Raw genomic sequence first — 423,524 nt, 5'->3', positions numbered from 1 at the left:
TAAATATGGGTACCAAACTGGGTACCAAAACAAAAAATAGGCTTTCCGAAAATCTCGGAAAGCCTTATTTAATGGTGTATAGAGCGATTATTTAGCGATCGGGTAAACAGAAACTTGTTTTATAAATATAGGAAGAAAAAATGTTAAATAGTATTCAAAGTTTGTTAAATAAAGAAAGTTTAGAGGTATTCAGATGCTAAAAAAATACATAAAAAACAATTCTGGGTACCAAAATGGGTACCAAAACAAAAAACCGCCAGCCAAAGCCAGCGGTTGAGTGTAATTAAATTTTTGTTCTTTCTATTTTATTTTGTAGTAATCAAGCCATCTGGTTCAACTGTGAACTCAGGCTTATCAGCAAGTGTGCCGTCTGGAAGTAGCAAGTACCAGCCGTCATTATATTTAATGAAGCAATCGGATTTCATTTCGCCATTGACTGCATCGAGGTAGTACCACTTATCGTAGTATTTAACCCAGCCAGTAACCATAGCACCATCTCTACTGAAATAATACCATTTGTCATTGATTTTATTCCAATCAGTAGCCATTTCCCCTGACTTGTCAAAGTAGTACCATGTGCCGTCAGGGCGTTGTTTCCATTTATTAGAGAGCATATAACCGCTCTCATCAAAATAGTACCATGTACCGTCAATTTTCTCAAATTGGTCTTTAGGATATGAGCCGTTAGCTCTAGCGTACCAGTAGCCCTTATCATCCGACTGCCAGCCTTTTTTAGGTGCTTCAGGTTGAGCGTCTGGATTGGTTAAGCGGTAAGCGTAAAAATAAGGTTGACCTGCTGCATTCCAGATGGCATCATGATTGTTAACTGTGATACCATTCCGTGCATAGTTACAATGAATGATATTGTCTGAGTCAACGAACATACCCGTATGACCACCAGCGCCAGCTGAATATCCACGTCTTCCGTAGATGAAGATATCCCCACGCTGTGCATTCCATTCTTGGTTTTCAGCAATAAGCTCATAACCGTTTTTAATAAGCCAGTCGTGCTCATACTCAGTATTTACTGCCCATCCAGCAGATACTGCTCCAGCGCTCCTCAAAGCGTAGTAGACTGAGCTTGAACAGTCATAGCTATCAGGACCGTCACGGTATTCCATACTGTAATAGACTTGTCCTTCACGTTCACGCATCCATGCAATAGCTGTTTCAATATTGATTGTCATTTATATTTTTCCTTTCATATTATGGTAAAACACCAGGCCATGGTTCGCTAGTTAAGTAAGAGATAGAACTTACACGGATATCTCCGATGTCTCTATCCGTTGGCACTGGGTCAGTGAATTGAAAACGTAGCATATTGCTATCCCCAGCACCGCCTAAGTACCAAGTCCCATAGGAGACACCTTTATCGTTGTAAATGTTTCCTATTAAAGACCCTTCAGAGCGAAAACCAACAGGAACACCACCAAGTCCTAGAATGTAACAGTTTCTTTCCCTGTCGCTCCCTTGAGCCTCGTATCCTACGCCACCTCTACGAATGACACCAAACCAACCCCAGCTTAGCCCACCGAATTGGTATGTTACGGTGTCATTTTTGCGTCGAACTTTTAGATATGAGTTTCCGAGTTTAGACTTAATATTCAACGTTCTCCAACCAGTATCACCAGTCAATACTTCCCATCCTTGATTTCCGCTTCCTTGTCTCTTTATCCACTTGAGAGCTCCACTTGTAACAGCGGTATCAACGTAAGTAGTCCCGACTGGTGCGGTTACTTTACCGTTAGGAAAGCCCGTTCCGTGGATTTCATACTCATTAATTTGTCCAGTATTCCCGCTTGTTGAAGTAGGTAGGGTTACGTTGCCACCACCATCAGATAAGATGAGGGTGTTCCCTTCGATACTCAATTTTTGAGGAATTCCTACACCATCACGACCGTCAGCACCTTTAGGACCTGTAAGTCCAATAGGCCCTTGAGGTCCAGCAGGCCCTTGTTCCCCACGCTCACCCTTTGGTCCGATTTGTCCGTCTTGCCCTCGTTCCCCTTGGATACCTTGTAAACCTTGAGGGCCTTGTAAACCGTCAGCACCTCTAGGTCCAACATCACCTTGTGGACCACGTTCGCCAGGCTCTCCTTTATCTCCTTTTGGTCCAGGAGTTAGTGAGATATTGCGTAATTCGTCCTTAGTAGCAAACTGACTTGTGTCAATATTAGACTTGTTTTCTAAGACCTCTACACGCTGTTTTAAGGCGCTATCGTCATACACGGTATCTTTATCCGTCTTTGTCTTTAGCACTCCAATATCGGCTGAAATATGGCTTAATTCACTACGTAAATTGCTATCGTCATAAGTTCCGCCTTGCTCTTTGATTTTTGCAAAGAGTTCGTCCAATTCTTGTTTAGTTACAACATCCTTAACGTTAACAATTCGCCCTGATTCACGTTCAATAAGTGGTTGCTTGACTGCTTTATCAATCTCACTTACATGGACATTAAATATAAAGCTATATACATCCGCTGACTGCTCTACTTTTTCAAAGTAGATGTAGCCAATAACGGATTCATCCGTAGTGATTAGCGATGTATCGAATTGAACCGTAAACGAATTATCTTCGATTACTGCTTCTACTTCTTGATATCGCTTGGTGGATTTGAAATAGAATAAGCAGATTACCTTGGTAGCGGTCAAATTATCGAGCGTAAACTTGAATTCAGCGATACCTTTATCTTTGCTATAAAATTCTTGATAAAGCCTGTCAATGTCTCTGTTGTTGGCTGAAACGGTTAATCTCTTTTCAATAACCTTCTTCAAGTGCTACCTCCTTTCCTTATTTAAAAAAGAAAGAGAACCCTTTGGGGTTCTCTGATTTATTTTTCAGACCAAGCATCATTCATCTGCTTGACAGCTGACTCTACGAAGGTATCGAGGTCACTGTCAGTCATGCTGATATTGTATTTTTTAAGCTCTGCACGGATTTTAGTTCGTGCTTGTTCCAGTTTTTCTTCACCTTTGTATCCAGTTTCAGCAGATACCTGCTCAACCGCATTGACTGCATTCTTAGCAAGAATTTCAACAATCTTGATTGTTTTCTCTCCACCTTTTTGAACGAGGTATTCTTTGACAGCTTTAACTGCGATACCTACCAAGATAACAAGGATGCTGATAGCACCGTTAAGTAAAATTTCATTAATTTGTTGCATCGTCTTTCTCCTTCACTTCAAGTTCTACTTCTACTTTGTCTTTTTGGTCTATATTTACCAATAACTGCCCGATTTTACGAGCGTTGTCTTTCTTTAGCTGGTTAATGTAAGGCTTCAAAAATTCAGGGAATGCAAGACCGATAATTTCCCAATTTTCAATCACTGAAAACAGATAATTGAATGAGAAAAACATAGTCCAAGCAATCCCAAAACTACGAAAACCAAGAGAACGGGCATACATAGCTACAAGTAAGATAACAACAAACACAATGAAATGTCTAATCAATCCCATTGTTCCGACCTTGCTATCAAATCGCTTGGTCTTAAATGCCTTGATATATCCTGTCACGATATCTAAAATCATCAACCAAAAAAAGAAATGAATGTAGGGGCTATATGAAAGATTTTTGAGGTGTTCTAATAATTCATGAAACGCTAAATCTTGCATAAGCTACCTCCTTAGATATGGTCTACATCACTTCGTGGTGCAGTCCATTCCAAGACTTCGACAAGACCGTCTGTTGTTGGTTGACCTTTAAGCTGTTCAACTGTTTGACCGTTATACTCAAACTCACGCTTGATATATACGAACACATACTTACCTTCGCTGTTTGTTTCAACATGATTAGGGTCTTCTAAAAATAGTAAGTCATTCTCAAAATAAGTTTGTCCACTTAACAAAGGTGGCATAAATGAAGCAAGCTCTTTGTAAGCAGCGCCGACTGGAATCCCAATTTTAGCTACAATCAAGGAAAGAATTCGAATCGCTTTGTTAAGAGTAGTAGATGTTTCTTGTTGTTGTTTAACAAGTTTAGATAATTCGTCTTGTTTGGTCTTAGTTGTTTCTAATTCTTGTTGAGCCTTAACGACTGCATTCGCTGGGTCCAATTCAGCTTTAACGATATCTAATACTGCTTGAATAAGCACATCATCTTGGTCTTGTGTACGGTCTCCCACAAGCTCACGTTGGTTGGTACTGTAACGGTTGCCATCTTGTAAGCGAATTTCTACAACGGTTGTAGTTTTGTCCCCAAAACCACGAATGTAAGGTTTAGTTGCTAGTGTGTAGTTGTTAATTGCCATTTGCCATTTGTCCTTTCAATTGTTCAAATTTAGCTTTAAGTTCTTCATCTGAATTGATGATTTTATTGATTTGTTCGAGCTCCAAAGCCGTAGTTGTGTATAGTGCTTCAAATGTTGCTGATTTAGTAGCTTCTTGACCTAATTTCTCTGAAAGAGAATTTACTACTAAACGGCTGATTTGTTGGTCTTGTTCATTCATGTTGTTTTTTCCAACCTTTCAATTTTTGATTTAATTCTTGAATAGCCTTAATGAGATAAGGTACAAGTTCGAATGTGCGATATGAATAAGCACCGTCTGGATTTTTATAAAAAGCTTCTGGTGCATATCTTTGAACATCTTGAGCCATGATACCGCAAGAGATATCCTCGACTTTGTCATCGTATTCCTTACGATATGAGTAGGTTTTAAGGTTCTCGATAACATCAAGTGCTGAGATCTTGCTATCTTGAATGTTTGTCTTATATCTACGGTCTGAAATTTCTTTATTAAGAGGGATCCAATCTGTTTGTTCTTCGTTAAATCCATAAAAATATAGATAACCTTTATATTTGTCAAGCTTTTTGAATGCAGGAGAATACATCCAGTAACCACCTGTTTTATCTTTTTCATTGACATAGTAGATATTACCTCCTACTCGGAGGTTTCCATGGATAACTGGTGTATTGTAAAAATGAGCAGTATTATGACAATACATTTCACCAATACGTGTCACATACCAAGCATTAATATCAGGTTTATCCCAGTTATCCCCCCAGTTAACCCAAAGAGCAGTTTGCCCCCATTTTGTGCCACCATTACTCATACCAACTGCGAATTGGTTAATACCAGTTAGCCAATATGTACTTGGGTCTTTATCGTGCGTACCGAATTGGAATCCACCGATACGACCCTTATAACCTTCAAGTAAGGTTGCTGAGACTACAACTGACCGTAGTTTGTTGATAAAAGCTGTTTTAGCAGCAAGCGTATCCGTAAAAACATCGCTAGATACAAGCTTCTTCGCTAGAGCAGTATCAAATATCAGCTTGTCTGCTGCAATCGAATTTGAGCGAATGATGTCAGTGTTCAGAGTTCCTATTCTGGCATCTCCCACGAACAATCTCTTAAAATACCCGTCTATAGCCGTGATTTCGTCTAGTAGCGTTCTACCTTTAAGTCGAATTTTAGCAGCTTCAATCAGAATATTATTGCTATTCAGATTGATTTGTGAAGCGATTGCTCCAGCGTTGGTCAATGTTTGGATAGCGTAGGAATCAAAGAGTTGTGACACCTTTGTTTGAGTTACAAGGTCTTGCGTTGAAGTATCATCCTTGAAATCTTGCGGAGGTGTTTCGCCACGAACTAATGACACCTTCCCAATCGCTACTGTCCCGTTCTTCATCAACCAAATTTCAAGAGGGAATTCTCTTCCTTTAGTCGATGATTTCTGGACTGTCATCGTACCTGTGATGATTTGAATACCAGTTTTTGTAAAGGTAACGCTATCAGATGCAAGACCGCCATCTTCTGCCCACAGTTCGATACCAAGAGGGGCATCTGGCAACACATCCACCCATGCCTCTATGCGGTAACTAAGCTTTTCACCCTCAGTAAATGTAGATGTAGTAAGTGGCAATGCGAATCCATGATAGACTACGTTGGTATTACCAGCATTTGTGATCCGTAGCAATTTAGTGCCAGCTTGTACTTTGATAACATTCGCATCTTCTTGTTTCTTCTTCCACTTGCTGAAATTGGTTGGGTCGAATACAAGATTATAACTACTTCCAGTGATTTTTTTGACTTCAGTCTGAAAAATTTGACTAGACATAACAAGCCTTGAAGCGTTATCTGCCACACCTTGCTCAGTCGTACCTAAAATTCGCTCATATAGCTGACTTGTCTCTTTGACACGCTGGAAATCGCTCTGGTCAACTTTGCCACTTATTTGAGCAGAAATCGTAGCAAAACGACCATCCGATGTTTCTTTGTATTCAGCTAACTTTTGTGTGACTTGTGTTCGTACTGCCTCAATAGGCTCTGCTGAGTCTTCGGGTGCTGGTTGCCATTTACGGTCATTTGTCCCCTCGTAAAAATCCAGCTCAGTCATGAACATACCAGACCAACCATTTGGATTTCCTGTGTATTCAAATACTAGATAACCATTATCAAAATCACCGATATTTAATTTTAACGAATGTTTAACGGCTTGATGTGAACTGAAAGCGGGTGAACCAGTCTTGTCAAAAAGCGTCTGAATCTCGTCATAGTCTTGATTAGCAGAGTCTTTTTTTCGTTTCCGTAGAGTTATTCTTACCCTTGCCGTGTTTGCGTCAAAGGCTAGAAAATTCAATGTATAATCAGTATTTTTCTTGAAAATAAAACGCGGGCTATTTACTACCGCTCCATTTTCCAGTGAAAACATTCGTTTTTGACCGTTTAAGTAAAAATGGTGTGATAGGAATTTGAATTTGCTAGGATCACCGTTCCAGTATTTCAAGCCATCATCTGCCCTCGAATTTCGGAGCATATTCGGGCCCCCTTGCGTTACTTTTTCAGCAATCTGACTAGCTAAGCTTGTAAACCGCCCGTCTATACCTTGTTTGTAATCGGCTAGTTTTGCTTCATTGTCTCTTGTGAAATCTTGGAAGCGTTGCGTAATTTGACTTTGTGTTTCTTCTCTCGAATAGCGTTTTAAATCAGCGACAGCACTCGTTAGTTTATCTTCTTGCCTGTTAACTCTAGCAGCCATTGAAGCAAATTTGATTTGATTTTCACTAGCGATATGCTTTGCTTCATCTGCTAGTTCATATCCTGCTCTTACTTTGGCAAGTGCCTCTTCTGCTTTTTTCTTTGCTTCGTCGAATCCTTCTGGACTAAACTCGTGAAATCGTCTGTCGATTTCGTCTGATAGAGCACGCTTGTTCTCTTCTGCTTTTGCTTTGGCGAGTTCGACACCGTCCAAAATTTCCTGTCTCAACAATCCAGCTTGATGATCAAAGGCTAAGTCAGCATTTTGAAGAGCCTTTTCAAGGGCGATTTCTTGAGCTGATTCTGTCACACCAATTATTGCATCAGCTGCGTTAGATAGCCCGCCAGAAGATCTAGAACCGCCAGTTCCCGCCTTATCATCGAAAGTCAGAGAGATGTACTCTTCTTTTAAGGCATCAAATTCATAAGCAATAGCTTTCTTGAATGCATCGACATTGTGTTTTCGACTCTTGATATTGACCGTATCACCCATGTGAACAACTTGTCCATCAAGTTCATAGGCTTCAATTTTGATAGCATCAGAAACTTTGTCAATACCTTGATTCGTAAATTTAGCTTGTGCCCACTTCTTTAACTCTTCAACGGTCTTTGCGTTGTTGTTCTCATATTCTTTCTCATTTATGTAAGGATATGAGTTAATAAGAGGGCTGTCAACCGTAACCTTGAGAGTCGTTTCTGTTTCTGCGCCTTCAGGTTTAAAAGTTGATTTAGCATGGATTCTTGTGACAACATTCTGACTATTTCTTGTACGTTGATAATCCTTCAGATTCTTGTGTGTTGTAATAACAACACCACGATTCTCACCACGATTTTTTTTGACAGTCATTGCAAAGTTATCACGAACTAGCTCACCTTCCCACGTTCCAACGATACTATGCTTTCCATCGAGCAATACAGAGTAAAGAGTTTCTGTTTCGGTCGTGTTGAAGGTTCTACGTTCCTGGATATCGCTATTGAAAGAAAAATCTCCCAAAGCTGTTTTTGTATTTTGAACCATGCGGGAAAGAGCCATATCACAGCTCTGACTACTCACGCTTAATGGTGTTATAGACCGTTGCATTATATCGTCTGAGATGTGATAGGCTGTTATTTCTAAGTAGTCATTGTGTTCGACAGGTGTTTTGATGCGGAAAAGCTGAGCACCGAGAACAGGAGTTGGTGCTTTTATCAACATATCTTCTTGAATGAGTTGATAAATTTCTGAGTCAGAAATAGGGTATTTCACAGTTAAGGTGAAATCTCCATTCATGGTCTCTTTAACAATCGCTGAAGTCGCTTCATGAAGTGGCTCTCCGTTCCAGCGCACGGTTCTTACATCTTTGTCAAGTAAATAAAGCAATTATGCCCACCCCCAAACCGTCTCGATTTCAAGCGATTGAATACCAGTACCTAGAACGACACCGACATTTTTCAGTTTTGAGGGATCAACAGTAATAAAATCTCCTGACCATTTAACTGATTTTCCTGTCGTGGTCTTAAAGCTTGGATTATCTGGATTGTTGACCATCACAAGCGATTCTGAGAGTTTTTCAAGACGAATAACCTGACCAGCGATTGTAAATGAAGTCTCAGTAGCACTCTGTCCAACAATTGTGATTTTAGGGAAGGCAAGAGCAGACCCTTGAGTAGTTAAAACTCCGTTTCCTGTCAATCTTTGTGTGTCAGTGGTTTTGAAATATTTTGTAGGGTGGCAAGTGAATGTTACTTTCGTCATATACAACCCAGGTTGTGTTTCTTCAAGGTCACTAGCATTGGCCTTATAACACCAGAGTCGGGTTGTTTTGACTCGCTCGCTTTCTAACCAAAATTTTTCACGAATAAAAAGGGTCATGAACTGATTCATCTGTTCTTCAGTTGGTTTAACTAAATAAATCGTATAAGATTTTTGAACTAATTTACGATGTTTGTTGGTCTGAACAATCGCTCCGCTAATGCCACCATGCTCTAAAAGTTCCGTCTTACTTTCTCCTAATGCAACTGAAGGAGGATCGTGGACGATAACCTTAAAAGGAAAAGACGATGTTCTTACACCGTCAATAATCAATTCATTGTGTTTTATCATGCCATACCTCCTCTCAATTGGGTTCTACGTTGGATTTCATCGGCAATTCGTTGAGCAACCTGGTCAGCAATTCTAGCGATGTCTGCTTCTTCTCTGACAACATTACCAGTTATTGTGATGTTGATGTTTGTTGGATTTTCACCCATCGTTTGAGCAATACCTCGACCAATCGCGCCAAGTGTTCTTTCATTAAGTGGCAATACCGCTTCATTTCCAGCTTCGCCACCAACCATCATATTATTTCCGTTCATACCAAATAAGGTCGGTTTCGTCATGATACCGCCTTTAGCATACCACTCGATACCAATTCTAGGTATTTGACCTTTTAGCCAATCGAGCGGATTTGCTGAACCACTTACTGAAAAGTGAGGTAGTGGAATATGTGGCCAACTAATGCTGAAATTAAATAGTCCTTTGATAGCATCGATTGCAGAACTTACAAGGTCTTTGGCTCCGTTTATAGCATTCCCGATTGAATCCTTGATTCCATTCCAAACATTTGAAACAGTGTTTGAAATACCATTTAATACATTTGAAATTGTACTTGAAATTCCATTCCAGACATTTGAAATTGTACTTGAAATGGCGTTTATCGTATTTGAAATGTACGATTGGATAGCTGTGAAGATGGTCTGAACAACATTTTGGATAGCATCCCATACAGTTGAGAACACTCCTTTGATTGTTTCCCATGCTCCTGACCAGTCACCTGTGATGATCTGCATGACTGCTTTGATGATGCCTAAAACAACATTGATTGCAGTTTCAACTACTGTCTTGATGACTTCCCAAGCGGTCGTGATGACCAGTTGGATATTCGCCCATGCTCCCTCGATTAATGGACCTAAGAAAGTCATGACTGCATCAATTACGGTTTGGATAGCATTCCAGACTGTTTCTACACTCGCACGAATGAGTTCTTGGTTTTCTGTCCACCAACTGACAACCACTCCAAACATACTCATGATGAAGTTAGAAACTTCACTAACAACCCTGTTGATGACTTCCATGATAGCATTCCAGACGGTCATTACCGCCTCTCTGAACCCTTCGTTCGTTTCCCAGAGGTACTTGATACCAATTACGATCGCTGCAATAGCGGCAACAATTAAAGCAGCGATACCAATAATGGGTGCGGCTGCTGCAATCATCGCTCCAATGGATGTTCCAAGCGCGACTGCTGCTGCTTGTAAGGTTAAGAATATCGGGACTAGAATACCAGCAACTGTGACTACCCCTCCTAAAATCACGATAAATTCTTTAACAGGTCCAGGTAAACCACTGAACCACTCTGCTATATCTTTGACCATGTTTCCAAGCACTTCAAAGATAGGTGCTAGAGTTTCAGCGATTGCTGCGCCTAGTTCTGACATAGCTAGCGTAACTGAGTTTTGTGCTGTTTTAAATTTGTCAATAGGATCCAGAGTTGCTTCAAAGGTTTTAGAAACTGAACCTACTGAATTTTCAGCTGCTTCGGAGAATGTTTGAAAATCAAATGCTCCACGCTTGATTGCATCAATCATTTGAGGGGCTTTTTTAGCACCAAAAATTTCCATAGCGAGCCCCATTGCTTCAGTTTCGCTAGTTGTGTTCTTTATCTTATCGATGGTTTCGACAAGTCCCTCTTTCAGAGTCTTACCCTTCTTAGCGTAGGATCCTGCCGCTTTCGTTAGTCCTGACAAAGCACTTGAAGCATCTACACCGCTTGTTTCAAATTGTCCAAGCAATGCAACACCTTCCTCAAATGAGAGGCCTAGCATTTTAATTTGTGGTGCTCCTTCAATAGCTTTCTTCATCAAGTCATCGACTGACACACCTGTTGATTGAGCTGTGTATGTTGTAGAGTCTAGGACTTTCTCTAAATCACTGGTTGATAACTCGTAAGCTTCCAAGGCTTTACTTGCTGAAATAGTTGAATTAGTAATGTCTGTACCGTTAATTTCAGCAAACTTTATCATTTCGATGGATGCATCTTTTAGTGCGTCACCAGTTAATCCAAACTGTGTATTAACCTCTCCGACTGCTTCACCAGCCTTGCTGAAATCGGTTGGGATAGTCGTTGCGATGCTTGAAGCAATATCTTGCATTTCTTTCAAGCTGTCCCCAGTTGCACCAGTCTTAGTCACGATAGTGTCCATGCCTTCGTCAACTTGTCTGAAGGCTTCTAATGCACTTTTCCCAAAATCCACAAGCTTCTGACTGATGTCTGCTAGTTTTTCTGAAAATTGGTTTAATAGTTCGGCTTTTAGGAGGTTATTCGTTTCAGCCAGGTTTCCAGCTGCTTGTTTGCCAGCACTACCCAAATTCTTCATTTCTTGAGAAAGATTTGAATACGATGCTTTAGCTTGGTTCAGTTGTGCTTCCATTTTGTTAGCTTCAACTGAATTCTCTCCATACTCTTGCTTAGTTAACTCTAACTGCTTTTCAAGATTTTCAATCTGTTTAGCAACGATAGAGGATTGTGCACCGACCTTTTTCTGTGCCAGAGCTAGTTTTTCGGATTCGCTAGCGTTAGCACCTAACTGGCTTTCTTGTAGTTTGAATGAACTTACAACTTTTTCAGACTCACTAGCAAGGCGATTTTGCTCTTTCTGTAAGTTCTGAAGCTGACTCTTATTGCTTTGAGTGGCATTGCCATTTTCTGCTAGTGCTTGGTTGACATTAGCAAGTTTTCCTTCGTAACCTTTAAGGACATTCTTAGTGGTTTCAACTTCACGTTGAAATGCTCGGTACTGATCAGCACCGATGTTTCCACTCTTGAATTGTTGCTCGACCTGAGATTGTGCTTGTCTTAGGGTCTCTAGTTTCTCTTTGGTTGTAGAAACTTGTTTTTGTAAAAGCTCTTGCTTTTGAGTCAATAGAGTGACATTCCCTGTATCAAATTTTAAGGCTTTGTCAATCTGTCTTAATTCTTGTGTTGCATCTGTTGCAGCCTTATTGACATTTTTGAGTGCCTTTTGTAAGGGTTGCGTGTCTCCATCAATTTCAATCTTGATGCCTTTAATATTTCCTGCCATGTTTCCTCCTTTCTCTAAAAAATAAAAAGCGCTGAGAGAACTTCTATGACTGATAATGCAGTCAGGTCAATGAACTTGACCTTAGAATCGCTCTCTCAGCACTCCTTTTCTTTTAAAAATTGTCAAAATCAGCTTGGTTGGCTTTTCGCTCACCTTTTTTACTTTCGCTTCGTAAATTCACATAATCTGTTTGATAATCTAAAGCCATTCCGATTGAAATATTCTTCAAATCATCAATAGACAACCCTGTTTCTTTACAACAGGATAAATAAGATTCTACTGTGAAGATTTCTTCGCTAGCTGTTTCTGACTGGTCTGGGACTTTTTTGTTGACATACTTGCATTCAGCATTTCCATCAACTCAGGTCCAACTTCCTGGATTGGGAAACTTTCCATTTCCATAAAGAATTGTTCGTAAGGTTTGATGTGAGGATTTGCAGTTTTAGCAAAGGTCCAAAATAGACGATTAAAGAATGTCATGTCAAAGTCTGACAAGATTGAAATATCAACTTCATTCGATTCTTTTTCGCCAGAATTCAGTTTGTTTAATTCGGACATAAGAGATTGATTCTGTAACATTGAGAATAAATCCTGGAAATAATCCTTTCCGAATTGTTGTTTGTATGCGATAGGAGTATAAGCGCTTGTTCCTAGCTCATACTCTTGCTCGCCAACCATAATGATTTTGCGCATTTATTTCTCCTTAACCAACAGCGTTAGGTTCATAAACTTTTTCGAACCATTTGGTGTAGACTTCGTTGTTATCAGCTGATGTGATTGAGCGTTTGATAACAGAGTCAAGTGGACGAGGGCTAGCTTTGAAAGATAGCTCACGTTCGTTCACGTTTGTACCGTTTTTGGTTGATGATCCATTTGATGGGCGACTAGCTGAACAGTAGTAAAGAACATGACGGGTTTTGTTCTTGTCACCAGAGAATTCAAACATGATAGCAAACGCTGTCGGTTCTGCATCTCCTTTTTCAGTCATGACACCAGTTTGAGAGTCTTTAATTTCTCCCAAGATTTTAGTTGCAAATGCTTCGATGATGTGTGGAACTTTAAGTTTTCCATCGTATCCTTCGTTTGAGTTGATAAAATGGTAGTCAATGTCATCTGCTTTAACTGCTCCAGAATCACCTTTTGGATCTAGTGTCAAGTCCATTGCTCCAGGGAAGCGGAATACTTCATCGTAAGTAATCACTCCATCTGCTCCAATAGTTTTTACAGGTGCAATGTGAACATTTTTTAAACCAAACGTTACTTTATTTTCGGGCATGTCATTCCTCCTTAGTAAAGATAGACTGTATAAGGCTTGACATATAACCTTTCAGTCTCGATAAATGTTTCTTCTTGAGCTTCAAAAAAGAGCTCGTGGGTTTTCCACAGCTCTTCTAGTCGCTCTTCCAAATCTTCATCCTTACGCTCAAATGCAAGTTCGACTGTCACGCTCTTAATCTCATGATTAACCGTATTGTCAGCTGCATTGATTGCTGGACTAGATTCGTAGTAAATCAGGTAAGGCATACCAGGGACGTTACCCTCTTGATACGCTCGGTAAGTTACAGGTAAGGCTGATTTCTCTAAAATATCAGCAAACTCTGAAAGTTTCATTGACCAATCTCCTTGATTCTTTTTTCAAAATTCTCGATAACTTTTTCTTCAACTGGTTTAATGTGGATGATACCAGATACACGACCACCACCTCGTAAGATGTGTCCGTTCTCGAGTAGGTGAGTAAGACTAGCGACAGAATTAAAGACAACGTAAGAACCATTTGCTAGCTTCTTCTTTTTCCAGCCTTTGCGATATTTCCCGTATCGTTTCGGACTCGTTTGTCTTAACTCTTGTACTGCTTCCTCTGCTACCTCTTCAGCAATCTTTTCCACTCCTTCAGAAAACTCGGTTGAATATGAAGCTAGCTCTTTTGCAATGAAATCAGCGAGGTCAATACTCATTCTAATTTCTCCGATAAAGTCAATTCTAAAATTTCAGAATCAATTGGGTAGGTTTTTAAGACACGATATTTCTTGCCTTCGAAAATGGCATGTTCTTGGTTGTCGTATTCAAAATTGTGAACTTCAACAACCAAGCTCGGTCTTAATCCTGCTTGATTGGCTTGATAAAATTCAGAGCGAGTAACTTTCTTTTTGCGACACAGTATTGTCACTTCTACTTCTTCGTAGATTGGTTGTTTGAGCTTGTCCTTACCTTTGATTTTTCTAGAGGTCAGTGTGATTTCATTGTTCCACATTCTTAACCTCTTTCTTTGACGATAATTGCAAATTGTGTAATCGCCACTGAAGGTGTCGTGGCATATCCACTCCACCTTCATAGCGATAAGCAGCATAGTCAACAATAAACATTTCATGATCAGCACGGTCACCGACAAGCTCAACACCAAGATTGTCGGTCAATTCAGTGATGACACTTGAAATGATTTTTTCTAGAGGCTTGTCTCTCAGTTTGGTTGAAATACCTAACTTGAGTTTCAGTAACTCTAAAAGCTGAAATTCATTCATGTTTATTCCTCTTCTTCTGCAACGGGCTCTTCTACAACTGGTTTAGCTTTTGCTTTTTTAGGTTTTTCGTCTGGTACTTCCTCAATGAAAATTGAACCAGCACTATTTAACCCATTCAAAAGACCGTTGATGAATGTTTCAGTTGGTTTATGCCCTTCACGAGGAAAGGTATCACCAACTGAGTAGTCATGTTCTTCAGGATCGTTCAAGTCCTTAAATGGACGGATTACTGTATAGCTCAAAGGCCACCTCCTTACCCAACTGCGTCAGTATAAGTACCAAAGAATCCAGCAGCTTCATCTACTTTCTTAACATCCAAGCGAATGAAAAGTCCAAGCAATTGTCCATAGATGTCGTTGTTCACCCATTTAACAGATACTTGAGAACGGTCAAATAATCCAACGAATTCAGCGATGTCACCGATAAAGAATTTCATATCACGCTCGCTACCAAATACTGTATCGTCTACTGTGTAGATAGTCTTGCCACCGAATGAGTAACCAGTAGGTGATGTGACATCTGGTTGGAGCATATAGTTTCCATTTTTGTCTTTGACTTTATCAAGAGCTGCAAACATTGATTGAGTTACTACGATACTTGCTTTATAAATTGGTTTAAGTTTTTTGTTGTAGATGTCTTTGATACCATCAAATCCAGTAGCATCGGATGGAGTAGCTGTTTTTAGAACTTCTGCAACCAATGAAAGTTCAGTGTTTTCCCCTTGGTTAAACACTTCTTCTTCGACGATTTCCATGATGTCGTAATCTGCATCATCAATCATTTCTTGTGATACTGGGATATAGCCACGATATGTTTTGATTGAGTAAGTAACATCAGTGATGTTTGGTTTTGCAAGCTCTGGATTAGCCTTCAATTCATCTGTTGATGACATTTTAGCATCACTTTTCTTGATAACTGGATATTTACCACCACCGCTGTTAACTTTTACACGCTTCACAAGGTCCAAAAGTGGATTGCGTGTTTTGTCTACAAAGTGTGGTTTTAATACTTCAGTAGGGATTAGAGCTGCACTTCCTGAATCAGTAGTTTTCAATCCTACGATGTCACGAGTTTGACCAGAGCGAATGTATTTTGCGATTGCATCACGTTGTTCCAATTTTTGTCCTCCACGTTGTTCTTCTTTTTTTGGATAAGTTGGTGCTTTACGGTTTTGTTCTTCGATTTGATTTTTCAAATCTTCGATTTCTGCTTCAAGTTTTTCTTTTTCTGCTTCCTTTTCATCCAATTCTTTTTGGAGTTCTTCAAGGTTCTTTTCAACTGCTGAAACTTCTTCATCATTTCTAGCTTGTTCCAATTTAGCAGCTTCAAGTTCAGAGCGTTTGTTCAATTCCTCGATTGATTGTTCAAGCTCTACTACCTTATCTGCTTTGTTGCGCATACGAGCGCCCAAAATCAATGATTTGTGCATAGATTAAATTTCTCCTTAATTTCTTTTTTGCGCTTGTCTAGCGCTTCACGATTAGCACGCTGTTGACTTTCAAAGTCTTTCTGTCGTGCAGCTATTTCCGTTTGTGGATATGCTGGGAAAGTACATGGGCTCACTTCAAAGATTTCTAATTCTAAGATAGTGTCCAGGTACGAACCATCAGCACGTTCTTCTGTGTCGATTTTAATTGGGATAAAGCCAAAGCTACATCCGACTACATCTCCACGTTGAACACGAGCATAGGCTCCGATAGCTTGCGGGTCTTCTTTATTTATGATGATGTCTCCGAAAAGTCCGATTTCATCAACTCCCAAAATGACCGTTCCATTTCCAGTACGACCAAGCACTAAACTATCATCATGGTTAAACAATGCCCTGATGTCAGCGTTTTGGATTGCTTTTTCAACACCTTCACGCTTAATCACTTCAAAGTAACCTGGCCATAATTCAGTAACTTCATCGAACTTGATAAAGTACCCACTCAAAATCAAATCACCAGTTTCGGTTTCTTCTCGTGTTTTGAATTGAGCGGTGCGATAACTATTGCGTTTGTTCATCTTCTTCCTCACCTCCTTTCAACTTTTTCTGGTCCCCAAGTTTATCTTGTGGGATATAGTTTTCAAGAGCAAGGAGCTCATCCATATCAGGATCAGGTGGCATTCCTAACCAGTCTCTCCACTCGTTTCTACGCATTGCCATGCTATTAGTCATCTGTTGTGCTACTGATGACAATTCTGTAATATCGTAAGAATAAAGCGAGCGAGCGTTAAGTTTGAAATACCGATTGTTTGAAACTAGTAAATCTCTAGTTAAGGTCTGAGTGATTGTCGTTGCGATGCTCATGACTGTTGTATTGACAAAGTTGTTGTATTCTTCTTTGTTGAAATTTCCAACTCCTAAAATAAAAGCTGGAACTCCCAAAAGTCCAGCAACTGTTTTCTTATCAATTTCAACAGATTCATTGATAGCAATATCTTTCAAACTGAGTGGTTTAACCTGTTCGACGCTCATAAGAGCATCAGGGATAATCCACGGTTCACCAGATTGGCTAGTGCTAAGATATTTCTTAGCGACTAGATCACGACCTTCTTGAGTTGCTAAGTCTCCACTCGAAGAATCAACTTTCACAATCAAACTTGGAACATTCTTCCCGCTCATAAATCCTTTTTTGATTTGAGTAGCAAGGTTTAAATTCCTAACAATATCTCTCAGAGCAAGTCTATATCCAGTACCTACAAATGGATTGTCTGGATCTGGATTGATTGCAAAGTGTACGATTTCGCTTGGATTGTAATCAGTGCCACGATAATTTACGACATAACCGTTATCATCACTTCTGAAAGATACTTCACTCATCGCGAATGGTCTTAGGTTCAAAATATAATCATTCACAGGATCATACTCAACATGAAGAACCGAATTACCATCACCAAACAATAATAAGTCACGCACAATCTTGAAAATCCAAGTCTTGCGAGTCATATTGTCGCATGGGTTAACATCTATTTTTCTAGCTAGTCCGTCTTTAATTCGGATATCGCCTTTATCTGTATTCTCCATCAAATGAATGGTCATATTGGATACCATGTCAGCAACCTTGTTGACTGCTGCAACCACATCAGGATTACGGGCCAATGGAACGTAACCATCACCATCAAGAAACAAACCGAAGTCTGAATGAGTGATGACGTTCGTTCCGCTTTGAGTTTTACCTCGTTTCAAAATCCTATCTAAAAGCCCCATGTTTTCTCACCTCCTTTCTCTTTACTTAAAGAAGCTCATGACATCTTGGTTTTTACCAAGATTTGCAAGAGCTTGGATACAAGCAAAAATGCTGGCATCGAACAAGTCAATTCTTGCAGTACCACCGTCACCGTCTAATTTTTCATATTGCACAGCATCGTCCACTTTCTCAATAGCTCTGACATTACTTACACAATATTCATAAGCGTCAGAGTGAAGATAGTAAAATTCTTTATTTTTAACTTTGAACTCAATTCGTCTGAAACCCTCTGATTTCAGCCAAAAAAGTTGGGGTTGGTCAATCATCTTAAACCGAGCTTGTTTCATCTTTGTTAGAAACTCACGACCAAACTTCCTATCCATTCCGACAGCAGAAATCTTGAACCCTTTCTCCCTCATCTTGATGAACCATTTAACGATATCATCATAGAGAACTGTCGGAGTGTTGCTCATGGTCAACCATCCATCAGACTGCCACCCAAAGAGTGGAATGCCGTCATCGTTAGCCTTCTTTTGAGCATTGACACGAGGAAAGAAAGCGTGTGTGATACAAATATCAACGTCTTTCTCACCATCATGATAGACACCATAGAGAGCAGCAGCGGTCAAGTCGTGCATTCTTGATAAGTCAGCACCACCATACCACTGAATAGGCAAGCGTGACAGTTCCTCTAAGGTCCAATCGTATTGACTATCTGAAGCGATGAACTCATCAGGATTGAAGTAAGCGTTCATTGAGTTTGTAAAGACATTCAAAGTCTTGTTAAAAAACTCATTTCTTGTCTGTGGATCGTTCATAGCTTGCTCTGCTTCTTCTTTAAGAGACTTGAGCGACACCGTCACACCCCATGAAGGGTTAGCTTTTTTTAGAACGTTCTCGTCCAGGTAATCTCCTACATCGCCATCTGTATTTTGGTCAGCTTTGCAGATAAACATGAACAAGGAATCATCCTTGACCAATTGTTTAAGGACCTTTTGACAGTATTTCAAACGATTGGCAAGGAAACCAGTAGGAATATCACCAGCCGTTGAAATAACAAAAAGCATACTGTTTCGGTATGCTGACATTGTTTTCTTCATAAGTCCGTATTTCTTACTGTTTCTCATCGTGTGAGCTTCGTCCAAGATGATAACATTCCCATTCAAAGAGTCCAAACGGCTCTCATCGTTGGCTAGTGCCTGGATAAAGAAAGAACCCTCACCCCCAAAATTAGCAGTGATAGAGTGTTCTTGGTTATTATCCTTGATACGAATGTTCTTGTCGTTCCATCTTTCAACGTTGAATTTCAAGAATCCAAAGGCTTCCATCGCTTGCTTGACTGAGTTGGCCACGATGTAGCATTTTGAACCGCTATCCGTGTCTAATATCTGATAAGCTAGAGCGATTGCAGCAGTAAACGATGTTTTCCCATTCTTACGAGCGAGCATGATAAGCGCTTCTTTGAACCTACGCTCATTAGTACCCTTGTAGTAGAATCCAAACAGATTGACTACTACAAAGTGTTGCCACGGTTGTAAGAGTAAGGGTTTATTGCGGATAGACACCGCAAACATATCATCACCCTGTTGATGGACTATTGTGTTTTCGATGAAGTGGACAACGAAATCAACGATTTCCTCATCCATGTCAAATTCTGGATTATCAAGATCACGAATGAATCTTTCAGCTGCAAGAATGTTCTCTTCACAATGTTCATCTTTGTGGGATATGACGTGCTGGGCATACTCTTTTGCTTTATCAAGATTACCCATTGCCAGTCACTCGCTTCTTCTTGATTTCATTTTTAAACTTCAAGACTTCAGATAGAACGGATTCTCCTTCAGGTTCCACTATCTCACCGAGCGACTTCGGATTCATCATCAACTGGTTAGAGTAGCTGAGAATGTCTTTCCTCAAAATTTCCATTGCTGTCAAGATTGGAACTTTGCGCTCATTTTCAGCACCAGCCTTATTGACGTAGGTATCTGTTACTGGATAACCCATGTCAGCATAATCTTGAGCAAGCTTTTGATACTGATATAGCATTCCTGCAAAGATGTCAATGATCATTTCAAACTCTTTACGATAAGTGCCCAAGTCTTTCATCTGCTTGACTACTTTTGTCTTGATTGACTTTGCTGTAATTGGTTTAGCCAAAAACTACCTCCTTCTGCCAAAATTGCTTAGTTTTTATCCCCTTTTTGTTTGAAGGGTCCCGACTTGGAAAAAGTTCCCTTCACCGGTACCCAACAGCCCAAAAAATATTTTTTTTAGGTGGGGGGGTAAAAATGAAAAATCGAAAAATTTAAAAATTCGATTTTTACAAAATTTCATTTTTTTGATTTTTAAAAAAATCCTCAAAATCCTTTTTTCGTTTTTTCTGCCAATATAATCCCTGGTTAATTACTTTGTCATTAACTCTATCATGAAACGTGTTATGTTTTTTGTTTGTCAATGGCAAACAATTCCATTCAACGAATTCAAGTTCAGGATATTCTGACACAGGGAAAATATGATGGACCATTTCTGCTTGAGTAGAAATTCCATAGCGTAAACTTTCTTGACAAAGATAGTCATGTCTTCGCATTACTTTATCACGGAACTTCTCCCACTTCTTAGACTTCAAGGTTTGTCTAATAGGTTTGTTATACATATCAAACCTCCTTCTCTCGATACTAAAAGGGACAGGCCAACGACCTATCCCATCTCATACAAGAAATCCATGCTATCATAATAATTCTTTTTATGTGAGAAAACAATAGCTTTTATTCTCATCTTTTTATTTTGCCTATTATTTTACCTAGATAAAATCTAGTTGCTACAAATAAAAAGATAAAAGGCAAAGCGAGGAACACAACCCATGAGAATAATAAATCATCTACTTCACTTTCTGACCAATCAAAAATATGTATAAGACAAATTATTATCGCATAGCATATAACTGGATATCCAACAATTAATCCTAATAGCTCCATTATTTTTCCCTCCTCGGACTATACCAATTTTACCCCTCACTTTCACATATCTTATATTTTGTTAAACTCACTCTAAATCTTAAACCCTTACTAATCATAGGTTTTAAAGCGTTTCATTTTTTCAGTTTATGCTTAACTCATTATGTGAAAGTAATAATTAAAAAAATTAAATGACAAAGTTCCGTAGCGCATCATCAAGCTCTGCTTGTTCAATTCCTATGTATCTAAGCGTTATTGCTGGTGATGAGTGATTGAACATTTTTTGCAATGTTCCTACATCCTTTGTCTTGTTGTAGTATTTATACCCAAAAGTCTTGCGCATCGTGTGAGTTCCTACGTTATCAATTCCTAGCTCTTCGGCTGCTTCATGAATAATTTGATAGGCTCTCTCACGAGTGATCGCTTTATTTTGACCTTGCCTGCTCTTGAATAAGAAATGGTGGAATGGTTTGCCTTCAACATATCTCCTCATTTCTTTTTTGAGTTCTTTGGTCATTCGTCTAGTGATCTGCTTACCAGTCTTACGTTCCCTCAGTTTAATATGCCAACCTTGGACATCTTTCACTTTCAGGGTAAGTATATCTCCAACTCGCAATCCAGTATTCAGACCTGTGATGAATAGCATGTAGTACATCTCATTCCATTCTTTCAAATAGTCTTTCATGGCCTGGATATCATCACTGTCTTTTATTGGTGATACATATTCCATGTTTTACCTCCTTTCTGTAAAACAAAAAGCCAGCGTTTGCTGACTCTTGACGATACTTCTGTTGGACAACTTTTTTGACTAAAGTTAAGGATATTTCCCAAAGTGTGAGTGTGTTTTTGTTCAGAAGTTCATGCTATCATGATATATCGTTTAAAGTGAGAATACAATAGTTTTTATTCTCACTTTATGCAATACCTTTGATTTTTGCATATGTTTTTAAAATTGTTTTTCTTTTTCGATAAATGGTTGCATCACTCACAAATAATTTACCAGCAATTTCTTCCCATTCAAGTTCTGATTGTCCCCATCTCATTTCAAAGATTTCTTGTTGTTCAGATGTCAACTCTTTGAGAAATGTTTCTACTGTTTCTTTGAATAGTTCAAGATTTTTTAGAGGTACATCACTACATAGTTTTATAACTGTATTTTCAGTAGGTTTGCTGATTTGATTTCCTCGACTACCTACTAGTTCTTCGCCATTCTTAGCCATTATCTCAGCAGTTCTAACCCAGATGTCACGATCAACTTCTTTAAATTTTGAAAGTTCTCTATCCAGGTAGTATAGCTCACGACTGTTTAATGTTCTCAAATTCCCCCTCCTTGATGACTTTGATTTTTTTATCTTATGTGCAGTATTTTTATTTCTCTCCAATCAAAACATTCAGAGGGATTTTAAAAAATGTCGCTACATCTTCAGCTATATAAAGATTAGGTTTTTTAGTTTTCTTTTCCCATTTCATTATTTCTGCGTAAGAGTAACCTAACTTTTTGGCTAGTTCACTTCTTGAAAGTTTATTATCTATTCTTTTTTGCTTCAACATAAAAGCGAATCGCTCGCATTGTTGGTCACTTAATTTTTCAAAATCCACTTTTATTAGTTGTTTACCATTTGGATTTTTCTGTTTATACGATGGTGAAGCATAAGAGTTTAGTGTAACAATAGCAATCCCAGTCTCTGCGCTGATTTCTTTTAACGTGCCACAAGTGATAAAGATATCACCTTGATAAAGTGCGTATTCATATTCAAGTCTATCCATGTTCCAATTCCTCAATAAGCCGTTTCAAATAAAATTCTGCCTTTTTCAAATCTTCGACACCATTCTTTTTATGAAAGCGCAAAACGTACTTTACGACATTACCCCAAAAGAAGCCCGCTTTATATTCAGGACAAGGTTTGAATGCTTCTATCACATCGATTGGTTCTAGTCCACTATCAGATATATAATGACTGGGATGAATCACATTTCTATCCATTCGGCAAATCCTCCTCTTTCACGAATGAACCATCAATCCAGCGACCTTTACGGTCTTTAATTTCCTGATAGGCTAACTCAAAGCATTCGTCAAAATCATATCCAAGATTCTTCAGATAACCAATGCAGCGCACTAGATTGTGTCTGCACATTACCTTACTAGCAAATCCTTGCGATAGTTGAAACTCGCTGATGTTTGCATTGATTGAGATTAATGTTTCTGTAATTTCTTTCTTCCGTAAAGTACCAGACTCTTCAAAAATCTGATTCACATCTTCTTTGATTAATAGTGCTAAACCGACAATCACGACTGCACAATCACCGATGCTGTCCTTGGTAACTTTCTCATTCTTCTTGAGATATCCAGCGCATAGCTCACCAAATTCTTCACTGAGTTTGAGCGACTGCTTGTCTAATCGTCCACCATTTTCAAGATCACGGTCAATAAACCATTGTTTTACATTTTCTAGTGTGTTCATAATTCAATATCATCTCCTATTTCAATATTTCTATATTTGTCTTCACTCACCACGAACACATTGCCGTTAACCGTGATAGTGAACAAGTTTCCGATTTTTCGTTTTTCTGTAACCTTGCCAGTAATCTGATACTTGTTATCAGCATGATAAACAAGCAAGGGTTTCTGTGCTTCACGTTGTATAAATAACAAGCAAGTAGTAAGTAAGGCATAGCCAATCAAGAAGCGTCTCATTGCTCAACCTCCTAAATTGCTGAATGGAACTTCCCATTGATAATCAACATATTCATAACAAACATCTTTGATAATTTCACCTTTGGAAATTTCAATTTCCTGTGTGAATTCTATGCCACACTCAAACGTAAAAATTTTAATATCAACATCAAACTTACTTGAAATTTCTTGATAATTTTCTGGAATAGCACTCCACGCTTGCTTAAAATTATCCAGTTCAACGGTACAAAATTTTTCTTCAAGCCAAACTTCTATTTGTTTTCGATCAATAAACGCTCGTCTTGTCCCATTGATGTAAAAATAGGGACCTGTGCTGTTGAATATAAGTAGAGTGCCATCATATTCATCTTTTAGTGTTACAGTGTCGCTTAATAGCATTTCTTTCAATGCTGATGCAATATTTTCGCTTCTCCCTCTTAACTTAAGAGATCCTTCGGCCCAATTTGGCATTATTCCGTTACCTCCTTAAAACTTCTTTGGTTTATTTCTTTTGAAAATAGGATTCTTCTTTTCTTTTTGCTTTTGCTTATGAAAGTTATTATCTTTTTCAAAAACAGATTGTTCATCTTTCATGATTTTATTCATGCTATATGGTGTCACTTCCTTAATCTCCTCTTTTTTAGGTTTTATTGTGATTTCTAAAAAGAAAGATTGGTTTGGAATTTCAAGCGCAAAAGTTCTTGTGTTGTTTTCGGGAGAATTTAACAGATTACCAATTTCAAGAACTAGTTCGGTTATACTGCTATTTAGCGTAAGGCTCATTCTATTACCTCCTCATCATCATTTGTGAAATCTTCTCCAAGTATCTCCAAGGCAAATTTTTGTCCATCTTTTATTAATTTTATCCATTCTTCATCTGATATTATCATTCTACCACCTCATCAACTTCCAAACCCTTACAATCAAACATCCAGCCGAAACCAGCTTCTTCTAACTCTTTTCGGGTGTGAGTTGTATCATAAAGCCTGTTTTCTTCATAATCTGAGAAAAGCCATTTGTTTGAATATTTCTCACGGTTCAAAGTTTCGTGATTTTCACAAATACCTTTCACTTTAACTTTATACCGCTTCTCTTTCTCGACCTCGTAGCCGAATATCCATGCACGAGCGAAGAGTTCTTGGTTATCTTTAGTTTCTATCCACTCACACGTTATCGTATGTTCAAATAAATAGTCCATTGCTTGAAACAAATCCCAATCACTCGTTTTTTTGAAATGCTCAATCCAATCTGCTGTAAACTGCGGGATTTTGACTTTTTCGGGTTCGTCTAGTTGGTCCAAGTCTTGTAGAAAAATTTGACGGGCTGTTTCTGCTCCTGGAGCATCCCATACACCTTCAAGTTTTTTGTACTTCTTTATCAATTCCTGTTTATTCATCTTCAACCTCCTCAACTTCAAACAGTGAACTATCAAACACTTCACCAAAGCCTGCATCTTCGAGTTCTTTCTTAGTATGGTAAGCTTTTAAATCCGTATAATTTATTTTGTTACTCATATACCAAGTATCTTCATTGATATTATGTTTTAATACCCTAAAATTACTCATAACCCCCTTTATCGTCACCAAATACCGCTTTTCTTTCCCGACCTCGTAGCCGTCAAGTATAGCTTTTATTAATCTTTTTCTGTTTTCAAGTTCCCTAAACCCTTCACTCAAGTCTTTTAATTCTATGCCATCGTTATCTCTTAAATAATAACCCCAGCCAGTTCTTGAAACATGATATAAAGCTGTTGTAACATCACTTTCACAATTAAAATCAAACGTTTCAAGGAATTTCGCTTCTTCCTCAGATACTTTGACTTTCTGCGGTTCGTCTAGTTGTCTGACTAGACCTAAAACTATTTTCTTATCAATATGTGGTCTAATAAGACCGATATTATCTGGTAAGGCTTCGATTTTCTCAATTAATTCCTGTTTATTCATTTTCCAACTCCTTTAACTCTTTCTGATAGCCTTTTAGCTTTTTCCTCAAAAGATCACGTTCAGCAGAACGGATATGCCTGTATCTTGGTAAGCATGGTTCTTTAGTTTCTTTGATACGTTGTTCTGTTATTTCGATTGAGTGTTTCAACGCTTCAATTCTAGCTCGTTTAATTTCGTTCATCTGAATACCTCCTAGAATGGCATGTCATCATCTGAAATATCCAGAGGGTTGGTAGCTCCAAAACTTGCTGGCATCTGCTCTTCAATATTTGATTGGTTTGCAGAATTATCACGTTTTTCTAGTAGCTGGAAAGTATCAGCAACTACTTCTGTTACATAAACACGTTGCCCTTGTTGGTTGTCATAGCTACGAGTTTGAATGCGCCCTGTAATTCCTACGAGGTTTCCTTTTTTGCACCATTCAGCAAGTAACTCAGCTTGTTTTCTCCAAATCATGCAATTAATAAAGTCAGTTTCTCGCTCTCCATTTGCTCCTTTGAAATTACGATTGACTGCCAGGTTAAAAGTTGTAATTGCAATATTTGATGGTGTGTATTTCAACTCTGGATCTCGTGTCAGTCTTCCTACAAGCGATACGTTATTAATCATTCTTACCTCCTATTTGATTGCTAGGTAGTAGCAATCTTTTGCGCCATAATCAAATCTGACGCTATCCTTTTTGATGTGTTTTGTGAAATGTGGTCTAGTTATCCCAGAGTATGCCCATTGATGATCCTTCATATCTTCGATAAGGTCATCAACATTGTTGTACTCTCCAATAAATAGCCGACAATGTCCGTTATAGACAAAATAGAGTTTTATCATCCTAGCACCTCGACTGGATAGAAGTTCCCAAAGGAACCTCTTAATGCTTTTCCGACTTGAATAGCTGCACCACGAGAAGCAAACTTCATTGCTCTTCTTTCATCAGAAAAAGAAATTTCTATTCCAGTAACTTCTACATCAACAGATTTCAAGAAAGGTTTATCTTCTTTTGTTCCATGTTTTAAGATGAACATTATTGATCCCCTTTCTTCAATCTATCTAACATTTCTTTTTTCTTTTCTTCTAACTCCTTTTTAGTCTCTTCACTTGTTGTATTTACATAATTAGGGCGAGACCATTCTGGTACATTGGATTTCTTGTTTGTTTGATTGATTGAGCCTTTATTTTTACTTTCTTTGAAAACCCGCTCACGTTCCTCGACTGCTGCCATTGTCAAAATACCATCATTCTTCCAAGTGGTTAAAATAGCTTTTATGTAACTAAAATTCCTTTTTCCGTTGTCAGCAGCAATCCCGATTGCTTTAAGAATAACTCCTGGTTCCATCTCATCTAGTTCGATAAATTCTTTTATGATTGAAAATTGGGTTCCATCTATTGGTGCGATACGAGATTGATATTCTTCGACAATGATTTGAATTTGATTTTCATTATTATGATTATTTATATTCTTATCTTTATCTAATTCTTTATCTTTATCTCTATCTTCTTCTGTTGCGTTACTTTCCGTTACTGTAACGTTACATGTAGCGTTACCAAGCGCAAGATTTTTTTGTTTTTCACGATATCTTGCGACTCTGTTCCTAGTTTGTGTTTTGATTTTTTCCATTCCATCAATGTTTTGGTGCTTTTCCCAGTTTGGTAAAGCGATAATTCCATCAATGATTTCAACCATTCCAAATTGTTCAAAAATTCCAAGGGCCATTCTTACAGTGTTTAACGGTCTTCTAAAGATGGTAGCCAGCATTTCATCAGTATAGTGAACCTTGTCGGACATCATAAGTAGTCCGTTTCGGTTGTGTTTACCAGCAAGAGCTAGAATTTTAAACCAAATAACTAAAATTGCATCATGATCAGGTAGTGCATCGATGAGACAAATTTTTTCATCATCAAAAATATCTGTCGTAATCTTAATCCATTTAATTTCAGACATAACTACCCTCCTTCTTTACTTTTAAAACTAGCTGTCATGCTCGTGCTCCCCACTTTCTTTGATTTTTACGGAAATCCATTGTCATTTCTTTGTAGAGTAAGCGACCGTTTTCTTCTAAAAGACTAGTGTTTTGTCTTTTTAAAATGTCATTGTTGCGAGTTTCTTCTTGATAGTCATTCGCTAGTCTGTCGTAATCTTCAACACACATCTTCAAGTCAGATGGTAGGTCATCGATGGTTGATGAAAGGCCAACAGGTGGCTGTGTGTCGTAAGTTGACTTTCTGTCACAATTTTTTAGATTTCTTCTAGCAATTTCTCTGAAACCCTCTGCTTCTTCAATGATGATCGTTGGTTTTTTTTCTTGCTTGTCTTCATATCGACAAGTAAAAAGCATGATTGCAAAGATGCCGATAAATGTTAGCGATACTCCAAATAATTGGCTTAAAATGTTTGGTTCGTTCATTTTTTCTACTTTCTAATACTAAATTACAAGATTTGCTTGAATAAACTCATCGAGTTCATTCTTGTCAATTCGTTTTGTTCCGTCAATTTTATATAGGTTTAATCCCATTTTTAACCATTTACGAATGGTATTTGTGCTACAATCTGAATAATTAGCAGCACTTTCGATTGAGAGCCATCGTTTCTCAATTGTTTCATGTTCTAATAATTCTTTGAGACATTCTTTAAATTGATCCTTAACAATTAGTTGGATGCCATACTCAAAGTTTTCGCTGAGAATATTCACAATAACCTCCTTATGTGATATAATCAATGTATGTATTTAAGTAAGTACCTGATTTCTGTCAGGTGCTTTTTTGTTATCTAAATTCATCCAAGCTGACTTCCAGTGCATCAGCTATTTTGCACATATTTGGCCAAGAAAGATATTTTACCTTTCCTGTTTTTAAGTCAGAAAAGAAACTACGATTAACTCCAGCCATTTTAGATAACTGACTACCGTTTAAATCTCTCTCCTGCATGATTTTATTTAATTTTTCCCACATTTTTTACCTCTAAACACAATATGTTGTAAAACAATCACATACACTCATGATATGTTGTGAATTTCTGTTTTGTTATGTTATAATATATCTTGGCTAGGACCTCTCACCGTTTTAGTCAAAATTTCAATAGAAAGGAGGAAATCATGGATACAAAAATTTTTATGGAAGTTATTAACAAACACATTGATAAAAATTTTAACTTCAATAACGAGCTCATTGAATTTGTTATTAAGGAATTAAATGCGATGAATCTAAATATTAACAACGATCAAGCGCAACATATCGTTAACATAATAGAATATGTTTCTAAATCAACTTCCAAAAATACAGTCGTCACTATTACTAACTCACTGTTAGAGCTTGGTATTTTAAAGGGTGAATAGCTAAATTTCTAGCCGTAATCCCTGTGGCAATTTTATCTGAGTCAACCTTCAAAGTTGACTCTTTTTTTCCGCTATACGGATATCGGTTTGGTTTCATTATTTATCCTCTCTGAGCTATGTTAAAAGCATTCAAATCCATAATTTTCATCTTAGTGTTGGTACTTGGTTCCCAAGTCATCCAATAGGCAAGTGCTGCTTCTGCGAATTTTTTTGGTAGTAAGTCATATCGACTGATATTGAAATGATCCTTGAAATCAATTTCAGCTTGTCTGAATACTGATTGAGCGAATGTCTTGTCTGCATAAGCTGGACTGTCGATTCCACCAAGACAAGCAACCACTCGAGCCTTACGCTTCTTCAAGAGTGATTGAGCGTAGCTAGGATGGATTGGTTGTTCATTCTTGAGATAGTCGATATCTTCAAGCATTGTGACTTGTTGCTTTCGAAGTTCTTTCTGACCAGTAAATAGAGCAATGAAGGCATCTTCGTCCAAGTCCTCACGAATAAATCCGCCTTGTCTGCGAATGGCTGGAAGAACTTCTGATGTCACCCAACGCTTAAATTCTTTCGCTTGTGGCAATCTGCTAGATAGTATAAGCGAGTATAATCCTGATTCGTTGATGATCAACATGTCTTGCATTCCGCCGCTAGTAGGGATGCCCTGTTTTAGGGCGTCCTCTTCGTCAACGTGAAGAGCAATTGCATTTCTTGCTTTGCTGTATCCTAATATATCTGCAACATCTTTTCCGACGAACCAAGGCTCATCATTAATTGTCATAGTACGGACCTCTTGTCCGTGAAAATTAAATATTTCGTTCATTTTCTACTCCTCAAATTTTTCCCATGATTCTGATATTCCTAATTTTTTTGAAATCTTTAGTTTCAAATCATCAGAACCTTTACCGATGTTAAATAATTCTGTGATAACGCTTGATGTGCGCTTGAATCCAATTGCTTGTGCTAAATCAGCATTATTCCAATTGCGTTCAGCCATTTTTTGTTTTACCAGTTCGTTCCACTTTTGGTGTTGTGTGCTCATGTGTAGCTCCTTTCTTTTTTTAGAGAAACACAAAGCGAAAACTTTTTTATAGAATTTCTTGACTTTTTCTAGACTAAAGTCTATAATCAAGGTATAAGAAAAACATAAACAAAGGACTTTCTAAACCAATCATAACGCTCGCCAAAGCTTTTATTTTTAGTTCGTCTTTTCTCTTTTATTTTCGCTTTATATTTCGCTTTACAATATATATTCTATACTTTTTTATAGAGCTTGTCAACACTTTTCTATACTTTTTTCTAGAATATTTTTTTGTTAAGCGTAGAAAGGTTGATTTAACAATGTTTTCAACGTTTGAAAAAATCAAAGAACTTGCTAAAAAGCGAGGAATTGCTTTGTCAAAACTAGAAGAAACTTTAGGTTATAGTACAAATTATTTTTATTCATTAAAAAAGAAGGCGCCTAATTCTGAGCGACTTCAAGAAATTGCTGAATATTTTAATGTTTCGACCGATTATCTATTAGGTCGAACTGATAATCCTAATGTTGCAGGTGAGATTGTCACTACTGCTGATGGTCGTGCTGTTGACTTGTCCAATCTTCGTGAACGTGTAGTTCTTTTTGATGGTAAACCACTATCAGATGAAGATGTTGACAAGATTGCGCAGATCATTAAACTCTCTTTGGGGGTGTCTGACATTGAAAGTGAATGAGTTGCTGGATGAATACCAGGTCACGCTTTATCTGTTTCCCGAAACAATGTGGGAGCGTAGAGGGTTTTATTTTCCTGATGAGCGCACTATCTATGTGAATGGTAATCTTAGTCAGGAAGAACGAGAAGAGGTTATCCTTCACGAATTAGGACACATAAACCATAACCCAGCGCATTATAAAAGACTGCTCTATAAATACGAAAATGAAGCAGATCGCTTCATGGTTCGTCATCTCATTTCTGAAGAATTGTCTCAATGCGAGCCTTCGGAATTCAATTGGTTAAGTTTTGCTAAAAGGCATAAAATTGCGACAACTTGGGGTGAACAGATGATTCAAGAAGAATTTTATAGATTGACAGGTAGTTAAAAGGAGAAGAAATATGGATAAATTTAACAATTCTAAACCAGTTTATAAAAGAATATGGTTTTGGGTGCTGATTGCTATCGTGTCTATTGGTGTTGTGAATGGTATTCTAAACACTCCATCTAAAAATACTGCTGCTAAAACTGAAAAAACAACATCGACAACGGTTGAACAAAAATTCAAAATGACTAAAGAATTAGGTGAGGAATTCGCTTTATACTTTAAAGAGAATGCTGAAGTTCTAGATAAAGGTGAAAAGGTTGATTTTGTTCCTGGAGGGGATGATAAAAACCTTTCTGTACGAATCGGAGAGAGTTGGAAGAATGAAAGCACTAGTCGCAAGATCTATATTTCAAATGAATTTTTGAAAGCTAAGAATACCATTTTTGAAAAGTGGGCTCAAGAAAAAGGCTACAATGTTGATTTAGAAAAAGATACACCTCAACTACTGGTTTATACCTCTGATTCTGCTAAAACTCAAATTTCTCAAGAGTATAAAGGAGAAATGAAAATACTGAAATAAAAAAATCCCCACACCAGCCTGCAAGCAAAGATGTGAGGATGTACTGTATAGAAAAGAATGGCATTAAAAAGCCCTCTTTACTATACCCATTTTACCAAGAAATGAGGGAAAAAGCAATGATTGGCAAGTACGAAAAAGGTGGTTCTACTGCTTATTATTTTAAAGCATATCATGGAATAGATCCACTTACGAATAAAAAGATAATTACGAAAAGACGAGGATTTAAAACAGAGCGAGAAGCAAGGCTTGCAGAAGCAAAGTGCTTGACTGAATACGAGAAGAAAAGTTTTAGGTCTAAGAATACTACTACTACTTTTCAGCAAGTTTATGAGATCTGGAAAGAGCATTATAAACATACTGTGAAAGAGTCAACTTATGTCAGTCAAGTGAATATTGCTGATAAGTGGATTATTCCTAATTTTGGAGATAAGCCAATCAATAAAATTAGTCTATCTATGTGTCAGGCTCAAGTTAATAAGTGGGCGGATGAGTATAAAAGATTTTTTGGAATCATCAGCATAGCAAATCAAATCTTTGATTATGCCATTTCAATGGAACTCATCGAAAACAATCCAATGAGAAAGACCTTGAAACCTAAAAGACAAAAAAATAATACGGATGAGCTTGAAAAATTCTACAACAAAGAAGAGCTACAAGAATTCTTTGAGATTGTTAAAAGTTTTGATGATGTAGAAATGCTGACTTATTTTAGATTACTAGCTTTCACAGGTATGAGAAAAAATGAAATAAGTGCTTTGAGGTGGTCTGATGTCGATTTGAAGAATGGCCAGATTACTGTCAAGCAAACACTGGCAAAAGGTGAAGATAATAAACTAATCTTCCAAACACCAAAAACCAAAAAGAGCGCTCGGACAATTACTCTGGATCCAAAGACCATCGAAGTCTTAAAAGAATGGCACAAATTTAGTACCAAAGGACTCCTTTTTAAAAATGAAGATGGAGGTCCTAGGAGTGTTGTTCATGTCAACAATATGCTGAATAGGATTTGGAGGAAGTACCCAGAATTTAAGCGAATCACACCTCATGGGTTTAGGCACACACATTGTTCTTTACTCTTTGAAGCTGGAGCTACTATAAAGGAAGTTCAGGAGCGACTTGGTCACGAGAATATCCAAACAACAATGGATATATACGCTCACGTAACCCAAAAAGCAAAAAATGAAGTAGCAAATAAATTTGCTACCTATATCGGATTTTAAATATGGGTACCAAACTGGGTACCAAAACAAAAAATAGGCTTTCCGAAAATCTCGGAAAGCCTTATTTAATGGTGTATAGAGCGATTATTTAGCGATCGGGTAAACAGAAACTTGTTTTATAAATATAGGAAGAAAAAATGTTAAATAGTATTCAAAGTTTGTTAAATAAAGAAAGTTTAGAGGTATTCAGATGCTAAAAAAATACATAAAAAACAATTCTGGGTACCAAAATGGGTACCAAAACAAAAAACCGCCAGCCAAAGCCAGCGGTTGAGTGTAATTAAATTTTTGTTCTTTCTATTTTATTTTGTAGTAATCAAGCCATCTGGTTCAACTGTGAACTCAGGCTTATCAGCAAGTGTGCCGTCTGGAAGTAGCAAGTACCAGCCGTCATTATATTTAATGAAGCAATCGGATTTCATTTCGCCATTGACTGCATCGAGGTAGTACCACTTATCGTAGTATTTAACCCAGCCAGTAACCATAGCACCATCTCTACTGAAATAATACCATTTGTCATTGATTTTATTCCAATCAGTAGCCATTTCCCCTGACTTGTCAAAGTAGTACCATGTGCCGTCAGGGCGTTGTTTCCATTTATTAGAGAGCATATAACCGCTCTCATCAAAATAGTACCATGTACCGTCAATTTTCTCAAATTGGTCTTTAGGATATGAGCCGTTAGCTCTAGCGTACCAGTAGCCCTTATCATCCGACTGCCAGCCTTTTTTAGGTGCTTCAGGTTGAGCGTCTGGATTGGTTAAGCGGTAAGCGTAAAAATAAGGTTGACCTGCTGCATTCCAGATGGCATCATGATTGTTAACTGTGATACCATTCCGTGCATAGTTACAATGAATGATATTGTCTGAGTCAACGAACATACCCGTATGACCACCAGCGCCAGCTGAATATCCACGTCTTCCGTAGATGAAGATATCCCCACGCTGTGCATTCCATTCTTGGTTTTCAGCAATAAGCTCATAACCGTTTTTAATAAGCCAGTCGTGCTCATACTCAGTATTTACTGCCCATCCAGCAGATACTGCTCCAGCGCTCCTCAAAGCGTAGTAGACTGAGCTTGAACAGTCATAGCTATCAGGACCGTCACGGTATTCCATACTGTAATAGACTTGTCCTTCACGTTCACGCATCCATGCAATAGCTGTTTCAATATTGATTGTCATTTATATTTTTCCTTTCATATTATGGTAAAACACCAGGCCATGGTTCGCTAGTTAAGTAAGAGATAGAACTTACACGGATATCTCCGATGTCTCTATCCGTTGGCACTGGGTCAGTGAATTGAAAACGTAGCATATTGCTATCCCCAGCACCGCCTAAGTACCAAGTCCCATAGGAGACACCTTTATCGTTGTAAATGTTTCCTATTAAAGACCCTTCAGAGCGAAAACCAACAGGAACACCACCAAGTCCTAGAATGTAACAGTTTCTTTCCCTGTCGCTCCCTTGAGCCTCGTATCCTACGCCACCTCTACGAATGACACCAAACCAACCCCAGCTTAGCCCACCGAATTGGTATGTTACGGTGTCATTTTTGCGTCGAACTTTTAGATATGAGTTTCCGAGTTTAGACTTAATATTCAACGTTCTCCAACCAGTATCACCAGTCAATACTTCCCATCCTTGATTTCCGCTTCCTTGTCTCTTTATCCACTTGAGAGCTCCACTTGTAACAGCGGTATCAACGTAAGTAGTCCCGACTGGTGCGGTTACTTTACCGTTAGGAAAGCCCGTTCCGTGGATTTCATACTCATTAATTTGTCCAGTATTCCCGCTTGTTGAAGTAGGTAGGGTTACGTTGCCACCACCATCAGATAAGATGAGGGTGTTCCCTTCGATACTCAATTTTTGAGGAATTCCTACACCATCACGACCGTCAGCACCTTTAGGACCTGTAAGTCCAATAGGCCCTTGAGGTCCAGCAGGCCCTTGTTCCCCACGCTCACCCTTTGGTCCGATTTGTCCGTCTTGCCCTCGTTCCCCTTGGATACCTTGTAAACCTTGAGGGCCTTGTAAACCGTCAGCACCTCTAGGTCCAACATCACCTTGTGGACCACGTTCGCCAGGCTCTCCTTTATCTCCTTTTGGTCCAGGAGTTAGTGAGATATTGCGTAATTCGTCCTTAGTAGCAAACTGACTTGTGTCAATATTAGACTTGTTTTCTAAGACCTCTACACGCTGTTTTAAGGCGCTATCGTCATACACGGTATCTTTATCCGTCTTTGTCTTTAGCACTCCAATATCGGCTGAAATATGGCTTAATTCACTACGTAAATTGCTATCGTCATAAGTTCCGCCTTGCTCTTTGATTTTTGCAAAGAGTTCGTCCAATTCTTGTTTAGTTACAACATCCTTAACGTTAACAATTCGCCCTGATTCACGTTCAATAAGTGGTTGCTTGACTGCTTTATCAATCTCACTTACATGGACATTAAATATAAAGCTATATACATCCGCTGACTGCTCTACTTTTTCAAAGTAGATGTAGCCAATAACGGATTCATCCGTAGTGATTAGCGATGTATCGAATTGAACCGTAAACGAATTATCTTCGATTACTGCTTCTACTTCTTGATATCGCTTGGTGGATTTGAAATAGAATAAGCAGATTACCTTGGTAGCGGTCAAATTATCGAGCGTAAACTTGAATTCAGCGATACCTTTATCTTTGCTATAAAATTCTTGATAAAGCCTGTCAATGTCTCTGTTGTTGGCTGAAACGGTTAATCTCTTTTCAATAACCTTCTTCAAGTGCTACCTCCTTTCCTTATTTAAAAAAGAAAGAGAACCCTTTGGGGTTCTCTGATTTATTTTTCAGACCAAGCATCATTCATCTGCTTGACAGCTGACTCTACGAAGGTATCGAGGTCACTGTCAGTCATGCTGATATTGTATTTTTTAAGCTCTGCACGGATTTTAGTTCGTGCTTGTTCCAGTTTTTCTTCACCTTTGTATCCAGTTTCAGCAGATACCTGCTCAACCGCATTGACTGCATTCTTAGCAAGAATTTCAACAATCTTGATTGTTTTCTCTCCACCTTTTTGAACGAGGTATTCTTTGACAGCTTTAACTGCGATACCTACCAAGATAACAAGGATGCTGATAGCACCGTTAAGTAAAATTTCATTAATTTGTTGCATCGTCTTTCTCCTTCACTTCAAGTTCTACTTCTACTTTGTCTTTTTGGTCTATATTTACCAATAACTGCCCGATTTTACGAGCGTTGTCTTTCTTTAGCTGGTTAATGTAAGGCTTCAAAAATTCAGGGAATGCAAGACCGATAATTTCCCAATTTTCAATCACTGAAAACAGATAATTGAATGAGAAAAACATAGTCCAAGCAATCCCAAAACTACGAAAACCAAGAGAACGGGCATACATAGCTACAAGTAAGATAACAACAAACACAATGAAATGTCTAATCAATCCCATTGTTCCGACCTTGCTATCAAATCGCTTGGTCTTAAATGCCTTGATATATCCTGTCACGATATCTAAAATCATCAACCAAAAAAAGAAATGAATGTAGGGGCTATATGAAAGATTTTTGAGGTGTTCTAATAATTCATGAAACGCTAAATCTTGCATAAGCTACCTCCTTAGATATGGTCTACATCACTTCGTGGTGCAGTCCATTCCAAGACTTCGACAAGACCGTCTGTTGTTGGTTGACCTTTAAGCTGTTCAACTGTTTGACCGTTATACTCAAACTCACGCTTGATATATACGAACACATACTTACCTTCGCTGTTTGTTTCAACATGATTAGGGTCTTCTAAAAATAGTAAGTCATTCTCAAAATAAGTTTGTCCACTTAACAAAGGTGGCATAAATGAAGCAAGCTCTTTGTAAGCAGCGCCGACTGGAATCCCAATTTTAGCTACAATCAAGGAAAGAATTCGAATCGCTTTGTTAAGAGTAGTAGATGTTTCTTGTTGTTGTTTAACAAGTTTAGATAATTCGTCTTGTTTGGTCTTAGTTGTTTCTAATTCTTGTTGAGCCTTAACGACTGCATTCGCTGGGTCCAATTCAGCTTTAACGATATCTAATACTGCTTGAATAAGCACATCATCTTGGTCTTGTGTACGGTCTCCCACAAGCTCACGTTGGTTGGTACTGTAACGGTTGCCATCTTGTAAGCGAATTTCTACAACGGTTGTAGTTTTGTCCCCAAAACCACGAATGTAAGGTTTAGTTGCTAGTGTGTAGTTGTTAATTGCCATTTGCCATTTGTCCTTTCAATTGTTCAAATTTAGCTTTAAGTTCTTCATCTGAATTGATGATTTTATTGATTTGTTCGAGCTCCAAAGCCGTAGTTGTGTATAGTGCTTCAAATGTTGCTGATTTAGTAGCTTCTTGACCTAATTTCTCTGAAAGAGAATTTACTACTAAACGGCTGATTTGTTGGTCTTGTTCATTCATGTTGTTTTTTCCAACCTTTCAATTTTTGATTTAATTCTTGAATAGCCTTAATGAGATAAGGTACAAGTTCGAATGTGCGATATGAATAAGCACCGTCTGGATTTTTATAAAAAGCTTCTGGTGCATATCTTTGAACATCTTGAGCCATGATACCGCAAGAGATATCCTCGACTTTGTCATCGTATTCCTTACGATATGAGTAGGTTTTAAGGTTCTCGATAACATCAAGTGCTGAGATCTTGCTATCTTGAATGTTTGTCTTATATCTACGGTCTGAAATTTCTTTATTAAGAGGGATCCAATCTGTTTGTTCTTCGTTAAATCCATAAAAATATAGATAACCTTTATATTTGTCAAGCTTTTTGAATGCAGGAGAATACATCCAGTAACCACCTGTTTTATCTTTTTCATTGACATAGTAGATATTACCTCCTACTCGGAGGTTTCCATGGATAACTGGTGTATTGTAAAAATGAGCAGTATTATGACAATACATTTCACCAATACGTGTCACATACCAAGCATTAATATCAGGTTTATCCCAGTTATCCCCCCAGTTAACCCAAAGAGCAGTTTGCCCCCATTTTGTGCCACCATTACTCATACCAACTGCGAATTGGTTAATACCAGTTAGCCAATATGTACTTGGGTCTTTATCGTGCGTACCGAATTGGAATCCACCGATACGACCCTTATAACCTTCAAGTAAGGTTGCTGAGACTACAACTGACCGTAGTTTGTTGATAAAAGCTGTTTTAGCAGCAAGCGTATCCGTAAAAACATCGCTAGATACAAGCTTCTTCGCTAGAGCAGTATCAAATATCAGCTTGTCTGCTGCAATCGAATTTGAGCGAATGATGTCAGTGTTCAGAGTTCCTATTCTGGCATCTCCCACGAACAATCTCTTAAAATACCCGTCTATAGCCGTGATTTCGTCTAGTAGCGTTCTACCTTTAAGTCGAATTTTAGCAGCTTCAATCAGAATATTATTGCTATTCAGATTGATTTGTGAAGCGATTGCTCCAGCGTTGGTCAATGTTTGGATAGCGTAGGAATCAAAGAGTTGTGACACCTTTGTTTGAGTTACAAGGTCTTGCGTTGAAGTATCATCCTTGAAATCTTGCGGAGGTGTTTCGCCACGAACTAATGACACCTTCCCAATCGCTACTGTCCCGTTCTTCATCAACCAAATTTCAAGAGGGAATTCTCTTCCTTTAGTCGATGATTTCTGGACTGTCATCGTACCTGTGATGATTTGAATACCAGTTTTTGTAAAGGTAACGCTATCAGATGCAAGACCGCCATCTTCTGCCCACAGTTCGATACCAAGAGGGGCATCTGGCAACACATCCACCCATGCCTCTATGCGGTAACTAAGCTTTTCACCCTCAGTAAATGTAGATGTAGTAAGTGGCAATGCGAATCCATGATAGACTACGTTGGTATTACCAGCATTTGTGATCCGTAGCAATTTAGTGCCAGCTTGTACTTTGATAACATTCGCATCTTCTTGTTTCTTCTTCCACTTGCTGAAATTGGTTGGGTCGAATACAAGATTATAACTACTTCCAGTGATTTTTTTGACTTCAGTCTGAAAAATTTGACTAGACATAACAAGCCTTGAAGCGTTATCTGCCACACCTTGCTCAGTCGTACCTAAAATTCGCTCATATAGCTGACTTGTCTCTTTGACACGCTGGAAATCGCTCTGGTCAACTTTGCCACTTATTTGAGCAGAAATCGTAGCAAAACGACCATCCGATGTTTCTTTGTATTCAGCTAACTTTTGTGTGACTTGTGTTCGTACTGCCTCAATAGGCTCTGCTGAGTCTTCGGGTGCTGGTTGCCATTTACGGTCATTTGTCCCCTCGTAAAAATCCAGCTCAGTCATGAACATACCAGACCAACCATTTGGATTTCCTGTGTATTCAAATACTAGATAACCATTATCAAAATCACCGATATTTAATTTTAACGAATGTTTAACGGCTTGATGTGAACTGAAAGCGGGTGAACCAGTCTTGTCAAAAAGCGTCTGAATCTCGTCATAGTCTTGATTAGCAGAGTCTTTTTTTCGTTTCCGTAGAGTTATTCTTACCCTTGCCGTGTTTGCGTCAAAGGCTAGAAAATTCAATGTATAATCAGTATTTTTCTTGAAAATAAAACGCGGGCTATTTACTACCGCTCCATTTTCCAGTGAAAACATTCGTTTTTGACCGTTTAAGTAAAAATGGTGTGATAGGAATTTGAATTTGCTAGGATCACCGTTCCAGTATTTCAAGCCATCATCTGCCCTCGAATTTCGGAGCATATTCGGGCCCCCTTGCGTTACTTTTTCAGCAATCTGACTAGCTAAGCTTGTAAACCGCCCGTCTATACCTTGTTTGTAATCGGCTAGTTTTGCTTCATTGTCTCTTGTGAAATCTTGGAAGCGTTGCGTAATTTGACTTTGTGTTTCTTCTCTCGAATAGCGTTTTAAATCAGCGACAGCACTCGTTAGTTTATCTTCTTGCCTGTTAACTCTAGCAGCCATTGAAGCAAATTTGATTTGATTTTCACTAGCGATATGCTTTGCTTCATCTGCTAGTTCATATCCTGCTCTTACTTTGGCAAGTGCCTCTTCTGCTTTTTTCTTTGCTTCGTCGAATCCTTCTGGACTAAACTCGTGAAATCGTCTGTCGATTTCGTCTGATAGAGCACGCTTGTTCTCTTCTGCTTTTGCTTTGGCGAGTTCGACACCGTCCAAAATTTCCTGTCTCAACAATCCAGCTTGATGATCAAAGGCTAAGTCAGCATTTTGAAGAGCCTTTTCAAGGGCGATTTCTTGAGCTGATTCTGTCACACCAATTATTGCATCAGCTGCGTTAGATAGCCCGCCAGAAGATCTAGAACCGCCAGTTCCCGCCTTATCATCGAAAGTCAGAGAGATGTACTCTTCTTTTAAGGCATCAAATTCATAAGCAATAGCTTTCTTGAATGCATCGACATTGTGTTTTCGACTCTTGATATTGACCGTATCACCCATGTGAACAACTTGTCCATCAAGTTCATAGGCTTCAATTTTGATAGCATCAGAAACTTTGTCAATACCTTGATTCGTAAATTTAGCTTGTGCCCACTTCTTTAACTCTTCAACGGTCTTTGCGTTGTTGTTCTCATATTCTTTCTCATTTATGTAAGGATATGAGTTAATAAGAGGGCTGTCAACCGTAACCTTGAGAGTCGTTTCTGTTTCTGCGCCTTCAGGTTTAAAAGTTGATTTAGCATGGATTCTTGTGACAACATTCTGACTATTTCTTGTACGTTGATAATCCTTCAGATTCTTGTGTGTTGTAATAACAACACCACGATTCTCACCACGATTTTTTTTGACAGTCATTGCAAAGTTATCACGAACTAGCTCACCTTCCCACGTTCCAACGATACTATGCTTTCCATCGAGCAATACAGAGTAAAGAGTTTCTGTTTCGGTCGTGTTGAAGGTTCTACGTTCCTGGATATCGCTATTGAAAGAAAAATCTCCCAAAGCTGTTTTTGTATTTTGAACCATGCGGGAAAGAGCCATATCACAGCTCTGACTACTCACGCTTAATGGTGTTATAGACCGTTGCATTATATCGTCTGAGATGTGATAGGCTGTTATTTCTAAGTAGTCATTGTGTTCGACAGGTGTTTTGATGCGGAAAAGCTGAGCACCGAGAACAGGAGTTGGTGCTTTTATCAACATATCTTCTTGAATGAGTTGATAAATTTCTGAGTCAGAAATAGGGTATTTCACAGTTAAGGTGAAATCTCCATTCATGGTCTCTTTAACAATCGCTGAAGTCGCTTCATGAAGTGGCTCTCCGTTCCAGCGCACGGTTCTTACATCTTTGTCAAGTAAATAAAGCAATTATGCCCACCCCCAAACCGTCTCGATTTCAAGCGATTGAATACCAGTACCTAGAACGACACCGACATTTTTCAGTTTTGAGGGATCAACAGTAATAAAATCTCCTGACCATTTAACTGATTTTCCTGTCGTGGTCTTAAAGCTTGGATTATCTGGATTGTTGACCATCACAAGCGATTCTGAGAGTTTTTCAAGACGAATAACCTGACCAGCGATTGTAAATGAAGTCTCAGTAGCACTCTGTCCAACAATTGTGATTTTAGGGAAGGCAAGAGCAGACCCTTGAGTAGTTAAAACTCCGTTTCCTGTCAATCTTTGTGTGTCAGTGGTTTTGAAATATTTTGTAGGGTGGCAAGTGAATGTTACTTTCGTCATATACAACCCAGGTTGTGTTTCTTCAAGGTCACTAGCATTGGCCTTATAACACCAGAGTCGGGTTGTTTTGACTCGCTCGCTTTCTAACCAAAATTTTTCACGAATAAAAAGGGTCATGAACTGATTCATCTGTTCTTCAGTTGGTTTAACTAAATAAATCGTATAAGATTTTTGAACTAATTTACGATGTTTGTTGGTCTGAACAATCGCTCCGCTAATGCCACCATGCTCTAAAAGTTCCGTCTTACTTTCTCCTAATGCAACTGAAGGAGGATCGTGGACGATAACCTTAAAAGGAAAAGACGATGTTCTTACACCGTCAATAATCAATTCATTGTGTTTTATCATGCCATACCTCCTCTCAATTGGGTTCTACGTTGGATTTCATCGGCAATTCGTTGAGCAACCTGGTCAGCAATTCTAGCGATGTCTGCTTCTTCTCTGACAACATTACCAGTTATTGTGATGTTGATGTTTGTTGGATTTTCACCCATCGTTTGAGCAATACCTCGACCAATCGCGCCAAGTGTTCTTTCATTAAGTGGCAATACCGCTTCATTTCCAGCTTCGCCACCAACCATCATATTATTTCCGTTCATACCAAATAAGGTCGGTTTCGTCATGATACCGCCTTTAGCATACCACTCGATACCAATTCTAGGTATTTGACCTTTTAGCCAATCGAGCGGATTTGCTGAACCACTTACTGAAAAGTGAGGTAGTGGAATATGTGGCCAACTAATGCTGAAATTAAATAGTCCTTTGATAGCATCGATTGCAGAACTTACAAGGTCTTTGGCTCCGTTTATAGCATTCCCGATTGAATCCTTGATTCCATTCCAAACATTTGAAACAGTGTTTGAAATACCATTTAATACATTTGAAATTGTACTTGAAATTCCATTCCAGACATTTGAAATTGTACTTGAAATGGCGTTTATCGTATTTGAAATGTACGATTGGATAGCTGTGAAGATGGTCTGAACAACATTTTGGATAGCATCCCATACAGTTGAGAACACTCCTTTGATTGTTTCCCATGCTCCTGACCAGTCACCTGTGATGATCTGCATGACTGCTTTGATGATGCCTAAAACAACATTGATTGCAGTTTCAACTACTGTCTTGATGACTTCCCAAGCGGTCGTGATGACCAGTTGGATATTCGCCCATGCTCCCTCGATTAATGGACCTAAGAAAGTCATGACTGCATCAATTACGGTTTGGATAGCATTCCAGACTGTTTCTACACTCGCACGAATGAGTTCTTGGTTTTCTGTCCACCAACTGACAACCACTCCAAACATACTCATGATGAAGTTAGAAACTTCACTAACAACCCTGTTGATGACTTCCATGATAGCATTCCAGACGGTCATTACCGCCTCTCTGAACCCTTCGTTCGTTTCCCAGAGGTACTTGATACCAATTACGATCGCTGCAATAGCGGCAACAATTAAAGCAGCGATACCAATAATGGGTGCGGCTGCTGCAATCATCGCTCCAATGGATGTTCCAAGCGCGACTGCTGCTGCTTGTAAGGTTAAGAATATCGGGACTAGAATACCAGCAACTGTGACTACCCCTCCTAAAATCACGATAAATTCTTTAACAGGTCCAGGTAAACCACTGAACCACTCTGCTATATCTTTGACCATGTTTCCAAGCACTTCAAAGATAGGTGCTAGAGTTTCAGCGATTGCTGCGCCTAGTTCTGACATAGCTAGCGTAACTGAGTTTTGTGCTGTTTTAAATTTGTCAATAGGATCCAGAGTTGCTTCAAAGGTTTTAGAAACTGAACCTACTGAATTTTCAGCTGCTTCGGAGAATGTTTGAAAATCAAATGCTCCACGCTTGATTGCATCAATCATTTGAGGGGCTTTTTTAGCACCAAAAATTTCCATAGCGAGCCCCATTGCTTCAGTTTCGCTAGTTGTGTTCTTTATCTTATCGATGGTTTCGACAAGTCCCTCTTTCAGAGTCTTACCCTTCTTAGCGTAGGATCCTGCCGCTTTCGTTAGTCCTGACAAAGCACTTGAAGCATCTACACCGCTTGTTTCAAATTGTCCAAGCAATGCAACACCTTCCTCAAATGAGAGGCCTAGCATTTTAATTTGTGGTGCTCCTTCAATAGCTTTCTTCATCAAGTCATCGACTGACACACCTGTTGATTGAGCTGTGTATGTTGTAGAGTCTAGGACTTTCTCTAAATCACTGGTTGATAACTCGTAAGCTTCCAAGGCTTTACTTGCTGAAATAGTTGAATTAGTAATGTCTGTACCGTTAATTTCAGCAAACTTTATCATTTCGATGGATGCATCTTTTAGTGCGTCACCAGTTAATCCAAACTGTGTATTAACCTCTCCGACTGCTTCACCAGCCTTGCTGAAATCGGTTGGGATAGTCGTTGCGATGCTTGAAGCAATATCTTGCATTTCTTTCAAGCTGTCCCCAGTTGCACCAGTCTTAGTCACGATAGTGTCCATGCCTTCGTCAACTTGTCTGAAGGCTTCTAATGCACTTTTCCCAAAATCCACAAGCTTCTGACTGATGTCTGCTAGTTTTTCTGAAAATTGGTTTAATAGTTCGGCTTTTAGGAGGTTATTCGTTTCAGCCAGGTTTCCAGCTGCTTGTTTGCCAGCACTACCCAAATTCTTCATTTCTTGAGAAAGATTTGAATACGATGCTTTAGCTTGGTTCAGTTGTGCTTCCATTTTGTTAGCTTCAACTGAATTCTCTCCATACTCTTGCTTAGTTAACTCTAACTGCTTTTCAAGATTTTCAATCTGTTTAGCAACGATAGAGGATTGTGCACCGACCTTTTTCTGTGCCAGAGCTAGTTTTTCGGATTCGCTAGCGTTAGCACCTAACTGGCTTTCTTGTAGTTTGAATGAACTTACAACTTTTTCAGACTCACTAGCAAGGCGATTTTGCTCTTTCTGTAAGTTCTGAAGCTGACTCTTATTGCTTTGAGTGGCATTGCCATTTTCTGCTAGTGCTTGGTTGACATTAGCAAGTTTTCCTTCGTAACCTTTAAGGACATTCTTAGTGGTTTCAACTTCACGTTGAAATGCTCGGTACTGATCAGCACCGATGTTTCCACTCTTGAATTGTTGCTCGACCTGAGATTGTGCTTGTCTTAGGGTCTCTAGTTTCTCTTTGGTTGTAGAAACTTGTTTTTGTAAAAGCTCTTGCTTTTGAGTCAATAGAGTGACATTCCCTGTATCAAATTTTAAGGCTTTGTCAATCTGTCTTAATTCTTGTGTTGCATCTGTTGCAGCCTTATTGACATTTTTGAGTGCCTTTTGTAAGGGTTGCGTGTCTCCATCAATTTCAATCTTGATGCCTTTAATATTTCCTGCCATGTTTCCTCCTTTCTCTAAAAAATAAAAAGCGCTGAGAGAACTTCTATGACTGATAATGCAGTCAGGTCAATGAACTTGACCTTAGAATCGCTCTCTCAGCACTCCTTTTCTTTTAAAAATTGTCAAAATCAGCTTGGTTGGCTTTTCGCTCACCTTTTTTACTTTCGCTTCGTAAATTCACATAATCTGTTTGATAATCTAAAGCCATTCCGATTGAAATATTCTTCAAATCATCAATAGACAACCCTGTTTCTTTACAACAGGATAAATAAGATTCTACTGTGAAGATTTCTTCGCTAGCTGTTTCTGACTGGTCTGGGACTTTTTTGTTGACATACTTGCATTCAGCATTTCCATCAACTCAGGTCCAACTTCCTGGATTGGGAAACTTTCCATTTCCATAAAGAATTGTTCGTAAGGTTTGATGTGAGGATTTGCAGTTTTAGCAAAGGTCCAAAATAGACGATTAAAGAATGTCATGTCAAAGTCTGACAAGATTGAAATATCAACTTCATTCGATTCTTTTTCGCCAGAATTCAGTTTGTTTAATTCGGACATAAGAGATTGATTCTGTAACATTGAGAATAAATCCTGGAAATAATCCTTTCCGAATTGTTGTTTGTATGCGATAGGAGTATAAGCGCTTGTTCCTAGCTCATACTCTTGCTCGCCAACCATAATGATTTTGCGCATTTATTTCTCCTTAACCAACAGCGTTAGGTTCATAAACTTTTTCGAACCATTTGGTGTAGACTTCGTTGTTATCAGCTGATGTGATTGAGCGTTTGATAACAGAGTCAAGTGGACGAGGGCTAGCTTTGAAAGATAGCTCACGTTCGTTCACGTTTGTACCGTTTTTGGTTGATGATCCATTTGATGGGCGACTAGCTGAACAGTAGTAAAGAACATGACGGGTTTTGTTCTTGTCACCAGAGAATTCAAACATGATAGCAAACGCTGTCGGTTCTGCATCTCCTTTTTCAGTCATGACACCAGTTTGAGAGTCTTTAATTTCTCCCAAGATTTTAGTTGCAAATGCTTCGATGATGTGTGGAACTTTAAGTTTTCCATCGTATCCTTCGTTTGAGTTGATAAAATGGTAGTCAATGTCATCTGCTTTAACTGCTCCAGAATCACCTTTTGGATCTAGTGTCAAGTCCATTGCTCCAGGGAAGCGGAATACTTCATCGTAAGTAATCACTCCATCTGCTCCAATAGTTTTTACAGGTGCAATGTGAACATTTTTTAAACCAAACGTTACTTTATTTTCGGGCATGTCATTCCTCCTTAGTAAAGATAGACTGTATAAGGCTTGACATATAACCTTTCAGTCTCGATAAATGTTTCTTCTTGAGCTTCAAAAAAGAGCTCGTGGGTTTTCCACAGCTCTTCTAGTCGCTCTTCCAAATCTTCATCCTTACGCTCAAATGCAAGTTCGACTGTCACGCTCTTAATCTCATGATTAACCGTATTGTCAGCTGCATTGATTGCTGGACTAGATTCGTAGTAAATCAGGTAAGGCATACCAGGGACGTTACCCTCTTGATACGCTCGGTAAGTTACAGGTAAGGCTGATTTCTCTAAAATATCAGCAAACTCTGAAAGTTTCATTGACCAATCTCCTTGATTCTTTTTTCAAAATTCTCGATAACTTTTTCTTCAACTGGTTTAATGTGGATGATACCAGATACACGACCACCACCTCGTAAGATGTGTCCGTTCTCGAGTAGGTGAGTAAGACTAGCGACAGAATTAAAGACAACGTAAGAACCATTTGCTAGCTTCTTCTTTTTCCAGCCTTTGCGATATTTCCCGTATCGTTTCGGACTCGTTTGTCTTAACTCTTGTACTGCTTCCTCTGCTACCTCTTCAGCAATCTTTTCCACTCCTTCAGAAAACTCGGTTGAATATGAAGCTAGCTCTTTTGCAATGAAATCAGCGAGGTCAATACTCATTCTAATTTCTCCGATAAAGTCAATTCTAAAATTTCAGAATCAATTGGGTAGGTTTTTAAGACACGATATTTCTTGCCTTCGAAAATGGCATGTTCTTGGTTGTCGTATTCAAAATTGTGAACTTCAACAACCAAGCTCGGTCTTAATCCTGCTTGATTGGCTTGATAAAATTCAGAGCGAGTAACTTTCTTTTTGCGACACAGTATTGTCACTTCTACTTCTTCGTAGATTGGTTGTTTGAGCTTGTCCTTACCTTTGATTTTTCTAGAGGTCAGTGTGATTTCATTGTTCCACATTCTTAACCTCTTTCTTTGACGATAATTGCAAATTGTGTAATCGCCACTGAAGGTGTCGTGGCATATCCACTCCACCTTCATAGCGATAAGCAGCATAGTCAACAATAAACATTTCATGATCAGCACGGTCACCGACAAGCTCAACACCAAGATTGTCGGTCAATTCAGTGATGACACTTGAAATGATTTTTTCTAGAGGCTTGTCTCTCAGTTTGGTTGAAATACCTAACTTGAGTTTCAGTAACTCTAAAAGCTGAAATTCATTCATGTTTATTCCTCTTCTTCTGCAACGGGCTCTTCTACAACTGGTTTAGCTTTTGCTTTTTTAGGTTTTTCGTCTGGTACTTCCTCAATGAAAATTGAACCAGCACTATTTAACCCATTCAAAAGACCGTTGATGAATGTTTCAGTTGGTTTATGCCCTTCACGAGGAAAGGTATCACCAACTGAGTAGTCATGTTCTTCAGGATCGTTCAAGTCCTTAAATGGACGGATTACTGTATAGCTCAAAGGCCACCTCCTTACCCAACTGCGTCAGTATAAGTACCAAAGAATCCAGCAGCTTCATCTACTTTCTTAACATCCAAGCGAATGAAAAGTCCAAGCAATTGTCCATAGATGTCGTTGTTCACCCATTTAACAGATACTTGAGAACGGTCAAATAATCCAACGAATTCAGCGATGTCACCGATAAAGAATTTCATATCACGCTCGCTACCAAATACTGTATCGTCTACTGTGTAGATAGTCTTGCCACCGAATGAGTAACCAGTAGGTGATGTGACATCTGGTTGGAGCATATAGTTTCCATTTTTGTCTTTGACTTTATCAAGAGCTGCAAACATTGATTGAGTTACTACGATACTTGCTTTATAAATTGGTTTAAGTTTTTTGTTGTAGATGTCTTTGATACCATCAAATCCAGTAGCATCGGATGGAGTAGCTGTTTTTAGAACTTCTGCAACCAATGAAAGTTCAGTGTTTTCCCCTTGGTTAAACACTTCTTCTTCGACGATTTCCATGATGTCGTAATCTGCATCATCAATCATTTCTTGTGATACTGGGATATAGCCACGATATGTTTTGATTGAGTAAGTAACATCAGTGATGTTTGGTTTTGCAAGCTCTGGATTAGCCTTCAATTCATCTGTTGATGACATTTTAGCATCACTTTTCTTGATAACTGGATATTTACCACCACCGCTGTTAACTTTTACACGCTTCACAAGGTCCAAAAGTGGATTGCGTGTTTTGTCTACAAAGTGTGGTTTTAATACTTCAGTAGGGATTAGAGCTGCACTTCCTGAATCAGTAGTTTTCAATCCTACGATGTCACGAGTTTGACCAGAGCGAATGTATTTTGCGATTGCATCACGTTGTTCCAATTTTTGTCCTCCACGTTGTTCTTCTTTTTTTGGATAAGTTGGTGCTTTACGGTTTTGTTCTTCGATTTGATTTTTCAAATCTTCGATTTCTGCTTCAAGTTTTTCTTTTTCTGCTTCCTTTTCATCCAATTCTTTTTGGAGTTCTTCAAGGTTCTTTTCAACTGCTGAAACTTCTTCATCATTTCTAGCTTGTTCCAATTTAGCAGCTTCAAGTTCAGAGCGTTTGTTCAATTCCTCGATTGATTGTTCAAGCTCTACTACCTTATCTGCTTTGTTGCGCATACGAGCGCCCAAAATCAATGATTTGTGCATAGATTAAATTTCTCCTTAATTTCTTTTTTGCGCTTGTCTAGCGCTTCACGATTAGCACGCTGTTGACTTTCAAAGTCTTTCTGTCGTGCAGCTATTTCCGTTTGTGGATATGCTGGGAAAGTACATGGGCTCACTTCAAAGATTTCTAATTCTAAGATAGTGTCCAGGTACGAACCATCAGCACGTTCTTCTGTGTCGATTTTAATTGGGATAAAGCCAAAGCTACATCCGACTACATCTCCACGTTGAACACGAGCATAGGCTCCGATAGCTTGCGGGTCTTCTTTATTTATGATGATGTCTCCGAAAAGTCCGATTTCATCAACTCCCAAAATGACCGTTCCATTTCCAGTACGACCAAGCACTAAACTATCATCATGGTTAAACAATGCCCTGATGTCAGCGTTTTGGATTGCTTTTTCAACACCTTCACGCTTAATCACTTCAAAGTAACCTGGCCATAATTCAGTAACTTCATCGAACTTGATAAAGTACCCACTCAAAATCAAATCACCAGTTTCGGTTTCTTCTCGTGTTTTGAATTGAGCGGTGCGATAACTATTGCGTTTGTTCATCTTCTTCCTCACCTCCTTTCAACTTTTTCTGGTCCCCAAGTTTATCTTGTGGGATATAGTTTTCAAGAGCAAGGAGCTCATCCATATCAGGATCAGGTGGCATTCCTAACCAGTCTCTCCACTCGTTTCTACGCATTGCCATGCTATTAGTCATCTGTTGTGCTACTGATGACAATTCTGTAATATCGTAAGAATAAAGCGAGCGAGCGTTAAGTTTGAAATACCGATTGTTTGAAACTAGTAAATCTCTAGTTAAGGTCTGAGTGATTGTCGTTGCGATGCTCATGACTGTTGTATTGACAAAGTTGTTGTATTCTTCTTTGTTGAAATTTCCAACTCCTAAAATAAAAGCTGGAACTCCCAAAAGTCCAGCAACTGTTTTCTTATCAATTTCAACAGATTCATTGATAGCAATATCTTTCAAACTGAGTGGTTTAACCTGTTCGACGCTCATAAGAGCATCAGGGATAATCCACGGTTCACCAGATTGGCTAGTGCTAAGATATTTCTTAGCGACTAGATCACGACCTTCTTGAGTTGCTAAGTCTCCACTCGAAGAATCAACTTTCACAATCAAACTTGGAACATTCTTCCCGCTCATAAATCCTTTTTTGATTTGAGTAGCAAGGTTTAAATTCCTAACAATATCTCTCAGAGCAAGTCTATATCCAGTACCTACAAATGGATTGTCTGGATCTGGATTGATTGCAAAGTGTACGATTTCGCTTGGATTGTAATCAGTGCCACGATAATTTACGACATAACCGTTATCATCACTTCTGAAAGATACTTCACTCATCGCGAATGGTCTTAGGTTCAAAATATAATCATTCACAGGATCATACTCAACATGAAGAACCGAATTACCATCACCAAACAATAATAAGTCACGCACAATCTTGAAAATCCAAGTCTTGCGAGTCATATTGTCGCATGGGTTAACATCTATTTTTCTAGCTAGTCCGTCTTTAATTCGGATATCGCCTTTATCTGTATTCTCCATCAAATGAATGGTCATATTGGATACCATGTCAGCAACCTTGTTGACTGCTGCAACCACATCAGGATTACGGGCCAATGGAACGTAACCATCACCATCAAGAAACAAACCGAAGTCTGAATGAGTGATGACGTTCGTTCCGCTTTGAGTTTTACCTCGTTTCAAAATCCTATCTAAAAGCCCCATGTTTTCTCACCTCCTTTCTCTTTACTTAAAGAAGCTCATGACATCTTGGTTTTTACCAAGATTTGCAAGAGCTTGGATACAAGCAAAAATGCTGGCATCGAACAAGTCAATTCTTGCAGTACCACCGTCACCGTCTAATTTTTCATATTGCACAGCATCGTCCACTTTCTCAATAGCTCTGACATTACTTACACAATATTCATAAGCGTCAGAGTGAAGATAGTAAAATTCTTTATTTTTAACTTTGAACTCAATTCGTCTGAAACCCTCTGATTTCAGCCAAAAAAGTTGGGGTTGGTCAATCATCTTAAACCGAGCTTGTTTCATCTTTGTTAGAAACTCACGACCAAACTTCCTATCCATTCCGACAGCAGAAATCTTGAACCCTTTCTCCCTCATCTTGATGAACCATTTAACGATATCATCATAGAGAACTGTCGGAGTGTTGCTCATGGTCAACCATCCATCAGACTGCCACCCAAAGAGTGGAATGCCGTCATCGTTAGCCTTCTTTTGAGCATTGACACGAGGAAAGAAAGCGTGTGTGATACAAATATCAACGTCTTTCTCACCATCATGATAGACACCATAGAGAGCAGCAGCGGTCAAGTCGTGCATTCTTGATAAGTCAGCACCACCATACCACTGAATAGGCAAGCGTGACAGTTCCTCTAAGGTCCAATCGTATTGACTATCTGAAGCGATGAACTCATCAGGATTGAAGTAAGCGTTCATTGAGTTTGTAAAGACATTCAAAGTCTTGTTAAAAAACTCATTTCTTGTCTGTGGATCGTTCATAGCTTGCTCTGCTTCTTCTTTAAGAGACTTGAGCGACACCGTCACACCCCATGAAGGGTTAGCTTTTTTTAGAACGTTCTCGTCCAGGTAATCTCCTACATCGCCATCTGTATTTTGGTCAGCTTTGCAGATAAACATGAACAAGGAATCATCCTTGACCAATTGTTTAAGGACCTTTTGACAGTATTTCAAACGATTGGCAAGGAAACCAGTAGGAATATCACCAGCCGTTGAAATAACAAAAAGCATACTGTTTCGGTATGCTGACATTGTTTTCTTCATAAGTCCGTATTTCTTACTGTTTCTCATCGTGTGAGCTTCGTCCAAGATGATAACATTCCCATTCAAAGAGTCCAAACGGCTCTCATCGTTGGCTAGTGCCTGGATAAAGAAAGAACCCTCACCCCCAAAATTAGCAGTGATAGAGTGTTCTTGGTTATTATCCTTGATACGAATGTTCTTGTCGTTCCATCTTTCAACGTTGAATTTCAAGAATCCAAAGGCTTCCATCGCTTGCTTGACTGAGTTGGCCACGATGTAGCATTTTGAACCGCTATCCGTGTCTAATATCTGATAAGCTAGAGCGATTGCAGCAGTAAACGATGTTTTCCCATTCTTACGAGCGAGCATGATAAGCGCTTCTTTGAACCTACGCTCATTAGTACCCTTGTAGTAGAATCCAAACAGATTGACTACTACAAAGTGTTGCCACGGTTGTAAGAGTAAGGGTTTATTGCGGATAGACACCGCAAACATATCATCACCCTGTTGATGGACTATTGTGTTTTCGATGAAGTGGACAACGAAATCAACGATTTCCTCATCCATGTCAAATTCTGGATTATCAAGATCACGAATGAATCTTTCAGCTGCAAGAATGTTCTCTTCACAATGTTCATCTTTGTGGGATATGACGTGCTGGGCATACTCTTTTGCTTTATCAAGATTACCCATTGCCAGTCACTCGCTTCTTCTTGATTTCATTTTTAAACTTCAAGACTTCAGATAGAACGGATTCTCCTTCAGGTTCCACTATCTCACCGAGCGACTTCGGATTCATCATCAACTGGTTAGAGTAGCTGAGAATGTCTTTCCTCAAAATTTCCATTGCTGTCAAGATTGGAACTTTGCGCTCATTTTCAGCACCAGCCTTATTGACGTAGGTATCTGTTACTGGATAACCCATGTCAGCATAATCTTGAGCAAGCTTTTGATACTGATATAGCATTCCTGCAAAGATGTCAATGATCATTTCAAACTCTTTACGATAAGTGCCCAAGTCTTTCATCTGCTTGACTACTTTTGTCTTGATTGACTTTGCTGTAATTGGTTTAGCCAAAAACTACCTCCTTCTGCCAAAATTGCTTAGTTTTTATCCCCTTTTTGTTTGAAGGGTCCCGACTTGGAAAAAGTTCCCTTCACCGGTACCCAACAGCCCAAAAAATATTTTTTTTAGGTGGGGGGGTAAAAATGAAAAATCGAAAAATTTAAAAATTCGATTTTTACAAAATTTCATTTTTTTGATTTTTAAAAAAATCCTCAAAATCCTTTTTTCGTTTTTTCTGCCAATATAATCCCTGGTTAATTACTTTGTCATTAACTCTATCATGAAACGTGTTATGTTTTTTGTTTGTCAATGGCAAACAATTCCATTCAACGAATTCAAGTTCAGGATATTCTGACACAGGGAAAATATGATGGACCATTTCTGCTTGAGTAGAAATTCCATAGCGTAAACTTTCTTGACAAAGATAGTCATGTCTTCGCATTACTTTATCACGGAACTTCTCCCACTTCTTAGACTTCAAGGTTTGTCTAATAGGTTTGTTATACATATCAAACCTCCTTCTCTCGATACTAAAAGGGACAGGCCAACGACCTATCCCATCTCATACAAGAAATCCATGCTATCATAATAATTCTTTTTATGTGAGAAAACAATAGCTTTTATTCTCATCTTTTTATTTTGCCTATTATTTTACCTAGATAAAATCTAGTTGCTACAAATAAAAAGATAAAAGGCAAAGCGAGGAACACAACCCATGAGAATAATAAATCATCTACTTCACTTTCTGACCAATCAAAAATATGTATAAGACAAATTATTATCGCATAGCATATAACTGGATATCCAACAATTAATCCTAATAGCTCCATTATTTTTCCCTCCTCGGACTATACCAATTTTACCCCTCACTTTCACATATCTTATATTTTGTTAAACTCACTCTAAATCTTAAACCCTTACTAATCATAGGTTTTAAAGCGTTTCATTTTTTCAGTTTATGCTTAACTCATTATGTGAAAGTAATAATTAAAAAAATTAAATGACAAAGTTCCGTAGCGCATCATCAAGCTCTGCTTGTTCAATTCCTATGTATCTAAGCGTTATTGCTGGTGATGAGTGATTGAACATTTTTTGCAATGTTCCTACATCCTTTGTCTTGTTGTAGTATTTATACCCAAAAGTCTTGCGCATCGTGTGAGTTCCTACGTTATCAATTCCTAGCTCTTCGGCTGCTTCATGAATAATTTGATAGGCTCTCTCACGAGTGATCGCTTTATTTTGACCTTGCCTGCTCTTGAATAAGAAATGGTGGAATGGTTTGCCTTCAACATATCTCCTCATTTCTTTTTTGAGTTCTTTGGTCATTCGTCTAGTGATCTGCTTACCAGTCTTACGTTCCCTCAGTTTAATATGCCAACCTTGGACATCTTTCACTTTCAGGGTAAGTATATCTCCAACTCGCAATCCAGTATTCAGACCTGTGATGAATAGCATGTAGTACATCTCATTCCATTCTTTCAAATAGTCTTTCATGGCCTGGATATCATCACTGTCTTTTATTGGTGATACATATTCCATGTTTTACCTCCTTTCTGTAAAACAAAAAGCCAGCGTTTGCTGACTCTTGACGATACTTCTGTTGGACAACTTTTTTGACTAAAGTTAAGGATATTTCCCAAAGTGTGAGTGTGTTTTTGTTCAGAAGTTCATGCTATCATGATATATCGTTTAAAGTGAGAATACAATAGTTTTTATTCTCACTTTATGCAATACCTTTGATTTTTGCATATGTTTTTAAAATTGTTTTTCTTTTTCGATAAATGGTTGCATCACTCACAAATAATTTACCAGCAATTTCTTCCCATTCAAGTTCTGATTGTCCCCATCTCATTTCAAAGATTTCTTGTTGTTCAGATGTCAACTCTTTGAGAAATGTTTCTACTGTTTCTTTGAATAGTTCAAGATTTTTTAGAGGTACATCACTACATAGTTTTATAACTGTATTTTCAGTAGGTTTGCTGATTTGATTTCCTCGACTACCTACTAGTTCTTCGCCATTCTTAGCCATTATCTCAGCAGTTCTAACCCAGATGTCACGATCAACTTCTTTAAATTTTGAAAGTTCTCTATCCAGGTAGTATAGCTCACGACTGTTTAATGTTCTCAAATTCCCCCTCCTTGATGACTTTGATTTTTTTATCTTATGTGCAGTATTTTTATTTCTCTCCAATCAAAACATTCAGAGGGATTTTAAAAAATGTCGCTACATCTTCAGCTATATAAAGATTAGGTTTTTTAGTTTTCTTTTCCCATTTCATTATTTCTGCGTAAGAGTAACCTAACTTTTTGGCTAGTTCACTTCTTGAAAGTTTATTATCTATTCTTTTTTGCTTCAACATAAAAGCGAATCGCTCGCATTGTTGGTCACTTAATTTTTCAAAATCCACTTTTATTAGTTGTTTACCATTTGGATTTTTCTGTTTATACGATGGTGAAGCATAAGAGTTTAGTGTAACAATAGCAATCCCAGTCTCTGCGCTGATTTCTTTTAACGTGCCACAAGTGATAAAGATATCACCTTGATAAAGTGCGTATTCATATTCAAGTCTATCCATGTTCCAATTCCTCAATAAGCCGTTTCAAATAAAATTCTGCCTTTTTCAAATCTTCGACACCATTCTTTTTATGAAAGCGCAAAACGTACTTTACGACATTACCCCAAAAGAAGCCCGCTTTATATTCAGGACAAGGTTTGAATGCTTCTATCACATCGATTGGTTCTAGTCCACTATCAGATATATAATGACTGGGATGAATCACATTTCTATCCATTCGGCAAATCCTCCTCTTTCACGAATGAACCATCAATCCAGCGACCTTTACGGTCTTTAATTTCCTGATAGGCTAACTCAAAGCATTCGTCAAAATCATATCCAAGATTCTTCAGATAACCAATGCAGCGCACTAGATTGTGTCTGCACATTACCTTACTAGCAAATCCTTGCGATAGTTGAAACTCGCTGATGTTTGCATTGATTGAGATTAATGTTTCTGTAATTTCTTTCTTCCGTAAAGTACCAGACTCTTCAAAAATCTGATTCACATCTTCTTTGATTAATAGTGCTAAACCGACAATCACGACTGCACAATCACCGATGCTGTCCTTGGTAACTTTCTCATTCTTCTTGAGATATCCAGCGCATAGCTCACCAAATTCTTCACTGAGTTTGAGCGACTGCTTGTCTAATCGTCCACCATTTTCAAGATCACGGTCAATAAACCATTGTTTTACATTTTCTAGTGTGTTCATAATTCAATATCATCTCCTATTTCAATATTTCTATATTTGTCTTCACTCACCACGAACACATTGCCGTTAACCGTGATAGTGAACAAGTTTCCGATTTTTCGTTTTTCTGTAACCTTGCCAGTAATCTGATACTTGTTATCAGCATGATAAACAAGCAAGGGTTTCTGTGCTTCACGTTGTATAAATAACAAGCAAGTAGTAAGTAAGGCATAGCCAATCAAGAAGCGTCTCATTGCTCAACCTCCTAAATTGCTGAATGGAACTTCCCATTGATAATCAACATATTCATAACAAACATCTTTGATAATTTCACCTTTGGAAATTTCAATTTCCTGTGTGAATTCTATGCCACACTCAAACGTAAAAATTTTAATATCAACATCAAACTTACTTGAAATTTCTTGATAATTTTCTGGAATAGCACTCCACGCTTGCTTAAAATTATCCAGTTCAACGGTACAAAATTTTTCTTCAAGCCAAACTTCTATTTGTTTTCGATCAATAAACGCTCGTCTTGTCCCATTGATGTAAAAATAGGGACCTGTGCTGTTGAATATAAGTAGAGTGCCATCATATTCATCTTTTAGTGTTACAGTGTCGCTTAATAGCATTTCTTTCAATGCTGATGCAATATTTTCGCTTCTCCCTCTTAACTTAAGAGATCCTTCGGCCCAATTTGGCATTATTCCGTTACCTCCTTAAAACTTCTTTGGTTTATTTCTTTTGAAAATAGGATTCTTCTTTTCTTTTTGCTTTTGCTTATGAAAGTTATTATCTTTTTCAAAAACAGATTGTTCATCTTTCATGATTTTATTCATGCTATATGGTGTCACTTCCTTAATCTCCTCTTTTTTAGGTTTTATTGTGATTTCTAAAAAGAAAGATTGGTTTGGAATTTCAAGCGCAAAAGTTCTTGTGTTGTTTTCGGGAGAATTTAACAGATTACCAATTTCAAGAACTAGTTCGGTTATACTGCTATTTAGCGTAAGGCTCATTCTATTACCTCCTCATCATCATTTGTGAAATCTTCTCCAAGTATCTCCAAGGCAAATTTTTGTCCATCTTTTATTAATTTTATCCATTCTTCATCTGATATTATCATTCTACCACCTCATCAACTTCCAAACCCTTACAATCAAACATCCAGCCGAAACCAGCTTCTTCTAACTCTTTTCGGGTGTGAGTTGTATCATAAAGCCTGTTTTCTTCATAATCTGAGAAAAGCCATTTGTTTGAATATTTCTCACGGTTCAAAGTTTCGTGATTTTCACAAATACCTTTCACTTTAACTTTATACCGCTTCTCTTTCTCGACCTCGTAGCCGAATATCCATGCACGAGCGAAGAGTTCTTGGTTATCTTTAGTTTCTATCCACTCACACGTTATCGTATGTTCAAATAAATAGTCCATTGCTTGAAACAAATCCCAATCACTCGTTTTTTTGAAATGCTCAATCCAATCTGCTGTAAACTGCGGGATTTTGACTTTTTCGGGTTCGTCTAGTTGGTCCAAGTCTTGTAGAAAAATTTGACGGGCTGTTTCTGCTCCTGGAGCATCCCATACACCTTCAAGTTTTTTGTACTTCTTTATCAATTCCTGTTTATTCATCTTCAACCTCCTCAACTTCAAACAGTGAACTATCAAACACTTCACCAAAGCCTGCATCTTCGAGTTCTTTCTTAGTATGGTAAGCTTTTAAATCCGTATAATTTATTTTGTTACTCATATACCAAGTATCTTCATTGATATTATGTTTTAATACCCTAAAATTACTCATAACCCCCTTTATCGTCACCAAATACCGCTTTTCTTTCCCGACCTCGTAGCCGTCAAGTATAGCTTTTATTAATCTTTTTCTGTTTTCAAGTTCCCTAAACCCTTCACTCAAGTCTTTTAATTCTATGCCATCGTTATCTCTTAAATAATAACCCCAGCCAGTTCTTGAAACATGATATAAAGCTGTTGTAACATCACTTTCACAATTAAAATCAAACGTTTCAAGGAATTTCGCTTCTTCCTCAGATACTTTGACTTTCTGCGGTTCGTCTAGTTGTCTGACTAGACCTAAAACTATTTTCTTATCAATATGTGGTCTAATAAGACCGATATTATCTGGTAAGGCTTCGATTTTCTCAATTAATTCCTGTTTATTCATTTTCCAACTCCTTTAACTCTTTCTGATAGCCTTTTAGCTTTTTCCTCAAAAGATCACGTTCAGCAGAACGGATATGCCTGTATCTTGGTAAGCATGGTTCTTTAGTTTCTTTGATACGTTGTTCTGTTATTTCGATTGAGTGTTTCAACGCTTCAATTCTAGCTCGTTTAATTTCGTTCATCTGAATACCTCCTAGAATGGCATGTCATCATCTGAAATATCCAGAGGGTTGGTAGCTCCAAAACTTGCTGGCATCTGCTCTTCAATATTTGATTGGTTTGCAGAATTATCACGTTTTTCTAGTAGCTGGAAAGTATCAGCAACTACTTCTGTTACATAAACACGTTGCCCTTGTTGGTTGTCATAGCTACGAGTTTGAATGCGCCCTGTAATTCCTACGAGGTTTCCTTTTTTGCACCATTCAGCAAGTAACTCAGCTTGTTTTCTCCAAATCATGCAATTAATAAAGTCAGTTTCTCGCTCTCCATTTGCTCCTTTGAAATTACGATTGACTGCCAGGTTAAAAGTTGTAATTGCAATATTTGATGGTGTGTATTTCAACTCTGGATCTCGTGTCAGTCTTCCTACAAGCGATACGTTATTAATCATTCTTACCTCCTATTTGATTGCTAGGTAGTAGCAATCTTTTGCGCCATAATCAAATCTGACGCTATCCTTTTTGATGTGTTTTGTGAAATGTGGTCTAGTTATCCCAGAGTATGCCCATTGATGATCCTTCATATCTTCGATAAGGTCATCAACATTGTTGTACTCTCCAATAAATAGCCGACAATGTCCGTTATAGACAAAATAGAGTTTTATCATCCTAGCACCTCGACTGGATAGAAGTTCCCAAAGGAACCTCTTAATGCTTTTCCGACTTGAATAGCTGCACCACGAGAAGCAAACTTCATTGCTCTTCTTTCATCAGAAAAAGAAATTTCTATTCCAGTAACTTCTACATCAACAGATTTCAAGAAAGGTTTATCTTCTTTTGTTCCATGTTTTAAGATGAACATTATTGATCCCCTTTCTTCAATCTATCTAACATTTCTTTTTTCTTTTCTTCTAACTCCTTTTTAGTCTCTTCACTTGTTGTATTTACATAATTAGGGCGAGACCATTCTGGTACATTGGATTTCTTGTTTGTTTGATTGATTGAGCCTTTATTTTTACTTTCTTTGAAAACCCGCTCACGTTCCTCGACTGCTGCCATTGTCAAAATACCATCATTCTTCCAAGTGGTTAAAATAGCTTTTATGTAACTAAAATTCCTTTTTCCGTTGTCAGCAGCAATCCCGATTGCTTTAAGAATAACTCCTGGTTCCATCTCATCTAGTTCGATAAATTCTTTTATGATTGAAAATTGGGTTCCATCTATTGGTGCGATACGAGATTGATATTCTTCGACAATGATTTGAATTTGATTTTCATTATTATGATTATTTATATTCTTATCTTTATCTAATTCTTTATCTTTATCTCTATCTTCTTCTGTTGCGTTACTTTCCGTTACTGTAACGTTACATGTAGCGTTACCAAGCGCAAGATTTTTTTGTTTTTCACGATATCTTGCGACTCTGTTCCTAGTTTGTGTTTTGATTTTTTCCATTCCATCAATGTTTTGGTGCTTTTCCCAGTTTGGTAAAGCGATAATTCCATCAATGATTTCAACCATTCCAAATTGTTCAAAAATTCCAAGGGCCATTCTTACAGTGTTTAACGGTCTTCTAAAGATGGTAGCCAGCATTTCATCAGTATAGTGAACCTTGTCGGACATCATAAGTAGTCCGTTTCGGTTGTGTTTACCAGCAAGAGCTAGAATTTTAAACCAAATAACTAAAATTGCATCATGATCAGGTAGTGCATCGATGAGACAAATTTTTTCATCATCAAAAATATCTGTCGTAATCTTAATCCATTTAATTTCAGACATAACTACCCTCCTTCTTTACTTTTAAAACTAGCTGTCATGCTCGTGCTCCCCACTTTCTTTGATTTTTACGGAAATCCATTGTCATTTCTTTGTAGAGTAAGCGACCGTTTTCTTCTAAAAGACTAGTGTTTTGTCTTTTTAAAATGTCATTGTTGCGAGTTTCTTCTTGATAGTCATTCGCTAGTCTGTCGTAATCTTCAACACACATCTTCAAGTCAGATGGTAGGTCATCGATGGTTGATGAAAGGCCAACAGGTGGCTGTGTGTCGTAAGTTGACTTTCTGTCACAATTTTTTAGATTTCTTCTAGCAATTTCTCTGAAACCCTCTGCTTCTTCAATGATGATCGTTGGTTTTTTTTCTTGCTTGTCTTCATATCGACAAGTAAAAAGCATGATTGCAAAGATGCCGATAAATGTTAGCGATACTCCAAATAATTGGCTTAAAATGTTTGGTTCGTTCATTTTTTCTACTTTCTAATACTAAATTACAAGATTTGCTTGAATAAACTCATCGAGTTCATTCTTGTCAATTCGTTTTGTTCCGTCAATTTTATATAGGTTTAATCCCATTTTTAACCATTTACGAATGGTATTTGTGCTACAATCTGAATAATTAGCAGCACTTTCGATTGAGAGCCATCGTTTCTCAATTGTTTCATGTTCTAATAATTCTTTGAGACATTCTTTAAATTGATCCTTAACAATTAGTTGGATGCCATACTCAAAGTTTTCGCTGAGAATATTCACAATAACCTCCTTATGTGATATAATCAATGTATGTATTTAAGTAAGTACCTGATTTCTGTCAGGTGCTTTTTTGTTATCTAAATTCATCCAAGCTGACTTCCAGTGCATCAGCTATTTTGCACATATTTGGCCAAGAAAGATATTTTACCTTTCCTGTTTTTAAGTCAGAAAAGAAACTACGATTAACTCCAGCCATTTTAGATAACTGACTACCGTTTAAATCTCTCTCCTGCATGATTTTATTTAATTTTTCCCACATTTTTTACCTCTAAACACAATATGTTGTAAAACAATCACATACACTCATGATATGTTGTGAATTTCTGTTTTGTTATGTTATAATATATCTTGGCTAGGACCTCTCACCGTTTTAGTCAAAATTTCAATAGAAAGGAGGAAATCATGGATACAAAAATTTTTATGGAAGTTATTAACAAACACATTGATAAAAATTTTAACTTCAATAACGAGCTCATTGAATTTGTTATTAAGGAATTAAATGCGATGAATCTAAATATTAACAACGATCAAGCGCAACATATCGTTAACATAATAGAATATGTTTCTAAATCAACTTCCAAAAATACAGTCGTCACTATTACTAACTCACTGTTAGAGCTTGGTATTTTAAAGGGTGAATAGCTAAATTTCTAGCCGTAATCCCTGTGGCAATTTTATCTGAGTCAACCTTCAAAGTTGACTCTTTTTTTCCGCTATACGGATATCGGTTTGGTTTCATTATTTATCCTCTCTGAGCTATGTTAAAAGCATTCAAATCCATAATTTTCATCTTAGTGTTGGTACTTGGTTCCCAAGTCATCCAATAGGCAAGTGCTGCTTCTGCGAATTTTTTTGGTAGTAAGTCATATCGACTGATATTGAAATGATCCTTGAAATCAATTTCAGCTTGTCTGAATACTGATTGAGCGAATGTCTTGTCTGCATAAGCTGGACTGTCGATTCCACCAAGACAAGCAACCACTCGAGCCTTACGCTTCTTCAAGAGTGATTGAGCGTAGCTAGGATGGATTGGTTGTTCATTCTTGAGATAGTCGATATCTTCAAGCATTGTGACTTGTTGCTTTCGAAGTTCTTTCTGACCAGTAAATAGAGCAATGAAGGCATCTTCGTCCAAGTCCTCACGAATAAATCCGCCTTGTCTGCGAATGGCTGGAAGAACTTCTGATGTCACCCAACGCTTAAATTCTTTCGCTTGTGGCAATCTGCTAGATAGTATAAGCGAGTATAATCCTGATTCGTTGATGATCAACATGTCTTGCATTCCGCCGCTAGTAGGGATGCCCTGTTTTAGGGCGTCCTCTTCGTCAACGTGAAGAGCAATTGCATTTCTTGCTTTGCTGTATCCTAATATATCTGCAACATCTTTTCCGACGAACCAAGGCTCATCATTAATTGTCATAGTACGGACCTCTTGTCCGTGAAAATTAAATATTTCGTTCATTTTCTACTCCTCAAATTTTTCCCATGATTCTGATATTCCTAATTTTTTTGAAATCTTTAGTTTCAAATCATCAGAACCTTTACCGATGTTAAATAATTCTGTGATAACGCTTGATGTGCGCTTGAATCCAATTGCTTGTGCTAAATCAGCATTATTCCAATTGCGTTCAGCCATTTTTTGTTTTACCAGTTCGTTCCACTTTTGGTGTTGTGTGCTCATGTGTAGCTCCTTTCTTTTTTTAGAGAAACACAAAGCGAAAACTTTTTTATAGAATTTCTTGACTTTTTCTAGACTAAAGTCTATAATCAAGGTATAAGAAAAACATAAACAAAGGACTTTCTAAACCAATCATAACGCTCGCCAAAGCTTTTATTTTTAGTTCGTCTTTTCTCTTTTATTTTCGCTTTATATTTCGCTTTACAATATATATTCTATACTTTTTTATAGAGCTTGTCAACACTTTTCTATACTTTTTTCTAGAATATTTTTTTGTTAAGCGTAGAAAGGTTGATTTAACAATGTTTTCAACGTTTGAAAAAATCAAAGAACTTGCTAAAAAGCGAGGAATTGCTTTGTCAAAACTAGAAGAAACTTTAGGTTATAGTACAAATTATTTTTATTCATTAAAAAAGAAGGCGCCTAATTCTGAGCGACTTCAAGAAATTGCTGAATATTTTAATGTTTCGACCGATTATCTATTAGGTCGAACTGATAATCCTAATGTTGCAGGTGAGATTGTCACTACTGCTGATGGTCGTGCTGTTGACTTGTCCAATCTTCGTGAACGTGTAGTTCTTTTTGATGGTAAACCACTATCAGATGAAGATGTTGACAAGATTGCGCAGATCATTAAACTCTCTTTGGGGGTGTCTGACATTGAAAGTGAATGAGTTGCTGGATGAATACCAGGTCACGCTTTATCTGTTTCCCGAAACAATGTGGGAGCGTAGAGGGTTTTATTTTCCTGATGAGCGCACTATCTATGTGAATGGTAATCTTAGTCAGGAAGAACGAGAAGAGGTTATCCTTCACGAATTAGGACACATAAACCATAACCCAGCGCATTATAAAAGACTGCTCTATAAATACGAAAATGAAGCAGATCGCTTCATGGTTCGTCATCTCATTTCTGAAGAATTGTCTCAATGCGAGCCTTCGGAATTCAATTGGTTAAGTTTTGCTAAAAGGCATAAAATTGCGACAACTTGGGGTGAACAGATGATTCAAGAAGAATTTTATAGATTGACAGGTAGTTAAAAGGAGAAGAAATATGGATAAATTTAACAATTCTAAACCAGTTTATAAAAGAATATGGTTTTGGGTGCTGATTGCTATCGTGTCTATTGGTGTTGTGAATGGTATTCTAAACACTCCATCTAAAAATACTGCTGCTAAAACTGAAAAAACAACATCGACAACGGTTGAACAAAAATTCAAAATGACTAAAGAATTAGGTGAGGAATTCGCTTTATACTTTAAAGAGAATGCTGAAGTTCTAGATAAAGGTGAAAAGGTTGATTTTGTTCCTGGAGGGGATGATAAAAACCTTTCTGTACGAATCGGAGAGAGTTGGAAGAATGAAAGCACTAGTCGCAAGATCTATATTTCAAATGAATTTTTGAAAGCTAAGAATACCATTTTTGAAAAGTGGGCTCAAGAAAAAGGCTACAATGTTGATTTAGAAAAAGATACACCTCAACTACTGGTTTATACCTCTGATTCTGCTAAAACTCAAATTTCTCAAGAGTATAAAGGAGAAATGAAAATACTGAAATAAAAAAATCCCCACACCAGCCTGCAAGCAAAGATGTGAGGATGTACTGTATAGAAAAGAATGGCATTAAAAAGCCCTCTTTACTATACCCATTTTACCAAGAAATGAGGGAAAAAGCAATGATTGGCAAGTACGAAAAAGGTGGTTCTACTGCTTATTATTTTAAAGCATATCATGGAATAGATCCACTTACGAATAAAAAGATAATTACGAAAAGACGAGGATTTAAAACAGAGCGAGAAGCAAGGCTTGCAGAAGCAAAGTGCTTGACTGAATACGAGAAGAAAAGTTTTAGGTCTAAGAATACTACTACTACTTTTCAGCAAGTTTATGAGATCTGGAAAGAGCATTATAAACATACTGTGAAAGAGTCAACTTATGTCAGTCAAGTGAATATTGCTGATAAGTGGATTATTCCTAATTTTGGAGATAAGCCAATCAATAAAATTAGTCTATCTATGTGTCAGGCTCAAGTTAATAAGTGGGCGGATGAGTATAAAAGATTTTTTGGAATCATCAGCATAGCAAATCAAATCTTTGATTATGCCATTTCAATGGAACTCATCGAAAACAATCCAATGAGAAAGACCTTGAAACCTAAAAGACAAAAAAATAATACGGATGAGCTTGAAAAATTCTACAACAAAGAAGAGCTACAAGAATTCTTTGAGATTGTTAAAAGTTTTGATGATGTAGAAATGCTGACTTATTTTAGATTACTAGCTTTCACAGGTATGAGAAAAAATGAAATAAGTGCTTTGAGGTGGTCTGATGTCGATTTGAAGAATGGCCAGATTACTGTCAAGCAAACACTGGCAAAAGGTGAAGATAATAAACTAATCTTCCAAACACCAAAAACCAAAAAGAGCGCTCGGACAATTACTCTGGATCCAAAGACCATCGAAGTCTTAAAAGAATGGCACAAATTTAGTACCAAAGGACTCCTTTTTAAAAATGAAGATGGAGGTCCTAGGAGTGTTGTTCATGTCAACAATATGCTGAATAGGATTTGGAGGAAGTACCCAGAATTTAAGCGAATCACACCTCATGGGTTTAGGCACACACATTGTTCTTTACTCTTTGAAGCTGGAGCTACTATAAAGGAAGTTCAGGAGCGACTTGGTCACGAGAATATCCAAACAACAATGGATATATACGCTCACGTAACCCAAAAAGCAAAAAATGAAGTAGCAAATAAATTTGCTACCTATATCGGATTTTAAATATGGGTACCAAACTGGGTACCAAAACAAAAAATAGGCTTTCCGAAAATCTCGGAAAGCCTTATTTAATGGTGTATAGAGCGATTATTTAGCGATCGGGTAAACAGAAACTTGTTTTTTATCGCGACCTTTACGTTCAAAGCGTACCACGCCTTCAACTTTAGCGAACAAAGTATCGTCTCCACCACGACCAACGTTTACACCTGGATAGATGTGCGTACCACGTTGACGGTAAAGGATTGATCCACCAGTTACAGTTTGTCCGTCAGCTGCTTTAGCTCCAAGACGTTTAGCTTGTGAATCGCGTCCGTTTGATGTAGAACCTCCACCTTTTTTGTGGGCGAAAAGTTGCAAGTTGCTAAGAGTCATTTTTAACATAATGTTTTCCTCCGTGTTAGTTTTCTGTGATAACTCTGGTTTGGACGAACTCAGAAGAGTTCTCCGATAAGTTTGCCATACCTAAGAAAAATGATTCGAAGAATAACTGCGTCATTTCTCTCTGGTGTGAAGGAAGATCAGTTGGAATTTCAACCATCAGATAACCACCTTCATCTTCGTTTAATTCTAAGATTGGTTCGTAGCCTGCAAATTTCTCAATGGAATTGATAAAGTTTATGGCAAGCGTAGAAACCGATGCACACACGACATCTAGGCCGTATTCGCCACTCTCGGCGTGTCCAGTAATCTCCGCACTCCTCAGCTCGCCATCTTCGGCTCTCTCAAAGACTGCTTGTATCATGTGTTCTCCTTAAAATTAAGCGTTGATTGCGTTGATGACAACTTTTGTATATGGTTGACGGTGACCTTGTTTACGATGGCTACCTTTTTTAGGTTTGTACTTGTAAGTAACAACTTTCTTTTGTTTTCCTTGTTTTTCAACAGTTCCAACAACAGTAGCTCCAGAAACAAGTGGAGTTCCAACAACAGTGTTTTCACCACCAACAAGAACAACTTCGTTAAAAGTAACTTCTTGACCAGCTTCAACGTTCAATTTTTCAACGTAGATAGCTTGACCAACTTCAACTTTAACTTGTTTTCCGCCAGTTTTGATAATTGCGTATGTGCTCATCATGCACCTCCTATGATTTTTATGGGTTTCCCCGTATTTTTGTGAAGACTCGCCTAGCATCGTGGGACGAACCACTTATACTTGAAAATCAAGCAACGATGTTCGTGCGGTTGCACAGGAACGTGCATAGTCAACTCTAAAAGTATAACATGTTTCTAATTTTTTGACAAGTATTTTCACTCAAAATGATACTATTTCTCATTCTTTTTTCGAAAAGAAGATAAAAGCATACTCAGATAAAAAACGCTCATCATGATTGGCAGACCTAATATGGTATTTTCAGTGAAAAAAATTGTCAAGTAAGCTGAAAAAACTACCCCAAAGACAAAACTACTAAGCAGACTCACAAAGATCAGCCCCTCAAATAAAAACGGAGTATGTTTGGTCCGCACGTATTCCCCGAAAGCCAACATAGTGCGTTTGATATTTCCTGTCATAAACGCATTGTTATAGGCAATGCCAGAAACCTGACCAAAGGCTGTTGTCACTAGTCCCATACAAAAAGCAAGGGGAGGAACAATGTAGATATTGTCAACCGTTAAGGGAACAAAGCCTATAATCAAGGACAAAATAGCAAGCGGGAACAGCGATAAGATTGGTTTTTTTACCACACGTAATTTTTCCTTATAGACTGTCAGCAGAAAGACACCCATCATGAAAGAAAGCAAGGTCATGACTTTTGTACTTGCATCTGATACATTATCTTGAATGAGTCAAACGGAAAGAAATACAACATTTCCCGTTTGTCCAGCAACCAAGGTATTCCCCCTTACAATAAACGTATAGGCATCCACATAACCTGCACAGAAAGTCAAAAAAAGCGCCAATCTTTTTGAATGACGAGAAATTTTTCTCATAGGTAATAATCTCATACTAAACTCCTAGTTTTACTATCTCTATTGTACCATTTTTTCATGGAAATTCGAAGCTTCAAAACAAAAGAATTACCTATCTTAAGCTAGTTGACTCTTTCTATGATATAATGAAATCAATTATTACTGACAGAAAAAGGAGTTTCCATGCTAAAACTAGGTATAATCGGAACTGGCGCAATCAGCCATCATTTTATCGATGCAGCCCATACTAGTGGAGAATACCAACTAGTTGCAGTCTATTCAAGAAAAATTGAAACTGCAGAAAAGTTTGCTTCTCACTATCAAGATGTAACATTATTTGACCAGTTAGAAGATTTTTTCAAACACCCTTTTGATGTCGTCTATATTGCTAGTCCAAATTCCCTACACTTTAGTCAGGCTAAAATTGCCTTAGTTGCTGGAAAACATGTCATCCTTGAAAAACCAGCTGTGACTCAGCCAAAGGAATGGAAAGATTTATTGCAAACAGCTCAGAAAAATCAACGGTTCATCTTTGAAGCGGCACGAAACTACCACGAAGAGGCTTTCGCTACAATTAAAGACTTTCTTGCAGACAAACATGTTTTAGGAGCAGACTTTAACTATGCTAAATATTCATCTAAGATGCCTGAACTCCTTGCTGGCAATACTCCTAACGTTTTCTCAAACCGTTTTGCTGGTGGTGCTCTCATGGATTTAGGAATTTACCCACTCTATGCTGCTATTCGCTTATTTGGAAATCCAACTCGTGCAACCTATCAAGCTCAGCAACTAGACAACAGTATTGATCTAAACGGAGACGGTATCCTCTCCTATCCTGATTATCAAGTTCATATCAAAGCAGGAAAGAATATCACTTCTAATCTTCCTTGCGAGATTTATACGACTGACGGCACCTTGACTCTCAATACAATCGAGCATATCCAATCAGCTATTTTTACAGAACATCAAGGAAAGGAACTTCATCTTCCTATCCAGCAGGCACCTCACACTATGACCGAGGAAACTGTTGCTTTTGCACATATGATTAACCAACCAGACCAGACTCTCTACCAGCAATGGCTTACCGATGCAACAGATGTTCATCAAGTGCTTTATACCATGCGACAAGATGCTGGCATTAGATTTGAGGCAGAAAAATGAAAACGAAACTACCAAACGAATGGCAAAAATTGATTGACCAACTAGGTTTCCAAGAATTCACTCCCATTCAAGAACAACTGTTTAATCCTATTTTAGAAGGAGAATCACTCCTCGGAGTTAGTCCAACCGGAACGGGAAAAACCTTAGCTTACCTACTCCCGAGTCTTTTAAAACTCCACAAGAAAAAAGCGCAGCAACTGTTGATTTTAGCTCCTAACACTGAACTGGCTGGACAAATTTTTGATGTCACCAAAACTTGGGGCGAAGCTATCGGCTTGACTGCTCAGCTATTCCTTTCAGGTTCAAGCCAGAAACGTCAGATTGAACGTCTGAAAAAGGGACCAGAAATCTTGATTGGAACTCCTGGTCGAATCTTTGAACTCATCAAATTGAAAAAAATCAAGATGATGAATGTAGAGACTATTATTCTTGATGAATTTGATCAGTTGCTTGACGATTCACAGATTCATTTTGTTGAAAAAATTACCCATTACGCACCTCGTGACCACCAACTCATCTATATGAGTGCCACTACCAAGTTTGATCAAGATAAGATTGCAGCTAACACGCGCACCATTGACCTCTCTGATCAAAAGTTGGACAACATTCAACACTTCTACATGCAAGTAGACCAACGTAACCGAGTAGATATGCTTCGGAAACTAGCACATGTCGATGACTTCCGTGGACTCGTCTTCTTTAACAGCTTGTCAGACCTTGGAAGCGCTGAAGAAAAATTGCAGTATCGTGATATTTTAGCAGTTTCGCTTGCGAGCGATGTCAACGTTAAATTTAGAAAAGTTATCTTAGAAAAGTTCAAAGATAATCAACTGACACTCCTTCTTGCGACAGACCTTCTAGCTCGTGGTATCGACATTGATAGTCTGGAATGCGTGGTTAACTTTGACGTCCCAAGAGATATCGAAACCTATACTCACCGCGCTGGACGTACTGGACGTATGGGCAAAGAAGGCTATGTTATTACCCTCGTGACACATCCAGAAGACCTCAAAAAACTGAAGAAATTTGCAAGTGTACGGGAGATCGTCTTAAAAAATCAAGAACTCTATATCAAATAAGGTTGGCTTTCGCCAACCTTATTCTTATCCCCAAGTAATTTCTAAACGGTAGTCCGCAAATGGAACTCCTTCTTTGTTTTGCAATTGATAGGCTAGTTCAAGCTTTTCTTCAACAACTTCATAATGGCTTGTTTGGATGATAAACTCCTGCATACCCATAGGCGTTGGAATATAGGCTAAACTATCAGAATCCTTGAGAAAACGCATGATGGTCTTGGGATTTGAGAAACGTGACATGACCAGTTCCTCTCCATTAAATTTCAAAACTACCTTTTCTTGCTCCTCATTGTAGAAAAAGAGATAAGAAAAATCCCCCTTCTCACGTAGTTCTACATCATAAAGTTGGTCGATTACTTCCAATTGTTCATCGAACTGGATAGTATTTCTCATTCTAATCTTCACAAGAGTTCCTCTTTCTTCTCACTTATCCCTACTATTTTACCAAAAAGCCAAGGAATTTGCTATAATGGTCTTATGAATGAAAAAGTATTTCGTGACCCTGTTCACAACTATATCCACGTCAACAATCAGGTCATTTACGACTTGATCAATACCAAAGAATTTCAACGACTCCGTCGTATCAAACAGTTAGGGACATCTAGCTATACCTTCCATGGTGGAGAGCATAGTCGTTTTTCTCACTGTTTGGGTGTCTATGAAATTGCCCGTCAAATCACTGAAATTTTCGAAGAAAAATACCCGGAAGAATGGGATTCCAATGAATCTCTCTTGACCATGACTGCAGCACTTCTCCACGACCTTGGACATGGTGCCTACTCTCATACTTTCGAAAATCTCTTTGATACTGACCATGAGGCAATTACTCAGGAAATAATCCAAAGCCCTGAGACAGAGATTCACCAGGTTCTTTTGCAGGTTGCTCCTGACTTTCCTAAAAAAGTTGCTAGCGTTATCGACCACACTTATCCAAACAAACAGGTCGTACAACTGATTTCAAGTCAGATTGATGCAGACCGCATGGATTATCTCCTTCGTGACTCCTACTTCACCGGTGCATTTTATGGTCAGTTTGATTTGACACGGATCCTTCGTGTCATTCGTCCTGTTGAAAATGGTATCGCCTTTCAGCGTAATGGAATGCATGCCATCGAGGACTATGTCCTCAGCCGTTACCAGATGTACATGCAAGTATATTTCCACCCAGCTACACGGGCCATGGAGGTTCTTCTGCAAAATCTTTTGAAACGTGCCAAAGAACTCTATCCAGAAAATAAAGAATTCTTCGCTCTTACTTCGCCTCATCTCCTTCCATTTTTTGAGAAGAATGTAAGCTTAGCTGACTATCTTGCCCTAGATGATGGTGTGATGAATACTTACTTCCAACTCTGGATGACAAGTACAGACAAGATTTTGGCTGACCTTTCCCAACGTTTCATCAATCGGAAGGTCTTTAAATCTATTACTTTTTCTCAGGAAGACCAGAATCAACTTGAAATCATGCGAGGTTTAGTAGAAGAAATTGGTTTTGACCCCAACTACTACACTGCTATTCATAAGAATTTCGACCTTCCTTACGATATATATCGACCAGAATCTGAAAATCCTAGAACGCAAATTGAGATTGTTCAGAAAAATGGTCAGTTAGCTGAACTTTCTAGTCTTTCACCTATCGTCCAATCTCTTGCAGGAAGTCGTCATGGTGACAACCGTTTCTACTTCCCTAAAGAAATGCTGAATCCAAACAATATTTTTGCTTCTACCATTCAACAATTTTCACATTTGATTGAGAATGATCATTTTACTCCAGACAAGAAATAACAGAGGAAATTTATGAGTATTAAACTAATCGCCGTCGATATCGATGGTACCCTAGTCAATAGCAAGAAAGAAATTACGCAAGAAGTCTTTGCAGCTATCCAAGATGCCAAACAAGCTGGAGTTAAGGTTGTGATTGCAACAGGTCGTCCTATTGCTGGTGTTGCTAAACTCCTTGACGAACTAAAATTAAGAGATGAGAGGGATTATGTTGTAACCTTCAACGGTGCTCTTGTTCAGGAAACTGCTACAGGACATGAGATTATCAGTGAATCCTTGTCCTACGAAGACTATCTAGATATGGAATTTCTCAGTCGAAAACTAGGAGTTCACATGCATGCCATCACTAAGGATGGTATCTATACTGCCAATCGCAATATCGGAAAATATACCGTACACGAATCAACCCTCGTCAACATGCCTATCTTTTACCGCACTCCTGAAGAAATGGCTGACAAGGAAATCGTTAAGTGTATGTTCATCGATGAACCAGAAATTCTAGATGTCGCGATTGAAAAGATTCCTGCAGAATTTTATGAACGCTACTCTATTAATAAATCAGCTCCATTCTACCTCGAACTTCTCAAAGAAGGTGTAGATAAGGGCTCAGCTATTACACATCTAGCTGAAAAACTAGGATTAACAAAAGATGAGACTATGGCTATCGGGGATGAAGAAAATGACCGTGCCATGCTCGAAGTCGTTGGAAATCCAGTTGTTATGGAAAATGGAAATCCAGAACTCAAAAAAATCGCCAAATACATCACTAAATCAAATGATGAATCAGGTGTAGCCCATGCTATTCGTACTTGGGTCTTGTAAAAATATTAGAATACACAGAAACCGCTCTACTGAGCGGTTTTTACAATATTAGAACTCAATTTCAAGTATTTGTTGTACAGTTACTTAAATCTTGAGAGTACAAAAACTGGCTTTTGGTTGTTCAGGTTCGTTCATATGTTGTACAGTTACTTAAATCTTGAGAGTACAAAAACTGCCAATGAGCCAATTGTAAGTTGTTGATAGTTGTACAGTTACTTAAATCTTGAGAGTACAAAAACTTACTTTCTGTTTCAGTGATCACTAGGTTGGTTGTACAGTTACTTAAATCTTGAGAGTACAAAAACTGCCACCGTCACCGTCTAATTTTTCATATTGTTGTACAGTTACTTAAATCTTGAGAGTACAAAAACCTAGACGACTGATTTATTCGTTCATATTGGGTTGTACAGTTACTTAAATCTTGAGAGTACAAAAACAGATCAACCAATTCAAGACCACGTTTGAAGGTTGTACAGTTACTTAAATCTTGAGAGTACAAAAACTAGGGGGCGTGGTTACAGTTATTGGTAAGGTTGTACAGTTACTTAAATCTTGAGAGTACAAAAACCTCAAATTCGTCAATTTTGGTTTTTGTAGCTCAAAACCATTATAAAGTCTTAGAGCTAACTCGTCAATACTATTCTTCTAAATACTTTAATAACATTGGATTAACAGGCTTAATATGGAATTTTATTTTCATTTCATACTGGTACAGATTGTTTAATATCCTCAATGCCACTTGATCTTCAATTGATAAACTCATATGGAAAATGTCAGAATTAAATAAGTAAGGTCCAATCTTTCTTAAAGATGATAAAAAATCTTGCTTACTAGGTATTTGATTTATTGGATATTGATTAGTAAAACGTTCGTACATAAATTCTAATGAATAAAAATGATCAACGTAATCTGAAACAATATTAATCTTCTCTAGTACTTCTTTCGTGACATGAAGATAACCTTCATTTGAAGGAAATGAAATAGTGTATAACAAGTTACAGTGAATGGTTAATCGCTCTAATTGTTCACAACACTCAACAAATTCCTTATAAGATAAATAATCATCCATATTTCGGAGAACAAGTAATACCTTTTCAGATTGATCCGTAATCACTACTTGCAACATCGAAAGGAATAATAAAAACTTTGTCTTATTGTCAACAAATTCAAAGGATATATTTTTATCGTTCTGTCCAAAATAGGGTAGAAAATTTTTTTGGATCAATTGGTCTGCATTAAAATATTTCGCTTCTGTATGATAGTAAATACCATCTAGTTGTAGATTCAAATTCTGATTCAACAGCAAAGAAATCCTATCTAGATGATCATTGATATTTTCAATTTGCTCCATCATCTCCACTGTATTAATCTTTTTCTTTAGATAATCATAAGCTATAGTTCCTTTTTTATACTCCATCTGCTCGATTAGATCATTGATATTCGATAGTTGGATCACTCTGAATTCCGAACGGGAAACCACCGTATCGTCTATTAAGATTTTAGGTTCATTTTGTTCGAATAGTACTAAGTCTTCTTCACTATATTTTTTTCCTCCAAAATACCATAACAGGATTTGCCAAATATAGTACTTTAATTGTTGATCTTGGCCAACAACTTGAGTAAATTGTCCAAAACTCAATGTAATATTATCCTTGTATGGATGACTGATATTCATTTTCATATAACTACCAACTTATTATCACTGACTACTTCTTCTTGTTTTGTTTTTCCACCAATGATCAAAACCATTTCAGAAAACTGTTTCTCCGTAACCGCTAGTAAACGGACATTTCCACTAGGTAAATTACTTTGGCTTAATTTTTTATAGAATTTACTAGCAAAACTTCGATTTGGACACGTTCTATAATAAACTGAAAACTGCAACATTTCAAATCCATTAGCAATTAGATCTTTCCGAAAATTACGATAGATTCTTTTTTCTTGGTTCGTATCCATAGGAAGATCAAAAAAACACAATAACCTCAATGCTTCATACCTCATTTCTTCAGCTCCATTCTACACTAGAAACGATCGGACAGTAGAATTTACTCGTATCCTTATCCGAAATACATTTTAAAAACCCCTTAACATATTTATCCATTGCTACCGTTACTGAACAGGTTTCTTTTCCATAACGAATTTTTGCATTCAGTGTATCCGTTAAAGCTAAACGAAACTCATATTTTAAATATTCTTCATCCAGTAAATTTTGATAAACCCAGACATCAATAATTTGTCTAAAAGGTTCCATTAAGTCATCTACCAAATTAAATTGATTGTATTCATTTTTATGAAAAATTCCGATTAAGGGATTTAACCCATAGCCAGCAATAATACGTGCCATTTGTGCTCTCATGATCGAATAGCCATAATTTAGACCTGCATTGATGACGTCAGTTTCTTGTTGGGTGAGACGTACAAACTTCTTTCCAAACAATTCATTGAAATAAACTTTTGCTGCGTGTCCTTCACGATTAGTTTTATCTCCAAATTCAATATGGTCTTTGTAGTCCGCTAATAACTGGATACAATCGATATTTTTCTCAAACATTGAGAGAACATCTTGCTGATTGTTTATTTTAAAATAGGTAACTATCTGCCATAATTTATCTTTTTGTTCCTGCGTCCACAATAATTGTTCCTGTAACTTTTTATAGGCTCTAAAATGGCCATTTTGTGAATGGTAAATTCCTGTTGGCAAATGCTCATTATCACAGACAATTAAGGCAATATTATACTTACTTAAGGCACTTAACAATCTTAAGGTTACAACCGTTTCTCCTCCTTCTGCTACAATGATAGAAATATCACTCAAGGGGATAACGTAATCTTCGCCCATCTTCTTAATCAAAAGATTATCCAACTTTAATTGCATTCTTTCACTCTGACAAACATGTACAATTCTCCAAGTCATTATTTTTATCCTCTTTACAAAACGAAAACACCCCGCATAAATGACAGGGTGTTGAATTCGGCATGAAGCCTTATCTTTGTAGCTTCTGCAAGATTTAAGTAACTGTGTAAGGCGTCCCTTACAGTTACTATTATAATACATTGTAAAAGCGTTTGCAACTCTTTTTAAAAAATATTTTTTAAAATTTGAGTTTTGGTTCTTCACCCTCTTTTTTGATGAAATGTTTATTACCCAAAACATCTGTTTTAACTTTATAGATTGAGATATCTTTTTTATTTAGCCCTTTAATACAGCGACCATTAGATGTAGTATCAAATACTCTAATTCTTTCTTTACCTTCAAAATTTCCTTTATCATAAGGCTTTAATTCGACATAGTTTTTTTGATTAGGCATTGTTCTCGATAAAAACCTAAAAATTTGTTCTTCATTATTTTTGGTATCCCTAATCAAAATTAAGTCATTTTTATATAAGGTAAATTTGAATTCTGACTCCCTGCTAACTCCTTCTTTTTCTTTAATTTCATTATATTTATCAATAGTTATAGAATAGTTCCCAGTCTTCTTTTCAAATTGTAAATCTGCATATTTTAATCCTAATAGTTCATATTTATCAGTTTGTGGATTGAAATAGACATCTGTTCTCCAAGGATTTAATTGACGAAGTATAACTTTATTTTTACTATTAGAGGGAGTTATGTTAATAAATGATTCTGGAATATTTTTATCATAATATTTCAGGCTTTTAATTTCTGGACCATTACCTTTTCTGCTATATTTTCTGATTGGTCCATTTTCTTGTCTATATTTCTCAAAAGGATTGCAAGGAACTTCTTTATTCTTATCGTTAAATTCTTTAGAAGGATAGGTTCTTAAAATCTCTTCAATTGCCTTCTCAAATGTTTGTGGATCTTTGTGATACATTAAGAATCTACTTTTATCTTTATTGTAAATTTTAATAAATGCATCGTATCCCGCTTGACTATAAATATCTTTAATCTTACCTAAAACATAAGTTTCTTCAGATTTATCCTTATCTAATTTCGCTTTTCTTGTTGCGTAAATAGTTGCATCTGAAATTTTTCGGTTATATTTTGAATCTACTTGATAAGAAAATAGAATGCTATCTTCAAATTTCTTAGATTTCAATGTATCAACAAAATGATCATATGGTGCTTTGAACACTAACTCTTTGTATTCATCGTCACTCAATGAAATAATTTCACCAGTTTCTTGATCCACGAATTGCCCGTCTTTATAAGAGATCAAAGGATTATTTTGTTTTTTCCATAATCTTAATTGACTAGATGCAGCAATGAAGCATGATGGTGATAGGTCTCACGAGATTTTTCAAGTCCCCACTTTCTTCTGAGTTGCGAAGTAAATTGCCCACGTACCACAGAAATAGTTGTATCGAATTGATGCTCCTTATAAAAATCTTGTAGAGCATTTAGAACAACGCGAGAAGAATAACGAGTATCTACTAAATTTCGTTCAATAAATTTATGTTTCACCTCAATCTTACTAATGTCTTCTTCCGTTAAAAGATATTCCTTCTTTTTATTACCTAATAATTTAGAATCTTTTACATATGATTTAAACTCATGGTAAGACCAAGCATCATCCATACTATCTAAAGCCTGAAACGGTGTCCGTTGTCCCTTTTCTTGGTTAGCTGTAGCAAGTACCAATACTTTATTGGATAAACTATCATCAAAAGAAAGAGACAAAGGTAAAATATGATCAATTTCATACTTATACTGATTTTGAATCAAATCTGAAATTGGAATATTCTTCCCAGTGTAAAGGCACTTTTCTCCTTGTTGATGCCATAAACGAATCTTAGTTGCTAATTCTTTATGCCCCTGAAAAATATTATCTGGTAACTCTTTTTTCCCATTGTATTGGAATGCAGCCTTTTCTATAGCAGCGTTTTTCTCATCTTGATTTGCCTTTTGACGTTTTATATAATCCTTTTTAGCATCTTCTTCGTTATTTTCACGCGCCATTTCGATAACGATATTATCAAAGATACCATATTTTTTAGTTGCTTCGTTGATTATCTTTATTGCCTGTCTGACAGATTTTGCTACTACAGGGTTATAAATTTCCTCTGTTAATTCTTTTTCATCAATATACTTGGTTCGTTTTGAGGTCTCTTTAGATTTTTGTTTCCCTAGTCGTGTGAGAATTGTTATTTGTTCTTCTGGAGTCTCATAGAGCTCTGGTATAAATTCCTTCATGAGTTTAAGAGAAAAATTATGCCATCCCTTACTAAATAGATTACTATTATTTTTTCTAAATTGAACCAATTCCAGTACTTGATCTTGATTAAATGTACCCTTTAACTTCGTGTTGATAGCTTCTTCTATACCTTCTCGTTCAGTATTTAGAGTTAAAATATGAGCAACCTCATCTAGAACTTCTCTAGATAATTTCCCAACTGAAATTGTTTCTAGCGATTGCATTTTTCGGTAGACTTCAAAAGTATGCATTTCAGGTTTATTGTTTACATCAACTCGAAAACCACGTATCTGATCTACTGAAGCATCAATCATCTTAGCAATATATTTCAGTAAGGTTGAAGCTCCTAATGTTTTAGCCGACTTAGCATATTCAATAATAGTTTTCTTTTGTTCCTCACTTAGTTTCTTGGTTTCTGTGGGAACAGTTAAATTATTTAAATCATTAAGTAAATTAAACTCTTGAGCAGTATAGGAAGCTTTTGAAGCACGATATTCATCAGGATAAAAGGTACATTTACCAATTAAAACACCAAAAATATTATCTAATGTTATGTACTTACCTTCAGAATCTTTCTTAGTAGTATACCTTCCATAATCAGTCCGTGATTTTTTATTTCCTGGCCCATGATAGTATTTTCTTTTACCTGTAAGGATTGTCAAATAATCATCTATAAAGTCATCCGTAATCTTATTATTGAATTCTTGTTGTTTTCTAAGAATTCTTTCAGCTTCTTTTCTATAAGCTGATGTTGAAAAAACATTGATCAGTCTGCGTTTTTCACCATTTTCTTCAACAGTGAAATCTCCTCTAACCTGACCATATTTTTCGAATCGTTCTAGTTGAATTTGACCTGGTGTCTGTTCCGAAAGTAATTTTCTATTTTCTTCAACTGCCTTCCCGTAATCAGACGATACTGTACCGCTATCCTCAGAAGCATCATCCAAATAGCTAATGCCACGTCTCTTAATAATATTCTTTAAAGCAATAAACAACTCTTCATTAGTTAATTGATTATCCAACCCTTGTACACGAAGTTGATAAGGATTTAGATTAATGGACACCTTAGAAAAATCAGTTAACAAACCAGAGTCTTCAAATAAATCATGAAGCCGAACACTACGATGTTTTTTCCGACGAGTTAATCTTCTCCCACCTCTAAAGTTCCTTCTTTCAACATTATTGTCAGCTGTTGCAGCTGAAAAAAGTCGAGAATTCGAATGGACAATCTCACCAGTTTCTTTTTTTATAATACCTACACCTACTGAAGCAATACCAATATCCAATCCTAAAACCAAACCATTCATAATAAAACCCCTATCCAATCATTATATTAACTACATTTTACTCCTTCACTCCTAAAAAATCAAACCATTATATGCTAAATCTGGAATATTTTACTATTTTTTTTCTAGCTCCAATTCACGATATTTCTTCATCATCTCAAACAAAAAAACACTGGTTATCCAGTGTTTTTATTTCTAGTTCTGCCCCCTGCAGGAATCGAAAAATAGGTTTCAAACCCTTGATTTAAAGGCTTTTCTAACTTCCTTGGTCAATTTTTGGTCAAAAATTTGCTTATTTTTTATTCTGATAAATTCGCTTAACTGCTTTCTTAACTATTTTTATTTTTAAGCTAATTCATCGCTATCAGGGTGCTTCTTTATATAAATAGCTGCATAAATAGCATCTATAACAACAGCTGGGAAAGTCAATGTAAATAGAATTCCCAATAAGACACCCATAATATTTACAACATAGCCAGTTAACAGAGCTGGAATAAACGTAACAACTCCAAAGATTACACTAAAATTGAACAGCAGTTCTTTCTTCTTACTCTTTGCTTTAACACCGTAAGTTTCCCACTGGTTAATCTTCCAAACTTTCCCCTGATTCTTTGGGAGATAATACCAAGCATAGAGACCACATGCAAAGATAAAAAGCAACAACATTGGAATAACATAGAATAGACTCAAATCCGAATCGTAGACAGTTCGTGCACTAATAGAATCTCCGTCGTTTGTGACGAACATCAATAGTGTGATAAAACATAAGCAGACCAACACTGTCCAAGACACTAAAGCAATTAAAATGTAGGTCAAAGACTTAAAGCGGTTTATCAAAGAGTTAAAACGTCCAAAGAGAACACTCACTACATTAATGATGACACAGGTAAGAAATATAACTTTAATAATTCCAATATTATCCTCATAACCACCACCAAAATATAAAAACAAACTAATAGGTAGAATAATCCAAGGGTAAAATTTAATATAACCTAGGCTGACACCATCTTCAATCAACGGCCCGTGGTATCTTTCTCTTTCTATATCAGTAATCTTTGCTTTATTTTTTCTATTTATCTTTGCCATTAACTAAACCACCTTCCTATTGTTTTTAAGCCATCGCCAATTGCATCTGTTGTTTTTATTAAGGCATTCCTAGCAGCATCTGTTACAGATTGATTATTTAATTCATTAGTCCGATCTCATAATCAGGAGAGAAATCTCAATCAAATTAGTACTTATACTTTCTCCTATTATACCACACCATGGATATCTTATGAATGGTTCAAAATTTGGTCAAAAAAAAACACTGGTAATCCAGTGTTTTTGTGACTAGTACTGCACCCTGCAGGAATCGAACCTGCAACTACTCCTTAGGAGGGAGTTGTTATATCCATTGAACTAAGGGAGCTAGAGAAAAACCCTGCCGTATGAGCAGAGTTTTTTATCATCGAATTAACGACGGATTTCTTTGATACGAGCTGCCTTACCTTGAAGAGCACGCAAGTAGTACAATTTCGCACGACGTACTTTACCGTAACGAACAACTTCGATCTTTTCAACACGTGGAGTGTGAATTGGGAAGATACGTTCAACACCTACACCGTTAGAGATTTTACGAACTGTGTAGTTTTCTGAGATGCCAGCACCTTTACGTGCAATAACAACACCTTCAAAAATCTGGATACGTTCACGGTTACCTTCGACAACTTTCGCGTGTACACGAACAGTGTCACCAGGACGGAATGAAGGGATATCTGTACGAAGTTGACCTTCAGTCAAGCTTTGGATTAATGGATTCATTTTATTCTCCTATCTTTGTCAATCTTGAGGAAACTTCCTCAGCGGATAAACTGTATTTTTGTGCGTCCATTACACACAAGATACAGTTTACCAAATTTCATAGAAAAAGTAAAGAAATTTAAAGTAAAATTCCTAAAAAAATCGTCAAAAAACCAAGCAAGTAGGTTAATAATATATAGCTATAAAATGCCTTCTTATTACTAAGTAGTTTTTGGAGTTCATCATTCAAGGTTGAAAATGTGGTCAAGCCACCACAAAAACCTGTTGCAAGGATAAGATAGACTTCTTTTGATTCCACATGATTATAAAATAAGCCAATCAGAAAACAGCCCAGAATATTGGCTATGAGAGTTCCTAGAGGTAGTACTGAACCCTGATTATAACGTGAAAAGAAATAACGGACAAGGGCACCCAGTCCACAAGCAAGTGCTAGATAGATTACTACCATTTCTTCCTCCCTAGACAATAAGCAAATAGAAGTCCACCACCGACACTCAAGAGCAAATACGTAACTAAACTAAGGTACCGTCCTGTGTCCAGCAATTTCACTGCATCTAATAGTAGACTAGAAAATGTCGTTAAGCCACCACAGAACCCTGTGCCAAGCGCTAGAATGACTCCTTTACTAGTTCCTTTAGAAACCAGATATCCTTTCACAAGATAGACTAAGCAGAAAATCCCTAGATAATTGACAATCAATGTCCCCCATGGGAAGTCTGGACTCGCTGGTAACCATTTAGATATCTGATAACGGACTAATCCTCCTAACATGGCAGCTAGAAAGATTCCTAGTGGATAGAATTGTTCTTTTTTCATTTGATTGTTTTATCCTGATAATCACGTGAACGTTTGAGAATATCTGAAAAAGTCTCAACAATTGTTTCTTCGTATTTTTTATTGCTGACGCGATTTCTAACCTTTTCAAAGATAACTTCTTCTCTTTTGGTATCCAAAATTGGTTTTCCTGTAGACTTTTTATAAGCAACTACACCCTCAACTAGATGCATTCTTTCTTCTAAGAGTCTTACGATTTGGTCATCGATTTGGTCAATTTCTTGTCTAATAATATCTAAATCCATTGAGTCTCCTTCTTTATTTGAATCATTGTGTACAAAGCTACTAAATAGGCAAGTTATTTTCAGGCATATCTAACAAAAAACTGCACTGACATCTATCATCAGTGCAACTTCATGCTTATCCCACTTTGGCAGCCAATTCTTCTGCAAATTGCTCCAAGCGTTCGATATCTTCATCTTCTGCTGAAAGGTCTACTTTAACGCACTCTGAACCTTTTTCAGCTCCTGTTGCTACAAATACACGATCAAAGTCGTCAACAGCCTTACAGAATTCGTCATAGAAAGTATCACCCGAACCAACTACTCCGTAGATTTTCCCATTCAAGTTGAGGTCAGCTAGGTCTTCGTAGAAGTCCAGCATCTCATCTGGAAGCTCACCATCACCGTATGTGTAGGTTGCAACGATTGCAAGATCTGCTTCTAAAAAGTCAGAAGCATCAACAGTTGTACACTCATCAACATCGACATCTAAACCTAATTCTCGTAATTTATCTGCTACAATATCAGCGATTTCTTCAGTATTTCCTGTCATACTGGCAAATACAATTTTTGCTAATGCCATAAGGTCCTCCTCAATTTATCTTCCTCCATTATATCACAGATTTTTCATTTTAAAAATAAAAACTCTTGTGCTACAATGATATGAGAAAGAATTGAGGTTATTTATGGAAATTTGCCATCAAATTTTAGAACAAATTAAAAAATACGATACAATTATTATTCACCGTCACATGAGAGCAGATCCCGATGCCTTGGGAAGTCAAGTTGGTCTTAAAGAACTGCTCCAGTATAATTTTCCTGATAAAAAGATTAAAGTTGTTGGCTATGATTTGCCTACCCTAACATGGTTAGCCAAAATGGATGAGGTAGAGGATCAAGAATTTGAAGGAGCACTTGCTATTATTTGTGATACAGCCAATACTGCTCGAATCGATGATAAACGTTATCTTAATGCTGAGACAATTATCAAGATTGACCACCATCCAAACGATGAAGAATATGGAGATCTGGTTTGGGTAGATACGACTTCTAGTAGTGCCAGTGAGATGGTAGCTATCTTAGCAGAGGAAACCAACCTTAAATTATCTGACCAGGCCGCTTACCTCTTGTCTGCTGGAATCATTGGTGATACTGGTCGCTTCCTCTTTCCAGCAACTTCTGCTCGTACGCTTCGTATAGCGAGTCAACTGAGGGAGTATGATTTTGATTATGCTAAACTTACACGTCATATGGATACAATCAGCTATAAAATCGCCAGACTTCAAGGTTATATCTATGATCACTTAGAGGTTGATGAAAATGGAGCTGCTCGTGTCATTCTGACTCAAGAAATCTTGAAGAAATACGACGTTACTGATGCGGAAACAGCAGCCATCGTTGGGGCTCCAGGTCGTATCGATACTGTTATCCTTTGGGGAATCTTTGTGGAACAAGCAGACGGTCACTATCGTGTACGTCTACGTAGTAAATTTGTCCCTATCAATGGTGTCGCAAAAGAACATGATGGCGGTGGGCACCCTCTTGCTAGCGGAGCAAATTCTTATAGTTTAGAAGAGAATGATCTCATCTACCAAAAATTGAAAAACTTACTGAAAAATAGATAAAAAGTCTTGCCAAACTTCTGATAATCTGATAGACTAGTATGGTAACAATCTATGGCTCGCAAAGAGACCATGGCAGAAAGGAAATATTGCAAAATGAAAAAAGATATCCATCCAGAATATCGCCCAGTTGTCTTCATGGACACAACTACTGGTTACAAATTTCTTAGCGGTTCAACAAAACGCTCTAGCGAAACAGTTGAGTTCGAAGGCGAAACTTACCCATTGATCCGTGTGGAAATTTCATCAGACTCACACCCATTCTACACTGGACGTCAAAAGTTCACTCAAGCAGATGGACGCGTGGATCGTTTCAACAAAAAATACGGTCTCAAATAATCAACCGCATCACTTGCATAAGGTTGAACAAAAACAACTTCAATCGAAGTTGTTTTTTTGTTGCTTTCATTAGAATCATCTATGATGATTTCAAATGTAGTTTGACTAGAAATACTAGTTTATCTCCTCCTGCTACTTTCACTCGAAAATATGCAAAAAAACCTGTCAATCAATATGACAGGCTTTTTATAGAATCATTATTTAACTGCTTCTTTAAGAGCTTTACCAGCTTTGAATGCTGGAACTTTAGAAGCTTTGATTTTGATTTCTTTACCAGTTTGTGGGTTGCGGCCTTTACGAGCTGCACGTTTACGAACTTCAAAGTTACCAAAACCGATCAATTGAACTTTTTCACCAGCTGAAAGGAATTCAGTTACTGCTGCGAAAACAGCGTCAACTGCTGCTGCTGAATCTTTCTTAGTCAATTCTGTAGCTTCTGCTACTTTAGCGATCAAATCTTGTTTGTTTGCCATGTTAATGAATCCTCCAAAATTATTTCTAATTAACACTTATAATCATAACCTAAAATTCCTTTTAGGTCAAGTCAAAAACACCTTTTCTTTAATTTTTCTCAATTTTTTTAGGAATTATAATGAATTAAGATAGCCCAGGCGTTTTCTCCGGTATGAGTTTGGATAATAGAACCAGTTTCTAGGACTGAAATTGGCTTTTCAACGTATGGTTGAAGCACCGCTTTCATCTCATTTGCCCATTCGTTAGTACCAGCATATGAAATGCCAATCTCGGCAACTGAACGATGTGACAAAGTCTCTACTAGTTCATCCAACCATTTTTTAAAAGTTTTTGCACCACGTCCCTTCACAATAGGTTGAAGTTCGTTATTTTTCATTTGCATCACTACACGAATATTAAGTAGTGAGCTCAACAAACCTGTTACACGACCAATACGTCCACCTTTAACAAGGTTTTCTAAAGTAGAAACGCCGATATAAAGTTCTGTGTGATTTTTAACGTCTTCTACATGTGCTAAGATAGTTTCTAGGTCTTTACCTTCTTTAGCTAATCTAGCTGCTTCTACAACTTGAAACTTCAATGCTTGGTCTGTATAAGAGCTATCTAAAACAGTGACATCAGCCGATGAAAGGCTTGCTCCTTGGCGAGCTGCTTCTACTGTACCTGATAGAGCATAAGACATGTGAATCGCAAGAACCTGACTACCATCTTTGCCTAAGTCATCAAAAATTTCTGCAAAGAGCCCCACAGGTGGTTGACTAGTCTTAGGAAGATTTTTACTTGCTTGCATCAAACGAAGGAATTCACCTTCTTCAAGATCTGCATCTGAATAGAGGACACTATCAATCATTACAGATAAAGGAACAATCGTAATATCTAATTCTTTGACCACTTCTGGTTCAATGGTAACAGAAGAATCCGTTACAATTTTTACTTTTGTCATAATTCAAATCTTTCTATTTTCAAATTTTGTGATTATTCTACTTAACTATAACAATTATATCAAAAAATAACTAAAAATTCATACTGTTTCTATCTATTTTGATTGCTTATTCTTAATTTATTTTTTAGACGTGTTTGCAAAAAAATAACCGCCTGTTTAAAGGCGATTATTTCGAACATTTTAAATGAGATGATTATACAATTCCTGCATCTGAATATCATCTGGAACTAGGTCAAGATAAGCCTGAATGTATTCTGTTGCTTCCTCTAACTTCCCTAGTTCTCTTAATAAATAAATATACTGTTCCAAGAACTCCGGGTTATCCTTCAATTCTGTAGCGAGTTCTTTATAAAGCTCGTAAGCTACGTCCAACTCCTCAGTTTCCTGGTAGCTACGGGCAATCATCCATTTTGTTAAGAGATTTTCAGGTTCATGCGCTTCTAAGGCTAAAATATCTTCATATCTCTCTTGTTCTTGGTAGATGGTCGCTAAGCGCAATAAAATCTCTTCTTGATCTTCAGCATTCTCTTGTGCTTGCAAAAGATAAGCTTCGGCTTGCTCTGGTTGATGCAATTCGTAAGATAACTGAGAAGCGAGGAGCAATAAACGTGTTTCAAAAGGATTTTTTGCCAACCCCTGTTGAGCAATCCTAAGAGCTTCTTCTGTTTGATGTTCCTTATGGAGTGCCTGGCTATAGCCATACTCATATCCTTCGAAATCTGGAGAAATCGTATCTAACTGCTTAAAGTATAAGGCTGCTTTTTGATAATCTTCTTGATCAAAATAGAGACTTGCCAGTTCATAGGCCGTTTGCTCGTCATATTCTAGTTCCAAGGCTTTTTCAAGAAATTCAAGAGCAGATTCGAATTTTCCAAGTCGTGCATATGCAAGGCCTATTCTCTGATAGGTTGAAATTCCAGTTTGACCATAGATAATGCGGTTATCTAGTTTGGCATAGCCCTGAATAGCTTCTATATCGTTTCCTAGCTCACTATCTAGCTCTGCTAGTCCAAATATCAAGAGAGGATCATCAGAGTAGTTACGAGCTTCTAAAAGCTTCTCACGCGCAACATCTGTCAATCCTTCCATCTGATATAAATCAGCCTTTAAGGCAAGAGCTGATACATACCATTCGCTGTCTGGACCAATATTCTCTAGATAGTCAAAAGCTTCTTCAATCAGTCCATCTTCACCAGCTATTGCAGCTAGATTGATGTAGACTTCTGGGAATTTCGGTGCTAATTTCTCATAAATTTGCCCTGCTTGCGGGTAGAAACCTATTCCTTCGAGATATGCAGCAAGTTCAAGAAGCACTTCATCTGAGTCTTCTTCTAAAGCTTTTTGAAAGAAAGAATCTGCGCTTGTTAAGTCCTGTTGTTCTAAGGCTTCAAGCATTTGTTGACTATTGTTCACGATCAGTCTCCTCTACCGGTTCATAAAGTCCACTAACTTCTTTGTACCAATCAAAAATCTCTGAGATGACTACTTTAGCAGAAGCATAGATTGGAATTCCTAGCAATACTCCCCAGATACCAAACATAGAACCCGAAGTCAAAAGTACAAAAAGAATGGTAATTGGGTGAATATTTAATTGGCTTCCTAAAATCAGTGGTGAAACGAAACGACCTTCAATGGTTTGCTCTACAATAAAGACAATAATAACTTTTAAGAGCATGACTGGACCTGCAATGAGCCCCAACACAAGGGCTGGGAGCATTGCAAGGAAGCTTCCAAGATAGGGCACAAGGTTCAATACACCTGCAGTAACACCTAGCGCTACTGCATAACGAAGGCCAATAATCTTGAAGAAGATAATAAACATGATAGCTACGATTACAGCGACCGTAATTTGTCCTCTAACGTAGTTAGCAAGTTGTTGGTTCACATCTGATAGAACCTTACCTACTGGTTCTCTTAATTTATTTGGTAAAAATTGAGTGATATAATCTCTCAACCCTTTCCCATCTCTAAGGAGATAAAAGAGCATAAATGGCATGATAATCAAAGCGACGATTACTTGAGAAGTTCCACTAATAATAGCACTCACCCAGTTAACAGCTTTGGAAGAGATATTACTTGCCCATGCAGTTGCCTGAGTTGAAAATTGCGCCAAAACCTGTTCCAGTTGAGGTCTAAAATCATCTGGCAAACGCTTGGTTACAAGATCATCAATCACTCTGTCAGCATCTTCTATATAACTTGGTACATTTTGTGCAAAAATAATCACCTGACGTTGAAGGTTTGGGATCGCAACCGCTAAACCGATAATTAAAAGAAAAGCGATTATCACAAAGATAATACTAATGGCTAAGACACGGTTTATCTTGTACTTCTCCATCAAATCTACCAGTGGATTCAATAGATAAAATAGTAGCCCTGATAAGATAACAGGCAACATAACTACAGATAAAAAGTCAATGACTGGTATAAATAAAAAGCTTATTTTACTGAGAATAAAAATATTCAGACCTAACAGTAAAGTCACCAAAAAGACCGTTACGGCCTTATTATCTAAAAACCATTTAAAAAACCAAGATAAGGTAAAGTGTTTCTCTTTTTGTTCCATATCTACTTCCTTTCCTTTGTCCTTTCATTATACCATTTTTTAGAAAAATAAGGGGTTTTTATAGGGTTTTCATTTAGGGTTTTCATTATAGAGAAATAAGTTCTTTCTATGTTGAATTAGCTTACTATTTCTTCTCTAGAATTTTCATGTAGTAAATCTTTTATGATATAATGGAAGTATATTTTCTTAGAGGTATGAATATGAAAGAAACAGTATATTTTGGAACTTATACTCGTCGTATATCCCAAGGGATTTATCAAGCTGATTTTGATACAGAAACTGGGCAACTATCCAATCTTAAACTATTTGCTGCTGAGCCAAGTCCTACCTATCTTGCATTTGATCAAGAAAATCACCTCTACACTGTCGGTAGCAAAGATGGACAAGGTGGAATTGCTGCCTATCAAACAGATGGTACTTTGCTAAATCATGTTGTGACAGAAGGTGCTCCTCACTGCTATGTGGCTGTTGACGAGAAACGTGGCTTAGTATATGGTGCTAACTATCACAAGGGACAAGTTTTGGTCTATAAACGTAAAGAAGATGGTAGTCTAGAATTGGCTGATACAGTTCAACATAGCGGTCATGGTCCTCATGAAAATCAAGCTTCTCCACATGTACACTTTACAGATTTAACACCAGATCAGTATTTAGTCACTTGCGACCTAGGTACTGATGAAGTAACTACCTATGATGTCAATTCAGAAGGAAAGATAAGTCCATTAGCTACCTACAACTGTACTCCTGGTGCGGGTGCGCGTCACCTGGTTTTCCACCACCACTACAAGATTGCTTATCTTATCTGCGAACTGAACAGTACAATTGAAGTATTGATTTACGATGGAGTCGGAGCATTTGAAAAAATGCAGGTCATTTCAACCTTACCAGATGACTATAAAGGGTTTAACGGCACTGCTGCTATTCGTCTCTCTAAAGATGGCAAATACCTCTATGCTTCGAACCGCGGACATGATTCTATCGCAGTATATAGTATTTTAGCGGATGGAAGTTTAGAGTTATTAGAGATTGTTCCAACTCATGGACATAACCCACGTGATTTTGATTTGTCACCAGACCAAGAGTTCCTCATCGCAGTTCACCAAGATTCAGATAATGCAACTGTCTTTAAGCGTAATCCTGAAACTGGTCGACTTGCAGAACTTTCGAATGACTTTCATGTACCTGAAGCGGTCTGCATTAGTTTTCATCACTAACAAAAAAAGAACTTGAATAAAGATCAAGTTCTTTTTTATTTTATAATTTATTTCCGACATTGATACGGTTAATGGCACGTTGCAATGCAATTTTAGCACGACGTTCTTGGTCAATCAAATGTTTATCTTGTGCTTCTTCGATTTCACGTTCTGCACGAAGTTTCGCACGTTCTGCACGGCTAACATCGATATCACGAGCGCGTTCAGCTGAGTCAGCAACGATAGTTATGACATCATTAGCAATCTCAATGATTCCTCCGTTTACTGCTATCCAGTTTACATGAGAATCATCATCAACACGTTTGACTTTAACTTCATCAACTGCTAATACCGCAATCATATTTTGATGTCGTGGCAAGATCCCCATCTCACCATCCAGAGTTCGAACCGATACAAAGCTGGCATGGTGATCATAGACGAGGCCATCTGGTGTCACGATCTGGACAGTTAACTGAGCCATAGGTCACCTCTTAAAATCCCATTTTTTCAGCCTTAGCAATAACATCTTCGATTGAACCTACCCCACGGAAGGCATCTTCTGGGAGATGATCGTGTTTTCCGTCGAGAATTTCCTTAAATCCACGAACTGTTTCAGCTACTGGAACATATGAACCTGGTTGACCAGTAAATTGTTCCGCAACGTTGAAGTTTTGTGAAAGGAAGAACTGAATACGACGCGCACGAGCAACCAAAGTTTTTTCTTCATCAGAAAGTTCATCCATACCAAGGATCGCAATGATATCTTGCAATTCATGGTAACGTTGAAGGACACGTTTAACCTCAGCAGCAACTGCGTAATGCTCTTCTCCAACGATTTCAGGTGCCAAGGCACGTGAACTTGAAGCAAGTGGGTCAACGGCTGGGTAGATACCCAACTGAACTAATTTACGTTCCAAGTTTGTAGTAGAATCCAAGTGAGCGAAGGCTGTTGCTGGCGCTGGGTCAGTATAGTCATCCGCTGGCACGTAGATAGCCTGTATAGAGGTTACAGAACCTTTCTTGGTTGAAGTGATACGTTCTTGCAATTGACCCATTTCAGTTGCGAGTGTTGGTTGGTAACCAACGGCTGAAGGCATACGACCCAAAAGGGCAGATACTTCTGAACCAGCTTGTGTGAAACGGAAGATATTGTCAATGAAGAGAAGAACGTCTTGGCCTTCAACATCACGGAAGTATTCAGCGATTGTCAAACCAGTAAGAGCAACACGCATACGTGCTCCTGGTGGCTCATTCATCTGACCAAATACCATGGCTGTTTTTTCGATAACGCCTGATTCTTTCATTTCCCAGTAGAGGTCGTTCCCTTCACGAGTACGTTCCCCAACACCAGTAAATACTGAGATACCACCGTGTTCTTGGGCAATGTTGTGAATCAATTCTTGGATCAAGACAGTCTTACCAACTCCAGCACCACCGAAGAGTCCGACTTTACCACCTTTAAGATAAGGGGCAAGAAGGTCGATAACCTTAATCCCTGTTTCGAGGATTTCTGAAGAGGTAGACAACTCATCAAAAGTAGGTGCTTTTTTATGAATTGGCTGACGTTCTGCGTCTTCTCCAAAAGGAGCTTCCAAGTCAATGGTATCTCCCAAAACATTGAAGACACGTCCCAAGGTTTCTTTACCTACTGGTACAGAGATTGGACGACCAGTGTCCAATACTTCCATTCCACGAGTTAAACCATCTGTTGATTCCATAGCGATGGTACGAATCATACCATCTCCCAACTCTAAGGCTACTTCAAGGACGATTTTTGTTTTCTTTTCGTCATTTTTGTAGACGACAAGTGCATTGTTAATCTCAGGAAGTTTTTCCCCTGCTGCAAACAAAACGTCTACAACGGGTCCGATAACCTGAGCAATTTTACCTGAACTCATCTCCTTCTCCTATTCTATATAAGATACTGTCGGTTCCTAGTATTGCTAGGTCCTAAGTTCATTCATTTGAGCAGGATGGCTTTATTCTAAAGCGCTAGCTCCTGCCACGATTTCTGTGATTTCTTGTGTAATCGCCGCCTGTCTGGCACGGTTATACTGAATGGTCAAATCATTAATCACTTTTTTAGCATTATCAGTCGCTGTTTGCATGGCTGTCATCCCTGCAGCATTTTCAGCTGTCTTGGCATCAATAATAGCACCATAAATCATACTTTCAGCAAATTGTGGTAGTAATTGATCCAAGATTTCTTCACGACTTGTTTCAAGGTCAAAGGTCAAGCTATAGTTCTCATCCGCTTCATTTGGATCCAAGTCCACAATTGGAAGCATCTGTTCTACACGCATTTGACTTGTCAGTGTATTAACGTGGTGGTTGTAACAAACATAGAGCTCATCAAAAAGTTCGTTTTGATACATTTCAATCGTTTTTGTAATAATCTTACGAACTTCATCAAAGCTTGGTTGGCTTGCAAGTCCACGCAATTCATAGATTGGTTGAATACCGCGTGATTTGAAGAAATCGGCTCCCATACCACCAATACAGATAACCTCAAAGTCATCACCTGAAGGATGGTATTCTTGCTGAAGTTTCATGACTGCTTTTAAGATTGAAGAATTATATCCTCCAACAAGACCACGGTCAGATGTAATGACGATATAGCCTGTTTTTTTGACAGGACGACTGATCAACATAGGGTTAGTTGATCCGTCTGCACCATCTCCGTGGAGGATATCTGTAACTAGTTTACGCACTTTTTGTGCATACACTTGGAAGTTACGAGATGCTTCTTCAGAACGACCTAACTTAGCTGCAGAAACCATCTGCATAGCGTTAGTAATTTGACTAGTATTTTTCGTTGAGGCGATTTTTGTTTTAATATCATTTAGAGATACTGCCATCTGACACCTCTATTCTTATTGGAAGCTTGATTGATTGAGAAACTCAGTAATCGCAGCATCCAAGACTGCTTCATCTGGCAAGTCTTTTGTTTCACGAATGGTTTCCAAAATCTCAGGATGTTGAGCATCAAAGAACATATGGAACTCTTCTTCGAAACGAACGATATCGTCTACAGGAATTGTATCCAAGAAACCATGGGTCAAAGCATAGAGAATAGTAACTTGTTTCTCAACAGGTAATGGTTTGTGAACGGGCTGTTTCAATACTTCTACAGTACGACGACCACGGTTCAATTTAGCCTGAGTAGCTACATCCAAGTCCGAACCAAATTTAGTGAAAGCTTCTAACTCACGGTATGAAGCAAGGTCGATACGAAGAGTACCAGCAACCTTCTTCATGGCCTTAATCTGTGCAGAACCACCAACACGAGATACGGAAGAACCCGCATCAATAGCTGGACGGATACCTGCATTAAAGAGACTATCACTTAGGAAGATTTGTCCATCCGTAATAGATATTACGTTTGTAGCGATATAGGCTGAGATATCTCCGGCTTGTGTCTCGATAAATGGAAGAGCTGTGATAGATCCTCCACCCAATTCATCCGAAACTTTAGCTGAACGTTCAAGTAGACGGCTATGAAGGTAGAAGACATCCCCTGGGAAGGCTTCACGACCTGGTGGACGACGGAGCAAGAGAGAAAGTTCACGATAAGCTACCGCTTGTTTAGATAAGTCATCATAAACAATCAATACGTGCTTACCTTGGTACATAAATTCTTCGGCCATAGCAACCCCTGCATAAGGTGCGAGGAAAAGCAATGGTGACGGTTGTGAAGCTGATGCTGTCACGACAATTGTATAATCCAAGGCTCCGTACTGACGAAGTGTTTCTACTTGCGTACGAACTGTTGATTCTTTTTGACCAATCGCTACATAGATACAGATCATATCTTGACCTTTTTGGTTCAAGATTGCATCGATAGCGATGGTTGTTTTCCCTGTTTGACGGTCACCGATAATCAACTCACGTTGACCACGACCAATTGGAACAAGGGCATCAATAGCTTTCAAACCAGTTTGCAATGGTTGTGATACTGATTTACGTTGCATAACCCCAGGAGCTGGCGCTTCAACTGGACGAGTTTTATCTGTGTCAATTGGACCAAGTCCGTCTACAGGACGACCAAGTGGATCCACAACACGACCAATCAAGCTATCACCAACTGGAACTTCCATGATTTTTCCTGTACGACGAATAGTGTCGCCTTCGCGAATATCTGTAAAGTCTCCAAGGATGATAATACCAACATCAGTTGATTCTAAGTTTTGCGCCATACCATAAGAGCCGTTTTCAAAAATCAACAACTCTCCACTCATGGCATTTTCAAGGCCATGAGCACGCGCAATTCCGTCCCCGATGTATGTTACAACACCAGTTTCAGTCACATCAAAATTGGGTTTGAAATTTTCAATTTGTTGCTTAATTAAAGCGCTGATTTCTTGTGCGTTAATTGCCAAAAGAACACCACTTTCTATTTCAAATTTTCCTTAACAACTTTAAGTTGTTGTTTAATACTAACATCAATTGTCTTGTGATTGGCGATAATGACAAAACCACCGATTAAACTATCGTCGATTTCTTCTTTAATGCTACGCACTTTTAAAGACATCTTTTTCTCGATAATTGGAACCAAACGTTCTTTCTGTTCATCAGTCAGAGGATGAGCAGACACAATCGTTACTTCAAAACGATTCGTTTCTCTCTCAAGACGGTTTAAACAATCTACAATCACATCATAAAAAAGATATGAGCGATGATTGTACAACAGAACTTGAATGAAGTTTTGTAATAATGGCGATGCCGAGTCTTGGAAATAACTAACTGTTTTATCCTTATCAGACTCATCCACATCTACCTGAGCCAAAAAAGAAGGCAAATTTGTTTCTTCAGCGACTTGCTTGATTTGAGTCAAATCTGAGAAGATACGATCTTCTTCTCCTTTTTCAATCACCAATTGGACAAAAGGCATGCTGTATTTTTCAATTACCTTTACTGTCTTTTTGTCCATTAAGCTTCTCCTAGCTGATCGATATACTGATCAATGAGTTCTTTGTGGGCATGACCGTCAAGGTTTTGTGAGATAATTTTTCCAGCTAGATTAACTGTCAAATCTGCTACCTCACCTTTAACGCTTTGTAAAGCTTCAGCTTTATTTTGAGCAATTTCTTGGTTGGCTTTTTCTTTTAAGCGCCCTGCTTCAAGTTTAGCTTCAGCCAAAATATCAGCTTTACTTTTCTCAGCTGTTTCCTTTGCATTCTCGATAATAGTTTTAGCTTCGGTACGGCTACCTGCTAACTCAGCTTCGCGTTTGCTAGCAAGTTCCTCTGCCTTTTTACGGGCTTCCTCGGCACCATCAATATCTGAAGAAATCTTTTCAGCGCGTTCATCTAAGACACTGGTAATATTTCCCCAAGCATATTTCTTCACTAAAAAGATTAATAAAAGGAAGGAACCAGCGATCAGAATAAAGTCACCAATAATGGTACTAATAGTTAAATCCATCTTCTAATCCTCCTCTACTTACTCTTCCCCTTCATTTATTTTTTTACCAATGTACATAGATGACAACATGGTAAATACATAGGCTTGAATACATGAAATGAAAATCGAAAAGGCTGTCCATAACATGTTTGCAACAAAGGCAAAAGGATACCAATACAAGGCATGTTGTGACAAGGCCAATAGCAATCCTGCTAAGACCTCACCGGCAAAAATATTTCCGTATATCCGAATCGCCAAGGAGGCAAAATTGGTGAACTCTTCTAAAATGTTCATCGGAGTCATGAAGCCAGGTGTAACAAATGCTCTCAAATATTCTTTAACGCCTCTACGACGAATTCCTTCTACATGAGCGATCAAGGTGATCAATAATGAGAGGGATAAATCGTATCCAAGGTTGGCTGTTGGAGAAGTCCACAAGTTATAACCGTTTGTTGTTTGTACCTTTGCCATTAAACCAATATTATTGGCAACCAAGATAAACAAGAATAGAGAAAATAGGAACAAGGAATAGTCCTTGATGTATGAATCTCCAATGTTTGGTTTTGCAAAACTAACCACAAAGTCATAAATCATCTCAAGAGCATTTTGTTTGCCCTTTGGACGGATGGTCATTTTTCGACTTGCCCAGTAGACAAAGGCAAAAACCATCAAAACAGTTACAAGAGACATGGCAAGCAGGGTCAAATCAAAGGATATTGGTCCAATATTAACGGTTGGATTCAAACTTTCTTCCATGGTTTGACACCTCCATTTCTAAATAGAGTTGTCTATTTAATGACAAATGACATCGCTAGAGTTACAAAGAATGTTCCTTCGATAAAGGCGATCCCCATGATCATCAAACTACGCAATTGTGGGATGATATCTGGTTGGCGTGCTGCAGATTTGAACAAACCGTTCATCAAAAATCCTTCTGCAAGAGATACACCCATACAGGCAAGACATAGACCGAAAAATGTTAAATTCATGACGAATTCTCCTTTTTTAAATAAATTTACTTCCTTAGTTTAGTCCTAAAATTTGCTTTTGTCAACTTTTTACTAGCATTGAAAGCGTTTCTCAATATTTATTTCTAATTTTGCGATTTTCATGACCATTATCATGACCATTATATAGAAAATTTTAAGGACTTTTTATTTCGTTTTCCCTTTCTTTCCCATTTTTCTGAAAGCAAAAATCCAGGTTTTACAACCTGGATTTTTTGTCCTTATTTAAAATAATAGGAATGGTGACTCTGACAAGCTGGATTAAATGCAGCTTTACAATATGGACAGCTACTTTTCTTTGAATACTCCTCATAAGTTAAGGTTTTCTTACAGGAACCACATAAGATAGGTCTGTCCTCTTTTAGACTTAAAGGATAAGGAGTAAATGTGTGTGTTTCTAATGCATTGTGGCATTGATAACAAGCATAGTATTTCTGACACTCATAGCATTGAAGTGCCACGATGTCTTTATCAGTATGGTAATGAACACATCTACTTTCATCATCTACCAGTAAGCCCTGAGCTTGAACCATGTTTTTTCCTTATCTAGGCACGAACAGTAACGCTTGTTCCATCTTCTTTATAGAGGTTAATCAGACCTTCTTTCAAAGCACGGACCATATCACCTGCTTGTACTGGTTGAGGAACCTTGATGGTCAAGAGTTCCATTGGATTTGGTGCACGGTCGATTTTATTTCCTTTTGAGTCATGAAGGTCTTCGATGTAGGTTTCAAAATGACGGAAACCTGGACCGTAAAACTCAACTTGGTCACCTTCGTTGATAACGTTACGTTGGCGAATAGTTGCTGTTTGTGTCGCATCATCATAAGCTACTACTTCAGCAACAAACTTGTATTCTGGAATCTTACGGCGTGCTCCGAATAGTTGTTCGTTTTCAGATGGTGTTCCATAGTAGAAACCTGTAGCCAATTCACGTTGGGCAACCTTCCACATTTCATCAATCAAGTCTTGCTTGATTGCTTCAAACTTTTCAGGGCTCTCAAGGTAAGCATCGACTGCAGCCTTATAGCAGTTTGTTACTGTTGAAACGTAATGAATAGACTTCATACGACCTTCAATCTTCAAACTGTCCACGCCATTTTCGATCATATCTGGAATATGGTCGATCATAGACATATCAACCGCAGACATGGAGAATTCTTCAGGAATTTCTCCCCTGAGGCTCTTACGCTCTTTACCAAATGGCATATCGTAAAGATCATATTTCCAGCGACAAGACTGTGAACATCCACCACGGTTGGCATCACGCATACTCATGTGGTTAGAGAGCGTACAACGGCCAGAATATGAGATACACATAGCTCCATGAACGAAAGCTTCAATCTCAACGTCTGTACGTTTGCGGATTTCTGCCAATTCTTCCATAGAAACCTCACGCGCCAAAACAACACGCGTCAAGCCAAGTTCTTTCCAGAATTCTAGTGTTTCATAGTTGGTCGCACTAGCTTGTGTAGAAAGGTGAATTTCAAGACCTGGTGCTTCAGTTGCCGCAATCATAATCAAGGCTGGGTCAGATACGATGACCGCTGCAATTCCGATATCACGCAATTTACGGAACCATTCTCCAGCACCTTCTTCATTTCCCTCGTGCATAACCATATTAGCCGCTACATAAACCTTAGCGCCATACTTAGCCGCAAACTGAACTCCTTCTTCCATTTGTTCGAAAGTAAAGTTACCAGCACGGCTACGTAGACCATAGGCCTGACCACCGATAAAGACAGCATCTGCACCGTATTGAACAGCTACTTTTAGTTTTTCTAGTGTTCCTGCAGGTGATAAAACCTCAGGACGTTTCAAAGTTTTTGTCATGTTTTCTCCTATTTGCAATATAAAAGTTTGACACTAATCTTTACCATTTTATAGCAAAAAGGTTCTAAAATCAAGTTTTGATTGATTGTTTAGACAATTTTAATGTTATTCTCGTTCATGAGTTCAGCGAACTGTTTCTATTTGCCAAGAACTCCAGCCTTTAAAACGTATGGCACCCTTTTGGTCCGTTTTGTAAATTGAATTCCCAAGTTCTTGGTTACTTTCCTCATTTTTTTCTTTGAATTTTTTCTTCTTGTCTACCGAAATGATAGTGGCTTTAGGTTGTAAGGTTTTGAGGATTTCTACATCTGTCTTTTTATTTGATGCTTGCTGATGAGTTATCACAATATCTGCTTGGAGTTTTGGATAAGACTTGGTTAAGAACTTATCCTCTATATCTCCAGTAACTAGAAAGGTTTGGTTTAGTAGCTTTCCATACAAGACCATTGAATCCTTTTTATCGCTATTTTGGCTAGTGATTACTTCCAAACCACTCCCAAAAATAAACAACTGCTGTCCTGTTTTGATAGCAGCTACCTTGACTTTGCTTTTCTTCAGCTTATCCATAAATTCTCTTTTAGATAAAGTTTCTTCACTTACTAGAATCTCTTCAAGCTCGAAGGCTTTACTGATTTCTAACACATGATCTAACTGCTTAGTATCACTAGTCGTTAGCACAAGCTGATCAATCTTTGCAGCTCCTCGACTTTTTAGATAAGGGATTAAACTCCGTTCGGCATTGCTAGAGGAAATCCTCTCCTGCCAGGCTTCTTTCTTGTCACGTTCAGATTTTTCTCCGACATCCAGTAGTATGGTCTTTCCTGTCATGTCTCTTAGGAAAATGCTCCGCCCCTGTTCCATATCTAGGACTGTGATTTCATTCTCCAGTGGATGTTTGGTTACTAAAAAGAGCGAGATAGCAACTATGACAAGCATAGATATTTTTTTCAAATTCTTTCGATAATCGTAGATGAGAGCTAAAGTAATCAAAAGAAGGATTAAAATCCAAAGACTCGGCTGACCAAAAACAAGAGGCCTCGTAGATAGCTGAGAAATATAGCGAATGATGTTTTCAAGCCATTCAAAGAGAAAGTTTAACTGGGTGATGGGATATATAAATGACAGACAGAAGAGAATCGATAAGAGCGGTAACAGAACCATATCAAATAAGAATGAAAAGACAAATGTCAAGAGAATGGACCACGGTTGAAATTCTGAAAAATAAAATGATAAAATTGGCAGAATTCCCAAGGAAATAATGCAACTCTCTCTAACCAGACCTTTTATCCCTGCTACTTCCTCACCAGTCATGGTCAGGATAAAGGCATAAGCACAGGAGAGCACTCCACCAGCAGTCAGGAAGAAATTCGGCATGATTATAAACAAGATAAGGATTGTCATGGCAAAGTTATCCAGCCCCTTGAAGCCATGTTGAGCCAAAAGTTTTTGTAACAGACTTCTAATAACAGAAGCTGAGAACCCTGTCAAACCTGCATAGACCAAAGAAAAGGGATAGGCAAGCCATTTGAACTTCTCTTGCGTCAAACCCAATCGTAAGAGTGACTTTTTAAAAGCATTCATGAAGAAACCGACCTGCATCCCTGACAAAGCAAAAAGGTGAATAATCCCTAGACTCGAGTAGAGTTCATTCATTTCCTCAAAGTCCGTATCTAAATGCCCCAATAAAAGACCGGTCATATAGTTGCGCATGGGATCGGGAAAATTCCGTTTAATCCAGACAACTGCTTTTCTCCGCAAACTTGATAGATTTTCTCCAATATCCCAACTGGAAATTTGCTTTAATTCCACAATTTCGGATATGGTTAAGGTCTGATAAATTCCTTGCGTTTTGAGATAGTTTCGATAATCAAAACCAGCAAAATTGTTTGCTCCTTGAGGACTAGCTAACTTGCCTTTCACAACCATTTCATGCAGATCAGACAACTGCTGAAATTTTTCTTTTTCAGCTTCTGATTGGAGCTTATAATAGACCTGAAAGAGTCTACCATCAGCCTTGCCACGAAAAGACAAGCTATCACCATTTACCTTGATGGTGTCCGGTAAGACTCGGACTGTATCAACTGTATTGACTAGATGTTGACTAGCTTCTTCTTGCTGCCATTTTTGAAATACAAACCAACTCCCAAATAGGCTGCAAACCAATAGGACTTTGACTACAGTCTTCCATGGAAATTGAAAAAACAGGCAGATCAGTAAAAAGACAAATCCCAAAAGTGCTAATACACTTGCTGAAAAAATTGCATAGTAGAGCCATAGCAAAAGAAAACTAAGATAGATTTTCGGGATGGGAAAACGATTAATCCACTGTGACATACTCTTTTAACTTTTCTATCGTTTTTGCACCAATACCAGAAACCTTTTTGAGATCATCAACTGACTTGAACTTACCGTTGGACTCACGATGGTCAATAATATCTTGCGCACGTTTCGCACCTAAACCTTTGACTTGTTTAAGTTCCTCTACACTGGCTTTATTGAGATTGACTTTCTTATTTTCCTTGTTGTTAGAAGCACTTGATGGCATTTCTTGACTGGTAGCTTCTTCCTTAGTTGGAACATAGACAAGCGCTTCGTCACTAATTCTCTGGGCAAGATTGATAGACTTACTATCAGCATTATCTGTCAGTCCACCAGCTTTTTGAACAGCATCATTGATACGACTTCCAACTGGCAAATCGTAAATCCCTGGCGATTTAACAGCCCCTTTGATATCGACAGTAATTAGATCTTGCTCTACCACTTCTTCCTTCTGATTCCCATCCTCCTTTTCATCCGTCGAGTCCTTCGAAACAGTTGTAACTTCTGTCTGCAAATTACTTTCTTTAGCAGGTGTTTGAGCGACTGGTTTTAAGAGGAAAAATCCACACAGGATCAAACCCAAACTAACACAGATGACGATGATTTTATATTCTTTTATTTTCTCGATAAATACTTCCATATTTTCTCCTCTCTTAACTTATTCGTAAGAAAAAGAAAAAACAGTCGAAAAATCTTTTCAATTGCTTACTTATTTGCAAAATAGTCTTCCTTGTCAAGATTTCTGAAAATAAGTTTACAAATTTTTCTTGCAATTTAAAGCGGTTTCATATACAATAAAATCATCACAAAAAATCAAAAAAATGTGATATAAAACTGAAACTGTCTAATAGAAAGTGAGTTATATCTATGTTAATTGGAATTCCTAAGGAAATTAAAAATAATGAAAATCGTGTTGCTTTGACACCAGCTGGTGTACAAAGTCTCGTTGGTCGTGGCCACCGTGTCCTTATCGAAACAAATGCTGGGCTTGGTTCAGGATTTACAGATGCCAACTATGAAAAACAAGGTGCTGAGATTGTCGCTACAGCTGCTGAGGCTTGGGCTGCAGATTTGGTTGTTAAAGTGAAAGAACCACTTGCTAGTGAATATCAATACTTGCGTGAGGATTTGCTTCTTTTCACCTACTTGCACATGGCTGCTGCTCCTGAATTGGCAGATGCTATGTTAGCAGCGAAAACAACTGGTGTCGCTTATGAAACTGTTCGTGATACTGAAGGACAACTACCTCTTCTCGTTCCAATGAGTGAGGTTGCAGGACGTATGGCAGTACAAATCGGAGCGCATTTCTTAACGAAACAAGCGGGTGGTTCAGGGGTCTTACTCGGTGGTGTTCCTGGTGTTCCTAAAGGAAAAGTAACCATCATCGGTGGTGGTGTGGTTGGTACACACGCTGCTCGTATTGCTCTTGGTTTGGGAGCTCAAGTAACTATTCTTGATATCAGCGCCAAACGTCTCTCTGTACTTGAAGATGTCTTTGGTCACCAAATCCAAACTTTGATGTCTAACCCATTTAATATCGAAGCAAGTGTGCGTGAAGCAGACGTTGTTATCGGTGCAGTATTGATTCCTGGTGCTAAAGCTCCAAAATTAGTGACAGATGACATGGTTCAACAAATGCGTCCTGGTTCTGTCATCGTAGACGTTGCTGTAGACCAAGGTGGTGTTATTGCAACAGCTGACCGTGTGACAACCCATGATGAGCCTGTATATGAGAAACACGGTGTCCTTCACTATGCGGTTGCCAACATTCCTGGAGCAGTTGCTCGTACTTCTACTATCGCCCTTACAAATGTGACTCTTCCATATATCGAAGCCTTGGCAGGAAAAGGATTTAAGACAGCAATCCTTGAAGATGCTGGTTTGCGTGAAGGGGTTACAACTTACCAAGGTCAACTTACTAGTCAACCAGTTTCTGAAGGTTTAGAACGTGACTATACACCTATTAGTGAGCTTGTTTAATAAGAAATTCAAAAAAATAAGAGCAGTTTTTCAACTGCTCTTTTTCTTTATTCTGTTTCTTCTTGATTTTCTTCAGCTTTGACAGGTCGAGGTTCATAAGCTCTAATAATCTGAGCAACGACTGGATGGCGAACCACATCCTTGGCTGAAAAATGAACGAAGTCAATCTGGTGAATGTTCTTAAGTTTTTCCTGGGCATCAATCAGACCTGATTTAACATTACGCGGTAGGTCAATCTGGCTAATATCACCATTGACAATCATTTTTGAATTAAATCCAAGACGAGTCAAAAACATCTTCATCTGCATGATAGTTGTATTTTGCGCTTCATCCAAAATGACAAAGGCATCATCCAGAGTACGTCCACGCATGTAGGCCAAAGGCGCAATCTCAATAATTTCTCGCTCCATGAGACGAGTTGTTTGGTCCTTCCCAAGAATTTGGTACAAGGCATCATAGACAGGTCGAAGATAAGGGTCTACCTTTTCCTTGAGATCTCCTGGAAGAAATCCCAAGCTTTCTCCAGCTTCTACTGCTGGACGAGTCAGGATAATACGCTTGACTTGACCACGTTTAAGAGCTGTAACAGCCAAGGTCACTGCTAGGAATGTTTTACCCGTACCAGCTGGCCCAATCCCAAAGGTAACATCATGATTCTTAACACTATCAACATAAAGTTTTTGTCCCAGTGTCTTGACCCGAATCGGCTTACCAGTATTGTCTTTGATAATCTCTTCTTCATAGAGGGCAACAAACTTATCGATTTCATTGTTTCTAACCATATTGATGGCTGTCACCACATCCGGAGTTCCGACAGTCATGCCACGATTAACCAAGACCATCAAGGCTTGAATGACTTGCCGTGCTTCTTCACAAGAAGACTCCTCTCCCAAGACCTGTACAATCTCTGTACGAGCATGGATGATAACATCTAACTCATCCTCCATCAAGCGAAGATGGCGTTCATTGGAACCAAAAAGATGAAACAGGTCATCTGGATGACTTAACTGAATGTCTATTGAATGTTCCTTCAAATAAAGAACCTCTCTAACTCTCTAATTTCTTTTTATTATAGCAAAGGCATTTGGAAATTGCTATCCTTAACACCTATGCCCTTTTTAATGTTCTAAATATTCCTGCCAGATACGATCGAAGTCTCCCATATTAAAGGAAAAACTGGCATGTTCTTCTAAAAATCGACTCACTTGATCGAAATCATCCGTATGTTTTGGGAAGGCTGACTCCTCAAAGGCAAGATCCGCTAAAATTGCTTTGGGACTATTACTTTTAGGATTTCGTTCTGTCATGAGCCAAGTATAAAATGATTTTCTCATAAGCCTCCCTAAATTAACTCTGTACCAAACTGGTCTTGTTTAATTTTACCAGCCTTCATCAAACCACCAAGTGCTTTTTTAAACTGACCTTTTGAGATACCAAAAGTTGCTTTGATATCATCTGGTGATGATTTATCATTTAAGGTCATGAAGCCACCATTGCTTTCCAAGTAAGTCAGAATCATTTGTGCATCATTTTCTAACATCTCAAAAGAGCGAGGTTTTAGTGACAGATTAAGAGTTCGGTCAACTTCACGGAAACCGATGACACGCACATCTAACACTTGCCCCAAACGTGGCTCTGCATAGCGCTCACTTGGATGAATAAATCCAAGCATGTTGTTCTCTGGTAGATAGACAAAAGTTCCTGATAACTTAAGACGATAAACGATTGCAGGCCAGTTTTGATTTTGCATGTTGTTGTATGCTGGACGTGCTAAACGTTGGAAGTCTTCCTGATAAGCCAAAACTCCCCAGATACGGTCTTTCTTGTCTACTTCTAGACGAACATAAAGTTTATCGCCCTTCTTAGGCCAGAGCTCTTTCAGTTCAGGCAGGATATCAAGTGACACAACGATCTCCTTGTCAGGAAGCCCTGTATCAACAAAAACACCCAAATCCTTACGAACCTCTGTTACTGTACCCCAACCGAATTGATCCTGAGTTGCAGTCACTTCTTGAGTTGTCAAGCGAAGTTTTTGCTTCATGTCTGTGTAGGCAAAACCTTTAACAGTATCACCAACTGTATGCTGACCTTCTTCCTTAGCAAGAGCGTATGTTTGACCATCCTTTTGAACAAAGTAAAAACGGTCATTTTCATCGATGATAAGTCCAACGATAAAACTTGCAAGATTTGTATTCATGTTTCCTTCTTTCGAATAAAACTCAGCCAGCAATGCCAACTGAGTTTTTCTGTTTATTTCTTAGACTTCCAAGATTTCTTTTTCTTTATTGGCAGTCATCTCGTCGATGTGTTTAACAGCATCGTCTGTGGCTTTTTGAATATCTTTTTCAAGAGTCTTCAATTCATCTTCAGTGATTTCTTTAGCTTTTTCTTGTTTTTTAGCTTCATCCATAGCGTCACGACGGATATTACGGATAGCTACTTTAGCATTTTCACCAACTTTTTTCACTTCTTTAGCGAGATCGCGACGAGTTTCTTCTGTAAGAGCTGGGATAACCAAGCGAATAACAGAACCATCGTTAGCTGGTGTAATACCAAGATCTGAAGCGTTCAAAGCACGCTCGATATCCTTCAATGAAGATTTATCAAATGGTGTTACCAACAAGACACGCGCTTCAGGAATTGTGATAGAAGCGATTTGGTTAAGAGGTGTTTCGACACCATAGTATTCAACAGTAATACGGTCCAGCAAGCTAGCGTTAGCACGACCTGCACGGATACCACCAAATTCACGAGCAAGTGAGTGGTGAGATTGAGTCATTCTCTCTTTAGCTTTTTCTACAATTGCGTTAGCCATAATTTTTCCTATTCCTTTTCTTCGATATTGTTTGAAACTGTTGTACCGATATTTTCACCAAATACAACACGTTTGATATTACCAGGTTGGTTCATATTAAAGACTACCAAGTCGATGTCGTTATCCATTGATAGAGTTGAAGCTGTTGAATCCATAATACCAAGGCCCTTATTAATGACATCACGGTGAGTCAACTCTTCAAATTTAACAGCAGTTTTATCTTTCTTAGGATCAGCATTGTAGACACCGTCTACACCATTCTTAGCCATCAAAATAGCGTCTGCTTCAATTTCAGCTGCACGAAGAGCTGCTGTAGTATCCGTTGAGAAATATGGTGAACCGATTCCTGCACCAAAGATAACGATACGATCTTTTTCGAGGTGGCGAAGGGCACGTCCACGAATATAAGGCTCCGCTACTTGTTGCATGGCAATAGCTGTTTGTACGCGAGTATCAACCCCTACTTGTTGCAATGAATCTGCCATCACAAGAGCATTCATGACTGTCCCAAGCATTCCAGTGTAATCCGCTTGAACACGATCCATACCAGCTTCTGCTGCAGGTTCTCCACGCCAAAGGTTTCCACCTCCGATAACCAAGGCAATTTCAATTCCTAGTTCGTGAACTTCCTTGATTTCTTGGGCCATACTTTGGACAGTTTTGATATCAATCCCGACACCACGTTCGCCAGCAAGGGCTTCACCAGATAGCTTGATTAAGATACGTTTATACTTAGGTTCTACCATTTTCTCTCTCCTTTTTTTATCCTACCTATTTTATCACAATTTCAAAGATTTTTATAGTATCATGAGTAATTCTTTCAAAAAAATTAGACAGATAAAAATTTCTCTAAATCAGACAAGGCACGTTCCGCAATTTTTTCATAACGAGTCTTCTTATCACGGATTCGTTCACCTTCTAATTCTTTGATAATACCAAAGTTTACATTCATAGGTTGGAAGTGTTTGCTATCAGCATGCGTAATATAATGAGCTAAACTACCAATAGCTGTAGTCTCTGGGAAAATAGCTTCGCTTTCTCCCTTGAAAAGACGAGCTGCGTTTATACCTGCTACTAACCCTGATGCTGCTGATTCAACATATCCTTCTACACCTGTCATTTGCCCGGAAAAGAATAGATTTGGCTGTTTCTTCGAACGGTAGGTCTGCTCAAGAAGATTTGGAGAGTCCATGTAGGAATTACGGTGCATGACTCCATAGCGAACAAACTCAGCGTTTTCAAGGCCTGGAATCATTTGGAAGACACGCTTCTGCTCTCCCCATTTGAGGTGAGTCTGGAAACCGACGATATTATAAAGACTTCCAGCCGCATTATCTTGACGAAGCTGAACGACTGCGTACGGTGTTTTAAAGTCGCCATCACGAGGTCCTTTATAGTCTTCTGGATATTCTAGACCAACTGGTTTCATAGGGCCATAAAGCATGGTTTTAATGCCACGTTTAGCCATAACTTCAATTGGCATACACCCTTCAAAGTACTTTTCTTTTTCAAAAGAGTTAAGAGGTGCTTCTTCTGCATTAACTAAGGCTTCATGGAAATCCATAAACTCTTGTTTGGTCATTGGAGCATTCAGATAAGCTGCTTCTCCCTTATCATATCGAGATTTGAGATAAACCTTGTTCATATCGATTGTATTGACATCCACAATAGGCGCTGCAGCATCGTAGAAATAAAAACCATCTCCTCCATTGAGTGCATGAATTTTCTCAGCAAGAGCATCACTTGTTAAAGGACCAGTTGCTACAACTGTAATAGCATCTGTTGGCAATTCTGTGATTTCGTCACGAACGACCTCAATCAAAGGATGATTGGCAATCTTTTCAGTAACCATTTGAGAGAAACCATCACGGTCAACCGCCAGAGCACCACCAGCAGGAACACGCGTTGCTTCTGCTGATTCCAAGATAAGAGAACCTAGACGACGCATTTCTTCCTTGAGGAGACCTACAGCATTTGTAAGAGAATCTCCACGCAAGGAGTTTGAACAAACCAACTCTGCAAAATTATCAGTTTTGTGTTGAGGTGTTGACTTGACACCACGCATTTCATAGAGTTTAACGGGAATACCACGTTCAGCGATTTGGTAGGCTGCTTCAGAACCCGCCAATCCAGCACCGATAACATTGATATAAGATTGAGACACGACACTAATACCTCTTTGGATGTAACATAAGTCCATATCAAAAATCACTGGACTATTTGACACCCACAAATCTTTCTAAATTAATACTTGGTCCATTATACCAAAAAGCTAAGTAAAAAGACAGACAGGAGGATTCCTGAATGTCTTTCAAAAATTATTGTTTATAGAAACTGAAAGATTTATGAGCATACCGATTACTATTGTCTATGTAATCTATGCCAAAGCCTACTTCTGTATTCCTAGGTAGTTTTTCTATTTCAATTATTTGAGCAAGTAAATATTTAAAATCAGACCTTGTCCAATTGTCAATATCTTCATTAGTTACTTGGAGGTTCTGTTTTCGTACCTGATCTATACTAAATAATATTGTAACACTAAAGGTCGAACGATTGTCAGCAACCCTTTTTAAGAGTAGATCTCGATTGCGAACAAGCGTCTCTTCATCGAGATTGTTGACTCTACTTGAGTCTAAATCCTCGATTAAGGGAGTGAGTTCTTCTACATCCGTCTTCAAAATTGCTTCTCTTTTTTCTCTCTCTTTAAGACGGATTTTAGGGTTATCACTATATTCTTCTTTCGGTTCCAAAGAATATTTGGGCCAAAAGTGATAGTGATCCAATTCAACTGAATTTTTAATGTAAAGTTTCCTAAGCGCATCTTCGCTTAAATATGTTGAAGTCAAGCTAGCACTTTGAAGTATCGTATTGTAAGCTTTTTTAAATCGGTCATAGTCGTCATCACCAGTATCATACTCCATTTCTAAACGATAGACTGTTTTCTTAGGAAAAACAAAGAAAATTTTCTTTTCAACTTCTTTAAGCTCCGGATTGTATTTAAGGACTGGAGTTTTCTCAACATAATCTTTTTCAAAATCTACGTAAACATCAACATATTTCTTATTTTCTTTAATGTAAGATGGGTCAGAACCAGCGGATCTAAACGTATTAGCAGTCGAGTATCCTTCTGCTTCTAGTCCTGCAGCTTCTACTACGGAACGGATATTTGAAATAGCTGTTTTAGCTAAATCACGATCGACTCTGTAGTTGTTACATGCCGATAAAATAAATAACGTGAGAATAGGCAACAGTAAGCCAATTACTTTCTTAATCACTTTTCTTTTCATTTCCCCTCCAAATAAGCATTCGTAGCAAAATACTAATGATTGTTAGATTCACTTCAGGAAGAAGGAAAACTTCTCTGTTTAGTCATCCGATTGATTCTCTTCCCATTCATGATAAGCTGCGTAGAGCTGGCTTTTGTTCCACTGATAAATTTTAGCGACTTCCTTAATGGCTTGATTTTTCTTGATTCCTCGTTGGATACGTTCTTGGATTTCTGAGAACAAGTCCTCTTCATCCTTATCTTCTACTTCTTGACTAGCTCCCTCTACAATGAGAAGGCACTCGCCCTTGAGTGGTGTTTGAGAAATACTTTCTAATAACTCTGTAATACTTCCACGTTGGTATTCTTCATAAATCTTAGTCAATTCTCGAACTAAGACAACTGAACGATCACCATAAACTGCTAGCATATTTTCCAAGGTATCTGCTACACGGTGAGGAGATTCATAGAAAATCTGGGTTTCTGGATAATCTTTTTTTGATTCGAAAAATTGCTTTTGCTGGCCTGATTTTCGTGGTAAGAAACCATAAAAAATGTGAGGTTGGGGTGCTAAGCCACTGGCGATCAAGGCAGAAATTCCTGCGCTAGCACCTGGAACTGTGACAACTGCGATATCCTCTTCAATTGCAGCCTTAACCAGATCGTGACCTGGGTCTGAGATGCTAGGAAGTCCTGCATCAGAAACCTGAGCAATACTTTGACCGTCTTTTAAAAGTCGAATCAAATCAGGAATCTTTTCCTTAGCGTTGTGCTCATGAAAACTGATTTGTTTGGTCGAAATATCGAAATGCTTAAGCAATAGGCCAGTATTACGAGTATCCTCGGCAGCAATCCAATCCACCTCTTTCAAAATCTGAATAGCACGAAAGGTCATATCCTCAAGATTTCCAATCGGCGTTGCGACAAGATATAACTTACCATAAGGTGACTGACCTTTAAAACTTTTTTGAATTTGCATGCTTACTCCCTAAACAACAACTCATCACAAAACATACATTCCGCATCTTGTTCACGACGCTGTCCATAAAAATCACGACACACATGAAAGCCATCTTCATAGATTCGACGAACATTTTCTCGAACATGCTTGGTCTTTGCAGGAGCAGAATCCTCTTCCTCTCCTATGCGCTCTCTCAGTTTATCATTTTCCAAGCGAAGAGCTGTATTCTCTTCTACTACACTTTTGAGATTTTTTTTGATGGCTTCGACATCTGCCAAGGTTGCCAACAACTGTTGAGAAAAATCATCTAAGGCATCAAATAATTCTTTTTTGTTCATGAACAGCCCTTTCTTTTTCTGTTTTCATGTTCATTTTATTGTAAAACTAGGTATTCCAAAGCATTTTGGAAAGACACATTTGCTTTCCACATTTTTCTGGCTTCGACAAGGTTTTGCAAGATTGTACGTGCTGCATTTTTTTGAATCTCTTGACCTGCTAAAACTTCTAAAATTCTAAAGATGTGGTCTTGTTTTTCTTTGTCATCTGCTAAACTAGCTAATTTTGCGACCTGTAAATAAGTTTCCTTTTTCCCAGCATCTAACCAAGAATAGAATCGTTCACTTTCTTCAACTAGAGTCCAAAAACTTGTTTGATTTGTCAGTTTTTCAGCTTCTGCTTGCGATTGGCTAAACTCCGCTAAGAGTCTTGCTTTATTTTTGACCAATCCTGCTTTTTCGAGTTCAACCATAAGATTTGCCACTTGTTTCTTAAATTGGAAAATCTGTGTCCGACTTCGAATGGTTGGCAAAATTTGTTCTTGATCATTGGTTAAGAAGAAAATATAGATTTCACTTTGAGGTTCTTCGATAACCTTTAAAAGCGAATTAGCAGCATTAACATGCATTTTTTCAGCTTGTTCAATGATAAAAACCTGACGTTGATTTTCAATACCTGATTGCGAAAATTGTCCAACAAGTTCTCTAATTCTTTCTGTTTTTATAATCTGATTAATCGGGCGAATAACTGTGACATCAGGAAATTCTTCTTGATCAATCAACTTACAATTTCGACAAGACTCGCAGGGTAAGACATCCTGTTTTTCAGTACAAAACAAACTCTTAGACAGAAATAAAGCCATCTCCATACTTCCAAAAAAGCCTGAAAAGAGATAGGCATGATTGAGCTGTTTTTGTTCTAAGATATGAACAAAACGTTCAAATTGTTGTGGTTGACAAGCTTTTAATTGCTCTTGATTCATTCTTGCAGCCCCATTCTGTCAAATAAGACTTTCTTAGTATTCTCAACAACTTGATCTAGTGGTAAGCTGGCATCAATCTTAACAATGCGATCACCTTCTTTTTCAAGAAGGGAGAGATATCCTTGACGGACTTTGCGATGAAGGTCTAAACCTTCCAAGTCTAAACGATTCACTTCACGATTACTATTTGCTGCGATTCGTTCAAGACCTTTCTCAACATCAATATCAAAATAAAGTGTCAAATCAGGCTTAAGACCATCAGTCGCAAATTGATTGAGCCATTCAATAGCATCGATGTCCAAACCACGACCAAAGCCTTGATAAGCAACGGAACTATCAATAAAACGATCCATGATGACCAGTTTCCCTGCTGCAAGTGCTGGTAAAACCTTTTCCACTAGGTGTTGTCTACGACTAGCTATATAGAGTAGAAGCTCTGTCTTGGCATCCATTTGAGTATGACTAGGATCTAAAATAACTTCTCTAATCTTCTCACCAATCAATACGCCACCTGGTTCACGTGTTGTTAAAACCTCTATTTTTTTTTCTTCTAACACAGGAAGGATAGCTTCAAGCACACTCGTTTTCCCAGCTCCCTCTGGCCCCTCTAGAGAGACTAAAAATCCTTTTGACATGACGAACTCATTTCTTTTTTTCTTCCTTCTATTTTATCAAAAAAAGAGGCATTTGTGAAAAGCTTTTTAACCTAATAAAAATTTATTCTGAAAAACTAGGATATACATTCGTTAATAAAGTAGATAATTATTTAATTAAGTTTTTATATTCGTTATCAACTACCATACTGTCTTATTTTGTCTTTGTATAGCTAGAAAAAAAGAACCTTGCTTAGCAAGATTCTTTTAATGTCTGACTTAAATAATTGTTCTTCTGGGAACTAAATCGAATTAAGCTTCGATTTCTGTAACCATACCTGAACCAACAGTACGTCCACCCTCACGGATAGAGAATGTAGTACCTTGTTCTACGGCGATTGGGTGGATCAACTCAACGTCGATTGTCACGTTATCACCTGGCATTACCATTTCAGTACCTGCTGGAAGTTCGATTGAACCTGTAACGTCAGTAGTACGGAAGTAGAATTGTGGGCGGTAGTTGTTGAAGAATGGAGTGTGACGTCCACCTTCTTCTTTTGTAAGGATGTAAACTTCACCTTTGAATTTAGTGTGTGGGTTGATTGAACCTGGTTTAGCGATAACTTGTCCACGTTCGATTTCATCACGTTGGATACCACGAAGAAGCACACCTACGTTGTCTCCTGCAAGACCTTCGTCAAGTTGTTTACGGAACATTTCAACACCAGTAACAACTGCTTTTTGGATTTCTTCTTTGATACCAACGATTTCGATTTCATCGTTAACACGAACAGTACCACGGTCGATACGTCCTGAAGCAACTGTACCACGTCCAGTGATTGAGAATACGTCTTCGACTGGAAGAAGCAATGGTTTGTCAGTGTCACGTTCTGGTTCTGGGATGTACTCATCAACAGTGTTCATCAATTCCATGATGATGTCTTCGTATTTAGAGTCACCTTCAAGAGCTTTAAGAGCTGAACCTTGGATAACTGGAAGATCGTCACCTGGGAAGTCGTATTCTGAAAGAAGGTCACGGATTTCCATTTCAACCAATTCAAGCAATTCTTCGTCGTCAACCAAGTCAACTTTGTTCATGAAGACGATAAGGTGTTTAACACCAACCTGACGTGAAAGAAGGATGTGCTCACGAGTTTGTGGCATTGGTCCGTCAGTTGAAGCTACTACAAGGATAGCTCCGTCCATTTGAGCGGCACCAGTGATCATGTTTTTAACGTAGTCCGCGTGTCCTGGAGCGTCGATGTGAGCGTAGTGACGTTTTTCAGTTTCGTACTCAACGTGCGCAGTGTTGATAGTGATACCGCGTTCGCGTTCTTCTGGAGCAGCATCGATAGACGCATAGTCTTTTGGTTGGTTAACTGATGAAGGCAAGCGACGTGCCAAAACAGTTGTGATAGCTGCAGTTAGGGTAGTTTTACCGTGGTCAACGTGTCCGATAGTACCAATGTTAACGTGTGGTTTACTACGATCGTATTTTTCTTTTGCCATTTGAGTAAAAGCCTCCAATAAAATATATTTTATAGATAGACAGTAGGCAATACAGTCTAACTTTCCTTACTATTTTATCAAATTTTAGCTAAATTGCAAGTGTTTTACAAAGTTTTTATCAATTATTCTTATTCTTATTTGAAGTACTAGATTTATCGAAAAAAAAATAGAGAAACAGTTAAATCTGTTTCTCTATTAATATCGTTACATTTTTTCAACTTCTTGTACTTCTTTGTGTTTTTCGTAAAGTTGTACAAGGAATTTGGATATTTCTTTTAATATAGAATAAGTTGGGACGGCAACAATCATACCAATAACACCATAGATATTACTTGACAATAGTAACAGAACCAGGATAGTAATTGGATGAACATTCATAACACCACCAACAATTCGAGGGTAGAGGATATTGCCATCCACTTGTTGGATAATCAACATATAGATGACAGCAATAATCATCTTTTGTGGATCCGTAAATAGATTTGAAATAACCATTGGAACCAAACCGATACTTGGACCAACATAAGGTATCAAATTCGCCAAACCAGAGAAAATAGCAAAGACCAATGCATACTTGAGTCCAATGACACTATATCCGATAAAGGCCAGACATCCGATTATGAATGCATCAATTGATACACCGCTAATATAACGGGAAATAGTCGCATTCAAGTTTGTTAATAAACCAGAAATATTCAGTCTATCTCTTTTTAAAACAGTTCTTTCTAACATCGGTAAGAACTTATGCCCATCTAGTAGGAAGTATACCAAGAAAACTGGCGTCATAATGATAATTAAAACTGTACTTACTAATGCTGACAGAACACTACCGACACTGTTTGTTACGCTATTTAAGATATTTTGCAGAATATCAACATAAGAAAGATTTAATTGTCGGATTGTTTGTTGAATATCAAGCTCTTGGAAAGTAGGATATTTTGATAATTCTATTACTAAATCTTGGAGTCGACCATAGATTCCTTGACTAGATATAATCAAGCTACTCAACTGGTTGATTAAAATCGGTAAGAGATAGACAACACCAATGACAAGTGACCCAAAGAGAACAAATAGGGTCAACAAAATTCCGATAATACGATTAATTTTACACTCTTTCTCTAAAAAGATAACAATTGGGTTGGTCAAATAATATAAAAATCCTCCTAGTAAAAAAGGAATCATAATAGTATTTATAACACTTACAAACGGTGTAACAATAGCACCCATTTCTCTCCATAGGTAGAAAATTAAGGTTATTAATAAAATCTCAGTTGTCCAGAAGAATAATTTATTTCTTCGAAACATAGGCCACCTCCTCTTTTTCCTATTTTACCATAATTCGAAAAAGATTGATAACCTTCATCATAAAAATAAGAATATTTTTTGTCTTTATGATAGAATAAAGTTACTATGAAGAAATTATTTTTAACATTAATCACACTTATTTCATTTGGTTCTGCTACTACTGCTTTTGCTCAGGATTTTGATGTCACCGCAAAACATGCCATCGCTGTTGAAGCGACTACTGGTAAGATTTTATATGAAAAAGATGCGACTCAACCTGTTGAAATTGCTTCTATTAGTAAGTTACTAACTGTTTACTTGGTCTACGAAGCTTTGGAGCAAGGAAAAATCACCCTCTCTACTCCAGTTGAAATTTCAGATTATCCTTACCAACTCACAACCAACTCCGAAGCAAGCAATGTTCCTATGGAGGCTAGAAACTACACAGTTCAAGAGTTGCTAGAAGCAACATTAGTCTCTAGTGCTAACAGCGCAGCTATTGCTTTGTCCGAAAAGATTGCGGGATCTGAAAAAGACTTTGTAGATATGATGAAGGCCAAACTTCTTGAATGGGGAATCCAAGATGCTACCCTAGTCAATACAACCGGTCTCAACAATGAAACTCTTGGAAACAATATCTATCCAGGTTCTAAGAAAGACGATGAAAATAAATTGAGCGCCTATGATGTAGCTGTCGTCGCTCGTAATCTTATCCTCAAGTACCCTCAGGTCTTAGAAATTACCAAGAAACCTTCCTCTACTTTCGGAGGAATGACCATTACTTCTACTAACTATATGTTGGAAGGAATGCCTGCTTACCGAGGTGGTGTCGATGGTCTTAAAACGGGAACAACTGATAAAGCAGGTGCTTCTTTTGTCGGTACGACTGTAGAAAAAGGAATGCGTATCATCACAGTTGTCCTCAATGCTGATAACCAAGATACAAATCCTTATGCTCGTTTCACAGCTTCTTCTGCACTTCTAGATTATATCTTATCAAACTTTGCTCTCCAAACAATTGTAAAACAAGGAGAAAGCTACCAAGATAGTAAATCTCCTGTCCTAGATGGAAAACAAGATACCGTTACAGCAGTTGCTAAAGAAGATATAAAAATTGTTCAACGCCTTGGAAGTCGAGCTCAGTCATCTGTCACCTACACACCTGATACTACTGAACATACCGCTCCACTTGAAGCAGGTACAGTGGTTGGTCATCTAACCTATGAAGATAAGGACTTAGTTGGTCAAGGTTATATTACCTCTGACAAACCAAGCTTCGAAATGGTTTCTGATAAAAATGTCGAAAAGGCCTTCTTCTTAAAAGTATGGTGGAATCGCTTCGTTCGATTTGTAAATGAAAAATTATAAAAAAATCGCGATTACTCGCGATTTTTTTTATTTTCTTTCTGATAAAGTTGAATGTTTATAGCCATAAGTAAAGTAAATAATAACTCCTATTATTAAGGCTAAACCAAATGCTATCCATGTTTCAAGAGTATATTGAAGCATGAAGGATAGACAAATAAGAATCGATAAGATTGGTAGAAAGGGAACCAGGGGTGTTTTAAATTCTCCCTCTTTAGGCTCTCCCTTATCTTTTCTTAGCTTGATAATCCCATAGGCTAATAAAATAAGATAAGCCAAAGTACAGATATTAAGAAAGGCTGCAATACTAGATAGAGGAAAAATCCCTGCTGCAATCGCTGAAACGACTCCCGTTAAAATAGTAGCATTCTTAGGGACTCGACTTGTCTTAGATACTTGTTTGAAACTTTGAGGCAAGAGGCCATCACGAGCCAAACTATAAATCATTCGAGACAAGGCATAAGTCATTGAAATACATACTGTAATCAAAGTAAAAATAGCAACCAGAGAAACATAATTAGCTGCCCAACCAATACCAATGCTTCTAAGAGCAAAAGCCACTGCATCATCAACATTGAGCTTGCTGTAGTGAACGATACCAGTTAATATCAAGGTAACCAAAGCATAGAGAATGGTTACAATCATCAAGGATAAAACAATTCCACAAGGAATATTTTTCTGAGGATTTTGAATTTCATCAACTGCCATAGAAATGGACTCAAAACCTAAAAATCCAAAGAACATGAGTGAAGCACCTGCCACAATCCCAGTGCTTCCACCGTAAATCTGACCAAAACCAAATGGAGCAAAGTCTGACCAGTTCTCAAGTTTGATATACCAGACTCCAACTAAGATGAATAAAGCAAGAGCAGAAAATTTCAAGACTACTAGAATGGAATTAAAGCGCAAAGCTGTTTTTGAATTTAATAAGACAAGACCAGTAACAAGAAGAATGACTAAAATTGGCAGGAGATCAATATAGCTACCTTGTGCTGGATTAAATGTCCCATTTAGTGCTTGAGGCAGAGAAATTCCGTAATGGCTAAGCAAACCTTTAAAGTAAGCCGCCCAACCTGAAGCCACACCAGAAACTGCTGTCATAAATTCCATAATGGTTAACCAGCCAGCTATCCAAGCTGGAAATTCACCCAAAATTGCGTATAAATAACTATAGGCTCCACCGGTTGCGGGGACTCGTGAAGCAAACTCAGCAAAAAAGAGAGCTGATAATGATACACAGATTGCAGAAATCACGATAGATACCACAAGAGCAGGACCAGCAAGCGTAGCTGCTGCAGTACCAGTGATGGTAAAGATTCCTGTACCAACCATGGCACCAATTCCCAAGAGAATTAAATCCCATAATTTTAAATGGCGATACATTTCAGTCTTACCCAAACTAACATCTTTTGTCCTAAAAATATTCATATTCATCCCCCATTTACTGATTTTTGTATTATTCTACCATATATCGTTTCAAATGTGAATATTTATAAACTAAAAATATTAAAAAAACAGAACAAATGTAACATTCGTTCTGTATTTGTTCATATAGTCTAGCCAACTGATCCTTCCATTTCGTAGCTAATCAAGCGGTTAAGCTCAACTGCATATTCCATTGGAAGTTCTTTGGTGAAAGGCTCTACAAATCCCATGACAATCATTTCAGTTGCTTCTTGCTCTGATAATCCACGACTCATGAGGTAGTAAAGTTGTTCTTCTGAAATCTTAGAAACCTTAGCTTCGTGCTCCAAAGCAACTTGCGAGTTATGAATTTCATTAAACGGAATTGTGTCAGATGCAGACAAGTCATCCATGATAATAGTATCACACTCAATGTGAGAAACAGATTTCTTAGAGTTTTTGTTAAAGGTTACTTGTCCACGGTAGTCTACCTTACCACCACCTTTAGCGATAGACTTAGATACGATAGATGAACTAGTATGCGGTGCATTGTGGATCATCTTGGCACCAGTATCCTGGTGTTGCCCTGCATTAGCAAAGGCAATAGAAAGCATGGTACCACGCGCTCCTTCTCCATCTAAGTATACAGATGGATATTTCATAGTTGTTTTGGCACCCAAGTTCCCATCAATCCACTCAACAGTCGCATCTTTTTGAGCCTTAGCGCGTTTTGTTACCAAGTTATAGACATTATCAGACCAGTTTTGAATAGTCGTATAACGCATATATGCTCCGTCCAAAGCAAAGATTTCTACAATAGCAGCATGCAAGCTGTTGCTTGAATATGTTGGCGCTGTACATCCTTCTACGTAGTGGACACTTGCTCCCTCATCAACGATAATCAGAGTACGTTCAAACTGACCAGTATTTTCATTGTTGATACGGAAGTAAGTTTGAAGTGGAATATCCACTTTAACTCCTTTTGGTACATAGATAAAGGTTCCACCTGACCATACTGCTGAATTGAGGGCAGCTAACTTGTTATCTGTCGGCGGTACTAACTTCGCAAAGTATTGTTTAAACAAGTCTGGGTATTCCTTGAGGGCAGAATCTGTATCTGTAAAGATGATACCTAACTTCTCAAATTCTTCCTTCATGTTATGGTAAACCACTTCTGACTCATACTGGGCAGAAGCTCCAGCAAGATAAGCACGCTCAGCTTCAGGAATCCCAATACGTTCAAAGGTTTCTTTGATTTTTTCAGGAACTTCATCCCAAGAACGAGCTGGTTTATCAGATGGTTTTTGGTAGTAAATCAAGTCATTAAAATCAATCTCTGACAAGTCTGCTCCCCATGTTTGCATGGGCATTTTTTTGAAGGTTTCATAAGACTTCAAACGGAATTCTAACATCCACTCAGGCTCACCCTTAGCAGCTGATAGTTCACGAATGACATCTTCATTCAATCCTTTTCCTGTCGATAGGACAGGCTCTACATCATCATGGAAACCAAATTTATATTCACCAAGGTCAATTGGTTTTGGTTCTACTCTTTCTTCAGCCATAATATCCTTTCTTTCATTCTTCATTACTTATGATTAATAAAACAAAGAAACTTTGTCTTATTTTTTTTATTGGTCTTCAATTGTTTTTTTAAGGGCGTTCCAAGCAAGGGTTGCGCATTTGATTCGTTGAGGAAACTTGGCAACTCCTGATAAGAAAGCTGCATCTCCAAGTTGATCTTGACGCTCATCCTTTTGACCTTGAACCATTTCAGAAAAGATGGTTGCAAGCTCTAGGATTTCTTGCTTGGTCTTTCCTAAGACTGCATCTGTCATCATACTAGCGGAAGCAGTTGAAATCGTACAACCAGAGTTTAGAAAAGCAATATCTTCCAAACGATTATCTGCATTAAACTTAACAGAGAGATTAATCACATCACCACAGGTTGGATTGTTAAGACTGATTTGTTCAGCATCTTCTAGCTTCCCTTGGTGATGGGGATTTTTCGAATGGTCTGCCACCACTGCCATATAAAGGCTATCTAGTTTAGAAAGTGCCATTGAAAAACTCCTTTGTCTTTTGTAAAGCATCGACTAACTTGTCGCAATCTGCCTTGGTATTGTAGATATAAAAACTTGCACGAGCTGTTGCTGGAACTTCTAAATACTGGAGCAAAGGTTGAGCGCAATGGTGACCGGCACGAACCGCTACTCCTTCATAATCCAGAGCTGTCGCAAGGTCGTGAGGATGAAGGTCTCCTAGATTAAAGGCAATAACACCTGAACGTTGAGCCAAATCTTGCGAACCGTAAATGGTCAATCCTTCAATGGCCCGCAATTTTGGAAAGACATATGCGATCAATTCCTGTTCATGAGCTTCAATCGCATCCATCCCAAGATTTTCAAGATAATCTACTGCAGCTGCAAGTCCGATCGCACCTGCCATATTGGGAGTTCCGGCCTCGAATTTCCAAGGCAATTCTTTCCAACTAGCAGATTGCTCATATACGAAATCAATCATCTCGCCACCAAACTCCACCGGTGACATTTGTTCCAGATACTTTTCTTTGCCATAAAGAACACCGATGCCTGTCGGACCAGCCATCTTGTGACCTGAGAAGGCAAAGAAGTCTACATCCAAGTCCTGGACATCAATCTTCATATGAGGTGTAGACTGAGCACCATCCACCACCATAATAGCTCCAACTTCATGAGCCATTTGCGTGATTTCTTTGATAGGATTAACCACTCCAAGAACGTTTGATGCGTGAGCTAGTGAAACAAATTTAACTTTGTCAGTCAATTTAGAACGCAAGTCATCCATATCAAGAGCTCCGTCCTTGAGATAGACATACACAAGCTCTGCCCCAGTCTTTCGACAAGCTTCCTGCCATGGAATAATATTGGAATGGTGTTCCATGACTGAAATCAAGACTTGGTCTCCCTCGGTCAAGACCTCCTCAGCGAAGCGCGCTACCCAGTTGAGACCAGTTGTGGTACCTCTGGTAAAGAGAACTTCCTTTGTCGAACCTGCATTGATGAACTTACGAATAGTTTCACGAGCAGCTTCATAGGATGCTGTCGCTCGTTCTGCCAAAGTGTGAACTCCACGGTGAACATTGGCATTGTCCTGCTCATAGTAGTGATTAATGGCTTCCAGAACTGCTAATGGTTTTTGTGTCGTCGCAGCATTGTCCAGATAGACCAAAGGCTCGTCGTTGACAATCTGGTCTAAAATCGGAAAATCCTTGCGAATCACTTCTACATCTAACATAGGCTTCCCCTTAGCGTTTTGACAATTTTTCTTCGATCGTCGCAATCATTTCATCACGAACTTCCTTGACTGGAATCTCAACGATAACTGATCCAAGGAATCCACGTACAACCAAGCGTTCTGCAGTTGCTTGATCTAAACCACGGCTCATAAGGTAGTACATATCTTCTGGATCTACTTGACCGATAGAGGCTGCGTGACCTGCAGTAACATCATTTTCGTCAATCAAAAGAATTGGGTTAGCATCTGAACGAGCTTGGTCAGAAAGCATGAGAACACGGCTTTCTTGTTGAGCATCTGCTCCCTTAGCACCCTTGATGATGTGTCCGATACCGTTGAAGGTCAAAGTTGCTTTTTCAAGGATAACCCCATGTTGAAGGATATTACCGATAGAGTTGCAACCATAGTTAGTCACTCGAGTATCAATCCCTTGAACCTGACGGCCACTTGAAAGCGCTACAACCTTAAGATCTGCATGGCTACCATTACCAATCAAGTCACTATCAAAGTCAGCAACAACATTTCCTTCATTCATGACACCGATAGCCCAGTCAATACTTGCATCGTTGCCCAATTTACCACGGCGGCTAATGTAGGTTGTGACGTTCTCTCCTAGACGGTCAATCGCAGCAAACTTCACTTGCGCGCCTGAACGAGCAATCACTTCTACTGTGATATTGGCAGTTGCCTTAGCACTACCTTCACCACGTGACTCCAGACGCTCAAGGTAGCTAATCTTACTATTCTTACCAGCGATAATGAGGATATGCTTGTTAAATGGCACATCGCTATCGCTATCTTGATAGAAAATTCCTTCGATTGGTTCAGCAATCTCAACATTATCAGGTATGTAGAGAACAGCACCACTGTTAAAATAAGCAGTGTGATAAGCTGCCAGCTTGTCATCATCGTACTTAACAGATGACATGAAGAATTCTTCTACAAGTTCTGGGATTTCTTCTAAAGCTGAGTGGAAGTCTGTAAAGAGCACTCCTTGTTCAGCCAACTCAACTGGAATTTGTTCGAAAACAGTTTGGGTTCCTACTTGCACCAACTTCAAGTGATTGTCTAGAGCAGTGAAGTCAGGTACATTTGCTGACGGTTCACTTTCTGTAATAGTTCCATCACCCAGATTCCAACGGTGAAATTTAACACGCTCAATAACTGGTAATTCTAAACTCTCAATCTTATCAAAGGCTTTTTGACGGAGGTCAGCCAACCAGCTTGGTTCAGCATGCATTTCTGAAAAAAGTTTAATAGTTTCTTTAGTCATTTACTTCTCCTAAAAGATACGAGCGAATTACAATTCTTCCTTGTAGTCATAGCCAAGTTCTTCAGCTAATTTTGCGTATCCTTCACGTTCCAAACGTGCAGCCAATTCTGGACCACCAGAAAGAACAACACGACCTTCCATCATAACGTGTACTACATCTGGCGTGATATAGTTCAAGAGACGTTGATAGTGAGTAATGATCATTGCACCAAAGCCTTCGCCACGCATAGCATTGACACCTTTAGAAACAACTTTAAGAGCATCGATATCAAGACCAGAGTCAATCTCATCAAGAAGGGCAAAAGTTGGTTCCAACATCAAGAGTTGTAGAATTTCGTTACGTTTTTTCTCACCACCAGAGAATCCTTCATTAAGGTAACGCTCAGCCATTTCTTCTTTCATGTTGAGCAATTCCATTTTTTCGTCTAGCTTAGTGATAAATTCGCGAACTGAAATCTTTTCGTCATCTTCTTTACCAGCATTCATGGCTGCACGAAGAAATTCAGCATTTGTGATTCCAGGAATTTCTGATGGGTATTGCATAGCAAGGAAAAGTCCCATGCGCGCACGCTCGTCAACTTCCAATTCAAGGATATTTACACCGTCAAACAAGACTTCACCTTTAGTGACTTCATAGTTCGGGTTTCCCATAATTGCAGCTGAAAGAGTAGACTTACCGGTACCATTTGGTCCCATGATAGCTGCAATTTCACCTGTTTTAAGAGTCAGGTTGACTCCTTTTAAAATTTCTTTTCCTTCAATTTCAACGTGAAGATCTTTGATCTCTAATACTGACATGATAGTTCCTTTCTTTTCAATCCTTTTTACAGTACCCACTAAAATTCAACTTTTTAAAGTCTTAGAAAATACGGTAAAATGTCAATAAATATACCTTTATAGTATAACAAAAAAAAGCCTAAAAGGCTTTGATTTTGTCTAGAAGCTAGGAGCTACTTCTTCCCTTGAAAATGATCATCTATAGCGCTCACAATTTTACCCATGATATAGCTCACGCGAAAATTTCTCAGGATCAAAATAGCCCAAAGCAAGGCCACGATATACCGTTGCTCCATGATGGATTCATTAAAGAAATAAGTCTCAGCAGCAGTAAATAAGGCCATGATAATAAATTGTTGTCTGTTCATAGTCTTTTACCACAACTTTCTATTAGTCTTCTGCTATGGTCACTTTATCTGCTAAAAATTCAAAGCCTTGAGGAAGTATGGATTCTTCGGGTTCTTCCTTATTGACCTGTTCTTGAGAACCTTTAGCTCTGCTTGAAAATGCAGCTCGAACTTCCTTCCATTCATCCATAGAAATAGCAAGAATCTCTGGAGAAAATCCAGCAGCACGACTAAGAATATTGCCAAACATGGTGTTGAGATTGTCTCGTTTCATGGTTTGACCAGCATTGAAATTCGATTCAAAAGCCAAAATCGCATGGTGTTCATTAGCTGCAACAGGTTGAGAACCAGCCAAGAGTGCCTTATCTGGTCCTGATAAGCTTTCGATGACTTCTCCCCAAGCATTCTGAAGACGGATTAAGTTTTGACGGGCTAAGTCTGGATTTTCTACTGCTTCTTGAAGAATAGACTGTACCTTATTTCGGTCTACACGATAGATGGACTTATTGTTCGTCGGACGACTCGGTGTCGAAACAGATTGTTTTGGGGTAGACCCTACATTAGCAAGAGCTTGTTTTAACCGTGCAACTTCTTCTCGTAGAGAAGATAATTCTTCAGCAACCTCACCTGAAAGTTCTGGTTGAGAATCAATTTCTGCTAAACGAATGGTCATCATTTCAGCATAAATCTTAGGCTGTAAGCTAGCTTTAATATCAGCCAGACTTTTAGTAGCAAGACTAATCATCTCAAACAAGATATCCTGCGGAAGGTCCAAATTTCTCTCAAATCCATCACTATGGTGAGTATTCTCTCCGCCTGCTTGAACAATTAAGATATCACGTAAGTATTGTAGTAAATCCACTACAAACCGTGTCATGCTCTTCCCATTCTCAAAGATTAAGTCCAGATTTTCTAAGGCAGCTGTTACATCCTTTTGAGCTAAAGCAGCCACGTAATGATCTAAGGCACTTAAACTAATGGTCCCAGTGATTTCCTCAGAAACTGCTGTAGTAAGAGTAGTTTCCTGTGTTAAGCTTAATGCCTGGTCTAAGATAGATAAGGCGTCCCGCATACCACCTTCAGCTCGTCGAGCAATAATTTCGACAGCTTCTGTCTCGTAATCAATTCCTTCTTTTTCCAAAATCTGGAAGATATGATCACGAATATCCTGAGTCTTAATAGACTTAAACTCAAATCGTTGAACACGAGATAAAATCGTTGCAGGAATTTTATGCAACTCTGTCGTTGCCAGAATAAAAACGACATTTGGAGTAGGTTCTTCCAGTGTTTTCAAAAGAGCATTAAAGGCACCTGTTGAAAGCATATGGACCTCGTCAATGATATAGACCTTATACTGAGCTATACTTGGAGCATAGGTTGATTTATCACGGATATCACGAATTTCATCAACCCCATTATTAGAAGCAGCATCCATTTCGATAACGTCTTCTAAACTTCCTTCCGTTACCGCTTGACAGATATAACAGTTATTACAAGGTTCTCCCCCTACTTGATTAGAGCAGTTCATAGCCTTGGCAAATATTTTGGCTACACTGGTTTTGCCAGTTCCACGAGGCCCTGAAAATAGGTAGGCGTGACTGATTTTATCTTGTTCCACAGCCTGTTTAAGGGTTCGAGCAATAACATCCTGGCCCACTAACTGTGAAAAATTTTGACTTCTATATTTTCGATAAAGCGCCTGATACATTATGCTTTCTCCTCAAACATTGAAAATATCCATTCTGTTTTTTCCAATAAGATGGTAACAAATTCTTCTAAATAGCGTTGATCAATTTCATCATAATCATCAACATGAGATGAATCTAAATCTAATACTCCAAGAAGCTGTCCATTTTTTACCATTGGAAGAACAATCTCACTACGAGCACTACTATCACAAGAAATATAGTTGGGATAGGTCTTCACATCACCAACGATAACCGTTTGACAACTAGCCGCAGACTCTCCACAAACGCCTTTCCCAAGTGGGATTCTAACACATGAAACTCCACCTTGAAAAGGCCCTAAAATAAGCTCATTTCCGTCATATAAATAGAAACCTGCAAAGACAGTACGAGGAAAGTTCATTTTTAAGAGAGCGCTGGCATTTGATAGATTAGCCAACACATTGGTCTCACCTTCTAAAAGTGCCGTGAGCTGAGCATTGACCATCTGATAAATTGATTCTTTTTCGGAATATAACATAAAACCATTATATCAAAAAATACTAGTTGAAAAAAGAAAAATCCCTTGTTTTAACAACAAAGGATTTGTAATTAAATCTGATTGATTAAAGTTCGATGTCTCCGAACAAGTCAGCCATTGAGAATCCAGTTTGTGTTTCTGGAAGTTCAAAGTCACGTTTTTCTTGACGTTTTGGACGACGTGGACGTGGAGCACGTTTTTCTTCGTTTTGTCCTTCTTCTTGAGCTGGACGTTCTTCAAGAGCCTTGATAGAAAGTGAAACGCGTTCTGCATCAGCGTTAACATCAAGAACTTTAACAGTAACTTCTTGACCAACTGTAAGAGCTTCTTTTGGATTTTCAATACGTTTGTGTGAAATTTGTGATACGTGAACAAGTCCATCAATACCTGGCAATACTTCAACAAATGCACCGAAGTCAGTCAAACGTTTAACTGTACCTTCTACAACGTCACCTTTAGCCAATTTTTGCTCAACGCCATCCCATGGTCCAGGTGTTGTTGCTTTAAGTGAAAGTGATACACGTCCTTCTTCTTCGTTAAGATCAAGGATTTTCACTTCAACTTCTTCACCAACAGTTACTACTGATTTAGGTGAAACGTTACGTTCGTGTGACAATTCAGTCAAGTGAACCAATCCATCAACACCACCAAGGTCGATGAAAGCACCGAAGCTTGTGATACGTGCAACTTTACCAGTTACAACATCACCAACAGCCAATTTACCGAATACTTCAGCACGAGCTGCAGCAGTAGCTGCTTCTACAACTTCACGACGTGAAAGGATGAAGCGGTTTTCTTTAGGGTCAACTTCTTTGATTTTAGCTTCAAATTCTTGACCTACAAAACGCTCAGTGTTACGTACGAAACGTGTATCCAACATTGAAGCTGGGATAAATCCACGCAAACCTTCAAATTCTACTGAAAGTCCACCTTTAACAGCGCGAGTTCCTTTAACTGTAACAACTTCTTCTTCACGTCCTACAAGTTTGTCCCATGCTTTGCGAGCTTCAAGGCGTTTTTTAGATACAAGGTATGTTACTGTATCAGTATCTTTACCAACTACTTGACGAAGTACAAGAACATCAAATACTTCACCTACTTTTACAAAGTCATTGATATCTGCATCGCGATCGTTTGTCAATTCGCGAAGAGTCAAGACACCTTCAACACCAGTTCCTGAGATTGCAACGTTAGCTTGATTAGCATCAACTGTCAATACTTCAGCACTAACAACATCACCAGGTTCAACTTGGCTAACGCTATTTAGCAAATCTTCAAATTCATTCATCTAAAAAATCCTCCAACAATCAAGTTTTTTAACTTGACATACTTATAATTTTTTTCCTAAGCACCCGCAACGACATGAACATCTCGAACGTCCTTCAATTATAAAAATAAAATACCCTAAGATATTTTGCTTTTCATCTTGAATTTATTACCTAAGAACTGGGGTAGCTGGATTCGAACCAACGCATGAGGGAGTCAAAGTCCCTTGCCTTACCGCTTGGCTATACCCCAAAAGTGAAATGGAGAGAGAGGGATTCGAACCCCCGAACCCGAAGGAGCGGATTTACAGTCCGCCGCGTTTAGCCTCTTCGCTATCTCTCCGATAATGAACAAAACCTATTATATCATGAAAAATTGCAAAAAACAAGCATTATTTTGCTAAATTATAGTTTTCAATCAATATTTCCACAGCTTTTTCAAGATTCTTGTAAAAACTATCGACATTTCCATTCTTTATGATTGCAAATTGGTTGTCTAGTTCGGCAATTTTACCGATTAACTTTTTACCAATCATTAAGGTATAACCATCGTAGTTATCTTTTCCAACTGCTACTTTAGCATCTGACAACTGAATCTCAATTTTTTTATCTTTTTTACTCATACCATACCTCTTTTCACTTTCTCTATTTTACAAGAAATTCCCCGATCTCGCAAGAAAAAACTCTCTACCAAGCTAATCTTGGCAAAGAGTTCCTTGAATCGTCTAGAGAAATTTTTTCCTTGAATTTTAGTCAATTAATGGGTTGCTCCACCAACTATTTTCAAGTCCTTATTTTTGTAGTCTACGATAGCACCAATCGCAGCTTCGATACCTCGGACAATATCTCTTAAGCACATGGATGCAGTATTAGGCTTATTTACCACTTGTTCGGTCATATAGGGAATATGCATAAAGCCTGCTCTCATATGTGGAAACTTTTTATCCGCTAAATAGAGAGCCTGATACATTAAATGGTTGCAAACAAAGGTTCCAGCTGTATTGGATACTGTAGCTGGCAGCCCTAGCTCTTTTATGGCTTGTACCATTGCTTTGATAGGGAGCGTGCTAAAATAGGCAGCTTCTCCATCTAGGCGAATAGGTGTGTCAATCGGTTGATTCCCTTGGTTATCTGGAATTCTTGCATCATCTTGATTGATGGCAACTCGTTCAGGAGTTAAACTAGCTCTACCTCCTGCTTGTCCGATGCAGAGTACCACATCTGGTTGATAACGGACAATTTCTGCTTCTAAAACCTCTGCTGATTGATAAAAGACTGTTGGAATCTCTACCCCGCGTATCTCCGCTCCATGAATTACAGACGGCAATGATTTAACTGCTTCCAGAGCTGGATTGACCTTTTCACCACCGAAAGGATCAAAACCTGTAACTAATATTTTCATTTTATTTCCTTTGCTAAAACGCCAAATAGTACATTAAAAATACATGTAGGATTATCATGATAACAGCCACTCCTACTTGCGCTTTGATAACGCCATTTGGATCTTTCATCTCCAAAAGTGCTGCCGGTAATGCATTAAAGTTAGCAGCCATTGGAGTCAGTAAGGTCCCACAGCAACCTGCTGTCATTGCAAGTGCAGCGGCTACGATTGGATCAGCTCCCAAGGCAAATACAAAGGGAACACCAATTCCAGCAGTAATGACTGTGAAAGCCGCAAATGCATTCCCCATTATCATGGAAAATAGAACCATACCAAGGACATAAGCTACTACTCCCATAAAACGACTACCCGAAGGTACTAGACCGCTTATTAAATGCGAAATCAAGTCTCCAACTCCAGCTACAGTAAAAATTGCCCCCAAAGCACCTAAAAGTTGAGGAACTATCCCACTGGTTGAAACTTGCTGGACCATGCGATTGTTTTCTGCTAATAAGCTCTTAGGAGAACTCTTGGTAATCAAAAGAAGAGACAGGGTTGCAAAAAATGCTGCAAGGCTGATAGCTACCTTACTAAACTCAGGAATTACTTTTGCTAATACTAAAGCAATCAAAGCCATTAACATGACTGGGATAAAAATTTTATTCTTTAATCGTTTGGCTTCAATATTTGCCTTGACTTCATCCAGAGACGGCAAGGTTCCGATACGAATCTGTTTAAAGAGCGTCAGTAGGGCTAAGAGCACTACGATTACTCCAATATAGAGAGACGGTAGATAGGAGCCACCAATAAAACTGATACCCAATAAAGCCCAAAACCCAGCCGTTCCAAAGCGAACTGGGTTTGTTTTATCTCTATAGCTACAATAAGCCGTATGAAGGAATTGACAACCAATCACAATATAGGTCAATTCTAATAACTGTCTTGCTAGATTGGTCATTCTTGTTTTCCTTTACTAACCTTTTTTGCTAGCAGTTTTTTATCGAACAGGTAATTGTAAATCCCTACTACAATAAGGGCAACTCCTGCAATAATAAGTGAAGCCGAAGCGATGCCTGCATAATTACTTTCGTAACCTAATTGGTCCAGAGTGCCCCCAACTAAGAGGACACCACCTGCACCAACGAAAGTATTCTGAGCAAAGAAATTTGCAAAATTATCATTTGCTGCTGCACGCGCTTTTAGCGCTTCGCTCTCCTGCTCCGTTAATTTTCTACCTAATTGTGACTCCGCTGCTGCTTGTCCCATGGGTTGAACCAAAGGCCTTACAAACTGCGGATGTCCTCCTAGACGAATGGCAAAGAAACCATCGAGTTCCCGAAAAAAGAAATACACTGTATAAAAACTTCCTACAGTCAGTCCTTTAATCTTTTGAATCAAGTCAATCGAACGTTGCTTGAGCCCAAAAGTTTCAGATAAACCTACCAGTGGCAAAGTCACTATAAAAATCGTCAGAACTCGTTGATTACTAAATTCTTTTCCCAAAATTTCCAAGAACTCAACAAGAGAAACTCCAGAAACTAGAGCTGTAACTAAACTAGCTAAGACTACTGTTGCAATGGTATCTAATTTATAGATAAAACCAACCACAATGATAAGTATCCCTATTAGTTTAATCCATTCCATATAGGCTCCTTTTCCAAAATACTAGTATGGTTTATTTGACATGACTTTCTAGTTCTTTTTGGTATTTATTGTTTGATTCCAATTTCTCTTTTTGCCATTTTTCAAGAGCTGCTTGATATTCTTTAGCCGTTACAATCTCTTTTTGCAATTTCATGCCCTTGAAGATATATGGATCACCCTTGATACCTACTTGTGAGTATGGTTTAGAGAATGGAACGACGTTGCTGACTACTGGTGAGCCTCCTGATGAAGCTGTCGGCATCAAGAGAGAACTATCAGTAAGCCATGCTTGAGCTTTGGCATATTTTTCATATCTCTTGTCCAAGTCATTTGTCTCAGAAACTGCATCATCCAAGAGTTTCTTATATTCATCCAAACCAAGTTGAGCTACTACTTCCTTGTCTTTACCTTTCGTAATACCAAGGTGTTTCATAGCAGAACCAGTTTTAGGATCCATGATATTTAGATAACTTGCTGGGTCTTGATAGCTTGGAGCCCAACCAGTGCTATTCAAGTCATAGTCTTTCTGAGCAGGAACACGTGCTTGAGATGTAATACTTTCCTTCTCGTTATCAGTCATCTGAAGAACATCGATAACGACATTTTCAGAACCAAGAGTTGACTCGATTGATTGTTTAAAGGAATTGCTTTGTTGAACTGCAATTGTATCTGTTTGCTCAACTGGAACATCCAAGTGAATTGGGAAAGTTACACCTTTTGCTTCCAATTCTTTCTTAGCTTTCTCAAACGAAGCTTTGGCTTTATCAGGATTGTAGATGGTATCTTTTCCGTCTACAAGCTCAACGCCTTTCCATTGGTCGCCGTAGTTAACCAATTCTGCTTGAGCGATGTCACCAAAGTTTTTACCGCCAGATTGTACAAAGTTATCTGGAACTAGGCTGTTACGAATAATCTTATCCGCACCATCTTCACCATTGAGCTGTGCAGCATAAGAATGACGGTTGAAGGCAAAGTTGATTGCTTGACGGAAGTCCTTGTTCAACATTGCTTCTTTTGTAGAAGTTTTTTGTTCTTCGCTTGTTTTTGCTGTCTTATTGTATGATTGACGGTTTACGTTAAAGGTAAAGTAGTAACTAGTTGAATCCTGTGGGCTGTAAGTAATTTTGTCTCCGTATTGTTCCAAAGTAGAAGCAAAGTTTGAGCTACTTGGGAAAATACGAGCTGTTGTATAAACACCTGAAGAGAAACTACGGATTAATGATTCTTGGTCTGAACCATCATAATAAGTCAATTTAACCTTCTCGATTTTAACCTTCTCTTTATCCCAATAATTTGGATTCTTTTCGTATTCGATTAAAGATTTTGAAGTCAAAGTCTTCAAGATATATGGACCGTTATAAAGGATACCTGATGGGCTGACAGCTCCGTAATTTTTACCTGAAGCTTTAAGGAATTCTTCATTTACCGGCAACATAGTTGCTGAAGTCACTTTTGAATTCCAAAAACTTTCAGGTGCATTAAGAGTATACTGGACTGTGTAGTCATCCAACGCCTTAACCCCAACTGTTGAGAAGTCGTTAGTCTCACCAGTCATATATTCATTCAAGCCCTTGATGGAGTTTTGAATAAGAGTGACGCCGTCTGATTTACCATCTGCTACGTGTTTTAGTCCAGTAACAAAGTCATGCGCAGTTACTTCAGCGTATTCTTCTCCTTCAGAAGTATACCATTTAACTCCTTTACGAAGTTTATAAGTATAAGTCAAACCGTCTTGTGAGACGCTCCAATCCTCAGCTAGAGATGGAACCAAATTTCCATATTCGTCGTTTTCCAACAATCCATCAACAACGTTACCGATGATATCCGTTGTTGAAGTACGAGTTGCAATACTGTAGTCCAAAGATGATGGGTCTACTCCATAGACATAAGAGAAGGTAGTAGGTGCGTCTGCTTCCTTGTCAGCTTTACCACAAGCCACAAGAAGAACTGCTGTACTCAGGACAACTCCTGTTGTCAACATCCACTTTTTCGTTTTCATAAAGATCTCCTATAATAATGTTTAATCTACTTTTACAATCCAGCCTTCTGGTGCTTCAATGTCACCAAATTGGATACCTGTCAATTCATCGTATAGTTTACGAGTCACTGGACCAACCTCTGTTTCACTGTAGAAAACATGGAAGTCATCACCGTGTTGGATTCCCCCAATAGGTGAAATTACGGCTGCAGTACCACAGGCACCTGCTTCTACAAATCGATCCAGACTATCAATTGGTACATCTCCCTCAACAGGCTTCAAGCCTAAACGATGCTCTGCCAAGTAAAGCAATGAATACTTGGTAATGGATGGCAAGATTGATGGACTCAGTGGCGTTACGAACTCGTTGTCAGCTGTAATCCCAAAGAAGTTTGCTGAGCCTACTTCTTCAATCTTGGTGTGGGTTGACGGGTCAAGATAAATAACGTCTGAGAAATGACGGGATTTAGCCATTTTTCCCGGTAAAAGACTAGCTGCATAGTTCCCACCGACCTTGGCAGCCCCTGTTCCATTTGGTGCAGCACGGTCATACTCATCTTGAATCAAGAAGTTTGTTGGAACCAAACCACCTTTAAAGTAATTTCCAACTGGCATGGCAAAGATGGTGAAAATATACTCCTCTGCTGGTTTTACCCCAATGATATCTCCAACACCAATCAAAAGTGGACGGAGGTAGAGGGTTCCACCAGTCCCATAAGGTGGTACGTATTCTTCATTGGCACGAACAACAGCTTTACATGCTTCTACAAACATTTCTGTTGGAACTTGAGGCATCAAGAGACGATCACAGGTGCGTTGCAGACGTTTGGCATTTTCATCTGGACGAAAGAGTTGTACGCTACCATCCTTTGTACGATAGGCTTTTAATCCTTCAAATGCTTGTTGTCCATAGTGAAGACTTGGAGATGATTCTGAAATGTGAAGAGTTGGGTCCTCGGTTAATTCTCCTTGAGTCCATTGTCCATTTTTATAATAAGCGATATAACGATAAGGTAGTTTCATATAGGAAAAACCGAGATTTTCCCAATCGATTGTAACTGTCATGACAATCTCCTTTATTCTAATCAAGCTTTGTGTTCTATTCTACACTATTCTCCTAAAAATTCAAGTATTATTTGTAATTTTCTGAAAATTTTGCTTATAAAAAATCAGTCACTAGGACTGATTTTTAATTTTCTTTATCTTCTTTAAAGACTTCTTTGAGGTAGGCATCAAAAACTTCTTCATCAGAAATAGTATCTGAGATAAAGCTTCCATTACTTGTACGCTCTGATAGATTCAAATCTTGTAGGATTGCTTCGTAAATCATTCCATTATTTGATTGAATGACAAGCGTTTGTTCGCCATCTTCTACTTCTGTACTAAAGAGATCTCCGATAAATCCTTGTTCTGAGACAGCACCGGCCAAGAAGACGCGATGTGGTTTACTCTTCAATTCTCTCAGAACTTGAAGACCACGCTTAGCGCGACTAGTTGCTGGAATTTCCTCTGTTGATACACGTTTCAAGCTTCCACGTTGCGTTAACAGATAGAAAGATGAAGTATTGCAGATAAAGGCGGCTTGAAGCTCATCATCTGCTTTCAGATTCATAGCTTTAACACCTGCAGCCTTGGCTCCAACAACTGGAACCTCTTCGATATTAAAGCGAAGGGCATATCCATTTTTACTAATCAACAAAACATCATCCAATTTAATCGGAGCTACTGCTACAATCTGGTCACTATCGTCTTTCAACTTAGCATATTTGACCGATTTAGAACGATAGGTTCTCCATGGAGAGAATTCTTTGCGTTCAACACGTTTGATTTGTCCAAGGCGAGTCGCTGCAAAGTAGGTCGTCGCATCATCAAACTGATCCACAACTTCAACATAGAGCACTTCTTCATTAGTTTCAAAGTTTGTAATCGTTTGGCTCAAGTGCTCCCCGATATCCTTCCAACGGATATCTGCCAACTCATGGACAGGGCGGTAAATGACATTCCCAAGCGTTGTAAAGATCAAGAGGTGCTGGGTGGTTTTGACAGATTGGACAAATAGCAATCGGTCATCATCCCGTTTGCCAATTTCTTCTAAGGTCGAAGCTGCGAAAGAACGAGGGCTAGTACGCTTAATATAGCCTGCCTTAGTCACGCTGACGTATGTATCTTCTTCAGCAATCAGACTAGCTGTATCAATCTCGATGACTTTTGCTGTATCTTCTAAAGTACTCAAACGTGGAGTCGCAAATTTCTTCTTGACCTCACGGAGTTCTTTCTTCATGAGATTGTACATGGTTCGTTCGTCACCGATAATAGCTGCAAGCATAGCAATCTTCTCACGAAGTTCTGCTTCTTCTTCTTGCAAGACAACCACGTCTGTATTGGTCAAACGATAAAGTTGCAAAGTAACGATAGCTTCAGCTTGTTCTTCCGTAAATTCATAGCTGACCTTGAGGTTTTCCTTGGCATCAGCCTTATTCTCAGAAGCACGGATAAGGGCAATGACTTCATCCAAAATAGAGATAACGCGAATCAAACCTTCCACGATATGGAGACGTTTTTCAGCCTTTTCCTTGTCAAAGCGAGAACGCGCCAAAATGACTTCACGACGGTGGGCAATATAACTAGACAAGATTGGCACAATCCCAACCTGACGAGGTGTGAAATTGTCAATCGCCACCATGTTGAAGTTGTAGTTGATTTGCAGGTCAGTGTATTTGAAAAGGTAGTTGAGAACAAGTTCCGTGTTCGCATCTTTTTTGAGTTCTATAGCGATGCGAAGACCATCACGATCAGACTCATCACGAACCTCAGCGATACCTGCCACCTTGTTATTGACACGGACTTCATCGATTTTCTTGACCAAGTTAGCCTTATTGATTTCATAAGGAATCTCAGTGATAACGATTTGTTCCTTACCACCTTTAAGCTTCTCAATTTCTGTCTTAGAACGAACAACCACGCGCCCTTTACCAGTTTCATAGGCCTTTTTGATTTCATCACGACCTTGGATAATGGCACCAGTAGGGAAATCTGGCCCAGGCAAGAATTCCATGAGCTTTTCAACCTTAGCAGTCGGGTGATCAATCATATAAACCGTAGCTTCAATAACTTCGGCCAAATTATGCGGTGGAATATCTGTGGCATATCCAGCCGAAATCCCAGTCGAACCATTGACTAAGAGGTTTGGAAAAGCCGCTGGCAAGACAGTTGGCTCTTTTTCAGTATCATCAAAGTTCCAAGCAAAAGGAACTGTCTTTTTCTCGATATCCTGAAGAAGGTAGCCTGCAATCTCAGACAAGCGGGCCTCGGTATAACGCATAGCCGCAGGCGGATCCCCGTCCATAGAACCGTTGTTCCCATGCATTTCAACTAGAATCTCACGGTTTTTCCAGTCCTGAGACATGCGGACCATGGCATCATAGATAGAAGAATCTCCGTGTGGGTGGAAATTACCCATGATGTTCCCGACAGACTTGGCTGATTTACGGTAGCTCTTATCAAAAGTATTGCCATCCTTATTCATCGAATAAAGAATACGGCGTTGAACCGGCTTCAATCCATCACGAATGTCTGGCAAAGCCCGGTCTTGAATGATGTATTTGGAGTAGCGCCCAAAGCGCTCTCCCATGATGTCCTCAAGGGACATGTTTTGAATGTTACTCATATAAGATACAAAGGGACGTTTCAGCTTGCCGAAAATTTCTGTAGAAAAATAGGAAATCGATGCAGGGTTCAATGAACCCTAGACGATTTATCTTTTTTCATAAGAAATTAGTCCCGTGTTCAGTTATTTTATATAACTAAACTATCCTTTCTGTAGTTTAAATTGATAAATAGAGTTCTTTATTTCTTAGTAATTAGGAAGTTTTGACTCAGCATACTGAATCATCTTCTCAGCTACTTCCCTATCGTATTCAAAGCCCATCTTTTGGGCAAGTATTTGAGCTTCTTGTTGGAAAATTTGCATCGTAGCCAATAAAAACTGAGTGATTTTGTCTAAACTTGAGAGATCAAGTAGATTTGAGAATTCCTTCTCTTTCTCTGTAGGTAAATAATGGAAAAGATACTTGTAGTTTTTACCGATGTCGACTGCTTCTCTATCACTTGCTACCTGCCAAGCTAAGATTTTCAAGAGTTCTTGTTGGCAAATACCGTAGAGATGATCCGTCGCATAGATGACTTGCTTACGACAAATTCCTTTGACCACGTAGGCTGACACCCACCAAAATTCATTGCAGGATTTTTCAAAATCCGTCTCAGTAGCTGGGGTTATCCAGTAACGCTCTGGACTAGAAGAATAGGACTCAAACAAGCCCTTATCATCTACTAAGACTGTGAAGTCAGCTTCACTATCCACCCATTCTTGGATATGTGCTTTGGGACAGAGGGTTAGATCAATGCGATTCCCATCTTCAAATAGCATGAGATAGAGACGACGGTTGCCTAGAAGATTATGTTGCTCAATGATACGTGTGCCAAACTGGTCTAACCAAGCAAGGTCACTCGTCAAATTATCTAAGTCGTCCACGACATAAACAACATCATAGTCTTGAAACTCGTCTTTTGGTGCTTTTGTATCAGTTCGTGAACCAGATAGAGCCACAGCACCAACCTGTATCTTTTTAGCTATTTGTAAAATCAGTCCAAGTATTTCCTGGTCAGTTCTCATGTGGTTCATCCTCAGTTGCCTCTAAGTTCTGAATAACAGCATCTTCTTTTCTTTGCTTAAGAAGCTTCTGAACTCTTTTTCTTTCAAGCTCTCCGACTATGAATTGAAAGATAAAACTAATACCAAAAATTGGTAGTAGCAAAATAATTCCCATTTCTTGCGTCAGCATTATAAATAGTAGATTCATCCCTGATAAGATTGCTAAAAACCAGGCATTTATCTTTAGAAGTTTTGAGTAACTACTAGGATAATATCTGAGATGTTTGGTACTTTTATAAATAGCTGTAAAACTGAATGCTAAGCTAGCTGATGTGAAAATATAAAAGTCAAAAACATAGAAGAGCAAACCTGCATAAGGATTGGATCTTAAAGGATTATCAAATAAAAAGACACAGGTAGTTACTATGGTTAATAGTAAAAATTCAAGATAGCGGCTTTGCTCAGGTTTACCTTGTTTGGCAATTATATACATAACTGCAGCTAAAGCTAAGACTATGACAACAAATGGACTATCAAACAATAAACTTATCATGATTTATACCTCTTTTAGAGAGCTAAGATTTTGAAAAAGGAAGATTTACTTAAAATACTGTTGCTTCCTCCAGCGTAAACTTCACGTTATCCTCAATCCACTTTCGGCGTGGTTCGACCTTGTCCCCCATGAGGACATTGACACGACGTTCTGCGCGTGCTAGGTCTTCGATTGTGACACGGATGAGGGTACGAGTTTCTGGATTCATAGTTGTTTCCCATAGTTGGTCCGCATTCATCTCACCAAGTCCCTTGTAGCGTTGGAGGGTAGCACCTTTACCAAACTGCTTACGTAGTTCTTCTAGCTCACCATCTGTCCAAGCGTAGGCCACTTCTTCTTTCTTACCTTTCCCTTTTGACATCTTGTAAAGAGGTGGAAGGGCGATATAAACATGACCTGCCTCAACCAGCGGACGCATATAGCGGTAAAAGAAGGTTAAGAGAAGTGTTTGAATGTGGGCACCGTCGGTATCCGCATCGGTCATGATAATGATTTTGTCATAGTTGGCATCTTCAAGCGAGAAGTCTGCCCCAACACCAGCACCGATGGTATAAATCATGGTATTGATTTCTTCATTTTTCAGGATATCTGCCATTTTAGCCTTAGCTGTATTGATAACCTTACCACGAAGAGGCAAGATAGCTTGGAACTTGCGGTCACGACCTTGCTTAGCAGAACCACCGGCAGAGTCACCCTCGACTAGGTAGAGTTCGTTCTTAGCTGGATTTTTAGACTGGGCTGGGGTTAATTTCCCAGAAAGCAAGCCCTTGTCTTTCTTATTTTTCTTACCATTACGACTCTCATCACGCGCCTTACGTGCTGCTTCACGAGCATCGCGCGCCTTGATAGCCTTGCGAATCAGGTTAGAAGCTAGTTCTCCATTTTCCATGAGGAAGAAGGTCAACTTATCAGCCACAATTCCATCTACAACAGGACGAGCAAGGGGACTTCCTAGTTTATCCTTAGTCTGTCCTTCAAACTGCAAGTGTTCTTCAGGGACTAGAATAGAAAGAACGGCTGCTAATCCTTCACGGTAATCGGACCCTTCAAGATTTTTATCCTTTTCCTTGAGAAGACCTGTCTTACGGGCGTAGTCATTCATGACTTTGGTAATAGCAGACTTAAGTCCTGTCTCATGCGTTCCACCGTCCTTAGTGCGAACGTTATTGACAAAGGACAGGATGTTATCTGAAAATCCATCATTATACTGAAGGGCTACTTCTACTTGGAAACCATTGTCTTCGCCTTCAAAGTAGAGAACTGGTGTCAGGGTTTCCTTGTCTTCGTTGAGGTAGGAAACAAAGTCCTGAACCCCATTCTCATAGTGGAACTCGATTGACTCGTCTGTTCGCTTGTCCGTTAATGACAAGGTTACATTTTTCAAGAGAAAAGCAGACTCATTGAGACGCTCTGAAATGGTATTGTACTTGAAATCAGTCGTAGAAAAGATACTAGCATCCGGCATGAAGGTCACTTTTGTTCCTGTCTTAGATTTTGGTGCCGTTCCAACTTTTTCAAGAGTTGTTACTGGCTTCCCACCATTTTCAAAGCGTTGCTTGTAAACAGCACCATCACGCGTAATTTCTACTTCAAGCCAACTAGAGAGGGCGTTCACGACAGAAGAACCAACTCCGTGAAGACCACCAGAAGTCTTGTAACCACCTTGTCCGAATTTTCCCCCAGCATGAAGAATAGTAAAGATAACCTCAACTGTCGGAATCCCCATAGCGTGCATACCAGTTGGCATCCCACGCCCATGGTCTTGAACCGTTAAACTACCGTCTTTATTAATCGTCACATCGATACGATCACCAAATCCAGATAAGGCTTCATCGACTGCATTATCGACAATTTCCCAGACTAGGTGATGGAGACCAGCACCATCGGTGGATCCGATATACATCCCTGGACGTTTACGGACCGCATCCAACCCTTCTAGCACCTGGATGGCGTCATCATTATAATTGTTAATATTGATTTCCTTTTTTGACACAAGGAACCTCCTATTTGTTCATCTTTTCTATTTTACAGGTTTTCTAGGGATTTTGCAAAGCTTTTCTAGTTAAAAAGCCTATTCCCAAGTCCTTTTTAGCAAAAAATCGTCCATCTTCACTAAAAAAAGAAACCAAGATATACATCTTAGTTTTCTTTTCCTTTAATTTGGCTTGTAGCCACATCTTCGCCAAACCATTTCTGGCTGATTTCTTGGAATTTTCCTTCTTGATAGAGCTCGACAAAAGCCTTATTCAAATTGGCTAATAAGGTCTTGTCCGCTGGTCTTACTCCAACTGCAAAGGATTCACTCTCAAAACCAGCTGGGAAAATCTCATACTGGTCTAAGATTCCTTCAGTTTTAAGATAATAGTTGGCATAAACACGGTCAATTAAAAGAGCATCTATCCGGTCATTTTGTAAGTCAATCAAGGCTTCATTAAAACTTTGATATTGGTTAGCCTTTTGATCTTTTACAATATTTTTCAAGAGTTCAGGCTGAGCTTCAAAATCTAGATAACCCGAAGAACCTGCCTGAGCACCTAAAACTTTACCTGCCATATCAGATACTGATTGGATATTTTGTGATTTCTTAGAGACAAGAACCTGCTGATTTTCCATGTAAGGAATAGTAAAGGCTACTTTCTCACGACGTTCATCCGTCGCAGAATAGCCGTTCCAAATTGCATCAATGGTCCCATTTTGAAGCTCTGTTTCCTTCATATCCCAATCAATGGGTTGAAACTGAACCTTGAACCCAAGTTTCTCAGAAACAGCTTGGGCTAAATCAATATCAAATCCAACATATTGCCCATTCTTTTCTTCAAATCCCATAGGAACAAAAGTATTGTCAAATCCGATAGTAATTGTTCCTTGTTGTTGGTATTTTCCCCAATTATCTACTTTAGGATTGCTAGCTTTTTGCGTGCATCCTACGAGGAAAAAAGCAAGAAAGAATACCAAAACAAGGCTGATTTTCTTTCGATTCATAGACACCTCCTACTTAGGCTCTACTTTGAGAATCTGGTCAGCGATATTCTCTGCAAACTGGAGATCGTGGGTTACGACAATCTGAGTCATACCTAAGTCTCGATTTTGTAGAATCAATTTTTCAACCTCAAGGCGCAACTCTGGGTCAAGGGCTGAAGTTGGTTCGTCATAACCAATCACTTCTGGATCGATCATCATAGCGCGTGCTAAGGCAACCCTTTGCTTTTGACCACCAGATAATGAGTATGGATAAGCATCCGCGTGTGCTTCAAGACCTAGACGAGTTAGTAATTCTACTGCCTTCTTCTTAGCATCTATTTCAGACATCCCAATAGTTTTGATTGGCGACAAAATCAAATTTTCCATAACGGATAAGTGAGGAAACAGCTGAAAATCTTGAAAAACAAAACCTAACAAGTGTCGTTTTTCAAGTTCATCCAAAGGTAATAATTCTCCGTTATAAAAAATCTCTCCTGAATCAATCGTTTCTAGTCCAGCTAACATTCTTAGTAAGGTTGTCTTTCCACCACCAGAAGGACCAACGATGGCCAAAATCTGCTTTTCAGGAATTGTTAAACTGAAATTGGATAAAATTTCTTTTTTTCCAAATTTTTTGCTGATATTTCTTAACTCTAACATGGATGACCTCCTATCTATAGTAGCTGAACTTTTTCTCAAGTTTCTTAGCTAGGATTGTAACAACACCAATCATTAGAAGATAGATAGCTCCCGCTAGAAACATCGGAATCAAGCTAGCATCACGATTGGCTGCAGTTCGACTGGCTAGGATTAAATCTGAAATACCGAGTGCATAAACCAAAGAAGTATCCTTAACCAAACTCATAACCTCGTTAAATACACTTGGTAGGACAATCTTGGTCACCTGGGGCAAGATGATATAGCGAACAGTATCGATAGGATTGAATTTTAAAACTTTCGCTGCCTCATATTGCCCCTGAGGAATAGTTGCAATCCCACCCCGGAATATTTCTGCAAAGTAGGCTGCATAATTAAGCGTGAAGGCAATAATGGCTGCTGGTACTCGGTCGAGTCGAATTCCGATACTTGGCAGGACATAATAAATAAAAATCAACTGCAAAAGTAAAGGGGTACCACGCATTACCCAGATATAGATGTCAATCATGTAATGGAGGGGTTTCCAATGGACCTGTAAGCAAAAGGCAACCAAAATGCCTAAAGGGATTGAAAAGAGTAAGACCAGTGCAAAAACTTGTAAAGTCATTGTCGCACCGCTCAATAAACTTGGTAATATCTCGAATAAGTAAGACATACTCCACCTCCTAAAAATAATTGTTCCCATTATAGCATAAATAAACATTAATTTAAAGCATTTCTGAAACTTTCATGAATTTTTAAAACTTTTCATTGATTTCTAATGACAAAAGTACTCATAAGTATCTTTTTCTACTTATCTCAAGTATCAGATGTCACAGTTTGAGAAAAAATTTAGTTCGGATTCTCTCTCATTTCATGGTATAATAGAAACATGATGACAATAGTATTATTAATTTTAGCTTATTTATTAGGTTCAATCCCTTCAGGACTGTGGATTGGACAAGCCTTCTTTAATATCAATCTAAGAGAACATGGGTCAGGTAATACTGGAACGACCAATACTTTCCGAATCCTTGGGAAGAAAGCTGGTATGGCAACCTTTGCTATTGATTTCTTTAAGGGTACTTTAGCCACTCTGCTCCCACTCATCTTCCATGTGCAGGGAGTTTCACCTATCGTCTTTGGACTCTTAGCAGTCATTGGACATACCTTCCCTATCTTTGCCAAATTTAAGGGTGGTAAGGCTGTTGCAACCAGTGCTGGAGTTATTTTTGGTTTTGCTCCTCTCTTTTGCCTTTATCTAGCAGTCATTTTCTTTGGAATCCTTTATCTGGGAAGTATGATTTCCCTCTCTAGTATTTCAGCTGCTATTGCTGCGATTATTGGAGTCCTTCTATTTCCTCTTTTTGGATTTATCTTGAGTAGTTATGACCTACTTTTCACTTTAATTATTATTGGTCTTGCAAGTCTGGTAATTGTGCGACATAAGGACAACATCAAACGGATCCAAAATAAAACAGAAAATATCATTCCTTGGGGACTTAACTTAACACACCAAGAACCAAAAAAATAAAACGTCAGTTTCAACTGACGTTTTTTTTATGTTATTTAGATTTGATATAGTTGATACCATCTGCCTTCGGCGCAACAGCTTTACCAAAGAAGGCTGCTAGAACGACAATGGTCAAGAGGTATGGCGCAATTTGCAAGTAAACGGCTGGAACTCCTTGCAAGAAAGGAAGTTGAGAGCCGATAACTGCCAAACTTTGTGATAGTCCAAAGAATAGACTTGACAGCATTGCACCAACAGGATTCCATTTACCGAAGATCATAGCTGCAAGAGCGATGAATCCAGGTCCGACGATGGTTGTAACTGAGAAGTTAACAGAGATTGATTGAGCGTAAATAGCTCCACCGATTCCTCCAAGGAATCCTGAAATCACAACTCCCAGATATCTCATCTTGTAGACATTAATCCCCAAAGTATCTGCTGCTTGTGGGTGTTCACCAACTGAACGAAGACGAAGTCCAAAGCGAGTCTTAAAGAGGATAAACCATGCTAAGAATGAGAAGGCAATTGCTAGATAACCAAGTAAACTTGTTGACTTAAAGAAGATATCTCCGATAACTGGGATATTAGCCAAAACAGGGAAATCAAAACGTCCAAAAGTTTGTGTTAAGTTGTCCGTTTGGCCCTTGTTATAAAGAACCTTTACCAAGAAGACTGCCAAAGCTGGCGCCATCAAGTTAAGTACGGTACCACTGACAACATGGTCAGCACGGAAATGAATTGTAGCCACTGCGTGAATCAGTGAGAAGATTGCTCCGACCAATCCACCAACTAGAAGAGCTAACCAAGGAGTTAATGCTCCCAAATCTTGTGCAAATTCAAGGTTAAAAACAACTCCAGAGAAGGCACCCATGACCATGATTCCTTCAAGACCAACGTTAACAACTCCACCACGTTCAGAGAAAACTCCTCCGATACTTGTGAAAATAAGTGGTGCTGAGTAAATCAACATTGAGGAAACCATAAGGGTTAACATTGTTGTAATCGACATCCTTATTTACCTCCTTTAAGTTGTTTTCTTGGTTTGACAAAGCGTTCGATGATGTAGTGAACACTGACAAAGAAGATAATTGAGGCTGTAACGATACTTACAAGCTCAGATGGTACTTGTGCAGCATTCATACCAGGAGCACCTACTTGAAGAACACTGAAAAGGAAGGCTGCAAATAGAATTCCAACTGGTGAGTTTGAAGCAAGCAGACTTACCGCCATACCATTAAATCCAACTGCCAATGATGAACCTTGTACGTAGACGTTTTGGAAGGTACCAAGTCCTTCTACTGCTCCACCAAGTCCTGCAAGGGCACCAGAAATAATCATTGATAGAATAATCGTACGTTTCGCTGAAATACCTGCATACTCAGAAGCATTTGGATTGAGACCAACAGCACGGATTTCAAAACCGAGAGTTGTCTTCTTAAGCAAGAACCAAATAACTGCTACTGCAATGATAGCAAAGAAAATCCCAATATTCATACGAGAGTTTCCTGTTAACTCAGCAAGCCAAGGTGTTTGATAGGTTGCGTTTGCACTTACTCGGATAGATGAGTCTGTACTTTGCATGATATCTTTTGGGAAAGAGTGGATAAAGGCGTTACTTGTATAGAGAACAATATAGTTCATCATGATGGTTACGATAACTTCAGATGTTCCCAGATAGGCTCTTAAAATACCAGGAATAGCACCAACGATTCCTCCAGCAACCAGAGCAATCACAACTGTCGCAAGAATCAACAATGGACGTGGCAAATCTGGATTAGAAAGAGCGAACCAACCACTCATAACCCAACCAGCGAGTGCTTGCCCTGGAAGACCAACGTTAAAGAAGCCAGCACGACTTGCAACTGCAAATCCTAGAGCAATCAAAACTAATGGCCCCATAGCACGGAAGATCTCACCAATCCCACGAACACTACCAAATGCTGTGTAGAACAACTCCTCATAACCCCAAATAGCATCGTAGCCAAAAATCCACATGACGATGGCTCCGAGTAAAATCCCTAAAATAACAGAAATCAAGGGAACAGAAATTTGTTGTATTTTTTTAGACATCACTCTTCTCCTTTTCCAATTCACCACCAGCCATCAAGACACCAAGCTCTTGCTTGTTGGTTGTTTCTGGCGTTACAATACCTTGAATCTTACCATCATGGATAACAGCGATTCTATCTGAGACATTTAGAATCTCATCTAGTTCAAAGCTGACAACAAGGACAGCTTTCCCATTATCACGTTCTTGAATCAAACGTTTGTGAATGTACTCAATGGCACCGACGTCCAAACCACGAGTTGGTTGGCTGACGATGAGGAGATCAGGATTTCGATCAACTTCCCGAGCAATGATAGCTTTTTGTTGGTTCCCCCCTGAAAGAGCTGATGCTGGTACAATCTCGCTAGCAGCACGAACATCGAACTCCTGCATTAATTTTTTCGCATAGTTAATGATGTTGGAATAATTTAAAATTCCCTTCTTACTAAACGGTTCTTTGTAGTAAGTTTGAAGGGCAATGTTTTCAGAAATCATCATTTCCAAAACCAAACCATCACGGTGGCGATCTTCAGGAACGTGACCAACACTCATTTCTGTGATTCGGCGAGGGTGTAAACCTACAATGGATTGACCTTTCAATTCCACACTACCAGACTCAATTTTACGAAGACCTGTGATTGCTTGGATCAATTCTGACTGTCCATTACCATCAATCCCAGCAATCCCGACAATCTCACCAGCTCGAACATCGAGTGAGAGATTTTTAACAGCAGGGACACCACGGTTTTCGTTTACTACTAGGTCTTTAATAGACAGAACAACTTCTTTTGGTTGAGCTTCCTGTTTCTCAGTTTTAAAGGAAACAGAACGTCCTACCATCATCTCAGCTAAGTCAGCGTTAGTCGCACCAGCAATCTCCACTGTTTCGATAGATTTACCACGACGAATAACGGTAACACGGTCAGATACAGCACGAATCTCATCCAACTTATGGGTAATCAAGATAATTGATTTACCTTCTTTAACCAAGTTCTTCATGATAGCCATCAATTCATCAATTTCTGATGGCGTTAAAACGGCAGTTGGTTCGTCAAATATAAGAATATCAGCTCCGCGATATAGTGTCTTTAGAATTTCGACACGTTGTTGAGCACCGACAGAGATGTCTGCTACTTTGGCGGTAGGATCCACAGCAAGACCATAACGATCCGATAGTTCGTTAATTTCTCGAGTTGCCCGAGCAATATCTAGGACACCATTTTTGGTTAATTCGCTTCCTAAAATGATATTTTCAGCAACAGTGAAAGCTTCTACCAACATAAAGTGCTGGTGAACCATTCCAATTCCTAGGCTAGCTGCTTTTGACGGAGAGTCTAGTTTTACAACTTGACCGTTAACCACAATTTCACCACTAGTTGGTTCTAGAAGCCCTGCTAGCATGTTCATAAGAGTGGACTTCCCAGCTCCATTTTCTCCTAAAAGTGCATGAATTTCACCTTTGCGCAGTTCTAGGTTAATCTTGTCGTTAGCAACAAATTCACCAAAAACCTTGGTAATTTCACGCATCTCAATGACATTTTCGTGTGCCATGTGCTCTTCCTTTCAGAGTTTTATTTTGTTTCAATAGAGCTTGTTAAAATAAAATCTTAACAAGCTCTATTGAGACAAAATTAATTTGCCCCAATTCTTAAAGAAGCGGCCCAAGGCCGCTTCCTAAGAAATGACTTCCTTCAATTATTTTTCAGGAACTTTGATGCTACCATCAAGGATTTTAGCTTTTGCATCTTCAACAGCTTTTTTACCTTCTTCAGAAAGGTTAGTTACTGCCAAGTCTACCCCTTTATCCTTCAATGAGTAAACGATAACTTGACCGCCAGGGAATTCACCTTTTTCAGCTTTGTTGGCAAGGTCTTTTACAGCTGTACCAACTTGTTTCAAAGTAGAAGCAAGTACGAAGTTAGCTTCTTTACCGTCTTTAGAAGTATATTTACCTTCTTCAACTTGGTCGCGGTCTACACCGATAACCCAAACTTTTTCGCTTTCGTTTTTGCTTTCATTCAAAGATTTAGCTTCTGAGAAGACACCTGCACCAGTACCACCAGCTGCTTGGTAGATTACGTCTGCACCTGCAGCGTATTGAGCTGCAGCGATTGTTTTCCCTTTAGCGGCATCACCAAATGAACCAGCGTAGTCTACTTGAACTTTGATAGATGGGTCAACTGACTCAACACCAGCTTTGAAACCAGCTGCGAAACGAGAAATAACTTCAGATTCCATACCACCTACAAAACCAACTTGTTTTGTCTTAGTAGTTTTAGCTGCAGCCACACCTGCAAGGTATGCTGCTTCGTTATCAGCAAAAGTAGCACTTACAACATTTTTTTGGTCTTTAATCACATCGTCAATCAGAACATAGTTTAAATCTGTATGTTCTTTGGCAGCATCAGCAACTGCATTTTTAAGTGCAAAACCAATTCCATAGATCAAGTTGTAGTTTCCAGCTGCTTGTTGCAAGTTGTTTGCGTAGTCAGCTTCACTTGTTGATTGGAAGTAAGTGTAACCTTTATCTTTTTCAAGGTTGTGTTCTTTACCCCAAGCTTGAAGACCTTCCCAAGCTGATTGGTTAAAGGATTTATCATCAACACCACCTGTATCTGTAACGATAGCTGCTTTAGTCTTCACATCAGAAGAAGATGAAGCCGCGTTACGAGAAGAGCGATTACCACATGCAGCAAGTCCAAATGCTGCTACTGCAACTAGACCAAGGCCTAGCCATTGTTTTTTGTTCATTACTGAACCTCCTAAATAAGATGCGCAACAAAGTTGCAAGTATGGATTGATTGGCCACAAGGACCCTTGCCACTCAGTGAGTGACACAGACTATTGCAAGTCTGTAAACGAATATGGAAGTAATTCCCCGACCGTCATCTCGACCGTCGTTTTATCTTTGGCGACTAGAGTCACCTTTAGATCTGGTTTAAAAAATTCGACCATAACCTGTCGGCAAGCACCGCAAGGCGAAATAGGTTTCTCAGTTTCTCCATAGACAATCAATTCTGAAAACTCTCGTTGTCCTTCAGAAACAGCCTTAAAGATAGCTGTTCTTTCGCCACAGTTGGTCAAGGGATAGCTAGCATTTTCAATGTTAACCCCTGTATAGATACTTCCGTCCTTGGCTACCAAAACAGCGCCAATAGGAAAATGTGAGTAGGGAACGTAAGCTTTTTTACTAGTTTCAATCGCTAAATCAATCAACTCAGTAGTCGCCATCAGCCAACTCTCCTTTTAAGATTGCTACACCAGAAGATGTTCCGATTCGTGTAGCCCCCGCTTCAACAAAGGCAACTGCATCTGCATACGAGCGAGCTCCTCCAGCAGCCTTAACACCCATATCAGGTCCAACTGTCTGACGCATTAATTGAACATCTGGCAAAGTAGCTCCTCCAGTTGAGAAACCTGTAGAAGTTTTGACAAAGTCTGCTCCAGCTTTCTGGGCTAGCTGACAAGCCAGAACTTTTTCTTCATCTGTTAACAAACAAGCTTCAATAATAACCTTAACAAGTTTGTCTCCGCTTGCTTCAACAACAGCACGAATATCTGACTCAACTAATGCAGCATTTCCTGATTTGAGTGCGCCAACATTGATAACCATATCAATTTCGTCAGCACCATTTTGGATGGCTTCTTTGGTTTCGTAGGCTTTAACAGCTGAAGTTGTAGCACCAAGAGGAAAACCTACAACTGTACAAACCTTGACATCAGTATTTTCTAGACCAGTCTTTGCGCGAGAAACCCAGCAAGGATTCACACAAACACTGGCAAAATCGTACTCTCTTGCTTCAGATAGCAAACGATCGATTTGTTGTTCAGTCGCATCTTGCTTCAAAAGCGTATGATCAATGTATTTATTTAATTTCATTTCGGATTTTCCTTAAATCAGGAGATAATTTCAATTATTTCACGCGTTTTTATCGCTTCATCACTTATTTTAATTTTAACATATTTTTGGAAATCTGTAACTAGTTCCGGAGAAATTTTGCCATTTGCATATACTTTTGCTACAATTTCACCTTTTTTGACTGATTCTCCAACTTTCTTGTCAAAAACAATACCAGTCTCGTAGTCAAGTTGATCTGTTTTTACAGCACGTCCAGCACCCAGTCTCATAGCGTATAAACCAAACTCCATAGCTGGTAGTTCTGCAATAATACCATCTTCCTGAGCAGGAATTTCTAGCACATGATCAACTATTACAGATCGATAAAGATCTTCTAAATCTCCACCTTGAGCGAGGACCATCTCTTCAAACTTCTTAAGTGCCTGACCATTTTCAAGATGTTGCCTTACTTCCTCGACTGTTTTTTCAACATTTGCCAGAGACAGCATAATCTGAGCTAACTCACAGATAAAGTGGCTGATATCCTCGCGCCCTTTACCCTGAAGAATTTCTAGTGCTTCTAGAATTTCCAAGCGATTCCCAATGGCACGTCCCAAAGGTTGACTCATATCCGTAATGACTGCTACTGTCTTACGACCTACAGCCTTACCAAGGTTTACCATGGTTTGAGCCAATTCACGCGCCTCGTCGACTGTCTTCATAAAGGCACCTTCACCAACCGTTACATCCAGTAAAATAGCATCGGCTCCAGCAGCAATTTTTTTACTCATGACAGAACTAGCAATCAAGGGAATCGTATCAACTGTCGCAGTTACATCACGAAGCGCATAGAGAAGCTTATCCGCTTTGACTAGTTGGTCTGATTGACCGATAACTGAAACTCCAATATTCTGAACTTGTTTGATAAAGTCATCTTGACTTCGCTCTACTTGAAATCCCTTGATGGATTCTAATTTATCAATCGTACCGCCAGTATGTCCTAAACCTCTACCACTCATCTTGGCAACAGGCACACCAAAACTAGCGACTAAAGGAGCTAAAATCAATGTAACCTTATCTCCCACTCCACCAGTAGAGTGTTTATCAACCTTTATACCCTCAATAGCTGATAAATCAAATTCTTGACCTGTTTTAACCATATTCATGGTTAAGTCAGAAATCTCTCTCGTGGTCATGCCTTTAAAATAAACAGCCATAGCAAAGGCAGACATCTGGTAGTCAGGAACTGTTCCTTCAACATAGCCTTCAATCAGCCATTGGATTTCACTCGAACTCAGTTCTTGTCCATCTCTTTTTTTCTGGATTAGATCTACTGCTCTCATTCTTTCACACTTCTAAGGATATAATATCCCTTATCTTTTTTTACAACCTCGCAGTTGCCAAATACTTCTTCCATCTTGTTTTTGGCACTTGGAGCTCCTTGTTTTTTCTGGATAACAATGGTTAAATCTCCACCGTCTACAAGATAATCAATGCTTTTCTCGATGATTTCATGAACAACTTGCTTGCCTGCACGAATGGGTGGATTCGAAATGACATGATCAAATTGTCCTTCTACCTGCTCATAAATATTAGACTGGAAAATAGTCGCTTGAACATTGTTTTTTACTGCATTTTGCTGGGCCAAATCCAGGGCACGATTATTGATATCCACCATGGTTGCTTGGGCACCATAAGCTTTGACTAAAGACAAGCCGATGGGACCATAGCCACAACCAACATCAAGGATTTTTTCACCTTTTTCGACATCTAGACATCTTAACAACAACTGACTTCCGAAATCAATCATTTTTTTACTAAAGACACCAGCATCTGTCAAAAATGTCATCTTTTGCCCAAGTAGGTCAACTCTAAGTTCATGAATATCGTGAGCTGCATCGGGGTTTTCTGCATAATACATTTTACTCATAGGATTATTTTACCATAAAATTTAGATATTTTAAATCGTTTACACGGTCTATACCAACTAAGGCCCTAAGAAGAGATAACCTAGGAACATACTAATAAAAAATGAAAATAGACAAGCTAGACCAATCAATATCAGCCACCATTTCTTTAACAAAAATGCTAAGAAAATATAGAGAATTCCTAAAGCTGGTAATAGCTTAAAAAATACAAAATAGAGCCAGTTGATATTAAATCTTCCAATAGAAATATCAAAGTTCCATAAAATTGCCGATATCCATAAAAGGACGACTAATAAAATAGAGCCAGCCAATTTTTTATCAGTTAAAAATTTTGCCATAACCCCACACTCCTTTATTGGTATTCCTTAGCTTTATTTTAACAAAGAAAGCGCTCTGATTCAAATCTTTTATTCCCCGTTTAAATTAGAAATATGTTATACTAGGGGGGTTAATGAGGAAAAATTATGACGAACGAATTTTTGCATTATGAAAAAATCAGCCGAAGAACATGGCAATCTTTACATCGTAAAACAACTCCACCTTTGACTGAAGACGAATTGGATTCTATCAAAAGTTTTAACGACCAAGTCAGCTTGGATGATGTAACAGACATTTATTTACCACTTGCGAATCTGATTCAAATCTACAAGCGTTCAAAAGAAGACCTTGCATTCTCTAAAAGTATTTTCCTTCAAAGAGAAAGTAAAATCCAGCCCTTTATCATTGGTGTATCAGGGAGTGTGGCTGTTGGAAAATCTACTACAAGTCGTCTTTTACAAATATTGCTTTCACGTATTGTTCCTGGAGCTACAGTAGAGTTAGTTACAACTGATGGTTTCCTATTCCCTAATGATACCTTAATCGAACGAGGTATTTTGACTAGGAAAGGTTTCCCAGAAAGTTATGACATGGAAGCTCTCATCAATTTCCTTGATCAACTTAAGAATGGTCAAGATGTTGATATCCCAGTCTACTCTCATGAAATCTACGATATCGTCCCAGAACAAAAGCAACTAGTAGAAGCCGCTGATTTTGTAATTGTTGAAGGAATTAATGTTTTCCAAAATCCTCAAAATGCTCGTCTCTATATAACTGATTTCTTTGATTTTTCAATTTATGTTGACGCATTTGTAGAGGATATCGAGAGTTGGTATTTAGATAGATTCCTAAAATTATTAAGTTTGGCTCAGGATGATCCTGATAGCTACTACTATAGCTACACTCAGCTACCTTTAGGTGAAGTAAAGGATTTAGCTCACCAAGTTTGGACAAGTATTAATCTGATTAACCTCCAAAACTATATAGAACCGACACGAAATCGGGCTGAAGTTATTCTTCATAAGTCTAAAAATCACGAAATTGATGAAATTTATTTAAAAAAATGATTTCCCCTTGTCAAAATAACAGTTTTCAGATATAATGGTATAGTTAGTAAATATGGAGGTAAGAACATTGGCAAACATTAAATCAGCTATCAAACGCGCTGAATTGAACGTTAAACAAAACGAAAAGAACTCAGCACAAAAATCAGCTATGCGTACTGCTATCAAAGCTTTTGAAGCAAACCCATCTGAAGAACTTTACCGTGCTGCAAGCTCAGCTATCGATAAAGCAGAAACTAAAGGTTTGATCCACAAAAACAAAGCTAGCCGTGATAAAGCACGTCTTGCTGCTAAACTTGGTTAATCAAGACTAAAAACAAAATGAGCTCTACGGAGCTTTTTTTGTACCAAATTTTAGAGGGAATAACATGAAAATTTCTATAATTGGATACTCTGGGTCAGGAAAATCAACTCTAGCAGATAAACTTGCCACTTACTACTCCATTCCTAAACTCCATATAGATACTCTCCAATTTCAACCAGGATGGCAAGAAAGTAATCGAGATTGGATTCTAAAAGAAATGCAGACTTTTTTAGCGAAAAACGAGAACTGGGTTATTGATGGCAACTATACTTGGTGTTGCTATGAAGAAAGGATGGAAGAGGCTGACCAAATCATCTTTCTTAATTTTTCGTCCTGGTCTTGTCTTTTTAGAGCCTTTAGACGCTATCTCAAATATAGAGGCAAAGTTAGAGAAAGCATGGCAGCTGGCTGCCCTGAACAATTCAACTGGGAGTATATCCGCTGGATTCTCTGGGATGGTCGTAGCTCTGTACACAAAAATCAGTACAAAAGAATTTGTCTCGATTATACTCGAAAAATTACGATTATTAACAATCAAAGAGAACTAGATCAATTCTTAAATCAAAAATGAGGACTCAAAAATTGAGCCCTCATTTTATATATATTTTTGTATATTTTATTGTCTCAATTTAGAAAAGACTTCTCCAATTTTTCCCTCAATTACTAAATCAGCTTTACTGTCTTGAGGAGTACTTGACTTGTTTATAACAACAAGTTTTGAACCTGAGAAGTAATTAATCAAACTAGCTGCAGGATAAACAACCAAAGAAGTCCCACCAATAATCAATAAATCAGCTTTCTGGATAACTTGAGCCGCTTGACTAAAAACATCCATATCAAGAGGCTCCTCATAAAGGGTCACATCGGGTTTAACAACTTGGCCACAATCTAGGCAGTATGGAACAGGACCTTCGAGAGCCAAAAAACTATCTAAATTATAAAATCGATGACAACCAAGACAGTAATTACGGTCCACAGAACCATGTAGTTTCAAAACCTTCTGCGAACCTGCTATCTCGTGAAGACTATCGATATTTTGAGTTACAACAGCCTTCAGCTTACCGGCCTTTTCTAATGAAGCCAGATAATAATGGGCTAAATTTGGCTTAGCTTCTGGATATACGAGATGTTTTTTATAAAAATCGAAAAATTCCTCTGGATAACGTACAAACATAGTATGAGAAACTAATTGTTCCGCAGAAAAATGCCTACCTAACTTAAGACTATATAAGCCATCTGAACTACGAAAATCAGGGATATTAGATTCAGTAGAAACCCCAGCTCCACCGAAAAAAACAATGCTTTGACTTTGGTCTATCAGTTCCTGTAATTGTTCAATTTTATCCATCTTACTTCTCCTTCAGTCTTCAGTTCGAAAAAAGTTGAAAACCATTAGCTATTACCAACTGGGCTTTCAACTTTATTTGATGATTATTGGATATCAAGCTCACAGCCATTAAAAATCGCAAGCAAGAAGATTAGCTTCAAAGCCAAGATTCTTATTCAGCAATCAATGTTTCCAAACCAACTTTCATCATATCTGTGAAAGTATTTTGACGTTCTTCAGCCGTTGTATCTTCATCTGGATTGACCAAGCTATCAGAAATGGTCATAATGGCAAGGGCATCCACATGGTGTTGAGCAGCAAGGTAGTAGAGGGCTGCTGCTTCCATTTCCACAGCTTTCACACCCCATTTACCAAGCTCGATGTTCTTTTCAAAGTAGTTTGAATAGAAAACATCTGATGACAAGACATTTCCAACGTGGGTCGTCATGCCAAGGTCTTTGGCAATATGGTAGGCTTTATCTAGCAAATCAAAACTAGCGATTTGTGGGAAGTCGTATTGAGGCCAGTCGTTGCGGATGATGTTTGAGTTGGTTGCAGCAGCTTGCGCCAAGACCAATTCACGGACGTGAACATCCTCATTTAAAGAACCAGCAGTTCCGACACGAATCAATTTCTTCACGCCGTAGTCGACAATCAACTCACGCGCATAGATAGAGATTGAGGGCATTCCCATCCCAGTTCCCATGACAGAAACACGGTGACCCTTGTAGGTACCAGTGTAACCAAACATGTTCCGAACTTCGTTGAAACAAACAGCATCCTCAAGGAAATTCTCCGCGATAAATTTCGCACGAAGAGGATCTCCAGGAAGAAGAATTTTTTCAGCAATTTCACCTTGATTAGCAGCAATATGGATAGACATAATATAAGATACCAAACCCGTCAAAAAGCGAAGGGAAAATAGGAGTTGGGCGCAGTGAGCGATGCTCGCTAGACCAACTATCTTTTTTCCACTGCTTTTAGGGTGGGTTCAATTCCTTTCTTTCTTAATTTTGATGATTTAGAGGAGAGTAATCAGTATTCAGTTCAGCGAATACGGTAAACCCATCCTTTCTTTTTTTATTAAGTAATTTGGAGAGCGACCAGAAAGCGACTGAAAAATAGGAATCTGACGAGAAATCCTGATTTCTCAGTCAAATTATCTATTTCCGAGCTTTCCGATCGGGTTCAAATCAGAACACATGCTCTACCTTTCTATAAGATACCATGCCCGTAAAAAGCACAGTTAAAATAGGGGATGGACGCAGCAAGTACTGGACTTGCAAGTCAATCAATCTTTTTCACACAGCTTTTAGGGCGGGTTCAATTGTAATTTGGTTTTGAAAGTTGAGGCTACCCCGGGTTCAATTTCAAACCCGAACTCCCTTTCCTTTCTTTTTTATATTTATTTTGTTAATGAGTCCAAAAATGCATAGAGTTTGGCATTCATTTCTCGATAATCGTAAGCACGAATGGATTCAGGTTTTTGAATAAATGTCAATTTTTGACTTTGTTCTTCCAAAACAGCTTCACTGTCAGCAGCGATCAAGAGATCAACTGCTTCTGAATCAAATTCCAAGTGGGCTTGGAAGGCATAGTGTTTAGGACTGAAGCGAATAATCTGACGTGGACACCCTTGACTGGTCGCAAGAACAACAGCATCTTCTGTCAATCCTGGCATATCGCCATGCCAGTGTCCTGTATTTAGAGTCGGTCCAAGAACTTTGACATGTTCATCTATTAAACCAGCTTCAGTAAGCGTTATTGGATAAACCCCAATCTCACGTTCCGGACTATGTTCATACTCTGCACCATAAGCAACAGATAGGAGCTGGGCTCCAAGACAGACCCCAACAATATAACGATCTGCCTTGATGGCTTTTTGAATCAACTGGATCTCTGCCTGAGGATCGTAGTATGGAAAAGCTTCCCTATCTTCATCTGGTGATTGAGGTCCTCCCATGACTATCAAAAAGTCAATATCATCCACTGACTCAGGTAGGGTTTCATTCTCATAGACTTTTGTCGTGGTCACCTGATGGCCACGCTCCTGCGCCCATTTTAGATAAGCGCCCGGCACTTCAAAGGTTTCATGCAGTACAAAATGTACCTTCATCGTTTCTTCTCCCATCTCTTTCGAATCACGTAAGACAGACTAGCTGCAAGTACAAGCGGGATAGTCAAATTCCAATTTTGGCCTGTAAATCCAAGGCTCAGGGCAATGGCTGTCAGAGGAGCTTTTAAGGTCGTCCCTAAAAAGACGGTCGCTCCTAGTAACATCCCTAGAGCAGGATCCAGATGAATCCCAACTACAGTCAAAAGCAAGGTCACTAGATAGCCAGATCCAATCCCTAAGGCAAATGATGGTGTCAAAGTTCCCCCATAAGCACCATTGCGCAAGAGGAGATAAACTAGAACCCCCTTCACTGCAAGAGTCAGTGGAAGATAAGGAATCGACTGGCTAGACAAGAGGGCTTGCGCTAGTACCTGGCCATTTCCCATAAAGATAGGGAAAAAGGCTACTAGGCTCCCAAGCAGTAGAAAGGCTAGAGGAAGAGCCCAAAGAATCGTCCCATCCTTCCGCCGTTTGTGACTAGCCCGCTTGGCTAGGAAATCAAAGACCAGAGCCAAGGGAGTGACCAAGAAAGCAATCACAATTGCCTGTAAGAAGCCGCTAGCCGACCATGAGACTGCGGACAGGTGATAAACGGCCTCCTGACCAACGATGGACTGAGCGACCCAGGTGGCCAGATAAGTACTGGTCAAAACCAGTAGAAGATTCTGCCAACTGAAGGCGAGCCCTAAGGTCTCAAAGACAAACAAGCTACTGGCAAAGGGAACCTGATATACCGCAGCCAAACCAGCTCCAGCACCGCAGGCGATCAAGACTTTTCGCTCTTTGAGAGCTAGTGAGAACCCCTTCGCCAAGTGACCAGCTAGAAGAGCCCCGACCTCACGTGGGGCTCCTTCTTTTCCGACCGATGCACCTGCTCCGACAATCGCAACCTGCATCCCTGCATGAAGGAGGTGGGCTAAGGGTGCTGGTCCCCTGTCTCCAGCTAAGTCAATTTGCTGGCGAATAGACAGGATCTTATAACGCCTTTGCAGGACAGACCAGAATCCAGCTGCCAAGCATCCAGTCATACACAAGACCAGAAATCTACGGAGACCTCCAGCTTCTTGAAATTGCTGGAGTAAATCCGACTTATTTTGGCCAAAAGCCAGCCCTTGCACCCCTTCAAGTAGATAATGACAGGCAATTCCGACCAAACCCGTCCCTATTCCTAATGATAAGGTGGCTAGAAGCAACCTCAGCCCATAGGGCAGACTTTGGAGTCGTGCTTTCATTTGATTAGAGTTCAGCAAGGATCGCTTTTAGCAATCCTTTGAAGTCGCCTTTGACACGCTCTGTCACTTCTACTACTTCTTCATGGTTAAGCTCTTCTTGGAAACCAGCCGCAAAGTTGGTAATACATGAAATACCAAGAACCTTCAAGCCAGAGTGTGCTGCAACGATAACCTCAGGAACTGTAGACATCCCAACAGCATCTGCACCAAGTGTCTTATAGGCACGAATTTCAGCTGGAGTTTCGTAAGTTGGACCAGTTACACCGATATAAACACCATCGTCAAGTTTAACACCAAGTTTTTCAGCAACTGCATGCGCTGTAGCACGATATTCTGGGGTGTAAGCCTTAGACATATCAGGGAAACGTGGACCGAAGTCATCCAAGTTTTCACCAATCAATGGGTTTTGACCCGTCATGTTGATGTGGTCTGAAATAGCCATCAAGGTACCAGGACCAAAGCCGATACCGCCAGCAGCATTGGTAACAATCACACCTTCACAGCCCAAAACTTTCATGACACGAACTGGGAAAGTCACCACTTCTAATGGATTTCCTTCGTAGAAATGGAAACGACCTTGAAGGGCTAAAACTTTACGTCCTGCAAGCTCACCGTAAACCAATTTACCAGCATGACCTACAACCGTTGAACGTCCCCAGTTAGGAATTTCAGCGTAGTCTACAACGACTGGATTTTGGATTTCTTCAGCTAGTTCTCCAAGACCTGATCCAAGGATTAAGCCAAACTCAGGCGCTTCAATTCCTTTACCTTTCAAAAAAGCAGCTGTTTCATTGATTTTTGCTAATAATGTCATTGCATATCTCCTTATTTATGTTTGAAAAATTGACCGATTTTGTCAAAGGTATTCGCGTTACGAATAGTAATTTTGCGATAAAAAGGCAACTTCAGTAGTTGTTTATGATAAGCTGTTTTAGCGTAGGTTTCTTCTGACAATTTTCCCCAGAAGATTCCATGCTTTCCGAAATGAAGAACTTCATCTAGAAGTTGTAGAGTTTTCACTTTCTCTACAACTGTTTCTACATGTAATCCTTCTGTATAAAAGAGCACATCCTTTCGAGCCATTTCTTGGAACCACCAAGCAGGGAGAGTTCTAAGCTCCTCTTCATAGTCTTCTTGAGATATCAAGGAAAAACTTTTGATAAATGGATAATGCACTTCAAAGAAGCCCTGCAAACTCTCAACTAAGAGAGTTCTAGCCTTACTGCTATCAAAGAAAATGTTGCCACTATTAATGTAAGTTTCAACATTTTCTAATCCCAACTCTGTCAATTCTTGACGAAGTTGCGCCATGACAACTTTATTTTTCCCACCTACATTAATGCCCCGAACAAGTAAAGCATATCGCGTCATCTTATACCAATTTATCTAAGAAACTTTCACCAATCATGGCAGTTTCAACACCAAAGTTATCCGCAACTGTTGCTGAGATATCTGCAAAATGTCCAACTGGAATGACACCATTTCCCTTAAAGCTAGGGCTGTATGCCAAGAGTGGGATATATTCACGAGTATGGTCAGTACCAGCATAGGTTGGATCGTTCCCATGGTCAGCAGTTATCAAAAGTAGATCATCTTCTCTCATTGCTGCCATAATTTCTTGCAATCGCTCATCAAACTCATGCAAGCAATCACGGTAACCATGAGGATCGCGACGGTGACCATAAAGGGCATCGAAGTCTACCAAGTTTGTGAATGAGAAACCTTCTTTAAAGTCTTCAGATTTCATAGCTTTAATCAAATTATCAATACCATGGCTGTTAGATTTATTATGGCCCATGTCATTGTTGATACCAGCACCGTTAAAGATATCATTAATCTTACCAACCGCATAGGTATCAATACCGGCTTCATTCAATTTGTCCAAAACAGTTGGCGCAAATGGTGATACAGCCAAGTCACGACGATTGGCAGTACGTGTGAAGTTTCCTGGCTCCCCAACGTATGGGCGAGCAATGATACGTCCTAGAAGAGCCGGACGTTCCAACGTAATGGAACGAGCGTATTCGCAAATACGGTACAATTCATCCAAAGGAATGATGTCTTCGTGAGCTGCAATTTGAAGAACTGGGTCAGCTGAAGTATAGATAATCAACTCTCCAGTTTCCATTTGTCGTGGTCCGAAATCGTCAATAACAGCTGTACCAGAATAAGGTTTGTTAGCTTCACGAATGACCTTACGACCTGAGAACTCTTCAATCTTGGTAATAATTTCTTCTGGGAATCCATTCCAGAAAGTATCAAAAGGTTCAGTGATATTAAGCCCCATGATTTCCCAGTGACCAGTCATGGTATCTTTCCCAAGTGATACTTCTTCTAGCTTAGTCGCATAACCAGTAGGGTTGCTTTCAGCTGGAACAGTCTTCAATGGTGTTTCGCGAGGAATATTTCCAAGACCAAGTTTTGCCATGTTTGGTACATCTAAACCTACAGCTTTTGAAATGTGCCCAAGTGTGTCTGCAGCTCCGTCTGGCACACCCGCATTGACAAAGTTATTAGCATCTGGTGCTGCACCGATTCCTACAGAATCTAATACTACCAAATGAATACGATTAAATTTTGGCATAGTGTGTCTCCTTATTGTTTTAATTATTTTGCTTTTGTTGAAGTTAAAATCTGAAGGCCATTTTGTCCAGCCACGATGACCTTATCAACCATCTGGTTGAACAAGCCGTGCTCAACGACACCAACGACGTGGTCCAATTCTTGCCCAAGAGCAATTGGATCTTCAATCACTTCCAAGGCCAAATCAATGATAAAGTTCTGCATATCCGTCACAAAACGTTGGCCATCCTTTTCACGGAAGCTCGGTTTATAGCCAGCTCGTTCAAATCGACGAAAGACTTGTTCGGCACCGTACTGAACAACCTCTACTGGCAATTTAAAAGCACCTAGTTTCTCGACCAGTTTGCTCTCATCCACGACCCAGATGTATTCTTTTGATGGGGTTGCGACGATCTTCTCCATGAGAAGGGCACCACCACCACCTTTGATGCCATTAAACTGACTATCTACTTCATCCGCACCATCCACAGTTAAGTCTACAAAGTCCACTTGATCAATCGACTTAAGAGGAATCTGGAGGCCTTCTGCCTGTTTGCTGGTTACACTAGAAGTCGTTACAGCTGTAATCTGTAAACCTTCTTCTTTGATACGACGACCTATTTCTTCGACGAAATAGTAGGCAGTGGAGCCAGTCCCAAGTCCGACAACCATACCATCTTTGACGAACTCGGCAGCCTTAATCCCTGCCATTTTTTTCAGATTTTCCACTTATATACCTCCAAATAGAGCTACTTCTATTATATCATGAATACGCTTCAAATTCATCCAAATATCAGAAAAACCCGAACATTTTATTTCGGGTTTTTGATGCTTATTTAACCATATCAGGGTCGTAGTCGTAAAATCCAGTATCAAGGAAACGATTTTTAGGGTGTAGCTTGCGAACTTCTTCATCTAGCAAAAAGGCTTGGTCATGTGTAAAGTTCCCTTCTTGAATCAAGTTGCGAGCTTGGATAAAGAGCTTGGCAATTTCCACAAAGTTTTGACCTGGAGTATAGAGACCTTCTAATTTCCAGTGGGTAAAGCCATGTTCTACCAATTCAGTTAATTTAGTCATCAAATCTAGGTCATTATTCGCAAAGATATGAGTTCCATGATTATCCTCAAAAATAGAGTAATGACTCTCTGGGTCACTCGGTTCTGCAAGGAACAAATCACGTTGACGAGTCTTTTCATCATCAATCTGTGTGAAGTTATAGTAGTTTTGCAAGAGTGGACGCTTAGAATGGTGGATAACACTAGCACCATAGACCAATACTTCTGCTGGAATTTCTAAAATTTCAGGCATTTTGAAAAGTTCAGCAGACGGGATTTCACGCGCCAAAACAGCTTCTGACGCTCCTGCTTTTTGTCCCCAGAAATTAATCTGACGACTGCTAGTGACCATGGTTGATGCGTCATAGATGGTTTTAAAAGAATAACCATCACGGTTGACCACATAAAATACTCCTGCATCTCCAACAGTAATATAGTCCGTCTTGATTTCCTCTAGAAAGTCCAAGAATGGCTTAATACGGTCCATCATGTCTTGGTGCATGAGGGCATTGACCGCAACGATTAATTCCTTACCTGCATCATGAACGATTTTTGCGATTTCACGCAATTCTTCATGACTAAATGTTGTCGGCAAACGAAGTCCAAAATCTTTTTCACCGACATAAATGCGATCGACACCAGCCTCGAGTAGCTGTTTTACTTGTTCAATACTTTCAGCAGTTGCTGTAATGATAATCTTTTCCATAGAGAAAATTATACCACATTTCCAAAAAATCAGCTATATAGAAAAGTGAGTCTTATGATGCGAAATTTCAAAAAAGTGAACTGCATCAATGGCAGTTCACTTTTTCGTATTATACTTGTGTCTTTTCAACAAGTCGTCCATCATCCATAACATAAACACGGTCAACCTTATCCAGCAAGCGAGTATCATGCGTAATCATGACAACTCCCCTGCCTTGCTCATGGGCAATTGAAGCCAGCATATCTGTAACCTGGTAAGCACGTTGTGTATCCAAGCTGGCTGTTGGCTCATCTGCAAGTACAATACTCGGATTATTGTATAGGGCTCTAGCAATTGCGGCTCGTTGGCGTTCTCCACCTGAGAGAGCTTTGGGATAGTGGTTTTGAACCTTGTCCAAATCCAACAAACTGAACAACTCTTGTCGGTCACTTTTTATAGATTTCTTTTTATCCAAACGGTCAATTAAATCTAATTGCTCCTTGACTGTTAAAAAGGGAATCAGATTTGAAGCCTGGAGGATAAATCCAAATTCACTAAAGCGCAAATCCGTTTTTTCTTTTTCTGTTAGGTTTCCAGTCTCTTTTCCCTTTACCAGAATCTTGCCACTTGAAGCTTCCTGTAGTTGGCCTAGAGTCGTTAAAAAGGTTGTTTTGCCCGACCCAGAAGGCCCCACAATCGCTACAAACTCACCAGCATTCAGCTGAAAATTGGTCTCATGAAGAGCTGTCACTTTCATATTACCTTCGCCATATGTTTTTGTCACTTGAATCATCTCAATTAATCTAGTCATGTCATTCTCCTTATCATTCTGCAATGGCCGTAATTGGATCTACTTTTAGCAGACGAGGAAGCGAAATGACGCCTCCTAGAAGAGCCATCAAGCAGATGACCAGGCTTAACACAAAGTATGCCAACCAACTAGGGTAGAAAAAGAAGGTTGCAGGTAAGACTAAAATGACAGCCCAAATGGCTAGTAAGGCCAATCCGATACCCAAAGCAGATAAAAGAAAAATCTGACAGAAAAGGGACCAAACGATGGATTTTATCTGAATTCCTTGTGCTCGCATAATACCATAGAGGCCTAATTTTTGAATGGTAATGATATAAATAAAAATCCCTACAATCAGACCCGTTATGACTATCATTGCTAGAATCATTCCTGAGAATACATTGACCTGAGGTGTATAACCAGGAATTTTTGAAATCATTTTTTGAATAGAAATCTGCTTCAAGCCATCACCAGTCACTTCTACATCATTTTGCAATACCAATGCAGAGATAGAACGATTGGCTTTTGTCGTTCCTTGTAAATTCCAATACGTTGTTAAGCTCGTAAAGACAACAGGTTCTGTGAAAAATTTATTTCCTTTGGTCAAACCTACAATCTTAAAACTTGTCTCACTTCCGTTGAGTTGAATTGCGTCCCCAAGTTTGATGCCATAATTTTCAAAAGACTGATCCACTACAACTTCTTGGTCATTTTCTGGGTAATGACCTTCAATCAAGGCCGGAGATATAAAACTGTCCCACTCTTGACCGAAAATAGAGACATTAATCTTGTCACTACTATCAACAAGGTTTGTTACCGCAAACATATAGCTTAGGGGAACAGCATCCTCAGAAACCTTATCCTTGTAGTCTTTTTCAGGTATAAAGGATGCAGTCAAATTGTCATTTGCATAATCGGATAGCACAACTCCTGTTGCTTGCCAATTATCGATAGCAGCCCTATTATTTCGAACGAGTCCTAAAGCCAAACTAGTCATAAAAAAGACCATAAAAGCAATTAGAAAAATGGTAGTTAGAATTAAACTGTAACGCAGTTTATTCTGTAAAATTTCTTTGATAGCAAGATACATGCCAATCTCCTTTAAGTATTCTGTTGTCGGGAAAATTCAACTTCCCTCTACACATAGCACTAAAGATAGAAAACTATCTCGTCATGAACAACTAGAATCAATTTAAAAGAATCCTGTCCTTACTTCGAAATTAAATTTATTTGCATCTGTGTATGATTTTTATTCGTTTTAACCATCAAATTTCCCCTCGTTGAAATAAGAGAAAAATAATAAAGTTTAAACGGTTTACTCATCCTATCATTTTCCCATCAGCATGTCAAGAAAACCGAAATTGGCCCTGATAACAGATTTTATGCAATTTGTAACCATTCTGTAATAATTCTCTCTTTAAAAAGTGATAAAATAGTAATGTACTGTTAAGGAGAGAAATATGCCCGCTAGAAAATTACACCCGTATGAGTTTGAACAAGAAAGTGTAAAAACTGCTCAGTTTCAAGATTATGTTCCAGAAAATGCTTCTGTTGCTAGTGTAAAGGAAGTTCTATTTTTTGTAAACATCGCTTGCTTCTGCGTCTTTTTAGCGATTTTTAGCTTTTTGTTCTTATCACTAAAAGTAAACACTGTGTTATCATTTGCTTTGGCTATTGGTCTTAGTCTTGTAGCATTGCAATTTCAGCGTACTTTTATCAAGAAAAAATTCAAATAAAAACCTTCGATGAATCGAAGGTTTTTTTATTTATTCTTTCGTTTAGATGGTGTTGAGATCGCTATCTTGACTTCAAAAATTGTTCCGTTAGGTTTGTTATCTTTTACACTGATGCTTCCTTTAAGGGCATCTACGATTTGCTTAGCCAAAGACAAGCCTAAACCGAAACCACCCTTTTGCCGTGTACGTGCCTTATCAACGCGATAAAATCGATCAAAGATTTTCTTTTTATCGGCTGCAGAAATACCAATTCCATTATCCGCTACCGTTAAATATAGACTGCGTTCTGTCGTTGAAATTTCAAAATAAATATCTCCTTCTTCTTCCGTATACTTGACAGCATTGTCAAACAGAATGGTCATCAGTTGTTTAAGAAGGAGTTTATCAGTGATGATAGTGCGATGAACACGGTTTTCAAAACGAAAGACGCGATTATTTTCAAATGCAATCATTTCATAGTTGGTAAAGATTGTATTAAAGAAGTCGGGCTCGACTTCTCCAAGTTCCGGCTTAATCCCGTCATCTCTACGCGCTAAATTGAGCAAATTCGTCGTTAGGAATCTCATGTTTCGAACTTCTTCCAAACTCGAAGCAATGCTCTCACTAGACTCCATAATAGTCGCTTCTGGTTTTCTAAAAAGTGTTTCCAGACGGTTTTGAAGAACTGCTAGTGGAGTGCGTAATTCATGACTAGCATTTTCCACAAAGCTCTGCTGCTTTTGCATACTTTCAAGCAAGGGCTTAACACTGACACGAGCAAGGTAGAGACTAGCCAAGATAGATAGAATCCAAAAGCTTGCCATGACCACCACAATTAACTGTTCGTGATTTTGACTGGTTTGTTCTAGCTGGCTGGTATTGATTAGGACGGCAGCATACTTGATATTGGTCGAAACCGAATCAATATTCATTTCCGTCAGGACAACACGGTAAACCTCATCTTGACCATAGCTATTGACAATATGAAGCTGACGAATATGGTTTAAATCCTTTTTATTGAAGGTTATTCTATCCAAACCTAAGAAGCGATTACCAGTCATTAACTGATTGAGGTTAGAATCCAGCAAAATGACTTCCGTATTGGAGCTAATTGTGACTCTTTTATCTGGATTTGAGGTAACATTTCCACCATTTAAATCCTTAACATCTTCTGTTGCACGATTGACCGCTAATTGAATGATATCCTGAGGATTATTGCTAAGCGCTAAAAGTTTCTCATCTACAGATGTATAGAGGCTGGAGTGCATAACCTGCAAGATAATCAAGGTCATAGCAGAGAAAATCAGAGTAAATACTCCAAAGTTACGGATAAAGTAGCTGAAATCTTCTGCGTACCAATTCTTTTTAAATTTATTAAACATGTTTTAAAATATACCCAACACTGCGTAAGGTTTGGAGATTCTCAGCAAAGGCTGTCCCCTTTAATTTCTTACGAACTTTTGATACATAAACTTCTACAACGGAAATAGTTGTATCACTATCAAATCCCCATAAACGGTCAAAAATCTGTGTCTTAGGTAAGATAACATTTTGGTTTTGGAGGAAATAGACCAAGAGTTCAAATTCTTTACCAAGTAACTCAACAGAAGTATCGTGAACCTTAACCTCATTTGTAGAAAGGTTAACCGTCAAATCTCCATAAGAAAGAGTATTTTCGTTGAATTTCCCAGAACGTTTGAGAAGGGCTTGGATACGCATCTTGAGCTCTTCCAAATAGAAAGGTTTTGTTAGATAATCGTCTGCTCCAAGCTCAAATCCGTGTCCTTTGTCATCGAGACTTTCCTTGGCTGTCATGATAAGGACAGGAGTCGAAATTCCTTTTTCACGCAATTCTTTTAAAACTTGGAATCCATTTTTTTCAGGCAACATCAAGTCCAATAGAATCAAATCATATACGCCACTTTCAGCCTCATAAAGACCTTCTTCTCCATCAAAAACCTGCATGACATCAGCAAAATCATCCAAAAAATCAAAGACTGAATTTGACAGGCCTAGGTCATCTTCCACTAATAGAATTTTGATCATCAAAAATTCCTCCTTATTAAGCTTATTATAACAAAAATATCTTAAAAAAACTCAACTTTCCTTGTTTTTCTAGGAAAAAGTTGAGTTTTTATCATCTATTTAGACTTGAATGTGTTAAGCCTTGCTATATTGTGCAACTGCTGCTTCAACGGCTGCTTTTTCACGCTTAATCAATTCAACGCGAGCTGCAATATCCTTGATACCCATGCGGATATTACGGCTAAGGGCTAGGTCAGATACTTGTGGCTCAAAGAAAGCTTTGTATTCTGCCAAGCGTTCTTCAGTTTTAAAGATATTAGAAGGGTAGATGACGAATCGATCAAAGCTCATATCTCCACCAAGAGCTCCCTTAACCCAATCCCAGTTTTCACGCGCCCATGTCCAAGCAGTTTCTTGAGTAGCCTTGTGTCCAAGGAAGTGGAGGTACCACAATGCCAGGTCTTGTGGTTTGACGATAAATTTATCCTTCCAAGTTGCAAGAAGCGTTTGGATATTTTCAGCGTCTGTGCTGTATGATAGGGCTGCAGCTAACTGACGTTTAAAGACTGCATCTGTAGCATGAGTATATAAGTCGAGGTAAAGAGCTACCAGGTCTTTAGTCTCATGGTGTTTCATTTCATTGATGAGAACTTGTGATCGAATAGCTGCTGGAAGACCTGCAAGATTGTCCTTATGAGCTGCAAAGATTTGACTTGCGACTTGGCTCGCTTCCTCATCATTTGAGCGAATCATCATTGAGATTGTCAATTGACGAACCAATTCGTCCTCATCTGCTTCTCCATCTTTTGCTTCAAATCCAAGGCGATTATAGTTGTAACGAGCAAGTTTCGCAACAAGTGCTTTAAAGGCTTTCTCAGTCTCAGTTCCTTCATCGATAAAGCGTTCAAGAGCTGAAATAACTTGAGAAACTGCTGCAACAACTAGGTAAGATTCTTCTTGTGCCAATTGATCCACAACTGGAAGCAAGTCCGCAAATGAAATGTGACCAGCTTCAGCCAACAACCGACGTTCTTGGACGATTTGAAGTTTGCTTGTATTATCAAGTTCTACTAATTCTGAAAGGATAGCATCCAGCAACTCACCTTGATAATCTGTAATGTAGTGTGCTGTGTTTTCGGTATTGAGTCGAAGAGCTGTCTTGTTTTCAGCAAGCAAAGCAGCATATCCAGGAATCTCAATACTTTCAGTTTCAAGAGTATCTGGCAAACCTTTCCAGTTACTGTTAAGTGGCACTACCCATAGACGGTTCTTATCTTCGTGCTCACCAATAAAGAATTGTTTTTGTGAAATCTTCAAGACATCATTTTCAACCTTGACAGTCAAGACTGGATAACCAGGCTGCTCCAACCAAGAATCCATAAAGGCTGCTACGTCACGACCTGATGCTTGACCAAGAGCATTCCATAGGTCACGACCAATAGTATTTCCATATTGGTGTTTTTCAAAGTAGGCATGCAATCCTTTCGCAAAATCAGCATCTCCTAGCCAACGACGAAGCATATGCATGAGACGGCTACCCTTAGCATAAACGATTGCAGGGTCAAAGAGAGTATTGATTTCGTCTGGATGACTGACTTCTACGTGAACTGACTGAACACCGTCTGTCGCATCGCGTTTTAGAGCTGATGGGACTCCACTTGTTTGGAAGTCCTCAAAGATATTCCAGCTTGGCTCGATGGCATCCACACAGACGTATTCCATCATGTTAGCGAAACTTTCATTGAGCCAAAGGTCATCCCACCACTTCATCGTTACAAGGTTACCGAACCATTGGTGAGCAAGTTCATGGGCAATGACAAGAGCTACTTGTTGACGGCTAGCAAAGGTAGAGTTTTCATCCACAACCAAGTAAACTTCACGGTAAGTGACAAGACCCCAGTTTTCCATAGCGCCTGCTGAGAAGTCAGGGAGAGCAATGTGGAGAGATTGAGGAATTGGATATTTGACTCCATAGTAGTCTTCGTAAAATTCGATCGAACGAACAGCGATGTCTAGTGAGAAGTCAAGGTTAGAGAGTGGATGCGCCTTGGTTGAGTATACTCCTACAAGAGTACCGTTCTTAGTTGTAGCAGTAACTCCCTGCAAGTCTCCAGCCACAAAAGCGAGTAAGTATGAAGACATACGTGGAGTTGTCTCAAATTTCCAGATACCAGTTTCCTTGCGGTTTTCAACGTCAATCTCAGGCATGTTTGACAAGGCCAATTCGCCTTCTGCCTGGTCAAAACGAAGAGAGAGATCAAAGGTTGCTTTAGCTTCTGGCTCATCCACACATGGAAAGGCTTCGCGGGCAAAGTGGCTCTCAAACTGAGTTGACAAAACTTCCTTCTTAACCCCATCAACTGTGTAGTAAGATGGGTAGATTCCTGTCATGTTGTCTGTGATTTTACCTGAAAATGAAAGAACCAATTCGACTTGACCCGCTTGCGCAAGCTCAATATGAAGAGCTTCGTTTTCATTATCAACTGTAAATGGACGAGCCTGACCAGCTACTTTTACAGAAGCAATCTCCAAGTCTTTTTGGAGAAGGGAAATACGGTCGCTTTTAGCTTGACCAGTGATGGTTACTTTCCCTGAAAAAGTCTTGGTCTCGCGACTCAAGTCCAAAAATAAATCATAATGTTCAGGAACAAATTTTTCAATGTAATGTTCTACTGCTTGCATAATGTTCTCCTATTCTAAATATCAGAGCAGATGCTCTCGTTCAAACATACCTATTTTATCATAATTTAGGACAGAAAAAAGGTTTCAAACTACTTTTAAAAGAATTTTGTCTTTTTGATTCAAATATATAAGAAAAAAGTTTCCGAGATGCTTTCATTTTCTAGGTTTTAAGACGTTTTTTAGAAACTGTCAAAAATAGTAAAAAAATACCTAAATTTATATGAAATTTACATCAAATTTATTGACTATTTACTATTTAAGTGCTAAAATCTAGGTGGTATTATAAATACCACGGTATAATAACCTTTATGTTTTACCTTTTCTTTAATATTTTACAGTTAAATTCTTAGTTTTTTCTGCAAGAATCATATCTATCCAGAGGAGAGATCTGGAGTTCACTTCTGGATAAAATTAACATGTATTCTCCACTATGAAATAAACTAAAAATTTCCAATCTCCGTTTGTTCTCAATCTTACTGTAGTCAAGTTGTTGAATATTGGAGATTGAGAAATGATTGCAATTTTTATATTCCTTGGAGCAGAATTAAAATTGCACTTTTCTTTGAAGTTAAACTGTAAATATTATTAAATGATAAAAGTTAACATTTTGATGGTTAGACCAAACAAAAAGATTTTATATTAGAAAGGATTTAGGGAATTGAAATCTCTTTATAAAAAGATAGTTTCATTTGTAGCTATCATCGGTGTAGTAGCCTTAGGGTTGTCTATGATTAGACCTGTAAGTGCTGCTACTGTTTCACCAACCATATCCAACTTAAAAGCCCAAGCAACTGGACAAAATGTTGTCGTCTCATTTGACTGGGATTTAACTGGTAAATCAGTTAAAGAGGGGGATACTTTCACTATTGATGCTCCAGAAGGCGTCAATTTTACTCAAGTAGCAACGCAATCACTTCAAGCTAATGGTGCTGAAATAGCGACTATTTCAATGACTAACAAAAAGATTACTTTTACATTCAAAAAAGCAATCGAGTCAATGAACGAAAATGTAAAAGGTGGTTTCTCATACAAAGTGACATGGGATAACACCCCAGGAAACCCTGGGAATAAAACAGCTAATGCAAGAGTAGGTTCTGAATCAGTTATCATCACACGTCCTGAGGGTCATGGCGTTTTCGAAGCAATCTTAAATAAATACAACCGTACTGGTGACTATGTTTCAAAACAATTCAAACTCGATGTATCAGAAAATTATGCCTGGATGAACGTTGGAGATGATTATTACTTAACTACTTGGTTCATCCGTATCAATGGAGATGGTAAGAAACAAGCCATCACGAACCCAGTTGTTTCAGATAAAATTCAAGCTCCAACTGTAGATTATTCTAAAATTACTTTTTCTCCTGCAGCGAACCACGCAGCACATGAATTCTTTGTAGGAACATACTTGAAACCATCATTCAAACTTTGGAAAAATGGAAATGAAGTTGCTTCAGGTTGGAATTTCTGGAAACATATTAAATTCGATGCAGATGGCAACGGATTTACTGTAAACTTATCTGAAGTTAGTGATGCATTTAAAACAGCAAATAGCGATGCAATAGTCGTTGAATATCAAACAATCATTCCTAAGACAACAATTAGCGTAGTCAACAACGCTAAATTGAAATCTGACGAAATTACAACTCCAATAGAAGATCCAGCGTTCTGGAAAAACACAGAATTGAATTTCTGGGTGACTGGTGACAAAACTGTTACTGTTCAAAAAGAATGGGTTGGGGATAGCGAATCTGATCGTAAAGACATTACTGTTCAATTATTGGCAGATGGTCAAAAATTGGAAGGTATGACTAGGACGTTGACGAAAGATTCTGGTTGGTCTGCTGAATTTTCTGAATTGCCAGGTATTAAAGATGGTAAACCAATCGTTTATTCTGTAGTAGAAACGAACACACCTGATGGGTATACTTCAAAAGTGGAACCGATCAATGGTTTGAATGTTATCAAAGTTGTAAACACTTCAAATAAAGCAACTACGACAGAAGAGCCAACAACAACTACAACAACAACTCCGGAGCCAACAACAACTACAACAACAACTCCGGAGCCAACAACAACTACAACAACAACTCCGGAGCCAACAACAACTACAACAACAACTCCAGAGCCAACAACAACTACAACAACAACTCCGGAGCCAACAACAACTACAACAACAACTCCGGAGCCAACAACAACTACAACAACAACTCCGGAGCCAACAACAACGACAACAACAACTCCGGAGCCAACAACAACTACAACAACAACTCCAGAGCCAACAACAACGACAACAACAACTCCGGAGCCAACAACAACGACAACAACAACTCCAGAGCCAACAACAACGACAACAACAACGTCAGAAGAACCAAGTACAAGTTCAACAACGACAACAACAACGTCAGAAGAACCAAGTACAAGTTCAACAACGACAACAACAACATCAGAAGAACCAAGTACAAGTTCAACAACGACAACAACAACGTCAGAAGAACCAAGTACAAGTTCAACAACGACAACAACAACGTCAGAAGAACCAAGTACAAGTTCAACAACGACAACAACAACGTCAGAAGAACCAAGTACAAGTTCAACAACGACAACAACAACGTCAGAAGAACCAAGTACAAGTTCAACAACGACAACAACAACGTCAGAAGAACCAAGTACAAGTTCAACAACGACAACAACAACGTCAGAAGAACCAAGTACAAGTTCAACAACGACAACAACAACGTCAGAAGAACCAAGTACAAGTTCAACAACGACAACAGCAACGACTACAACTGAAGAAACAACAGAAGCAACTGAAGGAACAACAGAAGCAGCTTCTGTATCAACAACAGAAGAAGGATCTGAACTTCCATTTACTGGTGAAGCGACTGGTACTGCACTTGTATTGGCAGGTCTAGTAATCTTGTCAGGTACTGTAGTCATGAAACGTAAATTTTCTAAATAATATTAGATAATTTTCTATAAAAAAGAGAGAGCAACGCTCTCTCTTTTTTAAAGAAAAAATAATCAAGCAAAATAGAAGTGACTGAATAGGGATTCCAAAGACAAACATCTTTGAAATACTTTATCCAATAACTTTACTTGTTAGATTCAAAAAAGCGGACATAATTGTCCGCTTTTTGTTTACTCGTTTTATCATTTAAAGTCAGAAAAAAGCTTTGGACGATGATTTCCAAAACTTTCTTCCTGCTATCCTTTTTATAGAGGGTAGACTTTGCGAAATTCTTCAAAAACAACCTTGCTGTCAGGTGTAAAAGTCAGTCCGGCCTCCCTCATCCACTCGGTGAAAACCTCCTCATGAACTTGACGCCAATAGGCCAGAGATTTATCACCCTCACCTTCCTTGTAGGCATGGTCGGCTGACACTTGATGGAAAGGCTGAACAGAAACCTTTGTGACTTCGACGATGCAGACAGCTTGATATTTACTGTCTAAAACGACATCAAAGGTCCCTACTTGTGGAAGAGGTTCGTCCTCTATTGCGTAGAGGTCGTAAGCTGAGGCTGTTGCTGTTTTTTCGCCTTTAAAGACCAGTTCCGCTAAAAGGTCTGGATCCACTCCAAAGGCCCAGGCATCTATCTCATCTCCGATAGAGGGATTGATCTGCTTGTAGGCATTCCACATTTCTTGAGGTGTCATTTGTTTAGCTTCCTTTCTTTCACCTTCCAATTCTTATAGCTTGTCAGTTCTAATTCTGGAAATCCTCGTAACTCTGCCTTCACTTTTAATACTAAAGGCGAGGCATCTTCTTCGGTAATTTCTTCCAAATTCAGCCAAATGACATTTGCTGAATCATTACTTCCATCAAGAACTTCATGAGGAAGGGATTTTTGAAGGCGTTCTAAATCAAGTACGATATCATAAAAGGCCATGATATGATGTACTGCGAAGTCTTGCCCTTCTTCTTGAACCAGCACGTCATACATCCTAGGATTTGAATACTGGCTAAGCGTATAGCCTGTCTCTTCCAGAACTTCTCTCTTGAGGGTTTCTGTCAGCCCCTCACCTGGTTCTTGACTACCACCCGGTAAATCAAAACGATGTTTATAAGGTCCTCTCGTTTTTTCAATACAGAGTAATTTCTCATTCTCAAAGCAAACACCATAGACACCAAAGTGTTTTTTGATTTCCATCCAACTTCTCCTACTTCAAACTCCAACCACCGTCAATCGTCAGGATTTGTCCTTGCATGGCGCTTGCTTTTCCACTAGCCAAAAAGAGGCTGACTTCTGCTACTTCCTCTGGCTCAATCCAGCGTTTGATAGGTGTTTCACTGGCTACCCAGTCTGCTAGTCCGCCTGGTTCAAAGTCTGCTGCGGTCATAGCTGTCTTGACCGCTCCTGGAGCGATACCGAATACCTGGATACCAGCTTCAGCATAGTCTAGTGCCAACTGTTTGGTAAATCCCGCCAAGGCGTGTTTAGACGAGGTATAGGCGTGTCCACCTCCGCCTGCCAGATTTGAAGCGATGGAGCACATATTGATGATAATCCCATGTTTATGTTCCAGCATGTATGTCAAGTAATAGCGGGTCAACTCTACTGGAGTCACATAGTTGATTTCAAAAATCTCTTGGATTTCTTGGCCTGATTGTTCCAGTAAAGGTTTGTAGTCATCCAAAACCCCAGCTGTATTGCAGAGAATATCAACTTGAGGACACCAATCAAAAATAAGTTCCAAGTCTAACGTTAAATCACGTTGTAAAAAGTGAAAATCGCCTTGCAAGTCAGGGTTTTCACCCTGATCCACACCGTAAACTTGATAACCATTTTCTAAAAATAGGCGAGCTTGTGCAAGACCAATCCCTGAGCTAACACCTGTAACTAAGACACGTTTAGTCATGGACTTCCACCCAGTCTGTGGCTAGGACATCACAAGGAGTTGGGCTCCACATGGAAAAGCCTTCCCCTTCACCAGAGACGTTGATGAGGAAATAAGGCGTCACTTCAAGAGCGACACCGTTCTGTTCGATGGTGTCGAAAAGCTGGACATAGTTTTCAGCTCCTCCCCAACCAGTACGCACATACTTCTTTTTTGCCTTTAGTCCCGGCAAGATTTCTTCAAATGTCATATTTTTCTCCTTAATAGTTCTCTTGTTTTATTATAACAAAAAACCGTTTTGCAACGGCTTTTTGACTGTTATTTCTTAAATACAATTTATCTCTACGGCAAATCATTCCCTGCTGCTAGGTAAATCTCATACCATTCTTTTCGTGTTAGAGTCAAGTTACTTGCTTTGCTTGCCTCTAATAGATGTTTGGGGTTTGTAGTTCCTACTACTGCTTGCATCTTAGCTGGATAGCGTAACACCCAAGCGATGGCAATAGCTGATGGGCTTACTCCATATTTAAGGGCTAGTCGATTGAGAACTTGATTCAGTTGTTGGAATTGTTCATTGCCAACAAAATTACCTTTGAAATAACCAAACTGTAAAACTGACCATGCCTGAATGACCATGTCGTTTAGCTTGCAGTATTCAAAGATGCTTCCATCACGTACAGCTGCCTTGTTACCTTCCATATTGACATGGAAACCTGATTCAAAACCAGGCGTGAATGCTGCACTTAGTTGTAATTGATTAATCGTTAATGGCTGTTTGACTTCTTTCTTCAGTAACTCTATCATCATAGGATTTTGGTTGGACACACCAAAGTCTCGAACCTTACCAGAATTGTGCAGGATTTCAAAGGCCTCTGCCACTTGATCAGCTTCCATCAAAGCATCTGGGCGATGGAGAAGCAAGCTATCTAGGTAATCAACCTGCAATCTTTTTAGAATCCCGTCTACTGACTCTAAAATATAATCTTTTGAAAAATCAAAATAGGTAAATTCTTCTATGCGAATGCCACACTTGGATTGTATCCACATCTTTTCTCGTAGGTCAGGACGATTGTTTAACACTTGACCCAGTAATTCTTCGCACCGACCACGACCATAGATATCTGCCAAGTCAAAGGCGTTGATTCCGACAGATAGGGCTGTTTCAACCAACTCCTCCACTTCTTTGACCGACTTGTCACTGATTCGCATCATGCCTAGGACGATTTCTGATAGTTCTCTTTTCTCTTGACCGAATGGAATGTATTTCATGGCTTTTTCCTCCGTTTTTCTTCATTATAAAGCAGAATGCCTCTTTTATCAACTATCGTCATACAAAAGAAAAGAACCAGCTCAAGCTGGTCCTTTTAAAATTTAGCCAATCACACTTCCGTTTGGTACAGCTGGATCAACTGTTAGAAGGGTTAATTTGCCATCATGTTCAGCTGAGAGGATCATCCCTTGGCTGACATATTTTTTCATCATTTTACGTGGTTTAAGGTTAGCAACGATTTGTACTTTCTTACCGACCAATTCTTGTTCGTTTGGATAGAATTTCGCAATACCAGAAAGGATTTGACGGTCTTCACCATCACCAGCATCTAGGCGGAATTGAAGCAATTTGTCAGAACCTTCCACTTTAGAAACTTCTTTGACTTCAGCAACACGAATTTCAACCTTATCGAAGTCTTCAAACTTGATTTCATCCTTGTTGAGTTTGAGTTCAACTTCATCTGGATTCCATTCTTTTTCGACTGCTGGCTTGTTCCCTTCCATTTGTTCCTTGATATAGGCGATTTCTTCTTCCATATCGAGACGTGGGAAAATTGGTGTTCCTTTAGCAACTACTGTTACACCTGCAGGGAAATCAGCCAAGCTCAAGTTTTCAAGGCTAGAAACATCTGCGAGTCCAAGTTGAGTCAAGACTGCACGACTAGTTTCCATCATAAATGGCTCAATCAAGTGCGCTACGACGCGAAGACTTGCTGCCAAGTGACTCATAACACTTGCCAATTGGTCACGATGAGCTTCATCCTTAGCCAAGACCCATGGAGCTGTCTCATCGATGTATTTGTTGGTACGTGAGATAAGAGTCCAGACTGCTTCAAGCGCACGTGGATAGTCAACTGCTTCCATATAGATGTGGTAGTCAGCGATTGATTGTTCTGCTACTTGAGCAAGAGCATTGTCAAAGTCTGTCACACCTTCTACGTAAGCAGGGATTTGACCATCAAAGTACTTGTTAATCATGGAAACCGTACGGTTGAGGAGGTTTCCGAGGTCATTTGCCAATTCATAGTTGATACGTCCTACATAGTCTTCTGGAGTGAAGGTTCCGTCCGAACCGACTGGAAGGCTACGCATGAGGTAGTAACGAAGTGGATCAAGTCCATAACGTTCTACTAACATTTCAGGATAAACGACATTCCCTTTAGACTTAGACATCTTGCCGTCTTTCATGACAAACCAACCATGGGCAATCAAGCGATCAGGCAATTTCATATCCAACATCATGAGAAGGATTGGCCAGTAAATTGAGTGGAAACGAAGGATATCTTTTCCGACCATATGGAAGACTGTTCCATTCCAGAATTTATCATAGTTAGCATGATTCTCTTGACCATAACCAAGAGCAGTCGCATAGTTGAGAAGGGCATCAATCCAAACATAGACAACGTGTTTTGGATTTGATGGAACTGGTACACCCCAGGTAAAGGTTGTACGTGATACCGCTAAATCTTCCAAACCTGGCTCGATAAAGTTTTTCAACATTTCATTGAGACGGCCATCTGGAGTGATGAAGTCAGGATGGGCTTTGAAAAATTCGACCAAACGGTCTTGGTATTTGCTGAGGCGAAGGAAATAAGACTCTTCTGAAACCCATTCCACCTCGTGACCAGATGGAGCAATACCGCCCGTTACATTGCCAGCTTCGTCACGGAAAACTTCTGCAAGTTGGCTTTCTGTAAAGAATTCTTCATCTGAAACTGAATACCAACCAGAGTATTCACCCAAGTAAATATCATCTTGAGCAAGCAAGCGTTCAAAGACTTGTGCTACCACTTTTTCATGGTAGTCATCTGTGGTACGGATAAATTTATCGTATGAGATATCAAGCAATTTCCAGAGTTCTTTTACACCAACTGCCATGCCGTCAACATAGGCTTGAGGCGTGATACCAGCTTCTTCAGCTTTTTGCTGAATCTTTTGGCCATGCTCATCAAGACCTGTTAGATAAAAGACATCGTAGCCCATGAGGCGTTTGTAACGAGCTAGGACATCACAAGCGATGGTAGTGTAGGCAGAACCGATATGAAGTTTACCAGATGGATAGTAAATCGGCGTTGTAATATAAAAATTCTTTTCAGACATAATATTTCCTTTCCAGGCAAATGAAACCTGTTTTTATAACACTTCATTATACCATATTTTTAGTGATTTTCGAAATGGAAATCCATACAAAAAACAAGATAGACAAGTGTCTATCTTGTTTGTCCTGTTGATTATCTTATTCATAGCGAAGGGCTTCAATTGGGTCCAGTTTAGAGGCTTTATTGGCTGGTAGAACACCGAATATCATACCAATACTAGCTGAGACCGCTAGACTAAAGAGGGCGATTGGAATGGATACGCCGACTTCGATACCTGCAATCATGTTTTGAAGTAATACACCAGCAAGCATGGTCACCCCAGCAGCAAGTACAAGGCCGATGATACCACCTAACAAGGTCAAAATCATAGATTCAATCAAGAACTGAACTAGGATATTACCACGTGTTGCTCCTAGTGCTTTGCGTAGACCAATCTCACGGGTACGCTCTGTCACCGAAACAAGCATAATATTCATAACACCAGTACCACCAACAAAGAGAGAAATTCCTGCAATAGCACTAATTATCGTTGTTATAAAGCCGAAGAGTTGTTGTACTTCTTGGAAGGCGGCAGACGCATCTGCAACTTGATACTCGCCTTGTTGAAGACCAGCAATTTCAGTCATTTTTCTAGCCAACTCTGGTCCCAAAGTCTGGGTCAAGCTGGTATCATTGACACGGAAGACAATATTTGAAATCTCATCTGTATTGAAATTATCTGCAAGAGAAATATTAGTCGTAATAGGTAGTCCTCCAACTCCGAAGGCTTTGGCTGCCTTGGCTTCCTTACTTGCATAAACACCAATAACACGGTAACTAATTTCGTTTACTTCAATAATCTGGTTGAGAGCATCCTGTGCTGAACCAAAAAGGCTATTGGCTAATTCGTCATCCAGGATGATTACACTTGCGAAGTCTTTATAATCTTGTTGTCTAAGTCCACGACCTGCAATAATTTCATTTTCAACCGCATCCATATAGGTGACATTCCCACCAGTCATGTTTGCATGTTCGACCTTTTTATCCTTATAGGTCAAGGTAACATTCATGGAGTTGGTCACATAATAGCTATCCACTCCCTTGAGCTTAGCAGCTTCCTTGACCCAAGCTTCTTGAGGTTTTGGTGGTTCAACAAAATCTTCTTCTTGACCACCAGACAAGGTCAATGCAGATTGTCTTTGTGTAAAGGAACCGTCCTTACTCTTTGTAGGTGAGAAAAAGACATGGATATCTTTCTGGGACTTGGTCATGTTTTTATTAACCTGACGAGACATGGAATCACCTAAGGCCATAATCACGACAACCGAGGATACACCGATAATAATCCCAATCATGGTCAAGAAGGACCGCATCTTGTGGGCCATAATGGATGAAAAGGCAAATTTCAGATTCTGCATCTTAGTTTTCCTCCTTTTCTACTAGGCCACTATCAGACGAAATGACACCATCTCGGATGACGATTTGACGCTTCGCATAGGCGGCAATTTCAGGCTCATGCGTAACCATAATGATAGTTTTTCCTTCTTTGTTTAATTCAACCAAGAGTTGCATGATTTGATTTCCAGTTTTGGTATCAAGAGCTCCAGTCGGTTCATCTGCCAAGATGATAGAAGGATTATTGACCAGAGCACGCGCAATGGCAACCCTTTGCTTCTGACCACCTGACAACTCTGAAGGTAAGTGATGGCTACGCTCGGTCAGTTCAACCTTTTCCAGATACTCTTCTGCTAGTTTACGACGTTTAGAAGCCGCAACTCCTGCATAAATCAATGGAAGTTCTACATTCTGGAGAGCATTCATCTTGGACAAGAGAAAGAATTGTTGAAAGACGAATCCGATTTCTTGATTTCGAACTTTGGCTAATTGTTTTTCACCTAAACCAGCTACTTCTTTTCCATCTAGAAAATACTGACCACTTGTAGGGGTATCTAACATACCGATGGTATTCATGAGGGTGGACTTACCAGAACCTGATGGTCCCATGATAGCTACGAATTCTCCCTCGTGAACTTCTAGATTAATGTTTTTAAGGACTTGAAGTTCTTGGTCACCATTACGATAGCTACGGCAAATATTTTTGAGGCTAATTAGTTGCTTCATCAGTCTTCACCTCTTTTCCTTCTTGCAAGGAAGCTGTCGGATTACTGATGACTTTTGCTCCATCTGTCAGACCAGATGTGATTTCTTGGTTTTCTGCATCTGCATTGCCCAATCCAACTTCAACTTTTTTGGCCTTTTGATTTTCATCAAGGATCCAAACATAGTTTTTATCTTCTTTCATGACGATACTGGTAATCGGAACAAGTAATGCCTTACTAGTACTTTTCACTTCGACACTAACTGTAAAGCCTTGTTTCAAGTCACCGAGTTCACTTGTTACATCGACGGTATATGGATATTTAGAACCTGAGTTTGATCCCGCAACACTTGCGCTTGCTTCACTGTTATTTTTTGGATAATTTGAAATATAGCTAATCTTACCATTCCAAGTTTTATCTGGATAAACCTTAGAAGTAAAGGTGACTTCTTGGCCAACAGAAAGGTTTGCAAGATTGTACTCAGAAAGCTCTCCCTTGACCTGCAAGTTATCGTTACTTACGATATGAACCAAAACTTGACTATTTCCTGTTGGAGATTTTGAAACATTACGATTCACTTCAACAACTGTTCCCTCTACAGTACTCAATACAGTAGCAGAATTCAATTGGGCTTGAGCTTTTTCGAGTTGCGCTTCTGCATCTGCACGCACATCACGTGCATCGCTGATTTGAGAATCAATAGCAGCTGTGGCAGAACCGGATGACTGAGCTGGTGCTTGTCCAGTTGCTCCTTCTAGACCTGCTTGAGGAAGACTTGGTGTTGCTGCGGCGGTATTACGTGCATCGTTTAATTCATTGATATGACGGTCAGCTTTAGCTACAGCACGACTGGCAGCATCATAGGCAGCCTGGGCTTCTGTACTACTATACTTGACTAGTGCTTGCCCCTCACTAACCTTATCTCCTACAGAAACCAAAACCTCATCCAGGTCACCTTTACTAGCATCATAATAAACATATTGTTCATTCTGAGCCGTCACAGTACCTGATAAGAGAACCGATGAAGCCACTGAACCCTCTTTTGCAAGAACAATCTTTGCAGTTTCCTCTTTGGTAGCTGCTTGATTTGGTTGTCTTAATAGAAGAACGGCAGCCGCTCCCACTACAAGAACTGAGGCAACACCGATAGCTGTAAATAAAGGCCATTTCTTGTCTTTTGACTTTCTTTTCATATCCATACTCCTTTTTAATTGCATATATTAAGATTATAGCACATGCCCTGAAATTGGACAATTTATTTCCAATTATCCAAATATAGCTGTTTCATCTTTTATTCTTGTATTAGTTATATAATACACCTTCTAATTTGTTTTTGCAAGCACTTACATAAAATCTTTATACGTAGCAGATTTTTGCATTGACCTCCAAAAAAAGATAGAATATGACTAGAAAACAACAAAGGAGCTTTCTATGAGAGAATATGATATTATCGCCATCGGAGGAGGTAGCGGGGGTATTGCTACTATGAATCGTGCTGGTGAACATGGAGCCAAAGCTGCAGTTATTGAGGAAAAAAAATTAGGGGGAACCTGTGTCAATATTGGCTGCGTTCCTAAGAAAATCATGTGGTATGGAGCGCAAATTGCAGAGAGTATCCACAAATATGGACCTGACTATGGTTTCACAAGTACTAATAACAAATTTGATTACGCAACACTTCGTAAGAATCGTGAAGCCTACATCGATCGTGCTCGTTCTTCTTACGACGGAAGCTTCAAACGTAACGGAGTTGATTTAATCGAAGGACGTGCTGAGTTCGTTGATGCTCATACAGTCAGCGTTAACGGTGAGTTAATCCGTGCTAAGCACATCGTGATTGCGACTGGTGCACATCCTCAAATCCCTGCCATTCCTGGCGCAGAACTAGGTGGTAGCTCTGATGATGTCTTTGCCTGGGAAGAGTTACCTGAATCAGTAGCTATTCTGGGTGCTGGTTACATTGCAGTCGAATTGGCTGGCGTACTCCATACCCTTGGCGTACAGACTGATTTATTTGTCCGTCGTGAACGTCCACTTCGTGGATTTGATAGCTATATTATTGAGAGTCTAGTTCAAGAAATGGCTAATACTGGACTAAACCTACACACCCATAAGGTTCCTGCTAAACTTGAAAAAACTGAACAAGGCATTACCATTCATTTTGAAGATGGTAGCACGCATACTGCTAGTCAAGTCATCTGGGCTACAGGTCGTCGTCCAAACGTTGAAGGACTTAATCTAGAAAAAGCAGGCGTTACCCTCAATGAACATGGTTTCATCCAAGTTGATGAATACCAAAGCACCGTCGTTGACGGTATCTATGCTCTTGGAGATGTCACAGGCGAAAAAGAACTAACACCTGTCGCTATCAAAGCTGGTCGTACTCTATCAGAAAGACTATTCAATGGCAAAACAAATGCCAAAATGGACTATACAACTATTCCAACCGTTGTCTTTTCACACCCAGCTATCGGAACTGTCGGTATGACTGAGGAAGAAGCTATCAAAGAGTATGGACAAGAAAATATCAAAGTCTATACTTCAAAATTTGCTTCTATGTATTCAGCAGTGACTAGCCACCGTCAAGAAGCTCGCTTCAAGCTAGTTACAGCTGGTGCAGATGAAAAGGTCGTTGGTCTTCATGGTATCGGCTACGGAGTTGACGAAATGATTCAAGGTTTTGCAGTTGCTATCAAAATGGGAGCTACAAAAGCTGACTTTGATGCAACCGTCGCTATCCATCCAACTGGTTCAGAAGAGTTTGTGACTATGCGTTAATCCCCCAAAGAGACCTCTTGGTCTCTTTTTTGTTTAAATCGGCCGTTACAAGTTTGTAACCTTTGTTTTTGAAATAGGTTGACATTTATATCTCTTCCAGTATAATAGTTACTATAAATCAAAAAAGAGGTTAACTATTATGAAAAAAGCACACATTTATGCTATTCCTGCTATTGGAGCTGCTCTGATTGCAGTATTAGCCCAAATTAGCATTCCAATTGGACCTGTTCCGTTTACTCTGCAAAACTTTGCTATTGGTCTCATTGCTACTGTTTTTAGACCAAGGGAAGCTGTTCTCTCTGTAGGGCTTTATCTTTTGCTTGGTGCTATTGGACTTCCCGTTTTTGCTAGTGGTGGAGCTGGTTTCCATGTTTTAGTTGGACCAAGCGCTGGTTATCTTTGGTTTGACCTAGTCTATGCAGGACTTGCATCTTATCTAACACATACAAATAGCGGTGTTGTACGTATCTTCCTAGCCAATCTCTTGGGTGATTCACTTGTTTTTGTCGGTGGTATCCTCAGCCTCCACTTCCTTGCTGGTATGCCTATTGACAAGGCTCTCGCTGTCGGTGTCATTCCCTTTATCATTCCTGATCTTGCAAAAATTATTGCCATCAGTTTTATCGGACGACCACTCCTTCAACGACTTAGCAGTCAACCCTATTTTTCAAACAAATAAAAAGAGGTCGGGATTTTTTCCCTTCCTCTTTTCATTTATGTTTGCATGAACGCTTATTGATTCTTGAAGGCATCTACCATTACTTGGAACTCCTCGTTTGAGAGCGTGATTCCTTTCCCCATCTTTGTGTGATCAGGACTCCAGCTACGAATGTCAAACTTTGCTGGAGCTCCATTAAAGCTGACACGATTGATTTCCTTGGTCCATCCTTTATCGTTTTCAGATAAAGTGAGTAAGTGTTCTTCAATTTCAAAAGTAAATTCTGCCATGTCCTTCTCCTTTTTGTTCTCAATTGATAATTCGAAAAATCTTGTAGATTTCATAAAATTTTTATATAATGAATAAAAGAAGGGAGGCCGGAATGAAAGATTTCTTGAAACAAGCTTTACAAAAAGTCCATGATTTTGTGAATGGTCATGAAGATTCCATTCCTGAAAAAAGCGATCCCCTCATTGCTAGACTTGAAGAAGCACTAGCCAAAAAAACGGCTGTCCATATCATCTTTGCTGAAACGAGTTTTACAGGCGATATTATCAAGTATGATACTGACCGCCAACAAATTATCGTTAAAAATTTTGCCAAAAATGTAAGCCGTATTATTCGAGTATCGGATATCCGGAGAGTAACATTTGTTCCTTCTACTATCCAAACTGCTCAAAAAAGAAGATTTAAGAAAGAGTGAGATGCTTCTATCATCTCACTCTTTTTATCTTAGCGAATTTGTTCAAAATGTAGGTGAACCGCGATGTGGTCACCATAACCACTTCTTTCCAAATCACGTTGCAAACGATAAGAGATATAGTGTTCTGCGATGGTAATGTATCCTGCTCCAAGCAAGCGGTGTTCAACCATTGATTGGATCATGCTGATGGTTGCACGCTCTACTTTTGCTTCTTCCAAATCTAAAACAACTTTTTTTGTCACTTGAGCTAGGTTTTGGCGCAAATCGTCCGTCAATACATAGACTGTTTGAGCTGCCTTAAGAATAGCTTGGTAGATTTTATCTGGATCAAAATCAGCGACTTGTCCATCACGTTTAATTACTTGCATAGGTTTCTCCTTTTAATTGTTATTTTCTTTTATTTCTGCTAACATTTTTTCTTCTTCTGCTGTCAATTCATACTGTTCCAGCAAATCAGGTCTACGTTGATAGGTTTTCTTCAGACTCTCATAGAGACGCCATTGACGGATATTTTCATGGTGGCCACTCATAAGCACGTCTGGAACTAGCATTCCACGATAATCGTAAGGTCTTGTGTACTGAGGATATTCCAAGAGTCCTGATGAAAAGCTATCATCTTGGTGACTTGCTTCCTTCCCAATAACTTCTGGAATCAAGCGAACCGTCGCATCAATCATGGTCATCGCTGCTAGTTCTCCACCAGTCAAGACATAATCTCCAAGAGATATCTCATCGGTTACCAAGGTCTTAATCCGTTCATCATAACCTTCGTAGTGACCACAGATGAAGATAAGCTCTTCTTCTTGCGCCAAATCCTCCGCATAAGCCTGATCGAACTGCTTCCCAGCAGGGTCTAAGAGGATCACGCGCGGGTTCTTTTTTTCAATGGCATCAAAGGCGTCAAAGATGGGTTGCGCTCTAAGGAGCATCCCTTGACCACCTCCATAAGGTTCATCATCCACATGACGAGCCTTTTCAGCGTAGTCACGAAAATTATGATAGTGGATATCTAAGAGTCCTTTTTCACGAGCCTTACCAACGATGGAATGTTCTAAGGGTGTGAACATTTCTGGAAAGAGAGTTAAAATATCAATCTTCATCGTCTAACCCTTCTAAGAGTTCAACATCCACACGGTTATTAGGAATATCTATATTAAGAACTACAGGCGGGATATAAGGTAAGAGTAAGTCTCGTTTGCCTTTTCGTTTGACTACCCAGACATCATTGGCTCCTGGCTGAAGGATTTCCTTGATAGTTCCAATCAAGTTATCTCCCTCATAGACTTCTAAACCGATAATCTCGTGGTAGTAAAACTCACCATCATCGAGGTCATTAAGGTTTTCTTCCGCAACCTTCAAACTGTAGCCCTTGTATTTTTCGATATCATTGATGTGATACATATCCTTAAATTTTATGATATCAAAGTTTTTATGCTTACGGTGACTTGCGATAGTCACAGCTTTAACAAATTGATCCTTCTCATCAAACAAGGCCAGCTCTGCCCCTTTTTTAAAGCGTTCTTCCGAAAAATCCGTCACAGATAAGACTCTCATCTCACCTTGCAAACCTTGTGTATTGACGATTTTTCCAACGTTAAAATAGTTCATTTGATCTCCTGTATCTATTTCTCCCTTTATTTTATCATGTTACAGGGATTTTCACAAGTTGGAGAAAAATCAGCTATAATCCCAAAAGTGCTAGTAGTTTCCTCTTTAATGTTAATTTATATTTGAAAGAAGAAATATTTATATTCCCGTTATACATATTACTATAAAATGTATACTCCCCGATTTGACCCTGACTTGTCTTCCATTTCATCCTTAAACTAGGTATATTCTCAGGTAAATTTGTATGAATCAATAGACATGTATAATTCTTTAAATTTTTAACTGTATGCAGTTTATCGTTAACAACTAATCGATTACTTTTTGAATCATAGGCTAAAGAATAAAATTCTACAATTTCAATATCAACTTCCTTTGGATAAAAAATCAAATGGTGATAATGTTTATCATTTTCATCATGTTTAAACTCATAAATATGATGAAATCTTGTATGTAAGGAATCAAATTCGATTGGTTTAATTGCCTGAATTTCAATATTATTGATATATGCTTTATTCTGGAAACTAATTTTTAAAATTACACCGATAAACGTCAAAATCTGTACAATTCGCAATAACCAATCAATATACATTGCCCAATCTATTTTTAGAAAATAATCAGTGTCCATTATTTCTCAAATCTCCTTTCAAATATCCTTCCAAATCTCGTTCATGGTGATACTTGATGGCAGCTTTCTTATCTTTTTCAAAAATGGTCTTGGTTAGATCAATATCGTTGATAGCTGCGATTGCAACCGTATAATGTATAATATCAGCAAGTTCTTTAGCAAGTTCCTCATTTGAGTCTTGAACACCCTCTTTTCGTCCAGAACGTCCATTCAAAACCTCGGCTACTTCACCAACTTCTTCAACTAGTTTTATAAAGAGCCCTTCTTCTGTTCTAGATTGCTGGTAATGTTCTAGCAAATAGGCTTGTAGTTGTCTAACTGTCAAATCCTTCATATCCTACTCCTAGCAAAAAAGCGAGACCATGTCCCGCTTTTCTTATTTTTCGTCAATAACGATTCTTACTTTTTTGTCTTCAGTTGGGACAGAGTAGACAATCGTTCTTATCGCAGAAATAGTGCGACCCTTACGACCGATTACACGACCCACATCGCTCTGGTCAAGATCCAAATGATACTCCAAAAATTCTGGTGTATCTTCAATCTTGATAGTTAAGGCATCTGGTTGTGAAATCAAAGGTTTCACAATTGCAATAATGAGATTTTCAATCGTATCCATCTGTCAACCTACTTTAAACTTATTTAGAGAATTTAGAATCGTGGAATTTTTTCAATACGCCTTCTTTTGAAAGGATGTTACGTACTGTATCTGAAGGTTGAGCTCCATCAGCCAACCATGCAAGAACGCGGTCTTCTTTCAAAGTTACTTGGTTTTCTTCAACAAGTGGGTTGTAAGTCCCAACTGTTTCGATGAAACGTCCGTCACGTGGTGAACGTGAATCTGCTACGTTAATACGGTAGAAAGGTTTTTTCTTAGAACCCATACGAGTCAAACGGATTTTTACTGCCATTTTTAATATCTCTTTTCTTTTATTTTTTATTTCGGTGAAATAGCCAAGCTATTTAGCACATGTTCTATTATATCAGATTTCTGAGAGGTGTCAAGAAAAAAACTTGACAGAGTTTAAATATTTTTAATTTTTTTTTGAAATTTGTTAGACTGGTAAGGAAAAAAAGAAAGAATAATTTTATGAACACTATTTTGAGTACCATCTATAAAGACTATCCAGTCAAACCCTACATATCTCCAAATCGTGATATGGAAGCTTGGCTCCTAAATCCTAAACCTGTACCAAAACGCAATATGGAACTCCTTGAGAATAATTTATTAGCAGGTGATATCATCCTTCTCTGGAGAATCAACTTTTGAACTTTCACCACTGAAACTTGGTTTCCAAAATATTTTGAGTATACTTATGGAATTGATGCACCAAAACATTTAGAAATGCTCGTTGAAAAAGGCTATGCTATTATTGAAACAGCCTTTGACTCGCTTGATCATCTAAATGCTACCATGAAAAAGAATATCCTTAAAAAGAAGGGTGTCACCGGAGTCTCTAAGATGAAGGTTGCCGACTTGAATCAAGCACTTCATGATCATTTTTCAGAAGAAGAATTGACCAACTGCTTCTCTATCCGTGGCTATAAACTAACTCCCAAAGGAAAACAGGCACTCAAGGATCATCAAGCAATCATTGACCGCCATCCTAAAAAGAATCTTTAATCAACCAAGACTGGGTGATTTTTTGACTGTAGAAATTCCGTTCCATCATTTTTCCAGTGTCTTATAAGTACACCAACCATTTACATTTGAAATCCACTTCCTTTTAGGGTACAATGGAAAAAATGATTTTTGAGAGGATTAACATGAAAAAATTAGCTACACTATTACTCATTTCTACCTTTGCCCTTGGTGGATGTACAAGCATCCAACGTGCTCTTCGTGGTGATGATTACGTAGATTCTAAAATTGCTACTGAAGAAAGTTCTAAAGCCGCTACTCAAGCAGAAAAAGATTTCAAAGACGCTTTAACCAATGAAAATGCTAATTTCCCCCAACTTTCTAAGGAAGTAGCTGAAGACGAAGCTGAAGCTATCCTTCACACAAGTTTGGGTGATATTCGTATCAAACTCTTTCCAAAGTTAGCACCACTTGCTGTTGAAAACTTCTTGACTCATGCTAAAGAAGGCTACTACAATGGTGTGACTTTCCACCGTGTGATTGATGGATTTATGGTACAAACTGGAGATCCTAAGGGAGATGGAACAGGTGGGGAATCTATCTGGCACGATAAAGACAAAACCAAGGACAAGGGAACAGGTTTCAAAAATGAAATTTCTCCATACCTCTATAATATCCGCGGTTCCCTATCTATGGCCAATACTGGTCAACCAAGTTCAAATGGTAGCCAGTTCTTCATCAACCAAAGTACAACAGACTATTCAGCTAAACTTCCTACAAATAGCTATCCTAAGAAAATTATCCAAGCCTACAAAGAAGGTGGAAATCCAACTCTTGATGGGAAACACCCCGTCTTTGGACAAGTGCTCGATGGGATGGACGTAGTAGATAAAATTGCCAAGGCTGAAAAAGACGAAAAAGATAAACCGACTACTGCTATCACTATCGATAGTATCGAAATTGTTAAAGACTACGATTTCAATAAACAATAACACCATTAACTATAACTATAAGGAGATGTAAAAATGATTCTATTTTGGGGGTCAAAAGGTTACCAAAAAGTGTTGGGACATACACAGACTACTATCGACTGCGGCCATTGTAACAATGTTGATACTTGGGAAATTACAGAATACGGACGTAAGTTTACTCTTTACTGGATTCCACTCTTTCCTTACGGAAAAACTTATTTCGTTTCTTGCCCGATTTGTCACTACGGTAAAGAAATTCAAAAGTCTGAGATCGAACAATATCTCAACTATTAAAAAGATAGGTCATTCGGCCTATCTTTTTTATTTTCACTTTTATGTAAGCGTTCTCTTTTGCTTCAAATATGATATAATTTAGTTAATAGTAACGAGGAGGTTTTCCTATGAAACCATATAAAATAAGCTTAATACGACTTTGCTTGGTCTTATTAGGATATTTAATCTATAATCTAGTTTATTTTGCCCTCTTCTATTCAGCAGGTTATGCTTTTTTCATTCTATGGCCTATATTCTTTTTAGCAATAGGTTTGATTCTTTTAGGTAATTTTTTTGCCTTTAGAGATCCTCTGAAATTAAAATCAAGCTTTAAAGATAATCAGTTAGTCCAAAAGACTAGTACCATACAAGTAATTTTAGCGACTACAGGAGTCTGCTTACAACTATCAAATATGGTATATCTACGTTGGTGGCCAATCAATTATATTGATAATCTTCCAACATTGTTTGGTGTTAGTATCCTGTACTCTACTATTTTCTTTATTGGGAACTTTCAAAAAACGAAGCTCGATCAAGACGACAAGTCTTCAAACAAATCAAGTCTTGTTTTTGGAGCTATAGTCGTTTTCTTATGCAACCTCTTGTTAATCACTAATAGCAAAGTTTCAGTATGGGGCTCTACGGATCAATATGTACAGGACTTTAAAGACTTTGGACTAAAAGGAAAAGTCGAAGTATATGAGAAAAAACATTTAATTGAACCTTACAATGGAACACTTACAACTTTATTCTATAATGAAACTTTATCGAATGGAGAAAGTTTTATCGATTTTATTTATGTTTCTGATGTGCAAAATGGAACACACGTGACAACATTGGATGAAAAGGACAAGGAAGAAATTCGTTCCTATCTTGAAAACGATACGGAAAAAGAGTTATTTGATAAAGTTACACTTGAACAATTTGAATTTGTCTTAAAAGTCTATGAAGAAAGAATATATAATCTAAAATTAGAAGATGATATGGCGACTAAAATAAATGAGGCAGTTGGTGGCAAATTACTAGAGAATTATAATGTCGAGATTAAACCAGCTGACAAAATAAAATTTTATAGTGATCTTATTAAAGAGGCTGTAAAAAACAGAGAAAATGGAGATACAGATGTTGCAGGATTTTACAATATCGATATTAACAAACATATCAACGATAAAACTTTAATAGTTTCTATCGAGCACTTCAATTTTATTGAAATCGAGGATAAACAAAATCATAAAATTGATAATCGTGTAGACTACTTAAAAGATAAATTAACATCACTTCCAGTTGGAACTCTATCAGATGGTATCTATAACTTCACTGTTAGCACATTATCTGACGGCAACATTAAAATCACTATGGTGGTTGAAAATGGTAAGAGTTACTTTGAAAAAGATACTGATTAGCAACTAAATTAGTCAAATAGACTCGGCTTTATCATTTTACACTTCCATGTAAACGCTCTATTTTCTTATTCAATTATGAAATAATGCAGTTAACAGTAACAAAGGAGGTTCTCCTATGAAACCATATAAAATCGATATAACTCGGCTCAGTCTTATCCTGATAGGATACTTAATCTTTAATCGCGTTTATTCGATTACTTATGATTCCGGAGGTTTTGCTTTTATACTCATGTGGCCAGCATTTCTCTTGTCATATGCAGTAATTGTGCTAGGAAATATTTTTATTTTTAGAGATATCTCAAAATTAAAAGCCTCCTTCGAAGATAATGAGTTGATTCAAAAGACATGTACTATACAGTTGGTTCTAGCTACAATTGGATTTTTCATGCAAATAATAGGTTTTAAGGGGGCTCCGCTTAATTACATTGATAATTATCCAGTACTGGTTTGCGCCAGTATTGTGTACTCTATCATCCTCCTTGTCGGTATTTATCAGACAATCAAGTTAGGGCAAGGGAAAGATAATTCAGCCATATTTGGTTTTATCTTTGGGGGGATGATCATTTTTCTCACTAGCCTTGCACTGGTTTTAATCACTTCTCAATCAATTAAATACACTACTCCTTCTTTCGCTGAAGAATTTCAATCACTTGGACTTAAGGGAAAGGTTGAGGTAGTTGATAAACATAGAGAGATTGAAGCATTTTATGGAACAGCCTACAAGCTGACATATACAGAAAATTTATCCGATGGAACTATTTTAAAAGAAACTACTACTGCAAAAATTCATGGAGCAGATGGAGAACATTTATCAAATTTCTTTCTTCTTTCAGGAACAGATCTTGAAACACTTCTTAATGATAAAGAAAAGGCACTGTTTCACACTGTCAAACAAGATGAATTCAGTTTCTTACTAGATGTATACAAAGAAAGGCCGAATTTCCAACAAGAAGAAGACAGTATCAAAAATGCTACTGCTGAAAAAATAGATAAACTCTTTGCGACACCAATAACTTCTAGTTTTAAATTTGGAAAATATCCAATAGAAAACTACTATGTGGCAATTATGGCGCAGGCTGTCAGCAATCGAGAAAAAGGAGATTCTGACGCAGCTGGCTTTTATAATATTACAACAAAAGATCTCATGAAAAACAAGGGTCTTACTCTCGATTTTGATTGTGACATTTCGAAAATCAAGGCAGAAAATGCTAGTCCTGTGGACGCCTTTAAGGAGAGAATCTTATCTTTACCAAAAAATTCATTTTCCGATGGAATCTATAACATCACTTGTTCTTATGATGAAAATGGAATAAAAAAGAAAGTTACTTGCCCATTTGTTGTTGAAGATGGTGTGGGACACTTTGAAGAGGATGAAATCGTGGGAAATCAAACCAATTAGTTATTTTTGATACAAAAACTAGGAGATAGCAGTATGACTTCTACTAGTTGCAATCCCCGTAAAAAAGCCAAGTCACATAGACTTGGCTTTTTATGACTATTTATGTTAGCTCATTGAAATCCCAGATTTGATCCATCCAGCCTTCATAAAAATCAGGTTCATGACAAACCATGAGGATAGAACCCTTGTATTCTTTCAAAGCACGTTTGAGTTCGTCCTTGGCATCCACATCCAAGTGGTTGGTAGGTTCATCAAGAACAAGGACATTATTCTCTCGGTTCATTAAGAGACAGAAACGAACCTTGGCTTGCTCTCCACCTGACAAGACTTGAATCTGACTTTCAATGTGTTTAGTCGTCAAACCACAGCGGGCAAGAGCTGCACGGACTTCTGCTTGATTGAGCGCCGGAAAGGCATTCCAAACTGCTTCCAGTGGTGTCTGGCGATTGCCACCTTCCACTTCTTGCTCAAAGTAGCCAAGTTCTAGATAGTCCCCACGTTCAACCTCCCCAGCAATTGGAGGAATAATCCCCAAGAGACTCTTCAATAGGGTTGTTTTCCCGATACCGTTAGCACCAATGATGGCAACCTTTTGATTGCGCTCAAAGGTAAGATTTAAGGGTTTGGTAAGGGGACGGTCGTAGCCAATCTGCAAGTCCTTAGCTTGGAAGATAAAGCGTCCAGGTGTACGAGCCGTTTTGAATTCAAAGGATGGCTTTGGTTTCTCACTTTGGAGCTCGATGATATCCATCTTGTCCAATTTTTTCTGACGAGACATAGCCATGTTACGCGTTGCAACACGCGCCTTGTTTCGAGCCACAAAATCCTTGAGATCCGCAATTTCTTTCTGTTGACGCTCATAGGCTGCTTCCAGTTGCGATTTCTTCATGGCATAGACTTCTTGGAACTGGTAGTAATCGCCTGAATAGCGTGTCAACTGTTGATTTTCAACGTGATAGACAATATTAATCACATCGTTGAGGAAAGGAATATCGTGCGAAATGAGTACAAAAGCATTTTCATAGTTCTGAAGATAGCGTTTGAGCCAGTCGATATGTTCGGCATCGAGATAGTTAGTAGGCTCGTCAAGCAGCAAGATATCTGGCTTTTCAAGAAGCAATTTGGCTAAAAGCACCTTGGTTCTTTGCCCACCAGACAAGGCTGTCACATCCGTATCCATTCCAAAGTCCATGACACCAAGGGCACGCGCTACTTCATCGATTTTGGCATCCAAGGTATAGAAATCACGACTTTCCAAACGGTCTTGAAGTTCTCCAACTTCTTCCATCAATGCATCAATATCAGCGCCCTCTTCTGCCATTTCCATGTAGAGTTCATTGATACGTGCTTCTGCTTTGAATAATTCGTCAAAAGCTGTACGAAGAACGTCACGAACAGTTTGGCCTTCTTTGAGCACCGCATGCTGATCTAGGTAGCCAGCTGTCACATATTTAGACCATTCCACCTTACCTTCATCAGGTAACATTTTACCAGTCACGATACTCATGAAAGTTGATTTCCCTTCACCATTGGCACCGACCAGACCGATATGTTCACCTTTTAAAAGACGGAAGGATACATCTTCAAAAATCGCACGGTCTCCAAAACCGTGACTTAAATTTTTTACTTCTAAGATACTCATTTTAATTCCTTATCTTGTTTTTATGTAGTAGTTTATAGAGGAGCCAGGCCAGGTAGCCACCCAAGGTATTGGTCCACAAATCATCAATCTCAAAGACCCGATTAAAATCAAAGAAAAAGTCTAAAACTAGCTGTGTACATTCGATTCCTAGACTCAATAGAAAACTGAGAAGAATCACTTTCTTCGTTTTTCTTAGACTAGGCATGAGATAGAGAAGTTGGAAAATCAGTGGGAATAGTAAAAGGATATTTAAGGCATTTTGCAAAAAAATCCAGAACAGTTGTAAAAAGCTTGTTACTTCTCCCAATTTCCACAAAGAGTTAAAAGGCGTCAAAAGAAAAACCAGGTGTCCAATAGTTTGAATACCTGGAGTTCCCACTCCTATCGGAAGTTTTGGCTGGGGAGTAAAACAAAAACAGACGATACAAAGACTGTATAATAGCACTCCCAAAATTAGTATTTTTTTTCGATTCATCTTATGGGTTTACTTCAGCTACTGCTTTTTGGCGATCACGCTTCATGGTATTTGAACGCAATTGTCCACAAGCTGCATCGATATCAGTACCATGTTCCTGACGAACGACGCAGTTGATTCCTTTTTTCTTGAGAGTATCATAGAAGGCCATGACACGCTCTTTGGGACTACGACTATATTGATCATGTTCACTAACTGGGTTGTAAGGAATCAAGTTGACATAAGACAATTTCTTGATATTCTTAAGCAATTCAGCCAACTCAAGTGCTTGTTCAACTCCATCATTCACTTCATTTAGCATGATGTACTCAAAAGTTACACGACGGTTGGTTGTTTCGATGTAATACTCAATCGCTGCAAAGAGTTTTTCAATTGGAAAGGCACGGTTAATCTTCATGATGCTTGAACGAAGTTCATTGTTTGGTGCATGAAGAGAAACAGCAAGGTTAACCTGTACACCTTCATTAGCAAATTCACGAATCTTGTGGGCCAAGCCAGAAGTTGAAACAGTGATATGGCGAGCTCCGATTGCCATTCCCTTATCGTCGTTGATGGTACGGATAAAGTTCAAGACGTTATTGTAGTTATCAAAAGGTTCTCCAATACCCATAACAACGATATGACTAACACGTTCATCTTGTCCACGTTCGTCAAAATATTTTTGAACCAACATAATCTGGGCAACGATTTCCCCGTTATTGAGGTCACGTTGTTTCTTGATCAAACCTGATGCACAGAAGGTACAACCGATATTGCATCCTACTTGAGTTGTTACACAGACTGACAAACCATAGTGTTGACGCATCAGCACTGTCTCAATCAACATCCCATCTGGCAACTCAAAAAGATACTTCACAGTACCATCTGCTGACTCTTGAACAATACGTTGTTTCAAAGGATTGACTACAAACTGCTCATTTAGTTTGGCGATTAAATCCTTTGATAAGTTGGTCATTTCTTCAAATGTCTGAACACGTTTACGGTAAAGCCATTCCCAAATTTGGTCGGCACGGAATTTCTTTTCTCCCTGTTCCAAGACCCATTCTTGCATGCCTTGGCGTGTTAAACTATAAATCGATGGTTTCATCTTTTCTCCTTATTCTCTAATCTTTCTGACGGATGACGAAATGGCGTTGTCCTTTTTCTTCGTTCTGAGGTTTCTGTTCCTTACGACGTCGTCTATTTCTCTTGTCCGTGTTATTTCTTTTTTTATTTTGAGAAGTTTTCTTTCCTTTTCGGGTATCCTTTTCTTCCTCTTTTTTGCGCATTTTTTGGTCAAATGGTGCTCGTTTAGGAGTTTCATTTTCTAGGACAAAATAGGCACAACCATAGCTACAATACTCGAGTAGGTAATCTTGTAAACGACTGATTTTCTCGAGAGACTCTTCAGCTCGCTCATTCTTGTAGAAACCACGTAAGCGCAGCTGCTCATTGCTCCAGTCTCCTACAATATAATCAAACTTACTTAAAACTTCTGAAAAGCGTTGAGTAAATGCTGTTGCATCAAAAGCGTCCTTGCTATTTTCAACCAAAGTAAAGGTAAAACCTTCAGCTTCGACTTTATCTCCAGATAGATGAAATTCAGGACCAGGGAATTTATTGTAATTATATAATTCGGGTGCAATCTCTTTACGCATAATATTCCTTTTTAACGTTTACTTAATACTCTATTTTACCATATTTTTGCCATATTTTCACTTTTAGTTTTAAAATGAAAAAAGTCTGACGATTTAAGTATTAATTGGTTGAGGATCCTTTCATTTAGAAAAAAGAAAAAAACTGGGAATTCCCAGTTTTTTAATGATTACATGTAAAGTAATTTGAAAAGTGCTACTGCTGCAATACCAGCTGCAATCGGTGCAACTACTGGTACCCAAGCATACCACCATTTTGAATCACCTTTATGTTCACCAAGGATTGATTTTGGAAGTACTGCGTGAAGAAGACGTGGTCCAAAGTCACGAGCTGGGTTCAAACCTGGTCCTGTAGGTCCACCTAGTGAAGTAACCAAGGCCATTACGAGGAAGCCAAGTGCCAAGTGTGCAACAGCAAGACCTGGTGACAAGAATGGAGCTACTTGAGTTTTTGCTTGTTCAAGAGCTGCAGTAACTTGTTCTTGAGGAATTGTTTGACCTTGAGCAGTTGCTTGTGCTACTTGATCGTTAATCAATCCTTGAGCTTTAGTAACTAATTCAGCACCAAAGAAGTTCTTCGTCATTGCCATAGCTGCAAAGAAAAGTACGAATGAACCAATAAACTCGTTGATAAAACCGTTAACAGAAGCTGCAAAGCGTGATTCTTTTGTTCCGTGGTCGATACTTTCGATTGTTGAGAAAGTTCCCAAGATGTTGTTTGGGTTTTCTGTTTTCAAGTAGTATGGACGGTGAGCTGCAACAACCAAGGCTTGTCCAAAGATTGCTCCCAAAACTTGAGCGATGATGTATTGAGCTACTTGTGACCAAGGGAAAAGTCCGCTAACTGCAAGTCCAAGAGTGAAGGCTGGGTTGATGTGGTTACCAGAAACATTACCAAACATCAAGGCAGGGATCATAACCCCCATACCGTAACCAACAGCGATAACGAGCCAGCCACTTTGGTGACCTTTCGTACCTTTAAGTTCAACGTTGGCAACTGCACCATTACCCAAGATAATCAAGATGGCTGTTCCCAAAAATTCAGTGGCATATTTGACTGCCCATGTGAAATCCATTGATAGATTCTCCTTAATATTTTTTAGACATTCCCTATTCTATCAATTTTTAGGGCTTTTAGCAACAGATTTTCTAAAAGAATAGCGATGGAAAACGCTTTTATTTTAACTCTTCAAAAAAGACCTAACAAAGAGAGTTTGTTAAGTCTTCATTTCAATTATTCTTGACGTTGTCCAAAGTCCTGAATCATCTGCTCCATTTCCTCACGACTTGATGTCGTTAGCATATAGAGATAATCTCCTTGCAATTCAGCAAAGGCTGCTGGCATAATTTTCTTGACCTTGAACTGGTTTCCATATTTAGCCAGCAAATCTTCTTCTGAATAAACATAATTGGCATTGGCACGACGTGATGTCGCCAAACAGTATAGGGGCTCGAATTGAGAAGCTGGGAATGGTTCACCTGCTACGATAGCAGCATAGCCCTTATACAAGTCAAAAGAATGGGCATAGTTATAGACATCAATTGTGAAGCCACCCGCTGGACGGTTATTGTATTCAATAGCGATATAGTCATCACCCTCACGGAAGAACTCAATATGGAAGAAACGTTCCTTCATACCAAATTCCTTGACAATTGCTTCACCATATTTACGCAATTTTGGATCCATGTCTTTGAGAACATAGTAGGAATTGTCCATCTTATAGATCATGAGATCGAGAGGTGTATGTGCGTAGTCAAAGGTCGTAGAAAAGACGATATTACCATCTCTATCTACCAAACCATCGAAGGTACAGATCTCACTAGAGGTAACAAATTTTTCAAAGAAATAAACGGTTGAGTGGTCCCATTCAGCCTTAAAGTGATTGACATCATCTGCTGTTTCAAGTTTGAAGGTTGCGGTAGCTCCCACTCCATTGTCAGGTTTGGCAATCATTGGAAGTCCGATTTCTTTCACAGCTTTATCAACATCTGCTTCTGTTTCAATAACAGCACCAGGCACAACTGGAACTCCTGCTTTTTTGAAGAGTTTCTTCATTTCAGACTTGAACTTAGTCTTCTTAAGGTCTTCTGGTTTGGCACCAAAGACATGAAACTGTTCACGAAGAGCAGCGTCCAACTCTAGCCAGTATTCATTGTGAGACTCGATGCGATCAATAGGACCATGCTTATAGAAAAGAAAGGCGACTGCACGTTTAACCTCATCGATATTTTCAAGATTATCAACTCGGAAATACTCAGTCAGGCTATTGCGCAATGGTTCATCTAGTTGTTCGTAGGGTTCTTGCCCAATCCCTAGAACTGTAATTCCTTTATTGGCTAGTTCAATACTAAATTGTTGGAAATTTTGTGGGTAATAGGGTGAAATTACAAGATAATTCATAAGCAACTCCTTTTATAGACTCATATGACCAAGGAAATATGGCATTTGTTTTCGCCACCACTCCCAATCGTGGGCAACATCGTGTCCCCATTCTGCAAACCAAGCAGGAATTTGTTTTTGATCGAAGGCTTCTTTGAGCTTGTAGTAAGAAGGTAGGCCATCCTGTTCCCAAGCACCTAGACCTGTACAAACTACAATTTCTGCTTGACGGTAACGGTCGATAAACCAACCATCATTTTGATGCCAGATATAGTCTACTGGTGAATTTTGATAGATGGCATCGTCATTGTAGTAATCACCTACAAAGAAACGCGCATCGTAGACACCACTTAATGCTATGACCTTGGTAAAGACGTCAGGATGTTGGAGGAAGAAATTCAAAGCGTGATAAGCTCCCATAGAGCAACCTGTCGTCATCATACCGTCAAACCAGCCTGTCTTATGTTTGATAAAAGGGATGGCTTCTTCAATCACATATCGTTCATAGGCACGGTGCATCTCAGCTTGATCATGACCATTTTTCCAAGTCGCAAGCCAGCTCTCATTGTCTACACTTGAAAGGGTAAAGAACTGTACTCGACCTTCTTCAATAAAGGATGCACAAGCATCAATCATGCCAAAATCATAGTACTCATTATGGCTACCACCTGAGGATGCAAAGACAACAGCTGGGATACCTGCGTGTCCGTATCGGTTGACATACATTTCACGATTTAGATGGCCACTCCAGTGGCTAAGATGTTCAATATTCATATCCTGTCTCCTTTATACTATTTACCAATTTTCTGCAAAAAAGCGTAGGCAAGCTGGTAGATTTTCTGACCATGGCACTTCATGGTGAATGGCTCCAGCCTGAACCTTGAGAGAGAGATTTTCCAACTCAACTCCTCCTGCTATCAAATCATGATAATAGCGAAGAGAAGAGTCAATATAGGCCTGCTTGATATTACCAGCCATCAGGGTCTTATCTGTATCATCTGCCTCTTCCGTTCCAACATAGATAAAAACTCGCTGATCAGGTAATAGTTTTTTACGCTCGATATAGCGATCAAAAGACTCTTGGTGAAGCCAGTTGGCTGATGAGAAAACTCCCAAACATCCAATCTGATCCTGATACTCCAAGCCAATAAACTGGGTAATATTGCCACCAAGTGAAGATCCTATCATAGCAGTGTGTTTACGGTCTGATTTTGTGCGATAGTTTTCATCAATAAAGGGCTTAACCACTTCCATAACAAACTCTGCGTACTCGACACCTTTACCACCAAATTGTTGACTAGGGATGTTAGACTCTTGGAATTTCCAAGCCGCATACTCATTCATCCGTCCTAAACCATCATTATCAATGGCCACTACAATCATGCGACTGATATCTGGATTCCGTTTAATGGTAGGAATTATCTTCCATGAATGTCCGACATAGGATTCTTTACTGTAAAAGACATTTTGTCCATCATGGAAATAGACAACTGGATAAGTTCGATCTGTGTCTTTCTCATAGTTTTTCGGGAGGAGAACACGTACACGGCGTTCCTTGCCTGTGTATGGAACCTTCAGCTTATGCTCTCGCATTTTTAAATAAAAATAAGATTGATTCATTGTCAGAAAACTCTCTATATTCAAAATTTTACCTAATTATATCATAAAAATAGAAAAAAAGTCAGTTTCCGTCCAAATTTAAGACAATAAACTAACTTTTTTTACTTATTTTATCTTTTCCTCTGGTTTTTCTGATTAAAGGAGATCATCAATCAGCTCATCGACTGCATCCTTCTCAGCCTGAGGTGTGATTTCAGTAATCATGATTCCCGCTACTGCTCTCTCAACCAAGCCGTCGACATCCATACGTGCTTCATATTGCTCCGCATTCTTAATCTTTGGATTTGTTTTTGGACGATCTGGCGCAAAAATGGTACAGCAGTCCTCAAAGGGTTGGATAGAGATTTCAAAGGTATCAATTTCTTGTGCAATATCAATGATTTCTAGTTTATCCATAGTTACAACTGGACGAATGATTGGCGTATTTGTGACAGCATTGATAGCTTGCATACTTTCAAGGGTTTGGCTAGCCACCTGACCAAGACTTTCACCATTGATGATAACCAAACCATTTCGGACCTCACGGATACGGTCTGTAATGCGCATCATAAAGCGACGAGTCAGTGTCATCAGATAGGCTTCTGGCGCTTTAGCCTTGATTTCTTCTTGAATCTCCGTGAAGGGAACCTCGATAAATTGGATATTTCCTCCGAACTTAGTCAATTTACGGGTTAAGTCCTGGGCTTTCTTGAGGGCACCTGGACTTGTGTATGGAGGGCTAGCAAAGTGAACAGCCTCGATATCCACCCCACGTTTCAGGGCTAGGTAACCAGCTACTGGCGAATCAATTCCCCCTGACAACATAAGCATGCCTTTCCCAGAAGTTCCAACTGGCAAACCACCTGCACCACGAATGGTTTCATATGAAAGGTAGGCCGCTTCCTCACGAATCTCCACCTGAAGATTAATGTCAGGATTTTTCATTTGTGCTTGGACATTTGGAATAGCTTCAAATACTGCTCCACCAAGAGTTTGGTTGAGTTCTCGACTGTCTAACTCAAAGTTATGGTCGCTTCGCTTACTTGAGATTTTAAAGGTCATCCCTTCCTTATAGATGTCTTTCATAATCTCTTGAACAACAGACTTAAGAACTTCTACGGATTTTTCAACCTTATACACTGGAGAAAAGTTTTGAATCCCAAAAACTTGCTTGAGAGATTCTGCCACTGGTTCATAATCTGCTCCATTCAGATAAGCATGGGCACGATCGCGATCAGCAGTGACTTTGACTTGAGGATAGATGGATAAAACGTCTGAGATATTATTACGTAGTTTATTGATGAAACGCATACGGTTTTTGCCTTTGGTTGAAAGCTCACCATAACGAATCATAATTTCTGAATACTGCATGAATACTCCTATCTTACTTTTTTAGTTTGATTGTAGATTAATTTCAACTTGGTCAAGAACTGCTCTACCTGACTCATGTCATTTTCTAAATCCAGGCTGATACGAACTGCTGACTGGGCCTTATCCTTTTCAACGCCCATAGCAATCAGGGTTCCAGCAGGTTTTCCAGCCTTGGACGAGCAAGCAGAGGTTGTCGAGATGAAAATATCATAGTCTTCAAAGGCGTGCACAATGACTTCACCACGAACACCCTTAATCCCAAAGGTCAGAATATGAGGGGCAAAGTCTTCCTCACCTGAGAAAACAAAAATATCTGGATATTCAAGAAGAGCTTGACGGATAACTTCCTTCATCTGACTCGTTTTGCTAGCAAACAATTCCAATCTTTCCATAGCTAGACGCAGAGCCTTGGCTGTCGCTGCAATTCCTGCTACATTCTCAGTCGTTGAACGAAAGTCACGCTCTTGGCCACCACCAGTTAATAGGGGGGTGATTTTCTTGCCAGACTTGATATAGACAAATCCAACACCACGAACTCCGTGGAATTTATGGCTGGAGAAGGTCGCAAAATCCACTCGGTCAGTCAAATACTTTTCTGTTGGTATTTTTGCCAAGGCCTGAACAGCATCTACATGGAAAGAAATGGTTGGTTTATCTGCTAAAAGCTCTGAGATAGCTTGAATAGGCTGGATGGAACCAATTTCATTGTTAACTGCCATGATGGAAACTAGTGTGGTATCAGGACGAAGTAAACCTGCTAAGGCCTTTACATCTACAAATCCTTTTTCATCAACTGGTGCAAAATCCACTTCAAAACCTTGAGTCTTAAGCCAGAGGGCTGACTCCTTGACTGCTGGATGCTCAATGTCAGATACAATAATGTGTCTACCAAATTGCGCTTTTTCAAATGCAACTCCTTTGATAACCCAGTTATCCCCTTCAGTACCACCAGAGGTAAAGAAGACTTCTTCACTATTTTTGCCAATCAAATCTGCAATCTGCTGTCGAGATGCATCTAAAATTCTGGTAGACTGGTCTCCTAAACGATGAAGACTAGAAGGATTTCCAATAATTTTTGTAGACACCTGCATATAGGTTTCAAGTGCTTCTGGATAGGGCTTGGTCGTAGCCGAATTATCAAAGTAAATCATGGTTTCTCACGCTTTCTAAAATCACTCCTTCTATTGTAACACGAAAGGAAGGTTGGAACAAGAAAGAAAAAGCCCTAAATTCTGATAGAACTTAGGACAAGTTTTAACATTCGTAAAACTCATGTAGCAAATCAAAAAGTTCTTGCTTCTGGGCAAGTAGCATTTGACCAATACTCGTTGATTTAATCAGAGTTCGTTGCGCAACATTTTCAATGACTCTCTTCAAAGATGTTTGAGCAAAAGGATCTTCAACAACCTTTTGTGAGTCTTCAAAAGGCTGATGGGTTACCAATTGAAAACCGTAAGAATTGTTTAGTAAGGAATAGCCTGCTGTACCTGTCTTCTTTTGATAAGCTTTACAAAGGCCACCGTCAATGACAAAAAGCAAACCACCCCCACGAATAGGAGATTCTCCCTTCACAGTCTTAACTGGAGTATGTCCGTTGACCATTCTAGACTCTTTAGAGGAAAGTCCAAATTCTTCCAAAATCAGCTGGCAGACTTTCTCTGAAACCCGATAAGAAAAATAAGAATTTTCCACTTCTTTGTGAGTATCCTTATCTTCAACAAAATAGCGCTCTAGAGTTGTCATCTTATCTTTACCAAATAGAGGTGAGACTGCCCCTCGCCAACAATACCAAATTAAATCTGTTGAAAAATCATCTCCGATTTTCTTATTCTTAGCAGCTTGTCGAATATGATATTCAAAAAAATCCAATAATTCTCTTCCAGCATAACAAGACTGGTTAATAATTAGAGGTTTCAATTCTCCAGAAGCTTCAAGTGGTATACAACCATGAAAGAGTAGATGCTGATTATAAATTTTATACATGGAACCTTTTTTCATTAACAATTCTATATGCTCGGCGAGTTTAGGAGATCCTTGGAAAGAGGCTAGGAGACTATCAACTGCTTGAGACTCTTCTAAACTTAATTCTGCTGGATTAGCCGGATCAATCGTTTGAAAGCAGGTATTCGTAAGATTATATTTTTTTCCATCAATTGTCACACACTCTTTCAAATAATCAATATTATCCAGTTTAACCTGATCCTCCATTTGAAATTCTGGCCTTCTTTTTATCAGTTGAGTTTCCAGTTTAAACTGGATAATGGAAAGAGCCTGGTGAACTTTTTCCAACTGTAAAATTTCTTCGCTAGTGAAATCATCTTCTCTATTTCCTAGGATAGGCCTAAACTGAGGGTTGGCCTTATAGGTCCTATCAGAAAATAACGTTAAAGGCCGAAGATTTAAGCCGTAAGCTTTCTCAATATCCCATAGATATCCATAGCGGGCAGCAATACGTAGTGCATTTAACATACAGGCTTTTGAACCGAAAAAGCCCCCCATCCAGATAATGTCGTGATTCCCCCACTGAATATCCAAAGAATGAAATTGCAAAAGTTCATCCATAACTTGCGGACTACCAGCTCCTCTGTCATAAATATCACCAACCACATGCAAATGGTCAATCAATAAGCGACGGATACTGCTAGAAACACCAAGAATAAAGGGAATAGCTTCTCCTAACTCGATAACATAGGAGAGGATGTTATCAAAATATGACTTTTTATCTGCTAAAGCTATATTACTGTATACTAATTCTTCGATGATATAAGCATACTGAGGTGGCAATGCCTTCCTAAGCTTTGACCGAGTGTACTTGGCAGCTGCAAAAGTCAGTAGAGATAAAAGTTGAGGAATAGTTTCCTTGTACCAGTCTCTGCTTTTACCGCCTTGCTCCAAGACAAGTTCAGGATATGAAACCAATGCTGACAATCTGTTTTTATCATCTTGCGACAAGGAATCTCCAAAGCAATCCTTAATCTTCTCATTAAGGATACCTGCACAACTTCTTAAAATATAGTCAAAGGCCGCAAATTCACCATGAATATCACTGATATATAGCTCTGTTCCTTTTGGAAGGTTTAAAATTGCTTCAAGGTTGGTCAGTTCTGTGATCACCTTTTGTCGAGAATCAAATTCTTTCAGTAAAATACGCTTGTATTGCTCCATTTTTGACCTCCAGCACACTATCCTTTTACGACAAATAATGCACTATTTATTTTCTTAGTTCATTTTCTTTAAATACTCTTCGATTAAGAAGGCTGTTTCTTCAATTGATTTATCTGACATATTAATGACTCGAGCTCCATATTTTCTGAAGACCTTCTTAGAATAGTCCAATTCCTGATAAATCTTTTCCAGATCTGTGTAGCTGGTTTCCTGGGTCAAACCCAAAGAATCCAAACGATTACTGCGAATCTTAACCAATTTTTCTGGCTCGCATACTAAACCAATTAGGCGGCGAGAATCAATTTTTTCCAAGACTTGAGGCAAGGGAACTTCTGGAATTAGAGGAAGGTTCGAAACCTTATATCCTTTATTTGCTAGATAAATACTGAGCGGTGTTTTAGACGTACGGGAAACCCCTAGCAGGACTATGTCAGATTCTAAAAATCCCTGCGGTGCTTTACCATCATCATATTTGACTGCAAACTCAATCGCTGAAATTTTATTAAAGTATTCGCTATCTAAACGGTGAAGGGTGCCAGGTACTTCTATCGGATCCCTTCCTGTCTTTTCTTTGATAATTTCAAAAAACGGATGCATCAAATCCAAATAGGATAGCCCATGCATCAAGCTAAACTCCCTTGCTACCGAAGCTAGCTTGCCATCGACCAAGGTACTGATAACTAGTGCATCATCCTTGATAGCATCACGTAAAATGTCCAACAATTCATCTTCCTTGTTGATAAAAGGGAAACGATAGCTTTTATTAAAAATGATGTCTGGATATTGAGCTGTAACAGCGGATAGCAATTTTTGGGAAGTCCCACCCAAAGAATCTGAAATACTATAAACAATCATTTCTTTTTTCATATTTATTCCTCTTCTCTATTTACCTCGGTGCTTCGAGCTTGCTGAATAATATAGTCCAACAAGGCTGACTTGGTCACACTACCTAAAATCTGACGTTCATTCTTTTCGTCGACAATCGGTAAGGAATCAATGGCGTAATCTTGAAGGAGTACAGCGGCTTCCAAAATATTCATATTTTGGTGACATGTTTTAATATGTGGCATCCTAGTCATGCAAACCGCAACAGGAGTACTTGCAATATTCGAATTGAGAGAAGCCCTTAGCAAATCTTTACGTGACATGATTCCAAGAAGAAGTTTTTCTTCATCAATGACATAAATAACGTCTGCATCATACATAAATAGAGTAATAATAGCATCCTGAATATAGGAATCACTGGTGACCAGGACTGGCGAAGTCATAATATCAGCCACTTTTTTCCTAAAAGTATCAAAAAAGAAGACCGATTCTAGATCAGAGCCTGAGTAGGTATACCCAACTTTAGGAGTGGCCTTTAGGATTCCAACCAAGGTCAAAAAGGAAAGATCTGGCCGTAGCGTTGCCCTGGAAATATCAAGTAATTCAGATATTTTTTCACCACTCAGAGGCTGCTTAGCTTTAACGATTTCTACAATCTTTTTTTGTCGTTCACTTAATTTCAATTCACAGAAAACCTTTCTAGATTCTATATAGGGTCCAAATAACTATTGCAAGAAGCTAGTTATTTTTACCTATACCAAAACAATTATCGAATAAGCATCATGTATATTAAATATTATAGCAATTATTTGTAATATGTCAATTAATACCCGAAGATTTTTCATTTGACAAATATATATGATGTATATTACAATGGTTTTGTCTTTTATTGTGACGCATATTTAATATTTTGGAGGCGACTATGACAAAATGGATTTATTCCTTCGAGGAAGGAAGCGCAAACGACAAGGCTCTCCTAGGTGGAAAAGGAGCCAATTTAGCAGAGATGAGCAATTTGGGATTGCCTGTTCCTCCAGGTTTTACCATTACAACCGAGAGCTGTATTAAGTTTCTAGAAAATCCGGATTTCTTTGACTCTTATTTAAAAGATGATATTTTGAAAGCGGTTACCGACTTAGAAAGAAAAACCGATAAATCGTTCAGCGGAGAAAGCTCCAATCTTCTCTTAGTTTCGGTCCGTAGCGGAGCAAAATTTTCTATGCCAGGAATGATGGATACTATTTTAAATCTTGGTCTAAATGACCATCGGACAAGAATACTCGCCGAGCAGACGAATCCTGATTTTGCCTATAATTGCTATCGACGTTTACTTCAGATGTTTGCAGATGTTGTATATGGAATTTCTAAAGAACTTTTTGATGAACTATTAGAAGACTTTGAAAAATATCATGGTAAAACTACAAAAGACATGACTCTAGCTGAGCATCAAGACTTGGTTAATCAATATAAAGAAATCTATCTTAAAGAGGACCAATGTTTCCCTGAAAATCCTACAGACCAACTTTTTTCTGCTATCAAAGCTGTCTTTAATTCTTGGAATAATAATCGAGCCAGAGTTTACCGAGATTTAAATAAGATTCCTCACGATTTAGGAACTGCCGTTAACGTCCAGGCAATGGTCTTTGGAAATAGTGACCAAAACAGCGGAACAGGAGTCTGTTTTACTAGAAATCCTGCTAGTGGAGAAAATCAACTATTCGGTGAATTCTTACTGAATGCTCAAGGAGAAGACGTTGTAGCTGGTATACGAACTCCAGAACCAATTGCCGCTTTAGAAAAAGCTCAACCTCAAGTTTTCAAAGCATTTAAAGAGTATGCTAGAATCCTTGAAAACCACTACAAGGACATGCAAGATATCGAATTTACCATTGAGAAAGGAAAACTGTATATTTTACAAACGAGGGATGGCAAACGCACAGCTAAAGCTTCTTTAAAAATTGCTTTGGACTTAGTAGACCAGGATATTATTAGTAAAAAAGATGCCCTGATGAGAGTATCCCCTTCTTCTATTAGTCAGCTCATTCACCCAGTCTTTGAAGAGGCTACAATGGAAAAAGCAACTCTCATTGCACAAGGTTTACCAGCCAGCCCAGGAGCTGCTACTGGGGAAATAGTTTTTACAGCAGAACGAGCTAAAGAATTCCACAATTTAGGAAGAAAGGTTATTTTAGTAAGACAAGAAACATCGCCCGAAGATATTGAAGGCATGGTCGTTAGCCAAGCTATTGTTACCAGCCAAGGTGGTATGACTTCTCATGCAGCAGTTGTTGCTAGAGGAATGGGTACCTGTTGTGTAGCTGGATGTGGGGAACTAAAGATCAGCGAGGAAGAGAAGACACTTTCTTGTGGTAATCTTGTCTTAACAGAGGGAGATATCATTTCTGTTGATGGTAGTTCCGGTTGTGTTTATATCGGAGAAATTCCTACAATCTTGATTGAGAATAATGAAGACCTTCAGCGCCTTCTTTCTTGGGCAGATAAAGTTGCACGTCTTAAAGTCCGTGCTAATGCTGAGACCGTCAAAGATTTGGAAACAGCTATGAAATTTGGTGCCCAAGGGGTTGGACTAGCCCGTACTGAACATATGTTCTTTGGTCAGGATAGAATTATAGAAATGCGGCGCCTTATTCTAGCTGATAAGGAAGCAGAAATGAAAGCCGCACTCAAGAACCTTTCAGACTTCCAAGCAGAAGACTTCTATCAGATGTTCAAAACGGTTGAAGATAAACCTCTGATTGTCCGACTTTTAGATCCGCCTATGCATGAATTTTTACCTAAAGATTCGCAGGAAATCAAGCTTCTAGCTGAGAAACTAAATAAGTCACCTGAGAAACTAGCCCATCAAATTGAGAGCTTACAAGAAAGCAACCCTATGCTGGGCCATAGAGGTTGTAGACTTGGAATCACTCAGCCAGACATTTACAAGATGCAGACTGAAGCTATTTTTAGAAGTGCCATCAAATTATATCAAGAGGGGATAAAAATTAAACCTGAAATCATGATTCCTTTAATTGCTGATAAAAAGGAGTTAGAATTTGTCAAATCCTATCTGACTCAACACATCCAGTATATCTTTAGAGAACATAAACAGGAGCCCTTCCCATATGAAATTGGTACCATGATTGAATTACCACGCGCCTGTCTGACTGCAGATAAACTAGCACGGGAAGCTGATTTCTTCAGCTTTGGTACTAATGACTTAACTCAAATGACCTATGGTTTTTCTCGAGATGATATTGGAAAATTTATAGGTCATTACAAAAAGACGAGCATTCTTTCATTTGATCCATTCCAACATATTGATCAGGAGGGAGTCGGTGAGTTAATGCGCATTGCAATCAGCAAAGCTCGCCGGGTAAAACCAAGCCTATCCATTGGTATTTGTGGGGAGGTCGGCGGTGATCCTGCTTCTATCTCCTTCTTCCAGGAAATAGGTGTCACCTATGTTTCCTGTTCACCTTACAGGGTCCCTGCAGCTAGACTCGCCGTTGCTCAAGCCGTTCTCCAAGAGAAAAAAGACTAGTTGCCTTTATGATATCATCATTTTTGAAACCTAAAGTCACTAATCATGATTCATCACCACACTTCTTGCTTTACACTTTAAAGAGAAAAACCTACTGGTTGCGTTTTCAAAACTAAAAGTTTTATTTTTTTAAGACAATTTAAAATAAAAAACGTATAATGAAAATATGAAATGAATTCAAATTCATATTTAGTTTTGCAAAGGAGTTTTAAAAACCATTATGTCTAACTATTCTCGCCAAAATAAAGAAACAAACAAAGACAGTCAAGAAACTGGCAAGGCTAGCCATCACATCAAGAAAGGTTTATCTGCTTTTCAGAAAACCTTAACCTTAATCGGTAGTATGTTGGGAATTATCACTGCGACAATTACCATTAGCAATGCAATGAAGTCCAATGAACAAAAGAAAGCAGATACTAGTCCTGTTACGCAAACAACCATTATCAAGGAAATTCAAAAGGAAAGCCCTGCTCAATCGAACGCGCCTGCTCAGAATCAAGGAAGTAACCAAGATACTAATGCTGCAACTAGTGGAGTTGATCATAAAAATGACAACAAGGTTCAACCTGAAGAAAATACTCAAGCTCCTAACAATGTTCAACAAAATCAGACTGAAGGAGCTGCTCAATCTGATACAGCTGCCACAGATAATAAAGCAAATCCATAACAAAATAGCTTCTCTCCGATTTCGGAAAGAAGCTATTTTTTATTGTTGTAAGACTTTTCGAGGTTTTGTTCCTTCAGCAGGTCCAATAACACCTGCCATCTCTAATTCTTCCATCAATCGAGTTGCTCGGTTAAAACCGACTGAAAGACGGCGTTGAATCATGGATGCACTTGCTTTTTGTGTTTCGATGACAAGAGCTTTCGCTTCTTCAAAGAGCGGATCTCCGACATCATCGCTAGAGCTAAAATCCCCTTCTGTCTCAGACACTTCTCCTGGGTCAAAGCTTTCATCGTAATCAGCATCAGCTTGAGCCTTGATGAAGTTTACGATACGTTCAACATCATCATCTGATATAAAGGAACCTTGGAGACGAACAGGATGATTTTCATCGATTGGCTTAAAGAGCATATCTCCTCGTCCAAGCAATTTCTCAGCACCGTTTTCATCCAAGATCGTACGTGAGTCCGTACCCGAAGAAACTGCAAAAGCCACACGAGACGGCACATTTGCCTTAATCAAACCAGAGATAACATCAACCGATGGACGTTGGGTTGCAAGTATCATGTGAATACCAGCTGCACGCGCCTTTTGTCCGAGACGGATAATGGCATCTTCCACTTCCTTGCTGGCAACCATCATGAGGTCAGCAAGCTCATCCACAATCACGACGATGAAAGGTAGAGGTACTTGTTTATACTCAGATTGCGCATTAAACTCCTCAACCTTAGCATTGAACCCAGCGATATTTCGAACTCCGACTTTGGCAAAGAGTTCATAGCGGTTTTCCATCTCATCAACAACTTTTTGCAAAGCCTTGCTGGCCTTACGAGGGTTGGTCACAACTGGAATCAAGAGATGAGGAATATCATTATAGACTGAAAGCTCAACCATCTTTGGATCGACCATCATAAACTTAACCTGATCTGGACGAGCCTTCATGAGGATACTTGCGATGATTCCGTTAACTGCAACAGATTTACCAGAACCTGTAGAACCAGCCACTAACAAGTGAGGCATTTTAGCCAAATCAAAACTACGAGCTGTACCATTGACGGCTTTTCCAAGAGGAATTTCTAATAGATTTTCAGGTTTTGTTTGTGATTGTTCCCAAAGTTCACGGAAGGATACCGTTGCAATTTCAGAGTTTGGCACTTCGATACCAACCAAGGATTTTCCAGGAATCGGAGCCTCAATACGGACATCCTTGGCAGCCAAAGCCAGAGCTAAGTCATCTGCTAGGTTGGAAATACGGTTGACACGGACACCAACTGCAGGTTTAACTTCATACTTGGTAACAGATGGACCAATCTCTGCTCTTTCAACCGTTACCTTAATACCAAAACTTGCGAAAGTTTCTTCCAAAATCTTGATATTCTCCCGAACGATTTTCTTTTCTTTAGACTGATCTTTAGGTTTATCGGGTGCAAAAAGTTGCAAGCTTGGGAGTTTATACTCTAAGGCTTTTTTAGTAGAAAAATCGACTTCTACTTCTTCATCATCCTCTTCAGGTAAAACTTCTTCCTCAGGAATTGCAACTTCCTCAGGATATTCAAAATCAGCTTGCGGGAGAATAATCTCAGGCTCTACCCATTCTTCCTCTGGAAGTGGAGGAAAATCGTGCAGTGGCTCTTCTGATAATATTTCTCCAGTTTCCATATCTACAGGAGGCATATCAATCAAAGCCTGCTCTTCTCTTTCTTTCTCAAGTCTTGCTTGTTCTTCTGCTTCTCTTCGTGCCTTTTCTTCTTCACGCTTGATAAAGCGTTCTTGTTTTTTCTGCTCATGGCGCTCCATCCAGATAGCAAATCGAGCTGAGAGAAAATCAGCGATATCGTAGATAGACCATGGACTAATCAAAAGAGCACCGATTAAGACTAAGATTGCTCCGATGAAGTAGGTACCAATGTTTGAGAACAAAAAAGCTACCGGAATGTAGAGGATAACCCCTAGCAAACCTCCACCTGCAAAACTAGTCACTTGAAAGCTGGTTAAATCTTTAAAAATTTGTCCAGCTGTCCCTTGGAAAACGGCGTTTGCCATGCTAAATTTCCAAACCAGATAAGCTTGAAAGATGAGGAGTAAGCCTGCAAAAATAAAGAAGAAACCTGCTAACAAGCCTTCTTGTTTATGAATCCACTTAAATAAAAATAGATAGATTAACAGAGAAAAAATAGCTAGATAAGCCAAACTCCCCACGAGTAAGCGGATTAGGTTATAAACAGTAATTCCGACAGCTCCCCATTTTAGAGCTGCAAAAATTAAACAGATAGCCAAAGCTAAGGAAATCAACATTCGTTGAATCGCTTGTTTTCTTTCTAATTCTGCTTTAGACGGTCTACGTCTTGTTTTACTTGTATTCTTGTTTGCCATGCTTCTATTATACCATATTTCATGAACTTTTCGAGGGGTTAAAAAAATGACTGACCACTTTCGTGTTCAGTCATTTGAATCTATTGTAATTATTTTTCTAATGGTTTACGAAGGTAACCATAAACCACACCACTAACAAGTGCTCCAATCAAGACAAAGACAAGGTAAAGAAGGGCATTTGTTGTAAGGGCGATAACGAAGATTCCTCCATGTGGTGCCATGAGTTTGATATTTGCAAGACCAACAAGTCCACCTGCTACTGCTGAACCAAGGATAAAGCTTGGAATAGCACGAGCTGGGTCAGCTGCACCAAATGGAATCGCACCTTCAGTGATGAATGACAATCCCATAACGATGTTCGTCAAACCTGAGTTACGTTCTTCTTTTGTAAATTTATTTTTGAAGAGAAGTGTTGCCACAAAGATTGCAAGTGGTGGAACCATTCCTCCAGCCATAACTGCTGCCATGGCTACTGAACCACCTGTTGCCACTGTTGCTGCAAGAGTACCAGTACCAAAGACATAAGCTGCTTTATTGACAGGGCCACCCATATCAACGGCCATCATTCCTCCAAGAACGATACCAAGAAGGACAGCTGATCCGCCTCCAAGACCGCCAAGGAAGTCGTTCATAGCAGTGTTAATAGCTGCCATTGGGATGTTAACAGCAAGCATGACAAATCCTGTCAAGACTGTTCCAAGAAGTGGCAAGAGAAGAATTGATTTTGCACCTTCAAGGGAGCGAGGAACCTTCACGTATTTCTTAACCAAGAGTACCAAGGCACCTGCGATAAATCCACCAACAAGGGCTCCAAGGAAACCTGATGATACACCTGCAAGAGCTGAAGTTGCTTCACCACCTTGAGCGTAAGGGATTTTACCAAAGGCAAAACCTTCTTTGGCGATAGCACCAGCTACGAAACCTGCTACCAAACCTGGTTTTTCAGCGATTGAGTAAGCAACATATCCTGCAAATACTGGAAGCATCAAACCAAAGGCTGCACCACCGATTTTCATGAACATAGAAGCAAGTTCATGGTAAGATCCAAGATTTCCGAGGCTATCATTTGGCACACCCATAGCACCATCAATCAAGAAGGCAAGGGCAATCATGATACCACCACCGATAACAAATGGCAACATTTGGGATACACCACTCATCAAGTGTTTGTAGAAGGCACCACCGAGACTTTGTTTTTCATTAGATGCTGTTGAAGCTTGCGCTCCATTAGCAGCACGGTAAATTTCAGCATTACCAGAAAGAGCCAAGTTAATCAACTCTTCTGTCTTACGAATACCATCTGCAACTGGACGATTCACCAATGGTTTACCATCGAAACGATCCATCTCAACTGCTTTATCAGCGGCAATAATGACAGCTTTAGCCTTGCGGATATCTTCTGCTGTTAATTTGTTGCCAACACCGCTGGCACCGTTGGTTTCAACCTTAATACCAACACCCATTTCTGCAGCCACTTTTTGAAGTGCTTCTTGGGCCATGTATGTGTGGGCAATTCCTGTTGTACAAGCTGTAACTGCTACGATAAAGTCACCAGATTCATTTTCAGATGCTTGAACTGGTTCTTGAGCTTTTTCTGAAGCTTGGTCAAAGAGTTCAATGACTTGATAAGCTGATGTTACTTGACGAAGCTTATCAGCAAATCCGTCTTTCATCAAATATTGTGACAATTCTGCTAAGGCAGCCAAGTGAGTATCATTGGCACCTTCTGGAGCAGCAATCATAAAGAAGAGGTCAGTTGGTTGCCCGTCTAAACTTTCGTAGTCAACACCCTTGTTTGACTTAGCAAAGAGAACAGTTGCTTCCTTAACAGCAGCATTTTTGCTGTGAGGCATTGCGATACCGTCACCCAAACCTGTAGAAGTCAAAGCTTCACGCGCCAAGATTCCTTCTTTGAAAGTTTCGAAATCTGTCACATATCCGTGCTCTACCAAGCTATGAATCATTTCTTCGATAGCTGCTGTTTTTTCAGTTGCTTGCAAATCAAGCAACATCACATCTTTTCTCAGTAAATCCTGAATTTTCATCTTTTTTCTACCTCAACTTTTTCATAAGTCTCTTTAATAAATGCTGCAGTCGCCAAGTCATCTGAGAAGGTTGTTGCTGTTCCACAAGCCACTCCCCATTTGAAGGCTTCCACTGCGTCTTGTGATTTAACAAACTCACCAGTAAATCCAGCAACCATAGAGTCACCAGCACCAACTGAGTTTTTCACGGTTCCTTTAATCGGTTTAGCAAAGTATGCTCCCTCTGATGTTACCAGAAGGGCACCATCACCAGCCATAGAGATAATCACGTTTTGAGCACCCTTAGCCAGTAATTCTCGAGCGTATTTCTCTATTTCATCAAGGCTTTCAAGCTTGACTCCAAAGATAGCTCCCAGTTCATGATTATTTGGTTTGACCAAAAGTGGTTGATAATCCAAACTATCGATCAAGGTCTGACCTTCAAAATCACAAACCACTTGAGCGCCTGTCTGACGCGTCAAAGAAATTAATTCTTTGTAAACAACATTACCCAAGTTTTTAGCACTCGAACCTGCAAATACAACTGTATCTTCTGCTGTCAGACTTGAAAGAATGGCTTTTAACTCTTCAAGTTGTTCGGGCTCAACATTAGGTCCTGTCCCATTGATTTCTGTTTCTTGGTCGGCTTTAATCTTAACATTGATACGCGTATCTTCTGCCACTTGGACAAATTGCGTTTCAATTTGTTCTTCAGCTAAAGTATCTGTGATAAATTTTCCAGTAAAGCCTCCGATGAAACCTGTCGCTGTATTTGGAATATCCAAACGCTTCAAGACACGGCTAACATTGATACCTTTACCACCAGCAAACTTATCATCACTATCCATACGATTGACACTACCAACTTCCACTTTGTCCAAACGGACAATGTAGTCTATAGATGGATTGAGTGTGACTGTATAAATCATACTTCGATTACCTCCGTTTTCTCTTTGATAGCTGACAAGAGCTCATGACCCTTGCTTGTAATCACAATAGCACGTTTTATAGGAGCTACCTTAGCAAAACTAGACTGGCCAATCTTAGATGAATCCGCCAAGACATAGGTTTGTTTAGCATTTTCTAAGATAGCACGCTTGACGGCGCCCTCCTCCATATCTGGAGTTGTAAAGTAACCTTCATCTACACCATTCATTCCAATAAAGGCACGATCAAAGTGCAGTTGGTTAATCTGATTGAGAGCTACTCCTCCGATACTGGCATCCGTTGTCATCTTGACTCCACCACCGATAATGACTGTTGGGATTTGCTTATCCACTAATTGTACCGCATGGTGAATGGAGTTAGTTACAACAGTAATGTCTTTTCGCTCCAATTCCAAAATGAGAAAGGCTGTCGTACTTCCTGCATCCACAAAGATAACATCTTTTTCTTTGATGAGGGAAGCTGCTTTTTGCGCAATCAACTTTTTCTCTTGAAGGTTTTTGACAGATTTCTCTTGAATAGTTTCTTCTTCTTGCAAGGAGTGAGGCAACTCTGCTCCCCCGTGCACTCGACGAAGTTTATTTTCAGACTCTAACTCATCTAGATCACGTCTAACTGTGGATTCTGAAGTATCTAGCAAGCCTACCAATTTCTCTAGAGAGACGATTTTATGCTTACTTAACTCTTCTAAAATCAACTTTTTTCTCTCGCTTTTTAGCACGAACCCACCTCCTGTTAACGATTACAATATTCATTCTATCATAAAAAATATCAAAGTCAAGCATTTTTTATCATTTTCTCTCATTTTCTGTCAAAACTTCTTCAGTTTTTAAATAAATTTGCAAGAATGAATCCTTTATGATAGACTATTTTAGTAAGTGTGGAAGATTACTCAAGAGGCTTAAGAGGCCGTGTTGGAAACGCGGTAGGCGTGTTAAAGCGTGCGTGGGTTCGAATCCCATGTCTTCCGTTTATTTTCAAAAAAGATACCCAAGAAATCTTGGGTATCTTTTTTCTTATATGTTTGTTTTCTAACTTGGGTGAATTTCTTAGAAAATATCAAATAACAATTTCACATTGAGGATTGTTAAGATAATGGAAACGATATAACCAAGAATGGTATTCCACTTGGCATTGGTAAATTCTCCCATCAGTGATTTCTTAGAAGTTAGATAAATCAGAGGAAAGATTGAAAATGGAAGAGCGATTGAAAGAAAGACCTGTGAATAGACCAACAACTGATCCAAGGTTTTTTCCTGATAACCAAACAAAACCGCTACTATCATAACAGGTAGCAAGGCAAAGAGGCGTGTCGCCAAACGAATAAACCATTGTGGCAATCTCATATGTAAGAAACCTTCCATAACGATTTGTCCAGTCAAGGTACCCGTAATTGTCGAATTTTGACCACTGGCTAATAAAGCCAAGGCAAACAAGGTTGATAAGGTCGAGCTAGCTATAGCTCCTGCAATAGTAGAATCCTGCAAGGCATTATACATTTGAGAGAAGGCAGAAATCTCAGATGCATGGCCGAAAAAGAGAGCCGCCCCGAGAATTAATAGAAGGGAGTTAACCACAAAGGCCAAGGATAATTGGAGATTTGAATCCCAGGTCATAAAGCGCACGGCTTTTCGAACATCATTCTTGTCCTTGTGATTGATTTTCCGAGTTTGAGACAAGGAAGAATGCAAATAGAGGTTATGGGGCATAACCGTTGCTCCCACGATTCCTAGTGCCAAGGTTAATTGACTTTCATGTCCTGGCAAAGGACTTTCAAATAAGGTTGCATTCGGTAGATAACCCTCAACGATTCCTTGGAAGCTTGGATGTGACAAAGCTACCAGATAAGTAAAGATTGCTAAGATTGTTAAAATGAGTGTTGTAACAATAGCTTCTATCTTCTTAAAGCCAAATTTCATCAAAAGCAATAAGAGAAAGACATCTAGAACCGTCAAAAGGATGGCTATCATAATTGGAATCTTAAAGAGAAGATTGAGAGCAATGGCTGAACCTAGAACTTCTGCCAGGTCTGTCGCCATCAAGGCCAACTCCAAAATCACCCATAGACTATAACGAAGCCATTTAGGTGAATGATGAGCCGTTGCTTGAGCCAGGTCCATCTGGGTTACAATACCAAGCTTTCCTGCCATCTGCTGAAGTTGCATGGCAATGAGAGATGAAATCAAGATAACAAACAAGAGACTATACTTATAGGAAGCACCACCGACTACACTGGTAATCCAGTTTCCTGGATCCATATAACCAACTGCGACAAGAGCACCCGGACCTAAAAAGGCCTTTAAATTTTGCCAGAAATGATTGTTATTTGGAGTATCGATAGACTGATTAATCTCAGAGAGTGACACTTTTTTATGAGAAGACATAGATACTTACCTCTTTCTAAACCTACTTTTTCATTATTTTCTAGTAGAGAAAAATAAGATTGACTTTAAACTATTAAAACAATGAAAACTATATGAAAAACATTTAGTTTTTTCATTATTTTTCTTAAGGCACCTTAATATTTTTCTTAAGGCACCTTAATTATAACACAAAAAATGAAAACTATATGAAAAACATTTAGTTTTTTCATTATTTTTCTTAAGGCACCTTAATTATAACAGAAAATATGATAAAAACTTAAGAAAATTCAGGACTTGATTTAATATTTAGGATACAACAAAATGTTGTATTCTTTTTTTGCAAAAGAATACCAAAGAATAAAATAAAAAACGTTGTAAAAACAACGTTTTAGAAAGATTTACAAAACAATGTAAATTATCAATGGAGCCGGTGGGAGTCGAACCCACGTCCAAACACCTGCTAACATATTTGTCTACAACCATAGGTTATGTATTGTTTTAACAATCCCTCGACACATAACTCAAGCCTAGGAACTGCGAGTCTATAAATCTCTTACCAAACTGCTAGACAAAGCTTGATCGTATCTCGCTAATAATAAGACCCATCATCAGACACGAGCAATCCGAATTGGGTCACGCCTGCTGGTTTTTAGGCAGCTAGAGCGTAAGAAGTGTTATTTTTTGCAGTTATATTTAACTGAGCGTTTACGTCGCCACACGAGTTGCAAAATATGCCTCATAATGCCTGTCGAATCCGTAACGACCCCAAAGACTATAAAGATATTATACCTTATCTAGGTTAAAAAAGCAAAAATGCAAGTAGATGTCTAGAAAAGTCTAGTTTTCAAGGTTTCTGATAGAGCCTGATAGCCAGAAACGCTAAGGTGAAGCCCATCTGTTGTATAGTCAGATTTGAGTTGCCCTTCCTGATCGAGTAGCTCTTCAAAAGCAGACACATATTCTACCTGCATATAGGCTGAAGCTAGCTCTTGATAGGCTTGGTTCCAGGCCTTGATTTTCTCATTTGTGCGAATATAAACTGTCTGTTTGTATTCTTCCCCTTGATGAACTGGCAGAATAGAAACTAGCTTTATTTGTGACAGCGGATAGTCACGAGAAATACTTTGAATCACGCTTTCAAGATTGTTTAGTGTTTCCGTCATTGGAACATCTTTTCCAATGTCATTTGTCCCAATCAAAAGCACAATCTGATCCACCGCATCACCATAGAGATGAGCATCCAGGTTATCTAGCAAAAGTCCAGTCTGATAGCCTCGAATCCCTCGATTCACAATAGTCTTGGTTGTCCCTAGCAATTCCTGCAAGGGATAATACTCAACAATAGAATCACCGATAAAAATGATATTAGGTTCAATTACAGAAATCTGATTGAGTTCACGATACTTGGTTTGGATTTTCTCTTGCTCTTTTAAGAGCCAGTTTTCTAATAGTTGTACTGCCAAGTTATTCTCCTCTTTCTAGCCAGTTTTCTAAAACTTGGTAAACACCCGCCTGACTGTTAGCTGGGGCTATTTTTGTAGCTACTTCTTTAACAGCATCTTCTGCATTTTCCATGGCATATGAAATACCTGCCAACTCTAACATTTCAATGTCATTTTCACTATCACCAAAGGCCATGATTTGTTCAGGTTTTAAATTCCAACGTTTGAGCAATTCTTCTAGGCCCCACGCCTTATGAATCCCATCTTGTAAGATATCAATACAACCATAACCGCTGGAAACAGCTCGCACATGCCCATCAAATAAGTCATTAATTTCCTGTAAGACCAAATTAGTTCGTTCTTCACCAACAACCATACTCATCTTGAGGACACCACCGAAAAGGCTTGAGTCAAATTCATCAACAAAATGCATGCGTTGGTAGAGCTTTTCAATCATCTCTGGAGTCATAAATTTATCAAGTTCTGTAAAAACAGTGCCTTTCTTAACAAAACCACCATTCATACCTGTTACGACAAATTGATTCTGGCATTCTCTGCCTTTAAAATGGTCCAAAGCCCTATCAACCATGGCATCATCCCAAGTTTGTGCTTGTAGCAATTCATCATTTTCGAATATACGAGCACCATTAGCAACTACGAGAACGACTCTTTCTACAAGATACTTCAGTAATTGTCGCATGCGATGAACTTCATTTCCCGTTGCAATAACAAAACGAATACCACGTTGATCCAGCTGATCCAAAATTTTCTCTAGACGAGGTAGGTCCAGTTGTCCTTGAGGATCTAACAAGGTTCCATCCATATCTGTTGCTATTATCTTAATATCCATCTTGCTCCTCTTTTTTAGTCACTACCATTTCAAACCTACATGCTCATTCATTTCTTTATAGGCTGTATCAATCCGTTCCTTGGTCGCCTCGTCTAACTGACTACGGTATTTCCCACCCTCTATAAAATCTTCCAAGATATAGGTTTGGTATAGATAGAGTGGGTATCCTTCTGGAGAATAACCTCCCTTAGGAGTCCGACTCACCCAACTTGGATGTGCTTGAGCCGTCTCGATAGTTGTTTTACCAGATTTTTTCTTAATGGTCACATCCATGAGGACTCCACGTTCCGTCCACTTAGCATTTTCAACATCCTGCATGGTTTCAATTCGTTGATTTGAGATAAAATTCCCCATAGAGTAGATGATAAGCTTTTTATCACCGTTTTTTTCAACCGTTTCAGCTGGTTCAACAACGTGAGGGTGACCACCAAAGATAATATCTGCTCCCCAATCAATCATTTTATGGTAAAGTTTCTTTTGCTCCTCAGTCGGCTCAATTTGATACTCAACTCCCATCTGAGGCATGATAATTGTAATATCCGCCTCCTTCTCTGCTCGTTCAATTTCAGCCTTCATTTTATCTTCATCTAAGTCTGAAAGATAACGATTATAATCCTCTTGAGAAATGCTTTGTTCAATTCCGTTAAAACCATAGGAATAAGCTAAAAGGGCAACTTTAATCCCATTGACTTCCTTGATGACAATAGGTGCTTTATCTCGTGGTTCATGAGTGTAGACTCCGATTGGTGTCATTCCAGCTTTTTCAATCGCATCTGCGGTTGAAACTACTCCCTCAATTTGTGAATCCAAGATATGATTATGAGCCAAGTCTAGCACTTGATAGCCTGCATCTTTTATAGCGTCCATGACTTCACCAGGTGCATTAAACAAGGGGTAACCTGCAAGATAGTGATCTTTATTTACAGTTCCTTCAAAATCACCAATGACCAAGTCAGCTTGCTTAAGCCAAGGCTTTACGTATTCAAAATTTTCATGGAAATCATAGGTACCATCTGATTTTTTGGCTGAAATATAGATAATGTCATGATAGAGCAAATCACCATTGGCCATGATCCGAGCACTTGTTTCTTGCTCTGTTGCCGTAGTTTTCTCCTTAGAATCAGCTGTCTGACTTACGACAGTTGTACTACTACTGGTCAATGGAAATCCCTTTAGCCCCTCGACTAATAAAGTCAAAGCCATTGAGATTGCAACGGCAATCAACAAAACAGCAATAAAGGTTTTATTACTCCATTGGCGATAGTTTCTAAAAAATCGAATCAATTTCTCGACAAGCCGTAAGATAGGACCATTTTGATTTCTACTACTGCGTTTTTCCATCTTTTTTCTCCTTGCTTTTTGATGCAAGTCTCCTTATCTTATTATACCACAGACAAATAGGTATTTCCTTTTATTCTATTATTTTTTAACGGCTTCTGTCACTTTCTTTCTCATCTGTTTTGTGTTATCATGTAATTGTAATGGAAGGAAGGAGAGAACATGTCTGCTATAGAACGTATTACAAAAGCTTCTCATTTGATTGATATGAAAGATATTATTCGCGAGGGCAATCCAACCCTACGTGCTGTTGCTGAGGAGGTCACTTTCCCATTGAGTGATCAAGATATTATCCTCGGTGAGAAAATGATGCAATTTTTGAAACATTCACAAGATCCAGTTATGGCTGAAAAACTTGGACTACGTGGAGGAGTTGGACTTGCAGCACCACAATTGGACATCTCAAAACGCATCATCGCTGTTTTGGTTCCAAATATCACTGAGGATGGTGAAACACCTCAGGAAGCCTATGATTTACAAGCTGTTATGTACAATCCTAAGATTGTTTCACACTCAGTTCAAGATGCTGCTCTAGGCGAGGGAGAAGGTTGTCTATCAGTCGATCGAGCTGTACCTGGTTATGTTATCCGTCATGCTCGAGTGACTGTTGACTACTTTGACAAGGATGGCGAAAAACATCGTATCAAGCTAAAAGGCTACAACTCAATCGTTGTCCAACATGAAATTGACCACTTAAATGGTATTATGTTTTACGATCGAATTAACGAAAAAGATCCCTTTGAAATCAAAGAAGGCCTACTCATTCTCGAATAAAGAAAATCCCGTTGCAAGACGGGGTTTTATGTTATAATAGAGCCATGAAAACAAATGATATTGTCTATGGCGTTCACGCCGTTACGGAAGCACTTTTAGCAAATACTGGAAATAAACTCTATCTCCAGGATGATCTACGAGGAAAAAACGTAGAAAAAGTTAAGGAACTAGCTACAGAAAAGAAAGTATCTATCTCTTGGACTTCAAAAAAATCACTTTCTGAAATGACTGAGGGTGCTGTTCACCAAGGTTTTGTTTTGCGTGTTTCTGAATTTGCCTATACAGAACTTGAGCAGATTCTTACAAAAACACGCCAAGAAGAAAACCCACTACTGCTAATTCTTGATGGTTTAACAGACCCACATAATCTCGGTTCTATCTTGAGAACAGCGGATGCAACCAATGTTTCAGGTGTTATTATTCCCAAACACCGAGCTGTCGGCGTCACTCCTGTCGTAGCAAAAACAGCAACAGGTGCGATTGAACATGTTCCTATTGCCCGAGTCACTAATCTTAGTCAAACCTTGGACAAACTCAAAGACGAGGGATTCTGGACTTTTGGAACTGATATGAACGGAACACCTTGCCATAAATGGAATACAAGTGGCAAAGTTGCTCTCATTATCGGAAATGAAGGAAAAGGTATCTCAAGTAACATCAAGAAGCAAGTGGACGAGATGATTACTATTCCAATGAACGGACACGTACAAAGTCTCAATGCCAGTGTTGCTGCTGCTATTCTTATGTACGAAGTCTTCAGAAATCGATTATAAAAAGAGTGAGGTTGGGACAAAAGATCCCGACCTCACTTTTTATTAGCAATCAAACTTTGACGCGGTAGCTGATTGAACTTTTTGTTCGTCTTTTAGACTCCAAAAAGCTCCTAATCATCCTCGCGGGGCTGGGACTACGAAATCGAGACTTCGTCTATTGATTTCTGTCCCACCGCCTTTTTAATTATGTTCAGTAATATATTTATAGGCTTCTTGACCTGCAATGGCGCCATCTCCAACTGCTGTTGTAACTTGACGAAGGTCCTTTTGACGAACATCCCCAACTGCAAAGACTCCTGCAACCCTTGTTTTCATATGGTCATCTGTCACAATCCAACCTGATTCATCTTGGATTTGTAAATCCTTTGTAAAATCACTAACTGGATCTAAACCAACGTAGATAAATACACCACCAAAGGCATGTTCAGTCACTTGATTTGTTTTAACATTTTCAATGACAACTGACTCCACACGGTTTTCACCCTTGATTTCTTTTACGACAGAATCCCAAATGAATTTGATTTTATCATTAGCAAAGGCACGGTCTTGCAAGACTTTTTGGGCACGAAGTTCATCACGACGGTGAACGATGGTTACAGATTTGGCGAACTGAGTTAAGAAGATAGCTTCTTCAACAGCCGAATCTCCTCCACCCACAACCAATAAATCTTGGTCACGGAAAAAGGCTCCATCACAAACCGCACAATAAGAAACACCACGGCTATTTAGTTCTTCTTCACCTGGAACTCCCAAGAGATGGTGCTTAGAACCAGTCGCAACGATGACTGTGCGAGTTTCAAATTCTTGATCATCAGTGATTACTTTTTTAACATCACCATGGTTCTCAATATTTTCTACAAAGCCATATAGATGTTCAACTCCTAGATTTTCAAGAGGTTCAAACATCTTTTCTGCTAATTCAGGACCGCTGATATTGGCATATCCTGGATAGTTTTCAATGTCAAAGGTGTTGTTCATCTGACCGCCAGGAAGCCCACCTTCAATCAAAGCCACTTTGAGATTACTGCGTGCTGCATACAAGGCCGCAGTCATCCCAGCAGGGCCTGCACCTATAATAATCGTATCGTACATTCTCTTTCCTTCTTTCTTGTTGTAACTACTTTTATTCTAACGAATCATAAATCATTTGACAAGTATTATGCCTTGAGAACCAACAAGATACTCATGGTTGCAAAAGACAATACTGGAATTGTTAAAACTCCAATCATAATCATATCGTAAAGATGAGCTTGACGCTCCTTGGCAGTTTTATCAGCGCCTGATAGAGCTCTAAAACCGATCCAAAGTCCTAAAACAACCAAGACTAGTAAAATCGTCAAAACCAAACTCTCTAAATACAAAGCAAATAGCTGAACTAACATGCTCTCTCTCATTTCTATTATTTTTAAAGAGTAAACCCAGTTAGCTTAGCCAACTGAGTCTTTCTTATCTTCTATTATATCAAATATAGGTTCGTTTGTAACTAGCAAAGAATTCTTTTGTTCGTTCTTCTTTTGGATGATTGATGATTTCATCTGGTGTTCCAGATTCGATAATCTTTCCTTTGTCTAAGAACAAAACCTTATCAGCCACTTGAGAGACAAAGGACATATCATGACTCACCAAAATCATGGTTTGGCCTGATTTAGCGGCATTGGCGATAGATCTTTCTACCTCACCAACCAATTCTGGATCCAGTGCTGAAGTTGGCTCATCCAAGAGTAAGACGTCCGGTTTCATAGCCAAAGCACGCGCCAAGGCTACTCGTTGTTTTTGTCCACCTGACAAGTGGCGAGGATAGTGTTGTTGACGATCAGATAAACCAACCTTAGCCAACTCTTCTTTAGCTATCTTAGTCGCCTCTTCATCGGATAGTTTTTTAACTACTACCAAACCTTCCTTGACATTGTCTAAGGCTGTTCTACGCTCAAACAGATTGAACTGTTGGAACACCATAGATAGTTTGCGACGAAGAGTCAGAATTTCTTCTTGCGTAATTTGAGAAAAATCCACTTTGAAATCATCAATCTGAATACTTCCACTATCAGGAGTTTCCAGGTAATTTAGGCTACGAAGAAAGGTCGATTTTCCTGCTCCTGATGAACCAATAAGAGCAACGACCTCTCCTTTTTGAATATCTAAGTTCAGATGGTCCAAAACAGTCTGACCTGAAAAGGATTTGCTTAAATTTGAAATTTTAATCATTAGCGAAGCTCTCCTTTCACATCTGTCTCAACATTATCTGGTGCTGAAATCGCCATTTTTCTTTCAATGAAACGACCAAGATTTTCAATAGCAATATTTACAACCCAATAAACTAGAGCTACTGAGATAAAACGTTCGAAATAACGATAATCTGCACCACCTAAGATTTGGGCTTGGGCAAAGACCTCTACGACACCCGCGCTGAAGGCTAGGGAAGTTCCCTTGGTCAATCCAATGAGGGAGTTAATCAAGGTTGGTGTCGCAACTACTGCAGCATTTGGAATAATCACACGACGGTAAACTTGTGCACGTGTCATTCCAAGACTGCGAGCAGCTTCAATCTCACCAGGATTTACAGAAAGAATGGCTGCACGGATGGTTTCACTAGCATAGGCTGCCTCGTTAAAAGCAAAGGCTACAATTGCAAACGCTGCAGCTGGAATCGCATTGATATTAAATGCAGTTCCCCATTGTTGATTCAATGCTTTAAGTGCCAAAGGAATTCCGTAATAAGTCAACATGAGTTGTACTAAAATAGGAGTTCCTTTTAAGAAACTAACAAAAAAGGCTTGTAATGGATAAAGAATTCTAACGCGATTGATTTTTACAATGGCAAAAAGCAGGGCTAGCATAATTCCAAAAAAAGCACCAAATACTGTCAACATCAAAGTTGTCGGTAATTGCTGTACTATTCTTGGAATCCCATCAAAGACTGAACGCCAACTAAAGAGTTTGCCGTCTGGGATATATTGCATCAAATTTTGATACCAATCAGATGCTAAAATCGTTGTAACATTCATAGAAACATCCTCTCAAGATAATGATTCATTCTATCATACTTCTGCCCTAATATAAAATATTTGCTACGGCACATCGTACATTATCTACCTTCTAGTTTATCATACTTTAAAAGTGGGAGGTTATATATTTTACCTATCAAAGAGATAGAAAAAAACTAATTCAACTCCAACTTATCGTATGTTTGTCGGTAACCAATCTGTTTCACCATCCCATTCTCCACTAATATTGGACGTTTTAACAACATACCATCACTAGCTAAAAGTTTGGCTGCTTCTTTGTTTGATAAAGTTCCAACCTTATCTTTTAAGCCAAGCTCACGATATTTGATACCACTAGTATTGAAAAATTGCTTCAATTCAAATCCCGAAGTTTCGAGCCAGTTTAAAATGACCTTTTCACTCGGAGTCTCTTCAACGATATGAACGTCTTTATATTCTAGTCCAAGTTGATCTAATTCTTTCTTAGCTTTTTTACAAGTTGTACATTTTGGATATTCGATAAATTCTAACATTTTTTCTCTTTCTATTTTTTATTTTCTTGATAACTTGCACCTTCATGATTCAAGAGCCAAGCCTTCTTATCAAGTCCCCAAGCATAGCCTGTCAGACGTCCTCCAGCACCTAGCACACGGTGACAGGGAACAAGAATAGACCAGGGATTGCGCCCTACTGCTCCTCCGATTGCTTGGGCAGAAGCTACCTGCAAGTCCTTAGCTATTTGTCCATAAGTAACTGTCTGACCAAAAGGAATTCCACGCAAGTAGTTCCAGACTCTTTTTTCGAAGTCACTACCGACAGGAGCTAAAGGCATCTTAGATAAGTCTTGATCTTGCCCCTTAAAATAAGTCTCTAAATAGGAAGTAATTTGATTTAAAATGGGATGACTTTCAACAAGAGTTACATCATTTTCAGATAATCCCTTCTCAAAATCACTCTCTTCTTCAATCCATATCCCAAACAGATAGTGGTCATCTGCAACCAGAGATAAAATCCCAACCGGAGACTTGTACAGCATTTTTGCATACTTCTTAGGCATTTGATTTTATTTTTTGGTAGGCCAAGCGTTCCCCATCTACTGGAACTTTACCGACCTGTTTAAAGCCAAGTTTTTCAAAAATATGCTGCATGGCTTTGTTTTTAGCGTGCGTATCTGAACGAAAATCTAGGTAATCAAAACCTTCAATCAAGCCTTCCAAAAAGGTCTGAGCAACACCTTGACCTTGCACATCACTGGCAACTGCGATACGATGAAATACTAAGTATTCTGATTCTCTTCCTTCCCAGTTTCCATCATAAATGGCTTCATAAGCTTTTTCTGGACTCTTAGTCACTGCTGCATAGGCTAAGAGTTCTCCTTCCTCTAAGGCTACATAAGCTTGACCAGATATAATATCTTCGATAATGGTATCTGCATCTGGATAGCCGTTTTGCCACTGAGTGCTACCAGCTTCTGCCAAACATTTCTTGGCTCCCTCAATCACTTGCATAATTGCATCAACTTCGTTTGGAAAGGCTAAACGAATTTCCATGCTATCTCCTCTTTTCTGACTAGTTTCTCTCATCATAGCATAATTTAAGGCTTTCTACAAGCAGTTAAAACTTGACTTTTAATTTCTATTATTTTATAATCTAGTTATCAAAACTAGATAAAAAGGAGTTGGAAATGAAATCTGTTTTTTCCTACCCAAAATGGGAAGAAATTCCAAATATCAATCTCTATCTGGACCAGGTTTTACTCTATGTCAATCAAATCTGTCCTCCAGTTTCTCCTGATAAAGAGAAAGGTTTGACAGCTTCTATGGTCAATAACTATGTAAAACACGGCTATCTGACAAAACCTGAAAAGAAAAAATACCAACGCAAACAAATTGCCCGTTTGATTGCTATTTCGACTCTTAAGTCTGTTTTTTCGATTCAGGAAATTGCTCAAACACTCAATACCCTACAAACAGAAACGAACTCAGAAGAACTTTACAACGCTTTTGTAAACTATATGAATGAGGACATAGACCCAGCTAATCCTATTATCCGAGCAAGCTGCCAAACGGTCAAACTCTATCATCAAACACTAGCACTAGTCTATACAGAAACCAAAGAGGAGAAAACAAATGAATACTAGCTTAAAACTTAGCAAGCGACTTAGTTTTGGAGAAGAAATAGCTAACAGTGTCACCCATGCTGTCGGTGCAGTTATCATGCTGATTTTACTTCCTATTTCATCAACCTACAGTTATGAGGCCCATGGATTTTTATCATCCATTGGTGTTTCGATTTTTGTCATCAGCCTGTTTCTCATGTTTCTTTCATCCACTATTTATCATTCTATGGCTTATGGTTCGACTCATAAGTATGTCTTGCGAATTATTGACCATTCCATGATTTATGTGGCAATCGCTGGATCTTATACTCCTGTGGTTTTAACTTTGATGAACAACTGGTTTGGTTATCTGATTATTGCTATCCAGTGGGGAACAACTATTTTTGGTATTCTTTATAAAATCTTTGCCAAAAAAGTCAATGAAAAATTTAGTCTCATTCTATACCTTATCATGGGATGGCTAGTTGTAGCAATCTTACCAGCAATTATCAGCCAAACAAATCCAATGTTCTGGTGTCTCATGGTATCAGGAGGTCTATGCTATACAGTTGGTGCTGGGTTCTACGCTAAGAAGAAACCATACTTTCATATGATTTGGCATCTCTTCATCCTAGCAGCCTCAGCTCTGCAATACATTGCCATTGTTTATTATATGTAAAAAAAGAAGTTGGGAAAATCCCAACCTCTTTTTTATTTGCACATATTGATAAAATACTGGTGCAAGCGAAGATCATTTGTCAATTCCGGATGAAATGAAGTCACTAGCATATTCTTTTCTTGAGCAGCAACGATTTGATGATTCACTACTGCCAGAACATCAACACCCTTACCAACTTCACTAATAATAGGTCCACGGATAAAGGTCATGGGAATTTTGCCAACACCTTTACAGTCTGCCTCAGTATAAAAACTTCCTAGCTGACGCCCATAGGCATTACGCTCTACTACTATATCCATAGTCGCCAGATGACTTTTCTCTTGAGAAGCGATTTGTCTCGCTAGCAAAATCAAACCAGCACAAGTCCCAAAGACTGGTAACCCATCAAGAATAGCATCTCTTAGAGGGAGTAGCATATTCTGGTCACGTAGGAGTTTTCCCATAGCTGTCGACTCACCGCCAGGTAAAATCAAACCTGACAAGTCACTCTGATGTTGTTGAAAGTCTTCAAGATTTCGCAATTCAATACTTTCAACTCCTAGTTCAGCAAGCATTTTTTCATGTTCTACAAAGGCTCCCTGCAAGGCTAATATTCCGACCTTCATCTATTTTCCTCGCTCAGACATGAGAATTTGAATCTCGTTCTCGTTGATACCTACCATGGCTTCTCCTAAATTTTCAGATATTTCAGCCAGAATTTGAGGATTTTGATAGTTGGTAACAGCCTTGACAATTGCTGCCGCACGTTTGACAGGATCACCTGACTTGAAAATCCCTGAGCCGACAAAGACGCCTTCCGCACCGAGTTGCATCATAAGAGCAGCGTCTGCTGGTGTTGCCACACCACCGGCTGCAAAGTTGACAACTGGTAATTTCCCATGTTCGTGGACGTATTGAACCAATTCTACTGGAACTTGGAGTTCTTTTGCTGCGACATAAAGTTCATCTTCACGGAGATTTTGAATGCGGCGGATTTCTTGATTCATCATACGCATATGGCGGACTGCCTGAACGATATCTCCTGTTCCTGGCTCTCCTTTTGTACGGAGCATTGATGCTCCTTCAGCGATACGACGCAAGGCTTCTCCTAGGTCTTTTGCACCACAAACAAAAGGAACTTGGAATTCTTTCTTGTCCACATGGAAACGATCATCAGCTGGAGATAACACTTCACTTTCATCGATATAGTCAATCTCGATGGCTTCTAAAATCTGAGCTTCAACAAAATGCCCAATACGAACCTTAGCCATAACTGGAATGCTGACCGCTTCTTGGATTTCCTTAATCATCTTTGGATCACTCATACGAGAGACACCACCGGCCGCACGAATATCAGCTGGGATTCGTTCCAAGGCCATAACTGCTGCTGCACCTGCAGCCTCAGCAATTCTTGCCTGTTCAGGATTTTGAACATCCATGATGACGCCACCCTTAAGCATCTGTGCCAAATTCTTATTTAATTCATAACGATTTTCAGTCATTTTTTCTTCCTCAATAGATGTATTGGTAGCTACATGTTTATTTTAAAATAGAATTAACTCGAGGACAAGATAAAAAAAGTTAAATTGTCCGGGTACAATTATCCAAGCATAAAAAAGTACCCACAATGGGGTACTCTTATTTCTTAGACTTTTTAATACTTTTCACAAGATAAAAGAGATATCCTGAAACCATATAAGCAACAAAGATAGTGGCTGCCCATTTAAAGACAAAGCCCCAACCATGTTTGGTAGCATTCAAAAAGAAATAAGGGAAGGGACTATCCTTAGCATTAGGGACATCCATCTTTAGAACAAAACCGTTTAAGATGGCAAAAATCATATAAAGCAAAGGAAGACTTGTCCAAAGCATGGGATCAACCAACTTATATTGGCGACTCTTGTCAAAAATAATTGTATCTGCTAAAAACCAGAGAGGGACAATATAATGACAAAGGAAATTTTCCAAACGGTAAAAATCTGTCGTCAAAGGAGCTAGCATGAAATGATAGATGACACAAGTAATCATAATACTCATAGTGACGCCACCTTTGAGACGTAGAATACCAGGACTCTGCCAACTATCACCACCACTACGCATCTTTAACAAAAGATAACCTGTAAAGAGTACAACCAAAAGGTTAGAAAGTACTGTGTAGTAAAGCAACATCCCTAAACCACCGCGTTTGGTAATCTCCAAGTATACACCGGTAAAGGCTGCTATAAATAAAAAGATACGACTATAAAATATTACTTTTTCGTTTTTAATCATGATTAAATCTTCTTCACAAATTCTGATTTAAGTTTCATAGCGCCAAAACCATCAATCTTACAGTCGATGTTGTGGTCACCTTCTACAATACGGATGTTTTTCACACGAGTTCCTTGCTTGAGGTCTTTAGGAGCACCTTTGACCTTAAGGTCCTTAATCAAAGTGACTGTATCTCCATCAGCTAGTTTGTTCCCATTTGCATCGATGGCAACAAGACCTTCTTCAACTTCTGCTTGATCAGCAGGATTCCACTCGTAAGCACATTCTGGACAAACTAGAAGTGCGCCATCTTCGTAGACATATTCTGAATTACATTTTGGGCAATTTGGTAGTTGACTCATTTTATCTCCTTAAAAAAATGTTGATTATTTGATTGTCAAATTTTCTTTAACAGCAACTATTATACCTTAAAAAAGGCTATTTGACAAATCATGATAAAAAAACGATCAACCGAAACCCGGTTCATCGTTTTTTTAGTTTCTTATAAATGTTTTTGTGCTTCTGATTTGATTTTTTCAACAACCTCTAAAATAGAGAGTCCAGTTGTATCCAAATAGATTGCATCCTCAGCTTGTTTTAGAGGCGAAGTTTCACGATGACTATCTTTGTAGTCACGCGCAGCAATCTCTTCCTTCAAAGTTTCCAAATCCGTTTCGATTCCCTTTGAAAGATTTTCTTTGTAACGACGTTCTGCACGTTCATCTACAGATGCTACAAGAAAAATCTTCAATTCAGCCTTAGGCAAGACCACTGTACCAATATCACGACCATCCATGACAATACCACCTTGCTGGGCAATCTCTTGCTGGAGAGCTACTAATTTTTCTCGAACAGCTGGAATAGCAGCAAAGGCAGAAACAGCATTGGTTACTTCATTTTCACGGATTGGATTTGTCACATCGACATCTCCAACAAAAACAAGCTGTTCTCCTGTTTCAGCGCGACCAAAGCTAATCGGATATTGTTCCAGTAATTCAAGAAGTCGTGAAGACTCTTCTGGACTAACTTGGTTGTTCAAAGCGATGTAAGTCGCAGCACGATACATAGCACCCGTATCCAGATACGTATAGCCAAAGTCCTTAGCGATAATCTTAGCTACCGTACTCTTACCACTGGATGCTGGTCCATCAATGGCAATCTGAATTGTTTTCATCGTCACTCCTATCTTGTCTTAAGGACATCACCAGGATTTGCAAACCAAGTCCCAGTAGACATATGACCAGGATTCAAAGCTTCAAGTTGAGCAATAGAAATCCCCGCTCGAGCTGCAATCGCTGCTTCCCCTTCTCCTGGCAAAACTGTAATAGTTCCTTCAGAATCAGTATGCGCCTCTGTACGTTCTTGTTGAGTTGTCTCTGCTTCTGTTGACTGAGCAGTAGTAGCCACTGTTGTAACTTCTTCTACTTTTGGATCTGAAGAATCATAAAAATCTTTCAATGTCGAAGTGCGGTCACTTCCACCAGATGATAAGTAAACTAGTACGACTATCATCCCAACAACAATCACAAAGAAAATAATTGCTAAAACAGTTAAAATATGATTAGCCAAGATACCTGAATCATATTGATTACGATGGCGACGTTCTGTTCTTGTTTCTTCTTCCTGGTTTTCATAAATATCTTCTTGCCACGGTTCCTTTTCCATACCTTACTCCTTGAGTTTTTTTTAATTTCTTATTACAATATAAATATGAAAATTACGCTTATACCTGAACGTTGCATTGCCTGTGGGCTTTGCCAAACTTATTCGGATTTATTTGATTACCATGATAATGGCATCGTCCGTTTTTTCGATGATCCTGAACAATTAGAGAGAGAAATCCCTTCTAGCGCCAATATTTTAGAAGCCGTTAAAAATTGCCCTACTCGTGCTCTAATCAAAGATGAATCTTAAATTGTTGTGGAGTATAGACTTCTATTTTCCACTCCCTCTAGTTTAGCATATTTTTATAGAAATTTATAGTCTTTTTACAGACTTATTTTATTCTATTTTAATTGTTCGTTAAACATTTTTATAACTGATGGATTTTTAGTTGCTATTTTCTATTGATTGTTAAAAAAGAGGAATTTCTTCCTCTTTTTTCTATAATACCTCTTTTTATTTAATCTTCAAATCCATTTGGATGCTGACTTTGCCAACGCCATGCATCCTCACACATCTCTGTAATACCAAGTTCTGCTTCCCAACCGAGCTCTGCCTTAGCTTTTGCTGGATCTGAGTAGCAAGCTGCAATATCACCTGGGCGGCGTTCAACAATTCGGTAAGGAATTGGGCGACCAACAGCTTTTTCCATATTTTGGATAATTTCAAGAACAGAGTAACCTTTTCCTGTACCAAGATTATAAATATTTAGACCTGAACCCTTTTGAAGTTTCTTAAGTGCTGCAACGTGTCCTTTCGCAAGATCAACAACGTGGATATAGTCACGTACACCTGTTCCATCTTCAGTATCGTAGTCATCTCCAAATACTTGAACTTGTTCCAACTTACCAACTGCAACTTGTGTCACATATGGCAAAAGGTTGTTTGGAATACCGTTTGGATTTTCACCTAAGTCACCACTCTTATGGGCTCCAATTGGGTTGAAATAACGAAGCAACACAACGTTCCATTCTGAATCGGCTTTATAGATATCTGTCAAGATTTCTTCAAGCATTAGCTTGGTACGACCATAAGGGTTAGTAGCTGAAAGTGGGAAATCTTCTAAGATTGGAACTGTATGAGGATCTCCATATACTGTTGCTGATGAGCTAAAGATGATATTTTTACAATTTGTCTCTTCCATGACTTTCAAGAGACTGAGAGTACCTGCAATATTGTTATCATAGTATGCTAGTGGTATACGTGTAGATTCCCCTACAGCCTTCAAACCAGCAAAATGAATCACTCCTGTTGGTTCTTCATTTCTGAAAATATCACGAAGAGTTTCAGTATCACGAATGTCTGCTTCATAGAAAGGAATTTCTACGCCAGTAATTCTTTCCACCACTTCTAAGCTTTTACGGCTACTGTTTACCAAATTATCCACGACAACTACTTGGTGTCCGGCTTGAACCAATTCAATAACAGTGTGAGTTCCGATGAAACCTGCTCCACCTGTAACCAGAATTTTTTCTTGCATTTTATTTCCTCAATTCTTGGATTATTTTTTTCATTTTACCATTTTTGATAGGGAAAGTCATTTACTTTCCTAAGACTACCGTAAAAACTAGGTAAAAGATTTACGATTGTTTCTCTTTAATATATCTCTCAGTTGGATAATCTGCTGGATCCAATACTCCACTTCTTCCTTGAAGCATTTGAGCTAGGTGATAACCGATAATAGGACCAGTCGTTAACCCTGAAGATCCTAGACCACTTGCTGTATAGACTTCTGATAAATTTGGGACCAGTCCGAAAAATGGAGAAAAGTCACTCGTATAAGCTCGAATTCCTACACGTTCTCCACTAATCATTGCACCTTTTAAGCTAGGATAAAATAGACTTGCTGCTTCTTCCATTTGAAGGAGTAACTTCTCATCAACAGTCAAATCAAATCCCATGTCATTTTCATGGGTAGCCCCTAAAGATAATTTACCGCCTGGAAATGGTATCAAATCCCACTCTCCTTCTGGCATAACTACAGGGTAGGCTCCCATGTCTTGTGGCACTTGATAATCTCTAAGTTGTCCTTTTTGAGGACGAACATCAACCTCATAGCCTAAAGGCTCTAACATGTGTCCAAGCCAAGCTCCTGTGGACAAGATAACTTGGTCAAACACTTGGTTGCCTATTTGATAACCCGATGATAGAGGTTTTAGACTGACCTCTTTCTTTATGACCTTAACCTGACTTGCTTCAAGTAAACGACTGACTATAAGTTGCCCATCTACTCGAGCTCCTCCAGAAGCATAGAGCAATCTCTCAAATCCCTCTAATCCAGGGAATAGGTTACTTGTAGTAGCTTGGTCCAAAATGGCTAATTCGCCAATTAAGGGAGATTCATCCCTACGTTGCAAGGCTAAGTCATAGAGTTCTTCGAGCTTGGAATCATCTTTTTTGAGAATTAAGACTCCTGAGCGCTGGTAGAAATCAACCTTTTGACCAGATTTTTCTAAATCAGCCAATAAATCCACATAAAAATCCGCTCCCAAGCGAGCCATCTTGTACCAAGCTTTATTACGTCGTTTAGAGAACCAAGGACTAATGATTCCTGCAGCTGCCTTGGTCGCTTGGCCGTATCCATGATCAAAGACAGTTACTTCGATATCTGCTTCTTTAGAGAGGTAGTAGGCGGCCGTTGCCCCTACAATCCCTGCTCCTACAATGGCAACTTTTTTCATTTTTTATACCTTCTAATTAGATATGGTGGAAAGGATTGGTCGATGCCTGACTTGCGATAACTTCGAGAGACCAAGCATTCTCTTTCTTCCATTCGTTCAAGAGCTCTGCAATTTTTTCGATAAAAAGCACTTCGATATAGTGTCCCGGATCTAGAACTAACAAACCATCTGACAGCATATCTTGGGCAGTGTGGTAGTATATGTCTCCAGTAATGTAGACATCCGCTCCTTTTGCTAAAGCATCAGGATAGAATGATTGACCACTTCCACCACAGATAGCCACTCTTGAGATGGTTTTTTGCAAATCGCTCTCTTTATAATACACCATACGGAGACTATCTAGACCAAAGACTTCCTTAACATAGTCAGCAAATTCCTTAAATGTTTGAGGTCTAATAGCTCCAATACGGCCAATCCCACGTTCAGGATCTGTTTCCTGCAGATAAGTTGTATCCTCAATACCCAATAGTTGGCAGAACCAATCATTAAGACCATTTTCAACAATATCTATATTAGTATGACTGACGTAGACGGCAATATCGTGCTTGATGAGATTGATGTAAATCTGATTTTGAGGACGACTAGCTACCAAATCCTTGATCGGACGAAAGATAGGGGCGTGCTTAACGATAATCAAATCAACACCCATTTCAATAGCTTCAGCGACTGTCTCTTCACGGATATCAAGAGCAACCATGATTTTTTGGATATCCTTATCTAGAGTGCCAATTTGCAGACCACGACTATCACCTTCCATAGAAAATTCTTGTGGGCAATAGGCTTCATAACGCTTAATCACTTCACTTGCTTTCATGGAGCACCTCCTTGATGGCTTGAATTTTATCTGCTAGAACCTGACGTTCTTCTTGATTTTTTTCTGGAATTTGACTAAGGGCAAACTCAAGCTTAGCAGCTTCTTTTTTCCATTTTTGGATGAAGACTGGACTGCCTTCTTTGGACAAGAAGAGGCCAAACCGAACATCAGTGGCTGATAGCTTCATTTCGCCAGCTTCTGCAACTATGATCTCATAGAATTTCCCAGCTTCTTCTAGGATACTTTCTGCTATGATTTGAAAACCATGCTCTTGTAGCCAACTACGTAACTCGTCTTCACGATTATTCGGTTGAAGAATCAAACGCTCAACATTGGCTAGTTTACCTAATCCCTCTTCCAAAATCGTAGCAATCAAACGACCACCCATTCCAGCAATAGTGATGACAGAGACCTGGTCACTTTCTTCGAAAGCTGCTAAACCATTGGCTAAACGAACCTGAATTTTCTCAGTCAAACCATGACTTTCAACATTTGTAACTGCAGATTGATAGGGACCTTCTACAACTTCTCCTGCAATAGCTCGTTCGATATGACCCTTTTCAACTAATTCAATCGGTAAATAAGCATGGTCGCTCCCAACATCAAGTAAAACGGCTCCTTGCGGAACAAAAGAAGCTACCGTTTCTAACCTCTTTGAAATCATCTTCTCTCACTTTCCAAAAGTCTATTTCCCTTTATTATACCATATTTTATCTAGCAATCCTGTACCTAAAAAAGACCGCAATCAAGGATTGCAGCCTTTCTTTATCTTCTAGCTTGATAACGACTTGTCAGGATGAAAATGACAGCAAATATGACCATCATAATGCCATAGACAGGTAATGTTTGTCCTGTAAGTGTTGAAATTTCAAGCAATTTTTGGATTCTTGGGAATAGAGCTGTTCCAAGGAAGCCACCAACTGACCAAATAATCAAGAGAACACGCCACAGACTAAATGGCAAGCAAGCTCTAACTACTGACATGAAACCAATCGATGCTAGTAGATAATACAGAAGAGTCGAAATTTCAATGGCTGACCAGCCTTGACTTGTTCCAAAAATTTTAATAAATAGAACGCTAAAGACTACCATCAAGGCACTTGGTAAAGCACGAAGCATGGACTTTCTGAGGAAGTTTTGTTCCACAGGTTTGATATTTCGTTCAAAGGTCAATACGAACGGCGGGAAACCTTCCACAAACTGGTCAATCATGGTAATCTGAATCGGGATAAACGGGAAAATCAAAATCCATTCAGTACGACCTAACAATGCACTTGCAATACAGATGATTGCCAATAAGAATGAATAGATGGTCTTAATCAAGAAAATTGGAGCAATGTGAGCAATATTATTAACTACACGACGACCCTCAAAGAGTATCTCAGGAACATCATTAAAGTCTGAGTTCAAGAGAACCAGATTTGCAATCTGACGAGTCGCTGGATCTCCTTCAGCCATCACGATGGAACAATCTGCCTCGCGGAGAGCAAGGATATCATTGACACCATCTCCTGTCATGGCAGTCGTATGACCTGCTTTTTTCAGAGTTTGAATAATCAATTTCTTTTGATGAGGAGAGACACGTCCAAAAATCGCTGTCTCCTCAGCCATGGCAACCAACTCTTCATCAGTAATTTTCGAGCAATCTACATAGCTGTGGTAATCTGCAAAACCAGCTTTTTGAGCAATACTTGAAACGGTAACTGGATTATCACCAGAGATAATTTTCAGCCCAACTTCCTGAGAACGAAGATAGTCTAAAGTTTCAGCAGCCCCTTCTCGAATTGGATCCAGAATCTCAAGCAAAGCCAAGGCCTGCATATCCGATGGTTTCTGCGGTTTATGGTGATCAAGTTTTTCTTGACTGAGGGCCAGAACCAAGACACGAGACCCGCGTTCAAGAGCTTCCCTAGCTTCAGGAACTTCAGCATCCAACAACATCTCAGGTGCACCTAGGAAAACAGTTCCGAGACCTTCCAATTCCATCGCTCCCCATTTTCGATCACTAGAAAATGGAAGACTAGAAATCATCGGATAGGCTACCTCTCCCGCAAAACGCTTTCGAATAGCTTGAGCAGTTGGATTTTTATCCTCACTGTGTGCCATATAGCTGGTTAGTATTTTTGCAATAGCATCCTTGTCATAAGCCTGGGTCAGAGGAAGAACAGTCTCAACCTGCATCTTCCCTTGAGTAATGGTACCTGTTTTATCCAAACAAAGCATATCCACGCGTGCAAGGGTTTCAACAGAATACATCTCCTGCACCAAGACCTTCTTCAAACCTAGCTTGATAACAGCGGTTAAAAGAGAGGTAATGGTCAAAAGTGCGATTCCCTTAGGCAACATCCCCAAAAGAGCTGTAGAAGAATTCACTACAGAAGATTTAAGGGGTAAACCTTTTAAGACCAAAGCTTCAAGCAAGAGGGCAATTCCAAATGGAATGATGATTTTCCCAGTAAAGCCTGCAAGTTGATCAAGTGATTTCATGATACGGGAATTGATTGGTTTAACGGTCTTAGCTTCAAGCATGAGTTTAGCAGCATAGTTGTCTGCTCCAACATGATGAACCTGTGCAAAGACAGACCCACTTGCAAGAAAGCTTCCTGACAGTATCAAGTCTTCGACTTCTTTTTGTACCAGGTCACTCTCGCCTGTTAACATGGCTTCATTGACTTCTGCAAAGCCTTCTAATACAATCGCATCACTTGGAATCTGATCCCCTGCAGACAAGCGTATCACATCATCCAAAATAAGCTCTTCAGGGTCCAAAGCGATCTCTTGTCCATCACGAATAGTCGTAATCTTTTCTTTATTCAAGAGATTGAGTTTATCAACCATATGCTTGGCACGTAATTCAGTTACAATTCCTGAAAAAGCATTAAAACAGATAACCGCAAAGAAGACCAAGTTGCTCCATGCTTGAACAAAAGCGAGTGCTAAGGCGATGGCAAAGTTTAATGCATTGAATAAAGTAAAGACATTTCGCTTTATAATCTGCCAGGTACTCGTACTAGCTGAAGCTTTGAAATCATTGACCTGTCCCTGTTTCTGACGATCTTTAACTTCTGATTGGCTTAAGCCCAACATTTTATTTTTATCCATAAATTCTATCATATCATTTTTTTTTAAATAATTCTAATTTCAAATAAAGAGCTTTTCAGCCTTTACAAAAAACATTTGCCTGTCCTACTATGATAGGGTATAATAAAAGAAAGAAAACTGAAGGAGACACCATGTTTTATACTTATCTACGTGGGCTAGTTATGTTGATTTTATGGTCGATCAATGGAAATGCTCACTTTCACAATACTGAAAAAATTCCAAGTTTAGATGAGAACTATATCCTTGTTGCCCCACACCGTACTTGGTGGGATCCAGTCTACATGGCTTTTGCAACAAAACCGAAACAATTTGTCTTTATGGCCAAAAAAGAACTCTTTTCAAATCGTATCTTTGGTTGGTGGATTCGCATGTGTGGCGCCTTCCCGATTGACCGAGAAAATCCAAATTCTTCTGCCATCAAGTATCCAATCAATGTTCTTAAAAAAAGTAATCGTTCACTGATTATGTTTCCAAGCGGTAGTCGTCATTCCAATGATGTTAAGGGTGGTGTAGCTCTCATTGCAAAGATGGCCAAAGTTCGCATCATGCCTGTTACCTATACTGGTCCTATGACTCTAAAAGGGCTTGTCAGCCGTGAACGTATTGATATGAACTTCGGAAATCCTATTGATATCTCTGATATTAAAAAGATGAATGATGAAGGAATTGAGATGGTTGCAGACCGTATCCAATCTGAATTCCAGCGTCTAGATGAAGAAACAAAACAATGGCACAATAACAAAAAACCAAATCCACTCTGGTGGTTCATCCGTATCCCTGCACTACTTCTCGCAATTATTATCGGAATTCTGACAATTCTCTTTACCTTTGTAGCAAGTTTTGTTTGGGACCCAGACAAAAAGAGAAAACAACTACAATAATCCAATCTTCACAAGCCTAAGTTGATTACTTGGGCTTTTTTCAATGAGTTAAGATACTCTTCAACATATTGACAAAAGCCTAAATCTATAGTATACTTTCTAGGTAAGCTGATTTAGCTCAGTAGGCAGAGCGCATCCATGGTAAGGATGAGGTCGCCGGTTCGATCCCGGCAATTAGCATTATTTATCAGTTCCTTTTTTAGGAACTGTTTTTTCTTGACAAAGTATTGCCCCTATAGTAAAATAAAATCTGCGATGAGTCGATATGTAGCGAGAGCTACAATTGCGCAAAGGAGGTCATTAACGCAGGAGCGGACCTTGAGAAATTGTGTGAACCGGTTTCTCACATGGAGATGCCTCTCATGCTTTCTGGTTTTCCAGAAAGCTTTTTTTAAAATCTTTTATAGTTCAGATAGAAAAAAAAGCCTATCACCCAAGCGCGAACGCTTGATGTGATAGGTTTTTATTTTTTGATTAACGTACAGTACGGATACGCATAGTGTTTGTACGAACTGCTTCACCAAGTGGCACACCTGCTACGATAACGATATCGTCACCAGATTGTACAAGACCTGCTTCAACTGCTTTACGTTCAGCAATTTCAAACATGTCATCAGTTGATGATGGAGTTTCTGTCAACATTGGGATAACACCCCAGTTCAACATCAATCCACGTTCTGTCAATTCGTCAAATGTCAATGCCAAGATATCAGCATTTGGACGGTATTTAGAAATCAAACGTGCTGTGTGACCAGTCTTAGTAAGAGTTACAACCAATTTGATGTCCATTGAGTTTGTAGCATCTTTAACTGCTGAAGCCATAACTTCTGTCTTAGAGTTACGTTCAAATGAATCTGAGTTCAAACGTCCGTATTCGTTAAGAAGAGTTTGAGCGTTCTTGTCGATTGTAGCCATTGTACGAACAGACTCAAGTGGGTATTTACCATTTGCAGACTCACCTGAAAGCATAGTAGCGTCAGTTCCGTCGATAACAGCATTAAATACGTCTGATACTTCTGAACGAGTTGCACGTGGTTTTTCAGTCATTGTTTCAAGCATGTTTGTTGCAGTGATAACAACTTTACCAGCAGCGTTTACTTTAGTGATGATCATTTTTTGGTAAACTGGAACCATTTCGAATGGTACTTCGATACCCATGTCACCACGAGCGATCATGATACCGTCAGCAGCTTCAATGATTTCGTCCAAGTTATCGATACCTTGTTGGTTTTCAATTTTAGCGAACAATTGAACATGACCGTTACCAGTTTCTTCACAGATAGCACGAACTTCGTTCACGTCTTTTGCAGTACGTACGAATGAAATCGCGATGAAGTTGATACCTTGTTCAAGACCGAAGCGGATATCAGCGTTATCACGTTCAGCAAGAGCTGGGAAAGGAATTTTTGTGTTAGGGATGTTTACACCTTTTTGTTTAGCGATCACACCGTCGTTTTCAACTTCAACTACAAATTCACGAGTTGCATCGTCTTTTTCTACAACACGAAGACCAAGTTTACCATCGTCAACCAATACTTGGCGACCAACTTCAACGTCATCATAGATGTCAAGAGCTCCAGCAACGTTCAAAGCAATCACTTCACGAGTTGATTTGATTCCTTGTTTAGTTGCAACACGGATTTTTTCACCAGTTTTGTATGAATACTCTTTTGCATCGCCTTCGAACAATTCTGTACGGATTTCTGGTCCTTTAGTATCAAGAAGGAAACCAACTTTTTTACCTGCAAGTTTTTCTGCGAGTTTAACAGTTGCCATACGGTCACCTTGTTCTTGGTGGTCACCGTGTGAGAAGTTGAAACGGAAAGTGTTAGCTCCTGCTTCAATCAATTGAGCAATATTTTTAGCTGAAGCTTCAACGTCAAGTTTTTCACCCCAGTATCCGTCATCACCGAATTTTTTACCACCACGGATTTCTACCGCAGGACCCAAAGTTGCAACGATTTTTACACGTTTGTTCATGATTTTTGTGACTCCTTTATATAATTCGACCTTTTATGGTCATTTTACCAGATTAGTTAAAGTTGATTATGACAAGCTCTTGTTCAAGTCAGAAAGCTCAATATCAGCTTTGTGAGGGTTATTGACAACAATCTTACCATCAGCTGTTAAGCTAAACAAAGCTCCTTCTTCTGCTGTTCCTAGAATTGGATTTTCAACCATTTTCTCGTTACGAATACCGACAGCGACACCACCGATTCCTTGTTTAAGGAGTTTAACAGCGTGTGCACCCATACGTGACGCCAATACACGGTCACGAGCAGTTGGTGAACCACCACGTTGGATGTGACCAAGTTCTGTTACACGAAGGTCACTTGTATCTCCAGCTTCTTTTAGTTTTTGACCAAATTCAGCCGCTGACATAACACCTTCTGCCAAAACGATAATGTTGTGTTTTTTACCGTGTTCATAACCAGCTTTGATACTTGCTACGATATCTTCAAATTTGAAACCTTCTTCAGGGATGATGATTTCGTCAGCACCAGTCGCGATACCTGCCCAAAGAGCGATATCACCTGCGTTACGTCCCATTACTTCAACTACGAAAGTACGACGGTGACTTGATGATGTATCACGAATCTTATCAATCGCGTCCATTGCAGTCGTAACTGCAGTATCAAATCCGATTGTGAAGTCAGTACCTACGATATCGTTATCGATTGTACCTGGAAGTCCAATAGCAGGGAATCCATGCTCAGTCAAGCGCATAGCTCCATGATAAGAACCATCACCACCGATAACTACGACACCTTCGATACCATGTTTTTTCAACTGCTCAATCCCTTTTAGTTGACCTTCAAGTTGTGCAAACTCAGGGTAACGAGCAGAGTGAAGGAAAGTACCACCACGTGAAATGATGTCTCCCACTGAAGCAGCATCAAGTGGATAAATCTCACCAGCAACCATACCAGCGTATCCATCATAGATACCAAATACTTCCATTCCTTCTGAGATTGCTTGACGAACAACTGCACGGATAGCAGCATTCATACCAGGGGCGTCTCCACCACTAGTCAAAACAGCAATACGTTTCATTTAGTTTTGCTCCTTTTTCTTTTAACATTCTAACTGATTATACCATATTTAAAGTTAAAATTCTTTTATTTTCATTGATTTTTAACGATAAATCGTTTTCATTGTCATTTGACTTAAAGATTCTTGTAAGCTTGCGTCTTTTGCTACAAAATAACCTGGCAAAAGGACATTTTTTTGTTCATCCTCATAGCGAATAACGACAGGAATTTGTCCCTTGTATTGCTCTAAAATATGATAAATTTCAGAATCATGGTTATGATTAGCAACTTGAATCCAAAAACGTTCACTCACTGCTTCTTTTAGATTATTTAACACTAATTGAAGACGACCATCTCTTGCCTGTACTTTTCCATTTAGGTAGTAAAATCTTCCTTCATGTAAGAGATTTTTAAATTGGCGATACTGATCAGAAAAAACAGTAACTTCCAAATTTGTCTTACTATCACTTACTTTCAAAAAGGCCATATTTTCACCTTTTTTAGTTCGAATCACTCGGATAGATTGAACCTCAACAAGCACTGTGGCTGTCTGTCCTTCAGAAAGTTCAGCCAAACTCACAATTGGATACAAGGGATTCTTTGCTAAGACCAACAATGGATGTTGACTAACTCCAACTCCTAACCATTCTTGTTCTTTTTTGAATTTTTCAATATTAGAGAAATCCTCTGTATCTGTCCAGCTATAGCTAGAATCAGCAAAGAGGCTACCTAACTCTTCTACAAAAATAAATAGAGTTGGTAGATTTGCTAAAATCTTTTGCCGATTTTTATCAAATCCATCAAAGAGGCCAACTTCTACTAAAGGAGTTAGGAGGCTTAGTTTCTGATAATTTTTGGGGAGTCGTGTGACAAAATCTTCGACACTGCTAAAAGGACGATTCTCGATTATCCAATAAGCAAAGTCACGAGGCATTCCCTTAATACTTTTAAGCCCCAAATACACCGTCTTATCTGTCAGTTTATCCTGATATGGAATTGTATTGATCGAAAGAGGAACCAGTTCAAATCCCAGTTCAAGCGCATCGAGAATATAATCTCCACTCGCATAATTGAGCATGACCTGATAAAAGATAGCAGGGTAATGTGTTTTAAAGTAGGCAAGCTGAAAAGCTAAAGCTGCATATGCATAAGCATGCGAACGGTTAAAACCGTAACCAGCAAATTTTTCCATGACAGCAAAAACTTCTTGAGCCTGTTCTTTGCTATGCCCATTTTCAAGTGCACCTTGGATAAAACTCTCCTCCATTCGATGCATCTCGGTAGCATTCTTTTTTCCCATAGCACGACGCAAGATATCGGCTTTTCCAAGACTGAAACCTGCATAGCGTTGAGCTACTTGCATCACCTGTTCTTGGTAAAGCATGATGCCATAAGTCGGAGCCAAAATATCTTCTAGCACAGGGTCCAGAACTGTCACCTTTTCTTTACCATGTTTTCGAGCCACAAAGTTATCGATATAGTCACTCGCACCTGGTCTGTTGAGGGAAGTCGTTGCCACTACTTCTTCAAAGCTTTCTGGTTTCACGCGCTTCAATAAGCGAATGGCACCAGGTTGTTCAAACTGAAAGATCCCCTTAGTTTTGCCAGCTGCAAAGAGGGTTAAAGTTTCTTTATCCTCAAGGTCTATATCCTCAATCCTTAGCTGAATTCCTTGAGTTTCATATAAGAGCTCCTGCATTTTTTGAGCAAAGGTTAGGTTTCGAAGACCCAAGAAGTCCATCTTGAGCAAACCATTTCCTTCAACTCCATGGGCATCATACTGGGTAATCAGCATATCCTCTCCATACTTGAGCGGAATATAATCTGTTAGATTTTTATCACTGATAACGACACCAGCTGCATGGATAGAAGTTTGTCGAGGATAGCCTTCTATCTTCTTAGCAATTTCAAAAGCCTTTTGGTACTCCATCTTACTCTGAATAAGTTGTCTAAAACCTAGATTGCCTTCATAAGCTGTAGTAAGAGTATCTTTAGATCCTATTTTTTTCGTAATGGCCGTCAATTCGTACTCAGGGACACCATACCGTTTAAAAATATCTCGTATGGCCTGCTTAGCACCAAAGGTCGAGTAAGTGACAATCTGCGCAGCGTGGATACTACCATAACGATCACGAACATAACGAATAAACTCAGGTCGATAGATATCTGGAATATCAATATCGATATCTGGCATGGTATAACGTTCTCGATTCAAGAAACGTTCAAAGATGAGATTCTTAGCTACAGGATCAATCCCTGTAATATCTAAAGCGTAAGCTACTAAACTTCCTACCGCAGAACCACGTCCCATTCCCATGTAATATCCCTGAGACCGACCAAAACGCAATAGGTCCCAGACAACTAAAAAATAGTCATCGAATCCCATATCATGAATCACAGATAGCTCTTCTTCTAAACGATTCTGATAGACAAAATCTAGCAAGCCTTTTTGCTCCAAGCCCTTAACAGCTCTCTCCCTTAATTCCTCAACAGCTGGTCTCTCCGGATTAAAACGAGGAAGCTTGAGACTACTATCAATCTCGTAGGAAGTCCCCTTGGTCAATCTTGCTAGGTTTTCGAGTGCTTGTGGAAACTTCTCCTGAAAAACCTGTTCTAAACGGTCAGCAGGCAAAAACAAGCCCTGTTGAGATTGAACATCAACCTCCCTCAAGGTCACGTTTTCCTTAATCGCTTTAAGCATCTGTAGGGCTTCCAAATCCTCAGGTTCGAAAGAATTAACACGATAAAGCGGGAGGATGGGGTGAGAAAAATTGGATTGAGGTGTATCTGGATAAACTCCGATATAATAGCCATGCTCCAAATCTAAGCCAACAATCTCAGGATAATAGGGAACAATGACACAGATATCCTCCAGGTAAGGAGAAAAGTCAGTCCAATCTTTTTTACCTGTCATCTTTAAAGACGACAGCTTCATCAAGTTTCGATAGCCACGATTTGACAGGGCTAGAAAACGTAGATTGATCCATTCATCTTGATGATGAACAGTCATCTCAAGACCTAATAAAGGCTGAATCTCCTGTTTCTGGCATTCTTTGATAAAATAATAGGCTCCATAGAGATTGTCTTCATCCATGATTCCAAGTGATGAATAACCATATTCCTTCCCTTGACTGACATATCTCTTAATCGAAACCATGCTCTCCATGAAACTATAGACAGTTTTGGTATCCAGTTGGGCAATCATTCTTTCTCACCTCCCTTATTCTTTCTCTATTATACCATTTAAAAAATAGAAAAACAGATACTTTTGTTCTTATCAAACTAAAAAACCACAGCCTTAAATGCTATGGTTTTATGATATGAAATAAGTTCGAAGAAGAGTTGCGCCTAGCTTTTTTAATTTAATTACTTGTATCTTTCGTTAAAAATATACCGATTAAAACTAGAACTAGGGAGAGAAAAGGAAAAATCCTAAAAATCTGCCAATCCGGGTCGAATGCCAAAAGTCCTGAAAGCAAATAAAATCCTGCACTTGTATACAAGACAGTTTTATTTACTTTCTTGATTCCTATCTGTGTTAAGACAGTTGCTATAGCGTAAGCAATTAAATTAGGACCTAGAAAAATCAAGAATACAATTCCCCATGGACCAGCAACTAAAGCAATAGATATAAATAGAAGAATATAGGTAAGAGCCAAATAAAATGAGAAAGATAGAAGAATCGAGGGTTTCTTGACTGCTTTTGGACCATTCTGCATATCTTCCACCGAATTATTTTCTACAATTAGTTTATCTTCTTCTTTGTTTAGCTCTACATTTGGTTTTTGGTCTGACATCTTTTTCTCCCTCTAATTTGTTAAGTTATTTTTATTATATCCCAATTTGTCAAATTAAGCTAGATAGAAAAAGCCATCTATATTAGTCTCAGATAAACGCTCACATTTGTCTGAAAGAAACTAACATAAATGACCTACACTACTCCCTATCAAGTTTTTCTGAGACAGGTGAAATTGTCTCGCTCAATTTGACAAATGAGGAGTTTTTATTATTTTTCACGAATCACTTCTACCTTGTATCCATCTGGATCTTTGATAAAGTAATAGTTTGGTTGAGTACCTGGAAGCCCTTTAGGTTCCGTTACTTCATAACCTTTTTCGCTATGTTCTTTGTGAAGAACTTCAAGGTCAGGTGTACTTAGAGCGATGTGAGCAAAGCCGTCACCTACAACATAAGGCCCATGATCATAGTTGTAAGTCAACTCCAATTCATAGTCATCACCGTCAAGACCTAGATAAACAATCGTAAAAGCATAGTCTGGAAAATCCTTACGACGCAATTCCTTAAATCCAAAAGCATCTTGGTAAAAAGCAATTGATTTTTCAAGATTTTCTACTCGCAAGCAAGTATGTAACATTTTTGAAGCCATTTTTTCTCCTTTGTTTAAAAAAGACTGGAACAAACTTGCACCAGTCTTATGAATAATTATTTACCAAGTTTTGCTTTAGCTGCATCTGCAAGAGCTGTGAAAGCTGCTGCGTCGTTAACAGCCAAGTCAGCAAGCATTTTACGGTTAACTTCGATCTCAGCCAATTTCAAACCATACATCAATTGTGAGTATGAAAGTCCGTTCAAACGAGCTGCCGCATTGATACGTGTGATCCACAATTTACGGAAGTCACGTTTCTTTTGACGACGGTCACGGTATGCATAGTAATAAGAGTTCATTACTTGTTCTTTTGCAGTACGGAACAAGATATGTTTAGCTCCATAGTAACCTTTAGCTAATTTAAGAATACGTTTACGACGTTTGCGTGATACAACGCCACCTTTAACACGTGCCATTTATATTTCCTCCAAATATTTCCTAGAATTGTTTACTTACAAATACGCGATTATTTCAAGCGAGTAAGCATTGCTTTGATACGTTTGAAATCTCCTGCATGCACCATAGATGCTTTACGAAGATGACGACGTTGTTTTTTAGTTTTTCCGTGGAAACGGTGAGATGTATAAGCACGGAAACGTTTAAGTCCACCAGAACCTGTACGTTTGAAACGTTTAGCTGATGCGCGGTGTGTTTTTTGTTTTGGCATGATTTTTTCTCCTTTTTTTAACTTTCTGACAGATTATTTCTTGTCAGTTGCTGGTGCCAACTGCATAAACATTTGACGACCATCCATTTTAGCACGTTGTTCGATGATAGCAATATCTTGAGTTGCTTCAGCGAAGTCTGCTAAAACTTTTGCACCAATTTCTTTATGGGTAATCATACGTCCCTTAAAGCGAATAGATACCTTTACTTTGTTTCCTTTTTCAAGGAACTTACGAGCATTGCGAAGTTTAGTTTCGAAGTCACCCTTGTCGATAACTGGGCTCAAACGAACTTCTTTCACGGTCACAACGCTTTGTTTTTTGCGTTGTTCTTTTTGTTTCTTCTGGTACTCAAATTTGAACTTACCGTAGTCCATAATTTTCGCAACAGGAGGTTTAGCTTGAGGCTGAATGAGAACCAAGTCCACGTTAGCTTCATCCGCAAGTGCTTGCGCTTCGCTTAGTGGTTTGATACCCAATTGCTCACCTTCAAGACCGATTAAGCGAACTTCGCGTACACGAATTTCATCATTGATGAATAAGTCTTGCTTTGCTATGGTTTTCACCTCTTTTTTTAGTTTAGAGAAAAACAAGAGCGGACTTGCTAACGCAAATCCGCACTACATGATTATATTTCATTCCTGAAACTTGATCTGTAGGGGCCAGACAACGTTAGTCGCAAGGCGAGAAGTTCTCACTTCTGCTTTTCTCATCTTGTATATGATATCAAGTTTTCCCCTACTTGTCAAGATAAAAATTTATCTTTTTTATTTTTTCTCGATGGAATTTTGATTCAAGTCAGATCCTTAGGTATTGACTCTACTGATTCCGTGAATAGTAAATCTCATGTGGTTTCACATGGTTACCTAGCAATTCAGATACTGTCACAAAGCTATATCCTTGTCCTTGCAGATACTCAATAACTTTTGGCAATGAGTTAACGGATGTTTGATGGATATCATGCATGAGGATGATAGATCCATTTGTCGCTTGACGTTGAATCTCAGTTAAAATAGCAGCCTCATTCTTGCTCTTCCAGTCCAAACTATCAACATTCCACATAATAAAGCTCAAATCCAGGCTGTTGCGGATATCATCTGAAACAGCACCATATGGAGGTCGCATCAATTTTGAACTTGTTCCAAGCACACTAGTAATTGCTGATTCTGTATCCGTAATTTGCTTCTTAGCATCTTCCAATGATAGCTTGGTTAGAACTGGATGATTCCAACTATGGTTTCCAACTTCATGGCCTTCAGACTGCATACGTTTAAGGATTGACTCATTGCCTGCAATATTCTTTCCTTGTACAAAGAAGGTTGCTTTTATTTTGTACTTAGCTAAAATATCCAAGGCTTGTGGTGTTGTATTGCCATCGGGACCATCGTCGAAGGTGAGAGCTACAACTTTTTTATGTTTTTCCTCTTGAACTTTTTTATAAAGTTCAGCATCTTTTTCTGTTAGATATGATGTTTGAATAAAATCAAAGAAATTTGAAATAGGCATTGCTATTTCTTCTATATTGTTAGTTGCTTTGACTGGATAAAGAACCAATTGGCTATCTTTATAGGCAAACTTCCAAGTTGATAATTCTGCCGCTGATAAATCAGCTGAAACTTGATCAACCACTGATTGCTCAACTTGTTTATCCTGAAGAGTAGACTTAAGATCTTCGAGTAATTTTTCCTTAGCTTTGCTTGTATCTGTGAAAAGTTGGTCCAGTGTAAAGACAGAACCATCTTCTTTTAGATAAAGCTGACTGAGTGTGGTATTTTCTAATTCGACAACATTCGAATTTACCAAATTAAAAGCTTGCTTTTTAATCAATCGATTTTCAACCCCAGTTAAAGATGAGTCCCCTTTTTCTGGGTAATAAAAAATCAACTGTTCTTTTCCTTCTACTTTGTCAGTGATATCCTTTACAATCTCATTCTTAACAGAGGAGATAACACTATCTCCAACCATTGGATAATAGGTGATAATCTCTGATTTTTCCTTGCGAAAATGTTCCTTTTGAGTGCCTTGTGAGTAGACTTCATCTTTTTCCTTCTTGAGACTTTCAATCTTTTGTTCGAAAGCATGTTTACTCATCACTTTATAGGTAATTACACTGCCAAGTGCTAACATTGTTATAAATAAAAGCAAGACAAGAGTGCCAAGCTTTTTATTATTTTTCTTCTTTACTTTATTCTGGAGTAATCTCTTTTTTGTCATAGTTTTATCATATCAAATCAGAGCTATAATTTCAATGAAAACACAGAAGAAAGTCATTTTTAATAGGAAAAGAAAAGTAAAAGAACCCTAGCACATTCTAGGGTTCTTTTTAAAATTAGAAGCGAATACTTTCTCTTGTTTTCTCATAAGAAGTAACAAAACGGTTGGTTACTCCTGGCTCTGCAACTTCTAATGCTTGAGAGATTTTTTCGAAAGATGCTTGGTAATCAAAGGTCGTTTCAAAGATATACAAAGCTTCTTGGAAAGCTTGTTGAATACGATCATCAAATGATCTGTAACGGTTAGAATATTGAAGCAATTGTTCTGTCAATGTTGCATTTTGAACAATACTGTATGTTTCTTCTTCCAACATATTCATATCATTTGTCGCAATCTCAAGAATACGATTGACAGATTCGATATTCACTTGTGCTTGTTCCAACTCAGCCATTAAGTCTTCTGTACTGTGACTTGCATCAAAGAAGAGCTTCAAGAATTTTTGTGGAATCCCTGGAAGATTTCTCTTCTCCATATAGCGTTTAATGGTATGTAGACGGTTGACGTATACATTTGCTTTTTGACGAGCATTGATGTCATCTTTTTCAATCTGAACAAGGCGTTCGCTGACACCGATTTGGTCATCTTCAATATCTTTCAATGTAGATTGGAGATTTTCCAAACGTTCTTGCAAGACAGAGTATGCTTCTGAAACTTCTGATTGGTCGTTTGTCAATTCCTCAATTGTAGTATTCAAGGCAGAAATATCTGCTTGAAGGCGACGAACTCGATTCACATCGCTTTCTGAAATCAAGTAAGTTTTACCAAGACGTTCGATATCTTTAACCAAGACTTGATTGTTTTCTTTCAAGTGTTGAAGATATGTAGGTAGGGTTGTTACCAATTTCTCGAAAGCTTTATGAGCGTTAATTTCACGAGTGAAAATATCATAAAGCGCATTGATTTCTTCTTGGATTTGAGTATTTTCATACTCTGCGTTATCCAATTCTAACTTACGAATATTCTCGTGATTGTTTTTCAAGGCTTCATATAGAAGTTGAAGTCGTGATTCGATATCAGTTTCTACAAAATGGTAGTTCTCATCTAAGAGTTTACGATATCCTGCTTCTAAATCTTCAAGTTGATCTGGCAACTCAGTAGTAAGTTTAGCCACAATCGCTGGAATTCTTTCAACGATATGTGTCAACGCAAGAATATGATTTTCTGCGTTATCCAAAATACCTGCTGCTTCAACTGGGTCACCTGAAGAGTTCAAGGTTACAAATTGAGAAAACTCAGATTGAATATTCTCCAATTGTTTTTCAATTTCTGGAAGAGCTTGACCATATTTTTCAGAATCTTCGGCTACAGTATTTTGTAGTTTTTCAAACAAGTCTAAGGCATGCAATACGCGTCCGCTATTTTTTGATTCTTGTTTTTCCAAATCTGACAAAGCATTACGGATGGCTGCGATGTCCTCTTCTACGAGTTCGATTTGACTCTCAATTTGATCAATTTGGTGTTTAGCCTTCAAGAAACGGAATGAGCTATTGTAACCTTCAGCTTCAAAGAGGTTATTCTCAATATCCGCAAATGAGTTAAGAGATAAATCAACCCATTTTTGGTTCCATTCTCTAAAAGCAACCTGACTTTGACCAATCAGATGCATGTTTTTAACAACCTCTACCTCATCATTAACGGGGAGATTATATAGTTCTTCTTTTCTTTCTTCTAAAGCTGCAAGTCTACTCTCATTACGTTTACGAAGCAAAATTGCTACTGCAAAGGCAATAAGAAGCAGAACTGCGATTCCAATCAAGGTAATAATCAACTGATTATCTGTCATATCTAACTCCTTTTATACTTGACACAATTGTAATGATTATATCATATTTTTAAAGCCTTGGGAACTATTTCCTAATTTTTTTAAACGTCAAGAGTACTGTACACAGCGTTTTCTTCGATAAATTCACGACGTGGTTCTACTCGATCACCCATAAGCATATCAAAAATTTTATCTGCTTCAGCAGCGTCATCCACTGATACACGGGCCATAAGGCGATGTTCAGGATTCATAGTAGTTTCCCAAAGTTGGTGGTCATCCATTTCTCCAAGACCTTTATAACGTTGAATGGTTGGTTTTGAACGACCTTCACTGTAGCGAGCCAAAGCTTCTTGCAAGCGAGTCTCTTGGTCTACACCTGGCTGAATATATTCTTTAATCTCACTACCAACTTTAACACCGTAAATAGGTGGTTGAGCGATATAAACATAGCCTGCCTCTAAAACAGGTTTCATATAGCGATAAATCAGAGTTAATAAGAGGGTACGAATGTGAGCTCCATCGACATCGGCATCAGTCATGATAACCAGTTTTTGGTATCGAGCCTTGCTGACATCAAACTCTGCACCAAATCCTGTTCCCATAGCTGTGAAAAGGCTACGGATTTCTTCATTGGCAAGAATTTTATCCATACTTGCCTTTTCAACGTTAAGGATTTTCCCACGAATAGGCAAGATAGCTTGAAATTCACGGTCACGCCCTGATTTTGCAGAACCTCCCGCTGAGTCTCCTTCGACGATAAAGAGTTCCGTTTCAGCTGGATTATTTGATGAACAGTCAGCTAGTTTCCCTGGTAGATTTGAAATTTCTAAACCTGATTTCTTACGAGTCACTTCTCGTGCACGTTTTGCTGCCACACGAGCCTTAGCTGCTAGGATACCTTTTTCTACGATGCGCTTAGCAATCTGTGGATTTTCCAAAAGGAAGTCAGAAAATGCATCACTGAACAAGCGGTTGGTAATCTTGACAACTTCACTATTCCCAAGTTTAGTTTTCGTTTGCCCTTCAAACTGAGGGTTTGGATGCTTTACAGAGATAACGGCTGTCAATCCTTCACGGACATCCTCACCTGTTAGGTTATCTTCGTTATCTTTTAGAAGTTTGTTTTTACGAGCATAGTCATTGATGACACGAGTTAAGGCTGTACGGAAACCTTGTTCATGTGTTCCACCTTCATGGGTATGAATATTGTTGGCGAAACTCATGACATTCTCGTGGTAACCCGTTGTGTACTGCATGGCGACTTCCACTGTAATATCATCCATTTCTCCATCTGTGTAGATTGGTGTATCAAAGATAACATCCTTATTTTCGTTGAGGTACTCAACGTAGCTCGCAATCCCACCTTCATAGTGATAATGCTTAGTCTGCTCTAGTCCTTCACGTTTGTCAGTGATAGAGATTTGAAGCCCACGATTCAAGAAGGCTAACTCTTGAATCCGTTTATTTAATTTGTCAAAGTCAAATGTTGTTGTCTCTGTGAAAATTTCTGGGTCTGGAGTAAAGTGAACGATTGTTCCTGTTTTATCTGTATCCCCAATTACCTCTAGGTCAGCCACAACATGTCCACGACGGTATTCTTGGTAATGAATTTTTCCGTTTTTGTGAACGCGAACATCCAACTGAGTTGAAAGAGCATTTACAACGGATGAACCTACACCGTGGAGACCACCAGATACCTTGTATCCGCCACCGCCGAATTTACCTCCGGCGTGAAGAACAGTAAAGACTGTTTCAACGGCAGGACGACCTGTTTTTTCCTGGATATCAACTGGAATCCCACGACCATCGTCAATAACTGTAATTGAATCATCTGGTTCAATAAAAACTTCGATATGACTAGCGAATCCAGCCAAGGCTTCGTCGATAGAGTTATCTACGATTTCCCAGACTAGGTGGTGAAGACCCTCTTTCGAAGTTGAACCAATGTACATACCTGGACGCATACGAACAGCTTCCAGACCTTCCAAAACTTGAATTTGACTGGCATCATAATCTTGTGCCTGTTGGTTTTTAATATCTTCTGTCATGTTTCCCCTTTTTCTTACATGTCTATTGCTTGTTTTAACGCTACAACGTTCTCAAAGAGATAGGCATCTAAGCCTGCAGCAAGTCCTGCCTCTACATCAATAGCACGGTCACCAATGACCAGACCAGATGTAATTTGATACTTATCACGTAAATAAATCATCGATTCAGGATTTGGTTTACGTTTAAATCCTGAACTAGCTGTCACTACTTCTGTAAAGTATGGTGCTATCTTTGTTTTTGAAAGAATCTCCAATACCTGATCATTTCGATGAGAAACCAAGAAATTACGGCCACCTTGGTCTGATATTTCTTCCAAGAGCGCAGGAATCCCATCAAACAATACTGGGTGTTCAAGATCGCGGGCTTCATTTTCTTTATATTTCTCAAGAAAGTTTTCAATACCTGGAGCATACTTTTCGATGGCAAAGGCAGTCGAAACCTTCAAAGCTTCGTAGACACTGTCGTGCTCCTGCTCAATCCCAAACTCTGCTAATGTTTCTACAAAAGCTGCTGTAGAAGTTTCATAATTATCAAGCAGGGTTCCACCTAAATCCCAGATGTAATCGTGATATTTCATACCCTTCATTATACCATTTTTTTATAAAAAATGCGATGTTTACCTTGGTTTTGACCTTAAAAAAGAGAAGAATCTTCTCCATCAAGAAAGATTCTCCTCAATTTGTTCATTATTTTTCAAATAGGTCTGTGTAGAGCATGCCATTTCTTAGAGATTCAGCATCTCCGCCCAGTGTTTCAACCAAGTGGTAAGCAAAGGCTAAAGCTGTTGCTGGCCCACGGCTAGTGATAACATTCCCATCCACTACTACTATTTCTTTATGGTAGTGGCCGTTAGCAATTTGTTCCTGGACTCCATCATAGCAGGTGAAGTTTCTACCTTCTAGTAGACCTGCCTGATTCAATGCAATTGGAGCCGCACAGATGGCTGCTACCTTTTTACCGATTTTCTCAAATTTTTGAAGTTCAGTGATCAATTGTTCATTGTCCCGCAAGTGGGCAGAGCCAGGCATACCTCCTGGAAGGACAATCATATCATACTCTGATAAATTTCCATCAAACACTCGATCGGCTTGAACTTGAATGGCATGTGAACCTGTCACTTCTTCACCAAATCCGACCATATGGCAGGTGATATTTGCGCGACGCAAGACGTCTACGACAGTCAAGGCTTCAATTTCTTCAAAGCCATTTGCTAGGATAACTGCAACTTTAGGCATAGCGACCTCCTTATTTCACTTTCTTCAGTACAACTTTTTTACGTTTAAATCTTGTTCGACCACTCTTTTCATCGGCGAGATGTGTTTGGTAGCTCATCGATAAAAGAAGACCGACACCGATGAGATTACTGATAATGGCTGATCCCCCTTGGGAAATAAAGGGCAAAGGAATCCCCGTAAGAGGAAGGAGTCCTGTGACGGCACCAATGTTCTCAAAGATGTGGAACAAGAGCATCATGATAAATCCAGTGGAGATATAAGTATAAAATTGATTGTTAGATTTCAGAGTAATCTTTAACATACGATAGATGAGGAGTAGATAGAGTGCAATCACTACTACTGAACCTATAAAACCAAAATCTTCAGCGATAACTGTGAAGATCATGTCACTCTCACGGACTGGGATGAGGAGATTGGACACGTTAAAGCCTTGGCCAAATACTCCCCCACTACCGATGGCAATTTGACCTTGAGCCTGTTGATAGGTAGTTGTTTGAGCATAATCAAAGGGATTGAGCCAAGCCAAGATACGATTAATCTGATAAGTCGGCATACCAAGTTGGTGCATAAAGGCACGCCCATCCTTTGTAATGAAGATGGCTAAAAATCCTGTAATGGCTGATACAACTGTTACAAAGACTGGGATGATAATCTTCCAAGAAACACCTGACAACAAGACAAGACCTGCAAAGATCGCAACAAAAACCATTGCCGTTCCAAGGTCACTTTGTAAGGCTAGTAACACTAGAACCGGAATCGTGAAAACAATCATCCAAAGAATCAAAAGGAAATCTAAACCGATGGTACGTGCTTTGTCCTTGTACTTTTTAGTGAAAGTTACAATCACATAAGCTAGCATCAAGATGTAAGATATCTTCATGAATTCAGACGGTTGAAAAAGTGTATAACCACCGATTGATACCCAGTTTTTAGCACCTGTTGCAGCCACTAAACTTGGATTATAAAAAACCAAGGGTAAGACCATCAAGGCTAGACCAAGACCATATAGATAGGGGGTAGACTGCCATAAAAACTTGGTGTTAAAAAACATAACTACAAAACTAAAGATAATCCCAAGTGCTATCCAAGCCAGTTGTTGTCCAAGTATAGGCCAAACATTGTTTGGGTAGTCATGACTAACTGCTATATAAATCGCTACAACTCCAATTACCAACAAACAAAACACTGGTAATATTAAACTATAATCGACCCTAGAGTCGAATGAACGTTTCATAATGGCCTCCTTCATTCTTTCTGATATTCATTTCATTGTTTATTTAAAAATTCTTGAACGTTGACAAACACTTGCTCTCGGCTAATATTCCTTACTCGACTAGTGCGAGACAAGGCCTTGCTGATTTGCTTGCCATATCGTTTGCTTGACATGCGGCTGTCTAAAATCAAAACTGCGGAGCGTTGACCAACTCGGCGCATGGTCCTACCTATCGCTTGCTTGAGACGAATAATCGCCATAGGAAGTTGGTAATCATAAAAAGGGTTCTTCCCTTCAAGACGGAGTTCTTGATTCATCTTTTTGGTAAATGGATCCTCTGGATTTTGGAAAGGCAAACGTGTCACCACTTCAATCACCCGAGGATGTCTGGAAAAATCGACTCCTTCCCAGAAACTCCCCGCACCAAGTAAGAGCTCACGCTCTCCTTTTTCAAAGCGTTTTTTCAATTGAGCTGGTTCCCCATGCTTATATTGAGCTAAATGGGGAATTCTTAAAGTATCAGATACCTGCAGCAATAAATCTTTTGCAGTAAATAAGACTAAAATCGGTTCTTCCAGGTAGGACAAATCTTCTAGAACTTCCACAACTGCTTGTGCATATTCCTCAAGCGAAACTTCAGTCACCAATGGAAAATCATTCACCAAGAAAATTTCCTGATTTTCCTGAAACTGTTCATCTTGGTAATAAATATTTGCTTGCGGGAATCCTAACAATTCTGGCAAAGAAACTCTGCTACTAATTTCTAGGGTTGCAGAGATTCCGAGAAGCTGGCAGGATTCTGGAAATATCTGAGAAAATAACAAACGCTGATCGCGACTAGAAGTAATCTCGATTTTTTTACTAGAGAGTTCTGAAACTGATAACCAAAATTCTCCTTCAGACGAGAAAAATCTCTGATAGTCTTTAAATTCTGGAAGATTCAACTCTGAAAAATCCTGTTGGAGCTTATCAATGCTACTAGCTGGGCACATCTTACGTTTGCCAGATAGAAACTGCTCCAGCAGATAAGAAAGCTCAAAACGAACACTCTCTAGCAAGCGTCTTTCAAGCATGCCTTCTTCTTTAGATAGAGCTTGATCTAATTGTTCTAGCAAATCTGTAAGCAAATAAGATTTTCGAGAAAGATTTTCCAAGGTCAACAAGATTTTCTGGGATTCATCCAAAATCAAGAAACGTCCCTCTAAAAGACTCGGATCATCTTCAAGTCGAGTAACGAGGTAAGCATGATTGGTCACTAGCAACTTACAAGAACGCGCTTTTTCCTGACCACGTCTCCAAAAATCCTCTAACCAAAAGAGAGAATCTTTGTGAAGATTTCCATCATGCACCAAGTTTGGTAAAAATTGCTGGTAGCGATAAAGCTGACCAATTTCGTCTAAGTCTCCAGTATCTGTCTCAGTCAGCCAAACTAGGAGTTGCATCTTGAAACGCGTATACAAACGATTGGATTCTTCTTCCTCTAGCACTGCATGAAAGGCATCTAACTTCAAGTAATTCTGTGGTCCTTTGAGACTATGAATAGAGATATGGAAAATCTCTTCGAGTTTTTTAGCCTCCTCATGCATTACCTGATTTTGAAGGATTTTAGTTGGAACACTAAGTAGGATCCCACTTTCATTCTCAAGAGACAAGGCTGGCAGGAGATAGCCATAGGTTTTTCCAATCCCAGTTTGAGCCTGAATAAAAGAAATGTCTTCCCCTTGCAAGCACTCTTGAACCTTTTGTGCGAAGCGTTCTTGCAAGTTTCTCTCCTCCAACCCCAACAAGGCAATATTGGTTTGGAAATCTTTAGATAGTTTTCGTGGAGAAAGGGCTGATTTTTCTTTTCTCAAAAATAGACCTTGCACCTCGACCAAGTCATGTTCAACTAAGAGAGACTGTTTCTGATAAACTTCCTCGATGACCATGTATGATTCGTACAATAAGCTATCAGCCAGACTTAATAAGCGCTCCAACAAACCTTTTGGAAGTTGAAACATCTTTTGTCTCATACAAAGAAAGAGTTCTGCCGTTGCTTGGGCATCTGATAAGGCTGTGTGAGCTTGCTCCAAGGGAATTCCCAACTCTTGGCAGAGAATTCCAAGATTATACTTTTCAAGCTGAGGGAAAAAGACTTGAGCCAACTCAACCGTATCGATACGAGGGGTGCGTAATTCATAACCTTCAAAAAATAGGAATTCTGCCAACAAATTGGCATCGAACTGAACATTGTGCGCAACAAAAATACCGTCTTTGACCAACTCAAAAATCTTTCCAGCTACCTGGGAAAACTCTGGTGCCTTTGCTAAACGCTTATCAGTCAAACCCGTTAATTCTTTGATATGAGAATCCAAGTGTTCATGCGGATTGATATCAGTGGCATATCGCTCAACAATCTCACCATCTTCAATGACTACAATTCCCACTTGGATGATTTTTGCCTTGCTTCCGGTACTTGTTGCTTCTAAATCTACAACCACATACCGATCATTTCTAAAATTCATCACTAAAAATTATATCAAAATTTACACCATTTGACACCCATGAACTTTATTTGAAGAGTCAAGTTTCTTGCAAGATTTAAACAAAAATGATTGAATAAAATGGTAGAAAAGGAGGAAATTCATGAACCCATTGGATTTGTTTAATCAAGTAAAAGAACTCGTCGAGAAAAAAGATTTTTCTGCAGCAAAAACCTTTGTTGAAGAAAACAAGGATCAACTAGGGGACTAACTTAGCCAAGCGCAAGCATTGGTTTCAGGCTCAGAAGGGCTTGACGGTCTTGTAGATAAGGTCAAAGGCCTCTTCTAATAGTCAAAAGACACCTGAAAAATTCAGGTGTCTTTTTGTATTTTCTTCATGAATGCAGGAATATGTTGACTAATCGTGGTTGGCAGAACTACATAATTGTCCTCAGCTAGTTCTTGGGCAATTGCTGAATGCAGATATGTCGCTACTGTCACTCTTTCATAGAGACTAACTTGGTGAAATTGACCTACAAAGCCAGCGATCATCCCAGCCAGAGTATCCCCCATACCCCCAGTCGCCTGATAAGGACCCCCAACCTCTAACTGATAAAAATCATCTTGACCAGCTTGCCAGATTCGAGTCGCAGGACCTTTTTGAACCAAAATCGTTCCTGAAGGAAAACTCATCAAAGCCTCTCCTGTTTCCTCAGCTCCTTGAGAAGTCAAATCTAAGCCTGACAAGACTTGCCATTCCCTTTGATGTGGAGTTAAAACAAGGTGGGCTTTAGGAAATTTCATCCCCCTCTTAGCAAAAATAGATAGGGCACCACCATCCAGTATGAGAGTCTGGTCTTGATTTGAATGATGAAAGACTGTTTTAATTAGCTCCTCTCCTCGCTCATCATCCACTAGTCCAGGGCCAACTAAGACAACATTCGCTTTCTCTAACTGTTGCTCCAGTAATTGCTTATCGTCAAGAGCAAAAGCCATAGCCTCAGGCAAATGGCTATGTAGCGCTGGAATATTCTCTTTATCCGTTGCTACTGTAACCAAGCCTGCGCCACTTTTAACAGCCCCTAAGGCAGCCATAATAATGGCTCCCCCATAGGGATAAGCCCCTCCAATCAAGAGAAGACGCCCGTAGTCTCCCTTATGACTAGAACGAGGACGTTCAATAATAACTTTTTTCAGAAGAGCTTGATCAATTTCCTTCATTATTATTACTTCCTTACTACTTCTTATCTCTCATTATACTACAAAATAATAGATAGAAGTATCATTACAGCAAATAAAAAGCCGAGATATTACTATCTCAACTATTTTTCATAGTAAACCTAATCTTTATCCAGCGTTCTTAAAGCAGCCTGATAAGTCTGTTCCATTAGCATGGTAATGGTCATAGGCCCAACTCCACCAGGTACAGGTGTGATATGGCTAGCGACTGGTGCAACAGCATCATAGTCAACATCTCCACAAAGCTTGCCATTTTCATCTCGGTTCATCCCCACATCAATGACAACAGCTCCAGGTTTGACAAAATCAGCAGTCACGAACTTAGCACGACCGATTGCTACTACAAGAATATCGGCTTTAGAAGCTACTTGGGCTAGATTGTGGGTGCGAGAGTGGGTCAAAGTTACCGTTGCATTCTTAGCCAAGAGCAACTGGGCCATGGGTTTCCCAACGATATTTGAACGACCAATAACAACTGCATTTTTACCTTCTAACTCAATCCCATACTCATGGAACATTTCCATAATTCCAGCAGGAGTTGAAGGGATCATAACTGGGTGACCAGACCAAAGACGCCCCATATTGAGCGGATGAAAGCCATCTACATCCTTTTCAGGGTCAATAGCTAGTAAAACAGCTTCTTCATCGATGTGTTTTGGTAATGGAAGCTGGACCAAAATCCCATGCCAAGCTGGATCTTGATTGTATGTAGCAATCAACTCCAACAATTCATCTTGTGTAATGGTCTCCGGAACTCGCACAACTTCACTTTGAAAACCTGCTGCGATAGCTGAACGTTCCTTGTTGCGTACGTAAACTTGGCTGGCTGTATTTTCTCCGACTAAAATAACGACCAAGCCTGGAACCAAACCTGTCTCTTTCTTTAACTTGGCTGTTTTTTCAGCCAACTGTCCCTGTAGCTTGGCTGCCAAAGCCTTTCCATTAATAATCTGTGTCATGTATTTTCTCTTTTCTAACAAATATTTTCTATTATAACAAAAAATCGCTCGACCTTCTAACACTTCTTACCTAAGATACCCTATAGTCTGAAACTATAAGAAAAAGCCCCCTTGGAGCTTTTCTAATAAACAGTATTTTACAAAACCTTACTCAAGAAATCCTTGGTTCTTTGTTCTTGGGTTTGTTCAAAGACTTGCTCTGGAGTTCCGTCTTCAACAACAACACCATCAGCCATAAAGATGACACGATCTGCCACCTCACGAGCAAAGCCCATTTCATGAGTTACGATAACCATAGTCATTCCTGACTGAGCAAGTTCTTGCATAACTGCTAGTACTTCTCCTACCATTTCTGGGTCTAGAGCAGAAGTTGGTTCATCAAATAGTAAAACATCTGGCTCCATGGCTAAACCACGGGCGATAGCGATCCGCTGTTGTTGACCGCCCGACAAGCTTTGTGGATAAGCATCTGCCTTATCTGGTAAACCAACCTTTTCTAAGAGCTCATGCGCTCTCTTCTCAGCCACTTCCTTACTTTCTCCCTTAGTCTTAATCGGAGAAAGTGTAATATTTTCCATGACTGTCATATTTGGGAAGAGATTAAATTGTTGGAAAACCATTCCCATCTTTTCACGCATGGCAAAGAGGTCGTTTTTCTTATCCGTAATGTCTACACCTTCAAAGATAACCTTTCCTTTAGTAGCTTCTTCGAGAAGATTCATAGAGCGAAGGAGGGTTGACTTACCACTACCAGATGGTCCAATAATGACCACTACTTCCCCTTTTTTAATTTCAAGATCAATCCCTTTTAAAACTTCATTCTTTCCAAAGCTTTTATGAAGGTTTTCAATTTTAATTAGCGTTTCAGTCATTATTTCTTATCTCCTTGTCCCATACGATTTTCAAAAGCTTTCAAGGCAAGCGTCAAGATAGAGGTCATAATCAAGTAGTAAAAGGCTGCAAATAAGAGCGGAGTTAAAGGCAGGTAAGTGGTTGTTGATACTGTAGTAGCTCCATTCCACAACTCCATAACCCCGATAGCTGACAAGAGCGAGCTATCCTTGATAATGGTAATAAACTCATTCCCCAAGGCTGGTAAAATATTCTTGATAGCCTGTGGCAAAATAACATAGCGCATAGCATTTTTAGGACGAATACCTAGTGAATACGCTGCTTCTAGTTGTCCCTTTGGCACTGCATTAATCCCAGCACGAACTGTTTCTGATACATAGGCACCACTATTCATAGAGATAATCAAAATCCCTGGAATCAAACGAGTAAGATCAACATCTAAAATCCCGATTTGAATAGTCGGAGCACTAATATGCATTAAGGCAAAAGCAATCATAATCTGCACCATCATTGGAGTCCCACGGAAAACCCAGATATATAGATTAGCAAACCAGGCAAGCGGTTTAAACTTTGAACGTTGTGCAAAGGCCAACAGCACTCCTAGAATAGTCCCCAAGAAGACCACCAAGATAGATATGATAATTGTTACAACGGCACCATAGTTAAAATATGGTAGATATTTTGGTAAAAAAGAAAAATTCATGGATACTCTACTTTCTGTTTTTAATATTTAAACTTAAAACTTGTATAAGGATAACATATTTTGCATAAAAATGCAACATTTTCTCCTAATATTTTCAATAATTTTTCAAAGACGATAGAAATAGCGAGAAATCTTAGTTTTTTTCTAGTCAAGTAGAGTCTGTTTATGGTAAAATAGTAAAGATAAGAAATGGAGGAGAATCAAAATGGAATCACATTTGGTTAGAATCATCAATCGCTTAGAAGCAATGACAAAAGATGGTGGTAACTTAAAACGTAACTTTGAACGCGAAGGAGTTGTTGTCGCAGAGGTTGCTTTTAACCACGACGAAGAAAACGGACCACTCTTTACACTTCGTGACGTTGAAGCTCGTGAAACATATACATTTGATAGCATCGATCTTATTGCGATGGAAATCTACGAACTTTTATACTAATAGTTGAATATGGGCTGGAGAGTACTCCTGCTTTGACCAATGAAAATCCTTTTTGCATGACAAATGGGATTTTTCTTTTTATCATTAAACAACTATATTAGCATTTTATCATGAATTGTAACAAGCAATCTTTTTGCTTGCTTTCCCCTTTAATCATGATATAATGAGACTAAAGAACTTTGACTATTTTTGACCTTTCTATTTTAGTCAAAGCCAAGAAAGAAACGAGGTAGAGGTATGCTCTGTCAAAATTGTAAAATCAATGACTCAACAATCCATCTTTACACTAATCTTAATGGGCAACAAAAGCAAATCGATCTTTGCCAAAATTGCTACAAAATTATCAAAACAGATCCTAACAATAGCTTATTCAAAGGCATTACAGATTTAAACAATCGTGATTTTGATCCATTTGGAGACTTCTTTAACGATCTGAATAACTTTAGACCATCTTCTAATAATAACAACACTCCCCCTACTCAGTCAGGTGGTGGATACGGCGGTAATGGTGGCTATGGTTCCCAAAATCGTGGACCAGCTCAAACACCTCCTCCTAGCCAAGAAAAAGGACTCTTGGATGAATATGGTATCAATGTTACTGAGATTGCCCGTCGTGGAAATATCGACCCTGTAATTGGTCGTGACGAAGAAATCATCCGCGTTATTGAAATTCTCAACCGTAGAACCAAAAACAACCCAGTACTGATTGGGGAGCCTGGTGTTGGTAAGACAGCAGTTGTCGAAGGCTTAGCACAGAAAATTGTAGACGGTGATGTTCCCCATAAACTCCAAGGCAAAGAAGTCATCCGTTTAGATGTAGTAAGTCTTGTCCAAGGTACTGGTGTTCGTGGTCAATTCGAAGAACGCATGCAAAAACTCATGGAGGAAATCCGTAAACGCGAGGACATCATCCTCTTTATCGACGAAATTCATGAGATTGTCGGTGCTGGTTCTGCTGGAGAAGGAAATATGGATGCAGGAAATATCCTGAAACCAGCTCTTGCTCGTGGCGAACTTCAACTTGTTGGTGCTACTACTCTCAATGAATACCGCATCATTGAAAAAGATGCTGCTCTCGAACGACGCATGCAACCTGTCAAGGTTGATGAACCAACAGTGGAAGAAACTATTACTATCCTCAAAGGTATTCAAAAGAAATACGAAGATTACCACCACGTTCATTATACTGACGGGGCTATCGAAGCGGCTGCTACTCTCTCTAACCGCTATATCCAAGATCGTTTCTTGCCAGATAAGGCTATTGACCTTCTAGATGAAGCTGGTTCAAAAATGAACTTAACCTTGAATTTTGTGGATCCTAAGGTCATCGACCAACGCTTAATCGAAGCGGAAAATCTCAAGGCTCAAGCAACTCGAGACGAAGATTTTGAGAAAGCAGCCTACTTCCGTGACCAGATTGCCAAATATAAGGAAATGCAAAAGACCAAGGTAACGGATCAGGATACTCCAGTCATCAGTGAAAAGACGATTGAACACATTATTGAACAGAAAACCAATATTCCAGTTGGCGACCTTAAAGAAAAAGAACAGTCTCAACTGATCAATCTAGCAGACGACCTCAAGGCTCATGTCATTGGTCAAGATGATGCAGTTGATAAGATTGCTAAGGCTATCCGCCGTAACCGTGTTGGGCTTGGAACACCAAACCGTCCAATTGGTAGCTTCCTCTTTGTTGGTCCTACTGGTGTCGGTAAAACAGAACTGTCTAAACAACTAGCTATTGAGCTTTTTGGTTCTGCTGATAGCATGATTCGCTTTGATATGAGTGAATACATGGAAAAACACAGTGTTGCTAAACTCGTCGGTGCTCCTCCAGGATACGTCGGCTATGACGAAGCTGGTCAATTGACTGAGAAAGTCCGTCGCAACCCCTACTCACTGATCCTCTTAGATGAGGTTGAAAAAGCCCATCCAGATGTTATGCATATGTTCCTTCAAGTCTTGGACGACGGCCGTTTGACTGATGGGCAAGGGCGTACAGTTAGCTTCAAGGACGCCATCATTATCATGACCTCAAATGCAGGTACAGGTAAGGCAGAAGCTAGCGTTGGATTTGGTGCTGCTCGAGAAGGTCGTACCAACTCTGTCCTTGGAGAATTAGGCAACTTCTTTAGCCCAGAATTCATGAACCGTTTTGACGGCATTATCGAATTCAAGGCTCTCAGCAAGGAAAATCTCCTTCAAATCGTTGACCTCATGCTAGATGATGTGAATAAACGACTCTCAAGCAATAATATCCATCTTGATGTCACAGAAAAGGTCAAAGAAAAACTTGTAGACCTTGGTTACGATCCAAAAATGGGAGCTCGTCCACTCCGTCGTACCATCCAAGACTATATCGAAGATGCAATTACAGACTACTACCTTGAAAATCCAAGTGAAAAAGACCTCAAGGCTGTCATGACAAGTAAAGGTAAAATCGTGATTAAGTCCAAAAATAAAATAGAAACGGTCGAGTCAAACGACTAGTTCCTCACATACAAAAGAATGTTCTTGCTTGACAGCGAGAGCATTCTTTACTATTATAGAAAGAAAGCGCACTCACGAAGGAGAAATTTATGGCAAATCCAACATTTGGAGACAAAAAAGAGGGAGTAACCTACAAAAATAGATATGGCGTTTATGCAGTCATACCTGATGCAAACCATGAAAAGATTATCCTCGTACAAGCTCCAAATGGTGCATGGTTCTTACCAGGGGGCGAAATTGAAGAAGGTGAAAATCACCTCGAAGCTCTCAAACGAGAATTGATTGAAGAATTAGGATTTACAGCTGAAATCGGTACCTACTACGGACAAGCGGATGAATATTTCTATTCCAGCCATCGTGATACCTACTACTACAATCCAGCCTATCTCTACGAAGCCACTTCTTACCAAGAAATTCAAAAACCTCTCGAAGACTTCAATCATCTAGCTTGGTTCCCAGTCGATGAAGCTATCGCTAACTTAAAACGTGGAAGTCACAAATGGGCGATCGAAGCTTGGAAAAAACAACATCAAATTTAAACTATCTCTACCAAATTTCCCAAAAAGTGCTATAATAGACATAGAAATACAGGAGGAAACCCTATGAAGCTTATCAATACTACTAATTCACACTCACAACTTGTTAAAAGTCAGCTAGAAAGCACCGACGCAACGCTTGTAGAGGTTTATTCTGCAGGTAATACAGATGTTATTTTTACTCAGTCACCGCTTCATTACGAAATCCTCATTTCCAATAAACACCGTGCAATCCGTGAAAAAGAAATCGAGAAAATCCAAGAATTCTTCTTAAATCGTAAAATTGATAAACAAGCTATTGATGAAGCAAATATCAAAACCCTCTATTCTGATAAATTGATTGAAATTTCAATTCCAACAAAATAGATTCTAACTAGACTTTAAATCTACCCCGCAAGGTTAAACCGTGTGGGGTCTTTTCACACCTACTTTTCTAATAGAAATTTTAGAAAAACTTCATTTCTTTATACTTTTTGTGAATATTTCACATTAAAATCGAAAAATGAAAGAGATTTCGTTATAATAGTTAGAGAGACCTAATAAAGGAGTTTGATATGAAAGAAATAGTATACAGAGAAGCCAGACTAGATGAATATCAAAAAATCGGGAAAGTGTTGGCTGGTGCCTTTATGGACTATCCTTTTATGACTCTTATCAAAGATGATTTAAAGAAACCAGAATACTACCCAGCCTTTCTAGAATTGTTGGATAGCATTCTGACCAGACTCTATATCAAAGGAGAGACCTGTCTGATAGCTGAACAAGACGGGGAAATCCTGGCCGTTGCCCTCTTGCAACAAAAGGATTTTTCCATTCTATCTTATTTGCTGAATGGTATTGTCAAGCTTTTCCGTTTTATTGCTCCGCGCAATCTCTTGAAATATCTTGATTTGGTGGAACGTTCCGAACAGCATTTGAAAAGATCAGGAAATTTTGACTGGTATTTGATGATGTTAGGAGTCAACGCTTCTAGTCAAAACCAAGGAATCGGGAGTACTTTTCTACAAGAAGGTGTTGAACCTTATCTTAAATCCAAAGGCTGCAAACGCTTGGGCTTGATTACTAGTACTGAAAAAAATGTTTGCTTCTATGAAAGAAACAAGTATGAATTACTAGATTCGATGATGTTAGAATACGGAACAAAATCTATTGGAAACTGGGCTTTTGTAAAAATCTTGGATAACTAATTTTAAACATAAAAAGATTGGTCCTTAGACCAATCTTTTTCTTTTTTATTTCACTGCTTCTTTCAAGGCTTCTACCTTGTCCAAGCGTTCCCATGGAAGATCAATATCTGTACGTCCCATATGTCCATAAGCCGCTGTTTGACGGTAAATCGGACGTTTGAGGTCCAGCATTTGGATAATCCCTGCAGGACGAAGATCAAAGATTTGACGCGCTGCTTTTTCAAGCTTACTTTCAGCTACTGTTCCCGTACCGAAGGTATCGATACGCACTGATACAGGTTGAGCTACACCAATTGCATATGCCAATTGCACTTCTGCTTTCTTAGCAAGACCTGCAGCAACAATGTTTTTAGCAATGTAGCGAGCTGCATAAGAAGCCGAACGGTCAACCTTTGTCGCATCCTTACCAGAGAAGGCACCACCACCGTGACGTGAGTAACCACCATAGGTATCCACGATGATTTTGCGACCTGTCAAACCTGAGTCTCCTTGAGGCCCACCGATAACGAAACGACCTGTAGGATTGATGAAGAATTTTGTCTCATCATCCAGGTAAGAAGCTGGAATCACTTCTTTGATGACCTTGTTAATCACATCTTCATGGATTTGCTCATTGCTCACTTCTGGATCATGTTGGGTTGAAATAACAACTGTATCCACACGCACTGGACGGTCATTTTCATCATACTCAACAGTGACCTGTGATTTGGCATCTGGACGAAGATAGCTAATTTCACCAGACTTACGAAGCTCTGCTAAACGACGAACCAATTTGTGACTAAGTGAAATTGGCAATGGCATGAGTTCTTCTGTTTCATCCACCGCAAAACCAAACATGAGACCTTGGTCACCTGCTCCAATCAAGTCTAGTGGATCTTGATCTGCGTTTCCTCGAACTTCCAAGGCTTCATTAACCCCTTGAGCAATATCAGGAGATTGTTCTACCAAAGATGGGTGAACTCCAACCGTCTCCGCAGAAAAACCGTACTCAGTATTGGTATAACCAATCTCTGCAATGGTATCACGAACTACTCGGTTAATATCGACATAAGCATTTGTTGAAATTTCACCGAAGACATGGACTGAACCTGTATAAACAGCAGTTTCAGCAGCAACGTGCGCCTCTGGATCTTGCTCTAAAATAGCATCCAAGATAGCATCTGAAATTTGGTCTGCAATCTTATCTGGATGCCCCTCAGATACAGATTCAGACGTGAATAATTTACGTTCTGACATAAAAATGTCCCCCCTTAAAAAATATTCGTTATAGAGTTACAAAGAACTGGTAGGAAGTTAATTTACAATCAAGTCCGACCACCTTATCGGGACCATATAACCTAACTATTATAACACGAATCTTGTAAAAATACTCGTATGATTACTATTTTTCTCAACGGGAAAATGTTTTCTACTTTAAAGCAAATAAAAAACTCTTAAAGTAGATATGATTTCCTACTTTAAGAGAGATGTTACACTTAATTATTTTCTAGATAAAACTCAAAACGTTCCCCGACATATTGACTCTTTACATACTCAAAAGCTGTCCCGTCATCAAAGTAAGAAACCTGAGTCAGACCTAAAATAGCATGCCCCTTTTCTACTTCCAGATAATGAGCAATTTTTTCCTTGGCTAAGCGAGCATAAATAGTCTGGTGCGATTTCCCAATTCGATAACCATGTTTCTGTAAGGTTTGGAAAAAGTGTTTGGTTACTTCTTCTTTTTTGAAATTTTTGATAAATTTCTCAGGAATGGAAGCTACTTCATAAACAACTGGTAGTTGATCTGCATAACGAACACGTTCCATACGAATAATATTCTCAGTTGGCTCCACGCCTAGTTTTTCAACTTCTTCCTCTGTTGGGATTGTTCTGCGGTAAGAAATCAGGTGACTAGATGGCGTTTTACCCTGGGCCTTGACGATTTCTGTAAAACTAGTTGTTCCACGCATTTTTTCCTGAACTCGAGTACTAGACACAAAGGTCCCGCTACCGACGCGACGCTCCAAAACCCCCTCTTCGACTAGGAGAGAAATAGCCTGACGTAAGGTCATGCGACTAACCTCAAATTCCTCAGCTAGATCTCGCTCGCTAGGAAGCCTCTCTCCAATCTTCCAATGTCCATCATCGATGTCTTTTTTGATTTGGTCATGGATTTTCATATAAGCTGGTAACATGCTTGCTCACTTCTTTTCTTTATTTTTTCCATTGTACCGTATCTGATATGTAAAAGTCAAACATCACTTGTTTAGTTGGTAATTACGATTCATTTATGATAGAATATTCAAGAAGATATTTCTTTTAAGAAAGGGAAAAGATGACCAACATTTCAACTGATTTGCAAGATGTCGAAAAGATCATCGTACTGGACTACGGAAGCCAGTATAACCAACTTATCTCCCGTCGAATTCGCGAGATTGGTGTCTTTTCAGAACTAAAAAGTCACAAGATTTCGGCTGACGAAGTCCGTGCTATCAATCCTATCGGGATTGTACTTTCAGGTGGTCCAAACTCTGTTTACGAAGAAGGATCGTTTGATATTGATCCTGAAATTTTCGAACTCGGTATTCCGATTTTGGGAATTTGCTACGGTATGCAGCTATTAACTCACAAGCTTGGAGGAAAGGTTGTTCCTGCAGGCGATGCTGGTAACCGTGAATACGGTCAATCAACATTGACTCACACAGAATCTGCTCTTTTTGCTGGAACTCCAGAAGAACAACTTGTCTTGATGAGCCACGGAGATGCTGTTACAGAAATTCCTGCTGATTTCATTCGTACTGGTACATCAGCTGACTGTCCTTATGCATCAATCGAAAATCCAGACAAGAAAATCTATGGTATCCAATTCCATCCAGAGGTTCGTCATTCAGTTCACGGTTATGATATCCTCCGTAACTTTGCTTTGAATATCTGTGGTGCCAAAGGTGACTGGACTATGGATAACTTCATCGAGATGCAAATCAAACAAATCCGTGAAAAAGTTGGAGACAAACGTGTCCTCCTCGGACTTTCTGGTGGTGTTGACTCTTCTGTTGTTGGGGTCCTCCTTCAAAAAGCCATCGGCGATCAATTGATCTGTATCTTTGTAGACCACGGTCTTCTTCGTAAAGGAGAAGCCGATCAAGTGATGGATATGCTTGGTGGTAAGTTTGGTTTGAATATTGTCAAAGCTGACGCTGCCAAACGTTTCTTGGATAAATTGGCAGGTGTTTCTGATCCTGAACAAAAACGTAAGATTATCGGTAACGAGTTTGTCTATGTCTTTGATGACGAAGCAAGTAAACTGAAAGATGTGAAATTCCTTGCCCAAGGAACTCTTTATACAGACGTTATCGAGTCAGGTACTGATACTGCTCAAACCATCAAGTCTCACCACAACGTTGGTGGACTTCCAGAAGACATGCAGTTTGAACTCATCGAGCCGCTAAATACTCTTTACAAAGATGAAGTTCGTGCCCTCGGTACTGAGCTTGGTATGCCAGATAATATCGTATGGCGCCAACCATTCCCAGGTCCAGGTCTTGCCATCCGTGTCATGGGTGAAATCACTGAAGAAAAACTTGAAACAGTTCGTGAATCAGATGCGATCCTTCGTGAAGAAATCGCTAAAGCAGGTCTTGACCGCGACATCTGGCAATACTTCACTGTTAACACTGGCGTTCGTTCAGTAGGTGTTATGGGAGATGGCCGTACTTATGACTACACTATCGCTATCCGCGCTATCACTTCTATCGATGGAATGACAGCTGACTTTGCGAAGATTCCTTGGGAAGTTCTCCAAAAAATCTCAGTACGTATCGTAAATGAGGTTGACCACGTTAATCGCATCGTCTACGATATTACGAGTAAACCACCTGCAACTGTAGAGTGGGAATGATTTATAAACATGATTTGAAGTGAAATGGTTGATTTAACAGCATTTTCAGTTATTATAAAAGGTTAAAAATAAATCAAAATTGATTGGTTCCCCACCAAAAACCCCACCAGAATTTTTCTGGTGAGGTTTTTTTATATTAAATTTTATTTTTCTATTATTTGATGCTTTATGAGCTTTCTTAAGACCTGGTTGGAAACATTTTTATTTGAATAAGTTTCAATATCCGCTTAAAATCAATGTTTTTCCATGTTTTTAGAAAGAACAATTTCATCTAATTTGAATAACTTTCATTTGAATGGTGTGAATTTTACCCTAAAAATACACAAATTGAGCTAGATTTTACCAAAAAGTTCACACCATTTGAATTATTATTGTTTTGTACATTTGATATACGGAATACAATATAAATTATCGCAAATATCTTTCAATATACTCTATGAAGATACAAGGTTCTATACTGCTACAACTTAACCAGTTATGCATCAGATAGATAGTCCAATTTCTGCAAAAAATTGATTCATAGAAATACATCTACCTACTATTTTAATATTTTATCAAATAAAAAATCGGTATTTTTTACCGATTAAAAGCTTTGTCTTCTAATAATTTTTGAAGATATTTCAACGGATTCTATATTTTCACCGTTAATAATTGCTAAAACACCTTCTATCATTTTTTGAGCTAACATAGCATAATTAGGAGAAATAGTAGACAGAGCTGGAGTATAATATTGCGAAATAGGAATATTATCGAATCCAATTATTGAAATATCATCAGGAATGGTAATCTCCTTCTCATAGCACGCACGAATCAGCCCTTGAACCTTCTCATCCCCAGAAACAAATATCATATCCGGATGATTTTGATTAGATAAATTATTTATTGCATATGAATAAACTGAATCAATTGTAGTTAAGCCATAAATAACTTGCAAATCCATTAAATAATTTTTATCAGTCAAAAAAGTACGAATACCTTTTTCACGATCCTTATTAACAAGAGATTCCCCTCCCATAAGTAACAACATACTTTTAATATTCTCTTTTGTTACTAATTCCATCATATCATAAGTGGCTTGAAAATTGTTATTAGATACATAAACAACATCAGGTGTTCGAGATTCTCCAAAAACTATAAAAGGCATATTATTCTTCTGTAAATAATTAATCCGAATATCGTCTTTACTTTCATAAAATACTATTACTCCATCTATTAAGCTTCCTGTACTTGAAATTATTGAATTCCTGATCGTATCTTCTTCACCAAAGTATTCAACAATAGCGTTTACACCAAACTCTTTACAAGTTTGTAGAACTCTATCTAGTAAAGTTTGAAACCAAATCAAGGGAAAAGAATCAATCTTTTTAACGGAAATCAAAATATTTGTAGTTTCTTTCTTAGTCAAATTTTTTGCATATGCATTTGGAACATACGACAACTCATCAATGACTTTTTGAATAGCTCGATAAGTTTCTTCTTTTACCTTTTCACCACCGTTAATAACACGTGAAACAGTTTTTGGAGAAAAACCTGATAAATTCGCAATATCATAAATAGTTACCTTTTTACCGTTTAAATTTTTCACTTTAGTCCTCCATTTATGATTTATCTAATATTATTATACAATATTTACTTTTTTTAACAAGAGAATTTAGTAAAACATTTTAATGTATCTTAACAAAAACTTTAATTTCAAAATTTTCTATTTTATACTCTATTCTTCCGATTCAAAAAAATAACATTGACAATTAAAATTTTTATTCTTTACAATTTTTTCTACTTCACAACTGATAAACTTGTATGAAAATAACTTACCACGAAAATATAAAAAATCATTTTCGGTAAAATCAATTGAAACTATAAAAGTATCTAATAACATTTGGACATAGCAGTCTAAGATCGGAATAATCTTTTCCTTAACAATAACTTTTGCTAATATATCATCAGCTGGTAAAGAAGACGAAAATACAATTTCACAAATATCATAAAAAGAATGAAATTTATATACTTGCACTAAAGAATTATATTCAGAATACGTTATTCTTCCACAGTCAAAATTAATATTATATACCTTCATTTATGTTAATCCTTATACTTTGCAAATAATTTCAAGTCAATTATCACCTAAAAAACAAAGGGACAAGAATAACTGCCCCTTTGTTTATTCTATATCAACTAACTTCTTCAACATAAATAACACCAACAATATTTGCTATTTCTTCCATAAGTTTAAGATGCTCAAACTTACCTGAAAGTTCTAGAGTTATAAATGATGCTATTCTTTTGTCTGGAACATCAAAGTATTCAATTCTGTCAGAATTAACATCTCCAAACGCTGTTCTTGAATCGGTCATTCTGATACCATTTTCTGCACAATAAACCAATACACGATTATAGGCTTCTGTAGATTTAACCACTATATACAATTCAATCATTTTAGAACGATTTTGTAGATATTTTTTTAGTGGTTGGAACATGGATATCACACCCCAAACAGAAATGGCTCCTAAAAGAGCACCCTCATAAAAACCTACTCCAATAGCTAATCCAATTCCTGCCGAAGCCCAAATGCCTGCTGCAGTTGTCAGACCTGTAATTTTCTTTTTATCAGTAATAAGAATCGTTCCAGCGCCTAGAAAACCCACACCTGATATAACTTGAGCTCCTAATCGTGTAGGATCTCCTGTCCCAAACTTATAAGATACAAATTCATTCGTCATCATAATCAAACATGAAGCTAGACAAACAATACCATAAGTTCGGATGCCTGCAGGCTGGGATTTGCTCCCTCTCTCTAAACCAATTATACTACCAATGACCACTGATAAAACAATCCTGACAACTATTTCAATATTTGATAACCCAAAACTAGTGGCTGTCATGATTATTTCCTTACTTTACGCCCCGGTCTTTGTGTGAAGTATAATACCGTTCCAGAAATAATCATCAGAACAATTGTATAAACAAATACCAGAGCTTGTGCATTAGATGTTGCTGTTTCATCACCTGCAGATCGAATCGTAATACCTAATGGTTGAGCTAGGGGATGGTAAAGGAATACAGATAAGTCGAAGTCAGTTAATAAAGAGTTAAAGTTTAAAGCAATAACAGAGAGAACAACCGGTAAAATATATGGAATGATAACCTTCATCATAGTATAAAAAGGTGAAGCACCCATACTTCTTGCTGCATCTTCCATCTCATCATCAACACTAAATAAAATAGCACGTACCATTCTATAAGAGAATGGAATTTTTACAACAATATAAGCGATTAGCAAAATTACTAAACTACCAACTAGAATCTGGTTAAAGACTAAAAGTTGAGGTTGGTTGAAAGTGAACAATAAACTAACTGCTAGAAGTGTACTTGGTAATAGCCAAGGAAGAAGAGCTCCGTATTCGAACAAGAAATCAAATCGAGCTTTATGTTTACGAACTACTCGCGCAAACACAACAGCAAGAACTGTTGCAGTAGTTGCTGCAATGATAGAGTATATAAAGCTGACTAGGAATGGAGAAAACGCAGCACTATTACTAAAGAACAATTTGTAATTATCAAGAGTAAAGTTTGATAATGATAAGTTTCCTGTCTGTATTGCAACTGGGTCAGTAAATGAATACAATACAATGAAAATCAATGGTAACATGAAAACAGTGAACAAAGCATAAGCTACAATATGTGCAATGATATTCCATGGTTTAGATGTGATTTTTTGTTTTTTCAAAGGTGCTTTCGTTTTAGAAATAGAAATATAATTTCCGCCTTTTTCGATCTTGTTCATAATAGTAAGCAAAATCGTAGTGGCAATACCCAAAATAATTGCTAGAAAGGCGGCTAAGTCACGAGAATTTCCCATTCCAGCAAATGTTATAATCATTGGGTTAATAGTTTGGAATTCTTTCCCACCAACAATCATAGGTGCTGCTACTGCTGATAACCCACTTAGAAAAATCATAATTGTCAGAGCGAATAAAGTAGGAATTAGAGTTGGCAATACTACTTTTCTAAACACTGTAAATGGTTTTGCACCCATATTACGTGCAGCTTCAATAGTATGATAGTCTACACTACGAATTGTATTAGTTAGGAATAAGGTGTGATTAGCAGTACCAGAAAATGTCATAATAAATAGAACTGCACCATAACCAATAAACCAGTTAGGATCTAAAGATGGAATAATACTTTGTAAAAATTTGGTAATCATTCCATATGGTCCATAAACGAATTTATAACCAGTAGCCAAAACTACTCCACCGTAGATTAGTGACGTCATGTATCCTAGTTTTAATATTTTAGCTCCTTTAATATCAAAGTATTCTGTAAACAATACACAAAGTACACCAACAACATTAACAGTTATAATCAGTGAGAATGCTAACTTAAAACTGTTCATAATACTCTGAATCGCACGTTGAGATTTAAGAGCTCGTTGTACGACATCAAGTGAAAACTCCCCACCTTTCACAAATACATTAACTACTAAATCAAGGTTTGGATAAATGATGAAAGTTACCAAGAACCAGATTAAGCCTAAACGAATGAGCCAATCTTTCCAATTTAATTTATGACGCATACTGCACCTCCTTAAAATTGCAGAACGTCTGATGGTGTGATAAATAATTCCACACTTTCTCCGACAGATCTAATAGCTGACTGACTATCTATACTTGTTACATTAAGAATTTGATTTTCAGATACCTGAACAGTATAGCGAATTGTAACTCCTGAAAATTCCACATCAATAATTGAACCTTTTAAGACAAAATCCTGATCCGTTTCACGTTTGAAGCGAACTTTTTCTAAACGAATGTAACCTTTTTTATCTTCCAAAAGAACATGAGCATTATTTAGAAGAATTCCGTGAACAGTTTCATCTGTAAGTACGTTAATGTCTCCAATGAAATCACATACAAATTCTGTTTGAGAATTATGATAAATTTCTACTGGTGTTCCAACTTGTTCAATAAAACCATTATTAAAGACAGCAATCCTATCAGATAGCGTTAACGCTTCCTCTTGGTCATGTGTAACATATAGAGTTGTAATTCCCAATTCTTTTTGAAGACGTTTCAACTCTTTTCTTAAATCCACACGTAATTTTGCATCTAGGTTTGACAAGGGTTCATCCAAACATAGGATTTTAGGTTCCAAAACAAGAGCACGAGCTAAAGCTACACGCTGCTGTTGTCCTCCAGATAATTCTGAAACGTTACGTTGCAATTGTTGATCTGAAATCTTAATTTTAGCAGCCACTGCAGAAACCTTGGCTTTAATAACATCTGGAGCAACTTTTTTGACTTTTAAACCGAATGCAATATTATCAAAAACTGTCATTGTTGGAAATAGTGCGTAAGATTGGAATACGATCCCGATTCCACGTTTTTCAGGATCCAAGTGCGTAACATCTGTGCCATTAACCTCAATACTTCCAGATGAAGGGTCTAGAAAACCTACCAAAGCTCTCAAAGTTGTTGATTTACCACATCCAGAAGGTCCTAGAAAGGTGAAGAATTCTCCTTCCTGAATATCTAAATTAAGATTATCAATCGCGATAAAATCACCATATTTAATTTGAATATTATCAAATTTAATCATATTATTAACTTCCTTTACTAATATATAAAAAGTCCCTCTTAATTTCTTTTGTGTGTACAGAAACATTAGAGAGACTTGGAATTTTAAAAATTACACTTATGCCCTATTTTACATATTCTAATTCAGCTTTTTCAACCCATTGGTCTAAGTATTTACCAACAACTTCCCAATCAATACTTTGTGGTTTAACTTGATCAACAAATTTCTTAGTTGCTTCTGGTAATTCTTTTACAGCATCTTTATTCGCTGGAATAGAACCAAATTTTTGGCTGTATTCAGTTTGGATGTCTGTTTGACCAAACCAATCAATAAATTCTTTAGCTAAAGCTTGTTTCTTACTAGTATTCAAAATCATTGTTTGTTCAGTTACAAACGGAACACCAATTTCAGGAGACATTACTTTAAATACAACATTGTGTTCTTTCTGTCCAACTAATGCACCAGAACCCCACATCATTCCATACTGGATTGGGTCATCCTTATCCAACATTTTAACAATTGAACTTTCACCCTTTTGAAGAGTGTACGCATTTTCCAAATATTCTTTAGCTACTTGCCAACCTTTTTCAGAAACACCCAATTCTCCTTTATCATCTAGATAACGAACAAGGATACTTGCCAAGATAGCACGCCCTGTTCCACCTGAGAGCCCAGAAATTGAATATTTACCTTTATACTTGCTACCTAACTCAGTCCAATCTTTAGGCATTTCAGTAACATCAGGAGCACCAATCAAAACTAATGGTTGAACAATTACAGGATTGTAATAATTATCTTTATCTGATAAAGATTGGTCAATTTTATCTAACCATGTTGGTTTATACTGTACCAATAATTTTTGATCTCTAATTTTATTTGAATCAACAGCTCCAATACCAAATACCATATCAGCAACTGCATTATTTTTTTCAGCAATAACACGATCTGCCAACTGAGCTCCTGGAATGTCAACCATTTTAATATTGAAACCAGCTTCTTTTGCTTTAGCAGTTAGCCAATCTCCACGTCCGTTTGAAACAGAGTTAGAATAAATTACTAATTCTTGGCTCTTATCAGCTTTTTCTTCTGATTGAGTTGTATCGCTCGAAGAATTTGATGAATTAGTTGAACCACCTGAACATGCTGCCAATGTTGTAACCGCAACCCCTGCAGCTAAAAGCGATAATAATTTAGATTTTTTCATATGAAAACTCCTTTATATTTTTAATTATAATTTTTTTTTAAAATTTTTCACAATATGGAACAAAGCGTCTCATATCTTCAAATACTGTGTAATCGATACGATTTACTGTAATGACAGGAATCTTTTCAAGCAGAACTTCGGTTAATTCCTTTTTCACTTTAGTAAACTCTTCATTTTCTTCTTCAGTTAATGGAACTCGAAGATATCCAATTGAGATATGGAATTGATAGCGATCATGATTAGGGAATCGAACACCTGCTTTTTCAGAAACATATGTTCTAATTTCTTCTAATCGTTTAGCTGATTTTTCATCGGCTGGTTCTACTAAAATGTTTTGATTTCCCATTTCAGTCACACGCATATGAATATCTTCGTTTAGCAATGGGAAAATTTCTAGTTGTTTTGCAAAGTAATCATGAATTTCTTGTAATGGCGTATCCAACGGTAGATGGCTACTCCAAAATTCAGGCTCACGATTTTCATGGCAAAGCAATTCAATTACAGTCATATGAATAGAATCTCTTGGAGTTAATGTGAATTTATCTATAAATGGTAACTCTCTATAGCGTGATTGAATGATATCAACAACTTCCATCAAATCTGAATTAGTATAAAGATTTGCTACAACTGTATTTCCGGGAAAATGATTAAATTCCCCGTTCTCTTTGAACTTAATTTTTGTTAAGTTTTTCATAAAAAGACCTTCTTTTTTATTTTTGACATCGGTGTCATTCATGTTTACATTATACAATGTAAACGATTACTTTGTCAAGCGCTTTCATAATTTTTTTTTGATTTTTTTTATATATACATATCACAAGACTATTGTGCTTTATTATTTATTGTATCCATTAGGATTTTTGGATTGCCAATTCCATGTATCTCTACACATGTCTTCAACCGTTTTCGTAGTCTTCCAATTTAACTCCTTATACGCTTTGTCTGCATTTGCATAACAAGTCGCAACGTCTCCTGATCGTCTTGGTACAATTTTATACGGAATTGGAACCTTATTAACACTTTCAAATGTGTTTACAAGTTGTAATACACTTGTGCCTTCTCCTGAACCAAGGTTATAAATATAAACATCTGTTTTTTCAGATACTTTTTCTAAAGCTTTTATATGCCCTATCGCTAAATCCACTACATGGATATAATCGCGAACACCAGTACCATCTATCGTATCATAATCATCTCCAAAAACACTTAGCTCTGGTCGCTTACCTACTGCTACTTGTGCAATAAAAGGCATTAAGTTGTTAGGAATTCCAGAGGGATCTTCTCCAATCAACCCCGACTCATGAGCACCAATCGGATTGAAATAACGAAGCAACGCAATACTCCACTCTGAATCTGCTACATGAACATCTTTTAAAATCTGTTCAAGCATCACTTTGGTGTATCCATAAGGATTTGTTGCACTTGTCGGCATTGTCTCAACGAGGGGTGATTGATTGTGAATACCGTATACAGTTGCACTCGATGAAAATACAATCTTTTTAACATTAAACTCTGACATCACTTGAACAAGAGCTAATGTACTCATAATATTATTTTCGTAATACATCACAGGCTTTTGCACAGATTCTCCGACAGCTTTATAGCCTGCAAAATGAATTGCAGCCTCAATAGATTCTTGTTCAAAAACTTTTCTCAATCCTTGTTTATCACAAACATCTAATTCGTAAAACGCAGGACGTTGCCCTGTAATTGCTTCAATACGATCTAATACTAAAATGCTTGAGTTTGAAAGGTTGTCGACAATAACGACTTCCTTACCTAAATTTAGTAATTCTACTACGGTATGGCTACCAATATAACCAGCTCCGCCTGTTACCAATATTGCCATTTTTACTTCCTCCTAATTAATTCCAACCGATTTAACAAATCTCATAAATGCTTCATGTCCGGTTTGAGTATTCTTATAAACACCTGCATCTTCGAGAACTCTCGCAAATACTTGCCCTACTTCATGTTGAACTACGCTATGAACTTCCTCCTCTTTAAGTCCAGCATATTTTTCTTTCAATTGAACGGCCCATTCTAAATGATAATCAGCAATTGCATTATCTTTTCCTAAAAGATATTTCTCAACTTCTTCTAACTCTGTTTTCAAACGAGGTGGTAAAATCGCAAGTCCCATCACCTCAATTAACCCGATGTTTTCCTTTTTAATATGTTGTACATCTTGATGAGGATGGTAAACACCATCTGGGTATTGTTCAGTAGTATGGTTATCTCTCAGAACAATATCCAATTCATATCTTCCATCCACTTTACGAGCAATAGGAGTCACCGTATGGTGTGGAATATCTTCAGTCTTAGCAATGATGTCTACGTCTAAATCTGAATATTCTCTCCAGATATTTAGGATTTTAGTAGCTAATTCTACCAAACGATTTTTATTTTCACCTTGTAGCCTAATCACTGACATCGGCCATTTTACAATACCTGCTTTAACATCCTCAAAGTCTTTAAAAAGAAATTCTCTCTCAAATTTTGCTTTTTCCATTGGGAAAATATGTTTTCCTCCCTGGTAGTGATTATGACTAAGAATAGAACCTCCTGAGATAGGAAGATCAGAATTTGAACCAGCAAAATACCCTGGTAAAATATCAACAATCTCCAATAATTGTTCAAATGTTTTGGACGTAATAGCCATTGGTACATGTTGACTATTCAAGAATATCGCATGCTCATTAAAATATGAGTATGGGGAATACTGGAAACCCCATTCTTCGTCTCCAAGTTCCAACCGAATAATTCTATGATTAGCACGTGCTGGATAATTTATTCTCCCCTGATAACCTTCATTTTCCATACAAAGTAAACATTTTGGATAATTAGATGATTTTACCAATTTCTCTGCCGCGATTGTTTTCGGATCTTTTTCCGGTTTTGATAAATTGATTGTAATTTCAAGTGAACCATAATTAGTTTCAGTATGAAAAGCTATATTTTTAGCGATAGCTGACAATTTAATATAGTCGCTATCTTTACTTAACTGATAGAACTCTTCAACTGCTTCCTGTGGCGAAACATCATATGAACTCCAAAAAATATCATTAAGGCGACTTGGTAATGGCACGATAAAATTCATCAGCTCTGCACCTAAACATTCCTTTGCCTCAGCTAAATCAGCAATTTTACCATTCTTTAAAGCTATTTCTACTAAATTGTCTTTTAATTTTTTAAGATCACTATCATTTGAAATCTTATCAGTTCCTTCTTCACCGATTAAAGCCAATATTCTATTTTTTATATATGTTTGGTCCATCGGTTTATAAATTCCATATTCAATAACTTTATTAGCAAAATTATCTACTATTGTCTGCATATATACTCCTCTTTAACTATAATACTCCAATTTCCTGATAATCTAACCATTTATAAATAGATTGTGTTGTATGGGATATCTTATCAAGAATATTAATAACTTCTAAAAATACAATAACTTCATCAACATTTTTGGGTTCAATAAGAAAATTCTCTACTGCTTTATCTCCTAGTTTTTGACATAAATTAGATATTAAATGATATTTTTTATTATAGTCATATACGTCAGGTTCATAGTTTCTATTCTTATACCATGTTAGAGTTTTCTTTAAGTGATCCCCTAGAATAAAATGTATTTTTAGCATTTCATAAAATAATGGTCCCCATTCATGCATTGTATGAATATTTTTTAATTTCTTAACTATTTCAATGATTCGATCACCAATACGTTCAATATCTGTAGATAATTTTACTATAGTTATAATTTTTCTCAAATCAACAGAAACAGGATGTTGTAAACAGATGAGTTCAATACCTTTCATATCTATTGTAACAACTGCTTCATTAATAACTAAATCATTATCTATAATACTTTGTTTTTGAACTTCGGTTAAGTCATCAAATATAATTTCATATTTTTTTATTATAGAAATCCATATATCTTCTAGATTATTAGACAACTCAATAATTTCATTGTCAAAATGCTTTCTCAACATTATCTAACCTCAATAATCAATTGCACTATAAAGAACTCGTATAGATAACTGTCTTTATAGTTCATCATATGATGAAATTATTTTAAACATCAATTATCAAAATACTTGCATCATCTTTTTTACCATAAATAGGATCAATATTTGTAGATTCTTTTCTCATTTCAATTAACTCTCCAAAATTGTAGCCTGAATTTTGAGTATAAAAATCGTAAAAACCATCAGTCATTAAAACAATATGATTACTAGTTACTTCCAAACTACCATTGATAACATGATTTATACTACTTTTGTCTAGTGAGCCTATCCAATATCCATCTGGTTTATTAGCTAGCTTCCTAATATTTTGTAATATAGTCTTTTTATCAACTTCATCATTAGATTTGATTGAAAATTTTCCTTGTTCAAAAAGGCAATCTACTCTATGGTCTGTAATAGTTTGATTGTTGACTATCATAACACAATCGCCAATCATTATGTATTCTAATTTTAAACCAGATAATTTCGCAAAAATAAAGGCAAAAGTTGGTAACTGGTAATAATCATCAAACTCACACTTATCTATCTCAATTATTTTTCTAACGTCATCCAAAACAAGTTCGAAAATTTTCTTCAATGATAACGAATCGTCACAATACTGCTTGAGACATTCAGAAATAAGGTGAGATACTTCTGAAACTGAATAACCTATAGAGTCTTTTGAATTAAATAAATCTGTTGCTCCATCTATGATCCAGAAATATTGATTTTTGTAATCTACGCTATCTTCGTTCTCTATAGCGCTACCTTGTATTGAGCATATTCTATCTATCTTCATAATGACGTTTAAAACTCCATTGTCCAAATAGAAGGCAAATTCCAATAATAGTTAAAAGCAACTCAACCATTTTATTTAATCCAGTTTTTGGCAATGCATGTTGATTATTTTTTGTCTTAACTACTTCACTAACATTAGTTACGTCATATTGTTTTTGTGAAATTTCTCCTGTTACTACATTACCTGAATCATGATTTGATTTTTCAATTTTATCATCTACACTATTTACTGAGTAATTATTAGCTAAATTATTTTTGTCTTCAGCTACAGGTTTTATTTCCTCTACATGCTTATCTGAGTGGTTGTCTGAGTGATTACCTGAATTTTGCGAAAAGATTTTATAACTTTCATTCTCAGTTATAATATTAAAATCACCGACACTATTATTTGTGTTTGAACTGGTCCCATTAAAATCAGTTTTAAGTAAAGAAACAGGATTTCCTGTTAAATTGGAAAGTTGGTTATTTAAGACAGTGATACTTCCAGCGGATTCTTCAATTACGATTCCGTCTTTACCTCCTGAAATGATATTATCAGACACTACCAAATTGTCGCTGACTCTTAACATTTCAATATTTGGCTGTTTAGTATTTTTCGAATTATTACGAATGATATTCTTTGTTACAGTAATATCAGTTACTTTTCCAAGATAATCTGCACTATCTTTTGCAACTCGTATTGCTTTTGTTTTAGCGTCAGCAATATTAAATACATTTTCAGTAATAGTCACATGTTTATTCAGATCTAATACGTCTTTAACATTTTTATAACTATAAGCGTTAACTAAAGCAGCACCATTTTCACGATAGTGTCCACTTTCCTCTTTAGTTTTCTTATCAAACCTATTTCCTTTTATTAAAATGTCAGTAAATCCTGTAAAGCGAATACCCGCATACATCATATTATCAAAATGATTATTTAGAATTTTAATATTGGAAGGATTTTCAGTTGTTGCAGTTTGATAATGTGTCCCAATTGCAGTTACTAATTCGCCTGATTTTTCACTTTTTCCAAAATAGGAATTTTGTATTGTTACATTTTCAGATTTTTGACCATTATCATTTAATGCATATGGAAAGCCTTTTCTGGTTAATGGCTCTATTTGAATAGACTCCTTACTGATGATCTGACCATCCTTCATAGTCTTAGGAAGAGCTTGTCCCAAAAAACGAGAGTTATCTACTAGTACGTTTTTTGAACCTGCAATTTGAATGGCATGCCCCTGATAGCTATCTTTAAAGGTAACATTACTTATTGTTACGTTTTTTGAATTTCCTATAGCAAAGGCTCCTGAAGAATTGATCAAAGGGAGATTCTTAGCTTTTGTCCCCTCTTCATTCAAAGCTCCATTCATATCAATTGTTCCACCAGAGTAACTGATATCTTCAGTTGGTTCCCACTCAACTTGATCTCCATCATCAGTGAATAAACCTGTCATGAATACAATAGAAGGATGATTTTTGATATTGATACCATTTAATATTGTAGCTTTTTCATGTACTTCTAGGTGTGTATGACTTCTCAAAAAGACAATTTCTTTAACTAAATAAGTCCCTTCAGGAAAATATACTTTTCCTCCACCTAATCCTTTAGCAGCTGCATCTATTGTATCTTGAATTGCTTGTCTATCATCTGATACACCATCACCCACTGCACCATAATCTTTTACACTTAAAGCCGAAATTTCAGTCCCTTTTTCTAAAGCAGTGTTACTATCTCCCACTTCATTACTATTAGAAGTATCTGCAGCTCCGTTCTCAGAACTAACTGACTTTGAATAAGTAGTAATAAAATCAGTCAAACTGTCATGATTACTAGTTAAGGAACCTTCTAAAGTTTTGATAGTTGAATTAGAAAGGGCACTATTAGAAACTAGAGGAGAATCTTTCATTTGATCTTCAAAAGTTCCAGTATTTACCCCATCTTCTTTATATTCTTTATTAGGTATCAAAGGAGAATCAACATTACTATCGGTTAATTGTGAAGTAGAAGAGTCAATCCCAGTAGGTTTATCATCATTATTAGTTGATGAGCTTTCTAAACTATTGGTTGTTGAAGTATAAAGCTTATTCATAGATATCTGTGAAGTACTTGTAACAGCTTCATCAGCAAAAACACTTTGTACCCCCAGGAATGAAATCGCTACCAAAACAGAGCACAATCCAACCTTAAGTTTCCGAATACTAAAAACCTCATTGTGAACAAAATGCTTCATAAAACACCTCCAAATTTTTTATTGTTTTTTAATATTTATTACTAATTTTTTTCATCAGACAAAATGACACCGCTGTCATTATCCTTATCATATATTTTCTAAACAAAATTGTCAAGGGATAACTCAATAAAATACAACATTTTTGAAAGCGTAATCATATTTAAAACTATATATCTAATCTATACACCCAAAATATTATTTAATTTCTTTCAACATTTCTAATTAGACAGAAAAATTCCATAGTGAGAATGATAAAATATTTTTGAATTACTCTGAATACTATTTCACAAAAAAATAGACCAGTTTCCTGATCCACTTTATTCTGTATTCATTCACTAAAATATATTTTTTTGGTCAAATTTTGGTCATGATTTGGTCAAAAAAACAAAAAATACTAAATTATTTTTAAAAATTAACTTGTGATGATTGCCTTAAAATAAACACTTTGCATATTCTTTGCTTTTCTTTACATTACTTAAAATGCCCCTATTCATAATCTCTTAAATTCCCTGTTTTATACTGTTCAACCAATTCCCATAGATTATGAGTAGTTAAATCTGGTACAAAAATAAATTACTTTTTTAATGTACTCATAAATTAGCCCTTCGTCACTTATCAATTTTCCTCCAGTTCTCTTAACCGTTCCTGTCCCAACTTCAACATCTCTTTTTCCACCTTGTTCCATTTTCCAAATAGGCATTCGTGTAAAACTTCTGCTGCTGAGATTTGATCTATTTCCGAATCGTAAACACACGATTGATCTCTTTGATAAATTTGAATTTGATTAAAAATTTTGTCATTTTCTAACTCTTGTAAGTTATCAACTAAATGTTCTACAATTCCATCATGGTGCTCTTTGGGAGTCGCTCTCGCTTGACTAGGATCTATGGCGTAGAGCTCCTCATAACGTATCAAGGTACTGAGATAAGACAATTCTGGCTTGGTCGCAATCAGTGCAAGTGAGACTTGATATCCTCTAGTTGCCAATAATTGGGCCGTTTTTCGGGGGACTTCTGTTGTTCTCAAGGTACCCTCGATTAATAAATGATAACCTTTTTTACTCAACTCATCTACAAGATATTCAACCATTTGTCCCGCGAATACTTTGGTATAATCCACACTATCTTTGCCATACTTTTCCTGTAGGCCAAGGTAGTTCGGATGAAAAGAGCGATAACTATCCCCATCAATGATAATGATATTACCTTGAAATTCCCTTTGTTTAATACGATGAATCGTTGTTTTCCCAGCACCACTCTGTCCACCGAGCAAAATAGCCTTAGGATGAGATGAGCTTGTTTTTCCACGAGTTAAAGAACGGATAAGCCGTTTGGAGGCTTGTTCAAAATTATCTTGACTAAATTCTTCTAGTTTCATTAAGCCACCACCAGATGACTAGCTTGTTCTAGCATACGTTCAATACCATCCAAATAGCCATTAAATCGCTCTATATCCTCAAACGTTGAAACAAGATAAATCCTCGTATTAATCAAATCAGACAAATCATCGCTCATTAGAACCCAAGGATTCAAAGTATCATCAAATGCAATTCCTTGTTCATCTTGAAAACGAAAAAGTTGCGCTAAGATATTCGCCCCTCGTTCTTTAATCACTTCAATTTTCAGAGTTAATTGATAATCTTCTACTGGTGTGAGCATTTTTTCCTCCCCTACGATATCGATATACGAAACATTAAATTTCTTGCAGATACGATCTATTAATTCTGTCGAAACTCGACTTGTTCCATTTTCATAACGACTCAGACTATTTCTAGAAATACCAACAATCTTTGCAAACTCAGGCTGGGTTAATTTATGTGTTTTACGTAACGTTTTTATATTTTCTCCAATCATGTAACTCCTCCTTTTATTTCTATTATAGCACAAAAAATATAAACGCACCAAAAATGGTGCGTTTTTATCCAGCTCTAGCTGAATGAAATAATTCATCTGTTACATTGTTGGCAAACCAATCATCTAATACAATGGCTTTATCAAATAATCTATCTTATCTATTTTAAAGACAAATTTACCACAAAAACACACTGAGATACTCGTCCCAGTATGTTTATTTCACCTTGGATAACTTCATCAATAAACTTAAGCGTTCATCATTTTTGAGCTCTGATAACAAGCAAATCAACCGCTCATATCCAAGTTCTTTCTTCTGCTTGATTAATGAATTCATCACAGCCACCAAATCATCTGGCGTAAAATTCCTTAAGTAAAGTGTAATATAACTTCCACTATTAGGAAATAGGCTAACATGAATTGCATTATGTTCTTTTTGTCTAATTTTCATACCTCCTGTAGACTCCCTAATATGGAACTCATACACTGTCTTTTTGGGGTAGCAATCAAATGAGTTTTCGAATTCTCTGCGATTTTTATAGAGAATATAGTTAATGAGTGAATAATATTTTAGAAACATAGTTGTTTCCTCCTAAAATGTTTTTACAGTTATAGTATGCCACAAATCCCAATTTATAAAAAAAATAATTAAGAAAAAACGATAAAGATATTGTTTCACTTATTGAATTTTTTGTAGTTTTTCCTCTTTCTCTCATCCCTCAAATATTTTGCAATTCTAATTTTTCTGTGTGTTTAGCGTTGACAGAAACGTATGTGTAAGTCACGCTAAACACACAGTACTAGGTAAAAGTGAATAACGTAAAAAAATCTTATCCTAATTTTTTTATTTTATGATTTATGGCATACTAATATTATAGAAATAATTGATTGAGTAGAGACGTACTATTATAGCTACGTTTTTTATGTTTGAAAGGAGGTAGCTATCGTGGAAACAGTAGGTTTAAGCTGGGTTAGGAAAGAACCAGTTTTGTATTTCATTTACTAATAAAAAATAAATGTATAGATAATAAAAGAAATGTCAATGGCATTTTTAAAAAAAATTTTTGTATTTCATTTACCAATAAAAAATAAATGTATAGATAATAAAAGTAATGTCAACAGCAGTTTAAAAAAATTTTTTGAGTATAACAAAGTAAAAAATCAAAGTATAAAAACTAAAGTAAATAACAAAAGTCTAAAAATCAAATACAAAAACTAGCTTAGCTCAGTCGCTAAATTCAGAGCAATTAAACCTGAAAAAGACTAACAAGAAAAAACAACAGATTTTTATCTGTAGGATGGAACTCTACATCTTATTTGAATTGAGTCAACTTGTCATGTTGTAAAATGACTTGGTTATCTTCTTAGCCATCAATTAAGAAGCGCCCTCAGCAAAGGGAAGATACTACATCAGTGAATATAAGCTTAAGTCACTGCACTACTTCAACTTGAATTAAAAAGACCTTAAGAATTTTCTTAAGAACTTCTTTAAAAGTAGACAATATACATATAGAAAGGAAAGAACTATGGCAAAGAAGAGACGTAGTCGTGCTGAACGACGAGAAGCTAAAGAGAAAGCCAAGAAACAACAGATGGATTCTCTAACTACTTTCGAAGGCCGTAAACAATTCGTCCAATCAAAAGGACTAACTAATCTAGTCACGCGCTTTAAAAAAGGAAAGGGTATCAAACGAAATGAATCCAAAAAAACGGGAGAGGACATTCATTTAATCCATACCGACCGAACTCTTCATAACTACGCTGGTTCCTGGAGCAGATTCGCTTCCTTTGTTGCCTCAATAACTACTGCCAAAGATTTAGAAGCTCTTGATAAATCTAACGATATTGAGGGATGGATTGACTTAGTAAATCAATATTTAGAACATTGTAAGAAATTAGGGCTTTCTGCTCCAACCCAGTCAACCTACAAAGCAGCATTAGCCAAAGTTTTAGGTGTATCTTCTACTGCTTTTATTGCAACGGATATTCGATATCGAGCCGACAAAAAGAATAATCGTTTGAAGTCTAATGACGACAGGATGTCTGAAGAAACAAATAATCGCTGGTTTTCAATCGTCTCTGCTACTGGACTACGAAAAAATGAATTAAAGGCTATTACAGGTGATTCTCTACACCAACGTGAAGATGGTCGATACTATCTTAAAATCATTGGTAAAAAGCATAAAACAAAAGGAGCTAGAGACCGTTGGGTTCCGATTATTACACGTGACAAAGAAGAATTAGAAAGGCTTGTTGAAGAGTTTAAGCTAGCTGGTAAAAAGCGTGTGTTTCAAGTTCCATCTGCTTTAAAACCTCATAAATATCGTGCAGAATACGCAAAACGTCTTTATCTTCTTGTCGCCCGAGATCCCAAAGATATCAAAGATAAAAAAGAAAAAATTTATCTACGAGGCGAATTAAAAGGTGTTGTCCTTGATCGAAAGGCTTGTTTAATTGTATCACGCGCTCTCGGACATAATCGACCAGAAGAGTTTCAAAAGTCCTATGCTTATAAGTTAATCGCACAAGCAAACTAAAGATTTTCAAACATCATTATATTTTCTCGAAAAAAATAGTTCTATAATTTCTACAATTGATAAAATAACTGTAGAAATTATAGAACTTTTTATTTCAAACAAAAGAGATCATAAAAACAGGCATAGAACCACAATACTTTAAAAAATCACTTAAATAAGAACTGTTTAAAGGAAAAACTTAAATATTTTTATTCTTTTTTAGAAATGTGATAATAACAACTACAGATAGCAAAACGATTGAAACTATAGGAATAATGATTTTAATTTCATTGGATAGTTTTTTGTTACTATAATCATGTTCTTCAGTTTTATCAATTTCCTCTATATCTGCCTTACTCTCTTTTTGTTCCGTTTCTTTATTAGTCATATTTTCTGTAGTTTCTAGCTCTGTAGTAATAGTATTTTCTTTTTTGGAACCAAACATACCAGTCTGAGTTCCTATAGCTTCCTGATATAACTTGTCCAGTTCATCATTAGTATAATTTCCCTTTAAGTAGCTTCCGTCTTTTCTCTGAAAATCAACTAGACCATAATAAGTAGATATAAATTTTTTATCTCCCTCTATAACAACAAAACAAGGTTTCTCATGTACTGAAGGATTCTTTATAACTTTTTTAACCATATATGTTGCCTTAAGTTGTGTTATTGATCTAGCAACTACCCCTTCACCGTATACTCTCATTTTATATTCGCCTAGTGGAACATTAGTCTCTTGAACCCAATTATTATCTTTATTGATTTTTAGAGTCTTTACAACTTCTTCAGTATCTGGTTTTACTAAAAGTACCGTAATCTCTTGCGTGTAATTTTCTTGAACAATTGCTTGCACTACCACAGGGCCAGTTTCGTCAGCGTATACATTAGAAATATCGATAGCAAAGAATATACTTAAAAAGGTTATGAACATCTTCAAAAAAATTTTCATTCTGTTAATCTTTCTCTTTATTCGAAATCTCTCAATTGTTCTATAGAAATATCAATTTTATGTATTTCTTCAATTAGTTCTGCAAAAGGATCATCTAATCTAGTTTCTCTACTATTATAATATGCATTGCCCAATGCTAATAAGAGTTTTTCCCGTTTCTTATTCTCTGTATAAATCTGTGTATTTGCTTGTAACGATTTAGTTAATTCTTTGGTCTTTTTTCCAGCTATAGAACTAACTGTGAATAACTTTTCTGAAACATCTGATATAAAAGAATTCTTAGTGCTAGAATTATTAACTCTAGAACCACAAGAAACACAGTAATCGCTTGTTCTAAAATTCGGTTTACCACATTTGACACAAAAAATCTTATCTTCTTCTATTACTTTTTTATGTTCTTGCACATATTCCTCGTTGACAGTGATATTTTCAGAATTAGTTTTCTCTAAATCTTTTTTATCAAGATAAGTTTCAGATAACTTTATCTCACTATCAAGTGCATCTACTGATATGGAAGAAGATCCGACATTATTATACTCTATGTCTTTAATATTTTCTACATTAAACTCATTATTCTTCTTTGCTTCAATGAACTCTGCCGGGCTTGGCTTTCTATTGTATTTCTCTTCAAACTGATATAGCCATTCTTCTTTATTCATAACCTCACACCCCTGTATATCTTACATTATAATTCTCTTGCAAAATACTAATTCGCTTATCTTTATTCGGATAACCTAAAGAGCATATACTTTTAGCTATTGAATCATCAATCTCTGATAAAGTATCTAAATATAGACAATGAGCCTCACCAAGGCCTATAGAAGCCATATATTGATCCGAAAGAAGTACATCGCGTTTTACAATTGATTTCACAAACATGTAAAAGAAACTTGTTAAAGCTATTATTAATAGTATAGAACCATAAAATAGAATAGCTCCCTCTTTTGCTTCCGAGCTTCCTGTCCAAAATGAGTTTCTGCTGTCTCCATAATTTTTTCTAAAACCTCCGAATAGTGTTGTTATTACTAAAATTATGAAAACAAAAATTAAAATAATATTTGAGCCCACTACCACAGGTAATAGATTTGGAGCCATATTATGGATTCGATGAAGCTCAAACATTATTTTAGGTTCTAAAAAATAAGGATTCTCTATTAAACTATCAGTAACGATAATTTTGTTCATACCTATTGCATAAGCTCCCGGAACCTCATTATGAATGATACGAATTTCAATATCCTCTGGTAAGTTTAATCCCATCTGTCTCGCTTTTTTAATAATCTCGTTTATAGGTTGTTCAACTATTTCTTTATAGTCTGCTCGTTCTATTTTTTTTGCTCCGACTATCCAACAAATTAATGCTTGGCCCTTTTTAGATAATAGGAATATTAGAAAAGGTATACTTATTAAGGATATAGTAGTTTGTATCAACGTTATAGCACAGAAATAAATTAAAATGCCCCATCTCTGAGTATCAAAACAGTGTTTTAGATATCTAAATAAACTATTATTTTTAAATGTAGAGTATAAAACATTGTCATTTGTCTGTTTTGAAGCTTTTTTACAATTCATGCATCGTTCATCATTAACAGAATTCCTTGTTCCACATGAACTACAAAAAACAGAGTCACTACTGAACCCTTGCTCACCTTGTGCATCTTCAGCTTTTTGCAATATATCTTCATTATTTCTTGTTTGAGAGTCAAATTGTGTAGATTCAAAAGAATCATTTGCTTTTTCTAACTCTGTAATTTCTCCTGCCCGAATTCCAGCTTGAATCTCTTCTTCTGTTGGTACACGGCCATTAATTTCTGTAAATATTTCAATCCATTGCTCTTTATCCATCGTATACTCCTATTTTTATTATTAAATTAAAAGGCTGAAGTTTAAATACTATTTAATATTTATCTCCAGCCTTATTATCTGTTTATATTTTACTACTACATTTATTCACTTTTTCTACGTAATTTTGTTGTAAACAATCCCATAATCATGGTTCCTAAACCAATCAAGAATAAACTATTCTCTGAACCTGTATTTGGTAAAGTCGTATTGACACCATATTTAGGTTTGTTTCCAACATAGATATAAGCTGGATTACTTAGAGCAGTTCTAAGTTTATCTGTTACCAGTTTATGTTCTATATTTGATACCTTAGTATCATGTCTATGGTTCAATGATTCTTGAGGTTTATTATATGCCTTCTGATAAGCAAGTAGAACAGCCTCATACTGAGCTTTGGCATCCAATTGGTTTTGGAGGAGAGTATTTAGTTTAGCTTGTTCTGCTTCAAGTGTTTGAAGAGCTAGGCGGTGAGCCTCAAGAGCTTTTTCGTACTCATCTTTTGCGACTTCGTAGTTTTCAGAAGCATGGATGAGGCTATCAAGGAGAATTTCCATCTCTTTGATGCTGTCTTCGATTATAGCAATCTTCTCACGAACAGCTTCTTCTTGAGCTTTCAAGTCGTCTAGTTGAGCTTGAATAGTTGCTAGAACTTTTTCCTCTTCGGCTTGTTTTGCTTTGAGTCCTGCAAGAGCTTTTTCTTCTTGTGCAAGTTCAGCTTGTGCTTGTTCCAAAGCTTCTTGTTTAGTCTTCACATCAGCAGTTAGATTTTCAACTGCCAATTTAGCATCTGACAAGCGTTTTTCTGCAAGTTTTTCAGCTTCAAGAGCTTGGTCGTAAGCTTCTTGGGCATCAGGAGTTAAGTCCTTAGTTGCTTCTAGTGTCGCAATCACTTTACGAGTAGCTGTAAGTTCCTCATCGGCTTTCTTGTAAGTAGCCTCGGCAACTTTAAGGTCAGCTTGTGTAGCTTTCGCAAGAGTCTCAGCGTCTTTCAAAGTTTGAATCGCATCTGCCAAAGCTTTACGTTTTTCTTGCAATCCTGCATTTAGGTTCTTAACGGCTGTTTCCGCATTTTCCAAACGAGTTTGAGCAGCCTTGTACTCTACTGTTGCTTGGTTGAATTTAGCTTCTGCATCAGGTGTCAAGTCTTTAATCGCAAGGAGTGAAGCAAGAGCGTTTTGGATGTTTGAAAGCGTATTTGTTGCTTTAGCGTGTGCTTTTTCTGCGTTAGCTTTCTTAGTTTGAGCAGTAGTGTTAGCTTTTTCAGCATTTTTAAGTGCTTCGATAGCATCTGCCAAAGCTTGGCGTTTCACTGCAAGGTCAGCGTTGAGGTTGTTGACGGCTGTTTCCGCATTTTCCAAACGAGTTTTAGCTGTGTTGTAAGCTAGTTCTGCTTGGTCAAATGTAGCTTGAGCATCAGGTGTCAACTCTTTAATCGCATTTGCTTTATAAAGAGCGTCTTTTGCGGCATCAAGTGCGTTAGAAGCATTGTTCTTAACAGAAGTTGCTTCTTTGAGAGTAGCTTGTGCATCCTTGTCAGTTTGTTCTGCTTGGCGCAATTCTGACTTAGCTGTGTCGAGAGCTTCACTATTTGCCTTGATTTCGTTATTAAGGTCAGTCAAGGCTTTTTCAGCTCTTGTAAGTCGTTTTTCAGCAGTTTGATGTTCTGCTTGTGCAGTATCAAATTTAGCTTGAGCATCAGGAGTCAAGTCCTTGATTGCTTTTGTGCGTTTGATAGCGTCTTTAATGCTGTTTAGCTTATTAACCGCATTGTCGTGTGCAGTCGTTGCTTTTTCAAGACTTTCTTGTGCAACTTTATTTGCGACTTTTGCTTTAGACAAAGCTTTTTCTGTCTCTTTGTGAGTAGCACGTTTATCTCGAATCTCTTTTGTGAGATTTGCATAAGCAGTGCTTGCGTTTGTATTACGCAATTCAGCTTGGCTTAATTCTGATTTAGCAGTATTAAGAACACGCTCTGCATTAGGTGTCAAGTCTTGCGTGTTAAGCAAGGTGTTAAGACGGTTTGTAGTAGTTGTAAGTTCAGATTTTGCAGTTTCGTCTGCACGTTTAGCAGAAGCCAAACGATTTTGAGCGTTGTTGTGAGTCGCAATGGCAGAAACTTTAGTCTTCTTAGCTTGAGCCAAGTCTTGTTCCATCTTACTGGTGTCAAATGGAGTTGGAAGCGGTTTAGCGATACCATTATCAAAGTATTCATCCACATAAGTTTCTGTGCGTTCTCCAGTTTGTGGGTTGCGTGAGATAATAGTACGAGCATTTGTTCCTGCAAAGCGAACGAAGTGCATACGCCCAACATTATTTGCAGTATAACTGATGTTGCCTCCAACCGCATTTGGAGTACCTGGTTTGACGCGTCCCACCATTCCTTTCATGTGACCGAAATTCGCATGGATGTCATTGGTCATAAAGGCAATAACTGAGTCATAAACTTCACGATAAAGTTGAGACATGGTAGCTTTATGAGTTTTCTCAGTGTCAATGGCTTTTTCTAAAGGTGAAGTGCTACTTAATGTATTTGTGTAGTTCATAACTTCGCCATTGAAACGAACCCCATCTACTCCGTGATTATTGAGCGCTGTGTCACTATGCCCACTGTTATACGGCTTGTTTTCTTTTGCGTAATTTTGGGCAATTTTTTTAATTCCTTGAATAGACTCTTTTGTAACCACAAAATTATGTGTCCCCCAAACTTGGTCTTGGAGGTTATTTGCCAAAAGAACGTAGTAATGACTCAAAGCTTTAATTTGTTCGTCAGTTGGGTTATCAAGATTTACAACTGTGTCATCAATTGGCAAAACGATATTTTTATTCGCCCAACCTTTAAAGACAGTTGTTTGTAAGCTATCAGACCATTCGAATTGACGAGTGCCAAAATCATACTTGCCACCCTTGTACCATGCTTGAATAGCGTTGTTCAAAGCGTGTTTATTTGCTTCACTAGCATCATTCAAGTAAGTCTTATAAGCCGCAATGACATTTTGTGGCAATTGAGGAATAGTCAAGTTCTTGATGGCAGAGATTTGTTTTTCAAGCGTATCAACAGCTTTTTCTGCTTCTTTCTTCGCATTTTCAGCGTTTTCAGCGGCAGTTGTTGCATCAGACAATTCTTGAGCAGTTTTACGCTTAGTATCTTCTTGTTGACCTTTAAGAGTTCGCAACTCTTGGATGTCAGAGCGTTTTTGAGCATCTGTTCTTTTCGCATCTTCTAACTTGCGTTCAGCATCCTCTTTTTTAGATTGCTTAGTTGCTAAGTCAGCTTTAGCATTGTCACGCTCTTCTGTAACACCTGGCAAACGGTTCTCAGATGAAGCAAGACTATCTTTTGCATTTTTTTCATCTGCGGTAGTTTCTTGAAGTTTAGCGGAAGCAAGGTTTGCGCCACCTTGAGCTTTTGTTTCAGCTCTTTTAGTTTTAGCTTCTTCATCTTCAGCTTGAGTTTTAGCTTCATCCAACAAACGAAGTTGTTCAGCTTTTTCAGCATCTTTGCCTTTTGCATACTCCAAGTTCGCAGTAGCATTTGTAAGAGTATTTTCTTTGGTTGTTAAGTCAGACTTGGCATCGTTACGCTCTTTTGTAACCCCAGCCACTTTTCCTTTAGAAGCATTTAGAGTTTCTTGAGCTGTCTTTTCAGCCTTTTTCTTATTCTTCAAGTCATCAGAAGCTTGGTTTGCGGCAGTTTGAGCATCAAGCAAATCGCCTTCTGCTTGTTCAAAGGTAGCATTAGCTTGGTTCAAAGCAGTTGTTGCCCCAGCAATTTTTTCTGCACGTTTAGCATCTGCACCTTTAGCATTGTCCAAGTTTGTAGTTGCATCTTCAAATTCTGACTTTTTAGTTGCCAAATCAGACTCGGCATCATTACGCTCATCAAGGATGGCTTTTGTACCAGTTCCGTCAAGAACAGTTTGAGCATTATTCTTGTTTTGTTGGGCAACATCAAGTTTAGAAGAAGTTTCATTTGCTTCATCAGTCGCATCTTGAAGTGTCTTAGCGGTAGAAGCACTTGTACGTTCAGCATCTTCCTCGGATTTTTTTAACCCAGCAATATCCTCTGCCTTTTTAGCATCAGTCTTCTTAGCATCATCTAAAGTTTTAGTAGCGTCTTGAAGAGTTGCTTCTTTAGTAGCTAAATCAGCTTTTGCATTTTTACGCTCATCTAGGATAGCAGTTGTCCCTGTTCCATCAAGAACAGCTTGGGCGTTATCCTTGTTTTGTTGAGCAACATTGCGTTTAGCAGTAGCTTCGTTGTTAGCTTTAGTTGCATTTGAAAGAGCATCAGTCGCTTGGTCAAAAGTATTCTTTTGTTTTGCTTCAAGCTCTTTTGCATCATCTAAATTACGAGCTTTTGCGGCATCCGCATCTTGTGCTTGAGTCAGAGCCTTTTTAGCCCCTTTAACAATGGCTTGTTTCGCTTCTAAGTCTTTCTTGGCATCTTTTTCTTCTTTGATGACTTTATCAGCACCAGTTCCATTTAGGACATCTTGAGCGTTTTGAACTTTCTTTTCTGCTCCAGCAACTTTTTCAGCTTGCTTATTTGTAGCTTCCGTAGCATCCTTAACAACAGTTTCTTGTGCATCTTTCTTTTTTTGCACTTGATTTTGTTGTTCTTTCAAAGAATCAATCTTTTGAGTTTGATTAGTCACTTCTTTCTTAGAAGCGTCAATCGCATTTGTTGTCCCTTCGATTGCTTCAGGAGTTGCAGCCTTTTTCTTTTGTTCAGCTTGTTCAAGAGCTTGTTTAGCAGAGTTTTCTGCCCCTGAAGTTGTAGCTTCTTGTTCTTTAGCCTTTTCAACAACAGGAGTCTGAGTTTCAACCGCTTGGTCAGCTTGGTCTTTAATTTCTTTTGCTTGTCCAACAACTTCTTGAGTTGGAGTCTTAGTTACAAGAGCTGTTCCGTTTGAAACCTCAACACCCTCGACTTGAGTGATAGAAGTTGTAGGCGAAGTTTGTACATGTTTTTCTTCAGCTACTGAATTGTCCGTTGTTTTTACATCAACTTGTTCATCTGCTTGTACAGATAGTGTTGAAAAACTTGTTAAAGCAACTCCTGCCGCTAGAGCAAGGGTTATTTTTTTCTTATTATTTTTACTTTTTCTTGATTTCATTTTTACCCACATAAAATTTGAAGCGTATCTGCCCCAAATCCAAGCCCTTCTTATAATATTACAAACGCTCTCATTATACCATTTTTATTTACTATTGTAAATGAAAACGTATATTTTGAATACTATTGTTTATATAAATATCAACAAAAAATATATACAATAATTAAAAGGAGAATTTGTAAATGAAGATTGGAGAATTGGTCAGGGAATATCGACTAAGTAAAGAGCTAACACAGCAAGAGCTTGCCGAAAAAAGTGATCTTAGCTTGCCTTTTATTAATTTAATTGAAAACAATAGAAGAAACTTATCTGTCGATACTCTACTAAAAATTTTATCTGCTATGGATATAGATCCTTCTGATTTTTTTAGACCACTTTCTGAAACTTCAGATGATAATCTTCAACTTTTAATCGAAAAAATTCAACTAAATAAAAATCGTACTGAAATTATTGATCTTTTTCTCAACATCCTAAATTTAAATGAAAAATAAAAAAATTTTTTTAAAAATAAATAAAGTAGATAAAAACTTACTTTTTCCTTCAAAACCTTGTCACATCAATAAAATATCGTACTGAAAGTATTGATTTCTTTCTTAACATTCTTGTTCTAAACTAAAAAAATTAAATTAGGTAAGAGCCTACTTTTTTTCTTCAAAACCTTGTTACGACGCGTTTTTTAAGCACTCATAATTGAGTGTTTTTTTTGTTTTTAAAAAAAAAATTCCATTTTTTTTTTTTACAAGCGTTTTTGGAAAGATTTATGGCATACTTCTAATACAAGAAATAGGAGGTAAATAAATGGAAACTTAAAAAAATTAACTAATCTTTAGAAAAAGATGTTGAACTTAGTTCAAATAACATACTTTATCAAAATACCATATGAAAGGAACTTAATAGAATGGCTGGAAGAAAATTAACACCGGAAGAAAAACAAAGGCGTTTAGAAGAAAAAATCAATAATGAAAATAGTATATTAGAGGTTTTCTCATCAAAGTCTTGTTTTGCTGGAATAGATAAATGTAAAGTATCCCTACAGGGTTTCTCTGTAAAGGGTATAGAAATGAAGAGTTTAATGAATTATAGTGCTTGTAATCTAAAAACCACTATAGATGGAAAGTTACTTAATTTAGAAATTAAATCAGAATTTTTCGGGAAAATCACTATTTCTTTTGATACATCAGATTATAAAACACCCTATTGTTACATTGAATTAATTCATGGAGGATTAAATTTCGAGACGGTTGGTATTAAGGAGATTAAAAATAGATTAGCATATGCAATCGATTTTATTAAAGAAATTTACGGTATTACCATTACATACTCGACTGCTCTTTTTCTCGAAATTGAGCTCGCTTATACTATTGCCTTTGATAAAACTCCAAACCTACAGCTCAGAAGTTTTCTACACAAATGTCTTTCATCAGGATACCCTCCAAATTTTGGAAATGAGAAAAGTAAAAAGAACAACTATGACTATCCAATTTTGAGTTCTAAGATTAGTAATGAAGAATTAACTGTTACTTACGATAAAATTGAAAAAGCAAAAAGAAAAAGACAAATCAGAAGAAAAGGTTCAAAACTAGATAATATTAATGTCCAAAGATTTGAACTAGTATTAAAGAAAAAAAAAATAGAAAAATTTTTGGGAACCAATTCCTTAGATTTACTGAATGATGCACAATTGATAGAATATCTGGAATCAAAACTTCATTCGACAATAAATGTGTATATAAAGTTAATTGAAGAATCAAGTACAAAAACTAAAAAAGTGATTAAAGATGTATATAACAAATACGGTTCTAAAAATTATATTAAAGAACTATTAAATCAAGTAAATAATCATTCTCTTAGATTTTTGTCTCCTTTGGTCTTAGACGAAGAAATTATAGCATTGACGAATATTTCTCCTTTCAAAAATAAAGGTAGAACCAAAAGAACAATAATAGACTCCTTCCAAAATAGTGAAAAAAAATATTCTGAAAAAAACGAGACTGGATTAATGATTACTTGGCACGTTCGAGATATATTTAAACTACTTTATGAATCACTAGAAGTTGCTAGAGAAAAAGGGTTAGGATGTCATAAAGATACTACATCAACTCATACATATAAACACGTTTTAAAAGATTATTCATTAGATTATAGAAATAACATTTTCGATGAAATTATAAAAACTAATACTAGAAATCAAAAAAATAAAATTAGAAATCATGTTTTAAAAGAATTCCCTGATAAATATTTAGATATCAATAAAAATAATAAAATGAATAAAAAGAATAAAAAAAAATAAAGTAAATTAAATAATAACTTTTTTATATTTATGGCTGTAAACCTTGATATAACAACAAACATATATTTATATGTAAACAGTTTGAGTTTATTATTTGAGAAAGGAAATAGATATGTGTAAATTTTTTAGAACAAAAAAAGAGCTTGTTTCCAAACTTTGGTCGGTGTCAGAAACAAACTCAAAATATACTAGTAATAATATCTATTACCTATTTCTATTATCGCAATAAAATTTAGAAATTTCAAGAGGATTATTAATTATGAAACAAACAATGAACAAAGAAGATTTAATTAAAATGGGTTACAATCCCTATACTGCCGTTACAATTATTAGACAAGCTAAGCAAATTATGGTACAAAAGGGATATGCCTTTTATAATAATCGACGTTTAGGGCATGTCCCTATCGTTGCTGTTGAAGAAATTCTTGGTATTTCACTTAACAAGGAGGAATAATGCCACAAAATCAACAGAAAACTAAATTTCCTGGAGTCTATACTGACAAAAACGGAAAATTTTTTATTCAAACCGAATTTGGTATAGATAGAGTAACCGGGAAACGTGTACGAAAGAAATCAAGGAAAGATCAACACGGAAATCCATTTAATTCAGCTTCAGAAGCATATAAGGAATTAACTCGACTGAAACATGAATATCATCAATCTCAAGGTTATTCTAACTACCAGATGAAATATCGGCAATTTATGGAGGAACATTACATTCCTTATTATAGAACAACAGTTGAGCACAGCACATTTTTAGTTCGAGAGAAAAACCTTTTACAGCTTTGTGATCGTTTTGGTGACATTACACTTCGTTCGATTACCCTCGAACAAGTCCAGAAGTTTCGAACATGGTTACTGACTAGTCAAGATGAGGATGGTGCCGGATATTCACAAGGATATGCTAGCCTCATCTTTGGCATGTTTAGGAAATCATTGGACTATGCTTTGCAAATGGGATATGTGGAAAAAAACATTTCTAAGCAATCTAATGCAATTCCTAAAGGGAAAAGTAATGTCCCATATTGGACTAAGAGCGAATTTGAAGCTGTTATTTCGCAAATTTACATTGAAGATGTATATGAACATTTAAACTTCGTGATGATTTGGGTATATTTCATGACTGGCGTACGTGTAAATGAAGGTTGTGCTCTTCAATGGAATGATGTTGACTTTGATAAGCAACGCTTACGAGTTCATCATATGCTTATTGTTAAAAACAAAAAAGAATGGACTCGTAATTCCCATTCGAAAACTAAAGACGGCAAAAGGATGATTAGTTTAGATAAAGATACAATTGATGTGTTAAAAAAATGGCGTGAAGCTCAAAAAAAGATTGGACTAGGACACGAGAACGATCTTATCTTTTCATACGATGGCTTGCCTATGCTGAAATCTACAATTTCAAGGATTATTAAAAGATACGCCAAGATTGCTCACGTAAAACCTATCCAAGCGAAGGGATTTAGGCATAGCCACGCCTCACTTCTAATTAATGAATTAAATGCTTCTGTACTTATTCTATCAAAACGTTTAGGACACTCTTCTCCTGAAATCACCTTGAAACACTACTCGCATCTATGGGATGGCGCTGATGAAGTTATCACTAATGAAATGGTAGGAATTATTAATGTTTCTTTCCCATCTTCTAGCTTAGTAAATTTCAATGGGAACCAATCAATTTCAAAATAACATTCCCACCAAAAACCCCACCAAAGAATTACTAACTCCTTAAAAAGCCTATTATATAGCAATTCTCAAGGAGTCTGCAACCGTTGAGTGGGAATAGAGTAACAAATATGTTTCTGTTATAAAACTGTTGAAAATATAGCGTTTCAGCGTTTTGCGGGAGCAAAATACTCCTAAGTGATACTGTTTTGATACTAAAAATGAGAAAAAGCAGGTCTAAAAGGGAGTTGTTGAATTTAGATAAATTGTTTAGAAAGCCTTCCATCATTTTGGTGGGAGGCTTTTGTGGAAATAGTGAATGGTAAATTGGTGTAAAGCGTATGGACAATAAATATATCAAATTAAATATCTTTCCAATTATTGTTGAGGTACTGTTTGTATTAGCATGTTTGCTATTTCAGGGATATTATATATACATCAATTTTCTGTTTTATGTAGTATTAGCAATTTATTTCCGGTTAAGAAAAGATTTTTCCATTCAAGAATGGTTGAATGCCATTAAGGGAGGAAATGCTTTTTGGAAGCATGTTATGTTGACGATATTGTTCTTTTGTCTTGCTTTCGTATTTACAAATATCTTAGAAAATATGTTCCCATATCTTAATACGGGAATGACAAATTTAAAAGCGGATAATTGGTTGAAGCTTGTTCTGTTTATAAGCTCTACAATGGTCTTCCCCCCAATAGTAGAAGAAGTATTTTATAGAAAAAACCTTATATCCTTTAAAAATGGAAAATTTTTAATTTTAACAACATTATGTAGTATGTTTTCATATGCTTTAGAACATACATTTACAATTTGGGGAATCTTCTTATGTATGATATGGGCTTTGCCATTAAGCATTTCTTACATTAAAACTAAAAACATGTATGTTGTAATGACAGCACATTTTATATGTAATTTTGTTATAAACGGGATTGCTGTTGTGAAAATATGTAATTATCTGTTGACTTGATTATCTGCACAAAAATAATATTGAAATTGTTAAAGCACATAACTTTAAGACCTAAAAATCTTTTAGCTATGTGCTTTTTCTGTGCTTATTTTATATCCGGTGGAACTTTTGCTCCGATACTGCTCTTATAGAATTTTACATTGCTTTCTTCAAAAGGAATGTAATCTTTTTTCAGACTGTCAGGGTAGTTAGCTTTCCTATTCGCCCTGTTACCTTACACGGATTTTGCCTTAATCCGTAATATTAAACTGCATGATTGAACATACAGCTTTTCTTTAACAGATTTAATATTTTTTAAAAATCTGTTTTTTTTAGAATAACATAAATTAAGAATGTTTTCAAATATTTTCTGGAATCAAAATTTTGATTAAAAATCCTATATCATCAGTCTCTATGACATTTTTTTTTGCTATTCAAATTAATTAGCGATTCTTACTTATACTATCTTAGGCTTTAAGAGTCAAAAAAACAGTAAAACCACTTGGTTCTACTGTCTCAATTCTAAAATGTTTGACGCTTGGCTTTACGTTCTGCACGTCCACGGGCACGATTTTCAGCACGCTTGGTTTTACGGCGTTTTTCATCGACAGCCCATTGAATTTTCTTCTTATAGCCTGGTTTGACTTTTTTCTTTTTCTTTTTAACCAGCCCAATCATTTCAATGTCCAGTTTTTCCTGTTTCTTCTCACGATTGGCACGACGATCGCGGTCATAGGTATCTTGGAATTCTCCGTCTTTAACAACCTTAGGTACAAACTTAATTCCTAATTTCTCTAACTCACGAATATCAGTGTCATCACTAGGCTGGTAAAGGGTAATAGCTGTACCTGGCAGACCATTACGTCCAGTTCGTCCGACACGGTGAACAAAGAAGGACAAGTCCTGTGGAATAGCATCATTGATAACATGGCTGACACCTTCAATATCAATCCCACGCGCAGCTAGGTCAGTCGCAACGATGTACTCAAAATCAAGATTTTTCACCTGATTCATGATCCGTTTGCGTTCACGAGGAGCAATATCTCCATGAATCTTAGCTACCTTTAGACCTTGCGCAGTTAAGTAAGAATGTAATTCATCTGCACGTGTTTTTGTATTGACAAAAATCATAGCAAGATAAGGTTGCATCAATTGAGTCAATTCATAAATCTGAGCATTCTTGTCACGCCCCTTGGTCGAAATCAACCAGTTATCAATGGTATCAGAGATAACGGTTTTGGTCTTGATTTTCTCCATGACAGGATTTGACAAATATTTCTTCAAGAATGGTTGCAGTTTTTGTGGGATAGTCGCTGAAAAGACCATAAACTGCAAGTCCTTAGGAAGACTTCCTGCAATCTTATCAACTGTCTCCAAAAATCCCATATCCAAGGTCATATCTGCTTCATCGACAACAAAAATCTTAGCCTTGTGGATAGCCAAATCACCTGATTTTACCAAATCATAGATACGACCTGGAGTTCCGATAACGATATGGGGCTGATTGCTGGCAAGTTTTTCAATCTGACGCGCCTTGTCTGTTCCACCAACATAGTTGGCAACACGAATTTCTACTTCAGAATGTTCCGCAATCTGGCGAGCTGCCTGGTAAATCTGAGTCGCCAACTCACGACTAGGAGCTGTGATAACGGCTTGTACACTATCACTTTCTTCATCTAGCTGTTGGAAAATCGGCAACAAGAAGGTATGGGTCTTTCCTGAACCTGTTTTTGATTCACCGACCAAGTCACGACCTGCCAAGACAATAGGAATCAACTTTTCTTGCACTTCGGTAGGCGCCGTAAACTTCAACTCTTCCAAAGCTTTTTCTATATATTTCTTAAATTTAAATTGTGTAAATGACATAATTTCCTCGATTCTATCTATCTTCTCATTATACCATAATTTAGTTTATTACAGGGGATGGATTTCCGTCAAGGGTAATCGCTTGAAAATTCCAAGGACAAGCATACAAGAGAAACACTCCTAGTTGCGATGAACAAGGAGTGTTATAAGATCACTTGAGAACCCACTGCTCTCTTAGCCAATCACAAAACTGATGATAGCGTTCGTTAAGAGCTTCATGATGCCCATAAGCATCAAATGTAGAATATGTTGTGGGAACTGCTTCTGAAATCAGGTTATGTAGTTCCCTTGCAAACATCGGAGCCTTAGACAGGCGATTGGAATGATTGGCACCTTCTATCTGACCATTTTGCAGATAAATAAGACTTTGACTCTGTATCAGGTCATGTTCCCTACAAAATTCTGTAAAGTCTGGATACCAGAAAGAACCACAGACAGAAAAGATACAGGTCACAGGAAGATAACTACTATAGAGACTATAGATAGCAGCTAGACCACCCAGTGAATAACCACCATAAGCAATCTTGTTTTCATCTATCAAGTAGTCTTTTTTTAGACTTGTTAGAATTCCTTGAAAGAGCTTCTCATGATAGGCTTCTACCTTCCCACCAAAATCCGGAGCCCCTTCTTTTAAAGCACTAGCTTTCCAAGGTGTAAAGTCGTCCAGACGATTTTCTGGAATTAAACCTACTAAAATTACAGATTGGGACAGGTCTGACAAATAGTCCAGTTCCCCATCATTTAAAAGCACAACTGGATAGGCTTGTTGAGGTTCATAGTTTGAAGGAAGACTGACCCTAACCTGAATCCCTTCCCAGTTAAACTCCTTATTTCTTGATGAAGTCATTGATTTTTTCAAGTGAATCAATCACTGCAGGACCGTAGTCCATCAACTCATCGTAAGAGATGGTCATGATTTTTTGATTCTTGATTGCTGGGACATTTTCCAAAACAGTATTTGCCTTCATCAAATCCACTGCTTTTTCATCCAATTTTTTGTTGCGATCGCTAGTTACATAGATAATCAACTCTGGATCCATTGATACTAGATTTTCCAAGGTCAAGCCAGATGTTCCTGTTGCAACATTGGTATAACCAAGTTGGTTAAGCAAGCTTTCTTGAAGGGCTGACTTGTAGGCACCAAAGGTTTCGTCATTGTAGGCAACCATAATTAAAGCTTTTTTCTTTTCACCCTGTGTTTCTGGGTTGGCTTTTTTAACCGCATCGATTTTAGCTTGCAATTGCTCTGCGTATTGGTTGGCCTTGTCTTGAACATTGAAAATAGTACCAAGATTTTTCACGTCTTCTACGATATTTCCCAAATCCTGTTGAACATTTGAAAGTGAGGCTTTTTGCGTATAAACAGGGATTTTATTTTCATTCCAAGCACTAATCGTTCCCATTGACTTTTCAGAGAACATCATGTTGCGCCCCATCAAGGCATCAGGTTCATAAGAAAGAACCGTTTCTTGTGAGACTGATTTCTTATCCCCAATATGAGGGATAGCTTCAATGGCATCCTTGTATTTACCAGTTACGGCATTATCAGGATTGAGCATGCCGGCAATTTTATCTTTCAAACCAAGTTCAAGTAGAATTTCAGTTGTTGAAAGGTTGTTGGTGATGACCTTTTCAGGAGCCTTTTCAAAGACTTGCTCGACTTCGTTTCCTTTGGCATCGTATGTTTTGATGGTTACAGGATAGCTTGTTTCTGTAGTAGTTTTTTGACTAGCTTCTGTTGTAGCTGGTGCAGTTGCTGTTTCTTTAGATGTGTTGCTACAAGCTGCCAAAGTTAAGGTAGCTACTGTTACGAGCAAAATACTGAGTGATTTTTTCATGTTAATTTCCTTTAAATCTTATAAATAGTGAATCATGGCTTGCTGATCTTCTGTCCAAGTAACCTTACTTTGGACACCATAGACAACCTGCAAAGACTCAGGAGTGATGGTCTCTTTTGGTGTACCTTGGTAAACTATCTCCCCCTCTTTCATCAGATAGAGATAGTCTGAATAGCGACAAGCTAGCTGAATATCATGCAAGACGGCTAACACATTGATCTGGAGATTTTTAACAATGGTCAACAAGTCCAGCTGGTATTTGATATCCAGATGATTGGTCGGTTCGTCTAAGATCAAGAGTGAAGGTTCTTGAGCTAAGGCGCGTGCTAACAAAACCCGCTGCTTCTCTCCACCCGAAAGTGAAGAGTAAAGTCGATTTCTCTTTTCAAACATATCTACTTTGACCAGAGCATCCTCAACCAGGGCAAAGTCTTTTTCTTTTTCCTTTTGTAAGAAAGAGAGATGGGGTGTTCTGCCCAGCATAACGATTTCTTCAACCGTACAATCAAATTGGAGTTGATTGAACTGGGTGATGACTGCCATCTGTTTTGCCGTTTCCTTAACGCTCATTTGTTCCAAGGGTTTCCCATCAAGGGAAATCAGGCCCTGATCAGGCTTTTCCTGTCGATAGAGGAGTTTCAACAAACTAGTCTTCCCACTTCCATTGGGTCCCAAAATCGTATGAAATTGGTTGCCCTCCAGTTTGAGTGAGACTCCTTTGAGAATCTTTTTTTCTCCGATTCCAAAGTGAATATCCTGACACATTAAGTCCATATCAGACCTTCACCTCCCTTCGTCTACTTGCAACCATGTAGATAAAGAAAGGTGCACCTACTAGGGCCGTGAAAATACCAATCGGCAGCTCAGCATTTTGGATTAAAACACGAGCAAGAACATCTGCCCAGATAACAAAGAGGGCGCCGAGCAAGGTTGCTATCGGAAAAAGCCTTCTGTAGTTTGTACCCACCAAACTTCTCGCCAAATGTGGGGTAATAAGACCAACGAAGCCGATAATTCCACAGGTTGATACCAAGATAGCTGTCAGCACAGCCACAATAGCCACATAGAGATACCAGTAAAAACGTAGAGGAATCCCCAAGGTCAAGGCTGCCTCATCTCCCATCATCATGGCATTAAAAACACGGTATTGGGTAGAGAAAAATAAAAAGGCTATTCCCACGACTACTGCTGGCAGGGTTAAGTGAGCCCATGAGATCCCTGCTAGAGAACCCATGGTCCAAAACTTGATGGTCATGACACTGTCAGCATTAGCGCCAATTGAGATAATAAAGTTTGAAAAAGCCAAAAAGAGTGCATTGACCACAGTACCTGATAAAATGAGGCTAGAAGTTGTCATTCTTCCTTGCATGGAAGCAATGACTAAGACTGCAACTGTTGCCACAAGCGCTCCAAGGAAAGAGCCGAGACCAATCATGACTTTAAACCCAAGAATGATACTCAAAGTCGCACCAAAGGTTGCCCCAGCAGAAATTCCTAACACATAGGGCTCTGCGATTGGATTATTGACTGTTGACTGCATGACACTACCACACATGGAAAGGCCAGCACCAACAATCAAAGCAAGAAAAACCCGTGGCAATCTCATATTCCAAACAATAGCAAGTGTTGACTTCGAAAGGTTTCCTATATCCAGCGGAGCTCCCATCTTACTCAAAATTATCCGATAAGTATCGCTCAAACTAATTTGAACAGACCCCATCGAAACAGCTAGAAATAGAGAGACTCCCAATGCTACAAGCAAAAAAGCTAGCAGAAAAAAATATCGCAGGTTTTGATGGCTTCCAGAAAATTTGGAAAGCATGAAACCCTCCCTTTATCAAAGATTAAAAATTTAGACAATTTTCATAATTAGTATACCACATTTCCAAATCAGGAACAAGACTAGAAAAATATAGAAAAAAGCCCTCTGAAGTCAGAGAGCTAATTTGAGCTCAAGCTAAAATCCTAGTGAAAAAGATGAAACTCCTTGTATTCATCGAACACTGTGTCGTTTCCCTATTTTCATACGGATTTTTGGTGCCCTTAGCATCATGATTCCTGCTGGATAAAACGTTTATAGACTGACTAGGTGGCAAGCCGAAGATCGAACAAGAATTTTAGTGAAACAAAAAATCTCCCCAAAGGGAGATCTTTCTGGTTTATTTTACCTTACAGTGCTAGGAACCGTAACCGAAGATAATACTTGAGTATATCGAGGTAAGGTGACAACGCAATGTAAGTGGAAAATAAAGCAGATTAGCGACGAAGTCCAAGAGAGTTGATTAACTCACGGTAACGGTTAACGTCGTTTTTACGCAAGTATGCAAGCAAATTACGACGGCGACCGATTTTCTTCATCAAACCACGGTAAGTAGCGTGGTCTTTTTTGTGTTGTTTGATGTGTTCGTTAAGGTGGTTGATTTCCCAAGTAAGGACAGCAACTTGAACCTCTACTGAACCAGTGTCACCTTCGTGACGTGCATATTGTGCGATGATTTCATTTTTTTTCTCTTTTGAGATTGCCATGATGTTTCTCCTTTTTATTTGGCTTCATCCGAGTGACAGGTTGGCATGCCTGTAACCAAGAAGAAGTTATTTGTCTTTACGACAGTTCTTATTCTACCAAGAACTAGCTTCTTTGTCAACTGATTTACTATTCTTACCGCAAAAGTGCTATAATAGTTATAGGAAGGATATCTAAGGTGATAGTTTTATAACGAGGTGATTGACCATGCGTAAATTCTTCAAATATCTCCCCTACTATCTGGTCGTATTTTTCTTTTATTGGCCACTTTATGGATTATTTATACTACTATTACAGAATCCAAAACTAACGGAGCTCTATCTTTTAAATATATTCATCATTTCGCCTGTTGTAGTTTTTATAGTCTCTCTTCTTTATAGCTACCGATTTGGTTTTTCACTGCGTTGGCTTTTAGGTAGTTGCTTACTCTATGGATTTACTATCATTCCTTTCAGAGAATTTATCATTGTTTATTTCCTAGCCTATGAAATTCTTATTTTGCTAGGTATGGCTATCGGTATCATTATCAAGTATTTAGTGCAAAAACTGAAAAACAAAAAACTTTCACAAAATCCTTGAAAAATCTCGCAATCATGCTATAATAATGCATAGAGACAAGTCACTTAGAATCTTTCTTTTAGAGAGTGCGTGGTTGCTGAGAACGCATAGGAAGTCTAAACTGATACTACTCTACTAACTTTTATGCAAACATAAAACGGTGGCCACGTTAGAGCCAATCAGAGGTGTCCCTCTTTTTTGAGGAACATAAATGAAGGTGGAACCACGTTGCGACGTCCTTTCGAGGAGGTCGCTTTTTTGTTTGGAGAATAGTTAATCGCAAAAAAGTGAAGATGGAGATTGATATGAAGAAAACATTGTTCTGGGTGATTGCCTGTATCTACCTTATCGTCTATGTATGGCTAATGAAAACTCTTAGTCTATGGGGTTCAGCGTCCATTGTTTTCTTTGCATTTCTTGCATTTATCCCTCTTATACCATTTCTTGCTCCTTTTCTCGGTATCTTAATGTTTTTTAAGAAAAAGGAACTCGTGATAGCAGGATATCTTTTTAGTCTTACTGCTAGTTTTTATTTGGTTAATGCTATAAGAAACTATCCGCTCAGGATAAACATGAGTGGTCAAATGACTGATGAACAATATATGTCTTTAATCCTTTCCTTGGTAAGTTATTTACTTATTTCTACAGTTTGTTTTGTTTATAGAATGAAAATGTTAGAACATCATTCAGTTAGATAAGCAAATATTATTGTTCTTTATAACTAACCCTTTGCTATTTCTTCAAGCCTCAATTTTAAAATACGATAAATTTTTAAGGAGAAAACCATGATTAAGATTACTTTCCCTGATGGCGCTGTTCGTGAATTCGAATCTGGCGTTACTACTTTTGAAATTGCCCAATCCATCAGCAATTCCCTCGCTAAAAAAGCTCTTGCTGGTAAATTTAACGGCAAATTGATTGACACTACTCGTGCCATCACTGAAGATGGAAGCATTGAAATCGTGACACCTGATCACGAAGATGCCCTTCCAATCTTGCGTCACTCAGCGGCTCACTTATTTGCCCAAGCTGCTCGTCGTCTTTTCCCAGATATCCACTTGGGTGTCGGTCCAGCTATTGAAGACGGCTTCTACTACGATACGGACAATCAAGCTGGTCAAATCTCTAACGAAGATCTTCCTCGTATCGAAGAAGAAATGAAGAAAATCGTGAAAGAAAACTTCCCATCAATTCGTGAAGAAGTGACTAAGGATGAAGCGCGCGAAATCTTCAAAAACGATCCATACAAATTGGAATTGATCGAAGAACACTCTGAAGATGCAGGTGGCTTGACCATCTACCGTCAAGGGGAATACGTAGACCTTTGCCGTGGCCCACACGTGCCATCAACAGGTCGCATCCAAATCTTCCACCTTCTTAATGTGGCAGGTGCATACTGGCGTGGTAATAGCGACAATGCCATGATGCAACGGATCTACGGTACAGCTTGGTTTGACAAGAAAGATTTGAAGGACTATCTTCAAATGCGTGAAGAAGCCAAAGAACGTGACCACCGTAAACTTGGGAAAGAGCTTGACCTCTTCATGATTTCTCAAGAGGTTGGTCAAGGTCTTCCATTCTGGTTGCCAAATGGAGCGACTATCCGTCGTGAATTGGAACGCTACATCGTCGACAAGGAAATCGCTGCTGGCTACCAACACGTCTACACTCCACCAATTGCCTCAGTTGAACTTTACAAGACTTCTGGTCACTGGGATCACTACCGTGAAGATATGTTCCCAACTATGGATATGGGTGATGGTGAAGAATTCGTTCTTCGTCCAATGAACTGTCCTCACCATATCGAAGTCTTTAAACACCACGTGCACTCTTACCGTGAATTGCCAATCCGTATTGCTGAAATCGGTATGATGCACCGTTATGAAAAATCTGGTGCTCTCACAGGGCTTCAACGTGTACGTGAAATGTCACTTAATGACGGTCACACTTTCGTAACACCTGAACAAATCAAAGATGAGTTCCAACGTACGCTTCAATTGATTATCGACGTTTACGAAGATTTCAACTTGACTGATTATCGTTTCCGTTTATCATATCGTGATCCTCAAGATACTCACAAATATTTTGACAATGATGAAATGTGGGAAAATGCTCAACGTATGTTGAAATCAGCTATGGATGACATGGGACTTGACTACTTTGAAGCTGAAGGTGAAGCAGCCTTCTACGGACCAAAATTGGACATCCAGGTCAAGACAGCTCTTGGAAAAGAAGAAACACTTTCTACTATCCAGCTTGACTTCTTGCTTCCAGAACGCTTCGACCTTAAATACATCGGAGCTGATGGTGAAGAACATCGTCCAGTTATGATTCACCGTGGTGTTATCTCAACGATGGAACGCTTCACAGCTATTTTGATTGAAAACTACAAAGGTGCATTCCCAACATGGCTTGCACCTCACCAAGTTACTCTTATCCCCGTTTCGAACGAAAAACACGTAGACTACGCTTGGGAAGTAGCTAAGAAACTCCGTGACCGTGGGGTCCGTGCAGATGTAGATGAACGCAATGAGAAAATGCAATTCAAGATCCGTGCTTCTCAAACTCAAAAAATTCCTTACCAATTAATCGTTGGTGACAAGGAAATGGAAGAGCAAGCCGTAAACGTTCGCCGTTATGGTCAAAAAGAAACAGAAACCATGCCGGTAGATGCATTTGTAGAATTGATCCTTGCAGACATTGCAAATAAATCTCGTGTTGAGAAATAAACCATATAATCTGGGACAAAATCCCAGCTACTAAAAAAGCAACAACTATTTCAGTTGTTGCTTTTTATACTTTATTTGCCTGACTAGTAGTGATTGGTCAAACCATCACAAATGGCAGCCTCGTCAATAATCCTTTCTATCCACTAATTTTTGGGTGTAGGATATCCTCCCAAGACTTGCTTCCTCGAGTTAGATAAGTTCAATATCCTCAATCCTTGTCTGCTTCTTTTTCTTTTACGAAATCTTTTTGTGAATCTTTTTCAGAGAGTTTTTGATCGATATACTTGTTAATGGTTTCATAAAATTCCTTGGTCATCTCACTATCTAATTTTGTCGAATTATGGACTTGATTGACTTTCAATTGAACAGTTTGAATACCGTAAGAGGCTTGTTTTTGGCGGATTGTTTCTAATTCTTCTTCTGAAATCGGATCTCCAACAACTGTCAAGACTAATTCATTGTTACTTGACTTGTAGACTTGATTAATGATCGTATGATTAGAAAACTCTTTTCCTACAAACTGTTTGATCCCTTCTTTTCGTGCTTGATCCATCGTCAGAGTGACTGCTGAATAGCTGGCTGGAAGAACCAATAATACAATCAAGGATATCAAGCCAATTTTCATTTTAATGTTTAGCTCTTTAAATGAACTTAAGGGAGTTTTTCTCATCAAAATTCTTGTTCCAACAATGTTGGCTAGCATGATAAAGACACAGTTAATCAAGAAAAGATAGAGAGCCCCAGATAAAAACCGTACATTTCCATTAGCTAAACCATAGCCTGCAGTACAGATAGGTGGCATCAGAGCTGTTGCAATAGCTACTCCAGGCACGATATTGTTTGCTTCTTTTTTCCTTGAACCAATTACTCCTGCTATCCCACCCGCAATAGCAATGAGAACATCCCAAATGGTTGGAGATGTTCGTGCAATCAACTCGCTACTTGCATAAGATAAGGGAGAAATCCAGAAATACAGAGTCGATACAAGCAAACTGACCAATACTTGAGTAAATAAAACCTCTAGAGATTGCTTGATTAAACGCGTATCAAAAATAGCTAAACCAAACCCCAATCCAACAATCGGTGTCATAAGAGGGGAAATCAGCATGGCTCCAATAATGACAGCTGTTGAATTCATATTTAGACCTATAGAGGCAATAAAAATCGAACACATCAAAATCAATGTATCTCTTAATCGAACATGAAGATCATCATATAATTTTTCACGGTATTCACGTGTTGAATAGTTTCCGGTCATTGGTTACTCCTTTTATTTCATATAATCTTGTTTCTGCATGGATGATGGTAGAGAGACTTCTGTCTAAACTGACATATTTTTAATTCTCACTTATAATTCTTATGAACATTATCTTTTAAATATCCATCAATCCATCCTACACACTATATCAAAAATTTTACAGTCTTTCAAGGAAGGACTCAATCAATTTGACAGATAGTGAACGGAAAAATTCCAGTTACTTTTTTCTTTGTTCTATCCTATTTTCTCACTACATAGAAATCTAAAGAAGAGCTTGAAAGATATCTTCCAAGCTCTTAGCATTTCTTTTTACTCAATAAGTAGGTTCACTTCCGCAAACTTAATTCGCACGGTTGTTCCTCGACCAAGTTCAGATTCGATACGGATTTGATGACCTAATTCTTGGCTAATTTTCTGGGTTAAATAGAGACCAAGTCCAGATGACTGCTGGGTCATACGACCATTGTAACCTGAAAATCCGCGTTCAAAGACTCGAAGAACATCACTATTTTTAATGCCGATTCCTGTATCCTTGATACAAAGGTCCTGACCGTCCATATAGATTTCAATTCCACCTTCATTCGTATACTTGAGGCTATTTGAGAGAATTTGTTCAATGACCACCAACAACCATTTTTTATCCGTCACAATGCTTCTATCCAAGTCATGCATATTAATACTCAGGCTTTTCTGGATAAAGAAAATAGCATATTTGCGAATGACTTCCTTGACCAGATTTTCTATATTTTCTTTTTTCAAAACCAAATCATCATGGAAACTTTCTAAGCGTAGATATTGGAGCACGAGATTGGTATAGGAATCAATCTTAAAAATTTCCTGCTCCAACTGCTGTTTCAGTTGGCGATCCGTCACCTCACTCACGAGAAGTTTACTAGCTGCAATTGGGGTTTTTATCTGATGAACCCAGAGAGTATAGTAGTCCACCAAATCATTATAGCGATTTTCCGCATCTGATTTCTTTTGATAAAGCTCAGCTTCGCGTTCGTCCAATTTTTCTGCTAGAGCACATTCCAAAGGAGATTTTGGTTCTCTTTCAGAATAAAGCAATTCCTTACGATAAACTTCTGCTTCTACTAGGATATCCCAGATGAAAAATAAAAGGGTTAGAAAACTACAAAGCAGAAAGAAGTAAAGAAAGTAAGAACCTAGATTTGTAAATAAAATGTGAAAGGCGAGGGCAAGGCAGCTAATCAAAAAAATGAAGACTAGAAGGCGAATCCGTGAGCGAAGATAGGCTAGAAAAAATTGTCTCCAATTAAGCATGTTTTAACCCGTATCCTATTCCTTTCTTAGTTTCAATAAATCCTACCAAACCTTGCTCTTCCAGTTTCTTACGCAAACGCGCAACATTAACAGAAAGAGTGTTATCATCGATGAAAAAGTCACTATTCCAGAGTTCTCGCATCAGGTCATCACGCGCCACGATATTACCTGCATGTTCAAATAAGACACGCAGGATTTGAAATTCATTCTTTGTCAGCGTGATTGCCTGCCCCTCAACATGCAAATCCATAGACTTGGTATTGAGGATTACTCCTGCATATTCTAATAGACTCTCATCCCGCCCAAACTCATAAGAGCGTCGCAATAATCCCTGTACCTTGGCTAAGAGGACCTGCTGATCAAATGGCTTGGTCACAAAATCATCTGCTCCCATATTAATAGCCATCACAATGTCCATAGCCTGGTCTCTGGAGGACAGAAACATAATAGGAGCTTTGGAAATCTTGCGGATTTCCTGGCACCAATGATAGCCATTAAACAAGGGAAGACCAATATCCATAAGAACCAGATGAGGTTGAGATTGAACAAATAGCGTTAGAACTTCCATAAAGTCTTCTACCATGACTACTTCAAAACCCCATTCGGAGAGCATTTTCCCAACTTGTTGACGGATTACTGGATCATCTTCTACTAGTAAAATCTTATGCATCTGCTCCTCCTTTTTCTATATTATAGCAAAATTCTCCTGACTACTAGCGAAATTGATGCAAATCTGATATGATAAAAGTTAAGAAAGGAATTCCCATGGCCAATATTTTTGACTACCTAACTGATGTTCAATACGATTCTTTTTATGATCTCCCCTTAAATGAACTAGATGTACTAGCTTTAACAGAGCTGACTTATCTTCCTTTTGATAACCTTTTGGACCAACCTGTCAATCGTTTAAGCGATGTCGCAACACGTGTCCCGCGAGAAAGTACCATGCTGACCAATAAAGAACGTCTGCAACTTTTAGACCAACTTGCCCAACACAAACGTTTTAGAAATTGCAAGCTATCAAACTTTGTCAACGAGATTGATACCGAGCAACAGAAACAGTTTGCTGCTATGACCTATCGTCTTAACTTAGATACTTATCTGATTGTCTTTCGAGGAACGGATGATAGTATTATTGGTTGGAAGGAAGATTTCCACATGACCTACATGAAGGAAATCCCTGCCCAAAAGCATGCTCTTGAGTATTTGGAAGATTTCTTTACCCAATATCCAAAACAGAAAGTGATTGTTGCTGGACATTCCAAAGGCGGGAATCTAGCCGTCTTTGCTGCTAGTCAAATCCAGCCTGAATTGCAAGAAAAAATATCTGCAGTTTATACCTACGATGCTCCTGGTTTGCAGGCTCATCTGACTGAAACCACTGGTTATCAAGATGTTATTCCAAAAATTCACCGTTTCGTCCCACAAGGTTCTGTCATTGGCATGATGCTGGAAGTTCCTGATACTCCTACAGTCGTCAAATCTACGGCTCTCGGTGGCATCGCTCAACACAATACTTTCAGCTGGCTAACTGAAGGACACCACTTTGTCCAACTAGAGGCAATCAGTAGCGAAAGTTTACAAATTAAAGACACTCTTAAAGAATGGGTGGATAGTGTTCCCGATGAGGAATTAGAGCTCTACTTTGATCTCTTCTTTGGAACCATCCTAGAGTCCGGAATTAGCTCTATTAATGAATTATCTTCTAAAAATGCCATCGAGCACATTCGTCAACTAGTTTCTCAAGCACAGACACTAGAGCCCGAGCAAGTTGAAATCTTAAAAAATCTGACACAACTCCTACTGGATGCCCGCTTCCAAGCTTGGAAAAATCATTTTTAATGAATTAAAAAGTCCCTTCCTTTATGGAGGGACTTTCTTGTTGATTTCTTATTTTGCGCTTCTGTGTTATACTAGAAACTGTAAATCTTTGAAAGAGGAAATCCTATGAAAATCCATAAAACTGTAAATCCTGTTGCCTATGAAAACACTTATTATCTCGAAGGAGACCAACACCTGATCGTGGTTGATCCTGGTAGCAACTGGGATGCTATTCGCAAGATTATCGAGAACATCAACAAACCAGTCTGTGCGATTCTATTGACCCATACTCACTACGATCATATCTTGAGTCTGGACTTGGTCAGAGATACTTTTGGAAATCCTCCAGTCTATGTGGCTGAGAGTGAAGCTTCTTGGCTCTATACTCCTGTCGACAACCTCTCAGGCCTTCCTCGTCATGACGATATGGCAGATGTCGTATGTAGACCAGCTGAATACACCTTTGTTTTTCATAAAGAATACCAAATCGAGGAGTTTCGTTTTACAGTACTCCCAACTCCAGGTCACTCTATCGGTGGTGTTTCACTCGTTTTCCCAGATGGACACTTGGTCTTAACGGGAGATACCCTTTTCCGAGAAACCATTGGTCGAACAGACTTGCCAACTGGTAGTATGGAACAACTCCTTCATAGTATCCAAACCCAGCTCTTTACTCTTCCTAACTACGATGTCTATCCTGGACATGGTCCTGCTACGACCATCGCTCACGAAAAAACCTTTAATCCATTTTTCTAAAACATAAAAACCAAGGACAATCATCCTTGGTTTTTTGATTACCAAATAATCACACGGTCTTCTGGTGCACGCCACATTCCGTCGCCTTCTTTGACATCATAGGTTGTAAAGAAGTCATCAAAGTTTGGCACTTGGACATTGACACGAAGTTTAGCTGGCGCGTGTACGTCAACACTGGCCATGAGTTTCATCAACTCTGGACGACCTTTCATACGCCAGATACGAGCAAAGTTGTTGAAGAACTCTTCAGCTGAGAAGTCCGGTTCTCTCTTTGCAGCTTCTAGTGCAGCAGCAATTCCTCCAAGGTCCGCAACGTTTTCGGATACAGTTAATTTCCCATTGATTTTTGCACCGTAAGATTCTTGACCATCAAACTGGTCGATAACCTTCTGTGTTTTTTCTTTAAAGGCTGCATAGTCGCTTTCTGTCCACCAATCCTTGAGGCTTCCATTTTCATCAAAGGAAGCTCCATTAGTATCAAAGGCGTGAGAAATTTCATGGGCAATAACCGCACCAATACCACCATAGTTGGCAGAAGATGACTGATGCAAGTCATAGAAAGGTGCCTGTAAGATAGCAGCAGGGAAGACAATCAAGTTCTTTTGTGGATTGTAGTAGGCATTGACCATATGAGCAGGCATTCCCCACTCCTTGTAGTCAACCGGCTGATTCCACTTGCTCCAACTGTGCTTGATTTCAACACGCGCAAAGGCAAGAGCATTCTCAAAGAGACTAGCAGATTCATCCACTACCTTGTCCTTGTAGCGAGCTGGTAGTTCTTCTGGGTAACCAATATAAGGCTTGATCACATTGAGTTTGACGATGGCTTTTTCTCGCGTTTCAGGAGTCAACCAGTCATTCTTAGCCAAGCGTTCCTTATAAACATCAATCATGGTTGCCACTTTTTTCTCTACATCCGCCTTGGCTTCTGGAGAGAATTTTTCATGTGCATACCAAAGACCGAGCGCTTGTTTGAATGGTCCTTGGGCTAAGTGGTAAGCAGCCTTGCGCTTGTCTTGGGCTTCTGGAACTCCTGAAAGGGCACGGCCATAAGCACCTGACAAAATACGGATTTCGTCTGTTAGATAACTAGTTGAAAGATTGACCACACTCAAGATCAAGCTTGCTTTTAGCAAAGGCCAAGCTTCCTCACTATAGAATTGCTCTGCTGCTTGCCAGAAACGTTCTTCATCTACGATAACCTTATCTGGAGTTTGACCAATCACAGTTTGGAAGAAGTCATCGAGAGGTAAGGCAGGCGCAAACTTCTTGAAATCTTCATAAGAGTATGGATGGTAGAGTTTGGCATATTCTGAACTCTCTTCGTTTGAAAGTACGACTGCTGCGATACGGCGATCCAACTCCAATCGTTTCTGTAAAAGATCTTCGATTTCTTCATCTGAGAAGTCATAGGCTTTAAGGAGATTAGCAGTACTTTCTTTCCAAAGGTTCAATAATTCCTCGCGCTGTGGATGGTCTTCCGCATAGTAGGTTGTGTCAGGCAAGATTGTTCCTGGAGCACTAGCCCAGAGAACATTGGTTCTAGCATCCATAAAGTCTGGTGATACTCCAAATGGAAGGAAGTTTGGTTTCCCTGCTAGCTCAAACTCTGCTAGCTTGCTTGTAAAGTCTGCGAAGCTCTCTAAATCTTGGTATTCCTTAAGCATAGGAAGGACTGGCTTGATGCCATCAGCTTCTCGCTTATCGAAATCTCTGACCATACGATGGTATTTGACAAAGTTTGCTAAGATGGCATCTTCTGGAACATCTTCTCCAACCAACCATTTGTCAGTTGTCGTTAACATTAAGTCTTCGATTTCTTCGTCAAGGTCGATAAAACCACCTGTTCGTGATTTATCAGCTGGAATGACTGCAGTCTTTTCCCATTCACCATTTATAGCATCATAAAAATCATCTTGATAACGTGTCATCTTGTTCTCACTTTCCTAATTTCACTTATTCCTAGCTTAGCAAAAATCCCTGGGGAATGCAATTAAAAATGCCGTTTCCTCCTATTTGATTTCATTGTTAATATTTTAAATTTTTACCAAAATTAACTTGACTTAAAAATAAAATTAATGTATATTAAAATTAGGAGGAATACAACTGTATGATACGTATCGAAAACCTCAGTGTCTCCTACAAAGAAACTTTGGCACTAAAGGATATTTCACTAGTGCTCCAAGGACCAACGATTACCGGGATTATTGGTCCAAACGGCGCTGGAAAATCAACCTTATTAAAAAGTATGCTGGGCATTATCCCACATGAAGGACATGCTTTTATCGACGATAAAGAAATGAACAAATCTCTTAAGAAAGTTGCCTATGTCGAGCAAAAAATTCATATCGACTACAACTTTCCTATCAAGGTAAAAGAATGTGTCTCTCTGGGACTCTACCCATCCATCCCACTCTTTCACACTTTAAAAGCAAACCACTGGAAAAAGGTAGCTGAAGCACTCGAAATCGTAGGTCTTTCTGACTATGCAGATCGTCAGATTAGTCAACTATCTGGAGGACAATTCCAGCGTGTTTTAATTGCCCGCTGTCTAGTTCAAGAGGCTGACTATATTCTCTTAGACGAGCCCTTTGTTGGGATTGACTCAGTCAGTGAAGAAATTATCATGAACACGCTGAGAGATCTTAAAAAGGCTGGTAAGACGGTTCTTATCGTCCACCACGATCTCGGTAAGGTTCCCCATTATTTTGACCAGGTTCTCCTTCTCAACAAGGAGCTAATTGCCTTTGGTCCAACAAAGGAGACCTTTACCAAAGCCAATCTCAAACAAGCTTATGGTGACCGACTCTTTTTCAATGGAGGTGACCTATGATTGGAGAATTTATAGATGGATTGCAGAATTTCCACTTTCTACAAAATGCCTTGATTACAGCAGTTGTCATCGGTGTTGTAGCCGGAGCTGTTGGCTGCTTTATCATTCTACGTGGGATGTCTCTCATGGGCGATGCCATCTCGCACGCTGTTTTACCTGGTGTAGCTCTTTCTTTTATTTTAGGAATTGACTTCTTTATCGGGGCTATTATCTTTGGACTACTTGCTTCTGTCATCATCACCTACATCAAGGGTAACTCTATCATCAAGAGTGATACTGCCATAGGGATTACCTTTTCATCTTTCTTGGCTCTGGGTATCATCCTGATTAGTGTGGCTAAAAGTTCAACGGATCTCTTTCACATCCTCTTTGGGAATATCTTGGCTGTGCAAGACTTAGACATGTATATTACCATCGGTGTGGGAGCACTCATTCTCTTGATTATCGGGATTTTCTTCAAACAACTTTTGATTACATCCTTTGATGAACTTCTGGCCAAGGCTATGGGCATGCCAGTTAATTTTTATCACTATCTGCTCATGGTACTCTTGACCTTGGTGTCAGTGACTGCCATGCAAAGTGTCGGAACCATCCTTATCGTAGCCATGCTCATTACCCCAGCTGCGACAGCTTATCTCTACGCCAATAGTCTAAAGAGCATGATTTTTCTTTCATCAGGCTTGGGAGCTCTAGCTTCTGTCTTGGGACTTTTTATCGGTTATAGTTTTAACTTGGCTGCAGGTTCAAGTATCGTGCTAACATCTGCCAGTTTCTTTCTCATCAGTTTCTTTATCGCACCAAAACAACGTTATCTGAAACTGAAAAATAAAAAAATCAAACAATAACGAGGGAAGCCCCTCTGGAGGAATCTAATGAAAAAATTAGGTGCATTGCTGGTTCTTTGCCTTTCTGTCATTGCTCTTGTAGCATGTTCTACTGGAAAGAAAGATGCAGCTTCTGGACAAAAATTAAAAGTCGTTGCTACAAACTCAATTATCGCTGATATCACTAAAAATATCGCTGGAGATAAGATTGATCTTCATAGTATCGTGCCTGTTGGACAAGATCCACACGAGTACGAACCTCTTCCTGAAGACGTTAAGAAAACTTCGCAAGCTGACTTAATCTTCTACAACGGCATCAACCTTGAAACAGGTGGAAATGCCTGGTTTACAAAATTGGTTGAGAATGCTAAGAAAACTGAAAACAAAGACTACTTTGCTGTCAGTGAAGGCGTTGATGTCATCTACCTAGAAGGCCAAAATGAAAAAGGGAAAGAAGACCCACATGCTTGGCTCAACCTTGAAAACGGGATTATTTATGCGCAAAACATTGCTAAGCAACTCATCGCTAAAGACCCTAACAACAAGGAATTCTACGAAAAGAATCTCAAAGAATACACTGAAAAACTAGACAAGCTTGACAAGGAAGCCAAAGAGAAATTTAACGCTATTGATGCGGACAAGAAACTCATCGTAACCAGCGAAGGATGTTTTAAATACTTCTCTAAAGCTTACGGTGTCCCAAGTGCTTACATCTGGGAAATTAACACTGAAGAAGAAGGAACACCTGACCAAATCAAGACTTTGGTTGAAAAACTTCGCCAAATGAAAGTTCCATCACTATTTGTTGAATCCAGTGTCGATGATCGTCCAATGAAGACTGTTTCTAAAGACACAAACATCCCAATCTACGCACAAATCTTTACGGACTCTATCGCTGAAGAAGGTAAAGAAGGTGATAGCTACTACAACATGATGAAATACAACCTCGAAAAAATAGCTGAAGGTTTGTCTAAATAATCATTTTAAAAACGTCATTCTCCTTGAATTGGCGTTTTTTGATTCAAATTCCGGTCAAATTATTGGGAAAATCTGACGTTTCAATGTAAAATGAAAGAAAAAAGATTGGAGTAGCTTATGACTACATTCCTTGGAAATCCTGTAACTTTTACAGGAAAACAACTACAAGTGGGTGACAAGGCCCTTGACTTTTCTCTAACAACAACGGACCTTTCTAAAAAAACACTGGCTGACTTTGAAGGCAAGAAAAAAATCTTGAGTGTTATCCCTTCTATCGATACAGGTATCTGCTCACTTCAGACTCGTCGCTTTAACCAAGAATTGGCTAGCTTGGACAACACTGTAGTCCTAACAGTATCAATGGACCTTCCATTTGCTCAAAAACGCTGGTGTGGTGCTGAAGGAATTGAAAATGCTATTATGCTTTCAGACTACTTTGACCACTCCTTTGGACGTGATTACGCCCTCTTAATCAATGAATGGCATCTTCTAGCACGCGCGGTTTTTGTTCTCGATACTGATAATATCATCCGTTATGTAGAGTACGTGGATAATATCAACAGCGAGCCAGACTTTGAAGCCGCTATTGCAGCTGCAAAAGAACTCAACTAAGTCCAGCTCTTGTAGCAATAGAGAGTGGAACAGAAATCGGTAATTCGTTAGAATTCGATTTCGTTGTCCCACCTCCGCACAGTTGAGTAGGGCTGTAAAAGCTGATGAAATCAGCGTAGTAGAGTCCACTCAACCACTGCGTCTTGCTCGTCAATCCAAAGACAATTGAGAGGCTAGGACTTTTGTCCCAGCCTCTTTTTTGGTATACTAGATACAGATAATAGACAAGGAAATGCGAATGACACCAAATAAAGAAGACTATTTGAAATGTATTTATGAGATTGGCATGGAATTTCCGAAGGTTACCAATAAGGAAATTGCTGCTCGAATGCAGGTATCTCCTCCAGCTGTAACCGAGATGATCAAGCGCATGCAAGCTGAAAATCTCATTCTTAAAGACAAGAAAAAAGGCTATTTAGTCACTGATATTGGTTTAAAACTGGTCTCTGAGCTGTATCGTAAACATCGCTTGATTGAGGTTTTCCTGGTACATCATTTAGACTATACCAGTGATCAGATTCATGAGGAAGCTGAAGTATTAGAACATACCGTTTCAGACTTTTTTGTGGAAAGATTAGAAAGTATGCTAGGATTTCCAAAAACCTGTCCACATGGTGGAACCATACCAGCTAAGGGAGAGCTTTTAGTGGAAATCAATAACCTTCCTCTGGCGGAAACTAAAGAAGCTGGAACTTATCTTCTGACTCGGGTTCATGATAGCTTTGACCTCCTCAAATATCTGGAAAAACATGACATCAATATCGGAGACAAGCTTCAAGTTCAACAGTTTGATGACTTCTCTAACACCTTTACTTTGATTCATAAAAATGAAGAACTCTTGGTAAGTCTAGAAATCGCCAAACAGCTCTATGTTGAAAAACTGAACTAAATACGTCACAAAAAAACCAAGCATACAAGCTTGGTTTTTTCTTATCTATTTTTAGTATCTAGGATAATGGTGACTGGGCCATCATTGACCAGTCCGACCTGCATATCTGCTCCAAAAACTCCCGTCTCAACAGGAACTTCCTTGGCTAGCTTTTGGTTAAATTCTTGATAGAAGGCCTCAGCCATATCCGGTTTGGCTGCACCTGTAAAGGCTGGACGATTTCCTTTTTTGGTATCCGCAAACAGAGTAAACTGTGAGATGGAGAGAATTTCTCCTTGGATATCCTTGACAGATAGGTTCATCTTGCCTTCGGCATCTGAGAAAATCCGCATATTGACAAGTTTTCTAACTGCATAATCCAAATCTTCTTGCTGGTCTTCGGGTCCAACACCCACTAAGAGCAGGAGCCCCTGTTTGATCTGACCATGAATTCGCCCATCAATAGAAACCTGAGCTTCCTTGACGCGCTGAACGATAATTCTCATAGAAATCCTTTCTGACTATCTCAACCAATTTAGCCGTTGGTACGTTTGACTGAATAGACTTCTGGTACACTCTTAATCTTATCAACTACAGTTGTCAACATTGAAAGGTTAGAAATCCCAAAGGATACATGGATATTAGCAAATTTCATATCCTTGGTTGGTTGGGCATTAACTGACGAGATATTCTTAGTTGTATTGGATAGGACTTGCAAGATATCATTCAAAAGGCCAGAACGGTTGAGTCCATAGATGTCGATATGAGCCATATATTCCTTGCTTGAGAATTGGTCTTCCCACTCAACATCTAGCAAACGTTGCTCATAGTTTTCCTGTGAACGAAGGTTCATACAGTCCACACGATGGATAGCAACACCACGACCTTTGGTAATATAACCAACGATATCATCACCTGGAACAGGGTTACAACATTTAGCAATCCGGACCAAGAGCCCAGAAGCACCTTGGATGACAACTCCACCTTCATGCTTCACCTTAAGCGTATCCTTGTTCTCTACTTTTACTTCGCCACCCTTGACCAGTTCTTCTGCTTCTGCCTTAGCCTTGGCACGCTCTTCTTCACGACGTTCTTTTTCCGTCAAACGGTTAAAGACGGTAATGGCTCCGATTTCTCCAAAACCAATGGCTGCAAAAAGGGCTTCTTCTGTCTTGTAGCTGGTTTTTTGAAGGACTTCATCCATGTGGCGCTTGTCCATGAATTTATTAGCCACATAGCCATTTTCTTGGAGCTGACTAATCAGCATTTCACGGCCTTTATTGATGGACAATTCTTTATCTTGGTTTTTAAAGAACTGACGAATTTTGTTACGGGCCTTGCTGGTCTTAACCATATTGAGCCAGTCACGACTTGGTCCAAATGAATTTGGATTGGTGATGATTTCAACCTGGTCACCCGTTTTTAACTTAGTCGTCAATGGAACCATACGGCCATTAACCTTGGCACCTGTTGCTTTTTCCCCGATCTTGGTATGAATCTCATAGGCAAAGTCAATCGGTCCAGAATCCTTTGGAAGAGAACGAACCGCTCCATCTGGAGTAAAGACATAAATTTCTTCTGCCAGATAGTTTTCTTTGACAGTATCTACAAATTCCTTGGCATCATCTGCCTGATCTTGGAGTTCCATCATCTCCTTGATCCAGTTCATTCCGATAGCAGATTCTTTACTATTAACCTGACCTTTGATTCCTTTTTTGTAGGCCCAGTGAGCCGCAACCCCGTACTCGGCAACCTCGTGCATCTCCTTAGTACGAATCTGGAACTCAATTGGTCCTTTTGGTCCATAAACAGTCGTATGAATAGACTGGTAACCATTGGCCTTACGATTGGCAATATAGTCCTTGAAACGGCCTGGCATTGGTTTCCAAAGTTCATGGACATACCCCAACATCGCATAGACATCGCTCTGAGTATCTAAAATACAGCGAATGGCAATCAGGTCATAGATTTCTTCAAAGCGTTTTTTCTTATCCTGCATCTTGCGGAAAATAGAGTAGATATGCTTAGGACGACCGTAGATTTTTCCTGTAAGGTGGCGCTCAGATGAATATTCCTCTAGTTTTGTCACAACTTCATCGACCAAGGCTTCCCGTTCTTGACGTTTTTCCTTCATCATGTGACTAATCTTGTAAAATTCAGTTGGATTGAGATAGCGGAAAGAGAGATCTTCCAGTTCCCACTTCACGCTTGAAATCCCCAAACGGTGAGCAAGTGGGGCATAGATTTCCATTGTTTCTCTGGAAATACGCTCCTGCTTGTCTTTACGAAGATGCTTGAGGGTGCGCATGTTGTGCAGGCGGTCAGAGAGTTTTACCAAGATAACACGGATATCCTCTGACATGGCCATGAGCATCTTGCGGTGGTTCTCGGCCAATTGCTCCTCGAAAGATTTATACTCGACCTTACCAAGTTTGGTAACACCGTCTACAATCACTCGAACATCATGACCAAACTCGCGTTCTAAATTGTCCAAAGTAGCATCTGTGTCTTCGACAACGTCATGCAAAAAACCACAGGCAACAGTGACAGCGTCCAGCTTGAGCTTTGCTAAAATACCTGCTACCTGAATAGGGTGGATAATGTAGGGCTCGCCCGATTTACGATACTGCCCACTATGACATTCTACAGCGTAAACCAAGGCCTTGTGTACAAAAGCCACATCTTCTTTCGATAAATATTGTTGCGTTAAAGCGACGACTTCATCGCCTGAATAAATTACTTCTTTTGGCATGCATACTCTCCAGTTCTTCCTACCATTTTAACACTTTTTGGTCAATATGAAAACTAGAAGAACCTAGAGCTTTATAAGAAAAACACTGCTAGAAAATTTCTAGCAGTGTTTGATCATTTCTTATATCTTAGTAAACTGTTTTTTCAGTTTCAACGTCGAAGAAGTGAGCTTTGTTCAAGTCAAATCCAAGTTCAACTGTTGCACCAGCTTGCAAATAGTCACGTGCATCAACTTTAGCAACGAATTCATCTTTACCAACTTGGCAGTATAGGTGAGATTCTGAACCGAGCAATTCTGATACAGAGATAGTTGCTTTCACAACTGATTCTGGGAATGTTTCAAGGAAAGCAGGTTCTGCATTCACGTCTTCTGGACGGATACCGAAGATCAATTCTTTACCTTCGTAACCTTTATCGCGAAGAACTTTCAAAGCACCTTCTGGAACTTTCAAGTTGAAGCCGTCACCAACGATGTGATCACCGTTCAATTTAACGTTGATGAAGTTCATAGCTGGGCTTCCGATAAATCCTGCTACGAATTTGTTAACTGGGTTTTTGTAAACTTCTTGAGGAGTACCGATTTGTTCAACACGTCCGATAGTACCAGTACCAGCAGGGTTTTTAGTTGCTGACATGATAACGATACGGTCTGCAAGTGTCATCGCTTCTGTTTGGTCGTGAGTTACGTAGATAGTTGTAGCTCCGATACGACGGTGGATTTTAGCGATTTCAGCACGCATTGATACACGAAGTTTTGCATCCAAGTTTGACAAAGGTTCGTCCATCAAGAATACTTTAGCATCACGGACGATGGCACGACCCATGGCAACACGTTGACGTTGACCACCTGAAAGGTCAGCTGGTTTACGATCCAAGAATTCTTTCAAGCCAAGAATTTCAGCTGCTTCTTGTACACGTTGGTCGATGTCTTCTTTGCTGTATTTACGCAATTTCAAACCAAAAGCCATGTTATCGTATACAGTCATGTGTGGGTAAAGAGCGTAGTTTTGGAATACCATGGCGATGTCACGGTCTTTTGGAGCTACGTCGTTGACAACCACGCCATCGATAGATGCAGTGCCTTCTGTGATGTCTTCAAGACCTGCAATCATACGAAGAGTAGTTGATTTACCACATCCTGAAGGTCCTACGAAAACGATAAATTCTTTGTCTTTGATGTCCAAGTTGAAGTCTTCAACTGAGTAGTGTTCGCTATTTGGATATTTTTTGTAAATGTTTTGAAGATTTAATTCTACCATTTCGGTGAACTCCTTTTATTTTTGATAGCTTTATTATAAATGAAAACGCTTTACATTTCTATGGCAAGGTGACCAAAAAAATAAAAAAGTTCTGTGCAACTTGCACAAAACTTTAAATAATATCTGGTAAAATCAACTGATAACACAAGGTCAAGTCAGTCAATTCTTTCAACTGAATCCCTGTCAATTCTTCCCATTTATCAATCTTGTACTGAAGAGAATTGCGGTGCAAATAGAGTTGCTGAGCTGTCTTAGTCAGAACTGCACTATTTTCCCATAAAGAGAGAATGATTTCCTGAATCTGATCTTGATCCAAAATCATCTGGTGTAGATAATCTTTGATCAAACTAAGATCCACCATTTTTTCACCCATACTCCAAAGGTAAAGTTGAGAAAACGTATGGAATCCTTGATGGCCTTGACGCCACCAGTTTTTAAACAAGTCACGTTCTGCTTTGATCAAGTCTGGCAGCGCCTGATGTCCAGTTTGTGACCATACCTGACCAAGCATGATGGACAGGCGCACCCCAAAGTCGTATTCTACTGCTTCCAAGGTATCCATCAAGATTGAGCGAACCGAGGTATACTTGTCCTGTTGGAGAACAAAAAGGTAATCCTGAGCGCCAACCTGAAGCACTGTCTCGCAATTAGGAAAGAGGGTTTTCATCATATCCAACCAAGAAGTCAAGTTTTCCTGTTGGTAATAGGAAAGATGGCAATAGACAACTTGTAGCTTTTTAAAGCTCTGTGGCGCTTGTCCCTTGCCCTCAATCAAATAGCTATACCAGGGATTTAGAGAGATCGTTTGTTCCTGCTGAGTTAAGAGAGCCACCAACTGTTTCTCACGTTCACTAAGTCCAGCTTCCTCTAGTAAAACCCACTGATTTGAGGATACTGGAAGCGTCAGATAGCTTTCCTTGTCGACTGGTTGGTCTACGATTTGAGCTTGTGGAAACCAATCTAGTAATTCTTTTGCAATCATTCCTAGCCCTCCACTTTTTGAATACACCAAGAAATCAAGGTTTCAAGGCGCTCTACGTTTTCAGTCATATGAAGATAACCCATGACCGCTTCAAAACCTGTAGACATACGGTAGGTCACTACATCTGCATTCTTTGCCTTGGTGTGACTATTGGTATTGCGACCACGTTTATAGATTTCTTCTTCTTTTTCCGTTAGGACTTGCTCCTCCAACATGAGGGAAATAAAGCGTGCTTGAGCCTTGGCTGATACATACTTAGTGGCCTCTTGATGGAGTTTATTGGGCTTGGTCATGCCTTTAAGAATGAGATGACGGCGAATATACATTGAATAAACCGCATCTCCTTCAAAGGCTAGCGCAATCCCGTTAATGAGATTGACATCAATCACGTGTCCACCTCACTCCATCCTTGGTATCAAGCAATTTAATCCCTTGCGCAGCTAGTTGGTCACGGATTTGGTCAGCTGTTGCAAAATCTCGGTTAGCACGCGCTTCTTGGCGTTTTTGAATCAAGGCTTCAATCTCTTCATCCAAAACTTCTTCGACAAAGACTACTCCAAAGACTTCTAACATGGCTGCAAGAGCTTCCTTCACTGTTGCATCATAGTTGCCTGAATTAATCCATTTGGCCATTTCAAAGACAACTGTGATTCCATTAGCTGTATTGAAATCCTCATCCATAGCAGCTACAAACTTATCTTTAAATGCCTGTAACTCCCCCGCATCTACAGTTCCAGAAAATGGTTGCTCGTAAGTGTTCTTTAGATACTTGAGATTGGTCTCGGCATCGCGAACAGATTTTTCCGTAAAGTTGATAGGCTTGCGGTAGTGTTGAGTCGCAAAGAAGAAGCGAAGCACTTGACCGTCAATCGTTTTAAGGGCTTCGTGTACCGTAATGAAGTTCCCTAAAGACTTAGACATCTTAACATTGTCGATATTGACAAAACCATTGTGCATCCAGTAGTTGGCAAAGGTCTTGCCTGTTTTAGCCTCTGACTGGGCAATTTCGTTGGTGTGGTGTGGAAACTCAAGGTCGGCACCACCACCGTGAATATCGATGGTATCTCCTAAAATCTCAGTTGACATGACCGAACACTCGATGTGCCATCCTGGACGACCTGGTCCCCATGGGCTATCCCAAGAAATCTCATCTGGTTTGGCAGCTTTCCAAAGGGCAAAGTCTACAGGATTTTCCTTGCGGGCTGTCTCCTCATCAGTGCGACCTGAAGCACCTAACTCCAAGTCTTCCAGTGTTTTATTAGCCAATTTACCGTAGTTGTGAGATTTTTCCACTCGGAAATAAACATCTCCTTGACTTTCGTAGGCATAGCCTTTTTCAATCAAGTCTTCCACAAAGCGGATGATGTCAGCCATATAATCCACCACACGAGGATGGTAAGTAGCAGGTTTGACTCCCAAGGCCCTCACATCCTCACGAAAGGCAGCAATGTACTTGTCTGCTACTTCCTGAGGCGTGATACCTTCTTCCTTGGCACGGTTGATAATCTTATCATCCACATCCGTAAAGTTGGAAGTGTAGGTAACCTCATAACCACGGTATTCAAAATATCGACGAATGGTATCAAAAGCTACTGTCGAGCGGGCATTTCCTACATGGATATAGTTGTATACAGTTGGCCCACAGACATACATCTTGACCTTGCCGTCCTCGATTGGGACAAATTCTCGCAAATCACGAGACATGGTGTCATAGATTTTAATCACTTACTGATTCCTTTCTGTGTCTTACAATAAGCTTACAAACCAGACGACCTGTGGCTGGCTTCTCTCGCTTGCTCAAGTTTATTGACGTAGTATTCACGTTTTTCTTCGACTTCGTGAATGGTTGGTTCATCCTTTTGTCCATGCACTCTGACAATCTTGGCTGGAATACCGACAACCGTCACGTCGCTAGGAACATCTGCTACAACAACTGCTGCAGCACCGACCTTGGCATTTTCACCGATTTCTACAGGCCCGATAACTTGGGCATGTGCAGATATGAGAGCTCCCTTACGCACGGTCGGATGACGTTTGCCAACATCCTTACCAGTCCCACCAAGAGTCACTCCGTGATAGAGAAGAACTCCTTTTTCAACGATAGCCGTCTCCCCAATAACCAGACCCGCCCCGTGGTCGATAAAGACACCAGAGTCGATCTGAGCTCCTGGGTGAATCTCTATCTGTGTCCAAAAACGCCAAAATTGGCTGTGCATACGAGCTAAGAGCTTAAAGCCATGTTCCCAGAGAAAATGAGAGAGGCGGTGGGCAGCCAAGGCTTTCACACCAGGATAGGTCAAAAGAACCTCCAAAGTGGTGCGAGCCGCTGGATCATTTTCTTTTACGATATCAATGGTTTCACGCCACCATCCCATACCGTTCTCCTTTCTTTTAAATGCTTATTCTTTCGTTGCTTCACCTGGATCTTTGGTAAAGTCTTTTCTAGGTTTATAATCTTTGTTGTGGTGACGAGGACGATCGCCATGACGATGACCCTTATCCCCTTTGTCTTCTGAATGTTCTGGTTTTGGAGGACGAGGAAGAAGTGCTTTCATAGAAGCATCGACACGACCTTTTTCATCGATCTTGATAATCTTAACATCGACTTCATCACCGATGGCTACCAAGTCTTCGACACGGTTAGTACGAGTCCAAGCCATTTCAGAGATGTGAACGAGGGCATCTGTCTTGTCAAAGAGGTTGACAAAGGCACCAAATTTCTCGATACGCACAACTTTGGCATGGTAGACTTCGTCCACTTTAGCTTCACGAACCAAACCAGCAATGATTTCTTTAGCACGGTTGATAGCATCTTGGTCGCTAGAGTAGATAGACACATTTCCTTCTTCGTCGATATCAATCTTAACGCCTGTTTCAGCGATAATCTTATCGATGGTTTCTCCACCTTTACCGATGACAATCTTAATCTTGTCCACATCAATCTTGATAGTATCAATTTTCGGTGCAGTTGGAGCCAATTCTGGACGAACTTCTGGAATCGTTGCTTCAATCACGTCAAGGATTTCAAAACGAGCTTTCTTGGCTTGAGCAAGAGCCTCAGTCAAGATTTCTGCAGTGATCCCTTGGATCTTGATATCCATTTGAAGGGCTGTAATCCCATCACGAGTTCCTGCAACCTTGAAGTCCATATCTCCAAAGTGGTCTTCCAAACCTTGGATATCTGTCAATACGGTGTAGTTGTTTCCATCTGAGATGAGACCCATGGCAATACCTGCTACTGGGGCCTTGATTGGCACACCACCAGCCATAAGGGCAAGTGTTCCCGCACAAATAGATGCTTGAGATGAAGAACCGTTTGATTCCAAGACTTCTGCTACCAAACGAATCGCATATGGGAATTCTTCCAAGCTTGGCAATACTTGAGCAAGAGCACGCTCACCAAGAGCACCGTGACCAATTTCACGACGACCAGGCGCACCGTAACGACCAGTTTCACCAACAGAGTATTGTGGGAAGTTATAGTGGTGCATAAAGCGTTTCTTGTACTCTGGATCCAAACCATCGATGATTTGCGTTTCACCCATTGGCGCCAAAGTCAAGATAGAAAGAGCCTGAGTTTGTCCACGAGTGAAGAGACCTGAACCGTGTACACGAGGAAGGAAGTCAACAACCGCATCCAAAGGACGGATTTCATCGACCTTACGGCCGTCAGGACGAACCTTGTCTTCTGTGATCAAACGGCGTACTTCTGCGTGTTCCATTTGTTCCAAGATTTCAGCTACATCACGCATGATACGGTCAAATTCTTCGTGGTCTGCATATTTTTCTTCGTAAACTGCTGTGACTTGGTCTTTCACTGCTTGAGTTGCAGCTTCACGCGCCAATTTTTCTTCAACTTGAACAGCTTTTTGAAGATCGCTGTTGTAGGCTGCAATGATTTCAGCTTGCAATTCAGCATCCACATGAAGCAATTCTACTTCTGCTTTTTCTTTACCGACTGCCGCAACGATTTCTTCTTGGAAGGCAATCAATTCTTTAACGGCTTCGTGTCCTTTGAGAAGAGCTTCCAACATGATTTCTTCTGACAATTCTTTGGCACCAGACTCTACCATGTTGATAGCGTGCTTGGTACCAGCTACTGTCAATTCAAGAAGCGATTGCTCTGCTTGTTCTTGAGTAGGGTTGATGATGATTTCTCCATCAACATAGCCTACTTGAACCCCAGCGATTGGTCCGTCAAATGGAATATCTGAGATAGAAAGTGCCAAGGATGAACCAAACATAGCTGCCATTGGTGCAGATGCATTTTCATCGTAAGAAAGGACAGTGTTGATGACTTGCACTTCGTTACGGAAACCTTCCGCAAACATTGGACGGATTGGGCGGTCAATCAAGCGCGCTGTCAAGGTCGCATCTGTTGAAGGACGTCCTTCACGTTTCATAAAGCCACCAGGAAATTTCCCAGCTGCATACATTTTTTCTTCGTAGTTGACTTGAAGTTGGAAGAAATCCCCAGTTGCCATCTTCTTAGACATAACGGCAGCAGTCAAGACAGTTGACTCACCATAACGCACGACAACAGAGCCATTTGCTTGCTTAGCAACCTGACCAGTTTCTACGATCAACTCACGACCCGCAAAAGTCGTTTGAAACACTTGTTTTGTCATTGTAATCCCCTTTGGATTGATAAAATTATACGCCTTGCCTACAAAAATCAGGATACAAAGAGCGTTAAGAATCCCGTATGAAAATAGGAGATTGACGCAGTGTGCGATGCACACCAGGAAATCTATCTTTTTCACTAGGGATTTAGCCCGTGTTCAACTCCGAAATTATTTTAGATCTGATTCTTTAACTTACATCTCTTTGACATAAGATTAAGACTGCTTAAATATCGTTTATACCCTCATCTTTGTATCAAGTACGTACAGAGTCTATTTTATCATATTTTTCTTAAAAAGTACGGTCTTTTCTATCAAAAAGGAACCATTCCTCTATGAAAAGAAGAATGGTTTGCTTTTGTTTATTTTAAGATTGGTGATTGAACAAGGCATGGGTTGCTTGGTGGATGTACTGAGCTGTGTCTGCATTGTTCATAGTGTAGAGATGTACTCCTGCTACATCTTGCGTTACCAAGTCCACGATTTGGTCTACGGCATAGGCAAGTCCTGCCGCTCTGAGTGACTCGGGGTCATTCTCATACTTGTCCAAGATAGCCTTAAACTTACGTGGAAGATGGATATTCTCGCAAGTCTTCAAGAGACGAAGCGCTTGGTTACGATTGAGGATTGGCATGATACCAGCATGAATAGGAACATCAATCCCAGCCAAGGTACATTTATCTTGGAAATCGTAGAAACGCTCGTTGTCAAAGAAAAGCTGAGTGACAAGACTTGAACAGCCTGCATCTACTTTTTTCTTGAGATTTTGAATATCTGAGATTTGGTTTGGCGAATCAGGGTGTCCTTCTGGATAACAAGCACCAATAATTTCAAAGTGCGGTGCCTGTTCATTGATAAACTCAATCAAGTCTGTGGCGTAACGAAAATCCTTTTGTGGCTCCACATCCGGAATAATATCTCCACGCAAAGCCAAGATTTTCTGAACCCCAACCTTATCCAAATCTGCAATAGTCTCAGCCACCTTATCCTTGGTCAGATAGATAGCTGGCAAGTGAGCAATGGTCGGAATCTCCAAGTCATTTTGGATATAGTCTGCCAAACGAACCGTCGTCTCTTTGATATTAAATTTATTATTGCTGGCAGTCACACTGATAAAGTGTGGTGCCAAGCCCTGCATATCTTTTAGGGCTGCAATAATTTTGTCATTGCCTACTGCTGGGTTTGGAGGGAAAACTTCAAATGAGAGGGACGGTGTTTGACGTGACATATTTATGAACCTTTTCTAGTTGATTTCTTACTGATCAACCGTGTAGGGAGAACTGTCTTTTCTTACAATTTCTCACGCGCAGCTTTGGCAGCTTCTACAAGGCGGATCAAGCTTTCTTTCGTTTCTGGAATACCACGTGTTTTCAAACCACAGTCAGGGTTGATCCAAACTTTCTTGCTTGGAACTTTAGCAAGGATAGCTTCGATTGTGTGGTCGATTTCGCCTTCATTAGGCACACGAGGTGAGTGGATATCGTAAACCCCAGGTCCAACTTCTGTTTGGAAGTTTTTCGCTTTGAGTTCGTCCAAGATTTCAAGGTTTGAACGGCTAGCCTCAAATGAGATAACGTCTGCATCCATGTTGTCGATAGCTGGGATGATATCTGTAAATTCTGAGTAACACATATGAGTGTGGATTTGTGTGTCTGGTGCTACTGTTGAGTGTACCAAACGGAAGGCTGGAATAGCCCAGTCAAGGTAGTCTTCGTACCAGTCGCTACGACGAAGTGGCAATTTCTCACGAAGAGCAGCCTCGTCGATTTGGATGATTTTCACACCTGCAGCTTCAAGGTCAAGAACTTCATCCTTGATAGCAAGAGCAATTTGAAGAGTAGAATCCTTGATAGAGATGTCTTCACGTGGGAATGACCAGTTAAGAATTGTAACAGGTCCAGTCAACATACCTTTAACAGGTTTGTCCGTACGGCTTTGTGCGTAGCTAGACCATTTCACAGTGATAGGGTTGAGACGAGTCACATCACCCCAGATGATTGGTGGTTTAACCGCACGCATACCGTATGATTGTACCCAACCGTTCTTAGAGAAGAGGTAACCTGACAAGTTTTGACCGAAGTACTCAACCATGTCGTTACGCTCGAATTCACCGTGTACAAGCACGTCAAATCCAACTTCCTCTTGCCATTTGATCCATTCGTCGATAGTCTCAGCAAGGAAGGCATCGTATTCTTCTTGTGACAATTCACCCTTACGGAAGGCCAAACGTTTAGCACGTACTTCCTTAGTTTGAGGGAATGAACCGATGGTAGTTGTTGGAAGAGCTGGAAGTTTGAAAGCTTCTTCTTGGATTGCTTCACGTTCTGCAAAGGCTGGCAAACGAGTGTAGTCTGCGTCAGTCAATCCAGCGATACGAGCACGAAGTTCCGCATTTTCACCAACACGTTCAGTCGCAAAGAGTTCTTTGTTTGCTGCAAGAGCCTCTGCACCTTGACCATTGAGGATAGCATCCAAGTCACGGATCTCATCCAATTTTTCAACTGCAAATGCAAAGTGGTTCAAGATAGCTGGTTCAAATTCTTCATTAGCAGTTGTAAATGGCACATGAAGAAGTGAGCATGAGCTTGTCAAAACGATATTTTCAGCTGGGATTTGCTCAAGAACAGCCAAGCTCTTTTCGTAGTTGTTGCGCCAGATGTTCTTACCATTGACGATACCTGCATAAAGAGTCTTGTCAGCTGGGAAACCACCTTTAACGAGTTCAAGAGTTTTCTTACCTTCAACAAAGTCAAGACCGATCGCATCTACTGGCAATTTCACAAGGTCAGCGTAAACGTCACGAACGTCTCCAAAGTAAGTTTGAAGCAAGACTTCAAGACCTTTCTTGTCAGCTAAGAGTTTGTTGTAGATGTTCAAGAATAGGGCTTTTTCTTCTGTCAAGTCTTTGACAAGAGCAGCTTCATCGAGTTGGATACGAGTTGCACCAAGTTCAGCCAATTTCGCAAAAACATCTTGGTAAGCAGCTACTAAGCTATCTACGAAGTCTTCTGCTTTCACGCCTTCTTCATAGTCTGATAATTGAAGGAACGTGAATGGACCTACAAGGACAGGACGAGTGTTAAGACCCAATTCTTTAGCTTCTTGGAACTCATCAAAGATCTTGTGACCAGCCAATTTTACTTGAGTGTCTTTTTCAAATTTAGGAACGATATAGTGGTAGTTAGTGTTAAACCATTTTTTCATCGGAAGGGCACGAACATCCCCTTTTTCACCTTGGTAACCACGAGCCAAAGCAAAGTAGCGCTCAAGTTCTGATAATTCCAAGTTTTGAACAGATGCAGGAACTACGTTGAAAAGGAAGGCAGCATCTAGGAAGTTGTCATAGTGAGAAAAGTCATTTGATGGGATTTCAGTGATGCCTTTTTCTTTTACAATGTTCCAGTGTTTAGCACGTAATTCTTTAGCCGCAGCCAAGAGTTCTTCTTCTGAGATTTCTTTTCTAAAGTATTTTTCAGTTGTAAATTTTAATTCGCGGAATTCACCTAAACGAGGGAAACCGATAATTGTAGTTGACATGTTTTGTCCTCCAAAAATTGTTGTTGAAACTATCTTAACAGAAAAGAAAGCGTCTGTATAATTGTAAAAAATTAGGCTTTGATATAGTTTGAAACTATATCGTTGTTTGAAGTACAAAAAAAGATTTGGAAAAGATTCCCCAAATCCTTTGGTAAATATAGATTGATAGCCTTTTAAGGATGCTACATTTATTGTAAAATTCCAGTAATCTGAAAGCTGACTATGGCTTGCTATTAGAAAAGACTATAGGCACTGATTCTCAACTATTTTCCTGTTCAAGTGGGACGACTGCTAGTGTCTTGCCTAAACTGGCAAGAACTTTTAAGACGGTATCTAACTGAGGACTGGTCTTGCCAGTTTCCATCCTGGCTATGACAGGCTGGCTCACTCCACTGAGTTCTTCTAGTTTTTTCTGACTGATACCTTGCTCACGTCTAGCCTCGATTAATTCACTCATGATAGCTACTCGCATATCACTTTCAAGAATTTCCTCCTTGGTAAAGAGTTGAGACCGAACATCCTTCCAGTTACTCCCAATGGCACTATTTTTCATCACTTACTCCTCTTTCTTTTAAGTCCTTCAGTTCACGCTTGGCTTTTTCAATCTCTCTCCTAGGGGTCTTTTGAGTCTTTTTGACAAAATGATGTAAAAGAACAAAACTCCCATCAAGCCAAGCTACAAATAAAATCCTATCCCTAAGAGGTCTTAATTCCCATATCTCATCTTCCAAATGTTTCATATAGGGTTCACCAGCTCTAGTCCCATGCTGACTAAGCAACTCAATATAGTCGTTTAGTTTATTGAGTTTTATGCGACTATCTTTACTTTTACGACTAGCCAGTTCTCTCATATAATCCAAGACTGGCTCATTTCCATTTTTGTCCTTATAGAAGTAAATTGTGTGCACCAAGCAACCTCTTTTCAATTAAATTATAACTTAAAAGTTATTAAAAGTAAATCCAAATACTTATAAAAAGAAGACCTTAGAATCATTCTAAAGGTCTCATTTTTATTATTCGAAAAAATACGAAAAGAGTTCTAAATTAGAGTTAATCCTAACTCTTACTCTAGCTCTATCCCCTTGTCTCGAAGATTAGCCAGACACTCTTCATAGTAGGTAGCATCATGTTCGCTATAGATAGGACTATTCAGCTTTTCCTCTGCTAAGTCTTCATAGGAAGGACAGGTCTTGCCACGGTAGTTCTTATCCAATCACTCTGGACTGACATTGTAGCCACGGCTAGCCATCTCCTCCATGATCAAACGATGATAGGCATAGAGACGATAGGGCGAGTGGGTAAAGACATAGTCAACCGTCGCATGCTTTCTGCCCCAGCCATTGCCACGCAGGGCGCAGCACTCTCGATGTTGTCCCAAGAGCTGCGGACGGGGAAGTTGTGAAATCAAAGCCTCATGCCAAAGTCTCATGGGAGTCTCCTTTCAGCAAGGTCGAATCTTGCAGATAAGCATTTGGGTAACGCTCAAGCAAATCTCTAGTCCTAGCAATCAAGTCTTGCTTGGAAGCCTGACCAAAGCGGTAGCGATCCAGCAAGAGCATATAGTCTTTGCGCTCGTCAAGGCTAGCTTGCTTTTTAAAATAGCCCCAAATATGCTGGAAGGCATTGCAAACCTGACCCCTGTGCTCTGGAATCTGGCAGGCACGGTCAATCATCTCCTGAACCTGACTTAGCTCCACCACTTCTTGCTTGAGATACTGGCGAATGTCCTTGTAAATATTGCTGGAATGGCTCAAAACAAGGTATTTGTTTTCCGCCCAGAGTTGCTGACAAAGGGCACGTTGGTTGTTGTTATTCATAATTGACATTATACTATGTTTGAGTCAAAAACATTATTTCTTACATTATGTACTTATAAAATTGCCTCTTTTAAAGCTTCTTGAAGTTCTTCATCTACTGCGTATATATAAAGTCCATTTACTCCTCTAGTTAATAAAACATTTAATTCATTTTTCAAAAGATCTTCACCAAAGTTCTTCATTTCACCATTTTCGAGTTTTCTATTTTGAACCGCACCTTTATTTTTACTTTCAGAAATATCAAACATGATTTTACCATTTCTGTATTTAACTGATGGACCAATAATTACCCCAGCGTAATTCAAATCAAAACCTTGCACTGTAAAGGTCGAACCAACTTCATTAATAGTTTGTGGTTGCTCAATCCAAGATAGTTTCGAGGATTTTTTATCTCTAGGTAATTCTCTGTTCCACGGGCATGACCAATCATCTATTTCCACACACCAATAATCTTTATCTTTAGGTTTAGATTGACTACTATATTCCCAATCATAAGTTGCTGTCAATCTAGAAATCCCTAAATGTTGATTCTTGTCTTTTAATTTAATAGCATCCTGTAATTCCTTCGGAGAATTAAATATTTGTATATCATAGTTCTTGTCTTCTTTTAATTTGGTAATTTCTCTTTTATCAATGATATTTCTAATCCAACTAATTGTTGATTCACTAGCTTTTATACGCATTTGATTATTTAATTCAATTAAATTACCAGAAACCATTGCTTGATGTTGTAAAGTCAAAAATGAATCATCTACCCATATTTGGGATTTATTCATTATTTGATTATCATCATAAACTAGAACGACTACTTTAGATTTTGAAAGAATATCCTTTAAATGATTACCACCTTGATAAGCTTGATTTTTTGCTGTTAAAAGTAAGTGTCCTTCGTCAATAACGACTACACCAGCATCTACATTTTGTTTTTTCAATGCATTTAAAAACTGGGTTGGTTTCATAGCAACATCAAGAGTTGAGCCACTTTTCCACTCAAGTTTTTTCTCAATTTCTTTATAGACACTTAATTGGTCGTCATGATTGACAACTAGATTTATTGCATTATTTTCTCTTATAAATTCTGTATCGTCAGAATTCAATAAATCATCAATTAAAGAACTCATTAGTACCGTTTTACCAGCACCAGCTTCTCCTTTAACCAAGATTAAAGTTCCAAACTCGCTCTTACTCAGTGCTGAAGTAATTTTAAAAATGATTTCATTTTTTGCTTTTATTTGCTCATTGGTTAATTTATGGAAAGGAGAAGATTTAAAAATTGCGGAATTTCTAACAATACTTTCAGCTGGAAACAAATACTGATTTTTCTTATTTAATGAACGCCAAATCTTGGTAAAAATTTCATCAATCTCATTAGAAGTATAATATTTATTTTGAGGATTTCCTCGCCTATTTTGAATACTTGAAACCTTATCAACACTTGACAAATACAACATTAGTCTATTCTCTATATCAAGTGTCAAAGACTTATTAAAGTGACGATGACCTATAACAAACATTTTAGTGGTATTCGATTTTGAAAATTTCATCCAATCTTCTCTGATTTCACCTAAATGTTGATTTGTACGACGTACAATATCTGTGGTTTCACCTACATAAACACTATATCCATCTGAATTTTTATCATTTACGATATACAGAGTTGGATATTCAAATAAAAGCATCTTGTTTTCATCACGAAAACTGATTTTTAAAGTTTCCTGTAAAGTGTCTAATGAGCCACTTTCATATTTTACTTCTTCAATTACTGGTTTAGATATTTTACTCATATTAGTTACTTAACACTAGAATTCAGTATATTTTTTATTCGTTCCTTTACTACGAGAAACTGGATATTTTTCATTATTTTTTTCTAATTTCTCTTCAATTATATTGTCTATATTCAAATCTAAATTATCAGCTAACATCATTGAGTATATTAGTACATCTGCTAACTCTTCTTTAATTCTTTCAAGAGATTTGGCTGTAACTTCTTCAGGTTGTTTCCATTGGAACAATTCCAAAAGTTCACTTGCTTCTATCGAAATTGAAATCGCTAAATCTTTTTCGTTATGAAATTTTCTCCAATCTCTATCATCTCGAAATTTATTTATTTTATCAATGGTTGATTGCATATTCACTCTCCACAATCTGTTAATCTTAATTATTTACTATTATATCATATTCCTACTTCAAAGCACTTTTGACCTTTTTCTTGGTGATGATGCGGTCGTTTTTGTTGGCTAGGGATTTGAGTCTGGCTTCGAGCAGGATTTTTCTGCCTGCTTCGTTGCGGGTATAGACGAGTTGGTAGTTGCCTATGTTTGGTGCGACGGCATTTTGGAAGAGCTGGGCATCTTCCTTGCGTTTTTCAAAGAGACTAGGGACTACGAAATATTTGGATTGGCCGGCTGGTGCTTTTTTAGCGACTAAGAGGTAGCGTTGATTGTCCACTGGCGCAAAGAATTCTCCTAAAACCCTCGAAAAGAGTTCCTTGTCTCGCATGCTTCCACCTTTTAGATAGGCAAAGACGTTAAAACTTTCCTTGTCCTCATCGACCTGCACGCGCGACTGGTTATCTGACAAATGCCCTGCAGTCACCATGACCTTGCGAATAGCTTCACCGATTTGGCGCAAGCGTTTATAAGGACTCTTGTAGTTATAATAACGAAAGGCTGTGATAGCTAGAAAGAGAACACAAAGAGCGGTCAGCCATGGCAAGGTAAAGAAGGTTAGTCTAAAGACATAGGTTAGGAGACTAATGGCAAAGACCATCAATGCATAGCGAAGCCACTTTTCAGCATCCGCTAGGGCAAGCAGAGGAATTCGTTTACTGTCGGTCGCAACTTCATTAACAATCTCAATCTTATCCGCAACGATGAGAGATTCCTGCCATTTTTTACTAAGAGAGGCGCGATCCTTGGATAGTTCCTTGATCTTCTCGTTGTAGTCTTCGAGTTTCTTTTTCTTAAATGGGAACTCAGGAAAGTTCAAGCGATCCAGACCTGTTTCAATGGTATCTTCCTTATAGGACAAGCCAAGGAAATGGTCCATTCGACGGGCAAGGGTTTGTAGGTCCTGATATGGATTGAGGTCTTGTTCTTCTTGATTTTCATTTGAAAAGGCTGGGTTTTTGTACGGTTTGATGGCTACTAGATGCCAGATATTGCTGGTCTTATCTGGATGTCCTGGCCAGATACGGATAGCACGGCCTCGCATCTGATTACTCAGCATAAAGCTTCCGACAAAACTTCCTAGGATGAGAGAGTTGACACAAGGCGCATCCCACCCTTCTCCCAAGAGTGACTTAGTGCCGACCAAGACCTGGATAGAACCACGTTGGAAGAGCTCAGTCACTGCTGCGACCATCCCCTTAAAGCTAGATGGAAATCCTACTTGGAGATAGGCGCCTTGGTCGAGTTTTCCGATGGCAGAGAAGGTCAAGCTAGTATTTGGGATGAGCGCTTCGAGTTCTTCCTTGACACTGGCCGGTATGATAACGACACTACCGGAAAGGACTGCTATGGGGACAGAAAGACCTTGTTTTTGCGCACTTCGGCGAATGGTTTCAAAGTAAGGGAGGACACCTAATTGCGTGATTGGCGCTTGGTCATCTCCCAGATAACTGGCAAAATCCTTGCGGATATAGTCCGCTAAGACTAACTGTCTCAAGTCCTGACCTAGACTGGCATACTCGGTTTCAAAGATAGATGCGATGCCAGCCAGTTTTCCTAGAGATTGGTTGAGGATTTGGTCATTGGCCTTTGATTTTACCAAGAAGACCTGACGTTTTTCAATCAGTCCTCTTGATTTCAGTTCTGCTTCTATCTTTTTCTTTGTTTCCTCCGGATCCTCATACCAATCAGGTGTCTGATAGAGAAGGCCTTGCAAGAGGACTTCGAGCCAGTAGTAATTAAGAGCAGGCAAGCCTTCCGCCCCCAGTAAATCTCGTAAGTGCTTAGGAATTTCCAGTTTTTGAGACTGTAGATATATGAGGAGCGCTGAGAGATACTTGGGATCTTCTAGGAGCATATCCGCAGAGATTTCCCCTTTGAGAACCTTGGAACTCCGAATCAACTCTTGGAAGTCAGGATCAACGACTAGTTGGCTGACATATTGCCACTTGGTGTCCTCAAATTCTTCCAGGCGCTTGTCTTCTTCCTTGGTCGGAAAACAGATATAGACAAAGTCCTGGTGAGGGCAGAGGGTGTCTTCCTTGACCAGTTCTGGCACCGTGATTTCTTGGTCGATCTCACCACACATCTGGAGATAGCGATCCCAGAGTTCTGGTTCACTGTCATAAGGTGGTGTCGCAGTGAGAGAGATGACTTGCAGTTGTTGGTAATTTTTACGGAAGTCTTCTAGGCTTTTCCACCATTCATTTCTCAAGTGATGGCATTCGTCCAGGCAGAGGGTTTCGACGCCTTTTTCCTTGAGTCTAGCAAGCAGGTCAAAGCCGACAAAGTCCTCAACCTCGCCATTATCTTCTTGAGATTGTAGCTGTTGCATAGCGCTGTGAAAGGCTTGATAGGTGGCGATGGTGATTTGCTTCATGTCCTTGAGATTTTGAGACACGAGACTTGTGACCTGGTTCTCATCCTCTAAAAAGGCCTGGCGAATCCTATCCACCCATTGTTCCCGGATGGTCACCGTCGGTACCAAAACCAGGGCAGGCTTATCAAAGCGAGCAATCAACTCGATTCCTATGGTTGTTTTACCAGAACCTGGCGCTGCCACCAAGTGGACATGGCCATCTGCTTGGTATTCCTGAAAGTTGTCCAAGACTTGTTTTTGGTAGTTGCGCCAAGTGCCATTAAACTTCAATCCTAACATGATTTTCCTCATTCTAAGCTATCATTTTCTTATTCCCATTTTACCATACTTGAGGCAAAGTCACACGAAGTATCCCATGTAGTCTTTCTCCCTAAAATATGGTATAGTAGAATCATACTACACAAGAGGAGTTTACATGTCACACGAGAAAGAAATGAAAGCTGTTTCTCCCCTTCTACAGCAAGCAATCAATATTTCATCCATCGTCGGTGGAGTTGGTACTTTAATATTCTGTATCTGGGCCTATCAGGCTGGAATTTTGCACTCCAAGGAAACCCTATCTGCCTTTATCCAACAGGCGGGTATCTGGGGGCCACCACTCTTTATCTTTTTACAGATTTTACAGACGGTTGTTCCTATCATTCCAGGTGCTCTGACCTCCGTTGCAGGTATCTTTATCTACGGTCACATCATCGGGACTATTTATAACTATATCGGTATTGTCATTGGTTGCGCCATTATCTTTTACCTGGTGCGTCTCTACGGAGCGCCCTTTGTCCAGTCTATGGTCAGCAAGCGCACCTATGACAAGTATATCGGTTGGCTGGATGAGGGCAATCGCTTTGACCGTTTCTTTATCTTTATGATGATTTCGCCAGTCAGTCCGGCTGACTTTCTCTGTATGTTGGCTGCTCTGACCAAGATGAGCTTCAAACGCTACATGACCATTATCATCTTGACCAAGCCTTTTACCCTGGTTGTTTATACCTATGGCTTGACCTATATCATTGATTACTTTTGGCAAATGGTTGGCTAATAGACAAAAAACTCAAGGATTCATCCTTGAGTTTTTCTTTGTTAAGCTTCTTTTTTCAATAAAAAGGAAACAAGCACAGATGTAGCAATCATCCATGTCCCTAGTATGATAAAGGTCATTCGACCATCCGTAGTTATGAAGCCAATCCCTGATAGCACAAATGATGTTAAAGATGCACCAGAAGAGCAACCCAAAACCGCATAGGAAGTCGCTTTGTTAAGGAGTTTTGCTGGGATTCGCTCAGATATCAACTGAAAGACTGTCGTCAGAGCGATGCTGTAGGCAAATCCTCCCAGGATAGAACCTGCAACCACCACCCAGAGTGATGGGGAAAGAGCAATGATGATTTGCCCAATACCGAAGGTAATACCAGCGACCAATAGAAGTTTCTCCTTGAAGGCAGAAATCAGGAAAGAAAAGCTGATTCCGGCTAAAATCCCAATCAACTGCATGGCACTAAGGACTAGACTGGATAACTGAGCATCTCCAAAGCCTGCCTCAATCATGAGACTAGGAATACGGAAGGTAATGGCCGTATTGGTACATACAATGACCGCAGCTGCAATGGCAAGGAAGAAAATGAGCTTTTTCATAGAAGCAGTCAATCTCACTGCTTCCTCTGTCTGATGCTTGGACTCATGAGTTTCTGCTTTTCCATAAGGGACAAAGAGAAGGAAGAGTACAAGAACCACTAGACCAGCTGCATAGGCTAGGAAGGTTGCTGTCCAGCCAAAGGCTAAGAGCTGACCGACTGCCAGCGTCAAGATAGAGGCTCCTACGACCTCAGCCGATCCACGAAAACCAAGCATTTGGATACGAGTTTTTCCGTGATAACGTTCACTGATGATAGAAATAGCCTTGGCGTTGAGCATCCCCACTCCAAGTCCAAATAGCAAGCGGGTCGCAAAGACAAAGTAATAGCCCTGATACCAGAAGGGAGCGATTCCGCTGATTGACAAGATCAAAAGTCCCAGAGTTAATTGGAGACGTTCAGGGAAAATACGCTCGAGAACTCCGTTCAGTAAAAGCATAGCCATAATTCCAAAGGATGGAAGGCTGACCAAGAGCTCGACCTGGCCTTTTGAGTAGCCCTGATAATAGTCAAACATGGCTGGCAGGGCACTCGAAATTGAAAACGATGTGATCAATACTAACGATAGGGAGAGTATACTCACTTTTTCCAAAAATTGTTTCATCTTTTCCTCATTCATTATTCATATTAGTAAAAAAGGTCCTTTCCTATCATACACTCTTTACCCAAAATTGGCAAGCGACTGAGCCCCAAGACCGAAAGAAAAAGCGGGGCATCAAGATCTGTGAAGTCTTGATGACATCCCACTTTTCTATGTGTTTTATCAAGTTCTTTGACTTAAATTTTCAAGAATCGACGCATTGAGATTCCTGAACCAAGTGAACCGATACAGATTCCGATGAGGAACAAGAGACCAATCATCACTGGAATAAAGATATCTGGTGTAATCAAAGATAGGTTTTGTCCAACCAAGGATGGGTTGACTGATTGGAATACTCGGTTATAGATAAAGTAAACCAGAACTGCTGGAAGAGCTGCTCCCAACAATCCGATAAAGGCACCTTCTAGCAAGAATGGGCCACGGATATAGCTGTTCTTAGCACCAACCAAACGCATGATTTGAATCTCACGACTACGTGAAATGATAGTGATACGGATGGTATTTGAAATCAAGAAGACTGCGATGAAGATCAAGAGTCCTGCGATGACCAATCCCCAAACACGGATGAAGGAAGCCAACTTGAAGAGACGTTCGGTATTGGCACCACCGTCTTGAACTTCAGAGACACCTTCGATTTTCTTAGCTTCTTCAGCTACTGGTTTTACATCACTTGGTGAATTAGTATCTACGATATAGGCATCATGAAGAGGGTTTGCATCTCCTTCAAACACCTTCCACTCGTCACCCATAGTTTCAGTCAGCTTTTGGTACTGTTCTTCTTTACTTGAGAAGGTTACATTTTTAACAGCTGGCAAGGCTTTGAGGGCATCGTAGACCTTGTGGTAGTCATTGTTCGTGACTGTTTGACCTTCTTTTACAATGGTTTGACTGTTGTCTTCAACGTCTTTACGAACATAAACCATGACGCGGACGTTGTTTTCGATATCAGTTGCCAATTTTGCAGTATTGAAAATAACTGACGCAAAAATAGCAACCAAGGTCAAGGTAATCATTACTGAACTGATGGCAGCAATGGTCATCCATCCATTACGCTTTAAACTTTTTAAAGCTTCGAATAGATGGCGGAAAAATCTACTAATCATCGTATCCGTACTCTCCTTTCGCTTCATCACGTACCACGCGACCATTTTCGATGGCAATAACGCGGTGGCGCAAGGTATTTACGATTTGGCTGTTGTGGGTCGCCATCAAAACAGTTGTCCCTTGAAGATTGATACGTTCCAAGAGGTTCATGATTTCCCATGAGTTATCTGGGTCCAAGTTACCTGTTGGTTCGTCGGCAATCAAAACCTTAGGATTGTTTACGATAGCACGCGCAATGGCGATACGTTGTTGCTCACCACCTGAAAGCTCATTTGGGAATGAACGAACCTTGTGTTTCAAACCGACAAGGTCCAAGACTTCCATAACACGTTTTTTGATGTTACGACGGCTTTCACCGACAACCTCCATTGCGTAGGCAATGTTCTCATAAACGGTTTTCTTTGGCAAAAGTTTGTAATCCTGAAAGACTACTCCGACATTTCTACGCAAGAACGGAATATCTTTCTTTTTGATCTTAACCAGGTTATAACCTGCAACTTGCAAGCTTCCTTTATCGATTTTGACCTCACGATACAAGGCACGGATAAAGGTTGATTTACCAGCACCTGAAGGTCCTACGATGTAGGCAAATTCTCCTGCATCGATATTTACAGTGATGCCACGTAGGGCTGTTGTCCCGTTGTCGTATTTTTTGACAACATCTCTCATTTCAATGATTGACATGTGACTTCCTTTCTTTTAACTAATACGCCATTTCAGATAAGCATCGATGAAACCATCTAGGTCTCCATCCATAACCTTATCTACTTGCGCTACTTCAAAGTTTGTACGATGGTCTTTCACCATTGTATAAGGCGTAAATACATAGGAGCGGATTTGGCTTCCCCATGTAATTTCCTTTTTCTCACCCTTGAGCGAGTCTACCTCAGCAGCTTTCTTTTCCTGCTCCATCTGGTAGAGTTTTGCCTGAAGCATCTTCATAGCACGGTCACGGTTTCCGTACTGAGTACGGTCGACGGTTGATGCTACGACGATCCCTGTCGGAATGTGAGTCAAGCGGACACCTGTTGAAACCTTGTTGACGTTTTGTCCACCTGCTCCACCTGAACGGAAGGTATCCATCTTGATATCATCCTCACGGATGTCAACTTCGATGGTATCATCCAATTCTGGCATAACTTCTACAGAAGTAAATGAGGTGTGGCGACGTTTAGCAGAGTCAAATGGTGAGATTCGGACCAAACGGTGAACTCCCATCTCTGACTTGAGAAGACCATAAGCATTTGGTCCTTCAAAAGACAAGGTTACTGACTTGATTCCTGCTTCATCACCTGCTTGGTAGTCCAAAACCTCAACCTTGAAGCCTTTGGCATTTCCATAGCGAGTATACATACGAAGGAGCATATCGCCCCAGTCTTGAGCCTCTGTTCCCCCTGAACCCGGATGGATTTCAAGGATAGCATTGTTGTGATCATAGGGTTCTGACAAGAGAAGGGTCATTTCGTAGCTAGTCATCATCTGATCTAACTCATCGAGTTTTTCGACCAACTCATCCTTAACGGATTCATCCTCTGCCAAAAAGTCCAGTAAAATCTCAACTTCATCCTGCAACTCATCCATCTTGTGGAAGGTATTATAGGTATTTTTAAGTTCGTTTAATTCTTGCGACGTTTTTTGGGCCGCAATATTATCGTTCCAAAAATCAGGTTCTGTCATTTTGTTTTCCAAAATGGCAATTTCTTCCTCTAAACCTTCGAGGTCAAAGAGACCCCCTGAAAGAAGCTAATTTTTCACGATTGGCGTCAATTTTTTGACGAATTTCTGAAATGTCCATACATACTCCTTTAATTGTATCGTTTTATTATACCACAATTTTTTTTATTTATCTAATCGGTGTTTCTCCAATTTATTATCAATATATTTCTGTAAGAGGTCTACTCGCCTGATTTCTAGCAAAATTTTAAAAACCTCACAAGAAATTTCCCATGAGATTTAGAGAATTTATACTACTTTTTACAAGTTAACTGTCAACACTTGACCGTCTTTCACGACTTGGTGACCAGCAATATAGACGTCAGCAACATCACTGGATTTGACAGCGTAGACAATGTGAGACAGCATGTTTTCTTGAGGTTGGAGATGGATTTTTCCTTGCGGTTGGATGACGAGAAAATCACCTTGCTTACCGACTTCTAGGCTACCAATTTCATCTTCCATTCCCAACACCTTAGCACCCTCGATGGTCAGTGCCTTGAGGGCTGTTTCGATTGGAAATTGACTGGCATCTCCACTCTTCATTTTCTGTAAAAGGGCTGCGGTGCGTCCTTCCTCAAACATATCAAGGTTGTTATTAGAAGCGACTGAGTCCGTTGCGATACCGACTGGCACTCCAGCTTGTTGAAGTTGAACAACTGGTGCAATACCTGAAGCTAGTTTGAGGTTACTGATAGGATTGTGGGCGATGGCAACTTGCGAATCTGCCAAGCGGGTAATTTCTGCTTCATTCAACTCCACACCATGGGCAAAGACAGCCTGATGATCTAAATAGCCAAGTTCATCTAGAAAGGCTATTGGACGTTTGCCATAACGCTTCAGGATAATTCCTGACTCTTCCTGTGTTTCTGCAACGTGGATATGAAGGGGAATGTCTTCTTCTTTTGCTAGCTCAAGACTTGCCTCCAGCAAATCTCGACTACAACTGTAGGGCGAATGCGGAGCCACCATCACCTTGAAATTGGGATCCTGATATCCTTTGATTGTCTCGATAACAGCACGCGTTCTGGCTATAGTCTCGTCTGTCGTCTCCACATCTGAAGAAAAGAGGGTTGGAGAAAAATAGCATCGCATCTTGGATGCCTTGAGCACCTCATAAATCTTCTCTATCTCCACTCCATTGGGATTGTACATATCGTTGAATGTTGTCATTCCTGACTGGAGCATCTCTGTTAGCGCCTCTTTGACAGCCTTTGTGGTCATCTCTGGTGTGAACTGAGCTTCTGCTGGCCAGATATAGTCATTGAGCCATTCGTGGAGATTGCTATCATCACGAATCCCTCTCAAGCCTGTCATGGCAGAGTGGGTGTGGCAGTTAACCAAGCCAGGCATAATCCAAGCACCCTGATAGTCTATGATTTGATCTGCTTGTTTGAGAATCTCTTGATTTTCCTGACCGACATAGACGATTTGGGATTCTTTAACAGCTAAAATCCCATCCAGATAAACGTGGAAATCTTGGTCACAAGTCACGATATTTACATGCTGAAAGACTTTCATCAATAGGCCCCTTTTCTAAATGGGAATTCATACTGGATAATTTTTCTAGCTATTGTAACAAAAAAGTCACCCGAAGGCAACTTTTCTTTTTGTTTATTGGATTAAAAACGTTTTACGATTTACTCTAGACTAAAGGCTGTTGCTTTTTGCATTTGATAGTATTTGCCTTTTCTCGCCATGAGTTCCTGATGGCTACCATGTTCGACAATATCTCCATCCACCAAGACAAGAATCAAATCAGCATCCTGAATGGTTGACAAACGGTGGGCGATGATAAAGCTTGTCCGTCCTTTCATGAGTTTGGCAAAGGCATCCTGAACCAGAACCTCGGTACGGGTATCGATGGATGAGGTTGCTTCATCTAAGATAAGAATCTTAGGAATGGCTAGAAAGACACGAGCAATGGTTAAGAGCTGAGCCTGACCGACAGACAAGGATTCACCTGCATTTTCAAGCTTGGTATCATAACCCTGTGGCAACTGCTGAATAAAGAAGTCCGCATTTGCTGCCTTAGCTGCTGCAATAACCTGCTCTCGACTTGCTCCAGGATTTCCAAAAGCAATATTGTCATGAATGGTTCCTTGCTTGAGCCAGGTTTCTTGAAGCACCATCCCAAACTGCTGTCGAAGAGAAGCTCGGGTATAGTCATAAATCGAATGACCATCCAATAAAATATCTCCAGAGTTAATCGGGTAAAAACGCATGAGGAGATTTATAAGAGTGGACTTACCTGCACCCGTTGGTCCAACGATGGCAACCTTACTACCAGCTGGAATATCAATAGACAAGTCCTTAATCAAGATTTTTTCTGGAATATAGCCAAAGGAGACATGCTTAAAGGAAATAGCTCCCTTGACTTGGTCGCTGTTCAATTCTTTAAGACCAGTTTCTATAATCTCAGGGCTTTCTAAAACAGTATAAACACGTTCTGCACAAGCCAATGCACTTTGCAACTCAGCTAAGACCGATGAAATATCGTTAAAAGGCTTAGTGTACTGCTGCACATAGTTCAAAAAGGTCACTAAACGCCCAACCGTCAAAGTAGAACCCGCCATGATGCGCAAGGCCCCAACACCTGCAAGAAGGGCATAAATAAGGGAATTGACAAATCGTGTCGAAGGATTGACTGTTGATGAATAAAAGATAGCCGACTGAGAATAACTTGCGTAGTTGTCATTTGCCTCATGAAGTCTCTCGATAAATTCTTCCTGAGCATTGAAGGACTGGATTATAGTCTGTTGGGTGAGCGATTCTTCTATCAACTGAGTCTGAATCCCCCTAGTCTCTGTCTGCTTTTGAAAGAGATGGTAGGATTTCTTAGCGATAAAGCGTGAAATGACCATAGATAGAGGTGTTAAGAGCAGAACCAAGAGAGTCATCAATAGATGGATTTGGAGCATAGCAAGGATGCTGACCAAAATCATCAAAACTCCTATGAAAAATTGGTTGAAAATCATATTCAGACCCGCTGCCAACTGCTCGATATCTGTCGTCACACGGCTGACCATTTCCCCACTACCTTGTCTATCTACAAGGGAAATCGGAAGACGATGGAGCTTTTCAATGATTCTTTCGCGCAAATCTCTGGTATAGGAGAAAATCAGTCGATTATAGAGGAGAGGATTGGCCCATTGTACCAGCGTATTCCCAATGACCACCAAAATCATCTGGAGGAAAATCTGCCAAAATAGCTGGGATGAACCATCGACTAGGACTTGGTCAATCACCTGTCCTATCAAGATTGGTAGATAGATCGATAGGGCTACCTGAGCAATGGTACCCAAGAAAGCCAGGAAAAGAAGGACGGGATGGCCAGCTAAATCTTTTGCTAATCGTTTAAGGGTTTGACTTGCATGTTTGCCTTTCATTCTAGTCCTCCTTTCCATGTTGGGATGCATTGATTTCACGATAGACTTGGCTAGTCTCCATCAATTCCTCATGATTTCCAAGTGCTAATTGCTGACCTTTCTCTAAAAGAAGAATCTGCTCTGCAATCTTCAAGGTTGAAGTCCGTTGGGAAATCAAGATTAAGCTCGTATTTGGCAAGTTCTCCTGAATGGCCTTTAGAAGACTGGACTCGGTGATGGTATCAAGGGCTGAAGTCGCATCATCCAAGATGAGAAAAGGTGCTCGATGCAAGACTGCTCGAGCGATAGACAAACGTTGCTTTTGTCCACCTGAGAAATTTCGGCCACCCGCTTGGACCTCTGCGTCCAGCTGACCTTCCTTTTCACTGACAAAGTCCTTGGCCTGGGCAATTTCCAAGGCCTGCCAGAGTTCTTGGTCCGAGACTGTTTCTTCCATACCTAAAGTCAAGTTGGAACGGATGGTTCCCTTAAAGAGTTCAACTTTTTGAGGGACATAGGCCATCCAAGAACGCCATTCAGAAAGATCGCGAGGACTACGTCCATCTCGATAAAGGGAAATTCTTCCCTTATCTGCCGGATAGAGCCCAAGTAGGACTTGTACCAAGGTTGACTTACCAGAACCAGTTCCCCCGATGATACCAAGAATCTCCCCCTGCTGCATATCAAAAGAAATATCACTTAGCGAAGGTTGGGCAGCATCTGGGTAGGTAAAGGATAAATGTTCAACTCGTAAGGACTGGTTCGAGGAAGTTTCTTTTTGCGCAATTTCTGCCAGTATATCTTCAGGTTGTTCAGCGAAGACTTCTTCAATCCGCTTGGCAGAAATATAGGACTGGTTGAGTGAATTAATGAGCATAGCTAGTTTTATCAACTCTACCAAGATTTGCAGGAGATAGTTGATTAAGGCAATCAAGGCACCTTGACTGAGCCAGCCTCCCTGGATATAAATATAACCATTCCAGATAATCACCAGCAAAGTTCCGTTGACAATCAAATAGGTCAAGGGGGTCAATAGACTAGACCAGTAGCCTGTTTTCATTTGGATAGCCGTATAAACTTGGTTTAGTACTTGGAAATTCTTGATCTCTCGTTTTTCTTGACCAAAAGCACGAATCACGCGCATCCCTTGTAGTTGTTGGCGCGTTTCCTGAACCAGCTGGTCTGTTTTCTTTCTCAAAATGCTATAAAGAGGATTGACCAAGCGTGATAACACGACAATGACAAAGGTCAAAATGGCAACCATGACCAAGAACCAGAAGGTCAATTCAGGCGAGAGGCGATAAGCCATAAAAATGGCACCGAAAACAATAATAGGCGCCCTTAAAAATAAGCGCAAGAATTGATTAATACCTGTTTGAATCTGATAGGTATCTGAAGTCAAACGCGTCACCAAACTCGAAGTTGTCAAACGGTCTCTACTATCCTTAGGCAAAGAGAGAATATGACGATAGAGGTCATTGGTCAACTCCTTGGTAAATCCGACAGCTGCCTTGGCTGAGTAAAACTGAGCAACTAAGGCAACTAGGACGCCAATAACTGCAAACACAAAGAGGAGTCCCATTTGCATCCAGAGGTGACCCTGATCTTTTTGAGGGATAGATTGGTCAACAATCCCTGCTATTACCATGGGAACCAAGAGTTCAAAAACAGCTTCTAGCAGCTTAAACAAGGGTGCTAGGAAAGACTCTTTGATGTAGGATTTAAAGTAAGAAAGTAAGTATTTCATAAGTCCCTTCTATTTTCAAAATGAAGAAGGTGGAAAAACCACCATCTTTTTTACTTGTTCAAATACGGAAGTAGGTAGCCATAACCAGCCTCTTCCATTTCATCCTTAGCAATGAATCGTAAAGAAGCAGAATTAATACAGTAACGGAGACCACCTAGTTCACGAGGGCCATCTGTAAAGACATGTCCCAAGTGAGCATTTCCTGAACGTGAACGAACTTCGATTCGCTCCATACCGTGACTCAAGTCACGATAATAATGGATCAGCTCTTTAGAAATCGGTCTACTAAAACTTGGCCAACCACAGCCTGAGGCAAACTTATCCTTGGCAAAGAAGAGAGGTTCTCCTGTCGTGATATCGACATAAATTCCTTCCTCAAAAGTTTGGTCGTAGGCATTGCTAAAGGGAGCTTCCGTCGCAGCTTCTTGCGTGACTCTATAGGACTCTGCAGACAGTTGTTCTCGTAAAGCTGCCTGACTAGGTTTTTCATAGTTGGCCGCATCAATCAGTGGTTTCTCAGCATCCCTCACATCAATATGGCAATAGCCTTCAGGATTTTTCTTGAGGTAGTCTTGGTGATAGTCTTCAGCCAGGATATAGTGACGAAGCTTCTCCACTTCTACCGCTATTTTACGACCGATGAGAAGCTCTTGTTCTCGAACGACCGTATGAATGGTTGGCAAATCCTCTTCATCTTGATAATAAATCCCTGTGCGATACTGACGACCACGGTCGTTTCCTTGTTGGTTGACAGATAATGGATCAATGACTCGGAAATAATAAAGCAAGATCTCACGGAGAGATACCACCTTTTCATCGTAGATGACTTGCACAGTCTCTGCGTGATCTGTTTCTTTGATCAGTTGATAATTAGTGGTTTCAACTTGACCATTAGCGTAACCAACACTGGTTTGCAACACTCCAGAAATACGGGAAAAGTATTCCTCTAAGCCCCAAAAACAACCGCCCGCTAGATATATTTCTGCCATTTCAAATCCTCCTTGACCGTCCATCGGTCGCTAAACACGGGAAACATTTCATACTCTTCGAAAATCTCTTCAAACCACGTCGGCTTCGCCTTGCCGTACTCAAGTACAGCCTGTGGCTCGCTTCCTAGTTTGCTCTTTGATTTTCATTGAGTATCAATTCCCATGTTTCATTTTCAAAAAAAGGACAGGAAGCCCTCTAATAGAGAGTTTCCCCATCCTATCGCTATATTTATTTTTCTTCGACGCGAACGCCTTCTGTGTCTACTTGTAAATCATGAAGCTTGCCTTTGAAAGGTTGCTTTTCAAGCTCTGCCTTAATCTTCGGCATCTTGTCAGGGTCAGCCAAGACCATGACAGTTGGACCAGCTCCAGAGAGGTAGGTCGCATAAGCACCATTTTTCTTGGCAACTTTTTTGATGGTCGCAAATTCTCGCACCAGTTCTTGACGGTAACGCTCGTGGAAGAGGTCATTCTCGATAGCTTGGCCAGCTTTGACCATGTCTCCAGTCAGTAGAGCTGCAATAGCTACATTGGCGATAGAACTTGCTGCAACGGCTTCCTTGTATGATAGTTTCTTAGGCAAGACACCACGACTATCTCGAGTTCGCAATTCATAGTTTGGAATATAAGCTAGGAAAGCACACTCTGGAAAAGGCGCAACAACAGCTGAAACTTGACCTTCTACTGAGCTCGCAATGACGAGATTTCCATAGATAGCAGGTGCAACATTATCAGGATGCCCTTCAATCTTAGTCGCCAATTGCAACTTCTCGTGATCACTTAATTTAAGATTTCCTAATTGATTTGCCAGTTCAATCCCAGCAACAATGACTGAACTAGAGGAACCTAGTCCGCGCGCAAGAGGAATATCACTGACCATCTTCAAACGTCTTGGTTGTAGGTCTGGAGCAATTTGTAGAGCAATCTTCAGCAAAAGATTACGCTCGTCACGTGGAATCCATTTGCCTAATTGGTGCTCAATCATCCATTCTTCACGTTCCTCACAAACCTGAATTTCTAGATACTTAGTTACAGCTACACCAACCGAGTCAAAACCAGGACCCACATTGGCACTTGTAGCAGGTACAATAATCTTCATCTTAGTCTCCTAAAACCTTGAAGGTATTGAGGAGTTCAAACTCAGCCACACCCTTCAAAGCTGCTGTAATATTTTCAAGCTGCGCCTTGTTGATCTTATGACTGATAATGACAACACGAGCCTTGCCTTCTTGCTTACCATCTTGAAGGATTTGCTTGAAGGAGATATCTTCTGCATTAAAGAGTTCAGCCAATTTCAAGACTTGACCTTTTGAATCTGGTGCCAAGATTGAGAAATAGTAGTTAGCTTTGACATCTTCTGGCTGAGCCAAAACAAGGTTACGATGATATTCGTTAAAGGCTTTTCCAATGGTACCGTCATTCAAACGACGAACGATACGAACGATATCAGCTACGACACTCGTTGCTGTTGGTTTTTGTCCAGCCCCTGGTCCGTAGTACATAGACTCGCCGATACCGATAGATTCCACAAAGACAGCATTCATGACACCATTGACACTTGCAAGTGGGTGAGCTTTAGGAAGGAAGGTTGGAGTAACCTCAGCAGCGATTCCAGAAGCTGTTTCTTCGATAGAACCTACTAATTTAACCACATACCCAAGATCTTGGGCAACTGCCACATCCTCTGGAGTGATATTGCGGATTCCTTGATGGGCAACATCTTCAAACTTAACATTCATCCCAAAAGCAAACTGGCTAAGGATGACCATTTTGTAGGCTGCATCAATCCCGTCAACGTCATTAGTTGGATCACTTTCAGCAAAGCCAAGTCGTTGGGCTTCAGCAAGGGCATCTGCATAGGACCAGCCTTCTTCTACCATTTTGGTCATCATGAAGTTAGATGTTCCATTGACAACACCAAGAACACGTGTGATTTTGTCTGATGCTAGTGAGTTAACCAAGGTACGAAGGATTGGAATCCCTCCCGCTACAGCTGCTTCATAGTAAAGAGCAACATTATGAGCTTTGGCAACTTCCAATAACTCTGCACCATGAACAGCCAAAAGGTCCTTGTTGGCTGTCACGACATGCTTCCCTGCTTCTAAGGCACGAGTAATAAAAGTTTTAGCAGGCTCGATACGTCCCATCAACTCAACAACGATTGTGATGTCTTTATCTGACAAGATTTCATCGATATTTGTTACAAAATTAAAATCATTTCCTGCTTCAAGCAAGCGTGCTTTCTCTTCATCGTCTTTGACCAAAACCTTGGCTACTTCAATTTCTGAATGTGCTGCTTGAACGATTTTTTCCCCATTTTCCTTTAGCAAGAATGGTACACCACTGGCTACTGTACCAAATCCAAGTAAAGCAATCTTAACTGACATGTTCGTCTCCTCGAAATTTTCTAATAGTCCTATTATACCAAAATTGTGCGAAAATTCCTACCATTCTAAACTAAAAATAGAAAGGCCAAATCCTAAAAAGCCTGCCCCGATACAACCTAGGACAGACGCTATTTTCAATCTATTTTACAAAAACCAATTCCTTGTCACTAGACAGATCATTTCTATAGTTAAAACCTGCAAAGCTAAGCTTTTTGATCTCTTCTACCGAAGTTACCTGATTTTCCATCAAGGCTGTTAAGAAGGCGCCTCTAGCTTTCTTTGAAATGGTTGAGTGGATTTTTAGTTTTCCATCTTTGTCTTCCATAAACTTGAAGGTCACCATTTTCTCTCGGATTTCTTTTGGAAAGACATTTTCAAACTCCGAAGACAAGAGTGAAAAGATGCAATCTTCCTCCTTCACCGATTCTTCATAAGCTGACTGCCAGTGACTTTTCAGGCTTTTCCCAGCGATTTTAAGTTTCATCAAAAAGTCTAGTCTGTGAGGTGCAATCGGTGAAAATGCTGGAATGACACCATAGAAAGCAGACGTTATCATGAGGTGTTTCTCCAGATAGGCTTGTTCAGCCTTGGTTAGATTGTCCCGTTTGATGTTGCGATACATAAGTCCATCAAAGAGTTGCAAAGCAGGATAAGAGTTTGCAGTTCCATTTTTTAAAGCTTGGATGCGTTCATACTCTTCTTGTGCTTTTTCAGCAGAAATTTTATAAAAATTTTCCAGTTCTTGGGCAGAATATCTAGCTAATTCATCCAGAACAGCCTGACTATCAGTACGTAAAGGTCTAGCCTCTAAACTAGGGATTTCAGTATTCATTTCTTTTGCGGTTGGGATTAGAATTTTCATAGTCTTAGTGTAGCATATTTTTCTAGGACTACCAAGGATTTAAGTCTAAATAATGCGACCTTCTAAATGGTCGAGTTCATGCTGACAGATCTGAGCCGGAAAGCCTATCAGGGTAATAGTCTGCTCTTGCCAATGAATATCTCTGTAGCTTACGGTAATTTTTTCATACCTGGTTGTCGGTCTTACACCCGTCAGAGACAAACATCCTTCCTCGGTCTCGTAAGGCCCTTCAAAAGACTTGAGAACCGGATTAAACATAACCATGGGAATCATGCCAATATTAAAAATAATCACGCGCTTTTGCACCCCAATCATATTGGCTGCTAGTCCAACACAGGTTTCACGATTAGCCAGCAAGGTGTCTTGCAAATCCTTTGCTAGGGGTAAATCCTCCTGACTAGCAGGCTGGGATACCTGTGATAAAAACATCATATCTTTGACAATTTTCTTTTCCAACTACTATTCCTCCATCTTTATCATTCCACTTGATTATAGCATAAAATCTATCTCTGTTTGTCAAATATAAAAGCAAAAAAGCCATCCGAAGATGACTTTTCATAGTGCTTAAATGGCGTTTTTATCTTTTCCAAGTGCGCGTTGGATTGCTTTAACAATTTCAACAAGAACAACAATCAAGAGTGAACCTACAATAACCGCCATCCATTGAGTCAAGCTCAAATGGGAAACGTGGAAGAGGCTGTTAAATCCTGGAACCACAATCGTAGCCATCAAGAGGATGAAGGCAACTGGGATTGACCAGTTAAAGGTTTTGTTCTTGAAGAGTCCAACCGTAAAGATTGATTGGTAAACAGACTTGACGTTAAAGGCATGGAGCAATTGGATCAAACCTAGAGTTGCAAAAGCCATAGTAAGGGCATCTGCGTGAATCTCAGTTTGAACTTGATGCTCTGGGAAGAGGATTGCCCAACCATAGACACCAAGAACCAGCATGGTTTGGAAGATACCTTGATAAAGGATAGCTCCGAAGACACCACCGTCAAAGAAGTTAGACTTGCGTCCACGAGGTTTGTGGGTCATCACGCCTGGCTCAGCTGGTTCAACACCAAGGGCGATGGCTGGTAGGGTATCTGTTACCAAGTTAATCCAGAGAAGATGTACTGGTTGTAACACATCCCAACCAAAGAGGGTTGCAAAGAAAATGGTGAATACCTCAGCCATATTGGCAGACAAGAGGTATTGGATTGATTTTTGGATATTTGAGAAGACCTTACGTCCTTCTTCAACTGCTACGATAATGGTTGCGAAGTTGTCATCAGCAAGGACCATATCAGAAGCTCCCTTAGAAACCTCTGTACCAGTAATCCCCATACCGATACCGATATCAGCTGTCTTAAGTGATGGTGCATCGTTGACTCCATCACCTGTCATGGCAACAACTTTACCTTCTTTTTGCCATGCTTTCACGATACGAACCTTGTGTTCAGGTGATACACGAGCATAAACAGAGTATTGTTTGAAGACCTTTTGGAATTCTTCATCAGAGAGTTCATTCAACTCAGCTCCAGTGAAGACATGGTCTTCAGTATCATTTGGATCAATGATTCCAAGACGTTTGGCAATAGCTTCTGCCGTATCTTGGTGGTCACCCGTGATCATGATTGGACGGATACCCGCTTCCTTAGCGACACGGACAGCTTCTGCAGCTTCTGGACGCTCAGGGTCAATCATGCCGACCAAACCTGAGAAGATGAGGTCAGACTCAACAATTTCAGATTCCAAAGTTGGAATTTCGTTACTTGTCTTATAAGCCATCATCAAGACACGAAGGGCTTGTTTAGCCAAATCTTTGTTGGTAGCAAGGATAGCTTTCTTATCTTCATCCGTGATAGGACGAACTTCCCCATTGACTTCAATACGCGTCACACGTTTGAGCAATTGGTCAGGGGCACCCTTAACAGCGATAAAGTAAGTACCGTCTGCTTCCCTATGAATCGTAGACATGAGCTTACGTTCTGAGTCAAATGGCAATTCTGCTACACGTGGCTCATCCTTCAAAACTTCACGAACGTCAAAGTTGTGATCCAAACCAAACTGTACAAGAGCTGTCTCCGTTGGATCTCCAATCAATTTACCAGATGGGTCCACCTTTGTATCATTGGCAAAGTTCATGATGCGAAGCGTATTGTTGTTCGCAGTAATTTCAGCTGCAGAACTTTGCAATTGACCCTTTGTATAGACTTTTTCAACCGTCATTTGGTTCATGGTCAAGGTACCTGTTTTATCAGATGCGATGATTTCTGTTGAACCAAGTGTTTCAACGGCTGGCAATTTACGAACGATTGAATTACGTTTAGCCAGAGTTGTAGTTCCCAAAGAGAGAACGATGGTTACAATGGCAGGAAGACCTTCTGGAATCGCCGCAACCGCAAGGGCTACTGCAACCATCAAACCTTCTAATGGATGTTCCCCACGGACGAAGACACCAACCAAGAAAGTGATAATCGCAATCACAACGATTAAGTAAGTCAAGGCTTTAGATAATTGTTCCAAGCTTTGCTTCAATGGTGTTTCTGTCTCATCGGCATTGGCCAACATATCTGCAATCTTACCAACTTCAGTATACATACCAGTGTTAGTCACGACACCAATACCACGACCGTAAGTTACGTTTGAGTTTTGGTAACCCATATTAACGCGGTCCCCAATACCAGCATCTGCTTCTACCACTTGAGTAATATCTTTTTCAACTGGTACAGACTCACCAGTAAGAGCAGCTTCTTCGATTTTAAGAGACGCCGCTTCCAGCAAACGCATATCGGCCGGCACCACATCTCCAGCTTCTAGCAAGACGATATCCCCAGGTACCAATTCTTTTGAGTCAATCTCAATGACATGACCGTCACGACGAACACGGGCCATGGGGCTAGACATATTTTTTAGTGCTTCAATCGCTGCTTCTGCTTGCCCTTCTTGGTAAACACCAAAGGCTGCATTCAAGACAACAACGGCCAAGATGATAATGGCATCTGTTAAACCATCCATCCCTTCTGTAATCACAGAAAGTGCTGCCGCCGAAAGCAAGATGATAATCATCAAATCCTTAAATTGATCCAGGAATTTAGCTAGCAGGCTACGTTTTTCGCCCTCTTCTAACTCATTACGACCATAAGTCGCTAAGCGTTCTTGAGTTTGAGCAGTTGACAAACCTTCGACAGATGAATCCAGATTCTTTAGGACTTCCTCAGAAGATTGCGTGTAAAACAAATCTTTATTTTGTTCTTTTGACAAAACAGTCTCCTCCTTTTTGGCCTCTTTTTACAAAAAAAGAGACTTGTTTTTTTAAAAAAACAAGTCTCGCTGTTTAATATAGTGCCGGAAATAATTCGTAATGACGACACTATCGCGGTTAACCGCCAGCTACTCCCTTGAGTAGTTCTATTATATCAGAATTTCAAAAGTTTTCAAGTTTTGAGGTGTAGTTAACTTACTTCCCACATTTGAATTTTCCTTGGAAAACCAGTATAATGAAAGAATACTAAAATGCTAGAAAGGGAGTTAGATGAATCAATCGGTTTCAAACTTAAAATTAGCTGAGCGTGGTGCCATTATCAGCATTTTGACTTATCTTTTCTTGTCTGCAGCTAAGCTAGCGACCGGACACCTCCTCCATTCATCCAGTTTGGTGGCTGATGGTTTTAACAACGTTTCAGATATTGTTGGAAATGTTGCCCTTCTAATCGGGATTCGTTTGGCCCGCCAACCGGCAGACAGAGACCATCGCTTCGGTCACTGGAAAATCGAGGACTTGGCAAGTCTCATCACTTCCATCATCATGTTTTACGTTGGCTTTGATGTTCTACGTGACACCATCCAAAAAATACTCAGCCGAGAGCAAACCGTCATTGACCCACTTGGTGCGACGTTGGGAGTCATCTCTGCAGTGATTATGTTTGGAGTCTATCTCTACAACACTCACCTCAGCAAGCAGTCTAAGTCCAAGGCCCTCAAGGCTGCAGCTAAGGACAATCTGTCAGATGCCGTGACATCTCTTGGAACTTCTATTGCTATCCTGGCTAGTAGCTTCAACTATCCAATCGTGGATAAGTTGGTCGCTATTATCATTACTTTCTTTATTCTTAAAACTGCTTATGACATCTTTATCGAGTCATCCTTCAGCCTTTCTGATGGTTTTGATGAACACTTGCTTGAAGATTATCAAAAGGCTATCATGGAAATCCCTAAGATTAGTAAAGTCAAATCACAACGCGGTCGTACCTACGGTAGCAATATCTATCTGGATATCACACTTGAGATGAACCCAGACCTCTCTGTTTTTGAGAGTCACGAAATTGCGGACCAGGTTGAATCTATGCTGACAGAACGCTTTGGTGTCTTTGATACTGACATTCACATCGAACCAGCACCGATTCCTGAAGATGAAATTCTTGATAATGTCTATAAAAAATTGCTCATGAGAGAGCAATTAATCGACCAAGGAAATCAACTGGAAGAGTTACTGGCTGAGGATTTTATTTATATCCGTCAAGATGGACAAGAACTAGACAAGGGAGCCTATAAGGCTGAAAAAGAATTGACCTATGCTATCAAGGAGCTTCATTTAACTTCTATCAGTCAAAAGACTAAACTCATCCGCTATCAAGTCGGTGATACCATTCATACCAGTATCTGGCGTCGTCACGAAACTTGGCAAAATATTTTCCATCAAGAAACCAAAATAGAAAAAGACTAAAGAAAGAGGCCGGGATAAATCCCGACCTCATTTTTTTGCTTATTTTGCTACACTCTTAGCAAGAACGAAGTTTCCAAGTGTTGCTGAACCATTGCCAGCTACAGCTGGTGTTACGATATAGTCACGCACATCTGGAACTGGTAGGTAACCATTGAGAAGAGCTGTGAATTTTTCACGTACACGATCAAGCATGTGTTGTTGGGCCATAACCCCACCACCAAAGACGATCACGTCTGGACGGAAAGTCACGGTCGCATTAACTGCAGCTTGAGCGATATAGTAGGCTTGAACATCCCATACAGAGTTGTTAAGTTCGATGTTTTCACCACGAATTCCTGTACGAGCTTCCAAACTTGGACCAGCTGCCATGCCTTCCAAACATCCTTTGTGGAAAGGACAAACACCCTTAAATTCTTTTTCCTCGTCCATTGGGTGTTTAGCGACATAGTAGTGACCCATTTCAGGGTGACCAACACCACCGATAAACTCACCACGTTGGATAACACCAGCTCCAATACCTGTACCGATTGTGTAGTATACTAAGTTTTCGATACGACCGCCGGCATTGTTACGAGCTACCACTTCACCGTAAGCAGAACTGTTTACGTCTGTTGTGAAGTACATTGGTACGTTCAAAGCGCGACGTAGAGCACCAAGCAGGTCAACATTTGCCCAGTGAGGTTTTGGTGTAGTTGTGATAAAGCCATATGTTTTTGAATTTTTATCGATATCAATAGGACCAAATGAACCGATTGCTAGTCCTGCAAGATTATCAAATTTTGAAAAGAACTCGATCGTTTTATCGATTGTTTCAATAGGAGTCGTTGTTGGAAATTGTACTTTTTCTACAACGTTAAAGTTTTCATCACCGACAGCACAGACAAATTTTGTACCGCCCGCTTCCAAGCTTCCATATAATTTTGTCATGATAAACCTCTTGTAATTGTTTTTTCTATTATAGCATATTTCCAGAAGGAAAGTTGCTCAATATTTTAGTTTTTCCTCTGTAAATTTTACCATTCAAGCAAAAACGAACAAACATGACATTTGTTCGTTTTTTTGATTTATTAAGCTTTAACTTCGATGATTGCATCACCCTTAGCAACTGATCCAGAAGCAATTGGATTTACTGAAGCAAAGTCTGCAGTGTTTGTTACGATAACCATTGTTGTGTTATCAAGACCTGCAGCAGCAATCTTAGCTGAGTCAAATGTTCCAAGAACATCTCCAGCTTTAACCTTGTCACCTTGAGCAACTTTATGGTTGAATCCTTCACCATTCATTGAAACAGTGTCGATACCAACGTGGATCAAGATTTCAGCTCCGTTAGCTGTTCTTAGGCCATAAGCATGTCCTGTTGGGAAGACAATTGTCACTTCAGCATCAGCTGGTGCGTAAACGACATCTTCACTAGGTTTTACAGCGATACCTTGTCCCATAGCTCCACTTGAGAAGACTGGATCATTCACATTTGAAAGAGCAACGACATCACCAACGATTGGTGTTTGAATAACACCTTCGCTCGGTGCAACAACAGCACCAGTAACTGCTTCTTCAGTCAAACGATCTGTTTCAGCTTCAGTAATAGCACCTGCAGCTTCTTCTACTTCATCTTCATAACCAAACATGTAAGTAAGAGCGAAACCAAGTGCAAATGATACAGCTACCATAAGAAGGTATTGTAGAAGTTGTCCGTTACCAATGTAAAGCATTGTACCAGGGATGATTGTGATACCATTACCAGTACCAGCAAGTCCAAGGATAGATGCCAATCCACCACCGATTGCACCAGCAATCAATGAAAGGAAGAATGGCTTACGGAAACGCAAGTTAACCCCGAAGATAGCAGGCTCAGTAATACCTAGGAAGGCAGAAAGAGCAGCTGGGAAAGCAAGTGTTTTAAGTTTAGGATTTTTAGTTTTCACACCAACGGCTACTGTCGCAGCACCTTGAGCAGTCATGGCAGCTGTGATGATAGCGTTGAATGGGTTAACATGGTCAGCAGCAAGCAATTGAACTTCAAGCAAGTTGAAGATGTGGTGAACACCTGATACGACGATTAATTGGTGAACTCCACCAATCAAGAAACCACCAAGTCCGAATGGCAAGTTAAGAATAGCTTTTGTTCCAATGAGAATGTAGTTTTCAACAACGTGGAAGACTGGTCCGATAACAAACAATCCAAGGATTGACATTACAAGGAGTGTTACAAACGGTGTTACCAAGAGGTCAAGTACATCTGGAACAACCTTACGAACTGCTTTTTCAAACTTAGCTCCGACAACCCCGATGATGAAGGCTGGAAGAACTGAACCTTGCAAACCTACAACTGGGATAAATCCGAAGAACTGCATTGCAGTTACTTCACCACCAGACGCAACAGCCCAGGCATTTGGAAGTGAACCAGAAACGAGCATCATACCAAGAACGATACCAACAGCTGGGTTACCACCGAATACACGGAAAGTTGACCAAACAACCAAACCTGGCAAGATAATAAAGGCAGTGTCTGTCAAGATCTGAGTATAAGTTGTCACATCTTCTGGAAGTGTCATTCCAAGAGCAGTCAAGAGACCACGAACACCCATGAAGAGACCAGTTGCTACGATAACAGGAATGATTGGAACGAAGACGTCACCGAAAGTACGGATGGCACGTTGGAACCAATTTCCTTGTTTAGCAGCTTCTGCTTTCATTTCAGCTTTTGTTGAAGTTGGCAAACCAAGGGCTACGACTTCATCGTACATCTTGTTTACTGTACCAGTACCAAAGATGATTTGGTATTGACCTGAGTTAAAGAAAGCACCTTGAACTTTTTCCAAGTTCTCGATAGCATCTTTGTTAATTTTCGCTTCATCTTTAACCATAACGCGAAGGCGAGTCGCACAGTGCGCAACACTGTTAACGTTCTCACGTCCACCTAAGGCTTCGATGACTTTTTTTGCAATTTCTGTATTCGTCATTTGCAAAAATCTCCTTATAAAAAATTTGTAAAATGTTTGAAAGCGATTTTATCCGCCCTACGCATATAATTCTATCATGTTTTTAAAATATGTCAAGCGTTTTGCAGAAAAAATTTTAGCATTTTGAATTTTTTGATTGTTTTTGATGTTTTTGAAATAAAACAAGCAATATTTTACCTATTATTGTGAGGTTTTTAAAGATTTTTTTGCAAATTCTTTCATTTTTTCATTTATTTTCATAAAATTCTTCAAATAGTTTCTGTCAATCGTTTGACATTTTTTTCTTAATTTTATGATAAAAGACTTGCTTTTTTAAAAGGAAACGTTTACTATAAAGATAGTAGAATTTATGGAGGGAATATAAATGGAATGGACTACTGAACGTCGTTACAGACGTTATGAAGATTGGACTCAAGAAGAAAGAAAAGAAATCCAAGAAAAGATGGCACAATCCCCATGGCATGTCAGCTATCATATAGAACCAAAGGAAGGGCTCCTTAACGACCCGAACGGTTTTTCTTACTTTGATGGCAAGTGGGTTGTCTTTTACCAAAACTTCCCCTTTGGTGCAGCTCATGGATTAAAATCTTGGGTTCAGCTTGAAAGTGACAACTTGGTTCACTTTACTGAAACAGGTGTAAAAATCTTACCTGATACTCCACTTGATAGCCACGGTGCTTACTCTGGATCTGCTATGCAGTTTGGTGATCAATTGTTTCTATTCTATACAGGAAATGTCCGTGATGAAAACTGGGTTCGCCACCCTTATCAGATTGGTGCCTTGATGGATAAGGATGGAAATATTAAAAAGATTGATAAAATCTTGATTGATCAGCCTGCTGACGCTACCGACCACTTCCGCGATCCACAGATTTTTAACTTTAAAGGACAATACTACGCAATCGTTGGTGGACAAGACTTAAAGAAAAAAGGATTCGTCCGTCTCTACAAAGCTGTCGATAATGATTATACAAACTGGCAAGAAGTTGGTGATTTGGACTTCAACAATGACCGTACTGCCTATATGATGGAGTGCCCAAATCTTGTCTTTGTCGGAGAACAACCTGTCCTTCTCTACTGCCCACAAGGTTTGGATAAAAAGGTTCTTGACTATGACAATATCTATCCAAATATGTATAAAATTGGTGCTTCCTTCGATCCTGAAAATGCTCGTTTGGTAGATGTGTCTGAACTACACAATCTAGACTATGGTTTCGAAGCATATGCTACTCAGGCCTTCAATGCTCCTGATGGACGTGCCTTAGCAGTAAGTTGGCTTGGTTTACCAGATGTTTCTTATCCATCTGATCGCTTTGATCACCAAGGAACTTTCTCATTAGTCAAAGAACTTACCATTAAAGATGGCAAACTCTATCAGTATCCTGTAGCAGCCATCAAGGAACTCCGTGCTTCAAAAGAGGAATTTTCAAATCGTTCTGAAACTAAGAACACCTACGAACTTGAACTGAACTTAGAGGCTAATAGTCAAAGTGAAATCATACTTCTTGCTGATAAAGACGGCAAGGGGCTCTCTATCAATTTCGATCTTGTCAATGGCCAAGTAACCGTTGACCGCAGTCAGGCAGGTGAGCAATACGCTCAAGAATTTGGAACTACTCGCTCTTGCTCAGTTGCTAATCAGGCAACTACTGTCAATATCTTCATTGACAACTCAGTTTTTGAAATTTTCATTAATAAAGGAGAAAAAGTATTTTCTGGTCGTGTATTCCCTCATGCGGATCAAAATGGAATCCTCATTAAATCTGGAAACCCAACTGGAACTTACTACGAATTAGAATATGGTCGCAAAACTAACTGATGTCGCAAAATTGGCTGGCGTCAGCCCTACTACCGTTTCACGTGTCATCAATAAAAAAGGCTATCTGTCTGAAAAAACCATTCAAAAAGTCAATGAAGCTATGCGTGAGCTGGGATATAAACCTAATAACTTAGCTCGAAGTCTTCAAGGAAAATCAGCCAAGTTAATCGGTTTGATTTTCCCAAAAATCAGCCATGTTTTCTATGCTGAATTGATTGACAAATTGGAACATGAACTCTTCAAAAAAGGTTACAAGACAATCATCTGTAACAGTGAGCACGATTCGGAAAAAGAACGTGAGTATCTTGAAATGCTAGAAGCCAACCAAGTGGATGGCATCATCTCTGGTAGCCATAACTTAGGGATCGAAGACTACAATCGCGTCACAGCACCAATTATCTCTTTTGACCGTAACCTATCACCGGACATTCCTGTTGTTTCCTCTGATAACTATGCTGGTGGAGTCCTTGCAGCTCAAACTTTAGAGAAAACTGGAGCTAAGTCTGTTATTATGATTACAGGTAATGACAACTCCAATTCACCAACTGGACTTCGGCATGCAGGCTTTGCTTCTATCTTCCCTAAAGCTCCCATCATCAATATTTCCAGTGACTTTTCACCCCTCCGCAAGGAAATGGAAATCAAAACTATCCTAACTAAACAAAAACCAGATGCTATTTTCGCATCGGATGATTTGACAGCCATCTTAGTGATGAAGATCGCTCAGGAACTTGCTATTTCTGTTCCAGAACAACTTAAGGTTATTGGATACGACGGAACTTATTTTATCGAGAATTTCTATCCTCACCTTACTACCATTAAACAACCCTTGGAAGAAATTGCTCGCCTGACAGTTGATTTACTACTCCAAAAAATCGAGGGGAAAGAAGTTGCCACGACTGGTTATTTCTTACCAGTTAGTCTCTTACCAGGTAAAAGTATTTAATACTCTTCGAAAATCTCTTCAAACCACGTCAGCTTCCATCTACAACCTCAAAACAGTGTTTTGAGCAACCTGCGGCTAGCTTCCTAGTTTGTTCATTGATTTTCATTGAGTATAAACAAAAAACTCAGACTAGTTTCGTCTGAGTTTTTCTTATGATCTTAATTTTTTCAAAAGAGTCTGTGCTTTTTCTAGATTAAAAGTTTTTTCTGCAATCAAGCTTTCTACCAACTTAGGCACTTCTGCCTCAGTCGCACCTGCTAAAAGCGCTAACGATTTTGCCTGAAGTTTCATGTGTCCATGCTGAATACCTGTACTGACCAAAGCCTTAAGGGCTGCAAAATTCTGTGCAAGACCAATCGAAACGATAATTTGAGCCAATTCTTTGGCAGATGGATGACCTAGCAACTCATGGCTGAGCACGACTCGAGGATTGAGACCAATTGATCCACCCTTGGTAGCAACCGGCATCGGCATGGTCATCTCTCCAATTAGCTCTTCTGTTTTCAAATCCATAGTCCAACGACTGAGACCTCGATAGGCGCCATCATGGCTTGCATAGGCATGCGCTCCCGCTTCAATAGCACGCCAATCATTTCCAGTAGCAATCAAGAGAGCATCAATGCCATTAAAGATACCCTTGTTATGAGTGGCTGCTCGATAAGGATCTGCTTGGGCAAACTGACTGGCTAATACCATTTTTTCTGCCAGTTCACGCGCTTCATCCTTCTGGCGACTCAAATAATGAAAGGCAATCCGACAAGTTGCAGTTACTAACGAATCTGTGGCATAGTTGGATAGGATCCCCATTAAGCTTTGTCCTTGACTGATAGCCTCTAGACTAGGTTTTAAAGCTTCAAGCATGGTATTGAGCATATTGGCGCCCATGGCTTCCTGAGTATCTACATGGAGATAAACCACTAAAAAGTCAGCCTCACCAGAAATTTTCTCAACTTTTAGCTCTCTCGCTCCACCACCACGTTTGACAATAGAGGGATAGGCTTGGTTTGCTTGTTCGAGTATCTCTGCTTTTTGACTCAGAATAGCCCGACAAGCCTTATCCCTATCTGGAACCTGATAAAGAGCTACCTGACCAATCATTTGGCGTTGATGAACCTGAGCAGTAAAACCACCCGCACGTTTGATAATCTTACTAGCAAAACTAGCTGCAGCAACTACAGATGGTTCTTCGGTCACATAGGGAACTGTGTATTCTTGACCATTTACCAGAACTTCTGGAACGATTGAGTATGGAAGCGAGAAGGTTCCTACCACATTTTCACTCAATTGGTTAGCTACTGCTAGACTGAGATTTTCATTCTGTTCAAGACTTTCTTGGGCTTCGATAGAAGTAAGCGCCTGAGACTTAACGAACTCTAGACGCTCTTGAATTGATTTTTTAGCAAATCCATTCCAATTTTTTTTCATTATTTTTCAACCTTGCTGTAGCGACGTTGGTGGTCTACAATCTCAACAAGGGCATAGTCTTGCCCTTCATAACCTGACATCGTTGCAGATCCAGACTCATCCAATTTCGCTTCTTCAAAGAACATTCGTTCATAATCAGCTACGCTCAATGCTTGACGTTGGTCTAGCAACTCTAAGCGATTATTCTGCAATTGTTTTTCATAGCCTTCAACTAATTCCACACTAAAGAACTCAGATACAGCACCACTACCATAGCTGTAGAGGGCAATCTTATCTCCAGCTTTCAGGCTATCAGAATTTTCAAGAAGAGACAAGAGACCTAAGAAGAGTGAACCTGTATAAATGTTCCCAACTTTTTGGCTATAAATAATAGATTCATCAAAGTGCTTTCGAAGCAAGTCCTTCTTCTCTTGAGGCAAGGATTTGTCGAGAATTTTCTTCAAACCCTTGAGAGCTAGCTTCGGATAAGGCAAGTGGAAACATACAGCCTTAAAATCGTCCAAGTTACAGTCATAACGCTTTTGATACTCTTCCCAAGTCGTTTTTAAACTATCAAGATATTGTTGCGTTGAGTAAACCCCATTTACAAATGGTGTTGTCGAATAGTTTGGACGCCAAAAGTCCATGATGTCACGAGTTTGTGCAACATTATCATTATTGAAAATCATCACACGTGGATTTTGGCTAATCAACATAGCAACACATCCTGCACCTTGAGTTGGTTCTCCAGGAGTTTCGACACCATATCTTGCAATATCGCTAGCCAGCACTAAAACTTTTGATTTAGGAGAATTTTCTACATGTAACTTAGCATAGTGAAGGGCCGCTGTTGCACCATAGCAAGCTTCCTTGATTTCAAAACTACGAGCAAAAGGTTGGATTCCTAACAAACCGTGTACAAAGACTGCTGCAGCTTTACTCTGGTCAACCCCAGACTCTGTCGCTACGATAACCATATCAATCTCTTGCTTATCTTCTTCAGTCAGGATAGAATTTCCTGCACTTGCAGCCAAGGTAACAATATCCTCTGTTAAAGGAGCGATACTCAATTCTTTTAAAAGGAGTCCTTTACTCAATTTTTCAGGATCAATTCCTCGGGTTTCTGCTAAATCTTGTAATTTCAAAACGTATTGACTGGTCGCAAAACCAATCTTATCAATACCGATTGTCATATTTACCTCTATTTTTATCATTCATTGTAAAAATTTGTTCACCTCTATTTTATCACAATTGAGGTCAAATGAGCGAAAAAAGACTTGATTCCCCAAATCAAGTTCATTTTTAAAAGTTTATCTCATTTTAGGATACTCTAACAAACTGAACTGAAGAGCCATAAAAAATCGAGTCTTAGCTAGCTCGATTCTTTTTGAGATAATGATACAATTTCAACAAAACTGTTCCACTGGCCATTCCAATGGAGATAACAAGGGCCAACATCATGACTAGCATGGCACTAGAAATGGCATGGCCGTAGTCGCCTGTCACAAAGAATGACGTTGTTCGATAAGACAGATAACCTGGTACTAGTGGTGCCAGAATAGCTAGGGCAAAAACCACTGCTGGTGTTTTGTAGAGAATACTCATAATCTGGCTGACACAAGAACCAATCACCGCGGCAATAAAGGTAGCCAAAATAACATTGGTTGGTTCCTTGAGTAGCAGATAGAGTAGCCAGATAGACATTCCCAAAACCCCACCAGGGATGAGCATGGAACGCTGGACATTTAAAACGATTAAAAAGGTGATAATGGCAAGCAAACTTGCTAGAGCTTGTAATAAAAATGTTGTTACTGTCATATTAGTTCATGAGTACCAGGGCGACTGATGTTCCAGCCCCTAAGGCAAGGGTAATTAGCAAGGATTCAAACATCTTGCTCATACCAGAGTTAATGTGATTAGTCATAATATCTCGAACAGCATTTGTCAGAGCAATTCCAGGTACAAAAGGCATTACCGCACCTGCAATCACTAAATCCGCCGTCGACGGCAAACCAGAATAGCGTGCCCAAAATTGTGCAATTAAACCGAAGACAAGAGCACCTGCAAAAGCTGTCATAAAAGGAATACGAATAAATTTTTCTACATAGAGAGAGAAAGTAAAGGCAAATAAGGTCGCCACTCCTGCTCCGATGGCATCGTAGACATTCCCACCAAACATAATAGAGAAGAAAGGAGCACTGAGAGTCGCTGCAGCAGTCAGTTGAACATTGGTGTAGGGAGACGGCTTGGCATTTAATTCCTTTAGTTGGATAAAGGCTGTTTCCAAATCAAGTTGTCCTGACACGAGTTGCCGCGAAATCTGATTGACATCACACACCTTCTCAATATTATAAGCAGAAGAGGTTACTCGCTTCATACGAGAGATATTTGTATTTTCTATGGAGAAAAAAATAGCTGCAGGCATGGCCAAAACATTACAATCTATAATGCCCTGTGAATGAGCAATCCGAATCATGGTATCTTCAACACGATAGATTTCAGAACCATTGCGAAGCAGTATCGTTCCTGCTAGCATAATGACATCGATCACTGCATTCAGTTGTTTGACTTCGTCCATGTTTTCCTCCTTTTAAAACTCCTTTTTATTTTATCATAAATTTGAAGGAAAAAAAATCTTTGTCACAAAAACTGTGACAAAGATTGACTAGTTATCCCCTCGATGCAAATCTGACGTTGTAGTGTTTTGATTAGCCTGTGGTTCTCTAATCTGTGGAGATGTTTCTGCACGACTAGGATTGCTTATTGTAGGTTTTGTTGTTGTAGTTATTTTCGGTTTATAGATAGAAATCTTGATACGAGTTGTATTCAAATCTACACTTTCACCTGGTTTTGGACTTTGACTAACAACTGTATCCTCAGCAGTTCCTTCTGGAGCTGTAGAAACCTCTACTACTTCAATATTGGCTTCTTTAATACCGACTATCTGGATCAAGTTATTCTTGGTGAATTCAAGACTAGAACCGATATAACTTGGCATTGAAACACTGGTTACCTTTTTAGCTACAGTCAAGACAATTTCTGTCGCCTTACTAAGATCATATGTAGTTCCTTCTGGCAAGCTTTGTTTCATAACGAGACCTGCCTCTGTTTCACTTGATTCTTCTTCAACAACCTTGATGAGATTTTCAGGAACCTTTTTCCCTTTCAATTCTGCTATAACATCTGTTGATTTACGACCAACATAATTTCCAAGCTTGAAGGATTGTTGACCTGAAGAAATAATAAGATTAACTTTTGTTCCTTCTTTTCGTGCTGAGCCAGCATCTGGATCTGTTCGGATAACTCGACCTTCTTCTACAGTATCACTAGCTTCGGTCTTCTCCTCACCAATCTCAAAATTCGCTTTTTTCAGGTTTTCCTTAGCTTCAGCTACAGTTTGACCCGCAACTTTTGGAATCTCAACAGTCGCTGGTGTCTTTGAAATAATCCAGAAGAGAGAAGCCAAAACAAGTATAAAGCTAGCTAAAAGCACCAAATATCTTGCTTTGAAACGGCGTTTCTTGACTGGTTTTGGAGCAGTTTCTTTACTTGCTACCTTTTTATTTGGCTTTTTAGTCTGAGGATTTTCTTCCTTCGGTTGAACTTTAGGAATCGCAGTAAGAGTAGATTGGGACATCTTTGGTAAGGTTTTTGTATCAACCTTACTTGTATCGTCAAATACTAGCTTTGGTTCATTGCGACGATTGTATGAAAGACTACTCAATAAGTCAACATACATCTCAGAAACTGTTTGATAACGGTCTGTTAATTTTTTAGCTGTCGCTTTAATGACCACATTTTCCAATGATTGTGGCACCGATGGATTTTCTGCGATGACTGAAGGAAGTGGTTTTTGGAAATGCTGAAGTGCAATCGTAACAGCACTATCTCCATCATATGGAATATGACCGGTCAACATTTCAAAGAAAATAATTCCCATCGCATAAATATCACTCTGAATAGTTGCCTTAGAACCACGCGCCTGCTCAGGTGATAGATAGTGGACAGAACCCAACATAGAGTTGGTCTGTGTCAAACTGGTTTCTGCGAAGGCTACTGCAATCCCAAAGTCTGTAACTTTCGCAGTACCATCAGGAGTCAAGAGAATATTTTGAGGTTTCAAATCACGGTGAACAATCCCCTTTGCATGCGCCAAACGCATAGCCAAGAGAATCTGTCCCATGATACGAACTGCTTCCTCGTTTGATAGAGGATAGTGTTCTTTGATATAGCGTTTGAGGTCAAGACCAGCTACATATTCCATAGCTAAGTACTGTTGACCATCTTCTTCACCGATATCTGTAATTCGAACGATATGAGGATGATCTAGATCTGCCATCGCACGAGCTTCACGCTGAAAACGCGCAACAGCGATTGGGTCAGTCTGGTAGTTGGTTCTTAAAACCTTTACAGCAACTTCTTCCCCATCCAGAATCAAATCTTTGGCCAGGTAGACATCTGCCATCCCTCCGCGGCCAATTTGTTTGATAATCCGATATCGTCCGGCAAATATCTTGCCGATCTGGATCATTCTGATTCCTCCTCAATCGCAATCAAAGCAACAGTAATGTTATCAAGCCCTCCGGCATTGTTTGCAAAACGCACTAAAGTTGCCGCCTTGTCGTCAAGTGAGATATCACTTGTCACGATGTCATAGATTTCGCTACCTGAAATCATGTTAGTTAGACCATCACTATTCATAACAAGATAATCACCCGGCTCCAAGCTTACGATTCCTAAATCTGGTTGAATCTCATCTTTTTGCCCGATAGACTGGGTAATGATATTCTTTTGTGGATGAGCTTCAGCTTCTTCAGGTGTTAATTGACCTGCCTTAAGCAATTCATTCACCAAAGAATGATCACTAGTTAATTGATGATATTCTTCACCACGAATCAAGCCGATACGAGAATCTCCAATGTGGGCGTAAATAGCTTGATTATCAATAATTGCAAGGGCTTCTAAAGTTGTTCCCATTCCCTTGTAAGCATCATCACGCCCCATTTGATAAATTTTTTGATTTTCGATTTCTAGATGTTCTGCAAACCATTCACGAACTTCATTTACGGTATCGATATGAGTATCAACCCAGGCTACACCTAAATCTGTTACTGCCATCTCACTGGCAATATTCCCTGCTCGGTGTCCTCCCATCCCGTCAGCCAAGATAATCATCGTGCGACCGGCACGGTTGACAAAAAGATTGACATAGTCTTGATTATTTGTACGTTTCTGACCCACATCTGTTAATAATGAAATCTCCATTGTGTCAGTTCCTTCCTAATCGGATATCTTGCGAAATTGGCTGATAAAGAATCCATCACTTCCATACAACTCTGGAGTAATGAGGATGCAGCCATCTTTCAGGATATCCTTGCATTCGTGTTCTAGTTTAACCTGCTCGAACTCTGGATGACTTTCTAAAAACGCTTGAACAACTTGAAAGTTCTCTTCAGAGACAATAGTGCAGGTACTATAAGTTATTATACCACCTTTACGTAGCGTTTGACAAACACTACCTAATATTTCCAACTGAATTTCCTGTAATGACGCGAAATCAGCAGTGTCTTTGTTGTATTTGATATCTGGTTTCCGACGTAAAAGTCCAATCCCTGAACAAGGGGCATCGACTAGAATCTTATCAAATTGATCCTTGCCAAAAAACTCATGCACTTTTCGAGCATCCAGTTTTTGCGTTTGCACACGATCTGCTACACCTAAACGCTGAGCATTTTCTTGAATCAAAGTGAGTTTATGGTCGTAGAGATCCAGAGCTGTTACCTGACCTGTCGTTAGATAAGACGCCATATGGGCTGTCTTGCCACCAGGAGCCGCACAGGCATCTAAAACCTGCTCATCTCCTTGCAAATCCAATGTTGGCGCAACCAACTGACTAGACTCATCCTGGATGGTAATAGCCCCTTTAGCAAACAAATCATGGCTTGCAAAGTGCCCTTGCTCCTTGACCAGACCAGAAGCTGATAAGGCAGAATCACTTGCATCAAGCAAAGCTTTAATTTCCTCTTTGCGGCTCAAATCTGTCACTCGAATACTAGCTTTGTTGCGTTTTAAAAGACTTTCAAAAATCGCTTGAGCTCGCGCTTCTCCATACTCTTCCTTGAGTTTAGAAATCAACCAAACTGGAAGAGAGTAAGCAATGGAATCACGCTTATTTTTACGTTTGATAGTGGTGATATCTGGCAAACCCTCACGCAAAATACGGCGCAGAATAGCATTGACTAGTTTTTCACTGCCTTTCTTACGAGATTTTGCAATTTCTACGGCTTCATTGACTACTGCATGATCAGGAAGCTTATCCAAGTATTGGAGTTGATAGACGCTCATGAGAAGCAAAACATAGAGCCAGCTGTCTAGCTTGTCTCTATCCTCAATAAAGTGAGACAAATACCATTCTAAAGTTAGTTTACGAGCTACGGTTCCATAAACAAGCTCAGTCACCAAACCTTTGTCAGTTGCTGATAGTTGACTTCCCTTGAGGTGTTTATTTAAGGCGATATTGGAGTAGGCTTGATTGACAAGAACGTCCTCAAGTACATTCAAGGCTACACTTCTAGCCGTTTCTACTTTAGTCACCAAATCGTTCTCCTACTGCTAAAGTTCGTCCCACACCGTTAAGGAAGGAAGCAATGTCCATCTTAGGTTTTCCTGCTGGTTGAACCTGTTTGAGAGATAGAGCTCCTTCTGCTGTTGCGACGATCAACTCCTTCTTACCGATGGAAAGTATCTCACCTGGAGTTCCTTGACCTTCTACTGGCAGGGCTTCATAAATCTTAAAACGATCTCCCTTGAGGAAAGTATGAGCAACAGGCCATGGATTCATCCCACGGATTTGGTTAAAGAGTTGACGGTTGGTCTTGTTCCATTCCAACTTTTCTTCCTCAGGTTTGATATTTGGAGAAAATGTAACCTGGTTTGGATCTTGTGGTTCTGGCTGAATTTCACCAGCTATATAAGCAGGAAGAGTATCTAAAAGCAGATCACGACCAACAATCGCCAATTTTTCAAACAAGGTTCCGACATTGTCCTCATCTGTAATCGGAATGCTACGACGAGAAATCATATCTCCTGCATCCATTTCCTTGACCATTTCCATAATGGTCACTCCTGCTTCCTTATCACCTTGAATCAAGGCATAATGAATGGGAGCACCACCACGGTGTTTAGGAAGGAGTGAAGCATGGACATTGACTGCAAAATCCATACTATCAAGGAGTTTACTTGGGAGAAATTGTCCAAAAGCTGCAGTCACAATCCCATCAGCCCCCAAATTCATGATAGCTTCCATCTCTGGACTACCCGATAATTTTTCTGGTTGGTAGATAGGAAGCCCTGCTTCTTTAGCTGCTTGCTTTACTGGGGTTTCTTGGATGACTTTTTTACGTCCGACAGCACGATCTGGCTGAGTTACAACTGCTAGAATCTCATAGCGATCATCTGACAAAAGTCCCTTCAAAACGGTCGCTGAAAAATCGGGCGTTCCCATAAAGATTAGTTTTGTCATCTTTTCTCCTTTTTACAAAAATTGCTGCGGTTCGTGATCAATACTGAGACGAAGCTCACTATTTTCACGTTCTTGAGTTAGGGCCAAGACCTGATTAAGAGTCGAAGCCAACTCATCTTCTAAACGGTATTTAATCAGTATTTGGTAGTGATAGAGGTTATGCGTACGAGCGATAGGTTTAGGCGTTGGACCAAGGATGATACTAGCATCCGACAAACCTGACCGCAAAATTTCCATTACCTCATAAGCTCTTCTAAGAACCTCTTCTTCTTTCTTATGAGACAAGGTAATCCCAATAGTGAAATAATAAGGTGGATAGCCAAGTTGACGTCTGATGCCCATTTCATAGGCATAGAAACCTTCATAATCCTGATCCTTGGCAAAACGAATGGCATAATGATTAGGATTATAGGACTGAATCAAGACCTGACCTGCTTTTTCAGCGCGACCTGCACGACCGGCTACCTGGGTCAAGAGTTGGAAAGTCCTCTCAGAAGAACGAAAGTCAGGCAGATTCAAGGCTGTATCCGCATTGAGAACACCAACCAAGGTTACATTTGGAAAATCCAAGCCCTTGGCAATCATCTGGGTTCCTAGCAATATGTCCGCTTCACCATTGCCAAACTGCTCAAGTAAAGCTTGGTGGCTACCCTTTTTGCGAGTTGTATCTACATCCATGCGTAGAATGCGTGCCTCTGGAAAGAGTTCTGCTAGCTCATCGTAGGCCTTTTGAGTCCCTGTCCCGTAATAACGAATGCTGCGACTCTGACAGTTTGGACAGACATGAGGAATTTCTTTCGAAAAGCCACAGTAATGGCAGTTCATAGTTTTGGTATCCATGTGGAGAGTCAAGGAAATATCACAATTCGGACAGGTATCCACGGTTCCACATTCTCGACACATGACAAAACTTGAATAACCACGGCGATTGAGCATGAGAACAACCTGCTCTTTTTTATCCAATCGATCTTGAATGGCCTCAATCAGTGGTGGTGTAAAGTTTGATGTTTCATTCTGCCCGATATAATCTCGGAAGTCAATCACTTGAACTTCAGGAATACTTGCTAAAGGATTGGCCCTTTGCGTCAGGCGCAGATGTTGATAAACACCCTTGCCAGCACGCGCACGACTTTCTAGACTCGGTGTTGCAGAACCCAGAACTAGGGCAGCTTGATTGTACTGAGCTCTTAAAATGGCTACATCTCTAGCATGATAACGAGGATTGCTGTCTTGCTTGTAGCTGGCCTCGTGCTCCTCATCGATAATGATTACCCCTAGATTTTTCAAAGGTGCAAAAATGGCAGACCTAGCACCAACAACTACCTGTGCTTCTCCTCGCTCCACCTTGCGCCATTCATCATACTTTTCACCATTAGACAAACCTGAATGGAGAATGGCTACTTTATCACCAAAACGAGCAATGAAACGCTCTGTCATTTGAGGTGTCAGAGAGATTTCTGGAACTAAAATGATAGCTGTTTTCCCCATATCCAAGGCTTCTTGGATAATCTGCAAGTAAACCTCCGTTTTCCCACTTCCTGTAATTCCTTGAAGGAGAAAGGGAGGGTGTTGCTTTCCAATTGCTCTCACAACTGCCTCACAGGCTTCTTTTTGCTCTGGGTTTAACTCTAGGGCTTGATTCGACTCAATCCCTTCAAAGTAGGCAGCTGAACGTTGGACTTCTTTTTGAAGGATCGTTAAAGCACCCTGTTCTACAAAGAAGTTAACTTGGTCGCGTGAGTAATGTTCTAACAAATCAGCCAAAGGAACTGTTTCAGGATGTGCTAATAAATATTCTCGCAGTTCCAATTTCTTCTTGGCACGGTTTGAGATTTCTAGCTTTTCTAATGTGTCAAGATTGACTTCAACCCATGATTGAGTTTTGACCTTCTTTTGGTCTACAGCCTGATACTCTAACTTCAAAAGTCCTTTTCGGGTCAATCGCATCATCTCAGCCTGCTTTTCTAGGTCAAGTGATGAAAAAGCTAGGGATTCCTGCGAACCAAATAAGCGTTCTCTATCTTCTTGACTTAAGCCTTCCAGAGGATAGAGGATCTTATCATAGCTAGAGTTCAAAAATCCAGGGAGCATAGCTTTTAGAATGGAAATCTTGTATGAAAAAACTGACTTACGTAGTTCTTCAGCTAGCCAGAGTTGTTCCTCCGTTAAGACAGGAGAAAAGTCCAGCACCTCAGCAATCTCTTTCAAGTCCTCGTCTGCCACATCTACATCAGATTCTTGTTCCATTCCAAGAACAATTCCCTGAATCAAGCGATTAGCCTTCCCAAAGGGTACATGAACTCGCATGCCAACTTCCAGCATCCCTTCAAATTCCTCTGGAATCTTGTAACTATAGGGTTGGTCCGTCTGCATCAAAGGAACATCGACAATAATTTTTGCAATAGCCATATCCTCACCTCCTTCTCTTCTTAAATCGTTTCAATTGATTGAGTATTCTTGCAATAGAAAAAATAAGATTGAGTCCCCCCAACCTTAAATTTTTTCACCTTCTTCTTTTTCTTTCGCGATTTGCTCTTTGATTTTCTTTTCTTCTTCTTCTCTCAAGCGTCTTTCTTCTTCGATACGACGACGAACTGCTTCGCGTTTTCCTTCTGGATCTGGGTGGATAATGACATTTCCAGATTCAATTTCTTCTAAAGCACGAAGCGTAGATTTTACAGATTTGAATTCTTGTGTTGGAGTTGCTCCAGCTTCTAATTCGTGAGCACGTTTTGCTAACAAGATTACGAGTGAATATTTTGATGGTACCTTGTCAAGTAAGGTATCAATAGAGGGTTTAAGCATCATTTGTTTGTACCTGTTTTCTATAGTTTATCGAATAGTCGGAGACTTTGGTAGCATATCCTGATAGTGACCGATAACACGATCCACACGGAAATGTTCAGCTTCAATCACACGTTTGACACGTTCTGCAGCAAGAGGAATATGGTCATTGACAATAGCATAGTCATACTCACGCATCAAAGCAATTTCTTCTTTGGCTTTTTCAATACGCTGTGCAATCACTTCTGCGCTATCTGTACCACGACCAACGAGACGGTCTTGCAATTCTTCTAAATCTGGTGGTGTCAAAAAGATAAAGACAGCATCTGGAACTTTTTTCTTGACCTGGAGAGCTCCCTGCACTTCAATTTCAAGAAAGACATCGATTCCTTTATCAAGGGTTTCATTGACATAAGTCAGAGGAGTACCGTAGTAGTTGCCCACATACTCTGCATACTCTAACATCTGTCCTTGACGGATCAATTCTTCGAATTCTTCACGCGTACGGAAGAAATAGTCAACTCCGTCTACTTCACCTGGACGTTGCGCCCGTGTTGTCATAGATACAGAATATTGGAATTGATTTTCAGAACTCTCAAAAATTTCTCGTCTAACCGTTCCTTTTCCGACTCCAGAAGGACCTGAAAAAACGATTAGTAAGCCACGGTCTGCCATGATGTCTCCTTTGGATAGTTTGTGAAATGACTTGAAAATTCATCTGAATTCACTATGTAAAGCCATTTCTGCTTACTACAATCTTTCTATCTAGTGTAACAAAAAAGCAGTAATTTTTCAACTGCTCTTTCTTATTTATTTTGCATAATCAACTGCGTTGCAAAAATTCAAATTCATTAGGAATAAGCTTGCTATTTTTTTATGTTTAAGAGATAATTAAAATAATAATATTAAAAGGAGTTATTTATGACAATTTTTAAAGGAAAAAATGTAGATGAAGCTATAGAGAAAGGCTTAGCGACACTAAATCTTAAAAAAAATGAAGTCCACATAAATATAATTGAAAAGGGGCAGGCCGGAGTATTTGGTTTTTTCGAAAAAGAAGCTGAAGTAGAAATAACACCACTGACCGAGCAAGAACTAAAAATAAAAAAATATACTCCATATTTAATTGGCGCTGCTCTATTACTTTCACTTTTTATTGTGCTGATACTTGCTATATTTCAAGATAATAAGACACCTACAACTTCACCATCTAGTACAAGTACTACTATTGTCGAAAAAACAAGCGAACAAACTGATGAACTATCACCTAAAGAAACTTCAACTGTTTCAACTAATATAACAACCTCATCTCCTAGTACAACTGAAGCGCCAGCAACTTCTTCATCTAATTCAACTACAGTCATCACGATAGATAATAATGAAGAATTTAAAACATTTCTTCAAACTGAGGATTTAAATACAATTAAGGATTTTATTCAAAAATACAAAGGACAAACGATTGAATTTGATGGTCATATTGCAAACTTAGCTAAAATTAAGTCAAAATATGATATTTTAATTTATTCTGGGGACTATCATCCTGATGAAGTAGCTGGTCCTAATTTTAAATTTGTCGAAATCAGCCTTATCTCTAACCCAGTTTTTAAACCATTCAACGGCGAAAATATCAAAGAAGGACAAAATGTTCGTATAAAAGCTAAGGTTGGAAGCTATAATGAAAAACAAGATTTAGTCTTTTTATCTCCAATTGAGGTATCTCCCAGATAATTATATACTAACCACTCAAGAAATAGTAGATACAAAAAACTGAAATCAGAAAAAGTCTGATTTCAGTTTTTTTATTTTGCATAATCAACTGCACGAAGTTCACGAATCACGGTTACCTTGATATTTCCTGGGTAATCGAGATTACTTTCAATTTTCTCACGAACTTTGTGAGCTAAAATTGTGACTTTGTCGTCCTTGATTTGACCTGGGTTCACCATGATACGGATTTCACGACCAGCTTGAAGGGCAAAGCTATTTTGAACACCTTCAAAGCTATTAGCGATTTCTTCTAAATCATGGAGACGTTTGATGTAGCTTTCAAGCGATTCGCTACGAGCTCCTGGACGGGCTGCACTTAAGGCGTCCGCTGCAGCAACGAGAACTGCAATCACACTTTCAGGCTCTACATCGCCGTGGTGACTAGCAATCGTGTTAATCACGACTGGATGCTCTTTGTACTTGCGAGCCAATTCAGTACCGATCTCAACGTGGCTACCTTCTACTTCTCGGTCAATGGCTTTACCGATATCGTGAAGGAATCCTGCACGACGGGCAAGGGCTGCATTTTCACCAAGTTCGCTAGCCATGATACCAGCCAACTTAGCCACTTCGATTGAGTGTCGCAAGACATTTTGTCCGTATGAAGTACGGAACTGTAAGCGACCCATGATTTTCATCAAGTCTGGGTGAAGGTTAGGTGCGCCGATTTCATAGGCTGCGGCTTCCCCATATTCACGAATACGATTATCAATTTCTTGACGGTTTTTCTCAACCAACTCTTCGATGCGAGCTGGGTGAATACGTCCATCCTTGAGCAAGGTTTCCATCGTCATACGGGCAATCTCACGGCGGATAGGATCAAAACCTGACAAGGTTACCACTTCTGGCGTATCATCAATGATGACATCAACCCCTGTCAAACTTTCAAAGGTACGGATGTTACGCCCTTCACGACCAATGATACGACCTTTCATGGTATCATCAGGCAGATGAACTGTTGAGTTGGTAGACTCAGCTACATACTCACCAGCAATTCTCTGCATGGCTTGGGACAAAATATCCTTAGCAAGTTTATCAGAACGTTCCTTAACTTCTTGCTCCGCCTCACGAATACGGCTAGCAATTTCCTTGGTCAAGTCTTCTTCTGTTTGAGCTAAGATAATATCTTTTGCCTCTGACTGAGTCAGACTTCCGACACGCTCAAGTTCAGCTTGCTTTTGCTTTTCAATTTCCTCTAGTTGCTCTTCACGTGCATCAAGGTTTTTTGCTCTATCAGAAATACTTTGTTCTTTTTGTTCAAGTGTTTTTTCTTTGTTCGTCAAATTATCGTCTTTACGGTCAAGGCTCGTAGCTCTCTCCGTCAAACGACTTTCGATTTGCTTGAGTTCTTGACGCTCTGACTTAAATTCAGCGTCCACTTCTTCGCGGTATTTTCTGGCTTCTTCTTTAGCCTCCAATAGTGCTTCTTTTTTAAGGGATTTGCTTTCGCTTTTAGCTTCATTGAGTAATAAATCTGCTTCGCGTTCAGCTTGTCCTCGTAAATTAGTTGCTTCTTGTTCAGCATTTAAAAGCATCAACTCTGCAGCCTCTTGTGATGATTTCATCTTGACTGAGATGCTGACATATCCAATGACTAAACCAATGATGACGGCAAAAACAACTATAACAATTGTCATAATTTCCATGTTTTTACCTCAATTTATTTGTTTATCCGAATGACATGCATTCTTATACATTTTACCACAAAAAACTATTTTTAACAAACCTTAAATGGAAGATATTTTGGTCATTTTTTGGGTTGAAATTGTTATTTTCCCTAGTAAAATAGGCTTCTTTAACGAACCCAATTTTTTATAGAATTTTTTACAAAAAAATAAGTAAAAAGCCTACCTTTCAGTAGACTTAGTTTGTTTCGATTCTGATTGGCACTCTGCCAAAATTTTGTTCTGCGATACTTGAGTGTCCTAGTTGGTAAATCTGGTCTGCCTTTTGAGTCATGGCATCCCAGGGCTCTTTGCCGATTCGACTGACTAGATGGACCTGCTCTTTCAGAGACTTGAGATGTTGCCTGCCTTTTTCGGTGAAACCAAGGACGTGAATGCCTTCTGGCAAGGCATTTTCTCTGGCTTGTACCAAGATATAAGTCAAGAGTCGTCTAACTCGTGCTTTTGTGTATCGTTTGGTAGCAACCGCTTCGACCAATTCTTCTATAGACTGAGCTGTCTTGATAGCATCTTTGATACGAACTGCCATTTCTTGATTGACCTGATAGATAGTGGTTAGGTCAGAATTAGACAAGATTTGGTAGCGAAGCAAAGGATAATAATCTTCCCAGTTTACCTTGCTAGCATTTTCAAAAAGAGCAATCGAAGGCATAAAGCGTTCTAAAAAATTTTGATCATTTTGATGCTGACGAAGAGCTGTCGCCGAGGCAAAGTCCACATCCTTGTCCAGAGAATGGTATCCCGCTCCCTGACGTTGAATTGGATGAAGTTTAATGTTACGTCCAACAACTGCTTTGGCATAAGCAAGAGCAAGGACATGATTGGGCGTATCACCTGAAAAATCAAGGTCTGCAAATTCCTTCCACATGGCTTGAGTTTTCTGTGGGTAAGATAGAGAATTGGGTAAGTTTTCCATGAAAAGTTCCATCTCTTGACCACGCTCTGTATATAGGTTAGCAATTTGCTGATAATCCAGAACTTCTTCTGTCCCAAAGGCTAGGGTATCCATCCCCAAACGAGCCAAGATAGCCACTGCACCTTGACCAAAAAAGTCCGCCGCTTGGACACTGACTAAAAAGGGCAATTCTACAACTAAATCCGCCCCATTCTCTAGTGCCATTTGAGCCCTTATCCACTTGTCAACGATAGCCGGCTCGCCTCGTTGCATGAAATTCCCAGACATAGCCACAATTTTCAGTCCCTCCGCCTGATCCAGCAGGTATTTGTGGCCATTATGAAAAGGATTGAACTCTGCGATAATACCTGTAATGGTCATGGTAATCTCCTACTTCTGTGCGACGAAAAACCAACGGGTACTAGTCTCTGTTGGCTCCTTGTCCTCAAAGTCCGCAAAGAGTTTAAAGGACTTGAAACCAGCCTGTTCCAGCAGAATATCATAGGTTAAGACCTCGTAAGTGCGCTCCTCATGCACTTCATCATGACGACTAAAGGAACCGTCCGCTTCCTTGATAAAGAAGGTCAACTCATGCACGATAGAGTGAGGAGCATCATCCTCATAGGTATCCCAGAGCATGGCAAAATCTTCTGCATTTTCATGATAAGAATAACCTGGGAAGACCTCATCAGTCTGGTAGGTCGAATGCACATCAAAGATAAAGACTCCGTCCTCATTGAGGGCATTATAGACTTCTTTAAAGACGTCCCCGACTTCCACCTCGTCCTGCATATAGCAGATAGAATCAGAATAGCAGGTCACAAAGTCGTATTTACCAGCCTTGGACAAATTCAGCATATTGCCTTCAATAAAATCAATCTTTTGCTTGGCTGAAGCCGCTCTCTTTTCAGCAATTTTCAGCATATCAGCACTCAGGTCTAATCCTGTCACATCAAAACCAGCTTGAGAAAAGCGCACAGACTGAATCCCTGTCCCACAAGCCAATTCCAAGAGTCTCTTTCTCTCCTTAGTCTTAGGCAGATGACGGAGGGAAAAGTCCGTCCATTTGTCATATAAACTATCATCCATGACTGCATCGTAAACAGCCGCAAAAGTTTCATAAGTAGCCATAATTAAGATACAAAGAGCGTTAAAAGCAAGGAGAAAATAGGAAACTTTCTGCTGTATCGTCAGATACAAAGGAAGTTTATCTTTTTCTAGCAGCTTTTAGCTCGTGTTCAATTAAGAGACCAACTAAACACAAGGCCCTATCCTTTCTTTCCATAGAATTTCAATTTAATCAACAAAACTCAGTTGCTGCCAACTGAGTTTACCTGCTTAAGCTAGAGCTGTTGAAAGATCGACAGCACTTGCCTCATGCCATAGTTTTTCTAGGTTATAGTGGGCACGTATTTCTTCTGAAAAGATATGCACAACGACACTGCCAAGGTCTAGCAAGACCCAGCCTCCAGCTGCATCACCTTCGACATGACTGCCTTTAAAGCCTGCTTCCGCTACTTTTTCACGAATATTGTCAGCGATAGCGTCCAACTGACGACTGTTCATAGAGCTAGTGATAACAAAATAGTCTGTCACACTGGTCAATTCTTGTACGTCAAGTGCGAGAATGTCCTCCGCACGTTTCTCATCAGCCGCTTTCACGACTAGTTCTAGTAATTCTTTTTCGTTCATTTAGTCCTCTTTCAAATAGTGCACATAGGCGTTATAGGTTTCAAGGGTTTGGGGATAGATGGGAAATCCCTGGTGAGCTAAATGCTCTACTGTGTGAGCTGTCTCGTAGGCCACCGCCTTATTTAGCGATAGTTCAGCAATTTCACGCGCCTCATCCACTCCTGGAAAGGCACGATTGTGCTCGATATAGTCTGCGACGTAGATAACCTTGTCAAGGTCCGTCATCTGAATCGCTCCTACTGTATGAATTTCAATAGCTCGTAGGATTTCAGGATCTTGTAAATCCAAATCTTCCTGAATTTTGTAAATACCGACCATACCATGCCAGACATTATTGCCCCAGTTTTTGAGGTCAGAATCTAGCTGATAACGGTCAATCAAGTCTAGAAATTCCTGGTCTGACAACTTTTTAGCATAGTCATGAAGGAGACCTGCTAGACCTGCTTTCTCGGCATCCACTCCGAATCGTTCTGCAAGTTCAATGGCTGCGCGCTCTACACCCAAACAATGGGTCAAACGCTTCTCAGGTAGAAGCTCTGCCATTTTTTTCAATAATTCCTCACGGGAACAGTTGATATAGTCCTGGTATGCCATCAATAAAGTCCTTCTTTCTCGATATAGTCTAGCACTAGCTTAGGTAGGAGAAAGTTAGGTGTGCGTCCTTGGGCAATGAAATCACGCACCATGCTGGATGAAATATCCATGAGAGGTACATCCACCCAGATAACTGGATAAGAAGTCCCTGCCTTGTAACGTGGACGTTGAACCCCTACAAACTGAACTAGTTCCACCAACTCATCAATTCGGTACCATTTAGGCAGATAGTCCACCATATCTGCACCGATAATGAAATAGTAATCTGTATCTGGATTCTTCTCTGTTAGAAGCTTCATGGTGTCGTAGGTGTAAGAAATCCCCTTACGCTCTAGCTCGATGGTCTCAATAGCTAGACCCTCAACCCCATCAATCGCCAATTCTAACATCTTGAGGCGATGGTGTTCAGGAATGGTTTCCTTTTTATCTACGTGAGGTGGTTGGTATTCGGGCATGAGCAGAACCTGATCCAATCCCAACTGTTGGCGCACTTGATCTGCAACAATCAGATGGGCATTGTGAACAGGGTTAAAATTTCCACCCAAAATACCGACTTGTTTCCGTTTTTTATCCTTGATTTCTGGCTCTAACTCCACTTTTGTAAAGGGAGTTAATAATTCGATTGCCATAGGTTAATCTCCTTTACTCTTCTGTAAAAACAGTCTTGGGAGTATCGTTCTTAGATTTCTTTGACTTTTTTAGAAATCTTGCGATTTTCTTTCTTGCTTGATTGTTTATACAAAATCAAGATGCGTCCGATTTTTTGAACTGTATCCACACCGATTTCTTCTTCCAAGATTTCAGCTACTTCGTGGATGTTTTCATCTGTGTTTTGCAAGAGAGTAACCTTGATCAATTCACGAGCGTCAAGAGCCTGACGAACACTTGTTTTGATTTGGTCGTTGAGACCATTTTTCCCGATTTGGATGATGGGCTTGAGTGTATGTGCCTGGCTGTTGAGGAAGGCACGTTGTTTTGATGTTAATGACATATTTCATTTAAAAGAGTTTCTTTTTATACTTTTCTGAAGTGGTGACGGACGTCAGCAAAGTCCTTCGGACTTTCATGACTAAAATTTGAGCCTAAGGTCTCAGATTTTCCGTTGTTGGTACAATTTCTTGTACCAACTGCCACCACGGCGAAAAGTATTCGTTATGGGCTCGCAATGCTCGCCTTTATAAAGATAACTCTTTCCTTTCTGTGTTTAAATAATTGCTTTTCGTGTGACGACGGCGACGCCTTCTGGTGCCCAGACGGCGACTTTAGCAGTTCCTGTTACACGGATCCAGCCTAGTCCTGAGATAACTAGGTCTGTCTTGTCCTTGATAGTAAAGACATGTTGGACCAGTTTTGGAAAATCTTCTTTTTCCTTGCTATTTGGCGGTGTGAGAAGGGTTCCCAGGTGCTTTTCGTAAAAGGCACTGGCTCCTTCTAGCTTGGTGCGGTGAAGTTTGAGTTCATTGTCAAAGAAAGCTGTGAAACCTTGCTTTTCTCCTGCAATAAAGTCAAAGCGTCCCAATCCACCTAAAAACAGAGTTTGTTCAGGGTTTAGCTGATAGGTTTTTGGTTTGATTTCCTTTTTAGGACTGACATACTTGAGATTTTTAGCCGTCAAGTAGTGAGCCATCTGGTGGCGGTGGATAATCCCCGGTGTATCATAGATATAAGAACCATCATCGAGTGGAATTTCAATCTTATCCAAGGTTGTTCCTGGGAAGCGTGACGTTGTGATGACGTCCTGGTCACCCGTAATCTCCTGGATAATGGCATTGATAAGGGTTGATTTCCCAACATTGGTCACGCCGACCACATAGACGTCACGTCCCTTACGGTATTGCTCAATCTTGTCGATTACTTCTCTAATAGCATGCTTGTTTTGTGCTGAAGTCAGGACAACATCCACAGGACGAAGACCTTCTTCGTGAGCGCGCTCCATCAGCCAGTGTGTTACCTTGCTGTCCTTAACAGACTTAGGCAAGATGTCTTTTTTATTTCCAACCAAAAGCACATCATTACCTGACACAAAGCGTGGCAAACCTGGGATAACAGAGCCGTTGAAGTCAAAAATATCAATGACATTGACCACCAAGGCATCACTGTCTCCTACCTCGTGCAAGAGTTTGAGGAAATCATCATCCGTCAACTGCACATCTGTAATTTCATTGTAATGACGAAGACGGAAACAACGCTGGCAATAAACTTCTCCAGTTTCCAAACCTTTTTCAAGTGCCGACTGAGGGGTAAAACCCAACCCAGTCTTATCTTCCGTCTGAATGGTTGCTCCACAACCAATACAGAGAATTTCTTCCATAGTTAAATTCCTTTTTTATAAGTAATAGGTCCGTACTTTTCAGTGATTTGCTTCATAACACGACGTTCACGAGCTCGGTTGATTTGCGTTTTGATGGAATCGTGCTGAACCAAGGGTTTAACTAAAATCGAGCGAACTCCTGCACGGTGAGCTGCACGAATATCTGTCATGAGCTGATCCCCAACCATGACCACTTCGTTTTTCTCATAGTGGAATTCTTTCATCGCTCGATCAATCCCGAAAGTAAAAGGCTTCAAAGCCCAGTAAACATAATCAATTCCAAATTTTTCAACTGCTCGTTTAACACGTTTCTTAGAATTGTTTGAGACTACGATAATGCGAATTCCTGCATCACGAAGGTCATGCAACCATCGTTTCATCTCTGGAGTCCCGTCAGGGTTATTCCAAGCAATGAGAGTATTATCTAAATCCACCAAAACAGCTTTTATTTCCTGTTTTTGCAGGCTTTCTACTGTCAAATCATAAACTGCTTCCACAGCAAAATCTGGCATGTAATGTTCAATCGCCATTCTGGCTCCTTCTCTTTTATTTCCTAGTAATTTTCTTCAGCCATTGAGATAAGGCTGCCCATAAAATCAAGCTAGCTATTAAGATATAAATCCAAGCATTGGGCTCTTCTGTAAATGGTAGAGGAACATTCATCCCGAAGAAACCTGTAATAACCGCAAGGACTGCTAGCAATACTGAGATAATGGTCAAAATTGTCAAACTATCATTCAGGTTATTGTTTAGGATGTTGTTGTAAGAAGCAGAGAGTTGTTGTAAGACTTGAGAAATCAAATCTGTCATAGACACCAACTGATGGGCTTCAATCATCGCATCATCAAACTGCTCTCGTTCGACTTCGTTAAATCTCCGATAAAGAGCATGACCTTGGATATGTTCCAATAGAAGTCGATTTTGTTTTGCCGCTGCTGTCAAGTAAACCATACCAGTCTCCAAGTCAGAGAGAGCAAAGAGATTTTTCTTTGTCGTGGTTTGACGTAGCAAGGCACTAATCTCATCCTTACTTTTATCCATTTCTTCGATGACGGGATAATAAGCGTTACTGATAAGCTCTAAGCTGGCAAAGAGAAATTTGTAGATCGAAATCGTTTCATGAGTTTTAAGATAAGTCAGTAGACGTTCAATCACGTAAGCATTCTTATGGTTACTAATCGTGATGATTCGTTGTTTTTCAACAATAAAGGTCATGGGAATAGCTTCATAGTATTCCTTGTCCTTTTCTAAGTCAAGAACATTATAGATAAAAGTCACAGTCCCATTCTCACGGTTATAGTCCATGTGGGCTCGTTCATTTCTATCCAGAGCATATTCGATAGTTTCTTTATCCAATCCATAGATTTCTGATAAATCTTCAAGATTTTTAATTTTTTCGATATCAAGATTTATCCAGGTACAACCATTTCCTAATTGTTTATCTAAAACCATCATTTCTCCTCTGTCAAACTCCCTCTATTATACCATAAATCAAGGGAAATTTCAGTTCTACTCTTCTCTTGAAAAATTGCTAACCACAGTGATATTACGGTTAGGAACAAAATGGAGAGCTTGGTCTTCGCCTCTTAGTTGAGTAGTTCGAATTCCAACACTAACTACTTTCCCCGATACAGTAATGGGACCATTTGTCAAAACGACCTCATCTCCCACATCCAACTGACGTTCAAAGAGAATAAAGAAACCATTGATGACATCTGAAAGGAAACCTTGTGCCCCCATACCAATCGCAACCCCAGCAATCCCAGCACCAGCTAGTAAACTTGATACAGGCAGTCCTAGGATAGATAAAATGCAGTAGACTAAGAAGAAATAGAGAATGTAATTAAAGACATTTTCAAGCAAACGCGAAATTGTCTTCTGTCTTCCCGCGTCCCGATTTGAAAATTTTAGCGATGGTTTCACTATTTTCTTTACAGCCACATGAAGTAGCTTTTTAGCAATATAAAATAGTACAAATAAAATTAAAAGAGAAATCACTTTGGTCAAGAGATTCTCAAATACTGAGGTTAAATCTAGCTTATCAAAATAACTTTTAAAAAATTCTTGCATGTAAAACTCCTTTCTAATTATTATACCACAAAACGATATCTGAACCAGTTTGGCAAATATTCATTCTGCCAATATTATCAATAGATCGACTTGATTTCAAAACATATTTATACTATAATCAAACCACTACAAGAAGAACTAATTATTTTCTTAATGATTCTATTGGAATAGACTTTTTTACCATACCGACCATTAAAATATTAAATCATTTATCTCAAGGAAGTATTCTATGTCTATCACACAACGTACTTTGAAACTAGTCCTAGCAACCTGTTTCGCTTGTTTGCTAGCCTACTTTTTTGATTTATCATCTGCTGTATCAGCTGGTATCATTGCTATTTTGAGCCTTTCAGACACTCGAAGAAGCACTATCAAACTAGCTCGAAATCGCCTTTTCTCAACTCTCCTTGCACTACTGGTTGGTGTCATAGCATTCCAACTGACTGGATATCAGATCTGGAGTTTTGGACTGTACTTAGCAATCTATGTTCCCCTGGCCTATAAACTAGGTTGGGAAATCGGTATTACCCCTAGTAGCGTCTTGGTCAGCCATCTCTTAATCCAGCAATCAACCTCACCAGAACTTTTAGTGAACGAACTACTACTATTTCTAATCGGTACTGGCTTTGCACTGTTGGTCAATCTCTATATGTCTTCGCGTGAAAAAGAAATCCAACGCTATCATATTCTTGTTGAAGACAAACTCAGAAATATCCTTCTACGCCTAGCTTACTATCTAAAAAGAGGAGACGGTCGTAATCAAGCACAACTCGTAAATGAACTTGACCAGCTGCTTGAGGAGGCGCTTAAACTGGTTTACCTCGACCACTCTGATCATCTCTTTCATCAGACAGATTATCATATTCATTACTTTGAAATGCGACAAAGGCAAACTCGTATCTTGAGAAATATGGCTCAACAGATTAATACTTGCCAATTAGCCGCAAGTGAGAGCCTTATTGTCGCACAGCTCTTTTCAAAGACAGCTAGTCAGCTGAGTCAAACTAATCCAGCCTACGATTTATTGAATGATATCGAGAGCTACCTACAGGTATTTCGCAATCGTAGCCTTCCGAAAACTAGAGAAGAGTTTGAGACACGGGCGACTCTCTTGCAACTCTTCCGTGAATTAGAACACTTTATCCAGATAAAAGTCGATTTCTACCAGCGATATTCAAAAAACAAAAAGAGATAATTGTACAGATAAAAAACACCTTTCGGACTATAGAGACTTGCAGTCCGAAAGGTGTTTTTCTTGTCTTATTAAGTACTCAAAACTACTTAGAAAAATGATTCTGATCCGGTTGAAATTTATCTCAGCTATCAAGATTTATAGATCGATTCTTTAAATTCATTTGATTCCTTAAGATAAGCTTTGTAAATGGCTTTTTTCAACTTCTGTACCGGAGTTTCAATAAAGCGATATTGTTTCGCACTTGTGTTACCAGCTTTAATCTCAGCAAGTTCTTCTTTTACCGCTTCTGCCATTAACTGCTTCATTCTTTCTGGGCTAGCAATCACTTCCTTCTTGCCTTTGTAGTCAATCGTTATCGGTTTTAACTTGTTCAGGTTATTGATTCGTTCATTGACTTGTTCTTTCTTAAATTGAGCATAGCTTTTTCCAGCTAAAATCTTATCAAAGATATATTTGTCCGACAATGGACGATTGGCTTTCTCAGCATCTTTCTTGTATTGATTCGACACATAAGGGACGAAACCTTCGTAGTAACCAAGTCCTGCCATTAACTCAAAGGCTTGTTTTCTAAAGCTAATATCACCACTCATTCCTTTATCATTTTGATTAACACCATAAATCGTATCAAACATATCGACCGTGTAATAGCCATTGGCATCTACTTTCCCAGTTGCTGTTAGCCCTTTAATAATATAGCGATTTACCACGATATGATTATCAATCAAACTATTGATGTCCGTCAACTTACTTGCGTCTACCTCCGTCAAAGCCTTAATTTCCTCACTCTGATGAGTCGGTTGGGCAGATGGATTGTCGTAAGAAACTGGAGTTCTAGAACCTGAAGTTGGACTTGGCAAGAGCTGTTTGAAGTAGATTGCTTTTTCAGCTGCTGACAATCCTCGACTAGCCTCAGCTTCCAAATAATCTAAACTATAAAGTACATCAAAACTACCATGCATGTATTCTTTCAAATCTGCAGCAGATTTAAAGCGATCCGGTTTCTTATTGTAGAAACTATCTTTCTTACTTTCATCAAAGACAAAATTCAAGTTAAAGTATGTATCAGTTTCAGGTGTATAAGAATTTTCAAAGATTCCACGAGCATAGAACTCTGCTCCCGTACCATCTCGTCGTCCATGGTTGTTAAAGAGTACTGTACGATCCAACAAGTGAGTCATTTCATGAGAGTAGGTTGCTGAACCACGATCATCTAAAACTCTATCAATAAAGTAACGCACACCAGAACCATTGGCTTCAGCTCCAACGGTTTGAGACGGAGAATACATACCTAACGGAGACATAAAGTCCTTGACTCCTTTATCAGCCTCTGGACCAAACTCCTTAGACCAAGTTTCCTTGATACCTGCATTTTGCTTGTTAGTATACTTTTTCATAGTATCCACAATCAAACGGTTGGTTATCAGTTTTGTTTGGTTCTCTTTTTTAGTAATTCTGTACAGGGAATCAACATAAGCTGCCTGACGATCCGCTGTTAACTCAACCAGAGCCCTCGCCTTTTCTAAATCAGCCTTGTATTGGGCAGGGTTACTTTTTGCAAGTGAAGAATCAATGTAGGTTCCGATATTTCCATAAGAAACAGTTGCCATATTTGTAATAGCATAAATACTTGGTTCTTTTATATTGACCAGACCTAAAAGAGTTGCCATATTATACTGTTTATGATGTGCAACTTGTTGTGGCTCAGTCCCATACTTGGCAGGATCAGAGGTCAATTTTGTATATAGAGCAACGTTTTCGTCAGGCTTCTCTTTTGATTTTTTCTCAATAACAATGGCCTTTGTAGCATCCTTCAACCAAGTATCACCATCCATATCTGTAAAGGTAGTCCGGTTGTAGTCAAGGAAGTCTTTCAATGTTCCTTTGTCAGTAATCTTCTCAAAATACTTTTCATAGGTATTAGGACTATTGACCAACTTCATCTCACTATAGTTCATGGAACCTAGATGCTTCAACCAATCTAAGGAAGTAACTTTTTTACCAAAAGAGCTTGGATTAAAGGCTAGAATATCGCGAATATTGGTCTTACCAAAATCAATATTGTAAAAACGATTGATATAAGTTAGACCTAAAAGAATTTTTTCTTTATTTGCTTCTAGTTCACTTTGGACTTTTGCCCTAGAATCTGGAGTATTTCCTAGTATGCTAAGGGTATGAGAAGCAATCTTTTTTAGATCTGAATCTAAGTTATTCTTTGTTTGTTCAAAAGTATCTTTAATCGATAATCTTTCAAGGTATTCTTTGCGCAGGACTTCTTTGACTTCTTCATCAGTGATAGCTGGATTTGTCTTTTTGAGTTCAATCTTCTTACTAATCACGTCACGCCCAAGGATGCTTGGTTTCAGAGCATTCACTAAGTATGTGTTAGTAAATAAATCTATCCCTTTCATATCTCGGCTTACTCGATTTGTATCAATCGCATTTTCTAGATCCTTGTTATCTGGGAGGAGATGTGGTTTATTTTCTTTGGTTCCTACCAGGATTACCTTCGGTTTCATAGCTTTCGTCTCAGCACTAGTTTCTTTATACGACAGTAATGCCCCAGTGTGAGTGTTCACTTCATAAACTCGAGTAGCCGTCAACTCTCCTGCTTGACCTGGGCTCTCAATTTTTTCAGTATCCTTGTCAAGTGATGGATCCTTTCGACGTTCTTCCTTGATCGGAATTGGAGTCACAATCTTTTCGACATTCCCAACTTTAATAACCTTATCAATTGGGGCCGTGGTTTGCTTCTGTTTATCTTTTTCAGTTACAAGACCTGACTGACTGTCAACTTTGTAACTAGTCATCGTTTTCTCACTACCTTCCTTCCCTGGAACAGACACTTTTTGAGTCTGGTAAGGTAGTGTAGAGTCTGCTTCAAAAACCGTCTTATTTGCAATAACCTTCGTTTCGATACTTGGTTTTATTCCTACAAGAATAATTTCATCTACCTTCTCAACCAAGGTTTTTGTAGTACTAGACTCTTTGATTGCACCGCTGACCTTATCTCTCGTATAGTTTGTAGTCGTTTCTAGCTTTCCATTAACGCCAGAAACTTTTGTTTTTCGGGTCCCAACTGCTAGAGTTTCATCTGCTTGGTAGATAATTTTATAAGGAACCGTTTGGGTTTCAATTTTTGGTTGGGGGAGTGGGAGAAGCTCTTTTTTTGTCCCGATAGCAATGATTTCCGGAATGGCTTCTGTCGTTAAAGTATTCGAAATAATCTTACGTTTTTCCTGACCATTAAGCGTGCTAACTTCGGTTAGGATGGTACGTTTCCCGTTGACACCTGCTTGAATTAGTTTAACTTGGTCTTCTGCCATATTCGGATCTTCTTGACGAATGGTCTTATACGGAACCACCTCTGTTGTTACTTCCAATTCTGGTTTCACTTCTACTAAACTTGGACTACCTTCTTGCGGAATAGCTGTCGCTTCCACCTTGCTACCAACTGCAATAATTTCTGAAACTGGTTCTTGAGTCACAGTATTTGAGCGAACTTCACGACTCTCCTTACCATCAACCCTTGTAACTTCTGTTAGAATCGTACGTTGCCCAACCACACCTGCTTGGATTATACGAGTCTCACCTTTTAGTAAATCCGGATCCTCTTGATGAAGAGTATTATAAGGTATCTCTTCTGTACTAGTTTCCAACTCTGGCTTCACTTCTACTAAACTTGGACTACCTTCTTGCGGAATAGCTGTCGCTTCCACCTTGCTACCAACTGCAATAATTTCTGAAACTGGTTCTTGAGTCACAGTATTTGAGCGAACTTCACGACTCTCCTTACCATCAACCCTTGTAACTTCTGTTAGAATCGTACGTTGCCCAACCACACCTGCTTGGATTATACGAGTTTCACCTTTTAATAAATCTGGGTCCTCTTGATGAAGAGTATTATAAGGTATCTCTTCTGTACTAGTTTCCAACTCAGGTTTCACTTCTACTAAATTTGGACTACCTTCTAGAGGAATTGATGTGGATTCCACCTTGCTACCAACTGCGATAATTTCTGAAACTGGTTCTTGAGTCACAGTATTTGATTTGACTTGACGGCTCTCCTTACCATCAACCCTTGTAACTTCTGTTAAGATGGTACGTTCTCCTACTACTCCTGCCTGGATAACTCGAGTTTGACCCTTAGGCAAATCTGGATCTTCTTGGTAGAGTCGATCAAAAGGAACTGACTCTGTGCTTGTTTCTAGCTCTGGTTTCACTTCCACCAAGCTTGGAGAACCTTCTAGAGGAATTGATGTGGATTCTACCTTAGTACCGACTGCAATAATTTCTGAAACTGGTTCTTGAGTCACAGTGTTTGAGCGAACTTCACGACTCTCCTTACCATTACCCCTTGTAACCTCTGTTAAGATGGTACGTTCTCCTGCGACTCCTGCTTGGATAACTTGCGTTTGTCCCTTCGGTAAGTTTGGATCTTCCTGACGAATGGTATCAAAAGGAATGGATTCCTTGCTAATTTCCAATTCCGGTTTCACCTCTACTAAACTTGGTTGACCCTGAGGAGGGATTGATGTAGACTCTTCAGAAGATGGTCGGCTTGGAGTTGCTGGAGTTTCAATTATACCTGGATGACTTGGAATTAAAGCTTGTTCAAGCAGACTTCCCTGAGTCGTTTTTGAAGGTGTGACTAGGCTTTGAGATATCTCTTCATTGCATCTTACAAAATAGTAACCCGTAAATTCATAACCTTCAATCTTTTCAGGTCTTGGCAAAAACTCCCCTTCTACCGTTTTAACGAGGGCTGGACGAAGCTCTACTAAGTTTTCTAGGGCAGAGACTGAGACTGCTGTTCCCCCAACTGCCAAAACTGTCACTAGAAAAAGACTTCTACCTTTTTTCTTCTTGATTAACGTTAACGAAACCAAAAGAATTCCCATTCCTAGTACTGGCACTAAAGGATTAGAAAAGAGTCCCGTATTGGGTAAGCTTGCAGCTGATTTACGATAAACGAAGTAATAGTCCTTACCCTCTTCTAGCTCGATTGTATTATCTTCAAACCACCGCAATTCTTCCTTTATTGCTTCAGGTAAATCTTTATCCTCAACATAATGAGAAACTAATTGTGGCTGTCTCTCCTGAGCTCCTACGATTTCAATCGGTGAGGTCGCAAAAAACAAACTCGTTCCTAATAAAACAGAACAAGTTCCTATTGCATATTTTCTTAAAGAAAAACGTTGCTTTTCCTTAAATAAATGTCGGTTCATATCAAACTCCAATCTTGTAATCGTTTTCTTTCATTATATCAAAAAACGTACTTCTATTCAAAAGATATAAAAAATAAATGAAATCGCCTCTTACCTAGTTATCTCGTGAAAACAAAAAGCAAAACCTGCATGAATCTGATTTTGCTTCAATCATTTTACATTTTGACTCTAATGGTGTAGAGGAATGAGGGTAAATCCTACCTCTTTTTAATCGATATTAAGGAAATATCTCTCAAACTAAAGTAAGTAAGAGCCAGCATTCCCAATGTAATAAATATTTCTGCTGGAAGTTGGAAAATCTGTAGGGCAGACAAGAGCAACAAGATTACGAGGGAAACAAGTCCAAAGACTAATATTACAACATTGACCGTCCCCTTGATACTTTGAGGTGTCGCAAATACATAGAGTAGTAATAAGAGTATCCCTATGATTAAATAGACCATCTTTATCTCTTTCTAGCTCTTATTCAGCTGATTTTTTCTTTTTGTTTGCTTTTTCGCGCTCTGCCTTATTCAAGATTTGTTTACGCAAACGGATTGATTCAGGTGTTACTTCCATGTATTCATCATCGTTCAAGAACTCAAGTGATTCTTCAAGCGTCAAGATACGAGGAGTTTTGATAACCGCTGTTTGGTCTTTAGTAGCTGAACGAACGTTGGTCATTTGTTTAGCTTTCGTGATGTTAACAGTCAAGTCATTTTCACGAGAGTTTTCACCGATGATCATTCCTTCGTAAACCTCAGTACCTGGGTTAACAAAGATGGTTCCACGTTCTTCGATAGACATGATTGAGTATGTTGTTGCCTTACCAGTATCGATAGAAACAAGGGCACCACGGTGACGTCCACCGATTTCCCCTGGAATCAATGGCAAGTATTGGTCGAAGGTATGGTTCATGATACCGTAACCACGAGTCATTGACAAGAACTCAGTTGAGTATCCAATCAAACCACGCGCAGGAACAAGGAAGACCAAACGAGTTTGACCGTTACCTGTTGCAACCATATCCAACATTTCACCTTTACGTTCAGAAAGACTTTGGATAACAGAGCCTTGGTATTCTTCTGGTGTGTCAATTTGCACGCGTTCAAACGGCTCACATTTAACACCATCGATTTCTTTGATGATAACTTCTGGACGAGATACTTGAAGTTCGTATCCTTCACGACGCATGGTTTCGATCAAGATAGACAAGTGCAATTCCCCACGTCCTGAAACGGTCCATTTATCTGGTGAGTCCGTTGGGTCTACACGAAGAGAAACGTCTGTTTGCAATTCTGCTTGAAGGCGCTCTTCAACCTTACGTGAAGTAACCCATTTCCCTTCACGACCAGCAAAAGGTGAGTTATTAACCAAGAAGGTCATTTGAAGGGTTGGCTCATCGATGTGAAGAACTGGAAGAGCTTCAATAGCATCTGTTGGAGTAATGGTTTCACCAACGAAGATATCTTCCATACCTGATACGGCAATCAAATCACCTGCTTTAGCTTCTTGGATTTCACGACGTTCCAAACCAAAGAAACCAAAGAGCTTCGTAACACGGAAGTTCTTCGTTGTGCCGTCTAGTTTAGAAAGGGTTACTTGGTCCCCAACTTTTACTGTACCACGGAAGATACGTCCGATACCGATACGTCCTACGAAGTCATTGTAGTCAAGAAGAGACACTTGGAATTGAAGCGGCTCATCTGAGTTATCAACTGGAGCTGGGATGTGATCGATAATGGTGTCAAAGATTGGCGCCATGGTCTTTTCTTGATCTGCTGGATCATCTGACAAGGAAGATGTTCCGTTGATCGCTGATGCATAAACAACTGGGAAGTCAAGTTGGTCATCATCCGCACCAAGCTCGATGAAGAGTTCCAAGACTTCGTCTACTACTTCTGCTGGACGAGCAGATGGCTTATCGATTTTGTTAACTACAACGATCGGCACAAGGTCTTGTTCCAAGGCTTTTTTCAATACGAAACGAGTCTGTGGCATGGTTCCTTCGTAAGCATCTACAACTAAAACAACACCATCAACCATTTTCATGATACGCTCAACTTCTCCACCGAAGTCCGCGTGTCCTGGTGTATCCATGATGTTGATACGAGTTCCGTTGTAGGCAACGGCTGTATTTTTAGCAAGGATGGTGATTCCACGCTCTTTTTCAATATCGTTTGAGTCCATTGCACGCTCAGCTAATTCTGTACGTGCATCAAGAGTTTCAGATTGTTTCAACAATTCGTCAACGAGGGTCGTTTTACCGTGGTCGACGTGGGCGATAATCGCGATATTACGGATATCTTCTCTTAATTTTGTCATGATTTCCTCTATTTATTTCAAATTTATTTTCTAACTGAACGATTATACCACAATTTTAAGCAAATGGCATAACTCAAGTAAGTGTAAATGTTTTCAAAAGAAAATTCATTCCTTCTCTTTTCTTTTCAAAAATCCTGACTTGTGATAAGATAGGCTGGTATGCGTTTAGATAATTTATTGGCCCAGGAAAAATTCAGTCGGAAAGCCATGAAACAAGCTCTTCTCAAAAAAGAAATCTTAGTAGATGGACAAGCTGCTACTTCCCTTGCACAAAATATAGATACTGGTCTTCAAGAGCTGATTTTTCAAGGTAGAAAAATCCAAGGATATGAGCACACCTATCTCATGCTCCATAAGCCAGGTGGTGTTGTAACTGCAAGTAAGGACAAAAAACTTCCAACTGTCATGGACCTCCTTCCTCAACATCTCCAGTCGGATCAGCTATACGCAATTGGTCGATTGGATAGAGATACGACAGGGCTGCTTCTTCTAACAGATAATGGCCCTCTAGGTTTTCAACTCCTTCATCCTCAATATCATGTCGATAAAACCTATCAAGTTGAGGTCAATGGACCACTGACTCCTAATCATATCCAAGAGTTTAACGATGGGATTGTCTTTCTTGATGGAACTGCCTGTAAACCTGCTCAGCTTGAAATTCTAGCCTCAAGTCCTAGCCACAGTAGAGCCACCATCAACATTTCTGAAGGAAAATTTCACCAGGTCAAGAAAATGTTCCTATCTGTCGGTGTCAAGGTCACTGCCCTCAAACGAGTTCAGTTCGGGGATTTTACATTAGATTCAAAGCTAGCAGAAGGTCAATATCGATCCTTGAATCAAGAGGAATTGAAAATCATTAAAAACTACTTAGAGAAAAGTGGATAAAACAAAAAAGCTTTAAAGATAAAGCTTTTTTGTTTTAATGAATTCCAGAAAGTTGTGAGATAAGAACGATACAGAAAATTGCAGAAATCATAATCCCTAACACAATCCCTAAAATAGAGAGAATTTTTTCTGTCTTATAGTCTAGTCCAGATTCTTTTTGATGTGAATGAGCCAAGGCCAAACCAAAAACACCAAAAATAATACTTAAAACTGGAAATCCAAAGGCAACTATAATAGATAGAATACTCAAAACAATTGGGGCTTTTTTCTTTTCTTCTGTATTCATATTATAAAAACTCCTTAAATTTATTACAGATTCATTATACCACACAAAGAGATTTTATCTAATGTGCAATAAATAACCTTTCCCTTGAGCCGGGAAATATTAGAAATGATTGATACCTACTTCGAGAAGATTGGGTAAAATAAAAAAGCTTTAAATATAAAGCTTTTTTTGTTAGAATCCTGATTAGTGCATCATCAAAACGACTCCTGCAATCCAGTTAAGGACTGAAATGACAATCCCTACGATATTGAGAATTTTTTCTGTTTTATAATTTAGTCCAGATTGATTTTGGTGTGAATTACCCAATACTAATCCAATGATACCCAAAATCAGACCTACGATTGGAGATAATAAACCAAGGACGATAGATAGGATACCTAAAACAAGCGATGCTTTTTTCTTTTCTTGCATAATAAAAACTCCTTAAAATTTATATAAATTATTATACCATAAAAAATCGGTATCTATATTAAACATATGTGACAAGTTTTTTTCACATTGTTAATTAGATTTCACCTTTCCTGTCCAAGAATCCAACCCATAAGAGAGGATATAGATTTCTGAGAAACCTTGTTTTTTCAAGAAAAGCGCTGCATTTGTGACACGTTGCGCACGTTGATTTTCATAGAGAAGAACAGGCTTATCCTTGCGAAGCGCTGCAAGACTTGTCTTCAATTGATTTGAAGGGATATTACGAGCTCCGAGGATATGTTTTCTGTGGAAGTCAGCTGGATCACGCAAGTCAATCAACTGACCTATACGAATCAAAGACTCAAACTCTGCATTGTCTACGATTTTCGCTGCTCGACGAATGCGAAGATAGTTGTATCCCATCCATGCCAACATCGCTACGACAAGTCCCCATAATACCCAAGTTACCATAATACTTAATCTCCATTTTTTTCTAAATAGTCTAATTCTAGTTTGTGCTCTCTACGAAGAACAGCTTCCGCTTCTAAATAATCCAGCTTGTCCATCAAGCCAGCATCATAAATTCGAGATAGTTCAATCTTCATTAGCTCAATATCATAGAGACGTTTTCCCATATAAACAATAATGCCGAACTGTTTGAGAAATTGTTGCACATCGTAGAGTGTTTTCATAGCTTTCATTTTAGCAAATTATCAGAGTTTTTTCAATAGTTCCCATGGAAGACTATTTTTACTGCTTACTAATTTTCTTGATACTCTGATATAGAAGATACCCAACAATCATTCCAACAAAATTCTGCAACAAATTATGAGGAATATCTGTCAGGGCTACCCCCCAACCTTTCATCCAAGAGGTCGCACATGCATATCCAGCTACCATGAGAAAAGTTGCCAAAACTAATCCAAGCCACCGCCATTTTCCTTTAAAACCTGCAAAGTAACCCTGCAAGCCATGGAAAAGCAAGCTGAAGAACATCCAATGAGGATAACCTGAGATTAGGTCAATAATGAAACCTCCTAGACCTCCGACAATAGCTCCTTCCCGTTTTCCATAATAAAAAGCAGTGAAGAAAACACCAGCATCTAAAAGAGTTAAAATTCCTGTTTGGGTTGGGATTTTGACAATATAACCTAAAACTACTGATAGGGCAGTCAGTATTGATAATAGGGCGATTTTACTTGTTTTGGTTTGCTTCATATTGTCTCACTCCATATTGATCTGCTTGTGCAATGGCACGGTAAACAAAGGCTTTAGAACTTTCAATTGCTGGCAAGAGTTCCTCTCCCTTGACTAACTGACTAGCAATGCTTGATGCAAAGGTACATCCTGCACCAGCATTTTGTCCTTGGATGACTGGATTTTCAAGGATTGTGTAATTTTCTCCGTCATAAAAGACATCCACAGCCTTATCCTGACTGAGGCGATTTCCACCCTTGATAATCACAGCTGGCGCACCCAAATCATGCAGTTTTTTGGCTGCAGTTTTCATGTCTTCCAGACTTTTAATCTTTTGGTCTGCAAGCAACTCTGCCTCAGGAAGATTCGGAGTAATCACTGATACATAAGGGAAAAAGCGAATCAACTCTTGACAGAGCTCACTGACTGCAACATCGTGCGTTTCCTTACAAACGAGAACAGGGTCCAAGACGACAGGAACTCCTGATCTTTCCTTAATGAAATTCAATGCTTTTTCAGCAACACCCACTGTCGGCAAGAGACCAATCTTAATCCCTCCAAAGTCTACACTTTTCAGGCTATTCAACTGTTGTTGGAAAATAGTCTCATCCGTCGGAAAGACTTCAAATCCATTGTCTGTCAAAGCGGTTAAACAAGTCATAGCTACAAAACCGTGCAGACCATTCAAAGTATAGGTGGCAAGGTCAGCAGCTAATCCACCACCACTAAAAATATCATTTCCTGAAAGTGCTAAAATACGATTATTCTTCATAACGAATCTCCTTCAAATACAAACCATTAGGCCCTGCAGTTGGTCCTGCCAACTGTCTATCCTTTTGCTCCAAGATGAGGTCAATCTGTTCAATCGGCATCCGATTGTTACCAATTTTCAGCAGGGTTCCGACCATATTTCGAATCTGCTTATAGAGGAAACCATTGCCAGAGAATGTAAAGGTCAAAAACTGCCCTGTTTCATCAACCCTAAGACTGGCTTCCGTGATCGTTCTTACCTTGTCTTCCACACTAGTACCTGATGCCGTAAAACCAGTAAAGTCATGTGTTCCCTCTAGTTTTTTTACAGCTTCTTGCATCCGCTCCACATCGAGTGGATAGGGATAATGAGTCGCATAATGGCGACGCATGGGATTTTTAGGACGCCCTCTATCTACGATAAACTCGTAGGTCTTGCTATGCTTGACATAACGGCAATGAAAATCGTCAGCCACTATCTCAATCGAAATCACATCGATATCTTCAGGACTTTGGGTATCGAGAGCAAAGCGAAGCTTTTCCTCATCCATCTGATAGGGAAGGTCAAAGTGGATGACCTGACCTAAAGCATGAACGCCACTGTCCGTTCGCCCAGCGCCATGAATGGTAATGGCTTGTCCTTTATTTAATTTGGTTAAAGTTTTTTCAATTTCCTCTTGGACACTACGCGCGTGAGGTTGCCGCTGGAAACCAGCAAAGGCGTGGCCATCATAGGAAATTACAGCTTTATATCTAGTCATGTATCTATTTTATCAAGAAAATTTCTCTGCAACAAGTTTGAGAATTAAAAATTGTAAGGGGACAGTTCCTAGTGTAATTTAGTTCTTATCTAGATTTTTTCATTCTGTATTTTCGTTCAGGAACTTCAATGGTTTGAATAATTCAAATCCCTCTTTGTGGTAGAGGTCTCTAGCTATTTGATTTGACTCAAAAACCGTTAGGGAAATACTCTCAATTTCTTCATTTTCAAATATTTCTTGAACGAAGCCTTGGAAAGCTTTTCGACCTAATCCTTTTCCCTGCTTCTGTGGAGCTATGAGAAATCTTCCAATATGAAGATTTTTATCTTCTAGTTTGATTTTCTGGATGATACCTACAAACTCTTCTCCAACAAAAATGGAAAAAATCCCTTCCATCTTTTGCAAGGATTGGGTAATCAAGGGATAAGACATCTTTGGTCCCATCCATTGCTTCTGGAAACTTTCTCCCAAAGCATTAGACCACTGACAAATGAGTTGGGCATTTTCTATCTGAAGTCCTTTTTCAAAGTGAATTTTCATATTTGCTACTATAACTTCTCCTATATCCAACTATTATACTCTTTCTCTTATTTTTTCCGAATAAATAAGTATGATTCATCTTTACTTTTTTCTTGTTGGAACGATTCTTGCTTCCTTTCTAGGTTTAGTCATCGATCGTTTCCCTGAGCAATCCATTGTTTTTCCTGCAAGTCACTGTGATTCTTGTCAGACTCGCTTGAGACCACTGGATTTGATTCCGATTATCTCTCAAGTAATTGGGCGCTTTCGTTGTCGCTACTGCAAGGTTCACTATCCCTTCTGGTATGCTTCCTTTGAGTTGTGCTTAGGACTGCTCTTTCTGGCTTTTTCTTGGGAAATTCTAACCTTAGGTCAAGTCATCCTGGTAACTGCCGGCTTAACTTTGGGAATTTATGACCTTCGTCATCAAGAATATCCCTTGATCGTCTGGCTAATTTTTCACTTAATCCTCATGATTTGCTCTAGTTGGAATCTAATCATGGCTTTCTTCTTGATTTTTGGAATCATTGCTCATTTCATCGATATCCGCATAGGAGCAGGTGATTTTCTCTTTCTTGCTTCTTGCACCCTTATTTTTAACCTAACTGAAATGTTGATTTTAATCCAATTTGCCTCCACAACCGGCATTCTAGCCTTTCTCCTGCTAAAGAAAAAGGAAAGACTTCCCTTCGTGCCTTTCCTATTGCTTGCTGCTTGTATGATTATTTTGGGTAAGCTTTTGCTTTTAGGATAGTCAGGCCCTCTATAAGGGCTTTTATTTTGTCGTCCTATTCCTTAGATAACCTTTTCAATGAAGTTTCGTATGGTTGATAGTCCATCTGGTGTCCCTATACTTTCTGGATGATATTGAAAGCCATAGATAGGGAGCTTCTTGTGTTGAAAACCCATGATAACCTGATCGTCTATCGTACGAGCGGTAACTTCAAAGTCTGCGGGTAATTCCTCCATTTTCCCAGCATCAGCTGGCCAACCAGGTCCAGGAGAAAAGACAAGAGCTCTTGCTTTTTCTGCTACTTGATAGAGACGAGGATCGTCGTTTCGCAAGACCTCAACAGGAGAAAAGGTTCCGATATATTGAGCTAGATTGTAGGTAAAAGAATCATAATTATCAATCAATAAAATCACAATTTTCTCCCTTTAATCTTGGAATGATTAGTTATTCTTTGCTTCAAGGTAGTCTGCAATAGCAGCTACGTCCTTGTCTCCACGACCAGAGACATTAATGATGATAATCTCATCTTTACTAAGTTTTGGTGCTCGTTTGACTGCTTCTGCGATAGCATGGGAGCTTTCAATAGCTGGGATAATTCCTTCAGTCTTGCTAAGTAAAAGCAAGGCTTGGACAGCTCCTTCATCAGTCGCTGCAACATATTCTACACGACCAGAGTCTTTAAAGAAGGCGTGTTCTGGTCCAACCCCTGGATAGTCTAAACCAGCAGAGATAGAGTAAACAGGTGCAACATTTCCATCTTCACCAAAGACTGCATAGGTCTTCATTCCATCGACAATTCCTACACTACCCTTGGTCATTGTTGCCGCGTGTTTGTCGGTATCTAAACCGTGACCAGCAGCTTCTACCCCAACCAATTTAACTTCTTCATCAGCTACATACTGTGAAAAGGCACCGATGGCATTAGAACCACCACCCACACAGGCAATGACGTAGTCTGGCAAACGTCCTTCTTTTTCCAAGATCTGACGTCGAGACTCTTCACTGATTACTTTTTGGAATTCATGAACAATCGTTGGGTAAGGGTGCGGACCTACAGCCGAACCTAAAACGTAGAAAGCATCAAGGTCGTTCATCCATGCTCCAAAGGCTGCATCAACCGCATCCTTCAGTGTACGAGTTCCCGTTTCAACTGAGTGAACAGTCGCTCCCATCATCTCCATACGGAAGACGTTGAGACGTTGACGTTCCACATCTTCTGCCCCCATGTAGACATCACATGCCATACCAAATTTGGCCGCCGCTGCAGCTGTCGCAACACCGTGCTGACCAGCTCCTGTCTCTGCAATCACACGTTTTTTACCCATGCGTTTAGCAAGAAGAATCTGTCCAAGGACATTGTTAAGTTTGTGTGACCCAAGGTGGTTAAGATCTTCACGTTTGAGATAAATCTTAGCCCCACCTAGATAATCCGTCAAACTTTCTGCAAAATAGAGCGGAGTCTCACGACCTGAATAATCCTTCAAGTAATGACGATATTCTGCCAAAAATTCTGGATCATCCTTGTATTTATCAAAAGTCACTTCCAACTCATCTAATAAAGCCTGAATTGGTTCTGGTACAAAACTACCACCAAATTGTCCAAAATAACCTTTAGTTGTCATAAATTTTTCCTCTTTTCCATTGTTCCAAAATATGAAAAAGCCCACACACGGAATTTACTTCCATGTGAGGGCGTTTGTAACGCGGTACCACCTCATTTGTAAAGAGAATATCCCCTTTACATCTCTGCCTTGTCTAACAACAAGTTGCACTGTAAGGTGTGCCTACCGAATTTTCATTGTTTCAAATTCACTTTTAAAATCAGCCCAATTTCACTAGTTCCAACCACCTGTTCACAGTAACCACAGGCTCCCTGAAGATTAAAAATAATTACTTTTCTGATTTGTTGAGTTAATTATATGTTATTGTTTTTTCTTTGTCAACCGTTTTCACTAATTTTTTACTAATTTTTTTAATTATTTTTGTGAAGCGCCTAGAACTTCTTCAGAAACTCTGACAAAAGTTTCAATGATATAATCTACTTCTTCATCCGTTAATTTGGTATGAAGCGGTAATGTAATCTCGTTTACAAAGTAGGCATAGGCCTTAGGATAGTTTGCCATTTCAAAGCCAAGATTCTTATAGGCTGTCAAAAGCGGAAGCGGTTTGTAGTGAACGTTACTTGCGATTCCAGCTTTGGCCAATTCTTGGATAATTTGATTGCGTTGTTCAAGACTAGCACCTTCTACATGGGTAACGTAAAGGTGACGACAAGATTCAACAGTATCTGTCTCATGCGCCAATGGGTAAATACGAGTTCCTGCAAATCCACGGTCATAGCGAGTTACGATTTCTTTACGACGTTGAAGCAAGCCAGGATAACGATCCAATTGTACCAAACCAATTGAAGCCATGATATCCGTCATGTTGCACTTGTAGGCAGGAGTTACGATATCGTATTCCCATGAACCTAATTGCATCTTGGCAAGCGCATCTTTTGTTTGACCATGAAGAGATAGGATTTGGAATTCCTTGTACATTTCTTCATCATCAATAGCTGGATTAGCTTTCCAAGTTGCACTTCCCCCTTCAGCAGTTGTGAAGTTCTTGACTGCGTGGAAAGAGAAGGACGTAAAGTCTGCAATGGAACCAGCTGGTTGCCCTTTGTATGTTGAACCCAAAGCATGGGCGCTATCTGAGACAACAACGATACGGTTAAAGACTTTTTGCCACTTGCTAGTAGCTGTAAAGAGGTCACGTTTCTTCTCAACAACTTGGAACAAACGGTCATAGTCACAGACAATCCCTGCAAGTTCAACTGGGATGATAACCTTTGTCTTCTCAGTAATTGCTTGCTCAAGCTTGTCATAGTCCATTTCAAAGGTATCACCTTGGATATCAACCATAACTGGTGTAGCACCTACGTGAGTGATAACGCTACATGATGCTGTATAAGTCATAGCCGGAACGATAACTTCATCGCCAGGACCCACTTCAAGCACGCGCAAGATTAATTCAAGAGCTGCTGTTGCAGAGTTGAGGCAGACTGTCTTAGGTGTCTGAGTATAGGCAGATAGACGACGCTCCAATTCTTTTGTCTTTGGACCTGTTGTAATCCAACCAGAACGGAGGGTATCTGCTACTTCAGCAATTTCAGCTTCGGTAATATCAGGTGGTGAAAATGGAATATTATACTTTGTCATTGTTTTACTCCTTTGATCGGTTTCAATCTTGCGACTACTTATTTTAAAACTTCAACTACAGTCTGGAACATGATCTTAATATCCCCGAAGAAATTAAAATCACGTAGGTAGGCTAGATTATAGTGCATCTTTTCTGGTAGAACTCTTTCGACATAAGCTTGGTCGACCGTCATACCTTTTGCAGTCATTTGACTGATAATGGCATCCTCGTCCTTATAGTTAATGCTGGCAAGCGATGTAATCCCAGCAGGCAAGAGCAAGGTAGCCATCATTTCAGGGCTATACTGCTCTGTGTAGCGTGGTACTTCTGGACGAGTTCCCACAAAGGACATCTCTCCTTTGAGAACATTGACCAATTGCGGAAGTTCATCCAAACGAACACGGCGAATGAAATTTCCAACCTTGGTGATGCGGCTGTCATTCGCAGAAGTTACTAGACTTCCTTTCTTGTCCGCATCGGCCACCATGGTCCTGAATTTCCAAATCTTGAAATGTCGGTTGTACTGGGTTACCCGCACTTGCTTGTAAATGACTGGGCCCTTGCTATCTAGCTTGATCCAAATACTTAGAATCAGAAATACGGGTGAAGTCAAGATTAACAAGACCAAGGCTAGAAACAAGTCTAGACAACGCTTGAGAATCAGTGAACCTTTTCTTCCAGAGACGAGCTGGTAGTATGGTTTCACCTCGCTCAATTGCATCTCCTGAGGTAGTTCATCCCATTTCAGCATGCACATTCTCCTCTGTTTTTTAATATGTAATCTTTAAACATTCTACATTATACCACAAAATGAAAGAGGCGGTGCAAGAAATCTGTATTTTGAAGGAATTCTTCCCTAGGAAAGAGCACCTGCCTGCAAACTATACATCTTGTGATAGGTTCCTCCCAAGGCCAAAAGTTCCTCGTGTGTGCCGCTCTCGATAATTCGTCCCTTGTCTAGAACATAGATACAGTTGGCATCTTGGATAGTAGAGAGACGATGGGCAATGGCAATGGTGGTTCGACCCTGTCTCATCTTGGCTAGGGAATTTTGGACCAAGGCTTCTGTTTCAGAGTCGATATTGGCTGTCGCTTCATCCAAAATCAGAATTTTCGGTTGACTGGCAACGGTTCTAGCAAAGGCAAGAAGCTGACGTTGACCAGTAGAGAAACTCGAACCACGCTCAGACACAGGGGTATCATAGCCTAAAGGAAGATCTTGAATGAAGGAATCTGCATCCACAAACTCTGCTGCTGCCTTAACCTGGTCATCGCTGATATCTTGGTACATGGCGATATTGGACTTGATGGTCCCATGATAGAGGAAAGGTTCCTGTAGGACCAGACCGATATTTTTTCTCAACTCCTCTTGACTATACTTACGAATATCCACACCATCAAGTAAAACCCGACCAGACTGGAATTCATAAAAGCGCATAAGAACATTGATGATAGAGGATTTCCCAGAGCCAGTATGTCCGACAAAGGCGATGGTTTCACCTTTATTGACTGTAAAGGAAATATCATCTAGAATCTGGTGCTTCCCATCATAGGAGAAGGACACATGTTCAAAACGGATATTTCCTTCTTTAATCTCGGCTTGTCCATCTTCTTGGGCCGGTTCATAGTTAGTCTCATCGATAAGTGCAAAGACGCGACCTGCTGACACCATAGATGTCTGAAGGGTAGAAAAGTTTTGCGTTACCTCGATGAGGGGATCAAAGAGGCGATTGATGTACTGGATAAAAGCATACATGGTTCCTGCTGTTATCCCCAGATAAAGACCACGATAGCCAAAGTAAGCCATCAAAACCGCATACCCCAATAGCTTCAACAAGCTCATGGCCGGCCGTAAGAAGAGGGAATCTAGGGCAACCGAACGGTTAGCGTAGACCAGATGTTCCTGATTTATATCATCAAACTCTTCTTGCAGGCGCTTTTCTTGATTAAAGGCTTGAATGATGCGAATCCCTTCGATGTTTTCTGCAAGTTTACTGTTGATATCTGACAAGAGACTTCTGGTTTTTTCGATAACCTTGACCGATTTTTTACGGTAGAGATTGATCAAAAGGAAAATCAAGGGTAAAAAGAGTAGAACCAAAGCTGTCAGACGATAGTCCAGAACAAGCATGGTATAAAGGGTTGTCACAAAGATAAAGACTGCTGAGATAAAGCTGGATAAGATTCCTGAAAACATATCACTAATAGTCTCAGTATCATTGGTCAAACGCGAGACGATAGAACCAGCAGGCGTTTTATCAAAGTAAGACATGCCTAGCTTCTCCATATTGGCAAAGGCATCACGTCGAATATCTCTAACGATACTGTAGGACACGCGGGCAAAGAGGCGATTTCCCACATATTGGACAGTGGTTTGAAGAATGTAGAGACCATAGTAAACTAGCAAAACTGTAACAGCAAGCTGATTGAGATTGTTTAGATACTGGTCGATAAAGTGTGAAGCCACCAATGGAATAACGCTCTTAATAACAGTCGTCGCGAGGAGAAAAGCAAGGGCTAAAAATGTGAGGAGACTATAGGGCTTAAGATAAGACAACAAACGCTTCAATACAGCCCATTGTTCTTGTTTATTGCGCATCTTCTTCTCCTTTCATTTCTAACTGTTGAGACTGGTAGGTTTGTGCATACCAACCATCCAAGGCGAGTAAGTCTTCGTGTGTCCCTCGCTCAATGATACGACCATCCTGCATGACCAAAATCAAATCCGCATGAACAACTGCACTGAGACGATGGGCAGTGATAATGGTCGTTTTATCTCTGCGAGTTTCCTTGAGATTATCGATGATTGCGAACTCCGTCTTGGCGTCTACAGCTGACAAGGAATCATCTAAAATCAAGATATCAGGATTTAAAATCATAGCCCGACTCATAGCCAGACGTTGCTTTTGTCCACCAGATAGACTGACACCTTTTTCGCCGATAACCGTATCAAATCCCTGGGGCATGGCTTGAATGTCTTGATAGACTTGAGCCAGCTTAGTTGCTTTCTCTACTTCTGAGAAAGGTAGGTCGGGATTCCCAAAGCGGATATTATCTAGGATAGAGCTAGCAAAGAGAAATTGATCCTGTGGGACGTAACCCATCAAACTACGTAAGTCAGCTAGTCGATAGTCACGAATGTCATGGCCATTTAGATAAATAGCTCCTTGGTCAACATCATACTCACGTAGGAGCAACTTAATCAAAGCTGTTTTTCCTGAACCAGTTTGCCCAACCAAGCCTAGAGTTTGCCCTTTTTCGAGACTAAAATGAATATCTTTCAGCGTCTCCTCGTCTTCAAAGGCAAAACGATCAATAGCATAGTCCAAACGCCCATTTTCAATCCCGTCCAGTGGAGATTCTGGATCTTTGACAGGTGACTCTTGGGACAAGAGGCTCTCAATACGTTGGTAGGAAACTTTTCCTCTCTGAGTGATATTAAAGAGAAAACCAATCGCCATCAAAGGCCAGACCAGCATATCCAAGTAAGAGATAAAAGTGACCAGATTCCCGACAGTTACTTGTCCTGCTTGCACCATAAAGGCACCCACTAAGAGAGTTAAGGCATAAGAAGAACCAACAAAAAGCAGAACCATAGGGTCAAAGAGACTATCGTATTTCATGGTTTGCAGATTCTTTTGGAAGGTCAAATCATTAACTTCCTGAAAAGATGCCAATTCATCAGACTGATAGCCAAAGGACTTGGTTACCTTAATACCTGCTACAGACTCCTGAACCTTATTGTTGAGTTCAGAAAAGGCTGCTTGCGATTCCCCAAAAGCTTTATGGGTCTTTCTCCCCAGACGACTAGTCGCATAGGCCATAAATGGCAAAGGAAGAATGGCAACCAAGGTCATCTGCCAAGAAATACTAAAGAGCATGGTTAGTAAAGTCACCAAGGCTGTGATAGAAGCATCTACCGCAGACATAACACCACCACCGGCTAGACGAGTCAGAGCATTGATATCATTGGTTGCATGAGCCATCAAATCCCCTGTTCGATAATTCTGATAAAAAGCAGGCGACATTTTTGTAAAGTGTTCAAATAGTCTTGAACGCATGATTTGCCCAAGTCGATAGGAGGTTCCTAGGATATACATGCGCCAAACGTAACGCAGATAGTACATCCCGAAAGCTGCTAGCAGGAGATAAAAGAGATGAAGCAGGAGCTCATCCTGTGTTAATCGTCCCGAAGTGATGGCATCAATCACGCGCCCCATAACCATAGGTGGGATGAGGTTTAGTACAGAAACTAAGACCAGAGCTACAATTCCGACTAGGTAACGACGTTTTTCTAACTTAAAAAACCACCAAAGTTTTTGGATGATGGACATAATATTCCTTTCTAATAACAAATGGAAACCTGAGGCATGAACCCCAGGTTTTTCTTATTCATATGTGACGACACTCACTTGAACTTTGTCATACTCAGCGATAAAAATATTCATAGGAGTAAAATTTCATTTAATTTCAATCCTTTACATAAAATCAATCTTTATTATAAAGGAATGACCTTGATTTTTCAAACTATACGCTGGGGAATTACTTCTTTTTCTGGTATAATATTGTCTATAATCTGAATGAAAAGGTACACACTATGAAACTAATCTCATGGAACATTGATTCCCTCAATGCAGCGTTGACGAGTGACTCTGCGCGTGCGAAATTGTCTCAAGACGTTCTCCAAACTTTGGTCGCCGAAGACGCTGATATCATCGCTATCCAAGAAACCAAGCTTTCAGCTAAAGGTCCTACTAAAAAACACCTTGAGGTGTTGGAAGAACTCTTCCCAGGCTACGAAAACACTTGGCGCTCTTCTCAAGAGCCTGCCCGTAAAGGCTATGCTGGAACTATGTTCCTCTATAAGAAAGAACTGACTCCAACTATCAGCTTCCCAGAGATTGGCGCACCTTCTACTATGGACTTGGAAGGCCGCATCATTACTTTGGAATTTGATACATTTTTCGTGAGTCAGGTCTACACTCCAAATGCTGGGGATGGCCTCAAACGTTTGGAAGAGCGTCAAATTTGGGATGTCAAATATGCGGAATACTTGGCTGAACTAGATAAGCAAAAACCAGTCCTTGCTACAGGTGACTACAACGTTGCCCACAAGGAAATTGACCTTGCCAACCCAGCCAGCAACCGTCGTTCACCAGGATTTACAGACGAAGAACGTGAAGGATTTACAAACCTTTTAGCCAAAGGATTTACTGACACCTTCCGCCATGTCCATGGCGATGTTCCAGAACGCTACACTTGGTGGGCACAACGCAGCAAGACTTCAAAAATCAACAACACAGGCTGGAGAATCGACTACTGGCTCACAAGTAACCGTGTGGCAGATAAGGTTACCAAGTCAGATATGATCGACTCAGGCGCACGCCAAGACCACGCACCAATTGTTTTAGAGATTGAATTGTAAGGATTTTCTTTATGGACTACAATGCAGTTATTCCCGAGTTTATGGTATCAAATATAGAAAAGTCACGTTCCTTCTACTGCGATTTGCTGGGTTTTACAATCGAATACGAGCGACCAGAAGAAAATTTCCTCTTCTTATCTCTTGAAGATTGTCAGCTAATGCTAGAAGAGGGGACAAAGGAGGAGCTAGCTGAACTGGCCTACCCCTTTGGTCGTGGAATCAACATTTCCTTTGGCATAAAGGATGTCCCTCGACTCTATCAGAAAGTAATCGAGTCTAACTATCCTATTCATCGTCCTTTGACTAAAAGAGAATTTCGAGTTGGCGAACAATATATCTATCCACATGAATTTGCAGTTTTAGATCCAGATGGCTATTTTTTAAGATTTAGTGAATAAGATAATTGAGCACTAGACGGAAAAAGTAAATATAAAAAAGAGGCATAAGCCTCTTTTTTATATTTCTAAATTCTAATTCTTTTTTCTTCTGAGCGCTCACCTGTTATAAACATGGTAAAGGTTGCTTTGCAGACATTTTTCCCATCTTGGTTGATGAGGTCTACGTCGACGACACAGGTGGTACGTCCTTTATGGACACACTCTCCCTTGATGGTCAATTCATCTCCGAGATATCCTGCTTTTAAGTAATTGATGGAAGACTGTAAGGTTACAACATCTAAATCAAGAGAAATAACGACTAAGCCACTGATTTGGTCACACAGAGTATAAAGATAACCTCCGTGGGCATTGCCATAATAGTTAAGAGAAGAGTTCACGACCTTGGTAGTTACGGTGACACGACCATCTCTCATCTCCTTGATTTCATAATTTTCAAATGCTGATATGGCATCAAAGTGAAAATCCTTCATACATTCCTCCTAGTCTTTCAAACGCTATCATACTACTTTTTATACTAGTATGCAAGAGGAAGGTCCTGACACTATGGCATAAGTCCAACATGATTTACAAAGCGCATAAAGGCTGCCTGTCCTTCTTCTGTTTGCTTGTAAACCCCTGCATCTTCCAATACCCGAGCGAAGATTTTACCAACAGATTCTTGGACGATTTCAAGAGCGTGGTCTTTATCAGTCAATCTAGGATTGGATTCTTTCAACTCATCTGCCCATTCTTGGTGATAATCTGCTACTAAAACATCCTCTCCAACCAGGTAAGCTGCTACTTGCTCCACTTCTTCCTTCAAGCGTGGTGGCAAGATTGCTAAGCCCATAACCTCAATCAAGCCAATATTTTCCTTCTTGATATGTTGAACATCCTTATGGGGATGATAGATGCCGTCAGGATGCTCTGACGATGTCTGGTTGTCTCGCAAGACCAAGTCCAACTCAAACTGCCCATCTCGTTTACGCGCAATCGGTGTGATAGTGTGATGCGGTGTTCCATTACTTTCCGCCAAGACCTGAACACTTGGATCTGAGTATTGACGCCAAGAAAGTAAGATTTTCTCAGCAAGATTGGTCAAATCGTCTTTAGAATCTGAGGTCAATCGAATCACAGACATAGGCCACTGAACAATTCCTGCTTTGACAGATTCAAAACCTTCAAAGGTAAAACTTTTCTGTAAAGGCGCCACTTCCATTGGGAATACATGTCGCCCACCTTGGTAATGATCATGGGTCAAGATTGAACCACCAACAATTGGTAGGTCCGCATTCGAGCCTGCAAAATAGCCTGGGAACTGCTCTACGATTGCTAACAAACGCTCAAAACTTTGGCGACTGATAGCCATAGGACGGTGTTGACTGTCTAGGAAAATACAGTGCTCATTAAAGTACGCATAGGGAGAATATTGGAAGCCCCACTCCTGCCCAGAAATATCAAAACGAATGATGCGATGATTGCTTCTAGCTGGATGATTGACACGACCATGATAGCCTTCGTTTTCCATACAAAGCTGACATTGAGGATAGTTGCTCGACTTGACCAACTTGGCTGCCGCAATCTCCTTTGGATCCTTTTCAGGTTTAGATAGATTGATAGTAATCTCGAGTTCATCGTAGTCAGACGGAACACGATAAGCAATATTCTTTGCGATGGCCTTTAGTTTGATGTAGTCATTCTTCTGACTTAGTTGGTAGAAGTCTGCAATTGCCTGCTCTGGTGACTGGGCATAGGTTGTCCAAAAATCTCGATTAACCTGACTTGGACAAGGGGTTACCAAGTCCATAAGTTCAGCACCGAGAATTTCACGCGCAGCCAGACTATCTTCAATCGTTTCCAAGCGAACTGCTTCCTCAACAAGCTGATCTTTTAGTTCAATCAAATCATCTTGGTCAGTCTCAACTTCAAGAACTCCATCTCCCACCAGTGCCAAGACGCGATTGCTCAGATAAATCCGATCCAACTCTTCAAAGGTGCTTTCTGCAATGACTTTGGTAACAAATGTTTCTACTAAGGTCACTAGAAAACCTCCTTCTTACTTTCTAAATAGTCTCTAACAGCATCCAAATCCTGAAAAACTTGTTCTGTTTTATTTAAGAAAGACTGTGCTGGTATTTTTAAATCTGGAATACAAATAACTGGAATCCCAGCTCTATACGCCGCTTCAATCCCTGCTTCACTATCCTCTAGTACCAAGCAATTCTCTGGTAAAACGTTCAAATCACTACAAGCCTTTAAAAATATATCAGGGTAAGGTTTGCTTCGCTTCACATCTTTTGCAAAAACTAGATGGTCAAATAGGGATAGTATCCCATTGCTATCCAATATCATTCTAGCTCGAGGTTCAACACTTGAAGTTGCTAAAGCGATTGGAATGCCTTCTTTTTGCAAATAAGTAAGCAAATTTTTAGCACCTTTTTTTAAATTTACACCTTGAGCTAAGATTTGAGCTTCCAGTTCATAAACTTTTGCCAAGGTTTGGTCAAAGTTCCAAGGTAAATCATAGGTGTCCAAAAATCGTTGAACATTCTCCTCTTCCCTATGTCCACTGTAGTCTCTAGAATAAGTTTCTTCTGTGAAAGGAATTCCAAAATCTCTAAGCAATTCTTGATAAACTTTTAGAGAAATGATTTCAGTATCGGCTAATAAGCCATCTAAATCAAATATTACAGCTTCCATATCCTTCTCTCCTAGTCTAAAACGCGAGTACCACCTGCAACTTCAGCGATATAGAAGCTTGGAGCATAGCCAACGATTTCTTCATAGTGCTTGCCTATAGCTTCTTTAAAGGACTCAACAGCGTCTTTTTGAACCAAGGCAATAGCACAACCACCAAAACCTGCTCCTGTCATACGAGCACCAAGAACACCTTCTTGAGCCCAAGCCGTATGAACAAGGGTATCTAATTCCAAGCCAGTCACTTCGTAGTCATGTTCCAAAGAAATGTGAGACGCATTCATCAAACGACCAAACTTATCCAAATCTCCCGCTCGAAGTGCTGCTTGCGCTTTAAGGGTACGTTGGTTTTCAAGAACTGCGTGGCGAGCACGTTTCAAACGATTTTCGTCTTTGATCAGGTAGCTATATTCATCAAAAGCCCACTCATCTAACTCGCCTAAAGTCTGGATATCCAAGGCAACTTGAAGTTCTTCCACTGCTTTTTCACACTCAGCACGGCGTTCATTATATTTAGAATCTGCAAGTTCACGGCGTTTGTTGGTATTCATAATAACAACAACATTGTCTTTCAAATCAAGAGGAACCAAGTCGTATTCTAACGTATTAGTATCTAGGTAAATAGCACGTTGGTCTGCCCCCATACCGATAGCAAACTGGTCCATAATCCCAGAGTTAACACCGATAAAGTTGTTTTCTGTTAGTTTTCCGATTTTAACTAAGTCTAGACGGTCCAATTTTAGGTCAAAGAGGTATTCTGCTACGACACCTGTCAAAAGCTCCAAAGATGCTGAAGAAGACAAACCAGCTCCATTTGGGATATTCCCAAAGACATAGAAATCAAACCCTTTATCAATCACATGCCCAGCTTCTTGCAAGAAATGAAGGACACCTTTTGGATAGTTGGTCCAGTTGTGCTCTTTCTCAAACTTAAGGTTAGCTAGAGGCACTTCGATGATGCCTTTGTCCTCAAAGTTTGCTGAGTAGAAACGCAAGACTTGGTCATCACGCTTACGAGCAGCTCCATAGGTTCCGAGTGAAATAGCTGCTGGAAAAACATGACCACCGTTATAGTCAGTATGTTCCCCAATCAAGTTGATGCGGCCCGGTGAGAAAAAGGTTTGGTCTGCTTCTTGACCAAAAACAGCAAGGAAATCCTTGCGAAGTGCTTCAGCAGTAAGATGTTGTGTCATATGAATTCTCCTTTTACGAAATATTAGGTAAAAAAGTTTATCCTGTAATCGTTTTCTTCTATTGTACCCAAGGGTTTTGCTTAGGTCAATATTTTTACCGATATTTTACTAAACTATGAGTAAAAAGGAAGAAAAATATGCTATAATAACCTAAAAAGGAGGGGAATTATGGCTACACTCAAAGATATCGCTCAGCTAGCCTCTGTTTCAATCGCAACTGTATCCCGTGTCCTCAATCGCGATCAGAGTCTATCTGTCACAGAAGAAACCCGACATCGTATTTTAACTGTTGCCGAAGAACTAGGCTATACCAAACATCTCAAAACAGGTGAATCTCATAAACTCAAACAAAAGATTGCCATCATCCAGTGGGTCAGCGAACAAGGTGAGTTGGAGGACCTCTACTACTATCAGATTCGACTAGGAATTGAAAACAGAGCCCAAGAGTTAGATTACGAGATCTTGCGCTATTTCAATGACCAACCATTCACGCTTAGCGAAGAAGTTATTGGAATTCTTTGTATTGGAAAATTCAGCCAAGCACAGATTGCCTCATTTGAAGAATATCAAAAACCTCTAGTTTTTCTTGATAGTGACACCATCGCCTTGGGCCATACCTGTGTCATTACAGATTTTAATAATGCTGTTAGACAGGTGGTTGATTACTTTACAGACCACGGACTTAAGAAAATTGGTATCCTATCCGGTCTTGAAACTACTACTGACCAAGAAGAAGTCATCGCAGATAAACGCTTAGATTACTTTAAATCCTATACACAAGAAAAGGGAATCTATAACGAGAAATTCGTTTTCCAAGGTCTATTTACTGCCCAATCTGGATATGACTTAATGAAAGAGGCTATAGAAAAATTAGGAGAGAAGCTTCCACAGGCCTTTTTTGCAGCCAGTGATAGCTTGGCCATTGGTGCCCTTCGCGCCCTTCAAGAAGCCAGCATCAGCATACCGGAGCGCGTCAGTATTATTTCCTTTAATGATACCATTCTAACCAAGCAAGTGTTCCCACCACTTTCCAGTATTACAGTCTACACCGAGGAAATGGGACGAACAGGAATGGATATTTTGAACAGAGAAGTCCTTCATGGACGTAAAATTCCAAGCCTTACTATGCTAGGAACCAAACTAACTTTAAGAGAAAGTACCTTGCATTAAGCACAATAGCTGAACATAAAAAATCCTAATAGAGATTTCCATACTCTATTAGGATTTTCTTTTTTATTCCATCACAATCATAGACTTGATAGTCTTACGTTCATCCATGTCCTTATAAGCTTGGTCAATATCTTCTAGTTTGTAGCTTGAGGTAAAGACACGGCCTGGATTGATATCACCATCAAGGACAGCTTTTAACAAAACTTGTTTGTCATAAGTAGTAACTGAGGCTGCTCCACCTGCCACTGAGATATTTTGGGCGAAGGTCGAACCAAGGGCACGGTTATTGTAGTGTGGCACACCGACAAATCCTATGCGCCCTCCATTATGAAGCACTCCTAAAGCTTGGTCAATGGCCGCTTCTGTTCCAACACATTCGAGAGCCACGTCTGCTCCACCACCAAGGATTTCACGGACCTTGGCAATCCCTTCTTCACCACGCTCAGCTACAACAGCTGTCGCACCTGACTCCAAGGCCATCTGTTGACGGTCTTGGTGGCGACTCATGAGGACGATTTGCGATGCACCACGCATTTTGGCTGCGATAACTGCACATTGACCCACAGCACCATCCCCGATAACGACCACCTTGTCACCTTTTTGCACATTAGCCACACGCGCTGCATGGTAACCTGTTGGCATAACATCTGCTAGACTTAAGAAAGATTTGAGCATAGCCTCTGTATAGTCAGAAGGTTGCCCAGGAATTTTGACTAGGGACCAATTCGCATAATGGAAACGAATGTACTCTGCTTGAACACCAGTAGACCAGTTGCTATTACCCAAATGACGATCACAAGTTCCATCAAAGCCATCATGACAGGCATCACATTCCCCACAACCATGTGTAAATGGAGCAATGACAAAATCTCCTGGTTTCACTGTCGTGATAGCCTCTCCAATTTCTTCGACAATTCCGATAGCTTCATGACCACTGTTCAAACGGCCTTCTTTTATATTAGGATTACGATATGTCCATAAGTCCGAACCGCAGACACAAGTTCTAACGATACGGATAATAACATCATCTGCTTCCTTAATTTGTGGACGCTCCACTTCAACAAGACCAATCTGTCCTGCTTTACCATAAACTGCTGATTTCATAAAAACAATCCTCTCTGTTTCTTACTACTCTAAGTATACACTTTTTATCAAGCTTTCGCTTATTTATACTACGCCTCATCAATGATGATGTTCATGTCCATGACTTTGACCTACTTCCAACTCCTCAATTTTTCGCTTATGGGCTTGGTGAGTTTCTAGGTCTGCATCAACCTCAATGGTGATATTTTGAAAACCAAAATCTTTGAGTATGCTTCGAATCGATTCTTTGCAAACCTCCATCTGTTCAATCTCTTTTAAACAAACATGCACAATGGCATTTTTTTCCAAACCATCCATGGTCCAGAGGTTTAGCTGATTGATACTAGCAACGTGGTCCAGTTGCTCCAAATCACTCTTGACTTGCTTGATATTCACTCCTTCTGGCACGGAGTCGAGGAAAATCTTGAGCGTAGACCAAAAACGAGGAATAGTTTTTGACAGAATAAAGATAGAGATGACAAGAGATAAGAGCGGATCCAGAATATACCAGTCGGTAAATCGCAGAACAATGGCCATTAGGATAACAGCCACCCAACCCAGAGTATCTTCCAGAAAATGCAGGCTCAAAATAGACTCATTCTTGGTTTTTCCCTTACGAACTACTAGACTCGCCAATATATTGATACTGACCGCTATGATTCCTAACCAGAGGATTCCTTCATCATTGACAGGTTGTGAATGAAAGAGTTTCGTTATATTTTCTAAGATAACCAGAACAGAGCCTGTCATGAGAATCACAGCCGTTACCAAGGCACCTAGAAGGCTAAACCGTTTGTAACCCAAGGTGTAATGACTATCTTCTTCACGATTGGAGATGGTTTCAAGAAAAGCTGATATCCCAATTGCGATTGCATCTCCAAGATCATGGACAGAGTCAGCAAGGACCGCACTAGAACCAAAAATCCCTCCTGCGATAAATTCAACAATAGCATAACTCAAATTTAAGAAAAAAGCTAACCAAACTGCATGTTTTGTCCTCATAATCCTGTTTCCTCTGATATAATAGATTCATGAACATCTTGTTCATTATCATTATCTAACATTCATTACAGAAAGGATAGGAGCAAACTGTTTACTTTGTAAGTTACTGAACAGTTTGTTCAAAGTGTCCATATGACTAGTCAAGATCGTCGCATTACCAAGACACGAAAAGCTATCTATACTGCTTTTTTACAATTACTAAACCAAAAAAATTTTGAATCCATCACTGTTCAGGAGATTATTGACCTAGCAGATGTCGGTCGTTCCACCTTTTATAGCCATTATGAAAGTAAGGAATTACTCCTAGATGAGCTTTGCCGCTATCTCTTTCATCATCTTTTTGAACGCGAGGAAAATATAACTACAGAAGCTTATTTGTCTCATATCTTTTCACATTTCAAGAAAAACCAGGACCACGTCACCAGCCTCCTTTTCTCAAAAAATGACTACTTCCTCCGTCAATTGCAGAAAGAATTGGAACACCACGTCTACCCCATGGTTATAGAGGACTTGCAAGCTTCTTATCCTAATATTCCTGCTTCTTATCTCAAGCATTTTGTGGTAACTAACTTTATCGAAACATTGACCTGGTGGCTCAAAAAAGGAAAATCTTATAAGGAAGAGCAAGTCGTGAGATTTTACTTAGACGTCATGGAGATGACAACCAAACAAAAATAAATTATCATTATTCTAGCTAGAAAGTAAATCCTATGAACATCGTTATTATTCTTGTTATTTTTATAATCTTCTTAGCTCTTGCTTTTCCTCTTCTTCATTTATTGGCTAGCCTTTCAGAATTAAGAAAAGGCAGGAATCTCCTAGGAAATCGGCTTCTCCTCATCGGAAGTAGCCTTGCGACCTTATCTATCTTCCTCTACTTCTTTTTGCCGATTATCGCACTATCTCTTTGGCTGATTGGCTGTGGATTAATTTGCTACGGAGCCTATTGGAATGGCAAACAAAAAGAAAACTTCCATCCAGCCCACCATCTGATTCGAATTGGAATTGCACTGGTGCTTACCATCTTGTTAGCATTGGTACAATAAAAAAAAAGGATCTTTTGATCCTTTTTTGTATACTCATAAACTAATACTCCTTTGATTATTGCTTAAGTATTCCTTCTTGAAGGAGAAACTCATGCGCTACTTCTTCAGCAGACTTGTCTTCGACACCGACTTGATAGTTAAGCTGGCTCATCTGGCTTTCTGTAATCTTACCAGCTAATTTATTAAGCACCGTTTCCAACTCTGGATGTTTCTTGAGAAGAGCTTCTTTCATCAGTGGAGCTCCTTGGTATGGAGGGAAGAGTTGTTTATCATCCTCCAAAACCACTAAATCATAGCGAGCAATTTCAGCATCTGTTGAGTAAGCATCTGTAATTTGAATGTCACCTGACTGGATGGCTTGGTAGCGAAGAGCTGGCTCCATGGTTGCCACATTGAGATTCAATCCATAAACAGACTGCAAGCCCTTGTTTCCATCCTCACGGTCATTAAACTCCAGAGTGAATCCCGCCTTGAGCTGTCCTTCTACTTTTTTCAAGTCTGAAATCGTCTTAAGCCCATATTCTTGCGCAATTTTTTTGGGAACTGCTATAGCATAAGTATTTTGATAAGCCATGGGTTTAAGAAAGGCTAGTTGGTCCTGTTTGGCAATGCCATCACGAGCCACCTCGTAAACCTTTTCTGGGTCATGCCCAATTTGTGGAGATGGTTGAAGGAGACTCTCTGTCACTGTTCCAGAAAATTCTGGATAGATATCAATGTCCCCTTTTTTCAGCGCTTGATAAAGAAAGTCTGTCTTCCCAAAGTTAGGTTTGACCGTCACCGTCATATCCGTATTTTCCTCGATGAGAAGTTTATACATATTCATGAGAATCTCAGGTTCAGGTCCCAACTTTCCAGCTATAACCAGATTTTCTTTCTCTTTATTTGGAATCATGCTTGGAGCATAACTTGCTCCCAAACCAAGCACCATAACAGCAAAGGCTGCAACAATTGTACGCAACTTTGCCTTTTCCAACCATTTGAGAACAACATTAAAGAGAATGGCCAAGATGGCTGATGAGATTGCACCGATTAAAATGAGACTAGCATTCCGACGATCAATTCCCAAAAGGATAAAGGAGCCCAATCCACCAGCTCCCACAAGAGCAGCTAAAGTTGCTGTCCCAATGATCATAACAGTTGCTGTACGAACCCCCGATACAATGACAGGCATGGCAAGTGGAATTTCAAACTTCTTGAGTCGCTCCCACTTGGTCATTCCAAAAGCAATCCCTGCTTCCTCAAGACTAGGATCAATGCCGTTCAAGGCTGTAATCGTATTTTCTAAAATCGGGAAAATAGCGTAAATGACAAGGGCTGTGAGGGCTGGTAAGGTACCAATTCCCATGAAAGGAATAAAGAGACCCAATAAAGCCATTGAGGGTATGGTCTGGAAGACACCCGCAACTTGTAGCACCCAATTCGCCACTTTTTTATGACCATTTAGATAAACCGCAAGTGGGATAGTCAGAAAAATAGCAACCAATAAGGTCAAAAGAGACAATTGTAAGTGTTGTCCTAGAGCTGTTACCCATTCCCCAAAACGCTCTTGAAATGTTGAAATCAAATTAGACATGAAGGCTACCTCCAAACAAGTTTGCTACAAAGTCTGTCGCAGGCGCTTGTAAAATTGTTTCAGGGGCTGCCACCTGACGAATTTCTCCATCCTGCAACACTGCAATTCGGTCGCCTAATTTCAAGGCCTCATCCGTATCATGAGTAACGAAGATGGTCGTCATGCCGAATTCTTTATGTAAATCTTTTGTAAGAGCCTGCAACTGCTTGCGAGAGATGGCATCCAAGGCTGAAAAAGGTTCGTCCATCAATAGAATTTTTGGTTCCCCAATGATGGCTCGTACAATGCCAATCCGCTGTTGCTCCCCACCCGATAATTCACTAGGCATGCGATTTGCATACTCTGCAGCAGGCAGGCCAACCTTGTTCAAGAGTTCTTCTGTTTTAGAAGCAATTTTCTCCTTGCTCCAGCCCTTCATCTCAGGAATGAGAGCAATATTTTCCGCAACTGTCAAGTTAGGAAATAAGGCAATGGCTTGGAGGACATAGCCGGTACTGAGACGGAGCTCACGCACCTCATAGTCCTTGATACGCTTCCCATCCATGTAGATATCACCATCTGTTGGCTCCAAAAGACGATTAATCAATTTAAGCATAGTGGTCTTCCCAGATCCTGAAGGACCCACTAGTACCATGAATTCTCCATTGTCAATGCGGAGATTAACATCTTTTAAAATATCCTTTTCTGTATAGCGCAAGGCTACATGTTTGTATTCAATCATTTTTTTCCTCAATAAGTTTTCTATCTCTAAGAATATCCAAAAGGCTGCTTGCTGGATGCCTTAGAACTTTTTCGATATCTGTTGAAACCCCAGCCTGTTCGCCAGCTTTAATCGCTGTATAGGTACTGACCCATGCATCGTACTCCCAAGTTTGTGCTGGCCATTTTTTTCGTGACTCATAGGCTTCTTCTACTGATTCATCTAGATACGTGATGTCCTTACCGGTCTCCTTTGAGAGAAGCGCTACGATTTTTTCCATGGAAAGATCCTCTGGCCCTGTCAGATTCAAGCTTTGATTTTCCCACTCCTTAGGATTTAAAAGAATTTCTGCTGCAACCCTAGATGTGTCCTTACGGGCAACAGCTGATACCAGGCCATTGCCGGCCGGACCACGAATTTCTCCATTTTCAAGCGCAAGATCAATCAAGAAGTCCAAGTAAAAATTATCTCTCAAAAAAGTGTAGGTGAACCCTAACTCCTTGATATAGGCTTCCGTCTGGGCATGATCTCGAGACAAAGTGAAAGTTGCCTTCTCATCTGCCCCATAAAAGGAGGTATATACGATATGTTGTATCCCTGCTAGTCTTGCAGCATCTAAAAACTCCTTGACACGCTCTGGATTTTCCCGAGCAGAGACCATCAACAAGGTATCGATACCCTTTAAGGCCTCAACCATCTCTGGAGTATTGGCATACACTATTTTACGGATTTCTGCAGACGCGTAGACTTTTGCACGCTCTGGACTTCTTGCCAGATGGATAGAAGCAATTCCTTGCTGATCTATAAGATCAGCCACATAAGAGCCTAATTTCCCTGTTACACCTGTTATTCCAATCATAACTGTTACTTCCTTTCCCTAGATTTCATTTTCTTTAGCTTTTAGATTTGAGATAATTCGCTCTTGATAGGCCTCAAATTCTCGGATCTCTTGATCCGAAAAGCCTTGATAAAAAATCTCTCCTAGTTCTTTGCTGACACGGTCTCCAATTTCTTTTTGCGCCCAACCGAGGTTTGTCAAAGAGATATATTTTTTCCTTTTATCCTGCGTGCAAGGTTGAATAGTGACCAAGCCTTGTTCTTCCAATTTCTTAACCATACTGGTCAATGTATTATTGGCTAGACCCGTCGCAAGAGCGATATCTGTCGCAGTAGCGCACCCCAACTCTTGCTTCCACAAAATCGTTAAAATTTTTCCTTGCTCACTTCTGTATTGAGCATCTGGTTCCTTGCTCAAGAGTTTTTGAAAGATACGCCCATTTAGCAATCGAATCTGTAGAGCTTGATAGCCTCCTAACATCTTGTCCATTTTGTCTCCTTTTTGTTCTATATCGAACCTTTTGAATTATTGTAACACCCTGAATTACATCTGTCAACTATTTCGATATCGAAATATTAACTTTTAAAAAAAAAGAGTTTAGCCAAGGCTAAACTCTTTTTTCATTACTCTTCTTCAACCAAGCGTTTGAACTCTGCTTGTATTTCTGTATTTTCGGTTGGTTTCAAGTACATAATCCCACCATTAGTTGTCGGTGAATGAAAGACAATCGCTTCTCCTGTGTTAGTAATCGCAAAGAAGTAGCTGTGCACTTCCGGATATTTATCCCAGTTACTATAGCGCTCCACGATTCTGTACTTAGCGTTCCCTAAACCTGTATCCGAGTATTCCGCATTTATTTTTTCACTCGGCCCATCACCAAAGGTATAGAGATTATCAGCACCGACATCTCCACCAGCAATTCCTTTTTTGTAATTAGGTTGACCAAGTCTTTCTCCCCAGCCTTTAATAAAAGCTTCTAATTTAGCAGATTTATTGGCATTCCAAGGAGCTTTTTGCTTTTCTCCCGAAATGGTCGTACTAGTAGAGTTTTCAAATTTCTGCCAATCAAAACCTCTTAGATCAATTTGATCAGATTCAGTTTTTCCAAAATTAGATCCAATATAATTAGATTCTATTTGAAATTCTTTTTCCTGAAGTTTACTAGCCCCCTTTTGCTTTTCATTTAACTTATAAAGAGTTCCATAACCTTTACCAGTTCCTGACGACCAACTTAATTCAAGAATCTCCCCACCTTGATAAATAATTGCCGCATTCCTAGATCCACCATGTCCTGCAGCAAAACCTTCTGCTAAGAGAACAGGTTTACCTTCTTGTAAAGAATACACCCCAGTCAAAAAATATTTTCCACTTAAATTAAGATCTGCTATAAGTAACTCCTCGACGCCATCATCATTTAAATCAACAAAGGAATAACGCATATCATCTGAACGATTCATGGCATTTTCAAGAGACCAACTATTGATAGGACGTTCAGTAGCTTTTAAACTTTGATAAAGATTTGAAATTGCAGTTGGATCTTGAGAAGTAGAAAATATCTTTTGGTAATCATCAAAAACTGACTTGTACAAATCTTTATAATCTTTCTTAGACTCCCCAGACTTTATCTCGTTACTAGTAATTGAAGTAGATAAACTAATATCTTTACTAGAAAGCTCAGAATTTTGATTACTACAACCAACTGTAAAAAAAAAAAAATATAAGAATAAACAGACTTCCTACTATACTTCTATTACCCATAAAAATCTCCTCATAAAATTAATGGTGACCATAGCTTTGCTTACATTATATCAAATATTTGAGAGTTGCGGTAAGATAACGAAATCTTATATATACAAATACTAAGTAAATATGTTCAATAATTCTTATATTCGATACACCTTCAATAAATATTATATAGCTAAATATATTGTAGAGAAATCCTATAGGACGTATAACAAAAGAGATTAAACCATTATTTAAAGCTAACCAATAATAGAGTTAAATTATTATAAAAGCTTACAGAAAATTAAAGAAAAGACCATTAACGCATTGAAAGAATAAAATATAAATGAAAGATAAAAGCTAGGAAAAAGCCACGAAATCATTAAAAGATACTTTTATACTCCGTGACTTTAATAAAATTAAACCTAGAATCTCCCTAAATTTGAAAACAAAAAGAGCGAACCATTTTGTTTCGCTCCAGATAGTAAGAATTCATCACTCAACCACAGTCGTCAAAGAAGGAAAATTTGATAATTAAAGACACAAAAAAAGAGCCAACAAGCTCTAATTACGGAGAATAAGGGATTCGAACCCTTGCGCCGGTTACCCGACCTAACGATTTAGCAAACCGTCCTCTTCAGCCTCTTGAGTAATTCTCCTATTAATGGGCACGAGTGGACTCGAACCACCGACCTCACGCTTATCAGGCGTGCGCTCTAACCACCTGAGCTACGCGCCCAAGTCAAAAACTTGGTACTTGAACAAAGTTCAAAGCGGGTGACGAGAATCGAACTCGCGACAACAGCTTGGAAGGCTGTAGTTTTACCACTAAACTACACCCGCATGATACTTAATAAAAAATGGCGCGAGACGGAATCGAACCGCCGACACATGGAGCTTCAATCCATTGCTCTACCAACTGAGCTACCGAGCCAATATTGCGGGAGCAGGATTTGAACCTACGACCTTCGGGTTATGAGCCCGACGAGCTACCGAGCTGCTCCATCCCGCGTTAATAATAAAGGAGGATGTGGGATTCGAACCCACGCACGCTTTTACACGCCTGACGGTTTTCAAGACCGTTCCCTTCAGCCGGACTTGGGTAATCCTCCATCATTTCAATGGACCTTGTAGGACTTGAACCTACGACCACTCGGTTATGAGCCGAGAGCTCTAACCAGCTGAGCTAAAGGTCCAACAAGATCATTATAGCGGCGAAGGGGATCGAACCCCCGACCTCCCGGGTATGAACCGGACGCTCTAGCCAGCTGAGCTACACCGCCATCAATCGGGAAGACAGGATTCGAACCTGCGACACCTTGGTCCCAAACCAAGTACTCTACCAAGCTGAGCTACTTCCCGAATTAAATTGTTAATGCACCCTAGAGGAGTCGAACCTCTAACCGCCTGATTCGTAGTCAGGTACTCTATCCAGTTGAGCTAAGGGTGCTCATCATTATATGCCGAGGACCGGAATCGAACCGGTACGATCGTTACCAATCGCAGGATTTTAAGTCCTGTGCGTCTGCCAGTTCCGCCACCCCGGCCTCTCTAAGCGAACGACGGGATTCGAACCCGCGACCCCCACCTTGGCAAGGTGGTGTTCTACCACTGAACTACGTTCGCATCGACTCTGCTTTAACCTAAAAAAAATGCCGGCTACATGACTTGAACACGCGACCCTCTGATTACAAATCAGATGCTCTACCAACTGAGCTAAGCCGGCTGATTTCTATTATGCGGGTTAAGGGACTTGAACCCCCACGCCGTTAAGCGCCAGATCCTAAATCTGGTGCGTCTGCCAATTCCGCCAAACCCGCAAATATGACCCGTACTGGGCTCGAACCAGTGACCCATTGATTAAAAGTCAATTGCTCTACCAACTGAGCTAACGAGTCAAATAACTTTCGTTATTACGGTCCCGACGGGAATCGAACCCGCGATCTTCGCCGTGACAGGGCGACGTGATAACCGCTACACTACGGGACCTATGGGAGTTAACGGGATCGAACCGCTGACCCTCTGCTTGTAAGGCAGATGCTCTCCCAGCTGAGCTAAACTCCCTAGAGCTAAGCGACTTCCATATCTCACAGGGGGCAACCCCCAACTACTTCCGGCGTTCTAGGGCTTAACTTCTGTGTTCGGCATGGGTACAGGTGTATCTCCTAGGCTATCGTCACTTAACTCTGAGTAA

The 423,524-nt window shown here is 39.1% G+C and carries 439 protein-coding genes, 22 tRNA genes, 1 rRNA gene, 1 other RNA gene, 6 pseudogenes, 1 CRISPR repeat array and 3 other annotated features; of the genes and pseudogenes, 81 read left to right on the top strand and 388 right to left on the bottom strand.

Annotated features, from left to right (window positions below; genetic code table 11):
* Positions 1 to 305 precede the first annotated feature (305 nt).
* From ACXYSK_RS02345 to ACXYSK_RS02140, 42 genes are all read right to left on the bottom strand, one after another.
* Positions 306 to 1,187 (bottom strand): peptidoglycan amidohydrolase family protein, encoded by an 882-nt coding sequence (locus tag ACXYSK_RS02345; protein ID WP_458624886.1) that lies wholly within the window; start codon positions 1,185 to 1,187, stop codon positions 306 to 308.
* Positions 1,188 to 1,206: 19 nt separating this feature from the next.
* The gene (locus ACXYSK_RS02340) at positions 1,207 to 2,775 is read right to left on the bottom strand and encodes a collagen-like protein (RefSeq protein WP_458624885.1); all 1,569 of its coding nucleotides are present in this window, start codon (positions 2,773 to 2,775) and stop codon (positions 1,207 to 1,209) included.
* Between the two features lie 56 nt (positions 2,776 to 2,831).
* The gene (locus tag ACXYSK_RS02335) at positions 2,832 to 3,164 is read right to left on the bottom strand and encodes a phage holin (protein WP_458624884.1); all 333 of its coding nucleotides are present in this window, start codon (positions 3,162 to 3,164) and stop codon (positions 2,832 to 2,834) included.
* Positions 3,151 to 3,612: a phage holin family protein gene (locus tag ACXYSK_RS02330; RefSeq protein WP_458624883.1), complete on the bottom strand. Its 462-nt coding sequence runs from the start codon at positions 3,610 to 3,612 to the stop codon at positions 3,151 to 3,153. Before ACXYSK_RS02330 ends, ACXYSK_RS02335 begins: the two co-directional genes overlap by 14 nt.
* An 11-nt stretch (positions 3,613 to 3,623) precedes the next feature.
* A complete protein-coding gene (locus ACXYSK_RS02325; protein ID WP_458624882.1) occupies positions 3,624 to 4,247 on the bottom strand; it encodes a hypothetical protein in 624 nt (207 codons plus the stop codon).
* Positions 4,237 to 4,446 (bottom strand): hypothetical protein, encoded by a 210-nt coding sequence (locus tag ACXYSK_RS02320; RefSeq protein WP_458624881.1) that lies wholly within the window; start codon positions 4,444 to 4,446, stop codon positions 4,237 to 4,239. Before ACXYSK_RS02320 ends, ACXYSK_RS02325 begins: the two co-directional genes overlap by 11 nt.
* Positions 4,439 to 8,338, bottom strand: coding sequence for a phage tail spike protein (locus ACXYSK_RS02315; protein ID WP_458624880.1), 3,900 nt, complete (start codon positions 8,336 to 8,338; stop codon positions 4,439 to 4,441). Before ACXYSK_RS02315 ends, ACXYSK_RS02320 begins: the two co-directional genes overlap by 8 nt.
* Positions 8,339 to 9,061: a phage tail protein gene (locus ACXYSK_RS02310; protein ID WP_458624879.1), complete on the bottom strand. Its 723-nt coding sequence runs from the start codon at positions 9,059 to 9,061 to the stop codon at positions 8,339 to 8,341.
* The gene (locus ACXYSK_RS02305) at positions 9,058 to 12,078 is read right to left on the bottom strand and encodes a phage tail tape measure protein (RefSeq protein ID WP_458624878.1); all 3,021 of its coding nucleotides are present in this window, start codon (positions 12,076 to 12,078) and stop codon (positions 9,058 to 9,060) included. The genes ACXYSK_RS02310 and ACXYSK_RS02305 overlap by 4 nt, the downstream gene beginning before the upstream one ends.
* Positions 12,079 to 12,190: 112 nt before the next feature.
* Entirely contained in the window at positions 12,191 to 12,322 is a 132-nt protein-coding gene (locus ACXYSK_RS02300; protein ID WP_006150490.1) for a hypothetical protein, read from the bottom strand.
* Positions 12,323 to 12,354: 32 nt separating this feature from the next.
* Positions 12,355 to 12,771: a hypothetical protein gene (locus ACXYSK_RS02295; protein WP_458624877.1), complete on the bottom strand. Its 417-nt coding sequence runs from the start codon at positions 12,769 to 12,771 to the stop codon at positions 12,355 to 12,357.
* Between the two features lie 10 nt (positions 12,772 to 12,781).
* A complete protein-coding gene (locus ACXYSK_RS02290) occupies positions 12,782 to 13,354 on the bottom strand; it encodes a major tail protein (RefSeq protein ID WP_458624876.1) in 573 nt (190 codons plus the stop codon).
* A gap of 11 nt (positions 13,355 to 13,365) precedes the next feature.
* Positions 13,366 to 13,689 (bottom strand): hypothetical protein, encoded by a 324-nt coding sequence (locus tag ACXYSK_RS02285; protein WP_458624875.1) that lies wholly within the window; start codon positions 13,687 to 13,689, stop codon positions 13,366 to 13,368.
* Entirely contained in the window at positions 13,686 to 14,033 is a 348-nt protein-coding gene (locus ACXYSK_RS02280) for an HK97 gp10 family phage protein (protein WP_458624874.1), read from the bottom strand. Before ACXYSK_RS02280 ends, ACXYSK_RS02285 begins: the two co-directional genes overlap by 4 nt.
* On the bottom strand, positions 14,030 to 14,329 hold the full coding sequence (locus ACXYSK_RS02275; protein WP_458624873.1) for a phage head closure protein: 300 nt from the start codon (positions 14,327 to 14,329) through the stop codon (positions 14,030 to 14,032). The genes ACXYSK_RS02280 and ACXYSK_RS02275 overlap by 4 nt, the downstream gene beginning before the upstream one ends.
* A complete protein-coding gene (locus ACXYSK_RS02270; RefSeq protein WP_458624872.1) occupies positions 14,316 to 14,597 on the bottom strand; it encodes a hypothetical protein in 282 nt (93 codons plus the stop codon). The genes ACXYSK_RS02275 and ACXYSK_RS02270 overlap by 14 nt, the downstream gene beginning before the upstream one ends.
* A 2-nt stretch (positions 14,598 to 14,599) precedes the next feature.
* Complete coding sequence (locus ACXYSK_RS02265) at positions 14,600 to 14,839, bottom strand: hypothetical protein (RefSeq protein WP_458624871.1); 240 nt, start codon at positions 14,837 to 14,839, stop codon at positions 14,600 to 14,602.
* Positions 14,840 to 14,850: 11 nt separating this feature from the next.
* Positions 14,851 to 16,026 (bottom strand): phage major capsid protein, encoded by a 1,176-nt coding sequence (locus tag ACXYSK_RS02260; RefSeq protein ID WP_458624870.1) that lies wholly within the window; start codon positions 16,024 to 16,026, stop codon positions 14,851 to 14,853.
* Positions 16,011 to 16,601: an HK97 family phage prohead protease gene (locus tag ACXYSK_RS02255; protein WP_458624869.1), complete on the bottom strand. Its 591-nt coding sequence runs from the start codon at positions 16,599 to 16,601 to the stop codon at positions 16,011 to 16,013. Before ACXYSK_RS02255 ends, ACXYSK_RS02260 begins: the two co-directional genes overlap by 16 nt.
* Positions 16,585 to 17,787, bottom strand: a complete 1,203-nt coding sequence (locus ACXYSK_RS02250) for a phage portal protein (protein WP_458624868.1) — start codon at positions 17,785 to 17,787, stop codon at positions 16,585 to 16,587. Before ACXYSK_RS02250 ends, ACXYSK_RS02255 begins: the two co-directional genes overlap by 17 nt.
* A gap of 21 nt (positions 17,788 to 17,808) precedes the next feature.
* Entirely contained in the window at positions 17,809 to 19,539 is a 1,731-nt protein-coding gene (locus ACXYSK_RS02245; protein ID WP_458624867.1) for a terminase large subunit, read from the bottom strand.
* Positions 19,532 to 19,924, bottom strand: a complete 393-nt coding sequence (locus ACXYSK_RS02240; protein WP_458624866.1) for a P27 family phage terminase small subunit — start codon at positions 19,922 to 19,924, stop codon at positions 19,532 to 19,534. The genes ACXYSK_RS02245 and ACXYSK_RS02240 overlap by 8 nt, the downstream gene beginning before the upstream one ends.
* 163 nt (positions 19,925 to 20,087) lie before the next feature.
* A complete protein-coding gene (locus tag ACXYSK_RS02235; protein ID WP_441348153.1) occupies positions 20,088 to 20,420 on the bottom strand; it encodes an HNH endonuclease in 333 nt (110 codons plus the stop codon).
* A 118-nt stretch (positions 20,421 to 20,538) separates the two neighbouring features.
* Positions 20,539 to 20,742, bottom strand: a complete 204-nt coding sequence (locus tag ACXYSK_RS02230) for a hypothetical protein (RefSeq protein WP_458624865.1) — start codon at positions 20,740 to 20,742, stop codon at positions 20,539 to 20,541.
* A 166-nt stretch (positions 20,743 to 20,908) separates the two neighbouring features.
* Positions 20,909 to 21,451, bottom strand: coding sequence for a site-specific integrase (locus tag ACXYSK_RS02225; RefSeq protein WP_006150443.1), 543 nt, complete (start codon positions 21,449 to 21,451; stop codon positions 20,909 to 20,911).
* A gap of 184 nt (positions 21,452 to 21,635) precedes the next feature.
* Positions 21,636 to 22,040, bottom strand: a complete 405-nt coding sequence (locus ACXYSK_RS02220; protein ID WP_458624864.1) for a transcriptional regulator — start codon at positions 22,038 to 22,040, stop codon at positions 21,636 to 21,638.
* 49 nt (positions 22,041 to 22,089) lie between these two features.
* Positions 22,090 to 22,488 (bottom strand): helix-turn-helix transcriptional regulator, encoded by a 399-nt coding sequence (locus ACXYSK_RS02215; protein ID WP_458624863.1) that lies wholly within the window; start codon positions 22,486 to 22,488, stop codon positions 22,090 to 22,092.
* Positions 22,481 to 22,705, bottom strand: a complete 225-nt coding sequence (locus ACXYSK_RS02210; protein WP_458624862.1) for a DUF3310 domain-containing protein — start codon at positions 22,703 to 22,705, stop codon at positions 22,481 to 22,483. The genes ACXYSK_RS02215 and ACXYSK_RS02210 overlap by 8 nt, the downstream gene beginning before the upstream one ends.
* Positions 22,698 to 23,183 (bottom strand): MazG-like family protein, encoded by a 486-nt coding sequence (locus ACXYSK_RS02205; protein WP_458624861.1) that lies wholly within the window; start codon positions 23,181 to 23,183, stop codon positions 22,698 to 22,700. Before ACXYSK_RS02205 ends, ACXYSK_RS02210 begins: the two co-directional genes overlap by 8 nt.
* Positions 23,180 to 23,416 carry a DUF1372 family protein gene (locus ACXYSK_RS02200; protein ID WP_458624860.1) on the bottom strand — a complete coding sequence of 79 codons (237 nt, stop codon included), beginning with the start codon at positions 23,414 to 23,416 and terminating at the stop codon, positions 23,180 to 23,182. The genes ACXYSK_RS02205 and ACXYSK_RS02200 overlap by 4 nt, the downstream gene beginning before the upstream one ends.
* 3 nt (positions 23,417 to 23,419) lie before the next feature.
* Complete coding sequence (locus tag ACXYSK_RS02195) at positions 23,420 to 23,866, bottom strand: hypothetical protein (RefSeq protein ID WP_458624859.1); 447 nt, start codon at positions 23,864 to 23,866, stop codon at positions 23,420 to 23,422.
* 15 nt (positions 23,867 to 23,881) lie between these two features.
* Complete coding sequence (locus ACXYSK_RS02190; RefSeq protein WP_458624858.1) at positions 23,882 to 24,178, bottom strand: hypothetical protein; 297 nt, start codon at positions 24,176 to 24,178, stop codon at positions 23,882 to 23,884.
* A gap of 103 nt (positions 24,179 to 24,281) precedes the next feature.
* Positions 24,282 to 24,791 carry a DUF1642 domain-containing protein gene (locus tag ACXYSK_RS02185; protein WP_458624857.1) on the bottom strand — a complete coding sequence of 170 codons (510 nt, stop codon included), beginning with the start codon at positions 24,789 to 24,791 and terminating at the stop codon, positions 24,282 to 24,284.
* A complete protein-coding gene (locus ACXYSK_RS02180) occupies positions 24,784 to 25,338 on the bottom strand; it encodes a DUF1642 domain-containing protein (RefSeq protein WP_458624856.1) in 555 nt (184 codons plus the stop codon). The genes ACXYSK_RS02185 and ACXYSK_RS02180 overlap by 8 nt, the downstream gene beginning before the upstream one ends.
* Complete coding sequence (locus tag ACXYSK_RS02175; protein ID WP_458624855.1) at positions 25,331 to 25,519, bottom strand: hypothetical protein; 189 nt, start codon at positions 25,517 to 25,519, stop codon at positions 25,331 to 25,333. The genes ACXYSK_RS02180 and ACXYSK_RS02175 overlap by 8 nt, the downstream gene beginning before the upstream one ends.
* An 11-nt stretch (positions 25,520 to 25,530) precedes the next feature.
* Positions 25,531 to 25,947: a single-stranded DNA-binding protein gene (gene ssb, locus ACXYSK_RS02170; protein ID WP_458624854.1), complete on the bottom strand. Its 417-nt coding sequence runs from the start codon at positions 25,945 to 25,947 to the stop codon at positions 25,531 to 25,533.
* Between the two features lie 9 nt (positions 25,948 to 25,956).
* Positions 25,957 to 26,163: a hypothetical protein gene (locus ACXYSK_RS02165; protein ID WP_025170002.1), complete on the bottom strand. Its 207-nt coding sequence runs from the start codon at positions 26,161 to 26,163 to the stop codon at positions 25,957 to 25,959.
* A complete protein-coding gene (locus ACXYSK_RS02160; protein ID WP_006150489.1) occupies positions 26,160 to 26,357 on the bottom strand; it encodes a hypothetical protein in 198 nt (65 codons plus the stop codon). Before ACXYSK_RS02160 ends, ACXYSK_RS02165 begins: the two co-directional genes overlap by 4 nt.
* Complete coding sequence (locus tag ACXYSK_RS02155; protein ID WP_458624853.1) at positions 26,357 to 27,274, bottom strand: phage replisome organizer N-terminal domain-containing protein; 918 nt, start codon at positions 27,272 to 27,274, stop codon at positions 26,357 to 26,359. Before ACXYSK_RS02155 ends, ACXYSK_RS02160 begins: the two co-directional genes overlap by 1 nt.
* A 34-nt stretch (positions 27,275 to 27,308) precedes the next feature.
* Complete coding sequence (locus ACXYSK_RS02150) at positions 27,309 to 27,737, bottom strand: hypothetical protein (RefSeq protein WP_458624852.1); 429 nt, start codon at positions 27,735 to 27,737, stop codon at positions 27,309 to 27,311.
* An 18-nt stretch (positions 27,738 to 27,755) separates the two neighbouring features.
* Entirely contained in the window at positions 27,756 to 28,022 is a 267-nt protein-coding gene (locus tag ACXYSK_RS02145; RefSeq protein WP_458624851.1) for a helix-turn-helix domain-containing protein, read from the bottom strand.
* A 73-nt stretch (positions 28,023 to 28,095) separates the two neighbouring features.
* A complete protein-coding gene (locus tag ACXYSK_RS02140) occupies positions 28,096 to 28,281 on the bottom strand; it encodes a helix-turn-helix domain-containing protein (RefSeq protein WP_458624850.1) in 186 nt (61 codons plus the stop codon).
* A gap of 143 nt (positions 28,282 to 28,424) precedes the next feature.
* On the opposite strand from ACXYSK_RS02140, the gene ACXYSK_RS02135 reads away from it, so the two are divergent.
* Entirely contained in the window at positions 28,425 to 28,664 is a 240-nt protein-coding gene (locus ACXYSK_RS02135; RefSeq protein ID WP_458624849.1) for a hypothetical protein, read from the top strand.
* 100 nt (positions 28,665 to 28,764) lie between these two features.
* Here the strand turns inward: ACXYSK_RS02135 and ACXYSK_RS02130 are convergent, their stop codons facing one another.
* Together ACXYSK_RS02130 and ACXYSK_RS02125 are read right to left on the bottom strand one after the other, a co-directional pair.
* On the bottom strand, positions 28,765 to 29,484 hold the full coding sequence (locus tag ACXYSK_RS02130; protein ID WP_458624848.1) for an ORF6C domain-containing protein: 720 nt from the start codon (positions 29,482 to 29,484) through the stop codon (positions 28,765 to 28,767).
* Positions 29,485 to 29,487: 3 nt separating this feature from the next.
* The gene (locus tag ACXYSK_RS02125; RefSeq protein WP_224376179.1) at positions 29,488 to 29,703 is read right to left on the bottom strand and encodes a transcriptional regulator; all 216 of its coding nucleotides are present in this window, start codon (positions 29,701 to 29,703) and stop codon (positions 29,488 to 29,490) included.
* A gap of 299 nt (positions 29,704 to 30,002) precedes the next feature.
* On the opposite strand from ACXYSK_RS02125, the gene ACXYSK_RS02120 reads away from it, so the two are divergent.
* The 4 genes from ACXYSK_RS02120 (at position 30,003) to ACXYSK_RS02105 (ending at position 32,481) form a co-directional block, all read left to right on the top strand.
* The gene (locus ACXYSK_RS02120) at positions 30,003 to 30,374 is read left to right on the top strand and encodes a helix-turn-helix domain-containing protein (protein ID WP_458624847.1); all 372 of its coding nucleotides are present in this window, start codon (positions 30,003 to 30,005) and stop codon (positions 30,372 to 30,374) included.
* Positions 30,375 to 30,420: 46 nt separating this feature from the next.
* On the top strand, positions 30,421 to 30,741 hold the full coding sequence (locus ACXYSK_RS02115; protein ID WP_458625397.1) for an ImmA/IrrE family metallo-endopeptidase: 321 nt from the start codon (positions 30,421 to 30,423) through the stop codon (positions 30,739 to 30,741).
* Between the two features lie 13 nt (positions 30,742 to 30,754).
* Positions 30,755 to 31,261, top strand: a complete 507-nt coding sequence (locus ACXYSK_RS02110; protein ID WP_458624846.1) for a hypothetical protein — start codon at positions 30,755 to 30,757, stop codon at positions 31,259 to 31,261.
* A gap of 116 nt (positions 31,262 to 31,377) precedes the next feature.
* Positions 31,378 to 32,481 carry a tyrosine-type recombinase/integrase gene (locus ACXYSK_RS02105; RefSeq protein WP_458625396.1) on the top strand — a complete coding sequence of 368 codons (1,104 nt, stop codon included), beginning with the start codon at positions 31,378 to 31,380 and terminating at the stop codon, positions 32,479 to 32,481.
* Between the two features lie 302 nt (positions 32,482 to 32,783).
* Here the strand turns inward: ACXYSK_RS02105 and ACXYSK_RS02100 are convergent, their stop codons facing one another.
* The 42 genes from ACXYSK_RS02100 to ACXYSK_RS01895 all read right to left on the bottom strand — a co-directional run bounded on the left by ACXYSK_RS02100 (position 32,784) and on the right by ACXYSK_RS01895 (position 60,759).
* Positions 32,784 to 33,665 (bottom strand): peptidoglycan amidohydrolase family protein, encoded by an 882-nt coding sequence (locus tag ACXYSK_RS02100; RefSeq protein ID WP_458624886.1) that lies wholly within the window; start codon positions 33,663 to 33,665, stop codon positions 32,784 to 32,786.
* Between the two features lie 19 nt (positions 33,666 to 33,684).
* Complete coding sequence (locus tag ACXYSK_RS02095) at positions 33,685 to 35,253, bottom strand: collagen-like protein (RefSeq protein WP_458624885.1); 1,569 nt, start codon at positions 35,251 to 35,253, stop codon at positions 33,685 to 33,687.
* 56 nt (positions 35,254 to 35,309) lie between these two features.
* Positions 35,310 to 35,642, bottom strand: coding sequence for a phage holin (locus tag ACXYSK_RS02090; protein WP_458624884.1), 333 nt, complete (start codon positions 35,640 to 35,642; stop codon positions 35,310 to 35,312).
* Complete coding sequence (locus ACXYSK_RS02085) at positions 35,629 to 36,090, bottom strand: phage holin family protein (RefSeq protein ID WP_458624883.1); 462 nt, start codon at positions 36,088 to 36,090, stop codon at positions 35,629 to 35,631. Before ACXYSK_RS02085 ends, ACXYSK_RS02090 begins: the two co-directional genes overlap by 14 nt.
* Before the next feature lie 11 nt (positions 36,091 to 36,101).
* Positions 36,102 to 36,725, bottom strand: a complete 624-nt coding sequence (locus ACXYSK_RS02080; protein WP_458624882.1) for a hypothetical protein — start codon at positions 36,723 to 36,725, stop codon at positions 36,102 to 36,104.
* Positions 36,715 to 36,924 carry a hypothetical protein gene (locus ACXYSK_RS02075; RefSeq protein WP_458624881.1) on the bottom strand — a complete coding sequence of 70 codons (210 nt, stop codon included), beginning with the start codon at positions 36,922 to 36,924 and terminating at the stop codon, positions 36,715 to 36,717. Before ACXYSK_RS02075 ends, ACXYSK_RS02080 begins: the two co-directional genes overlap by 11 nt.
* Positions 36,917 to 40,816 (bottom strand): phage tail spike protein, encoded by a 3,900-nt coding sequence (locus ACXYSK_RS02070; protein WP_458624880.1) that lies wholly within the window; start codon positions 40,814 to 40,816, stop codon positions 36,917 to 36,919. Before ACXYSK_RS02070 ends, ACXYSK_RS02075 begins: the two co-directional genes overlap by 8 nt.
* Positions 40,817 to 41,539, bottom strand: coding sequence for a phage tail protein (locus ACXYSK_RS02065; RefSeq protein ID WP_458624879.1), 723 nt, complete (start codon positions 41,537 to 41,539; stop codon positions 40,817 to 40,819).
* A complete protein-coding gene (locus ACXYSK_RS02060; RefSeq protein ID WP_458624878.1) occupies positions 41,536 to 44,556 on the bottom strand; it encodes a phage tail tape measure protein in 3,021 nt (1,006 codons plus the stop codon). The genes ACXYSK_RS02065 and ACXYSK_RS02060 overlap by 4 nt, the downstream gene beginning before the upstream one ends.
* Before the next feature lie 112 nt (positions 44,557 to 44,668).
* Entirely contained in the window at positions 44,669 to 44,800 is a 132-nt protein-coding gene (locus ACXYSK_RS02055) for a hypothetical protein (protein WP_006150490.1), read from the bottom strand.
* A gap of 32 nt (positions 44,801 to 44,832) precedes the next feature.
* The gene (locus tag ACXYSK_RS02050) at positions 44,833 to 45,249 is read right to left on the bottom strand and encodes a hypothetical protein (protein WP_458624877.1); all 417 of its coding nucleotides are present in this window, start codon (positions 45,247 to 45,249) and stop codon (positions 44,833 to 44,835) included.
* Between the two features lie 10 nt (positions 45,250 to 45,259).
* Positions 45,260 to 45,832 (bottom strand): major tail protein, encoded by a 573-nt coding sequence (locus ACXYSK_RS02045; RefSeq protein WP_458624876.1) that lies wholly within the window; start codon positions 45,830 to 45,832, stop codon positions 45,260 to 45,262.
* An 11-nt stretch (positions 45,833 to 45,843) separates the two neighbouring features.
* Complete coding sequence (locus ACXYSK_RS02040) at positions 45,844 to 46,167, bottom strand: hypothetical protein (protein WP_458624875.1); 324 nt, start codon at positions 46,165 to 46,167, stop codon at positions 45,844 to 45,846.
* Entirely contained in the window at positions 46,164 to 46,511 is a 348-nt protein-coding gene (locus tag ACXYSK_RS02035; RefSeq protein WP_458624874.1) for an HK97 gp10 family phage protein, read from the bottom strand. The genes ACXYSK_RS02040 and ACXYSK_RS02035 overlap by 4 nt, the downstream gene beginning before the upstream one ends.
* On the bottom strand, positions 46,508 to 46,807 hold the full coding sequence (locus ACXYSK_RS02030; RefSeq protein ID WP_458624873.1) for a phage head closure protein: 300 nt from the start codon (positions 46,805 to 46,807) through the stop codon (positions 46,508 to 46,510). Before ACXYSK_RS02030 ends, ACXYSK_RS02035 begins: the two co-directional genes overlap by 4 nt.
* Entirely contained in the window at positions 46,794 to 47,075 is a 282-nt protein-coding gene (locus ACXYSK_RS02025; protein ID WP_458624872.1) for a hypothetical protein, read from the bottom strand. The genes ACXYSK_RS02030 and ACXYSK_RS02025 overlap by 14 nt, the downstream gene beginning before the upstream one ends.
* Before the next feature lie 2 nt (positions 47,076 to 47,077).
* Entirely contained in the window at positions 47,078 to 47,317 is a 240-nt protein-coding gene (locus tag ACXYSK_RS02020; protein WP_458624871.1) for a hypothetical protein, read from the bottom strand.
* 11 nt (positions 47,318 to 47,328) lie between these two features.
* Positions 47,329 to 48,504, bottom strand: a complete 1,176-nt coding sequence (locus ACXYSK_RS02015; RefSeq protein ID WP_458624870.1) for a phage major capsid protein — start codon at positions 48,502 to 48,504, stop codon at positions 47,329 to 47,331.
* The gene (locus tag ACXYSK_RS02010) at positions 48,489 to 49,079 is read right to left on the bottom strand and encodes an HK97 family phage prohead protease (RefSeq protein WP_458624869.1); all 591 of its coding nucleotides are present in this window, start codon (positions 49,077 to 49,079) and stop codon (positions 48,489 to 48,491) included. Before ACXYSK_RS02010 ends, ACXYSK_RS02015 begins: the two co-directional genes overlap by 16 nt.
* The gene (locus ACXYSK_RS02005) at positions 49,063 to 50,265 is read right to left on the bottom strand and encodes a phage portal protein (RefSeq protein WP_458624868.1); all 1,203 of its coding nucleotides are present in this window, start codon (positions 50,263 to 50,265) and stop codon (positions 49,063 to 49,065) included. The genes ACXYSK_RS02010 and ACXYSK_RS02005 overlap by 17 nt, the downstream gene beginning before the upstream one ends.
* A gap of 21 nt (positions 50,266 to 50,286) precedes the next feature.
* A complete protein-coding gene (locus ACXYSK_RS02000) occupies positions 50,287 to 52,017 on the bottom strand; it encodes a terminase large subunit (protein ID WP_458624867.1) in 1,731 nt (576 codons plus the stop codon).
* Positions 52,010 to 52,402, bottom strand: a complete 393-nt coding sequence (locus ACXYSK_RS01995) for a P27 family phage terminase small subunit (RefSeq protein ID WP_458624866.1) — start codon at positions 52,400 to 52,402, stop codon at positions 52,010 to 52,012. Before ACXYSK_RS01995 ends, ACXYSK_RS02000 begins: the two co-directional genes overlap by 8 nt.
* A 163-nt stretch (positions 52,403 to 52,565) precedes the next feature.
* A complete protein-coding gene (locus ACXYSK_RS01990) occupies positions 52,566 to 52,898 on the bottom strand; it encodes an HNH endonuclease (RefSeq protein ID WP_441348153.1) in 333 nt (110 codons plus the stop codon).
* A 118-nt stretch (positions 52,899 to 53,016) separates the two neighbouring features.
* Complete coding sequence (locus tag ACXYSK_RS01985; RefSeq protein ID WP_458624865.1) at positions 53,017 to 53,220, bottom strand: hypothetical protein; 204 nt, start codon at positions 53,218 to 53,220, stop codon at positions 53,017 to 53,019.
* Positions 53,221 to 53,386: 166 nt separating this feature from the next.
* Positions 53,387 to 53,929, bottom strand: coding sequence for a site-specific integrase (locus ACXYSK_RS01980; protein WP_006150443.1), 543 nt, complete (start codon positions 53,927 to 53,929; stop codon positions 53,387 to 53,389).
* Between the two features lie 184 nt (positions 53,930 to 54,113).
* A complete protein-coding gene (locus ACXYSK_RS01975; protein ID WP_458624864.1) occupies positions 54,114 to 54,518 on the bottom strand; it encodes a transcriptional regulator in 405 nt (134 codons plus the stop codon).
* Positions 54,519 to 54,567: 49 nt separating this feature from the next.
* On the bottom strand, positions 54,568 to 54,966 hold the full coding sequence (locus ACXYSK_RS01970) for a helix-turn-helix transcriptional regulator (RefSeq protein WP_458624863.1): 399 nt from the start codon (positions 54,964 to 54,966) through the stop codon (positions 54,568 to 54,570).
* A complete protein-coding gene (locus ACXYSK_RS01965; RefSeq protein ID WP_458624862.1) occupies positions 54,959 to 55,183 on the bottom strand; it encodes a DUF3310 domain-containing protein in 225 nt (74 codons plus the stop codon). The genes ACXYSK_RS01970 and ACXYSK_RS01965 overlap by 8 nt, the downstream gene beginning before the upstream one ends.
* The gene (locus ACXYSK_RS01960; RefSeq protein ID WP_458624861.1) at positions 55,176 to 55,661 is read right to left on the bottom strand and encodes a MazG-like family protein; all 486 of its coding nucleotides are present in this window, start codon (positions 55,659 to 55,661) and stop codon (positions 55,176 to 55,178) included. The genes ACXYSK_RS01965 and ACXYSK_RS01960 overlap by 8 nt, the downstream gene beginning before the upstream one ends.
* Positions 55,658 to 55,894, bottom strand: a complete 237-nt coding sequence (locus ACXYSK_RS01955; protein WP_458624860.1) for a DUF1372 family protein — start codon at positions 55,892 to 55,894, stop codon at positions 55,658 to 55,660. Before ACXYSK_RS01955 ends, ACXYSK_RS01960 begins: the two co-directional genes overlap by 4 nt.
* Positions 55,895 to 55,897: 3 nt before the next feature.
* Positions 55,898 to 56,344, bottom strand: coding sequence for a hypothetical protein (locus tag ACXYSK_RS01950; protein ID WP_458624859.1), 447 nt, complete (start codon positions 56,342 to 56,344; stop codon positions 55,898 to 55,900).
* Between the two features lie 15 nt (positions 56,345 to 56,359).
* Positions 56,360 to 56,656 carry a hypothetical protein gene (locus ACXYSK_RS01945; RefSeq protein WP_458624858.1) on the bottom strand — a complete coding sequence of 99 codons (297 nt, stop codon included), beginning with the start codon at positions 56,654 to 56,656 and terminating at the stop codon, positions 56,360 to 56,362.
* Positions 56,657 to 56,759: 103 nt separating this feature from the next.
* Positions 56,760 to 57,269, bottom strand: a complete 510-nt coding sequence (locus ACXYSK_RS01940; RefSeq protein WP_458624857.1) for a DUF1642 domain-containing protein — start codon at positions 57,267 to 57,269, stop codon at positions 56,760 to 56,762.
* Positions 57,262 to 57,816 carry a DUF1642 domain-containing protein gene (locus tag ACXYSK_RS01935; protein WP_458624856.1) on the bottom strand — a complete coding sequence of 185 codons (555 nt, stop codon included), beginning with the start codon at positions 57,814 to 57,816 and terminating at the stop codon, positions 57,262 to 57,264. Before ACXYSK_RS01935 ends, ACXYSK_RS01940 begins: the two co-directional genes overlap by 8 nt.
* A complete protein-coding gene (locus tag ACXYSK_RS01930) occupies positions 57,809 to 57,997 on the bottom strand; it encodes a hypothetical protein (protein WP_458624855.1) in 189 nt (62 codons plus the stop codon). The genes ACXYSK_RS01935 and ACXYSK_RS01930 overlap by 8 nt, the downstream gene beginning before the upstream one ends.
* Before the next feature lie 11 nt (positions 57,998 to 58,008).
* Positions 58,009 to 58,425 carry a single-stranded DNA-binding protein gene (gene ssb, locus ACXYSK_RS01925; RefSeq protein WP_458624854.1) on the bottom strand — a complete coding sequence of 139 codons (417 nt, stop codon included), beginning with the start codon at positions 58,423 to 58,425 and terminating at the stop codon, positions 58,009 to 58,011.
* Positions 58,426 to 58,434: 9 nt separating this feature from the next.
* Complete coding sequence (locus tag ACXYSK_RS01920) at positions 58,435 to 58,641, bottom strand: hypothetical protein (protein WP_025170002.1); 207 nt, start codon at positions 58,639 to 58,641, stop codon at positions 58,435 to 58,437.
* Positions 58,638 to 58,835, bottom strand: coding sequence for a hypothetical protein (locus tag ACXYSK_RS01915; protein ID WP_006150489.1), 198 nt, complete (start codon positions 58,833 to 58,835; stop codon positions 58,638 to 58,640). Before ACXYSK_RS01915 ends, ACXYSK_RS01920 begins: the two co-directional genes overlap by 4 nt.
* Positions 58,835 to 59,752 (bottom strand): phage replisome organizer N-terminal domain-containing protein, encoded by a 918-nt coding sequence (locus ACXYSK_RS01910; RefSeq protein WP_458624853.1) that lies wholly within the window; start codon positions 59,750 to 59,752, stop codon positions 58,835 to 58,837. Before ACXYSK_RS01910 ends, ACXYSK_RS01915 begins: the two co-directional genes overlap by 1 nt.
* A gap of 34 nt (positions 59,753 to 59,786) precedes the next feature.
* Positions 59,787 to 60,215, bottom strand: coding sequence for a hypothetical protein (locus ACXYSK_RS01905; protein WP_458624852.1), 429 nt, complete (start codon positions 60,213 to 60,215; stop codon positions 59,787 to 59,789).
* An 18-nt stretch (positions 60,216 to 60,233) separates the two neighbouring features.
* On the bottom strand, positions 60,234 to 60,500 hold the full coding sequence (locus ACXYSK_RS01900; protein ID WP_458624851.1) for a helix-turn-helix domain-containing protein: 267 nt from the start codon (positions 60,498 to 60,500) through the stop codon (positions 60,234 to 60,236).
* A 73-nt stretch (positions 60,501 to 60,573) separates the two neighbouring features.
* Positions 60,574 to 60,759, bottom strand: coding sequence for a helix-turn-helix domain-containing protein (locus ACXYSK_RS01895; RefSeq protein ID WP_458624850.1), 186 nt, complete (start codon positions 60,757 to 60,759; stop codon positions 60,574 to 60,576).
* A gap of 143 nt (positions 60,760 to 60,902) precedes the next feature.
* Here ACXYSK_RS01895 and ACXYSK_RS01890 point away from each other — a divergent pair, with 143 nt between their 5' ends.
* Entirely contained in the window at positions 60,903 to 61,142 is a 240-nt protein-coding gene (locus tag ACXYSK_RS01890; RefSeq protein ID WP_458624849.1) for a hypothetical protein, read from the top strand.
* A gap of 100 nt (positions 61,143 to 61,242) precedes the next feature.
* On the opposite strand, the gene ACXYSK_RS01885 is transcribed toward ACXYSK_RS01890, so the two are convergent.
* Together ACXYSK_RS01885 and ACXYSK_RS01880 are read right to left on the bottom strand one after the other, a co-directional pair.
* Positions 61,243 to 61,962 carry an ORF6C domain-containing protein gene (locus ACXYSK_RS01885; RefSeq protein ID WP_458624848.1) on the bottom strand — a complete coding sequence of 240 codons (720 nt, stop codon included), beginning with the start codon at positions 61,960 to 61,962 and terminating at the stop codon, positions 61,243 to 61,245.
* A 3-nt stretch (positions 61,963 to 61,965) separates the two neighbouring features.
* Positions 61,966 to 62,181, bottom strand: a complete 216-nt coding sequence (locus ACXYSK_RS01880) for a transcriptional regulator (protein ID WP_224376179.1) — start codon at positions 62,179 to 62,181, stop codon at positions 61,966 to 61,968.
* 299 nt (positions 62,182 to 62,480) lie between these two features.
* Between ACXYSK_RS01880 and ACXYSK_RS01875 the strand changes: the two genes are divergently transcribed.
* From ACXYSK_RS01875 to ACXYSK_RS01860, 4 genes are all read left to right on the top strand, one after another.
* Entirely contained in the window at positions 62,481 to 62,852 is a 372-nt protein-coding gene (locus ACXYSK_RS01875) for a helix-turn-helix domain-containing protein (protein WP_458624847.1), read from the top strand.
* Positions 62,853 to 62,898: 46 nt separating this feature from the next.
* Complete coding sequence (locus ACXYSK_RS01870; RefSeq protein ID WP_458625397.1) at positions 62,899 to 63,219, top strand: ImmA/IrrE family metallo-endopeptidase; 321 nt, start codon at positions 62,899 to 62,901, stop codon at positions 63,217 to 63,219.
* A 13-nt stretch (positions 63,220 to 63,232) separates the two neighbouring features.
* A complete protein-coding gene (locus ACXYSK_RS01865) occupies positions 63,233 to 63,739 on the top strand; it encodes a hypothetical protein (protein WP_458624846.1) in 507 nt (168 codons plus the stop codon).
* Between the two features lie 116 nt (positions 63,740 to 63,855).
* The gene (locus ACXYSK_RS01860) at positions 63,856 to 64,959 is read left to right on the top strand and encodes a tyrosine-type recombinase/integrase (RefSeq protein WP_458625396.1); all 1,104 of its coding nucleotides are present in this window, start codon (positions 63,856 to 63,858) and stop codon (positions 64,957 to 64,959) included.
* 84 nt (positions 64,960 to 65,043) lie between these two features.
* Here the strand turns inward: ACXYSK_RS01860 and rpmA are convergent, their stop codons facing one another.
* From rpmA to ACXYSK_RS01840, 4 genes and pseudogenes are all read right to left on the bottom strand, one after another.
* Positions 65,044 to 65,337: a 50S ribosomal protein L27 gene (gene rpmA, locus ACXYSK_RS01855; RefSeq protein WP_006149998.1), complete on the bottom strand. Its 294-nt coding sequence runs from the start codon at positions 65,335 to 65,337 to the stop codon at positions 65,044 to 65,046.
* A 16-nt stretch (positions 65,338 to 65,353) separates the two neighbouring features.
* Entirely contained in the window at positions 65,354 to 65,698 is a 345-nt protein-coding gene (locus tag ACXYSK_RS01850) for a ribosomal-processing cysteine protease Prp (RefSeq protein ID WP_006149980.1), read from the bottom strand.
* A gap of 15 nt (positions 65,699 to 65,713) precedes the next feature.
* A complete protein-coding gene (rplU, locus tag ACXYSK_RS01845; protein ID WP_003002830.1) occupies positions 65,714 to 66,028 on the bottom strand; it encodes a 50S ribosomal protein L21 in 315 nt (104 codons plus the stop codon).
* Positions 66,029 to 66,063: 35 nt separating this feature from the next.
* Positions 66,064 to 66,150: a sequence feature (ribosomal protein L21 leader region), on the bottom strand.
* 69 nt (positions 66,151 to 66,219) lie between these two features.
* Positions 66,220 to 66,900, bottom strand: a pseudogene (locus ACXYSK_RS01840) (YoaK family protein).
* A 147-nt stretch (positions 66,901 to 67,047) separates the two neighbouring features.
* Between ACXYSK_RS01840 and ACXYSK_RS01835 the strand changes: the two are divergent.
* A complete protein-coding gene (locus tag ACXYSK_RS01835; RefSeq protein WP_254725777.1) occupies positions 67,048 to 68,025 on the top strand; it encodes a Gfo/Idh/MocA family protein in 978 nt (325 codons plus the stop codon).
* Positions 68,022 to 69,104, top strand: coding sequence for a DEAD/DEAH box helicase (locus ACXYSK_RS01830; protein WP_458624845.1), 1,083 nt, complete (start codon positions 68,022 to 68,024; stop codon positions 69,102 to 69,104). The genes ACXYSK_RS01835 and ACXYSK_RS01830 overlap by 4 nt, the downstream gene beginning before the upstream one ends.
* A 24-nt stretch (positions 69,105 to 69,128) precedes the next feature.
* On the opposite strand, the gene ACXYSK_RS01825 is transcribed toward ACXYSK_RS01830, so the two are convergent.
* The gene (locus ACXYSK_RS01825) at positions 69,129 to 69,506 is read right to left on the bottom strand and encodes a YwiB family protein (RefSeq protein WP_458624844.1); all 378 of its coding nucleotides are present in this window, start codon (positions 69,504 to 69,506) and stop codon (positions 69,129 to 69,131) included.
* Between the two features lie 72 nt (positions 69,507 to 69,578).
* On the opposite strand from ACXYSK_RS01825, the gene ACXYSK_RS01820 reads away from it, so the two are divergent.
* Together ACXYSK_RS01820 and yidA are read left to right on the top strand one after the other, a co-directional pair.
* Positions 69,579 to 70,883: an HD domain-containing protein gene (locus ACXYSK_RS01820; protein ID WP_458624843.1), complete on the top strand. Its 1,305-nt coding sequence runs from the start codon at positions 69,579 to 69,581 to the stop codon at positions 70,881 to 70,883.
* Between the two features lie 12 nt (positions 70,884 to 70,895).
* Entirely contained in the window at positions 70,896 to 71,702 is an 807-nt protein-coding gene (yidA, locus tag ACXYSK_RS01815; protein WP_458624842.1) for a sugar-phosphatase, read from the top strand.
* A 71-nt stretch (positions 71,703 to 71,773) separates the two neighbouring features.
* Positions 71,774 to 72,270: a CRISPR direct-repeat array (repeat unit 36 nt; unit sequence GTTGTACAGTTACTTAAATCTTGAGAGTACAAAAAC).
* A gap of 69 nt (positions 72,271 to 72,339) precedes the next feature.
* Here the strand turns inward: yidA and csn2-St are convergent.
* The 11 genes and pseudogenes from csn2-St to ACXYSK_RS01760 all read right to left on the bottom strand — a co-directional run bounded on the left by csn2-St (position 72,340) and on the right by ACXYSK_RS01760 (position 81,585).
* Complete coding sequence (gene csn2-St, locus ACXYSK_RS01810; protein ID WP_458624841.1) at positions 72,340 to 73,383, bottom strand: CRISPR-associated protein Csn2-St; 1,044 nt, start codon at positions 73,381 to 73,383, stop codon at positions 72,340 to 72,342.
* Positions 73,380 to 73,703 (bottom strand): CRISPR-associated endonuclease Cas2, encoded by a 324-nt coding sequence (gene cas2 / locus ACXYSK_RS01805; RefSeq protein ID WP_003016415.1) that lies wholly within the window; start codon positions 73,701 to 73,703, stop codon positions 73,380 to 73,382. Before cas2 ends, csn2-St begins: the two co-directional genes overlap by 4 nt.
* Positions 73,704 to 73,707: 4 nt before the next feature.
* The gene (cas1, locus tag ACXYSK_RS01800; RefSeq protein WP_458624840.1) at positions 73,708 to 74,616 is read right to left on the bottom strand and encodes a type II CRISPR-associated endonuclease Cas1; all 909 of its coding nucleotides are present in this window, start codon (positions 74,614 to 74,616) and stop codon (positions 73,708 to 73,710) included.
* Between the two features lie 178 nt (positions 74,617 to 74,794).
* Positions 74,795 to 78,165, bottom strand: a pseudogene (gene cas9, locus ACXYSK_RS01795) (type II CRISPR RNA-guided endonuclease Cas9).
* 324 nt (positions 78,166 to 78,489) lie between these two features.
* Entirely contained in the window at positions 78,490 to 79,230 is a 741-nt protein-coding gene (locus ACXYSK_RS01790; protein ID WP_458624839.1) for a hypothetical protein, read from the bottom strand.
* Positions 79,231 to 79,483: 253 nt separating this feature from the next.
* Positions 79,484 to 79,555: transfer RNA gene (locus tag ACXYSK_RS01785), tRNA-Arg, on the bottom strand.
* 44 nt (positions 79,556 to 79,599) lie between these two features.
* Positions 79,600 to 79,947 carry a 50S ribosomal protein L19 gene (gene rplS, locus ACXYSK_RS01780; protein WP_001068669.1) on the bottom strand — a complete coding sequence of 116 codons (348 nt, stop codon included), beginning with the start codon at positions 79,945 to 79,947 and terminating at the stop codon, positions 79,600 to 79,602.
* A 118-nt stretch (positions 79,948 to 80,065) separates the two neighbouring features.
* Positions 80,066 to 80,395 carry a fluoride efflux transporter CrcB gene (crcB, locus tag ACXYSK_RS01775; RefSeq protein WP_458624838.1) on the bottom strand — a complete coding sequence of 110 codons (330 nt, stop codon included), beginning with the start codon at positions 80,393 to 80,395 and terminating at the stop codon, positions 80,066 to 80,068.
* Complete coding sequence (gene crcB, locus ACXYSK_RS01770; RefSeq protein WP_263393489.1) at positions 80,389 to 80,763, bottom strand: fluoride efflux transporter CrcB; 375 nt, start codon at positions 80,761 to 80,763, stop codon at positions 80,389 to 80,391. The genes crcB (ACXYSK_RS01775) and crcB (ACXYSK_RS01770) overlap by 7 nt, the downstream gene beginning before the upstream one ends.
* Positions 80,760 to 81,026 (bottom strand): chorismate mutase, encoded by a 267-nt coding sequence (locus tag ACXYSK_RS01765; protein WP_414264077.1) that lies wholly within the window; start codon positions 81,024 to 81,026, stop codon positions 80,760 to 80,762. Before ACXYSK_RS01765 ends, crcB (ACXYSK_RS01770) begins: the two co-directional genes overlap by 4 nt.
* A 115-nt stretch (positions 81,027 to 81,141) precedes the next feature.
* Positions 81,142 to 81,585, bottom strand: coding sequence for a flavodoxin (locus ACXYSK_RS01760; RefSeq protein ID WP_458624837.1), 444 nt, complete (start codon positions 81,583 to 81,585; stop codon positions 81,142 to 81,144).
* A 103-nt stretch (positions 81,586 to 81,688) separates the two neighbouring features.
* On the opposite strand from ACXYSK_RS01760, the gene ACXYSK_RS01755 reads away from it, so the two are divergent.
* Together ACXYSK_RS01755 and ACXYSK_RS01750 are read left to right on the top strand one after the other, a co-directional pair.
* Positions 81,689 to 82,627, top strand: a complete 939-nt coding sequence (locus ACXYSK_RS01755; protein WP_458624836.1) for a DHH family phosphoesterase — start codon at positions 81,689 to 81,691, stop codon at positions 82,625 to 82,627.
* 93 nt (positions 82,628 to 82,720) lie between these two features.
* Positions 82,721 to 82,963, top strand: a complete 243-nt coding sequence (locus tag ACXYSK_RS01750; protein ID WP_004253349.1) for a type B 50S ribosomal protein L31 — start codon at positions 82,721 to 82,723, stop codon at positions 82,961 to 82,963.
* Between the two features lie 197 nt (positions 82,964 to 83,160).
* On the opposite strand, the gene ACXYSK_RS01745 is transcribed toward ACXYSK_RS01750, so the two are convergent.
* The 4 genes from ACXYSK_RS01745 to ACXYSK_RS01730 all read right to left on the bottom strand — a co-directional run bounded on the left by ACXYSK_RS01745 (position 83,161) and on the right by ACXYSK_RS01730 (position 86,946).
* Complete coding sequence (locus ACXYSK_RS01745; RefSeq protein ID WP_004253345.1) at positions 83,161 to 83,436, bottom strand: HU family DNA-binding protein; 276 nt, start codon at positions 83,434 to 83,436, stop codon at positions 83,161 to 83,163.
* Between the two features lie 107 nt (positions 83,437 to 83,543).
* On the bottom strand, positions 83,544 to 84,380 hold the full coding sequence (locus tag ACXYSK_RS01740) for a DegV family protein (RefSeq protein WP_458624835.1): 837 nt from the start codon (positions 84,378 to 84,380) through the stop codon (positions 83,544 to 83,546).
* A 180-nt stretch (positions 84,381 to 84,560) separates the two neighbouring features.
* A complete protein-coding gene (locus tag ACXYSK_RS01735; RefSeq protein ID WP_458624834.1) occupies positions 84,561 to 85,793 on the bottom strand; it encodes a tetratricopeptide repeat protein in 1,233 nt (410 codons plus the stop codon).
* Positions 85,783 to 86,946 carry an AI-2E family transporter gene (locus ACXYSK_RS01730; RefSeq protein WP_373113246.1) on the bottom strand — a complete coding sequence of 388 codons (1,164 nt, stop codon included), beginning with the start codon at positions 86,944 to 86,946 and terminating at the stop codon, positions 85,783 to 85,785. The genes ACXYSK_RS01735 and ACXYSK_RS01730 overlap by 11 nt, the downstream gene beginning before the upstream one ends.
* 200 nt (positions 86,947 to 87,146) lie before the next feature.
* Here ACXYSK_RS01730 and ACXYSK_RS01725 point away from each other — a divergent pair, with 200 nt between their 5' ends.
* Positions 87,147 to 88,160 (top strand): lactonase family protein, encoded by a 1,014-nt coding sequence (locus tag ACXYSK_RS01725; protein ID WP_458624833.1) that lies wholly within the window; start codon positions 87,147 to 87,149, stop codon positions 88,158 to 88,160.
* Between the two features lie 40 nt (positions 88,161 to 88,200).
* Here ACXYSK_RS01725 and ACXYSK_RS01720 read toward each other — a convergent pair whose 3' ends face one another.
* From ACXYSK_RS01720 to ACXYSK_RS01665, 12 genes are all read right to left on the bottom strand, one after another.
* Positions 88,201 to 88,620 (bottom strand): F0F1 ATP synthase subunit epsilon, encoded by a 420-nt coding sequence (locus ACXYSK_RS01720; protein WP_006150932.1) that lies wholly within the window; start codon positions 88,618 to 88,620, stop codon positions 88,201 to 88,203.
* A gap of 10 nt (positions 88,621 to 88,630) precedes the next feature.
* Positions 88,631 to 90,037, bottom strand: coding sequence for a F0F1 ATP synthase subunit beta (atpD, locus tag ACXYSK_RS01715; RefSeq protein ID WP_000094353.1), 1,407 nt, complete (start codon positions 90,035 to 90,037; stop codon positions 88,631 to 88,633).
* Positions 90,038 to 90,118: 81 nt separating this feature from the next.
* Positions 90,119 to 90,997: a F0F1 ATP synthase subunit gamma gene (locus ACXYSK_RS01710; RefSeq protein ID WP_458624832.1), complete on the bottom strand. Its 879-nt coding sequence runs from the start codon at positions 90,995 to 90,997 to the stop codon at positions 90,119 to 90,121.
* A 15-nt stretch (positions 90,998 to 91,012) separates the two neighbouring features.
* Entirely contained in the window at positions 91,013 to 92,518 is a 1,506-nt protein-coding gene (atpA, locus tag ACXYSK_RS01705) for a F0F1 ATP synthase subunit alpha (RefSeq protein WP_458624831.1), read from the bottom strand.
* Positions 92,519 to 92,532: 14 nt separating this feature from the next.
* Complete coding sequence (locus ACXYSK_RS01700) at positions 92,533 to 93,069, bottom strand: F0F1 ATP synthase subunit delta (RefSeq protein WP_458624830.1); 537 nt, start codon at positions 93,067 to 93,069, stop codon at positions 92,533 to 92,535.
* Entirely contained in the window at positions 93,069 to 93,563 is a 495-nt protein-coding gene (atpF, locus tag ACXYSK_RS01695; protein WP_016465714.1) for a F0F1 ATP synthase subunit B, read from the bottom strand. The genes ACXYSK_RS01700 and atpF overlap by 1 nt, the downstream gene beginning before the upstream one ends.
* 18 nt (positions 93,564 to 93,581) lie before the next feature.
* Positions 93,582 to 94,298, bottom strand: a complete 717-nt coding sequence (gene atpB / locus ACXYSK_RS01690; protein WP_458624829.1) for a F0F1 ATP synthase subunit A — start codon at positions 94,296 to 94,298, stop codon at positions 93,582 to 93,584.
* 32 nt (positions 94,299 to 94,330) lie between these two features.
* Positions 94,331 to 94,531: a F0F1 ATP synthase subunit C gene (locus ACXYSK_RS01685; protein ID WP_001054551.1), complete on the bottom strand. Its 201-nt coding sequence runs from the start codon at positions 94,529 to 94,531 to the stop codon at positions 94,331 to 94,333.
* Positions 94,532 to 94,770: 239 nt separating this feature from the next.
* Positions 94,771 to 95,082: a CHY zinc finger protein gene (locus tag ACXYSK_RS01680; protein ID WP_458624828.1), complete on the bottom strand. Its 312-nt coding sequence runs from the start codon at positions 95,080 to 95,082 to the stop codon at positions 94,771 to 94,773.
* Between the two features lie 13 nt (positions 95,083 to 95,095).
* The gene (locus ACXYSK_RS01675) at positions 95,096 to 96,382 is read right to left on the bottom strand and encodes a peptidase U32 family protein (protein ID WP_458624827.1); all 1,287 of its coding nucleotides are present in this window, start codon (positions 96,380 to 96,382) and stop codon (positions 95,096 to 95,098) included.
* 123 nt (positions 96,383 to 96,505) lie between these two features.
* Positions 96,506 to 98,716 (bottom strand): ComEC/Rec2 family competence protein, encoded by a 2,211-nt coding sequence (locus ACXYSK_RS01670; protein WP_458624826.1) that lies wholly within the window; start codon positions 98,714 to 98,716, stop codon positions 96,506 to 96,508.
* A complete protein-coding gene (locus ACXYSK_RS01665; RefSeq protein WP_458624825.1) occupies positions 98,700 to 99,341 on the bottom strand; it encodes a helix-hairpin-helix domain-containing protein in 642 nt (213 codons plus the stop codon). Before ACXYSK_RS01665 ends, ACXYSK_RS01670 begins: the two co-directional genes overlap by 17 nt.
* A gap of 227 nt (positions 99,342 to 99,568) precedes the next feature.
* On the opposite strand from ACXYSK_RS01665, the gene ald reads away from it, so the two are divergent.
* The gene (ald, locus tag ACXYSK_RS01660) at positions 99,569 to 100,681 is read left to right on the top strand and encodes an alanine dehydrogenase (protein ID WP_458624824.1); all 1,113 of its coding nucleotides are present in this window, start codon (positions 99,569 to 99,571) and stop codon (positions 100,679 to 100,681) included.
* 47 nt (positions 100,682 to 100,728) lie between these two features.
* Here ald and ACXYSK_RS01655 read toward each other — a convergent pair whose 3' ends face one another.
* From ACXYSK_RS01655 to ACXYSK_RS01595, 13 genes are all read right to left on the bottom strand, one after another.
* Positions 100,729 to 101,715, bottom strand: coding sequence for a PhoH family protein (locus ACXYSK_RS01655; RefSeq protein WP_036752940.1), 987 nt, complete (start codon positions 101,713 to 101,715; stop codon positions 100,729 to 100,731).
* Positions 101,716 to 101,799: 84 nt separating this feature from the next.
* Positions 101,800 to 102,015: a YozE family protein gene (locus ACXYSK_RS01650; protein WP_001232087.1), complete on the bottom strand. Its 216-nt coding sequence runs from the start codon at positions 102,013 to 102,015 to the stop codon at positions 101,800 to 101,802.
* A gap of 8 nt (positions 102,016 to 102,023) precedes the next feature.
* Entirely contained in the window at positions 102,024 to 102,878 is an 855-nt protein-coding gene (cvfB, locus tag ACXYSK_RS01645) for an RNA-binding virulence regulatory protein CvfB (RefSeq protein ID WP_414268083.1), read from the bottom strand.
* 60 nt (positions 102,879 to 102,938) lie between these two features.
* Entirely contained in the window at positions 102,939 to 103,496 is a 558-nt protein-coding gene (gene frr / locus ACXYSK_RS01640; protein ID WP_178894893.1) for a ribosome recycling factor, read from the bottom strand.
* 8 nt (positions 103,497 to 103,504) lie between these two features.
* Positions 103,505 to 104,242, bottom strand: a complete 738-nt coding sequence (gene pyrH / locus ACXYSK_RS01635; RefSeq protein ID WP_006150940.1) for a UMP kinase — start codon at positions 104,240 to 104,242, stop codon at positions 103,505 to 103,507.
* Positions 104,243 to 104,325: 83 nt separating this feature from the next.
* On the bottom strand, positions 104,326 to 105,660 hold the full coding sequence (gene trmFO, locus ACXYSK_RS01630) for a methylenetetrahydrofolate--tRNA-(uracil(54)-C(5))-methyltransferase (FADH(2)-oxidizing) TrmFO (protein WP_458624823.1): 1,335 nt from the start codon (positions 105,658 to 105,660) through the stop codon (positions 104,326 to 104,328).
* A gap of 154 nt (positions 105,661 to 105,814) precedes the next feature.
* The gene (locus tag ACXYSK_RS01625) at positions 105,815 to 106,783 is read right to left on the bottom strand and encodes a hypothetical protein (RefSeq protein ID WP_458624822.1); all 969 of its coding nucleotides are present in this window, start codon (positions 106,781 to 106,783) and stop codon (positions 105,815 to 105,817) included.
* 78 nt (positions 106,784 to 106,861) lie between these two features.
* Positions 106,862 to 107,740 carry a 16S rRNA (cytidine(1402)-2'-O)-methyltransferase gene (gene rsmI / locus ACXYSK_RS01620; RefSeq protein WP_458624821.1) on the bottom strand — a complete coding sequence of 293 codons (879 nt, stop codon included), beginning with the start codon at positions 107,738 to 107,740 and terminating at the stop codon, positions 106,862 to 106,864.
* A 2-nt stretch (positions 107,741 to 107,742) separates the two neighbouring features.
* Positions 107,743 to 108,060, bottom strand: coding sequence for a DNA replication initiation control protein YabA (yabA, locus tag ACXYSK_RS01615; protein ID WP_458624820.1), 318 nt, complete (start codon positions 108,058 to 108,060; stop codon positions 107,743 to 107,745).
* Between the two features lie 35 nt (positions 108,061 to 108,095).
* Entirely contained in the window at positions 108,096 to 108,980 is an 885-nt protein-coding gene (locus ACXYSK_RS01610) for a DNA polymerase III subunit delta' (protein ID WP_458624819.1), read from the bottom strand.
* On the bottom strand, positions 108,977 to 109,615 hold the full coding sequence (gene tmk / locus ACXYSK_RS01605; RefSeq protein ID WP_458624818.1) for a dTMP kinase: 639 nt from the start codon (positions 109,613 to 109,615) through the stop codon (positions 108,977 to 108,979). Before tmk ends, ACXYSK_RS01610 begins: the two co-directional genes overlap by 4 nt.
* Positions 109,616 to 109,885: 270 nt before the next feature.
* Positions 109,886 to 111,082, bottom strand: a complete 1,197-nt coding sequence (gene tuf, locus ACXYSK_RS01600; protein WP_458624817.1) for an elongation factor Tu — start codon at positions 111,080 to 111,082, stop codon at positions 109,886 to 109,888.
* 204 nt (positions 111,083 to 111,286) lie between these two features.
* The gene (locus tag ACXYSK_RS01595; RefSeq protein ID WP_458624816.1) at positions 111,287 to 112,387 is read right to left on the bottom strand and encodes an AI-2E family transporter; all 1,101 of its coding nucleotides are present in this window, start codon (positions 112,385 to 112,387) and stop codon (positions 111,287 to 111,289) included.
* A gap of 105 nt (positions 112,388 to 112,492) precedes the next feature.
* Here ACXYSK_RS01595 and pbp3 point away from each other — a divergent pair, with 105 nt between their 5' ends.
* Entirely contained in the window at positions 112,493 to 113,734 is a 1,242-nt protein-coding gene (gene pbp3 / locus ACXYSK_RS01590) for a D-alanyl-D-alanine carboxypeptidase PBP3 (RefSeq protein WP_458624815.1), read from the top strand.
* A 27-nt stretch (positions 113,735 to 113,761) separates the two neighbouring features.
* Here pbp3 and ACXYSK_RS01585 read toward each other — a convergent pair whose 3' ends face one another.
* From ACXYSK_RS01585 to ACXYSK_RS01465, 25 genes are all read right to left on the bottom strand, one after another.
* Positions 113,762 to 115,159: an amino acid permease gene (locus tag ACXYSK_RS01585; protein ID WP_458624814.1), complete on the bottom strand. Its 1,398-nt coding sequence runs from the start codon at positions 115,157 to 115,159 to the stop codon at positions 113,762 to 113,764.
* Between the two features lie 128 nt (positions 115,160 to 115,287).
* Positions 115,288 to 116,700 carry a Fe-S cluster assembly protein SufB gene (gene sufB, locus ACXYSK_RS01580; protein WP_458624813.1) on the bottom strand — a complete coding sequence of 471 codons (1,413 nt, stop codon included), beginning with the start codon at positions 116,698 to 116,700 and terminating at the stop codon, positions 115,288 to 115,290.
* 66 nt (positions 116,701 to 116,766) lie between these two features.
* Positions 116,767 to 117,198 carry a Fe-S cluster assembly sulfur transfer protein SufU gene (gene sufU, locus ACXYSK_RS01575; protein ID WP_414307473.1) on the bottom strand — a complete coding sequence of 144 codons (432 nt, stop codon included), beginning with the start codon at positions 117,196 to 117,198 and terminating at the stop codon, positions 116,767 to 116,769.
* A complete protein-coding gene (locus ACXYSK_RS01570) occupies positions 117,185 to 118,411 on the bottom strand; it encodes a cysteine desulfurase (protein ID WP_458624812.1) in 1,227 nt (408 codons plus the stop codon). Before ACXYSK_RS01570 ends, sufU begins: the two co-directional genes overlap by 14 nt.
* Positions 118,412 to 118,421: 10 nt before the next feature.
* A complete protein-coding gene (sufD, locus tag ACXYSK_RS01565) occupies positions 118,422 to 119,684 on the bottom strand; it encodes a Fe-S cluster assembly protein SufD (RefSeq protein ID WP_458624811.1) in 1,263 nt (420 codons plus the stop codon).
* A 27-nt stretch (positions 119,685 to 119,711) separates the two neighbouring features.
* Complete coding sequence (gene sufC, locus ACXYSK_RS01560; protein WP_000114489.1) at positions 119,712 to 120,482, bottom strand: Fe-S cluster assembly ATPase SufC; 771 nt, start codon at positions 120,480 to 120,482, stop codon at positions 119,712 to 119,714.
* Positions 120,483 to 120,634: 152 nt separating this feature from the next.
* Positions 120,635 to 120,829 (bottom strand): DUF3272 family protein, encoded by a 195-nt coding sequence (locus ACXYSK_RS01555; RefSeq protein WP_004253242.1) that lies wholly within the window; start codon positions 120,827 to 120,829, stop codon positions 120,635 to 120,637.
* Positions 120,830 to 120,851: 22 nt separating this feature from the next.
* Complete coding sequence (gene dnaX / locus ACXYSK_RS01550) at positions 120,852 to 122,516, bottom strand: DNA polymerase III subunit gamma/tau (protein WP_458624810.1); 1,665 nt, start codon at positions 122,514 to 122,516, stop codon at positions 120,852 to 120,854.
* Entirely contained in the window at positions 122,516 to 123,013 is a 498-nt protein-coding gene (locus tag ACXYSK_RS01545) for a GAF domain-containing protein (protein ID WP_458624809.1), read from the bottom strand. The genes dnaX and ACXYSK_RS01545 overlap by 1 nt, the downstream gene beginning before the upstream one ends.
* Positions 123,014 to 123,098: 85 nt before the next feature.
* Positions 123,099 to 124,301, bottom strand: coding sequence for a 30S ribosomal protein S1 (gene rpsA, locus ACXYSK_RS01540; protein WP_006145742.1), 1,203 nt, complete (start codon positions 124,299 to 124,301; stop codon positions 123,099 to 123,101).
* Between the two features lie 158 nt (positions 124,302 to 124,459).
* Positions 124,460 to 124,531: transfer RNA gene (locus ACXYSK_RS01535), tRNA-Gln, on the bottom strand.
* Positions 124,532 to 124,540: 9 nt separating this feature from the next.
* Positions 124,541 to 124,621, bottom strand: a tRNA-Tyr gene (locus tag ACXYSK_RS01530).
* A gap of 49 nt (positions 124,622 to 124,670) precedes the next feature.
* A complete protein-coding gene (locus tag ACXYSK_RS01525; RefSeq protein WP_458624808.1) occupies positions 124,671 to 124,901 on the bottom strand; it encodes a DUF2969 domain-containing protein in 231 nt (76 codons plus the stop codon).
* 134 nt (positions 124,902 to 125,035) lie between these two features.
* Positions 125,036 to 125,680, bottom strand: coding sequence for a pyroglutamyl-peptidase I (gene pcp / locus ACXYSK_RS01520; RefSeq protein WP_458624807.1), 645 nt, complete (start codon positions 125,678 to 125,680; stop codon positions 125,036 to 125,038).
* Between the two features lie 13 nt (positions 125,681 to 125,693).
* Positions 125,694 to 126,617, bottom strand: a complete 924-nt coding sequence (locus tag ACXYSK_RS01515) for a DUF979 domain-containing protein (RefSeq protein WP_458624806.1) — start codon at positions 126,615 to 126,617, stop codon at positions 125,694 to 125,696.
* Positions 126,614 to 127,303, bottom strand: coding sequence for a DUF969 domain-containing protein (locus ACXYSK_RS01510; RefSeq protein WP_458624805.1), 690 nt, complete (start codon positions 127,301 to 127,303; stop codon positions 126,614 to 126,616). Before ACXYSK_RS01510 ends, ACXYSK_RS01515 begins: the two co-directional genes overlap by 4 nt.
* Before the next feature lie 31 nt (positions 127,304 to 127,334).
* The gene (locus ACXYSK_RS01505; RefSeq protein WP_441348086.1) at positions 127,335 to 129,302 is read right to left on the bottom strand and encodes a peptide ABC transporter substrate-binding protein; all 1,968 of its coding nucleotides are present in this window, start codon (positions 129,300 to 129,302) and stop codon (positions 127,335 to 127,337) included.
* Positions 129,303 to 129,323: 21 nt separating this feature from the next.
* Positions 129,324 to 130,346, bottom strand: a complete 1,023-nt coding sequence (locus ACXYSK_RS01500) for a branched-chain amino acid aminotransferase (protein WP_458624804.1) — start codon at positions 130,344 to 130,346, stop codon at positions 129,324 to 129,326.
* Between the two features lie 124 nt (positions 130,347 to 130,470).
* Positions 130,471 to 132,948, bottom strand: coding sequence for a DNA topoisomerase IV subunit A (parC, locus tag ACXYSK_RS01495; protein WP_458624803.1), 2,478 nt, complete (start codon positions 132,946 to 132,948; stop codon positions 130,471 to 130,473).
* A 186-nt stretch (positions 132,949 to 133,134) separates the two neighbouring features.
* Complete coding sequence (locus ACXYSK_RS01490; RefSeq protein WP_458624802.1) at positions 133,135 to 133,953, bottom strand: aminoglycoside 6-adenylyltransferase; 819 nt, start codon at positions 133,951 to 133,953, stop codon at positions 133,135 to 133,137.
* Positions 133,943 to 134,485 carry a hypothetical protein gene (locus ACXYSK_RS01485; RefSeq protein WP_458624801.1) on the bottom strand — a complete coding sequence of 181 codons (543 nt, stop codon included), beginning with the start codon at positions 134,483 to 134,485 and terminating at the stop codon, positions 133,943 to 133,945. Before ACXYSK_RS01485 ends, ACXYSK_RS01490 begins: the two co-directional genes overlap by 11 nt.
* 49 nt (positions 134,486 to 134,534) lie before the next feature.
* Complete coding sequence (gene parE, locus ACXYSK_RS01480) at positions 134,535 to 136,478, bottom strand: DNA topoisomerase IV subunit B (RefSeq protein ID WP_006151256.1); 1,944 nt, start codon at positions 136,476 to 136,478, stop codon at positions 134,535 to 134,537.
* Between the two features lie 146 nt (positions 136,479 to 136,624).
* The gene (locus ACXYSK_RS01475; protein WP_235083309.1) at positions 136,625 to 137,467 is read right to left on the bottom strand and encodes an amino acid ABC transporter substrate-binding protein; all 843 of its coding nucleotides are present in this window, start codon (positions 137,465 to 137,467) and stop codon (positions 136,625 to 136,627) included.
* Between the two features lie 9 nt (positions 137,468 to 137,476).
* Positions 137,477 to 138,106 carry an amino acid ABC transporter ATP-binding protein gene (locus ACXYSK_RS01470; protein ID WP_303943906.1) on the bottom strand — a complete coding sequence of 210 codons (630 nt, stop codon included), beginning with the start codon at positions 138,104 to 138,106 and terminating at the stop codon, positions 137,477 to 137,479.
* A 10-nt stretch (positions 138,107 to 138,116) separates the two neighbouring features.
* Entirely contained in the window at positions 138,117 to 138,758 is a 642-nt protein-coding gene (locus tag ACXYSK_RS01465; protein WP_303943908.1) for an amino acid ABC transporter permease, read from the bottom strand.
* Between the two features lie 216 nt (positions 138,759 to 138,974).
* On the opposite strand from ACXYSK_RS01465, the gene plsY reads away from it, so the two are divergent.
* On the top strand, positions 138,975 to 139,616 hold the full coding sequence (plsY, locus tag ACXYSK_RS01460; protein WP_303943909.1) for a glycerol-3-phosphate 1-O-acyltransferase PlsY: 642 nt from the start codon (positions 138,975 to 138,977) through the stop codon (positions 139,614 to 139,616).
* Positions 139,617 to 139,647: 31 nt separating this feature from the next.
* Here plsY and ACXYSK_RS01455 read toward each other — a convergent pair whose 3' ends face one another.
* From ACXYSK_RS01455 to ACXYSK_RS01415, 9 genes are all read right to left on the bottom strand, one after another.
* Positions 139,648 to 140,604 (bottom strand): ABC transporter permease, encoded by a 957-nt coding sequence (locus ACXYSK_RS01455; RefSeq protein ID WP_254725629.1) that lies wholly within the window; start codon positions 140,602 to 140,604, stop codon positions 139,648 to 139,650.
* Positions 140,605 to 140,606: 2 nt separating this feature from the next.
* Positions 140,607 to 141,665 carry an ABC transporter permease gene (locus tag ACXYSK_RS01450; protein ID WP_254725627.1) on the bottom strand — a complete coding sequence of 353 codons (1,059 nt, stop codon included), beginning with the start codon at positions 141,663 to 141,665 and terminating at the stop codon, positions 140,607 to 140,609.
* The gene (locus ACXYSK_RS01445; RefSeq protein ID WP_458624800.1) at positions 141,658 to 143,193 is read right to left on the bottom strand and encodes an ABC transporter ATP-binding protein; all 1,536 of its coding nucleotides are present in this window, start codon (positions 143,191 to 143,193) and stop codon (positions 141,658 to 141,660) included. Before ACXYSK_RS01445 ends, ACXYSK_RS01450 begins: the two co-directional genes overlap by 8 nt.
* 144 nt (positions 143,194 to 143,337) lie before the next feature.
* Positions 143,338 to 144,393 carry a BMP family lipoprotein gene (locus tag ACXYSK_RS01440; protein ID WP_458624799.1) on the bottom strand — a complete coding sequence of 352 codons (1,056 nt, stop codon included), beginning with the start codon at positions 144,391 to 144,393 and terminating at the stop codon, positions 143,338 to 143,340.
* A 90-nt stretch (positions 144,394 to 144,483) separates the two neighbouring features.
* Entirely contained in the window at positions 144,484 to 144,873 is a 390-nt protein-coding gene (locus ACXYSK_RS01435) for a cytidine deaminase (protein ID WP_000246078.1), read from the bottom strand.
* On the bottom strand, positions 144,860 to 145,522 hold the full coding sequence (gene deoC / locus ACXYSK_RS01430; RefSeq protein WP_458624798.1) for a deoxyribose-phosphate aldolase: 663 nt from the start codon (positions 145,520 to 145,522) through the stop codon (positions 144,860 to 144,862). Before deoC ends, ACXYSK_RS01435 begins: the two co-directional genes overlap by 14 nt.
* Positions 145,523 to 145,539: 17 nt before the next feature.
* Positions 145,540 to 146,823: a pyrimidine-nucleoside phosphorylase gene (locus ACXYSK_RS01425; protein ID WP_458624797.1), complete on the bottom strand. Its 1,284-nt coding sequence runs from the start codon at positions 146,821 to 146,823 to the stop codon at positions 145,540 to 145,542.
* A complete protein-coding gene (locus ACXYSK_RS01420; RefSeq protein ID WP_302851803.1) occupies positions 146,820 to 147,410 on the bottom strand; it encodes a class I SAM-dependent methyltransferase in 591 nt (196 codons plus the stop codon). The genes ACXYSK_RS01425 and ACXYSK_RS01420 overlap by 4 nt, the downstream gene beginning before the upstream one ends.
* A 57-nt stretch (positions 147,411 to 147,467) precedes the next feature.
* A complete protein-coding gene (locus ACXYSK_RS01415; RefSeq protein WP_458624796.1) occupies positions 147,468 to 147,746 on the bottom strand; it encodes a 1,4-dihydroxy-2-naphthoate prenyltransferase in 279 nt (92 codons plus the stop codon).
* 126 nt (positions 147,747 to 147,872) lie between these two features.
* Between ACXYSK_RS01415 and coaA the strand changes: the two genes are divergently transcribed.
* The 3 genes from coaA (at position 147,873) to ACXYSK_RS01400 (ending at position 149,665) form a co-directional block, all read left to right on the top strand.
* Positions 147,873 to 148,793 (top strand): type I pantothenate kinase, encoded by a 921-nt coding sequence (gene coaA / locus ACXYSK_RS01410; protein ID WP_458624795.1) that lies wholly within the window; start codon positions 147,873 to 147,875, stop codon positions 148,791 to 148,793.
* 52 nt (positions 148,794 to 148,845) lie between these two features.
* Positions 148,846 to 149,094: a 30S ribosomal protein S20 gene (rpsT, locus tag ACXYSK_RS01405; RefSeq protein ID WP_029689628.1), complete on the top strand. Its 249-nt coding sequence runs from the start codon at positions 148,846 to 148,848 to the stop codon at positions 149,092 to 149,094.
* Between the two features lie 64 nt (positions 149,095 to 149,158).
* On the top strand, positions 149,159 to 149,665 hold the full coding sequence (locus ACXYSK_RS01400) for a DNA topology modulation protein (RefSeq protein WP_458624794.1): 507 nt from the start codon (positions 149,159 to 149,161) through the stop codon (positions 149,663 to 149,665).
* Between the two features lie 45 nt (positions 149,666 to 149,710).
* Here the strand turns inward: ACXYSK_RS01400 and ACXYSK_RS01395 are convergent, their stop codons facing one another.
* The 11 genes from ACXYSK_RS01395 to ACXYSK_RS01345 all read right to left on the bottom strand — a co-directional run bounded on the left by ACXYSK_RS01395 (position 149,711) and on the right by ACXYSK_RS01345 (position 159,952).
* A complete protein-coding gene (locus tag ACXYSK_RS01395) occupies positions 149,711 to 150,442 on the bottom strand; it encodes an NAD-dependent protein deacylase (RefSeq protein ID WP_458624793.1) in 732 nt (243 codons plus the stop codon).
* Between the two features lie 151 nt (positions 150,443 to 150,593).
* Positions 150,594 to 151,304: a purine-nucleoside phosphorylase gene (gene deoD, locus ACXYSK_RS01390; protein ID WP_458624792.1), complete on the bottom strand. Its 711-nt coding sequence runs from the start codon at positions 151,302 to 151,304 to the stop codon at positions 150,594 to 150,596.
* Positions 151,305 to 151,826: 522 nt separating this feature from the next.
* Positions 151,827 to 152,537 (bottom strand): type 1 glutamine amidotransferase, encoded by a 711-nt coding sequence (locus ACXYSK_RS01385; protein ID WP_458624791.1) that lies wholly within the window; start codon positions 152,535 to 152,537, stop codon positions 151,827 to 151,829.
* A complete protein-coding gene (locus ACXYSK_RS01380) occupies positions 152,534 to 153,769 on the bottom strand; it encodes a chloride channel protein (RefSeq protein ID WP_458624790.1) in 1,236 nt (411 codons plus the stop codon). The genes ACXYSK_RS01385 and ACXYSK_RS01380 overlap by 4 nt, the downstream gene beginning before the upstream one ends.
* A gap of 4 nt (positions 153,770 to 153,773) precedes the next feature.
* Positions 153,774 to 154,583, bottom strand: coding sequence for a purine-nucleoside phosphorylase (locus ACXYSK_RS01375; protein WP_458624789.1), 810 nt, complete (start codon positions 154,581 to 154,583; stop codon positions 153,774 to 153,776).
* 11 nt (positions 154,584 to 154,594) lie between these two features.
* Positions 154,595 to 155,140, bottom strand: a complete 546-nt coding sequence (locus ACXYSK_RS01370) for a DUF1697 domain-containing protein (RefSeq protein WP_458624788.1) — start codon at positions 155,138 to 155,140, stop codon at positions 154,595 to 154,597.
* A 1-nt stretch (position 155,141) separates the two neighbouring features.
* Complete coding sequence (locus ACXYSK_RS01365; protein ID WP_458624787.1) at positions 155,142 to 156,353, bottom strand: phosphopentomutase; 1,212 nt, start codon at positions 156,351 to 156,353, stop codon at positions 155,142 to 155,144.
* Positions 156,354 to 156,376: 23 nt separating this feature from the next.
* The gene (gene rpiA / locus ACXYSK_RS01360; RefSeq protein WP_254725601.1) at positions 156,377 to 157,060 is read right to left on the bottom strand and encodes a ribose-5-phosphate isomerase RpiA; all 684 of its coding nucleotides are present in this window, start codon (positions 157,058 to 157,060) and stop codon (positions 156,377 to 156,379) included.
* Positions 157,061 to 157,163: 103 nt separating this feature from the next.
* A complete protein-coding gene (locus ACXYSK_RS01355) occupies positions 157,164 to 158,093 on the bottom strand; it encodes a peptidase U32 family protein (protein WP_414264125.1) in 930 nt (309 codons plus the stop codon).
* Positions 158,094 to 158,202: 109 nt separating this feature from the next.
* Positions 158,203 to 158,883 carry an ABC transporter ATP-binding protein gene (locus tag ACXYSK_RS01350; protein WP_458624786.1) on the bottom strand — a complete coding sequence of 227 codons (681 nt, stop codon included), beginning with the start codon at positions 158,881 to 158,883 and terminating at the stop codon, positions 158,203 to 158,205.
* A 13-nt stretch (positions 158,884 to 158,896) separates the two neighbouring features.
* A complete protein-coding gene (locus tag ACXYSK_RS01345; RefSeq protein ID WP_458624785.1) occupies positions 158,897 to 159,952 on the bottom strand; it encodes an ABC transporter permease in 1,056 nt (351 codons plus the stop codon).
* A 370-nt stretch (positions 159,953 to 160,322) separates the two neighbouring features.
* Between ACXYSK_RS01345 and ACXYSK_RS01340 the strand changes: the two genes are divergently transcribed.
* On the top strand, positions 160,323 to 160,598 hold the full coding sequence (locus ACXYSK_RS01340) for a DUF3270 family protein (RefSeq protein WP_045615148.1): 276 nt from the start codon (positions 160,323 to 160,325) through the stop codon (positions 160,596 to 160,598).
* Between the two features lie 26 nt (positions 160,599 to 160,624).
* On the opposite strand, the gene ACXYSK_RS01335 is transcribed toward ACXYSK_RS01340, so the two are convergent.
* The 3 genes from ACXYSK_RS01335 to ACXYSK_RS01325 all read right to left on the bottom strand — a co-directional run bounded on the left by ACXYSK_RS01335 (position 160,625) and on the right by ACXYSK_RS01325 (position 165,284).
* On the bottom strand, positions 160,625 to 161,959 hold the full coding sequence (locus ACXYSK_RS01335) for a sensor histidine kinase (protein ID WP_458624784.1): 1,335 nt from the start codon (positions 161,957 to 161,959) through the stop codon (positions 160,625 to 160,627).
* Positions 161,952 to 162,623, bottom strand: coding sequence for a two-component system response regulator CiaR (ciaR, locus tag ACXYSK_RS01330; protein WP_016465655.1), 672 nt, complete (start codon positions 162,621 to 162,623; stop codon positions 161,952 to 161,954). The genes ACXYSK_RS01335 and ciaR overlap by 8 nt, the downstream gene beginning before the upstream one ends.
* A 114-nt stretch (positions 162,624 to 162,737) precedes the next feature.
* Entirely contained in the window at positions 162,738 to 165,284 is a 2,547-nt protein-coding gene (locus tag ACXYSK_RS01325; protein ID WP_458624783.1) for a M1 family metallopeptidase, read from the bottom strand.
* A 658-nt stretch (positions 165,285 to 165,942) separates the two neighbouring features.
* Between ACXYSK_RS01325 and ACXYSK_RS01320 the strand changes: the two genes are divergently transcribed.
* A complete protein-coding gene (locus ACXYSK_RS01320) occupies positions 165,943 to 168,246 on the top strand; it encodes an LPXTG cell wall anchor domain-containing protein (RefSeq protein WP_458624782.1) in 2,304 nt (767 codons plus the stop codon).
* A gap of 254 nt (positions 168,247 to 168,500) precedes the next feature.
* On the opposite strand, the gene ACXYSK_RS01315 is transcribed toward ACXYSK_RS01320, so the two are convergent.
* From ACXYSK_RS01315 to ACXYSK_RS01275, 9 genes are all read right to left on the bottom strand, one after another.
* Entirely contained in the window at positions 168,501 to 168,941 is a 441-nt protein-coding gene (locus ACXYSK_RS01315; RefSeq protein ID WP_458624781.1) for an ASCH domain-containing protein, read from the bottom strand.
* On the bottom strand, positions 168,938 to 169,435 hold the full coding sequence (locus ACXYSK_RS01310) for an NUDIX hydrolase (RefSeq protein WP_458624780.1): 498 nt from the start codon (positions 169,433 to 169,435) through the stop codon (positions 168,938 to 168,940). Before ACXYSK_RS01310 ends, ACXYSK_RS01315 begins: the two co-directional genes overlap by 4 nt.
* A 10-nt stretch (positions 169,436 to 169,445) precedes the next feature.
* Positions 169,446 to 170,144 (bottom strand): 3-oxoacyl-ACP reductase, encoded by a 699-nt coding sequence (locus ACXYSK_RS01305; RefSeq protein ID WP_458624779.1) that lies wholly within the window; start codon positions 170,142 to 170,144, stop codon positions 169,446 to 169,448.
* Positions 170,137 to 170,373, bottom strand: coding sequence for a DUF2829 domain-containing protein (locus ACXYSK_RS01300; RefSeq protein WP_000141913.1), 237 nt, complete (start codon positions 170,371 to 170,373; stop codon positions 170,137 to 170,139). The genes ACXYSK_RS01305 and ACXYSK_RS01300 overlap by 8 nt, the downstream gene beginning before the upstream one ends.
* A gap of 92 nt (positions 170,374 to 170,465) precedes the next feature.
* Positions 170,466 to 171,392: an aldo/keto reductase gene (locus ACXYSK_RS01295; protein ID WP_458624778.1), complete on the bottom strand. Its 927-nt coding sequence runs from the start codon at positions 171,390 to 171,392 to the stop codon at positions 170,466 to 170,468.
* Between the two features lie 102 nt (positions 171,393 to 171,494).
* Positions 171,495 to 173,492, bottom strand: coding sequence for a methionine--tRNA ligase (gene metG, locus ACXYSK_RS01290; protein WP_458624777.1), 1,998 nt, complete (start codon positions 173,490 to 173,492; stop codon positions 171,495 to 171,497).
* A gap of 136 nt (positions 173,493 to 173,628) precedes the next feature.
* Positions 173,629 to 174,888 (bottom strand): ABC transporter permease, encoded by a 1,260-nt coding sequence (locus ACXYSK_RS01285; protein WP_458624776.1) that lies wholly within the window; start codon positions 174,886 to 174,888, stop codon positions 173,629 to 173,631.
* Position 174,889: 1 nt separating this feature from the next.
* A complete protein-coding gene (locus ACXYSK_RS01280) occupies positions 174,890 to 175,591 on the bottom strand; it encodes an ABC transporter ATP-binding protein (RefSeq protein WP_254727123.1) in 702 nt (233 codons plus the stop codon).
* Positions 175,575 to 176,762 carry an efflux RND transporter periplasmic adaptor subunit gene (locus ACXYSK_RS01275; RefSeq protein WP_458624775.1) on the bottom strand — a complete coding sequence of 396 codons (1,188 nt, stop codon included), beginning with the start codon at positions 176,760 to 176,762 and terminating at the stop codon, positions 175,575 to 175,577. Before ACXYSK_RS01275 ends, ACXYSK_RS01280 begins: the two co-directional genes overlap by 17 nt.
* Before the next feature lie 238 nt (positions 176,763 to 177,000).
* On the opposite strand from ACXYSK_RS01275, the gene gor reads away from it, so the two are divergent.
* Both gor and ACXYSK_RS01265 read left to right on the top strand, forming a co-directional pair.
* Positions 177,001 to 178,347 (top strand): glutathione-disulfide reductase, encoded by a 1,347-nt coding sequence (gene gor / locus ACXYSK_RS01270; RefSeq protein WP_458624774.1) that lies wholly within the window; start codon positions 177,001 to 177,003, stop codon positions 178,345 to 178,347.
* 139 nt (positions 178,348 to 178,486) lie between these two features.
* The gene (locus ACXYSK_RS01265) at positions 178,487 to 179,026 is read left to right on the top strand and encodes a biotin transporter BioY (RefSeq protein ID WP_254727115.1); all 540 of its coding nucleotides are present in this window, start codon (positions 178,487 to 178,489) and stop codon (positions 179,024 to 179,026) included.
* A 53-nt stretch (positions 179,027 to 179,079) separates the two neighbouring features.
* Here the strand turns inward: ACXYSK_RS01265 and ACXYSK_RS01260 are convergent, their stop codons facing one another.
* Positions 179,080 to 179,295 (bottom strand): YdbC family protein, encoded by a 216-nt coding sequence (locus tag ACXYSK_RS01260; RefSeq protein ID WP_006151239.1) that lies wholly within the window; start codon positions 179,293 to 179,295, stop codon positions 179,080 to 179,082.
* A gap of 92 nt (positions 179,296 to 179,387) precedes the next feature.
* On the opposite strand from ACXYSK_RS01260, the gene ACXYSK_RS01255 reads away from it, so the two are divergent.
* Entirely contained in the window at positions 179,388 to 179,708 is a 321-nt protein-coding gene (locus ACXYSK_RS01255) for a hypothetical protein (protein WP_254727112.1), read from the top strand.
* A 29-nt stretch (positions 179,709 to 179,737) separates the two neighbouring features.
* On the opposite strand, the gene ACXYSK_RS01250 is transcribed toward ACXYSK_RS01255, so the two are convergent.
* The 7 genes from ACXYSK_RS01250 to rpsP all read right to left on the bottom strand — a co-directional run bounded on the left by ACXYSK_RS01250 (position 179,738) and on the right by rpsP (position 182,849).
* Positions 179,738 to 180,076, bottom strand: a complete 339-nt coding sequence (locus tag ACXYSK_RS01250; protein WP_004253071.1) for an ATP cone domain-containing protein — start codon at positions 180,074 to 180,076, stop codon at positions 179,738 to 179,740.
* Positions 180,077 to 180,088: 12 nt separating this feature from the next.
* Positions 180,089 to 180,808, bottom strand: a complete 720-nt coding sequence (gene trmD, locus ACXYSK_RS01245; protein WP_458624773.1) for a tRNA (guanosine(37)-N1)-methyltransferase TrmD — start codon at positions 180,806 to 180,808, stop codon at positions 180,089 to 180,091.
* Positions 180,798 to 181,316 carry a ribosome maturation factor RimM gene (gene rimM / locus ACXYSK_RS01240; RefSeq protein ID WP_458624772.1) on the bottom strand — a complete coding sequence of 173 codons (519 nt, stop codon included), beginning with the start codon at positions 181,314 to 181,316 and terminating at the stop codon, positions 180,798 to 180,800. The genes trmD and rimM overlap by 11 nt, the downstream gene beginning before the upstream one ends.
* Positions 181,317 to 181,389: 73 nt before the next feature.
* Positions 181,390 to 181,941, bottom strand: coding sequence for a hypothetical protein (locus tag ACXYSK_RS01235; protein WP_195183273.1), 552 nt, complete (start codon positions 181,939 to 181,941; stop codon positions 181,390 to 181,392).
* Entirely contained in the window at positions 181,931 to 182,275 is a 345-nt protein-coding gene (locus ACXYSK_RS01230) for a MazG nucleotide pyrophosphohydrolase domain-containing protein (protein ID WP_153224793.1), read from the bottom strand. The genes ACXYSK_RS01235 and ACXYSK_RS01230 overlap by 11 nt, the downstream gene beginning before the upstream one ends.
* A gap of 42 nt (positions 182,276 to 182,317) precedes the next feature.
* Positions 182,318 to 182,557 (bottom strand): RNA-binding protein KphA, encoded by a 240-nt coding sequence (gene kphA / locus ACXYSK_RS01225; protein ID WP_000379617.1) that lies wholly within the window; start codon positions 182,555 to 182,557, stop codon positions 182,318 to 182,320.
* A 19-nt stretch (positions 182,558 to 182,576) separates the two neighbouring features.
* Complete coding sequence (rpsP, locus tag ACXYSK_RS01220) at positions 182,577 to 182,849, bottom strand: 30S ribosomal protein S16 (RefSeq protein ID WP_070460902.1); 273 nt, start codon at positions 182,847 to 182,849, stop codon at positions 182,577 to 182,579.
* Between the two features lie 179 nt (positions 182,850 to 183,028).
* Between rpsP and ACXYSK_RS01215 the strand changes: the two genes are divergently transcribed.
* The 6 genes from ACXYSK_RS01215 (at position 183,029) to ACXYSK_RS01190 (ending at position 187,566) form a co-directional block, all read left to right on the top strand.
* Positions 183,029 to 183,208 (top strand): hypothetical protein, encoded by a 180-nt coding sequence (locus ACXYSK_RS01215; protein ID WP_458624771.1) that lies wholly within the window; start codon positions 183,029 to 183,031, stop codon positions 183,206 to 183,208.
* A 75-nt stretch (positions 183,209 to 183,283) separates the two neighbouring features.
* Positions 183,284 to 183,562 (top strand): hypothetical protein, encoded by a 279-nt coding sequence (locus ACXYSK_RS01210; protein WP_458624770.1) that lies wholly within the window; start codon positions 183,284 to 183,286, stop codon positions 183,560 to 183,562.
* Positions 183,563 to 183,705: 143 nt separating this feature from the next.
* Complete coding sequence (locus ACXYSK_RS01205; protein ID WP_458624769.1) at positions 183,706 to 184,512, top strand: peptidylprolyl isomerase; 807 nt, start codon at positions 183,706 to 183,708, stop codon at positions 184,510 to 184,512.
* Positions 184,513 to 184,545: 33 nt separating this feature from the next.
* Positions 184,546 to 184,785 (top strand): zinc-ribbon domain-containing protein, encoded by a 240-nt coding sequence (locus ACXYSK_RS01200; RefSeq protein ID WP_458624768.1) that lies wholly within the window; start codon positions 184,546 to 184,548, stop codon positions 184,783 to 184,785.
* A 107-nt stretch (positions 184,786 to 184,892) separates the two neighbouring features.
* Positions 184,893 to 186,167 carry a hypothetical protein gene (locus ACXYSK_RS01195; RefSeq protein WP_458624767.1) on the top strand — a complete coding sequence of 425 codons (1,275 nt, stop codon included), beginning with the start codon at positions 184,893 to 184,895 and terminating at the stop codon, positions 186,165 to 186,167.
* A 115-nt stretch (positions 186,168 to 186,282) separates the two neighbouring features.
* A complete protein-coding gene (locus ACXYSK_RS01190; protein ID WP_458624766.1) occupies positions 186,283 to 187,566 on the top strand; it encodes a hypothetical protein in 1,284 nt (427 codons plus the stop codon).
* Positions 187,567 to 187,666: 100 nt separating this feature from the next.
* Here the strand turns inward: ACXYSK_RS01190 and abc-f are convergent, their stop codons facing one another.
* From abc-f to ACXYSK_RS01125, 13 genes are all read right to left on the bottom strand, one after another.
* The gene (abc-f, locus tag ACXYSK_RS01185) at positions 187,667 to 189,208 is read right to left on the bottom strand and encodes a ribosomal protection-like ABC-F family protein (RefSeq protein ID WP_049527818.1); all 1,542 of its coding nucleotides are present in this window, start codon (positions 189,206 to 189,208) and stop codon (positions 187,667 to 187,669) included.
* Position 189,209: 1 nt separating this feature from the next.
* On the bottom strand, positions 189,210 to 189,683 hold the full coding sequence (locus ACXYSK_RS01180) for a VanZ family protein (RefSeq protein ID WP_458624765.1): 474 nt from the start codon (positions 189,681 to 189,683) through the stop codon (positions 189,210 to 189,212).
* A gap of 1 nt (position 189,684) precedes the next feature.
* The gene (rlmN, locus tag ACXYSK_RS01175) at positions 189,685 to 190,770 is read right to left on the bottom strand and encodes a 23S rRNA (adenine(2503)-C(2))-methyltransferase RlmN (RefSeq protein ID WP_006153426.1); all 1,086 of its coding nucleotides are present in this window, start codon (positions 190,768 to 190,770) and stop codon (positions 189,685 to 189,687) included.
* Between the two features lie 16 nt (positions 190,771 to 190,786).
* Positions 190,787 to 191,320, bottom strand: coding sequence for a YutD family protein (locus tag ACXYSK_RS01170; RefSeq protein WP_254727088.1), 534 nt, complete (start codon positions 191,318 to 191,320; stop codon positions 190,787 to 190,789).
* 167 nt (positions 191,321 to 191,487) lie between these two features.
* The gene (gla, locus tag ACXYSK_RS01165) at positions 191,488 to 192,393 is read right to left on the bottom strand and encodes an aquaglyceroporin Gla (RefSeq protein WP_458624764.1); all 906 of its coding nucleotides are present in this window, start codon (positions 192,391 to 192,393) and stop codon (positions 191,488 to 191,490) included.
* 158 nt (positions 192,394 to 192,551) lie between these two features.
* Positions 192,552 to 193,718, bottom strand: a complete 1,167-nt coding sequence (locus ACXYSK_RS01160) for an ATP-grasp domain-containing protein (RefSeq protein WP_458624763.1) — start codon at positions 193,716 to 193,718, stop codon at positions 192,552 to 192,554.
* Between the two features lie 12 nt (positions 193,719 to 193,730).
* Positions 193,731 to 194,471 carry an esterase family protein gene (locus ACXYSK_RS01155; RefSeq protein WP_458624762.1) on the bottom strand — a complete coding sequence of 247 codons (741 nt, stop codon included), beginning with the start codon at positions 194,469 to 194,471 and terminating at the stop codon, positions 193,731 to 193,733.
* 21 nt (positions 194,472 to 194,492) lie between these two features.
* Complete coding sequence (locus ACXYSK_RS01150; RefSeq protein WP_458624761.1) at positions 194,493 to 195,317, bottom strand: alpha/beta hydrolase; 825 nt, start codon at positions 195,315 to 195,317, stop codon at positions 194,493 to 194,495.
* Between the two features lie 135 nt (positions 195,318 to 195,452).
* Positions 195,453 to 196,667 (bottom strand): tRNA uracil 4-sulfurtransferase ThiI, encoded by a 1,215-nt coding sequence (gene thiI, locus ACXYSK_RS01145; protein WP_458624760.1) that lies wholly within the window; start codon positions 196,665 to 196,667, stop codon positions 195,453 to 195,455.
* An 8-nt stretch (positions 196,668 to 196,675) separates the two neighbouring features.
* Entirely contained in the window at positions 196,676 to 197,818 is a 1,143-nt protein-coding gene (locus tag ACXYSK_RS01140; RefSeq protein WP_458624759.1) for a cysteine desulfurase family protein, read from the bottom strand.
* A 103-nt stretch (positions 197,819 to 197,921) separates the two neighbouring features.
* Positions 197,922 to 199,832: a fructose-1,6-bisphosphatase gene (locus tag ACXYSK_RS01135; protein WP_458624758.1), complete on the bottom strand. Its 1,911-nt coding sequence runs from the start codon at positions 199,830 to 199,832 to the stop codon at positions 197,922 to 197,924.
* Between the two features lie 54 nt (positions 199,833 to 199,886).
* Positions 199,887 to 200,699 carry a pyruvate, water dikinase regulatory protein gene (locus ACXYSK_RS01130; RefSeq protein WP_254727068.1) on the bottom strand — a complete coding sequence of 271 codons (813 nt, stop codon included), beginning with the start codon at positions 200,697 to 200,699 and terminating at the stop codon, positions 199,887 to 199,889.
* Between the two features lie 2 nt (positions 200,700 to 200,701).
* Entirely contained in the window at positions 200,702 to 201,340 is a 639-nt protein-coding gene (locus tag ACXYSK_RS01125) for a CBS domain-containing protein (RefSeq protein ID WP_373113113.1), read from the bottom strand.
* A 239-nt stretch (positions 201,341 to 201,579) separates the two neighbouring features.
* Here ACXYSK_RS01125 and ppdK point away from each other — a divergent pair, with 239 nt between their 5' ends.
* Entirely contained in the window at positions 201,580 to 204,201 is a 2,622-nt protein-coding gene (gene ppdK / locus ACXYSK_RS01120) for a pyruvate, phosphate dikinase (protein WP_458624757.1), read from the top strand.
* Between the two features lie 220 nt (positions 204,202 to 204,421).
* The gene (locus ACXYSK_RS01115) at positions 204,422 to 204,868 is read left to right on the top strand and encodes a DUF6556 family protein (protein WP_006150044.1); all 447 of its coding nucleotides are present in this window, start codon (positions 204,422 to 204,424) and stop codon (positions 204,866 to 204,868) included.
* Between the two features lie 39 nt (positions 204,869 to 204,907).
* On the opposite strand, the gene ACXYSK_RS01110 is transcribed toward ACXYSK_RS01115, so the two are convergent.
* The 4 genes from ACXYSK_RS01110 to ACXYSK_RS01095 all read right to left on the bottom strand — a co-directional run bounded on the left by ACXYSK_RS01110 (position 204,908) and on the right by ACXYSK_RS01095 (position 210,928).
* A complete protein-coding gene (locus ACXYSK_RS01110) occupies positions 204,908 to 207,238 on the bottom strand; it encodes a DNA translocase FtsK (protein WP_458624756.1) in 2,331 nt (776 codons plus the stop codon).
* A gap of 89 nt (positions 207,239 to 207,327) precedes the next feature.
* Entirely contained in the window at positions 207,328 to 209,283 is a 1,956-nt protein-coding gene (locus tag ACXYSK_RS01105) for a fructose-specific PTS transporter subunit EIIC (RefSeq protein WP_458624755.1), read from the bottom strand.
* Positions 209,280 to 210,191 carry a 1-phosphofructokinase gene (pfkB, locus tag ACXYSK_RS01100; RefSeq protein ID WP_458624754.1) on the bottom strand — a complete coding sequence of 304 codons (912 nt, stop codon included), beginning with the start codon at positions 210,189 to 210,191 and terminating at the stop codon, positions 209,280 to 209,282. Before pfkB ends, ACXYSK_RS01105 begins: the two co-directional genes overlap by 4 nt.
* A complete protein-coding gene (locus tag ACXYSK_RS01095; protein ID WP_458624753.1) occupies positions 210,188 to 210,928 on the bottom strand; it encodes a DeoR/GlpR family DNA-binding transcription regulator in 741 nt (246 codons plus the stop codon). The genes pfkB and ACXYSK_RS01095 overlap by 4 nt, the downstream gene beginning before the upstream one ends.
* A gap of 161 nt (positions 210,929 to 211,089) precedes the next feature.
* Here ACXYSK_RS01095 and ACXYSK_RS01090 point away from each other — a divergent pair.
* Positions 211,090 to 211,177 (top strand) — tRNA-Ser (locus ACXYSK_RS01090).
* 79 nt (positions 211,178 to 211,256) lie between these two features.
* Here ACXYSK_RS01090 and ACXYSK_RS01085 read toward each other — a convergent pair.
* The 5 genes from ACXYSK_RS01085 to ACXYSK_RS01065 form a co-directional block, all read right to left on the bottom strand.
* A complete protein-coding gene (locus ACXYSK_RS01085; protein WP_458624752.1) occupies positions 211,257 to 212,591 on the bottom strand; it encodes an Nramp family divalent metal transporter in 1,335 nt (444 codons plus the stop codon).
* A gap of 398 nt (positions 212,592 to 212,989) precedes the next feature.
* Positions 212,990 to 213,337: a transfer-messenger RNA gene (gene ssrA, locus ACXYSK_RS01080) on the bottom strand.
* Positions 213,338 to 213,397: 60 nt separating this feature from the next.
* Positions 213,398 to 214,033: an SGNH/GDSL hydrolase family protein gene (locus ACXYSK_RS01075; RefSeq protein ID WP_458624751.1), complete on the bottom strand. Its 636-nt coding sequence runs from the start codon at positions 214,031 to 214,033 to the stop codon at positions 213,398 to 213,400.
* Position 214,034: 1 nt separating this feature from the next.
* The gene (locus tag ACXYSK_RS01070) at positions 214,035 to 214,862 is read right to left on the bottom strand and encodes an HAD family hydrolase (protein ID WP_458624750.1); all 828 of its coding nucleotides are present in this window, start codon (positions 214,860 to 214,862) and stop codon (positions 214,035 to 214,037) included.
* Between the two features lie 21 nt (positions 214,863 to 214,883).
* Entirely contained in the window at positions 214,884 to 216,203 is a 1,320-nt protein-coding gene (locus ACXYSK_RS01065) for a CapA family protein (protein WP_458624749.1), read from the bottom strand.
* Between the two features lie 159 nt (positions 216,204 to 216,362).
* Between ACXYSK_RS01065 and def the strand changes: the two genes are divergently transcribed.
* Positions 216,363 to 216,974: a peptide deformylase gene (gene def, locus ACXYSK_RS01060; RefSeq protein ID WP_006151109.1), complete on the top strand. Its 612-nt coding sequence runs from the start codon at positions 216,363 to 216,365 to the stop codon at positions 216,972 to 216,974.
* Positions 216,975 to 217,018: 44 nt separating this feature from the next.
* Positions 217,019 to 217,747: a 23S rRNA (guanosine(2251)-2'-O)-methyltransferase RlmB gene (gene rlmB, locus ACXYSK_RS01055; RefSeq protein WP_006151108.1), complete on the top strand. Its 729-nt coding sequence runs from the start codon at positions 217,019 to 217,021 to the stop codon at positions 217,745 to 217,747.
* 180 nt (positions 217,748 to 217,927) lie between these two features.
* Here the strand turns inward: rlmB and trxB are convergent, their stop codons facing one another.
* The 7 genes from trxB to ACXYSK_RS01020 form a co-directional block, all read right to left on the bottom strand.
* The gene (gene trxB / locus ACXYSK_RS01050; protein ID WP_458624748.1) at positions 217,928 to 218,839 is read right to left on the bottom strand and encodes a thioredoxin-disulfide reductase; all 912 of its coding nucleotides are present in this window, start codon (positions 218,837 to 218,839) and stop codon (positions 217,928 to 217,930) included.
* 65 nt (positions 218,840 to 218,904) lie between these two features.
* Entirely contained in the window at positions 218,905 to 219,129 is a 225-nt protein-coding gene (locus ACXYSK_RS01045) for a DUF4059 family protein (protein WP_458624747.1), read from the bottom strand.
* 79 nt (positions 219,130 to 219,208) lie between these two features.
* Positions 219,209 to 219,952, bottom strand: coding sequence for an amino acid ABC transporter ATP-binding protein (locus tag ACXYSK_RS01040; protein WP_045615514.1), 744 nt, complete (start codon positions 219,950 to 219,952; stop codon positions 219,209 to 219,211).
* Positions 219,952 to 220,752: an amino acid ABC transporter permease gene (locus ACXYSK_RS01035; RefSeq protein ID WP_006149849.1), complete on the bottom strand. Its 801-nt coding sequence runs from the start codon at positions 220,750 to 220,752 to the stop codon at positions 219,952 to 219,954. Before ACXYSK_RS01035 ends, ACXYSK_RS01040 begins: the two co-directional genes overlap by 1 nt.
* A 155-nt stretch (positions 220,753 to 220,907) precedes the next feature.
* Positions 220,908 to 221,264 carry a Spx/MgsR family RNA polymerase-binding regulatory protein gene (locus ACXYSK_RS01030; protein ID WP_006149946.1) on the bottom strand — a complete coding sequence of 119 codons (357 nt, stop codon included), beginning with the start codon at positions 221,262 to 221,264 and terminating at the stop codon, positions 220,908 to 220,910.
* A gap of 11 nt (positions 221,265 to 221,275) precedes the next feature.
* Positions 221,276 to 221,788: a methylated-DNA--[protein]-cysteine S-methyltransferase gene (locus ACXYSK_RS01025; RefSeq protein ID WP_458624746.1), complete on the bottom strand. Its 513-nt coding sequence runs from the start codon at positions 221,786 to 221,788 to the stop codon at positions 221,276 to 221,278.
* Positions 221,781 to 222,281 carry an N-acetyltransferase family protein gene (locus ACXYSK_RS01020; protein ID WP_458624745.1) on the bottom strand — a complete coding sequence of 167 codons (501 nt, stop codon included), beginning with the start codon at positions 222,279 to 222,281 and terminating at the stop codon, positions 221,781 to 221,783. Before ACXYSK_RS01020 ends, ACXYSK_RS01025 begins: the two co-directional genes overlap by 8 nt.
* A gap of 134 nt (positions 222,282 to 222,415) precedes the next feature.
* Here ACXYSK_RS01020 and ACXYSK_RS01015 point away from each other — a divergent pair, with 134 nt between their 5' ends.
* Together ACXYSK_RS01015 and trhA are read left to right on the top strand one after the other, a co-directional pair.
* A complete protein-coding gene (locus ACXYSK_RS01015; protein ID WP_458624744.1) occupies positions 222,416 to 222,871 on the top strand; it encodes a DUF1836 domain-containing protein in 456 nt (151 codons plus the stop codon).
* Positions 222,861 to 223,508, top strand: a complete 648-nt coding sequence (gene trhA / locus ACXYSK_RS01010) for a PAQR family membrane homeostasis protein TrhA (protein WP_254727027.1) — start codon at positions 222,861 to 222,863, stop codon at positions 223,506 to 223,508. Before ACXYSK_RS01015 ends, trhA begins: the two co-directional genes overlap by 11 nt.
* A gap of 32 nt (positions 223,509 to 223,540) precedes the next feature.
* Here trhA and pdxT read toward each other — a convergent pair whose 3' ends face one another.
* From pdxT to ACXYSK_RS00980, 6 genes are all read right to left on the bottom strand, one after another.
* The gene (pdxT, locus tag ACXYSK_RS01005; protein WP_458624743.1) at positions 223,541 to 224,113 is read right to left on the bottom strand and encodes a pyridoxal 5'-phosphate synthase glutaminase subunit PdxT; all 573 of its coding nucleotides are present in this window, start codon (positions 224,111 to 224,113) and stop codon (positions 223,541 to 223,543) included.
* Positions 224,114 to 224,989 carry a pyridoxal 5'-phosphate synthase lyase subunit PdxS gene (gene pdxS / locus ACXYSK_RS01000; RefSeq protein ID WP_458624742.1) on the bottom strand — a complete coding sequence of 292 codons (876 nt, stop codon included), beginning with the start codon at positions 224,987 to 224,989 and terminating at the stop codon, positions 224,114 to 224,116. It abuts the gene before it with no gap.
* Between the two features lie 136 nt (positions 224,990 to 225,125).
* Positions 225,126 to 225,758, bottom strand: a complete 633-nt coding sequence (locus ACXYSK_RS00995; protein WP_458624741.1) for a Pr6Pr family membrane protein — start codon at positions 225,756 to 225,758, stop codon at positions 225,126 to 225,128.
* A gap of 2 nt (positions 225,759 to 225,760) precedes the next feature.
* Entirely contained in the window at positions 225,761 to 226,099 is a 339-nt protein-coding gene (locus ACXYSK_RS00990; RefSeq protein ID WP_458624740.1) for a zinc ribbon domain-containing protein YjdM, read from the bottom strand.
* Between the two features lie 140 nt (positions 226,100 to 226,239).
* Positions 226,240 to 226,911 carry a (d)CMP kinase gene (gene cmk, locus ACXYSK_RS00985; protein ID WP_006149878.1) on the bottom strand — a complete coding sequence of 224 codons (672 nt, stop codon included), beginning with the start codon at positions 226,909 to 226,911 and terminating at the stop codon, positions 226,240 to 226,242.
* Between the two features lie 8 nt (positions 226,912 to 226,919).
* Positions 226,920 to 227,402: an SAG1386/EF1546 family surface-associated protein gene (locus ACXYSK_RS00980; RefSeq protein ID WP_458624739.1), complete on the bottom strand. Its 483-nt coding sequence runs from the start codon at positions 227,400 to 227,402 to the stop codon at positions 226,920 to 226,922.
* 45 nt (positions 227,403 to 227,447) lie between these two features.
* Between ACXYSK_RS00980 and ACXYSK_RS00975 the strand changes: the two genes are divergently transcribed.
* Positions 227,448 to 227,651, top strand: a complete 204-nt coding sequence (locus tag ACXYSK_RS00975) for a ferredoxin (RefSeq protein WP_458624738.1) — start codon at positions 227,448 to 227,450, stop codon at positions 227,649 to 227,651.
* A gap of 208 nt (positions 227,652 to 227,859) precedes the next feature.
* Here the strand turns inward: ACXYSK_RS00975 and galE (ACXYSK_RS00970) are convergent, their stop codons facing one another.
* The 5 genes from galE (ACXYSK_RS00970) to ACXYSK_RS00950 all read right to left on the bottom strand — a co-directional run bounded on the left by galE (ACXYSK_RS00970) (position 227,860) and on the right by ACXYSK_RS00950 (position 233,996).
* On the bottom strand, positions 227,860 to 228,879 hold the full coding sequence (gene galE, locus ACXYSK_RS00970) for a UDP-glucose 4-epimerase GalE (RefSeq protein ID WP_458624737.1): 1,020 nt from the start codon (positions 228,877 to 228,879) through the stop codon (positions 227,860 to 227,862).
* A gap of 100 nt (positions 228,880 to 228,979) precedes the next feature.
* Positions 228,980 to 230,080: an NAD(P)/FAD-dependent oxidoreductase gene (locus ACXYSK_RS00965; protein WP_458624736.1), complete on the bottom strand. Its 1,101-nt coding sequence runs from the start codon at positions 230,078 to 230,080 to the stop codon at positions 228,980 to 228,982.
* Between the two features lie 16 nt (positions 230,081 to 230,096).
* A complete protein-coding gene (locus tag ACXYSK_RS00960; RefSeq protein WP_458624735.1) occupies positions 230,097 to 230,894 on the bottom strand; it encodes a Nif3-like dinuclear metal center hexameric protein in 798 nt (265 codons plus the stop codon).
* On the bottom strand, positions 230,881 to 231,558 hold the full coding sequence (locus ACXYSK_RS00955) for a tRNA (adenine(22)-N(1))-methyltransferase (RefSeq protein ID WP_458624734.1): 678 nt from the start codon (positions 231,556 to 231,558) through the stop codon (positions 230,881 to 230,883). The genes ACXYSK_RS00960 and ACXYSK_RS00955 overlap by 14 nt, the downstream gene beginning before the upstream one ends.
* 101 nt (positions 231,559 to 231,659) lie before the next feature.
* Positions 231,660 to 233,996 carry a cation-translocating P-type ATPase gene (locus ACXYSK_RS00950; RefSeq protein WP_458624733.1) on the bottom strand — a complete coding sequence of 779 codons (2,337 nt, stop codon included), beginning with the start codon at positions 233,994 to 233,996 and terminating at the stop codon, positions 231,660 to 231,662.
* 131 nt (positions 233,997 to 234,127) lie between these two features.
* Between ACXYSK_RS00950 and ACXYSK_RS00945 the strand changes: the two genes are divergently transcribed.
* The gene (locus ACXYSK_RS00945) at positions 234,128 to 234,877 is read left to right on the top strand and encodes a lysophospholipid acyltransferase family protein (protein ID WP_303943889.1); all 750 of its coding nucleotides are present in this window, start codon (positions 234,128 to 234,130) and stop codon (positions 234,875 to 234,877) included.
* A 107-nt stretch (positions 234,878 to 234,984) separates the two neighbouring features.
* A tRNA-Thr gene (locus ACXYSK_RS00940) sits at positions 234,985 to 235,057 on the top strand.
* A gap of 294 nt (positions 235,058 to 235,351) precedes the next feature.
* On the opposite strand, the gene pyk is transcribed toward ACXYSK_RS00940, so the two are convergent.
* The 15 genes from pyk to ACXYSK_RS00865 all read right to left on the bottom strand — a co-directional run bounded on the left by pyk (position 235,352) and on the right by ACXYSK_RS00865 (position 253,998).
* On the bottom strand, positions 235,352 to 236,857 hold the full coding sequence (pyk, locus tag ACXYSK_RS00935) for a pyruvate kinase (RefSeq protein WP_006149824.1): 1,506 nt from the start codon (positions 236,855 to 236,857) through the stop codon (positions 235,352 to 235,354).
* Positions 236,858 to 236,923: 66 nt separating this feature from the next.
* Positions 236,924 to 237,931 (bottom strand): 6-phosphofructokinase, encoded by a 1,008-nt coding sequence (gene pfkA / locus ACXYSK_RS00930; protein WP_016465590.1) that lies wholly within the window; start codon positions 237,929 to 237,931, stop codon positions 236,924 to 236,926.
* Positions 237,932 to 238,012: 81 nt separating this feature from the next.
* On the bottom strand, positions 238,013 to 241,114 hold the full coding sequence (locus ACXYSK_RS00925; RefSeq protein WP_458624732.1) for a DNA polymerase III subunit alpha: 3,102 nt from the start codon (positions 241,112 to 241,114) through the stop codon (positions 238,013 to 238,015).
* A 157-nt stretch (positions 241,115 to 241,271) separates the two neighbouring features.
* A complete protein-coding gene (locus ACXYSK_RS00920; RefSeq protein WP_458624731.1) occupies positions 241,272 to 241,706 on the bottom strand; it encodes a hypothetical protein in 435 nt (144 codons plus the stop codon).
* Positions 241,707 to 241,915: 209 nt separating this feature from the next.
* Positions 241,916 to 242,296, bottom strand: a complete 381-nt coding sequence (gloA, locus tag ACXYSK_RS00915; RefSeq protein ID WP_458624730.1) for a lactoylglutathione lyase — start codon at positions 242,294 to 242,296, stop codon at positions 241,916 to 241,918.
* A gap of 56 nt (positions 242,297 to 242,352) precedes the next feature.
* Entirely contained in the window at positions 242,353 to 242,712 is a 360-nt protein-coding gene (gene rplT / locus ACXYSK_RS00910; protein WP_458624729.1) for a 50S ribosomal protein L20, read from the bottom strand.
* Positions 242,713 to 242,762: 50 nt separating this feature from the next.
* On the bottom strand, positions 242,763 to 242,963 hold the full coding sequence (rpmI, locus tag ACXYSK_RS00905; RefSeq protein WP_003003453.1) for a 50S ribosomal protein L35: 201 nt from the start codon (positions 242,961 to 242,963) through the stop codon (positions 242,763 to 242,765).
* A 33-nt stretch (positions 242,964 to 242,996) separates the two neighbouring features.
* Positions 242,997 to 243,527: a translation initiation factor IF-3 gene (infC, locus tag ACXYSK_RS00900; protein WP_006149857.1), complete on the bottom strand. Its 531-nt coding sequence runs from the start codon at positions 243,525 to 243,527 to the stop codon at positions 242,997 to 242,999.
* A 15-nt stretch (positions 243,528 to 243,542) separates the two neighbouring features.
* Positions 243,543 to 243,673 (bottom strand) — a sequence feature (ribosomal protein L20 leader region).
* A gap of 107 nt (positions 243,674 to 243,780) precedes the next feature.
* Positions 243,781 to 245,175, bottom strand: a complete 1,395-nt coding sequence (gene pgdA / locus ACXYSK_RS00895) for a peptidoglycan-N-acetylglucosamine deacetylase PgdA (RefSeq protein WP_458624728.1) — start codon at positions 245,173 to 245,175, stop codon at positions 243,781 to 243,783.
* Between the two features lie 115 nt (positions 245,176 to 245,290).
* On the bottom strand, positions 245,291 to 247,018 hold the full coding sequence (ezrA, locus tag ACXYSK_RS00890) for a septation ring formation regulator EzrA (protein WP_458624727.1): 1,728 nt from the start codon (positions 247,016 to 247,018) through the stop codon (positions 245,291 to 245,293).
* 80 nt (positions 247,019 to 247,098) lie between these two features.
* Complete coding sequence (gene gyrB, locus ACXYSK_RS00885; protein WP_458624726.1) at positions 247,099 to 249,045, bottom strand: DNA topoisomerase (ATP-hydrolyzing) subunit B; 1,947 nt, start codon at positions 249,043 to 249,045, stop codon at positions 247,099 to 247,101.
* 14 nt (positions 249,046 to 249,059) lie between these two features.
* Positions 249,060 to 249,623 carry an HAD family hydrolase gene (locus ACXYSK_RS00880; RefSeq protein ID WP_254726973.1) on the bottom strand — a complete coding sequence of 188 codons (564 nt, stop codon included), beginning with the start codon at positions 249,621 to 249,623 and terminating at the stop codon, positions 249,060 to 249,062.
* A gap of 109 nt (positions 249,624 to 249,732) precedes the next feature.
* Positions 249,733 to 250,281 (bottom strand): DJ-1 family glyoxalase III, encoded by a 549-nt coding sequence (locus tag ACXYSK_RS00875; RefSeq protein ID WP_458624725.1) that lies wholly within the window; start codon positions 250,279 to 250,281, stop codon positions 249,733 to 249,735.
* 10 nt (positions 250,282 to 250,291) lie between these two features.
* Positions 250,292 to 251,515: an FtsW/RodA/SpoVE family cell cycle protein gene (locus tag ACXYSK_RS00870; RefSeq protein WP_458624724.1), complete on the bottom strand. Its 1,224-nt coding sequence runs from the start codon at positions 251,513 to 251,515 to the stop codon at positions 250,292 to 250,294.
* Positions 251,516 to 251,547: 32 nt separating this feature from the next.
* A complete protein-coding gene (locus tag ACXYSK_RS00865; protein WP_458624723.1) occupies positions 251,548 to 253,998 on the bottom strand; it encodes a bifunctional DnaQ family exonuclease/ATP-dependent helicase in 2,451 nt (816 codons plus the stop codon).
* Positions 253,999 to 254,119: 121 nt separating this feature from the next.
* On the opposite strand from ACXYSK_RS00865, the pseudogene ACXYSK_RS00860 reads away from it, so the two are divergent.
* Positions 254,120 to 254,305: pseudogene (locus ACXYSK_RS00860) on the top strand (hypothetical protein).
* Between the two features lie 23 nt (positions 254,306 to 254,328).
* Here the strand turns inward: ACXYSK_RS00860 and ACXYSK_RS00855 are convergent.
* The 4 genes from ACXYSK_RS00855 to ACXYSK_RS00840 all read right to left on the bottom strand — a co-directional run bounded on the left by ACXYSK_RS00855 (position 254,329) and on the right by ACXYSK_RS00840 (position 257,709).
* Positions 254,329 to 255,177, bottom strand: a complete 849-nt coding sequence (locus ACXYSK_RS00855) for an NAD(P)H-hydrate dehydratase (protein WP_458624722.1) — start codon at positions 255,175 to 255,177, stop codon at positions 254,329 to 254,331.
* A 119-nt stretch (positions 255,178 to 255,296) separates the two neighbouring features.
* The gene (locus ACXYSK_RS00850; protein WP_458624721.1) at positions 255,297 to 256,154 is read right to left on the bottom strand and encodes a bifunctional methylenetetrahydrofolate dehydrogenase/methenyltetrahydrofolate cyclohydrolase; all 858 of its coding nucleotides are present in this window, start codon (positions 256,152 to 256,154) and stop codon (positions 255,297 to 255,299) included.
* 137 nt (positions 256,155 to 256,291) lie between these two features.
* The gene (locus ACXYSK_RS00845) at positions 256,292 to 257,026 is read right to left on the bottom strand and encodes an amino acid ABC transporter ATP-binding protein (RefSeq protein WP_458624720.1); all 735 of its coding nucleotides are present in this window, start codon (positions 257,024 to 257,026) and stop codon (positions 256,292 to 256,294) included.
* Positions 257,026 to 257,709, bottom strand: a complete 684-nt coding sequence (locus ACXYSK_RS00840) for an amino acid ABC transporter permease (RefSeq protein ID WP_458624719.1) — start codon at positions 257,707 to 257,709, stop codon at positions 257,026 to 257,028. Before ACXYSK_RS00840 ends, ACXYSK_RS00845 begins: the two co-directional genes overlap by 1 nt.
* A 205-nt stretch (positions 257,710 to 257,914) precedes the next feature.
* Between ACXYSK_RS00840 and ACXYSK_RS00835 the strand changes: the two genes are divergently transcribed.
* The 5 genes from ACXYSK_RS00835 to ACXYSK_RS00815 all read left to right on the top strand — a co-directional run bounded on the left by ACXYSK_RS00835 (position 257,915) and on the right by ACXYSK_RS00815 (position 262,358).
* The gene (locus ACXYSK_RS00835) at positions 257,915 to 258,145 is read left to right on the top strand and encodes a DUF1797 family protein (RefSeq protein ID WP_004253825.1); all 231 of its coding nucleotides are present in this window, start codon (positions 257,915 to 257,917) and stop codon (positions 258,143 to 258,145) included.
* 237 nt (positions 258,146 to 258,382) lie between these two features.
* Positions 258,383 to 260,635, top strand: coding sequence for an ATP-dependent Clp protease ATP-binding subunit (locus ACXYSK_RS00830; RefSeq protein WP_458624718.1), 2,253 nt, complete (start codon positions 258,383 to 258,385; stop codon positions 260,633 to 260,635).
* Positions 260,636 to 260,724: 89 nt separating this feature from the next.
* A complete protein-coding gene (locus ACXYSK_RS00825; RefSeq protein WP_458624717.1) occupies positions 260,725 to 261,174 on the top strand; it encodes an NUDIX hydrolase in 450 nt (149 codons plus the stop codon).
* A gap of 63 nt (positions 261,175 to 261,237) precedes the next feature.
* The gene (locus ACXYSK_RS00820; protein WP_458624716.1) at positions 261,238 to 261,537 is read left to right on the top strand and encodes a DUF1827 family protein; all 300 of its coding nucleotides are present in this window, start codon (positions 261,238 to 261,240) and stop codon (positions 261,535 to 261,537) included.
* Between the two features lie 188 nt (positions 261,538 to 261,725).
* The gene (locus tag ACXYSK_RS00815) at positions 261,726 to 262,358 is read left to right on the top strand and encodes a GNAT family N-acetyltransferase (RefSeq protein ID WP_458624715.1); all 633 of its coding nucleotides are present in this window, start codon (positions 261,726 to 261,728) and stop codon (positions 262,356 to 262,358) included.
* A 45-nt stretch (positions 262,359 to 262,403) separates the two neighbouring features.
* On the opposite strand, the gene metK is transcribed toward ACXYSK_RS00815, so the two are convergent.
* Entirely contained in the window at positions 262,404 to 263,594 is a 1,191-nt protein-coding gene (gene metK / locus ACXYSK_RS00810) for a methionine adenosyltransferase (protein WP_458624714.1), read from the bottom strand.
* A 239-nt stretch (positions 263,595 to 263,833) separates the two neighbouring features.
* Complete coding sequence (locus ACXYSK_RS00805) at positions 263,834 to 264,532, bottom strand: GntR family transcriptional regulator (RefSeq protein ID WP_303943734.1); 699 nt, start codon at positions 264,530 to 264,532, stop codon at positions 263,834 to 263,836.
* A 140-nt stretch (positions 264,533 to 264,672) separates the two neighbouring features.
* Here ACXYSK_RS00805 and guaA point away from each other — a divergent pair, with 140 nt between their 5' ends.
* Positions 264,673 to 266,235, top strand: coding sequence for a glutamine-hydrolyzing GMP synthase (gene guaA, locus ACXYSK_RS00800; protein ID WP_254726948.1), 1,563 nt, complete (start codon positions 264,673 to 264,675; stop codon positions 266,233 to 266,235).
* 583 nt (positions 266,236 to 266,818) lie between these two features.
* Here the strand turns inward: guaA and ACXYSK_RS00795 are convergent.
* The 15 genes from ACXYSK_RS00795 to ACXYSK_RS00725 all read right to left on the bottom strand — a co-directional run bounded on the left by ACXYSK_RS00795 (position 266,819) and on the right by ACXYSK_RS00725 (position 282,338).
* The gene (locus ACXYSK_RS00795; protein WP_458624713.1) at positions 266,819 to 267,820 is read right to left on the bottom strand and encodes a LacI family DNA-binding transcriptional regulator; all 1,002 of its coding nucleotides are present in this window, start codon (positions 267,818 to 267,820) and stop codon (positions 266,819 to 266,821) included.
* A gap of 129 nt (positions 267,821 to 267,949) precedes the next feature.
* Positions 267,950 to 268,312 (bottom strand): hypothetical protein, encoded by a 363-nt coding sequence (locus tag ACXYSK_RS00790; RefSeq protein ID WP_458624712.1) that lies wholly within the window; start codon positions 268,310 to 268,312, stop codon positions 267,950 to 267,952.
* Positions 268,313 to 268,406: 94 nt separating this feature from the next.
* Positions 268,407 to 269,117: an MgtC/SapB family protein gene (locus ACXYSK_RS00785; RefSeq protein WP_458624711.1), complete on the bottom strand. Its 711-nt coding sequence runs from the start codon at positions 269,115 to 269,117 to the stop codon at positions 268,407 to 268,409.
* A gap of 2 nt (positions 269,118 to 269,119) precedes the next feature.
* Positions 269,120 to 270,811, bottom strand: coding sequence for an ABC transporter permease (locus ACXYSK_RS00780; protein ID WP_458624710.1), 1,692 nt, complete (start codon positions 270,809 to 270,811; stop codon positions 269,120 to 269,122).
* Between the two features lie 11 nt (positions 270,812 to 270,822).
* A complete protein-coding gene (locus ACXYSK_RS00775) occupies positions 270,823 to 271,833 on the bottom strand; it encodes an ABC transporter ATP-binding protein (protein WP_458624709.1) in 1,011 nt (336 codons plus the stop codon).
* A gap of 103 nt (positions 271,834 to 271,936) precedes the next feature.
* On the bottom strand, positions 271,937 to 273,016 hold the full coding sequence (locus ACXYSK_RS00770) for an extracellular solute-binding protein (RefSeq protein WP_458624708.1): 1,080 nt from the start codon (positions 273,014 to 273,016) through the stop codon (positions 271,937 to 271,939).
* 37 nt (positions 273,017 to 273,053) lie between these two features.
* Positions 273,054 to 273,710: a DUF1868 domain-containing protein gene (locus ACXYSK_RS00765; protein WP_000793817.1), complete on the bottom strand. Its 657-nt coding sequence runs from the start codon at positions 273,708 to 273,710 to the stop codon at positions 273,054 to 273,056.
* A 141-nt stretch (positions 273,711 to 273,851) separates the two neighbouring features.
* Positions 273,852 to 274,865 carry a UDP-glucose 4-epimerase GalE gene (galE, locus tag ACXYSK_RS00760; RefSeq protein WP_458624707.1) on the bottom strand — a complete coding sequence of 338 codons (1,014 nt, stop codon included), beginning with the start codon at positions 274,863 to 274,865 and terminating at the stop codon, positions 273,852 to 273,854.
* A gap of 12 nt (positions 274,866 to 274,877) precedes the next feature.
* Positions 274,878 to 276,353, bottom strand: a complete 1,476-nt coding sequence (galT, locus tag ACXYSK_RS00755; protein ID WP_458624706.1) for a UDP-glucose--hexose-1-phosphate uridylyltransferase — start codon at positions 276,351 to 276,353, stop codon at positions 274,878 to 274,880.
* Between the two features lie 16 nt (positions 276,354 to 276,369).
* Positions 276,370 to 277,008 (bottom strand): PhoU domain-containing protein, encoded by a 639-nt coding sequence (locus ACXYSK_RS00750; protein WP_458624705.1) that lies wholly within the window; start codon positions 277,006 to 277,008, stop codon positions 276,370 to 276,372.
* Positions 277,009 to 277,090: 82 nt separating this feature from the next.
* The gene (locus ACXYSK_RS00745) at positions 277,091 to 277,822 is read right to left on the bottom strand and encodes a protein phosphatase 2C domain-containing protein (protein ID WP_080976545.1); all 732 of its coding nucleotides are present in this window, start codon (positions 277,820 to 277,822) and stop codon (positions 277,091 to 277,093) included.
* Positions 277,809 to 280,037, bottom strand: a complete 2,229-nt coding sequence (locus ACXYSK_RS00740) for a glycosyl hydrolase family 28-related protein (protein WP_458624704.1) — start codon at positions 280,035 to 280,037, stop codon at positions 277,809 to 277,811. Before ACXYSK_RS00740 ends, ACXYSK_RS00745 begins: the two co-directional genes overlap by 14 nt.
* Positions 280,038 to 280,652: 615 nt before the next feature.
* Positions 280,653 to 281,414, bottom strand: coding sequence for a type II toxin-antitoxin system toxin PezT (gene pezT, locus ACXYSK_RS00735; RefSeq protein ID WP_458624703.1), 762 nt, complete (start codon positions 281,412 to 281,414; stop codon positions 280,653 to 280,655).
* A complete protein-coding gene (pezA, locus tag ACXYSK_RS00730; protein WP_458624702.1) occupies positions 281,414 to 281,890 on the bottom strand; it encodes a type II toxin-antitoxin system antitoxin PezA in 477 nt (158 codons plus the stop codon). Before pezA ends, pezT begins: the two co-directional genes overlap by 1 nt.
* Positions 281,891 to 282,104: 214 nt before the next feature.
* Positions 282,105 to 282,338 (bottom strand): hypothetical protein, encoded by a 234-nt coding sequence (locus ACXYSK_RS00725; RefSeq protein WP_458624701.1) that lies wholly within the window; start codon positions 282,336 to 282,338, stop codon positions 282,105 to 282,107.
* 1,075 nt (positions 282,339 to 283,413) lie between these two features.
* Between ACXYSK_RS00725 and ACXYSK_RS00720 the strand changes: the two genes are divergently transcribed.
* Complete coding sequence (locus ACXYSK_RS00720) at positions 283,414 to 284,424, top strand: site-specific integrase (RefSeq protein ID WP_458624700.1); 1,011 nt, start codon at positions 283,414 to 283,416, stop codon at positions 284,422 to 284,424.
* A gap of 178 nt (positions 284,425 to 284,602) precedes the next feature.
* On the opposite strand, the gene ACXYSK_RS00715 is transcribed toward ACXYSK_RS00720, so the two are convergent.
* The 4 genes from ACXYSK_RS00715 to ACXYSK_RS00700 all read right to left on the bottom strand — a co-directional run bounded on the left by ACXYSK_RS00715 (position 284,603) and on the right by ACXYSK_RS00700 (position 292,311).
* On the bottom strand, positions 284,603 to 285,349 hold the full coding sequence (locus ACXYSK_RS00715; protein WP_458624699.1) for a hypothetical protein: 747 nt from the start codon (positions 285,347 to 285,349) through the stop codon (positions 284,603 to 284,605).
* 17 nt (positions 285,350 to 285,366) lie between these two features.
* Positions 285,367 to 286,008: a hypothetical protein gene (locus ACXYSK_RS00710; RefSeq protein WP_458624698.1), complete on the bottom strand. Its 642-nt coding sequence runs from the start codon at positions 286,006 to 286,008 to the stop codon at positions 285,367 to 285,369.
* Positions 286,009 to 286,012: 4 nt separating this feature from the next.
* Positions 286,013 to 287,194 carry a hypothetical protein gene (locus ACXYSK_RS00705; protein WP_458624697.1) on the bottom strand — a complete coding sequence of 394 codons (1,182 nt, stop codon included), beginning with the start codon at positions 287,192 to 287,194 and terminating at the stop codon, positions 286,013 to 286,015.
* 101 nt (positions 287,195 to 287,295) lie between these two features.
* A complete protein-coding gene (locus ACXYSK_RS00700; RefSeq protein ID WP_458624696.1) occupies positions 287,296 to 292,311 on the bottom strand; it encodes an SEC10/PgrA surface exclusion domain-containing protein in 5,016 nt (1,671 codons plus the stop codon).
* Positions 292,312 to 292,493: 182 nt separating this feature from the next.
* Between ACXYSK_RS00700 and ACXYSK_RS00695 the strand changes: the two genes are divergently transcribed.
* From ACXYSK_RS00695 to ACXYSK_RS00675, 5 genes are all read left to right on the top strand, one after another.
* Entirely contained in the window at positions 292,494 to 292,802 is a 309-nt protein-coding gene (locus tag ACXYSK_RS00695; RefSeq protein WP_117744254.1) for a helix-turn-helix domain-containing protein, read from the top strand.
* A gap of 407 nt (positions 292,803 to 293,209) precedes the next feature.
* Positions 293,210 to 294,601, top strand: coding sequence for a hypothetical protein (locus ACXYSK_RS00690; protein WP_458624695.1), 1,392 nt, complete (start codon positions 293,210 to 293,212; stop codon positions 294,599 to 294,601).
* Positions 294,602 to 294,860: 259 nt separating this feature from the next.
* On the top strand, positions 294,861 to 295,055 hold the full coding sequence (locus tag ACXYSK_RS00685; protein ID WP_458624694.1) for a DUF3173 domain-containing protein: 195 nt from the start codon (positions 294,861 to 294,863) through the stop codon (positions 295,053 to 295,055).
* Positions 295,055 to 296,293: a tyrosine-type recombinase/integrase gene (locus ACXYSK_RS00680; protein ID WP_458624693.1), complete on the top strand. Its 1,239-nt coding sequence runs from the start codon at positions 295,055 to 295,057 to the stop codon at positions 296,291 to 296,293. The genes ACXYSK_RS00685 and ACXYSK_RS00680 overlap by 1 nt, the downstream gene beginning before the upstream one ends.
* A 317-nt stretch (positions 296,294 to 296,610) precedes the next feature.
* Complete coding sequence (locus tag ACXYSK_RS00675; RefSeq protein WP_458624692.1) at positions 296,611 to 297,246, top strand: CPBP family glutamic-type intramembrane protease; 636 nt, start codon at positions 296,611 to 296,613, stop codon at positions 297,244 to 297,246.
* Positions 297,247 to 297,747: 501 nt separating this feature from the next.
* On the opposite strand, the gene ACXYSK_RS00670 is transcribed toward ACXYSK_RS00675, so the two are convergent.
* From ACXYSK_RS00670 to rpsO, 6 genes are all read right to left on the bottom strand, one after another.
* Positions 297,748 to 299,091: a DEAD/DEAH box helicase gene (locus tag ACXYSK_RS00670; protein ID WP_458624691.1), complete on the bottom strand. Its 1,344-nt coding sequence runs from the start codon at positions 299,089 to 299,091 to the stop codon at positions 297,748 to 297,750.
* 151 nt (positions 299,092 to 299,242) lie between these two features.
* The gene (locus ACXYSK_RS00665; RefSeq protein WP_458624690.1) at positions 299,243 to 299,938 is read right to left on the bottom strand and encodes an alpha/beta hydrolase-fold protein; all 696 of its coding nucleotides are present in this window, start codon (positions 299,936 to 299,938) and stop codon (positions 299,243 to 299,245) included.
* A complete protein-coding gene (locus ACXYSK_RS00660) occupies positions 299,919 to 300,929 on the bottom strand; it encodes an ABC transporter substrate-binding protein (protein ID WP_458624689.1) in 1,011 nt (336 codons plus the stop codon). The genes ACXYSK_RS00665 and ACXYSK_RS00660 overlap by 20 nt, the downstream gene beginning before the upstream one ends.
* 18 nt (positions 300,930 to 300,947) lie before the next feature.
* Positions 300,948 to 301,703 (bottom strand): ABC transporter ATP-binding protein, encoded by a 756-nt coding sequence (locus tag ACXYSK_RS00655; protein ID WP_458624688.1) that lies wholly within the window; start codon positions 301,701 to 301,703, stop codon positions 300,948 to 300,950.
* Position 301,704: 1 nt separating this feature from the next.
* Positions 301,705 to 302,751, bottom strand: coding sequence for a FecCD family ABC transporter permease (locus ACXYSK_RS00650; protein ID WP_458624687.1), 1,047 nt, complete (start codon positions 302,749 to 302,751; stop codon positions 301,705 to 301,707).
* A gap of 434 nt (positions 302,752 to 303,185) precedes the next feature.
* Positions 303,186 to 303,455, bottom strand: a complete 270-nt coding sequence (gene rpsO, locus ACXYSK_RS00645; RefSeq protein ID WP_001018251.1) for a 30S ribosomal protein S15 — start codon at positions 303,453 to 303,455, stop codon at positions 303,186 to 303,188.
* A gap of 205 nt (positions 303,456 to 303,660) precedes the next feature.
* Here rpsO and ACXYSK_RS00640 point away from each other — a divergent pair, with 205 nt between their 5' ends.
* The 4 genes and pseudogenes from ACXYSK_RS00640 to thrS all read left to right on the top strand — a co-directional run bounded on the left by ACXYSK_RS00640 (position 303,661) and on the right by thrS (position 306,740).
* On the top strand, positions 303,661 to 304,032 hold the full coding sequence (locus ACXYSK_RS00640) for a hypothetical protein (RefSeq protein WP_458624686.1): 372 nt from the start codon (positions 303,661 to 303,663) through the stop codon (positions 304,030 to 304,032).
* Between the two features lie 121 nt (positions 304,033 to 304,153).
* Positions 304,154 to 304,284 (top strand): annotated as a pseudogene (locus tag ACXYSK_RS00635) (AAA family ATPase); the annotation flags it as partial.
* Between the two features lie 32 nt (positions 304,285 to 304,316).
* Positions 304,317 to 304,709 carry a hypothetical protein gene (locus ACXYSK_RS00630; RefSeq protein ID WP_441347991.1) on the top strand — a complete coding sequence of 131 codons (393 nt, stop codon included), beginning with the start codon at positions 304,317 to 304,319 and terminating at the stop codon, positions 304,707 to 304,709.
* Between the two features lie 87 nt (positions 304,710 to 304,796).
* Complete coding sequence (thrS, locus tag ACXYSK_RS00625; protein WP_458624685.1) at positions 304,797 to 306,740, top strand: threonine--tRNA ligase; 1,944 nt, start codon at positions 304,797 to 304,799, stop codon at positions 306,738 to 306,740.
* A gap of 208 nt (positions 306,741 to 306,948) precedes the next feature.
* Here thrS and ACXYSK_RS00620 read toward each other — a convergent pair whose 3' ends face one another.
* The 3 genes from ACXYSK_RS00620 to ACXYSK_RS00610 all read right to left on the bottom strand — a co-directional run bounded on the left by ACXYSK_RS00620 (position 306,949) and on the right by ACXYSK_RS00610 (position 309,952).
* Positions 306,949 to 307,998 carry a DUF389 domain-containing protein gene (locus ACXYSK_RS00620; RefSeq protein WP_458624684.1) on the bottom strand — a complete coding sequence of 350 codons (1,050 nt, stop codon included), beginning with the start codon at positions 307,996 to 307,998 and terminating at the stop codon, positions 306,949 to 306,951.
* Between the two features lie 309 nt (positions 307,999 to 308,307).
* Positions 308,308 to 309,282, bottom strand: coding sequence for a sensor histidine kinase (locus tag ACXYSK_RS00615; protein ID WP_458624683.1), 975 nt, complete (start codon positions 309,280 to 309,282; stop codon positions 308,308 to 308,310).
* On the bottom strand, positions 309,275 to 309,952 hold the full coding sequence (locus tag ACXYSK_RS00610; RefSeq protein WP_441347987.1) for a response regulator transcription factor: 678 nt from the start codon (positions 309,950 to 309,952) through the stop codon (positions 309,275 to 309,277). Before ACXYSK_RS00610 ends, ACXYSK_RS00615 begins: the two co-directional genes overlap by 8 nt.
* A 95-nt stretch (positions 309,953 to 310,047) precedes the next feature.
* Between ACXYSK_RS00610 and ACXYSK_RS00605 the strand changes: the two genes are divergently transcribed.
* Positions 310,048 to 311,124 (top strand): DUF2974 domain-containing protein, encoded by a 1,077-nt coding sequence (locus tag ACXYSK_RS00605; protein WP_458624682.1) that lies wholly within the window; start codon positions 310,048 to 310,050, stop codon positions 311,122 to 311,124.
* 105 nt (positions 311,125 to 311,229) lie between these two features.
* Positions 311,230 to 311,859 (top strand): MBL fold metallo-hydrolase, encoded by a 630-nt coding sequence (locus ACXYSK_RS00600; protein WP_458624681.1) that lies wholly within the window; start codon positions 311,230 to 311,232, stop codon positions 311,857 to 311,859.
* Positions 311,860 to 311,897: 38 nt separating this feature from the next.
* Here the strand turns inward: ACXYSK_RS00600 and ACXYSK_RS00595 are convergent, their stop codons facing one another.
* The gene (locus ACXYSK_RS00595) at positions 311,898 to 313,790 is read right to left on the bottom strand and encodes a M13 family metallopeptidase (protein ID WP_458624680.1); all 1,893 of its coding nucleotides are present in this window, start codon (positions 313,788 to 313,790) and stop codon (positions 311,898 to 311,900) included.
* 179 nt (positions 313,791 to 313,969) lie between these two features.
* Here ACXYSK_RS00595 and ACXYSK_RS00590 point away from each other — a divergent pair, with 179 nt between their 5' ends.
* The 5 genes from ACXYSK_RS00590 to ACXYSK_RS00570 all read left to right on the top strand — a co-directional run bounded on the left by ACXYSK_RS00590 (position 313,970) and on the right by ACXYSK_RS00570 (position 317,995).
* The gene (locus ACXYSK_RS00590; protein ID WP_458624679.1) at positions 313,970 to 314,692 is read left to right on the top strand and encodes a metal ABC transporter ATP-binding protein; all 723 of its coding nucleotides are present in this window, start codon (positions 313,970 to 313,972) and stop codon (positions 314,690 to 314,692) included.
* Positions 314,689 to 315,537, top strand: a complete 849-nt coding sequence (locus tag ACXYSK_RS00585; RefSeq protein ID WP_458624678.1) for a metal ABC transporter permease subunit — start codon at positions 314,689 to 314,691, stop codon at positions 315,535 to 315,537. Before ACXYSK_RS00590 ends, ACXYSK_RS00585 begins: the two co-directional genes overlap by 4 nt.
* 27 nt (positions 315,538 to 315,564) lie before the next feature.
* Positions 315,565 to 316,494 (top strand): metal ABC transporter substrate-binding lipoprotein, encoded by a 930-nt coding sequence (locus tag ACXYSK_RS00580; RefSeq protein ID WP_458624677.1) that lies wholly within the window; start codon positions 315,565 to 315,567, stop codon positions 316,492 to 316,494.
* Positions 316,495 to 316,611: 117 nt separating this feature from the next.
* Positions 316,612 to 317,106, top strand: coding sequence for a thiol peroxidase (gene tpx / locus ACXYSK_RS00575; RefSeq protein WP_458624676.1), 495 nt, complete (start codon positions 316,612 to 316,614; stop codon positions 317,104 to 317,106).
* Positions 317,107 to 317,344: 238 nt separating this feature from the next.
* Positions 317,345 to 317,995 carry a metal-dependent transcriptional regulator gene (locus ACXYSK_RS00570; protein WP_235083331.1) on the top strand — a complete coding sequence of 217 codons (651 nt, stop codon included), beginning with the start codon at positions 317,345 to 317,347 and terminating at the stop codon, positions 317,993 to 317,995.
* 41 nt (positions 317,996 to 318,036) lie between these two features.
* Here the strand turns inward: ACXYSK_RS00570 and dtd are convergent, their stop codons facing one another.
* The 17 genes and pseudogenes from dtd to ACXYSK_RS00485 form a co-directional block, all read right to left on the bottom strand.
* On the bottom strand, positions 318,037 to 318,480 hold the full coding sequence (gene dtd / locus ACXYSK_RS00565; protein ID WP_254726913.1) for a D-aminoacyl-tRNA deacylase: 444 nt from the start codon (positions 318,478 to 318,480) through the stop codon (positions 318,037 to 318,039).
* A 29-nt stretch (positions 318,481 to 318,509) separates the two neighbouring features.
* Positions 318,510 to 320,726 (bottom strand): RelA/SpoT family protein, encoded by a 2,217-nt coding sequence (locus ACXYSK_RS00560; RefSeq protein WP_458624675.1) that lies wholly within the window; start codon positions 320,724 to 320,726, stop codon positions 318,510 to 318,512.
* Positions 320,727 to 320,853: 127 nt separating this feature from the next.
* Positions 320,854 to 321,984 carry an ABC transporter ATP-binding protein gene (locus tag ACXYSK_RS00555; RefSeq protein WP_458624674.1) on the bottom strand — a complete coding sequence of 377 codons (1,131 nt, stop codon included), beginning with the start codon at positions 321,982 to 321,984 and terminating at the stop codon, positions 320,854 to 320,856.
* A 112-nt stretch (positions 321,985 to 322,096) separates the two neighbouring features.
* Entirely contained in the window at positions 322,097 to 322,966 is an 870-nt protein-coding gene (locus tag ACXYSK_RS00550; protein WP_458624673.1) for a helix-turn-helix domain-containing protein, read from the bottom strand.
* 2 nt (positions 322,967 to 322,968) lie between these two features.
* A complete protein-coding gene (locus ACXYSK_RS00545) occupies positions 322,969 to 323,355 on the bottom strand; it encodes a Mini-ribonuclease 3 (protein ID WP_458624672.1) in 387 nt (128 codons plus the stop codon).
* Positions 323,348 to 324,691, bottom strand: coding sequence for a cysteine--tRNA ligase (gene cysS / locus ACXYSK_RS00540; protein WP_458624671.1), 1,344 nt, complete (start codon positions 324,689 to 324,691; stop codon positions 323,348 to 323,350). The genes ACXYSK_RS00545 and cysS overlap by 8 nt, the downstream gene beginning before the upstream one ends.
* A 32-nt stretch (positions 324,692 to 324,723) precedes the next feature.
* A complete protein-coding gene (gene cysE / locus ACXYSK_RS00535; RefSeq protein ID WP_458624670.1) occupies positions 324,724 to 325,341 on the bottom strand; it encodes a serine O-acetyltransferase in 618 nt (205 codons plus the stop codon).
* Positions 325,342 to 325,365: 24 nt separating this feature from the next.
* A complete protein-coding gene (gene pnp, locus ACXYSK_RS00530; protein ID WP_458624669.1) occupies positions 325,366 to 327,594 on the bottom strand; it encodes a polyribonucleotide nucleotidyltransferase in 2,229 nt (742 codons plus the stop codon).
* Positions 327,595 to 327,955: 361 nt separating this feature from the next.
* Positions 327,956 to 328,816, bottom strand: coding sequence for a methylenetetrahydrofolate reductase [NAD(P)H] (gene metF, locus ACXYSK_RS00525; protein ID WP_458624668.1), 861 nt, complete (start codon positions 328,814 to 328,816; stop codon positions 327,956 to 327,958).
* Positions 328,817 to 328,878: 62 nt separating this feature from the next.
* Positions 328,879 to 331,125: a 5-methyltetrahydropteroyltriglutamate--homocysteine S-methyltransferase gene (metE, locus tag ACXYSK_RS00520; RefSeq protein ID WP_458624667.1), complete on the bottom strand. Its 2,247-nt coding sequence runs from the start codon at positions 331,123 to 331,125 to the stop codon at positions 328,879 to 328,881.
* Between the two features lie 259 nt (positions 331,126 to 331,384).
* Positions 331,385 to 331,678: a helix-turn-helix domain-containing protein gene (locus ACXYSK_RS00515; RefSeq protein ID WP_049508415.1), complete on the bottom strand. Its 294-nt coding sequence runs from the start codon at positions 331,676 to 331,678 to the stop codon at positions 331,385 to 331,387.
* Positions 331,668 to 332,033 carry a type II toxin-antitoxin system RelE/ParE family toxin gene (locus tag ACXYSK_RS00510; RefSeq protein WP_000556946.1) on the bottom strand — a complete coding sequence of 122 codons (366 nt, stop codon included), beginning with the start codon at positions 332,031 to 332,033 and terminating at the stop codon, positions 331,668 to 331,670. Before ACXYSK_RS00510 ends, ACXYSK_RS00515 begins: the two co-directional genes overlap by 11 nt.
* A gap of 155 nt (positions 332,034 to 332,188) precedes the next feature.
* A pseudogene (locus tag ACXYSK_RS00505) lies at positions 332,189 to 332,554 on the bottom strand (TIGR02328 family protein).
* Positions 332,538 to 332,942 carry a YbgA family protein gene (locus tag ACXYSK_RS00500; RefSeq protein ID WP_458625395.1) on the bottom strand — a complete coding sequence of 135 codons (405 nt, stop codon included), beginning with the start codon at positions 332,940 to 332,942 and terminating at the stop codon, positions 332,538 to 332,540. Before ACXYSK_RS00500 ends, ACXYSK_RS00505 begins: the two are co-directional and overlap by 17 nt.
* A 53-nt stretch (positions 332,943 to 332,995) precedes the next feature.
* The gene (locus ACXYSK_RS00495; protein ID WP_458624666.1) at positions 332,996 to 334,726 is read right to left on the bottom strand and encodes a DUF2075 domain-containing protein; all 1,731 of its coding nucleotides are present in this window, start codon (positions 334,724 to 334,726) and stop codon (positions 332,996 to 332,998) included.
* 15 nt (positions 334,727 to 334,741) lie between these two features.
* Positions 334,742 to 335,071 (bottom strand): nucleotide pyrophosphohydrolase, encoded by a 330-nt coding sequence (locus ACXYSK_RS00490; RefSeq protein ID WP_254726892.1) that lies wholly within the window; start codon positions 335,069 to 335,071, stop codon positions 334,742 to 334,744.
* 52 nt (positions 335,072 to 335,123) lie between these two features.
* A complete protein-coding gene (locus ACXYSK_RS00485) occupies positions 335,124 to 337,769 on the bottom strand; it encodes a DEAD/DEAH box helicase family protein (RefSeq protein ID WP_458624665.1) in 2,646 nt (881 codons plus the stop codon).
* Positions 337,770 to 337,905: 136 nt separating this feature from the next.
* On the opposite strand from ACXYSK_RS00485, the gene ACXYSK_RS00480 reads away from it, so the two are divergent.
* The gene (locus tag ACXYSK_RS00480) at positions 337,906 to 338,526 is read left to right on the top strand and encodes a TVP38/TMEM64 family protein (RefSeq protein ID WP_458624664.1); all 621 of its coding nucleotides are present in this window, start codon (positions 337,906 to 337,908) and stop codon (positions 338,524 to 338,526) included.
* A gap of 41 nt (positions 338,527 to 338,567) precedes the next feature.
* Here ACXYSK_RS00480 and ACXYSK_RS00475 read toward each other — a convergent pair whose 3' ends face one another.
* From ACXYSK_RS00475 to ACXYSK_RS00415, 13 genes are all read right to left on the bottom strand, one after another.
* Positions 338,568 to 339,722 carry an MFS transporter gene (locus tag ACXYSK_RS00475; RefSeq protein ID WP_458624663.1) on the bottom strand — a complete coding sequence of 385 codons (1,155 nt, stop codon included), beginning with the start codon at positions 339,720 to 339,722 and terminating at the stop codon, positions 338,568 to 338,570.
* 173 nt (positions 339,723 to 339,895) lie between these two features.
* Positions 339,896 to 340,822, bottom strand: coding sequence for a permease-like cell division protein FtsX (ftsX, locus tag ACXYSK_RS00470; RefSeq protein ID WP_458624662.1), 927 nt, complete (start codon positions 340,820 to 340,822; stop codon positions 339,896 to 339,898).
* Positions 340,815 to 341,507 (bottom strand): cell division ATP-binding protein FtsE, encoded by a 693-nt coding sequence (ftsE, locus tag ACXYSK_RS00465; RefSeq protein ID WP_004251332.1) that lies wholly within the window; start codon positions 341,505 to 341,507, stop codon positions 340,815 to 340,817. The genes ftsX and ftsE overlap by 8 nt, the downstream gene beginning before the upstream one ends.
* A 15-nt stretch (positions 341,508 to 341,522) precedes the next feature.
* A protein-coding gene (prfB, locus tag ACXYSK_RS00460) for a peptide chain release factor 2 (RefSeq protein ID WP_100249482.1) occupies positions 341,523 to 342,618 on the bottom strand; the annotation gives its coding sequence in 2 pieces (ribosomal slippage) (positions 341,523 to 342,545 and positions 342,547 to 342,618; 1,095 coding nt in all).
* Positions 342,619 to 342,797: 179 nt separating this feature from the next.
* Positions 342,798 to 344,057, bottom strand: a complete 1,260-nt coding sequence (locus ACXYSK_RS00455) for a TRZ/ATZ family protein (RefSeq protein WP_458624661.1) — start codon at positions 344,055 to 344,057, stop codon at positions 342,798 to 342,800.
* A 119-nt stretch (positions 344,058 to 344,176) separates the two neighbouring features.
* Complete coding sequence (locus ACXYSK_RS00450) at positions 344,177 to 345,925, bottom strand: ABC transporter ATP-binding protein (RefSeq protein WP_458624660.1); 1,749 nt, start codon at positions 345,923 to 345,925, stop codon at positions 344,177 to 344,179.
* A 1-nt stretch (position 345,926) separates the two neighbouring features.
* The gene (locus ACXYSK_RS00445; RefSeq protein ID WP_458624659.1) at positions 345,927 to 347,651 is read right to left on the bottom strand and encodes an ABC transporter ATP-binding protein; all 1,725 of its coding nucleotides are present in this window, start codon (positions 347,649 to 347,651) and stop codon (positions 345,927 to 345,929) included.
* Between the two features lie 50 nt (positions 347,652 to 347,701).
* A complete protein-coding gene (msrB, locus tag ACXYSK_RS00440) occupies positions 347,702 to 348,640 on the bottom strand; it encodes a peptide-methionine (R)-S-oxide reductase MsrB (RefSeq protein ID WP_458624658.1) in 939 nt (312 codons plus the stop codon).
* 229 nt (positions 348,641 to 348,869) lie between these two features.
* Positions 348,870 to 349,739 carry a homoserine kinase gene (gene thrB / locus ACXYSK_RS00435; RefSeq protein WP_458624657.1) on the bottom strand — a complete coding sequence of 290 codons (870 nt, stop codon included), beginning with the start codon at positions 349,737 to 349,739 and terminating at the stop codon, positions 348,870 to 348,872.
* 1 nt (position 349,740) lies between these two features.
* On the bottom strand, positions 349,741 to 351,027 hold the full coding sequence (locus tag ACXYSK_RS00430; protein WP_458624656.1) for a homoserine dehydrogenase: 1,287 nt from the start codon (positions 351,025 to 351,027) through the stop codon (positions 349,741 to 349,743).
* Between the two features lie 139 nt (positions 351,028 to 351,166).
* Positions 351,167 to 351,889, bottom strand: a complete 723-nt coding sequence (gene yaaA, locus ACXYSK_RS00425; protein WP_458624655.1) for a peroxide stress protein YaaA — start codon at positions 351,887 to 351,889, stop codon at positions 351,167 to 351,169.
* 45 nt (positions 351,890 to 351,934) lie between these two features.
* Positions 351,935 to 352,345: a peptide deformylase gene (locus ACXYSK_RS00420; protein WP_458624654.1), complete on the bottom strand. Its 411-nt coding sequence runs from the start codon at positions 352,343 to 352,345 to the stop codon at positions 351,935 to 351,937.
* A 108-nt stretch (positions 352,346 to 352,453) separates the two neighbouring features.
* Complete coding sequence (locus tag ACXYSK_RS00415) at positions 352,454 to 355,138, bottom strand: cation-translocating P-type ATPase (RefSeq protein WP_458624653.1); 2,685 nt, start codon at positions 355,136 to 355,138, stop codon at positions 352,454 to 352,456.
* A gap of 271 nt (positions 355,139 to 355,409) precedes the next feature.
* On the opposite strand from ACXYSK_RS00415, the gene ACXYSK_RS00410 reads away from it, so the two are divergent.
* Complete coding sequence (locus ACXYSK_RS00410; RefSeq protein ID WP_458624652.1) at positions 355,410 to 356,600, top strand: cation diffusion facilitator family transporter; 1,191 nt, start codon at positions 355,410 to 355,412, stop codon at positions 356,598 to 356,600.
* Between the two features lie 39 nt (positions 356,601 to 356,639).
* On the opposite strand, the gene scrK is transcribed toward ACXYSK_RS00410, so the two are convergent.
* Both scrK and ACXYSK_RS00400 read right to left on the bottom strand, forming a co-directional pair.
* Positions 356,640 to 357,527: a fructokinase ScrK gene (gene scrK, locus ACXYSK_RS00405; RefSeq protein ID WP_414307628.1), complete on the bottom strand. Its 888-nt coding sequence runs from the start codon at positions 357,525 to 357,527 to the stop codon at positions 356,640 to 356,642.
* 140 nt (positions 357,528 to 357,667) lie between these two features.
* A complete protein-coding gene (locus tag ACXYSK_RS00400) occupies positions 357,668 to 359,563 on the bottom strand; it encodes a sucrose-specific PTS transporter subunit IIBC (RefSeq protein ID WP_458624651.1) in 1,896 nt (631 codons plus the stop codon).
* Between the two features lie 364 nt (positions 359,564 to 359,927).
* On the opposite strand from ACXYSK_RS00400, the gene ACXYSK_RS00395 reads away from it, so the two are divergent.
* On the top strand, positions 359,928 to 361,382 hold the full coding sequence (locus tag ACXYSK_RS00395) for a sucrose-6-phosphate hydrolase (protein ID WP_458624650.1): 1,455 nt from the start codon (positions 359,928 to 359,930) through the stop codon (positions 361,380 to 361,382).
* Positions 361,363 to 362,328, top strand: a complete 966-nt coding sequence (locus tag ACXYSK_RS00390) for a LacI family DNA-binding transcriptional regulator (protein WP_254726861.1) — start codon at positions 361,363 to 361,365, stop codon at positions 362,326 to 362,328. Before ACXYSK_RS00395 ends, ACXYSK_RS00390 begins: the two co-directional genes overlap by 20 nt.
* Positions 362,329 to 362,478: 150 nt before the next feature.
* Here ACXYSK_RS00390 and ACXYSK_RS00385 read toward each other — a convergent pair whose 3' ends face one another.
* From ACXYSK_RS00385 to gmk, 11 genes are all read right to left on the bottom strand, one after another.
* Positions 362,479 to 363,753 carry a hydroxymethylglutaryl-CoA reductase, degradative gene (locus ACXYSK_RS00385; protein ID WP_458624649.1) on the bottom strand — a complete coding sequence of 425 codons (1,275 nt, stop codon included), beginning with the start codon at positions 363,751 to 363,753 and terminating at the stop codon, positions 362,479 to 362,481.
* Entirely contained in the window at positions 363,753 to 364,925 is a 1,173-nt protein-coding gene (locus ACXYSK_RS00380; protein ID WP_458624648.1) for a hydroxymethylglutaryl-CoA synthase, read from the bottom strand. The genes ACXYSK_RS00385 and ACXYSK_RS00380 overlap by 1 nt, the downstream gene beginning before the upstream one ends.
* 175 nt (positions 364,926 to 365,100) lie before the next feature.
* Positions 365,101 to 365,550 (bottom strand): threonine/serine exporter family protein, encoded by a 450-nt coding sequence (locus tag ACXYSK_RS00375; protein WP_006149836.1) that lies wholly within the window; start codon positions 365,548 to 365,550, stop codon positions 365,101 to 365,103.
* Position 365,551: 1 nt separating this feature from the next.
* Positions 365,552 to 366,310 carry a threonine/serine exporter family protein gene (locus tag ACXYSK_RS00370; RefSeq protein WP_458624647.1) on the bottom strand — a complete coding sequence of 253 codons (759 nt, stop codon included), beginning with the start codon at positions 366,308 to 366,310 and terminating at the stop codon, positions 365,552 to 365,554.
* A gap of 87 nt (positions 366,311 to 366,397) precedes the next feature.
* Positions 366,398 to 368,263, bottom strand: coding sequence for a Stk1 family PASTA domain-containing Ser/Thr kinase (pknB, locus tag ACXYSK_RS00365; protein ID WP_458624646.1), 1,866 nt, complete (start codon positions 368,261 to 368,263; stop codon positions 366,398 to 366,400).
* The gene (locus ACXYSK_RS00360; RefSeq protein ID WP_458624645.1) at positions 368,260 to 368,997 is read right to left on the bottom strand and encodes a Stp1/IreP family PP2C-type Ser/Thr phosphatase; all 738 of its coding nucleotides are present in this window, start codon (positions 368,995 to 368,997) and stop codon (positions 368,260 to 368,262) included. The genes pknB and ACXYSK_RS00360 overlap by 4 nt, the downstream gene beginning before the upstream one ends.
* A 15-nt stretch (positions 368,998 to 369,012) precedes the next feature.
* Positions 369,013 to 370,326: a 16S rRNA (cytosine(967)-C(5))-methyltransferase RsmB gene (gene rsmB, locus ACXYSK_RS00355; RefSeq protein WP_458624644.1), complete on the bottom strand. Its 1,314-nt coding sequence runs from the start codon at positions 370,324 to 370,326 to the stop codon at positions 369,013 to 369,015.
* The gene (gene fmt, locus ACXYSK_RS00350; RefSeq protein ID WP_458624643.1) at positions 370,319 to 371,254 is read right to left on the bottom strand and encodes a methionyl-tRNA formyltransferase; all 936 of its coding nucleotides are present in this window, start codon (positions 371,252 to 371,254) and stop codon (positions 370,319 to 370,321) included. The genes rsmB and fmt overlap by 8 nt, the downstream gene beginning before the upstream one ends.
* 12 nt (positions 371,255 to 371,266) lie before the next feature.
* Positions 371,267 to 373,663 carry a primosomal protein N' gene (locus tag ACXYSK_RS00345; protein WP_458624642.1) on the bottom strand — a complete coding sequence of 799 codons (2,397 nt, stop codon included), beginning with the start codon at positions 373,661 to 373,663 and terminating at the stop codon, positions 371,267 to 371,269.
* An 84-nt stretch (positions 373,664 to 373,747) separates the two neighbouring features.
* Entirely contained in the window at positions 373,748 to 374,062 is a 315-nt protein-coding gene (rpoZ, locus tag ACXYSK_RS00340; RefSeq protein ID WP_458624641.1) for a DNA-directed RNA polymerase subunit omega, read from the bottom strand.
* A 24-nt stretch (positions 374,063 to 374,086) separates the two neighbouring features.
* On the bottom strand, positions 374,087 to 374,713 hold the full coding sequence (gmk, locus tag ACXYSK_RS00335; RefSeq protein ID WP_441347942.1) for a guanylate kinase: 627 nt from the start codon (positions 374,711 to 374,713) through the stop codon (positions 374,087 to 374,089).
* A 246-nt stretch (positions 374,714 to 374,959) separates the two neighbouring features.
* Between gmk and ACXYSK_RS00330 the strand changes: the two genes are divergently transcribed.
* Complete coding sequence (locus tag ACXYSK_RS00330; RefSeq protein ID WP_458624640.1) at positions 374,960 to 375,766, top strand: DUF4839 domain-containing protein; 807 nt, start codon at positions 374,960 to 374,962, stop codon at positions 375,764 to 375,766.
* Between the two features lie 71 nt (positions 375,767 to 375,837).
* Here ACXYSK_RS00330 and ACXYSK_RS00325 read toward each other — a convergent pair whose 3' ends face one another.
* From ACXYSK_RS00325 to ACXYSK_RS00275, 11 genes are all read right to left on the bottom strand, one after another.
* Entirely contained in the window at positions 375,838 to 377,451 is a 1,614-nt protein-coding gene (locus ACXYSK_RS00325) for a ribonuclease Y (protein ID WP_004251393.1), read from the bottom strand.
* A 217-nt stretch (positions 377,452 to 377,668) separates the two neighbouring features.
* Positions 377,669 to 378,766 carry a nucleotidyltransferase gene (locus tag ACXYSK_RS00320; RefSeq protein WP_458624639.1) on the bottom strand — a complete coding sequence of 366 codons (1,098 nt, stop codon included), beginning with the start codon at positions 378,764 to 378,766 and terminating at the stop codon, positions 377,669 to 377,671.
* Between the two features lie 9 nt (positions 378,767 to 378,775).
* Positions 378,776 to 379,516 carry a class I SAM-dependent DNA methyltransferase gene (locus ACXYSK_RS00315; protein ID WP_458624638.1) on the bottom strand — a complete coding sequence of 247 codons (741 nt, stop codon included), beginning with the start codon at positions 379,514 to 379,516 and terminating at the stop codon, positions 378,776 to 378,778.
* A 207-nt stretch (positions 379,517 to 379,723) separates the two neighbouring features.
* Positions 379,724 to 380,077, bottom strand: a complete 354-nt coding sequence (gene rsfS, locus ACXYSK_RS00310; RefSeq protein ID WP_458624637.1) for a ribosome silencing factor — start codon at positions 380,075 to 380,077, stop codon at positions 379,724 to 379,726.
* On the bottom strand, positions 380,078 to 380,671 hold the full coding sequence (gene yqeK / locus ACXYSK_RS00305) for a bis(5'-nucleosyl)-tetraphosphatase (symmetrical) YqeK (RefSeq protein WP_441347938.1): 594 nt from the start codon (positions 380,669 to 380,671) through the stop codon (positions 380,078 to 380,080).
* A complete protein-coding gene (locus ACXYSK_RS00300; protein ID WP_441347937.1) occupies positions 380,671 to 381,300 on the bottom strand; it encodes a nicotinate-nucleotide adenylyltransferase in 630 nt (209 codons plus the stop codon). Before ACXYSK_RS00300 ends, yqeK begins: the two co-directional genes overlap by 1 nt.
* Positions 381,301 to 381,350: 50 nt before the next feature.
* The gene (gene yhbY, locus ACXYSK_RS00295) at positions 381,351 to 381,662 is read right to left on the bottom strand and encodes a ribosome assembly RNA-binding protein YhbY (RefSeq protein ID WP_000060171.1); all 312 of its coding nucleotides are present in this window, start codon (positions 381,660 to 381,662) and stop codon (positions 381,351 to 381,353) included.
* Between the two features lie 213 nt (positions 381,663 to 381,875).
* Complete coding sequence (gene yqeH / locus ACXYSK_RS00290) at positions 381,876 to 382,982, bottom strand: ribosome biogenesis GTPase YqeH (RefSeq protein ID WP_458624636.1); 1,107 nt, start codon at positions 382,980 to 382,982, stop codon at positions 381,876 to 381,878.
* 2 nt (positions 382,983 to 382,984) lie between these two features.
* Positions 382,985 to 383,512 carry a YqeG family HAD IIIA-type phosphatase gene (locus ACXYSK_RS00285; RefSeq protein WP_458624635.1) on the bottom strand — a complete coding sequence of 176 codons (528 nt, stop codon included), beginning with the start codon at positions 383,510 to 383,512 and terminating at the stop codon, positions 382,985 to 382,987.
* Between the two features lie 16 nt (positions 383,513 to 383,528).
* Positions 383,529 to 384,434, bottom strand: coding sequence for a magnesium transporter CorA family protein (locus ACXYSK_RS00280; protein WP_414258771.1), 906 nt, complete (start codon positions 384,432 to 384,434; stop codon positions 383,529 to 383,531).
* A 57-nt stretch (positions 384,435 to 384,491) separates the two neighbouring features.
* Entirely contained in the window at positions 384,492 to 385,052 is a 561-nt protein-coding gene (locus ACXYSK_RS00275; protein ID WP_458624634.1) for a mechanosensitive ion channel family protein, read from the bottom strand.
* Between the two features lie 229 nt (positions 385,053 to 385,281).
* On the opposite strand from ACXYSK_RS00275, the gene ACXYSK_RS00270 reads away from it, so the two are divergent.
* Positions 385,282 to 386,247: an aromatic acid exporter family protein gene (locus tag ACXYSK_RS00270; RefSeq protein WP_458624633.1), complete on the top strand. Its 966-nt coding sequence runs from the start codon at positions 385,282 to 385,284 to the stop codon at positions 386,245 to 386,247.
* Between the two features lie 128 nt (positions 386,248 to 386,375).
* Here the strand turns inward: ACXYSK_RS00270 and ACXYSK_RS00265 are convergent, their stop codons facing one another.
* From ACXYSK_RS00265 to typA, 3 genes are all read right to left on the bottom strand, one after another.
* The gene (locus ACXYSK_RS00265) at positions 386,376 to 391,472 is read right to left on the bottom strand and encodes a G5 domain-containing protein (protein ID WP_458624632.1); all 5,097 of its coding nucleotides are present in this window, start codon (positions 391,470 to 391,472) and stop codon (positions 386,376 to 386,378) included.
* Between the two features lie 197 nt (positions 391,473 to 391,669).
* Entirely contained in the window at positions 391,670 to 391,915 is a 246-nt protein-coding gene (locus ACXYSK_RS00260; protein WP_458624631.1) for a DUF3165 family protein, read from the bottom strand.
* 19 nt (positions 391,916 to 391,934) lie between these two features.
* Positions 391,935 to 393,776, bottom strand: a complete 1,842-nt coding sequence (gene typA / locus ACXYSK_RS00255) for a translational GTPase TypA (RefSeq protein ID WP_458624630.1) — start codon at positions 393,774 to 393,776, stop codon at positions 391,935 to 391,937.
* A 159-nt stretch (positions 393,777 to 393,935) separates the two neighbouring features.
* On the opposite strand from typA, the gene ACXYSK_RS00250 reads away from it, so the two are divergent.
* On the top strand, positions 393,936 to 394,661 hold the full coding sequence (locus ACXYSK_RS00250) for a pseudouridine synthase (RefSeq protein WP_458624629.1): 726 nt from the start codon (positions 393,936 to 393,938) through the stop codon (positions 394,659 to 394,661).
* A 34-nt stretch (positions 394,662 to 394,695) separates the two neighbouring features.
* On the opposite strand, the gene ACXYSK_RS00245 is transcribed toward ACXYSK_RS00250, so the two are convergent.
* From ACXYSK_RS00245 to ACXYSK_RS00210, 8 genes and pseudogenes are all read right to left on the bottom strand, one after another.
* On the bottom strand, positions 394,696 to 394,947 hold the full coding sequence (locus tag ACXYSK_RS00245; RefSeq protein WP_458624628.1) for a hypothetical protein: 252 nt from the start codon (positions 394,945 to 394,947) through the stop codon (positions 394,696 to 394,698).
* Positions 394,948 to 395,130: 183 nt separating this feature from the next.
* The gene (locus ACXYSK_RS00240) at positions 395,131 to 395,358 is read right to left on the bottom strand and encodes a hypothetical protein (protein WP_070888421.1); all 228 of its coding nucleotides are present in this window, start codon (positions 395,356 to 395,358) and stop codon (positions 395,131 to 395,133) included.
* A 90-nt stretch (positions 395,359 to 395,448) separates the two neighbouring features.
* Entirely contained in the window at positions 395,449 to 395,829 is a 381-nt protein-coding gene (locus ACXYSK_RS00235) for a rhodanese-like domain-containing protein (RefSeq protein ID WP_045615282.1), read from the bottom strand.
* A gap of 5 nt (positions 395,830 to 395,834) precedes the next feature.
* Positions 395,835 to 396,059, bottom strand: a complete 225-nt coding sequence (locus tag ACXYSK_RS00230; protein ID WP_000646475.1) for a YqgQ family protein — start codon at positions 396,057 to 396,059, stop codon at positions 395,835 to 395,837.
* 49 nt (positions 396,060 to 396,108) lie between these two features.
* Positions 396,109 to 396,576, bottom strand: coding sequence for an ECF transporter S component (locus tag ACXYSK_RS00225; protein ID WP_458624627.1), 468 nt, complete (start codon positions 396,574 to 396,576; stop codon positions 396,109 to 396,111).
* Positions 396,554 to 397,327, bottom strand: coding sequence for a bifunctional hydroxymethylpyrimidine kinase/phosphomethylpyrimidine kinase (locus tag ACXYSK_RS00220; protein WP_458624626.1), 774 nt, complete (start codon positions 397,325 to 397,327; stop codon positions 396,554 to 396,556). Before ACXYSK_RS00220 ends, ACXYSK_RS00225 begins: the two co-directional genes overlap by 23 nt.
* On the bottom strand, positions 397,317 to 398,066 hold the full coding sequence (truA, locus tag ACXYSK_RS00215) for a tRNA pseudouridine(38-40) synthase TruA (RefSeq protein ID WP_458624625.1): 750 nt from the start codon (positions 398,064 to 398,066) through the stop codon (positions 397,317 to 397,319). The genes ACXYSK_RS00220 and truA overlap by 11 nt, the downstream gene beginning before the upstream one ends.
* Before the next feature lie 85 nt (positions 398,067 to 398,151).
* Positions 398,152 to 398,606, bottom strand: a pseudogene (locus tag ACXYSK_RS00210) (GNAT family N-acetyltransferase).
* A gap of 70 nt (positions 398,607 to 398,676) precedes the next feature.
* On the opposite strand from ACXYSK_RS00210, the gene ACXYSK_RS00205 reads away from it, so the two are divergent.
* Entirely contained in the window at positions 398,677 to 399,339 is a 663-nt protein-coding gene (locus ACXYSK_RS00205; protein WP_458624624.1) for a prepilin peptidase, read from the top strand.
* Positions 399,340 to 399,380: 41 nt separating this feature from the next.
* Here the strand turns inward: ACXYSK_RS00205 and ACXYSK_RS00200 are convergent, their stop codons facing one another.
* The 6 genes from ACXYSK_RS00200 to ACXYSK_RS00175 all read right to left on the bottom strand — a co-directional run bounded on the left by ACXYSK_RS00200 (position 399,381) and on the right by ACXYSK_RS00175 (position 406,835).
* Positions 399,381 to 399,731 carry a glutamine amidotransferase-related protein gene (locus ACXYSK_RS00200; protein ID WP_458624623.1) on the bottom strand — a complete coding sequence of 117 codons (351 nt, stop codon included), beginning with the start codon at positions 399,729 to 399,731 and terminating at the stop codon, positions 399,381 to 399,383.
* Positions 399,732 to 399,758: 27 nt separating this feature from the next.
* Positions 399,759 to 400,940: a tryptophan synthase subunit beta gene (gene trpB / locus ACXYSK_RS00195; protein ID WP_458624622.1), complete on the bottom strand. Its 1,182-nt coding sequence runs from the start codon at positions 400,938 to 400,940 to the stop codon at positions 399,759 to 399,761.
* A gap of 63 nt (positions 400,941 to 401,003) precedes the next feature.
* Positions 401,004 to 401,228: a binding site (T-box leader), on the bottom strand.
* A gap of 66 nt (positions 401,229 to 401,294) precedes the next feature.
* Positions 401,295 to 402,521, bottom strand: coding sequence for a DegT/DnrJ/EryC1/StrS family aminotransferase (locus tag ACXYSK_RS00190; RefSeq protein ID WP_458624621.1), 1,227 nt, complete (start codon positions 402,519 to 402,521; stop codon positions 401,295 to 401,297).
* 38 nt (positions 402,522 to 402,559) lie between these two features.
* A complete protein-coding gene (locus ACXYSK_RS00185; RefSeq protein ID WP_458624620.1) occupies positions 402,560 to 403,252 on the bottom strand; it encodes a sugar transferase in 693 nt (230 codons plus the stop codon).
* Positions 403,253 to 403,357: 105 nt separating this feature from the next.
* Complete coding sequence (locus tag ACXYSK_RS00180; RefSeq protein ID WP_458624619.1) at positions 403,358 to 405,100, bottom strand: ABC transporter ATP-binding protein; 1,743 nt, start codon at positions 405,098 to 405,100, stop codon at positions 403,358 to 403,360.
* Positions 405,090 to 406,835: an ABC transporter ATP-binding protein gene (locus tag ACXYSK_RS00175; RefSeq protein WP_458624618.1), complete on the bottom strand. Its 1,746-nt coding sequence runs from the start codon at positions 406,833 to 406,835 to the stop codon at positions 405,090 to 405,092. Before ACXYSK_RS00175 ends, ACXYSK_RS00180 begins: the two co-directional genes overlap by 11 nt.
* Before the next feature lie 263 nt (positions 406,836 to 407,098).
* Between ACXYSK_RS00175 and ACXYSK_RS00170 the strand changes: the two genes are divergently transcribed.
* The gene (locus ACXYSK_RS00170) at positions 407,099 to 407,926 is read left to right on the top strand and encodes an exodeoxyribonuclease III (protein WP_458624617.1); all 828 of its coding nucleotides are present in this window, start codon (positions 407,099 to 407,101) and stop codon (positions 407,924 to 407,926) included.
* An 11-nt stretch (positions 407,927 to 407,937) separates the two neighbouring features.
* Positions 407,938 to 408,324, top strand: a complete 387-nt coding sequence (locus tag ACXYSK_RS00165) for a bleomycin resistance protein (RefSeq protein WP_006149816.1) — start codon at positions 407,938 to 407,940, stop codon at positions 408,322 to 408,324.
* A gap of 65 nt (positions 408,325 to 408,389) precedes the next feature.
* On the opposite strand, the gene ACXYSK_RS00160 is transcribed toward ACXYSK_RS00165, so the two are convergent.
* The 4 genes from ACXYSK_RS00160 to ACXYSK_RS00145 all read right to left on the bottom strand — a co-directional run bounded on the left by ACXYSK_RS00160 (position 408,390) and on the right by ACXYSK_RS00145 (position 412,193).
* Complete coding sequence (locus tag ACXYSK_RS00160) at positions 408,390 to 408,794, bottom strand: PaaI family thioesterase (RefSeq protein ID WP_006149914.1); 405 nt, start codon at positions 408,792 to 408,794, stop codon at positions 408,390 to 408,392.
* 71 nt (positions 408,795 to 408,865) lie between these two features.
* Complete coding sequence (locus tag ACXYSK_RS00155) at positions 408,866 to 410,344, bottom strand: UDP-glucose--hexose-1-phosphate uridylyltransferase (RefSeq protein ID WP_458624616.1); 1,479 nt, start codon at positions 410,342 to 410,344, stop codon at positions 408,866 to 408,868.
* Positions 410,344 to 411,003, bottom strand: coding sequence for an HAD family hydrolase (locus ACXYSK_RS00150; RefSeq protein ID WP_458624615.1), 660 nt, complete (start codon positions 411,001 to 411,003; stop codon positions 410,344 to 410,346). Before ACXYSK_RS00150 ends, ACXYSK_RS00155 begins: the two co-directional genes overlap by 1 nt.
* A gap of 11 nt (positions 411,004 to 411,014) precedes the next feature.
* Positions 411,015 to 412,193 carry a galactokinase gene (locus tag ACXYSK_RS00145; protein ID WP_458624614.1) on the bottom strand — a complete coding sequence of 393 codons (1,179 nt, stop codon included), beginning with the start codon at positions 412,191 to 412,193 and terminating at the stop codon, positions 411,015 to 411,017.
* Positions 412,194 to 412,361: 168 nt separating this feature from the next.
* Between ACXYSK_RS00145 and ACXYSK_RS00140 the strand changes: the two genes are divergently transcribed.
* A complete protein-coding gene (locus ACXYSK_RS00140; protein ID WP_458624613.1) occupies positions 412,362 to 413,363 on the top strand; it encodes a LacI family DNA-binding transcriptional regulator in 1,002 nt (333 codons plus the stop codon).
* Between the two features lie 63 nt (positions 413,364 to 413,426).
* Here ACXYSK_RS00140 and ACXYSK_RS00135 read toward each other — a convergent pair whose 3' ends face one another.
* Both ACXYSK_RS00135 and ACXYSK_RS00130 read right to left on the bottom strand, forming a co-directional pair.
* Positions 413,427 to 414,467, bottom strand: coding sequence for a zinc-binding dehydrogenase (locus tag ACXYSK_RS00135; RefSeq protein ID WP_458624612.1), 1,041 nt, complete (start codon positions 414,465 to 414,467; stop codon positions 413,427 to 413,429).
* Positions 414,468 to 414,545: 78 nt separating this feature from the next.
* The gene (locus ACXYSK_RS00130) at positions 414,546 to 415,448 is read right to left on the bottom strand and encodes a cation diffusion facilitator family transporter (protein WP_458624611.1); all 903 of its coding nucleotides are present in this window, start codon (positions 415,446 to 415,448) and stop codon (positions 414,546 to 414,548) included.
* A gap of 132 nt (positions 415,449 to 415,580) precedes the next feature.
* Between ACXYSK_RS00130 and ACXYSK_RS00125 the strand changes: the two genes are divergently transcribed.
* Both ACXYSK_RS00125 and ACXYSK_RS00120 read left to right on the top strand, forming a co-directional pair.
* On the top strand, positions 415,581 to 416,126 hold the full coding sequence (locus tag ACXYSK_RS00125; protein ID WP_458624610.1) for a TetR/AcrR family transcriptional regulator: 546 nt from the start codon (positions 415,581 to 415,583) through the stop codon (positions 416,124 to 416,126).
* Positions 416,127 to 416,158: 32 nt separating this feature from the next.
* A complete protein-coding gene (locus tag ACXYSK_RS00120) occupies positions 416,159 to 416,494 on the top strand; it encodes a glucuronide permease (protein ID WP_458624609.1) in 336 nt (111 codons plus the stop codon).
* A 55-nt stretch (positions 416,495 to 416,549) separates the two neighbouring features.
* Here ACXYSK_RS00120 and ACXYSK_RS00115 read toward each other — a convergent pair whose 3' ends face one another.
* The 23 genes from ACXYSK_RS00115 to rrf form a co-directional block, all read right to left on the bottom strand.
* Positions 416,550 to 418,070 carry an ABC transporter permease/substrate-binding protein gene (locus tag ACXYSK_RS00115; RefSeq protein WP_458624608.1) on the bottom strand — a complete coding sequence of 507 codons (1,521 nt, stop codon included), beginning with the start codon at positions 418,068 to 418,070 and terminating at the stop codon, positions 416,550 to 416,552.
* Positions 418,063 to 418,791: an ATP-binding cassette domain-containing protein gene (locus ACXYSK_RS00110; protein ID WP_458624607.1), complete on the bottom strand. Its 729-nt coding sequence runs from the start codon at positions 418,789 to 418,791 to the stop codon at positions 418,063 to 418,065. Before ACXYSK_RS00110 ends, ACXYSK_RS00115 begins: the two co-directional genes overlap by 8 nt.
* Positions 418,784 to 419,629 carry an SDR family oxidoreductase gene (locus ACXYSK_RS00105; protein ID WP_458624606.1) on the bottom strand — a complete coding sequence of 282 codons (846 nt, stop codon included), beginning with the start codon at positions 419,627 to 419,629 and terminating at the stop codon, positions 418,784 to 418,786. The genes ACXYSK_RS00110 and ACXYSK_RS00105 overlap by 8 nt, the downstream gene beginning before the upstream one ends.
* A gap of 18 nt (positions 419,630 to 419,647) precedes the next feature.
* The gene (locus ACXYSK_RS00100) at positions 419,648 to 420,097 is read right to left on the bottom strand and encodes a MarR family winged helix-turn-helix transcriptional regulator (RefSeq protein ID WP_458624605.1); all 450 of its coding nucleotides are present in this window, start codon (positions 420,095 to 420,097) and stop codon (positions 419,648 to 419,650) included.
* Between the two features lie 134 nt (positions 420,098 to 420,231).
* Positions 420,232 to 421,266 (bottom strand): DUF4767 domain-containing protein, encoded by a 1,035-nt coding sequence (locus tag ACXYSK_RS00095; RefSeq protein ID WP_458625394.1) that lies wholly within the window; start codon positions 421,264 to 421,266, stop codon positions 420,232 to 420,234.
* Between the two features lie 635 nt (positions 421,267 to 421,901).
* A tRNA-Ser gene (locus ACXYSK_RS00090) sits at positions 421,902 to 421,989 on the bottom strand.
* A 6-nt stretch (positions 421,990 to 421,995) separates the two neighbouring features.
* Positions 421,996 to 422,069 (bottom strand) — tRNA-Ile (locus tag ACXYSK_RS00085).
* Positions 422,070 to 422,102: 33 nt separating this feature from the next.
* Positions 422,103 to 422,173, bottom strand: a tRNA-Gly gene (locus ACXYSK_RS00080).
* Positions 422,174 to 422,191: 18 nt separating this feature from the next.
* Positions 422,192 to 422,264 (bottom strand) — tRNA-Phe (locus tag ACXYSK_RS00075).
* Positions 422,265 to 422,268: 4 nt separating this feature from the next.
* Positions 422,269 to 422,342: transfer RNA gene (locus tag ACXYSK_RS00070), tRNA-Met, on the bottom strand.
* A gap of 10 nt (positions 422,343 to 422,352) precedes the next feature.
* Positions 422,353 to 422,442: transfer RNA gene (locus ACXYSK_RS00065), tRNA-Ser, on the bottom strand.
* 10 nt (positions 422,443 to 422,452) lie between these two features.
* Positions 422,453 to 422,526 (bottom strand) — tRNA-Ile (locus tag ACXYSK_RS00060).
* A 13-nt stretch (positions 422,527 to 422,539) separates the two neighbouring features.
* Positions 422,540 to 422,613, bottom strand: a tRNA-Met gene (locus ACXYSK_RS00055).
* Positions 422,614 to 422,618: 5 nt separating this feature from the next.
* A tRNA-Pro gene (locus tag ACXYSK_RS00050) sits at positions 422,619 to 422,692 on the bottom strand.
* 14 nt (positions 422,693 to 422,706) lie between these two features.
* Positions 422,707 to 422,780 (bottom strand) — tRNA-Arg (locus tag ACXYSK_RS00045).
* Positions 422,781 to 422,791: 11 nt separating this feature from the next.
* A tRNA-Leu gene (locus tag ACXYSK_RS00040) sits at positions 422,792 to 422,877 on the bottom strand.
* A gap of 7 nt (positions 422,878 to 422,884) precedes the next feature.
* Positions 422,885 to 422,956 (bottom strand) — tRNA-Gly (locus ACXYSK_RS00035).
* Positions 422,957 to 422,983: 27 nt separating this feature from the next.
* Positions 422,984 to 423,056, bottom strand: a tRNA-Thr gene (locus ACXYSK_RS00030).
* 12 nt (positions 423,057 to 423,068) lie between these two features.
* A tRNA-Leu gene (locus tag ACXYSK_RS00025) sits at positions 423,069 to 423,150 on the bottom strand.
* Between the two features lie 5 nt (positions 423,151 to 423,155).
* Positions 423,156 to 423,228: transfer RNA gene (locus ACXYSK_RS00020), tRNA-Lys, on the bottom strand.
* Between the two features lie 18 nt (positions 423,229 to 423,246).
* Positions 423,247 to 423,319, bottom strand: a tRNA-Asp gene (locus tag ACXYSK_RS00015).
* Between the two features lie 2 nt (positions 423,320 to 423,321).
* Positions 423,322 to 423,394: transfer RNA gene (locus ACXYSK_RS00010), tRNA-Val, on the bottom strand.
* 4 nt (positions 423,395 to 423,398) lie between these two features.
* Positions 423,399 to 423,514, bottom strand: a 5S ribosomal RNA gene (gene rrf / locus ACXYSK_RS00005).
* Positions 423,515 to 423,524: the final 10 nt, after the last annotated feature.

Source organism: Streptococcus sp. V919 (assembly GCF_054353475.1).
Note: the sequence above shows the minus strand (reverse complement) of the source record. Positions and strands in the feature narration are given on the sequence as shown.

Coding starts and splice junctions, on each gene's coding strand:
- rpsT (WP_029689628.1), top strand. CDS start 148,846: ATGGAGGTAAGAACATTGGCAAACATTAAATCAGCTATCAAACGCGCT.
- ACXYSK_RS00205 (WP_458624624.1), top strand. CDS start 398,677: ATGATTCATCTTTACTTTTTTCTTGTTGGAACGATTCTTGCTTCCTTT.
- ACXYSK_RS00585 (WP_458624678.1), top strand. CDS start 314,689: ATGATTGGAGAATTTATAGATGGATTGCAGAATTTCCACTTTCTACAA.
- ACXYSK_RS02310 (WP_458624879.1), bottom strand. CDS start 9,061: ATGATAAAACACAATGAATTGATTATTGACGGTGTAAGAACATCGTCT.
- ACXYSK_RS01440 (WP_458624799.1), bottom strand. CDS start 144,393: ATGAACAAAAAACAATGGCTAGGCCTTGGTCTAGTTGCAGTAGCAGCA.
- ACXYSK_RS02195 (WP_458624859.1), bottom strand. CDS start 23,866: ATGCCAAATTGGGCCGAAGGATCTCTTAAGTTAAGAGGGAGAAGCGAA.
- ACXYSK_RS01385 (WP_458624791.1), bottom strand. CDS start 152,537: ATGAAGGTACATTTTGTACTGCATGAAACCTTTGAAGTGCCGGGCGCT.
- ACXYSK_RS01760 (WP_458624837.1), bottom strand. CDS start 81,585: ATGGCATTAGCAAAAATTGTATTTGCCAGTATGACAGGAAATACTGAA.
- ACXYSK_RS00515 (WP_049508415.1), bottom strand. CDS start 331,678: ATGAAAAATAGTGCCATTGGGAGTAACTGGAAGGATGTTCGGTCTCAA.
- ACXYSK_RS01435 (WP_000246078.1), bottom strand. CDS start 144,873: ATGGCGACTACTGAGTTGATTGATTTAGCGATTGAAACTAGTAAAAAA.
- ftsX (WP_458624662.1), bottom strand. CDS start 340,822: ATGATTAGTAGATTTTTCCGCCATCTATTCGAAGCTTTAAAAAGTTTA.
- ACXYSK_RS01740 (WP_458624835.1), bottom strand. CDS start 84,380: ATGACAAAAGTAAAAATTGTAACGGATTCTTCTGTTACCATTGAACCA.
- ACXYSK_RS00360 (WP_458624645.1), bottom strand. CDS start 368,997: ATGGAGATTTCATTATTAACAGATGTGGGTCAGAAACGTACAAATAAT.
- ACXYSK_RS01890 (WP_458624849.1), top strand. CDS start 60,903: ATGGATACAAAAATTTTTATGGAAGTTATTAACAAACACATTGATAAA.
- ACXYSK_RS01790 (WP_458624839.1), bottom strand. CDS start 79,230: ATGGCAAAGATAAATAGAAAAAATAAAGCAAAGATTACTGATATAGAA.
- pezT (WP_458624703.1), bottom strand. CDS start 281,414: ATGAAACTAGAAGAATTTAGTCAAGATAATTTTGAACAAGCCTCCAAA.
- ACXYSK_RS00170 (WP_458624617.1), top strand. CDS start 407,099: ATGAAACTAATCTCATGGAACATTGATTCCCTCAATGCAGCGTTGACG.
- ACXYSK_RS00320 (WP_458624639.1), bottom strand. CDS start 378,766: ATGACCATTACAGGTATTATCGCAGAGTTCAATCCTTTTCATAATGGC.
- ACXYSK_RS02235 (WP_441348153.1), bottom strand. CDS start 20,420: ATGTATAACAAACCTATTAGACAAACCTTGAAGTCTAAGAAGTGGGAG.
- pezA (WP_458624702.1), bottom strand. CDS start 281,890: ATGATTGGAGAAAATATAAAAACGTTACGTAAAACACATAAATTAACC.
- cas2 (WP_003016415.1), bottom strand. CDS start 73,703: ATGAGGTATGAAGCATTGAGGTTATTGTGTTTTTTTGATCTTCCTATG.
- yabA (WP_458624820.1), bottom strand. CDS start 108,060: ATGAACAAAAAAGAATTATTTGATGCCTTAGATGATTTTTCTCAACAG.
- galE (WP_458624737.1), bottom strand. CDS start 228,879: ATGCAAGAAAAAATTCTGGTTACAGGTGGAGCAGGTTTCATCGGAACT.
- ACXYSK_RS02185 (WP_458624857.1), bottom strand. CDS start 24,791: ATGAATAAACAGGAATTGATAAAGAAGTACAAAAAACTTGAAGGTGTA.
- ACXYSK_RS00675 (WP_458624692.1), top strand. CDS start 296,611: ATGGACAATAAATATATCAAATTAAATATCTTTCCAATTATTGTTGAG.
- galT (WP_458624706.1), bottom strand. CDS start 276,353: ATGCAGACAATAGTAGATAATTTTGCTAATAAAGTTATTGAATATGGA.
- ACXYSK_RS00770 (WP_458624708.1), bottom strand. CDS start 273,016: ATGAAAAAATCTAAATTATTATCGCTTTTAGCTGCAGGGGTTGCGGTT.
- ACXYSK_RS02050 (WP_458624877.1), bottom strand. CDS start 45,249: ATGCGCAAAATCATTATGGTTGGCGAGCAAGAGTATGAGCTAGGAACA.
- ACXYSK_RS00490 (WP_254726892.1), bottom strand. CDS start 335,071: ATGCAATCAACCATTGATAAAATAAATAAATTTCGAGATGATAGAGAT.
- cas1 (WP_458624840.1), bottom strand. CDS start 74,616: ATGACTTGGAGAATTGTACATGTTTGTCAGAGTGAAAGAATGCAATTA.
- ACXYSK_RS01065 (WP_458624749.1), bottom strand. CDS start 216,203: ATGGAAAAACGCAGTAGTAGAAATCAAAATGGTCCTATCTTACGGCTT.
- gmk (WP_441347942.1), bottom strand. CDS start 374,713: ATGGCAGACCGTGGCTTACTAATCGTTTTTTCAGGTCCTTCTGGAGTC.
- rpsO (WP_001018251.1), bottom strand. CDS start 303,455: ATGGCAATCTCAAAAGAGAAAAAAAATGAAATCATCGCACAATATGCA.
- ACXYSK_RS01445 (WP_458624800.1), bottom strand. CDS start 143,193: ATGGCACACGAAAATGTCATTGAGATGCGTGAAATTACCAAGGTTTTT.
- cmk (WP_006149878.1), bottom strand. CDS start 226,911: ATGAAAACAATTCAGATTGCCATTGATGGACCAGCATCCAGTGGTAAG.
- ACXYSK_RS01280 (WP_254727123.1), bottom strand. CDS start 175,591: ATGAAGCAACTAATTAGCCTCAAAAATATTTGCCGTAGCTATCGTAAT.
- ACXYSK_RS02045 (WP_458624876.1), bottom strand. CDS start 45,832: ATGCCCGAAAATAAAGTAACGTTTGGTTTAAAAAATGTTCACATTGCA.
- ACXYSK_RS01275 (WP_458624775.1), bottom strand. CDS start 176,762: ATGAAAAGAAAGTCAAAAGACAAGAAATGGCCTTTATTTACAGCTATC.
- ACXYSK_RS00655 (WP_458624688.1), bottom strand. CDS start 301,703: ATGGACTTAATGTGTCAGGATATTCACTTTGGAATCGGAGAAAAAAAG.
- ACXYSK_RS01525 (WP_458624808.1), bottom strand. CDS start 124,901: ATGAGTAAAAAAGATAAAAAAATTGAGATTCAGTTGTCAGATGCTAAA.
- ACXYSK_RS02295 (WP_458624877.1), bottom strand. CDS start 12,771: ATGCGCAAAATCATTATGGTTGGCGAGCAAGAGTATGAGCTAGGAACA.
- ACXYSK_RS01450 (WP_254725627.1), bottom strand. CDS start 141,665: ATGTCTAAAAAAATACAACAAATTTCTGTTCCCTTGATTTCTGTTATT.
- ACXYSK_RS02160 (WP_006150489.1), bottom strand. CDS start 26,357: ATGTTCATCTTAAAACATGGAACAAAAGAAGATAAACCTTTCTTGAAA.
- ssb (WP_458624854.1), bottom strand. CDS start 25,947: ATGATTAATAACGTATCGCTTGTAGGAAGACTGACACGAGATCCAGAG.
- metK (WP_458624714.1), bottom strand. CDS start 263,594: ATGTCAGAACGTAAATTATTCACGTCTGAATCTGTATCTGAGGGGCAT.
- ACXYSK_RS00385 (WP_458624649.1), bottom strand. CDS start 363,753: ATGAAAAAAAATTGGAATGGATTTGCTAAAAAATCAATTCAAGAGCGT.
- ACXYSK_RS02190 (WP_458624858.1), bottom strand. CDS start 24,178: ATGAGCCTTACGCTAAATAGCAGTATAACCGAACTAGTTCTTGAAATT.
- ACXYSK_RS02140 (WP_458624850.1), bottom strand. CDS start 28,281: ATGTGGGAAAAATTAAATAAAATCATGCAGGAGAGAGATTTAAACGGT.
- ACXYSK_RS00710 (WP_458624698.1), bottom strand. CDS start 286,008: ATGAATAAAGAAGAATGGCTATATCAGTTTGAAGAGAAATACAATAGA.
- ACXYSK_RS00245 (WP_458624628.1), bottom strand. CDS start 394,947: ATGAATACAGAAGAAAAGAAAAAAGCCCCAATTGTTTTGAGTATTCTA.
- ACXYSK_RS01885 (WP_458624848.1), bottom strand. CDS start 61,962: ATGAACGAAATATTTAATTTTCACGGACAAGAGGTCCGTACTATGACA.
- ACXYSK_RS02150 (WP_458624852.1), bottom strand. CDS start 27,737: ATGAACGAACCAAACATTTTAAGCCAATTATTTGGAGTATCGCTAACA.
- ACXYSK_RS00685 (WP_458624694.1), top strand. CDS start 294,861: ATGAAACAAACAATGAACAAAGAAGATTTAATTAAAATGGGTTACAAT.
- ACXYSK_RS01720 (WP_006150932.1), bottom strand. CDS start 88,620: ATGGCTCAGTTAACTGTCCAGATCGTGACACCAGATGGCCTCGTCTAT.
- ACXYSK_RS01625 (WP_458624822.1), bottom strand. CDS start 106,783: ATGAAAAGAAAAGTGATTAAGAAAGTAATTGGCTTACTGTTGCCTATT.
- pgdA (WP_458624728.1), bottom strand. CDS start 245,175: ATGACAAAAAAGAGATTACTCCAGAATAAAGTAAAGAAGAAAAATAAT.
- ACXYSK_RS01340 (WP_045615148.1), top strand. CDS start 160,323: ATGCCCGCTAGAAAATTACACCCGTATGAGTTTGAACAAGAAAGTGTA.
- ACXYSK_RS02135 (WP_458624849.1), top strand. CDS start 28,425: ATGGATACAAAAATTTTTATGGAAGTTATTAACAAACACATTGATAAA.
- ACXYSK_RS01585 (WP_458624814.1), bottom strand. CDS start 115,159: ATGAATATTTTTAGGACAAAAGATGTTAGTTTGGGTAAGACTGAAATG.
- ACXYSK_RS01015 (WP_458624744.1), top strand. CDS start 222,416: ATGAAATCTGTTTTTTCCTACCCAAAATGGGAAGAAATTCCAAATATC.
- pdxS (WP_458624742.1), bottom strand. CDS start 224,989: ATGACTGAAAATCGTTATGAATTAAATAAGAATTTGGCACAGATGCTT.
- ACXYSK_RS00590 (WP_458624679.1), top strand. CDS start 313,970: ATGATACGTATCGAAAACCTCAGTGTCTCCTACAAAGAAACTTTGGCA.
- ACXYSK_RS01355 (WP_414264125.1), bottom strand. CDS start 158,093: ATGGAAAAGATTATCATTACAGCAACTGCTGAAAGTATTGAACAAGTA.
- ACXYSK_RS00715 (WP_458624699.1), bottom strand. CDS start 285,349: ATGAAAATTTTTTTGAAGATGTTCATAACCTTTTTAAGTATATTCTTT.
- sufB (WP_458624813.1), bottom strand. CDS start 116,700: ATGGCTGAAGAAAGAGTAGAACCAAAACCAATTGACCTTGGTGAATAT.
- ACXYSK_RS01470 (WP_303943906.1), bottom strand. CDS start 138,106: ATGTTAGAGTTAAGAAATATCAGCAAAAAATTTGGAAAAAAAGAAATT.
- ACXYSK_RS00160 (WP_006149914.1), bottom strand. CDS start 408,794: ATGAAGGATTTTCACTTTGATGCCATATCAGCATTTGAAAATTATGAA.
- ACXYSK_RS01085 (WP_458624752.1), bottom strand. CDS start 212,591: ATGTCTTCTCATAAAAAAGTGTCACTCTCTGAGATTAATCAGTCTATC.
- ACXYSK_RS01955 (WP_458624860.1), bottom strand. CDS start 55,894: ATGAGACGCTTCTTGATTGGCTATGCCTTACTTACTACTTGCTTGTTA.
- ACXYSK_RS00725 (WP_458624701.1), bottom strand. CDS start 282,338: ATGAAAATTAGACAAAAAGAACATAATGCAATTCATGTTAGCCTATTT.
- parC (WP_458624803.1), bottom strand. CDS start 132,948: ATGAGTAACATTCAAAACATGTCCCTTGAGGACATCATGGGAGAGCGC.
- ACXYSK_RS01040 (WP_045615514.1), bottom strand. CDS start 219,952: ATGATTAAAATTTCAAATTTAAGCAAATCCTTTTCAGGTCAGACTGTT.
- ACXYSK_RS00855 (WP_458624722.1), bottom strand. CDS start 255,177: ATGAAGGAAATTGATCAAGCTCTTCTGAAAAAAGTTATTATTGAACGT.
- trpB (WP_458624622.1), bottom strand. CDS start 400,940: ATGACAACTAAAGGTTATTTTGGACAATTTGGTGGTAGTTTTGTACCA.
- ACXYSK_RS01910 (WP_458624853.1), bottom strand. CDS start 59,752: ATGTCTGAAATTAAATGGATTAAGATTACGACAGATATTTTTGATGAT.
- yhbY (WP_000060171.1), bottom strand. CDS start 381,662: ATGTCATTAACATCAAAACAACGTGCCTTCCTCAACAGCCAGGCACAT.
- pcp (WP_458624807.1), bottom strand. CDS start 125,680: ATGAAAATATTAGTTACAGGTTTTGATCCTTTCGGTGGTGAAAAGGTC.
- gloA (WP_458624730.1), bottom strand. CDS start 242,296: ATGGCTTCAAAAATGTTACATACTTGCTTGCGAGTAGAAAATCTTGAA.
- ACXYSK_RS00550 (WP_458624673.1), bottom strand. CDS start 322,966: ATGATTGCAAAAGAATTACTAGATTGGTTTCCACAAGCTCAAATCGTA.
- thrS (WP_458624685.1), top strand. CDS start 304,797: ATGATTAAGATTACTTTCCCTGATGGCGCTGTTCGTGAATTCGAATCT.
- ACXYSK_RS02320 (WP_458624881.1), bottom strand. CDS start 4,446: ATGAATGAACAAGACCAACAAATCAGCCGTTTAGTAGTAAATTCTCTT.
- ACXYSK_RS00125 (WP_458624610.1), top strand. CDS start 415,581: ATGACTAGTCAAGATCGTCGCATTACCAAGACACGAAAAGCTATCTAT.
- ACXYSK_RS00240 (WP_070888421.1), bottom strand. CDS start 395,358: ATGCAAGAAAAGAAAAAAGCATCGCTTGTTTTAGGTATCCTATCTATC.
- ACXYSK_RS01295 (WP_458624778.1), bottom strand. CDS start 171,392: ATGAAATACATTCCATTCGGTCAAGAGAAAAGAGAACTATCAGAAATC.
- ACXYSK_RS01370 (WP_458624788.1), bottom strand. CDS start 155,140: ATGACGCGATATGCTTTACTTGTTCGGGGCATTAATGTAGGTGGGAAA.
- ACXYSK_RS00570 (WP_235083331.1), top strand. CDS start 317,345: ATGACACCAAATAAAGAAGACTATTTGAAATGTATTTATGAGATTGGC.
- ACXYSK_RS01250 (WP_004253071.1), bottom strand. CDS start 180,076: ATGCAAGTAATTAAACGTGATGGACAAGTCGCTGATTTTGATCCAGAT.
- ACXYSK_RS00925 (WP_458624732.1), bottom strand. CDS start 241,114: ATGATTGCCCAACTGGATACCAAAACTGTCTATAGTTTCATGGAGAGC.
- gor (WP_458624774.1), top strand. CDS start 177,001: ATGAGAGAATATGATATTATCGCCATCGGAGGAGGTAGCGGGGGTATT.
- cysE (WP_458624670.1), bottom strand. CDS start 325,341: ATGGGATGGTGGCGTGAAACCATTGATATCGTAAAAGAAAATGATCCA.
- ACXYSK_RS00610 (WP_441347987.1), bottom strand. CDS start 309,952: ATGCATAAGATTTTACTAGTAGAAGATGATCCAGTAATCCGTCAACAA.
- ACXYSK_RS00850 (WP_458624721.1), bottom strand. CDS start 256,154: ATGACACAGATTATTAATGGAAAGGCTTTGGCAGCCAAGCTACAGGGA.
- ACXYSK_RS01210 (WP_458624770.1), top strand. CDS start 183,284: ATGCTCGTTGAAAAAGGCTATGCTATTATTGAAACAGCCTTTGACTCG.
- ACXYSK_RS01490 (WP_458624802.1), bottom strand. CDS start 133,953: ATGAGAACTGACCAGGAAATACTTGGACTGATTTTACAAATAGCTAAA.
- ACXYSK_RS00690 (WP_458624695.1), top strand. CDS start 293,210: ATGGCTGGAAGAAAATTAACACCGGAAGAAAAACAAAGGCGTTTAGAA.
- ACXYSK_RS01285 (WP_458624776.1), bottom strand. CDS start 174,888: ATGCAGAATCTGAAATTTGCCTTTTCATCCATTATGGCCCACAAGATG.
- ACXYSK_RS01325 (WP_458624783.1), bottom strand. CDS start 165,284: ATGCAAGCAGTAGAACATTACATTGAAAAATTTGTTCCTGAACATTAT.
- pfkB (WP_458624754.1), bottom strand. CDS start 210,191: ATGATTTATACAGTCACACTCAATCCATCTATAGACTACATTGTCCGT.
- ACXYSK_RS00680 (WP_458624693.1), top strand. CDS start 295,055: ATGCCACAAAATCAACAGAAAACTAAATTTCCTGGAGTCTATACTGAC.
- ACXYSK_RS00260 (WP_458624631.1), bottom strand. CDS start 391,915: ATGGTCTATTTAATCATAGGGATACTCTTATTACTACTCTATGTATTT.
- ACXYSK_RS01020 (WP_458624745.1), bottom strand. CDS start 222,281: ATGGAAATTCGTTTAGCCTTTCCAAACGAAGTTGATGCAATTATGCAA.
- ACXYSK_RS00110 (WP_458624607.1), bottom strand. CDS start 418,791: ATGATTGAATACAAACATGTAGCCTTGCGCTATACAGAAAAGGATATT.
- ACXYSK_RS01945 (WP_458624858.1), bottom strand. CDS start 56,656: ATGAGCCTTACGCTAAATAGCAGTATAACCGAACTAGTTCTTGAAATT.
- rsmI (WP_458624821.1), bottom strand. CDS start 107,740: ATGCAAATTCAAAAAAGTTTTAAAGGTCAGTCACCTTATGGTAAGTTA.
- ACXYSK_RS00190 (WP_458624621.1), bottom strand. CDS start 402,521: ATGACAAAGTATAATATTCCATTTTCACCACCTGATATTACCGAAGCT.
- ACXYSK_RS00555 (WP_458624674.1), bottom strand. CDS start 321,984: ATGGTAGAATTAAATCTTCAAAACATTTACAAAAAATATCCAAATAGC.
- sufD (WP_458624811.1), bottom strand. CDS start 119,684: ATGACTAAAGAAACTATTAAACTTTTTTCAGAAATGCATGCTGAACCA.
- ACXYSK_RS00300 (WP_441347937.1), bottom strand. CDS start 381,300: ATGGCAATCGAATTATTAACTCCCTTTACAAAAGTGGAGTTAGAGCCA.
- ACXYSK_RS01755 (WP_458624836.1), top strand. CDS start 81,689: ATGGAAATTTGCCATCAAATTTTAGAACAAATTAAAAAATACGATACA.
- ACXYSK_RS02275 (WP_458624873.1), bottom strand. CDS start 14,329: ATGTGGAACAATGAAATCACACTGACCTCTAGAAAAATCAAAGGTAAG.
- ACXYSK_RS00820 (WP_458624716.1), top strand. CDS start 261,238: ATGAAGCTTATCAATACTACTAATTCACACTCACAACTTGTTAAAAGT.
- ACXYSK_RS02165 (WP_025170002.1), bottom strand. CDS start 26,163: ATGATAAAACTCTATTTTGTCTATAACGGACATTGTCGGCTATTTATT.
- atpD (WP_000094353.1), bottom strand. CDS start 90,037: ATGAGTTCAGGTAAAATTGCTCAGGTTATCGGACCCGTTGTAGACGTT.
- ACXYSK_RS00695 (WP_117744254.1), top strand. CDS start 292,494: ATGAAGATTGGAGAATTGGTCAGGGAATATCGACTAAGTAAAGAGCTA.
- ACXYSK_RS02035 (WP_458624874.1), bottom strand. CDS start 46,511: ATGAGTATTGACCTCGCTGATTTCATTGCAAAAGAGCTAGCTTCATAT.
- pbp3 (WP_458624815.1), top strand. CDS start 112,493: ATGAAGAAATTATTTTTAACATTAATCACACTTATTTCATTTGGTTCT.
- ACXYSK_RS01990 (WP_441348153.1), bottom strand. CDS start 52,898: ATGTATAACAAACCTATTAGACAAACCTTGAAGTCTAAGAAGTGGGAG.
- ACXYSK_RS00370 (WP_458624647.1), bottom strand. CDS start 366,310: ATGGACGAAGTCAAACAACTGAATGCAGTGATCGATGTCATTATGCTA.
- ACXYSK_RS01190 (WP_458624766.1), top strand. CDS start 186,283: ATGAAACCATATAAAATCGATATAACTCGGCTCAGTCTTATCCTGATA.
- ACXYSK_RS01515 (WP_458624806.1), bottom strand. CDS start 126,617: ATGACCAATCTAGCAAGACAGTTATTAGAATTGACCTATATTGTGATT.
- ACXYSK_RS00330 (WP_458624640.1), top strand. CDS start 374,960: ATGACAATTTTTAAAGGAAAAAATGTAGATGAAGCTATAGAGAAAGGC.
- ACXYSK_RS02335 (WP_458624884.1), bottom strand. CDS start 3,164: ATGCAACAAATTAATGAAATTTTACTTAACGGTGCTATCAGCATCCTT.
- ACXYSK_RS01485 (WP_458624801.1), bottom strand. CDS start 134,485: ATGATAAGTTTATTGTTTGATAGTCCATTTGTTGTCATAGTCTTAGCT.
- ACXYSK_RS00130 (WP_458624611.1), bottom strand. CDS start 415,448: ATGAGGACAAAACATGCAGTTTGGTTAGCTTTTTTCTTAAATTTGAGT.
- ACXYSK_RS00495 (WP_458624666.1), bottom strand. CDS start 334,726: ATGAGTAAAATATCTAAACCAGTAATTGAAGAAGTAAAATATGAAAGT.
- ACXYSK_RS02215 (WP_458624863.1), bottom strand. CDS start 22,488: ATGGATAGACTTGAATATGAATACGCACTTTATCAAGGTGATATCTTT.
- ACXYSK_RS01265 (WP_254727115.1), top strand. CDS start 178,487: ATGAAAAAAGCACACATTTATGCTATTCCTGCTATTGGAGCTGCTCTG.
- ACXYSK_RS01895 (WP_458624850.1), bottom strand. CDS start 60,759: ATGTGGGAAAAATTAAATAAAATCATGCAGGAGAGAGATTTAAACGGT.
- ACXYSK_RS02285 (WP_458624875.1), bottom strand. CDS start 13,689: ATGAAACTTTCAGAGTTTGCTGATATTTTAGAGAAATCAGCCTTACCT.
- ACXYSK_RS00950 (WP_458624733.1), bottom strand. CDS start 233,996: ATGGATAAAAATAAAATGTTGGGCTTAAGCCAATCAGAAGTTAAAGAT.
- ACXYSK_RS01915 (WP_006150489.1), bottom strand. CDS start 58,835: ATGTTCATCTTAAAACATGGAACAAAAGAAGATAAACCTTTCTTGAAA.
- ftsE (WP_004251332.1), bottom strand. CDS start 341,507: ATGTCAATCATTGAAATGAGAGATGTTGTCAAAAAATACGACAACGGG.
- ACXYSK_RS00960 (WP_458624735.1), bottom strand. CDS start 230,894: ATGAAAGCAAGTGAAGTGATTAAGCGTTATGAAGCCTATTGCCCACAA.
- ACXYSK_RS00225 (WP_458624627.1), bottom strand. CDS start 396,576: ATGAAGCAAACCAAAACAAGTAAAATCGCCCTATTATCAATACTGACT.
- ACXYSK_RS01235 (WP_195183273.1), bottom strand. CDS start 181,941: ATGGACACTGATTATTTTCTAAAAATAGATTGGGCAATGTATATTGAT.
- ACXYSK_RS02115 (WP_458625397.1), top strand. CDS start 30,421: ATGTGGGAGCGTAGAGGGTTTTATTTTCCTGATGAGCGCACTATCTAT.
- ACXYSK_RS02075 (WP_458624881.1), bottom strand. CDS start 36,924: ATGAATGAACAAGACCAACAAATCAGCCGTTTAGTAGTAAATTCTCTT.
- ACXYSK_RS01170 (WP_254727088.1), bottom strand. CDS start 191,320: ATGCGTAAAGAGATTGCACCCGAATTATATAATTACAATAAATTCCCT.
- ACXYSK_RS01650 (WP_001232087.1), bottom strand. CDS start 102,015: ATGAGAAAATCATTTTATACTTGGCTCATGACAGAACGAAATCCTAAA.
- ACXYSK_RS01920 (WP_025170002.1), bottom strand. CDS start 58,641: ATGATAAAACTCTATTTTGTCTATAACGGACATTGTCGGCTATTTATT.
- typA (WP_458624630.1), bottom strand. CDS start 393,776: ATGACAAAATTAAGAGAAGATATCCGTAATATCGCGATTATCGCCCAC.
- ACXYSK_RS00720 (WP_458624700.1), top strand. CDS start 283,414: ATGGCAAAGAAGAGACGTAGTCGTGCTGAACGACGAGAAGCTAAAGAG.
- guaA (WP_254726948.1), top strand. CDS start 264,673: ATGACCAACATTTCAACTGATTTGCAAGATGTCGAAAAGATCATCGTA.
- ACXYSK_RS00700 (WP_458624696.1), bottom strand. CDS start 292,311: ATGAAATCAAGAAAAAGTAAAAATAATAAGAAAAAAATAACCCTTGCT.
- ACXYSK_RS01365 (WP_458624787.1), bottom strand. CDS start 156,353: ATGCCAAAATTTAATCGTATTCATTTGGTAGTATTAGATTCTGTAGGA.
- rplS (WP_001068669.1), bottom strand. CDS start 79,947: ATGAATCCATTAATCCAAAGCTTGACTGAAGGTCAACTTCGTACAGAT.
- ACXYSK_RS00740 (WP_458624704.1), bottom strand. CDS start 280,037: ATGAAGCATTTTGTTCACAATGAGGTTTTTAGTATTCGGAAACTTAAG.
- ACXYSK_RS01150 (WP_458624761.1), bottom strand. CDS start 195,317: ATGAATCAATCTTATTTTTATTTAAAAATGCGAGAGCATAAGCTGAAG.
- ACXYSK_RS02080 (WP_458624882.1), bottom strand. CDS start 36,725: ATGGCAATTAACAACTACACACTAGCAACTAAACCTTACATTCGTGGT.
- ACXYSK_RS00600 (WP_458624681.1), top strand. CDS start 311,230: ATGAAAATCCATAAAACTGTAAATCCTGTTGCCTATGAAAACACTTAT.
- msrB (WP_458624658.1), bottom strand. CDS start 348,640: ATGGCAGAAATATATCTAGCGGGCGGTTGTTTTTGGGGCTTAGAGGAA.
- ACXYSK_RS02105 (WP_458625396.1), top strand. CDS start 31,378: ATGATTGGCAAGTACGAAAAAGGTGGTTCTACTGCTTATTATTTTAAA.
- ACXYSK_RS00880 (WP_254726973.1), bottom strand. CDS start 249,623: ATGAAATATCACGATTACATCTGGGATTTAGGTGGAACCCTGCTTGAT.
- ACXYSK_RS00315 (WP_458624638.1), bottom strand. CDS start 379,516: ATGGCTACTTATGAAACTTTTGCGGCTGTTTACGATGCAGTCATGGAT.
- ACXYSK_RS00500 (WP_458625395.1), bottom strand. CDS start 332,942: ATGAATAACAACAACCAACGTGCCCTTTGTCAGCAACTCTGGGCGGAA.
- ACXYSK_RS00640 (WP_458624686.1), top strand. CDS start 303,661: ATGCGTAAATTCTTCAAATATCTCCCCTACTATCTGGTCGTATTTTTC.
- ACXYSK_RS02280 (WP_458624874.1), bottom strand. CDS start 14,033: ATGAGTATTGACCTCGCTGATTTCATTGCAAAAGAGCTAGCTTCATAT.
- ACXYSK_RS02060 (WP_458624878.1), bottom strand. CDS start 44,556: ATGGCAGGAAATATTAAAGGCATCAAGATTGAAATTGATGGAGACACG.
- ACXYSK_RS01765 (WP_414264077.1), bottom strand. CDS start 81,026: ATGGATTTAGATATTATTAGACAAGAAATTGACCAAATCGATGACCAA.
- ACXYSK_RS01260 (WP_006151239.1), bottom strand. CDS start 179,295: ATGGCAGAATTTACTTTTGAAATTGAAGAACACTTACTCACTTTATCT.
- ACXYSK_RS01700 (WP_458624830.1), bottom strand. CDS start 93,069: ATGGACAAAAAGACAGTAAAGGTAATTGAAAAATACAGCATGCCTTTT.
- ACXYSK_RS01850 (WP_006149980.1), bottom strand. CDS start 65,698: ATGATACAAGCAGTCTTTGAGAGAGCCGAAGATGGCGAGCTGAGGAGT.
- coaA (WP_458624795.1), top strand. CDS start 147,873: ATGACGAACGAATTTTTGCATTATGAAAAAATCAGCCGAAGAACATGG.
- ACXYSK_RS02120 (WP_458624847.1), top strand. CDS start 30,003: ATGTTTTCAACGTTTGAAAAAATCAAAGAACTTGCTAAAAAGCGAGGA.
- thrB (WP_458624657.1), bottom strand. CDS start 349,739: ATGAAGATTATTGTACCTGCTACAAGTGCCAATGTGGGTCCTGGTTTT.
- ACXYSK_RS00430 (WP_458624656.1), bottom strand. CDS start 351,027: ATGTCAGTTAAGATTGCTTTACTTGGATTTGGTACAGTAGCCAGTGGT.
- ACXYSK_RS01195 (WP_458624767.1), top strand. CDS start 184,893: ATGAAACCATATAAAATAAGCTTAATACGACTTTGCTTGGTCTTATTA.
- ACXYSK_RS01315 (WP_458624781.1), bottom strand. CDS start 168,941: ATGACACCTCAAGAAATGTGGAATGCCTACAAGCAGATCAATCCCTCT.
- ACXYSK_RS01960 (WP_458624861.1), bottom strand. CDS start 55,661: ATGAACACACTAGAAAATGTAAAACAATGGTTTATTGACCGTGATCTT.
- ACXYSK_RS02305 (WP_458624878.1), bottom strand. CDS start 12,078: ATGGCAGGAAATATTAAAGGCATCAAGATTGAAATTGATGGAGACACG.
- ACXYSK_RS00975 (WP_458624738.1), top strand. CDS start 227,448: ATGAAAATTACGCTTATACCTGAACGTTGCATTGCCTGTGGGCTTTGC.
- ACXYSK_RS00480 (WP_458624664.1), top strand. CDS start 337,906: ATGTCACACGAGAAAGAAATGAAAGCTGTTTCTCCCCTTCTACAGCAA.
- ACXYSK_RS00345 (WP_458624642.1), bottom strand. CDS start 373,663: ATGGCTATTGCAAAAATTATTGTCGATGTTCCTTTGATGCAGACGGAC.
- ACXYSK_RS00375 (WP_006149836.1), bottom strand. CDS start 365,550: ATGACAGTAACAACATTTTTATTACAAGCTCTAGCAAGTTTGCTTGCC.
- ACXYSK_RS00100 (WP_458624605.1), bottom strand. CDS start 420,097: ATGGACAAGATGTTAGGAGGCTATCAAGCTCTACAGATTCGATTGCTA.
- pyrH (WP_006150940.1), bottom strand. CDS start 104,242: ATGGTAGAACCTAAGTATAAACGTATCTTAATCAAGCTATCTGGTGAA.
- ACXYSK_RS00790 (WP_458624712.1), bottom strand. CDS start 268,312: ATGAAGGTATATAATATTAATTTTGACTGTGGAAGAATAACGTATTCT.
- abc-f (WP_049527818.1), bottom strand. CDS start 189,208: ATGAGTATCTTAGAAGTAAAAAATTTAAGTCACGGTTTTGGAGACCGT.
- ACXYSK_RS01835 (WP_254725777.1), top strand. CDS start 67,048: ATGCTAAAACTAGGTATAATCGGAACTGGCGCAATCAGCCATCATTTT.
- ACXYSK_RS01425 (WP_458624797.1), bottom strand. CDS start 146,823: ATGAGAGCAGTAGATCTAATCCAGAAAAAAAGAGATGGACAAGAACTG.
- ACXYSK_RS01870 (WP_458625397.1), top strand. CDS start 62,899: ATGTGGGAGCGTAGAGGGTTTTATTTTCCTGATGAGCGCACTATCTAT.
- ACXYSK_RS01830 (WP_458624845.1), top strand. CDS start 68,022: ATGAAAACGAAACTACCAAACGAATGGCAAAAATTGATTGACCAACTA.
- ACXYSK_RS02025 (WP_458624872.1), bottom strand. CDS start 47,075: ATGAATGAATTTCAGCTTTTAGAGTTACTGAAACTCAAGTTAGGTATT.
- ACXYSK_RS01345 (WP_458624785.1), bottom strand. CDS start 159,952: ATGTATCTTGCTATCAAAGAAATTTTACAGAATAAACTGCGTTACAGT.
- ezrA (WP_458624727.1), bottom strand. CDS start 247,018: ATGACAGATAATCAGTTGATTATTACCTTGATTGGAATCGCAGTTCTG.
- ACXYSK_RS00875 (WP_458624725.1), bottom strand. CDS start 250,281: ATGCCTAAAGTTGCAGTTATCCTAGCAAATGGCTTTGAAGAAATTGAA.
- ACXYSK_RS00220 (WP_458624626.1), bottom strand. CDS start 397,327: ATGAAGAATAATCGTATTTTAGCACTTTCAGGAAATGATATTTTTAGT.
- sufC (WP_000114489.1), bottom strand. CDS start 120,482: ATGTCAGTATTAGAGATCAAAGATCTTCACGTTGAAATTGAAGGAAAA.
- ACXYSK_RS01045 (WP_458624747.1), bottom strand. CDS start 219,129: ATGTTAGTTCAGCTATTTGCTTTGTATTTAGAGAGTTTGGTTTTGACG.
- ACXYSK_RS02225 (WP_006150443.1), bottom strand. CDS start 21,451: ATGGAATATGTATCACCAATAAAAGACAGTGATGATATCCAGGCCATG.
- ACXYSK_RS01200 (WP_458624768.1), top strand. CDS start 184,546: ATGATTCTATTTTGGGGGTCAAAAGGTTACCAAAAAGTGTTGGGACAT.
- ACXYSK_RS00450 (WP_458624660.1), bottom strand. CDS start 345,925: ATGAAAGGCAAACATGCAAGTCAAACCCTTAAACGATTAGCAAAAGAT.
- ACXYSK_RS01380 (WP_458624790.1), bottom strand. CDS start 153,769: ATGAAAGCACGACTCCAAAGTCTGCCCTATGGGCTGAGGTTGCTTCTA.
- ACXYSK_RS01110 (WP_458624756.1), bottom strand. CDS start 207,238: ATGGCAAACAAGAATACAAGTAAAACAAGACGTAGACCGTCTAAAGCA.
- pknB (WP_458624646.1), bottom strand. CDS start 368,263: ATGATCCAGATCGGCAAGATATTTGCCGGACGATATCGGATTATCAAA.
- ACXYSK_RS02090 (WP_458624884.1), bottom strand. CDS start 35,642: ATGCAACAAATTAATGAAATTTTACTTAACGGTGCTATCAGCATCCTT.
- ACXYSK_RS02110 (WP_458624846.1), top strand. CDS start 30,755: ATGGATAAATTTAACAATTCTAAACCAGTTTATAAAAGAATATGGTTT.
- ACXYSK_RS01215 (WP_458624771.1), top strand. CDS start 183,029: ATGAACACTATTTTGAGTACCATCTATAAAGACTATCCAGTCAAACCC.
- ACXYSK_RS00845 (WP_458624720.1), bottom strand. CDS start 257,026: ATGACTGAAACGCTAATTAAAATTGAAAACCTTCATAAAAGCTTTGGA.
- ACXYSK_RS01545 (WP_458624809.1), bottom strand. CDS start 123,013: ATGTTATATTCCGAAAAAGAATCAATTTATCAGATGGTCAATGCTCAG.
- ACXYSK_RS00815 (WP_458624715.1), top strand. CDS start 261,726: ATGAAAGAAATAGTATACAGAGAAGCCAGACTAGATGAATATCAAAAA.
- ACXYSK_RS02210 (WP_458624862.1), bottom strand. CDS start 22,705: ATGGATAGAAATGTGATTCATCCCAGTCATTATATATCTGATAGTGGA.
- gla (WP_458624764.1), bottom strand. CDS start 192,393: ATGGATTTCACATGGGCAGTCAAATATGCCACTGAATTTTTGGGAACA.
- ACXYSK_RS02270 (WP_458624872.1), bottom strand. CDS start 14,597: ATGAATGAATTTCAGCTTTTAGAGTTACTGAAACTCAAGTTAGGTATT.
- ACXYSK_RS01415 (WP_458624796.1), bottom strand. CDS start 147,746: ATGGCAAAATTTTTAACTGATAAAAAATTGGCTGGCTCTATTTTATTA.
- ACXYSK_RS00445 (WP_458624659.1), bottom strand. CDS start 347,651: ATGAAATACTTACTTTCTTACTTTAAATCCTACATCAAAGAGTCTTTC.
- ACXYSK_RS01940 (WP_458624857.1), bottom strand. CDS start 57,269: ATGAATAAACAGGAATTGATAAAGAAGTACAAAAAACTTGAAGGTGTA.
- dtd (WP_254726913.1), bottom strand. CDS start 318,480: ATGAGAATTATCGTTCAGCGCGTCAAGGAAGCTCAGGTTTCTATTGAT.
- ACXYSK_RS00780 (WP_458624710.1), bottom strand. CDS start 270,811: ATGCGTCATAAATTAAATTGGAAAGATTGGCTCATTCGTTTAGGCTTA.
- ACXYSK_RS00920 (WP_458624731.1), bottom strand. CDS start 241,706: ATGTCAGACCAAAAACCAAATGTAGAGCTAAACAAAGAAGAAGATAAA.
- thiI (WP_458624760.1), bottom strand. CDS start 196,667: ATGCAGTATTCAGAAATTATGATTCGTTATGGTGAGCTTTCAACCAAA.
- ACXYSK_RS01725 (WP_458624833.1), top strand. CDS start 87,147: ATGAAAGAAACAGTATATTTTGGAACTTATACTCGTCGTATATCCCAA.
- ACXYSK_RS02040 (WP_458624875.1), bottom strand. CDS start 46,167: ATGAAACTTTCAGAGTTTGCTGATATTTTAGAGAAATCAGCCTTACCT.
- ACXYSK_RS01400 (WP_458624794.1), top strand. CDS start 149,159: ATGAAAATTTCTATAATTGGATACTCTGGGTCAGGAAAATCAACTCTA.
- ACXYSK_RS00660 (WP_458624689.1), bottom strand. CDS start 300,929: ATGAAAAAATCACTCAGTATTTTGCTCGTAACAGTAGCTACCTTAACT.
- ACXYSK_RS00485 (WP_458624665.1), bottom strand. CDS start 337,769: ATGTTAGGATTGAAGTTTAATGGCACTTGGCGCAACTACCAAAAACAA.
- ACXYSK_RS01335 (WP_458624784.1), bottom strand. CDS start 161,959: ATGTTTAATAAATTTAAAAAGAATTGGTACGCAGAAGATTTCAGCTAC.
- ACXYSK_RS00390 (WP_254726861.1), top strand. CDS start 361,363: ATGGTCGCAAAACTAACTGATGTCGCAAAATTGGCTGGCGTCAGCCCT.
- kphA (WP_000379617.1), bottom strand. CDS start 182,557: ATGGATACGATTGAAAATCTCATTATTGCAATTGTGAAACCTTTGATT.
- ACXYSK_RS01680 (WP_458624828.1), bottom strand. CDS start 95,082: ATGGTTCAAGCTCAGGGCTTACTGGTAGATGATGAAAGTAGATGTGTT.
- ACXYSK_RS01555 (WP_004253242.1), bottom strand. CDS start 120,829: ATGAACAGACAACAATTTATTATCATGGCCTTATTTACTGCTGCTGAG.
- ACXYSK_RS01105 (WP_458624755.1), bottom strand. CDS start 209,283: ATGAAAATTCAGGATTTACTGAGAAAAGATGTGATGTTGCTTGATTTG.
- ACXYSK_RS01860 (WP_458625396.1), top strand. CDS start 63,856: ATGATTGGCAAGTACGAAAAAGGTGGTTCTACTGCTTATTATTTTAAA.
- ACXYSK_RS01950 (WP_458624859.1), bottom strand. CDS start 56,344: ATGCCAAATTGGGCCGAAGGATCTCTTAAGTTAAGAGGGAGAAGCGAA.
- ACXYSK_RS02330 (WP_458624883.1), bottom strand. CDS start 3,612: ATGCAAGATTTAGCGTTTCATGAATTATTAGAACACCTCAAAAATCTT.
- ACXYSK_RS01030 (WP_006149946.1), bottom strand. CDS start 221,264: ATGTTAGAATTTATCGAATATCCAAAATGTACAACTTGTAAAAAAGCT.
- ACXYSK_RS01610 (WP_458624819.1), bottom strand. CDS start 108,980: ATGAATCAAGAGCAATTAAAAGCTTGTCAACCACAACAATTTGAACGT.
- ACXYSK_RS00835 (WP_004253825.1), top strand. CDS start 257,915: ATGGAATCACATTTGGTTAGAATCATCAATCGCTTAGAAGCAATGACA.
- pfkA (WP_016465590.1), bottom strand. CDS start 237,931: ATGAAACGTATTGCTGTTTTGACTAGTGGTGGAGACGCCCCTGGTATG.
- ACXYSK_RS00180 (WP_458624619.1), bottom strand. CDS start 405,100: ATGCGCAATAAACAAGAACAATGGGCTGTATTGAAGCGTTTGTTGTCT.
- rpoZ (WP_458624641.1), bottom strand. CDS start 374,062: ATGATGCTTAAACCCTCTATTGATACCTTACTTGACAAGGTACCATCA.
- ACXYSK_RS02200 (WP_458624860.1), bottom strand. CDS start 23,416: ATGAGACGCTTCTTGATTGGCTATGCCTTACTTACTACTTGCTTGTTA.
- ACXYSK_RS01930 (WP_458624855.1), bottom strand. CDS start 57,997: ATGAACGAAATTAAACGAGCTAGAATTGAAGCGTTGAAACACTCAATC.
- metF (WP_458624668.1), bottom strand. CDS start 328,816: ATGTCACGTCAAACACCGTCCCTCTCATTTGAAGTTTTCCCTCCAAAC.
- ACXYSK_RS01500 (WP_458624804.1), bottom strand. CDS start 130,346: ATGACAGTTACAATCGATTGGGAAAATCTCGGTTTTTCCTATATGAAA.
- ACXYSK_RS01935 (WP_458624856.1), bottom strand. CDS start 57,816: ATGAATAAACAGGAATTAATTGAGAAAATCGAAGCCTTACCAGATAAT.
- deoD (WP_458624792.1), bottom strand. CDS start 151,304: ATGTCTATCCATATTGCTGCTAATCAAGGTGAAATTGCTGAAAAAATT.
- ACXYSK_RS01970 (WP_458624863.1), bottom strand. CDS start 54,966: ATGGATAGACTTGAATATGAATACGCACTTTATCAAGGTGATATCTTT.
- ACXYSK_RS00235 (WP_045615282.1), bottom strand. CDS start 395,829: ATGGTAACTTGGGTATTATGGGGACTTGTCGTAGCGATGTTGGCATGG.
- ACXYSK_RS01070 (WP_458624750.1), bottom strand. CDS start 214,862: ATGGATATTAAGATAATAGCAACAGATATGGATGGAACCTTGTTAGAT.
- ACXYSK_RS00380 (WP_458624648.1), bottom strand. CDS start 364,925: ATGACAATCGGTATTGATAAGATTGGTTTTGCGACCAGTCAATACGTT.
- ACXYSK_RS00135 (WP_458624612.1), bottom strand. CDS start 414,467: ATGAAATCAGCAGTTTATGGTAAAGCAGGACAGATTGGTCTTGTTGAA.
- ACXYSK_RS01980 (WP_006150443.1), bottom strand. CDS start 53,929: ATGGAATATGTATCACCAATAAAAGACAGTGATGATATCCAGGCCATG.
- ACXYSK_RS00115 (WP_458624608.1), bottom strand. CDS start 418,070: ATGTCTAATTTGATTTCAACATTTCAAGAGCGTTTTGGGGAATGGGTA.
- ppdK (WP_458624757.1), top strand. CDS start 201,580: ATGACAAAATGGATTTATTCCTTCGAGGAAGGAAGCGCAAACGACAAG.
- ACXYSK_RS02250 (WP_458624868.1), bottom strand. CDS start 17,787: ATGGGGCTTTTAGATAGGATTTTGAAACGAGGTAAAACTCAAAGCGGA.
- ACXYSK_RS02290 (WP_458624876.1), bottom strand. CDS start 13,354: ATGCCCGAAAATAAAGTAACGTTTGGTTTAAAAAATGTTCACATTGCA.
- deoC (WP_458624798.1), bottom strand. CDS start 145,522: ATGAAATTAAATAAATACATTGATCATACGCTTTTGAAGCAAGATGCG.
- yqeK (WP_441347938.1), bottom strand. CDS start 380,671: ATGGCATACCAGGACTATATCAACTGTTCCCGTGAGGAATTATTGAAA.
- tpx (WP_458624676.1), top strand. CDS start 316,612: ATGACTACATTCCTTGGAAATCCTGTAACTTTTACAGGAAAACAACTA.
- ACXYSK_RS00230 (WP_000646475.1), bottom strand. CDS start 396,059: ATGAAAGCTATGAAAACACTCTACGATGTGCAACAATTTCTCAAACAG.
- ACXYSK_RS00270 (WP_458624633.1), top strand. CDS start 385,282: ATGTCTATCACACAACGTACTTTGAAACTAGTCCTAGCAACCTGTTTC.
- ACXYSK_RS01115 (WP_006150044.1), top strand. CDS start 204,422: ATGTCTAACTATTCTCGCCAAAATAAAGAAACAAACAAAGACAGTCAA.
- ACXYSK_RS01710 (WP_458624832.1), bottom strand. CDS start 90,997: ATGGCAGTATCTCTAAATGATATTAAAACAAAAATCGCCTCAACGAAA.
- metG (WP_458624777.1), bottom strand. CDS start 173,492: ATGTCTGAAAAGAATTTTTATATTACAACGCCGATTTACTATCCATCT.
- ACXYSK_RS00945 (WP_303943889.1), top strand. CDS start 234,128: ATGTTTTATACTTATCTACGTGGGCTAGTTATGTTGATTTTATGGTCG.
- ACXYSK_RS01965 (WP_458624862.1), bottom strand. CDS start 55,183: ATGGATAGAAATGTGATTCATCCCAGTCATTATATATCTGATAGTGGA.
- ACXYSK_RS01395 (WP_458624793.1), bottom strand. CDS start 150,442: ATGGATAAAATTGAACAATTACAGGAACTGATAGACCAAAGTCAAAGC.
- ACXYSK_RS01510 (WP_458624805.1), bottom strand. CDS start 127,303: ATGGAATGGATTAAACTAATAGGGATACTTATCATTGTGGTTGGTTTT.
- scrK (WP_414307628.1), bottom strand. CDS start 357,527: ATGACAAAATTATATGGAAGCTTGGAAGCGGGCGGTACAAAATTTGTC.
- rpmI (WP_003003453.1), bottom strand. CDS start 242,963: ATGCCAAAACAAAAAACACACCGCGCATCAGCTAAACGTTTCAAACGT.
- def (WP_006151109.1), top strand. CDS start 216,363: ATGTCTGCTATAGAACGTATTACAAAAGCTTCTCATTTGATTGATATG.
- rimM (WP_458624772.1), bottom strand. CDS start 181,316: ATGAACTATTTTAACGTTGGAAAAATCGTCAATACACAAGGTTTGCAA.
- ACXYSK_RS01135 (WP_458624758.1), bottom strand. CDS start 199,832: ATGGAGCAATACAAGCGTATTTTACTGAAAGAATTTGATTCTCGACAA.
- pnp (WP_458624669.1), bottom strand. CDS start 327,594: ATGACAAAACAAGTGTTTCAAACGACTTTTGCGGGTCGTGAGTTGATC.
- truA (WP_458624625.1), bottom strand. CDS start 398,066: ATGACTAGATATAAAGCTGTAATTTCCTATGATGGCCACGCCTTTGCT.
- ACXYSK_RS01025 (WP_458624746.1), bottom strand. CDS start 221,788: ATGCCTAAGAAGTATGCAAAAATGCTGTACAAGTCTCCGGTTGGGATT.
- plsY (WP_303943909.1), top strand. CDS start 138,975: ATGATGACAATAGTATTATTAATTTTAGCTTATTTATTAGGTTCAATC.
- ACXYSK_RS02255 (WP_458624869.1), bottom strand. CDS start 16,601: ATGAACAAACGCAATAGTTATCGCACCGCTCAATTCAAAACACGAGAA.
- ACXYSK_RS00840 (WP_458624719.1), bottom strand. CDS start 257,709: ATGAATTTTTCTTTTTTACCAAAATATCTACCATATTTTAACTATGGT.
- ACXYSK_RS00785 (WP_458624711.1), bottom strand. CDS start 269,117: ATGACAGCCACTAGTTTTGGGTTATCAAATATTGAAATAGTTGTCAGG.
- ACXYSK_RS02000 (WP_458624867.1), bottom strand. CDS start 52,017: ATGGGTAATCTTGATAAAGCAAAAGAGTATGCCCAGCACGTCATATCC.
- ACXYSK_RS00400 (WP_458624651.1), bottom strand. CDS start 359,563: ATGACGAATACAGAAATTGCAAAAAAAGTCATCGAAGCCTTAGGTGGA.
- tuf (WP_458624817.1), bottom strand. CDS start 111,082: ATGGCAAAAGAAAAATACGATCGTAGTAAACCACACGTTAACATTGGT.
- ACXYSK_RS00965 (WP_458624736.1), bottom strand. CDS start 230,080: ATGAAAAAAGTTGCCATTGTAGGAGCAGGGATTGTAGGGGCAACGGCC.
- ACXYSK_RS00825 (WP_458624717.1), top strand. CDS start 260,725: ATGGCAAATCCAACATTTGGAGACAAAAAAGAGGGAGTAACCTACAAA.
- atpF (WP_016465714.1), bottom strand. CDS start 93,563: ATGGATTTAACTATTAGTACCATTATTGGTGACTTTATTCTGATCGCT.
- ACXYSK_RS01745 (WP_004253345.1), bottom strand. CDS start 83,436: ATGGCAAACAAACAAGATTTGATCGCTAAAGTAGCAGAAGCTACAGAA.
- ACXYSK_RS01140 (WP_458624759.1), bottom strand. CDS start 197,818: ATGATTTACTTTGATAATTCGGCTACGACCAAGCCCTATCCAGAAGCA.
- ACXYSK_RS01595 (WP_458624816.1), bottom strand. CDS start 112,387: ATGTTTCGAAGAAATAAATTATTCTTCTGGACAACTGAGATTTTATTA.
- ACXYSK_RS00105 (WP_458624606.1), bottom strand. CDS start 419,629: ATGATTGGAATAACAGGTGTAACAGGGAAATTAGGCTCTTATGTGGCT.
- ACXYSK_RS00705 (WP_458624697.1), bottom strand. CDS start 287,194: ATGGATAAAGAGCAATGGATTGAAATATTTACAGAAATTAATGGCCGT.
- ACXYSK_RS00325 (WP_004251393.1), bottom strand. CDS start 377,451: ATGGAAATTATGACAATTGTTATAGTTGTTTTTGCCGTCATCATTGGT.
- ACXYSK_RS00185 (WP_458624620.1), bottom strand. CDS start 403,252: ATGCTGAAATGGGATGAACTACCTCAGGAGATGCAATTGAGCGAGGTG.
- ACXYSK_RS01300 (WP_000141913.1), bottom strand. CDS start 170,373: ATGACATTTGAAGAAATCTTGCCGGGACTAAAGGCAAAAAAGAAGTAT.
- ACXYSK_RS00955 (WP_458624734.1), bottom strand. CDS start 231,558: ATGATTTCAAAGAGGTTAGAAACGGTAGCTTCTTTTGTTCCGCAAGGA.
- ACXYSK_RS01750 (WP_004253349.1), top strand. CDS start 82,721: ATGAAAAAAGATATCCATCCAGAATATCGCCCAGTTGTCTTCATGGAC.
- ACXYSK_RS00620 (WP_458624684.1), bottom strand. CDS start 307,998: ATGACCGGAAACTATTCAACACGTGAATACCGTGAAAAATTATATGAT.
- ACXYSK_RS01230 (WP_153224793.1), bottom strand. CDS start 182,275: ATGAAGGATTTGACAGTTAGACAACTACAAGCCTATTTGCTAGAACAT.
- ACXYSK_RS00750 (WP_458624705.1), bottom strand. CDS start 277,008: ATGTTGAGAAAGCATTTTGACAATGAAATTATTGAGTTGTCTAATAAT.
- ACXYSK_RS02005 (WP_458624868.1), bottom strand. CDS start 50,265: ATGGGGCTTTTAGATAGGATTTTGAAACGAGGTAAAACTCAAAGCGGA.
- rplT (WP_458624729.1), bottom strand. CDS start 242,712: ATGGCACGTGTTAAAGGTGGCGTTGTATCACGCAAACGTCGTAAACGT.
- ACXYSK_RS00275 (WP_458624634.1), bottom strand. CDS start 385,052: ATGCAAGAATTTTTTAAAAGTTATTTTGATAAGCTAGATTTAACCTCA.
- ACXYSK_RS00980 (WP_458624739.1), bottom strand. CDS start 227,402: ATGGAAAAGGAACCGTGGCAAGAAGATATTTATGAAAACCAGGAAGAA.
- ACXYSK_RS00280 (WP_414258771.1), bottom strand. CDS start 384,434: ATGGTTTTAGATAAACAATTAGGAAATGGTTGTACCTGGATAAATCTT.
- ald (WP_458624824.1), top strand. CDS start 99,569: ATGTTAATTGGAATTCCTAAGGAAATTAAAAATAATGAAAATCGTGTT.
- ACXYSK_RS02130 (WP_458624848.1), bottom strand. CDS start 29,484: ATGAACGAAATATTTAATTTTCACGGACAAGAGGTCCGTACTATGACA.
- ACXYSK_RS00650 (WP_458624687.1), bottom strand. CDS start 302,751: ATGCTTTCCAAATTTTCTGGAAGCCATCAAAACCTGCGATATTTTTTT.
- ACXYSK_RS02325 (WP_458624882.1), bottom strand. CDS start 4,247: ATGGCAATTAACAACTACACACTAGCAACTAAACCTTACATTCGTGGT.
- ACXYSK_RS01505 (WP_441348086.1), bottom strand. CDS start 129,302: ATGAAAACGAAAAAGTGGATGTTGACAACAGGAGTTGTCCTGAGTACA.
- ACXYSK_RS02345 (WP_458624886.1), bottom strand. CDS start 1,187: ATGACAATCAATATTGAAACAGCTATTGCATGGATGCGTGAACGTGAA.
- ACXYSK_RS02125 (WP_224376179.1), bottom strand. CDS start 29,703: ATGAGCACACAACACCAAAAGTGGAACGAACTGGTAAAACAAAAAATG.
- ACXYSK_RS00395 (WP_458624650.1), top strand. CDS start 359,928: ATGGAATGGACTACTGAACGTCGTTACAGACGTTATGAAGATTGGACT.
- ACXYSK_RS01205 (WP_458624769.1), top strand. CDS start 183,706: ATGAAAAAATTAGCTACACTATTACTCATTTCTACCTTTGCCCTTGGT.
- ACXYSK_RS01420 (WP_302851803.1), bottom strand. CDS start 147,410: ATGAGTAAAATGTATTATGCAGAAAACCCCGATGCAGCTCACGATATT.
- ACXYSK_RS00765 (WP_000793817.1), bottom strand. CDS start 273,710: ATGAAAAACTTAACAAAAATTAAGTTCAAAGAGAACGGGGAATTTAAT.
- ACXYSK_RS00870 (WP_458624724.1), bottom strand. CDS start 251,515: ATGAAACGTTCATTCGACTCTAGGGTCGATTATAGTTTAATATTACCA.
- ACXYSK_RS00120 (WP_458624609.1), top strand. CDS start 416,159: ATGAACATCGTTATTATTCTTGTTATTTTTATAATCTTCTTAGCTCTT.
- ACXYSK_RS00410 (WP_458624652.1), top strand. CDS start 355,410: ATGAATCAATCGGTTTCAAACTTAAAATTAGCTGAGCGTGGTGCCATT.
- ACXYSK_RS00775 (WP_458624709.1), bottom strand. CDS start 271,833: ATGATTAAATTTGATAATATTCAAATTAAATATGGTGATTTTATCGCG.
- ACXYSK_RS02085 (WP_458624883.1), bottom strand. CDS start 36,090: ATGCAAGATTTAGCGTTTCATGAATTATTAGAACACCTCAAAAATCTT.
- cvfB (WP_414268083.1), bottom strand. CDS start 102,878: ATGAATACAAATCTTGCAAGTTTTATCGTTGGACTTATCATCGATGAA.
- fmt (WP_458624643.1), bottom strand. CDS start 371,254: ATGACAAAACTAATCTTTATGGGAACGCCCGATTTTTCAGCGACCGTT.
- ACXYSK_RS01350 (WP_458624786.1), bottom strand. CDS start 158,883: ATGACTAGATTAATTGAGATGATTCAAGTGACAAAAACATATGGCGAA.
- ACXYSK_RS01880 (WP_224376179.1), bottom strand. CDS start 62,181: ATGAGCACACAACACCAAAAGTGGAACGAACTGGTAAAACAAAAAATG.
- yaaA (WP_458624655.1), bottom strand. CDS start 351,889: ATGAAAATTCTAATCCCAACCGCAAAAGAAATGAATACTGAAATCCCT.
- rlmN (WP_006153426.1), bottom strand. CDS start 190,770: ATGAAACCATCGATTTATAGTTTAACACGCCAAGGCATGCAAGAATGG.
- ACXYSK_RS02065 (WP_458624879.1), bottom strand. CDS start 41,539: ATGATAAAACACAATGAATTGATTATTGACGGTGTAAGAACATCGTCT.
- ACXYSK_RS01665 (WP_458624825.1), bottom strand. CDS start 99,341: ATGGAAGTATTTATCGAGAAAATAAAAGAATATAAAATCATCGTCATC.
- ACXYSK_RS02205 (WP_458624861.1), bottom strand. CDS start 23,183: ATGAACACACTAGAAAATGTAAAACAATGGTTTATTGACCGTGATCTT.
- ACXYSK_RS02155 (WP_458624853.1), bottom strand. CDS start 27,274: ATGTCTGAAATTAAATGGATTAAGATTACGACAGATATTTTTGATGAT.
- ssb (WP_458624854.1), bottom strand. CDS start 58,425: ATGATTAATAACGTATCGCTTGTAGGAAGACTGACACGAGATCCAGAG.
- csn2-St (WP_458624841.1), bottom strand. CDS start 73,383: ATGAAAATGAATATCAGTCATCCATACAAGGATAATATTACATTGAGT.
- metE (WP_458624667.1), bottom strand. CDS start 331,125: ATGTCAACTACAATTATCGGTTTCCCTCGTTTAGGTGAATTCCGCGAA.
- ACXYSK_RS00560 (WP_458624675.1), bottom strand. CDS start 320,726: ATGCCAAAAGAAGTAATTTATTCAGGCGATGAAGTCGTCGCTTTAACG.
- ACXYSK_RS01305 (WP_458624779.1), bottom strand. CDS start 170,144: ATGACTAAACGTGTCTTAGTTACAGGTGTTAGCTCAGGGATTGGTCTT.
- ACXYSK_RS00745 (WP_080976545.1), bottom strand. CDS start 277,822: ATGAAGATAGATAGAATATGCTCAATACAAGGTAGCGCTATAGAGAAC.
- ACXYSK_RS01905 (WP_458624852.1), bottom strand. CDS start 60,215: ATGAACGAACCAAACATTTTAAGCCAATTATTTGGAGTATCGCTAACA.
- tmk (WP_458624818.1), bottom strand. CDS start 109,615: ATGTCAAAAGGATTTTTAGTCTCTCTAGAGGGGCCAGAGGGAGCTGGG.
- sufU (WP_414307473.1), bottom strand. CDS start 117,198: ATGGCACTTTCTAAACTAGATAGCCTTTATATGGCAGTGGTGGCAGAC.
- ACXYSK_RS00475 (WP_458624663.1), bottom strand. CDS start 339,722: ATGAAACAATTTTTGGAAAAAGTGAGTATACTCTCCCTATCGTTAGTA.
- ACXYSK_RS02230 (WP_458624865.1), bottom strand. CDS start 20,742: ATGGAGCTATTAGGATTAATTGTTGGATATCCAGTTATATGCTATGCG.
- ACXYSK_RS01310 (WP_458624780.1), bottom strand. CDS start 169,435: ATGGAAATCAAAAAACACTTTGGTGTCTATGGTGTTTGCTTTGAGAAT.
- ACXYSK_RS00990 (WP_458624740.1), bottom strand. CDS start 226,099: ATGAGTCAACTACCAAATTGCCCAAAATGTAATTCAGAATATGTCTAC.
- rpmA (WP_006149998.1), bottom strand. CDS start 65,337: ATGTTAAAAATGACTCTTAGCAACTTGCAACTTTTCGCCCACAAAAAA.
- ACXYSK_RS02245 (WP_458624867.1), bottom strand. CDS start 19,539: ATGGGTAATCTTGATAAAGCAAAAGAGTATGCCCAGCACGTCATATCC.
- ACXYSK_RS00630 (WP_441347991.1), top strand. CDS start 304,317: ATGAAGAAAACATTGTTCTGGGTGATTGCCTGTATCTACCTTATCGTC.
- yidA (WP_458624842.1), top strand. CDS start 70,896: ATGAGTATTAAACTAATCGCCGTCGATATCGATGGTACCCTAGTCAAT.
- gyrB (WP_458624726.1), bottom strand. CDS start 249,045: ATGACAGAAGATATTAAAAACCAACAGGCACAAGATTATGATGCCAGT.
- ACXYSK_RS01685 (WP_001054551.1), bottom strand. CDS start 94,531: ATGAATTTAACATTTTTCGGTCTATGTCTTGCCTGTATGGGTGTATCT.
- pyk (WP_006149824.1), bottom strand. CDS start 236,857: ATGAACAAACGTGTAAAAATCGTTGCAACTTTGGGTCCTGCGGTAGAA.
- ACXYSK_RS00175 (WP_458624618.1), bottom strand. CDS start 406,835: ATGTCCATCATCCAAAAACTTTGGTGGTTTTTTAAGTTAGAAAAACGT.
- trmD (WP_458624773.1), bottom strand. CDS start 180,808: ATGAAGATTGATATTTTAACTCTCTTTCCAGAAATGTTCACACCCTTA.
- rpsP (WP_070460902.1), bottom strand. CDS start 182,849: ATGGCAGTAAAAATCCGTTTGACTCGTATGGGTTCTAAGAAAAAACCT.
- ACXYSK_RS00285 (WP_458624635.1), bottom strand. CDS start 383,512: ATGGCGATTGAACATTACATGCCAGATTTTGCTGTGGAAGCAGTTTAT.
- ACXYSK_RS02175 (WP_458624855.1), bottom strand. CDS start 25,519: ATGAACGAAATTAAACGAGCTAGAATTGAAGCGTTGAAACACTCAATC.
- ACXYSK_RS01160 (WP_458624763.1), bottom strand. CDS start 193,718: ATGAATTATCTTGTAATTTCACCCTATTACCCACAAAATTTCCAACAA.
- ACXYSK_RS01570 (WP_458624812.1), bottom strand. CDS start 118,411: ATGTTAGATGTAGAAGTGATTCGCAAGGATTTTCCGATTTTAGACCAG.
- ACXYSK_RS01155 (WP_458624762.1), bottom strand. CDS start 194,471: ATGAATATTGAACATCTTAGCCACTGGAGTGGCCATCTAAATCGTGAA.
- ACXYSK_RS00165 (WP_006149816.1), top strand. CDS start 407,938: ATGGACTACAATGCAGTTATTCCCGAGTTTATGGTATCAAATATAGAA.
- ACXYSK_RS00140 (WP_458624613.1), top strand. CDS start 412,362: ATGGCTACACTCAAAGATATCGCTCAGCTAGCCTCTGTTTCAATCGCA.
- rsfS (WP_458624637.1), bottom strand. CDS start 380,077: ATGAACGAAAAAGAATTACTAGAACTAGTCGTGAAAGCGGCTGATGAG.
- ACXYSK_RS01035 (WP_006149849.1), bottom strand. CDS start 220,752: ATGAATGTTACAACGATTTTAGCATCTGATTGGTATCAAAATTTGATG.
- ACXYSK_RS01820 (WP_458624843.1), top strand. CDS start 69,579: ATGAATGAAAAAGTATTTCGTGACCCTGTTCACAACTATATCCACGTC.
- ACXYSK_RS00605 (WP_458624682.1), top strand. CDS start 310,048: ATGGCCAATATTTTTGACTACCTAACTGATGTTCAATACGATTCTTTT.
- ACXYSK_RS02010 (WP_458624869.1), bottom strand. CDS start 49,079: ATGAACAAACGCAATAGTTATCGCACCGCTCAATTCAAAACACGAGAA.
- ACXYSK_RS01865 (WP_458624846.1), top strand. CDS start 63,233: ATGGATAAATTTAACAATTCTAAACCAGTTTATAAAAGAATATGGTTT.
- ACXYSK_RS00995 (WP_458624741.1), bottom strand. CDS start 225,758: ATGATTAAAAACGAAAAAGTAATATTTTATAGTCGTATCTTTTTATTT.
- ACXYSK_RS01255 (WP_254727112.1), top strand. CDS start 179,388: ATGAAAGATTTCTTGAAACAAGCTTTACAAAAAGTCCATGATTTTGTG.
- crcB (WP_458624838.1), bottom strand. CDS start 80,395: ATGGTAGTAATCTATCTAGCACTTGCTTGTGGACTGGGTGCCCTTGTC.
- ACXYSK_RS01465 (WP_303943908.1), bottom strand. CDS start 138,758: ATGTCTTACTTATTCGAGATATTACCAAGTTTATTGAGCGGTGCGACA.
- ACXYSK_RS01730 (WP_373113246.1), bottom strand. CDS start 86,946: ATGGAACAAAAAGAGAAACACTTTACCTTATCTTGGTTTTTTAAATGG.
- trhA (WP_254727027.1), top strand. CDS start 222,861: ATGAATACTAGCTTAAAACTTAGCAAGCGACTTAGTTTTGGAGAAGAA.
- ACXYSK_RS00265 (WP_458624632.1), bottom strand. CDS start 391,472: ATGAACCGACATTTATTTAAGGAAAAGCAACGTTTTTCTTTAAGAAAA.
- ACXYSK_RS01180 (WP_458624765.1), bottom strand. CDS start 189,683: ATGAATCGAAAAAAAATACTAATTTTGGGAGTGCTATTATACAGTCTT.
- ACXYSK_RS02100 (WP_458624886.1), bottom strand. CDS start 33,665: ATGACAATCAATATTGAAACAGCTATTGCATGGATGCGTGAACGTGAA.
- ACXYSK_RS00670 (WP_458624691.1), bottom strand. CDS start 299,091: ATGTCATTTACACAATTTAAATTTAAGAAATATATAGAAAAAGCTTTG.
- ACXYSK_RS01985 (WP_458624865.1), bottom strand. CDS start 53,220: ATGGAGCTATTAGGATTAATTGTTGGATATCCAGTTATATGCTATGCG.
- ACXYSK_RS01675 (WP_458624827.1), bottom strand. CDS start 96,382: ATGACAAAAACTTTGAAACGTCCTGAGGTTTTATCACCTGCAGGAACA.
- ACXYSK_RS00145 (WP_458624614.1), bottom strand. CDS start 412,193: ATGACACAACATCTTACTGCTGAAGCACTTCGCAAGGATTTCCTTGCT.
- ACXYSK_RS00455 (WP_458624661.1), bottom strand. CDS start 344,057: ATGAAAGTCTTTCAGCATGTAAATATCGTGACTTGTGACCAAGATTTC.
- ACXYSK_RS00665 (WP_458624690.1), bottom strand. CDS start 299,938: ATGACTTCATCAAGAAATAAGGAGTTTAACTGGGAAGGGATTCAGGTT.
- ACXYSK_RS00250 (WP_458624629.1), top strand. CDS start 393,936: ATGCGTTTAGATAATTTATTGGCCCAGGAAAAATTCAGTCGGAAAGCC.
- ACXYSK_RS00865 (WP_458624723.1), bottom strand. CDS start 253,998: ATGAATTTTAGAAATGATCGGTATGTGGTTGTAGATTTAGAAGCAACA.
- rplU (WP_003002830.1), bottom strand. CDS start 66,028: ATGAGCACATACGCAATTATCAAAACTGGCGGAAAACAAGTTAAAGTT.
- rlmB (WP_006151108.1), top strand. CDS start 217,019: ATGAAAACAAATGATATTGTCTATGGCGTTCACGCCGTTACGGAAGCA.
- galE (WP_458624707.1), bottom strand. CDS start 274,865: ATGGCAATATTGGTAACAGGCGGAGCTGGTTATATTGGTAGCCATACC.
- ACXYSK_RS01375 (WP_458624789.1), bottom strand. CDS start 154,583: ATGACATTATTAGCAAAAATCAATGAAACAGCTGCTTTTTTGAAAGGT.
- dnaX (WP_458624810.1), bottom strand. CDS start 122,516: ATGTATCAGGCGCTTTATCGAAAATATAGAAGTCAAAATTTTTCACAG.
- ACXYSK_RS00805 (WP_303943734.1), bottom strand. CDS start 264,532: ATGTTACCAGCTTATATGAAAATCCATGACCAAATCAAAAAAGACATC.
- rpsA (WP_006145742.1), bottom strand. CDS start 124,301: ATGAATGAATTTGAAGATTTGCTAAATAGCGTTAGCCAAGTTGAACCT.
- ACXYSK_RS02180 (WP_458624856.1), bottom strand. CDS start 25,338: ATGAATAAACAGGAATTAATTGAGAAAATCGAAGCCTTACCAGATAAT.
- ACXYSK_RS01875 (WP_458624847.1), top strand. CDS start 62,481: ATGTTTTCAACGTTTGAAAAAATCAAAGAACTTGCTAAAAAGCGAGGA.
- ACXYSK_RS01455 (WP_254725629.1), bottom strand. CDS start 140,604: ATGTCGATTACAACAATGTTAACCCTTATGGTTTCCTCAATGTTGATT.
- ACXYSK_RS00615 (WP_458624683.1), bottom strand. CDS start 309,282: ATGCTTAATTGGAGACAATTTTTTCTAGCCTATCTTCGCTCACGGATT.
- ACXYSK_RS02030 (WP_458624873.1), bottom strand. CDS start 46,807: ATGTGGAACAATGAAATCACACTGACCTCTAGAAAAATCAAAGGTAAG.
- ciaR (WP_016465655.1), bottom strand. CDS start 162,623: ATGATCAAAATTCTATTAGTGGAAGATGACCTAGGCCTGTCAAATTCA.
- yqeH (WP_458624636.1), bottom strand. CDS start 382,982: ATGGAAGAAATTCTCTGTATTGGTTGTGGAGCAACCATTCAGACGGAA.
- ACXYSK_RS02260 (WP_458624870.1), bottom strand. CDS start 16,026: ATGCACAAATCATTGATTTTGGGCGCTCGTATGCGCAACAAAGCAGAT.
- ACXYSK_RS01475 (WP_235083309.1), bottom strand. CDS start 137,467: ATGAATCGAAAGAAAATCAGCCTTGTTTTGGTATTCTTTCTTGCTTTT.
- ACXYSK_RS00150 (WP_458624615.1), bottom strand. CDS start 411,003: ATGGAAGCTGTAATATTTGATTTAGATGGCTTATTAGCCGATACTGAA.
- ACXYSK_RS02015 (WP_458624870.1), bottom strand. CDS start 48,504: ATGCACAAATCATTGATTTTGGGCGCTCGTATGCGCAACAAAGCAGAT.
- ACXYSK_RS00580 (WP_458624677.1), top strand. CDS start 315,565: ATGAAAAAATTAGGTGCATTGCTGGTTCTTTGCCTTTCTGTCATTGCT.
- ACXYSK_RS00830 (WP_458624718.1), top strand. CDS start 258,383: ATGCTCTGTCAAAATTGTAAAATCAATGACTCAACAATCCATCTTTAC.
- frr (WP_178894893.1), bottom strand. CDS start 103,496: ATGGCTAACGCAATTGTAGAAAAAGCTAAAGAGAGAATGACTCAATCT.
- atpB (WP_458624829.1), bottom strand. CDS start 94,298: ATGGAAGAAAGTTTGAATCCAACCGTTAATATTGGACCAATATCCTTT.
- ACXYSK_RS01670 (WP_458624826.1), bottom strand. CDS start 98,716: ATGTCACAGTGGATTAATCGTTTTCCCATCCCGAAAATCTATCTTAGT.
- crcB (WP_263393489.1), bottom strand. CDS start 80,763: ATGAAAAAAGAACAATTCTATCCACTAGGAATCTTTCTAGCTGCCATG.
- pdxT (WP_458624743.1), bottom strand. CDS start 224,113: ATGAAGGTCGGAATATTAGCCTTGCAGGGAGCCTTTGTAGAACATGAA.
- ACXYSK_RS00595 (WP_458624680.1), bottom strand. CDS start 313,790: ATGACACGTTATCAAGATGATTTTTATGATGCTATAAATGGTGAATGG.
- ACXYSK_RS01130 (WP_254727068.1), bottom strand. CDS start 200,699: ATGAAAAAAGAAATGATTGTTTATAGTATTTCAGATTCTTTGGGTGGG.
- trxB (WP_458624748.1), bottom strand. CDS start 218,839: ATGTACGATACGATTATTATAGGTGCAGGCCCTGCTGGGATGACTGCG.